Origin of the sequence: Ottowia sp. (genome assembly GCF_046348305.1) — a bacterium.
In the GTDB taxonomy this organism is placed as follows: domain Bacteria; phylum Pseudomonadota; class Gammaproteobacteria; order Burkholderiales; family Burkholderiaceae_C; genus Ottowia.
Window position 1 is genome coordinate 57672 of record NZ_JAXMEM010000003.1, and the last position, 451457, is coordinate 509128.

The window sequence follows — 451457 nt, forward strand, 5'->3', positions numbered from 1 at the left end:
GCCCTGGGCCGTTTGCGGCGCGCGACCGTGCAGGTGCACGAGGGCGACCTGGCCGCCGCCCAGTCCTGGGCCGGCCTCGGCCGCCACTACGGTTACCCCGATGCGGTGCTGGCGCAGATGAAGCCCATGATCGAGCGCGACTTCGACTACGCGCCCCGACCCGACGCCACCGGCTACACCGACGGCGCGCTGTGGGAGCTGGGCGGGGGCGTGCGCGTGCGCGCCCACCACCTGCCCGGCCACACGGCGGGCCACTCGGCGCTGGTGGTCGAGAGCGAAGGCCTGGCCTTCATCGGCGACATCGACCTGACGGGCTTTGGCCCGTACTACGGCGATGCCACGTCCGACCTGGCCCAGTTTCGCCGCAGCCTGCATCGGGTCAGGGACATCGATGCCCGCGTGTGGGTGACCTCGCACCACCGCGGCGTGCTGACCGAGCGCGCCGACTTCCTTCAGGCGTTGGCGCGCTTTGCCGGCAAGATCGACGAGCGCAGCGAGCGCCTGCTGGGCTACCTGCGCGAGCGCCCGCACACGCTCGATGAGTTGGTGGCGCGCCGGCTGCTGTATCCGCCGGGCTTCGAGCTGCCCTATGTCGAGTGCGCCGAGCGCCGCAGCATCGGCCAACACCTGGACGAGTTGCAGGCCATGGGGGCCGTGCAAATGCAGGCCGATGGACGCTTTTGCCCGGCGGCGTGAGGCTGGCGCCGGTTGATCCGGCGTCTTGAGTCCAGGAAGGACACTGCGCTCGCTGGCGCGTCGAAGGCGGTCACTGGATCGCGCCCTTGGGCGCGCTGAAGTCGGCATCCGAACGCACGGAGACAAGCCTGGAAACCGGTTCGCCCGCAATGCTGCCGCCGTTGCGCGGCCAGCGCCGCCAGACCCGCGCCATGGGCGTCGCCAGGGCGTCGATGCGTCGGTGTGCCGCAATCACGGTCACCGCTCCGCAACCGATCAGGTTGATCGTCGAGATCGCGATGAAGAACGTGTCGTTCACCACCAGCATGCCGTACAGGACGGCAGCGATGTTCGAGACGGTCCACGAGCCCCAGGTCAGCAGCGAGATTGCGCGCGCACCATCGCGGCAACGCCAGACCGCGATGATCTGCGGGATGTAGGTGAGGATGCGAACCGAGTTCGTCACCAGATAAAACCATCCGATCGCCATGGCCATCGGGTCGTTCCAGGGGGTGGATGCAAGCATGGGTTTGCCCTTCGACTTCTGGCCTGGCAGCTTGATCGGCATGCCGCGTCCCGTCGGCGCCGACTTCGGGCTGCTTCGCCTTTCGCGCCGCGCCCCGCAAGCCATGCCGCTGCTGCCAGTGCATGTTCCCAAGTGGACTCGCGTTCGCCCGGCGCGTCATCCACCGTTTGGTGGACGGCGCTGGCGCGCGTCAGACCCGCGTCAGTGCGCCGCTTCATGATGGTTTGGTGCATTCCGGATGACCGGGTGAAAATGCCCCGGGGCCAGCCCGCATGGCCCAAGACGAGCCGCGCACCGCCATGCCCAATGCCTTCAACTTCGCCGCGTCGCCCTTCGACTGCCTCACCCAGCAGCAGCAGCGCCTGGTGCGCGAGCACGTGGACATCGCCTACTTTCGCGCGGGCGAGGTGATCCTGGACGTGGGCGCCGCGCCGCGCCATTTGTTCGTACTCATCAAGGGGCGCGTCAGCCAGTTCGACGGCGACGAGTGCGTGGCCCGCTACGGCCCCGACGACTGCTTCGACGGGCGCGGCCTGGTGGCCGGCAAGTCCAGCAGCCGCTTCGTCGCCGACGAGGAGGTGCTGGCCTACGAGCTGGCGCACCAGACCGTCAACGACCTGATCGCCGCCAACGCCGACTTCGGCGCGCTGCTGTTCTCGGACCTGGGTGCCAAGCTGAGCGCCGTCGGCCAGCGGCGCAGCAGCAGCGAGCTGCAGGCGCTCAACCTCTCGCGCGTGGACGAGGCCTATGTGCGTCCGGCGCACATCGTCGAGCACGACACCGACGTCGTCTCGGTGGTGCGCCTGTTCCAGCAGGAGCGCACCACCAACGTGCTGGTGCGCGACGCGCGCCAGAGCCCGCCTCTGCTCGGCATGTTCACCACCAACGCCTTGCAGCGGGCCATCCTGTCGGGGCGAGCGCTCGAGCAGATCGCGGTGGGCGAGCTGGCCAACTGGTCGCTGATCAGCGTACGGCCCTCGGCCCAGGTGGGCGACGCGCTGGCCACCATGGTGCGCCACCACATCCACCGCGTGGTGGTGCGCGAGGGCGACCAGGTGCACGGCGTTCTGGAGGCGCTGGACGTGTTCAGCTTCCTGTCCAACCACTCGATGCTGATCGGCCTGCGCATCAATGCCGCCACCGGCATCGACGAACTGGCCGAGGCGGCGCAGCAGATCACCGACATGATCGGTCGGCAGTTTCGCGGCGGCACGCAGGTGATGCTGATCGCGCGCATGGTGCAGGACCTGAATGCGCGCCTGTTCGAGCGCGCCTGGCAGCTCATCGCGCCGCCCGATCTGGTGGCCGCCAGTTGCCTGCTGGTGATGGGCAGCGAAGGCCGCGGCGAGCAGTTGCTGAAGACCGATCAGGACAACGCGCTGATCCTGCGCGACGGCTACGCGCCGCCGGCCGATCTGGCGGCCATCTGCGAGCGCTTTTCTAGCGCGCTGGAGCGCTTTGGCTACCCGCCGTGCCCGGGCCGCATCATGCTCAGCAACCCGGCCTGGCGCATGCCGGTGGCGGATTTTTCGCGCACCGTGCGCGAGTGGCTGGTCATGCCCAGCCCCGACAGCCTGATGAATTTGGCGATCTTTCTGGATGCCCACGCCGTGGCCGGTGACGCCGCGCTGCTGGCAGGCGTGCGCGACGCGCTGTGGTCGCTGGCCACCGACAACGACGTCATGCTGGCGCGCTTTGCCGCCGCCATCGACCTGTTTTCGGGCAGCGGGCGCTGGTGGCACCGGCTGCTGGGCGACGGCGCCGATCGGCTCGATCTGAAGAAGGAAGGCATCTTCCCCATCGTGCACGGCGTGCGCAGCCTGGCGCTGGCGCACCGCGTGGCCGACACCGCCACCACCGAGCGGCTGATCCGTCTGGTGGACGCGCAGGTGCTGGATGCCGACATGGCGCGCGATCTGACCGACGCCTTGCAGTTGCTGATGATGCTCAAGCTCAAGGCCGGTCTGGCCGAGCTGGACCGCGGCCAGGCCGTCAGTGGCGCGGTCGATCCGCAGTCGCTGTCCACGCTGGAGCGCGACCTGCTGAAAGACGCGCTGGGCGTGGTCAAGCGCTTCAAGGCGCTGCTGCGCCAGCGCTTTCGGCTCAACGCCTTATGAGCTGGTGGGATGCCCTCAAGACCCGCCGTGCGCGCCAGCGCCTGCAGGGTGGCGAATGGGCGTTTCTGTTCGACGCGCCGCCGCAGGACGAGTGGGTGGCGCTGGACTGCGAGACCACGGGCCTGAACACCCGCAGCGACGAGATCATCGCCATCGGCGCCGTCCGCATCCAGGGCCGGCGCATTTTGACGAGCCAGCGGCTGGAAGTGCTCATCCGGCCCGAGAAGGGTGTGTCCGCCGACAGCATCCGCGTGCACCGGCTGCGCGAGCAGGACGTCGCCGGCGGCCTGCCCGCGCCCGAGGCGGCGCGCCGCCTGCTGCACTTCATCGGCGCGCGCCCGCTGGTGGGCTACTACCTGGAGTTCGACGTCGCCATGCTCAACCGCATCGTGCGGCCCTTGCTGGGCATCGGCCTGCCGCAGCCGCAGATCGAGGTCTCGCGCCTGTACTACGACCACAAGTTCCGTCAGCTGTCGCCTTACAAGCAGCACGACCAGGCCGACATCGACCTGCGTTTTGCCACCATCATGGCCGACTTGGGCCTTCCCATGCGCGAGGCGCACGATGCGCTGAACGACGCGGTGATGGCGGCGCTGGCCTTCATTCGCCTGCGCGAACTGCGCGGAGGGTGACGCGGGGATGTCAACGACGGTCTGACCGGATGGCCGAGCAAGGCCTCGCTCAGGCGCGGCTCTGTCCTCGGCAAGCCCTTCGCGTCGGGCGTGCGGCCGCCTGCACCGGGCCCTAGACGAACTTGAACGCCAGCTTGCCCAGCGGCCCATAGTCGGCTTCGAACGCATCGCCCGCCTTGGCCGCCACGGGGCGCGTGAAGGATCCGGCCAGCACGATCTGGCCGGCCTGCAGCGACTCGCCCCAGGGCGCCAGCTTGCCCGCCAGCCACGCAATGCCGATGGCCGGGTCGCCCTGCACGCCGGCGGCCAGGCCGGTTTCCTCGACCACGCCGTTCTGGCGCAGGATGGCGCCGACCCAGGCACGGTCGATGGCGCGCGCGTCAAAGCGGCCGGCGCCGACGACGATGCCGGCGTTGGCCGCGTTGTCGCTGATGGTGTCCTGCACCTTGCGCATGGCGCGGGTGTGGCGGTCGAACTGCTCGATGCGCGCGTCGATGATCTCGATCGCGGGCGTTACATATTCCGTAGCAGCCAGCACTTGTTCCACGCCGATATCCGGGCCTTTCAGCTCGGACTTCAGGACGAAGGCCAGCTCCACCTCGACGCGCGGCGCAATGAAGCGCTGGGCCGGAATTTCCAGCACCTGGCCCGGCTTGCAGGTGAACAGCATGCTGTCAAGCAGCGTGCCGTAGTCGGGCTCGTCGATCTGGCTGCTGATCTGCATGGCACGCGACGTGAGCCCGATCTTGTGGCCGATGATCTTGCGGCCTTCATTGAGTTGCAGCGCCACCCACGCGCGGCCAATGCGGTAGCCGTCCGCCACCGTCATGCCGGGAAAGCGCTTGGAGAAGTGCTCGACGGGCTGACGCGACTTTTCGCTGGCGTGCAGTTCGGCGGCGAGGGCCTGGATTTGTCCTTCGGTCAGCATGGCATCAGGGCTTGCGAAACAGCGGGTGCAGCGTGCTGTGCTTGGCATCGAACACCTCCGCGCCCTCGTCCACCTGCACCGTCAGGCCGATGTGGCGCGTGGCCATCAGCGGATCGAGCCGTGCGCGCAGCGCCTTCGTTACCGCCTCGCCCGCGCGCTGCTGCACCGCCGCGCTGCGCCCGCGCGCCATGCGCAGGCTGGCGTACATGAAGGCGTATTCGCCCGGGTCGGGGCCGCTGATGCCCGTCTTGCCAGCACCCGCCGCGCGGCCGGCCGCGCCGCCGTCGGCCAGGGCGAAGTGCGGCGCCGGGTAGGCCAGCACGCGCGTGCCGCCGCTGGGAAAGACCTGCGCCTCCACCTCGTCGCGCACGGCGAGCATGGCGTCAGCCGCCTCGCGGCACAAGGCAGGCATGTCCACGATGGCGTCGAGATTGCCGGAGTAAAGAATCACCAGATGGGGCATGGGGTCCTCACAGTCGCGCGCTTGACTTGAAGCCCGCGGCGCGCGAGGCCTCGGGCGGCGGCACCGCCGTGCCATCTTGTGGCGTGACGGGAAACACCGCATTGATCTGCCCCGTGCCCGAGGCGGCGAAGTAGGGCGTGACGACCTCGGCGCGGCCGTCGTAGGCCGACCAGCCCAGGGCGCCCAGCAGCATGGCGGTGTCGTGCATGAAGCCTTCGCCATGGCCCTTGCTGGCGTACTCGGGCAGCATGGCGCAGAAGTCGCTCCACTCGCCGCTCTTCCACATCTCGACCACCTGGTGATCCAGCCGCCCCAGGAACGGGCTCCAGATCTTGAACGCGTATTCGGGCGCCAGGCCGTTTTGCGCAAAGCGGTGCGACAGTGAGCCGCTGGCAAAAAAGGCGACGGTGCCGTCGTAGTGCTTTTCAACCGCCTCGCGCATGGCCCAGCCCAGGCGCGCGCTGTCGTTCAGGTAGTGGCTGGTGCACAGCGCCGACACCGACACCACCCGAAAGTGCTCGTCCGCGTTCATGTAACGCATGGGCACCAGCGTGCCGTATTCGGGCTGCAGCGTGGTGGCGTCGTGTGCCAGCGTCTGCACGCCCTGCGCGTTGCAGGCCTGGGCCAGCAGCCGCCCCAGCCCGGGATTGCCGTTGAACGCGTAGGCCATGTTGCTGATGAAGTGCGGCAGCTCGTTGCTGGTGTAGGTGCCGGCCCAGCGTGGCGCGCAGTTGAGGTGGTAGCCGGCGTTGACCAGCCAGTGGGTGTCGAACACCACCAGCGTGTCCACCCCCAGTTCGCGGCAGCGCCGGCCGATCTCGCGGTGGCCGTCGATGGCGTCCTGGCGCGTGCCCTGGCGATTGCCGGGCAGCTCGCTCAGGTACATGCTGGGCACGTGGGTGATCTTGGCGGCGAGGGCGAGGGTTCCCATCTCATGGCTCCTTCTGTGCTGGGTTCAGGGGCAAACCAGATCCAGCCCCGGGAAATAGCTGCGATAGCGCCCCGCGTCCCGCGTCAGCAGCGTGCAGCCATCGACCAGCGCCTGCGCGCCGATGAAGAAATCAGGCAACACCCCCGTGCGTGCGCCACCACGCTGACGGTACTGCCTGAAGGCCAGCGCGGCTTCTCGCGCAGCGGCGCGACTGATGTCGGGCATGGAAATGGATTGCTCGCTCAGGAAAGCATCCAGATCGAAGTCAAGTCCCGGATACCCCGCCAGCTCTGCGTAGACCACGATGTTGATGGCCAGCCCGCGCGTCTGGCCAAGGCGCAGGTGTTGCGCAGACCACGGCATCCACACCGGGTCGCGCTTGAAAATGTCCAGCAGAACGTTGGTGTCCACCAGGATCACGGGCGATTCCAGTCATCGCCGCGCGTGGTGCGCATCCACTCGTCGGTGCTCGGGCCTTCCTTGATGACGCCGATCCACTTGGCGAGCGGGTCGTCCTCCGGGATGGGCAGCGGCGCCTTCTCGGCAATCAACAGCTTGCGCAGAGCCGTCAGGCCCGCCTCGGTCTTGCTCAGTCGATGGCGCGCGCAGTAGTCGAGAAATTCGGCTTCCAGGGCTTTGGGCAGTCGAAGTGTCAGCATGCGAACTCCAGAATTGACATACAAAGAAATTTGATTGTATGTCGATATTTCAGGTTTGTCATACACCCCAATGCGGAATGTGATGCGAGCCCATCGACACCGCGACGTTCTTGGGCTCCAGAAAAACCTCGTAGCTCCAGGTGCCGCCCTCGCGCCCCGTGCCCGACGCCTTGGTGCCGCCAAAGGGCTGGCGCAGATCGCGCACGTTCTGGCTGTTGACAAAGCACATGCCCGCCTCGATGGCGGCGGCCACGCGGTGGGCGCGGCCGATGTTCTCGCTCCACACGTAGCTGGACAGGCCGTACTGGATGTCGTTGGCCAGCGCGATAGCGTACGCCTCGTCCTTGAACGGGATCAGGCAGGCGACGGGGCCGAAGATTTCTTCCTGCGCGATCTGCATGCGGTTGTCCACGTCGGCAAACACCGTGGGCCAGACGAAGTTGCCCTGCTTGACGTGCGCGGCCAGCTCGGGTGCATAGGCCGGGCGGTCGATGCCGCCGCACAGCATCTGCGCGCCCTCCCTGGGCCCCAGTTCGATGTAGTGGCGCACCTTGGCCAGGTGGGCCGGCGAGATCATCGGGCCGACGATGGTCTTTTTATCCTGCGGGTCACCCACGGTGATCTTCTTCGCGCGCTCGGTGAACCTCGCCGCGAAGTCGGCATAGATGCTCTGCTGCACCAGGATGCGGCTGCCCGCGGTGCAGCGCTCGCCGTTGTTGGAAAAGATCATGAACACGGCGGCGTCGAGCGCGCGCTCCAGGTCGGCGTCGTCGAAGACCACGAACGGGCTTTTGCCGCCCAGCTCCATGCTGAACTTCTTCAGGCCCGCCGCCCGGACGATGCGGTTGCCGGTGGCGGTGGAGCCGGTGAAGCTGATGGCGCGCACGTCGGGGTGGGCGCACAGCGGCTCGCCCGCCTCCTTGCCAAAGCCGTGCACGATGTTCAGCACGCCGGCCGGGATGCCCGCCTCCAGCGCCAGCTCGCCCAGGCGCGCGGCGGTCAGCGGACTGAGCTCGCTCATCTTCAGCACCGCCGTGTTGCCAAAGGCCAGGCAGGGCGCCACCTTCCACGTTGCCGTCATGAAGGGCACGTTCCACGGGCTGATCAGCGCGCACACGCCGACGGGGTGGAACAGCGTGTAGTTCAGGTGCGTGGGCGTGGGATAGGTGTGGCCGTCCACGCGCACGCACATCTCGGCAAAGTAGTCGAAGTTGTCGGCTGCGCGCGGGATCAGGCCCTTGCCGGTCTGCGCGATCACCTGGCCGGTGTCGTCGGTCTCGGTGCGCGCGAGCTCGGGCACGTGCTGGGCGATCAACTGGCCCAGGGCGCGCATTTTTTTGGCACGCTCGGTGGCGGGCAGGCCGGCCCATTTGGGGAAGGCCGCCTTGGCTGCCGCCACGGCCGCGTGCACCTCGGCCTCGCCACCGGACGCAACTTCGGCCAGCACGCCTTGCGTGGCGGGATTGATGGTCTCGAAGTAGTCGCGGCCGGCAACGGGTTTGCCGTTGATGAGGTGATCAATTTTCATAGCTGCTTGCACTTATCTGGTGGGCGATGGAGTCCGATTTGATTCAGAAACAAGGGTGTTCTGCAAGGCGCCGATGCCTTCAATCTCGCAGACCACCACCGAGCCCACCGGGCAATCCACCACGCCATCGGGCGTGCCGGTCAGGATCACATCGCCCGGGTACAACGTCATGAAGCTGCTGAAGTATTCGATCAGCGTGGCCACGTCAAACACCATGTCGGCCGTGGTGCCCTGCTGCGTCAGCACGCCGTTGACGTGGGTCGTCAGGCGCAGGTTCATCGGGTTGGGCACGTCCGCCGCATCCACCAGCCAGGGGCCGATGGGCGTGCAGGTGTCGCGGTTCTTCACGCGCAGATTCGGCCGATACCAGTTCTCCAGATAGTCGCGGATGGCGTAGTCGTTGGCCACGCTGTAGCCGCCGACAAAGTCGTGGGCATCGCCCTTTTTCACGTTCTTCGCTTCGCGGCCGATCACCACCGCCAGCTCGCATTCGTAGTGCATGTTCTGCACGCCGTCGGGCCGCACGGTGAAGGCGCGGTGGCCGATCAGCGAGGCGGCGCCCTTGGCAAAGGCCAGCGGCTCCTCGGGCGGCTTGAAGGCCAGCTCGCGCGCGTGGTCGGCGTAGTTCAGGCCCAGCGCCAACACCGTGCGCGCGCGCGGCACGGGCGCCAGCGGCGGAAGCCACACGACTTCGTCGAAGGACAGGCGTCGGCCCCTGAAGGCGGGCGTGCGCAGTTCGAGCTGACCGTCGCTCTCGATGGCCTCATGGACCGCGCCGGCCCAGGCGATGCGGGCAAGTTTCATGATGAATAGGCCCCCACGCTCCGCACTGGCGTGTCTGCGCTGCCCCCCGAGGGGGCCTTCGCGCCTTGGGGCGGCCTGACGGCGCTCACCTCCGCAGCGAGCGTATGGGTCAAAGTGGCCAGACCCGGCGCGCTGATTTCGACGCGATCGCCCGCCCGCGCGCGCGGGCGCGTGCCATCGGCCAGGCAGTCGGTGCCCAGCAGCAGCACGTCGCCGGGCTGCAGGGTCATGAAGGCACTCACGTCGGCCAGCAGGGTGGCGGCATCGCGCATCAGGGTGGACAAATCCACCGTCTGCACCCATGCGCCATTCACGCGCACCTCGATCTTCAGCGCCTTGATATCGATTTCGCGCAGCGGCGTCACGGCCGGCGCGCAGACCAGAAAGCCGTCGCGGTTGCGCCAGCGAATGGCCGGGCGGTAGTAACTGGCGTGCGGCAGGCTCAGGTCGTCGATCAGCACGCAACCGGCCACGCGGGCCAGGACATCGACTTCATGATTGATAGCGCTTTGCGCTTGACTGGCGCTCGCCACAGCCTCATTTGATTCGAAACTGCCGATGACCAACCCCAGCGTGGCGCCGATCTCCACCTCGCCCGGCACCGGCACCGCCGCGCCGCGCGGCGCAAAGGTATTGGCCGTCTTGACGTACAGCACCGGCGCCTTGGGCGCGGCCTGGTAGGGCGCCTGGGCCATCTTCGGCGCCCACAGGTCGAACTCGCGCCGAAAGTTCAGCAGTGTTCCGTACACGGTGCCGCCTGGCAGCCAGGGCAGATCGAAACTCATCGCACGCTCTCCAGTTCTTCGCTCTGCGTGGGCACGTCCTCATGCGGCGGCAGCGCGATCAACTCGTCCAGCAGGCCATACAGCTGCGTCAGCCGGGCGCGACCCAGGTGCCCGGCCAGATCCTCGTACTGCGCCTCGATCGAGGCCGACAGCTCGTCGGCCAGCGCACGCCCTTGGCGCGTCGCCCGCACCAGGCTGCGCCGCGCGTCCTCGGCGCTGCGCTGGCGCGTGACCAGGCCATCGCGCTCCATGCGCGCCAGCATGCCCGTCAGGCTGGGGCCCAGGATGTAGGCGCGCTCGGCCAGCAGGCCGGTTTCCAGCCCATCGTCGGCATGCTCGCGCAGCACGCGCAGCACGCGCCACTGCTGATCCGACAGGCCGTGCGCGCGCAAGGCCGGCCGACGGTGCTGCATCAGCGCCTCGCGCGCCTTCAGCAGCAGCAGGGGCAGGTTGCGGTGGGCGAAGGGGATGGCGCGCGGCATTTATTTAATATATTAAATTTCTGCCTGCAACGCAAGCCACGCACAATCAGGGTATGTCCTCATCCCCGCTTCAAGACCGCCTGGGCCTGCGCTGGCCCCTGTTGCAAGCGCCCATGGCCGGTGCGCAGGCCAGCGCCATGGCGCTGGCCGTCAGCGGCGCCGGCGCCCTGGGTGCGCTGCCCTGTGCCATGCTGGCGCCCGATGCGCTGCGACGCGAACTGGCCGTGATGGCCGCCAGCGGCCTGCCCTACAACGTCAACTGGTTTTGCCACACGCCGCCCGTGCCCGACGCCGCGCGCGAAGCCGCCTGGCGCGCGGCACTCAAGCCCTATTTCGACGAGTTCGGCCTGGACATCGACGCGGTGCCAACCGGCCCGGGCCGCGCCCCCTTCAGCGCCGATGCGGCCGAGCTGATGGCCGAATTCAAGCCGCCAGTGGTCAGCTTTCACTACGGCCTGCCCGCGCCGGCGCTGCTGGCGCGCGTCAAATCCTGGGGCGCTTTCGTGCTGTCGTCGGCCACCACCGTGCGCGAGGCGCTATGGCTTGAGGAGCACGGCGCCGACGCCATCATCGCCCAGGGGCTGGAGGCGGGCGGGCATCGAGGCCACTTCCTCAGTGATGATTTGAGCGAGCAGATGGGCAGCTTCGCGCTGCTGCCGCAGGTGGTGGCGGCGGTGCGCGTGCCCGTCATCGCCGCCGGCGGCATCGCCAGCGCGGCCGGCGTGCGCGCCGCGCGGGCGCTGGGCGCCGCCGGCGTGCAGGTGGGCACGGCCTATCTGTGCGCCGACGAGGCGCTGACCACCGCCGCCCATCGCGCCGCGCTGCAAAGCGAGGCCGCGCGGCACACCGTCATCACCAACCTGATCACCGGCCGGCCCGCGCGCGGCATCGTCAACCGCGTGATGCGCGAGCTGGGGCCGATGAGCCGCGCGCCCTCGGCCTTTCCGCTGGCCACGGCCGCCATGTCGTATCTGCGCACGCAGGCCGAAAAGCAGGGCTGCCTGGACTTCACCCACTTCTGGTGCGGCCAGAACGCCAGCGGCTGCCGCAGCGCGCCCGCGGCCGAGATCACGCGGGCGCTTGGTCTGGGTTGGGACTGACGCAGCCCGGGCTGTCGCCGGTCGGCAGCGCCACCGCTTCGGCCGCGTCCACGCCCGCCTGCAACCAGCGCGCGGCGGCGGCGTGCAGGCGGGCCGGATCGCCCGTGCTGAACAGGCGCAGCGCGCCCGGTCCGTCGCCCGGCGCCAGCAGGCCGGCCTGGGCCAGCCGGCGGCGCGTGTGGCGCGCCACGGGGGCGCCGGTGTCGACCAATTGCACGCCGGGCCCCACCAGGCGGCGCAGCACGTCTCGCGCGAACACGTAGTGCGTGCAGCCCAGCACCAGCGTGTCCACTGCCCCCGCTTGCGTGCCAAATGGGCCCATGGCGCTTGTGTAACGGGCGCAAAGCGCTTCTATTTTCAGAGCACTCTGGCTGTCATCCGCAGCCGGTCCCGGGGCCGCCGCCTGCTCGATGGCGTCGGCCAGGCCGTCGCAGGCTTGCAGCGCAAAGTCCGCCTGCCCATGCAGGGACTGCAGCAGCTGCGCGAACTTGGCGCTGGCCAGCGTGCCGCGCGTGGCCATCACGCCGATGCGGCCGGTGCGCGTGGCCGCCACCGCGGGCTTGAGCGCGGGCTCCACGCCCACCACGATCAACCCGGGGTGCTGCTGGCGCAGCGCGTGCACCGCCGCCGCCGTGGCGGTGTTGCAGGCCACCACCAGGGCCTTGATGCCCTGCGCGCCACACAGCCAGCCGGCAATGGCCAGCGACCGCGCGATGACAAAGGCATCGCCCCGCTCTCCATAGGGCGCGTGGCCAGTGTCGGCCAGATAGACGAAGCGCTCGTGCGGCAGCTCGGCCTGCAGCGCGCGCAACACGCTCAGGCCGCCGATGCCGCTGTCGAAAACGCCGATGGGGGCTTGGGACGCACAAGGGTTCATGGACTGAAGGATCGGCATTGTCCTCCTGCCCGCCCGAAGGAATCGCCCGAAGGAATCCGACGGGCGGCTACGATCCACGCATGGCCGCTCCGAAATCCATCTATGTGTGCAACGAATGCGGCGCCAGCAGCGCGCGCTGGCTGGGCAAGTGCCCGGCCTGCGGGGCCTGGAACTCGCTGACCGAAGCCCTGGCCGAGCCGGCCGCCGGCGCGGGCAAGAACCGCCTGGGTGCGCGCTTTTCGGCACTGGCGCCCAGCGCCGCTGTGCAGCCGCTGGCCGCCATCGAGGCTGTGGACGTGGCGCGCACGCCCACCGGCCAGGCCGAGCTGGACCGCGTGCTGGGCGGCGGCATCGTGGCCGGCGGCGTGACCCTGATCGGTGGCGATCCGGGCATTGGCAAGTCCACCTTGCTGCTGCAGGCGCTGGATGCGCTGCAGCGGGCCGGCCAGCCAACGCTCTACGTGACGGGGGAGGAGAGCGGCGCGCAAGTGGCGCTGCGCGCGCGGCGGCTGGGCTTGACGGATTCGCAAGTGCCGGTGCTGGCCGAGATCCAGCTCGAGAAAATCCTGGCCACGCTGGCCGCGCAGCAACCCGCCGTGGCGGTGATCGACTCGATCCAGACCGTCTACAGCGACCAGCTCACCAGCGCCCCCGGCAGCGTGGCGCAGGTGCGCGAATGCGCGGCGCACCTGACGCGCTGGGCCAAGGCCGGCGGTGGCGCGCTGGTGCTGGTGGGCCACGTGACCAAGGACGGGCAACTGGCCGGCCCGCGCGTGCTGGAGCACATGGTGGATACGGTGCTGTACTTCGAGGGTGACACGCACAGCAGCTTTCGCCTGATCCGCGCCATCAAGAACCGCTTTGGCGCGGTCAACGAGATCGGCGTGTTTGCCATGACCGAGCAGGGCCTGAAGGGCGTGAGCAACCCCAGCGCGATTTTCCTCAGTCAACACGCCGAGCCCGTGCCGGGCAGTTGCGTGCTGGTGACGCTGGAAGGCACGCGGCCCATGTTGGTGGAAATTCAGGCGCTGGTGGACTCGGGCGGCATCAGCCCGCGGCGCCTGTCGGTGGGCCTGGAGCGCGACCGCCTGGCCATGCTGCTGGCGGTGCTGCACCGCCATGGCGGCGTGGCCACGGGCGACCAGGACGTGTTCGTCAACGCCGTGGGCGGCGTGCGCATCAGCGAGCCCGCGGCCGACCTGGCGGTGCTGCTGGCCATCACCAGCAGCCTGCGCGGCAAGCCGCTGCCCAAGGGCTTTATCGCCTTTGGCGAAGTGGGCCTCGCGGGCGAGGTGCGCCCCGCTCCGCGCGGGCAGGAGCGCCTGCGCGAAGCCGCCAAACTGGGCTTTTCGGTGGCCGTGGTGCCCAAGGCCAACGCGCCGCGCAAGCCCGACCGCGCGCTCGAAGGCCTCACGATTCACGCCGTCGAGCGCGTGGACGAGGCCATCGCCCTCGTGCGCGGATTGGATTGAACCCAGGGCGCGATTCGACATCGAACGCGGGCCAGCGCGGCGATGGCGCGCGCGGCTGCGGCGCTCCGAAGCCATGACATCGACGGGGTGACGCCAGCAGCGCGCGCCCATCCGACGTATGCTGTCCAAAGCGCAAGCCTGACGCTGCATCAGCCACGTGCGGCAGCCCGGGCACCGCAACTTCGCGGCCCGACTCACGTGCGAGCCGGCCGCAACGGGAGAGTTGATATGGATGTCATCAGCAACTCCGTCGCGCGCCACGCGCGTCTGCGCGAAGAGGAACTGTCGATCGACGAGTACCTCGCGTTGTGCCAGGGCGATCCCATGGCCTACGCCAGCGCCGCCCAACGCATGCTGGCGGCCATTGGCGAGCCCGAGATGGTGGACACGCGCAACGACCCGCGCCTGTCGCGCCTGTTTGCCAACAAGGTCATTCGCCGCTACCCCGCTTTTTCCGAGTTCTACGGCATGGAAGAGGCGATCGACCAGGTGGTGAGCTTCTTCCGCCACGCGGCCCAGGGGCTGGAAGAGCGCAAGCAGATCCTGTACCTGCTGGGCCCGGTGGGCGGGGGTAAAAGTTCGATCGCCGAGCGCCTGAAATACCTGGTGCAGAAGGTGCCGTTCTACGCGCTCAAGGGCTCGCCGGTCAATGAATCGCCGCTGGGCCTGTTCGACGCGGCCGAGGACGGTCCGGTGCTGGAGGATCAGTTCGGCATTCCACGGCGCTGCCTGAATCATGTGCTCTCGCCCTGGGCCGTCAAGCGCCTGGAGGAGTATGGCGGCGACATCCGCCAGTTCCGCGTCGTCAAGCGCTACCCCAGCATCCTCAAGCAGGTGGCGATCGCCAAGACCGAGCCGGGCGACGAGAACAACCAGGACATCTCCAGCCTGGTGGGCAAGGTGGACATCCGCAAGCTGGAAAATTTTGCCCAGGACGACACCGACGCCTACAGCTATTCGGGCGGCCTGTGCCTGGCCAACCAGGGCTTGCTGGAGTTCGTCGAGATGTTCAAGGCCCCCATCAAGGTGCTGCACCCGCTGCTGACTGCGACGCAGGAAGGCAACTACAAGGGCACGGAGGGCTTCGGCGCCATTCCATTCGACGGCATCGTGCTGGCGCACAGCAACGAGAGCGAATGGAAAGCCTTTCGCAACAATCGCAACAACGAGGCCTTTCTGGACCGCATCTACATCGTCAAGGTGCCGTACTGCCTGCGCGTCAGCGAAGAGGTCAAGATCTACGAGAAGCTGATCCGCGAATCCTCGCTGGCCCACGCCGTGTGCGCGCCCGGCACGCTCAAGATGATGTCGCAGTTCGCCGTGCTGACGCGGCTGAAGGAGCCCGAGAACTCGTCGCTGTTCTCCAAGATGCAGGTCTACGACGGCGAGAACCTCAAGGACACCGATCCGCGCGCCAAGAGCTATCAGGAATACCGCGACTATGCCGGCGTCGACGAGGGCATGAGCGGCATCAGCACGCGGTTTGCCTACAAGATCCTGTCCAAGGTCTTCAACTTCGACAGCCAGGAGATCGCTGCCAACCCGGTGCACCTGATGTACGTGCTCGAGCAGCAGATCGAGCGCGAGCAATTCCCGCAGGAGCAGGAACAGAAGTACGTCGGCTACATCAAGGAGCAGCTGGCGCCGCGCTACGCCGAGTTCATCGGCAAGGAGATCCAGACCGCGTACCTGGAGAGCTACAGCGAGTACGGCCAGAACATCTTCGACCGCTACGTCACCTACGCCGACTACTGGATCCAGGACAGCGAATTCCGCGACACCGATACCGGCGAGGTGTTCGACCGCAACGCGCTCAACGCCGAGCTGGAGAAGATCGAAAAGCCCGCGGGCATCGCCAACCCCAAGGACTTTCGCAACGAGATCGTCAACTTCGTGCTGCGCGCGCGCGCCAACCACCAGGGCAAGAACCCGAGCTGGACCAGCTACGAGAAGCTGCGCCTGGTGATCGAGAAGAAGATGTTCTCCAACACCGAGGAGCTGCTGCCCGTCATCAGCTTCAACGCCAAGGCCAGCGCCGAGGACGCGCGCAAGCACGAGGACTTCGTCACCCGCATGGAGGCCAAGGGCTACACGTCCAAGCAGGTGCGCCTGCTGTGCGAGTGGTACCTGCGCGTGCGGAAAAGTTCATGAAATGAAACACCCCCAGTCTCCACTCGCTTCGCGATGTTTCGCCTCCCCCCTCGAGGGGGCATCGCCAGTGACCGGGGAGACCCCGGCCACGGCGATCGCTGGCCTGGCCTGCTCCGCGGCCGCTCGGCTCTTTGGGGTTCATGGCCGGTGTACGCCGCCCTGCGCCAGGAACAACTGACATGGCCTTGCACATCATCGACCGCCGCCTCGCCGGCAAGAACAAGTCGGTGGGCAACCGCGAGCGCTTTTTGCGCCGCTACAAAGATCAGATCGCCGAGGCCGTGCGCCGGGCCGTGTCCAGGCGCGACATTCGCCACATCGACCAGGCCGAGACCATCACCATCCCGCGCCGGGACATCCGCGAGCCGGTGTTTCGCCACGGCGCGGGCGGCATCCGCGACACCGTGCACCCGGGCAACGTCGAGCACGTGCGGGGCGACCGCATTGCCCGGCCCGAGGGCGGCGGCGGCGCCGGCTCGCAGGCCAGCGACAGCGGGGAGGGAGAAGACGACTTCAGCTTCACCCTGTCCAAGGAAGAGTTCATGCAGCTCTTTTTCGAGGACCTGGCCCTGCCGCGCCTGCTGCGCACCCACCTGGGCGAAACCCCTTTGTTTCGCACGCGCCGGGCCGGCTACAGCCACGACGGCACACCGCACAACCTGGCCGTGCTGCGCACCATGCGCGGCGCCCTGGGCCGGCGCATCGCCCTGACCAAGCAGCCCGGGCGCGAACTGGAGGCGCTGCAAGGCGAGCTGGACGAGTTGCTGGCGCAGGGCGAGGGCGCCGACGAGGCCGCGCGCGCCGCGCTGCAGGCGCGCATCGACGCGCTGCAGGCGCGCCTGCGCAAGGTGGCGTTTCTCGACCCCATCGACCTGCGCTTTCGCAATCGCACGCGCCTGCCCATACCCAGCAGCCAGGCCGTGATGTTCTGCCTGATGGACGTGTCCGGCTCCATGGACGAGCAGCGCAAGGACCTGGCCAAGCGCTTTTTCATCCTGCTGTACCTGTTTCTCACGCGGCACTACGAGAAGATCGACGTCGTCTTCATCCGCCACCACACGCGGGCCGACGAGGTGGGCGAGGAGGCGTTCTTCCACTCCCAGGAGAGCGGCGGTACCGTGGTCAGCAGCGCCCTGGTGCTGCTCGACCAGATCATGCAGGCGCGCTACCCGGTGGAGGACTGGAACATCTATGTCGCCCAGGCCAGCGACGGCGAGAACTTCAGCAACGACAGCAGCCTGTGCCGCAGTCTGCTGGCCGGCAAGATCCTGCCGCGGGTGCGCTACTTCGCCTACGTCCAGGTGGCGCCCGACGAGCAGGACCTGTGGGCCGCCTACAGCCAGCTGCCGCCGCTGTTTCCGCACTTCGCCATGCGCATGGTGTCCGCGCCGGGCGAGATCTACCCCGTGTTTCGCGACCTGTTCAGGAAGGAGGGGGTGCAGGCATGAACCCCTCGCGCTACCCCGTGCTGGCCCGCCGGGCGGGCGCCCACCCCTGGAAGCCCGGCGCCCCCGGCGAGCGCCACCCGCGCGGTGTGCCGCGCGCGCCCCTGCCGGCTGGCAAGCACCCCACGCACCCCCTGCCGGACCCGAGCGACTGGAGCTTCGAGCTGATCGAGCGCTACCACGCCGTCATTGCCGCCACGGCCGAGCGCTATGGCCTGGACACCTACCCCAACCAGCTGGAGGTGATTTCGGCCGAGCAGATGATGGACGCCTACGCCAGCACGGGCATGCCGGTGGGCTACCGCCACTGGAGCTTCGGCAAGGAGTTTCTGGCCATCGAGCGGCGCTACCGGCGCGGCCAGATGGGCCTGGCCTACGAGATGGTCATCAACGCCAACCCCTGCATCAGCTACCTGATGGAGGAAAACTCCACCGCCATGCAGGCGCTGGTGATCGCCCACGCGGCCTACGGGCACAACAGCTTCTTCAAGGGCAACTACCTGTTCGGCATGTGGACCGACGCGGGCAGCATCATCGACTACCTCATCTACGCGCGCGACTTCGTGGCCCAGTGCGAGGAGCGCCACGGACTGGACACCGTCGAGCAGTGGCTCGATTCGTGCCACGCGCTGGCCAACCTGGGGGTGGACCGCTACCACCGCCCCTCCAAGAAAAGCCTGGCGCGCGAGCGCGCCGAACGCGAGGAGCGCGAAGCCTACGTGCAGCAGCAGGTCAACGTGCTGTGGAGCACCCTGCCCGCGCGACCGGGCAAGGACAGCGCGGCGCCCGAGAGCGAGCGCTTTCCGAAGGAGCCGGAGGAAAACATCCTCTACTTCATCGAGAAAAACGCGCCGCTGCTGGAGCCCTGGCAGCGCGAGCTGGTGCGCATCGTGCGCAAGATCGCCCAGTACTTCTACCCGCAGCGCCAGACCCAGGTGATGAACGAGGGCTGGGCCACCTTCTGGCACCACACCCTGCTCAACACGATGTACGACGAGGGCTGGCTGACCGACGGCGTGATGATCGAGTGGCTGGGCTCGCACACCAACGTGATCTACCAGCCGCCGGCCGGGCACCCCGCCTACAGCGGTGTCAACCCCTACGCGCTGGGCTTTGCCATGTACCGCGACATCCGGCGCATCTGCCAGAGCCCCGGCGACGAAGACCGGCGCTGGTTCCCCGATCTGGCCGGCACGCCCTGGCTGCCCGCGCTGCACCATGCCATGCAGAACTTCAAGGACGAGAGCTTCATCGGCCAGTACCTGAGCCCGCGGCTGATGCGCGAGCTGCGCCTGTTCGCCATCCACGACGACCCGCGCGAACGCGAACTGCTGGTCAGCGCCATCCACGACGAGGACGGCTATCGCGCCCTGCGCCAGACGCTGTCGCAGCAATACGACCTGGGCGTGCGCGAGCCCAACATCCAGGTCTGGAACGTGAACCTGCGCGGCGACCGCTGCCTGACGCTGCGCCACACCCAGTACCAGGGCCGTCCGCTGGCCGACGATGCGCTGGAGGTGCTCAAGCACGTGGCGCGCCTGTGGGGCTTTGGCGTGCAGCTTGAAAGCGTGGGCGGCGAGGGCGAGCCGCCATTGCTGCTGCACAGCGTGCCGGCGCCCGCCGGCGGCTGAGGTCGGGGCCGCAGCTCCAGGCGGCGCATTCATATCAAAACGCGTCGATTCGCCTTGACTTTCATATATTATAACGTATAATGCTGTGATTCGCCGGCGCCCAACCTGGGATTGCCGCCGAACGTTCTGGCGCTCGCCGCCAAAACGCCGCCCCCGGTTTCTTGCCGACACCTGTTCGGCAAGCCGAAGGCACCAAGGACTTGCTGGAGCCATCGCGCGCTTCACATCGCCCGCCTTGGAGTCGCTTGACGGCCGCACGCGCCGCTCCCGGCCCCTTTCAACTCGATTGCCCCGCTTCCGCGTGCGGCGTCCGTCCCCGTTGGGCCGAACGCTTTTGCGCGGGTGCGTCAACCAGTGGAATTGCATGGCCAAGACCATTCGCATCGAAAACGTCTTCAAAGTCTTCGGGGACAACCCGGAGCAGGCCCTGGCGCTGGCGCGCCAGGGTCGCACCAAGACCGAAATCGTCGAGCAGACGGGCCAGTCGATCGGCGTGTTCGACGCCAGTTTCACCATCGAGGCCGGCGAGATCTTCGTCGTCATGGGCCTGTCGGGCTCGGGCAAGTCCACCCTGGTGCGCCTGCTCAACCGCCTGATCGAGCCCACGGCCGGCCGCATCCTGGTCGAGGGCGAGAACATCAACGACTTCAACGATGCCCGCCTGCGCGAATTTCGGCGCAAGGACATCAGCATGGTCTTTCAGTCCTTTGCGCTGCTGCCACACCTGACGGTGCTGGACAACGTCGCCTTCGGGCTGGAGCTGGCCGGCGTGGACAAGGCGGTGCGCCTGCCGCAGGCCGAGGCCGCGCTGGCGCAGGTGGGCCTGGACGTGTGGGCCCGGTCCTATCCCGACGAGCTCTCGGGCGGCATGCAGCAGCGCGTGGGCCTGGCCCGGGCGTTGGCGGCCGATCCCGCCATCCTGCTGATGGACGAGGCCTTCTCGGCGCTCGACCCGATCATCCGCACCGACATGCAGGACGAGCTGCTGCGCCTGCAACTGGAAAAGCGCCGCACCATCGTTTTCATCTCGCACGACCTGGACGAGGCCATGCGCATCGGCGACCGCATCGCCATCATGAAGGACGGCCAGGTGGTGCAGGTCGGCACGCCCGAGGAGATCCTGCGCGCGCCGGCCGACGCCTACGTGCGCAACTTCGTGCGCGGCGTCGATGCCGCAGCGGTGTTCAAGGCCGGCGACATCGCGCGCAAGACGCAGGTGGAGGTGTCCGAGAGCGCCACGCGCGGCTGCCGCCCGGCGCTCAAGCGCCTGCAGCAGCACGACCGCGAATGGGCGTACGTGGTCAGCCCCGACCATCGCTATCTGGGCGCCGTGTCGGCCGATTCCCTGGGCCGCGCGCTCAAGGGCCACGAAGGGCCGCTGGGGCTGAGCCATGCCTTCGTGTCCGGCGTCGCCGCCGTGGCGGAGGACACGCCGATCAGCCAGCTCTACGGCCTGTTGGTGGACAGCCCGTGCCCGCTGCCGGTGACGGGCGCCCAGGGACGCTTTCTGGGGGCCATCAGCCGCACCACGCTGCTGAAGTTCCTGGACCCTGCCACCGACCCGCATGGCAACCCGCTGCCCGAACCGGCGCCCGCCGCTGCGTGATCCGATCAACGAGATTTCCCATGAACGAAAACACCCCGGATACCGACCCATGGAGTGCCGCTGCGCCGGCGTCCGACAACACGGCGGCCAGTGCCATCACCGACCCCCAGGGCGGCCCTGCCGCTCTGGCCGATGCCGCCAATCCCTATGACACGCCCCCTCCGCCCAGCGGCAGCGACGCCTGGCTGGAGGCAGGCGCCACGCCTTCCGGCGACTTCCTGTCCGCGGGCGCGGACGCCCCGGCGGCCGGGCTGCAGGACGGGGGGTTTCAACTCCATCGGTTGTGGGATGGCAGCTTGCCGGTACAGGACTGGATCAACCAGGGCCTGGACTGGGTGGTGCTGCACTTTCGGCCGATCTTCCATGCGCTGCGCGGCCCGGTCGATGCGCTGCTGGGCGGCGTCGAGGCCGCGTTGGTGTTTCCTCCCACGCTGGTGATGATCGCCATCCTGGCGCTGCTGGCCTGGCAGCTGGCCGGCGGCGTGCTGGGCGTGGCCACGCTGGTCTCGCTCGCCGTGGTCGCCATGCTGGGCATCTGGAGCGAAGCCATGGTCACGCTGTCGCTGGTGCTGACTTCGCTGCTGTTTTGCGTCGTCATCGGGATACCGCTGGGCATCTGGCTGGCGCGCAGCGAGCGTGCGCACAAGTGGGTGCGCCCCGTGCTGGACGCCATGCAAACCACGCCGGCCTTCGTCTACCTGGTGCCCGTCGTCATGCTGTTCGGCATCGGCAACGTGCCGGGCGTGATCGTCACCATCATCTTCGCGCTGCCGCCGCTGGTACGGCTCACGAACCTGGGCATCCGCCAGGTGCGGCCCGACCTGGTCGAGGCGGCGCGCGCCTATGGCGCGTCGCCCTGGCAGTTGCTCACCAAGGTGCAACTGCCGCTGGCCATGCCCTCGATCATGGCCGGCATCAACCAGACGCTGATGCTGAGCCTGTCGATGGTGGTGATCGCCTCGATGATCGCCGTGGGTGGCCTGGGCCTGATGGTGCTGCGCGGCATCGGCCGGCTGGACATGGGCCTGGCCGCGGTGGGTGGCCTGGGCATCGTGATCCTGGCCATCGTGCTCGACCGCGTCACGCAGGCGCTGGGTCAGCCGCGGCGCGACCAGCGCCAGCGCTGGTACCGGCGCGGTCCGGTGGGCCTGGCCTCGCGTCTGTTGCAACGGCGCTCCGATGCGCCCGCGCACGGCGGCATGTCGTCGGCACCGGGCACACCACAAGCGCCGCAAGCGCGGAACGCCAACGCGGCCCTCACGCGCGCCGGCTGAACGTCTGGATTTTTCAACGTCCCGAAAGGAGAACCTCGATGAAGACCCCATTGCCAACCCGCCCGCTGCGCGCCCTGCTGGCCGGCGTCCTGATGCTGATGGCTGCCGCGGTGCCCGCGCTGGCCGCCGACCTGCCCGGACAGGGCGTTGCGGTGCAACCGCTGAAAAGCACCATCGCCGAGGAAACCTTCCAGACCCGGATCGTGATGAAGGCGCTGGAAAAGCTCGGCTACGACGTCAAGCCGATCAAGGAGGTGGACTACCCCGCCGCCCATCTGGCCATTGCCAACGGGGACGCCACCTTCCTGGCCGACCACTGGGACCCGCTGCACGCCGACTACTTCAAGAACTCGGGCGGCGATGCCAAGCTGTGGCGCGACAACGCATATTCCACCGGCGCGCTGCAGGGATATCTGATCGACAAGAAGACGGCCGACCAGTACAAGATCACCAACATCGAGCAGATGAAGGACCCCAAGATCGCCACGCTGTTCGACACCAACGGCGATGGCAAGGCCGACCTGACCGGCTGCAACCCCGGCTGGGGCTGTGAAGCGGTGATCGAGCATCAGCTGGACGCCTACAAGCTGCGCGACTCGGTCAGCCACGTGCAGGGCAACTACTCGGCGCTGATCGCCGACACCATCACCCGCTACAAGGAGGGCAAGCCGATCTTCTATTACACGTGGACGCCCTACTGGGTCAGCAACGTGCTGGTGCCGGGCAAGGACGTGACGTGGCTGCAGGTCCCGTTCTCCTCGCTGCCCGGCGAGCAAAAGGGCATCGACACCAAGCTGCCGAATGGCCAGAACTACGGCTTCGTGGTGAACACGCAACGCATTCTGGCCAACAAGGCCTTCGTGGACGCACACCCTGACGCGAAAAAGCTGTTCTCGGAAATGAAGCTGCCCGTGGCCGACATCAACGCGCAGAACAAGGCCATGCACGACGGCGCCAACAAGCCCGCCGACATCGAGCGCCACGTGAACGGTTGGATCAAGGCGCACCAGCAGACCTTTGACCAGTGGATTGCCGACGCCAAGGCAGCCGCCCAGTAAGCCCGCAGCCAGAAAACAAAAATGCAATTGGCTGGTTACGCTTGTACAGAAAGCGCAACCAGCTATTTTTTTTGATAGTTTCTCGATCGCGCCCGCCTGCCGGCGACAATACCGGCATGACCTGGCGACGCATCCTTGCCATCCTGTTTGCCGTGGCCCTGGGCGCCGGCGCCTGGCGCGCAGGCGGCTGGCCCGGGCTGGCCCTGCTGGGCAGCGCCTTGGTGCTGTGGGCACTGCTGTACTACAACCAGATCGTCACGGTGATGAAGCGCGCGGCCGACCGGCCCGTGGGTTACGTGGGCAGCGCGGTCATGCTCAACGCCAAGCTCCAGGCCGGCCAGCCGCTGCTCAAGGTGCTGGCGCTGACCCGCGCGCTGGGCGAGCGCCTGACCGAGCCTGGCGCCGACCCCGAAACCTACCGCTGGCGCGACGCGGGCGGCTCGCAGGTGATGGCCGAATTCAAGGGGGGGCGACTGACCCATTGGCAACTGGAGCGTCCCGAGCAAGCCGGTGAGCCGGCCCGGGCGGACGATCCCGCCGCTTAAAATGGCGGTTTCGCGGCGCGGCGCCCCGGCTGGCGGCGCCGATCTCCAACGCACTTTTCAGGCACCCGAATCATGAGCTCTCCCGCACCCGCGCTCGACGACCGCGACGGCAAGATCTGGCTGGACGGCCAGCTGGTGGACTGGCGCGACGCCAAGATCCACGTGCTGACCCACACGCTGCACTACGGCTGTGGCGCCTTCGAGGGCGTGCGCGCCTACGAAACCGCGGCCGGCACGGCGGTGTTTCGCCTGGAGGACCACACCCAGCGCCTGCTCAACAGCAGCAAGATCCTGCGCATGAAGGTGCCCTTTTCCGCCGAGCAGCTCAACGCCGCGCAAAAGGAAGTGGTGCGCGCCAACGGCCTGAAGAGCTGCTATCTGCGCCCGCTGGTGTGGATCGGCTCCGAAAAGCTGGGCGTCTCGCCCAAGGGCAACAGCATCCACGTGATGGTGGCGGCCTGGTCCTGGGGTGCGTACCTGGGCGAGGACGGCATGAAGCGCGGCATCCGCGTGCGCACCAGCAGCTACGCGCGCCACCACGTCAACATCACCATGACGCAGGCCAAGACGGTCAGCAACTACACCAACTCGATCCTGGCCAACATGGAAGCCACGGACGAGGGCTACGACGAGGCCGTGCTGCTGGACACCAGCGGCTTCGTCAGCGAAGGCTCGGGCGAGAACCTGTTCATCGTCAAGGACGGCACGGTCTACACGCCCGATCTGTCGGCCGGCGCGCTCAACGGCATCACGCGCAACACCGTGCTGCACATCTGCCAGGACCTGGGCATCCCGCTGGTGCAAAAGCGCATCACGCGCGACGAGTGCTACATCGCCGACGAGATGTTCTTCAGCGGCACCGCAGCCGAGGTCACGCCCATCCGCGAGTACGACCGCATCCAGATCGGCGCCGGCCAGCGCGGCCCCGTGACCGAGAAAATCCAGAGCGCCTTCTTCGACATCGTGAACGGCCGCAACGCCAAGTACGCCCACTGGCTGGCCAAGGTCTGACCGGGGAGCCCGCACCATGAAACCCGCGCCCGTGATCGAATTGCAATCCAAGGATCTGACGCCCGACGGCGAGATCTTCTGCCCCAACCCCAAGGCCGACATGAAGCTGTGGAACACCCACCCGCGGGTGTTCCTCAAGTTCAACGCCGCCGGCCAGGCCAAGTGTCCCTACTGCGGCACCGAGTACCACGTCACCCCCGAGCAGACGCTGGTGCACGAGCACGCGCACGTGCATCACTGATCGCCCGGCCTATGAATTTGCGCCGACTGTCCTCCTCCGGGGCCTGGACAGACGTTGCCGCGTTTCTTCTGCTGGCCCTGGCCCTGTCCGTGCCCTCGGGCTTTGCGCCGGGCGCCGTGCTGCTGCTGTTGCTGGGCCTGGCGCGCTGGCCGGGCGTGCTGACCGGGCGCATTCGCTGGTCGCGGCCGATGGCGCTGTGGGCCGGCTCGGTGCTGGTCATGGGTCTGGTCTGGTCCATGCACATCACCGACGCCAACGGCCGGCTCGTCACCAGCACCCTGGGCCTGGACCGCTGTCTCAAATACCTGCTGGTCCTGTTGCTCATCCCGGCCCTGCTGGCGCAGCCGCCGCACGCCGGCGCCCTGCGCTGGGGCAGTGCGCTGGGAGCCGTCGGGGCCGGGCTGACGGCGCTGTGGCAACTGCAGGTGCAGCACCTCGACCGGGCACAGGGCTTCACCAACGCCATCCAGTTCGGCAACCTGGCGCTGCTGCTGGGCCTGCAGGCGGGCATCTGGGCCCTGCACACGCGCGTGCCGCGCGAGCGCGCCGTCGGAGCCCTGGGGGCGGCGTGCGGCCTGCTGGCCAGCGTGGCCTCGGGCAGCCGCGGCGGCTGGATCACGCTGCCGCTGCTGCTGCTGCTCGGCCTGTGGTTGAGCCGGCCGGTGCATGACGGCCCGCCCCCCGCACACCGAGGGTGGCGCGCGCTGCTGGTGACGGTCGGCGTGTGCGTCCTGCTGGCCTTGCTGCCGGGCGTGCAAAAGCGTGCCGAAAAAGCGGCCGACGAATACCAGCGGCAGGAGCAGCGGCAGGACGACTCCTCCATCGGCCTGCGCCTGGCCTTCTGGCGGCAGGCCTGGGCCGACGGCCTGGCCCAGCCCTGGGTCGGCGTCGGTCAAAGCGGCTACGAGCAGCGCCAGCGCGCGGCGGTGGACCGCGGCGACATGCCGCCGCAAGCGGTGCTGTTCAACCACGCGCACAACGAATGGCTGGACATGTTTGCCAAGCGCGGCCTGCTGGGCGTGGCGGGGCTGCTGCTGTTCTACGCCGTGCCGGGCCTGCTGTTCTGGCGCCGCCTGCGGTCCGGGGCTGACGGCCTGGCGCCGCCCGATGCGCCGGCCTGCCATGCGGCGGCCCTGTGCGGCCTGATCACCGTGCTCGGCCTTGCGGGCTTCGGCATGACCCAGGTCATGTTTGCCCACAACAACGGCAACATGATGTACCTGCTGTGCGTTTCGCTGTACCTGTCGGTCTGCACGCCGCGCCCGGCACGGGCGAGCGCCGGGGTCACGGCATGAGCGCGCCGGGCCGCTCCCAAGCGCGAAGCCCGCAGCGCGCAGCGCGGAGGGTCGTCCAGTGAACGCCAGCCCGCCTTCTTCAGCCGCACCCGCCGCGGCGCGTCCGCTGCGCGTGCTGCACTTCGTCTCGGGTGGTTTCTCGGGCGCCACGCAGGTGGCCATCGACCTGTGCGGCGAGCAGCCCGGGCAGCAAACCATGCTGGTGTTGCGCCGCCGCGCGTCGGTCGATCCGGCGCCGCGCGTGCGCGAATTGCGCGAGCGTGGCCTGCTCGTCGAGGTGGTGCCGCGCTGGTCGCACACCGTCACCATATGGGCACTGGCGCGCATTTGCCGCGACTGGCAGCCCGACGTGCTGGTGGCGCACGGCTTCAGCGAGCACCTGTGGGGTCGCTACGCGGGCCTGCGCGCGGGCGTGCCGCGTCTGATCCAGGTGGAGCACAACACGCGCGAGAACTACGGCTTCTGGCGCCTGCGCCAGTCGTTGCGGCTGGCGAAGCGCACCGAGCGCATCATCGCCGTGTCGCAGGCGGTGCGCGACGCGCTGGTGCGGCTGGGCCACCCGGCCGAGCGCTGCACGGTGGTGGTCAACGGCATCGAGCTGGGGCGCTGGACGCAAGGACGCCCCTGGGACGAGCGCGAGGACGCGATCGTCATGCCGGCGCGCTTTGCCGCGCAGAAAGACCACTTCACGCTGATCCGCGCCACCGCCCTGCTGGCCGCGCAGGGCCTGCGCCCCGTGGTGTACCTGGCGGGCGAGGGCAAGTCGAGCTGGCGCGCGCGCGCCGAAAGGCTGGCGCGCGAGCTGGGTGTGCAGGAGCAGGTGCGCTTTCTGGGCCACGTGAGCGACATGCCCGAGCTGCTGGGCCGCGTCAAGCTGTGCGTCCTGTCCACCCATTACGAGGGTTTGGGCCTGGGCCTGATCGAAGGCATGGTCTCGGGTTGCTGCGGCATCGGCAGCGACGTGGAGGGCGTGCAGGAAGTGCTGACGCACGGCGAGACCGGGTTTCTGGTGCCGCACGAAGACGCACAGGGGCTGGCGCAAACGCTGGCACGGTGTTTGCAGGATTCGGCCGGCACCGCGCGCGTGGCTGCGGCCGGCCAGCTGCACGCGCGCGCCGCCTTTGACCGCCGGCGCATGCGACGGCAGTACCTGGAGCTGTTCAGCCACCCCCCGACCGAGAAGGTTGGAACGAACCCTCCGGCGCGCCCTGACCCGCAAGCGCATTCATCCGCTGCTTTTGGATAAAAAAAGAGGGCCCGCAGGCCCTCTTTTGCGCGCCGCGCGGCGCTCGCCGTCTCAATGCGACGATGCCTTCGAGGCACCGAGACCGGTCTCCGAGCGCACCTGCTGCGCCGCAAAGGCCGCACGCTCCTGGGCGGCCTGGCTGCTGCGGTCGAGCACCGAGAACAGCCACACGCCCACGAAGCCGATGGTCATCGAGAACAGCGCCGGCGACGAGTACGGGAACCAGGCGCTGCCCTTGGGGTTGCCCAGCGTGGCTTCCCACACCGCGGGCGACACCACCGTGAGCACCACCGAGGAGATCAGGCCCAGGAAGCCGCCAATGACCGCTCCCTTGGTGGTGCAGTCCTTCCACAGCACCGACAGCATCAGCGGCGGCAGGTTGGCGGAGGCAGCCACGGCAAAGGCCAGCGACACCATGAACGCGATGTTCTGCTTCTCGAACACGATGCCCAGCAGCACCGCCACCACGCCCAGCGTCAGCGTGGTCAGGCGCGAGACGCGCAGCTCCGACGCGCTGTCGGCCTTGCCCTTCTTGATGACGGTAGCGTACAGGTCGTGCGAGACGGCCGAGGCGCCCGACAGCGTCAGCCCCGCCACCACCGCCAGGATGGTGGCGAAGGCCACGGCCGAGATGAAGCCGTAGAACACGTTGCCGCCCACGCTCTTGGCCACCAGCACCGCCGCCATGTTGGCCGTGCCCGCGCCGCCCTTGATCACGCCCTTGGCGGTGTCGGACATCTCGGGGTTGGACAGCACCATGGTGATGGCGCCAAAGCCGATGATGAAGATCACGATGTAGAAGTAGCCGATCCAGGTGGTGGCCCACAGCACGCTCTTGCGCGCTTCCTTGGCGTCGGGCACGGTGAAGAAGCGCATCAGGATGTGCGGCAGCCCCAGCGTGCCGAACATCAGCGCCATGCCGAAGCTGATGGCCGAAATCGGGTCCTTGATGAAGCCGCCCGGCCCCATGATGGCCAGCCCCAGCTTGGCCGCCAGGTCGGGCGCGGCGTCGCCATTTTGCGCGATCTGCGTCTTGATGCGCACGCCGTCGGCAAACAGCGCCTCGGGGCTGAAGCCGTATTTGGCCAGCACCATGAAAGCCATGAAGGTCACGCCGGCCAGCAGCAGGCAGGCCTTGATGATCTGCACCCAGGTGGTGGCCGTCATGCCGCCGAACAGCACATACACCATCATCAGAACGCCCACCAGCACCACGGCGATCCAGTAGTCCAGGCCGAACAGCAGCTTGATCAATTGCCCCGCGCCCACCATCTGCGCGATCAGGTAGAACGCCACCACCACCAGCGTGCCGCAGGCCGCGAAGATGCGAAACGGCGTTTGCGCAAAGCGGTAGCCGGCCACGTCGGCAAAGGTGAACTTGCCCAGATTGCGCAGCCGCTCGGCCAGCAAAAAGGTGAGGATCGGCCAGCCCACCAGAAAGCCGATGGAGTAGATCAGCCCGTCGTAGCCCGTGGCCATGACGGCCGCCGAAATGCCCAGGAAGGACGCGGCCGACATGTAGTCGCCGGCAATCGCCAGACCGTTTTGAAAGCCCGTGATGCCGCCGCCGGCGGTGTAGAAGTCGGCCGCCGACTTGGTGCGGCCCGCCGCCCACTTGGTGATCCACAGCGTGGCCGCCACGAACACCGTGAACATGATGATGGCGATCCAGTTGGTCGACTGCTTGGCGGTCTCGCCCAGGTCGCCGCCGGCGGCCAGGGCGGCGCCGCTGGCGCCCAGCAGTGCAGCGGCCGCGAGGAAGTTGTGCGTGCGCTTCATTTCGTGGCGTCCTTCAGGATGTCGCGGGTCGCGGCGTCGAATTCGTTGTTGGCGCGGCGCACGTAGATGCCGGTGATGATGACGGTGAACACGATCACCGCCAGGCCGATCGGGATGCCCAGCGTGGTCACGCCGGCACCGATGGGCGTGGCCAGCAGCTCCTTGTCGAAGGCGATCAGGCCGATGTAGCCGTAATACACGATCAGCATCAGGATCGTGAGCGTCCAGCCCAGGCGATTGCGCGTGGCCTTGAGCTGCTGGTATTTGGGATTGCGGGCAATCCGCTCGACCATGGGGTCTTGCATGCGTGTCTCCTCGGGCCGCGAAGCCCTTGATTCGGTTGATTGGCCTTGGGGCCGGCCCGGATTGTTTCTGCGCTGGCTGACACCAGACTAACAAGCGCACAGCCCTGACATGCGGTTGCAAATGAGGCGCCATGACCCGGAAAGTGGCTTTGGCGTGGTTCGGTGCTCGTGGGGAAAAAAAAGCAATTTCCTAGGTGGTTTCCCTTAAAAGTTCAACGTTTTGACACAAAACAGAAACATTGGTTTCTAATAGATCCTATCGATGTGAGCGTTCTCCTGCGGACGAAATTTCGGGCTGAGGTGTCAGCCGCTTCGTCATGAATCGGTCGTACGGCGCCGGCATCGTGCAGATCTGCGGGTGGCGTGCAGCTTCCCGCCCCGTTCACAATCCGTCGAGGAGACAACGTCCATGCCAACCACTCTTGCCGCCAAGGGCGCACCCCCGGTCGCCGCGCGGCCGATGACGCCGGAGGAGCGAAAGGTCATCTTTGCGTCCTCGCTGGGCACCGTGTTCGAGTGGTATGACTTCTACCTGTACGGATCGCTGGCGGCCATCATCGCCAAGCAGTTCTTTGCGGGGCTGGAGCCCACCTCGGCCTTCATCTTTGCGCTGCTGGCCTTTGCGGCGGGTTTCATCGTGCGGCCGTTTGGCGCGCTGGTGTTTGGCCGCCTGGGCGACATGATCGGGCGCAAGTACACCTTCCTGATCACCATCGTCATCATGGGCCTGTCCACCTTCGTGGTGGGCGTGTTGCCCACCTACGCCAGCATCGGCGTGCTGGCGCCCATCGTGCTGATCGTGCTGCGCATGCTGCAGGGCCTGGCGCTGGGTGGCGAGTACGGCGGCGCGGCCACCTATGTGGCCGAGCACGCGCCCAACGGCAAGCGCGGGGCCTACACGGCCTGGATCCAGACCACGGCCACGCTGGGGCTGTTCTTGTCGCTGCTGGTGATTCTGGGCGTGCGCAACCTGATGAGCGAGGAGGCTTTCAACGATTGGGGCTGGCGCGTGCCTTTCATCGTCTCGATCGCGCTACTGGTGATTTCGGTGTGGATTCGGCTGTCGATGAACGAGTCGCCCGCGTTCCAGAAGATGAAGGCCGAGGGGCGCACGTCCCGGGCCCCGCTGACCGAGTCCTTCGGCCACTGGAAGAACCTGAAGATCGTGCTGATCGCGCTGTTCGGCCTGGTGGCGGGGCAGGCGGTGGTCTGGTACACGGGCCAGTTCTACTCGCTGTTCTTTCTGACCAACGTGCTGAAGGTGGACGCCACCACGGCCAACATCCTGATCGCCATCGCGCTGCTCATCGGCACGCCGTTCTTCGTGGTTTTCGGTACGCTGTCGGATCGCATCGGACGCAAACCCATCATCATGGCCGGCTTGCTGTTGGCGGTGCTGACCTACTTTCCGCTGTTCAGCGCGCTGACCTCGGCCGCCAACCCCGACCTGGCGTTGGCGCAGAAGAACAATGAGGTGGTGGTGACAGCGAGCCGGCGCGGCTGCTCGTTCGGCGGCAACCCGGTCGCGCGCGACATCGACTTTCGCAGCTCCTGCGACATCGCCAAGCGCTTTCTGGCGCAAAACTCGGTCAGCTACACGAACGCCGTCGGTCGGGGGCCGGCCACCGTCAAGATTGGCGATCGGCTGATCACCGCACCCGATGGGCGCGTGGTCAACCACAAGTTCGACGCCGAGAGCGCCGCCGCCATCGCCGCCTTCAAGAAGGAGGTGAGCGCCGCGTTGAAGGAGGCCGGTTACCCCGCCCGGGCCGACCCGGCCAAGATGAACAAGCCGCTGATGGTGCTGATCCTGGTGGTGCTGGTGATTTTCGTGACCATGGTCTACGGGCCCATCGCGGCGGCGCTGGTCGAGCTGTTTCCCACCCGCATCCGGTACACCTCGATGAGCTTGCCCTACCACATCGGCAACGGCTGGTTTGGCGGCATGTTGCCCACCATCTCGTTTGCCATGGTGGCCGCCAACGGCAACATGTACCACGGCCTGTGGTATCCCATCGTGATCGCCGCCGGCACCTTCGTCATCGGCATGCTGTTCTTCCGCGAGTCCAAGGACGTGGACATCTACGCCAGTCGCTGAAGTCGCCCAAGCCGCCCGCAAAAAAACCGCGCCTCGGCGCGGCTTTTCTCGAGGACGTCGTGGCTCAGACCAGCAGCGCATTCACGCGGCGCACATAGGCGGCCGGGTCGGCCGGCAGTCCACCTTCGGCCAGCAGCGCCTGGTCGAACAGGATGTGGGCCAGGTCGTCGAAGTGCGGATTGCCATCGAGCTTCTTCACCAGTGCGTGTTCGGGGTTGATCTCCAGCACCGGCTTGGTGGTGGGCACGCTCTGGCCGGCCTGGCGCATCAGGCGCTCGAACTGCAGGCTCATGCCGGCGTCCTTGACCACCAGGCAGGCGGGTGAATCGACCAGGCGCGTGGTGACGCGCACGTCCTCCACGCTGTCCTTCAGTGCCTCCTTCAACTGGTCGATCAGCGGCTTGACGGCTTCGGCGGCTTGCTCGGCCGCCTTCTTCTCGGCTTCGTCCTGCAAGTCGCCCAGATCGACCGCGCCCTTGGCCACCGACTGCAGCGGCGTGCCCTCGAACTCGCGCAGGAAGGACAGCGACCACTCGTCCACGCGGTCGCTCATCAGGAGCACCTCGATGCCCTTCTTGCGGAACACCTCGATCTGCGGGCTGTTCTTGGCGGCGGCCAGGGTGTCGGCGGTGATGTAGTAGATGGCCTTCTGGCCTTCCTTCATGCGCGCCTTGTACTCGGGCAGCGAGACCGTGACGGCGTCGGTCGTGGTGCTGGCATAGCGCAGCAGCTTGGCGATGCGCTCGCGGTTGGCGGTGTCTTCACCCAGGCCTTCCTTCAGCACCGCGCCGAACTCGCGCCAGAACGTGGCGTACTTGTTGTCTGGCGCGGGCGCGGGCTTGTCGGCGGCCTCGTTCTTGTCCTGCACGTCGCTGACCTGGGCTGCGTCGGCGGGCGCGGCGGCTTCGGCCTTGGCCAGGTCTTCCAGCAGCGCCAGCACGCGGCGGGTATTGCCTTCGCGGATGGCGCGCACGTCGCGGCTTTCCTGCAGCAGCTCGCGGCTGACGTTGAGCGGCAAGTCGGCCGAATCGACCACGCCCTTGACGAAGCGCAGGTAGCGCGGCAGCAGCTGCTCGGCCTCGTCCATGATGAACACGCGCTTGACGTAGAGCTTGACGCCGGCCTTCTTCTCGCGGTCCCACAGGTCGAAGGGCGCGTGGCTGGGCACATACAGCAGTTGCGTGTATTCGGTGGCGCCTTCCACGCGGTTGTGCGTCCACGCCAGGGGCGGCTGCCAGTCGTGCGCGATCTGCTCGTAGAACTGGGTGTACTGCTCGTCGGTGATGTCCTTCTTGGGCCGCGTCCACAGGGCGGTGGCCTGGTTCACGGTTTCCCAGTCGCCGGTTTTCACCATCTGGCCGGGCTGGCCTTCTTGCTTGCCTTCTTCCCATTTCTCGCCCTCCATCTGGATGGGCAGGGCGATGTGGTCGGAGTACTTGTTGATGAGTTCCTTGATGCGCCAGCCGTCGGCATATTCCAGCGCATCGTCGCGCAGATGCAGGGTCACGCTGGTGCCGCGCTCGGCTCGCGTGATGGTCTCGACCGCGAAGTTGCCGCTGCCCTCGCTGCTCCAGCGCACGCCCTGCTCGGGCGGCAGGCCGGCGCGGCGCGATTCGACGGTGATGCGGTCGGCCACGATGAAGCCCGAGTAAAAACCCACGCCGAACTGGCCGATCAGCTGCGCGTCGGCTTTCTGGTCGCCCGACAGCCGGCTCATGAACTCGCGCGTGCCGCTCTTGGCGATGGTACCCAGATGGGCAATGGCCTCGTCCTGGCTCATGCCGATGCCGGTGTCGGTCACCGTCAGGGTCTTGGCCGCCTTGTCAAACGCAATGCGCACGCGCAGCTCGGGCTGATCGCCGTACAGCGACGCATCGGCCAGCGCCTCGAAGCGCAGCTTGTCGCAGGCGTCCGAGGCGTTGGAGATCAGCTCGCGCAGGAAAATTTCCTTGTTGGAGTACAGCGAATGCGTGACCAGGTGCAGCAGCTGGGCGACTTCGGCCTGGAAGGCGTGGGATTGTTGGGTCATGGGTGAATGGTGATGCGAGTGCCTGGAATCAAGGGAAGGCCTGCGTTCACGGGCAGGCAAAACCGACAATTATGGTCATTGCCAAGGCTTTCAAGAGGCTGTGTCGAGCCATGGATGGTGCGGCCGAAAATCGATATGCTGCGGCTCTCAAACCATTCCATCCCTTGATCGAGGAGCTCCCATGCGTACTCATTGCATTCGTGCTGGTGGCTTGGCTGTGGCCATGTGGTGCCTTGCCAGCCTCGCGCATGCGCAAGTGATTGTGGACACGGCGCAAGTGCAGGACGCCCTCAAGCGCTCCGTGCAGGTGTGGGACGTGCGCCCAGACAAGGACTTCGCCAAGGCCCACCTGCCCGGTGCGCTGTCGGCCGGTGATGCAGCCGCCGTGCTGCGCGACGCCAACGCGGAGGACTTCTTGCCGACCGAGGAGGTCGCCAAGATCCTGGGCGCGGCCGGCATCGACCCCGGGCGGGAGACCGTCGTGTATGGCAGCCGCGGCACCTGGAACGCCTATTTCGGCCGCTACGCCTTGCGCTACTTCGGCGGCACCAGGGTCACCGTCTATCACGAGGGCATCGAGGGCTGGCAGGCCGCCGGCCTGCCGGTGGAGGCGGGCGCGGCCAAGGCCACGCCCATCGCGCTCGCGCTGGCGCCCAACGCGGCGGTCGCCGTCAGCACGCAGGAGGTGTTGGCACGCGTGGGCAACAAGGACGTGCAGATCGTCGATGCGCGCACGCCCAAGGAATTTGCCGGCGCCGACATCCGCGCGCTGCGCGGCGGCCACATCCCGGGCGCGGTCAACATCCCCTACGAGATGAACTGGAGCGACCCCGAGACCTTGCAGAAACTGGCGCAAAAAACCGTGGGCGACAGCCGCGGCATGTCGCTCAAGCCCACGCCCGAGCTGCAAGCCCTGTATGCCAAGCTGGACCCCAACAAGGAGACCGTCGTGTATTGCCAATCCGGCGCGCGCGCCAGCGAGACCGCCGGCGTGCTGGAGCAGCTGGGCTTCAGGAACGTCAAGGTGTATGACTCGTCCTGGCTGGGCTATGGCAACAAGCTGGATGCACCGGCGGCCAACGAAACCATCTTCAACGTGGGCGCGCTCAACGGGCGCATCGCGGCGATGCAAAAGCGCATCGACACGCTGGAGAAGGAACTGGCCGCGACGAGGAAATGAGAGCCGGCTTCGGAGGGTAGCGGGCGGCCCTGGCCACGGCTGGCGCTCGTCAGAACGTCTCGCCCGGCCCCAGATACCGCCACTGCCCCACCGGCAACTGCCCCAGCTGCACGCGCCCGATGCGCACGCGCTTGAGGCCGGTGACGTGCAGGCCGACCTGCTCGCACATGCGTCGGATCTGGCGCTTCTTGCCCTCGTTCAGCACAAAGCGCAGTTGCTCGGGGTTTTGCCAGTCCACCTGCGCGGGCTTCAGCGGCTGGCCGTCCAGACTCAGGCCGTGGCGCAGGCGCGCCAGCTGCGCGGGCGGGAAGGCGGCCTGCACGTTGACGGCCACTTCGCCAAAACTCACGCGCACCAGGTATTCCTTGTCCACCGTCGAGTCTTCGCCGATCAACTGGCGCGCCACGCGGCCGTCCTGCGTCAGCACCAGCAGGCCCACCGAGTCGATGTCCAGCCGGCCGGCCGGCGCCAGGCCGCGCAGTTGCGCCGGGGCAAAGCGCGTGCGTGATGCATCGCCCCGCCAGTGGCTTTGCGCGTGGATCAGCGTCACCGCCGGCAGGTGGCCGTCCTCGGCCTGGCCGCTGACGTAACCCACGGGCTTGTGCAGCAGGATGGTGACGCGCTGCGCCTGCGCGGCATCGGCCTGGCGATCGACCGTGACGTGGTCGGCCGCCAGCACCTTCAGGCCCATCGGCGCCACCTGGCCGTTCACGCGCACCCAGCCGCGCTCGATCCACTCGTCGGCCTCGCGGCGCGAGCACAGTCCCATGTCGGCCAGGCGCTTGTTCAGGCGCACCGGCGATGCGCCGTCCGCAGGCGTCGGCTTGCCCGCGGCGGGCGCGGGGGCGCGGCGCCAGCGCGGCGCGGGTGCAGGGGAGTCGGGCATGACGATGCTTCTGTATTGATAGCTGCTTGCGCCGATGACTCAAGCGCCAGAGCCTGATTTTATTCTTGACTGAAGGATGTGCGCCGTCAAAAGTCCGCGCGGCGCAGCGCCTGCGCCTGCACGATGCGCAGCCCGCCGTATTCGATGCGCAGCACGCCGCGCGCCTGCAGCGCGGCCAGCGCCTCGTTCACGCGCTGGCGCGACAGGCCGACCAGGTAGGCCAGCTCCTGCTGGGTGATGCGCAGCACCTCGCCCACGCCCGGAAACAGCACCGGGTTGACCAGCGCCGCCAGGTTGCGCGCCACGCGCTGCTCCGGGCTGGCGGCGCGGCCCACTTCCAGCGCGACGATGAACTGGCCCAGCCGCTCGTTGAGCTGGTTCATCACGAAGCGGTTGAAGCCGATGGAGTGGTCCAGCAGCCAGTGAAAGGTGTCCACCGGCAGGCCGGCCACGCGGCTCTTGCGCAGCGCCTGGATGTTGTAGCGGTAGCTTTCGCGCTTGAGCACCGTGCCTTCGCCGAACCAGCCGCCCGCTGCCAGGCCCGAGTAAGTGATGGCGCGGCCGTCGTCGGTCACGGTATTCATTTTCAGCAGGCCATCGATGATGCCGAACCAGTAGGTCACGGGCCGTCCGATGCGGCACACCAGGTCGCCCGGCGCGGCCTCGCTCACGCGCAGCTCGGGCACGATGCGGTCGCGTTCGTCGGGCAGCAGGTGCGCCAGCCAGGGGACGGCCTGCAACTCGCTTTCGGTGAGCAGGCGACGCCGCTCATGCAGGGAGGATCCGGCATTCATGTTCGGGAAAAACCTGATCGAATTGGGCATCAATTGTCGTCCAAACGACAACAAGACGTCAAAGCATCGATTTACGATTCGCATCAAGTTCGAGCCTTGGCCGTGCGCCCGGGCCCCCCGTGCAAGGAGACCCCCGCCCATGACGGCGACCTTTCCCCAGTTGTTGCAGCAACACGCCCGCCAGCGCCCGCAGGCGCCGGCGCTGCGCGAGAAAGAGTTCGGCATCTGGCAGACCTGGAGCTGGCAGCGCGCGCTGGACGACACGCGCCACATGGCGCTGGGCCTGGCGTCCTTGGGCTTTGGGGCGGGGCAGAACCTGGCGGTGGTCGGCGACAACCGGCCGCTGCTTTATCTGATGTTCGTTTCGGTGCAGTCGCTGGGTGGCGTGCCGGTGCCCATGTACCAGGACGCGGTGGCCGCCGAGATGGCCTTCGTGCTGCGCGAAACCGAGGCGCACTTTGCCTTTGCCGAGGACCAGGAGCAGGTGGACAAGCTGCTGGAGCTGCGCGCCGGCGAGGGCGATGCCGCCGTGCCGGGCCTGGCCCACATCATCTACGACGATCCGCGCGGCCTGCGCAACTACCGCGACGCCGGCCTGATCAGCGTGCAGGACCTGATGGCGCTGGGCCGCCAGTTCGAACAGCAGCATCCGGACTACTTCGAGCAGCAGATCGCGCGCGTCAAGCCCGGGGACACGGCCATCATCCTCTACACCTCGGGCACCACCAGCCGGCCCAAGGGCGTGTGCCAGACGCACCAGGCCTACATTGCCGCGGCCGAGGGCGGGGTGGCCGTCGACAAGCTCAGCGGCGCGGACAACGTGCTGTCCTACCTGCCGCCAGCCTGGGCGGGCGACTTTCTGTTTTCGGTGGCGCAGTGGCTGGTGGCGGGCTTCACCATCAATTGCCCCGAAAGTGCCGAGACCGTGGCCATCGACATGCGCGAGATCGGCCCCACCTATTACTTCGCGCCGCCGCGCGTGTTCGAGGGCATGCTGACCTCGGTGTCCATCCGCATGGAAGACGCCGCGCCCATCAAGCAGTGGATGCACCGCAAGTTCATGGAGGTGGCCCGCCGCGTCGGCGCCGACGTCCTGGTGGGCAAGCCGGTGGCCCTGGGTGATCGCCTGTCGTACGGCCTGGGCAATCTGCTGGTGTACGGGCCGCTGAAGAATGCCATGGGGCTGTCGCGCATTCGCGTGGCTTACACCGCCGGCGCGGCGATCGGGCCCGACCTGTTCCGGTTCTTCCGCTCCATCGGCGTCAACCTCAAGCAGCTGTATGGCCAGACCGAGACCTGCGCCTACGTGTGCCTGCAAAAGGATGGTCAGGTCAAGCTCGACACCGTGGGCCAGGCTGCGCCCGGCGTGGAGCTCAAGATTGCCGATGGCGGCGAGGTGCTGGTGCGCAGCCACTCGCTGCTGACCGAGTACTACAAGCGCCCCGAGGCCACCGCCGAGGTGCTGGATGCCGAGGGCTTTTTTCACACCGGCGACGCCGGCGTGATCGACGCCGACGGGCACCTGCGCATCATCGATCGCGCCAAGGATGTGGGCCGGCTCACCGGCGGCGCCATGTTCGCGCCCAACTACATCGAGAACAAGCTCAAGTTCTTCCCGCAGATCAAGGAGGCGGTGTGCTTTGGCGACGGGCGCGATCGGGTCTGCGCGTTTCTGAACATCGACTTCGACGCCGTCGGCAACTGGGCCGAGCGCAAGGGCCTGCCCTATGCGGGCTACGTCGATCTGGCCGGCAAACCCGACGTGCTGACCATGATGCAGGAGTGCGTCGAGAAGGTGAACGCCGAGCTGGCGGGCGAGGAGGGCATGCAGGACACCCAGATCGCGCGCTTTCTGGTGCTGCACAAGGAGCTGGACCCGGACGACGACGAGCTCACGCGCACGCGCAAGGTGCGCCGTGGCTTCGTGGCCGAGAAATACGCCGTGCTGATCGACGCGCTGTACGCTGGTCGCGCCGAGCAGTTCATCGAGACCGCGGTCAAGTTCGAGGACGGGCGCGCCGGCGCGGTGTCGGCCACGCTCAGGATGCTGGACGCCAAGCGCTTTGCGGCGGTCAGGAAGGCGGCATGAACGACGCCGTGATTGCTCCTGAAACCGCAGCTGCCGTCGCAGGACTGGCGGGCGCTGCGGCGCCGAATGATGCCCGAAAAATCGGCGAGGTCATCCTCGACGTGAAGAACATCAGCCTGCGCTTTGGCGGCGTGAAGGCACTCACCGACATCAGCTTCAACGTGCGCGAGCACGAAATCCGCGCCATCATCGGCCCCAATGGCGCGGGCAAGTCGTCGATGCTCAACTGCATCAACGGCGTGTACACGCCCAGCGAAGGCTCGATCACCTTTCGCGGCCGCACCTTCAGCCACATGAACTCGCGCCAGGTGGCCGAGATGGGCGTGGCGCGCACCTTCCAGAACCTGGCGCTGTTCAAGGGCATGAGCGTGCTGGACAACATCATGTCCGGGCGCAACCTCAAGATCAGGAGCAACATCTTCCAGCAGGCGCTGCGCATCGGCCCGGCCGAACGCGAGGAGATCGCGCACCGCGAGTTCGTCGAGCACATCATCGACTTCCTCGAAATCCAGGCGCACCGCAAAACCCCCGTGGGCCAGTTGCCCTACGGCCTGCAAAAGCGCGTGGACCTGGGCCGCGCCCTGGCCATGGAGCCGCAGGTGCTGCTGCTGGATGAACCCATGGCCGGCATGAACGTCGAGGAGAAGCAGGACATGAGCCGCTTCATCCTGGACGTCAACGACGAGTTCGGGACGACGATCGTGCTGATCGAGCACGACATGGGCGTGGTGATGGACATCAGCGACCGCGTGGTGGTGCTGGACTACGGCAAGAAGATCGGCGATGGGACGCCGGACGAGGTGCGCAACAACGAAGACGTGATCCGCGCCTATCTGGGCGCGGGGCACTGAGGGCAGGGCATGGGATTTTTCCTCGAAACCTTCATCGGCGGCCTGATGACCGGCATGCTCTACGCGCTGGTGGCGCTGGGCTTCGTGCTGATCTTCAAGGCCTCCAGCGTGTTCAACTTCGCGCAGGGCGTGATGGTGCTGTTCGCGGCGCTGGCGATGGCGCGGCTGTCCGAGTGGATTCCGCTGTGGACCGGCCTGGACAACAAGATCGTGGCCAACGTGCTGGCCTTCATCGGCGCGGCGCTGATCATGTTTGCCGTCGCCTGGCTGATCGAGCGCCTGGTGCTGCGCCACCTGGTCAACCAGGCCGAGACCACGTTGCTGATGGCCACGCTGGGCATCGCCTATTTTCTGGAGGGCGTGGGTCAGTCGCTGTTTGGCAGCGACATCTACAAGATCGACATCGGCATGCCCAAGGACCCGATCTTCGTGCTGGACAAGCTGTTCGAGGGCGGGGTGCTGATCAACCCCGACGATCTGATCTCCGCCGGCATCGCCGCCGCGCTGGTGGTGGTGCTGGCGCTGTTCTTTCAAAAGACCACCACCGGCCGCGCGCTGCGCGCCGTGGCCGACGACCACCAGGCCGCGCAGTCGGTGGGCATTCCGCTGGCGCGCATCTGGGTCATCGTGTGGTGCGTGGCCGGCGTGGCCGCGCTGGTGGCCGGCATGGTGTGGGGCAGCAAGCTGGGCGTGCAGTTCTCGCTGGCCACGCTGGCGCTGCGCGCGCTGCCGGTGGTCATCCTGGGTGGGCTCACGTCGGTGCCGGGCGCCATTCTGGGCGGTCTCATCATCGGCGTGGGCGAGAAGTTGTCCGAGGTCTATCTGGGCCCCTTTGTCGGCGGCGGCATCGAAATCTGGTTTGCCTACGTGCTGGCGCTGGTGGTGCTGCTGGTGCGGCCGCAGGGCCTGTTTGGCGAAAAAATAATTGATCGTGTTTAACTATCAATTCAATAGCTGCAAGCGATTTGTTCACGCCGGCATCTGGCCCATTTGATTAAAAAACGCCATGTTCTACCGCGAAAACGGCCAGTTCAAGACCAGCTACCGCGCTGACCAGCAGATCTTCCCGATCCGCCAGGATCGCGTGGCCATCGCCCTGCTGCTGGTCGTGGCTTTCGTGGTGGTGCCGCTGACGGCCAGCAGCTACCTGTTCTCGGCCATCCTGATCCCCTTCGTCATCATGTCGCTGGCCGCGCTGGGGGTGAACATCCTCATCGGCTACTGCGGGCAGATCTCGCTGGGCTCGGGCGCCTTCATGGCGGTGGGCGCCTACGGCGCTTACAACATCATCATGCGCGTGCCCGGCGTGCCGCTGGTGGTGGCGCTGATCCTGGGCGGCGTGTGCGCCATGCTGTTCGGCATCCTGTTCGGGCTGCCCAGCCTGCGCGTCAAGGGCCTGTACCTGGCGGTGGCCACGCTGGCGGCGCAGTTCTTTGCCGACTGGATGTTTCTGCGCATCAAGTGGTTCACGCTGGACAACGCCTCGGGCTCGGTGGCGGTGCCCGACCTCACCCTGTTCGGCCTGTCGCTGGAGAGCGACGTGGCCAAGTATCTGTTCTGCCTGGTGGTGCTGGCGCTGGTGGCGCTGGCGGCCAAGAACCTGGTGCGCGGCGCGATCGGGCGCGAGTGGATGGCCATTCGCGACATGGACGTGGCCGCCGCCGTGATCGGCATCCGCCCGATGTACGCCAAGCTCAGCGCCTTTGCCGTCAGCAGCTTCATCATCGGCCTGGCCGGCGCGCTGTGGGGCTTCTTCTACCTGGGCGCGTGGGAGCCCAGCGCCTTCTCGCTGGACATCTCGCTCAAGCTGCTGTTCATGGTCATCATCGGCGGGCTGGGCTCGATCATGGGCGCATTTTTTGGCGCCGCCTTCATCGTCGTGCTGCCCATTGCGCTCAACCAGGGGCTGCCGCGCATCGCCGGCCTGTTCGGCCACCAGATCACCACCACCGCCGCCTCGCACGCCGAACTGATGATCTTTGGCGCGCTGATCGTCTGGTTCCTCATCGTCGAGCCGCACGGTCTGGCCAAGCTGTGGTCCACCGGCAAGCAGAAATTGAGGCTCTGGCCTTTCCCCCATTGATTTTTCACGTGAACCAACCAAGGAGACAAGCATGAAACGACTGAATCTGGCTTTGGCCTGCGCCGTGGTGGCTGCCGGCGGCGCACTGACTGCAACCGGCGCGTGGGCGCAGGCCCAGCAGTACATGCCGGTGCTGTCCTACCGCACCGGGCCCTACGCGCCCAACGGCGTGCCGATCGCCGACGGCATCGTGGACTACCTCAAGCTGGTCAACGAGCGCGGCGGCATCAACGGCGTCAAGCTCTTGATCGAGGAGTGCGAGACCCAGTACGACACCGCCCGCAGCGTGGAGTGCTACGAGCGCCTGAAGAACAAGAACGGCGGCGCCACCGTGGTGCAGCCGTGGTCCACCGGCGCCACCTTCGCGCTGACCGAGAAGGCCCCCACCGACAAGATCTCGCTGGTCACGCTGGGCTACGGGCGCAGCGAAAGCGCCGACGGGCTGATTTTCAAGTGGAACTTCCCGCTGGCCGGCAACTACTGGGTGGGCGCCGATGCCATCGTCCAGGCCATCGGCAAGCGCGAGGGCGGGCTGGACAAGCTCAAGGGCAAGAAGATCGCGCTGATCTACCACGACAGCCCCTACGGCAAGGAGCCCATCCCGCTGCTGCAAGAGCGCGCCAAGATGCAGGGCTTCGACTTGCAGTTGCTGCCCGTGGCCGCGCCCGGCGTGGAGCAGAAGGCGACCTGGCTGCAGGTGCGCAAGGACCGGCCCGACTACGTCATCTTGTGGGGCTTTGGCGTGATGAACTCCACCGCCCTCAAGGAAGCGCAGGCCACCGGCTACCCGCGCGACAAGATGTATGGCAGCTGGTGGGCCGGCGCCGAGCCCGACACGCGCGACGTCGGCGAGGCGGCCAAGGGCTACAACGCGGTGGCGCTGCAAAACAGCGCCGACCACAACGCCAAGGTGGCCAAGGAGGCCGTTGAAAAGCTCTATGCCAAGGGCAAGGGCACGGCGGCCAGCAAGGACGAGGTGGGCGACGTGCTGTGGCTGCGCGGTGCCATGAGCTCGATGGTGGTGGTCGAAGGCATCCGCGCCGCGCAGGAGCGCTTCGGCAAGGGCAAGGTGATGAACGGCGACCAGGTGCGCTGGGGCCTGGAAAACCTCAACCTCACGCAGGCCAAGCTGGATGCGCTGGGCTTTGGCGGCGTGCTGCGGCCGCTGTCCACTTCGTGCAAGGACCACATGGGCTCGTACTGGGCACGCATCGAGACCTGGGACGGCAAGCAGTGGAAGATCTCCAGCGACTGGATCCAGGCCGACGAGCAGATCCTCAACCCGATGATCAAGAGCCACGCGGCCAAGTACGCGGCCGAGAAGAAGCTCACCCCGCGCGACGCCGCGGATTGCGAAAAGTGACGCTGCAGGGCCTGGCGGCAGCTTCTGCCGCCAGGCGTTGTCGCCCGACCGTTCAAGCGCCATGAGCCAAGCCAAGATCATCCTCAACGTCAACGGCATCGAGGTCATCTACAACCACGTGATCCTGGTGCTCAAGGGCGTCTCGCTCGCCGTGCCCGAAGGCGGCATCGTCGCCATCCTGGGTGGCAACGGCGCGGGCAAGACAACCACGCTGCGCGCCATCTCCAACCTGCTGCGCGGCGAGCGCGGCGAGGTCACCAAGGGCAGCATCGAGTACCTGGGCGAGCGCATCGAAAACCTCAGCCCCGCCGAGCTGGTGCAGCGCGGCGTGGTGCAGGTGATGGAAGGCCGCCACTGCTTTGCCCACCTCACCATCGAGGAAAACCTGCTGACCGGCGCCTACACCCGCCGCGACAAGGGCGAGATTGCCGCCAACCTGGACAAGGTCTACACCTACTTCCCGCGCCTGAAGACGCGCCGCACCAGTCAGGCCGCCTACACCTCGGGCGGCGAGCAGCAGATGTGCGCCATCGGCCGCGCGCTGATGACCAACCCCAAGCTGGTGCTGCTGGACGAACCCTCGATGGGCCTGGCGCCGCAACTGGTCGAGGAGGTGTTCAACATCGTGCGCGACCTCAACGGGAAGGAGCAAGTCACCTTCCTGGTGGCCGAGCAGAACACCAACATGGCGCTGAAGTACGCCGACTACGGCTACATCATGGAAAGCGGGCGCGTGGTGATGGACGGCAAGGCCGCGGAGCTGGCCAGCAACGAGGACGTGAAGGAGTTCTATCTGGGCGTCGGCGGGGCCGAGCGCAAGAGCTTTCGCGACGTCAAGAGCTACAAGCGGCGCAAGCGCTGGCTGGCTTGAGGGTGACCGAACAGCGGAACAGCCGAACAGCCGAACGCAGAGGACGCAAAGGATTCGCAGAGGACGCAAAAAGGAACAGCCAAAAGGTTTTCTGTTGTGCTTTTCAATGCCGCGCCAGGAATGATCCATGAGGCCGCGTGGCCGCAGACGGGGTATCCCGGTTGTTCTCCCTCTCCCTCTGGGAGAGGGTTGGGGCTGAGGGCTGCGGCTCTGGACTCGCCCGCGCGAGTCCGGACAGCCTGAAGAGGAGTCGCCTCTGGCGGCTCCGCGGTCTGCAAGACAGGGCTGGCGGCGCGCGATGAAGCAAGGCAAATTTTTGAACTGAATCCATCGATGGCGCCCGTGTGATAAGCGCAAACAGCTACTGAATTGAGAGTAATCGCCAGCAAGGACGATGCCATGAGTGAATTTTTCGACGCGCTGGAAACGCGCGCACCTGCCGAGCGCGAAGCCGCGCTGATGGCCGCGCTGGCGCGCCACGTCGCCCATGCGCAAGCGCGCAGTGCAGCGTTTGCCGAGATTCTGGCCGGCGTCGATGCCGCAGCCGTCACTTCGCGCGCCGCGCTGGCGCGCCTGCCCGTCACGCGCAAGAGCGAGCTGCTGGCGCGCCAGCAGGCTGCACGCGCGGCCGGGGGCGATGCCTTTGGCGGCTTTGCCACCGTGGTGCGCGGCGCGGGCATGCGGCGCGTGTACGCCAGTCCGGGGCCGATCTATGAGCCCGAGGGCGACGCAGGCGACTACTGGCGCACCGCGCGCGCGCTGCACGCCGCCGGCTTTCGCGCCGGCGAGCTGGCGCACAACGCCTTCAGCTACCACATGACGCCCGGCGCCTTCATCGTCGAGGCTGGCGCGCTGGCGCTGGGCTGCACGGTGTTTCCGGCCGGCACGGGGCAGACCGAGCAGCAGTTGCAGGCCATCGCCGAGCTGCGCCCCGACGGCTACCTGGGCACGCCCAGCTTCCTGCGCATCCTGATCGAGAAGGCGCAGGAGTCGGGCGCCGACATCCGCAGCTTGCGCAAGGCCGTGGTCAGCGGCGAGGCCTGCCCGCCCTCGCTGCGCGACTGGTTTGCCCAGCACGGCGTGGCGGCCTGCCAGACCTACGCCACGGCCGACTGCGGCCTGATCGCCTACGAGACCACCGCACGCGAAGGCCTGGTGCTGGACGAGGGCGTGATCCTGGAGATCGTGCGTCCCGGCACGGGCGACCCCTTGCCCGAGGGCGAGGTGGGCGAGATCGTGGTCACCGTGCTCAACCCGGTGTACCCGCTGGTGCGCTTTGGTACCGGCGATCTGTCGGCGGTGCTGCCCGGCGCCTGCCCGACCGGCCGCAGCAACACCCGCATCAGGGGCTGGCTGGGCCGCGCCGACCAGACCACCAAGGTGCGCGGCATGTTCGTGCATCCGGGCCAGGTGGCCGAGGTCGTCAAACGCTTTCCCGAAGTGGCGCGCGCGCGCCTGGTGGTCAGCGGCGCCATGGCCAACGACCACATGAAATGGCTCATCGAGGCCGTATCGGCCCCCGGCCTGGCCGAGCGGCTGGCCGACGCGGTGCGCGACGTCACCAAGCTGCGTGGCGAGGTCGAGCTGGTGGCCCCCGGCAGCCTGCCCAACGACGGCAAGGTGATCGAGGACGCACGCAGCTATCAATAGTTGACCCATCTCAAGCGACGTCCCCGCGTTGCGGGAATTCCCTGAAGCGCGCAAGCCGGATGGGCCGGATTTTCACGGTCTAATCCAATTTTTCATGACTCACCAGGAGCCATCCCCATGACTTGTTGTTTCAAGCTCAGCCTGGCGCTTGCCGCTGCCACCCTGGCCTTTGGCGCCCAGGCCGCCGACTTCCCGGGCGCGGGCAAGACCATCACCATCGTCGTGCCCTTTGCCGCCGGCGGCCCCACCGACAAGGTGGCGCGCGATTTGGCCGAAGCGTTGCGCAAGCCCCTGGGCGGCGCCACCATCGTGATCGACAACTCGGCCGGCGCCGGCAGCACCATCGGCACGGCCAAGGTGTTTCGCGCCAACCCCGACGGCTACACCCTGCTGGTCACGCACATCGGCATCGCCACCACGCCGGCGCTCTACCGCAAGCTGCCCTACAAGGTGGACGAGTTCGAGTTTGCCGGCCTGATCAACGAGGTGCCCATGGTGGTGGTGGGCAAGCCCTCACTGGCGGCCAACAACTGGGGCGAGCTCAAGACCTGGCTGGTCGAGAACAAGGGCAAGGCCAACCTGGCCAACGCCGGCTTGGGCGCCGCATCGCACCTGTGCGGCCTGATGCTGCAGCAAGCCTTGCAGACCGAACTGACCACCGTGCCGTACAAGGGCACGGCACCGGCCATGACCGACCTGATGGGCGGCCAGGTGGACGTCATGTGCGACCAGACCACCAACACCACCAGCCAGATCGAGGGCAAGCGGATCAAGGCCTACGCCGTCAGCACCGCCAAGCGCATCACCGTGCCCGCCGTCTACAAGGACCTGCCCACGCTGGACGAGGCGGGCCTGAAGGGCTTCAACGTCTCCATCTGGCACGGCCTGTACGCCCCCAAGGGCACGCCGGCGACCGTGGTCAAGGCGGTCAACGATGCGCTGCAGGTGGCGCTCAAGGACCCGGAGTTTGTCAAGAAGGAAGAAAGCCTGGGCGCCGTGGTCGTGCACGACGACCGCGCCACCTCCGCCGGCCACAAGAAGTTCGTGATGTCCGAGATCGCCAAGTGGGGCCCGGTCATCAAGGCAGCCGGCCAATACGCCGACTGACCCCCGCCGGAGCCGCCGCGTGGACGCCAGGCCGCGCCTGCGCCGGGTGGATTCGATCACCGAGCTTGCACCGGGCGTGGACGCCGGTTGCGTGGCCGTCAGCGGCTCGCACGGCGGCATCAGCTCGGCGCGCTACGCGCTGGCCGCCCGGCCGCTGATCGCCGTCTTCAACGACGCCGGCGTGGGCAAGGACGCCGCGGGCCTGGCGGCGCTGCCGTTCTTGCAGTCGCATGGCATCGCGGCTTGCACCGTGGCGCACGACAGCGCGCGCATCGGCGAGGCGCACAGCACGCTGGAGGAGGGCGTGATCAGCCATTGCAATGCCCTGGCGGCGGGCCTGGGCGCAACGGCGGGTCAAACCTGCGCGGCCCTGATCGACGCGCTGCGCGCCGTCGCGTAGGCGGGCGCTACACGCCCCAGACCACGTCCTTGCCCGCCGCGCTGCTTTGCGCCAGCATGTCCATGAAGGGCGTGGCGCGGTGGCGCAGGGACACGGCCTCGTCCTTGGCCGCATCGCCCGGTTCGTCGTCCGCGTTGGCGGGTGGGGGTGCTTCGCGCAGCGCTTCGCGGCGCTGAATCTCCGCTTTCAGCGCCGCAATCGCGACGCCCGCCTGCGCCGCCGTGATGATGCCGGACGGGCCAGCCGGCTTGCCGATGATGCGCAGCAGCTCCTCGGCGTTGGGTTGCAACATGACGAGGTCGGCCGTGGCCTTGGATTTGAATTTGTACAGCATGGTCAGCGTCCCGAAAGTGCCAAGGCTTGAAGTATGCCCATTCTGGACGAGGTCTTCTCGTTCGGGTAAATCCCTAGGGCGACGACTGAACGATATCCCTTGACGAAATTTAATTTAGATGTAAATTATCCACATCTAAATTGACGACCCGGAATCCAGGAGAATCGCATGAAGATCGTGTGCATCGGTGGCGGCCCCGGCGGCCTGTACTTTGCCCTGTTGATGAAGCAGCGCAATCCCGCGCACGACATCACCGTGGTCGAGCGCAACAAGCCTTACGACACCTTCGGCTGGGGCGTCGTGTTCTCCGACGCCACCATGGACAACATGCGCCAGTGGGACAAGCCCACGGCCGACACCATTCAGCAGGCCTTCAACCACTGGGACGACATCGAGCTGCTGTTCAAGGGCGAGGTCATCCGCTCGGGCGGCCACGGCTTTGTCGGCATCGGACGCAAGAAGCTGCTCAACATCCTGCAGGCGCGTTGTGAAGAGCTGGGCGTCAAGCTCGTGTTCGAGACCGAGGTCGACTCCGATCTGGACTTCCCGGATGCCGACCTGATCATCGCCAGCGACGGCATCAATTCCAAGATTCGCACGCTGCACGCGGACACCTTCAAGCCCGAGCTGGCGGTGCGCCCCAACCGCTTCATCTGGCTGGGCACCAAACGCCAGTACGACGCCTTCACCTTTGATTTCCAGAAAACCGAGCACGGCTGGTTTCAGGCGCATATCTACAAGTTCGACGAGGAAACATCGACCTTCATCGTCGAATGCCCCGAGCATGTGTGGAAGGCACACGGCCTGGACAAGGCCGGGCCCGACGAGTCGATTGCCTTCTGCGAAAAGCTTTTCGCCAGCAACCTGCAGGGCGAAAAGCTGATGAGCAACGCGCGCCACCTGCGCGGCTCGGCCTGGATCAACTTTACCCGCGTCAAGTGCGACAACTGGTGGTTCAAAAACAAGAACGGCGCGCACGTGGTGCTGCTGGGCGACGCCGTGCACACGGCGCACTTCGCCATCGGCTCGGGCACCAAGCTGGCGCTGGAAGACGCGATCGACCTCACGCGCAAGTTCATCGAGCTGGGTGACGGTGCCGACAAGATCGAAGAAGTGCTCACGCAATACCAGGCCGACCGCAGCATCGAGGCGCTGCGCCTGCAAAACGCCGCCTGGAACGCCATGGAATGGTTCGAGGTCTGCGGCGAGCGCTATTGCGACCAGCTGGAGCCGCCGCAGTTCATGTATTCCATGCTCACGCGCAGCCAGCGCATCAGTCACGAGAACCTGCGCCTGCGCGACAAGGCCTGGCTGGAAGGCTACGAGCGCTGGCTGGCACGCCGTGATGGCTTGACGGTGGCCGACGATCAAACCCCGCCGCCGCCCATGTTCACGCCGTTCACCGTGCGCGGCCTCACGCTGAAGAACCGCGTCGTCGTCTCGCCCATGGCGCAATACTCCTGCGTCGACGGCCTGCCCGCCGACTACCACCTGGTGCACCTGGGCGCGCGCGCCATGGGCGGCGCCGGCATGGTGTTTGCCGAGATGACCTGCATCACGCCCGAAGGCCGCATCACCCCCGGCTGCCCCGGCCTGTACAACGCCGAGCAAAAGGCGGGGTGGAAGCGCATTGCCGACTGGATTCACGCGCATTCCGACGCCAAGTTCGCCATGCAACTCGGCCACGCCGGCTCCAAGGCCTCCACGCGCGTGGCCTGGGACGGCACCGACCTGCCGCTCGAATCGGGCAACTGGCCCATCGTGGGCGCATCCAGGCAGCAATACCTGCCCGGCGTGAGCCAGGTGTCCAGGGAAATTTCCAAGGACGAAATGCAGCAGCTCAAGCAGCGCTTCGTCGAGGCCACCCAGGACTGCAAGGACATCGGCGCCGACTGGCTGGAGCTGCACTGCGCCCACGGCTATTTGCTGTCCGAATTCATCTCGCCGCTGACCAACAAGCGCACCGACGAATACGGCGGCAGCCTTCAAAACCGCCTGCGCTATCCCATCGAGGTGTTCAAGGCCATGCGCGCCGTCTGGCCCCAGGACAAGCCCATGTCGGTGCGCATCTCGGCCACCGACTGGGTGGAAGGCGGCATCACCCCGGCCGACGCGGTGGAGATCGCCAGGGCCTTCAAGGCCGCCGGCGCCGACCTGGTGGACTGCTCGGCCGGCCAGGTCAGCAAGGACGAAAAGCCGGTGTACGGCCGCATGTGGCAAACGCCCTTTGCCGACCGCGTGCGCCAGGAGGCCGGCATCGCCACCATGGCCGTGGGGGCGATCACCGAGGCCGACCATGTCAACAGCATCATCGCGGCCGGCCGGGCCGACCTGTGCGCCATTGCGCGCCCGCACCTGGCCAACCCGGCCTGGACCTTGACCGAGGCCGCCAGGATCGGCTACACGCCCATCGCCTGGCCCAAGCCCTACTACCAGGGCAAGCGCCAACTGGAGGCGCTGTTCGAGCGCGAAAAGGCTCAGGTGGCCGCGCAGATCGCGCAGGCCGCCATGCACGGAGCGGCGTGACGGCCATGGCCACGGCACCCGACTGGCGCACCCGCCATGCCCTGGTGACGGGGGGCGCGCGCGGGATCGGCCTGGCGGTCGCGCAGGCGCTGCTGGAGCGCGGCGCGCGCGTCACCGTGCTGGGGCGCAGTCCGCTGGCCGCCGACCGCCTGCGCACGCTGGCCGGCAGCACCGACGCCGCCGCACGCCTGCAGGCCGTGGCCGCCGACGTGGCCGAGCCCGCCGCCGTGGCGCAGGCCCTTGCGCAGGCACGCGCGGGCTTCGGCGCCATCGACACGCTGGTCAACAACGCCGGCCAGGCGCACAGCGCGCCCTTCATCAAGATGGACGCCGCGCTGTGGCAGCAGATGCTGGCCGTCAACCTGACCGGCACCATGGTTTGCACCCAGGCCGCGCTGCCGGACATGCTGGCCGCCGGCTGGGGCCGCATCGTCAACGTCGCCAGCACCGCGGCGCAGCGCGGCTATGCCTACGTCAGCGCCTACTGCGCGGCCAAGCACGGCGTGCTGGGACTGACGCGGTCGCTGGCGCTGGAGCTGGCGACCAAGGGCGTCACCGTCAACGCGGTGTGCCCCGGCTACACCGAGACCGATCTGCTCCAGGACAGCATCGCCAACATCGTGGCCAAGACCGGCCGCAGCGAGGACGAGGCACGCGCGCAGCTGGCCGCTGGCAACCCGCAAAAGCGCCTGGTGCAGCCGCATGAGGTGGCCGACGCCGTGCTGTGGTTGTGCCAGACTGGCAGCGCCTCCGTCACCGGCCAGGCCATCTCGGTCAGCGGCGGCGAGGTCATGTAACGCAAGGATCGCCCCGATGGATCTCGAAGCCCGCGCCCATTCCGAACACCCCGACGAGCTGCGCCTGTGGCTGCGCCTGCTGACCTGCACGCAACTGATCGAAAAGCACCTGCGCACCGAATTGCGCCTGCAGTTCGACACCACGCTGCCGCGCTTCGACCTGATGGCGCAGCTTGAGCGCGCCGAGGGCGGCCTGCGCATGAACGAGCTGTCGCGCCGCATGATGGTGACCGGCGGCAACGTCACCGGCATCACCGACCAGCTCGAAGCCGAGGGCCTGGTCGAGCGCGTCGAGGTCCAGGGCGACCGCCGCGCCTTCCAGGTGCGCCTGACGGCCAAGGGCCGGCGCCAGTTCAACGCCATGGCCCAGGCGCACGAGGGCTGGATCGTCGATGCCTTCGCCGGCCTCGACGCCGCCGAGATCAAGACCTTGCGCAACCTGCTGGGCAAGGTCAAGGAACACTTTCAGGAGACCGCATGAAACACTACATTGGCCCCAACAACCCGATGCGGGCGCAGTTCGACGCCCGCGCGTCCTACCAGGCGCGGCACTTCAGCTGGCAGTGCGACGCCAACGGCGTGGCCACCGTCACCCTGAACCGCCCCGAGCGCAAGAATCCGCTGACGTTTGACAGCTACGGCGAGTTGCGCGATGTGTTCAACGCCCTGCGCTACGCCACCGACGTGAAGGTGGTGGTGGTCGCGGGCGAGGGCGGCAACTTCTGCTCGGGCGGTGACGTGCACGACATCATCGGCCCGCTGACCAAGATGACCATGCCCGAGCTGCTGGAGTTCACCCGCATGACGGGCGATCTGGTCAAAGCCATGCGCAACTGCCCGCAGCCGGTCATTGGCGCCATCGACGGCGTGTGCGCCGGCGCCGGCGCCATGATGGCGCTGGCTTGCGATATGCGCTATGGCACCGACAAGACCAAAACCGCCTTTTTGTTCACCCGCGTGGGCCTGGCCGGCGCCGACATGGGCGCCTGCGCGCTGCTGCCGCGCGTGATCGGGCAGGGCCGCGCCAGCGAGCTGCTCTACACCGGCCGCGCCATGACGGCGCAAGAAGGCCTGGCCTGGGGTTTTTTCAACGCCTTGCACGACGGCAGCGAACTGGTGGCCAAGGCGCAGGCCATGGCTGCCGAGCTGGCCGCCGGCCCCATGTTCGGTCACGCCATGACCAAGACCATGCTGCAGCAGGAATGGGCCATGACCATCGAGCAGGCGATCGAGGCCGAGGCGCAGGCGCAGGCCATCTGCATGCAGACGCAGGACTTCCGCCGTGCGTATGAGGCCTTTGCGGCCAAGCAGAAGCCCGTGTTCAAGGGCGACTGAAAGACTGAAGACAAGGACGCAGAGGACGCAAAGGATTCGCAGAGGACGCAAAAAAGAAGACCAAAATTTTTCTTGTTCTCTGCGCCACCATCTCGACGGAGTTTTGCCCATGCAAGCACCCACAACCCATCTATCCTTGCCGTTTTTTGATGCGGCGCACCGTGACATTGCCGCACGCCTGCCGGCGTGGGTGTCCGCGCAGCAGGTCGACGAGCACGACGACCGCGCCGCCTGCCGTGACTGGGTGCGCCGGCTGGGCGCGGGCGGCTGGCTCCGGTATTGCGTGCCGGGCGATTGCGGCGGCGCGCTGCCCCAGCTCGACTCGCGCGCGCTGGTGGTGCTGCGCGAGACGCTGGCCTTCTACTCGCCCCTGGCCGACTTTGCCTTTGCCATGCAGGGCCTGGGCAGCGGGGCGATTTCGATTGGCGGGAGCAGCAGCCAGCGCCAGGCCTATCTGCCGCAGGTGGCCAGCGGCGCCAGGATTGCGGCCTTTGCCCTGTCCGAGCCCGAGGCCGGCTCCGACGTCGCTGCTATGAAGTTGCAAGCGACCGGCGCGCGCCCCGATTGCGTCGCAGGCCAAAAGGACGACTCATACTTTCTGGACGGCAAGAAGACCTGGATCAGCAATGGCGGCATCGCCGACTTCTATTGCGTGTTCGCCAAGACCGACCCCGCCGGCGGCAGCCGCGGCATCAGCGCCTTCATCGTCGATGCCGGCACGCCGGGGCTGGACGACTCCATCCACATCCCCGTGATCGCGCCGCACCCGCTGGCCACGCTCACGTTCGAGCGCTGCCGCGTGAGCGGCGAGCAGATGCTGGGCGAGGTGAACGGCGGCTTCAAGCTGGCCATGCAGACGCTGGACATCTTTCGCGCCAGCGTGGCCGCGGCGGCGCTGGGCATGGCGCGGCGCGCGCTGGCCGAGGCCATCCACCACGCCCAGCACCGCCAGATGTTCGGTCAGACGCTGGCCGACTTTCAACTGACGCAAGCCAAGCTGGGCGAGATGGCCGCGCTGATCGACGCCGGCGCGCTGCTGACCTACCGCGCCGCCTGGATGCGCGACGGCGGCCACGGCAGCATGAAGGAGCGCAGCGTGGCCGCCGCCATGGCCAAGATGACCGCCACCGAAAACGCCCAGCGCGTGATCGACATGGCGCTGCAGATGCACGGCGGCCTGGGCGTGATGGTGGGCAGCAAGGTCGAGAGCCTGTACCGCGACATCCGCTCGCTGCGCATCTACGAAGGCGCGACCGAGGTGCAGCAGTTGATCATTGGCAAAGCTGTTCTGGCATGACCCCCCTGCGTCGCTTCGCGCCTTCCCCCCTCTCTCTTCGGGAGGGGGGACAACACCAGTGGCCGGCGCAGGTCCGTCCACGGTGTTTGCTGACATGGCCTGCTCCGCGGCCATTTGAGCCTTGGTGCCTTGAGCGCGTCTGGGCTTGCCATTTTTGATGGAGTGATTGACATGAACATTCCCAGCGCCCAAACCGACTCCTTCGTGCGCGACCGCCTGCCCCCGCGCGAGCAGTGGCCCGAGTTTCGCTACGACCTGCCCGAGCTGCAAATCCCCGACCAGGCCAACGTGGCGACCACGCTGCTGGGTGATGCCATCGCCAAGGGCTGGGGCAATCGCCTGATGCTGCGCGCGCCCGGCGAGACTTACACCTACGCCGAGGCGAATGCCCAGGTCAATCGCATCGCCGAGATGCTGGTCAAGGACTACAAGCTCGAGCCCGGCAACCGCGTGCTGCTGCGCGGCGGCAACTCGATCGGCATGGCGCTGGCCTGGCTGGGCGTGGTCAAGGCCGGCCTGATCGCGGTGGCCACCATGCCGCTGCTGCGCGCGGTCGAGCTGGACAAGATCATCGACAAGTCTCGCCCCGCGCTGGCCATCTGCGACGTCGATCTGCTGAAAGAAATGGTGCCCGCCGCGCAGGACGCCAAGGCGCTGCTGCCCATCCTGGTGTTTGGCGACGCGGCGCGCCCCGACGGCATGGAGGCGCGCGCTGCCCGCCGCTCGGCGGACTGGGCCGGTTGCGCCACCGCGGCCGACGACGTGGCCCTGCTGGCGTTCACCAGCGGGACGACGGGCGTGCCCAAGGCCGTCATCACCACGCACCGCGACGTGCTGGCCGCCTGCAACGCCTGGCCGCGCTCGGTGCTCAAGGCCACGCCCGACGACGTGGTGACGGGCTCGCCGCCGCTGGCCTTCACCTTCGGCCTGGGCGGCTTGCTGCTGTTTCCGATGGCGGCCGGTGCCTCGGTGTACTACCCCGACGTGCGCTTCAGCCCCGAGACCATGGTGCGCAAGATGCGCGACAACGGCATCACCATCTGCTACACCGCGCCCACCTTTTATCGGCAGATGGCGCCGTATGCCAAGGCGCTCGGCGTCCCCAGCCTGCGCATCTGCGTCAGCGCCGGCGAAGCCCTGCCCGACGCCACGCGCCAGCTGTGGAAAGAATCCACCGGCATCGAGATGCTCGACGGCATCGGCGGCACCGAGGTGTTCCACATCTACATCTCGTCCGCCGGCGCCGACGTGCGCGCCGGCAGCATCGGCAAGGTGGTGCCCGGCTATCAGGCCAAGGTGGTGGACGACAATGACAACGAAGTGCCGCGCGGCACCGTCGGCCGGCTGGCCGTGATCGGCCCCACCGGCTGCCGCTACATGGACGACGCGCGCCAGACGCACTATGTCTCCAACGGCTGGAACCACCCGGGCGACGCCTTCACGCAGGACGAGGACGGCTACTTCCACTATCAGGCGCGCGACGACGACATGATCATCACGGCCGGCTACAACGTCGGCGCGCCCGAGGTGGAGGACTGCCTGCTCACGCACCCGGCGGTGGCCGAATGCGGCGTGATCGGCAAACCCGACGAGGTGCGCGGCATGATCATCAAGGCCGTCGTGGTCTTGCGCGCCGGCAACAATGCCAACGAGGCCATGGCCGAGGCGCTGCAGGAGTACGTCAAGAAGCACATCGCGCCCTACAAATACCCGCGCGAGGTCGAATTCGTCACCGCGCTGCCGCGCACCGAAACCGGCAAGCTGCAGCGCTTCAAACTCAGGCAAGAAAAATGAAAACACCCCCGTTGCTCCACTCGCTGCGCGATGTTGCGGCATCCCCCCTCAAGGGGGCATCGCCAGCGGGCGGGCCAAGCCCTTCCGCGGCGATCACTGGGCTGGCCTGCTCCGCGGCCAATCGGCTCTTTTGGTTTGGTGCACCACGCGTGGTGCGCAGCTCCAAGGACTATTGAGATGACGTTCAAACACCTTCAACCGCCCGGCTGGGCGCCCGCCAAGGGCTACGCCAACGGCATCGCCGCGCGCGGCACGCAAATCTACATCGGCGGCCAGATCGGCTGGAACGCGCAGCAGCAGTTCGAGACCGACGACTTCATCGCGCAGACGCAGCAGGCGCTGCGCAACATCGCCGCCGTGCTGAAAGAGGCCGGCGCCGGCCCCGAGCACATGGTGCGCATGACCTGGTACGTGATCGACCGCGTGGAGTACAACGCCCGCCTGAAGGAGCTGGGCGGCGTGTACCGCGAGGTGATGGGCAAGAACTTTCCGGCCATGAGCTGCGTGCAGGTGGCGGCGCTGATGGAGGCGCGCGCCAAGGTCGAGATCGAGGTGACCGCTGTTTTGCCGGATTGATCCAAAAACCCAAAATCCAGAACAGCCGGACGCAGAGGGCGCAAAGGAATCGCAAAGGACGCAGAAGATTCAAAAATTTTGATCAAATTGGTCTGTGGCGCTTTTGCAGCAAGCGCAGACAGCTATCAAATTGAAAGTATGAGTTCCTGGGTCTTTTGCGTCTCCTGCGATCTTTTTGCGTTTTCCGCGTCCGGTTTTCAACAGACTGAACACAAATTTGCATGACGCGCCCAGCCACCCGCTTCGAGCGGACCTACCCCATCCGCTTCTCGCACTGCGACCCGGCGGGCATCGTGTTCTTTCCGCAGTACCTGGTGCTGTTCAACCACCTGCTCGAAGACTGGTTCACCCACGGCCTGGGCATAGCCTACGCCGACTTCATCGGCGCGCGCCGCATCGGCACGCCCACCGTGCGGCTGGAGTGCGACTTTCGGGCCATCAGCCGCATGGGCGAAGACGTCACCTTCAGCATCACGCCCGAGCGCGTGGGCGGCAAGTCGCTCACCCTGGCCATCGAGGCGCGCCACGGCGACGAGCTGCGCGTGGGCGCGCGCCAGGTGCTGGTGTTCACCAGCCTCGACACGCACCGCGCCATCGACATGCCGGCGGATGTGCGTGCGGCCCTGCAAGAGCGCCGCGCCTGATCGTTCAGTTTCTCCCGCCCCCGCTGGGGGAGGGTTGGGGTGGAGGCGAGCCTCGCGCAGACGGCCAGCGCTGCCCATGCGGATACGGTCAGGGCAATCGTCAGTGGGGCTGCGTCGTTTTTGCAGGCCCCGATTTGCCGTGTTCATCCAGCAAGGCTTGCACCGCAAGCAGCAGGCCCGGCAATGCGGTTTGCGCAATGGTCCATACCGTCTCGGGCCGGACGCTGGCGTAGCCGTGGATCAGTTGGTTGCGAAACGCCACCACATGCGGCACGTCTGGAATCCTTGCCGCCACCGAACCATCCAGCCGGGCCAGTTGGTTGAGCGCCTCGCCGATGATTTCAAACTTGCGCTCGACGGCAGCCTGCGCCATCTCGTTGGCGCTGTAAGCGGCGGCGTCCATGCCGCGCGTGAACGTCAGGATCGCTTGCGCCGCCGCCTGCACGTCCCACAAGAAGGCGCGCGGGTCACGCTGCATAAACGCTTTGGCGGTGCTGCTCGATGGCGGCACGCACGAAAGGGTTGCGCACCGCATCGCGCTCCACCAAGTCCACCGGGCGCCCAAGCAATTGCTCCAGCTCGGCCTTGACGCCAAAAAACCGATGCAGGTCGGCCGGCGCATCCGGCGCGAACTCGACCAAAAAATCGGCGTCGCTGTGCGCCGGGTCAAAGTCCTTTGCGCGCGCTGCCGAGCCAAACACGTCCATGCTGCAAACGCCAAATTGGCGGCAGATGGCGGCGATGCCGTCCAGGTGTTGGGCAATGGCTGGGTGCATGACCGCAAGTTTACCGACGGCTGTCGTTGGGCGCAAAAGTCGGGCGGGCGAGTGGCACTGCGCTGGTGCGCTTGAACAGAACACAGAGGCACGGAGGCACAGAGACAAGAAGAGGCTTTTTCGGCCTTCCTCCTCGTCTGGGCGCCTTGATGTTTGTTCGCAGGCAAACCCGATGCCGGCCAGTCATGGCGGAGCGCGAGCGAGGGTGTCACCTTCAGCATCACTCCGCGCGCGTGGGCGGCAAGTCGCTCACCGTTGGCCATCGAGGCGCGCCACGGCGACGAGCTGCGCGTGGGCGCGCGCCAGATGCTGGTGTTCACCAGTCTGGACACGCACCGCGCCATCGACATGCCGGCGGATGTGCGGGCGGCCTTGCAAGAACGCCGCGGTTGATCGTTCGGTCTCTCCCTCCCCCGCTGGGGGAGGGTTGGGGTGGGGGCTGACGGCGCGGGCACACTGGTGCCGGCCCGATGCCGGCGCTCCACATCCTTACCACGGCTTCAGTCAACGGGGGAAGAAGCCTGAGCTCACTTGGCCAAGCCGTCCCGCGTCCGTTCGAACACGCGCCAGAACGCCGCGCCCTGCGTGGTGGCGACGTTGCTGCGCGTCAGCGTGCTGGGCCGGCGCTCGGCGTGAAACAGCGCGCCGAGCGCCAACTGGCGGCAGTGCCCCAGCCCCTGGCCGCCCCGCTGCCAGTGCCCGAGCCGCCGGCGGCTGGCGCCGCGCCCGTCGCCGAGTTTCATAGACGAAACATGCCGCCAGCGCCCGACCGGAAAGCGCTGCAAGCTATCGAATCAGAAGCAAACCAGATCCCGGCAGCGGCGGCGAACCCACCCAGACCAGTCGCTCAACTGAATCCAGCCAAATGAGGATGGGGAGCGACTGTTCCCGGCCAGAAGCCGGCGCTGGTCTGTGACAACTCTCGATCTTCGCTCCCCGCCAAATTTGCACCGATGCAGAGCTTGCTTCCACTTCTACGATCAGCAAACGGCATCCGCATAATGCCTGCGCGGCTGGCGGATCAACGGTGGCGAGTGTAGAAATCACTTCGAGACACGATCAATGAACGAAGCGTGGATTCTTCAAACATCTGAAATTCGGCGTCCGTTCTCTCGGGCGACCTGGATCCCACTCCGAGCGTCGCTCAATGACGAGAAGGGCAACGTCAAGGAAGTTGGGTATATCGGTGACGTGTTCGCTTGCGGCTCAGCGGCCTTTCCAAACAAGTATCGCGAACTCGCCGAGCGATTGAGTTGGGGCGATATCGGCATCGGCCACACTGTGACACCGTATGCGTACTCGGACGGCCATTACTCGTCAATCGATGAGTACCAATACAACGACAAGGAGCCCATCGGGATCAACCTTGTTTTCGAGCACCCACAACCCGTGGTCGGTGGCCGGAAGTGGATCCTGAATCCTGATCTGGTAGTCGCACTTCGACTGATTAAGGAAGGGCCGAACTGGGTCAGGCCGGAAGAGGACTTTGTTGTGGTCGCCAGGGAGACGGAGGACAGCGATGGTAGCCACCGCCTCATAGAGATCAAGCGCGAGTTCCTGATGGACTATCTGGCCGCGCGCGGTTTGTCACTTCGTCTGTCCTACTATCGCCAGCGCGTTGAGAACGTGACTGACCTCAAGGACAGTCCCTATGCCGGCTTGACGAATATCCAGGACGAGCGTGAAGCTGGAAGATACGAGCTGCGCATCAACGAACTGAACGCAGTATTCGGCGGGAGCTGGGCGTCGTTTCGTATGTGGCGCACCGACGTAGACGAGGAAGAAGACGCGCCGGTCATGGGGCCTGAAACGAACGACAACACCGCCTCAGAGAGCGCCAGGGGTCACCGAAGCGGCTACCTCGGTGTGCGCGTCGAAGGAGAGTTCTGGCGAGACGAGTGGATCGAACATCAGGGGAAAAGCACTCGTGTGCGCGGGGACGAGGATCAGAATCTGCCGCACTTTATCGTCGACACGGACGGTTCGCGCAAGTTCTCGGCTGAGCTCAACAATGAGGACATCGGACGGTGGCTTTGGTTCCGCCCGTCCGTGATCAACGAGCTCCTGAGCCATCGAGGCTTTACCCTGAAGTGGTGCACGGCAGAAACCGGCAAGATCAAATCCACTTCGGGGTACTCAACCCACTTCGGTGTCAACGCCTCGGAGCTCATCACGGTCTACGCCTACGACATCGCCAAGCTACCGGCCTGGGAACAGTTCCTCTGGGCCGCGCACAACGTCGCGCCCGAAGGCAAGGTCAGCGCCGAGCTCCTGGCCTCTCAGGTCAAGGCGCGGCCAGCGGACACCCACGCCGTGGAAGAGATGTTGTTCGGGTGCATGCGGCTGCTGGAAGCCGAATTTCGCAAGACATTCAATGTGTCGCTGTTCTCGCATGAGATTGACGATGCCGCGTCGATGCAGCAAGTCTCTCGCTTTTCGAGCAAGGATCAGGCTTCACTCTTGCGGCTGGCCAAAGAGCTTGTGCGCATCTTCTCTGACCGACTCGACGTGCGCTCTCTTCGAAAGCTGTCCAACCACGCCGACAAGGACAAGCTGGGCTCTAACAAGTTGCTACAGAGCATCCTTGCCCAGAAGGCCGGGGAGGAGCGCGCACGTGAGGTCTTTGCTGCCATCGCCGGAGCCTACGACTTGCGCCTTGGCGACGCGCACCCCACGAGTTCGAAGGTCGGCGAAGCTCTAAAGCTCGCCGGCATCGACACCGCGGCGTCGTATTTGCGACAGGGTGAGCAGTTGATCCGCAACTTCGGCCACGCCGTTTGGTGCACTGGGAGCCTGCTCTTCGGAGGCCACGAGAAGAGCGAGGGATAGGTTGTTCACCGGCGGACGGTTCACTTGGCAACATAGTTTCGCCGGTGTCGAGGATCGGGTCGCGTGGCGGCTTCTTGGCGACTCGCTTCGGGTAGCGGATGTCCGCGATGGGTCGAAAGCAACCACTCATTCAACCCCCGCCTGCTCGACTAAGAGGCTGGCTACCCAGCGCCGACTGTCACCTGCCAAACTCCTCCCTCCCCCGCTCAAACACCCTCCAAAACCCCGCCTCCTGCGTGGTCGCAAAGTTGATGCGCATCAGCGTGCTGGGCCGGTGCTCGGCGTGGAAGAGGGCGCCGGGCGCCAGCAGGTAGCCGTCGTCCAGCAGGCGCAGCGCCAGTTGTTCGGTGTCGACGCCGGTGTCCACCCAGCCGAACAGGCCGGCGGGCTCGGCGGCAAAGCGGCAGCCGGCTTGCTGGGCCAGGCGGGCGCTGCGGCTGCGGGCGGCGTCCAGGCGGGTGCGCACGCGCTCGGCGTGGCGGCGCAGCTGGCCCTGCTCGATGCAGTGCGCCAGCGCGCGCTCCAGCAGGCTGGGCGTGGTCAGGGTCGAGAGCAGCTTGGTGTCCAACAGCGGCTCCACCAGCTCGGGCGGCGCGGCGAGGAACCCCACGCGCCAGTTGGGTGCCAAAATTTTGGCAAAGCCGCCGACGTAGATGGTGCGCTGCAGGCCGTCCAGCGTGGCCAGGCGCGTGGCGTGCTCGGGCGCCAGGTGGCAGTAGCTGTCGTCCTCGGCAATCCAGAAGCCGTGGCGCTGCGCCAGTTGCAGCACGCGGTGCGCGTGCGCGGGCGACAGGCAGGCGCCGGTGGGGTTGTGCAGCACGCTCACGCTGACGAACAGGCGCGGCGCGGCGGCGGTGCCGGCGTGGGCCTCGCACAGGCGCTGCATCACGGCCAAATCGGGACCGTCGGGGCCGCGCGGCACGGGCAGGATGCGCATGCCCAGGGCCGACAGGCGCGCAAATTCCACCGCCCAGCCGGGCTCTTCCACCATCACGCTGTCGCCGGGTTTCAGCAGGGTCCGGCTGATGATGTCCAGCGCGTGCGTGGCGCCCACGGTGGTGATGATGTGCTCGGCCCGCGCGGCGATGCCCAGGGCCTGCAGGCGCGCGGCCAGCACGCGGCGCAGTGCCGCGTCGCCCATGGGCTCGCCATAGCGCACGCTGGTTTCGCGCACGCTGGCGGCGCCCGACACCCTGCGCAGGCTGGCGGCGATGGGGTCGGTGGCGATCCACTCGCCCGGCAGCACGCCCAGGCCGGGCTGCGGCTTGGCGCTGATGGGCTGAAACATGCCGCGCATCAGCGTGGCGGCGCTGATGGGGGCCTTGCGCTGGTGCGCGTGCGCGGCGTCCAGCACGCCGTCGGCGGGCGCGCCCTTGGCCTTTGATGCGAGGGCGGGCGCAGCCGGGCCGCGCACGAAGAAGCCGCGGTTGCGCCGCGCCTCGACCAGGCCCTGGGCCAGCAACTGGTCATACGCGGCCACCACGGTGGAGGGGCTCACGCCGTGCTGCGCGGCGCACTGGCGCACGCTGGGCAGGCGCGCGCCGGCGGCCAGCAGGCGGTCGCGGATGCGGCTGGCAAAGCGCTCGGACAATTGCTCGGACAGGGTGTGGGCGGGGGTGCGCAGCAGCATGGCAGGCGGTGTTCTGTATGGCTGCGCCGAACCATACAGTTGTTGATCTGCACCCGTCAACTGTATTGATGGTGTTTTGTTGTCAACCGCTACATTGCATCCATGTCCGCTGCCGAGTTCTCTGCCCTGCTGCTGCTGTTTGCGGCTGCCACCTTCACGCCCGGGCCCAACACCACGCTGTCCACCGCGCTGGCGGCCAACCGGGGCTTGCGCGGGGCGCTGCACTTCATCTGCGCGGTGCCGGCCGGCTGGGTGCTGCTGTTGCTGCTGTGCAGCGCGGGCCTGGGCGCGCTGGTGCTGGCGGCGCCCATGCTGCGCTGGGCCATTCTGGCGGCGGGCGTGGCCTACATGCTGTGGCTGGCGGCGCGCCTGGCCCGTAGCGGCACCTTGGGGCAGGCCGACGCGGGCCAATTGGACGTGAGTTTTGCCGAGGGCGTGGGCCTGCAGTTTCTCAACGTCAAGGTCTGGCTGCTGGCGTTGACGGTGGTGGCCGGCTGGGTGCTGGGCCACCCCGACTGGCTGGCGCGCCTGGGCTGGACGGGGCTGCTGATGGTGGGCTTTGGCTTTGCCAGCAACTTCACCTACGCGCTGGTGGGCGCGCTACTGCGCGGCTGGCTGGCGCAGGGCCGGCGGCTGCTGTGGTTCAACCGTGCGATGGCGCTGGCGCTGGTGGCGACGGCGGGGTGGATGGCGTGGTCGGCCTTGGCGGGCGGAGCCGCATCATGAGCGCCATGACTTCCGAGCGTCGCCTGCTGCTGGGCTTCTGGCTGGGTGTGCTGGGCGTCGCGCTGTTCGCCATCACGCTGCCGGCCACGCGCCTGGCCACGGGCAGCGCGCAAGACCCGCAACTGGCGCCGCTGTTCGTCACCGTGGGCCGCGCGGCCACGGCCGGGTTGCTGTCGCTGGCGTTTTTGCTGGCCACCCGCTCGCCCTGGCCTGCGCGGCGCCACTGGGGGCCGCTGCTGGGCGCGGTGGCCGGCAACGTGATCGGCTACCCGCTGCTGCTGGCGCTGGCGCTGCGCCACGTGACGGCGACGCACGCGGCCGTGGTCACCGCCCTGCTGCCGCTGGTCACCGCAGTGGCCGCCGCGTTGATCCTGGGGCAGCGCGCCCGGCTGGGCTTTTGGCTTTGCGCGGTGGCGGGCAGTGCGCTGGTCGTCGTCTTTGCCTGGCTGCGGGCCGACCAGGCTGGCGGCTTTGGCCTGGCCGCGGCCGACTGGCTGCTGCTGGGCGCCGTGGTGGCCGCGTCCGTGGGCTATGTGTATGGCGCGCAGGTCACGCCGGTGCTGGGCGCCGAGCGCGTGATTTGCTGGATGTGCGTGCTGACCCTGCCCGTCAGCCTGCCGGCCACGCTCTATCTGTGGCCCGACACGGCCCTGCAGCCGGTGCGCGCCAGCGCCTGGCTGGGCTTTGCCTACGTCGGCTGCGTGTCGATGTGGGCGGGGTTTTTTGCCTGGTTTCGCGGGCTGGACTGGGGCGGCGCGCTGCGCGTGAGCCAGGTGCAGCTGCTGCAACCGTTTTTGTCCATGCTGTTTGCCCTGCCGCTGCTGGGCGAGCGGCTGGACGCGGGATCGATCGGCTTTGCGATGGCGGTGGTGGCCACCGTGCTGATCGGTCGGCGCCTGTCGCGGCCCGCAGCGCCGGTTTCGATTCAACAAGAGAGCCCATCATGAACCCCACCGATTCGCAGCAAGCCAGCCCCTGGCGCCTGGCCGAGCGCGCCGCCGCCATGAACCCCTCGGCCATCCGCGAGATCCTCAAGATCACCGAGCGGCCCGGCATCCTCAACTTTGCCGGCGGCCTGCCTTCGCCCGAGACCTTTCCGGTGGCCGCCATGCGCGAGGCCTGCGCGGCGGTGCTGGCCGAAGGCAGCGCGGTGGCGCGTGCCTCGCTGCAATACGCCGCCAGCGAAGGCCTGCCCGAGCTGCGCCAGTGGGTCGCCACCGAGATGGGCAAGCAGGGCGCGCGCGTGTCGCCCGATCAGGTGCTGATCACCACCGGCAGCCAGCAGGGGCTGGACTTGGTGGCCAAGGTGCTGATCGACGAAGGCAGCCGCGTGCTGGTGGAGACGCCCACCTATCTGGGCGCGCTGCAGGCCTTCACGCCCATGCAGCCGCGCTTTGCCAGCGTGCCCAGCGATGAGGGCGGTGTGTCGGCGCAGGGCTTGCGTGACGTGCTACAAAAAGGCGAGCTCCCGCGCTTCATCTACCTGCTGCCCAACTTTCAGAACCCCACTGGCCGCACGCAGGACGAGGCGCGGCGCGGGCAGGTGCTGGCGGTGTATCGCGAGCTGGGCCTGCCCATTGTCGAGGACAACCCCTACGGCGAGCTGTGGTTTGACGCGCCGCCGCCCGCGCCGCTGCTGGCGCGCTGGGCCGAGGGCGTGATCTATCTGGGCTCGTTTTCCAAAATCCTCGCGCCCGGCCTGCGCCTGGGCTACGTCATCGCGCCGCCCCAGCTTTACCCCAAGCTCCTGCAGGCCAAGCAGGCGGCCGATTTGCACACGCCGGGCTTCAACCAGCGCGTGGTGGCCGAGGTGATCAAGGACGGCTTTCTCGACCGCCACGTGCCCACCATCCGCGCGCGCTACAAAGCGCAGCGCGATGCCATGCTGGCCGCGCTCGACCAGCACATGGCGGGCCTGGACGTGCAATGGACGCGGCCCGTGGGCGGCATGTTCGTGTGGGTCACGCTGCCCGCAGGCCTGAACGCGCAGGCCCTGCTGCCCCAGGCGGTCGAGGCCGGCATGGCCTTCGTGCCCGGCGCACCGTTTTACGCCGACCAGCCCGATCCCCGCACCCTGCGCCTGTCCTTCGTCACCTCCACGCCCGAGCAGATCGAGCGCGGCATGGCCATGCTGGCAGAGGTGGTGCGGGCGGCCGTTTCATGAGTCCAATCGGGTGATTGGCGCATGTCTCCAACGCCTTCCCCCTCTGGGGGAAGGTTGGGATGGGGGCCAAGAGCGTTGGCATGACGCCCCGGCTTCAGGCGTTGGCGCCACGGGCCCCCACCCCCGCCCCTCCCCCAGAGGGGGAGGGAGTGAAATCGGCAATCTCAAATGGGCGACGCATCAGATCAAATCGGCCTACAGCGCTTTAGCATCAAGCGCAAGCAGCTATCAAATCAATAGAGCAGACACCATGACCCCGCCTCGCCCCTTCGCCCAGATCGACGTGTTCACCGCCCACGCCGGGCTTGGCAACCCGGTGGCCGTGGTGCTGGACGGCAGCGGCTTGGACGATGCAGCGATGCAGCGCTTTGCCCGCTGGACGAATCTGTCCGAGACCACCTTCGTGCTGCCGCCCACCGACCCGGCGGCCGACTACCGGCTTCGCATCTTCACCCCCGGCGGCGAGCTGCCCTTTGCCGGCCACCCGACGCTGGGTTCGTGCCATGCCTGGCTGGCGGCGGGTGGCCAGCCCAGGGCGGGCGATCGCATCGTGCAGCAGTGCGCGCAGGGCTTGATCCAGATCCGGCGCGACGGTGGCCGGCTCGCCTTCGCCGCGCCCGCCAGCCGCCGCAGCGATCCCGAGCCCGCGCTGTTGGCGCGCGTGACCCAGGCGCTGGGCTTGCGCGCGGAGCAGGTGCGGCGCGCGCAGGTGCTCGACAACGGCCCGGTTTGGTTCGCGCTTGTGCTCGACAGTGCGGACACCGTGCTGGCGCTCGAACCCGACCACGCCAGCTTGGCCAATTTGGGGCAAAAAGTGGGTGTGGCCGGTGCCCATCAAGCGCAAGAAGCTATTCAATTGATAGTCAAATCAAGCCGAGAGGCGCGCGCATTCACTGCCGCGGCGGGACGCACCGAAGCGCCCTTGATCGAAGTGCGCGCCTTCGTCGATCCTGTTGGCGTGGCCGAAGACCCGGTCACCGGCAGCCTCAACGCCAGCCTGGCCCAGTGGCTGATCGAAGTGGGCGACTTGCCCGCGCGCTACCTTGCCGCGCAGGGTACCGCGCTGGGCCGCGCCGGGCGCGTGCATGTCGTGCGCGACGCCGACGGCACGGTGTGGGTGGGCGGCGACTGCGTGGCCGTCATTCAAGGCGAGGTGTCTTTGTGAGCGCGCCGGGCCGTTCCCAAGCGCGAATCCCGCAGCGCGCAGCGCGGAGGGTCGTCCAGTGAGCGCGCCGGGCCGTTCCCAAGCGCGAATCCCGCAGCGCGCAGCGCGGAGGGTCGTCTTGTGAACGCGCAACTCGATCACCTGGTGGTGCTGGCCGACACGCTGGCCGCCGGCGTGGCGTGGTGCGAGGCGCGCCTGGGCGTTACACCCGCGGCGGGTGGACGCCACGCGCTGTTCGGCACGCACAACCACCTGCTGGCCGTGGGCAGCCCGGGCTTTGCGCAAGCCTATCTGGAGGTCATCGCCATCGACCCCGACGCCGACGCGCCGCAGCGCACGCGCTGGTTCGACATGGACGACGTGCGCTTGCAGCAGGAGGTGCGCCAGCACGGCCCGCGCCTGATCCACTGGGTGGCGCGCGTGCCCGATCTGGCGCAGGCGCTGGCCGCGCTGGCGGCACGCGGCATCGACGCGGGCGCGTGCCTGCAGGCCAGCCGCATGACGCTGCGCGGGCTGCTCCAGTGGCGCATCGCCGTGCGGCCCGACGGCCAGCGCTTGTTCGATGGCTGCCTGCCCACGCTGATCGAATGGGGAGCGGTGCACCCCACCGACAGCCTGCCGGCCAGCGGCATTGCGCTGCACGCGCTGCGCCTGCAACACCCCGACGCCGCGCCCTTGCAAGCGGCGCTGCACGCCTGCGGCCTGACCGACATCGGCGTGACGCCGGCAGCGGCGCCCGGCATCGAGGCCGTGCTGCACACGCCGCGCGGGCCGGTGGTGCTGTCGTCCACACTTTGAGGGAAAGCCATGCTCTCGCACGTCTACATCGGCATCTCGGACTTTGCGCGCGCTTGGGCGTTCTATGCCCCGTTGATGCAGGCGCTGGGGCACCCGCTGCGTTTTTGCGACCCGGATCGGGGCAGCGCGGGCTGGCGGTCGGTGCCGGGCCCGCGGCCGCTGCTGGTCATCGCGCGGCCGTTCGACGGGCAGCCGGCCACGGCCGGCAACGGCAGCATGGTGGCCCTGCTGGCCGCCACGCGTGCGCAGGTGGACCAGGCCCATGCCATGGCGCTGGCCCACGGCGGCACGTCCGAAGGCGCGCCCGGCCCGCGCCCGCACTATCACCCCCACTACTACGGCGCCTACTTTCGCGACCCCGACGGCAACAAGCTGGCCGTGGCCTGCCACGAGCCGCCGCCGCTGCACGCGGACGCGACGGCGTCCAGGCCGCCCGTGGCGGTGCGGGCGGCCGACGTCGCGCCGCGAGCCCGGCAAACCAACTACCCCGAGCCCTTTGCCACCCGCATGGCCGGCCGATCCAAGCGCGCGCTGGGCGACGTGTTCGGCCTGGCCAATTTCGGCGTCAACCTCACGCGGCTGGCGCCGGGCGCGGTCTCATCGCTGCGCCATGCGCACACGCGGCAGGACGAGTTCATCTACGTGCTCCAGGGCCATCCCACCCTGCACACCGACGAAGGGCGCACGCCGCTGGCTCCCGGCCAGTGCGCGGGCTTTCGGGCTGGCACCGGCAATGCGCACCACCTGGTCAACGAGACGGACCAGGACGTGCTGTACCTCGAGGTGGGCGACCGACTGCCGGGCGACGAGGGGCGCTACCCGGACGACGACATTCAGGCGGTGATGGTGGACGGCCGGTGGCGTTTTGCGCACAAGAACGGCGAGCCCTACGCTTGAAGTGAAGCACCCCCAGTCTCCACTCGCTGCGCGATGGATTGCCTGGCGCGCGCCGCCAGAGGCGGCGGCCCTTCGGTCTGTCCAGACCTGCGCAGGCAGGTTTGGAGCCGCAGACCTCAGCCCCCTTGCATGGGGCGCACCCAGTGACAGGGGAAACCCCGGTCACGGGTGCCCTGGCGTGGCCTGCTTCGCGGCCGACTGGCCCTTTGAGGGCATATGCGCCGCGGGCGGCGCGCAGCGCTTCGACAAGTTCAGCGCAGCGGCGCCTGCACGATCTGCCCGGCCAGCCAGTCCATGATGCCGGGCCAGCCCGACAGGGTGGGGCGCACCGCCACGTTCAGGCCCGGATGCTGGCGGCCGATGTCCTCGATCAGCGCGGGCAGGTCGTGCAGCACGTGCCCGCCGGCGGCCCAGAACACGGGCACCAGCTCGATGGTGGTGTGGCCGCTGGCGGCCAGCTCATGCAGCGCCTGGGCCAACGTGGGCGCCATGCGCTCCAGGTAGGCGATGCGCACCGTGCAGGCCGCGGCGGCGCGGCGCTGCACCGCGGCCTGCAGGGCCTGCATGGGTTCGGCCCACTGCGGATCGCGGGAGCCGTGGGCGAAAAGGACGATGGCGTGGCGCTGGGGTGCTGGGGTCACGATGCAAGGGTCTCAGGCCGTTGCGGCCCGGGGCGTTGGCAGGCCGATGGATGACCCGCCATCTTGCATCAATGCGGCCGCGCGCACCACGTCGCCGATCACCAGGATGGCGGGCGAGCCCATGCCCAGGCGCCGGATGTCGCCGGCCAGCGCCCGCAAGGTGCCGACATGGGCCCGCTGTTGCGGCGTGCAGCCGCTTTGCACCACGGCGGCGGGCGTGCTGCCGGGCAGACCGGCGGCCATCAGCGCGGCGGTGATGTCGGCGCTGTGGGTGATGCCCATGTAGATGACCAGCGTGATGCCGCCGCGCGCGGTTTGCGCCAGCTGCGCCCAGTCGGGCCCGGCGTGGCCCGGCTGCGCGTGGCCGGTGACCAGCAGCACGCCTTGCGCCCAGCGCCGGTCGGTGACGGGAATGCCTGCCTCGGCCGGCGCGGCGATGCCGGCGGTGATGCCGGGCACCACGGTGTGCGCCACGCCGGCGGCGCGCAGGGCGGCCGCTTCTTCGCCGCCGCGGCCAAACACATAGGGGTCGCCGCCCTTCAGCCGCACCACGCGCTCGCCGTGCAGGGCCTCGGTCACCAGCATGGCCTCGATGAAGCCCTGCTGCGTGCTGACGGCGCCGCCGCGCTTGCCGCAGTGCACGATGCGCGCGCTGGGGCGCACGTAGCGCAGCACGGCGGCGTCGACCAGATCATCGACCAGCACCACCGTGGCTTGCCGCAGCGCGCGGATGGCGCGCACGGTGAGCAGGTCGGCCGCGCCCGGGCCGGCGCCCACCAGGGTGACGTGGCCGGGGCGCGTCGCCGCGGACGCCGCTGCGTTGTCGGCAGCAGCGCGCGTCATGCGAACACCGGCGTCTCGACGCCCAGCACCTTGTGCAGCTTGGGGCTGGTGGTGGTGTATTGCAGGTGAATCTTGCCCTTGTCCGGAAAGACGATGGCGGCGGCGGCAAAGGCGGCCAGCGCGCATTCGTGAAAGCCGCTGAGGATCAGCTTTTTCTTGCCGGGGTAGGTGTTGATGTCGCCGACGGCAAAGATGCCGCGCACGCTGGTGGAAAATTTTTCGGTGTCGACGACGAGCTGCTTGCGCTCGATCTGCAGGTTCCATTCGGCAATCGGGCCCAGCTTTGGGCTGAGGCCGAAGAACACCAGCAGCGCATCCAGTGGCACCACGCGCGTCACGCCGTCGCCGCCCGTCACCTTGGCGGCGACCAGTTGGCCGTCGCGCTCGTCGTAGCCCGTGACCTGGCCGACCATGAACTGCATCTGCTGCTGCTCGCACAAGGCGTGCATGCGCGCCACGCTGGCCGGCGCCGCGCGAAAGCCGTCACGGCGGTGCAGCAGGATCACGCTGGCGGCCTGGTTGGGGCCCTCGGCGGCAAAGTTGAGCGCCCAGTCCAGCGCCGAATCGCCGCCGCCGGCAATTAGCAGGTTTTTTCCGGCAAAGGCGGCCGGGTCGCGCACACGGTGAAAAAGCTGCTTGCCCTCGAAGGCGGCCAGCCCGTCCAGCTTGATCGAGCGCGGCTCGAACGCGCCCACGCCGGCGGCGATGAACACGGTGCGCGCGATGAAGCGCGTGCCGGCGCTGGTCTCCACCTCAAAGCGCCCGTCGGCCTGCTCGCGCAGCACGGTCACCGTCTGGCTCAGATGAAAGGTGGCGCCAAAGGGCTCGATCTGCCTCAGCAGCGCGTCGGTCAGCTCCTGGCCGGTGCATACCGGGATGGCGGGGATGTCGTAGATCGGCTTGTCGGGGTACAGCTCGATCGGCTGGCCGCCGGGCACCGCCAGCGAGTCGATGACGTGGGCCTTGATCTCCAGCAGGCCCAGCTCGAAGACCTGGAACAGCCCCACCGGGCCGGCGCCGATGATGAGGGCGTCGGTCTCGATCGGGCCGGCGTGGCTGTGGGCGGTGTCGATGACGGCGGGGTTGGCTTGGGGTTCCATGAGATTCCTTGATGGGGTTGGCGCGCGGCGCGGGTTCAGCGTTCAAGCTCGGCCAGCTTGCCGACCTTGTCCTTCCAGTCCTCGGCGTCGGGCAGGGCCTCGCGCCGGTGCGTGATGACGGGCCAGCCAAGCAGCGCCAGCTCGGCGTTGAGTGCCGTCATGTGCAACTGGTCCTTGGGCAGGTCTTCCTCGGCAAAGATGGCGTTGACGGGGCACTCGGGGATGCAGACGGCGCAGTCGATGCACTCCTCGGGGTCGATGGTCAAGAAGTTGGGGCCCTCGTGAAAGCAATCGACGGGGCACACCTCGACGCAGTCGGTGTATTTGCAGCGGATGCAGGCTTCGGTGACGACGTGGGTCATGGGTACAGCAAAGCGGAGGGGATCAACGAACGAGGACGGCCGCCGAGGTGCGGTGCGTGGCCGTGTCGACCAGCACCAGCGCGCCCAGCGAGCGCGACTCGGCATAGGGCCGCACGGCCAGCGGCTCTTGCAGCGCCAGCGTGACGTGGCCGATGGCGTTGGACGGCAGCTCGCTGGCCTCTTCTTCGGCCAGGGTGTTCACGTCCAGCCGGTGCGCGATGCGCGTGACGCGCGCCTTGACCCAGCGGTGGCCGTGCAGCGCCCAGTGCACGCGGCCCACGGTGAGCGGCTCGTCGTCCAGCCAGGCCAGCGTGGCCTCGATCTCGCGCGTGGGTGCATGGGCGCCGGGCGCCAGCAGCCAGTCACCGCGCGAGATGTCGAGCTCGCGGTCCAGCACCAGGCCGACGCTGGCGCCGGCGCGCCCGGTGCCGCTTTGGCGCACGTGGTCCAGCACCTGCACCACGGTCGCGCTTTGGCCGCCGGGCAGCACGGTGATGGCCTGGCCTGGCGCCACCGTGCCGGCGGCCACGCGGCCCCAGAACACGCGCCGGCCGTGCGCGGTCTCGGTTGGCGACGTGGGTTTCTCGACCCATTGCACCGGTAGCGCGAACGCTTCGTCGACGGCCGCCGAAGCGACGGGCAGTTCTTCCAGCAGCGCCAGCAGGCTGGGGCCTTCGTAGCCGCACCAGCCGGCGCGCCGCTCCACCACGTTCCAGCCATGCAGGGCCGAGATCGGCACGATGGCCTGCACCGCCAGGCCGGCGTCCTGCGCAAAGGTTTGCAGGGCGGCGCGGATGTGGGCAAAGGCGGTGGCGGCGTCGGGCACGGCGTCGAGCTTGTTGACGGCAAACACCAGCGAGGGCACGCGCAGCAGCGCGGCCAGCAGGGCGTGGCGGCGCGTTTGCGCCAGCAGCGTCACGCTGGCCTGCTGCGCGTCGAGCTTGGTGGCGTCCACCAGCACCACGGCGGCGTCGGCGCCCGAGGCGGCGGTGACCATGTTGCGCGTGTACTGCTCGTGGCCCGGCGCGTCGCCAATGATGAACTTGCGCCGCGCGGTGGCGAAGTAGCGCCAGGCCACGTCGATGGTGATGCCCTGCTCGCGCTCGGCCGCCAGGCCATCGGTCAGCAGCGCCAGGTCGGGTGCGCCGCCGCGCTGCACGCCGGCCAGCTGATCCTGCAGCACCGAGCGGCTGTCCACCAGCAGGCGCCCGATCAGCGTGCTCTTGCCATCGTCCACGCTGCCGCAGGTGATGAAGCGCAGCGCAGATTCGATGTCGAATTGGCCTGTAGCGCCTGGTGGATAAGCGTGAGTAGCTATCGATGTGGTAGTAGTCATGATGTGGAAAGATAAACAGCCGGACGCAGAGGACGCAGAAGATACGCAGAGGACGCAGAAGAATTCAAATCAAATTTTTGGTTCTTTTTGCGTCCTTTGCGAATCCTTTGCGTCCTCTGCGTCCGGTTTTTTAGGGCTTAGAAATAGCCTTCCTTCTTGCGCTTTTCCATCGAGGCATCCGAGGTCTTGTCGTCCATGCGCGTGGCGCCACGCTCGCTGACTTCGACCGCCAGGGTCTCGATCACGATCTCGGCCGCGCTGGCGGCGGCGCTTTCGACCGGGCAGGTGCAGGTGATGTCGCCCACGGTGCGAAAGCGCACGCTGCGCGTGACGGCCTGCTCGCCGGGCTTGAGCGGGGTGAGCGGCGTGACGGGCACCAGCAGGCCCCGGCGCTCGACCACCTCGCGCTTGTGCGCGTAGTACAGCGCGGGCAGGGCCACGTGTTCGCGCGCGATGTACTGCCACACATCCAGCTCGGTCCAGTTGCTGATGGGAAACACGCGGAAATGCTCGCCGGGGTGCAGCCGGGTGTTGAACAGCGTCCACAGTTCGGGGCGCTGGGCCTTGGGCTGCCACTGGCCAAAGCCGTCGCGGTGGCTGAAGATGCGCTCCTTGGCGCGCGCCTTTTCCTCGTCGCGGCGCGCGCCGCCGATCAGCGCGTCGAAGCGCAGCTCCTCGATCGCCTCCAGCAGCGTGACGGCCTGATGCGGGTTGCGCGGCTCATCGGCGCGCGCCAGCCGCACCGTGCCGCGCGCCATGCTGTCCTCGACGTGGCGCACGATCAGCTCGGCGCCCAACTCCCGGGCGCGCTGGTCGCGGAAATCGGTCACCTCCGGAAAGTTGTGGCCGGTGTCGATCATGAGCAGCGGAAAGGGGATGCGGCCAATGCCAAAGGCCTTCTCGGCGCACTTGAGCATCACCAGCGAATCCTTGCCGCCCGAAAACAGCAGGGCCGGGCGCTCGAAGGCGGCGGCCACCTCGCGCAGGATGAAGATGGTTTCTTCCTCCAGCGCGTCGAGGTGGCGGTTGCTCAGGCGGGTCAGCAGTTGGGGGTCGACTCGGGCGTTCATGGGGTTCTTTCCATCACTTCGGATTTATCTCCCTCCCCCTTTGGGGGAGGGTTGGGGTGGGGGCCAGCGGCGCTTGCCAAGGGCGACGCGCCGCAAGCCCCCATCCCTGCCGTCCCCCAGCGGGGGAAGGAGCGATACCAGGTGGCTATGTCTTCACGTGCAAGCCGCATTCCTTGGCGCTCCCCGTTTGGCTTCGGCCCGGCCACTGCGTGGCCTTCACATCGCCTGCGGCGATATGAGCCTGCGCCGAAGCAATGCCCTGGGGCGCTTCGCTGCGCGAATCGCCAGCGCCTGCCGGCGCTGAATGCGGCTTGACGTGCAAGCCGCATTCCTTGAGGTCATTGCTTTCCCACCACCAGCGGCCGGCGCGGATGTCCTCGCCCAGGGTGATGGCGCGGGTGCAGGGCGCGCAGCCGATGCTGGGGTAGAACTGGTCGTGCAGCGGGTTGGTGTCCACGCCGTGCTCGGCCACGTAGTGCCACACGTCGCCCTGCGTCCAGTCCGCGAGCGGGTTGAACTTGATGCGCGCCTCGCTGCGGTCCACGACGGGCACCTGCGCGCGCGCGCCGGACTGCTCGCGGCGCAGGCCGGTGATCCAGCCGGCCTTGCCCGCCAGCGCGCGCCCCAAAGGCTCCAGCTTGCGGATGGCGCAGCACGACTTGCGCAGCTCGATGCTCTGGTAGATGGCGTCCTGGCCGTTGGCGCGGATGTAGTCCTGCACCGCCTCGGGCTGCGGGCGAAACACCTGCACCGGCGCGCGCGAGTGGGCCTGCAGGCGCTCGAGCAGGGCCAGGGTCTCGGTGTGCAGGCGGCCGGTGTCGAGCACGAAGATGGGAATGGGCAGGGCCAGTGCGTTGATGAGGTGGCTGACGACCATGTCCTCCACGCCCAGGCTGTTGGCTTGCGTCACATGGCCCAGCTCGGCCGCCTCGCGCAGCACCAGGCGGGCGTGCGCCAGCTTGCGCGCGTAGTCGGGCGAAGGTTTGGCATACAGCTCGACGGCCGAGCTCTTTGGCGGGCGCAGCTTGCTGATCGACGTGATTGCGTTCATGCCAGCTCCAGAACCGCATCGGCCTGCGCCAGGCGCGCAAACAGCGGCCGCGGCTCCAGCACGTCGCCCTGGTAGAAGCCGGCAAAGCGATCGAACTGGCGCTGCGCGGCCGAGGCATCGACACCCGGCACCAGCACGGCGCTGGAAAAGCCGCTGCGCTGCATGTGCACCAGCTGGTCGATCAGCACGTCGCCGGTGGCGCGGATGTCGCCCGCGAACTTGTAGCGCCGGCGCAGCAGCACGGCCTGGGTGTAGGCGCGGCCGTCGGTGAACTTGGGAAAGTGCAGCTCGACGCGCTGCACGCCGGCCAGCGCGCCGCTGGCCACCAGGTCGGCCAGTTCGGCGTCGTTGGCGATGGGCAGGATCTGGCCTTCAGGCAGGTCGTTGCCGATGGCGTCGGATGCAAGAATGTTCATGGTCGGTGCTCCGGTTTTCAGTCAAATCAGGAGGGCTTCGGGTTTGGGGTGGCGCGCGCCGTTGGCGGCCTGCTTGAAGGGGTCGTGCCCGACGCGGCGCAGCGCGTCGATGAACAGCTCGCCCGGCTGGCGCAGCGCGCGAAAGGTGTCCAGCAGCGCCTCGATCACGTCGGGCACCTCGGCCGCCGAGAACGAGGGGCCGACCACCTTGCCGCCGATGGCCGGGCCCGACAGCCGCGAGCCGTCCGCCCCGCCCAGCGTGATTTGGTACCACTCCTTGCCGTCCTTGTCGACGCCCAGGATGCCGATGTGGCCGCTGTGGTGGTGGCCGCAGCTGTTGATGCAGCCGCTCATGTGGATGTCGATGGGGCCCAGGTCGAACACTTCGTCCAGGTCCTGGTAGCGCTCGGTCAGCGCCGCGGCAATGTGCAGCGAGCGCGCGTTGGCCAGCGAGCAGAAGTCGCCGCCGGGGCAGGAAATCATGTCGGTCAGCAGGCCGATGTTGGGCTGCGCCAGGCCCAGCTTGCGCGCGGCCTCGTACAGCGCGGGCAGGTCGCTGGCAAACACCCAGGGCAGCAGCAGGTTCTGCTCGTGCGTCAGGCGCGCCTCGCCGGCCGAAAAGTCTTCGGCCAGTTGCGCCAGGGCCTGAAGCGTGTCTCCGTCGGCGTCGCCCGGGTTGAAGCCCACGCGCTTGAAGGACAGGGTCACGGTCTTCATGCCGGCCAGCTTGTGGCCGCGCACGTTTTGCCTGAGCCAGCGCTGGTAGAGCTGGCCCTGCGGATCAACCTGGCTGGGGCGATTGGCGGGCGCGAGCGGCGGCACGACGAAGTGGCGCGCCACGCGCTCGAACTCGGCCGTGGTGATGGTGTGCGGCGCGCCGTCTTGCTGCACGATGGCCTGATATTCCTTCTCGACCGCGTCGATGAAGCCCTGGCCCTCGCTCTTGACCAGGATCTTGATGCGCGCCTTCCACTTGTTGTCGCGCCGGCCATAGCTGTTGTAGACGCGCACGATGGCCTCGATGTAGTTCAGCAGCTGGTCCCAGGGCAAAAACTCGCGCACCACGGCGCCGATCAGCGGCGTGCGGCCCATGCCGCCACCCACCAGCACGCGAAAGCCCACCGCGCCGGCGTCGTCCTTGAGCGCCTGCAGGCCGATGTCGTACCAGCCGATGGCGGCGCGGTCCTCCTCGGCGCCGTTGAAGGCGATCTTGAACTTGCGCGGCAGGTAGGAGAACTCGGGGTGCAGCGAACTCCACTGGCGCGTGATCTCGGCAAACGGCCGGCAGTCGACGATGCCGTCCTCGGCAATGCCTTCCCACGCATCGCAGGTGATGTTGCGGATGTCGTTGCCGCTGGTCTGGATGCCGTGCATGTGCACGCTGGCCAAGAGCGCCATCACCTCGGGCGCCTTGACCAGCGGGATCCAGTTGAACTGGCAGTTGGTGCGCGTGGTGAAGTGGCCGTAGCCGTAGCGCAGCGGCGGCGCCTTCAGCGCCAGGCCGGGCTGGGCGGCCTGCAGCGCGTCCTGCGTGGCCTGGGCATGGGCCAGCAGCTCGGGGTCGGGCCGGTCGTACTCGCGCGCGATGCGCGCCAGCATGCGCAGCTGCGAGCTGCTCACTTCACCGTAGGGCACGGCAATGCGCGCCATGGGGGCGTAGCGCTGGATGTACCAGCCGTTTTGCAGGCGCAGCGGCAGCAGCTGCTCCTCGCTCAACTCGCCGCGCTGCCAGCGCTCGATCTGGTCGCGAAACTGCTCGGCACGCTGGCGCACGAAGGCTTGGTCGAAGGCGGTGTATTGGTACATCGAAGGGTTCTTTTCAAGCGAGCACGAGCTTGCTGCCCGCATAGGCCAGCAGCAGCGACAACAGGGTGCGCACCCAGCGCTGCGGCGCGTGCTGAGCCAGCCGTGTGCCGACCCAGATGCCGGGCAGCGAGCCGCACAGCAGCAGCGCCAGGAGGGTCCAGTCGACCGAGCCGATGGCCGCGTGGCCCAGGCCGGCGACCAGGGTCAGCGGCACGGCGTAGGCAATGTCGGCGGCAACGATGCGCGCCAGCGGCAGGGCGGGGTACAGCAGCAGCAGCACCGCCACGCCAATGGCGCCAGCGCCCACCGAGGTCAGCGTGACCAGGCTGCCGATGACCGCACCCAGTGTGATGGGCAGGGCCCAGTGACGTGCGCGCGTCGGGTCGATACCCGTCGCGGCGGGTTGCCGCTGGGGCGCATGGCCCAGGTTGGCCTTGTAGAAGGTGGCCGCGGCCGTCAGCAGCAAGGCCGCGCCCAGGGTGAGCGTGATGGCGCGTTGCACGGCGGGCTCGGCCGGGCCCACGCGATGCAGCACGTAGAGCGTGGCCAACGCGGCCGGGATGCTGCCCAGGCTGAGCTGGCCCACCACGCGCCAGGGCACCAGCCGGCGGCGCGCCAGCTGCAGCGTGCCACCCAGCTTGGTGCCGGCGGCAAACAGCAGGTCGGTGCCCACGGCCAGGTTGGGCGCGATGCCGAAGCCGAAGATCAGCAGCGGCGTCATCAGCGAGCCGCCGCCCACGCCCGTCAGCGCAACGACGAAGCCGACGAAAAAGCCGGCGAAAACAAAAGCCAGGTCCTGCATGGTGGCGGCGATTGTTGAGTGCGCCGCGCTCATCGCAAACGACATTTTTCTGATTTGCTAATGCGTACCATGGCGAATGGCCCCGGACCCCACGTGCCGCGCGGCGTACGCGGGACGCGTGGGGTTCTGATTCTGAATCCGCGTCAAATCGGCATTTTGCGCATGACAGTCGGGCGCAAGCAGCTATTAAATTGAGAGTAATCGATGTCTTCCGAATTCGTTCTGCCCACGCTTTCCGAGATCGAAGCGGCTGCCACCGTGGTGTACCGCGCCTTTGCGCCCACGCCGCAATACCGCTGGGCGCTGCTGTCCGAGCGCCTGGGTGCCGACTGCTGGGTCAAGCACGAGAACCACACGCCCGTGGGCGCCTTCAAGATTCGCGGTGGCCTGACCTTCTTCGACGCGCTGGCAAGGCGCGGCGCCTTGCCGCGCGAGGTCATCAGCGCCACGCGCGGCAACCACGGCCAGAGCATCGGCTGGGCCGCGCGTGCCCACGGTGTACGCTGCACCATCGTCGTGCCGCGCGGCAATTCGCCGGAGAAAAACGCCGCCATGCGCGCACTGGGCGTGGCGCTGATCGAGCACGGCGACGACTTCACCGCAGCGGCCGACCATGCGCGCCAGTTGGCCGCCGAGCGCGGAGCGCTCAGGGTGCCCAGCTTCGACCGCGACCTGGTGCTGGGCGTGGCGACGTACTGGCTGGAGTTCTTGCGCGCCCTGCCCCAGCTCGACGTGGCCTATGTGCCGATCGGCCTGGGCTCGGGCGCCTGCGCGGCCGTCGCGGCCAAGCGCGCGCTGGGCCACGCGGTGCGCCTGGTCGGCGTGGTCAGTCGGCACGCGCCGACCTATGCCCTGTCATTGGCCGCAGGCCGCGTGGTCGAGGCGCCCGTCACCACCCGGTTGGCCGACGGCATGGCTGTGCGCCGCGCCGACGCGCAGGCGCTGGCGGTGCTGGCCCAGGGGCTGGACCATATGGTGCAGGTGAGCGACGACGAAGTCGCGGCCGCCATGCGGGCCATCTACACCGACACCCACAACGTGGCCGAAGGCGCTGGCGCGGCGGCCTTGGCCGCAGCCCTGCAGGAGCGCCCCACGCTGCGCGGCCGGTGCGTCGGCGTGGCGCTGACGGGTGCCAATGTGGATGCCGACGCGTTTGCCGAAACGCTATCGAAAAAATAGCTTTTTGCGCTGGTTGGACGCGGGTTTCAGCTGAATTTGACTATTGAATTCGGGTGCCGCCGAGGCCGGCGCCGCAGGGTCGGCCAGCCGACGCAGCAGATGCAGCAGCGCGTCGGGTTGCACCGGCTTGAACATCACCGCCAGCCCGCTGGCGTAGGCGGCGCGCACGCGAGCGGGGTCGGTGTCGCCGGTAACCAGCACGGTGGGCACGGCGCGGCCGGCGCACGCGCGCAGCGCGGCGGTGGCGGCGATGCCGTCTTCGGCGCCGGCCAGTCGAAAGTCGACGATGAAGGCGTCAAAGCCCGCCGGCTCGGCTTGCACCAGGGCGTTGGCGGCGGCCAGTGTCTGCGTGATCTCGATGCGCGCGCAGTGCGGCGCCAGCCACAGGCGAATGGCCTCGCCCACGGCGGCTTCGTCGTCCAGCAGCAGCACGCGCAGCGGCCGCTCGAGGGTGGGGTGGGGCTCGACGACGGCCGCGGACGTCGGTGTGGCGGGCCGCAGCGGCAGGGGCTTGTCGCGCGGCAGCTCCAGCCAGAACACGCTGCCGCGGCCGACGCGCGAATGCACGCCGACCGCGCCGTCCAGCAACTGGGCCAGGCGCCGCACGATGGCCAGGCCGATGCCCAGGCCGTGCGTCACGTTGCGTTGCGGGTTACCCACTTGGTAGAACTCGTCGAACAGGTGCGGCAGGTGCTCGGGTGCGATGCCGGCGCCGGTGTCCCACACCGCCAGGCGCAGGCGCTGGCGCCGTACTCGGGCGCTGATCAGCATACGCCCGCGCCCATGGCTGGCGTACTTGATGGCGTTGTCGATGAAGTTGGACAGCACGCGCAGCACCAGGTCGGGGTCGGTCACCAGCACCTGCGGCCCGGTGTGAAAGCGCAGCTCGATGCCGGCCTCCTGCGCCGGCGGCTCGAACTGCTGGGCCAACGCCAAGAAGATCTGGTCCACCGCCACCAGCGCCCAATTGGGATGCACGGCGCCGGCGTCGATGCGCGAGATGTCCAGCATGCCGTTGAGCAAACCGCTCACCGAGTCGGTGGCCTGCACCACGCGGTCGGCCACCGGCTGCAGCGCGTGGCCGGCCAAATCGCGCTGCAGCGCGCGCGAGAACAGCGCCAGCGCGTGCACCGGCTGGCGCAGGTCGTGGCTGGCCGAGGCGAAGAAGCGGCTGCGCTCCTGGTTCAGGCGTTGCAGCTCGCGTGCGTGCGCCAGCACCTGCGCGGTCAGCGTCTCGTTGTCCAACTGCGCGCCGATCATGGCCACGTGCATGCGGTGCTCGATTAGCGCGAAGCGGCCGATGGTGGCGCCGAACAGCAGCGTGCAGGCGCACATGATCCAGCCCAGGGTGCCGCCCTCCCAGGCAAAGCGCAGCGCCAGCATCAGCGTGATGGGCGCCAGCCACCCCAGCACCGCGCTGCGCCGCGGCATGATGGGCGCGATGGAGGCGCCGATCATGCCGAACAGGATCACGATCATCACCGGCGCCAGGGTTTGCGGCTCGTCGGGCGGCAGCAGGATCCAGGGCGCGAAGCCCCAGGCGATGGAGGCGGCCACCAGCAGCGGCACCACGTGGCTCACGGCACGCGGCGGCAAGTGGTCGGGGTAGCGCGCCGGTGGATGGTCGCGCTCGGTGCGCCACAGCAGGTAGTAGCGCACCGCCTGCACGCCGTGCATCAGCGCCGCCCAGATGAACACCTGCGGCCGGCCTCTCAGCGCGTAGAACAGGCTCCACAGCAGCAGCGCCGCCAGAAATGCCCCCACGCGCGCGGCGCGCTCGAGCGCGAACAGCTGATAGTTGAGCCGCTCGCCGATGCGGCGCTGGCGCTCCTGCGCCCGCTCGCGCTCGGCGGCGTCGGCGAGCGGGGGCGTGGCGGAGGCTGTCACGGAAAGGACGTTGCCGTGGCGAGAGGCAGGCAGAATTCCGGCATGGGAACACTGTACCTTGTGCGCCACGGGCAGGCGAGCTTCGGCGCCGACGACTATGACCAGCTGAGCGCGCTCGGCCAGGCGCAGGCGCGCCGGCTGGGTGAGTACTGGCGCGAGTCGCAGGAGCCCGAACTGCGCTTCGACGCCGTGCTGACCGGCACGCTGCGCCGCCAGGTGCAGACCTGGCAGGGCATCGCCGAGGGCGCGGCGCTGGCCGACACGCCGCACACGCGCCTGGCCGGCCTCAACGAGTACGACAGCCACGCCGTCATCGCCGCCATTCACCCCGAGCCGCTGCCCAGGCCCGACACGCCCGAGCGCTACCGCGCGCACTTTCGCCTGCTGCGCCAGGGCCTGGCGGCCTGGATACGCGGCGAGACGGCGCCGACCGGCATGCCCAGCTACGCGGACTTCGTGCAGGGCGTGGACGACGCGCTGGCGCAGGCGCGCACGTCGGGCGCCGAACGGGTGCTGCTGGTGTCCAGCGGCGGGCCCATCGCGACGGCGGTGTCGCGCGTGCTGCAGGCGCCGCCCGAGGTCAGCATCGAGCTGAACCTGCACTACCGCAACACGGCGGTCAGCGAGCTGAACCTGGGCCGGCGCGGCCCGATGCTGGTGACCTACAACACGCTGCCGCACCTGGTCGGGCCGGCCTGGCGTGACTGGGTCAGCTACGCCTGAGCGCCGGGCTTTTTTGAGGTGCGTGTGCGCCCGCAACCCGCGCCGCGGGCGGCTGGGGCGCGCACTCTACTGCGGCTGAAAGCCGCTGTCCTTGATGATGCGCGACCACACCTGGGTGTAGGCACGCTCGCGCGTCTCCAGCTGGCGCGGCGTCATGTAGCCCACGGTCAGGCCCATGTCGGTCAGCTGTCGGTGCACCTCGGGGACGGCCAGGGCCTTTTCGAGCGCGCGCGTGAAGCGGTTGACGAAGTCGGCCGGCGTGCCCTTGGGCGCCCAGATGCCGTAGTAGGGCGTGTCTTCCAGTCCTTTGACGCCCAGCTCGGCAAAGGTGGGCACGCCCGGCAGCGCGGCCTGGCGCTGGCCGCCCAGCACGGCGATCATGTGCAGCTTGCCGGCGCGCTGGTACTCGATGAAGTCGGGCACCGAGCCCACGCCGGCCGGGATCTGGTTGCCCAGCATGTCGGCCATCATGGGCGCGCTGCCCTTGTAGGGCACGGGCGTCAGCTTCAGGTCGTACTTCTTGCCCAGCAGCTGCACCAGGAATTCGGGCGTGGAGGCCGGCGCCGGAATGCCGATGCCCGCCTGCCCGCCCTGCTTGCGCACCCAGGCGACGAACTCGCCCAGGCTGCGCGCCGGCGTGCCGCCCGACACCGCCAGGCCGTTGACGAAGGTGGCGATGCCGCCCACCGGCTCGAAGTCCGCCTGCGGGTCGAAGCCGGGCTTCTTGACCACCTGCGGCAGGATCGAGATGGTGTGGTCGTGCGACAGGAACAGCGTGGTGCCGTCTGCGCGCGCCGCCTTCAGTTGCTGCCCCGCGATCTGACCGCCGGCGCCGGGGCGGTTGTCGACCAGCACCGGGCGGCCCAGCTCGGCCTGCAACTTCTCGGCCAGCAGGCGGGCGATGGCGTCCGAGCCGCCCCCCGGCGGAAAGCCCACCAGCAGGTGGATCGGCGCATCCGACTGCGCCCACAGCGGCGCCGCAGCGCCCAGCGCGGCGGCGGACAGCAGGGTGGAGCAGAAGCGGCGGCGGCCCAGCATGGCGAGGTTCCTCAAGGCAAGCGGACGAAAGACGGCGATTCTAGTGTCCTGAAATGAAACACCCCCAGTCTCCACTCGCTGCGCGATGTTGCGCCCGGTGCTCGCCGCCAGAGGCGGCGGCCCTTCGGTCTGTCCAGACCTGCGCAGGCAGGTCTGGAGCCGCAGACCTCAGCCCCCTCCAGGAGACATCGCCCGTGGTCGGGCTTGCCCTCGGGCGTTGTCCCCCTGGGGGGAAGGCGACGCTGGGAGGGGCTAGATCGGGCGCAGGGTGTCGGCCGGCAGGCGGTCGACTTCCTTGAGCAGGGTGGCCAGCGCGCGGCCGGCGGCGTCGATCAGGGCCAGGCCGTCTTCCAGGTCGGCCGCGGCGGCATTGCCGGCGGCGCCCTCGGGGTTCAGGTCTTGCGCGGCCCAGGCCAGTTTGGCGCTGCGGCCGTTGCCCAGGGTGGGGTAGTCGCGCGCGCGCAATTGGGACGTGGAGTCGAAGAACTTGAAGCGCGACTGGCGCACCAGGCGCGGCTTGAGCGCCAGCATCATGGCCGTCTCGATCTGGCCGCCGTGCACGCCGAAGCGCTGTTCCTCGGCCGGAAAACGCTCCATCGCGTCCTTGCCGTCGGGCTCGAGCAGTGGCAGGTTGAACCAGCTGGCGCTGTACACCAGCATGCCCAGCCGCGCGCGCCAGTCGCGGGCCACCACGTCCATCAGGCCCACATTGCCGCCGTGGGTGTTGAACAGCACCAGCTTGCGCACGCCGCTGGCCAGCACGCTCTCGGCAATGTCGGTCCACAGCCGCATCACGGTGTCGGCCTTCAGGCTCAGCGTGCCGGCAAAGGCCGCGTGCTCGGGGCTGTAGCCAATGCGCTGCACCGGCAAGAACAGCGCCGGCAGGTCGGCCGGCAAATGCGCCGTCGCCGCCTGCACCATGCTGTGGGCCAGGTTGGCGTCCACCGACAGCGGCAGGTGCGGGCCGTGCTGCTCGGTGGCGCCCAGCGGCAGCACGGCAATGGCGCGCTGCAAGTCCAGCGTGGCGAAGTCGGTGGTCGCCAGGTCCGACCATTGGCGCGTGCGGGGGGGCTGTGCGGGCATGTCGCGCATCTTACGCAACATTGCTTACGGATCGCTACCATAGTCCGGATGACAGAAGAACTTTTTCGTCAGGACGCAACACTCGCGCAGTGCCGCGCCACCGTGCTGGCCGTGACCGAGGCCGGCGTCGTGCTCGACCGCACCGTGTTCTACCCGCTGGGCGGCGGACAGGCGGGCGATGCGGGCTGGATGGAGACGGCGGGCGGCTCGCGCATCGCCATTGCCGACACGCGCAAGGAGAAGGATACCGATGGTGCGGCAACAGGCCGAATCGTCCATTTGCCAGCACCCGATCAGCGCGAGGCGCTATCAAAATTGGTGATCGGCGAGACGGTGCTGGCCTGCATCGACATGCCGCGGCGCCGGCGCCTGATGCGTTTTCATACCGCCTCGCACCTGCTGTGCCACCTGGTGCCGGTGCCGGTCAATGGCTGCTCCATCACGCCCGAGCATGCGCGCATCGACTTTCACATGAGCGAGCCGCTGGACAAGGAGCAGCTCACGGCCGGCCTGGCGCGCCTGGTGGCTGCCGGCTGGCCGGTGGTGGTGGGCTCGGTGACGGACGCCGAGCTGGACGCGCACCCCGAGCTGGTCAAGAGCATGAGCGTGCAGCCGCCGCGCGGCAGCGGCACGGTGCGCACGATACGGATCGGCGCCGCGCCCGCGGACGCCGAGCGGATCGGCGCCGCGCCCGCGGACGCCGAGCGCATCGGCGCGCCGGGTAGCGAGCTGATCGATTTGCAGCCCTGCGGTGGCACCCACGTGGCCAACACGGCCGAGATCGGCGCGGTGGTGGTGACCAGGATCGAAAAAAAGAGCGCCATGACGCGCCGCGTGGTGCTGGGATTGGTCGATTGAACTTTGGGCGGGATACGACTCGAACCATGCCATGAAACCCATGTCCACCTTCGTTCCCGCACCCGTCCCCGCGCGCCGCCGCGCACTGCAATGGGCTGCCGCCGGCCTGGCCGCCGCGGCCAGCGGCCCGCTGTGGGCGCAGCGCCCCACGGCGCTTGAAGTCTGGAAGGACGCCAGTTGCGGCTGCTGCCACGACTGGATCGCGCACATGCAGCAAAACGGCTTTGCCGTGACGGCGCACGACACCGGCAACAATGCCGTTCGCGCGCGTCTGGGGCTGGCGGCCAAGTACGGCTCGTGCCACACCGCGCTGGTGGGCGGCTACGTGGTCGAGGGTCATGTGGCGGCCGCCGAAGTACGACGCCTGCTGCGCGAAAAACCGCAGGCTCTGGGCTTGGCCGTGCCCGGCATGCCGGTGGGATCGCCCGGCATGGACGGGCCCGAATACAAGGGACGGCGCGACAAATACGACACCTTGCTGGTGCTGCGCGACGGATCCAGCCAGGTGTTTCAGCGTCACGGCTGAAACCCCGCAGGCCGTTAGGAAACCGGATACATGAAGCGCCGTGACCAGGGCAGGCTGGCGGCGCTTTGCCCGGCGCGTCGGCACAGCACCTGAAACAGCGAAATCTCGTCGTGCTCGAAGGCCCACTGGCAGCCGACCAGGTACATGCGCCAGATGCGCCATTTCTTGTCGTCCACCAGCGTTTTCAGGTGCTCGCCCTTGGCCTCGAAGGTCTCGCTCCAGCATTGCAGGGTGCGCGCGTAGTGGCGGCGCAGGCTCTCGGCGTCCACCGGCTCCAGGCCGCCGCGCTGCAGGGTGGACATGATGGTGCTGATGTGCGGCAGCTCGCCGTGCGGAAACACGTAGCGCTCGATGAACGTGCCCCCGCCGTGGCTGGTCTCGCCATTGTCGGCGTCGGTGGAGGTGATGCCGTGGTTCAGCGCCCAGCCGCCGGGCGCCAGGCGGTCGTGGATGATGCGAAAGTAGGACTCCAGGTTCTTCAGCCCCACGTGCTCGCACATGCCCACGCTGCTGATGCGGTCGAAGCTGTCCTTCACCTCGCGATAGTCCTGCAGGCGGATTTCAATGCGGTCTTGCAGGCCGGCGGCCTTGACGCGCTCGGTGGCCAGGTCGAACTGGTTTTGCGACAGCGTGATGCCCACGCACTGCGCGCCCCATTTTTGCGCCGCACGCAGCACCAGGCCGCCCCAGCCGCAGCCGATGTCCAGCAGGCGTTGGCCGGGCTCGATGCGCAGCTTGGTCAGGATGTGGTCGATCTTCTTTTCTTGCGCCACGGCCAGCGTTTCGTCGCCGTTTTCGAAGTACGCGCACGAATACAGCATGGCCGGGTCCAGCCACTGGGCGTAGAAGGCGTTGGACACGTCGTAGTGGTAGTGGATCGCGCCGCGGTCCTCGGTCTTGCTGTGGTGCTGGGTTTGCACCACCCGGCGCACGATGCGCCCGGCCCAGCCCGGCGTGCTGCTGCTGGCGCCCGAGGCGGCCAGCTGGTGGGCGATGTCGATGATGTCCTGCACCGAGCCCGTCACGTCCAGGTGGCCTTCGACGTAGGCCTCGCCCAGGCTGTCCAGCGAGGGCGTGAGCAGCGCGCTGGCGCCCTTGGCATCCTGCACGTCCAGCGTCACGCGCGGCTGATCGAACTGCCCCAGTTTCAAACCCGTTCCCCCCTTCCAGCGCACCAGCACGGGCACATCCAGGTGCGTGCGCAGGCGGTCGGCCCAGTGCTTGAGGGATGCGTCGATGGCGGAAGAGGGTGACCAGTTCATCGTGCGTGGACTCCTTCACGGGGGCGGCGCAAGCGGTTTGTTGGAGGTGCCTGGCCGCGGGTTTCAGACGGGTCCAAAATTACCATGCTTGCGCGACATTTGCAGTCGGACGTCACCGACAATGGCGGCACGCGGTGTGCGCGGGCGCCCCCGCGTGTGGAACCTTGGCGCACGCGCGCGCTCTGACCCCATTGCCCTTGACTTGCCCATGTCCGTTTTGCGATCGATTCTCCGGGTTTGGTTTGCTGCAATCCTTGTAGCTGCCGGCGCTTTACCCATGGGCGCAGCAGCCCAGATCGGCCAAAAATCCGAGATGCACACCGAGCAGGTGCAGGCCCGCCTGCTGGCCTGGGCGCCGCAGGGGGTGCCCGCCGGCGCGCAGGCGACCGGCCAGCCGGGCACCGTGTGGGTGGGCCTGCAGCTCACGCATCAGCCGCACTGGCACACCTACTGGAAGAACTCGGGCGACTCGGGCCTGCCGACCGATTTGCAGTGGACGCTGCCCCCCGGCGTGCTGGCCGGCGACATCGCCTGGCCGATCCCCAAGAAAATCCCCATCGGCAGCCTGGCCAACTACGGCTACGAAGGCACGGTGCTGCTGCCCGTGCCGCTCATCATCACGCCCGAATACAAGCCTGGCCCGCTGGTCGACGCCATGGACATCGGCCTGAAGGCCAGCTGGCTGGTGTGCCGCCAGGAGTGCATCCCGCAGGAAGGCGAGATGGCGCTGCGCCTGCCGCTGCGCAGCTCCACTGCGCTGGACGGTCCGGCCTTCGAGGCAGCGCTGAGGGCCCAGCCCGCCGATTTGAGCGGCGCGCAGGCCGCGCAAGTCGAGGGCGAGCGGCTGCACCTGCGCGTGTCTGGCCTGCCCGAATCGGTGCGCGGCCAGTCGCTGGAGCTCTTTCCCGAAACGCCCAATGTCGTGCTGACCGCCGCCACCGCGGGCGACACGCCCGGCCCGCGCACCTGGGTGCAGCGCTGGGACGGTGCGGTCTGGACGGCCGATGTGCCCCTGTCGCCCGAGCGCGCCGACAGCCCGGCGGACATGGCCTTCGTCCTGACGGCCGGTCAGCAGGGCTGGCGCCTGGACGCGCCGGTCACCGGCACCTGGCCCGCCCTGGCGCCGGTGGCCGGCATGTCCCCGGCGCTGGAGGCCGCGCTGTCCGCCAACGCCGCCGCCCGGGCCGCGCCGCCGCCGCAGGCCGTGCCGCCCGGCACCTTCGCCTGGGCGCTGCTGGGCGCTTTGCTGGGTGGGCTGGTGCTCAACCTGATGCCCTGCGTGTTTCCCATCCTGGCCATCAAGGTGCTGGGGTTTGCACGGCACGGCGCCGACCGGCGCGCGCATCGCGTCGGCGGCCTGGCGTACAGCGCCGGGGTGGTGCTGTCCTTTCTGGCGCTGGGGGCGTTGATGCTGGCGCTGCGCGCGGCCGGCCAGCAACTGGGCTGGGGCTTTCAGCTGCAGTCGCCCGCGGTGGTGGCGTTGCTCGCGGCGCTGTTCACCGTCATCGGGCTGAACCTGGCCGGGGTGTTCGAGTTCGGGCAATTTCTGCCCAGCCGCGTCGCCACGCTGGAGTTCAGCCATCCAGCGCTCAATGCCGGCCTGTCCGGCGTGCTGGCCGTGGCCGTGGCCTCGCCCTGCACGGCGCCGTTCATGGGCGCCTCGCTGGGCCTGGCCGTGGGCTTGCCGCCGGCGCAGGCGCTGGCGGTGTTCGCCGCCATCGGTGCCGGCATGGCCTTGCCCTACCTGGCCGCCAGTTGGTGGCCGGCGGTCGCGCGCATCCTGCCCCGGCCCGGCGCGTGGATGGACGTGTTCAAGAAGTTCATGGCGTTTCCCATGTTCGGCACTGCCGTGTGGCTTTTGTGGGTGCTGGGCCAGCAAAGCGGCATCGACGGCGCCGCGGCGCTGCTGGCGCTGCTGGTGCTGCTGGCCTTTGCGCTGTGGGCGCTGGGCCTGGCCGGGCGTGCGCGCTGGACCGTTGGGGCGCTGGCTGCACTGCTGGCGGTGTTGGCGCTGCCCGGCCTGATGCCCCACGTCGTGGCGCCCGCGCCGGCGGCCTCGGCGGGCACGGCGCAGGCGGACGGGCGCTGGCAGCCGTGGTCGGCCGCGCGCGTGCAGACCCTGCTGGCCGAGGGCAAGCCGGTGTTCGTGGACTACACCGCCGCCTGGTGCGTGACCTGCCAGTACAACAAGAAAACGACCTTGGCCAACACCGAGGTGCTGGCGGCCATGGATGCCGCCCGCGTGCAAACCTTGCGCGCCGACTGGACGCGCCGCGACGCCGCCATCAGCGCCGAGCTGCAGAAGCTGGGCCGCAGCGGCGTGCCGGTGTATGTGCTGCTGGCGCCGGGGCGCTCGCCGGTGGTGTTCAGCGAGGTGCTCAGCGCGGCCGATGTCAAGGACGCGCTGGCGGCGCTGAAGTCGTAGCGCCGGCTGCGGCATCCCGGTCATCCGTGACGCGGGGTGCCAACCGCAGGCCATGAACCCCAAAGAGCCGAACGGCCGCGGAGCCGGCCAAGCCCGCGATCGCCATGGCCGGGGTGTCCCCGGTCACTGGCGATGCCCCTTCCAGGCGGCTGAGGTCTGCGGCTCCAGACCTGCCTGCGCAGGTCTGGACAGACCGAAGGGCCGCCACCTCTGGCGGCGAGCACCAGGGCGCAACATCGCGAAGCGAGTGGAGGCTGGGGGTGTTTGGTTTCAGACCACGGTCAGCGTGACGTCGATGTTGCCGCGCGTGGCGTTGGAGTAGGGGCACACCTGGTGCGCCGCCTGCACCAGGCTTTCGGCGGCGGCGCGCTCCATGCCCGGCAGGCTGATGCGCATGCGCACCGCGATGCCGAAGGCGTTGGGGATCGGCCCCAGGTCCACCTCGGCGTCGATCGCCAGGTCGGCCGGCAGTGCGGTCTTGGTGCGGGCTGCGACGGCCTTCATGGCACCGATGAAGCAGGCCGAATAGCCGGCGGCAAACAATTGCTCGGGATTGGTGCCGGTGCCGCTGGTGCCGGGCGAGCTGAGCTTGACGTCCAGCCGGCCGTCGTCGGTGCGCGAGGCGCCGTCGCGCCCGCCGGTGGTGTGGGCATGGGCGGTGTACAGGACTTTGTCGAGCGGGGTGGGCATGGATGTTCCTTTTGTGACCACGGATGATGGACGTTGCGTGCCCGCTCACAGGAGCAGGTCGCGCCGGCTCCATGATGCAGTGTTTTGGCGGGACGTGTCAGCGCCCGCTGAACCGGGCCGGGCGTTTTTCGATGAAGGCGCGCACGCCTTCGGCGGCATCCTCGCTGCTCGCCAGCACCTTTTGCACCGGGATGAAGTCGGCCACGGCGGCGGCCTGGCCCAGCTCGATGGCTTTCAGCACGTTCAGGCGCGTGGCCACCACGGCGGCCGGGGCTTGGGCGGCAATTCGCCGGGCCAGTTCCAGAGCGGTGCCCATCAGCTCGGCCGCGGGCACCACCTTCTGCACGAAGTTGCAGCGCAGCGCCTCGGCGCTGTCGAACACGTCGGCCGTGAGCAGGTGCAGCAAGGCGTTGCCGACACCGGCGCGCTCGGGCATGCGCAGCGTGGCGCCGCCGGTGGCCATGATGCAGCGCTGCACCTCCATCTGCGAGAAGCGGCAGTCGTCGGCCGCCACCACGATGTCGGCGCCCAGCATCAGCTCGATGCCCACGGTGTAGCAAATGCCCTTGACCGCCGCGATCATGGGCTTTTGCCGGCGCCGGTAGCCCGGCATGCCATAGTCGTAGGGCTCCACCAGGCCGGCGGGTGTGAGACGCTCGCCGCTTTGCAGGTATTGGGCCACCACCGGCAAGTCCAGCCCGGCGGTGAAGTGATCGCCAAAGGCGTGCAGCACGCCCACCCGCAGCGCGCTCTCGTCGTCCAGGCGGGTGTAGGCCTCGGCCAGCTGGCGGAACATGGCGGGCGTCCAGCCGTTGCGCTTGGCCGGGCGGTTGATGCCGATCAGCAGGATGTGTCCGTCGACGACCTGGGTGTCGATGCAGCCCTCGGGCGGCGGGGTGGTGGCGGTGGGGGTCATGGGCTGGGTCCGGTTGAATCAAGGCATCCAGCTTATCCAGTCATGCGCTCACGCGCCGTCGCCTTGGCGCCACGACGGCTGTTGCTTGCCTCGCGCGGGGCGCAACGCGCGCTCAATAGTGGTACACGCCGCGCCCCGTCTTGCGACCCAGGTGGCCGGCGGCCACGTATTCGCGCAGCAGCGGGCAGGGACGGTACTTGCTGTCGCCAAACTGCTCCAGGTACACCTCCATCACGGCCAGGCATACGTCCAGGCCGATCATGTCGGCCAGGGCCAGCGGGCCGATGGGGTGGTTGCAGCCCAGGCGCATGCCGGCGTCGATGTCCTCGGGCGTGGCCAGGCCCTCGGCCAGCACGAAGAAGGCCTCGTTGATCATCGGCACCAGGATGCGGTTGACGACGAAGCCGGGCGCGTTCTTGACCGTGATGGGCGACTTGCCCAGGCGCACCGCCAACTCCTTGACGGCGTCGTGCGTGGCGTCCGACGTTTGCAGGCCGCGGATGACTTCCACCAGCGCCATCATCGGCACGGGGTTGAAGAAGTGCATGCCGACAAAGCGGTCGGGGCGCTGGGTGGCGGCCGCCAGTTGCGTGATCGAGATCGACGAGGTGTTGCTGGCGACGATGACCTCGGGCGCCAGCAGGGTGTCGAGCTGTTTGAGAATCTTGTTCTTGAGCTCGTGGTTCTCGGTGGTGGCCTCGATCACCAACTGCGCGCCCTTCAGGTCGTCGTAGTTCGTGCTGCCCTGGATGCGGCCCAGCGCGGCGGTTTTGTCGGCCTCGGTGATCTTTTCCTTTTGCAGCAGGCGATCCAGACTCTTGCCGATGGTGACCAGGCCCTTGTCCACCGCCGCTTGGGCAATGTCGACCATGACGACGTTGATGCCCGAGACGGCGCAGGCCTGCGCGATGCCATTGCCCATGGTGCCTGCGCCCACGACGCCGACGGTGCTGATGTTCATAGGGTTTTCCAGTAGAGACTTGTTGACAAAACCATCAATGGTAACGGGCGCGCGCCGGCAAAATGCCGGCCACGACAAAGTTGGGAGACCCAAGCCCATGGACTACGTGATCGTCGGCGCCGGCTCGGCCGGCTGCGTGCTGGCTGCGCGCCTGACGGAAGACCCGGATGTGCAGGTCACGCTGCTGGAGGCGGGCCCGCCCGACGCCAGCGTGCTGATCCATTGCCCCGCCGGGCTGGCGCTGCTGGCCAAGCTGGGGCGTGCCAACTGGGCCTTTCAGACCGTGCCGCAGCCGGGGCTGAACGGGCGGCGGGGCTACCAGCCGCGCGGCAAGGTGCTGGGCGGATCCAGTTCGGTCAACGCCATGATTTACATGCGCGGCGTGCCGCAGGACTACGACGGCTGGGCTGCCGAGGGCAACATTGGCTGGTGCTGGGACGAGGTGCTGCCGTGGTTCAAGCGCGCCGAGCACAACGAGCGCGGCGCGGATGCCTGGCACGGCACGGGCGGGCCGCTCAACGTGATGGACCTGTGCGACCCCAACCCCTTTGCCCGCGCCTTCGTCGAGGCCGGCGTGCAGGCGGGACAGGTGCACAACCCCGACTTCAACGGTCGCACGCAAGAGGGCGTGGGCCTGTACCAGGTCACGCACAAGGGGGGCGAGCGCTGCTCGGTGGCCAAGGGCTATCTCACGCCCAACCGCGCGCGGCCCAACCTGCATGTGCTGACCGGCGCGCAGGCCACGCGCGTGCTGATCGAGCAGGGGCGCGCCGTGGGCGTGGCCTATGTGCAGGATGGGCAGGAGCACACCGTGCGCGCCGAGCGCGAGGTGATCCTGAGCGCCGGCGCCTTCCAGTCGCCGCAGCTGCTGATGCTGTCGGGCATCGGTCCGGCCGATCATTTGCGCCAGCACGGCATCGACGTGGCGCTGGACCTGCCCGGCGTGGGCGCGCACCTGCACGACCACCCCGACGTGGTGCAGGTGTGGGACGTGCCCGGTGCGCACGAGCTGTTCGGCCTGTCATGGGCCGGCGTGCGCCGCACCTGGGGCGACGTGCAGCGCTGGCGGCGCGAGCGGCGCGGGCCGCTGACCACCAACTTTGCCGAGGCGGGCGGCTTCATCAAGAGCGACGCCGACGAGGCCGTGCCCGATTTGCAACTGCATTTCGTCGTCGGCAAGCTGGTGGACCATGGGCGCGCCACGGTGTTTGGCCACGGATTTTCGTGCCACGTGTGCGTGCTGCGGCCCAAGAGCCGCGGCAGCGTGCGCCTGGCCAGCCGCGACCCGCTGGCCGCGCCGCTGATCGACCCGGCGTTTTTGCAAGAAGGCGACGATGTGCGCCGGCTCGTCAAGGGCTTCAGGCAGATGCGCGAGATCCTGAGCCAGCCGGCCCTGGCGCGCCACGGTGGGCGCGAAAAGTCCGCGGCCGTGCGCAGCGACGCCGAGATCGAGGCCTTCATCCGCCAGCACGCCGACACCATCTATCACCCCGTCGGCACCTGCCGCATGGGCAAGGGGCCGATGGACGTGGTGGACGACCGGCTGCGCGTGCGCGGCATCGAACGCCTGCGCGTGGTCGATGCCTCGGTCATGCCCAGCGTGCCGGGGGGCAACACCAATGCGCCGGTCGTCATGGTGGCGGAGAAGGCCGCCAGCATGATCCGCCGCGCTTAAGATATTTTGAGGATTGCGCTAAGCGATTTTTAGCAGCGCGAACGGCGTGTCGTTTCTACAGTCACGGTGCGGGGCAAATGGGTTGTCCCCAAACACCAAGGAAGCATTCATGCACGTCAATCCAGAGGAAATCACGGCGCTGGCCCAGGCCGAAGCGGTCGCGCCGCGCTACGACATTTACGTTCTTATCCACAAGGCGTTGCGCGCCTACATGGTCGACACGCTGCTCGCCGTGGGCCAGCTCGACGTCGACGATGAGGCCGCGCTGGTGCAGGCGACCCAGCGTGTCACCGAGCTGCTGGCGTTCTGCCGCTCTCACCTGATGCACGAGAACCATTTCATCCATCCGGCGATGGAGCGGCACGCCGCCGGCAGCAGCCAGGCTATTGCCGCCGATCACGTGGACCACGAGCGCGCCATCGACGCGTTGGGCGCCGTCGTGCAGGCGCTGGCATGCTGTCCGCCGTCGGCGCGAGGGCGGATGGCACGGGCGCTCTACCAGCAGTTGGCACTGTTTGTGGCGCACAACTTCGAGCACATGCATCAGGAGGAAACCGCACACAACGCTGTGCTGTGGGCACACTACCGCGACGAGGAGATTGTTGCCATCGAGAGCGCAATCCATGCCAGCCTCGAACCCGATGAAGCCATGCTGTGCATGCGCTGGATGCTGCCCAACCTGGCGCCCGCCGAGCGTGCCCTGGTGCTGACCGACCTGCGTGCCCAAGCGCCGGCGCCGGTGTTCGACGCAGTGCTGGCGCTGGTGCGCCCGCAGCTGTCGGCGCTGCAGTGGGGCCGGCTGGCGCGGGATCTGGCGTTGGACGACACCGCTCAGGCCAGCGCCTGAGCGAGCGGTCGTCACGGGCCAGCGGTTATGCCAGGCCTTCTTCCAGCTGCACCGGCGCGTCCAGACACAGGCGCACGCGCCCGCGGCCGGCCTTTTCCAGGCGAATGCCAGTGCGGCTTTCCTGCAGGCGCCGTTGCAGCAGCAGCAGGCGCGCCTCCAGGTTGTCGGCCACGTCGGGCAGGCACAGGCTGCGGTCCAGGCGCAGCTCGCGGTTGCTGAACTCCGTGCGGCCACTTGCGGCGTGTTCGCGCAGCAGCTTGCACAGGATGGCGCCGGCCACACCCTTGATCAGGTAGGCGTCGTTGACGAACACGCTGCCATTGGCGGCGAAGTGGCGCACGCGCAGGGGCCGACCTTCGGGCGGCTCGGCCCAGGCGGCTGGGGGTGCGGCCTCTGGTGCGTCGTCGGGGCCTTGCAGCAGATCGATGGCGGCCGCCAACTGGCCGGCCAGTGCCATCAGCGCGTCTTCCTCGGGGTAGCGGAATTGCAGGTCCAGCAGGCTTTCGACAAACAGCACGCCCAGCGTGCGCCCGCAACTGATCAGCGGAACCGCCAGCTGGCTGTGCGGCTCGGCCAGGCCGGGGTAGGGAATCTCGGGGCCGGGTGGGGCGTCACCGGCTTCCAGGCTGTTGCGCAGGGTGTGGTTGTAGAGCGCCGCGTGCGTCACGTGGCCAATGCGCACTGGCGTAGCCTCGCGCGCGGCCACACCGATCACGCCCTGGCCCAGGCGGATCTCCGAGCCCACGCCCGACGACGGGTAGCCGCAGCTGGCCACGGTGTAGAGCTGGCCGGCGGGTGCGTCCAGCATCAGCACCATGGCGTGCTGGATGGTGAAGTGCTCGCGCAGGCCGGCCAGCAGCGCCTGCAGCAGCTCGTCGAGCGTGGCACAGCGCGCCAAGCGCTGACTGCACAGGCGCAGCGCGCCCAGGAGGTCGGCACGCGGCGGCGCGGGCGGCAGACCTTCGCCGGGCAGGGGCTCGATGCGCTCGACGGCGTAGACGTCCGAGCCCTTGAGCGCGAATACCTCGGCCATGCCTTCGTGCGAGGCAATGCCTGCCAGCTGGGCCTTCATGCGCTCGAACAGCGCACCGGTGGTTTCGGTGCGCAGGTAGCGCAGATGCAGGCGAAAGTAACGCGCCGTCACCGGGTCCATCACGAGCACCGTGGCGCAGGGGTTGGCCAGGATGTTCTGGCGCGTCTTGTTGAAGAACTGGAAGGACAGGGCGACGTGGCGCTCGTCCACATAGAACACCTGCGACAGATAGGCCACGTTGGGCGTGCCGTCGGCGGCGCAGGTGGCCGTAATGGCCGGGAGCACGCCTTCGAGGCAGGCGCGGATGGAGCGCAGGCTGGGCCCGTCGTTCATGGCGCGCCTCGCGCGGGCAAGGGGGTGCCGGCGCGTGCACCGGGCGTTTGATCGAACGCGGCCTCGGGGGTGAATTCGACCGCAACCAGGTCGCCGGGCAGCACTGAGAACGCGGCCGCGACGTAGTCGGGCACAAAACCCAGTTGTCCCAGGTTGTTCTGCATGACCACCCGGTAGCGTCGCAGTGCCGCCTGATCGCTCGGCTCGACGGCGCGGATGCGCACGCCGCTTGCCTTGAGTTGCACCGTGCGGTTGGTCGGCGGGTGGCTGAACACAACGGCAATGGGGCCGCCGGCCGCCAGATCGTCCAGCAGAGGCTGGGCCTGACTGGGTCGCAGGTAGACCGTGATTCGCGTGCCGTCGGCGCTGATGCACGAGCCCATGCCGCGCATGAGGCTGGGGCGCAGCTGCGCATCGCGCGAGGCGACGATGACGGACACACCCGAGTCGATCAGGGCGATGTGCTCCGGGCTCAGATGGGCGGTCATGGTCTGGCCGGAATTCTATGGGGATGCGGCGGCGTTGGCACGCGAAATCCGCGGCGCGGGGCGGGCGTGCCCGGCGGCTTTCATAATGCATGGCCCCGTGCCCGCCGCCCCATGACGACGCCCACTTTCTCTTCCGCCGCCGAGCGCCAGCGCCAGTGGCATGCGCTGGGCATGCTGTGCGGGCTGGGCCTGGGACTGGCACCGGTCGCGCCCCAGCTGTGCGCCGTGCTGCGTGCGCTGGTGGGCGCGGATGCGGCGGCGCTGTTCTGGCTGGATGCCGAAGGGCGGCCCGAGGGCTTTTTTCACGAGGACTCGCCGGCCGCGGCGCAGGACCTGTTTCTCAACGAATTCGAGCGCCTGTTTGCCGGCCCGAGCGAGATCAACGTCCACACCCTGGCGCGCGCCGATGGTCCGCGCATCGGCCGTCTGCTGGCGCCGGGGGCGCGCTACTTCCGCTCCAACTCCTTCAACCTGCTGGTGCGCGCCAGCGGCCACCGGCACACGCTGGACCTGCGGGTGGAGGTGCAGGGCCGCACGCGCGCCATCGCCATGCTGTTTCGCGCACCGGGCACGGCCTTTGCCGCCGGCGACGCCGCCACGCTGGAGCGTGCCGCGGGCTGGCTGGCGCGCGCCTTCGAGCGCTCGCATGCCGCCTGGTCCGGCGACGCCCACGGCGCCGGCCCGGTCGGCCATGTGGTGCTGGACGGCGAGGGCCGCCGCCCCCTGTTCGCGGACGAGGCGGCCGTGCAGTTGCTGCGCCAGGCCAACCTGCCGGGGCTGGGCCTGCGCGCCGCTGCCCAGCCGGCGCTGCCGGGCGACCTGCCCCGGCGCTTGGGCGTGGCGCAGGCGGGGCTGACCGCGCGCCTGGCCGTGCCGGGGGGCTGGCTGGCGGCGCAGCGCCGCACGCTGCACCCGCTGGCTGGCGGCGCGGCGCAGCACCTGGTGACGCTGCAGCGGCAGCACCCGCGCAGCGTGGCGGTGGTGCAGCGCGTGCTGGCGCTGCCGCTGTCGCCGCTGCAGCGCGACATCGCCCTGCTGGCCGGCCTGGGCCATGCGCGCGCCGACAGCCATCGCCTGGCCGGCGTGGGCGAAGCGGCCTTGAAGAAGCACCTGCGCGCCATCTTTGCCGCCACCCAGGCCAGCGACTGGGATGAACTGCGGCGCCGGCTGCAAGAAAATCAAGATGAATCGGGCGATGACGCTTGACCAGCAAGCGCAACCAGCTATTGATTTTGTAGTTTGTCGGGGGCCAGCAGCAACAGCCGGGCGACCAGGGCCACCAGGTCCTGCTGGCGCGCGGCGCCGGTCTTGAGCAGCAGCGCGCTGAGCTGCGTGCGCACGGTGCGGATGCGCACGCGGCGGGCGTCGGCAAAGTCCTGCGGCGTCTGGCCGCGCAGCAGGGCGCGCAGCAACGCGGTTTCGGCAGGGCTCAGCCGCCAGGCCTGGCGCGCCAGCGCGGCGGCGGCGGCGCCGTCGTGCGCGCGCTCCAGCAGCACGCAGGCCACGCCGGCAGCCGCATGGTGCAGGCCCAGCGCGCCCAGTTCGCCCAGCGCCAGCGTCACCAGCAGCAGGCCGCCCGGCAGCTCGGCGCAGCCGCTGTCGCCGCGCAGCGCCTGCGCGAACAGGGCGTGCGTGGTCGCATCAGCCTGCACCCGGCCGGCCAGCAGCGGGCGCAGCGCGGCGTGTTCGCGGCGCGCGGCCAGGGCGCGCGCGCGCGGGTTGGCGTGCAGCAGCCGCCCGCCGGCGTCCAGAAACAGCAGGCCCACCGGCAGCCGCTCCATCAGCGTCTCCAGCCCTTGGGTGCGCGCGCGCAGCGCCAGCATTTCGCGGTGCAGGAAGGCCGCTTGCTGCACGGCGCCGAACTCGGCCTGAAAGCGGTGCGTCTGCTCGGGCGTGAACCCCTCGTCGCCGCGCAGGCGGTACACCGATGCGAACAGATTGCCCACCGGGTGGCGCGCCCCTCGGCTGCCGCCGAACATGCGTGCGCCGATGCCGTGCGGGCGCAGGAAGTCGTTGTAGAACCCGGCGTGGCAGGTGCGCCGTCCCGCTGGCAGGTCGGTGACGACCCAGGTGCCGCCGGGGCCGGCCTGCGCATAGCCTTGCATCGCAGCATCCCACAGCGGGTCCAACTCGCGGTAGTGCTGGGCATAGCACTGCGTGGCCTCGGGCGTCACCCCGCGCCCGACCAGCGCGGGCGTGCCGTCGGCCGACGGCGACTGCAGCCAGTAGCGCGGGTCGGGGTGGGCGGCAAAGTCGGCGCCGCGCTGCGCCAGTTGCTCGGGCCCGCTGGCCAGCACGAACCAGCCCACCTGGTCGGCGCCCAAGCTGGCGGCGTAGCCGTGCAGCGACGCATCCCAGCGCGCTTCGTCGGCAACGGCGCCCAGCAGATCGATCAAGGCGGGGTGCATGCGAATCCTTCGTCCGGCCGGGTGCCCGCGGCGGCCCGGCAAAGGTGCGATTGTTGGGCGGCACCTCGCCGCGCGCCATTCCCCCGCGGGATACCACCGCCCGGCCGGCCCGCAGGCGCACATCGTCGGTCAGGTGACCGATAGGCAGGCGGCGCGGCGCTTCCTACAGTTGCCGCACCGGGTCACGGCGGGTCTGCGCACGCCGCGACCGCACCCAACCTTCCCTTTGCAGCCCTTCACGCCTTGCGTGGATCAACCGGAATTCCCATGGACCTCGCCCAGCAGCCCGACGCCGCCATTCTGGCCGTCGTCGAACCCATCATGGACAACCTGATGGACGCCTCGACGGCCATCGACTACGAGCGCCACGTGCGCGACTTCACCGAGCGTGCCCGCAGCGTGCTGCCGGCCAGCATCTTCGAGACCGTGTGCCGGCAGTACCAGGCCGGCAAGGGCCGCTTTGCCGGCCGCACGCTGGTGGGGATCTTTCGCCGCCCCGATTCGGTGGCCGTGGTGTGGCGGCAGGCCTTCACCGTGGCGCCGGGCGAGTTCGTCGCCGAGCTGGTGCTGGTGCAGCAGAACGGCCGCTACCGGGTCGACCACGTGATGGTCTTCTGAGCCGCGTCCGCGCCATGCACCCCACCGCCACTGCCCGCGCGCACGAGGCCATCGTCGAAGGACTGAACTTCGAGCCCATGCTGCACTTTCAGCTTCAGTGCGCCGCGCCGCTGCACGTGGAAATCGCCAGCCGCCGCCGCGCCCCGCTGTACGTGGTGGGACAAGGCGGCGCCCGGTTGCGCTGGGAGGACGCGCCGCCCGTGACGCTGCACGCTGGCGACGTGGCCTTTCTGCCGCGCGCCGGGCGCCATCGCCTGTACAGCGACGAGCGGGCGCCCCTGCAGCGCTTCGAGGACCTGCTGGCCCACGTCCCCCAGCGGCAAGGCCGCACCTTTGGTCTGTCGGTGGCGGCGCCCGCCGATACGGCGCCGCCGCAGCTGTGGAGCGGCAGCTTCTACTGGTGCGCCGACCTGGCGGCGCACCCGGTGTTGGCTGCCCTGCCGCCGGTGCTGGTGCTGCGCCAAGCGCAGGCGCCGGCCTGGCTGCCCAGCATGGGCCAATTGGTGGGCTGGATGGCCGACATCCACGCTGGCGGCAGGGGCGTGGGCCTGAGCTCGACCATGAACGCGCTGATGCAGCACCTGGTGCTGGACTGGCTGCGCGGCGATGCGCCGCCCGTGCCCGCGGGCGCCAGCCGCGCGCCACGCGACGCACGCCTGCTGCCGGCCCTGCATGCCATCCACACCCGCCCCGCCCATCCCTGGACGACGACCGAGCTGGCGCGGCTGTGTCACCTGAGCCGCGTGCCGTTCGCCCAGCGCTTTCAGGCGCAGATGCAGCTGCCGCCGATGCGTTATCTGGCGCGCTGGCGCATCCACCTGGCCGAGCGCCTGTTCAGGGAGCAGCGCCTGACCCTGCAGCAGGCCGCCGACCGGGTGGGTTACTCCACCGGCGCCATCCTCGCGCGGGCCTACAAGCGCGAGCGCGGCGTGGCGCCTTCGGTGGACGGCATGACAGAACAACGGGCTGCGAATTCGAGCTGACCGGCTGTCGCCCGCAGGTGCCGATTTCCCAAGAATTCCCGCTCCAAGCCGACGGCACGCCGCGAAGCGGTGCTGGCGCTTGTCATTGAAGCGCCATCAACCATCAAATCAGTAGCAATCAGGAGTCTTTGAATGAGCTATTCCAAACCACGCGCAGGGATGCGGCGCATCGGGCTGCGCTCGGCCGGCCTGCTGGGGCTGGCGCTCGCCGCGGCGCTGGGCAGCGCACCGGCGCAAGCCGCCATTCCCGCCACCGAGCGACAGGCGCTGCTGGCGCTGTACGACGCCGCCGACGGCCCCAACTGGCGCAACAGCACCGGCAAGTGGACGGGCGCGGTGGGCACCGAGTGCAGCTGGCATGGCGTGACCTGCAGCGGCAGCGCGGGCAACGAGCACGTCACCGGGCTCAAGCTCAACTTCAACAACTTGAAGGGCACCGTGCCCGCCTCGATCACCGACCTGACCGAGCTGAGCACCCTCAACCTGTACCAGAACGAGCTGAGCGGCCCCCTGCCGCCGCTGGACCAATGGAGCCGGCTGGTGACGCTGATCCTGGGCAGCAACAAGTTCAGCGGCCCGATCCCGCCGCTGGCCGGCCTGGCGCAGCTGGAGACCTTCGAGATCCGCGGCGCCCAGCTGACGGGCTCCACGCCGGAGCTCGGCAGCCTCAAGAAGCTCAAGCTCTTCATGGTCGATGGCAACCAGCTCGACGGGCAGATCGGCGCGCTGGCCGGCGCCACGGCGCTGGACACCTTCCGGGTCGACAACAACCGGCTCACCGGCGCCATCCCCGACCTCACCGGCCTCACCAGCCTGCGGGACTTCACGGCCTCCAACAACCGGCTCACGTCGATCACCGCGCTGGCCGGGCTGGCCAACCTCTACACCTTCCAGGCCAACGCCAACCGGCTCAGCGGCCCCATTCCATCGCTCACCGGCCTGGGCAAGCTGTACAGCTTCTACGTCAACGACAACCAACTCAGCGGCCCCATTCCGGATTTGACTGGCCTGTCGAGCCTGGTGTACCTGCACTTGCAAGACAACCAGCTCGGCGGCATCCTTCCACCCTCGCTCAGCGCGTTGCCCAAGCTGCGCTTCCTCCATGTCCAGAACAACCGGCTGGTCGGCGCGCCACCCATGCCGCCCGGCGCCCTGGAGGGGGCGGCGATGTGCCCCAACCCGCTGCGCAACAGCGCGGACGCCGCCATCAACGCCGCCTGGGACCCGATCACCAACAACGGCCGCCAGCCCTGGGCCACCAACTGCACCGGCAGCTGGGACGTGACCCCCGTCGTGCGCGATGCCGCCAGCGGCGAAATCATCATCGACGGCCACACCGGCACCATCTCGCCCGCCAGCGTGCAAATCCTGCCCAAGGGCGGCGGCGCGACCTTTACCCTGAGCCCGGCGGCAGGCTACCGCCTGCCTTCGCAGCTGGACACCAACTGCCCCGGCGTTCGCAGCGGCAACACCTATGCCGTCCAGAACATCCAGGCCAACTGCTCCATCAACGCCGCGTTCGTGCTCGACGTGCCCGGCGCCATCGACGGCGTGTGCGGCAGCGACCACGGCACAAGCCTGCCCAGCGCGCCCGTGAACCTGTGCACCGCGGGTGCGGCCAGCGCCGTAACGGGCACAGGGCCGTGGAACTGGAGTTGCACGGGCACGGGCGGCGGCGCCACGGCGCAGTGCTCGGCGCAGAAAACCGGCTCCAGCTGGGTGGTGACGGCCGTCGTCGACGGCAACGGCGGCGGCAGCGCGGCGCCCGCCACGCAGGACGTGTCCCAGGGCGCGCGTGCCGGCATCACCGCCACGCCGCAGCCCAGCTACATGCTGATCGGCGCCAGCGGCTGCGGCGCCAGCTTCTCCGGCAACGCCGTCACCACCGCGCCGGTCACGGCCGACTGCACCGTCACGCTCAGCTTTGCGCTGGCGCAGGCCACCACCACGCAATTCATCAGCGTGGCCCCAGCCGCGCCGCGCGTGGGCGAGGACGTGGCGGTGCGCGTGGCCGTGGAGGCCGGCGACACGCCGGTCAGCGGCGGCGCGGTCACGGTCAGCGGCGGCGGCGCCTCCTGCACCGCCACGCTGGATGCCGCGGGCGCCGGCCAATGCAGCCTGCGCTTCGGCAGCGCGGGCACGCATCAGCTGACCGCTGCCTATCCGGGCGATCCGGCGCAGCGCTTGCAGCCATCGAGCGCCGTCCGGGACGTGAGCGTCACTGGCTCGCCCGCCGACGTGCAGCCCGTACCCACGCTGGGCGAATGGGCGCTGGCGCTGTTGGTCGCGCTGATGCTGATGGTCGGCCTGCGCGCGCGCCGCGCAGGCTAGGGTGCCGTGTCAATGTCGCCTTCACGCCTGTCGCGCGCCGTCCGCCGGGCCGCTTGGCGGGTGGCCTGCGCCGCCGGCCTGGGCTGCGGCCTGGCCGGCTGCGTGGACCTCGTCGCACGCACGCCGGCGGCCACGCTGCTGACCCCCTTGTCCACTGCCATCGGCATGGGCCTGGGGGCGGACATGGCGCTGCGCACCCTGCATGTGGACACCATCGAGAGCGCGGCCGACATCACGCCCGAGGAGCAGACGCACTTCGAAGCCCTCGACTGCACCGGACTGCACGCGATGGCGGGCCTGTACACGCCTTCGGGCACCGGCCTGCCCGCCGCCGACACCTACGCCATGCGCGCCGTGGGCGCGCGGCAGGCGCTGCTGGCGCGGCTGCAGCAGGCCAGGGCGTGCTGATTCAAGAAGAAAGTGGCTTGCAGCGCCGATCCAACAGCCGCAAGCAGCTATTTATTCGATAGTAAAAGGGACTGTTCATGACCTCCCCTGCATGGGCCGCCACGGCTCAGCGCTTCCTTCATGCCGCCGCGCTGTGCCTGGGACTGGCCAGCACCGCGCACGCCGCCAACTGGCAAAGTGCCGGCTTCATCAGCGGCGGGCGCAGCCAGCACAGCGCCACCCAACTGCCCGATGGCCGGGTGCTGGTGGCGGGTGGGTTCGACGGCACCAACGCCCTGGCCACCACCCGCTTCTTCGACCCCGTCGCCCAGACCTGGACGGACGGCCCCAGCCTGCCCACCACCGCCCGCCGGGGCCACACGGCCACGCTGCTGCGCAATGGCGAATTGCTGATCGCGGGGGGCGCCAACGAAGCAGGCGCCATCGGCACCACCCTGACCTTCGACGTGCAAACGGGCCAGTTCACCGCCGCAGGCAACCTGGTCGGTCCCCGCAGCCACCACACCGCCACGCTGCTGCAGGACGGGCGGGTGTTCGTCATGGGGGGTGACCAGAACGGCTCCGCCCTCAGCGTCGCCACGCTCTACGACCCCACCACGCGCACCTGGAAGCAAAACACCCACACGCTGACCGCCGGGCGCCGCAACCACAGCGCCACCCTGCTGCCCAACGGCCACGTGCTGGTGGCGGGCGGCGAGAACGCCGCGGGCGCATTGGCCGAAGCGTGGATCTGGAACCCCGCCAACGGCCAGTGGACGGCCGGCCCGCCGCTGCCCAGCGGTGCACGCTGGGGCCACACGGCCACGCTGCTGCCGGGGGGCCGCGTGCTCATCGCGGGTGGGCGCGGCGCCGCCGGCACCTACCATGCCCAGGCCGACATCTACGACAGCAGCACCGGCACCTGGGCCGCCAGCGTGCCCCACGCACCGCGCACCCGCCATGCCGCCACGCTGCTGCCCGATGGCCGCGTGCTGCTGACCGGCGGGGACGACGCGGCGGGCTACGTCGCCGCGTCCGCGATCTACAGCCCCGGCAGCGGCTTTGCCGCCTACCCTGCGCTGATCTGGCCGCGCCGCGAGCACAACGCGCTGCTGCTGAACACCGGCACCGTGCTGGTCACCGGTGGCGTGTGGCCCTCGGGCGCGCTGATGTACGTCGAAACCAACCACCCCGCCGAGCCACGCCAGCGCCCCACCGCCACCCTGCCCGAAGACCGCAAGGATCACCAGGCCACGCGGCTGCCCAGCGGCAACGTGCTGGTGACGGGCGGCTTGCTGGCCAGTGCTCCGGGCACCCCCAACGCAGGCGCGCTGCGCTACCGGCCCGAGGTGGGCGCAGGCTCGGCCGTCTGGCTGGCGACCGCTGCCATGATCCAGCCGCGCCAGTCGCACACCCAGACCCTGCTGCCCGGCACGGGCACCCACGGCCGCGTGCTGGTGGCCGGGGGTTTCAGCGGTCCGCAGGGCTGGCAGGACAGCGCCGAAATCTACGACGAGGCCACCAATGCCTGGACCCGCACGCTTCCCATGCTGCACAAGCACAGCGGGCACACCGCCACGCTGCTGGCCGACGGCAGCGTGCTGGTGGCGGGCGGCAGCGACGGCCCGCAGGCCAGCGCGTACACCGAGACCTACGCCCCCGCGGGCAACCAGTGGCAGGCCGCGGGGAGCATGGGCAGTCAGCGCGAGTTCCACACCGCCACGCTGCTGGCCGATGGCCGCGTGCTCGTCGCGGGCGGCTGGGCCGACAGCCCGTCGTCTGGCGCACTTGCCAGCGTGGAGTTCTACGACCCCGCCACTCGCCAGTGGAGCGCAGGCCCGGCCATGGCGCAGCCGCGCTACGGCCACACCGCCCTGCCGTTGCCCGATGGCCGCGTATTGGTGCTGGACCGGGATCTTTCCAACGCCGACATCTTCGACCCTGCCGCCAATGCCTGGAGCCCCGCTGCCCCCTCGCCCAGCCCGCGCGGCGGCTACACCGCCACCGTGCTGCCCGACGGGCGCGTGCTGGTGGCGGGCGGTGGCACCCCCGTCGGCGGGAGCACCGTGCACACCGCCCGCGCCGAGCTGTTCGACCCCGCGCGCAACACCTGGACTCGCACCGCCGATCTGAGCCAGGCCTGCGCCCACCACAGCGCCACGCTGCTCGCCAGCGGCGGGGTGCTGCTCGCGGGCTGTGGCGCCAGCCTGTTCGACGAGCCGGTCTCGCCGGCCAGCCGCCCGCCCGCCATCACCAGCGCGGGCCCCGTGCCGCTGGTGGCCGGTGCCCCGCTGGCGCTCGCCGGCCTGCGCTTTACCGGCGACAGCGAAGGCGGCAGCGGCGGCGCCAACCAATCGGCCAGCAACACCCCCCTGCTCAGCTTGCAGTCGGTGAACGGCGGGCCGGTGCACTGGCTGGCGGCGCAGGTGTCTGACGCCACCTCATTCACCTCGCGCAGTCTCCCGGCGCTGCAGGCTGGCTGGCACCGCGCCACGCTGTACGTCAATGGCATGGCGTCAGGCAGCATGCTGCTCCCCGTCGAGCCGCCCGCCATGGCCGCGCCCGATGCGCCCACCGGCGTGACGACCACGCCCGGCAACGCACAGGTCACCGTGTCGTGGCAAGCCCCCGCGGGCGGCACGCCGCCCACCAGCTACACGGTGACGGCCCAGCCCGGCGGCGCGAGCTGCACCGTGCAGGCGCCCGCCACCAGCTGCACCGTCACGGGCCTGACCAACGGCGTCACCTACACCTTTACCGTGACGGCGCACAACGCCGGCGGCAGCGCGTCGGCCCCGCCCACCGGGGGCGTGGCGCCCGCGCCCGGCGGCAGCGGCGACCCCGGCGGCCTGCAGCCGGTGCCCACGCTGTCGGACTGGAGCCTGCTGCTGCTGGCGGCGTGGATGGCGTTGACGGGCTGGCAGATGTACCGCCGTGCAAGACTATTGAAATAAGAGCATCGTGTGCCCACCAATCAGGCGCTGGAGGCCAAAATGACCATGAATCACTTTCCTCATTCCATGGGCCTGCTGCTGGGCGCGTGCGCGATGGCGCTGCCGCTGGCGGGGCTTTGCGCGCCGCCAGCCCCGTCGGCGCAGATCGAGCGCGGCCGCTACCTCGTCAAGATCGGCGGCTGCAACGATTGCCACACGCCGGGCTACGCCGCTTCGGGCGGCAAGTTGGCCGAACGAGACTGGCTGACCGGCGATGCGCTGGGCTACAGCGGCCCCTGGGGCACCTCATACGCCAGCAACCTGCGCCAGCAGGTGGCGGGGCTGACCGAGCGGCAATGGCTGGCGCGCGCGCGGCAAGGGCCGATGCGTCCGCCCATGCCCGGGCTCAGCCTGCAGGCGATGGCGCCGCAAGACCTGAAGGCCATCTACCGGTACATCCGCTGGCTGGGCCCGCGGGGCGAGCCAGCGCCACCCCCGCTGCCGCCCGGCGTGGCGCCCCAAGGCCCGGTGGTGGTGTTTCCGGCGCCATGACGGCGCATGCACGGGCGCCGGCCCGTCCCTTCGCACTGTTCAACGACCGCGCGCCATCATGAAACTGAACCCGTTCGATGCCCTGGACGTCTTCGAAACCCCCAACGCCCGCGTGACGCCGCTGGCCACGCGCCACCTTGGGTCCGAGCAGGTCAGCGTGATCCACCAGAAGATGGACAGCGGCTGCAGCAACCCGCCCCACAGCCACACCACCGAGGAGGTGATGGTGATGCTGTGCGGGCGCATCCAGGTTACGGCCTTCGACGTCACGCGGGAGCTGGCGACCGGCGATACCTTGATCGTCCCCGCCGGCACCTTGCACAGCCTGCACAACGACAGCGGGGCGGCGGCCGAGTGGCTCATCGTGTCGCCCCTGGGCATGCAGTTCATGGACAAGGATGACAACACCCTGGATCCGCCGTGGGCGCGCTGAGCGCCGCCGACGGTCCATGGGATTCACGCCGCCTGGGCTGGCGTGACGGGCGCCGGCAGCGATGGAAGAAAAGCCGTCAGCGCCGAAACCGCTGCCGCGTGAAGGCCAACGCCACCCACAGCCCCACCACCGCATAGGCTGCCAGCACCGCGGCCCAGCGCCACGGCTGCTCGGGCCACTGGCCCAGCAGCAGCGGGCGCACCAGCTCCACGGCGGCCGTCAGGGGCAGCCAGTCGGTCACCACGCGCGCGGCTTCGGGCAGCTGCTCGCGCGGAAAGAACACGCCCGACAAAAACATCATGGGCGAGAGCACCAGGGTGAAGTAGTAGGTGAAGAAGTCGTAGCCCGGCGCCTTGGCGTTGAACACCAGCGCCATGCTGGCAAAGGTGATGCCCGCGCCCAGCAGGATCGGCACGGCCAGCCACATGCGCGGCGTGCGGCTGATGTCCAGCGCCCAGATCACGCCCAGGATGATGGTGACCGAAAACAGCGCCTTGAAGCCGGCCCACAGCATCTCGGCCAGCACCACGTCGTCCAGTTGCACGGGAGTGTTGAGGATGCCGTCCCAGGTTTTTTGCACATGCATGCGCGAGAAGGCCGAGTACAGCGCCTCGAAGCTGGCCGCGTTCATGGCGCTCATGCACACCGAGCCGCTGGCCAGATACAGGATGTAGGGCACTTGCTGGCCGTGCGTGGGCACGGCGCCGATCATGCTGCCCAGGCCGTAGCCGAAGGCCACCAGCCAGATCAGCGGCTCGCCGATGTTGGCCAGCAGGCTGGGAATGGCCAGCTTGCGCCACACCAGCCAGTTGCGCGCGAATACCGGCCACCAGCGCAGCGAGGGGCGGGGCGGGGCCCAGAGGGAGAGGTCGTTCATGTCATTGATCCGCGACGTAACCGGCCACGCGCATTGGAGGCGACGCGGGTATCCATGTGAGGCCGGCCGATCGCCCTCGCCCCTTTGGGGAGAGGGAGGGGTGAGGGGCCGCGGCGCTGCATGATCGCCGTGCGTTGAGATGGGCCTGCGCCCTCACCCCAACCCTCTCCCAGAGGGAGAGGGAGCAAACACCGGGGCGCGGCGGGACTGGGTGTGGCTTCACGTCATCCATCCTCCCGGATTTGCCGGCCGGTCAGTTTCAAGAACAGGTCCTCCAGATTGGCCGGCCGGTGCAGCGTGCGCAGGCCGGGGTGGGCTTCCAGCGCCTGCAGCAGGGCGCGCGCCTGGCGGGTGTAGAAGAACACCGTCTCGCCGCTGGTCTCCACGCGTTCGGCGTGCGCGGCCAGGGGGGACGTGGCCAGCGCCAGCGCGCCATTGCCGTACACCTCGACCACCTCGGGCTCCAGGTGCTCGGCGATCAAGGCGCGCGGCGCGCCCTCGGCGATCTTGCGGCCGTGGTCGATCACCAGCAGGCGCTGGCACAGGCGCTCGGCCTCGTCCATGAAGTGCGTCGTCAGCAAGATGGACTTGCCCTGCGCCAGCAGCATGTGCAGGCGCTCCCACATCAGGTGGCGCGCCTGTGGGTCCAGGCCCGTGGTCGGCTCGTCCAGCAGCAGCAGGTCGGGGTTGTTGATGAGCGCGCGCGCCAGCGACAGGCGCCGGCGCATGCCGCCCGACAGCTCGCTGGGGCGCGCCTTGGCCTTGTGCGCCAGCGCGGCAAATTCCAGCAACTGCGGCACGCGCTCGGCCAGCGCGGCGCGGCCCAGGCCGAAGTAGCGGCCGAAGACAAACAGGTTCTCGGCGCAGTTGAAGTCCGGGTCCAGCGAGTCGAACTGCGACACCACGCCCAGGCGCTGCTTGATGGCCAGCGCGTCGCGCGGCATGGCCAGGGCCGAGCCGTCTTCGCGCGCGAAGTAGTGGATCTGCCCCGCCTCGGGAGCGGTCAGGCCCAGCGCCAGGCGGATGGTGGTGGTCTTGCCCGCGCCGTTGGGGCCGATCACGCCCAGGCATTCGCCCGGCGCGATCGCGAGCGATACCCCATCGACCACGCGCGTGCCGCCATAGCTCTTGACGAGCTCGCGGATGTCCAGCAGCGGCAGGGCAGGCGTCATGGGCGGTCATTGTGCCCGCGAGGCCGGCTGGCTGCGCGGGCGGCCGCCGCGCGCCTACACTGGCGCTTTCTGCGACAGGAACGATCATGAGCGACTTTGTCTTTGCCCCCCCGGCGCAGGCCAGCGTGGCCGTGCGCGACAGCCGCCAGCGCTATGCCGTGGGCCGCATCTTCTGCGTGGGCCGCAACTACGCCGCGCACGCGCGCGAGATGGGCGGCAACCCCGAGCGCGAGCCGCCGTTCTTCTTCAACAAGGCGCCAGCGCACCTGGTGGCCAGCGGCGCCACCGTGCCCTATCCGCCCGGCACGCGCGACTACCACCACGAGATGGAGCTGGTGGTGGCCATCGGACAAGCCGCGTTTCGCGTTGCGCCCGAGCAGGCCGGGGCCTGCGTGTGGGGCTACGCCTGCGGGCTGGACATGACGCGGCGCGACCTGCAGGGCGAGGCCAAGAAAGCCGGGCGGCCGTGGAGCTTCGGCAAGGACTTCGAGAACGCCGCCGTCATCGGCGAGCTGGTGCCGGCATCCGAGGTGGGGGCCCTGACCCGCGGTCGCATCGAGCTGGCCGTCAACGGCCAGACGCGCCAGCAGGGCGATCTATCCGACCTGATCTGGAGCGTGCCCGAGGTGATTGCCAACCTGTCGCAGTACTACCACCTGCAACCGGGCGATCTGATCTACACCGGCACGCCCGAGGGCGTGGGCGCGGTGCAGCCGGGCGACGTGCTGGCCGGCCACATCGACGGCGTGGGCGAGATTCAACTGGCCATCGGCCAGCCCGAATAAGTGGCGCTGCCCGAGCGCTGGGCCGTCGCGGCCCAATACGCCCTGCCCAAGCAGGCCGTGACGCGCCTGGCCGGCGCCTTTGCAAACGCCCGGCTCGGCGGCCTGACGCACGCCGTCATCCGCCGTTTTGTGGCGCGTTATGGCGTGAACATGAGCGAGGCCGCCGAGCCGCGCATCGAGGCCTACGCCAGCTTCAACGACTTCTTCACCCGCGCGCTGCGCGCCGATGCCCGCCCGCTGGCAGAGGCCGACTATCTGTGCCCGGTCGATGGCGCCATCAGCCAGTTCGGCGCCATCGAGCGCGACCAGATCTTTCAGGCCAAGGGCCACGCCTACAGCACGCGCGCGCTGCTGGGGGGCGACGCGGCGCTGGCGGCCGAGTTCGAGCACGGCCAGTTCGCCACCCTGTACCTGAGCCCGCGCGACTACCACCGCATCCACATGCCCTGCGCGGGCCGCTTGCAGCGCATGGTGCATGTGCCGGGCGAGCTGTTTTCCGTGAACCCGGTCACCGCGCGCGGCGTGCCGGGGCTGTTTGCGCGCAACGAGCGCGTGGTGTGCCTGTTCGACACCGTGCGCGGCCCGATGGCGCTGGTGCTGGTGGGCGCCACCATCGTCGGCAGCATGGCCACGGTGTGGCACGGCGTGGTCAACCCGCCCAGGCCGGGCGTCATCCGGCGCTTCGACTACGCGGCCCCACCCGTCGAGCTGCTGCGCGGTGACGAGATGGGGCGCTTTCTGCTGGGCTCCACCGTGGTGCTGCTGTGGCCGCGCGGCACGCTCCGATTCAACCCGGACTGGGCGCCGGCGGGCGCCGTCCGCATGGGCCAGGCAATGGGGCGCGCGCTCGGCTGACCGGCCACACGGCGCGGCGCGGCCGGACCTGTATTTTGCAAAGCAAACACTTTGCAAAAATAGCGGGCGCTGCTATGCTGCGGGCATGGCTTCCACTTCGCCTGCATCGCCTGCTGCGCCACCGGCGCGGCGCGGCCGCCCGCGCAAGAGCGCCGAAGAGCGCGACGAGAACCAGCGCCGCGCCGACCTGGTGCGCGAGGCCGCGCGTCTGTTTCGCCAGCAGGGCTTTGACGGCACCAGCACGCGCGACATCGCGGCCGCGGCGGGCATGCAAAGCGGCTCGCCGTTCTATTATTTCGAGAGCAAAAGCGCGCTGCTGGCCGCCGTGATGCAGGGCGGCATGGCCGACGCCGCCACCCGCCAGGCGCAGGCCCTGCAAGCGCTGGACGACAACGCGCCGCCGCGCGAGCAGTTGCGCGCGCTGATCCGCCAGCACCTGCAGGTGTGCCTGGGCAAGGGCAGCGACTTCATCCCGGTGATGCTGTACGAGTGGCGCGTGCTGACGCCCGCGCAGCGCGGTGCCATCGCCCGCCAGAAAGACGCGTACGAGGCCACCTGGATGCCGGTGCTCGAGGCCTTGCATCAGGCGGGGCAATTGCAGGCCGACCCGCAGGTGGCGCGGCTGTTCATTTTTGGCGCGCTGAACTGGACCGTGCAGTGGTTCAAGCCCAAGGGGGCGCTGTCGCTGGATGACCTGGCCACGCAGGCCATGCAGCTGTTCGTCGGCGCTTCGCCCAAGCGCCCGGCGGGTGCCGCGCGCCGCCGACCGACCACCCCCCATTCGTGAACACCGTCAGGACTCGCCCATGAACGCATTCGTTTCAAGCTGGAACGCGGCCAGCGAAGCCGCGCAGCAGCGCCGCAGCCACATGCTGGCGCGCATCGAGCGCCTGCGCGCGCTGGAGGGCCGCGCGGCCCACGCGTCGGCCCAATCGGCGGCGCGCTTTGCCAAGCGTCATCAGTTGCTGCCGCGCGAGCGTGTGGCGCTGCTGCTGGATGCGGGCAGCGCCTGGCTGCCGCTGTGCTCGCTGGCCGGCTTTTTGCATGACGAGCCCGATGCGGAAAAGTCCGTGCCCGGCGGCGGCATGATTGCCGGCATCGGCTTTGTTGCCGGCACGCGCTGCATGGTGGTGGCGTCGGACTCGGGCATCGAGGCCGGCGCCATTCAGCCGGTGGGGCTGGAGAAAATGCTGCGCGTGCAGGAGATTGCGTTGCGCGAGCGCCTGCCCTTCATCCACCTGGTCGAAAGCGCGGGCGCCAACCTGATGCGCTACCGGGTTGAATACTTCATCCACGGCGGCGCGCTGTTTCGCAACCTGTCGCGGCTCTCAAGCGCGGGCATTCCGGTCATCACCGTCCAGCACGGCTCGGGCACGGCGGGCGGCGCCTACATGCCGGGCTTGTCGGACATCGTGATCATGGTCGAGGGCCGCTCGCGCGCCTTCCTGGCCGGCCCGCCGCTGCTCAAGGCCGCCACCGGCGAGATCGCCACCGAAGAAGAACTGGGCGGCGCGCTGATGCACACCACGGTGTCGGGTCTGGGCGAATACCTGGCGCAGGACGACCGCGAGGCCCTGGGCATCGCGCGCAAGGTGGTGGCGCAGCTTGATTGGTCAAATCGTGCTCCGGCGCCTGCCAATCAAGCGCAAGCAGCTATCAAATCAGGAATATCGTCACCACCCTGGCCGGCCGACGATCTGCTCACGCTGATCCCCGCGCACCACCGCGAGCCGGTGGACATGCGCGAGGTGGCGGTGCGGCTGGTCGATGGCGGCGAGCTGCTGCAGTTCAAGTCCGGCTACGGCATGGCCACGGTCTGCGCGCAGGGCCACATCAACGGCCATGCGGTCGGCATCATCACCAACAACGGGCCGATCGACATTGCCGGCGCCAACAAGGCCACGCATTTCATTCAGTGGATGTGCCAGCTTGGCCACCCCATCGTCTATCTGCAGAACACCACCGGCTACATGGTCGGCAAGGACGTGGAGCAGGGCGGCATGATCAAGCACGGCAGCAAGATGATCCAGGCCGTCACCAACGCCACCGTGCCGCAGATCACCATCCAATGCGGGGCCAGCTTTGGCGCCGGCAACTACGGCATGTGCGGGCGCGGGTTTGCGCCGCGCTTCCTGTTCACCTGGCCCAGCGCCGTGACGGCGGTGATGGGCGGCGAGCAGGCCGCCGGCACCATGCGCATCGTCACCGAGGCGGCGCTGGCGCGCAAAGGTGTGGAGCCGGACGCGGCCAAGATGCAAAAGCAGTTCGACGCCGTGGTTGCGATGTTCGAGCGCCAGCAAGACCCTTTTGTCACCAGCGGCATGCTGCTGGACGACGGCGTGATCGACCCGCGCGACACGCGCGCCGTGCTGGCGTTTTGCCTGGACACGCTGGCCGAAGGCGCGGCGCGCGCGGTGCGACCGATGCAGTTTGGTGTGGCGCGGATGTGAATTCCAGGCCGTTGAAAAGCCGGACGCAGAGGACGCAAAAATTACGCAGAGGACGCAAAAAATCCAAAAAAATTGTGATCCAAGCCCAAGGATAAAACGAAAAACTTTGAATATTTTTGCGTCTTTTGCGAATCCTTTGCGTCCTCTGCGTCCGGTATTCGTTTTGAGTATTGAGGAGACCAAACATGCAACTCACCCACGATCACGAACAAATCCGCGACACGCTCAAGCGCTACATCGACGAGCACATCAACCCGCATGTGGACGAGTGGGAAGCCGCCGAGATCTTCCCCGCGCACCAGGTGTTCAAGGGCCTGGGCGATCTGGGCCTGCTGGGCCTGACCAAGCCGGTCGAATACGGCGGCATGGGGCTGGACTATTCGTACAGCATGGTGATGGCCGAGACGCTGGGCCTGATCAAGTGCGGAGGCGTGCCCATGGCCATTGGCGTGCAGACGGACATGTGCACGCCGGCGCTGGCGCGCTTTGGCAGCGATGAGCTGAAGCGCCAGTTTCTGGCCCCCGCTATTGCGGGTGACATGGTGGGATGCATTGGCGTCTCTGAGCCGGGGGCGGGCAGCGACGTGGCGGGGATCAAGAGCACGGCGCGCAAGGATGGCGACGACTACGTCATCAACGGCCAGAAGATGTGGATCACCAACAGCCTGCAGGCCGACTGGATGTGCATGCTGGTCAACACCGAAGGCAGCAACCCGCACAAGAACAAGAGCCTGATCATGGTGCCGATGCGCGAGGCGCCGGGCGGCAAGCTGACCAAGGGCATCTCGGTGGCGCAGAAGATCCGCAAGATCGGCATGGACAGCAGCGACACCGGCCTGATCTATTTCGACGAGGTGCGCGTGCCGCGGCGCAACCTGATCGGGCAGGAGGGGCAGGGCTTCATCTATCAGATGCAGCAGTTTCAGGAAGAGCGCCTGTGGGCGGGCGCCAATGCCCTCAGCGCGCTGGACGAGTGCATCCGCGAGACGATCGAGTGGGCGCGCGAGCGCAAGATGTTCGGCGCCACGCTGCTCGATCAGCAATACGTGCAGTTCAAGCTGGTCGAGCTGCAGACCGAGGTGGAAGCGCTGCGCGCGCTGACCTGGCGCGCCGGCGAGCGCTACATCGCTGGCGACGACGTGCTGCAGTGGGCCAGCATGGTCAAGCTGAAAGCCGGGCGTCTGATGCGCCAGGTGAGCGACACCTGTCTGCAGTTCTGGGGCGGCATGGGCTTCACGCTGGACAACCGCGTATCGCGCCTGTACCGCGACGGCCGCTTGGCGTCGATCGGCGGCGGCGCGGACGAGGTGATGATGGGGATCATTGCCAAGACCATGGGGATGGTGAAACGCCATGTGGGTTGACGTGAAATCTTTCTCCTTCCCCCGCTGGGGGAAGGCAAGGATGGGGGCTTGCGGCGTGCCCACGTTCACCACCGCCGGCCCCCACCCCAACCCTCCCCCAAAGGGGGAGGGAGACTCACTGCTTGGAGGCGGTCGATGAAAAAAATCCTGATCGCCAACCGCGGCGGTCATGCCGCAGGCATGGCGAAGCAAATTGCCCGTGCACGCGCAGCGTGCTGGCGGGCGATTGAGCCGCGAGAACTGACATGAAAAAGATACTGATCGCCAACCGCGGCGAAATCGCCCGCCGCGTCATCGCCACCGCGCGCCGCATGGGCATCCAGACCGTGGCGGTCTATTCCGACGCCGATGTGGACGCGCTGCACGTGCGTGAAGCCACCACGTCCGTTGCGCTGGGTGGCAACGCGTCGGCCGACAGTTATCTGCGCGTGGACAAGCTGCTGGCGGCTGCCAAAGCGACCGGCGCGGACGCGGTGCATCCGGGCTACGGGTTTCTGAGTGAAGACGCCGGTTTTGCGCAAGCCGTGCAGGACGCGGGCCTGATCTGGATCGGCCCGCCGCCCGCTGCCATCCGCGCGCTGGGCGACAAGGCTGCCGCCAAAGCGCTGGCTGCCAGGCAGGGCGTGCCTTGCCTGCCCGGCTATGCGGGCGACGACCAGAGCGAGAAGCGCTTTGCCGCCGAGGCCAAGAAGATCGGCTTTCCCGTCATGGTCAAGGCCGTGGCCGGTGGCGGCGGGCGCGGCATGCGACTGGTCACCGAAGCGGGGCAATTGGCGCAGGCGATGACCAGCGCGCGTTCCGAGGCGCTGGCCGGCTTTGGCAATGGCGATTTGCTGATGGAGCGCGCCGTGATGCACCCGCGCCACGTCGAGGTGCAGGTGTTTGCCGACACGCACGGCAACGCCGTGCACTTGGGCGAGCGCGACTGCTCGGTGCAGCGCCGTCACCAGAAGATCGTCGAGGAAGCGCCCAGCCCGGCTGTGTCGCCCGAGCTGCGTGCGCGCATGGGCCAGTGCGCCGTGGCGCTGGCGCAGGGCGCGGGCTACGTCGGTGCTGGCACGGTCGAGTTTCTCGTCGAAGGCGATGGCCTGAGCGCCGCCGGGCCGCCCCAAGGCGCGAGCGCCCCCTCGGGGGGCAGCGAACCGCGCGAAGCGGGGAGCGTGGGGGGACAATTTTTCCTCATGGAGATGAACACCCGCCTGCAGGTCGAGCACCCGGTGACCGAAGCAATCACCGGGCTCGATCTGATGGAATGGCAAATCCGCGTCGCGCGCGGCGAGCCGCTGCCGCTGGCGCAAGATCAGATCAAGCTGAGCGGCCACTCGATCGAAGTGCGCCTGTGCGCCGAAGACGAAAACTACGTGCCGCACGCCGGCCGCATCGCGCATTTCAGCGCGCCGCAAGCCAGCCAGTTTGAGCGCGCGCCGCTGCGCTTCGACCACGCCATCGTCGCCGGCGGCGAAGTCCCGCCTTACTACGACGCCATGCTCGGCAAGCTGATCGTGCATGCGCCCACGCGCGCCGAAGCCATCGACGCGCTGATCGGCGCGCTGGCGCGCACCGAGGTGCTGGGCCTGCCCACCAACCGCGGCTTTTTGATGGAGTGTCTGGACGACGCGCTCTTTCGGCGCGGTGAGGCGCTGATCTCGTTTCTGGCTGAGCACGGTGACGCCTTGCGCAAGTCGCTATTGAAAAAAGAGCGTGAAGCGCACAACCATTGCGCGCTGGCGGCCGTTTACCCGCAGGGTGCGGGCGACTTGCCCTGCGCCTTCGCCGCGCCCTGGCGCCTGGCGCACCGCGGCGACGTCAGCGCGCTGGCGGTGCGTGCCGTCGCCGATGGCGTCCAAGTGCTGGGCCAGACCGCGCGCACCATCGGGTTGCAGCCCGTGGCGGATGGCGTCGTGCTGTGCCAGGAAGATGGCATCACGCGGCGCGTGCGTGCCGTTCAGGTGCCCACGGCTGAGGCGCCGCGGCGCTGGCACGCCCAGTCGGGCGGCGTGGATTGGTGGTTCAATGATGAGTCTTTTGACTCGGCAGCCGGCGCGGGGCAAGCGCAAGCAGCTACAGAATTGAAAGCGCCGTTCAACGGCAAGGTGGTGCGTGTCGCGGCAGCCAAGGGGCAGGCGCTGAAGGCGGGCGAAACGGCGGTGGTGATCGAGTCGATGAAACTGGAGCACAGCGTGGCGCCGCGCGCCGATGCGACCGTGGCCGAGGTGCTGGTGGAGGTCGGCCAACAGGTCACGCCCGGGCAGGTGCTGCTGCGCTTTGAGCCGTCCACGATAAGCCAGGGCGACGCACAAGCCGAGCCGGTCGAACAAGAAGCGCCAAGATGACCGACATGACCGACGCTGAATTGCGCGAAGCGCGCACTGCCCTGGCGGATCTGGTCGAGCGCTTTGCGCGCACCGAGATCGCGCCGCACGTGACCGAATGGGATGCAGCGGGCGAATTCCCGCGCGCGCTGTACCGCCGAGCGGCCGAACTGGGCCTGCTGGGCATGGGCTACCCCGAAGAATTCGGCGGCACGCCGGCGCCCCACGCTCTGCGCATGGTGATGTGGCGCGCGCTGTGCCGCTTCGGCACCTCGGGCGGTGTGCAGGCCAGCCTGCTGTCGCACAACATCGGCCTGCCACCGGTGGTGGCGCTGGCGAGCGACGCGGTCAAGCGCGAAGTCGTGCCCCCCGTGCTGGCGGGCGAAAAAATCGCGGCGCTGGCCATCACCGAGCCCGGTGGCGGTTCGGACGTGGCGGCGGTGCACACCACGGCGCGGCGCGAGGGCGATGAATACGTGGTCGATGGCGAGAAGATCTTCATCACATCGGGCATGCGCGCCGACTGGATCACGGTGGCCGTGCGAACCAACTTGCAGAGCAAGGGTTCGTCCGGGCTCAGCCTGCTGCTGGTGCCCGGAGACAGCAAGGGGTTGTCGCGCACGCGCCTGGACAAGATGGGCTGGCTCTGTTCCGACACCGCGCAGCTGCGCTTCGACGGCGTGCGCGTGCCGGCGCGCTATCTGCTGGGCGCCGAGGGTGCGGGCTTCAAGGCGATCATGGGCAACTTCAACGGCGAGCGCTTCGGCATCGCTGCCGGCGCCCTGGGCTTTGCCGAAGCCTGCTACGACGAAGCCTTGGCCTGGGCGCAGCAACGCAAGACTTTCGGGCAGGCGCTGGTGGGCCATCAGGTGATTCGCCACAAGCTGGTGGACATGCAGCAGCACATTCGCGCCACGGCGGCGTGGCTGGAGCAACTGGCCGCCCGTGCAGATGCCGGCGATACTGGAGCGGATTGGGTCGGCGAGGTGGCCGCGCTCAAGAACCAGGCCACGCAGACCCTGCAATTCTGCGCCGACGCCGGCGTGCAGATCCTGGGCGGCATGGGCTACATGCGCGGCACCGTGTGCGAGCGCATCTACCGCGAGGTCAAGGTCATCACCATCGGCGGCGGCACCGAGGAAATCATGAAAGAGTTGGCCGCCAGACAGTGGGGCATTGTGTGATGCGGCACCGGACGCGCAACACGAGTCGAAGGGGCATTTGATGATCCATCTCTACCACTGCGTCGATGCGCGCTCGTTCCGGCCCCTGTGGGTGCTGGAGGAAATGCGCCTGCCCTACGAACTGACGGTGCTGCCCTTTCCGCCGCGCGTGCTGGCGCCCGAGTACAAGAAGCTCAACCCGCTGGGCACCATTCCGCTGCTGCTGGATGGTGCCACGCGCATGACCGAATCGGCCGCCATCGGCCACTACCTGGCCACGCGCCACGGCCCCAGCCTGCTGGCGGTCGATGTGGCCGAGGACGACTACGGCGCGTTCCTGAACTGGACGCACTTTGGCGAGGCCACGCTCACCTTTCCGCAAACCCTGGTGCTGCGCTATTCGCTGCTGGAGCCCGAGGCCCACCGCTTGCCGCAGGTGGCCGATGCCTACGCCCAATGGTTTCTGGCGCGCCTGCGCGCCATCGAGGCGGCGCTGGAGGGTCGCGACTGGCTTTGCGCCGGGCGCTTCACGGTGGCCGACGTGTCGGTGGGTTATGCCTTGCTGCTGGCCAGCTTCCTGAAGCTGCACGACCAATTCGGCCCCAACGTGACGGCGTATTGGCAGCGCCTGCAGCAGCGCGAGGGCTACCAGCGCGCGCGTGCTGCGCAACAGCGCGCCGCCGAGCAGGCCGGCCTGGGGCCGACGTTTGGGTCAATGTAGCGCGCGGCCGGATCCCGCGCGCCCGCGCCATGCTTCAGGCGCCGGCCTCACCCGTCCCGTAGGCCGCGTGGCGCGCGGCGACGGCGGCCACGTCGTGGCTGAGGATCACCAGGTCATGCACGTTCCCGCCGCGGTCGGCCACGTGCTGGCGCAGCAGGGCCTCGGGCTTGAAGCCCAGGTCTTCGAACACCGCGATCGCGCCGGCTTCCTTGGTCGTCATCTGCGCCACCAGTTTTTTCAGGCCCAGATCAAGCGCCTGCAAAAAGCACTCCTGGATCAGCAGCCGGCCCAGGCCCTTGCCGCGCCAGTCGGGCGCCGTGAGCACGCGCAGTTCACCCACGTGGCGCGACCAGCTCATGCGGCCGGTATAGATCGTCGTGCAGCCCACCATGGCACCGCCAGAACGCGCCACCAGGCTGTGAATGGTGCCCGCGTCCAGCGCGCGCATCCACGCGTCCTGCACCTTCGGGTGGCTGATGTCGCGCGGCACGAAGAGCAGGTCATCGGGCGGCAGCGCGGCGACGAACTGCTGCAGCGCTGCGCGGTCGGATGCGGCCATGCGCGCGACTTCGACGGCGCCGCCCTTGCACGCCAACTGGCGCGGGTAGGTGAGTGAGGTTTCTTGATTCATGTTGAACGACCTTGCAACCAGGAATCGAGTTTGGGCCACATGCGCTTGATGGCGTTGGCGCCGGCGGCAATGCTCACGTGGCCGCCGGGCAGCACCACCTCTTCCTTGTCGGTGGAGCCGATCATCTTGATCAGCGGCGCCGAGCAGCCGGACGGCACGATGTGGTCGTACTGCGCCACCACGTGCAGCAACGGGATGGTGATCTTCCCCAGATCGACCGGCCACCCACCCACGCGCAGCGTGCCGTTGTAGAGCTCGTTGTCGCGCAGCAGTTGCTGCGTCAATTCCTTGAAATAGCGACCCGGCAGCGGCAGCGTTTCATTGCCCCAGCGCTCCATGCGGCGAAAGCCGGCGACGAACTGGTCGTTCCACAGGTTGTCCCACAACCGGATCTGGCCGACGGCGCGACTGGCCGGGCGCAGCGCTTCAAAGCCGGCGGCAACGACCTGGGCGGGGATGATGCCGTTTTTCTCGACAAAGGCGTCGAGGTCGAACGACTGCTCGCTCGACATCGCGCGAAACAGCTCCATCTGCGAGTAATCCACCGGCGTGGTGAAGCACGCCATGTTCTTCACCGGCCCATCGGGGTGCAGCGACTGGTAGATCGCGCTCAGCATGCCGCCGGCGCAATAGCCCACCAGGCTGATATCCTGCTCGCCCGAGTGTTCCTGCACGCGGCGAATGCAGTCGGGAATGAAGTCCAGCGTGTAGTCGGCCAGCCCGAGATCGCGCTCGCGCATCGTGGGCGGATTCCAGTCCAGCATGTAGACGTCGTAGCCGCGCTTGAGCAAGAACTCCACCAGGCTTTGCCCGGGCGCCAGCTCCAGCACAAAGCCCTTGTTGGTGGGCGCCATCACGATCAGCAGCGGGACGCGGTACACCTCGTCGGCCTGCGCGCGGTAGTGCAGCAGCTCCAGCGTTCCTCGCCGGTGCAGTACGGTTTTGGGGGTGTGCCCACGGCGGGCGGCGGTGCGCACAGCAGATCGATGCCCTTGAGCGCGCGCTGTACCGCGTGATCGACCTCTGCTGCCAGGCGTTCGGTGAGGGCCGGGTCGGCCGCTCGTTGGGCAACGGCAGTGGCCATGTTTACCTCTTTGCGGCGCGCCGCACGGGCGCCTTCTTGGTTGCCGATTTGGCGCTGCGCTTGCGCGCCGCCGCCGCGGGCGTGAGCTCTGCAGCAGGGGCGATTGCGAGCGCAGGCTCAGGTGCAAGCGTGGGCGCGGGTGCCAGCGCCGGTGCGGATTCGGATGCTGCGGCGACCGGGGGCCGGCGCGTGCGCGGGGGCCGGGGGCTGGTGTCGCTCGCAGGCAGCAGGCGATCCATCTTCTCGTCCAGACGCTGCAGCATTTCGACCACCGCGAGCAGGTCTTTGCGGCTGGGCAGGTTGACGCGCTGCAGATAGACCTCGACCAGCTTTTCGAACGCCTGCTGCATGCCGCTCGAGAGGGCCATGGATTGCTGCACCGTGCGCATCAGCTCGGGCGATTTGATGCCGGATTGACCCCATGTGTTGGCCTCTTTCTCCAGCTTGGTGAGTGCCTCGCTTCACATTTGCATCGGGTCCGGGATTGGAGAGCTTGCCATTTCAAATTCTGCTTTCGTCGATGGTGGGTCCAACATCAAACGCTGCAAAAGCGCCGGCGTGCGTTCGTGGGCCACCTTGTTCGCCTCGGCCAGCGCCGCGAAATTCCTTGCATTGCGTCGGTGCTGTCGTCACCACCACATGCTGAAACCAACGCAAGCACGCCTGTGGCTGCTCGGCGAGGACCGATCGACGGATCGTTGAACGTCTCATGGTTTCTCCTTGCACCGTTCAAGGCCGGCGCGATTTTGTGGATGAAAGAATCACGCGCGGAAGCTGCGGCGTCCCCGAGCGGGTCGCCTCGGTCTGAGCCTGAAGCGGTGTGTCGTTACGCCATCGCCGGGCGCGGCTGTCCGACGGTCGCCGCGCGCATCACGATCATCAGCAAGATCCCGGCGGTGATCCACATCGCGCCCACCAGATACAGGCTGGCCGTCTGCGAGCCGGTGACCGTGGTGATGCGCGTGGTGATCCACGGCATGACGGCTGGGCCCAGATTGCCCAGGCTACTGACCAGGGCAATGCCGCCGGCCGCGGTCTTCTTGGGCAGATACTCGCTGACGGCAGTAAAGAAGATCGGGGTAGCCGACGACTGGCCCATGAAGAGTATGGCCAGGCCCACCAGCGACACCAGGAGATTGCCTTGCGACCAGGCGACGATCGTTGTGCCCGCGAGGCCGAGCACGGTGCACAAGAAGAAGTGCAGACGCCGCTCGTTGTGCTTGTCGGAGTTGCGCCCGATCAGCACCATGGTGACCATTGCGATCAACGACGGAATGGCCGTGAGCACACCGACCAGGAACACATCCGCAACGCCCCAGCTCTTGACCAGGGTCGGCACCCAGAACACCATGGCGTAGGTTGCCCCGAGGAACAGCGCGTAGGTGAACGCCAGCGTGAAGATCTTGGGGTCGCGGATCAGCGCGAACAGCGATCCGTGCGACGCGCCCGCGACGGCATGCGCATCGTGCTCGAGGTGGTCGCGCAGCGCGGCCTTCTCCTGCGGCGTCAGCCAGTTGGCGTCGTCGGGCGAGTTCTTCAGGTAGAAAAAGGCAGTGATGCCGAGGATCGACGCGGGAATGCCCTGCGTGATGAAGAGCCACTGCCAGCCGTGCATGCCGCCCAGGCCTTCCATGTACTTCAGGATGGCGCCGCACACGGGGCCGGCAATCAGGAAGGCGATCGTCGCCCCCGTCATGAAGACCGCGATGGCCTTGCCGCGGCGCGCGCCCGGGTACCAGTAGGTCAGGTACAGGATGACACCGGGGAAGAATCCGGCCTCGCATACGCCGAGCATGAAGCGCAGGATGTAGAACACCGCCGGCGACTCGACGAACGCCATGCCGGCCGCGAACAAGCCCCACAGGAACATGATGCGCAGCAGCGTCATGCGCGCGCCGATCTTCTCGAGCATCAGGTTGCTCGGCACCTCGAACAGCAGGTAGCCGATGAAAAAGATGCCGGCACCCAGGGCATAGACCTAGTTGCTCCACGGCAGCGTCTGCTTCATCTGCAACTGCGCGTAGCCGATGTTGACGCGGTCGAGGAAGGCGATGATGTAGCAGATGGTCAGCAGCGGCAGCAGATGCCAGCTGACCTTGGAAAAGAGCGCCTCGTCGGCGTGCGAGTAGTGAACCTCGGGACCTTCGTGCTTCAAAACGGGGCCTGCCATGTTTGTCTCCTCGGCTTTGTGATCGTTACTGGGCGCTCGCGCGCTTGGCCGCCGCAGCCCGACTGGGTGAAGCGGTCTTCCTGGTTGCCTTGGCCGTCTTGCGCGGCTTGGGCTTGGACGGCACCTTCGCGGTTACACCGTTGGCGCTGACAGCGTTCTTGGGCGTTGTTTGCGCGGGCTCCGGAGCAGCCGCTGCAGCCACGGCGTCGACCGAGGGCAGGGCTTCGATCTCCTTGAGCGCCGCCTTCAGGTACCCGATCAACTCGTACGACTCCGATTGCGACAGCACGCGGCGGCACGCGGTCAGGCCGAACTCGAGCAGGTCGCCGTAGCTGTGCACCGTGATGTTCAGCGCCACGCCGTGCGCGGGGATCGACACCGGGAAATAGTGCACCATGCGCGCGCCGGCCATGTACAGCGTCATGGGTGGCCCCGGCACGTTGGAGATGCACACGCTGCCGACGGGTGGCATTTTTTGTGCGAGTTTGGAGCGGCCGTACAGCGACGACAGGCTGCTCAGGATCCAGGGCGTGCCGGTCAGCGGCAGGTCCACGCCGAGCACCGGCTTGAGCTCGCGCACCACGGCCTTGGCTGCTTCAGACGACGCATGGATGGCCTTGAAGCGTTCGGCCACGTCGTCCACATCAGTGGCCAGGTCCACGCGCACCATCGACACCTGGTTGTTCATCGAGTCGTCGCCGGCGCTGCGCAGGCTGACCGGCACCGCCGCGATCAGCGGCTGCTTGGGCAGCTCGCCGCGCTCCTGCAAGAAGCGCCGCAACGCTCCGGCGCACATCGCCATGACCACGGTATTGACGGTGCCGCCGACGCGTTTGCCCAGCGCCTTCAGCTCCTTCAAGTCCAGCGACAGGGTGCTGAAGGAGCGCTGGTTGGTGATCGAGTCGTTGAACAGGGTCTTGGGCGCCAGGCCCAGCATCAGGCTGCGCCCGCCCTGGGGCGCGCTCTGGCGGGCCAGCACGCCGCCCGCCGTGGTCAGCGCCTTGGCCGCCGTGGGCAGCAGCTCGGCCAGCTTGCGATACTGCGCGGCCGAGTTGGCGACGGCCGCCTGCAGCAGTTCGGTAACGCCGAGCTGATAGCCGCCGCCGCTCTTGCGCCGCGGCGGCTTGACTTCGCGGATTTCGGGCGAGATGTCGTAGAGCACCTTGGCCATTTCCGCCCCGGCCTTGCCGTCCACGCCGCTGTGGTGCGCCTTGGTGTAGAAGGCGACCTGGCCGTTCTGCAGGCCTTCGATCACATACATCTCCCACAGCGGCCGGCTGCGGTCGAGCAGGCTGGAGTGCAGCCGCGCGACAAGCTGATCGAGCTGCTCCATCGTGCCGGGGCGGCGCAGCGTCAGCGAGCGCACGTGGTAGTCGATGTCGATGTCGTCGTCGTCGATCCACACGGGCTCGGACAGCTCGAAGGGCATGGTGGCGAGCTTGCGGCCCAGGATCGCGGCGATGTGCAGGCGTTTGCCGATCATCGCCTTGACGTCTTCGTAATAGTCGCCCTGGTAGCCCTTGGGCAGCTCGAACAGCATCAGGCTGCCGACGTGCATCGGCATCTCCGGTGTTTCGAGGTGCAGGAACGCGGCGTCCATGCTGGTGAGGTGGTGCATTGTCTTCTCCTTGCTCAGGTTCGGTTCGAGCCGGCGCTTTCACGCACCAGCGGTGCGCTTGCGTTCCTCTTCGTCGACCAGATCCTTCTTCGACAGCTTGCCAACGGCGGTCCTGGGCAGATCGGCGCGGATTTCCAGGGCGTGCACCATCTCGTGCTTGCCCAGCTTGTCCTTCAGGAAGGCCTGCAACTGCTCCAGCGTGAACGGCTCGGCGCCGTCCTTGAGCGTGAGGAAAGCCTTGGGCGACTGCCCGCGATATTCGTCGGGGATGCCGATGACGGCCACTTCGCGCACCGCCGGGTGCTGGTAGATGGCCTCTTCCAGCACGCGCGGATAGACGTTGTAGCCGCTGCACAGCAGCATGTCCTTGGTGCGGTCGACGATGTAGACAAAGCCGTCCTCGTCCATGGTGGCCACGTCGCCGGTGCGAAACAGGCCGTCGGAGGTCATCGAGGCGGCGCTGGCCTCGGGATTGTTCCAGTAGCCCTTCATCACGTTCGGGCCCTTGATGCACATTTCGCCCTTCTCGCCCAGCGGCACGTACTTGGTGGGGTCCTCGAGATCGAGCATCTTGATCGTGGTGCCGGGATGCGGGATACCGCACGAGCCGGGTCTGGCGCGGCCTTGCATGGGCGTGAAGGTCCCGGTGGGCGAAGTCTCGGTCATGCCCCAGCCTTCGGCCAGCCGCGTGCCTGTCAGCTCGGTGAAGCGCTTGCCCAGCTCGACCGGCAAGGGCGCACCGCCCGAATTGCACAGCTTGAGCGAGCGCAGGTCATGCTTGGGCGTGTCGGGATCGTTGATCAGCGCGGTGAACATCGTGGGTACGCCGGCAAACACCGTCACCTTCTGGCTGCTGATGTCGGCCAGGGCCGCTTTCGGGTCGAAGCGGATGTGCTGGATCACCTCGGCCGCCAGGCGCACACCGAGCAGCATGTTCACCGTCAGCGCATAGATGTGAAACGGTGGCAGCACGGCAAGCACGCGCTCCTGGCCTTCGTGCAGCAGCGGTGGCTGCATGCTGCAGGCGGTCTCCATGACCTGCGCAACGGCCGACGACAGGTTGGCGTGGGTCAGCATCGCGCCCTTGGGCAGCCCGGTGGTGCCGCCGGTGTACTGCAGCAGCGCGATCGCCTCGGTCGGCTCGCCCAGCGGATGCGGGGTGTACTTGCCGTCGTTGTCCAGCAGCGCGGCAAAGCTCATGTGGTGCTCATCGCTCGCGATGGGTACGGTTTGCTTGCCAGCCTTCATGTGCGCCGCCACCTGCTCGGGTTGGGCGGACATTTCGGCGACGTTGCCGACGACGAGCTTCTTGAGCCGCGTCTTGCCGAGCATGGCGGCCATCTGCGGATAAAGCGCCGCCAGATCGAGTGTGACCAGCACGTCGGTGCGGCTGTCTTCGATCTTGTGCTCGAGCACCTTGGCCGCGTCCAGCGGCGAGTAGTTGACCGCCGTGCCGCCGGCCTTCCAGATGCCGAACAAGGCGATCAGGTAGTGCGGCGTATTCGCCAGAAACAGCCCGACGTGCACGCCGGGCTTGACGCCCAGGTTTTGCAGGCCCTTGGCGGCGCGGCTGGCCAGCGCGTCGAGCTCGCGGTAGCTGATGCGCTTGCCCATGAATTGCAGTGCCGGCTTGTCGGGCCAATTGGCGGCGGCGTCTTCCAGCAGTTTCTGCACCGCTGTCGGTTCGAGCGGCGCGTCCCAACGCACGCCTTTGGGGTAGGACTTGATCCAGGGCATTTCACTCATGCTTGTCTCCTTGTTGTGCCGGCATCAGCCGGACCGTTGGCCGAGGGGTTGTTGAAATTCGTGTTTGTTTGTGTCTATCTGCGACTATTGGGCATGCGCGGCAATGGCGTCGATGATCGAGGGCCACATCGAGATGGGCAATGCGTGCCCCATGCCTTTGATGACGTGCATCCTGGCGCCCGGAATCGAGCGCTGGGTATCGGTGCCGCAGGCCAGTGGCACCAGCGGATCGACGTCGCCATGGATGATGAGCGCCGGTGCGCGTACGCTGGCCAAAGCCCGCTTGCGGCTGCCCGATGCGACGATGGCGACCAGTTGCCGCGCCACGCCAGCCGGATTCAGACCGCGGGCGAAGTTGCGCTCGGCGCGTTCGATGTCACGTGCCTCGTCTTCGGGAAAGCTGCCCACGCGCAGCACCTTCCAGGTTTGCTGAAAGCTCTGCAAGTAGTCGCTCTTGTTGCGCGGCGGCGGCTTGAGCAGCACGGCCATGGCTTGCTGGGTGGGCGGCGGCAGGCCGGGCTCGCCGGTGGTGGCCATGATCGAGGTCAGCGTGCGTACGCGCGTGGGGTGGTGAATGGCCAGCAGTTGCGCGATCGCGCCGCCCATCGATGCGCCAACGATGTGCGCACTCTTGATCCCGAGCGCATCCAACAAGCCGACCGCGTCATCGGCCATGTCGCGCAGCAGATAGGGCGCCTGAACGGGGCGACCCGCCAGCGCCGCCATCACGGCTGCGCCGGCATCGGGCACGCCAGCGGCAGTCAGGTGGGTCGAGCGGCCGATGTCCCGGTTGTCGAACCGAACCACCCAATAGCCACGCGCAGCCAGCTGCTTGCAGAACGAATCGTCCCAGGCAATCATCTGCGCGGCCAGCCCCATGATGAGCAGCAGCGGCGGCGCCGTCGGGTCGCCAAAACTGTCGTAGCACAACTCGATCCCATTGGTTTTGGCGAACGCAGCCGCAGCTTGATCCTGCTCGGCATCGGTGGGCATCGGTTCGTCTCCTTGGGCGGCCCCTTCTGCAACGCTCGCCGCCGAAGGGTCTGGGGCAAACCATTGTGCGGGCTTGTCTCGGCGCATGTCAAGACTGGCTCTGCTTCCACGATGCTGGCCGAAGGTGTAAGGTGAAAGGGCCTGTCCGCCAGGCCGCCATCAACCCTTTTCACAAGCCAAGAGAGACGCTCCGAATGATCGACATGCCCATTTCCGATGCCCAGCGCCGCATCCGCCGCGTGGCCTTGGGTGACTTCGTGCACCGCAGCGCGCTCAAGTTTGCCGGGCGCACGGCGGTGGTCGATGGCGACTTGCGCCTGAGCTACGCCGAGCTGGACGCGCGCAGCTCGCGTTTTGCCCATCACCTGATCGCCACCATCGGCAGCGGCAAGCAGGTGGGCATGCTGTGCCAGAACTCGGCCGACATGGTGGTGGCCTACAACGGCATCCACAAGTCGGGCAACGTGTGGGTGCCCGTCAATATCCGCCTGGACGCCGACACCATCGACTTCGTCCTCAAGCACGCCGAAGTCTCGGCCGTGGTGGTCGATGAAGCGCTGCGCGCCGAGCCGGCCCTGGCCGCCGTGCTGGACAAGCTGGGCGTGCCCTTGATCCTGACGATGGGCGCGTCCATCGATGCCCCAGCCGATGCGCGCGTGCGCACGCTGGCCGCATGCGAAGCCGGCCAGAGCCCCGCGCTGCCCGACGTGGCGATCGACAGCGAGCAACCGGCGCTCATCATGTACACCAGCGGCACCACCGGCAACCCCAAGGGCGCGGTGCATTCGCATGCGTCGGTGGCGGCGGCGCTGATGGGCAACCTGACCGGCATGGCGATCACCGAGCGCGACGTGTTCTCGGGGCTGCTGCCGCTGTACCACTGCGCCCAGCACTGCCTGGCGGCCACCGTGCATGTCGCCGGCGGCTGCGTGGTGCTGCTGCGCGGCTTCGTGCCCGACGAGGTGCGCGCGTCGATGCGCAAGGAAGGCTACACCGCCTTCACCGGGCTGCCCATGATGTACGCGGCGCTGCTGGCCGACCCGGCGTTTCGCATGGAGAGCATGCGCCTGGCCATCTACGCCATGGCACCCATTCCCAAGCCGCTCATCCGGCAGATCGCCGATCGCCTGACGCCCAACGTGCAGCTGGCCACCGGCCAGACCGAGATGTACCCCGGCACCATGACCTTCAGGCCGCTGGACCATCCGGGCCTGGACGCCAACTACTGGGGCACTTCGCTGCCGCACAACGAGACGGCGGTGATGGACGACGAGGGCAAGCTGCTGGGCGCTGGCCAGCCGGGCGAGATCGTGCACCGCGGCGCCAACGCCATGCTGGGCTACTTCAAAGACCCCGAGGCCACGGCCGCGGCGCAGCGCTTTGGCTGGCACCACACGGGCGATCTGGGCCAGTGGGGGCCGGACGGGCAGCTGATGTTCCTGGACCGCAAGAAGGACATGATCAAGACCGGCGGCGAGAACGTGGCCAGCGTGCGGGTCGAGGCCGCGCTGCTGGCGCACCCCGGCGTGGCCGGCGTGGGCGTGATTGGCCTGCCACACCCGCGCTGGGCCGAGGCGGTGTGCGCGGTGGTGGTGCGCAAGCCTGGCGCCGACGTCGACGAGGCCGCGCTGCTGGCCCACTGCCGCCAGCAGCTGGGCGACTTCGAGGTGCCCAAGCTGATCCGCTTTGTCGATGCGCTGCCGGCCACCTCCACCGGCAAGGTGCAGAAGCACCTGCTGCGCCAGCAGTTCGAGTCGATCGCCCAGCAGGCCTGGGATGGCGACGGTGGCGATCTGAATCTTTGATCCTACGTCACCTCGCGCTTTCTCTTTTGGGTGGGCCGGTGGATGGGGTTGCGTTCAGGATTTGTTCACCTGCAGGTTCTCGCTATGCACAAATTGGGTCCAGTGTTGCAGCTCACTTCCGACGAGCGAGGTGAACTGCGCGGGAGTATTTGCTCCAGCAGCAGTCATGCCCAATTCGCCGATACGCTCGCGGATCCCCGGCAAGGCCATGATGCGGTTCAGTTCCGTATTCCACGCCGCGACTCGCTCGGCAGGTGTGCCCGTAGGCGCCACGATGCCTTCCCATTCCTTCATTTCGAAGCCACGGATCCCGACTTCGGTGAGCGTCGGAACGTCCGCCAGCGCGGGTAGGCGCTCGGGGCTTGTGACGGCCAACGCGCGCAGCTTGCCAGCCCTGACCATTTGCACAGCCGTGGAGGTGGTGGCGAACATCGCCGAAATATCACCACTCATAAGGCTTTGCACCGCGGCTGCCGGGCCCTGGAACGGCACGTGCAGAAGCTTGATGCCGGAAAGCTTGCAAAATGATGCGCCGATCAGGTGAGCGGGGGAGCCATTGCCACCAGAGCCGTAAGAGAGCTCATTTGGCTTCTGGCGTGCCAGCGTGATCAGGTCGGCCACGCTGTGCAAGGGCGATGAGGGTGGAACGGCCAGCACGTTGTAGAGCCAGACCAGATTGGCGATGGGTGCGAATGCTGTCGCGGTGTCATAGGGTACCTTGCCGAACATCGCCGGCAGAACGGTGTGCGTGAGAAACATCACGCCGACGGTGTAGCCGTCAGGCGCGGATCTGGCCACGGCATCCAAGCCGATCATGCCCGTGGCGCCGGGTTTGTTCTCCACGACCACCGGTTGCTTCCAGGCGATCTGGAGTCGATCGGCAAGGATCCGGGCCAAGGAGTCTGGTGGGCTACCAGGGGGCAACGGCACTACGATGCGTAAGGGCTTGGTCGGCCAGTCTTGTGCCCACACGTTGGGCAGTGTGGCCATAGGGGCTGCTGCTAGTGCGGCGAGAATGTGTCGGCGGTGTGTCATGGCGCATGTCTCCTTGTGTTTGGTCCGCGTGATGGCCGGCGCCCTATTGGGCCGAGGAGATCGGTGGTGCGAAGAACACGTCGTATTCGCGGGCGACCTTGACGACCTCCGCTGGACTAGACATGTTGTGAATGCGCCGATACAGATCGAGCAAGCGCCCGGTGGGTGCGGCCCAGAACAGGGCGGTAACGGGCTCGCCACTGTTATTGAAAAAAGCGTGTGGCAGGCCGCGCGGCATGCGCACGAGGTCACCGCTGGCGGCATGGGTTTTCTTGCCATCAAGCAGCAGGTCGATGCGCCCGTTGAGCACGAAGATGTATTCGTCCTGTTTGGTGTGCATGTGCGTGGGGACGAAGGATTCTTCGGGGAAGGTAGCGTGCCAGCAAAAACTGTCGTCACTGACCTGCTTGGGCACATAGACTTGGCCCAGGATGTTCCAGGTCACGCCGTCGATGCCGGTATGCACGCGAGTGATATCGGGGGTTTCATGCATCATGAGGTTCTCCTTGCGTGGTGGTTAACCTGTCGAGTGTGGATTTGACTAGCGGGTTGCGGGATGCGAAGCGTGGTTTGAAATGCTGACGCGCCTGCGCTAGGTCGTCTTCGTCCCAGTAGCCGATCAAGATGCCGCCCTCGGCGATGCGAGGTTGCACTTCGATCGATTCGATGGTGCCGTCAGGGATGGTGACGCGCTGGCGCGGCTGGCGCGCCCAGTGAAAAAGTGCCTCGTGGAGGCGTTGGCGCGCTTGTACGTGTTCGGGGGCCTCGGATGCGCCGATGTCGGCGAACTCGTCGGGGTCGGTTTGCAGGTCGAATAGCATCGGCCGGTAGCCCTCGGCCAGCACGTATTTCCAGCGTCCGTCGAAGATCATGCGCAGCCAAGCGTCGCGCGGTTTTGTGCCCAGTTCGACGCGGGAATCCTGGAAGGAATAGTCGTACTCGCTGATTACCGCAGTGCGCCAATCGGCGGGTTGCTCGCCGAACAGAAACGGGCGCAGTGAACGGCCGTCGAGAATGTGTGGCACGGGTGGTCCGCCGTACACGTCAAGGAAAGTAGCCGCGTGGTCAATTGCCTCCACCAGCGCCCGGCAACGCGTGCCGCGTGTGACATCGGCTCGCGGGTCGGGATCGACCACGATTAGCGGTACGCGTACCACCTGCTCGTGGAACAAATCCTTCTCGCCCATCCAATGGTCGCCCAGGTAGTCGCCATGGTCGGAGGTGAAGACGATCATGGTCGTCTCCATCAGGCCGCGCTCTTCGAGGAAGGTGAACAGACGACCCATCTGGTCGTCGATCTGCTTGATCAGTCCCATGTAGCCAGGCATCACGGTCTCGCGTACACCGTCCTTGGAGAAGGTACGCGAAACGCGGTGGTTCATCATCGCGCCATAGACGGGGTGCGGGTCGCGTCGCTCCTCTTGCGAGCGTTTGACTGGCAGGGCGTCGTCGGCCGTGTACATGCTGGCGTAGGGCTCGGGCACGATGTATGGCCAGTGCGGCTTGATGAAGGACAGGTGCAGGCACCAGGGCTGCTCGCCCGCCTCGCGGATGAAGTCCATCGCGCGGCCCGTGATGTAGGGCGTTTCCGAAAATTCGTCGGGGATGCGCGCCGCGCGGTTCGAATACTTTAGGAACCAGCCCGAGCGCGTGCGCCCTTCGTCGTCTACCGTCGAGTTTGTCCATGCCTCCCAGGGGTTGTCGCCGCCGAATCCGTGCTCGCGCAGCCAGTTGCTGTAGGTCGGATCGGGGTCGTGCCCCGAGTAGGGGTGGATGCCATCGTCGCGTTCATAGGGATCGAAGCCGCATTCGGCGATGCGTACGCCGATCTGTGAATCCGGGTCGATTCCCAGGCGCGACATCCCTGCCAAGTCACTGCGCATATGCGTCTTGCCAACCAAGACGGAACGCACGCCCAGTGGCCGCAAGTGGTCGCCGATGGTCATCTCGCCGGCTTTCAGCGGCACGAAATTCCAGCTCGCGCCATGCGAGTGCACGTAGCGCCCGGTGTAGTAGCTCATGCGTGACGGACCGCAGTACGGCGATTGCACGTAGGCGCGGTCGAAAATCACGCCGCGTGCTGCCAGAGCATCGAGGTGCGGCGTCTGCAAATGCGGGTGCCCGTAGCACGACAAATGATCTTGGCGCAACTGGTCGCACATGATGAAGAGGATATTTTTCACTTGAGCCATGGACGTTTCCTCGTTGTATTTGGGGCGCTGTTCAGTCTAGGCAATGTCGCAGCTATTGACGCGTGACATTCCTTCATTGGGATTACCATGGGTTATCGCACTAGGAGGCCATATGCGGCTGCAGCACCTGCACTTAATGCTCGCCATTGCACAGACCGGCAGCTTGCGGGCCTCAGCACTGGCGTTGAACGTGAGTCAACCGGCGTTGACTAAGGCGCTGCATCAGCTTGAAGACGAATTCGGATGCGTGCTGGTGCAGCGCAGCGCCAAGGGGGCGCGTTTGGCGCCAGCGGGCGAGTTGCTTGCCACTCGCGCCGCAGCGGCACTGCGCGAAATTGAACGCGGGCGCGAGGAGATCGCTTGGCACCAGCGCCACGTCGAAGCGCGTGTCACGGTAGGGCTATCGCCGGCGTCGGCCATTCTGCTCGCGCCGGGCGCGGTGGCGCGATTTGGTGGGCGATGGCCACAGGTGCGGCTGTGCGTGGTTGATACGCTTTATCCCCGCGCACTGGCGCAGGTGCGTGCCGGAGAGATCGACCTGGCGATTGGACCGCTGCCGGTTGAAGGTGTAGGCCGTGATCTCATTGTTCAACCGGTGTTTGATAGCCAGAACGTCATCGGTGCGCGCCGCAGTCACCCGCTGTCGCGTGCACGGCGTCTTGCAGACTTGTCGGATGCCGCCTGGGTTCTCACTGGTCCGGCGGGTGGGCCCGGAGATCCGATGAGTCTCGGACTAAAAGCGCCAAAAATTCGGTTGGAATGCCAGTCGTTTACAACACTGCTGGCGCTAATGCCTACGCTCGACGTTGTTGGCATCATGCCGCGTGGCTTCTTCGACCGCTATGGTCCTCTGCTTCAACTGACTACGCTACCGATCGAGGACACGCTGCCGCGGCTCACAATTCACGTGGTATCGCGCGGTGATGCACCGTTGACTCTACCCGCGCAGCGTCTGGTTGATGCCTTCGTGCAAGAGGCGGGTGGCCTGAGTGCGGGGCCGCACGCGCTGCGTGGATCCAAGTCGAAACGTGGATGATCCGACAATGGGGTGAGCACGTCGGATCTAGCGAGGCAGGGCACACCGTGATCGCGCGGCCGTGCACCCGAAGAAAAGCCGCCCGAAGGCGGCTTGCCGGGAGGCAACGTGGCGGCTTACTTGAAGTAGTCCGACACCACGACCCAGCGGCCGTTCTGGATTTGCGACAGGCGCGAGCGCTCGGTGCCCAGGCGCTTGGTGGCGCTGAACTTGAGCGTGTCGCTGCCGAAGATGTCCGGCTCGATCGGGGCGCTTTCCATGCCCTTGATGAAGCTCTCGGTGGTCAGGTTGGCGCCGGCGCGCTGCGCGCCCTGGATGAAGTTGTCCATGATTTCGTAGCCATAGACCGAGAACACGCCCGGGTCCTCGTTGAACTTGGTCTTGTACTTGTTGGCCCAGAAGCGGATCGGCTGCGAGGTGTCGTCCAGATACGGCACCTGGACGGCCGAGGTGGAGTAAAAGCCGTCCATGGCCTTGCCGCCCAGCTTGTGGATCAGGTCGGTGTAGGAGGCGGTGGTGCCCATGAAGGTGGGGTTGTAGCCGGTCTTGCGCGCCTCGCCGATGGTGCCGATGGTTTCGCGGATCACGGTGCCCAGCACGACCAGGTCGCAGCCGGCGGCCTTCATCTTGGCGACCTGCGAGGAAAAGTCGGTGGCGCCGCGCTTGTAGGTGGTTTTCTCGGCCAGCGTCATGCCGATGGTTTTCAGGCCGTCCTCGGCACCGCGCATGACCTCCAGGCCGAATTCATCGTCCTGGTACAGCGAGCAGACCGTCTTGGCGCCCTTTTCCTTGACCAGGCGTGGCGTGCCGGTGCGCGTCTGGTCGTAGTAGGGCACGCTGAAGGCGAACTTCAGATTCTGGTTGGGCGCCTCGAACATTTCGCGCGCGCCGGTGAGCGGGTAGAAGTTGATCACCTTCTTGGGGAACAGCACCGGAAAGGTGGCCATGTTGGCCGCTGTGCCGATGTGGCCGATCATGGCGAAAATCTTGTCCTGGTTGACCAGCTTTTGCGCCGCCAGCACGGCGCGCTTGGGGTCATAGCCCGAGTCTTCGACCTTGAACACCAGCTTGCGGCCGTTGATGCCGCCCTGCTCGTTGATTTCGTCCACGCGCAGCTGCATGCCGTTGCGCGCCTGTTTGCCAAAGCCGGCCAGCGGACCCGACAAGTCCTGGATGGTGGCGACGGTGATTTCCGTCTTGCTCACGCCCTGGGTCTGGGCAAAAGCGGGGCCGGCAGCGATGGCCAGGGTGCAGGCCAGGGAATACAGGGTGCGTCTCATGGTCAGGGGCCTCCTTGGGTTGGTGAGCGGATTGTGAACAGATGTGTGCGCGAATTGCGGCGGTGATTACCCTGATGCGGCGCGTCAGGCGCCGTACATGGCCTCGATCTGCGGCGCGTACTTGGTCTGCACCAGCTTGCGCTTGAGCTTCATGGTCGGGGTCAGCTCCTCGTCCTCGGCGGTCAATTGCGTGTCGAGCAAAAAGAACTTCTTGATCTGCTCGACGCGGGCGAACTTGCGGTTCACCTCGTCGATCACGCCCTGGATCAGGGCCTGCACCTCGGGCGCGCGCGTGAGGCTGGCGTAGTTGGAAAAGGGCACGTCGTGGTCCTGCGCGTACTTTTCGACATTCTCCTGGTCGATCATGATGATCACCGTGAGGAAGGGCCGCGCGTCGCCGATCACCACCGCGTCGGTGATGTAGGGGCTGAACTTGAGCTCGTTCTCCAGCTCGCTGGGCGTGATGTTCTTGCCGCCCGCGGTGATGATGATGTCCTTCATGCGGTCGGTGATGCGATAAAAGCCCTCCGCGTCCACCGTGCCCACGTCGCCGGTGCGCAGCCAGCCGTCGGGCGTGAAGCTCTCCGCCGTCTTCTTGGGCTGGTTCAGGTAGCCGGCAAACACGTTGCGGCCCTTGACCTGGATTTCGCCGGTCTCGGCGTCCAGCCGCACCTGGTTCAGGTCGGCCGCGGGGCCGATGGAGCCGGGCTTGATGCGCCCCGGCCGCATGCCGGTGGAGGCGCCGCAGGTCTCGGTCATGCCCCACACCTCGAGCATGGGCACACCCAGCGCCAGATACCACTTGATGAGCTCGGGCGAGATCGGCGCCGCGCCGGTGACCAGGTAGCGCGCGCGGTGAATGCCGATCATCTTGCGCACGTTGTCCAGCACCAGCCAGCGCGCCAGCGTGAAGCGCGCCTTGAGCAGCGCGGGCACCGGCTGGCCGGCCAGCACGCGCTCGGCAATCTGGCGGCCCACGCCGATCGCCCAGCCATAAGCGGCCTGCTGCAGGCGCGTGCTTTCCTTCAGCGCGATGGTCACGCCGGAATAGAACTTTTCCCACACGCGCGGCACGGCCGTGAACACGGTGGGTGCGATCTCGCGCACGTTCTCCGGCACGGTGTCGGGGTTCTCCACAAAGTTCAGGCGCGTGCCGGTGTACAGCGCCATGTATTCGCCGCCCATGCGCTCGGCGATGTGGCACAGCGGCAGGAAGGCCATGGCCTCGTCGTCCTCGCTGCGCGCCAGCAGGGCGTTGAAGCCGTGCGCCGCATACACCAGCCCGCCGTGCGTGTGCATGGCGCCCTTGGGCTTGCCCGTGGTGCCCGAGGTGTAGACCAGGATGGCGAGCTGATCGGGCTTGCACGCGGCGGCGCGCTGGCGCACGGCATCGGGGTGCTGCGCGTTCCAGGCGCGGCCCAGCGCGCGCAGGGCATCCAGGCTGATGACCTGCGGATCGTCCAGGTCGCGCAGGCCCTCCATGTCGAACACGACGATCTTGGCGAGCAGCGGCAGTTGCCCGCGCACCTCCAGCGCCTTGTCCAGCTGTTCGTCGTCTTGGGCGAACAGCACGCGGGTGCGCGAGTCCTCGCACAGGTAGTGCACCTGGCTGGCCGCGTCGGTGGGGTAAATGCCGTTGGCCACGCCGCCGCAGGACAGCACGGCCAGGTCGCACAGCACCCAATCCAGCACCGTGTTGGACAGGATGGAGCTGGTGTCGCCCGCGGCAAAGCCCAGGCTCATCAGGCCACCGGCGATCTCGCGCACGGCCTCGCCCACCTGCGTCCAGCTCCAGCTGCGCCAGATTCCCAAATCCTTCTCGCGCAGCCAGATCTGGTCGCCGCGCTTGGCCACGGCATTCCAGAACATCGCGGTGATGGTGTCGCCCTCGAGCACCACGTCGGTGCGCGGCTTGAGGTGGGAGAGGTCCCAAAGATTGCTCATGCCTATCTCCAGGTCTTCTTTTTCTTCCAGCGCCGCTCGCCGCGCACGCCGGTGTCCTTCATGCCCAGATAGAACTCCTTGATGTCGTCCTTCTCGCGCAGGTGGGCACAGGTGTCTTCCATCACGATGCGGCCGTTTTCCAGCACGTAGCCGTAGTCGGCGGCGTTCAGCGCCATGTTGGCGTTTTGCTCCACCAGCAAGATGGTGGTGCCGCGCTCGCGGTTGATGCGCACCACGATCTCGAAGATTTCCTTGGTCAGCTTGGGGGACAGGCCCAGGCTGGGCTCGTCCAGCAAGATCAGATGCGGGTTGGCCATCAGCGCGCGGCTGATCGCCAGCATCTGCTGCTGCCCGCCCGACAGCAGGCCTGCGTCCTGCGCGCGGCGCTCCCTGAGGATCGGGAAGTAGGCATAGACCTGCTCCATGTCACGTGCCACGCCGTCGCGGTCGCGGCGGGTGTAGGCGCCCATCAGCAGGTTGTCGTGCACCGACAGCAGCGGGAACACCTCGCGCCCCTCGGGCACGTGCGACAGGCCCTGCTGCACGATGAAGGCCGGGTCCCGGGCGGTGATGTCCGCGCCCTTGAAGGTGATCGAGCCCTTGCGCGGGTCGATGATGCCGGAGATGGTTTTCAAGATGGTGCTCTTGCCCGCGCCGTTGCTGCCCAGCACGGTGGCGATCTGGCCCTGCTCGACTTGCAGGCTGACGCCTCGGATCGCCTTGATGGGGCCGTAGGCGCTTTCGACGTTGGCCAATTGAAGGACGATGTTGCTCATGTCAGTGATCCATGGCTCCGCGTGCCACCCGCAGGGCATGAAACCCAAAGAGCCGAATGGCCGCGGAGCAGGCCAAGCCAGCGATCGCCGTGGCCGGGGTCTCCCCGGTCACAGGCGATGCCCCCTGCAAGGGGGTGGGCGAAACATCGCGAAGCGAGTGGAGACTGGGGGTGTTTCATTGCACCCTCCGCAGCGAGGACACGTCCTCGATCGAACCCAGGTAGGCCTCGGCCACCTTGGCGTCGGCCTGCACCTCGGCCGGCGTGCCCATGGCCAGCACCTGGCCCTGGTTCATGGCCAGCACGCGGTCGGACACGCGCGAGACCAGGCTCATGTCGTGCTCCACCATCAGCACCGTGACACCCAGCTCGTGCACGATGTCCTGGATCCAGAAGGCCATGTCGTCGGTCTCCTCCACGTTCAGGCCCGACGAGGGTTCGTCCAGCAGCAGCAGCCGCGGCTCGGCGCACAGCGCGCGCGCCAGCTCGACCACCTTGCGCACGCCATAGGGCAGGCCGGCCACCAGGGTGTCGCGATAGCGCTGCAGGTCCAGCAGCTCGATCACGCGCTCGGCGGCCTCGCGCGCCTGCAGCTCGGCGGCGCGCGTGGCGGGGGTGAACAGCAACTGGCTCCAGAAACCCGTCTGCCGGTGCGTGTGCCGGCCCACCAGCAGGTTGTGCAGCACGGTGGCGTGCTCGAACAGCTCGATGTTCTGGAAGGTGCGCGCAATGCCCAGCGAGGCCACCTGGTGCGGCGGCTGCTCGGTCAGCTTGACCGGTCCATTCGGGCCGGCGTAGTCGATGCCGCCCTGGGTGGGCTGGTAGAAGCGGCTGATGAGGTTGAATACCGTGGTCTTGCCGGCGCCATTGGGTCCGATGAGGGTGAACACCTCGCCGGGGCGCACGTCGAAGCTGACGTCGTTCACGGCCAGCACGCCGCCGAAGCGCACGCTGAGGTTGTTGGCGGAGAGCAGGACGTCAGTCATGGGTGGCGTCTCGTGGCTGCCCTGCTTCGCAGGCGCTGCCTTGCTCCCTCGCCCCTCTGGGGAGAGGGCTGGGGTGAGGGGCGGCGGCGTTGGAGTTGTAGGCCGTCGTTTGCATCTCGGTTGACCCTGCGAGCTCTCGCTGGCCGGGATATGCGCCCGGCGGCGCACCTACTTTCTTTTGCGCCGCCAAAAGAAAGTAGGCAAAGAAAAGGCGACCCCACTGGCCGTGTCCCGCAGCGTTGCTGCGGGCAGCCTGCGATGCTCGCGCCTGGGGCGGTGCTGCGGAACTCGCTGCGTTCGCTGCGCTCTCTTCGCTCAGACAACCGCAGCAAGTCAGAGCACAAAGCATGGGCATACTGCGTTGCCCATGCCCGCCCCAGGCCCTGCGCTTCTCGGCACGGCCAGAGGGGTGATGAACATCCACACGGGCCGTCGCTGCGCTCGGCCCCGGATGGCAGAGCGCGTCTCGTCGAAAACAAGGCGTCGCCGTTCATTTCAACCGATCCGATTTCTGGAAACTTTTCTGCCGCTTGAACATGCCCCGCTGGTAGAACGGAAACATCTGCAGCCAGGTGCGCATCTTCAGCCAGCGCCCGTACAGGCCCAGGGGCTCGAACAGCACGAAGGCGATCAGCACCGCGCCGTACACCACCGCCTGCAGGCCGGGGGCCTGGCCGATGGCGTCGGGCAGCCAGTCCTTGGACAGCGAAATGAGCTGCGGCATGGCGATCAGGAAGATGGCGCCCAGGAAGGCGCCGTGGATGGAGCCCAGGCCGCCGATGACCACCAGCAGCAACAGGTCGATCGATTGCAGGATGTTGAACTGGTCGGGCGACAGGAATTGCAGCTTGTGCGCATACAGCGCGCCGGCCACGCCGGCCAGCGCGGCCGACAGGGCGAACGACAGCGTCTTGTAGCGCGCGAGGTTGATGCCCATGCTCTGCGCCGAGATTTCGGAGTCGCGAATGGCCACGAAGGCGCGGCCGATGGGGGCGCGCAGCAGGTTGACGATGCCCAGCGTGGCCAGCACCGCGGTGACCAGGCAGATGGCGTAAAAACCCGCGCTGGAGTCGATGGACCAGCCGAAGAGCGCCGGCGCCTGCACCGACAGGCCGGCGTTGCCGCCGGTCACGCTTTCCCAGCGGGCAAAGCCCTCTTCGACGATGAAGCCGAAGGCCAGCGTGGCAATGCCCAGGTAGATGCCCTTGACGCGCAGCGCCGGCAGGCCCACCACCACGCCCACGGAGGCCGCCAGCACGGCGGCGCAGGCCATGGCCAGCGGAAAGGGCCAGCCGGCATTGGTCAGCACCGCCTGCGTGTAGGCGCCCACGCCCAGAAAGGCCGCGTGCCCCAGCGAGAACTGTCCGGTAAAGCCGGCCAGCAGCATCAAGCCCAGGCCGGCGATGCCGTAGATCAGCACGAAGGTGAGCTGCGCCAGCCAGTACTCGGGCAGTGCGAAGGGCGCGGCGATGAGCGCCAGCATCAGCAACCCATACCAGAACACATGCCCGCCGTGCTTGGCCAGGCGGATGTCCTGCTCGTAGCTGGTCTTGAAGATGAAGCGCATGGCGAGGTACTAAACCTTCTTGCGGAGTTTTTCGCCGAACAGGCCATTGGGCTTGACCATCAGCATGATCAGCACCACGATGTACGCGGCGATGTCCTTGAAGCCCTCGGGCAGGTAAAAGCCCGACAGCGATTCGACGATGCCGATGACCAGCCCGCCCACGATGGCGCCCGGCAGGCTGCCAAAGCCGCCGACCACCGCCGCCGGAAAGGCCTTGAGCCCGATGAAGCCCATGTTGGCATGCACGAAGGTGATGGGCGCCAGCAGCAGACCGGCGATGGCGGCCGCCGCCGCGGCCAGGCCCCACACCAGGCCGTTCAGGCGCTTGACCGGGATGCCCATGTAATACGCCGCCAGCTGGTTTTGCGACGCCGCCTGCATGGCAATGCCCAGCCGCGTGTAGCGAAACATCGCAAACAGCCCCGCGCACAGCACGGCGGTGACGGCGATCACCACCATCTGCTCGGCACTCAGCACCAGCGCGCCCAGGTTCCACACCTGGTCCTTGTAGGGCACGGGCAGGGTGTGGGTCTCGGTGCCGATGCCGGGAATCATGGTGATGGCGCCGCGCGCCACGTAGCCGATGCCGATGGTCAGCATGACGATGGAAAACGCCGGCTGGCCCAGGATGGGGCGGATCACCACGCGCTCCAGCAGCACGCCGAACAGGCTCATGGCCGCGATGCTGGCGAGCACCGCCAGCCAGAACGGAAAGCCCAGCATGCTCATGCCGGCCAGGCCCAGAAAGGCGCCCAGCATCATCAGCTCGCCCTGGGCAAAGCTGACGGTCTCGGTCGCCTTGTAGATCAGCACGAAGCCCAAGGCGATCAGGCCGTAGATGCAGCCTTGCGCGATGCCGCTGATCACCAGCTGGATGAACTGCACGCTTGCTCCCCGTCACCATGCGTTGAAAAAAATTCGTCACACTCTAAGGGCCTTGCCGGCGGGGCGCATCCCCGGCAAACCCTTAGGAACCGCTGAACAACTCCCTCGCGGCGCGTGCATCCCGATCTCGAGCGATCCGCAGCGTTGCAAATCCTCGCGATAGCAACGGCTATCGCTGCGGTTTGCGCCTTGCGGCTCATCCCGATATCGAGCGCACGCATCCACGAAGAATTGTTCAGCGGTTCCTCAACCCCGACGAACCACCCATGACCGAGCCGACCGCTTCCATCCGCGTTGAACACCTGGACCAGGTGACCGTGATCACGCTCGACCGCCCCGACGTGCGCAACGCCGTGGACGACGCGACGGCCCGCGCGCTGCACTCGGCCTTCGTCGCCTTCGAGGCCGACGAGAGCGCGCGCGTGGCGGTCCTGCATGGCGCGCACGGGCACTTCTGCGCGGGCTGGGACTTGAAGTCGGGTGCGCGCCTGGCGCCCGACGCCGCCGAGCAGTTGCGCCGCATCCGGGCCGACCTGGACTTTGGCGCCGCCGACGCGCTGCCGCGCGGCCCCATGGGCCCCACGCGCCTGCTCTTGTCCAAGCCGGTGATTGCCGCCGTCAGCGGTGCGGCCGTGGCCGGCGGCACCGAGCTGGCGCTGTGGTGCGATCTGCGCGTGATGGAGCAGGACGCGTACTTCGGCATCTTCTGCCGCCGCTTTGGCGTGCCGCTGATCGACGGCGGCACCGTGCGCCTGCCGCGCCTGATCGGCCAGAGCCGCGCGCTGGACCTGATCCTGACGGGCCGCCCCGTGCCGGCCGACGAGGCCCTGGCCATCGGCCTGGCCAACCGGGTGGTTCCCGCCGGCACGGCGCGCGACGCGGCCATTGCCCTGGCACGCCAGTTGGCCGACTTTCCGCAAGCCACGCTGCGCGCCGACCGCCTGAGCGCGCTCACCCAGTGGGACTGGCCGCTGCCGCAGGCCCTGCAGCGCGAATGGGACGCCGGCAAGCACTGCCTGGGCGATGCGCTGGCCGGCGCCGCGCGCTTTGCCGGCGGGGCCGGGCGTCACGGGCGATTTGACGAAGCCGAATGACGGCGCCTCCATCCGGTCGCAGCTCATGGGGGCGGTTTCAATTTAATCGAGCATCTGCTTGGTTAAATGTCTATACTGCCAGTTTCTGTGCTCACCCCACTCAGGAGTTACCCGATGACCGAAGCCTATGTGTTCGACGCCGTGCGCACGCCGCGCGGCAAGGGCAAAAAGGACGGCAGCCTGCACGAGGTCAAGCCCGTGGACTTGCTGGCCGGCACGCTGGAGGCCTTGCGCAAGCGCCACGGCTTCGACACCGCAGCCGTCGATGACGTGGTGATGGGCGTGGTCGCGCCGATCGGCGAGCAGGGCTCGGTCATTGCCAAGGTGGCGGCGCTGAAGGCCGGCTGGGACTGGCGCTGCGCGGGCGTGCAGATCAACCGCTTTTGCGCCTCGGGCCTGGAGGCCGTCAACCTGGCGGCGCAAAAGGTGCGCTCGGGTTGGGAAGACCTGGTGGTCGCCGGCGGCGTGGAGAGCATGAGCCGCGTGCCCATCGGCAGCGACGGCGGCGCCTGGGCGCAAGACCCGGCCACCAACCTCAAGACGGCGTTTGTGCCGCAGGGCATCGGCGCCGACCTGATTGCCACGCTGGAAGGGTTCAGCCGCGCCGACGTGGATGCCTTTGCCGTCACCTCGCAGCAGCGCGCGGGCGCGGCGCGCGCGGCGGGGTATTTCAAGGGCTCGGTGGTGCCCGTCACCGACTTTCTGGGCCAGACCATCCTTCATGAAGACGAGTTCATCAAGCCGCGCACCACGGTGGAGGCGCTGGCGGGCCTGAGGCCTTCGTTCGAGCAGCTGGGCGCCATGGGTTTCGACGCCGTCGCGCAGGAGCGCTACCCGCAGGTCGAGCGCATCATCCACGTGCACCACGCGGGCAACTCGTCGGGCATCGTCGATGGCGCGGCGGCCGTGCTGATCGGCAACGAGGCCGCCGCCAAGGCGCATGGCCTGAAGCCCCGCGCGCGCATCGTCGCCACGGCCCTGTCGGGGGCCGACCCGACCATCATGCTCACGGGCCCCATGCCCGCCACGCAAAAGGCGCTGGCCAAGGCGGGCCTCACGATCGAGCAGATCGATTTGTTCGAGGTCAACGAGGCCTTTGCCGCCGTGCCCATGAAGTTCATGAAGGACTTGAAGGTGCCGCACGAGAAGGTCAACGTCAACGGCGGCGCCATTGCCATGGGCCATCCGCTGGGCGCGACCGGCGCCATGATTCTGGGCACGCTGATCGACGAGCTGCACCGCCGTGGCCTGCGCTACGGCCTGGCCACCTTGTGCGTGGGTGGCGGCATGGGCATTGCCACCATCGTCGAGCGTATGTGAGGCCAGAACAGCCGAACAGCCGAACAGCCGAACGCAGAGGGCGCAGAGATTTCGCAGAGGGCGCACAAAAATCCATAAAAATTTTTGGCTGTTCTTCTGCGTCCTCTGCGAATCCTTTGCGTCCTCTGCGTTCGGCTGTTTGATTCTTTAGATCAAATCAGGCTTTGGCGCTTGTTGAACAAGCGCAAGCAGCTATCAATTCAGGATCACCCATGCAAACCCTGCGCATCGATACCACCGACGGCATCGCCACCATCACCTTCGACGAGCCGGGCTCGCCCGTCAACACCATGTGCGCCGCGTGGCAGGCCGACATCGCCGCCGCCGTGGCGCAGATCGCTGCCCAGAAGAATCAGCTCAAGGGTGTGATCCTGGCCTCGGCCAAGAAAACCTTTTTTGCCGGCGCCGACCTCAAAAGCGTGATGCGCCTGACCGGCGCCGACGCGCCCGCGCTGTTCGCCGAGATCGAGCGCCTGAAGCACGCCTTTCGTACGCTGGAGACGCTGGGGATTCCCGTCGTCGCGTGCCTGAACGGCAGCGCGTTGGGCGGCGGCTGGGAGGTGGCGCTGGCCGCGCACCACCGCATCGCGGTGGACAACGCCAAGATTCAGTTCGGCTTGCCCGAGCTGACCCTGGGCCTGATCCCCGGCGCCACCGGCATCACCAAGATGACGCGCCTGCTGGGCCTTGAGGGCGCGCAGCCTTTCATCATGGAAAGCCGGCTGTTCAACCCGCCCCAAGGCCATGAGCTGGGCCTGGTGCATGAACTGGTGGCCAGCGATGGCGAGTTGCGCGCGCGGGCCCTGGCCTGGATCGCCGCCAACCCGCAGGCGCAGCAGCCCTGGGACGTCAAGGGCTACAAGATTCCGGGTGGCACGCCGGCCAACCCCAAGATCGCGGGCGGCCTGGTCGTCGCGCCCGCCATGCTGACGGCCAAAACGCACGGCAACTACCCCGCGCCCGAGGCGGCGCTCTCAGCCATGGTCGAAGGCGCGCAGGTGGACTACGACACCGCCACGCGCATCGAAAGCCGGTATCTGGCCAGCCTGATGGCCGGCCCGGTGGCGCGCAACATGATCAACACCTTCTTCTTCAATCTGAACGCCATCAAGAGCGGCCAGTCGCGCCCCAGGGACGTGCCGCGTTTCAAGCCCGCCAAGGTCGGCATCCTGGGCGCCGGCATGATGGGTGCGGGCATTGCGTATGCGCAAGCCAGCCGCGGCATCGCCACGGTGCTGAAGGACGTGTCCACCGAGAAGGCCGTGCAGGGCAAGGGCTACAGCGCCAAGCTCACGCAAAAGCGCGTGGACAAGGGGCGCATGAGCCCGGTCGATCAGCAGGCGCTGCTGGCACGCATCACGCCCACGGCCGATGCGACGGACCTGAAGGGCTGCGATCTCATCATCGAAGCCGTGTTCGAGCAGCGCGACTTGAAGGCCAAGGTCACGCAAGAGGCCGAGCCCATGCTGGCCCAAGGGGGCTTCTTCGCCAGCAACACCAGCACCCTGCCCATCAGCGGTTTGGCACAGGCCAGCAAGGCGGCGGCCAAGTTCGTCGGCATTCACTTCTTCAGCCCCGTGGACAAGATGAAGCTGGTCGAGATCATCCGCGGCAAACAGACGGATGACGAAACCGTCGCCCGCGCCTTCGACTACGTGCTGGCCCTGGGCAAGCTGCCCATCGTCGTCAACGATTCGCGGGGCTTCTACACCAGCCGCACCTTCGGCACCTACGTGATGGAAGGCGCGGCCATGCTGGGCGAGGGCATTCCGGCCGCCGTGATCGAGAACGCCGCCGTGCAGGCCGGCCTGCCCGTGGGCCCGCTGGCGGTGCTGGACGAAACGGCGCTGTCGCTGTCGGTGCACGTGATGGATCAGACCCGCGCCGACTACAAGGCCGAGGGCAAGACGTATGAGGCCACGCCCGGCGAGCTGCTGGTCGAGCGCATGGTGAAGGAACTGGGGCGCAACGGACGTGCGGCCGGCGGCGGCTTCTACGACTACCCGCAAGGGGCCAGGAAGCACCTGTGGCCCGAGCTGAAGTCGTTGTTTGAAAAACCCGGCACGGCGTGGAACGCGCGCGACATCCAGGACCGCCTGCTCTACCGCCAGTCGGTCGAGACCGCGCGCTGCCTGGCCGAGGGCGTGCTCACCAGCGTGCACGACGCCAACGTCGGCTCCATCTTCGGCATCGGCTTTCCGGCCTGGACGGGCGGGGCCATGCAGTTCATCTACGGCCAGGGCATCGAGGCCTTCGACGCGCGCTGCGCCGAGCTGGCGGCGGCGCACGGCAAGGGCTTTGCGCTGGATGCGGCGGCGAAGGCGGCGATCCGCGCCTTTGCGCCGAAGTACTGATTCACTTCAACCGTCGCTCGGTGCGACGAGCCGCACGCTTGGAAAGTAGCTGCGGTAGCGCGCAGTATCGCGCGTCAGAATCGGCAGGCGCGCCACGGCGGCATGAGCGCCGATGAAGAAGTCGCTCAGCACCCCCGACTTGGTGCCGCCGCGGCGTCGATATTCGGCGAAGGCCTTGCCTGCCAAGAAAAGCGCCGGCCTTGGCACTTCCAGCAACGGCAGCCCCAAGTCTTCCAGTGCTGCGTCGAGGGCCTCGAGCGCCGAAAACCCAAGCGCCAATTCGGCGTAGATCACAGGGTTGATCGCCAGCCGGTGCAGTTGTGACTGGGCGCGCAACTGGCGCAGCGACCAGTCAACCCAAGCCGGGTCGTCCTGCAGCACGTCGAGCAGGACGTTGGTGTCAACCAGCATGACCGTGCGATCAGCCTTCGCGCAGCAAGGCCATCAATTCATCGGTGCGCCAGCGAATGTCGGCCTTGCCGCGCGCGGCCTCGAACCGGTCGGTCTTGGCACGTTTGCGCACCGGTTGGGCGCGCCGAAGCACCACCTGATCGTGCTCGTTCAGCGCAAAGTCAACCTGCGAGCCCGGAGTCAAGCCCAGAGCATCGCGGATGGGCTTGGGCACGGTAACCTGGCCTTTTATGGTGATGGTGCTCATGGTTTGTTCCGTCTGTATTACTCGATCGCCGATTGTAATACTTTGACTCGAACTCACTGAAACGCCACCTCCGCAAAGCTCCTCAGCTTGCGGCTGTGCAGCCGATCCAGCCCGTTCTCGCTCAGGCGCTCGAGCGCGCGGATGCCGATCTTCAGGTGCTGGTTCACGCGTTCGCGGTAGAAGTGGTTGGCCATGCCGGGCAGCTTGATCTCGCCGTGCAGCGGCTTGTCACTCACGCACAGCAGGGTGCCGTAGGGCACGCGAAAGCGAAAGCCGTTGGCGGCAATGGTCGCGCTTTCCATGTCGAGCGCGACGGCGCGCGACTGCGAAAAGCGCTGCTGCGGCGCGCCCGCGCCCAAAAGCTCCCAGTTGCGGTTGTCGGTGGTGGCCACGGTGCCCGTGCGCAGGATGCGCTTCAGGTCGGCGCCCTGCAGTTGGGTGATCTCGGCCACCGCGTCCTGTAGGGCGATCTGCACCTCGGCCAGCGCGGGCACCGGGATCCACAGGGGCAGCTCTTCGTCCAGCACATGGTCCTCGCGCACGTAGCCGTGGGCCAGCACGTAGTCGCCCAGTTGCTGGCGGTTGCGCAGGCCGGCGCAGTGGCCCAGCATGATCCAGGCGTGCGGGCGCAACACGGCCACGTGGTCGGTGATGTTCTTGGCGTTGCTGGGGCCCACGCCGATGTTGACCATGGTGATGCCGCTGCGGTCGCCCCGCATCAGGTGGTAGGCGGGCATCTGCGGCAGGCGCGCGGGAGCCTGGCCGCGCTCGTCGCCCGCCTGCGCGGGCAGGCCGGCGCGGCGCGTGACGACGTTGCCGGGCTGCACGAAGGCGCTGTAGGGGCTGTCCGCCTTGCGCATCTCGGCCTCGCCCAGGGCGATGAACTCGTCGATGTAGAACTGGTAGTTGGTGAACAGCACGAAGTTCTGGAAGTGCTCGGGCGCGGTGCCGGTGTAGTGGCGCAGGCGCTGCAGCGAATAGTCCACGCGCGGCGCGGTGAACAGGGCCAGCGGCAGCGGCTCGCCGCCGTGTGGCTGGTGCGTGCCGTTGGCGATGCGGTCGTCCATGGCCATCAGGTCGGGCAGGTCGAACACCTCGCCCAGCATGGCGCGCTGCCAGGGCGCCAGGCCCCCGTCAAAGTATTCGCCGTCGCCAAAGCTGAAGGGCAGGGGAATCGGCTGGTTGCTGATGCCCACCTCCAGCGGCGCGTCGTGGCTGGCCAGCAGCAGGCCGAACTGCTCCAGGTAGTAGTCGGCAAACAGGTCGGGCCGCGTCAGCGTGGTTTCGTACTGCCCGGCGTGGGCCACGAAGCCATAGGCCAGCCGCGTGTCGGGGTGCGTGCTGTGCGCGGTGCGCAGGCGCACGAAGGGGTAGCAGGCGCGCACGTGCGGCAGCGCGGCCGCCGGCGGCTCGGCCAGCGCCATGAAGGCCTGCAACTGCGCGCGCAGGTGCGCCAGGCCGGACTGGTAGATTGCCTGCGCGCGCTCCAGTGCGGCGGTGGCGTCGTTGAAGGCGGTGGGGGCGATGAAGGGGGGGCGCGATTCCATGCCCTATTGTCCATGGGCGGCACGTCGGTTTCATGACACGGGTCAAGGCGCTCGCGGCGCGCCTGGCTATGATGGGGACTCGACTGCCTGTTCCTGATTTGATAGCTGCTTGCGCGCACCACGCAAGCGCAAACCCGTCATTCGATGCCAAAACCCCTTGCCCCTGCCGCGCCACCGCGTCTGCGCCATCACCAGCGCGTGGTGATGGGGCTGTGGCGCTTGCTGGCCGTGGCGGCCTTTGCCCTGGGCGTGGTGGGCGCTTTCTTGCCGGTGTTGCCGACGGTGCCGTTCCTGCTGGTGGCGGCCTGGGCCGCGGGCAAGGGCTGGCCGGCTTTCGAGGCCTGGCTTTTGCGCCACCCGCGCTTTGGCCCGCCGGTGCAGCGCTGGCGCGAGCGCGGCGCGGTGTCGCGCCCGGCCAAGTGGCTGGCCGTCGTCACCATGGCGGCCAGCGCCGGCGTGCTGCAGCTGTTCGACTCCGTGGCGCCGTGGGTGCGCATCTTCGTGCCGCTGTTCCTGCTGGCGATGGGCATCTGGCTGTGGCTGCGGCCGGAGGAATAGGGCGCCATGAAAAAGCCCGCCGGGCGGCGGGCTTTGGGCGGGCGTGGTGCTGCGCTCAATACCCCAGCGTCTTGCCGTCGGGGTTGCGCGGGTCGGAGTAGCCCCACAGCTCGTTGCCGTGCACCTGGATGGTCTGGGTGCGGCCCATGGTCGGCTTGATGACGACGTTCTGGCCCTTGTCCTTGAGCAGCCGGATGGTGTCGGTCGAGAAGCCTTTTTCAATGCGCAGCTCGTCGGGCGTCCACTGGTGGTGAAAGCGCAGTTGCGACGCCGCCTCGGCCGGGTTCATGCCGAAGTCGATGCCATTGACGATCTGCTCCAGCACGGTGGTGATGATGCGCGGCCCGCCGGGGCTGCCGGTGACCAGCCAGGGCTTGCCGTCCTTCAGCACGAAGGTGGGCGTCATGGACGACAGCGGGCGCTTGCCGGCGGCCACGGCATTGGCGTCGCCGCCGATCACGCCATAGGCGTTGGGCACGCCGGGCTTGGCCGAGAAGTCGTCCATCTCGTTGTTGAGCATGATGCCGGTGCCGGGCGCCACGATGCCGCTGCCGAAGTTGGTGTTGAGCGTGTAGGTGACGGCCACCATGTTGCCGGCCTTGTCCACCACCGAGTAGTGCGTGGTCTGGTCGCTCTCGTAGGGCTGCGGCTTGCCGGCGCGAATCTCCTTGGCGCTGCGGGCCTTGTCGGCGCTGATCTGTGCGGCCAGCGCGTCGGCGTACTTCTTGCTGGTCAGGCCGCTCAGCGGAATCTGGACGAAGCCCGGGTCGCCCAGGTATTCGGCGCGGTCGGCATAGGCCAGCTTCATGGCCTCGGCCATGTGATGCACGGTGTTGGCGCTGTTCAGGCCCCAGTCCTTGATGGGCCAGCGCTCCATGATGTTGAGGATTTGCACCAGGTGCGCACCGCCCGAGGAGGGCGGGGGCATGGTGACGATCTCGTAGCCGCGGTAGGTGCCGCGCACCGGCTCGCGCTCGACGACCTTGTAGTTCTTCAAGTCCTGCAGCGTCATGGGGTTGCCGTTTTTGGCCATGTCGGCGGCGATCTTGTGGGCGATCTCGCCCTCGTAGAAGGCCCTGGCGCCGTCGCGGGCGATCAGGCGCAGCGAGTGGCCCAGGTCTTTCTGCACCAGCCTGTCGCCAGCCTTCAGGGGCGCGCCGTTGCGCCAGTAGATGGCCTTGGTGGCGGGCCACTTGCCCATGTTCTTGGTTTCTTGCTGCAGCACCTTGGCCAGCGTTTCGCTCACCGGATAGCCCTTTTCGGCCAGCTCGATGCTGGGCCTGAGCAGCTTGGTCAGCGGCTGCGTGCCCCACTTTTGCAACGCGTGCGTCATGCCCGCCACGGTGCCGGGCACGCCGATGGCGTAGTGGGTGTAGAGCGACTTGCCGTCGATCACCTTGCCACTGGCGTCCAGGTACATGTCGCGGCTGGCGGCCGCCGGGCCCACTTCGCGGAAGTCCACCGCCACGGTCTTGGCAGTCTTGGCGTCGTACACCATCATGAAGCCGCCGCCGCCCACGTTGCCCGCATTGGGCAGGGCCACGGCCAGCGCAAAGCCGATGGCCACGGCGGCATCGACCGCATTGCCGCCGGACTTGAGCACATCCAGGCCGATCTTCGAGGCCAGCTCCTGCTCGGTGGCCACCATGCCGTGGCGTGCCACCACGGGGTGGAACACGTCCATGTCGAAGTCGTAGGCCGCGGCAGCGGCCTGGGCCGCCGCCGTGGGCGAGGCAGCGACCGGGGCGGCGGAGGCGGGCGCAACGGCTGCGATCGGGGTTGCCGTGGCGGGCGGCGGCGCGGCAGGCGGGGTGCTGCACGCGGCCAGCACGGCCAGGGCCAGGCCGGCCAGCAGCAGTTTGGGGGTGGGTTGGGCCATCAGTCTCTCCTCGCGAACAAAAATACGGTACAGCGGCGCCAGGGGCGTCGCTGCGGGCTATTTTTCACGGGCTCGGGCGGCTCGTCCTGCGGGCAAACCCGAGGGCGAGCGCTTGCTTACGTTTTGAGATCGGGAAAGTCGTCTTCGAAGAACTCGAGCGGGTCCTTCGCGCCGCGCTCGCGCCGGCCGGACTCGGTCTGGCGCAGCTCCACGCGGCGGATCTTGCCCGAGATGGTCTTGGGCAGCTCGGTCACGAACTCGATGCGGCGCACCCGCTTGTAGGGCGCCAGCGCCTGGCGCGCAAAGGCCAGGATCTCGCGCGCGGTCTGCGCGTCGGCCCGGCTGCCCTGCGCGAGGATGATGAAGGCCTTGGGCACGGCCAGCCGCACCGGGTCGGGGCTGGGGACGACCGCCACCTCGACCACGCTCGCGTGCTCGATCAGCGCGCTTTCCAGCTCGAACGGGCTGATGCGGTAGTCGCTGGCCTTGAACACGTCGTCGGCGCGGCCGACGAAGGTGTAGTAGCCGTCGGCATCGCGCTGCGCCACGTCGCCGGTACGGTAGTAGCCGCCGTGCATGACCTCGGCGGTGCGCTCGGCGCTGTCCTCGTAGCCGGCCATCAGGCCCAGTGGGCGGCCGGTGCCCGGGTGGCCGCCGGGCGCGTCGCCGGGTGGGTCGTCGAGCCTGAGGCAGACCTCGCCCTCGTCGGATTCCTCGCCGTTCACGTCGAGCAGTGCCACGCGGTAGCCCGGCATGGGCAGGCCCATCGAGCCGGGCTTGACGGCCAGGCCCGGCGCGTTGCCAACGATGGCGGTGGTTTCGGTCTGGCCGTAGCCGTCGCGCAGCGTCAAGCCCCAGCTCGACTTGATCTGCTCGATGATCTCGGGGTTGAGCGGTTCGCCGGCGCCAATCACCTCGCGCAGGCTCAGCTTGCCGCGCCAGGAGGCCAGGTCTTCCTGGATCAGCATGCGCCACACGGTGGGCGGCGCGCACAGGGTGTCCACGTCGCAGCGCGCCAGGGTCTCCAGCAGGGCCGGGGCGGCAAAGCGCGCCGTGTTGTGGATGAAGATGCAGGCGCCCGCGTTCCAGGGCGCGAAAAAGCAGCTCCACGCGTGCTTGGCCCAGCCCGGCGAGGAGATGTTCATGTGGATGTCGCCGGGCTTCAGGCCGATCCAGAACATGGTGGACAAGTGCCCCACCGGGTAGCTCTGGTGCGTGTGCAGCACCAGCTTGGGCTTGGACGTGGTGCCCGAGGTGAAATACAGCAGCAGCGGGTCGCTGGCCTGCGTGGGGCCGTCGGGCGTGAAGGCCTCGCTGCCCTGGCGGCTGTCCGCAAACGCCGTCCAGCCCGCCAGCGGCGCGCCGACGCCGATGCGCGTGTAGGCGCCGGGCACCTGCGCGAACTTTTCCTGGTGCACCTCGCCTGCGACGACGTGGCGCACGTGCCCGCGCTCGATGCGGTCGCGCAGGTCCTCGGGCGTCAGCAGCGACGAGGCCGGAATGACCACTGCGCCCAGCTTGAAGGCGGCCAGCATGGTCTCCCACAACGGCACCTCGTTGCCCAGCATGAGCAGCACGCGATCGCCGCGGCGCACGCCCAGGCCGCGCAGCCAGTTGGCCACCTGGTTGGAGCGCGCGGCCATTTGCGCGTAGCTGATCTTCTGCTCGCCCGCGCCCTCGTTCACGATCCACAGCGCCGGCGCATTGCCGTCCTCGCGTGCCAGGCGGTCGAAGTGGTCGAGCGCCCAGTTGAACTGCGTCAAGCGCGGCCAGCGAAAGCTGGCGCCCAGTGCGGCCTGTTCCTCGCGGTGCGCCAGCAGGTGGTCGCGGGCGGCGCGGAAAGCGGTGGCCGAGGGTGTCGGGGTGGCGTTGCTCATGCTCTGTCTCCTTGGCGTGATGGCCGCGCGCCGCCCCGGTCGTTCGCCGGCGAGGACAGCCGCGTCACCCGAGTGTGCACCATTGCGCGGCGTTCGTTGGCAACCCGGGTCGCACTGTGGCAATTGGCGGCGGCCGCGCATCTCGTGTATCGATCCATGCTGGTTTCAGGCGTGGCGTGCCGTATTCTCGGGTGATCGCCTTGCCGCTCAAGCTGTCCTTGAAGGAACCCGACGATGCCGCGCCTTGCCGCTCAAGCCTCCCAGTTGCCCACGGAGCAGGACCTTGCCCTGCTGCGCCGAACGATTGCCCTGTCGGAGCAATCCAGGGCGCGCGGGCGGCATCCCTTCGCGGCCCTGGTGGCCGATGAGCACGGCAACGTCATCAGCGAGGCGGGCAACAACTCGATGCCGCCCGAGGGCGACCCGACGCAGCATGCCGAGCTGGTGGCGGCGGCCAAGGCGGCCCGCCTGCGCACGCCGCAGCAGCTGGCGCGCGCAACCCTCTACACCAGCGCCGAGCCCTGCTGCATGTGCGCCGGCGCGGTGTACTGGACGGGCATCGGGCGCGTCGTGTACGCCCTGTCCGAGCATGCGCTGCTGGGCCTGACCGGCGACCATCCGGAAAACCCGACTTTTTCTCTGCCCTGCCGCGAGGTCTTCGCGCGCGGGCAGCGGGCGGTGGCCGTGCTGGGCCCGCTGCTGGAGGACGAGGCCGCCGCAGCGCATCGGGGGTTCTGGACCCACGCTGCGCCGGACGAGTGATTCCAGGCCCCGCGCCCGCATTGGCGATGCGGAGCCGCCCCGTTGTCACATGCTGCGCCGGTACTGCCCGCCCACCTCGAACAAGGCCGTGGTGATCTGGCCCAGAGAACACACGCGCACGGCGTCCATCAGCACCTCGAACACGTTGGCGTTGTCGATCACGGCCTGCTGCAGGCGTTTGAGCATCGCCGGCGCCTCGGCGGCGTGGCGCTGGTGGAAGTCCTGCAGGCGCGTGAGCTGGCTCTGTTTTTCTTCCTCGGTCGAGCGCGCCAGCTCGATGTGCTCGGGCACCGGGTCGCCATGCGGGTTGCGGAAGGTGTTGACGCCGATGATGGGGTATTCGCCCGAGTTCTTCAGCATCTCGTAGTACAGGCTTTCTTCCTGGATCATGCCGCGCTGATAACCCGTCTCCATGGCGCCCAGCACGCCACCGCGCTCGCTGATGCGCTCGAATTCCGATAGCACGGCTTCCTCGACCAGCTCGGTCAGCTGCTCGATGATGAAGGCGCCCTGGTTGGGGTTCTCGTTCTTGGCCAGGCCCCATTCGCGGTTGATGATGAGCTGGATCGCCATGGCGCGGCGCACCGATTCTTCGGTCGGCGTGGTGATGGCCTCGTCGTACGCGTTGGTGTGCAGGCTGTTGCAGTTGTCGTAGATGGCGATCAGCGCCTGCAGCGTGGTGCGGATGTCGTTGAAGGCGATCTCCTGCGCGTGCAGGCTGCGGCCGGAAGTCTGGATGTGGTATTTCAGCTTTTGGCTGCGCTCGTTGGCGCCGTATTTTTCCTTCATGGCCACGGCCCAGATGCGGCGCGCCACGCGGCCCATCACGGTGTACTCGGGGTCCATGCCGTTGCTGAAGAAGAACGACAGGTTGGGCGCGAAGTCGTCGATGTGCATGCCGCGTGCCAGATAGGCCTCGACCAGCGTGAAGCCGTTGGACAGCGTGAAGGCGAGCTGGCTGATCGGGTTGGCGCCGGCCTCGGCAATGTGATAGCCGCTGATGCTGACCGAATAGAAGTTGCGCACGTTGTGGTGCACGAAGTATTCGGCAATGTCACCCATCACCTTCAGGCTGAACTCGGTCGAGAAGATGCAGGTGTTCTGGCCCTGGTCTTCCTTCAGGATGTCGGCCTGCACGGTGCCGCGCACATTGGCCAGCACCCATTCGCGGATCTTGGCGGCCTCGGTGTCGGTGGGCTCGCGGCCGTTGTCCTGCTTGAACTTGGCCAGGTTCTGGTCGATGGCGGCGTTCATGAACATCGCCAGGATGGTGGGCGCCGGGCCGTTGATGGTCATCGACACCGAGGTCGTCGGGCTGCACAGATCGAAGCCGTCGTACAGCACCTTGATGTCGTCCACCGTGGCGATGGACACGCCCGAGTTGCCGACCTTGCCGTAGATGTCGGGCCGCGGGTCGGGGTTGGCGCCGTACAGCGTGACCGAGTCGAAGGCCGTGGACAGGCGCTTGGCCGGCATGCCTTCGGAGACCAGCTTGAAGCGGCGGTTGGTGCGGAAGGCGTCGCCCTCGCCGGCGAACATGCGCGTCGGGTCCTCGCCCTCGCGCTTGAAGGCAAAGGTGCCGGCGGTGTAGGGGTAGCTGCCCGGCACGTTGTCCAGCATCAGCCACTTCAGGATTTCGCCGTGGTCCTCGAACGTGGGCAGCACCACCTTGCGGATGGGGGTGCCCGACAGCGACTTGGTCGTGAGCGCCGTACGGATTTCCTTGTCGCGGATCTTCACCACATACTCGTCGCCGGCGTAGGCCTGTTGCATCGCAGGCCACTGCTCCAGCAGCTTTTTGGCGTCGTGGTCCTGGCGCGCCGCGCGGGCCTCGGCCAGCGCCAGCACGGTGCCCTGCGCGCCGCTTTTCTTGGCGTCGTCCTCGTGCAACATGCGGGCGCTTTCGCGCAGTTGCTGCACCTCGCGCGCCAGCCGCGCCTGGGCCTGCACGCGCTTCTTGTAGCCGCGCACGGTTTCGCCGATTTCGGCCAGGTAGCGCACGCGCTGCCCCGGCACGATGGGGGTCTGGCTGGTGCTGTGGCGGGTGCGGACGGGCGCCAGGCGGCCTTCCTTGACTGGCAGGCCCAACGCAGCCAGGCGGGGCTTGAGCGCCTGGTACAGCGCCGTCACGCCATCGTCGTTGAAGTGCGAGGCCTGGGTGCCGAACACCGGCATTTCATCGGGGCGCTTGCCAAAGGCCTCGCGGTTGCGCTGCATCTGCTTGGCCACGTCGCGCAGCGCGTCCATGGCGCCCTTGCGGTCGAACTTGTTGATGGCCACGAACTCGGCAAAGTCCAGCATGTCGATTTTTTCGAGCTGGCTGGCGGCGCCGTATTCGGGCGTCATCACGTACATCGGCACATCCACCAGCGGCACGATGGCCGCGTCGCCCTGGCCGATGCCGGGCGTCTCGACGATCACCAGATCGAACCCGGCCGCCTTGCACGCGGCAATGATGGCGGGCAGGGCGGGCGTGACTTCGCCGCCCGCCTCGCGCGTGGCCAGGCTGCGCATGAAAACCCTTTGCCCACTGGCCCAGGGGCTGATGGCGTTCATGCGGATGCGGTCGCCCAGCAGCGCGCCGCCCGACTTGCGCCGGCTGGGGTCGATGGAAATCAGCGCCACGCGCAGGCTGTCGTCCTGGTCCAGCCGCAGGCGGCGAATCAGCTCGTCGGTCAGGCTGGACTTGCCCGCGCCGCCGGTGCCGGTGATGCCCAGCACGGGCGCCTTGCTCTTGGCCGCAGCGGCTTGCACGGCCTTGAGCAGGGCCGCATCGGCGTGGCCGTTTTCCAGTGCGGTGATGAGCTGCGCCAGCGCGCGCCAGGCGCTCTCGCTCTGGCCTTCGATGGCCTTGATGCCTTTGGGCGCGTGGCCCGACAAGTCCTTGTCGCAGCGCATCACCATCTCGCCGATCATGCCCTTCAGGCCCATGCGCTGGCCGTCCTCGGGGCTGAAGATGTGCGCCACGCCGTAGTCCTGCAGCTCGCGGATTTCGGCCGGCACGATCACGCCGCCGCCGCCGCCATAGACCTGGATCTGCTCGCCGCCGCGCTTTTTCAGCAGGTCGATCATGTACTTGAAGTACTCGACGTGGCCGCCCTGGTAGCTGCTGATGGCGATGCCCTGCACGTCCTCCTGCAGCGCGGCGGTGACGATCTCGTCCACGCTGCGGTTGTGCCCCAGGTGGATCACCTCGGCGCCCATGCCCTGGATGATGCGGCGCATGATGTTGATGGCCGCATCGTGGCCGTCGAACAGCGATGCGGCGGTGACGAAGCGCACCTTGTTCTTGGGGCGGTACTCGGCCAGGGCCTTGTAGTCGGCGGACAGATCGGTCATGGGTTATCTCCTGTGATTTTGATGGCTTGTGGCGCTTGCTGCTATTGCACGATGAGCCCTTTCAGCTGAGGGTCGTCGGGCGGATAGCGCAGCTGAAGGGATTGGAGTTTGTCGCGCACCAGGGTGGCGATCATCAGGTTGCGGTGCGTCTTGCTGTTGGCGGGCACGATGGTCCAGGGCGCCCAGTCGGTGGAGGTGGCGCGCAGCAGGTCTTCATAGGCGCGCTGGTATTGCTTCCACTGCTTGCGCACGTCCAGGTCGCCCATGCTGAACTTCCAGTGCTTGCTCGGGTCATCGACACGCTCTTGCAGGCGCACGCGCTGTTCGTCCTGGCTGATGTGCAGCATGAACTTCAGGATCACGGTGCCGGTCTCGCACAGCAGGCGCTCGAAGTCGTTGATCTGGCGGTAGCGCTGTTCGGTGGTCTTGTCGTCGATCCAGCCATTGACCACCGGCACCAGCACGTCCTCGTAGTGGCTGCGGTTGTGGATCATGAATTCGCCGGCGGCCGGCATCATGGCGTGGATTCGCCACAGGTAGTCGTGGCTGCGCTCCAGCGTGCTGGGCGCCTTCCAGCCGTGCGTGCGCACGCCCAGCGGGCTGGTTTCCTTGAACACGGCGCGGATCGTACCGTCCTTGCCGGCGGCGTCGGTGCCCTGCAGCAGCACCAGCAGCTTGAAGCGGGCGTCGGCGTAGAACATGTCCTGCAGCGCGTCGATCTCGTGCGTCAGATCGGCCACGCGGGCCTTGTCGGCCTCCTTGTCGCCGCTGGAATACGGCTTGGCCGCCGGGTCGCAGTCCTGCAGGGCAAAGCCCTTGCCGCCCACCGGCACCTGCCAGCGGCCCATGTCCTTGGAAGCGTTCTTCGTCGCCATGCGTTCGGCATCCGTCCTGGGTTGTTCTTGAGTTGACGTTTACGTAAACGTCATATTATGCGGACTTGGCCCGGCAAAGGCCAGCCCCGCGCGCGCATTTCGAAGCCTCTTTGTACAGGATCGCGGGGCAAGCCGCCGGTGGCGCCGGCTGCTGCGCCGTTCTACACTGCACCCATGAACCCGACCCAGCTCTTCGACCCCGCCTCCAGCACCTACACCTACGTGCTGTCCGATGCGTCCACGCGCGAGGCGCTGATCATCGACCCGGTGGACGAGCAACTCGAGCGCGATCTGGCCACGCTGGAGCGAATGGGGCTGTCGTTGAAGTGGGCCGTCGAAACCCACGCCCACGCCGACCACATCACCAGTGCCGCCAGGCTGGCCGAGCTGACCGGTGCGCGCACGGCCGCGCCCGCCGGCTGCAACGTCGGCACGGCGGCGCGGCAACTTCGGGACGGCGACGAGCTGCGCTTCGGCGGCGAGACCCTGCGCGTGCTGCACACGCCGGGCCACACCGCCGGCAGCGTGTGCTTCCTGTGGACGCCGAAGGACCAGCCGGAGCCGGCCCACGTGTTCACGGGCGACACGCTGCTGATCCAGGGCTGCGGGCGCACCGACTTCCAGTCGGGCGACGCCGGCCAGCTGTACGACAGCATCACGCAAAGGCTGTTCACCCTGCCGGCCACCACCATCGTCTGGCCGGCGCACGACTACCACGAGCGCTTGCAGTCCACCATCGGCGCCGAGAAGGCCACCAACCCGCGCCTGGCGGGCAAGACGCGCGAGCAGTTCATCGCCCTGATGAACGACTTGCACCTGCCGCGCCCGCGCCGCATCGACGAGGCCGTGCCGGCCAACCAGCGCTCGGGCCTGCGCCAGGACGCGGGCGCTGCCGTGCCGGCCGAAGGCGAGGTGCGGCCCGCGACAGGTTACGCCGGCGACATCGATCCGGGCACCGCCTACGCCTGGATGCAGGGCGGCCGCGCCGTGCTGGTGGACGTGCGCACCGATGCCGAGCGCGAATGGGTGGGCTTTGTCCCCGGCGCGCTGGCGGCGGCCTGGAAGCAGTGGCCCGGCATGGCGATGAACGCCGAATTCGACGCTCAGGTGCGCGCCGCGGCCGCCGAAGGGCAGTCACTGGCCATGCTGTGCCGCAGCGGCGTGCGCTCCATCGCCGCCGCGCGCCGCGCCACGGAGCTGGGTTTGACGGCCTACAACATCGTCGGCGGCTTCGAGGGCGACCTGAACGAGCAGGCCCAGCGCGGCCAACTGGGCGGTTGGCGCAAGGCCGGGTTGCCGTGGAAGCAGAACTGAACGACTGACTTCTTCTCCCTCGCCCCTTTGGGGAGAGGGTGGGGGTGAGGGGCCGCCGGCGTTGGAATTGTTGGCCTGTGTTCGATGTCCGGTTGATGCTGCGTTTTTCGGCTGGCCGGGATATGCGCCCGGCGGCGCACCTCCTTTTCTTGTACGCACAAGAAAAGGAGGCAAAAGAAAGCGCCCCCACGTCTGCGACCCCTGCGCTTCGCTGCGGGGCAAACCTGCGTCGCAACGCTTGCGGGGTGCGCCGCAGAACTCGCTGCGTTCACTTCGTTCACTGCGCTCAAACAACCGCGGCGAGTCAGTCCACGAAGCGCGTGCATGCTGCGCTGCACGCGCCACCCCGCAAGCGCCGCGCCGCAGGCGCAGCCTCAAGGGGGAGGGAAAACCATTCGGGCCATCGCTGCGCTCGGCCCCAGGTTTGGCTGTTGGCGGGGCCGAGCGCAGCGATGGCCCGGGTTGGAGTTGAACTCCCCTCTGGCCGTGCCGAGAAGCGCAGGGCGTGGGGCGGGCATGGGCAGCGCAGCATGCCCATGCATCGTGATCTGGCTTGCTGCGGTTGTTTGAGCGCAGTGAACGAAGTGAACGCAGCGAGTTCCGCAGCACCGCCCCGCGCGCGAGCATCGCAGGTTGCCCCGAAGCGAAGCGCAGGGGACACGGCCAGTGGGGTCGCCTTTCTTTGGTTCCTTTCTTTGGCGAGTCAAAGAAAGGGACTGCGCCGCCGGGCGCATATCCCGGCCAGCGGAAGCCAGCAGAAATCACTGCCGATCGGACAACAGCGAACGGATGCAACGCCGAGCCCCTCACCCCAGCCCGGGGGTTGGCGGCGAGACGCCGCCACTCTTCAGGCCGTCCAGTTCCGCGCTGGCGGAACCGGAGCCGCGGCCTTCAGCCCCAAAGGGGCGAGGGAGCAAGACCTCACCCCAACGCTCTCCCCAAGGCGCCAGGGAGTCAACCCTCGATCGGCGGCTCCACCGCCAGCCAGTCGCCAATCACCGCCTCGTAGGCGGCGGCCAGCCGCAACACGCCCGCATCGTCCTGCGGCCGGCCGATCAGTTGCAGGCCCATGGGCAGGCCGGCGGCGTTGAAGCCCGCCGGCACGCTGATGCAGGGCAGGCCGGCGAAGGTGGCGTAGATGACGACTTCCATCCAGCGGTGATAGGTGTCCATGGCGCGGCCGGCGATCTGGCGCGGCCAGCGCTCGCTGGCGTCGAAGGGCCAGACCTGGGTGGTGGGCAGGGCCAGGAAATCGTGGTGCTCGAACAGGCGCAGCATCTGCTGGTGAAACTGCGTGCGCGTGACGCTGGCGGCCATGAACTGCGCGGCGCTGCAATGCTGGGCCTGCTCGTGCTCCCACAGCGCCTCGGGCTTGATGTGGGCGCGGTTGCCGTCCTTCAGCAGGAACGGCGCGATGCGCGAGGCCACCAGCACGCGCCGCCAGACGAGCCAGGCGTCCCACACGCGTTCGGGCGGCATGCCCAGCGCGGCGGGCTCGACGGCGCAGCCCAGGCCCTGCAAGCGCTCCAGCGCGCGGGCGCAGGAGTCCAGGATGCCGGGCTCCATCGGCAGATGGCCGTCCAGGTCGGCCAGCCAGCCGATGCGGGCATTTTTTGGGTCAAAAGTGGCCCCAGCGCCCTCCAGGTGTGCGCCATCAGCTATCGATAGGGGAGTATTTGGCGACCACCCGGCCTGCGTGGCCAGCAGGCGCGCCACGTCGCGCACGCTGCGGCCCATGGGGCCCTCGGTGCCCAGCTGGCTGATCCACACGTCCTGCACCGGCCACATGGGCACGCGGCCCTGCGAGGGCCGAAAGCCGAACACGTTGGCCCACGCCGCAGGGTTGCGCAGGCTGCCCATGAAGTCGGAGCCGTCGGCCACCGGCAGCAGGCGCAGCGCCAGGGCCACGGCTGCGCCGCCGCTGGAGCCGCCGGCCGACTTGCCCGGGTCGTAGGCGTTGACGGTGGTGCCGAAGACTTCGTTGAAAGTGTGCGAGCCCAGGCCGAACTCGGGCGTGTTGCTCTTGCCGATGACGATGCAGCCCGCCTGCTTCATGCGCGCGACCATCAGGCCGTCCTCGCGGGCGACGAAGTGCCGCATCAGCGGCGAGCCCAGCGTGGTCGGCAGGCCGGCGGCGTTGGCCAGATCCTTGATCGCCTGCGGCACGCCGTGCAGCCAACCGCGCGAGTGGCCTTGCGCCAGCTCGGCGTCGCAGGCGTCGGCCTCGGCCAGCAGCGCGTCATGAGGCCGCAGCGACACCAGCGCGTTGGCCTGCGGGTTCAGGCGCTCGATGCGCGCCAGATAGGCCTGCATCACCTCGCGGCACGACAGGTGGCGGGCGTGAATGGCGTCGGACAGGGCACTGGCGTCCAGCGCGGTGATGGGCTCGTCGGCGGGGGCGTTCATGCCGGCACTCTACGCCCCCACGCCGCGGTGTGGCACAAAAAACAAGGCACCCGCAGGCGCCTTGTTTTGATGAAATCAGGCTGCAACGCGCACTCGACGCGCGCAAGCAGCTATAAATTTCAAAGTGCCGGAATGCGCAGCTTCTGCCCCGGGTAGATCTTGTCGGGGTGCGTCAGCATGGGCTTGTTGGCCTCGAAGATGACCGGGTACTTGTTGGCGTCGCCGTAGTACTTCTTGGCAATGGCCGACAGCGTGTCGCCGCGCACCACGTCGTGGTATTGCGAGGCGGTGCCGGCGGGGTATTGCAGGTTGTTGTCCACCCCGCTCACGCTGGCCACGTTGCCGGCGGCAAGCCCCGCTTTTTCGGCGGCCTCCTGGCTGGGCGCGCTGCCGGCCAGGGTGACCTTGCCGCTGGCGCCGTCAAAGCCCACGTCCAGGCCGATCACGCCCAGGTTCTGCGCCTCGATGTAGGCCTTGATGGCGTCGGCCGCTTTCTGGTTCAACTCGGCCACGTTGGGCGCGCCGCTGGCGGCGGCCTGCTCGACTTCCTTGGCGCCAAACAGCTTCTCGCCGGCCTCCTTGATGAAACTGAACAATCCCATGCTGACTCTCCTTGCGGTTGGTGTGGGGTGGACGAAAACGCCCACTGTAACGCCCGCCGTGGCGCTGCAAATCGCTGGAGTCGGGCGGGCATCTGCGCTTATATTGCATCCCCATGACATTTTTGGCGATCGATGTCGGCAACACGCGACTGAAATGGACGCTGTACGAGCGCCCGGCCGTGGGCGCGCCGGTGCTGGCGCATGGGGTCGAGTTTCTGGAGCAGCTCGACGGCCTGGCCGAAGGGGCCTGGGCCAAGCTGCCCGAGCCCACGCGCATGCTGGGCTGCATCGTGGCGGGGCAGGCCGTCAAGCATCGCGTGCAGGAGCAGATGGAGCGCTGGGAGGTCGAGCCGCGCTGGGTGGTCGCGTCCGAGGCCGAGGCGGGCCTGACCAATGGTTACGATTTTCCGGCCCGCCTGGGCGCCGACCGCTGGGTGGCCATGATCGGCGCGCGCCACCACATGCTGGCGCGCGGCCCGGCGCGGCCGATCCTGCTGGTGATGGTGGGCACGGCGGTGACGGTGGAGGCCATCGATACCAGCGGGCGCTTTCTGGGCGGGCTGATCCTGCCGGGCCACGGCATCATGCTGCGCGCGCTCGAATCGGGCACCGCCGGCCTGCACGTGCCCACGGGCGAGGTGGTGGAGTTTCCGACCAACACCAGCGACGCGCTGACCTCGGGCGGCACCTATGCCATTGCCGGCGCCTGCGAGCGCATGTTTCGCCACCTGTTTCTGCGCTGCGGGGCCGAGCCCCTGTGCCTGATGACCGGCGGCGCGGGCTGGAAGATGATGCCCTCGATGATGCGGCCCTACGAGCTGATCGACAACCTGATCTTCGACGGCCTGCAGGTGATCGCGCAGGAGCGCGAAGCGCTGGTAAGCCGGTTTTGACGCCTCACAGGCTCTCAGGCGCCTGCAAGCCATCCACCGCCTGAAACAGCGCCTGCCGCGCCTGGCTGACGACCTGGCCCTTCCAGGCGTCGGTGTCGGTGTAGAAGGCGCGCAGCATCCGCGCGTGGATGGCCGCCGCCAACTCGGCCGGCGCCTCGGGGTGTTGCGCCAGCCAGTGGTCGCCGCGCAGGGCGTCCAGCACTTCCGTCACGGGCTCGGTGCCGTATTCCATCGCGATGCCGGTGTACTGGGCCTGCGGCGCGGCGTCGTGGATGCTCTCCCACATCAGGCCCGTCAGCAGCGCGCTGGTCGATGAGCCGTCATAAATCGAGGTGACCTGCTCGCCCCACCAGCGCTTGGCGCGGGCGATGGATGGCGCGTCGTTGCCCCCGGCCCAGATGCGCTCGCCCACGCCGCTCGGCCCCAGGCCGGTGTGCAGGTCGATCCAGGCCACGCGCCGCGCCGTGGCCGCGTGCCGGGCCAGCACGGCGCGCAGCGTCTGGTTGCTCCAGGTGGGCGCGCGGCCGCCGTAAAACAGGCCGTCTTCAAACTCGTGCTGCCCGCCCGAGATGGCGGCCTGCCAGGCCGGCAGGCCATCTTGCGCGATGAAGGCCTGCACGGCGGCCTGGTTGGCGGCGTCGGGCGGCCACACCGCGGGCAGCAGCAGCGGGTGTACGCGCGCATAGGCAGCGTTGGCGGGCAGCGGGCGGCTGAAGTCGTGGAAGTTGCGGTTCAGGTCCACGTTCTCCTGCGTCACGCGGCGGATGTGCGAAAAGCCCCAGGGGTTGAGCGCGTGGATGTACAGCACCGCCACGCCGGCATCGCGGGCCTTGGCGCGCCAGTCCTGGTCGTGCAGGGCAAACACCTGCACGCCACTGCCGCAAAAGCCCTCCACGCCGTGGCAGGCGCTGCTGACGATCAGCAAATGCTCGCTGCCGGCAGCGCCATCCAGCGCCACGTCCATGGCCAACTGCTCGCCGTCCCGGCCCGGCAGCGGGTGATTGACGGACTCGATGCGCGTGCTGGCGGTGGCCGCGGCTTCGAGGAACTTGACGCGCGCCTGGGCGTAGCTGGCGGAAAAGGCGCTGGGGATGGAGATCATGGGGCGCGGATGGACAACTCGTTTGCGGGTGATGCGCTGCTGGCCCCCACCCCAACCCTCCCCCAGCGGGGGAGGGGGCAAGACAGGGCAGGGGTCAGGGCTTGCCGGGCATCGGGCGGTCAGCCGGTGGCGTGTGCGCCAGCCAGGCCTGCGCCAGTTGCACCCAGTAGGTGGCGCCCAGCGGGATCAGCTCGTCGTTGAAGTCGTAATGCGGGTTGTGCAGCGTGCAGGGCCCTGCGTCGTGGCCGCCGCCGGCGTAGCTGCCGCGGTGCGCGCCCGAGCCGTTGGCGATGAAGCAATACGCGCCCGGCTTGACCTGCAGCATGTAGGCGAAGTCCTCGGCGCCCAGGGTGGGCTCCTGCGCCACGGCCTTGTCCGCACCGACGATGCCGCTCATCACCTGGCGGCAGAACTCGGCCTCGTACGCGGTGTTGACGGTGGGCGGATAGTTGCGCACGAACTCGAAGGCGCATTGCGCGCCGAACGCGGCGGCCACGCCCTCGGCAATCTCCTTCATGCGCCGCTCGATCAGGTCCAGCGTCTCGTAGGTGAAGGTGCGCACCGTGCCCTGGATCTCGCAGGCGTCGGGAATCACGTTGGTGGCCTCGCCGGCGTGGATCATGGTGACCGAGATCACGCCCGCGTCCACCGGCTTCTTGTTGCGCGAGACGATGGTCTGAAAGCCCTGCACCACCTGGCAGGCGATGGGCACCGGGTCGGTGCCCATGTGCGGCATGGCGGCGTGACCGCCCTTGCCGGTGATCGTGATCCTGAATTCGTTGCTCGACGCCATGACGGGCCCGGCGCTGACCGCGAAGGTGCCCACGTCGCTGCCTGGCCAGTTGTGCATGCCGAACACCGCTTCCATCGGAAACTGCTTGAACAGCCCGTCCTTGATCATCTCGCGCGCACCGCCGCCGCCCTCCTCGGCGGGCTGGAAGATCAGGTACACCGTGCCGTCGAAGTCGCGGTGCTTGGCCAGGTGCTGGGCCGCCGCCAGCAGCATGGCGGTGTGGCCGTCATGGCCGCACGCGTGCATCTTGCCGTGGATGGTGCTGGCGTGTGCAAAGGTGTTGAACTCGGTCATGGGCAGCGCGTCCATATCGGCGCGCAGGCCGATGGCCCTGCTGCTCTTGCCGCCGTCGCGCCCGTGCACGATGCCCACCACGCCCGTGGTGCCCAGGCCGCGGTGGATGGGAATGCCCCATTCGGTCAGCTTGGCGGCCACCAGGTCGGCCGTGCGCACTTCCTCGAAGCACAGCTCGGGGTGGGCATGGATGTCGCGCCGCAATTGGGTGATGGCCGCGGCGTTGGCCAGGATGGGTTCGATGAGGTTCATGCCCGCAGTCTAGCCGTCCTCGCGCGCTTTTGCATCCCGGCCCGGCGGGTGGAGAATTGCCGCGGTCATGACCGTCGCTTGTTCTCTTTCATGGCGCGCCCCGTTGCAGCGCGCACTGCTGCTGTTGGTCGCCGCGCTGCTGGCAGGATGCAGCACCATCGACTACTACGCGCAGGCGGTGCAGGGCCATCTGGCGCTGATGCGGGCCGCGCGCCCCATCGACGACTGGCTGCGCGACCCGGCCACCCCCGCAGCCTTGAAGGCGCAACTCAAGCGGGCCGAGCGCATGCGGGCATTTGCCGTGACCGCGCTGGACTTGCCCGACAACGCCAGCTACCACGGCTATGCCGACCTGCACCGCGCCGCCGCCGTGTGGAACGTGGCCGCCGCGCCGGTGGACTCGCTCACGCTCAAGCGCTGGTGCTTTCCGGTGCTGGGCTGCGTGGGCTACCGGGGCTACTACGACCAGGCGGCGGCGCAAGCCATGGCGGCCCAGCTGCGCACGCAGGACGGCCTGGAGGTGACGGTGTACGGCGTGCCGGCGTACTCCACCCTGGGCTGGATGAACTGGGCCGGCGGCGATCCGCTGGTGTCCACCATCATCGCCTGGCCCGAGGGGGCGCTGGCGCGCATCGTGTTCCACGAGCTGGCGCACCAGCGCGTGTACGCCAAGGGCGACACCATGTTCAACGAGTCCTATGCCACGGCCGTAGGCCGCCTGGGCGCCGCGCAGTGGCTGGCCGGGCACGCCGACGACGCGGCCCGCCGCGCCGACGCGCGCTGGCAGGCGCATCAGCAGGCGTTTCGCGCCCTGACGCGCGCCACGCGCGCCGAGCTGGCCGCGATTTATGACAAAAAAGGCCCGGAAGGGCTTTCGGAGTCTGCGCTGCTAGCTCTCAAAACAGAAGCGATGGCGCGCTTTCGCGAGCGCTACCAGGCGCTCAAGGCGCGCTGGGCCGCCGCCGGCATGCCCTACGACGGCTACGACGCCTGGGTGGCGCACGCCAACAACGCCAGCTTTGCGCTGCAGGCGGCGTACGACGAATGGGTGCCGGGCTTCGAGGCCCTGTTTGCGCAGGAGGGTCGCGACTGGCCGCGCTTTCACGCGGCCGTGCAGCAGCTGGCGGAATTGCCCCAGGCCGAGCGCGATGCGCAGTTGCGTGCCCTGACGGCAGTGCAAGTGCGCGATTGAGGGGGCCTCGCTCACGCCATCTCAACAATCGACGGTGCTGCGCGTCACAGCCGCAGCGGATGATGCCCAAAGAGCCGAGAGGCCGCAGAGCAGGCCAGGCCAGCGATCGCCGTGGCCGGGGTTTCCCCGGTCACTGGCGATGCCACCTGCAAGGGGGTGGGCGAAACATCGCGCAGCGAGTGCAGACTGGGGGTGTGCTTGATCTCAGCGCAGCGTTGCGAACAAATCGAGGTACTGCTGCATCGCGTCCTCGCTGGACGTGCCCTCGAGCTTCTTCCACGCATCCCACTTGGCGCGCGCCACCAGGTCGGCAAAGCCGGGCTTGTCGCGCTCGTTGTCGCCCTCGGTGGCCTGCTTGTAGGCGGCGTACAGCTTGAGCAGCGTGGCGTTGTCGGGGCGGGTGGTCAGCTTTTGCGAATCGGCAAAGGCCTGGTCGAAGCGGGCTTTGAGGTCGGACATGGGACGTTGGATGCGAGAGTGGGCGGGTGCGCATGGTAGCGTGGCGCGCGTCCGACTCGGGATAATCACCCGGCGATGACCACGGCCACCAGTCCCTCTCGATTCGCGCGCGACGACGATCGGCGCGTGGTGTTCCTGGACTATCTGCGCATCTTCGCCTTCGTTTCCGTGCTGGTGGGCCACAAGTTCGCCGAGCCGCTGCAAGCGGCCATGGCCGACCCGACTTCGCCCGGCCACCGGGCGGCGCGCCTGTCCTGGCCCTGGGTGCAGGGCGGCGGGGTGGGAGTGCTGGTGTTTTTTCTGGTGTCGGGCTACGTGATCACTCAGGTGCTGCAGCGCGAGCGCACAGCCGAGTTTCTGGTCAAGCGGGCGTTTCGCATTTATCCGTTGTACGTCACCGCGGTGCTGATGGAGGCCGCTGGCCTGTGGGGCATGGGCAAGCGCCCCGACTGGCACGAGTTGGGGCCGCAGCTGCTGCTGATCGGCGACTGGACGGGCACGCCTTACGCGCTGGGCGGGGTGGAGTGGACGTTGCGCATGGAGGTGGGTTTCTACGTGTTCATGGCGCTCCTGCAAGCCGGTGGCGCCGTGCGGTGGCGCCAGGGCGTCTTGTTGCCCGCCCTGTATGCAGCCATGGTCGTCGGCTTGTTCTGGCTGGGCCCATGGCCGACGCACCAGGAGTGGACACGGGGCTACGGGACCTTGTATTTCCCTTTCCTGTTGCTGGGCTCGGTGCTCTGGTTGCGTGAGCATCGGGTGGTGGGGTGGGTCACGCTGGCGGCGTTCGGGCTGCTGGTGTTCGTGCTGCATGACCGTGGCCTGCATGCCTGGCAGCCGCGCTGGCTGGATGCCGGGTTCGCGCAACGCGCCGTGGCCTTGTTCGTGCTGCTGTGGACGCTGCGGCCCTGGCTTCCGGCGGGCGCAGGAGTGCTGTGGTGGTCGGGCCTGACCTACGCGGTGTATTTGCTGCACTACTGGATGTTCGACTGGTTTCGCAACGCCGCCGGGTGGGCCGGCGCCGGCCCTGTTGCGGCGCAGGGGCTGGCGTTGCTGGCCTTGCTGGTGGTGTGCGCTGCGCTGGTACGCAGCGTGGAGCAACCGGCCATCGGAGCGGGGCGACGGCTTGCGCGCCGACTGGGCTACGGCAAGGGCGGCGCCTGATAGGCCTGCAACAACGCCTGCAGGTGCATGCGTGCGCTATCCTCCAGGTGCGGCAACAACAGGCTCATGACGTGGTAGGCCCCGCGCAGCAGTGCGTCCTGCGCGTTGTCGGGCTCCAGGGCGCTGCGCGGCTGCAACACGTATTCATAGCTCAGCCAGTAGGTCAGCACCACCACCATGCTGGCGGCAATGGCGTCCTGGCGGCGCTCGACATCGGCCGCCGCGGGCTTGTCGGGGGCGGGGGCCGGCGCGTCGGCATGCAAGTGGTCCAGCACCTGCCGCAGCGCCGCCTTCTTGCGCATCAGCAGGGCCGGAAAGTGCGTCTCCAGATGGCGGTTGCGCGACAGCAGGTGGTTGAGGTCGCGGTAGAAAAAGCGGTACTGCCAGATCAGCTCGAACAGCGAGTGCAGGAAGAACCACGCGTCCTCGACGTCGCGTACGTCGTCGGCCGCCGCCAGCAGCTCGGCCAGCGCGCGCTCGAACTGCTCGAACAGCGTGTTGATCAGCTCGTCCTTGGACGGGTAGTGGTAGTACAGGTTGCCCGGGCTGATGCGCAGCTCGCCGGCGATCATCGAGGTGGATGTGTTGGGCTCGCCAAAGCGGTTGAACAGCTCCAGCGACGCGGCCAGGATGCGTTCGGCGGTGCGGCGGGGGGCCTTGCGGGTCATGGCGTTCAGCGGGGCGGCTGGGCCGGAATGGCCGCGGCGGCGCTGGGGGTGGGCAGGGCGATGGCCGTGCTTAGCCTCGAGTCCACACGGTCGCCGTCGGGCTCCGTGATCATCAGCCGGACCGGCAGATAGTCGAGCGAGCGGCCGAGCCAGACCTCGATGCGTGCGTCCTGGGCGTCTTGCGGGGTGTGCAGCAGCCGCACGGCGGGCACGTTCTTGCCGCCCAGCACGCTGATGTCTTCGTCGGCCAGCACCGTGAAACGCCACTGGCCCGGGCCCCGCACATGCGCGGCGGGCAGCTCGATGACGCTGCCTTCGGGATAGCGCGCCGGATCGCCCCCCAGCAAGCTGCCCAGTTGCAGCAGCACACCCAGCCGGTCCTGCACGCCGGGTTTCAGCTGCGCGCTGGTGTCGCTGGCGCCGAAGCTGATGATGCGCGTGTCGTAGTCAAAGCGCGAGGGCGTTCCTTCGTAACCCAGCCGGGTTGACACCGGTGCCAGGCCTTGCGCCGTCACCAGGCCGGTGGTGATGCGCGTGCGGTCGCCGGTCTGGTTTGTGAACAGGCGCCACTCGGCGTCATACCAGCGGCCGTCCTGGCGCCAGTTCAGCGTGGTTGGGGTGTCCAGGGGCTGGCCGCCAATGACGCCGGTGGTTTGATAGGTCAACCAGGATGCGCGGGGGACACGGACCGGCGGGGCATCGCCCTGCGCTTGCTCGAAGGCCAGGACGACGTCGGCTTGGGTGTCGGTCAGCGGTGGCGTGATGGCCTTTTCAAGCGAGCCGCCGCCGAAGCCCACGGGAGACTTGACGGCAAACAGGCTGGATTCGATCGGCGCGGCGGCATCGGCGCGGGTGGGCGCCGGCTGCGGCTTGCTGGGGGCCTTGGGACTGGCTGACGTGCGATGCGCCGGCGGCCGCTTGGCCGCCGGCGTTGCCTGTGGCGCGCGGGTGGGCGGCGGCTCGGGTGCGCGCGGGTTGGCGGCGGGCGCCGGCGCCGGCGGGGTGATCAGGCGGGTCTCGAACACTTGCGTGTTCTGGCCCGCGCTCACGATGCGTTGCAGGCGTGGCAGGCCAAACAACAGCAGGGCGTGAACCGTCACGACCAGCAGAGTGACCGAAATCAGCTGGCGCCGGGACGATGCCGTCAACGAGGGGGAGGCAAGGGCAAGGCTCAAGATGGGGGTGCGTGTTGCGCGACCAAGGGGTTCAACGGGGCGAGCGGGGCTTGCGTCGCGCAGCGGCGGACGCGGATGCGGATGCGGGCGCGGGCGCGGGCGCTGCCGCGTCTGCGCTGGCGCGTTCGGCCAGCGCCTGCTCCAGGGCCTCGACGCGCCGGGTCAGTGCCACGATCTCCGGGGCTGTCGGCATGCCCATGCTGGCCAGCGCGCGCGCCACGCGGCCCTCGAAAATGCCGCCCAGCCGATCCCATGAACCCACTGCGCTGGCTTCGGCCGTCAGGCTGCCCATGCGTTGGGTGGCTTCGGTCCACTGCTCCTTGGCCAGGGCTTGCGTGCGCGCTTGCATCGCCAGGCCCTGCTGCACCAGCGATTCGAAGGCCTTGGCGCCTTCGGCCTGGGCGTTGGCTTGGGCGCTGGCGAGCGCCCCCAAGCCGGCCAGCCAGATGTTGTGGGTCGGCGCGTGCAGGGGCGCATCGGCTTGCGCGGGTGCGGCCGGCGCGTCGGGCGGGGGGGTGGTTTTGCGGGGTTTGGCGGTCATGGCGAGCGCTTGCGAAGGTGGCAAATGGGGTTGCAGGCCACACTGTAGCGGTTGCGGGCCTTGGGGTCTCGCATGAAATAATGACGGATTTCCTGCACGGCGCGCCCGTGGCGTCCATGCGTGGTCATGCGCGCAGACCCAGGCTGGAGGGCCCATTCATGATTCTCGTCACCGGCGGCGCCGGTTTCATCGGCAGCAACTTCGTGCTGGACTGGCTGGCCGGCTCGTCGGAGGCCGTGCTCAACCTCGACAAGCTGACCTACGCCGGCAACCGCGCCAACCTGGCGACGCTGCAGGGCGATGCGCGCCACGTCTTCGTGCACGGCGACGTGGGCGACAGCGCCCTGGTGGGCCGGCTGCTGGCCGAGCACCAGCCGCGCGCCATCGTGCACTTCGCCGCCGAGAGCCACGTCGATCGCTCCATCCACGGCGCGGGCGACTTCATCGACACCAACATCGTCGGCACCTTCCGCCTGCTGGAGGCCGCGCGCGCGTACTGGGGCGGCTTGCCTGAACCAGAGAAGGCGGCGTTTCGCTTCCTGCACGTCTCCACCGACGAGGTCTACGGCAGCCTGGCGCCGGATGCCCCGGCCTTCACCGAGCAGCACGTCTACGAGCCCAACAGCCCCTACAGCGCCAGCAAGGCCGCCAGCGACCACCTGGTGCGCGCCTGGCACCACACGCACGGCCTGCCGGTGCTGACGACCAACTGTTCCAACAATTACGGGCCGTTCCATTTCCCTGAAAAGCTCATCCCGCTGATGATCACCAACGCCCTGGCGGGCAAACCGCTGCCGGTGTATGGCGACGGCATGCAGGTGCGCGACTGGCTGTACGTGGGCGATCACTGCAGCGCCATCCGCCGCGTGCTGGAGGCTGGCCGTCCGGGCCAGACCTACAACGTCGGCGGCTGGAACGAAAAGCCCAACATCGACATCGTGCACACCATCTGCGCCCTGCTGGACGAATTGCGTCCGCGCGAAGGCGGCCAGAGCTATCGCGCCCAGATCGCCCACGTCAAGGACCGCCCGGGCCACGACCGGCGCTATGCCATCGACGCGCGCAAGATCGAGCGCGAGCTGGGCTGGCGCCCGGCTGAAACCTTCGACACCGGCATCCGCAAGACCGTGCAGTGGTATCTCGATCACCCCGATTGGGTGGCCCAGGTGCAGTCGGGCGCTTACCGCGACTGGGTGGCGACGCAATATGGAGCGGCAGCCAGCGCATGAACATCCTGCTGCTGGGCAAGAACGGCCAGGTCGGCTGGGAGTTGCAGCGCAGCCTGGCGCCGCTGGGCCGGGTGATTGCCCTGGATCGGCGTGGCGAGGGCAGCTTGTGCGGCGACCTGGCCGACCTGGACGGCCTGGCCGCCACCGTGCGCGCTGTGCAGCCCCAGGTGATCGTCAACGCCGCCGCCCACACCGCGGTGGATCGCGCGCAGGCCGAGCCCGAACTGGCCGAGCGCATCAACGCCCAGGCCCCCGCCGTGCTGGCGCGTGCGGCGGCCGCGTGTGGCGCGCTGCTGCTGCACTACAGCACCGACTACGTGTTTGACGGCAGCGGCCAAACGCCCTGGCAAGAGGGCGACGCCACGGGTCCGCTCAGCGTGTACGGGCGCACCAAGCTGGCGGGCGAGCAGGCCATCGTGCAATCGGGCTGCGTGCACCTGATCCTGCGCACCAGCTGGGTCTACGCCGCGCGCGGCGCCAACTTCGCCAAGACCATGCTGCGCCTGGCGGCCGAGCGCGAGCGCCTGACCGTGATCGACGACCAATGGGGCGCGCCCACCGGCGCCGAGCTGATTGCCGACGTCAGCGCCCACGCCATCGCACAGGTGCGCGCCGAACCCGCCAAGGCCGGCCTATACCATCTGGCCGCAGCCGGCGAGACCACCTGGTTTTCATATGCAAATCACGTGCTGGCGCAGGCCAGACAAGCGCAACCAGCTATCGAATTGAAAGCAACCGAAGTGGTCCCCGTGGCCAGCAGCCACTTTCCCACCCCGGCGCGTCGGCCGCACAATTCGCGGCTGGACACGCGCAAGCTGCAGGCGGCTTTCGGCCTGGTCTTGCCCCCTTGGCAAGCCGGCGTCAACCGCATGCTGCTGGAGATTTTGTAAGCACCATGAGCACCCCACGCAAAGGCATCATCCTGGCCGGCGGCTCCGGCACCCGCCTGCACCCGGCCACCCTGGCCATCAGCAAGCAGCTGCTGCCGGTGTACGACAAGCCGATGATCTATTACCCGCTGTCCACGCTGATGCTGGCCGGCATGCGCGACATCCTGATCATCAGCACGCCGCAGGACACGCCGCGTTTTCAGCAGCTGCTGGGCGACGGCAGCGCCTGGGGCATCCACCTGCAATACGCCGTGCAGCCCAGCCCCGACGGCCTGGCGCAGGCCTTCATCATTGGCGAAAAATTCGTGGCCGGCGCACCCAGCGCGCTGGTGCTGGGCGACAACCTGTTTTACGGCCACGACTTCGAGTTGCTGCTGTCCAATGCCCACGCGCGCAGCGAAGGCGCCACCGTGTTTGCCTACCACGTGCACGACCCCGAGCGCTACGGCGTGGTCGAGTTCGACGCCGGCGGGCGCGCCATCAGCATCGAGGAAAAGCCGCTCCAACCGCGCAGCAACTTCGCCGTCACCGGACTGTATTTTTACGACGGCCAGGTGGTTCAGATTGCCAAGTCGATCCAACCCAGCGCGCGCGGCGAGCTGGAAATCACCGCCGTCAACGACGCCTACCTCAAGCAAGGCCAACTCAACGTGCAGATCATGCAGCGCGGCTACGCCTGGCTGGACACCGGCACGCACGACAGCCTGCTGGACGCCGGCCAGTTCATCGCCACGCTGGAGCGCCGCCAGGGCCTGAAGGTGGCCTGCCCCGAAGAGATCGCCTGGCGCCGCGGCTTCATCGACGCCGCGCAGCTCGAGCGCCTGGCCGAGCCGCTGGCCAAGAGCGGCTATGGGCAGTACCTGCTGGGCTTGCTCAAAGACCGCGCCAATCCAAGCGCTCGCCGCTGAGATGAAACGACCCGAGCTCTCGCCGCGTCCCGGTATTTGCTCCCTCTCCCTCTGGGAGAGGGTGGGGGTGAGGGCCGGGGTCTGCGCAAGGGCACGGCGATTGCGGCGCGCTGCTGCCTCTCACCCCTGCCTCTCCCCGAAAGGGCGAGGGCGATCGGCCTGCCACTTGTCGGGCGTCCATGATGTTTCATGCCCTGCGGGTGGCGCGCAGCGCCATGGATAACTGACATGACCGAGCCCCCGCGCGTCCCGTTTTTCTCCGCCACCGGCGCCGCCTTTGGCGTCGACCTGGGCGCCTGCCTCAAGCAGGTGGCCGACAGCGGCTGGTACGTGCTGGGCCCCGGCGTGCGCGATTTCGAGGCCGCCTTTGCGCACTGCGTCGGCGTGGATCACGCCGTGGGTGTGGCCAACGGCACCGACGCCATCGCCCTGGCCCTGCGCGCGCTGGGGGTGGGCGCCGGCCAGCGCGTGCTGACGGTGGCCAACGCTGGCTGCCCCGGCAGTGCCGCCATCGCCCAGGTGGGCGCCGCGGTGGGCTGGGTCGATGTGGACGAGCAAAGCCTGACGATGGCGCCCCAGGCCCTGGCCACCGCGCTGGCCGCCGGCCCGGTGGCAGCGGTGCTCGTCACCCACCTGTATGGGCAAATGGCCGACCTGCCCGCCATTGCCGCGCTGTGCTGGAAGGCGGGCGTGCCGCTGATCGAGGACTGTGCCCAGGCCCACGGCGCCGCGCTTGAAGGTCGTCGTGCCGGCAGTTGGGGTGCTCTCGGCTGTTTCAGCTTCTACCCTACCAAGAACCTGGGCGCGCTGGGTGACGGCGGTGCGGTGGTGACATCGGACGCGGCCCTGGCCGAGCGCCTGCGCGCGCTGCGCCAGTACGGCTGGGCGCGCAAGTACGAGGTCACGCTGGCCGGCGGCGTCAACAGCCGCCTGGACGAGCTGCAAGCCGCCGTGCTGCATGCCAAGCTGCCGCGGCTGGACGCCGCCAACGCACGCCGGCGCGCCATTGCCGCGCGCTACAGCGCCGCGCTGGGCGAGCTGCCCCTGCGTTGCCCGAGCGCGCCCGGCGCCGAGCACGTGATGCATCTGTACGTCGTGCGCACGCCGCGCCGCGCCGCGCTGCAAGCGCACCTGGCCGCGCGCGGCATCGCCAGCGACGTGCACTATCCCATTGCCGACCACCTTCAGCCCATCTGGGCCGGCCGGCCCGTGCCCCAACTGCCCGTGACCGAGGCGGCCTGTGCGCAGGTGCTGTCGCTGCCCTGTTATCCCGGGTTGACCGACGCGCAGGCCGATGCCGTGATCGAGGCCGTGCGCGGTTTTTTTGCCAAGGATTGATGCGTGCTCAGCCTCATCATCCCGGTCTACCGCAACGAGGGCTCCATCCCCGATCTGCTGGCCGCCGTGCAGGGCCTGCACCAGCAGCTCGCCGGTGCGCTGGAGGTGGTCTTCGTGGTCGACGGCAGCCCCGACCGCTGCCACGCGCTGCTGCGCGCGCAACTGCCCGCCACGGGTCTCAACGCCACCCTGGTGCTGCTCACCCGCAACTTCGGCGCTTTTGCTGCCGTGCGCATGGGCTTGCAGCAGGCCACGGGCGAGACCTTCGCCGTCATGGCCGCCGACCTGCAAGAGCCCCCCGAGCTGGTGCTGCAGATGCAGGCCGTGCTGGCGCGCGATGAGGCCGACGTGGTGGTGGCCGAGCGCGCGCTGCGCCACGACCCTTTCCTGCAGCGCTGGCAGGCGCAGCTGTTCTGGGCCGCGTACCGTCGCTGGGTGGTGCCCGACATGCCCCCCGGCGGCGTCGACATCTTCGCCTGCAGCCGCGCCTTTCGCGACGCGCTGCTGACCCTGGCCGAGAGCCGCAGCTCGCTCATCGCGCAAATCTTCTGGCTGGGCTTTCGCCGCGCCAGCGTGCCCTACGTGCGCCAGCCGCGCCAGCACGGCCAGTCGGCCTGGACCTGGAGCAAAAAAATCGCCTACCTGGCCGACAGCGTGTTTGCCTTCACCGACCTGCCCGTGCGCCTGCTCACCCGCGCCGGCATGCTGGGCATGGCGGTCGCCGTGGCCATGGCCGTCGTGGTGCTGTTCGGCAAGCTGTCTGGTCTGATCGCCGTGCCCGGCTACTCGATGACGCTGATCGCCATCCTGTTCTTCGGCGCGCTCAACCTGCTCAGCCTGGGCATCGTCGGCACCTACGCCTGGCGCGCGTATGAAAACACCAAGCAGCGCCCGCAGGCGGTGGCGCTGCGCGTCGATCGGTTCAACGCTTCATGAGCCATCCAGCCGTGGCCCAAAGCCCCCGCGTGATCGACAGCGCCGTGCGCGGCGTGCGCCTGCACGTGCTGCGCGAGGTCAAGGACGCACGTGGTGATCTGTGCGTGGCCGAAGTCGGGCCTGACCTGCCTTTTGCCGTGCAACGCAGCTTCCTGATCTACAACGTGCCCAGTGCCGAGCTGCGCGGCGCCCATGCGCATCACCGCTGCCACCAGTTCCTGATGGCCGTCAAGGGCTCCATCCATGTAACCGCCGACGACGGCGCGCGGCGCGAGGAATTCGTGCTCGACCGCCCCAACCTGGGCCTGCACCTGCCGCCCATGGTATGGGGCGTGCAGCACCGCTATTCGGCGGACGCCGTCCTTCTGGTACTGGCCTCCGACCGGTACGACGCTGCCGACTACATCCGCGACTACGCCGAGTTCACCCTTCTTGCGCATGCGGCCGGAGGCCCGGTGTGATCTGGCGCGAGGCACTGCGCTACCTGGCGGCCGGGGGCGCCAACACGGCCGTGACCTGGGCGCTGTACCTGGCGCTGCTGCAGGTGCTGGACTATCGCTTGGCCTACGGGCTGGCCTTCGTGGCCGGCATCGGCCTGTCCTTTCTGCTGCTGCGCCACCTGGTGTTTGCGCGGCCGGGCAAACGCCATTCGCTGGCCTGGCTGGCCGCCAGCCAGGTGTTGCAACTGGGCTTGGGCCTGGTCGTCGTGCAGGCCTGGGTGGCCTGGCTGCACGCGCCGGTCTGGCTGGCGCCGCTGGCCGCCATTGCCGTGTGCGTGCCGCTCATGTTCTTCATCCAGCGCTGGATCTTCACGTCCCATGCCGCGCGCTGATCGTTGCGCCCGGGCGCAAAAATGGCTGCTGCGCGCCTGCGTGGCGCTGCCGCTGGCCATGTTGGCGGCCAACCTGGTGGCCTGGCTGCGCTGGGGCACCGACCTGCCTTTTCTGGACGACTGGCGTGCCTACAACGAGCGCACCGCCGGCACCTTTGGCTTGGACTATCTCTTTCAAGCCACCAACAACACCATCGCCCCGGTCGGTTTGGCACTCGACAGCCTGGCGCAGCGCACGCTGGGCGGCAACCCAATCGCGTATCAAACGCTGTCCATGCTGACGGTGCTGGGCTCGCTCCTGGCCCTGCAGTGGCGCTTGCTGGGCTGGGCCGTGCCGCAGCCCGCGGTGCGCGCGCTGGCCTTTGCCGCCACCGTGTTCATGCTGCAATCGGGCAGCTACTGGGGCGAGCAGAACCTGGCCTACCACCAGGCGCTGCCCCTGGTGGCGCTGCTGGCCGCAGCAGCCCTCAACTTCAGCATCCCGGTGTCGTCAGGCACGCGCGCGATCGGGGTGTTCGCGCTGGGGCTGCTGGCCGGCCTGTCCTACATCTCGGGCGCTGTCGGTGCGCTGTTGATGGGCGCCACCTGGTGGGTGCTTGCGCGTCGCTTCAATGTCATCGACAAGGCCGCGTTGCTGGCACGCGGCCGCTGGGGCGGCCTGGCCCTGGGCGCAGCGGGTCTGCTCACCACGGGCCTGCAACTGGCGTTCACGCGCCACGCCGGCGCCGACGCGCGCGGCCAGGGCATACCGCTGACGAGCCCACTGGAGCCCGACTTCTGGCTGTATCTGGCCGGCAAGCTCGGTCGCGCCACCGGGCATGGGTTTGGCGTCATCGGGCTGGAGTCAGTCTGGGTCGTGCTGTTGGCCCTGGCGCTGGCGGGGGGCGCTGCTTGGCTGCTGGCGCGCGACGGGCGCGACGCCGCGAGGGTCCGTCTAAGCCTCGTCGCGCTGCCCCTGCTGGCCGTCGTGGCGGCCTACCTGGCCATGGTCGCCCTGGGTCGTGCGGGATTGCGCGACGCTTCCATCCAGAGCGCCGCCGACGTGTTTCGCTTTGGCTATGGCCGATTTCACTTCTTCTGGGTGACCCTGCTGTTTCCGTGGCTGCTGGCCATTGCCTTGGCGGCCGGTGCCGCTCGCCAGGCCGGCGCCGCCGTGCCCGCGCGTGGCGGCTTCGCGGTGCTGGCGCTGCTGCTGGCCGTGGCTGGCGTGCGCGGCGTTCTCGACGTGCCGGCCTACTACCGCAGTGCTTCGGACTTTCGCGCCGGTGAAATCCGCTGCCTGGCTGGCCAGCTGGGCTCCGGCGCCCCTATTGTCTGCCCGGGCTTTGATGCCGTCGGCATCCGCGACTGGAGCCGCGCCTATGAGTACGCACAGGACATCCACGCCTCCTTCGTGCGCTACCTGCCTATCGTGGCACGCGCGGGCTTTGGGCAAGAACTGTTGCATTGGCAAACCCCTGCGGACTTCAGTGTCGCCCACTGGGCCGACGTGCGGCCGCTGGAGGGCGGCTGGATGCAGGCCGCGGGCGATGCGCGAATGCGGCTTGCCCTGCCCGATGCCCATCGGTTGGCGCATTGCCGCGTGTTGGGTGTGCAGCTGCGCTTGCAGGCGCGCCAGGTCGATACCGTTCAGGTGTTCTATCGATTCCCGGGGCAGTCCGACGACACCGAGGCGCGCTCGCAGCGCCTGCGCTATGGTGGTGACGCCGGCGCCGAGCCCGCGCCGCTGGAGTTTTCCATCGACAGCGCCACAGGCTTTGCTCCGGTGCTGCGCATCGACCCCGTCGATGGGCCCGGCGGCGCTTTTCGCCTGATCGACTTGCGCGTCACCTGCCGACTGGCCGAGTCGTCATGACAGCCGCGCCACCTGCATCGCTTCCGCGCATCCGCAAGGCCGCGCGCATCGAAGGCCACACGCTTGTGCTGCGCAACGCCCAGGTGGCCGACGCCGCCTTCATCCACGCTCTGCGCACCGACCCGGTGCGGGCGCGCCACCTGTCGGCTGTGCCAGCGGCGCTGGCTGCCCAGATCGCATGGCTGGAGAGGTACGCCGGCGACGAGACGCAGGCCTATTTCATCGTGTGCGACGCCGCCAGCGGCGAGCCTCTGGGAACCGTGCGCCTGTACAACGCGCGCGGTGACTCCTTCAGCTGGGGTTCGTGGCTGCTGCGCACCGGCCTGCCCGCGCGCTGCGCCATCGAGTCGGCGCTGATGGTGTATCACTACGCACGCGCGTTGGGCTTTGACCGTGCGCACTTCGAGGTGCGCCAGGACAACACCAGCGTATGGCGCTTCCACGAGAATTTCGGTGCCATGCGGGTGGCGTGCCGCGATCAACAGTTTTTCTATCAGCTGGCCCCCGCCGCGCTCGCCGCCGCGCTGCAACGCTGGCGCCGCTATCTACCCCACGGCGTGCGCGTGCTCCAGCAGCCCCCCACCGGAGATTGACTATGCAAGCCATCGCCACCGCCCTGCCCGGCGTGCTGATCCTCGAACCCAAGGTGTTCGGCGACACGCGCGGCTTTTTCACCGAAAGCTACAACCGCCGCAGCTTCGCCGCGGCCACCGGCCTGGACGTGGATTTCGTGCAGGATAACCACAGCCGTTCGGCCAAGGGTGTGCTGCGCGGCCTGCACTATCAGCTGCGCCAGCCCCAGGGCAAGCTGGTGCGCGTGGTGCAGGGCGCCGTGTTCGACGTGGCGGTCGACATTCGCCCCGGCTCGTCCACCTTCGGGCGCTGGGTTGGCGTGGAGTTGACGGCCGACAACCACCGCCAGCTGTGGGTCCCGCCCGGGCTGGCGCACGGCTTCGTGGTGCTCAGCGAGACGGCTGACTTTCTGTACAAGGCCACCGACTACTACGCCCCCGAGCACGAGCGCTGTATCGCCTGGGACGATGCGGCCGTCGGGATCGCGTGGCCGCTGGCCGCGCACGGCATCGCCCAGCCGCTGCTCTCGGCCAAGGACCGCGCTGGCGTGCTGCTGGCGCAGGCCGAACTGCCGGCCTGATCGCCGCCGCCTGCATGGACATCACCGTCTCCATCGTCAGCCACGGGCACGACGCCGAGATCGCCCTCTTGCTGCGCGATCTGCGCGTCTTGCGTGACTCGCGGCTGCGGCGCGTCATCGTCACGCTCAACGTTCCACCGGTCGCCGACGCGCCGGCGGGGCCCTGGCCGTTCGAGCTCGAGTGGCTGCGCAACGAACGCCCACTGGGCTTCGGGGCCAACCACAACCGCGCTTTCGTGCACGACACGCTTCTAGGCGCCTCACCCCTGTTCGCCGTGCTCAACCCCGACCTGCGCTTGCACACCAACCCTTTTGACGCCCTGGTCACGGCGCTGCAATCCGACCCACGGGCCGGCGCCGCCTACCCGGTGCAGCGCGATGCTGCAGGCCGCGCGCAAGACCATGAGCGCCTGTGGCCCACGCCCGGGCGCCTGCTGGCACGCGTCCTGCTGCATCGCAAGCACGAGGTATGCGAGGGTGAAAGGCCCGACTGGGTCAACGGTGCCTTTCTGCTGCTGCGCAGCACGGCCTACGCCGGCGTCGACGGTTTCGACGAGCGCTACCACATGTATTGCGAGGACGTGGATCTGTGCCTGCGCCTGCAGGCCGCCGGCTGGCGCCTGGCGCGCGCCGACGCCGCCGTGGTCGAGCACACCGCGCAGCGCAGCAGCCACCGCCGCATGCAGCATCTCGCCTGGCACCTGCGCAGCCTGTGGCGCCTTTGGTGCTCCCCCGCCTGGCGCCACCGCCCGCGCCACTAAAATCCCTGTTTTCCGGCGCCGAGTCCTGTCACGCACCGCTTCGTGCGTTCCTGCTGCCAACCGCAACCCGCTCCCCCTGTTTGATGACCGACCTCTCCGTTGTTGCCGACCCTGCCGTGACCGCCGTTCGCTGGCCCGAATACGGCGCGCTGCTGGTGCGCGCCGGCAAGCTGTCGCCGCGCGATCTGGAGCGCGCGCTGGCCGCGCAGCACGAGATGGGCGGCGCGCTCGACGGCGTGCTGGTCAGCCTGGGCCTGGTGTCCGAGGCGGACGCCGCGCGCGCGCTGGCCGAGCATTTGGGCCTGCCCTTTGTCGCCGCCGAGGCCTTCCCCGACGCGCCGCCCGATCTGCCCGGCCTGCTGCCCGACTTTTTGCGCGCGCACCACGTGCTGCCCCTGCGTGCCGAAGATGGCCGGCTCGACGTCGCCATGCGCGCGCCGCAGGACGCCTTCGTGCTCAAGGCCCTGCACCTGACCACCGGCCTGGCCGTGCACCCCTCCGTCGGTCTGGCTTCCGACATCGCCAAGGCCCTGCAGCGCCAGCATGAGGAGGCCGACGCCGCCGACACCGGCGAAGGCCCGCTGGACGAGGAGGGCGCCGGCGACTTCGTCGAGCACCTGCGCGACCTGGCCAGCGAGGCGCCCGTCATCCGCCTGGTCAACGCCCTGATCGGCCGCGTGATCGAGCTGCGCGCCTCGGACATTCACCTGGAGCCGTTTGAAGACGGCCTGCACGTGCGCTACCGCGTGGACGGCGTGCTGCTGCCTGGCGAGGTGGTGCCGGCGGGGCAGGGCGCCGCCGTCAGCTCGCGCGTCAAGCTGCTGGCGCACCTGGACATCGCCGAGCGCCGCCTGCCGCAGGACGGGCGCATCAAGATCCGCGTCAAGGGCCGCGAGCTGGACCTGCGCGTGTCCACCGTGCCCACCGTGTGGGGCGAGAGCGTGGTCATGCGCGTGCTCGACCGCGCCAGCGTGCGCTTTGGCCTGGAGGACATGGGCTTTGAAAAAGACACCCTGGAGCGCTTCAACCAGCTGGTGCACCGCCCGCACGGCATCCTGCTGGTGACGGGCCCCACCGGCTCTGGCAAGACCACCACGCTCTATGCCGCGCTGGCCAAGCTCGACTCCACCACGCAAAAAATCATCACCGTGGAGGACCCGGTCGAATACCAGCTGGAGGGCATCAACCAGATCCAGGTCCACACCCAGATCAACCTCACCTTCGCCAACGCCCTGCGCTCCATCCTGCGCCAGGACCCGGACATCATCATGATCGGCGAAATGCGCGACGGCGAGACCGCGCAGATCGCCGTGCAATCGTCCCTGACCGGCCACCTGGTGCTCTCCACCCTGCACACCAACACGGCCGCCAGCGCCGTCATCCGCATGCAGGACATGGGGGTCGAGCGCTACCTCATCACCTCCACCGTCAACGGCGTGCTGGCCCAGCGCCTGGTGCGCCGCCTGTGCCCGCACTGCAAGGCGCCGGTGCAGCCCGCGCCCGAGCTGCTGGCCGACTCGGGCCTGGGGCGCTTTCTGCCCGCCGGCCAGCCCATGTACGAGGCCCGGGGCTGCGAGCGTTGCCGTGGCACCGGCTACCAGGGCCGCACCGGCATCCACGAGCTGCTGGTGGTGGACGAGGCCATGCGCAGCGCCATCCTGCAAGGCCAGGACGCCAGCGCCCTGCACGCCCTGGCCATGCGCTCGGGCATGCACAGCCTGTACGAGGACGGCCTGCGCAAGGTGGCGGCGGGCGCCACGAGCCTGGACGAATTGCTGCGCGTGACGCAGGATCAGGGCGAGACATGAGTGCCGTGGACGCCCCGCATTCGATCAACGCCGCGGCCCTCACCCCCACCCTCTCCCAGAGGGAGAGGGGGTCAAACCCCCCCGACCGTTCGCCCTCGCCCCTTTGGGGAGAGGGAGGGGTGAGGGGCGGTCGCCACGGGGCGGCGCCGTGCCGCAGGGGTCACGGCCATGCCTGAATTCGCATGGCGCGCCGCCCAGGCCGACGGGCAGCTGATCGAAGGCCGCAGCCAGGCCGCCGCCGCCGACGCCGTGCTGCGCCAGCTGCGCGAGCGCGGCCTGACGCCGCTCAAGGTCGAGAATGCCGCCGCCACCGCCGCCATCCTGGTGGGCGGGCGCGCGCGCCGGGTCGACAAGAGCCCCGTGGGCCGCACCGACGTGCTGGCCTTCACCAGCGAGCTGTCCATCATGCTGCGCGCCGGCCTGGCGCTCGACAACGCGCTGCGCGTGCTGATCGAGATGACCGCCAAGCCCAGCGCGCAACAGCTGCTGCAGGGCGTGCTGGAGGACGTCAAGGGCGGCGCGCCCTTCTCGCGCGCGCTGGCCAAGCACGAGCGGCTTTTTGGCGACTTCTACATCAACATGGTGCGCTCGGGCGAAGCCAGCGGCCAGATGTCCGAGGTGCTCGAGCGCCTGGTGGCGCACATGGAGCGGCTGCGCGCGCTGCGCGAAAGCGTGGTGTCCGCCACCCTGTACCCCGCCATCCTGCTGGGCGTGGCCGTGCTGTCGCTGGTGGGCATGCTGGGCTTCGTCGTGCCCCAGTTCGAAAAGCTGTTCAAGGGCATGGGCGACGCGCTGCCGTTGCCCACGCGCATCGTGATGGCGCTGGGCCAGGGGTTTCGCGACCATGGCCTCGCGATCGGCATCGCCGTGCTGCTGATCGGCTGGCTGGCCTGGCGCTGGCTGCGCTCGCCCGCCGGCCGCGCCTGGTGGCAAACGCGCGTGCTGGCCTTGCCCGTCGTGGGCCCCTTGCTCTACAAATATGAGCTGACGCTGTTTGCCCGCTCGCTCGGCACCCTGCTGGGCAACGGCGTGCCCCTGCTCACCGGCCTGCACATCGCCACCGAGACCGTCGGCAACGCCAAGCTGCGCGCACCCCTGGCCAAGATGGCGCCCCAGGTCAAGGAGGGCGTGCGCATCACCCGCGCCATGGAAAGCACCCAGGTGTTTGAACCTTTGGCCATCAACCTGATCCGAGTCGGTGAAGAAACCGGCCGCATCGGTCCCATGATGAACGAGCTGGCCGACGTGCTCGACCGCGAGGTCGAAACCGGCATCAAGCGCGCACTCACCCTGCTCGAGCCCATCCTCATCCTGGTGCTGGGCGCGCTGATTGCCGCCATCATCGTCTCCATCCTGCTGGGCATCCTGTCGATCAACGACCTGGCCGGCTGATTCACCGAAAGGAACCGCATGACCCCCACCTTCACCCGCACCCTGCGCCGCTGGTCCGCCCGCGCCGCGCGCGGCTTCACCCTGATCGAGATGCTGGTCGTCATCGCCATCATCGCCATGCTCGCCGGCCTGGTCGGCCCCGCCGTGATGGAGCGCCTGGGCGGCGCCAAGAGCAAGACCGCGGCCATCCAGATCGCCGACCTCGACAAGGCGCTGGAGATCTTCAAGCTCGACGTCGGCCGCTACCCCACCAACGCCGAGGGCCTGCAGGCGCTGGTCACCAAGCCGGCCTCGGCCAACGGCTGGAACGGCCCCTACCTCAAGGGCGGCCTGCCTGTCGATCCCTGGGGCAACCCCTACCGCTACGCCAACCCCGGCCCCAACGGCGGCATCCAGATCCTCTCGCTGGGCGCCGACAACGCCCCCGGCGGCGAGGGCGAGAACGCCGACATCCAGAACAAGCAGTAAGTGTCCGTGCGGCTCCTTGCGGGCAGGCGTCTTCCCCCGCTGCGGGAAGGGGGTGATGAGGGCTCGGGGCGTGCACCATCGGCAGCGATCGTGCCGGCGCCGGCGGCCCCCACCCCAACCCTCTCCCAGCGGGGGAGGGAGCAGGGCCGCACCGCTGGTTTCACGCTGATCGAACTGCTCGTCGTCATCGCGCTCATGGCCCTGGTCGTCGGCCTGGTGCCGATCGCCTTTGGCCGCCTGCATGAATCCGTGCAATACCGCGACACCGTGCGCCAGGTGCTCACCGACTTGCGCAGCGCGCGCCAGCAGGCCCAGGCCAGCGGCGTCGAGACGCGTTTCACCGTGGACCTGCAAACCCGCAGCTTCGGGCTGGAGGGCGGCCCCCAGCACACCGTGCCCGAGCCGCTCACCCTGCGCGCCGTCATGGCCGCCGAGGAGGGCACCCAGGGCGGCAAGCTGGCCGTGCGCTTTTCGCCGCGCGGCGGGGCCTCGGGCGGCAGCGTCGATCTGATCCGCCCCTCGGGCACCGGCGTGCGCCTGCGCGTGGACTGGTTCTCCGGCCGCGTCGAGCAGGAGGCGATTGAGCCATGACGCGGGCGCTCCACCCTCACCCCAACCCTCTCCCGCCAGCGGGAGAGGGGGCCAGGCCGTGGCTGCCGCGCCGCTTGGGGTATTGGCTCCCTCGCCCCTCTGGGGCTGAAGGCCGCGGCTCCAGTTCCGCCTGCGCGGAACTGGACGGTCTGAAGAGCGGCGGCGTCTCGCCGCCAGCGCCGGGCGCGGTGAGGGGCCAGCGGCGCATCCACTCCCCCCAGCGGGGCTTCTCCCTCCTCGAAATCCTGGTCGCCTTCGCCATCGCCGCCATGGCCCTGGGCATGCTCTACCGCGTCAGCGGCAACAACGCGCGCCAGGTGAGCAACCTCGTTCAGCACGAGCGCGCCATGATCCTGGCCCAATCCCTGCTGGCCGCGCACGCCGTGGTTCCGGCCCAGGGCCTGAACGAGTCCGGCCAGGCGGCCGGCTACGGCTGGACCGTCATCAGCCGGCCCTATCCCACGGCCGTCAACAACGCCGCGCCACAGGCCGCGCGCCTGCACGAGCTGCGGGTCGACGTGGCGTGGCAGGACGGCGACGTCCCACGCCACTTCGAGCTGTCCAGCATCCGCCCGCAGCGCCTGCCGCAGCCCGGCGAGGTCACCCGATGAGCCGCACGCGTCCGCGCTGCCAGGCCAATGGCTTCACCCTGGTCGAGGTCCTGATCGCCCTGGTGCTGCTGGCCATGCTGATGCTGATACTCACCAGCGCGCTGCGCACCATGGGCCAGGTCGAGACGCGCGTCGAGCAGCGCGTCGAGGACGCCGACGACTACCGCCTGGCCACCGCCTTGCTGGACCAGGCGCTGGCCCGCGCCTCCGCGCGCCGCTATCCCAGTGGCAACGCCGACAACGCCGCCCAGGTGCCCTTCTTCCAGGGCGGCCCCAACGCGCTGGCCTGGGTCGGCGTCATGCCCGCGCGCTACGGCCTGGGCGGGCGCCACTACCTGCGCCTGGCGCTGGAGCCGGGCGAGGGCGGTGCCCGCCTGGTGCTGCGCTACGCCCCCTGGACCGGCGCGCCCGGCTTCGACGCCTGGGGCCAGGCCGCCGGCCAGGTGCTGGCCGCGCCCGCCAGCGCCCTCAGTTTTCGTTACCTCGACCCGGGCACCGGCCAGTGGAGCCCCGTCTGGCCGCCCGCCGGCGTGCCGGTCAGCGCGCTGCCCGCCAACCTGCTGCCCGGCGCCGTCGCGCTGCAGGTGGACGGCCCCACGCCCCCCTGGCCGCCGCTGATCGTCGCCCTCACGCCCCCCTATGCCACCGACCCCTCGGCGACGCTGGGCTCGTTTGGCGGAGGCACGCGGTGACTGGAAAGTCGATTCCGCGCTACCGGCCTTGCAGCAAGGCCGCGTGGCGGCGCCCACGCGCCGCCGCCGGGCCGTCCCAAGGCGGTGCGGGCCCCCTCGGGGCTGAAGGCTGCGGCTCCAGGCTCGCGTGCGCGAGCCTGGACAGCCTGAAGAGGAGCCGACTCTGGCGGCTCCGCGGCCTGCAAGGCCAGCGGACCATGCGCAGCAGGGGAGCGTGGGGGCCAGTTTCCGGGATGGCGCTCATCGCCGTGCTGTGGATCGTCGCCGCCCTCAGCGTCATGGTCATCGGCGTGACCCAGACCGTGCGCCAGCAGATCACCGTCACCGGCACGCAGCGCGAACAGATCGAAGGCCAGGCGCTGGGCGAGGCGGCCGTGGCCCTGGTCCTGCAGCAGTTGCAGGCCGCGCCCGCGCCGCCGCGTGGCATCGTCACGCTCGACGTCAGCTACGCCGGCCGCGACCTGCCCGTGCAACTGGCGCCGCTGAACGGCCTGATCTCGCTGGGCGGCGCCGCGCCCGAGCTGCTGGCCGCCCTGTTCCAGGTGGCCGGCGGCTTGCCGGCGGGCCCCGCCCAGGCCTTGGCCGTGTCCGTCGTCGCCTGGCGCGAGGGCCGCGCCGACGTCAACGCCGGCGCCACGCCGGCGCCCACCAACCAACCCCGCCAGTTCGAGGCCGTCGAAGACCTGATGCTCATCCCCGGCATCGACTACGGCCTGTATGCCCGCGTGGCCCCTCTGGTCAGCGCCGACCTGCGCGGCAGCTCCCGCGTCAACCCCGCCGCCGCGCCGGCGGGCGTGCTGGCGGTGTTGGCCCAAGGCAACAGTGGCGCCGTGCAGCAGTACCTCAATCAGCGCAACAGCGGCCAGCCCGGTGGCGACACCAGCGGTTTCAATTCGGCCTTTGTCGATACCGCTGGCGGACAACTTTACCGATTGGTCGTCAGTGTCCCGCTGGAAGCAGGCAAAATACTGCGTTTGACACAGGACGTGGCCTTGGGAGGAGGCGCATCGCGCACCGCGCCGTGGCGCGTGCTGCGCACCGAGCGCCAGATCGCCGCCGTCGCCGGCTGAAAGCCCGGCGCCGCCTTGCTTGCATGAATTCAACTTCGACCGAATCCCGCCGCCCCTTCGGCATCGACACCGCGCAGTGGCCCGCCCAATGGCAGGCCGCCGGCGCGCTGCTGCTCGGTCTGCCCGGTCTGCGCCGACTGGCGCCGCGCCTGCCAGTGACGCTGCACCCGGCCGACGGCCGCGGCGCCACCCACTGGCTGATGGCACAGGGCGTGGCCCAACCCGCCCCCGGCGCCGCGCCCGGCGCGCCCATCCAGGCCCTGCAACTGCCCGCCGAGCGCGTGCTCGAGCGCCGTCTCACCCTGCCGCCGCTGGCCGCCGCCGACCTGGCCCAGGCCGTGGCCCTCGACGTCGCCGCCGCCAGCCCCTTTGGCCCCGAGCAGACCGTGTGGGGCTATCGCAGCGAGCGCCTGGACGGCGAGCGCCTGCGTGTCGATGTGGCCATCGCCGCGCGCGCCCAGGTCGAGCAATGCCTGCAAGCGGCCGCCCTGGCGGACGACCCGCCGCCTGAAGTCTGGGTCATCCCCGCCGCCGCGCCCGACGGCGCCATGCGCCCCATCGTGCTGCAAGGCTTTGGCGAAGGCCTGCGCCAGGCACGCACGCGCCAGGGCGTCAGCCGCCGGCTGGGCCTGGCCGCGCTGGCCCTGCTTGTGCTGGCGGCCCTGGTGGTCACGCCCACCGCCCTGCAGCGCGCCAAGGCGCGCCAGGCCATGGCCGCCTTCGACGCCATGCAAAAGCAGGCCGCCCCGCAGCTGGCCCAGCGCGAGTCCCTCATGAAGCAGCTCGAGCGCCTGCAAACCCTGGCCCAGCTGCAGGAGCAGCAACTGGCCCTGGGGCCCGTGCTCGATCTGCTCACCCGTACCCTGCCCGACGGCGCCTGGCTCACCGGCCTGCGCGTGGAGGGCAACAAGCTGGTGCTCAACGGCCTGGCCGACGACGCCGCCGCCCTGGTGCAGCGCCTGGCCGAGCAGCCCGGCGCGCACGACGTGCGCCTGACCTCGCCCGCCACCCGCGGCGCCGGCGCCGCCAAGGAGACCTTCATCATCGAACTCGGCCTCGACGCCCATCGCTACGGCCCGGTGCTGGCCGGCAAGGAGGCCGCGTCGTGAACCGGGCCTTGCCGAGCGCCTTCAACCCCGCCACCCTGCGCCGCCCCGAAGTGCTGTGGCTGCTGCTGGCCGGCGGCGTGCTGCTGGCCGCGCTGGCCTGGGCCGGCTGGACCGTGGTGGCCAAGTACCGCCAGGCCTCGGCCACCATCGCCGAGATCGACCCACGCCACGCCCGCATGGCCGGAATGCTACAAAACAAAGAGCTGTTTGCGCAGACAGAGCAAGCGCTGACGGCCAATTTGGCTGAATTCGTCTACCCCACCGCCGACGACGCCAGCCAGACCGGCAACGCCGCCCTGCAGCGCGTGCGCGAGCTGGCCTCCGCCCGCGGCCTGCGCGTCTCCAGCAGCCAGACCGCCGCCCCGCGCGACGAAAAGGGCTTCGACCGCATCGGCCTGTCCCTGCGCATCGAAGGCGACTGGCCGGCCCTGGCCGCGCTGCTGGCCGAGCTGGCGCGCCAGCGCCCCGCCATCTACACCAACACCCTGCAGCTCGGCGTGCAGCGTGGCGCCTTTGGCGGCGACCCGCCCATCGTGTTCGCCCAGCTCGACCTGTACGTCCTCAAGGGGCACGCGCCATGACCGGTCGCCGCGCCCGCGCCCTCTACACCGCCGCCCTGGCCCTCATGCTGGCGCTGCTGGCCGCCCTGTGGTGGGCGCCCGGCCCGCTGGCCGCCTGGCGCCAGTGGCAGGCACCGCCCCCGCAGCCGCCCAACCTCGACGACGTGCGGGCCGCCCTGCTGCGCGCCAACCCCGCTGCGGGCGCCCTGTCTCCCATCGTCACCGAGCGCCCGCTGTTCAACGACAACCGCCGCCCGGTGCTGTCGACGGCGTCCGTCGCCTCCGCCCCCAAGGCCGCGCCCAGCCCCATCGAGCAGGCCCGGCTGCAAGGCGTCATCGCCGGCCCCACGCTCAGCGGCGTCATGCTGGAGGAGGGCGGCAAGGCCCGCTTCGTGCGCGTGGGCGAATCGGTCGGCGACTGGAAGCTGGCGCGCCTGCACGACCGCCAGGCCGTGTTCGTGCGCGGCGGCCAGGAGCGCACGCTCGAATGGCAGGCCCCCGCCGCCGCTGCGGCCCCCGGTGCCGCGGCCCCGTCCGGTGCCCCCGGCGCCGCCCCCACGACCGGCGCCGCTCCGACCGCCACCAACGCTGCTGCTGGCGCCGCCAAACCCATGGCGCCGGCGCCCCCACCCGCGCGCGTCCCGCCACCGCCGGCCGCGCCGGCCACAACGGCCCCCGCTCCCGCGGCGGCCGCGTCGCAACCGGCGCCCCTGGGCAGTTTCGGCGGTGGCGTCCGCCTGCCCGCCAAGCCCGCCGGCCCGTCCCGCTGACTTTGCGATGGCCTGGCCCATCGCCTTTTGCAAGGAGCTGCTCATGACCCCCGCCCGTTTGCTTTCCTCCCTGGCCGCCGCGCTGGCCCTCGCCACCCTGGCCGCCTGCAACCCTTCCGGCGACAGTGCCGGCAGCAAGGCCGCGCCACCGGCCGCGCCCGCTGCCCCGGCGGCGCCGGCCGCCTCGACCCCGCAAATCGGCGCCTTCGGTGGCGGCGCGCCCGCCAGTGCGCCGGCCAGCGCACCCAATTGAATGGCGCATCTCCCGTCTCCGCCGCGCGGGCGCCCGGCGCGCGCCGCCAGCGCGGCGGCGCGGCGGCGTAGCGGCGTGGCGGCGTGGCCTTGCGCGGTCGTCACCACGATCGCCTGCGTGCCCCGCGGCCGGCCGGTGGGCTCTGCCGGGGGCGCGCCGCGCCCCGACCACCGCTGACCTGAGAGCTTGAGAGTCTTTTGTCCATGCTCGCTGATCACGCCAAAACACGCCCACTCGTCGTTGCAAATGCTCGCCGTAGCCCGAGCTACGTCTGCGCTTTGCGCCTCGATTGGCCGCGTTTTGACGCGCTCCTCGGGCACGCCCAAAAAACTCTCAAGCTCTGACACAATCGGCCGCCGCCGCTCGTTCTCCCTGATCCCTTCACGCACGCCATGCCCAAGTCCCGACTCCTCCCCCCGCTGCTCGCCCTGGCCACGGCCGCCGCCCTGAGCGCCTGCGCCGACCTGGGCGGCGGGCCGGCCCCGGCGGCCGCGCCGGCGTCGGCCTGGGCCACGCCCGCGCCCGCCGCCAGCGCCGTCGCCCCCGCGGCCAGTGCGCCCGCGCCGGTCGCCTCGGCGCCGTCCGAGAACGACGCCCCCCGCGCCGAGCCCATCATCATCCGCGGCAACGACCGCCTGATCGCGCCGCCGCACACCCCCGCCAACCCGCCCGTGCGCGGCGCCAGCACCAGCCTCAAGTTCGAATCCGCCCCCGCCGCCGAGGTGGTCAAGGTCGTGCTGGGCGACCTGCTCAAGGTCGACTACATCGTCCACCCGCCGCTGAGCGGCACCATCACCCTCACCACGCGCCAGGCCGTCAGCCCCGACCGCGCCCTGCTGCTGCTCGAAGGCGCGCTGCAGGCCAACGGCATCGTCATGGCGCGCGACACCCGCGGCACCTACCACGTCGGCACGCCCGAATCGCTCAAGGGCATCGTCAGCGCCCCCGTCGTGGCCGAGCCCGGCAAGCCCCTGCCGCCCGGCTACGGCACCATCGTCGTGCCGCTCGAATACCTGGGCGCCACCGAGATGGCCAACATCCTGCGCCCGCTGATCGCCGGCGACGCCATCGTCCGCGTGGACACCCTGCGCAACTTCCTCATCCTGCGCGGCACCCGCGCCGAGGCCGAAGGCTGGCTCGACCTGGTCAAGACCTTCGACGTCAACTTGCTGCGCGGCATGTCCGTGGGCGTGTTCCCGCTCAAGTACACCAGCGCCGCCGAGGTGGACAACGCCCTGCGCCTGCTCTCCGGCGGCACGGGCGCAGCCGGTGCCGGCGCCCCCGGCGGCCAGACCTCGGCCCAGGCCGCCGGCGCCGCCGCGCGCGGCGTCACCGCCCGCGCGGGCGGCACCTCCGCCTCCGTGACCCCTGGCGCCGCGGGTGCGGCCGCCGGCGCGCCCGCCCTGCAGGGCCTGGGCGAGAACAGCCCCCTGTTCGGCGCCCTGCGCGTCATCCCCATCGAGCGCATCAACGCCGTCATGGTCATCACCCCGCGCGCCGCCTACCTGGACGAGGCGCGCTACTGGATCGAGCGCTTCGACCAGCCCAACATGAACAGCGCCGAGCCCCAGCTGTTCGTCTACAAGGTGCAAAACGGCTCGGCCGACCACCTGGCCGAGCTGCTCAACGGCATCTACGGCGCCACCCAGCAGACCTCCGGCTTCAGCGGCCTCACCGGCGTGGCTCCCGGCCTCACCGGCGTGGGCGGTGCCAACAACGTCAACAGCAGCTTCGCCAGCCAGTACGGCGCCAACCGCAACACCAGCTCGCCCTTCGGGCAAAGCGGGTTGGGCGGCACCGGCTTTGGCAGCATGAGCAGCGGCGGCGGTCTGGGCAGCCGCCTGGGCACCCAGGTCGGCGCGGGGCAGGGCGGCGCGCAGGCCGGCGGCCCCAACGTCACCACCACCACCCTGGGCGGCAACGTGCGCGTCATGGCCGACCGCATCAACAACACCCTGCTCATCCACGCCAGCGCCGCCGAATACCAGCGCATTGCCAACACGCTGAAGCGCCTGGACGTGCAGCGCGCCCAGGTGCTCATCGAGGCCTCCATCGTCGAAGTCACCCTGGGCGACGGCCTGCAATACGGCCTGCAATGGGCCTTCAACGGCGGCACCCTGGGCGGCAGCGGCACCGGCATGCTGGGCAACGCCGCCACGGCCGCCACCCCAGCCAACAGCACCTCCTTCACCTACACCCTGCGCAACTCGGCCGGCAACATCAGCGCCGTGCTCACCGCGCTGGCCAACCAGTCGCTGCTCAAGGTCATGTCCAGCCCCTCGCTCATGGTGCTCGACAACCACACCGCCGCCATCCAGGTGGGCACCCAGCAGCCCATCAACACCGGCGCCGTGCTCAGCAGCACCACGGGCACCAACAACGTCATCACCACCAACATCCAGTACAAGGACACCGGCGTCATGCTTGGCGTCACGCCCTCCGTCAGTGCGGGCGACCTGGTCACGCTCGACATCAGCCAGACCGTCACCGACATCGGCCCCGACTCCACCTCCGCCGCCACCGCCGGCTACCCCACCTTCATGCAGCGCCAGATCGACTCCAAGGTCGCCGTGCGCTCGGGCGAGACGCTGGTGCTGGGCGGCCTCATCAAGGACAACGCCAGCAACTCCAAGGCCGGCCTGCCCTTCCTCTCGGCCATCCCGGTGCTGGGCGCGCTGTTCGGCACCCACACCCAGTCCGCGTCCCGCACCGAGCTGCTGGTCATCCTCACCCCGCGCGTGCTGCGCTCCGACGACGACGCCCGCGCCATCAGCCGCGAGCTGCGCGACCGCATGCAGGGCATGCTGGGCAGCGGCGGCCTGATCGCCCCCACGCCCGCCGCCGCGCGCCCCTGACATGACCCCGTGCCAGCGGGCTCCCTCGCCCCTCTGGGCAGAGGGTGAGGGCGGCGAGCCGCAGCGGTTGAGCCGCTCCCCGGCGCATCCATGCCCGGCCTTGCCCCCTCGCCCCTCTGGGGAGAGGGCTGGGGTGAGGGGCTGCGGCCGTTCAACTGCCCCCGGCTGCGGCCGAGCCCCGGTTTTGCTCCCTCGCCCCTTTGGGGAGAGGGCTGGGGTGAGGGGCCGTCGGCGTTGGACTTGTTGGCCGTTGTTCGATGCTTGGTTGGCGCTGCTTTTTTCCGCTGGCCGGGATGTGCGCCCGGCGGCGCACCTACTTTCTTTTGCGTCGCCAAAAGAAAGTAGGCAAAGAAAAGGCGACCCCACTGGCCGTGTCCCTTCGCTTCGCTGCGGGCAGCCTGCGATGCTCGGTCATGGGGCGGTGCTGCGGAACTCGCTTTGTTCGCTGCGCTCACGCCGCTCAAACAACCGCAGCAAGTCAGATCACGATGCATGGGCATGCTGCGCTGCCCATGCCCGCCCCACGCCCTGCGCTTCTCGGCACGGCCAGAGGGGAGTTCAACTCCAACACGGGCCATCGCTGCGCTCGGCCCCGCCAACAGCCAAACCTGGGGCCGAGCGCAGCGATGGCCCGAATGGTTTTTCCACCCCCTTGAGGCTGCGCCTGCGGCGCGGCGCTTGCGGGGTGGCGCGTGCAGCGCAGCATGCACGCGCTTCGTTGACTGACTCGCCGCGGTTGTTTGAGCGCAGTGAACGAAGTGAACGCAGCGAGTTCTGCGGCGCACCCCGCAAGCGGTGCGACGCAGGTTTGCCCCGTAGCGAAGCGCAGGGGTCGCAGACGTGGGGTCGCCTTTCTTTGGTTCCTTTCTTTGGCGAAGCAAAGAAAGGGACTGCGCCGCCGGGCGCACATCCCGGCCAGCGGAAAAAAGCAGCGCCAACCAAGCATCGAACAACAGCCAACAAATCCAACGCCAGAAAGCCCCTCACCCCCACCCTCTCCCCAGAGGGGCGAGGGAGCAAGACCGGGCGCGCGCCCCCCTTCGCGAACCTTTTTCACCCGCCCGATTCAGTAGTACGGCCCCGGCGCACCGCGCCCCATCCCCAACCCCAACCCATTTTCCCAAGGAGATCTGCCTGATGACTCAAACCCAACGCTTTCGCCCCACGCGCCGCGCGCTGGCGCCCCTGCTGGCGGCCGGCGTGCTGGCGCTGGCCGGCTGCGCCGCCTTCACCCCCAAGACGCCCGAACAGGTCGTCACCGAGCGCGTCGAAGCGCGCTGGGACGCGCTGATTCACCGCAACTTTGAAAAGGCCTGGGAATACACCCAGCCCGCCTACCGCGCCCTGGTGGCCCAGAAGGACTACTACAAGCGCTTTGGTGGCGCCGGCCAGTGGAAGGGTGTGCAGGTGCATCAAGTCACCTGCGAGCCGGAGCGCTGCACCGTACGCCTGCGTCTGACCAGCACGATCAACGTGCCGCGCTTTCAGGGTCAGGAGCTGACCGGCTTCATCGACGAAACCTGGGTGCGCGCCGATGGTCAGTGGTGGTACTACCAGTCGCTGTGACGTCCGCGCGCGCCACGGGCTGCCGCCATGCTGCGCGGTCTGCGTCAGGCCATGCCCACCGAGTGTGCGACAAATACAACAAATCGTCTCTCAGTCCTTGTAACGGCCCCTTGACTGATTGAGTTTGCCAGCAACGCCGTGTTAGCATTGCCGGGCATCTCCAAGATTCGCTTGGGTCTTGCAACCTTTTTTTCTTAATGGAGTCAATAGCTATGAAAAAGAGCATTCTGTCGCTGAGCGCTGCAGTTGCCCTGGGCGGCTTGGGTGTTGCCAGCACCGCCAACGCCATCGCCGTGTTCGACACCGACGGCGCGGTTGCCGGCACTGTGCTGCTGCATCCGGCCGGCACCGGCCACCAGCTGTTCACGCCGTACTACACGGCGCAGGGCAACATGGCCACGCTGGTCAACATCGTCAACACCGACGCCGTCAACGGCAAGGCCGTCAAGGTGCGTTTCCGTGGCGCCGCCAACTCGGACGATGTGCTTGACTTCACCCTGTTCCTCTCCCCCGGCGACGTGTGGAGCGGCATGGTGTCGCAAAATGCCGCGGGCCGTGCGCAAATCGTCACCCCCGACAAGTCCTGCACCATCCCCGACCAGTCCGCTTGGCCGGGCGTGTTCAGCGACCTGCGCCTGCCCAGCTACGCTACCGCTGATGTCAAGAACGCGCTCACGCGTGAAGGCTACGTCGAAGTGCTGAACATGGCCGACATTCCGCCCATGCTCGCCGCCAAGGGCGGCGCGGTCGGCACCAAGGTCAACCCGCTGTTCACCAACATCAAGCACGTGGGCGGCGTGGCGCCTTGCAGCGGCGCTGGTTTTGCCAACCTGCTGACGACCAACATCGTTGCGGCCGGCGACGACGCCACGGCAGGCACTGCGCGAGCGCTGGGTCTGAACAACCCGACCGGCGGCCTGATGGGCTCCTGGACCATTTACCAGCAAGACGCCCAAGGCGCCTACAGCGGCGAGCAGACCGCCATCGTCAACGCCGTGGGCGGGATGATCTTCAACGGCCTGTATGTCGCTGGCCCGGCCAACTTCGCCTTCTCGCCGCAGATCGGCAGCACCATCGACCGCAACGTCCTGAAGGCCAACACCAATGGCTACGCCACGGCGCTGAACCAGCTCACGGCCGACCCGCTGCTGGCCTCGGCCGCGCCGCCGGCCCCTGGCGCCACCATCCCGGCGCTGTGGTTCGACCTGCCTGACATGTCCACCCCGCTGACCGGCACCGCCGCCGCGACTCAGGCCGACGTGATCAGCCTGGCGCTGGCCAAGCCCAACGTGGTCAACGAGTACATCGCCACGGCCGCCGGCGCTGCCGTGCCCTTCGTGACCGACTGGGTGGTGGCGCAGCCCACGCGCCGCTACCACACCGCCGTTGCCTACGGCAGCAGCGCCGCCACGGCCGCTGCGGTCAATGGCAACACCAGCGTGTTCTATGGTGACGTTTCGCTGCGTCAAACCGACTACGGTCCGCAACTGTGCCGCGACTTCGCGCTCGGCTCGTTCGACCGTGAAGAAGGCTCCAAGGTCGCCAGCGGTGGCTTCTCGCCCGGCACCACCTTCCCGTACTGCGGCGAAGTGTTCGTGGCCCAGTTCGGCGCCACCTCGGCCCTGAAAGCGGCCATCACCAACCGCAACGTGAACAGCGTGCTGGCTGGCCAAGCCGGCTGGGCGTCGCTGCGCACCGGTGTGACCAATGGTCTGCCGATCGTGGGTTATGCAGCCATCCAGTTCAAGAACGTGAACGGCGGCATCAACTACGACCTGACCGTGCCGCACCGCTACACGCCGTAATTGGCGGGCGGGCACGGGTGCCGGCGCTCACCGCGCCGGCCCCGGTCCAAGGCTTGAAAAGGGCGGGAGCAATCCCGCCCTTTTTTTGTTGGCGGCCCGGTCGGGCCCGCCACCGGCCCGTGGCGCGCGCTGGCCCCGCGCCACATTGCCGCGCCGGCCGCCGCGACGCTGCCCGCGGGCGCGCCGCAAGTGGCTCCGTCCCTGCCTGCACCGCGCGATGCCGCGCCGTCACAAAAGCTCAATGGCCGGAGTATCATTAACGCTTTTGCCCAGTGCCGGCGTGCAGCGCACCCGGGGCGCCGGGGTGTCCACGGCGCTCCTTGGCCGGCCTTCATTTTTCAAGTCATGTTGCCCATTCGATTGCTGTCTTCGCGCATCGCGCTTGCCGCTGCGCTGTGTGTTTCCCTTTCCTGCGCCGCGCAGCCACAGGCGCCGGCGCCGGCGCCGGCCACCAAGCCCGCTGCCGCAGCTGCGGCCCCCGCGGCCAACCCATCGACCGTGGTCGTCTCCGGCCCGGCCGGCAACGTTACCCAGAGCGAACTCGAGGCGATGGTCAACGAGGTGGTGCCGCCGGCCCAGCGCGCGACCTTTTGGTCGCAGCCCCAGACCGTCGATCGCTTTGCACGCACCATCTACAACCAGCGGGCGCTGTCGCAGCAGGCCCTGGCCGGGGGAATCGACAAGACCCGCGCCGGCGCCGAATACCTGGAGCTGGTGCGCGAACGCGCCCTGAGCAAGCTCTGGCTCGACCAGAAGGCGCAGGGCGCCGCGCCCGACCCCAAGGCGGTGGCGGAGTTTGCCCGCTCCGAGTACCGCGCACATCCCGAGCGCTTTGCAGTGCCCGAACAGGTGCAGGTGCGCCATATCCTGCTGCCCCTGGCGCCGGACGGCAGCGACGACGCGGCGGTCAAGGCCAAGGCCGAGGACCTGATGGCGCAGTTGCGCAAGGGGGCGGACTTTGCCAAGCTGGCGCTGGAGAATTCCAGCGACAAGGCCAGCGCCCAGCGCGGGGGCGACTTGGGCTTTTTCGGTCGCGGCAAGATGCTGGCCGAGTTCGAGAACGCGGCCTTTGACCTGAAGAAGCCGGGCGAGCTGGCCGGTCCGGTGAAGACGAAATATGGCTACCACATCATCGAGCTGGAGGCCCGCAAGCCCGCCAGCGCGCAAAAGTTCGAGGACGTGGCGCCCGAGCTGGAAAAGGAAGCCACCGCCAAGATCGAGTCCCAAGCGCGCGAGCGCCTGTGGGACGCCGCCGGCGCCGGCGCCAAGGTGGACCAGGCCGCGCTCAAGGCCATCGCCGAGCAGGCGTCACGCTGAGTGGGGCGGCCGGGGGTGGCGTGCCTGCGGCCGACCGGCCTGACGAGGGCCGCCGCCTTGCCGGCGCGCGTAGCGCGGCGGGCGGCTTTGGAGCCATGCTGATGCCCGGCGCGCTGGCAACCGAGTGCGGCCAGCTCTGGCGCCTGCGCGCGCTGCTGGCGGTGATGACCCGCCGCGAGCTGGCGGCGCGCTTTGCCGGCTCGGCCGGCGGCGTGCTGTGGGTGTGGCTGCCGCCGCTGCTGACCATTGCGGCGTATTACCTGGTGTTCGACGTGGTGTTCGGCATGCGCCTGGGCGCGGGTGCGCCCACCGGCCGCGTGGGCACCTACCTGATCGTGGGCATGCTGCCCTGGATGGCCTTTGCCGACGCCACCCAGCGCGGCATGACCAGCCTGCTGGACGCGGGCGGCCTGCTGCACAAGAACCCGCTGCCGCCGGCGCTGTTTCCGGCGCGGGCGGTGCTGGCCAGCGGCGTGGTGTTTGCGCCGCTGCTGCTGGCGCTGCTGCCGCTGTACGCGGGCAGTCACCACTTTGCGCCGGGCGTGTGGGCGCTGCTGCCGCTGCTGGCCTTGCAGGGGCTGCTGTGCTTCCTGCTGGCCTATCTGCTGGCGATCCTGGCGGCGGCGCTGCGCGACGTGGTGCAGGTGGTGGGCGTGGCGCTGTCGCTGGGGGTGTTTTTGTCGCCGGTGCTGTTTCCGGCCACGCTGTTTCCCGAGCGCTGGCGCTGGCTGCTGTGGCTCAACCCCATGACGGCGCCGGTGCTGGGCTACCAGTCGGCGCTGCTGCAAGGCGCCTGGCCGCCGGCCGACGTGTGGCTGGTGCTGGCCGCCTGGATCGCCCTGCTGGCCGGCGCGCTGTCGCTGGCGGTGGCGCGCAGCCGGGATCAGTTGGTGGATTGGTTGTAGGAGTTTGCCACTGGGCATGCTTGACAGCCGCATTGACAAATCAAGATGACAGCATATATGCTGTCAAAAAATGGTGAAACTGGTCTTGGACACGAACGTTCTCGTTGCCGCGCTGCGCTCTGGCGGCGGTGCTTCGAGGCAACTGATTCGGCATGTCTTGCAAGGGCGCCATGTACCACTGTTTGGCACCACGCTGTGGCTGGAATATGAGGATGTGATGGCGCGACCGCACCTGTGGACCGATGCAACGACCCCGACGGAGCGCTGGCAGGTGTTGGCGGCATTGGCGGCTTCGGGCCGCTGGGTGACGCCTTATTTTGGCTGGCGCCCCAACTTGCGGGATGAGGGCGACAATCACCTTATCGAGCTGGCGGTGGCGGGCGGCGCGCATGCTGTGGTCACCCACAACGTGCACGACCTGCGCCACGGCGAACTGAGTTTTGAACACCTTCGGGTGTTGACGCCGGCCCAATGCCTGGAGAAATGGCCATGAGCACCTTGACGATTCGACTGCCTGACCCGACGGCCAGCCGCTTGAAACAGGTGGCGCACAGCCGCGGGCTGTCCATGAACAAGCTGATCGAGGAAATGAGCACGCAGGCCATCGCCGCGTTTGACGCCGAGGCACGGTTTCGCGCGATGGCGGCGCAGGCGGATCCGGCGGCGGCGCTGAAAATTCTGGAGCGGCTGGATGCGCAGGGCTCGTGAGCGCGACGGTGCGTTTCACGGGGCGTTGGTGCCGGGTATTGGCGCAAAGGCAAGGCCGTTTATGAACAAGCCAATTCGATACACTGACGAGCCCTTGGGCGCGATCCGCGTGGTGCCCGGTTTCTTGCCCTCGCCCGAGCAACTGGTGCTGAAAAACGAGCAAACCAAGGTCACGATCTCGCTGAGTTCGAAGAGCGTGGACTTCTTCAAGGAGGCCGCGCGCAAGCACCCCATGCAATACCAAGAAATGATCCGGCAATTGCTGGACGAATACGTTGCGCGACACAAGAGCCTGTGAGGGCGAGACCCTGGTGAATACCGCGAGTGGAGCGATGGGCGAGGGAAGTGCCACGCCGGCGCAGGCCTTGAACCTGCGCGCCGACGCCGTTCAAACCAGCGCCGGGGGGCCGCCGCCTCTGCGCCTGGCCGGTGTGGGCAAGGAATACCGCCTGTACGACTCGCCGCGCGCGCGCCTGAAGTCGCTGCTGACGGGGCGCGCGCTGCACCGCAGCCACTGGGCGCTGCAAGGGGTGTCGCTGCAACTGGAGCGCGGGCAGTGCCTGGGCGTGGTGGGGCACAACGGCGCGGGCAAGAGCACGCTGCTCAAGCTGATCACGGGCACGGTGCAGCCCACGCAGGGCCAGATCGAGCGGCGCGGGCGCATCACGGCCATCCTGGAGCTGGGGGCGGGCTTTCACCCCGACTTCACGGGGCGGCAGAACCTGTACTTCGGCGGCAGCCTGATCGGCATCGAGCACGAGCAGATGGCCGCGCTGGAGGCCGAGGTGCTGGCCTTTGCCGAGATCGGCGAGGCGATCGACCGGCCGGTGAAGACCTATTCGTCGGGCATGGTGGTGCGGCTGGCCTTTGCGCTGGTGACCGCGGTGGAGCCGGACCTGCTGATCATCGACGAGGCGCTGGCGGTGGGCGACCAGCGCTTTCAGAAAAAATGCATCGAGCGCATCGAGGCGTTTCGCGCCAACGGCTGCACCATCCTGTTTTGCTCGCACAGCCCTTACCACGTGCGCCAGCTGTGCGACGTGGCGCTATGGCTGGACCATGGGCGGGTGATGGAGCTGGGGCCGACCGAGGCGGTGATCGGCGCGTACGAGATGCACACGCGGCTGCTGGCCGGCCCGGCGGATGCGCCGGCGCCCGCGATGGCCGCCAGCGCGCCGGCGCCCGTGCCGGCGACTGTGCAGGATGCGGCGGCCATCCTGTCGGTGGAAATTGCGGCGCTGGACGAGGCCGTCGATCCGCCCTTGCTGGACAGCACGGACCTGGTGGTGACCATCACGGTGCGCGGGCGCGACCAGGAGCGGCCCAACATCGGCTTCATGATCGAGCAGTCGCAGGGCGTGGGCATTACGTCGCTGGCCACGCACGAGGATGGCGCGGCGCCGACCGAGGTGGCGCCCGGCGTGTGGCAGTCGGTGCTGACCTTTCCCGAGCTGGGCCTGCACAGCGGGCAGTACGTGATCAGCGCGTTCTTGTTCGATGCCAGCGGGCTGGTGGTTTATGAACAGTGGTTTCAGTTTCGGCACTTTCGCTTTGTCCGGCCGACGCTGATGCCTGGCCTGGTGCGCTTGCCGCATCGCTGGGAATGAAGGACTCGACCCCATGCATGAATTGAATCCCGCAGCGCCAGACGATGCGCAAGCCCTGCTGCAAGAAGGCCAGCAGCGGCTGGCCGCGGGCGACCGCGCCGGCGCCGGCGCCGCGCTGCTGCGCGCGCGCGCCCACGCCGCCACGCGCCTGGCTGCGCACAACCTGATCGAGCAAAGCGGCCTGGACGGTGCGTTTGCGACCATGTTCGGGCTGGACTGCCGCATTGCGCCGCAGGACGACATTTTTCATTTTTTTGCCGGCCACCCCACGTCCAACAACCCGCTGCGCGACTACCTGGCCGATGGCTGGCGCACGCTGTCGGAGCTGCTGCTGCTGCTGGAGCGCGCCGACCGGCCGCTGGTCAAGATGGATCACGTGCTGGAATTTGCCAGCGGACACGGGCGCTTCACGCGGCACCTGGCCAAGGCGATCGGTGCCGAGCGGGTGACGGTGTCGGACGTGGTGGCGGATGCGGTGGCGTTTTCGCGTGCGACGTTTGGCGTGCAGGGCTTCGTGTCGCACGCCGTGCCCGAGCAATTGGCCTGGCCGCGCCGCTACGACCTGGTGTTCGTGCTGTCGCTGTTCAGCCACCTGCCGCGCGGCAGCTGGGGGCGCTGGCTGTCGGTGCTGTGGGACGCGGTGGCGCCGGGCGGGCTGCTGGTGTTTTCGACCCACGGCATCGAGGCGGCGCGCCGCGCCGGCGTGACGCTGGATGGCGAGGGTTATTTTTTTGCTGCTTCGAGCGAATCGAACGCCATCGATGCACAGGAGTATGGCACCGCATTCACGGACGAGCACTTCGTGCGCGCCCGGGTGCGCGAGTTGGGCCCCGCGCCGGCCCAAGCGGTGGTGGCGCCCGTGTGGTTCTGGAACCACCAGGATGCATGGCTGTTGAATAAGTGAGGCGGCGCGGCGCCGAGCGACCTCAGGGCCGCACCTCGAACAGCGTGTATACCGCTGCGCCGGCGCCGATCGGTTGCAACGCCAGCGTCGGGTTGGAGCCCAGGGCGGCGGCGTCGCGCACCGGCGCCAGCACATGGCTTGCACCCAGCAAGCGAAAGTCGAAGCGCGCGGGGTCGAGCGTCAGGCGCACTTCATCGAGGCGCGGCGATTCGATGAGAACGCTTGTGTCGCCGGGCAGGGGCGCGAGTTCGAGCAACAGGCGGTGGTAGCGGTTGTAAACGCCGCGGTACCGGCCCGCGGGGTCCAGCCGCGCCCACAACGCGGGTTGCGGGTAATAGAACACGTTGTTGACGACCGGCACGCCGGCGGCCGGAAGGGTCATGGCCCAGTGGCGCTGGCCGATGACGGCGACACCGCGCCGGGGGCCGTTGTGCGCGGTGTCGTCAGCCAGGCCCGCGATGCGCAGCGGTTCCGTCAGCGTCAGGCCGGCGGGCGCCTGGCCCAAGGGGTTGAACGACAGCGTGGCGGCAAGCGTCCAGCCAAGGTAGAGAGCAATGAAGGCGGCGCCGTGCCGGAGCACCCAGAGCGCGGCCGCCCCCGCAGCAGCCGCGGCCGCCAGCATCAGCACGCCACGGGGCAGTCCGTCGGCGATGTCCAGCGGCATGTGGGCGCTCTCCCACGTGGCTTGCGCCAGCACGGCCAGCGCCAGTGCGGCGGCGACAATGCGGCGCGCTGTCGTGGGGAGGGCGAACTCGTCGTCCTGTGCCAGCCACCAGCCGATCAGGAGCAGTTGGGCCACGCCCAGCGCCAGATCGACCCGGTACGAGGTGACCGAGTCCCACCAGGTCAGGCGCGCCAGCCACCGCGGAAACCCGATGAACTGGAACGTCAGCGCGAACAGCGCGAACGCCAGCAGGGCCAGCGCCACCGGATCGGCGCGGCGCGTGCGCAGGCACCGCCAGGCCACCACGACCAGGGTCGGCAGCCACAAAAACTGGAACGAAGCCGCTTCGCTGCGCACCATGGGTGCGTCCACGTGCAGGGTGAACGGGTTGAGCCAGCCCTTGAGCAGAAACCACAGGTCGATGTCGCCGCCGGCTTCGGTGACTCGTCGGCCGGGATAGACGGTTTCGCGCATCGCGGCGACCGCCTCGCGCGCGTCGAGCCACCAGGCCAGCAGCAGCGTGGCGGCGAGCGCCAGCGCGGCCAGCAGACCCAGGGTCTGCGGCCGGCGCCAGTGCCAGCGCGTGCGTTCGCGCCAGGCCCAGGCCAGCGCCAGCGGCACGCACAGCGTGGCCAGCGAGATCTGCCACGCCGGATAGAGCACCAGCGCGTAGCCGGCGGCCGACCAGCCCAGCGCCCCGCCCCAGGCCAGGCCGGCCGCGGTACGGGAAGCGTGCAGCAGGCGGTCCAGCGCCAGCAGGCCGAGCGCGGCAAACATGACGAGGTAGGCCGGCCAGAAGGAAAAGCCGACCGAATATGGCGCCAGCACCAGAGCGGCGGCCAACGCCGCCGCCGGCTGCCAGCGCAGCCCCGTCAGGCGCATGAACAGGCACCAGAGGGCGCCGAGTGCGCCAATGATGGGCAACCACCAGGTCCAGGCCAGCGCGCGGCGTGGGTCGAGGACGAAATGGCCCCAGGTGGCGGGTTTGGCCAGCGCCGAAAGGTGCGCCACCGGCAGCCCGGTCATGCCCATCACCAGCATGTTCTGGCCTTGCTCGCCCAGGTTGCGGTTGAGCACCGGCCAGCGGGGCACGTGCGCGCCCTGCGCCAGGGCCAGCGGCGTGAGCACCTCCCATTCGTCGCTGCGCGCGATTTGCGGCTGGCCAAACCATGGCGACATGGACTCGGCGGTCACCGTTGGCGCGCGCAGCAGCAAGGCCAGCGAGGAGCCGGTCACGCCCAGGGCGACCAGCAGCGCGAAGGATGCAGCGAGCGCCCATGCAAAGCCCCGGGATGGCAGCATGCCGCGCGGCCAAGCGCGGATCGAAGGCAGGACCAGGGCCGCCAGCGGCAAGGCAGCCGCCAGCAGCAAGGTGGCCAGCACGGCGTTTGACGGCGGTGCGGGGCCGGCAACCGTGACCCGTGCCATGACCGGGTCGATGGCGAGCGGGAATTCACTGCCATCGCCGCGGCGCGCCGACACGTCGATCGTGTAGGAGCCCGGCGGCAGGCGCTGGGGCAGCATGAAGCGCACCGAAAAACCGCTGCCGCGCCAGTCGGGACGCTGCAAGACCTGCGCCACGTCGGGGCGATCGACGCCCTGCATCCGACCCCGGTAGACCTGGCGGCCATCCAGGTTCACGATGAGGTTGGTGACGAACAGCTCGGGTTGCTCGGACGCCGCCCAGCCGGCCACCGTCATCTGCCGTCCGTCGAGCGCGACCCCGTCAACGTGGCCGCGTCCGGCGGGTGCGGCGGTCGCGGCGGTCGCGGCCACGCCGAGTGCCAGCAGCAGCCCTGAGAGCATCCGCGCCGACAGCCGGCACAACCATGGCCGTGGCGTGGCACGGGCCAAGGGCGGTGGGGCGGCGGGGATCACTTGGGGATCACAGGACATGAAGCCGCAAATGGTGGCGCGCAGGGGTCGATTCTGTGACCCCTTTGTTCAAGTGCGCAACCAGTTCTTGAGCCGCCTCTGCCACTGCGCGGGAATGGCCCGCGCCACGGGGGCCAGCACCGGCAGCGCGCGCAGGCGAGCCAGGGCGCCCAGCACCTGGCCCTTGGCGCCGCCGGCGTCGGCATTCAGGGCCGGCAGGAAGGCGGCCCAGGCCGAGGCGGGCACGGCGGTGTTGCTGGAGGCGGGCAGATCGGCCAGGTAGGCGCCGGCGTACCAGGCGGGGGGCTGCGCGGCGTGGGCGGCGGCGGGGCCGGCGCTGTCGACGGCGGGCACGGGCACCAGCGGCTCGGGGCTGTGGCCGGTGGCGAAGTGCCGGGTGCGGATGTCGGTGAAAAAGCGCAGCCAGTCGGCCGTGGGCTGCTGCCAGGGCACGACCCAGCTCCAGCGGCGGCCGGCCAGGCGCTCGGCAAAAGCGCCCAGGTCGGGCGCGACCACGGGCCAGCCGCCTTGCAGGCAGGTGGAGAGGGTGGGACGCACGCATCATTTCATCCGCCGGAAGTACCTGTGATGAGTATTCATCTCAGTGTAGGGGCCGATCGGTGAAATGCCCACGGCCCATGCGGCAGAGCAGGGCGTCGCGCACGGCGGCAATCATCAAGCCGGTCATGCTCCAGCGACCGTGCTGCGCGGTAGCGATATGCAGTGCCATGTAGACCGGCAGTTTCAGCAGTTGATCTATGCGCCAAAACGGCGCAATGCGCGCCCGTAGCGCCATGGCCAGTGAATTTCGCACGTGAAAGTAGGCGCGAAAATCGTGACCGACGTACAGCGTCCGGGTGCCCAGACGCACGACGCGTGTGGCTTGGTCGTGATCCATCTTCACGGCCGGGTTGACGACAATGGCGAGATTGAGATAGCGCGCCCGCAGGCACCACTGGACGTCCACGCGATCAATAAAAAAATCGGCTTGCAATGGGCCCACTCTCTCGAGCAATGCCAAGTCGATCAGGCTGCCCGATGCGGGAATGTATTCGACAGTGATCGATGTCTTGTGGCTGGTGACGTTGAATTCAGTCATTGTCATTGGCGCGACGCGGCGGACGCGCCAACCGTGGCGCTGAATCAGCGGCAGAATGCAACCGGTTTTCACGTCACGACACAGTGGGCCGACAGCAGCGACGGGCTGCGCGCTCGGCTGCTGCATCGTGCGCAGCAGCGCAGGCACGAGGTCGGGTGGCGGAAAACTGTCTTGGTCCATCAAGAGCACATGGCTGGCGCTCATCGTGCGCGCATGCGCAATGCCCAGGTTTTGCGCGTGCGCAATGCCGACGTTGTGGCCCAGGCGCAGCACAGTGGTGTGAGCGTCGGGCGTGAGCATGGCGGGCGGGTTGACGTCACCCGGCGCGTCGGTATTGTCCACGCACACGATATGCGCAACCTGCGACGCCAAGCGTGGCAACAACCGCATCAGGTGTGCAGCGTCAGCGTGATACGTGACCACAACCGCCACAACCGTCACGACAGCGGAAGCCGTCATGCTGCGTCCCGAAAGTCAATCACCGGCTCAGCAAGCGTTTGATGTGAAAGCGCAGCCCTTGAGGAACGTTGCGCATGACGGGCCCCAGCATGGGCGCGCGCTGCAGGCGCAATGCCAGGCCGTACAAGGCACCGCGTGCGGGATCGGGCGGCGGGTTGAGGCGGTTTGCGTTGGCAAAGAACTGCCCGATCTCTTGCGCGCGGCGCAGGGCGTCGTCGCCGGATTGGACTGCAGCGGCAAAGCCCACGTAGTCTCGGTGATAGTCCCATGCGCCTTGCATTTGGGCCATTCTGGATAGCGCAGCAGGCATGGCAGGGGCCACCGGCACAATGTCGCTGTTCGCCAGCAGTTGTGTGCGCACAGCGTGAAACACGTCAATCCATTGTTCGGGCGTGCTGTCCCACGCCTGCACCCAACTCCAGGGGCGCTCGGCCACGCGCTCGATGAAGGCGCCCAGGTTGGGTACCACCACCGGCAAATTGGCCGTCAGCGCCGCGCTCAGGGTGTAGCTGTATGTCTCCGGCCACAACGCGGGAAACCACGCCACATCCGGTCCGATTCGCTGAATCAGAGCCGGCAACTGGGCCTCTTCATATTGGCCGTAGACGGTCAGCGCCGAGCCTGGACCGGATTGCAAGTGACGGTAACCAAAGCCAATCAGGTGGAACTCGATTGCCGCGCCAGCTTTTTTGGCCAAGCGCGCTGTCTGTTCAAGTACGTCGGCGCCCTTGATGATGGACAGTGCGCCGATGACAAGTACGCGCAGCGGGCGATCGGGGCACAGCGTGCGCGGTGTGGGCGCAACCAGAGTACTGCAATCCAAGTCGGGGTGCGGCGCAAAGCGCACGGCTGCCGTCGGAAAAGCCTGATGCATGCGACTGGCCGTGTCCAGGCTGGGCGAGAGCACATAGCGCGCACGCTCCAGGAACAAGCGATTGCGGATGCGCCAATCGTCGATTTTCTCGACCACGTTGGGGAGCGACGGCGGGTGCGTTCCCCCGCAGCATTCACCCTGATCGTCAACCACGTGATATCGGTTGTCGTTGCCTGTCAGGGTGATATTCGTGCAGTGGCTGTAGAAATCATGGCTGGTGAAGTCATAGCTCACCCCCAGCAGCCTGGGAAGATCCCAGATAACTTCGTGATGGCCCAGCAGGTGGTGGTAGTGCACGTGAACCACGCCCAGCGTGCGCAGCAGCTGCAACAACGTGGGCAACTCATCAACCAGGTTCAGTACGGCGCACCCAGTGGTTGACAGGGACCAGACCGATGGCTCGGTGGCCAGGGTGGCCAAACTTTGGTCGGGGCGGCCCACGACAGCGACGGGGCACACCCATTGCAGCATCACGTGATGCGCACCAGTTGGTTTGAGCGAGACGAAAGTCACGGTGTCCGCCAGCGTCCGCGCCAACTCGAGCACATGGCGCTCGGTACCGCCGCCGCGCTGGTGGTGAACGGCCAGCACCACGGGCTTCTTGCCTTGGTCGGTGGCGCGAAGCCAATCGACCGCCAAGCGCGCCTTGGCGGCGGGATCGATCTTGACGAAGGCTTGCACCTGGGCGTCATAGGACGGGTGCAGTTTGGCCAAGATGCGCATGGCGGCTTGCTCGCGGGGGCTCTTGGTGTCGCCAAAGCTGACGCCGCCGGTATGCAGCACGTAGCAATCGAGGGCGTGCAGGTTGCGCCAGCCCTTGGCCTGCGCGCGTTGACAGAAATCGTTTTCTTCGCCGTAGCCTTTGCCAAAGTGCTCTTCGTCGAAGAAGCCGACTTCGTTCAGGCAGTCGCGACGAATGTACATGCAAAAGCCGACGCCTGTGGGTACGTCCACGATCTGACCCGCATTGGCTCTGGCGAACATTCCGTCCAGGCTGGCCGTGGTTTCGCCATCGGGCACCGGGTTGGCCGCGCAGAACGAGGGGTAACTGCAGATGGTGGCGTTGTTCGAAAATGGCGTGACCGAGGCCACCTTGGCGGCGGCGTAGGCCGATCGGCGCAAACGGTCCAGCCAGTTTCCGGCCACCTCCGTGTCGCTGTTGAGCAGCAGCACGTCGTGAGCGACCGAGTGTTTCATGCCGCGGTTCACGGTGCCGACGAATCCGAGGTTTTGCTCGTTTTCGAGCAGCGTGATGCGGGGCTCCAACGCAGCTTTGTCACGCAGCCAGGCGGTCACTTCAGGCTCCGGACTGCAGTCATTGATCACGATGAGCCGGTATTGGGTCGACAGCGTGCTGTTCAATACCGATTCCACGCACAACCGGGTGTCAGAAAGGCCGCGGTAAACCGGTACGATGATGTCCACCGTGTCACTCAACGCGTGCGGAACGGACTCGCTGGTTTGGGCCGTGGCGGTGGCTTTGTTGGTCGCGTTCAGGGGAGGCAAGGTGTCCAGGGCGGGTGCGCCGGATGCTGCGGGATGCTCCGTCAAAGCCGAGGATTTTCCAAGTCGCAACAGGCCGGACAGCTTTTGCCCATAGCGCACCGAGCGCAAATTGCTCAGGTTGTCCACGTGCTCGGCCATTCCTTTCAGCTCTGCGCGCACATTGGCTACTTCGGTGCGCATGCGGTCGCGCTCGGCAAACAAGTGACGGCGTTCGTGTCGCTCCTGCACCAGCTCGCGGTGCAGGTCGGCATGCAGGCGGTGCAGCTGGGCGTGTTCAAGGGCGAGTTTTTCGTGGTCTGCCAGCACCTGCGTCACTCGCCCAGCTTGCGCGCGCAGCAACGTCTGCTCGGCTTGCAACGGGGCGATCATGCCGACCAGGCTCATGTAGTCGGCCGACATGGGCCATCCCAGTTCCGTGTCCAGCACCAATTCGCCGTCAGCGGCGACCTGGGCCAGCACATCGGTTGCGATGGGCAACTTGACCCATGGATCGTCCCCGCACAACACCGCTGACAAGGCGGTTCCATCGGCGATCACGCCCCAGGCCATTTGCTGCGATTCGAGCCGCGCGAGCAGCGCCTGTGAGCCGTCGGTACTCATTGACCAGCGCCAGATCACATTGCCGCGGCTGGCCTCGCGCAGCGTCAAGCTGTACAGATAAAGGATGCCGGGGCGGTCGGCAGGGTCAAATTTGAGTTGACGGACCACAACACCGGCAGGCAATGTGAAATGCAGGTGCTGGTGACCCTGTCCGATGACGCCTGCTCGCACGCATTTCCGGTCTTCGGCGTAACCCTCGCCATCGTCCCAGTACAGTTGAGCCGAGTACAGCGCTTGCGCTGGCAACAGGTCAGGCTGGCGCGCGATCGATGCCATGTTGTCGTGCATGGGGTCGGACACGGCGAGTGCGGCCGCCGCCGGGTGCGTGGCGACGATGAACTGATACGTGAGGGCGTCGGGCAGGGCCAGCAGGTGGCGTGCCACGGCGGGGGGCAGGGCGTCGAAGGCGACGTTGAACTCGGAGTCGGGCAACTGGCGCTGCACGGTCTCGACGTGATCGACGGCCCAGCGCGCCTCGGTCAGCATGCGCAGCAGGGTGCGGCGGGTGAAAAAGCGCAGGTGGGTTTCGTCCAGCAGGCCCTCGGGGCGGTAGCGGAACTCGCCGGCCATCAGCTCGGCCAGCAGGCCGACGTAGCCGGCGTTGGGGATGGACAGCAGGGCGTGCCCGCCGTCGGCCAGCAGGGTGCGGCACTGGGCCAGCACGTGCTCGGGGTGGCGGATGTGCTCGAGCACGTCGGCGCAGACGATGATGTCGTAGCCGGCGGGGGCAAACAGCGCGGTGAGGTCGGCGCTTTCGAGGTTGGCGACCTCGACGCGGCGGTAGTGGGGCGCGGCCAGATCGGCCTCGTCCTGGCTGATGGTCAGGCCGTCGATGGGGCCGGCGCCGCCGCGTGCGGCCAGGTGGCGGCCGATGGCGCCGCTGCCGCAGCCCAGGTCGAGCACGCGCGCGCCGGCGGGAATGCGGGCGGCCAGCACCGACAGCGAGGTGCGCTCGGCGGTGTCGATCTCGCGCTGGTAGACGTGCAGGGAAGGGGGTGCGGAATCCATGAAGAATCAAGCGGTTGGCGCGTCTCGGGCACAGGTGCGCGCAAGGGCTTGGATGCTACCATGGTGCTCATTTTTTGCGCGCCGGAGAGGGCCGGGAGGGCCGGTTCCATTCTTCGATAATCACGGCCCATGTTGTCGCTGGCGGTTCTTGCTTTCCTGCTGTCCGTGGTGCTCACGCTGGTCGTGCGCCGGGCGCTGCGCCGGCGCGCCGGGCGCTATCCCAAGGACGCGCCGCAGCGCTTTCACGTGGGCTACGTGCCGCGCCTGGGGGGCGTGGGTGTGCTGGCCGCCTGGGCCCTGGCGCTGGCGGCGCTGCCGCTGCTGCAGTGGGCGGAGCTGGCGGGCAACATCGACACCTCGCGCATTCACCTGTCCCGGTGGGGCCTGATGCTGCTGCCGGCCGTGGCCGGCGGCGTGCTGGAGGACTTGACCCAGCGCCTGACGGTGCGCTGGCGCCTGCTGCTGACGCTGGCCTCGGCCTTGCTGGCCTGGGGCGCGCTGGGGGTGTCGGTGCCGCGCCTGGACTTTGCCTGGATCGATGGCTGGTGGAGCGCCTGGCCGGCGCTGGGCGTGGCGCTGGCGGTGCTGGCGGTGGCGGGGTTGCCGCACGCCTTCAATCTCATCGACGGCTACAACGGGCTGGCGGGCATGGTGGCGCTGGTGGTGAGCCTGGCGCTGGCGCACGTGGCCCTGCAGGTGGGCGACCGCGAGCTGGCGGCGCTGGCGGTGGCGCTGGCGGCGGCCACGGGCGGCTTTCTGCTGTGGAACTACCCGCGCGGGCTGATCTTTGCCGGCGACGCGGGCGCCTATGTGTGGGGCCTGCTGATCGCGGTGATCAGCCTGCTTCTGGTGCAGCGCCACCCCATTGTGTCGCCCTGGTTTCCGCTGCTGCTCTTGATCTACCCGGTGACGGAGACGCTGTTTTCCATCTACCGCAAGCTGGCGCGCGGCGACTCGCCGGGCATGGCCGACGCGCTGCACCTGCACCAGCTGGTGTACCGGCGCCTGGTGCGCAGCGTGCTGGACGAGGACGAGGCGCGCAACATGCTCAAGCGCAACAACCGCACGGCGCCGTATTTGTGGAGCTTCGTGGTGCTGACCGTCGTGCCGGCCGTGCTGTTCTGGCGCTTCAGCGGCGTGCTGCTGGGCTTTTGCGTGCTGTTTGCGGTCAGCTACGTGTGGGCGTATCTGATGCTGATCCGCTTCAAGGTGCCGCGGGTGTTTCGCGGCTCGCGGATGTAGGCGTTCTTCTATCATGTGCGGCTTGCCGCTTTTCACCCGACCCCCACCGCCTGCCATGACCCTCGAAACCAACGCCTCCACCGCGCGCGCCAAGGCCGACATCCTGGCGCAGGCGCTGCCCTACATCCGCCAGTTCCATGGCAAGACCATGGTCATCAAGTATGGCGGCAACGCCATGACCGATCCGGCCCTGCAGCAGGCCTTTGCCGAGGACGTGGTGCTGCTCAAGCTGGTGGGCATCAACCCGGTGGTGGTGCACGGCGGCGGCCCACAGATCGAGACGGCCTTGAAGCGCCTGGGCAAGCAGGGCCGCTTCATCCAGGGCATGCGCGTGACCGACGCCGAGACCATGGAGGTGGTGGAGTGGGTGCTGGCCGGCGAGGTGCAGCAGGACATCGTGGGCCTGATCAACCAGGCCGGCGGCAAGGCCGTGGGCCTGACGGGCCGCGACGGCGGCATGATCCGCGCGCGCAAGCTGCGCATGGTGGACAGCAAGGACCCCGGCGTGGAGCACGACGTGGGCCAGGTGGGCGACATCGAGCACATCGACCCGGCGGTGGTCAAGGCGCTGCAGGACGACCAGTTCATCCCGGTGGTCAGCCCGATCGGCTACGGCAGCCACAACGAGAGCTACAACATCAACGCCGACGTGGTGGCCGCGCGCCTGGCCATGGTGCTGGCCGCCGAGAAGCTGCTGATGCTGACCAACATCCCCGGCGTGCTGGACAAGCACGGCCAGCTGCTGCCCGAGCTGACGCCTGCGGCGATTGACGCGCTGGTGCAGGACGGCACCATCTCCGGCGGCATGATCCCCAAGATCAGCGGCGCGCTGGATGCTGCCAAGAGCGGCGTGAACGCCGTGCACATCATCGACGGGCGCGTGCCGCACGCCATGCTGCTGGAGGTGCTGACGGACCAGGCCTTCGGCACCATGATCAAGAAAAGCTGACCACCCCCGTTGCTCCGCCCGCTGCGCGGTGTTGCGGCATTCCCCCTCCAGGGGACATCGCCAGCGACCGGGGAGACTCGGGCCCCGGCGGTCGCCGGCGCGGCCTGCTTTGCGGCCTCTCAAATCACCGAGTTTTGCGGGCGGCGGGCCCCAGTGGTCACCGCGCGGGATGCTGTGCGAGAATCATTTGGACACACCCGACCGCCGCCATGCCGCCCGACGACGCCCCCGCCAGCACGGCCGACCCGGCCCTCGACGCCACCGCTGCGCCGCGCAAGCGCGCCAAGCCGGGCGAGCGGCGCGAGCAGATCCTGCAAACGCTGGCGGCCATGCTGGAGCAGCCGGGCGCCGAGCGCATCACCACCGCCGCGCTGGCCGCGCGCCTGCAGGTGAGCGAGGCGGCGCTGTACCGGCACTTTGCCAGCAAGGCGCAGATGTTCGAGGCGCTGATCGACTTCATCGAGTCCAGCGTGTTCGGCCTGATCAACCAGATCGCTGCGCGCGAGCCGGCGGGCGCCGCGCAGGCCGCGCGCATCACGGCCATGGTGTTGCAGTTCGGCGAGCGCAACCCCGGCATGACGCGGGTGATGGTGGGCGACGCGCTGGTGGGCGAGCACGAGCGCCTGCAGGCGCGCATGAACCAGCTGTTCGACAAGCTGGAGGCCGCGCTGCGCCAAAGCCTGCGCGACGGCGCGGCGCAAGACGACGGCGCGCTGACGCCCGACGCCAACGCCAAGCTGTCGGCGGCGCTGCTGGTGGCCTTTGTCGCGGGGCGCCTGCAGCGCTTTGCCCGTTCGGGTTTTCGGCGCAGCCCGAGCGAGCAACTGGACGCTTGTCTGGCACGAATGCTATCAATGATGTAGCTGTTTGCGATTGATGGATAAGGGCAAAAACTGTTTTTCTTGATTTTTGGAGCAAATCATGAAGCTGGTGCGCCATGGTCCCATGGGCAAGGAAAAACCCGGTCTGATCGATGACGCCGGCGTGCTGCGCGATCTGTCGGCCCACGTGCCCGACATCGGCCCGGCGCAACTGGGCGACGCGGCGCTGGCACGGCTGGCGCGGCTCAAGCCGGCATCGCTGCCCGCCGTGCGCGGCCGCCCGCGCCTGGGCTGTCCGGTGGCGGGCGTGGGCAAGTTCATCGCCATCGGCCTGAACTACGCCGACCATGCGGCCGAGTCCGGCGCCCCGGTGCCCAGCGAGCCGGTCATCTTCAGCAAGGCCATTTCCTGCATCCAGGGGCCCGACGATGCGGTGATGCTGCCCAAGGGCTCGAAGAAGACCGACTGGGAGGTCGAGCTGGGCGTGGTGATTGGCCGCACGGCGCGCCATGTGGCGCAAAAGGACGCGCTGGCGCACGTGGCCGGCTACTGCGTGGTCAACGACGTCAGCGAGCGCGAATTCCAGATCGAGCGCGGCGGCACCTGGGACAAGGGCAAGGGCTGCGACACCTTCGGCCCCATCGGCCCCTGGCTGGTGACGCGCAGCGACGTGCCCAACCCGCAGCGCCTGGGCCTGTGGCTGGATGTGAATGGCGAGCGCATGCAGACCGGCCACACCCGCACCATGATTTTCAGCGTGGCGCGGCTGATCGCCTACACCAGCCGCTTCATTACGCTGCATCCCGGCGACGTGCTGACCACCGGCACCCCGCCGGGCGTGGGCATGGGCCGGCGCGACGCGGCCGGGCGGCCGGCGCCGCGCTACCTGAAGGCCGGCGACGTGATGACGCTGGGCGTCGACGGGCTGGGCCAGCAGCGGCAGGCGGTGCTGGCGTATCGGGCGGCTTGACCCGCCCGTGGCGATAGACGTCCCGGGGCTCTTGTTTGGCTGGGCGCCGCCTGCGCGCAATGGGCGTGCCGGTGCAGCGCACGCTGTGGTTGCCGGCGAGTCCGTCCCCGCGCTGGCCGATGCGCAGGGATTCACGGGTTGACAGACCCCGCCGACGCACGCACAGTGCCTTGAGAAGCCGAGAGCCTGTAAAAAAAATCCCTCACGCCCGCCCTGACTGCCAGAACGGTCCCTAGGGTAAATACCGAGTTCGGCGTGGGCCCATTGTCTTGGCAATACTTGAAAATCGCGTCAAAATAGCACGACCGTTCGTTTTATTTAAACTGTGCTCAAGGCCGCTGCACCCACCCGCTCCCACACCGCCGTCCGCGCCGGTGGCGGGGTACGCACGCACGCCAAGGGCGAGCAGACGCGCGCCGAGATCGTCGCCGTCGCTCTGGCCATGGCGGCGCGCGTGGGGCTGGAGGGCCTGTCCATCGGCACGCTGGCCGACGCGGTGGGCAAGAGCAAGTCAGGCGTGTTTGCCCACTTCGGATCGCGCGAGGACTTGCAGATCGCCGTGGTGCGCGAGTACTACCGGCGCTTCGAGACCGAGGTGTTCGCCCCCGCCATGCGCAAGCCGCGCGGCCTGCCGCGGGTGCGCGCGCTGTTCGAGAACTGGATGCGCCACACCAGCGCCGAGCTGCAGTCGGGCTGCATTTTCATCAGCGGCGCGGTCGAGTTCGACGACCGGCCCGGCCCCGTGCGCGACGCGCTGGCCGAAGCGGTCGACGCATGGATCGGTGCCATGACGCGCGCCGTGGCGCAGGCCTGCGAGGAAAAGCACCTGGCCGCCGGCGCCGATCCAGGCCAGATCAGCTTCGAGATTCACGCATTGATCCTGGCGCTGCACTACGAGGCGCGCTTCATGCGGCGCACCGGTTCGATGGCCCGCGCCAGGCAAGGTTTCGCCAACATCATCCAGCGCTACGGCGCCCCACCCTCAACCCCCTGATAGGAGAGCCCCCGCCATGCCCAGCTACACCCCGCCCCTGCGCGACATGCACTTCGTGCTGCACGAAGTGTTCGGCGCCGTCGATCAGCTCAAGGCCATGCCGCGCTTTGCCGATGTCGATGCCGACACGCTCAACGCGGTGCTGGAAGAAGGCGGCAAGTTCGCCGCCGGCGTGCTGCAACCCATCAACCTGAGCGGCGACGCGGAAGGCTGCACGCTGGACAAGGCCACGCACACCGTAACGGCGCCCAAGGGCTTCAAGGAGGCCTATCAAAAATACGTCGAAGGCGGCTGGCCGGCGCTGACCTGCGAGCCTGAATACGGCGGTCAGGGCCTGCCGCACGTGCTGAGCGTGTGCGTGTCGGAGATGCTCAACAGCGCCAACCAGGCCTGGACCATGTACCCCGGCCTGGCGCACGGCGTGTACGCCGCGGTGCACGCACATGGCAGCCAGGCGCTGAAAGACCTGTACCTGCCCAAGCTGACCAGCGGCGAATGGGCCGGCACCATGTGCCTGACCGAGCCGCACTGTGGCACCGACCTGGGTCTTTTGCGCACCAAGGCCGAGCCGCAGGCCGATGGCAGCTACAAGGTTACCGGCAGCAAGATTTTCATCAGCGCGGGCGAGCACGACTTCACGCCCAACATCGTGCACCTGGTGCTGGCGCGCCTGCCCGATGCGCCCGCGGGCAGCAAGGGCATCAGCCTGTTCATCGTGCCCAAGTTCAAGGTCAAGGCCGATGGATCGCTGGGTGAGCGCAATCCCGTGGTGTGCACCGGCATCGAGCACAAGATGGGCATTCACGGCAACGCCACCTGCCAGCTCAGCCTGGACGGTGCCGAAGGGTTCATGGTGGGCGAGCCCAACAAGGGCCTGATGGCCATGTTCGTGATGATGAACGGCGCGCGCCTGGGCGTGGGCAACCAGTCGCTGGGCCTGACCGAAGTGGCCTATCAAAACGCGCTGGCCTACGCCAAGGACCGCCTGCAGATGCGCAGCCTGTCGGGCCCCAAGGCCAAGGACAAGCCGGCCGACCCGATCATCGTGCACCCCGACGTGCGCAAGATGCTGCTGACCGCCAAGGCCTACGCCGAGGGCGGGCGCGCGCTGGCCACCTGGTGCGCGCTGCTGCTGGACCAGGCCGAGCACCATCCGGACGACAAAGTGCGCAAGGACAGCGAGGAGATGGTGGCGCTGCTGACGCCCATCGTCAAAGCCTTCTTGACCGACAACGGCTTTGCCGCCACCAACGCCTGCATGCAGGTGTACGGCGGGCACGGCTACATCCACGAGACGGGCGCCGAGCAGTTCGTGCGCGACGCGCGCATCAACATGATCTACGAGGGCACCAACACCGTGCAGGCGCTGGACCTGCTGGGCCGCAAGGTGCTGATGAACCAGGGCGCCACGCTGAAAAAGCTGGGCAAGCAGATCGAGGCCTTGATGCGCGAAGAGGGCGTGAGCGAGCCCATGGCCGAGTTCATCAACCCGCTGGCGGGCCTGGCCGACAAGTTCACCAAGTTCACCACCGAGATCGGCTTCAAGGGCATGACCAACCCCGACGAAGTGGGGGCAGCTGCCACCGACTTCTTGCGCGTGGCCGGGCACATGGTGTTCGGCTATCTGTTTGCGCGCATGGCCAGCGTGGCGCTGGGGCAGATCGCCGCCGGCAACACCGATCCGTTCTACGCCGCCAAGCTGCAAACCGCGCGCTTTTACTTTGCGCGCCTGTTCCCCGAAACGGCCAGCCTGATGATCACCGCGCGCGCCGGCGCGGCGAACCTGCTGGACACCGAGGCGGCGCTGGCTTGATGTTTTGCTCCCTCCCCCGCTGGGGGAGGGTTGGGGTGGGGGCTGGCGGCGCGCCCATGGGCGGCGGCCGCCCCCATCCCTACCTTCCCCCAAAGGGGGAAGGAGTTTTTAAACAAATTGCACGGGAGCCCTCATGAAACAAGCGCTGACAGCTATCGCATTGGGAGCGTTCCTGCTCCCCGCCCTGGCCCAGATGAGCCCCATCGGCACCTGGAACAGCATCGACGACAAGACCAAGGAGCCCAAGGCCGAGATCCGCATCACCGATGGGGCCAATGGCCTGTCCGGCCGCATCGAAAAGACGCTGCGCAAGGACGCTGACCCCAAGGCCACCTGCACCGAATGCCAGGACGAGCGCAAGGGCCAGCCCATGGTGGGCCTGGAGATCATCCGCGGCGGCAAGAAGGATGCGGACAAGGACACGTGGGAGGGCGGCAAAATTTTGGACCCCGAAAACGGCAAGGAGTACCGCGCCAGCTTCACCCCCATCGAGGGCGGCAAGCAGTTGCAGGTGCGCGGCTACCTGGGGCCGTTCTGGCGCACGCAGACCTGGGTGCGGGTGAAATGAACCCACCCCCGTTGCTCCACTCGCTGCGCGATGTTGCGCCTCCCCCCTCGAAGGGGGCATCGCCAGTGGCCGGGGAAACCCCGGCCACGGCGATCACTCGAATGGCCTGTTCCACGGCCTCTCGATTTTTTTGGTTTTATCCGCTGCGGCTGGTGCGCAGCGCTATGGACAACTGATATGAACCGATTCAACGTCAAAAAAGTCGCCGTGCTCGGCGCCGGGGTGATGGGCGCGCAGATTGCGGCGCAGCTGGTCAACCTGAAGGTGCCGGTCGTGCTGTTTGATCTTCCCGCCAAGGAAGGTCCGAAGAACGGCATCGTGCTGAATGCGATCGCCAACCTGAAAAAGCTCAAACCCTCGCCCATCGGCGTGGCCAGCGACGCGGATTTGATCGAACCCGCCAACTACGACGATGACCTGAAGAAGCTCAAGGGCTGCGATCTGATCATCGAGGCGATTGCCGAGCGCATGGACTGGAAGAGCGACCTGTATCACAAGATCGCCGCCTCGGTGGCCAAGAACGCCATCCTGGCTTCCAACACCTCCGGCCTGTCGATCACCGAGCTCTCCCAGGCGCTGCCTGAGCAGCTGCGCCCGCGCTTTTGCGGCATCCACTTCTTCAACCCGCCGCGCTACATGCATCTGGTGGAGCTGATCGCCACGCCGACCACCGAGCCCGGCGTGCTCGACCAGCTGGAGGCCTTTGTCACCAGCGGCCTGGGCAAGGGCGTGGTGCGTGCCAAGGACACGCCCAACTTCATCGCCAACCGCATCGGCATCGGCAACCTGCTGATGACGATGAAGGAGGTGGAGCGCTACGGCCTGACGTATGACGTGGTGGACGACCTCACGGGCAAGCGCCTGGGCCGCGCCAGCAGCGGCACCTTCCGCACCGCCGACGTGGTGGGGCTGGACACGCTGGGCCACGTCATCACCACGCAGCAGACCAAGCTGAGTGCGGACAGCGACCCTTTCTACGCCGCCTTCAACACGCCGGCCGATCTGGCGAAATTGATCGAACTGGGCAACCTGGGCCAGAAGACCAAGGCCGGCTACTTCAAGAAGGCCGGACGCGACGTGCTGCGCTTTGACCTGAAAAGCGGCGGCTACGTGCCCGCGGGCGCCAAGGCCAACGCGGTGTATGGCCGCATGCTGCAACGCCCCGCGGCCGAGCGGCTGAAGCTGCTGCGCGACGCGACCGGCGCCGAGGGGCAGTTCTTGTGGGCCATTCTGCGCAACGGCTTTCACTACGCCGCCGTGCACCTGCAAGCCATTGCCCACAGCGCGCGCGACGTGGACCAGGCCATGCGCTGGGGCTTTGGCATGAAGCAAGGCCCCTTCGAACTGTGGCAGGAGGCCGGCTGGCTGGAGGTGGCCCAGATGGTGCAGGCCGACATCGATGCCGGCAAGGCCATCTGCAAGGCGCCGCTGCCCGAGTGGGTGTTCAAGGGTCCGGTGGCCGAGGCGGGCGGCGTGCACACGGACAAGGGCTCGTGGAACCCGAGCACCGGCGCCTTCGAGCCGCGCCGCAGCTTGCCCGTGTACCAGCGACAAATTTTCCCGGAGCTGCTGCTGGGCGAAGCTGGCGCGCGGCCCGAGTCCTCGGGCAAGACCGTGTTCGAGGACAAGGCGATCCGCGTGTGGACGCTGGATGACGAGGTGCTGATCGCCTCGCTCAAGACCAAGATGCACGTCATCAGCCCGCAGGTGGCCGAGGGTTTCACCACCGCCTTGCAGACGGCCGAGAGCGACTACCAGGGCCTGGTGATCTGGCACGACAGCGAGCCCTTCTCGGTCGGCGCCGATCTCGAATCCATGCTGCCCGGCTACGTCGCCGGCGGGGCCGACCTGGTCGGCTCGATGGAGCAGGAGCTGCAGGAGATGATGCTGCGCGTGCGCTATGCGCAGGTGCCGGTCGTTGCCGCCATCCGCGGCATGGCGCTCGGCGGCGGCTGTGAGCTGTCGGTGCACTGTGCGCGCCGCGTGGCGCACCTGGAGAGCTACATGGGCCTGGTCGAAGTCGGCGTGGGCCTGGTGCCCGGCGGCGGCGGCCTGGCGTTCATCGCGCGCCGCGCGGCCGAGAACGCGCAGGCCAGCACGGGCAAGGACTTGCTGCCCTTCCTGACCGAGGGCTTCACGGCCGCGGCCATGGCCAAGGTGGGCACCAGCGCCATCGAGTCGCGCCAGTTGGGCTACCTGCTGTGGAGCGACGTGATCGTGCCGCACAAGGACGAACTGCTGCACGTGGCCGTGAGCGAGGCCAAGGCCATGCACGCGGCCGGCTGGCGCGCGCCGGCCAAGCGCCTGTTCCCGGTCGCGGGGCGCGACGGCGCGGCCACCATCAGCGGCCAGTTGGTCAACATGCGCGACGGCGGCTTCATCAGCGAGCACGACTTTCACATCGCGCGCCAGATCGCCCACGTGGTGACCGGCGGCGATGTCGATCCGGGCACGCTGGTCAGCGAGGAATATCTGATGACGCTGGAGCGGCGCGCCTTCACGGGCCTGCTGGGTCACCCCAAGACGCAGGCGCGCATCATGGGCATGCTGGCGACGGGCAGGCCGGTGAGGAATTGAGGCGAGCCCCATGTGCACGCACGCGCCGGTATTTCTCCCTCCCCCTCTGGGGGAGGGCAGGGGTGGGGGCCAGCGGCGCCGCACGGTTCAGCGGGCTGTGCGGCTGAGCCGGACAGCCCCCATCCCAACCTTCCCCCAGAGGGGGAAGGAGCCAGTCAGGGCGGCGTGAACATGCAAGACCAAGCAACGTCAAGAGCACGTGCCAATGCACGCACGCTGCGCAGCGCCATGACCGACGGCGAGCGTCGGCTGTGGTCGCGTCTGCGCGGCGAGCAGTTGAGCGTGAAATTTCGCCGCCAGCACCCGCTGGGTTCGTATGTGGCGGACTTTGCCTGCCTGGAGCCGCGCCTGATCGTCGAGCTCGACGGTTCGCAGCACGCCGATCAAGTCGGGTACGACGCCAGGCGCGATGCATTTTTCGAAGCGCAAGGCTTTGCCGTGCTGCGCTTTGCGGCCGATGCGCCGTTCACGAATCTCGACGGGGTGCTGCATGTGATCGCTGCGCAATTGCAAGCGCCGCTGGCCCCCACCTCAACCCTCCCCCGGCGGGGGAGGGAGTCAAACACCCAAGGAGTCTCATCATGACCAAACCAATCCAGGACGCCTACATCGTCGCCGCCACGCGCACGCCCATCGGGCGCTCGCACAAGGGCTATTTCAAGAACACCCGGCCCGACGAGCTGCTGGCCAGCGTGCTGCGCTCGGCGCTCAAGCAGGCGCCGGGGCTGGACCCGGCGGCGATCGAGGACCTGATCTGCGGCTGCGCCATCCCCGAGGCGCAGCAAGGCCTGAACGTGGCGCGCATCGGCGCGGTGCTGGCGGGCCTGCCCAAGTCGGTGGGTGGCATCACCGTCAACCGCTTTTGCGCCTCGGGTCTGTCGGCTGTGCAGATGGCGGCCGATCGCATCCGCGTGGGCGAGGCCGAGGTGATGATTGCCGCCGGCGTGGAAAGCATGAGCATGGTGCCGATGATGGGCAACGCACCTTCGCTGTCGCCCACCATCTTTGCCGACACCCACAACATCGACGACTACGGCATCGCCTACGGCATGGGTCTGACGGCCGAGAAGGTGGCGCAGCAGTGGCAGGTCACGCGCGAGGCGCAGGACGCGTTTGCCCTGCAGTCCAACCAGCGCGCGGTGGCGGCTATTGCCGCGGGCGAGTTCAAGGACGAGATCACGCCCGTCGAGGTGACGGCGCGCGGCGCCAACCTCAAGACCGGCGAGCCCATCGTGAGCACGCGCACGGTGGACATCGACGAAGGCCCGCGCCCCGACACCAGCCTGGAGGGCCTGGGCAAGCTGCGCCCGGTGTTTGCCGCGCGCGGCAGCGTGACGGCGGGCAACAGCAGCCAGACCAGCGACGGCGCGGGCGCGCTGATCCTGGCCAGCGAGGCGGCCGTCAAGCGCTTTGGATTGACGCCGCTGGCGCGCTTCGTGTCCTTTGCCGCGCGTGGCGTGCCGCCGCACATCATGGGCATCGGGCCGATCGAGGCCATCCCGGCGGCGCTCAAGAATGCGGGCCTCAAGCAGGACGCGCTGGACTGGATCGAGCTGAACGAGGCCTTTGCCGCGCAGTCGCTGGCGGTGATGAACACCCTCAAGCTCGACCCCGCCAAGGTCAACCCCATGGGCGGCGCCATCGCACTGGGCCATCCGCTGGGCGCGACGGGCGCCATCCGCTCGGCCACCGTGGTGCACGCGCTGCGCCGCAAGCAGCTCAAGTACGGCATGGTGACCATGTGCGTGGGCATGGGGCAGGGCGCGGCGGGCATCTTCGAGCGCGTGTGAGCGGCGGTGCCGTTCGGCGTCGAGTTTTCAAGTGATATCGGCCGCTGGCGCTTGCCCATCAAGCGCAGGCAGCTATTGATTGGATAGTGGCATGGATCTGGATACCGGCATCGTTTCGCACGCCTTCGACCGCGCCGTGGCGCTGGAGCCGCTGGCGCCAGGCGCCGCCGGCGCGCCCCGGCGCTTTCGCGGCCACACCAGCGCCGAGTACGCCAACATGGTCGGCCCCTTTGGCGGCATCACCGCCGCGCAGGCGCTGCAGGCCGTCATGCTGCACCCCGACCGGCTGGGCGATCCGGTGGCCTTCACCGGCAACTTTGCGGCCGCGTTGGCCGATGGCGCGTTCACCGCCGAAGCCCAGCCCGTGCGCACCAACCGATCGACCCAGCACTGGGTCGCGACCGTGCACCAGCCCGACGCCGCAGGCCAGGACGTGGTGGTGTTCACCGCCACCGTGGTCACGGCCGTGCGGCGCCAGACCTGGAGCGCCACCGACCTCGCCATGCCCGCGGCGCCCGCAGTCGATGCCGTGCCCCGCCTGCCGCCCAACCGGCGCGTGGCCTGGTTCAACCGCTACGACATGCGCGTTTTCGAGGGCCCGCTGCCGCGCGAATGGAACGGCGCCGAAACCCCGGGCAGCGAAACCGGCCTGTGGGTGCGCGACGATCCGCCGCGCCCGCTGGACTTTGCCAGCCTGACGGCGCTGTGCGATGCGTTCTACCCCCGCGTGTGGCTGCGCCGCGCCACCCTGACGCCCATCGGCACCATTTCGTTCACGGTCTACTTCCACGTCGATGCGGCGGCGCTGGCTGCCACCGGCTGCGGCCACCTGCTGGCGCAGGCGCGCGGGCAGCGCTTTTTCAACGGGTACTTCGACCAGAGCGGCGCGCTGTGGAGCGCCGGCGGACCGTTGCTGGCGACGACGCATCAGTTGGTGTACTTCAAGGAGTAGGGGTGTTGGATCGCTTGCAAACAGCCGGACGCAGAGGACGCAAAAATCACGCAGAGGACGCAAAAAATACCCGAATGAATTGCTCTTGAAAAAAGAGCTACCTTGGCTTGTTCATAAAGGGCTGCGAGGCAATTTCATTTTTGAATTTTTTGCGTCCTCTGCGAATCCTTTGCGCCCTCTGCGTTCGGCTGTTTTCTTTGGAGATTCACCATGCCCCCCAAAGCCGCCCTGATCGTCGGCGCCGGTGACGCCACCGGCGGCGCCATCGCCCGCGCCTTTGCGCTTGAAGGCTACGTCGCCTGCGTCAACCGTCGGCACGAAGACAAGCTGGCGCCGCTGGTGGCGCAGATCGAGGCCGAGGGCGGCGCGGCGCGCGGCTTTGGCAGCGACGCGCGCGAGGAAGAGCAGGTGGCGGCGCTGGTGGAGCGCGTCGAGGCCGAGGTGGGGCCCATCGAGGTGCTGGTGTTCAACATCGGCGCCAACGTGCCCGAAAGCATCCTGACCGAGACCGCGCGCAAGTACCGCAAGGTGTGGGAGATGGCCTGCTTTGCGGGTTTTCTGAACGCGCGCGAAGTGGCCCAGCGCATGGTGGCGCGCCCCATGCCGGCCAGCGGTCACCGGGGCACCATCCTGTTCACGGGGGCCACCGCCTCGCTGCGTGGCGGCGCGCGTTTTGCGGCGTTTTCGGGCGCCAAGATGGCGCTGCGCGCGCTGGCGCAAAGCATGGCGCGCGAGCTGGGTCCCGAGGGCATTCATGTGGCGCACACGGTGATCGACGGCGGCATCGACACCGAGTTCATCCGCACGCAGTTTCCCGAGCGCTATGCGCTGAAGGCGCAGGACGGCATCCTGAACCCCGAACACATTGCGCAGAACTACGTGATGCTGCACCGCCAGCCGCGCGATGCGTGGACACACGAGTTGGACCTGCGGCCGTGGTGTGAGAAATTTTGACCACCCCCGTTGCTCCACTCGCTGCGCGATGTTTCGCCTCCGCCCTCGAGGGGGCGTCGCCAGTGCCCAGGGAGACCCTGGTCACGGCGATCGCTGGCGTGGCCTGCTCCGCGACCATTGGACTTGCTCGGGTGGACGCGTGGCCGTCGATGGCTGCGATGATGCAAGCGTAGAAGGAGCAAGCATGAGCCGCAAGACCGTCGAGTTCTATTTCGACTTCGGCAGCCCCGCCGCCTACCTGGCCTGGGCGCAGTTGCCCGCGCTGTGCGACGAGGCCGGCGCCGAGTTGATCCACAAGCCCATGCTGCTGGGCGCGGTGTTCCAGGCCACGGGCAACCGATCGCCCGCCGAGGTGCCGGCCAAGAGCCGCTACGTGCGCCGCGACTTCGAGCGCCATGCCGCGCGCCACGGCGTGCCGCTGCACTTCAACCCGTACTTTCCCATCAACACCCTGGTGCTGATGCGCGGCGCCACGGCCATGCAGATGCAGGACGGCGGCGCGCGCTTTGGCGACTATTGCGCCACCGTGTTTCGCGCCATGTGGGTCGATGAAAAGAACATGAACGACCCGGCCGTGGTGGGCGCCGTGTTGCAGGCGGGCGGCTTCGATGCGCCGGCGTTCATGGCTCTCGTTGCTCAGCCGGCCGTCAAGGATCGCCTGAAGGCCGTGACCGAAGAGGCCGTGGCGCGCGGCGTGTTCGGCGCGCCGACGATGTTCGTGGGCGAGCAGATGTTCTGGGGCCAGGACCGGCTGCAGTGGGTGCGCGAGGCGCTGGCCGCGTGAATCAGCGGCGCTGGCGCGCCCACTGCCCCACGCGGTGCAGCAAGCCGCCAAACGCCAGCCCCCACGCCAGCACCGCCGCCGTGCCGAACAGCGGCGGCAGCCATTGCAAGAAGTGCAGATCCAGCGCTTGGATCAGATCGAACGTGCACACCGCATACATGCCCAGCGGAAATACCGCGCCCCAGTACATCGGGTCGTAGCGCAGCGGCACGCGCTCGATGACATGGCGCCACACGCCCAGCACCAGCAAGAGCGGAATCCACCAGGTGCCGCTGGCCCAGTAAAACAGCGTGAAGCCCTCGATGAAGGGCCGCAGCGGATGCAGGAAGGGCGCCTGCGGCGTGGCCATGGTCAGCAGCGTGCCCGCCAGGGTGGAAATGGCCATGGCGCCCATGTTGATCCAGTAGGGCGGTGTCAGGTCTTGCGCGGCGAGGGTGAAGAAGGTGTAGCGGTAGAAGATCAGCGTCATGATCCAGATGTAGAGCATGCCGCCCCACAGCCACAGCGCCAGCGCCAGGAAGTTCATGGCCATGCGCGGGCCCGCCGGGAGGCCGGGCGCCAGCAGCTCGCCCAGCACGGCTATCGACTGGGTGGCCACCACGGCCAGCAGCCAGGTGCCGCTGATGCCGCGGTCCAGCGTGGGCTTGACGGCCTTGGTGGTGAGCGCGGCGAAGATGCCGTAGGTCAGCAGCAGCCACAGCGCCACCGTCGCGCCCCACAGCGCCAGTGCCGCTTCGCGCGGCCCGCCCAGCAGCAGGCACTGGCAGCCCAGCACGCCCGAGCCCGCGACCATGGTGAAAAAGCCCGGACCGCGTCCGTGGTCGGTCAGGTCCTGCACCACGCGCGCCCGGTGGCGCATGAGGCGCAGCACGGTCAGCACCCACAGGCCGACGTACAGCACGATGTTGACGACCAGCAGCGCGCGCGCCAGCACCGGCCAGCCGAGCAGATGCAGGGCGATCGAGACGATGCCCGTGGCCATGACCATGCCGAAGTTGGCCGGCGACAAATCGGCCAGGGCGTGACGCAGCGGAGGCGGGGTGATGGCGGTCATCAGGCGTGATTGTGCGGGAGCGTCGCGCAGGCGGCACGGGCCGTGCGAGACGCGCGTTAGGATGGCTGGTTTCAAATCGAGAGGCATTCATGAGCGACATCCTCACCCACGTCGAAGCCGGCGTGATGACCCTGACCTTCAACCGGGTGGACAAGAAAAACTCCATCACTCGCGCCATGTACGCGGCGCTGGCCGACGGCCTGGAGCGGGCGGCGCAAGACGCCGCCGTGCGCGTGGCGCTGATCCAGGGCGACGCCACGGTGTTCTCGGCCGGCAACGATATCGGCGACTTTCAGAACGCGCCGGCCGACCCCGGCCCGCGCGAGCAGCAGCCGGTGTGGCGCTTTCTGCGCGCCATCGCCACGTTCCCCAAACCCATCGTGGCGGCGGTGTGCGGGCCGGCGGTGGGCGTGGGCACCACCCTGCTGCTGCATTGCGACCTGGTCTATGCCGGCGACAACGCGGCCTTTGCGCTGCCCTTCGTCAACCTGGGCCTGGTGCCCGAGGCCGCCTCCAGCCTGCTGCTGCCGCAGATGCTGGGCTATCACCGCGCGGCCGAGGCGCTGCTGCTGGGCGAGCCCTTCATGGCCGAGGCCGCGCTGGAAGTGGGCCTGGTCAACCGCGTGCTGCCGCCCACCGAATGCAATGCCGCGGCGCAGCAGCAGGCGCGCAAGCTGGCGGCCAAGCCGCTGGCCTCGCTGATCGAGACCAAGCGCCTGATGAAGGGCGGCCAGCAAGCCGCCGTGCTGGCGCGCATGGACGAGGAGGGCCAGCTCTTTGGCCGCATGCTGCACGAGCCCGCCGCGCGCGAGGCCTTTGCCGCCTTTGCCGAGCGACGCAAGCCCGATTTCAGCAAGATTTGAACCAAAAACGCCTCTTGCGCCCGCTGGGCAAGCGCAGGCAGCTATTGTTATGATAGTTGCCTGACCCAACACGCACCCGCCTTGCCATGAGCCCCCGCCCCGCAACCGTTTCGGCCCAGCCCTTCGAGCCCGCCTTTGTCGCGGGCTTGACGAGCATGTTCGAGGAGCGCATCGCCTTCAACAAGGTGCTGGGGCTCAAGCTGGCGGAGCTGAGCGGCGAGCGCGTTGTGTGCCGCATCGACATGCGGGCCGATCTGATCGGCCACTACCAGCACCAGCGCCTGCACGGCGGCGTGATCAGCGCGGCGCTGGACGCCACGGGCGGCATGGCGGTGATGGCGGCGATCGGTGCGCGCCACATGGATGAGCCGCCCGAGCAGCGCCTGGGGCGCTTTTCCAAGCTGGGCACGATCGACCTGCGCATCGACTACCTGCGCCCCGGCGTGGGGTCGCACTTCATGGCCAGCGCCGAGGTGATTCGCCTGGGATCGCGCGTGGCCAGCACGCGCATGGAGTTTCGTGCGGCCGACGGCCGCTTGCTGTCCACCGGCGCGGCGGCCTACATCGTGTCTTGAGAGGCAACACCCCCAGTCTCCACTCGCTGCGCGATGTTTCGCCCACCCCCTTGCAGGGGGCATCGCCAGTGGCCGGGAAAACCCCGGCCACGGCGATCACTGGCGTGGCCTGCTCCGCGGCCGATGGGCTCTTTGGACTTTATGCGCAGCCGGTGGTGCGTAGGACCATGGCCGATTGCATTGCCTACGATGACATTGGCAACTCGCGCGCCGGCACCGGGCGCGGGCGGCCCTCCTCGTCGATGGCCACGTAGGTCAGTTGCGCTTCCGTCACCTTGATGTAGCGCCCCTGGTTGCGCATGCGCTCGGCATACACGCCGACGCTCACGGTCATCGAGGTGCGGCCAATGCGCTCCATCTTGGCCACCAGCGACAGGATGTCGCCCACCCGCACCGGCTGCTTGAAGATGAACTGGTTGACCGCCACCGTGGCCATCCGCCCCTGCGCATAGCGCGCCGGCAGCACCGAGCCGGCCAGGTCCACCTGCGCCATCACCCAGCCGCCGAAGATGTCGCCATTGGCGTTGGCGTCGCTGGGCATGGGGATCACCTTGAGCACCAGCGTGTGGTCGGTCGGCAGATTCTCGTGCGGCGCGTTGACGGGCTCCAGGTTGGGCGGGCGCAGCGTGGCAGGTGGGCGGGAATCGGTGGGCATCGGCACAATCGTTGAAAACACAAAGCAAACATTCTCCAACAATGCGCCGATCCGCTCTGTCCCTGCCCCTGCCGCCCGGCAGCGCCCCCGTGTCCGACTGGGCCACGCTGGCGCGCCTGGCGCCGTACCTGTGGCGCTACCGCTGGCGCGTGCTGGCGGCGCTGCTGATGGTGACGGGCGCCAAGCTGTCCAACGTGGGCGTGCCGATCCTGCTGAAGGAGCTGGTCGATCGCATGAACCTCAAGGCCGGCGATCCTGCCGCGCTGCTGGTGGTGCCGGTGGGCCTGCTGCTGGCCTATGGCCTGCTGCGCCTGATGACCAGCGTGTTCACCGAGCTGCGCGAACTGGTGTTTGCCAAGGCCACGCAGGGCGCCACGCGGCAGGTGGCGCTGCAAACCTTCGAGCACCTGCACTCGCTCAGCCTGCGCTTTCACCTGGAGCGCCAGACCGGCGGCATGACGCGCGACATCGAGCGCGGCGTGCGCGCCATCGAGTCGCTGGTGACCTATTCGCTGTATTCCATCATCCCCACGCTGGTGGAGGTGGCGCTGGTGCTGACCATCCTGGGCACGCGCTTCGACGCGGGCTTCGTCTGGATCACGCTGGCCGCGCTGGCGCTGTACATCGGCTTCACCGTGTGGGTGACCGAGTGGCGCACGCGCTTTCGCGTGCAGGCCAACGCCGCCGACTCGGCCGCGCACAACCACGCCATCGATTCGCTGCTGAACTACGAGACCGTCAAGTACTTCGGCAACGAGGGCTTCGAGGCGCGCCGCTACGACGAGAGCCTGCGCCACTACCAGCACTCGCGCCTGAAGTCGCAGTCCTCGCTGTCGCTGCTCAACACCGGCCAGCAGCTCATCATCGGCACGGGCCTGGTGGCCATGCTGTGGCGGGCCACCGCCGGCGTGGCCGACGGGCATCTGTCCATCGGCGATCTGGTGATGATCAACGCCTTCATGATCCAGCTGTACATCCCGCTCAACTTTCTGGGCGTGATCTATCGCGAGCTCAAGCAGAACCTGACCGACCTGCACCGCATGTTCGCGCTGATGGATCGCCCGCGCGAGATCGCCGATGCGCCCGGCGCGCCCGAGCTGCACACCAACGGGCCGGTGGACGTGCAGTTCGAGCACGTCGATTTTGCGTATGAACCCGATCGCCCCATCCTGCACGACGTGAGCTTTCACATCCCGGCCGGCAAGACGGTGGCGGTGGTGGGCCCGTCCGGCTCGGGCAAATCCACGCTGGCGCGCCTGCTCTATCGCTTTTATGAACCGCAGTCCGGCAGCGTGCGCATTGCAGGCCAGGACATCCGCGCCGTCACGCAGGCCAGCGTGCGCCGCGCCATCGGCATCGTGCCGCAGGACACCGTGCTGTTCAACGACACCATCGCCTACAACATCCGCTACGGCCGCCCTGGCGCCAGCGACGAGGAGGTGCAGGCGGTGGCGCGTGCTGCGCGCATCCACGACTTCATCGTGTCCACGCCCAAGGGCTACGACACGATGGTGGGCGAGCGCGGCCTGAAGCTGTCGGGTGGCGAGAAGCAGCGCGTGGCCATTGCCCGCACGCTGCTGAAGGACCCGCCGGTGCTGATCTTCGACGAAGCCACCAGCGCGCTGGACTCGGCCAACGAGCGTGCCATCCAGGCCGAGCTGGCTGGCGCCGCCCAGGGCAAGACGGCGCTGGTGATCGCGCACCGGCTCTCGACGGTGGTCGACGCGCACGAAATCCTGGTGATGGAGCAGGGCCGCATCATCGAGCGCGGCACCCACCTGCAACTGCTGTCGGCCCATGGGCGCTACGCGCAAATGTGGGCGATTCAGCGAAGCAATCAACAGAATTCAGGCGGCGATTAAGGGTTGTCCACTAGATGAAGCTTCGTAGAATGCAGCTTCCGGGGCTTCGCTGGGCAAGCCTCTCGTTTGTTTTTGAAAAGGGATTTGTCATGAAGAAGCAATTGCTGGCTTTCTCCATCCTGGCCCTCGCGGCCGGCGCCGTCATGGCCCAGGCCCCCGATACGCTGGCCAAGATCAAGGAGCGCGGCGCGGTCAACCTGGGCGTGCGCGATTCGTCCGGCCTGGCCTACACGCTGGGTGGCGGCAAGTACGTGGGCTTTCACACCGAGATGGCCGAGCGCATCGTCGGCGACCTGAGCAAGGACGTCGGCAAGCCGCTGACCATTAACTACCAGGTCATCACCTCGCAAAACCGCATTCCCCTGATCCAGAACGGCACCATCGACTTCGAGTGCGGCTCGACCACCAACAACAAGGCGCGCCAGAAGGACGTGGACTTCGCCTACACCACCTACGTCGAGGAAGTGCGCATGGCGGTGAACAAGAAGTCCGGCATCCACTCGATCAAGGACCTGAACGGCAAGACCGTGGCCACCACCACCGGCACGACCTCCGTGCAGACGCTGCGCAAGAACGAGCGCGCACAGAACATCGACTTCAAGACGGTGCAGGGCAAGGACCACGCCGACAGCTTCCTGCTGCTGGAGGCCGGCCGCGCCGACGCCTTCGTGATGGATGGCTCCATCCTGGCGGCCAACATCGCCAAGGCCAAGAACCCCAAGGACTTCGAGATCACCGGCGAAGTGCTGTCGGTCGAGCCCATTGCCTGCATGCTGCCCAAGGGCGATGCCAAGCTGAAGAAGGCCATCGACGACTCCATCGTGCGCCAGATCAAGGACGGCTCGCTGGCCAAGCTGTACGACAAGTGGTTCATGCAGCCGATCCCGCCCAACAACGTCAACCTGAACATGCCCGCGTCGGAAGGCACCAAGGCCGCCTGGGCCAACCCCAACGACAAGCCGATGGAAGATTACGGCAACAAGTGATCGCGCAGCACGCCGCGTGAACCCCATGAACGCCCACTTGGCTTCAAGTGGGCGTTCGCGGTTACAAAGCTCGCGAACCAGGCAAGTTCGGTCACAGGAGGGTTGTGATGGCAATGGATTGGATGGTGTTCTGCAAGGACACCCTGAGCGGCGATGTGGTGGCCGGCTGCTTTGGCAAGGGGCGCGACATCACCTATCTGGACTGGCTGTTCTCGGCCTGGGGCTGGACGGTATCGGTCTCGCTCACGGCGCTGGTCGTGGCCCTCGTCGTGGGTTCCATCATCGGCGTGATCCGCACGCTGCCAAACAGTCCGTGGCTGACGCGCTTTGGCAATGGCTGGGTCGAGCTGTTCCGCAACATTCCGCTGCTGGTGCAGATCTTTCTGTGGTACTTCGTGCTGCCGGCGCTGGTGCCGCCGATGAAGAACTTTCCGCCCTTCATCCTGGTGGTGCTGGCGCTGGGTCTGTTTACGTCGGCGCGCATCGCCGAGCAGGTGCGCGCCGGCATCCTGGCGCTGCCCAAGGGCCAGCGCTATGCCGGCATGGCGGTGGGCTTCACCACCGTGCAGTACTACCGCTACGTGCTGCTGCCCATGGCGTATCGCATCATCATCCCGCCGCTCACCAGCGAGTCGATGAACATCTTCAAGAACTCGGCCGTGGCCTTTGCCGTGTCCATCCCCGAACTGACGCAGTACGCGCTGCAGGTGGGCGAGGAAACCGCGCGCCCGATCGAGGTGTACCTGGCCGTCACGGTGCTCTACGCGATCTCGGCGCTGGTGATCAACCGCATCTTTGCCTGGATCGAGAAGCGCGCGCGCGTGCCGGGCTTCGTGTCATCAGGCACTGGCGCGGGGGGGCATTGACATGCTGAACCTCGATTTTTCGATTCTGAACTGGGGCCTGATCCAGGGCTTCATCCTCAAGGGGCTGTGGTTCAGCATCCTGCTGACGGCGGTGGCCACCGCCGGCGGCATCTTCTTCGGCACCTTGCTGGCGCTGATGCGCCTGTCGGGCCAGAAGTGGCTGGACGCGCCGGCCGCGCTGTACGTCAACGTCATGCGCTCGGTGCCGCTGGTGATGGTGATCCTGTGGTTCTTCCTGCTGGTGCCGCTGCTGATCGGGCGGCCCATCGGCGCCGAGTATTCGGCCGTCGTCACCTTCATTGCCTTCGAGGCGGCCTACTTCAGCGAGATCATGCGCGCCGGCATCCAGTCCATCCCGCGCGGCCAGGTGTTTGCCGGCCAGGCCGTGGGCATGACCTACGGCCAGAACATGCGCCTGGTGATCCTGCCGCAGGCCTTTCGCAACATGCTGCCGGTGCTGCTGACGCAAACCATCATCCTGTTTCAGGACACCTCGCTGGTGTATGCCATCGGCGCCTACGACCTGCTCAAGGGCTTCGAGACCGCCGGCAAGAACTTCGGCCGCCCGATCGAAACCTACCTGATGGCCACCGTGACCTACTTCGTCATCAGCTATTCGCTCTCGAGTGTCGTCAAGAGCATCAACAGAAAATTCGCCATCATCCGATAAGGAGATCGTCACCATGTCCGACCCCATGATCCAGATCAAGAACGTTTCCAAGTGGTACGGCCCGGTGCAGGTGCTGAACAATTGCAGCGTCAACATCAACAAGGGCGACGTGGTGGTCGTGTGCGGGCCTTCGGGCTCGGGCAAGTCCACCCTCATCAAGACCGTGAACGCGCTGGAGCCCTACCAGAAGGGCGAAATCGTGGTCAACGGCATTTCGCTGTCCGACCCCAAGACCGACCTGCCCAAGCTGCGCAGCAAGGTGGGCATGGTGTTCCAGCACTTCGAGCTGTTCCCGCACCTGTCGGTCACCGAGAACCTGACCATCGCCCAGGTCAAGGTGCTGGGCCGCAGCCTGGACGAGGCCAGAACCCGCGGGCTGAAGATGCTCGATCGCGTGGGCCTGATGGCGCACAAGGACAAGTTCCCCGGCCAGCTCTCGGGCGGCCAGCAGCAGCGCGTGGCCATCGCCCGTGCGCTCAGCATGGACCCGGTGGTGATGCTGTTCGACGAGCCCACCTCCGCGCTCGACCCCGAGATGGTGGGCGAGGTGCTGGACGTGATGGTCAGCCTGGCCAAGGAGGGCATGACCATGATGGTGGTCACGCACGAAATGGGCTTTGCCCGCAAGGTGGCCAGCCGCGTCATCTTCATCGACGTGGGCGGCAACATCCTGGAAGACTGCAGCAAGGACGAGTTCTTCGGTCACCCCGAGAACCGCCAGCCGCGCACCAAGGACTTTCTCAACAAGATCCTTCAGCACTGACCTGACGAAGCCGGCTGACGAGAAGCCCGGCGTAGCGGGCGTTTTGCGTCATCGTTCGCTGCATGGCGCCGATCCCCCGCTTGTCGTCGGCTTCGAAGCGACAGGGTCGTCTGCCGCGTTGCGTCGATAGGTGACCCTGCAGCGCCTTCACGCGCTCAGCGTCTCCTCCGGCCAGTCGTACATGCGCGCGAACGCCAGCCGGCTCGCGCCCACCTCGCAGTGGGCGCCGGCGCCCTCGGCGTCGCTGAACTTCATCAGCGTCTTGCGGCACGTGAGGTGCTCGTGCAACTGCCGGGCCTGGCTGGTGAAGAAAAGAGCCTCTCTTGAATTTTGAGTGGGCGGAATCGAGGGTGTTTTGGTTGCTGGCCGGGGTCAAGGGCAGGCGAAGCCCGGCGCAGCGAACCCTTGACGCTGGCCAGCAACCGGTACGCTGTCGTCTTGGCCGATGCGGCACGTTGACGCATCGGCCATGACAAACAGGGAGCGATTCGCATGCATGACAAGTTGTTCGAAGCGGCGCTCGGCATCACGCAGCCGTGGTTCGTTGCCGGCGTCCGCTTCGACGAGGCCTCCAAGGTCTTGACGGTGGGTATCGACTTCACCGCCGGCAGCTGCTTTGCCGTCGAGGCGGTGGCCGGCGAGCATCCGGTGCACGACACCGTGACCAAGGTCTACCGGCACCTGAACTTCTTCCAGCACGAATGCGTGCTGCAGGTGCGCACGCCGCGCGTGAGGCTGCCCGACGGGCGGGTAGCGCTGATCAAGCCGCCGTTCGCAGGTAAACTCTCGGGCTTCACGCTCTTGTTCGAGGCGCTGGTGCTGATGCTGGCGCCGCAGATGCCGTTTGCGGCGGTGGCGCGCATCGTGGGCATCTCGGCGTACCGGGTGCTGGCCATCTGCCGTCGCTATGTCGAGTTGGCGCTGGAGGCCGCCGATTTCAGTGACGTCACCGCGTTGGCCATCGACGAGACCTCGCGCGCCAAGGGCCACGACTACATCACGCTGGCCGCCGATGCGCAAAAACGCCGAGTGCTGGCCGTGACCGAAGGACGCGATGCCAAGACGATCACAACCATCGCTGGCGAACTGGCCAAGCACGGCTGCCCGCCCGAGCAAATCGACTCGGTCAGCATCGACATGTCGCCGGCGTTCATCAAGGGCTGCACCGATGAGTTGCCCAACGCCCGCATCACGTTCGACAAGTTCCACGTCGTCTGGCATGCCAATGCGGCCGTGGACAAGATGCGGCGCATCGAGCAGCGCAGCGACAAGTCGCTCAAGGGGCTGCGCTGGTCGCTGCTGAAGGATCGCGCCAGTCTCAACCCCGAGGCCGCTGCCGATCTCGATGCGCTGGTCGCCAGGATGACCACGGTGCGCACGGCTCGCGCCTGGGTCTACAAGGAACGGCTGCGCGAGATCCTCGAGCGCAAGCAGATCAACGTCGTGCGCTCGATGCTCGAGCACTGGTGCACCTGCGTCATGCGCTCCAAGGTCGAGCCGATGAAAGACGTCGCCGCCCTCGTGCGGCGTCACATCGAAGGCATCGTCGCCTGGGCACAAACCCGCCAGACCAATGGCTTCCTCGAAGCACTCAACGGCCTGTTCCAAGCCGCCAAGCGCCGAGCCCGCGGCTTCGCGACCTTCAACACGATCAAGGTCGTCGTCTTCCTGATCGCCGGCAAGCTCGACTTCCATGCCGTCAACCCTCATGCCCGGTAACCCACTCGATTTTCAACAGAGCCAGAAAAGATCCTTCTCGGCGTCGCACACCAGCGTCGGGCATTGGATCTGCTCGGCGATGCCATCGCGCAGGTGATGGGCCTGCGCCGCCGCCAGGTAGGCGCGCGGGCTGGCGACCCCCATCGCATACATACCCTGGGTGAAGGCCCAGCGCGCCACGCTGTTGGTTTTCATCATCTGCAGCAGCCGGGCGTCGAGCTGCGGCGCGCTCGGCGCCGACAGCGCCGCCTTGACCTGTGCTCGGCTGGCCTCGGGGATGCCCGACAACTGCGCGGCGCCGCAGTCGTAAACGCCATCGTCGGCGATGCCGGCCGCGATCCGGTGCTCGAAAGCCGCGGCGCGCGGGGCGAGATAGCCGCCGAAGCTGATCCCGTGCAGCGCGATGCGGCGCGGATCGACGTCCGGGCGCTTGAGGGCGAAGTCCACCATCGGCGTGACGACCTTCTCCCAGTCGGGACGGAAGTGCAGCCTGGCCCGGTGCACGGCGGCGAACTGGCCGGGCCCGTCGAAGACCAGCGCGTTCCAGCCGCGATCGACGGCGGCACGCGCGGCGCCCCAATGCATCTCCTCGGCCGAGTCGTCGAATCCGTTGTTGACCAGGATCGTGGGCCGCCGGCGCACCGGTCCGGCCGGCGTGTGGAAGTAGCCCAGCAGCGTCGTGCCCTCGTACGCGATCTCCAGCGGCTCGATCGCCGGCGCGAACAGGGCGGCGGATGCCCGGTAGCGTGCCACCGAGCGCTCGAAGGCGCGCGCCATGCGCGGGTCGTCCGGATTGGCGTGCAGGAAGAACTCCGAGCTGCGGTGGTAGTTGCAGGCACGCAGGTAGTTGTCGCGCGCGCTGACGCGGTGGCCCGGCTTCAACTGGGCGTCGGCTTCGGCGGCCGCGCGATCCACGCGCCGCAAAAAGAACAAGCCCCGCATCGCGGGGCTTGCTGCCAGGGATGGCGGGGCTGTTACTTCTTGCGCGCCGCAATCGCCTTCTCGGCCATGTTGACCAGATCGGTGCCGACCTGGGGCTTCCACTTGTCATAGACCGGCTTGGTGACCTTGACGAAGGCGGCGCGCTCGTCGGGGGTCAGCTCGGTGATGGTCACGCCCATGGCGGCGATGTCTTTGAGCAGCGGCTGGCCGGGCTCGACCAGGCCCTTGCGGGCGATGACGATCTCTTCCTTGCCGGCCTCGACGGCGGCCTGGCGCACGGCCTCGCGGTCGGCCGGGGTCCAGCTGTTCCACACGTCCTTGTTGACGACGAACACCAGCGGGTCGGCCACGTAATGCCACATGGTGACGTACTTCTGCCCCACGTTCTGCAGCTTGGCCGCGGTGAAGATGGACAGCGGGTTTTCCTGCCCGTCCACCGCGCCGCTGGCAAAAGCCGGCTGCGCGTCGGCCCAGCTCATCTGCGTGGGGTTGGCGCCCAGGGCGGTGAAGGTGTCGATGAACAGCGGCGAGCCGACGATGCGGATCTTCAGGCCCTTGAGGTCGGCGGGCGTCTTGACGGCGTGCTTGGAGTTGGTCAGCTCGCGGTAGCCGTTCTCGCCCCAGGCCAGCGGCACCACGCCGGCCTTGTCCAGGATGGTGAACATCTGCTTGCCCACCTCGCCCTGCGTGAGCGCGTCGATGGCGGCGTAATCGGGCATCAGGAAAGGCAGCGAGAACAGGTTGAGCTGCTTGACCTGCGGCGACCAGTTGATGGTCGAGCCAATCGCCATGTCGATCACGCCCTGGCGCAGCGCCGAGAACTCGCGCGTCTGGTCACCCTGGATCAGCGACACGCCGGGGTACAGCTTGATGTTGATGCGGCCCTGGGTTTTTTCCTTCACCTTGTTGGCCCAGATCTCGCCGCCCTTGCCCCAGGGAAAGGCGGTGCCGACGACGAGCGACATGCGGTATTCGCTCTTGTAGTTTTGCGCCTGCGCGGTGGCCGGCACGCCGAGCGTCAGCGCCGCGGCGGCGGCTGCGGCGGTCAACAGGGTTCGACGAAGCTTCATGACGAGGTCTCCTCTTTGGGTTGCTATGAAAAAACGAGCTGTTCGCGCTGACTGCAAGGGCGCTGGAGCTCGATTCGGCTGAAAATCAGAATCCTAGTGCTTGGGGCAGCCACAGCGCCAGCTGCGGCCACACGATCACCATCAGCACCACCACGCCCATGGCCAGCACCAGCGGCATGACCCAGCGCACGGTGGTTTCCATGCTGACGCCGGCGATGCGGCACGACACCATCAGGTTGACCGCCATCGGCGGGGTGAACTGGCCCATCGCCACCATCAGCGTCAGCAGCACGCCGAACCACACCGTGTCCCAGTGGTAGTGCTGCATCAGCGGCCACAGCAGCGGCACGAAGATCAGGAAGATCGAGATGCCGTCCAGGAACATGCCCGCCACCACCAGCAGCAGCACCACCAGCGTCAGCACGCCGTATTCGCCCAGGCCTGAATTGACGATGGCTTGCGTGATCGGGTCGATCACCGCCAGGGTCGACAGCGAGAAGGCAAAAATGCCCGCCAGCGCCACCACGATCAGGATCACCGCCGACAGCTCGCCCGATTCCTTGAGGATGGGAAACAAATCGCGCCACGTCATGGTGCGATGGATCACCATGCCCACGAACAGGCCGTAGAACACCGCCACCACGGCCGCCTCGGTGGGCGTGAACCAGCCCATGCGCATGCCGCCCAGGATGACCACCGGCGCCAGCAGGCCCCAGATCGATTCGATGAAGCTCTTGAGCAGCGGCGGACGGGGCAAATCGGCCTCTGACTTGCCCATGCCGTGCTTGCGCGCCAGCCATACGGCCGGACCGATCAGCGCCAGCCCCACCAGGATGCCGGGGACCATGCCGGCGGCAAACAGCGCCGGCACCGAGGCGCCGGGCACCAGCACCGAATACACGATGAAGGCCACCGAGGGCGGGATCAGGATGTCGGTGGCGGCGGCCGCGCCCACCACGCTGGCCGAATAGGCCTTGGGGTAGCCGGCCTTGGTCATGGCCGCGATCATCACGCCGCCGACTGCCGCTGCCGTGGCCGGCCCCGAGCCCGAGATGCCGCCCATGAACATGGCCACCGCGATGGTGATCAGCGGCAGCATGCCCGGCCCGCGCCCGACGATGGCGGTGGCAAAGTTGACCAGCCGCGCCGCCACGCCCGAGCGATCGAAGATCGAGCCCACCAGCACGAACATCGGAATGGCCAGCAGCGGGTACTTGCCCAGGCCGGCGTAAAAGTTCTGCGGCACCGCCAGCAGGCCGAACCATTGGGTCTGGCTGTTGGCCAGCGCAATGGCCGCCGCACCCGCCAGCCCCAGCGACGCGCCGATCGGCACGCCCAGCAGCATGGTGATGATGAACAGGGCGAAGAGCAGCGTTGCAATCACGGCGCCCGCTCCTCGTCCAGCACCTCGGGCGAGGTGGGCAGGTCGGGGTTTTCGGCCGCCGCCCGTCCGCCGCGCAGCATCAGCCCCACGGCGCGCAGCGCAATGGCGATGGACACGATCGGCAACCAGATTGAGTACCACCACTGCGGCACGCCAATGCCGGGCGAAGTCTCGCCGTAGCGGATGTCGTCCCATACCAGGCGCACCGACAACACGGCCATGCCGATGAACAGCAGCGCGACCAGCGCAGCGCCCAGCACGGCCAGTGCGCGCTGACGCTTCTCGGGCCCGCTGTCGGCAAAAAACTCGATGCGGATGTGGCGGTTGCGCGCCACCGCGCCCGAGCTGGCCACCATCGCCAGCAGGATCATCAGGAACACCGACACCTCCTCGGTCCAGGCAAACGACACGTCGGTGAAGTAGCGCACCAGCACGTTGGCAAACGTGATCAGCGCCAGCAGCGCCATGATGATCACCGTCAGCCAGTCTTCGATGGCCAGGGGCACGCGGGCTTGGGGCGGGGCTTCGGGGGAGGCAGCCGCCGGCGTGGGCGGACTGGAGTCGGGAGCGGGCATGGGAGGACGCGAAGGGCAAAAAAACGGCTGATCCCTTGATCAACCGTCCAAGCGCGCTATCTTAAGGGCGCCCATGCGGCTTTTGACCGGCCGCGCGGCTATCATTGATCCATGCAAACCCTGAGCGTCCTGCCCGTGCGCGCCTTGGCGCACCCTGACGCGGTCCCCATGACCGCCGGCAGTGCGCGCGCGCGCCTTGCGTCTCACGTGATCTGGCGAGTCCGCATGACTCGCGCGGCCCGCCTCACGGCCGCACACACCTGAGCCCGACGGTCCCGCTGCTTCTTCCCCGCACCCGCACAGCGCCACACCGATCGTCGGGCCAACACCGCCCCGGCGCCGTGGCCGCTTGCGTCAATCCGCGCCCACCCGGGCGCCATCCCCTTCGTCCGCCCGCAAAGGAACCCCCATGACCAACCCCGCCTTTGGCCGCACCATCACCGATCTGGACCACATCCGACTGTACAAGCTGCTGCAGCGCCAGGGCGTCACCGCCGCCGATTCGTCGCTGGCCGAACTGATCGACGCCGCCGAGATCGTCACGCCGCAAACCGTCGCGCCCGACGTCATCACCATGCTCACGCGCGTGCGCGTGGTCGACCCAGCCGCCGGCCCCGAGCGCAGCCTGACCCTGTGCTACCCACCCGAAGCCGATGCCGGCAAGGGCTTCATCTCGGTGCTTTCACCCTTGGGCACCAGCCTGCTCGGCCTGCGCGTGGGCCAGACCGCCCAGTGGCGCGGCGCCGACGGCCGGCCCGCCCAGGTGCTCGTGCGCGCCATCGAGTTTCAGCCCGAGGCCAATGGCGACTACACGGACTGAGACGGGGGCAGAGACCGCCCTTGCACAACTTTGCTTTGCCGTGCGCGGACGGCGCGCATGGCGCCCGAAACCGCGGCCCAAAGTGCTCCCTGGCCGCTTTTCAACCCTTGAACGAGTAGGGGATTTGTTTCTGATTGTCCGCAGTGACGACCGCGCCAGTGCAATGAAAATCATGCAGAAGCCCGACGCAAACCGACACATTTGGACTGCTTTTTGTGACCACGGCGCAATAGACTGAATTGCAAGTTTCGAGAGCGGGGAGGGTGAGGGTCGGATGAAGCATCCGGCAGGTGGACGGCCCGCAGCCTGCCACCGCGATCGGGTGCCCCGAGTCGAAACGTCGACAGGAGGAGACAACCATGTCGCAAGCGTCGTGCAGTCTTGAGGGGGACTCGCGATCCGGGCGAGCGTGCGAACACCGCGAGCGGGCAAGCGGTCGCGTTCGCCTGGCTCGTTGGGCGCAGCGTGGAGCCGTGGCGCTGCTGATCGCCGCCGTCCCGGTTGCCTGCGTCAACGCGCCCCCCAGCACCGAATCGGCTGACGCCTCGTGCCGCCGCGTCATCCATGCCGACGTGGTCGCCATCGAGCAGGCCTACGTGCTCAATCGCCACGCCGCCTTCGTGCCCGCCGGCATGCTGTATGCCCTGCGCCACGACGTGGTGCCGCTGGATGCGGCGCGCCCGCTCGGCCCCGGCAACGCCATGCTGCGGCCCGACAAGCGCCCGCGCCCGCTGGTGCTGCGCGTCAACGAAGGCGACTGCCTGCAGGTGGCGTTCGAGAACCTGCTCGATCCGCAGTGGGAAGAAGAGGGCGGCCTGCCGCCGGACATGGGCGGGCGCCTGCCCGCCCACATCGAGGCCAGCGCCGGTGAGCCGACATCGCGCGAGCTGGTGCGCGCCAGCAAGGTCAGCGTGGACAAGCCGCGCACGCGCGCCGCGTCGCTGCACATCACGGGGCTGGAGCTGGCGCCGCTGGGCGCCGCGCAGTGCCCGCTCCATGCCGCCTGCGGCGGCGACGGCAGCAACGTCGGCCTGCCGGCGCAGCAGGGCGTGGTGTTCAACCCCTTCACCCCGCAGTCCGAGCGCGATCGGTTCATGGGCTCGCTCGCCCAGCCGGGGCAGACGGTCGTCACGCGCTGGCGCGCGGTGAAGGAGGGCACCTACTTCGCCTATTCCACCGCCGCGCCGGTGGGCGGCGAGGGAGACGGCGGGCAGATCGGCCTGGGGCTGTTTGCCGCCGTCAACGTCGAGCCCGCCGGCGCGCGCTGGTATCGCTCGCAGGTCACGGCGGACGAGCTGCGGCGCGTCACCCGCGCCGTGCCGGCCGGGCGCCATGCGTATCACGACATCGATTACGAGGCTCGGCGCGACATCGGCGGCGGCGCCACGCGGCCGGTGCTGAACATGCTTGACGGCGAGCGCATCGTGCACAGCGACCTGAACGCCATCATCGTGGTGCCCGAAGGCGCCGGCCGCGGCTCCGATGCCTCCGCCTGCAAGGACGCCGGCAAGCACATGTTCGGCAGTGGCTGCGGCGCGTCGTTTCGCGAGTTCACCGCCATCCTGCACGACGAAATTCACGCGCAGCAGGCCTTTGCCGAGCTGGACGACCCCAACAACCCGCTGCACTACCTCAAGGACGGCATGGGCATCAACTACGGCGCCTCCAGCATGGGCTCGGCCGTGATGTCCACGCCGCTGCAGCGCAAGGTGGGCGTGGCCAAGGACTGCCCGGAGTGCCGCGCCGAAGAGTTCTTCCTCAGCTCCTGGGCCAACGGCGATCCGGCCCTGGTGCTGCAGTGGGACACGGCGGGCAAGAAGGCGGTCGGTGCGCGCTACAGGGACGACCCCTCCAACGTGCACCACAGCTACCTGGGCGATGCGGTGCGCTTTCGCAACCTGCACGCCGGGCCCAAGGAAACGCACGTGTTCCACCTGCACGCGCACCAGTGGGTGCTGGACGCGAGCGATCCGGACTCCACCTACCTCGACTCGCAGACCATCTCGCCCGGGGCCACCTTCAGCTACGGGATCGAGTTCGGCGGCTCGGGCAACCGCAATTTCACGCCGGGCGACTCCATCTTCCATTGCCACCTGTACCCGCATTTCGCGCAGGGCATGTGGGAGTTGTGGCGCGTACATGACGTGTTCGAGGATGGCAATGACCAAGGCCTGTTCAGGCCTGACCAACCGGCCGGCCCCGCCAACGATCCGCGCTGGCGCCGCCTGCCCGATGCCGAGGTAGCGGGTGGTACCGAGTCGCCTGCCATCGTGCCAATCCCCGGCGCCGCGCTGGCGCCGCTGCCCACGGCCGAGTTTGCCGGCTACCCCTTCTACATCCCTGGCCAGGCCGGCCACCGGCCGCCGCAGCCGCCGCTGGACATGGACGTGGCATCCGCGGGCTATGACGCGGCCTCCGGCATCGAGCCCAACCCGGCCGACGTGGTCAACGGCGGGCTGCCGCGCCACATCGTGGTGGGTGGCACGCTCAAGGCCGCGCGCGATGATCCGGCCGCGCGCAAACACGTGCTGGCCACCGGCGGCGAGGCCGCGCGCGTGATCGCGCAGCGCGTGGCGCAGCAGGACCCGATCGCGCTCAACGCCTTCGCCGCCATCTGGGACCAGATCGAGATCAAGCCGCTGCCGCACTCCGGCACCGCGACCGAGAAGGCGGCCATGCGCTTTCACGCCGGCACCCTGAGCGCGGGCGGGCTGGTGCCCACCGCCGGCGCGCCGCCGCACCCCGACTGGTCGCCGCAAGGCAGCGGCTACCAGACCGACTACGCCGCCACCGTGGGCACTCAGCAGCCGCGCGGCGATGCGCACACCGTGTTTCGCGTCAACGGCCGCCCGCCCGCCGCCGGCGCCCCCTATGCCAACCCATGCCCGGTCAACGCGCCGCGTCGCCACTACCGCGCGGCCTACATTCAGACCGAGCTGACCTACAACAAGCACGGCTGGTTCGACCCGCAGGCCCGCATCGCCGTGCTGGAGAACGACGTCAAGGACATCATCGACCCGTCCACGCGCACGCGCCTGCCCGAGCCGCTGTTCTTCCGCGCCAACTCGGGCGACTGCATCGACTTCAAGGCAAGCAATTTCGTGCCCTCGGCGCTCAACGCCGACGACTTTCAGGTCTTCACGCCCACCGACACCATCGGCCAGCACATCCATCTGGTGAAGTTCGACGTCACCTCCAGCGACGGCTCGGGCAACGGCTGGAACTACGAGGACGGCACCTTCTCGCCCGACGAGGTGCGCGAGCGCATCTTCGCCCACAACCGGCGCGTGGCCGCCACCGGCCAGGGCCAGCGCCTGGCGCCCAAGACGCACCCGCTGTTCCGCCCCGGCGGAGACGTGTTCGTCGCCAGCGCGGGCGGCGGTGCCGATGCCCTGGGCTACCGGCGCCTGCTGGACAAGGGCCGCTGTCCGGCGCGCAAGGCGGGCGAGAGCGACGCGCAGTACGAACACCGCCTGCACGCCGATCACCCCTTCTGCGGCGCCCAGCGCACCACGCAGCTGTGGTGGGCCGACCCGATCATCAACAACAAGGGCAAGGACAACACCTTGCGCACCGTGTTCAGCCACGACCACTTCGGCCCCAGCTCGCACCAGCAGCACGGGCTGTACGCGGGGCTGGTGATCGAACCGGCCAACTCGGTGTGGACCCGCGTGGATGCCACGATCGATGCGGGCGACATGGCGCAGGCTGGCGCCGCCATGGCGGGCCCGCGCGGCAACCTGGGCTGCGACGCGGGCACGCCCAACCGCTCGCCGCTGTGCGAAAAGCTCATCGGCGGCGCCAACCTGGCCACCCCGGTGCCCGGCAACCGCCTGCGCGCCAGCGACCCGGTGCTCGGCGTGATCGAGCCGCGCGACGCGCTGGTGCTGCGCACCGACGGCGGGCCGACCGCCACCCTGGCCAACATCATTGCGCCGCGCTGCGCCGGTGACAGCGATTCGAGCAGCCTGCAGCCCGACTCCGGCAAGCGCGCCGGTGCGGCGCCCACGACGGCGTGCGTGGCCAACGACCAGACGCGGCGCGAATTCGCGCTGGCGATCGCCGACTTCGGCATCGCCTACAACACGGCGCTGGAGCCCATCAACCCCGAGCCGCGCGGCGAGGACAGCCTGATGCGCGACCACACCGAGATCCGCTTCGGCCGGCGCCACGTCGCCCTGCTGCCGGCGCGGCCGCTGGGCATTTCCAGCGAAGACCCGGGCAGCCAGTACGTCAACTACCGCCACGAGCCGCTGGCGCTGCGCATTGCCGACAGCCGCGCGGTTGATCCCGCCGATTCGGCCAGCGACCCGCAGGCAGCGCTGGGCGGCTTCAGCTATCGCCAGAGCCGCCGGCGCGCCTTCAGCTCGCAGCCCTGCAGCCCGGGCGATGGCGACCAGGACTGCCTGGGCGACATGGCCAATGCCTTCAGCACCGAGGTGCATGCCGCGCGCGACGAGCAGCTCGCCAAAGAGACCCAGCCGGCGCACGCCAGCCGCGCCACGCGCGAGCTGCTGCGGCGGCTCGGCCAGGAAGGCGCACTCGATGCCGTGCTGGCCAGCGTGGAGCGCTGGCGGCGCGACTTCAACTGCCAGCTCTACCGCAAGGATTTGCTGGCGGGCGCCGGCTGCCGTCCCAACATCGTCAACCGGGAGCCCTGGCGCGAGTTCGGCGATCCGGCCACGCCCGTTCTGCCGGCGTTCGAGGGCGATCCGGTACAGATTCGGCTGATCCAGGGCTCGCAGGAGGCGCAGCACATCTTCACCATGAACGGCGTCAAGTGGCACCGCCTGCCCAGCTCACTCGGTTCAGGCTACACGCATGCGCAGCCGGTTGGCATCTCCGAGCATTTCGAGTTCGATCTGCTGGTCAACCCCGCAGGGCTGCCGGCGGCGGACTACCTGTATTACGGCTCGTCGGTCGATCAACTGTGGGACGGCATGTGGGGCGTGCTGCGCAGCTACCGGCCGCCGTCGGTGACCGCGCGCGTGCCCTCCGTGGTCTATACCAGCGATGCCGCGTCGGCGCGCCAGGCGCCGGTGGCGCGCGGCCGCGCCGTGACGGTACAGCCGGCGGGGCTGGCAGAACTGGCCGGCATGCCGCCACCCGACATCCCGGGGGGCGATCCGCGTGAGCAGGTGTGCAAGGTCGGCGGCGAAAACGCGCCCAGGCGCTTCTTCGAGGTGACGGTGGCGCAGGCCTGCCAGTTGGCCGGCGACTGCGGCAGCGCGCAATCGGCCGGCATCACCTATAGCCAGCGCCAGCGCATCCGCGATCCGCAGGCCATCGTCTACGCCCTGCACCGCAGCCAGCGCTGCGAGGCCGACGACAACGCGCCTGCGGCATGCAGCGAACTGGAAAGTGAGGCGAGCAACCGCAGCGCCGCACAGGTCATGGCCGAGCTGCGCCCCCGCTACGCCGCTGGCCAGGCGATCGAGCCGATGGTGATGCGCGCCGCGGCCGGCGAATGCCTGCAGGTGTTCGTGCGCAACCTGCTGCCGCCCATGCTGGCCGACGGCCCGGCCGCGGGCCAGCCGCTGCCCGAGCGTGCGGCCACGCACGACGCGCTGCCCATGATCACGGACGGCTTCAACCTCAACCAGTTCCGCATGTCCAGCACCGTGGGCTTCTCGGTGCCGCGCCTGTCGCAAAACCCCTTGCATGGCGACGGCAGCAATGTTGGCCTCAACGGTGCGCTGGCGCTGGCGGCGGGCCTTTCGCGCGGCGAAGGCGAGCGCGCGCGCCAACAGGCCACGTCGGGCATGCAGGGCAGCCTGATCCCGCCGTGCCTGCCCGGCGCCAGCGGGCTGGCCTTGCAGCGCTGCCAGCGCTCCTTCCTGCTCAGCATGCTCGAACCCGGCAAGGATCGACAGCCGATCGAGTTCGGCGCGCTGCCGGTGCGCAGCTTCGGCGACGCCGTCAAGCACCCCATGCACGGGCTGATCGGCGCCGTCGTGATCGGCCCGCCGGGCTCGGACGTGTGCAGCGGCAACCGCTTCGCCGGCACCGCACTGAGCGCCGAAATCTGCGTGCCAGCGGGCGGCGGCAAGCCGGCGCGCCGCTACGTCGATCACGTGCTGATGTTCCAGGACGCCGTGCATGCCCTGCACGGCGACCTGCCGGTGCGCAAGCTGTCGGGCGCCGAGGAGCCCGACGACTACGGCATGAAGGCCTGGAACTACCGCACTGAGCCGCTGTGGGCGCGCCGCGGGGGCGACCCGAGCGTGGGCTTCACCGAGCGCAACGAGAGCGACTACAGCCAGGTGTTCAGCTCGGCCGCCACCCGCGCGCCCGACGGCAGCGTGCGCTGCGCCGCCGGCATTGCACCCATCCTGGCCTTTGCCAACCCGTGCGACCCGGAGACGCCGGTGCTGACGGCGCGCGCCGGCGAGCGTGTGCGCCTGCACTTCGTGCACGCCGGCGGTCACACGCGCCAGCAGGGCGTGGCGCTCAGCGGCCACGGCTTCAACCCGTATCCATGGTCGGCCGATTCGCGCCGCATCGACGCGAACGCAGGCTCGGCGCTGCGCGAGGGCGTGTTCAACGGCTTCGGCCCGATGATGGGCGTGAGCGTGGAGGTGGCCGCCGGCGGCGCCTTCCGCGTGCCGCACGACTACCTGGTGGGCAGCCAGGCCAGTTTCCTGCGCGACGGCGGCATCTGGGGCCTGCTGCGGGTCCAGGCGCCGCCCGCAGCGCTGGCGAACAACCCGGCCCAATGAAGGAGCCTTGATCATGGCCATCGTGCAATTGACATCGCCGGCGCTGTTTTCGGCCGGCATCGAAAAGCGCTGGGACGAGGTGGATCCGGTCACGCAGGCCTTCGTGCCGCCCAATGCCTTCGTGTCGGGCGTGCCCTGGCGCTACGGCCTCGACGGCACGGTGCAGATCACCGTCAACGAGGCCGGCCCGCGCGTGCGTCGACGCGACTGCTCGGACACCGACTTCGACTGCAACTTCTGGCTGGGCGACGCCGTCCTCGTGGCCACCGACCCCAGCCCGGATACCGATGTGCTGCAGGCGCCGATCCGGCTGAAGTTCTCCACCGGCGTGCGTGCCGTCGGCGCCTGGGTTGGGGTGTGTCCGCGCGACCCGTTCGATGCCCCATTCTTCGACCAGCCGCTGTTTGCCGCCATGTGGATCGCGCTGGAGTCCGCCCCGCAGGATTGGCACCTGGTGGTCAACGCCGATGGGCGCACGGGCCACGTCTGCGCGCCCGCCACGCCGCTGTCCGCGCCCTTCGTCGGCGCGCGCGCCACCGGCGGCGAGCGCATCGTCGAGGTGCGCTTCGACGCCGCGCTGCTGGGCAACCGGCGCTATGACAAGCTCGCGCTGTCCGAGCTCACCGTGGAACGCTGAAGCTTTGCACCATGCGCCGCCTTGCCTTGTCGCTGCGCTGGCTGGTGGGTCTGGCCCTCGTGCCGGCGCTGTGCACCATGCTCCTGGACAGCGCGCTGGCGCGCACCGACGGCGGCACGATCCGCGACGCCGGCGTGCAGTTGCGGTGGGGCTACCAAAAAAATAGTAACAATGCCAATGACGGCCTGGGCCAGCTGACATTCGAGATCAGCGACGAAGCCTCGGGCAACCCCCTGCGCTACGCACCTGGCCAGCTGGCCGTGTGGCTGCAGCGCCAGCGCCCCACGCTGTCCGAAGGCGAGCTGTCGTGCACCGACCGCGTGAAGTCGCTGGTGTCTACCGGCGTCGGCCGCCGCGCCGACATCGACCTCAACACCTGGCGCATCCTCAGCCTCAACGCCGACCGCACGCTGGCCTTCATCAATCCCTTCGTGGGGCTGAACAACGCCAAGCTGGAGTCCATCGTCACGCTGCCGGGCGTGCCACAGGCCTGGGTGCATGCCCCGTCGCGCGGCGAGCTGTGGGTGCTGGCGGGCGGCACGCCGGCGCGCCTGGTGGCAGTGGACACGCACCGCCGCGAAGTCGTGCGCAGCATCGAGCTGCCCGGCGACGGCGCGGGTGCCACGCTGGCGCTGGACGAACGCGCCGGGCGCGCCTGGGTCGCGCTGCCGGCCACCGGCCGCGTTGCCGTGCTCGACATGGCCGTGCGCGATTCCGGCTGGCGCAGCGCGCAGGCGCCCCGGGTGCAGGCCATCCAGTCTGTTGACACGCCCGACGGCGCGGCGCTGCTGAGCACCCACGCCGACGGCCGCCTGCTGCGCTGGGGCGCCGCCGACGCGGCCGGCGCGCCCGCCGTGCAGCGCAGCTGGAGCCTGCCGCAGCCGGCGCGGCAGCTTGCGTTCAGCCCGCTGGCGCGGCGGCTGGTGGCGCACGACGGCCAAGCGCTGCTGGCCATCGACCCCGAGGGCGTCGCGGTGCGGCGCCTGGCGCTGGGGCACCCCGTGGCCGACGTGGCGGTCGTGGACGAGGGCCGCTATGCCGTGGCCGTCGGCGGCGATCGCATGAGCATGGTGGACCTGGCCTCCGGCACGGTGCACGCGCGCTCGGCCACCGTGCCCGGGGCGCGGCGGCTGGCGGTGACGCAGCGCTTCGTCTATGCCGTGGGCGGCGACGAGGCCAATGCCGACCTGTGGGCATTGGCCGACCTGCGCGCCGCCCGCGTGCAGCCGGCGCGCATCCTGCTGGGCAGCGCCGGCGTGCCGCGCGATGACGGCGCCAGCCTGCGCCGCGCCATCGTGGCCCAGGATGGCGCCGGCCTGCTGGTGGCCAACGCGGCCGACCGGCTGATCTACCAGTACGCCGAGGGCATGATGGCGCCCGTCGGCAGCTACTCCAACTACAAGCGCACGCCGCTGGCCATCCAGCTGCTCGACCTCGCCCCGCGCGAAGTCGCGCCGGGCCGCTACCAGGTGCCGGTGCGCTACGACACCGGCGGCGCGCATCACCTGATCGTCAGCGGCGCCGGGCCCCGCTTTGTCGGTTGCGACCGCGTGGCACTGCCGATGACGGCCGGGCAGGCCGAGCGCGACGCGGTGCCCGCGTTGCAGGCGCGGCTGGTGGAGGACAGGCCGCTGGCCGGCACGCAGCGGCGCATCGTGGTGGCGCTGAGCGAGCAAACGCCGCGCGGGCGCAGCCAGCCGCTGGCGCGCGTGGGCGACCTGACGCTGCTGATGTTCGACAAGCGCAGCGGCTGGCAGCGCCGCGTGCACCTGGGGGAGCTGGCGCAGGCCGGCGATGCGGCCGGGCGCTACGCCGCCGAGGTCAGCGTGCCGCAAGGCGCGGTCTATGACCTGTTCGTGGGCAGCGTCTCGCGCGACCTGCCCTTCGTGCGCGGGCGCGTGCAGGACGGGCCGCAGGCGCCGGGGGCACGGCCATGAGACGGCGCGGGGCCCTGGCCACGCTGGGTGCGGCCTGCGCCGGCGGCTGGGCGGCGCCGGCCCGCGCGCAGGGCGACAGCAGCCGCGTGACGGTGCCCGACGCGCGCCTGCTCGACCAGGCCGGCGGCGCGCAGCGGCTGCGCGCGCTGTGCGATCGGCCGGTGGTGGTCGGCTTTTTTTACACCGGCTGCTCCACCGTGTGCCCGCCGCAGACGGCGATGCTGCGCGCGCTGCGCCAGCGGCTCGATGCCGCGCCCCGCGGCGCGCCCGGCGTGCGCCTGCTGTCGATCACGGTCGATCCGCTGGGCGATCCGCCCGAGGCGATCCGCGCCTATGCCCGGCGCTTTGAATTGCGTTTGGGCCTGGACGCTGGCTGGCTGATGCTGACCGGCGATGCCGCCGAGCTGCGCCGCGTGTGGACGGCCTTCGGCGTGCCGGTGGGCGACCCCGAGGCCCACTCGTCGCTGCTGTGGCTGGGCTCGGCGCGTGGCCGCTGGACGCGCGCCTCGGCCCTCACGCCCACCGACACGCTGGTCGATCTGCTGCGCGGGGTGGCTGCATGAAACGGCTGGCCGCCATCCTGCTGTCGCTGCTGGCCGCCTGCGGCCCGTTTGGGGCCGCAGCCGCGGACGACGAGGCGCTGGCCGGGCGCGGCCGCGCGCTCTACCAGGGCCACGCCGCCTTTGCCCGCGGCAGCGAGGTGACGGCCTTGCGCCTGCCCGTGGAGATGGCCGCCTGCGCGCGCTGCCACGGTGCCACGGGTGCCGGCGGGCGCGAAGGGGGCCAACCCGTGCCGCCGCTGCGCGCGGCGGCGCTGCGCCAGCCGCGCGATGGCCGTCCGGCCTTCAGCGATGACGCCGCCGTGCTGCGCGCCATCACGCAGGGCCGGGGGCGCGGCGGCGCTGCGCTGGCGCCGGCCATGCCGCGCTATGCCCTGCAGGTGGGCGAGGCCCAGGCGCTGCTGCCCTATCTGCGCCGCGTGGGCACCGACACGGACCGCCCGCCCGGCGTGAGCGACGGCGCCGTCCGCCTGGGCGCCGTGGTGCCGCTGGGCGGGCCGGCAGCGGCCACCGGTGCGGCCATCGTGGCCGGGCTGCGCGCCGGTTTTGCCGAGGCCAACGCGCGCGGCGGCGTGCACGGCCGGCGCATCGAGCTGCAGGTGCAGGATGCGCGCGCCGGCGTGCGCCAGGCGCTGGCCGCGTGGCAGGGCGAGCCCGTGTATGCGCTGGTGGGCGGCCTGTGGAGCGAGGCGCAGGAAGGCGCCGACGCGCTGCTCGCGCAGGCCCACCTGCCGCACATCGCCACGCTGGTGGTGCGCGAGCAACCCCCGCGCGCCGCCGACTGGTCGGCCGACCTGCTGGCACCCGTCGCGCTGCAGCGCGACGCGCTGGTGCAGGCGCTGGCCGCATGTCCCGCCGGCGCGCGCCTGGCGGTGGCGCATGGCGAAGGCGCGCCCGCCACCGCCAGCGCCGACGCGCCGCGCTGGCTTGCGCCGCAGTCCGACTTGCGCGCGGCATTGCGCCAGATGCCGCCCGGCTGCATCGGCTACACGCTGGCCAGCGCGCCGGCGGTGCAGGCCGCGCTGCCCGCGGGCTGGACGCAGACCCTGGTGCTGCCCATGCCCGCCGCCGTGCTGGAGTCGGCCGCTGCCGGCGAGCGCGCGGCCACGCCCTGGTACCGCCTGGGCCTGGCCGCCGCGCGCCTGACGACCGAGCTGCTCAGCCGCGCCGGTCGGCAACTGCACGAGCGCGCGCTGCTCGATGTGCTGGATCGCATGCCCGAGCTGGAGCTGTCCCCCGGCCTGCCCGTGCACTACGGCCGCCAGCGGCGCCATGGCTTCTCGCCGCTGCTGGTGCCGCTGGGCGTGTCCGCCGATGCCGCCACACCCACTCTTCGCCAAGGAGGTTGACATGACACCCACGCCCGTCATTCGGATCACGTGCAGCGCCGCGCTGGCCCTTGCCGCCGGCAGCGCCCTGGCGCAAACGCCCAACCCCTCGTTCAACCTGATCGGCCACATCGAGCGCTTTGCGCTCACCGCACCGGGCGACCCGCTCAGCGCCGCGACGATGACAGTGCGCGGCATCCCGGTGACGCTGCCGCGCAGCCTGCTGGTCACCATGCCTGGTCAGTACATGACGGCGCAGGACCTGTTCCGCGGGCCGCAGGGCGGTAGCACCGTGCAGAACGCCAGTGGCCTGGCGCTGGCCGATGCGCCACCGCCGCGCGTGGCGTTCGAGGCCGAGCTGCAGGGCAACATCGTCGGCGGCCAGTACATCGCCGGCGTGGCGCGCATCAACCAGGGCGCGCTGCACGTCGGCAATGGCGTGATCCAGGCGATCGACGGCGCAGCAGGCGAGCTGCGTGTAGGCGCGCCCGGCGCGGCCGTCGGGGCGCGCGTGCGCCTCAACGACCCCAAGGGCATCTACGGCCAGGCCAATGGCGCCGGCGCGAAGGCCGCGCTGCCGCTGGACCAGCGCTTTCAGCTTGACCCCGACAACTCGCCCGTGCATGCGCGCACCGGCTTTCCGGTCTGCATCCCGCGCGCGGCGGGCGATGCCCGGTGCCCGGCCGGCAACCGGCCCGCGGCGCCAGCCGACAAGCGCTTTACCTGCGGTGCCGTGCGGGCCGAACCCCTGGCGCCAGCGCTGGCGGGTTGCGACGCGCGGCTGCCTGCGCCGCTGCGCGTGGGCGACCACGTGGCCTACGTCGGCATGCTGCAGCCCGACGGGGCGGGCGGCTTCATCGTCGCCGCGCACGGGCTGGAGGCCGAGCTGGGCATCTACACCTCGCCCGGCGCCGAGCCGGTGTACCTGTACATCGAAGAGGCGCTGATGGGCACGCTGGGCGAGATCTTCCCCGACCTGCAGCAAGAGGAAACCTCGCGCGTGCGCGTCGTCGGCTTCACCACCGACCCCTCGCGCCCGGTCGAGGTGCGGCTGATCGATTCGGGCCGCAACGAAACCGGCACCACGCTCACCGGCCCCGCCGGCCTGCCGCCCTCCAACGGCCCGCAGTTCGGGCGCTTTCGCAACACCTGGCCGGCCAAGGACAACGCCCGTGCCGTGCGCCGCGACCTCCAGGCGCGCGTCATCGGCAGCCCCAACGCCGAGCTGGCCAACGGCCTGACCTCGGGCCTGTACGTGGCGCCGATCGGCGAATACATCGGCCCCGAGGCCACGCGCTTCGGCGTGCCGGGCCACCAGCCGCCGATGCCGTTCGAGAACTTCTGCTTTTTGGCCAAGGGCGGCGGCACGTCCGAGACCGGCGCGGGTGTGCAGAACCTGGCGCGCCTCGATCCGTTTCCAGAGTCGGGCCATGCCGACTCGCAACCCGTCGGTAGCGGGCCGGCGCGCGCCTGCGACGCGCCGAATTGAAAGCGCAGCGGCCGACGCGGGCGATCCCGATTGGTATCAAAACAATAGCTGTTTGCGCTTGATTGGCAAGGGCTGCACGCCATTTTTGCGTAAATATTGGGCGTCAACGGCAGCATGAGGCCAGGTGCGAAAATCGCGCCATGACCGCTCCGCAGACCCTCACCCTCACCCGCCCCGACGACTGGCACCTGCACGTGCGCGATGGCGCCGCGCTGGCCGCCGTGGTGCCGCACACGGCGGCGCAGTTCGCGCGCGCCATCATCATGCCCAACCTGCGCCCGCCGGTGACCACGGCCGCGCAGGCGCTGGCCTACAAGGCGCGCATCCAGGCGGCGGTGCCGGCCGGCGTGGCCTTCGAGCCCTTGATGACGCTGTACCTCACCGACAACACGCCGCCCGATGAAATCGCCCGCGCCAAGGACGCCGGCGTGGTCGCGCTCAAGCTGTACCCCGCCGGCGCCACCACCAACTCAGATGCCGGCGTGACCGACGTGCGCAAGACCGCCAAGACGCTGGAGGCCATGCAGCGCGCGGGCCTGCTGCTGCTGGTGCATGGCGAGGTGACCGACCCCGAGATCGACCTGTTCGACCGCGAGGCCGTGTTCATCGACCGGGTGCTGAGCCCGCTGCGCCGCGACTTCCCCGAGCTCAAGATCGTGTTCGAGCACATCACGACCAAGGAAGCGGCGCAATACGTGCAGGACGCCGGCACCCACCTGGCCGCCACCATCACCGCGCATCACCTGCTGTACAACCGCAACGCCATCTTCCAGGGCGGCATCCGCCCGCACTATTACTGCCTGCCGGTCTTGAAGCGCGAGCAGCACCGCCGGGCGCTGGTGCAGGCGGTCACCAGCGGATCGCCCAAGTTCTTTCTGGGCACCGACAGCGCCCCGCACCCCGCGCAACTCAAGGAGCACGCCAGCGGCTGCGCCGGCTGCTACACCGCACACGCCGCGCTGGAGCTGTACGCCACCGCTTTCGACGCCGTCGGCGCGCTGGACAGGCTGGAGGGCTTTGCCAGCCACCACGGGCCCGACTTCTACGGCCTGCCGCGCAACCAGGGCACCATCACCTTGAAGCGCGAGACTTGGACACCGCCCGAGAGCTACCCCTTTGGCGACGCGGTGGTCAAGCCGCTGGCGGGAGGCGAGCCGCTGGGATGGAGGCTGGCGGCATGAACGCGACGCGAACGGAATCGACCGGTCGCGGGACTTCACGGAACCTGGCCATCTTTATCGACGCCGACAACCTTAACGACTCGACCGCGCTCGACCACGTGCTGACCAGTGTCGGTCAACTGGCCGACCGTATCGTCTATCGCCGTGCTTACGGCCGTGCCGAGAGTCTGCGGGCCATCGAAGCCGTGCTGTGGCGCCATGGCGTGCGTCCGGTGGCGAACCTGATCGTGGACAAGACGACGACGGACAGCGCACTCGTGATCGATGCGGTGGAAGCGGTATGCCGCCAGGACATCGAGATCGTCGCGATCTGCTCCGGTGACGCCGACTTCGTTCCGCTGGCGATGTGGCTCCGTGAGCGCAATTGCCGCGTGTTGTGCTACAGCCTGCCCAACAAGATTTTTGCCAACCCGGAGAGCTTCTATGACGAGGTGGTCCTGATCGACGTGGTCAGCGATTCAATGCCGGCGCCGCTCGAACCGGTTGCGACTGGGGACGCGGCGCGGGCGCTCACGTTGGAGGCGAAAGCCGCCAAGACCAAGCCGGTGAAGCCAGCCATACCGATGGCGGCGCCTGCTCCGGGTGGCTCTGCTGTCAAAGCCATTCTCAAGGCGCTCCCCGAACTGACGAGCGGTCAGTCCCTGCATCTGAGCGTCGCGGCCAAAAAGCTGCGAACGGCCGGGCTGCTGGCGAAAACGGCCAGTTCCACGGCCTTGTTCAAGCGCCACGCAGGTCAGTTCGAATTGACGCCGGTGCAGCAACCGAACACGGTTCGCTACCGACGATGAACTCATTTGGTGCAGCATCGTAGGACGGGTTCGTGCAGCGTAACCCGACGTGGGCTTGAGCGGGGCAATGGACGCGTCTTGCGTCGGGTTTTCGTTCCTCAACCCGACCTACGGCCACGGATACGGCGCCCACGCCTGCGTAGGTCGGATCCGCGCAGCGAATCCGACGGCTTTTTCGCCACTCACCGCACCGCAAACCGCTCCACCGCCCGCTTGCGCCCGCGCTCGTTGTAGACGATGGCGACGATGGGCCCCAGCGACAGCAGCAGCAGGCCCCAGGGCAGGGGCAGCCCTTGCGCCACGGCCAGCGGGCCCAGGGCGGTGCAGGCCAGCACGATGAGCGCCAGCGCGGCTTGCCGGTCGGCCGAGCGCGTGGCGTGGCGGTGCAGCGCCCAGACCGAGACGATGAAGATCGCCAGCGGAATGGCCACCGCGTTGATGGCGGCGCTGGCGGCGGCGGTGTCGGGTGGGGTCTTCATGGCGTCGGCCACCACCTCCAGCCCGCTGCCCACGGCGGCCAGCGCGGCAAAGCTCAGGTAGTGGCCGTAGCCCCAGAAAAAGGCGCGCTCGCGGTGGCGGTGCAGCGCCTCGCCCGAGGGCAGCAAGAAGTACATCCACCACAGGCAAAAGGCCAGCAGCGTGCAGCCCAGGCCCACCAGGGCCAGCTCGGCCGACAGGCCGCTGGCCTGCACCCCGTTGCCGATGGCGTTGGCCGCGCCCAGGATGCTCTCGCCCAGGATGATGATGACGAAGCCGCTGTAGCGCTCGGCGATGTGGTGCGCGTGCCAGGGCGTGGTGCCCCTGGACTCGGCCCACGGCGGCACGGCCAGCTCGGCCACGATCAACGCGATCAGCGTCGGCCAGGCCCAGCCGGGCGGCAGCCAGCCGCCGGCCGCCGCCACCGCGCGCACGATCCACAGCACCTGCACAAAGGCCACGCCGCCGGCATAGCGCAGGCAGGTGGCGCGCCGCTGCGGGTCGCCCTGCGCCGCGCGCAGCCATTGCAGGCACAGCGGCAGGCGCATGGCCACGTAGCCGGCCACGCCCAGCGTGGTGTCGCCCTTGAACAGGCCCGGCACCCCGGTGGCGAACACCAGCGCGCCCACCATCTGCAGCAGGGTCAGCACGCGGTAGCTCACGTCGTCGTTGTCGTAGGCAGAGGCAAACCACGTGTAGTTCATCCACGCCCACCAGATGGCGAAGAAGGCCACCGCATAGCCGGGCAGGGTGGCCAGCGTGTGGCCGGCGCCTTCGGCGTGGTGCAGCTGCGACGCGGCCGTGGCCACGGCGATGACGAAGGTCAGGTCGAACAGCAGCTCCAGCGGCGTGGCCGTGCGGTGCGGCTCGTGAATGTCGCGCCCACGCGTGGCCTTGGGGTGGGTTGGCGCGGCGGCGCCGGGTTCGCTCATGGGGACTCCCTGTGGGTGTGGCACGATCGCCGGCGATGGTAAGGCAAGCGACTTCGACGGCGGCTCCTGGCCTGGCCCAGCCCGACTGGGCGGCCCCCTGGTATCGGCCCTGGGCCGCGACCGGCCGCGAGGTCTGGCAGGCTGCGACCGCGTCCAACGTGGGTGTCGGCGCGGTGGCCGCGGCGCTGAACGCCCACGCGCCGCCGGCTGTGCCAGTGCGCTTCGTGTCAGCGGCCGAGGTGCCGGCCGACGTCGCGTACGAAGCCTTCATCGCCCGCCAGCGCGCCGTGCCCACGCGCGACAACGGGCACGATGCCTTCAACGGCCTGGCGTGGCTGCGCTTTGCCCGCACCAAGGCGCGGTTGAACGCCTTGCAAGCCGCCGAGATCGCGCGCGACGGCGTGCGCGCCACGCGCGGGCCGGTGCGCGACGCGGCCACCGTGTTCGACGAAAACGCCGTGCTGCTGCATGCGCCGGATGCGCTGTGGCAGGCGCTGGTCGCACGCCGCTGGCGCGAGCTGTTCGGCCCGCTGCGACCGCTGTGGCGCGAGGCGCGCGTGCTGGTGTTCGGCCACGCCGCGCTGGAGAAGCTGGTGACGCCCTACAAGTCCATCACCGGCCATGCGTGGCGCGTGGAGCCGGCGTTCGACCCGGGGGGCGACCTTCTGGCGCTGGACGAATGGCTGGCCCGGGACTTGAGCGCCGACAAGCTGGCCGCCAAGCCCTTCGCGCCGCTGCCGCTGCTGGGCGTGCCCGGCTGGTGGGCGGGCAACGAGGCGCCCGGTTTTTACGACGACGCGCAGGTGTTTCGGGTGGCGCGGCGGTGAGCCGACCCGTGCGGCGCGTCAAGGGGCGCGGCTGGCCCTCATCGCAACTCTCTGCCAGAGAGAGGGATTGAAATTCAGCAGACCGATCGCCCTCGCCCCTTTGGGGAGAGGGAGGGGTGAGGGGCGGGGCGATCAAGCACCGATGCGTTCGGATGTGCCGCTGGCGCTCACCCCAACCCTTTCCCAGAGGGAGAGGGAGCAAGAGCGGGGTTGATCGGCCCCGTCCGTTCGAGGAGAGGCAGCGATGAGGCACCCGGCGCTCACGCGTCCAGATCGGGCGCCGGCCGCGTGATCAGAAACCCGCTGTCGTCGGGCCGCTCGGCGGGCGCATGCAGCGGCAGCCACAGCGTGAACACGGTGCCGCCCTGCGGCTGCGGGGCCCAGTCCACCTGCGCGCGCGGCGCACTGCCAGGCCAGCTGCATGTCGGGCGCTGCCTGCAGCGCCTGCACCAGCGACTGGCGGCAGGCTGCGTCGTCTTCCACCACCGCCACGCGGATGGCGGCGCTGCGGCTGGGGGCGAGGGTGGGCGGCGGCATTCGGGGGAGCGGTCGGGGTCGAGGTTCGACATCATCGCCCAGCGCGCGTGCTTTGGCATGTCGCCCGAATGGGCCACAGGCCGCGTTCATGTGGCCCGTTCGGGTCACATACAAAACGTCACAAATACGTTAAGCTTGATACGCGGCTAGACCAGCACGCCGGGATGCTCCAGGGAGGTTGCTATTGACAAGAGAGCATCCGGCGCTGGTTGACGCTGCCACTTCTTCACTGCTGTCACATTGCTTCCTGCTCAAAATTCGCCCCGGTAGTCCCAGTCGCCCCGCAACGCCCGGTAATACTCTGGCCCTGGCTGGGGCGACGCACGCAAACGCGGGCGCTTGCAGGGGCAAGCTGAAATGTTGCCAAAGCGCCCACCCATCAAGCGCAAGACGCTATCAAAACAATAGTCAACGGCAAAGCGACTCGGCCACCCGGTGCAAGAAGCGGTCGCACTGCGCCAGCTGCTCCACCTCGACGTATTCATCCACCTTGTGCGCCCGCTCGATCGAGCCCGGCCCGCACAGCACGGCGGGGATGCCGGCCTGCGCGAACTGGCCGGCCTCGGTGCCGTAGGCAACCTTGCGCACGCCCTGGTCTTGCGTCAGGGCGCGCACCAGCGCGGTGATGGCGGCCTGCTCGCTGGCGTTGAGGGCGGCCACGGCGGCGCCGCACTCCAGCTCCACGCGGGCGCCGTCGTACTCGCGCTTCATGCGCGGCAGCAGTTCCTCGTCGATGTAGCGCTGGATCTCGGCCTGGATGCCGTCGGCGCTGTGGCCGGGCAGGTGGCGAAAGTCGTAGTTGAAGGTGCAGAAGTCGGGCACGGTGTTGATGGCGATGCCGCCGCTGATCAGGTTGGTGGTGATGGTGCTGTGGGGCACGTCGAAGGCCTCGTCGTAGGGGCCCTGGGTGCGCCAGGCGTCGGCCAGGTCGCGGATGTGGCAGATCAGCCGCGCGGCGTACTCGATGGCGTTGCAGCCCTGCGGCGTGAGCGAGGAATGCGCCGCCCGTCCATGCACCCTGCAGTGAAAGAAGTAGCCGCCCTTGTGCGCCACCACGGGCTGCATGGACGTGGGCTCGCCCACGATGCAGCCGTCGGCGCGAATGCCACGCGCCTTCAGTTCGGCCAGCATCACGGGCGCGCCGACGCAGCCGACCTCCTCGTCGTACGAGAAGGCCAGGTGCAGGGGCTTTTTGCGCGGCATGTGGATGGCATTCGGCACCAGCGCCAGGCTGCTGGCGATGAAGCCCTTCATGTCGCAGCTGCCGCGCGCGTACAGGCGCCCGTCGCCCTTGTCGGTCAGCTTGAAGGGGTCGCTGCTCCAGGGCTGGCCATCGACCGGCACCACGTCGGTGTGGCCCGACAGCACGATGCCGCCCTGTGTTTGCCCATCTTCCGCCGGCAGGGTGCAGAACAGGTTGGCCTTGGTGCCCTCGGCGTTGCCGGCCAGCCAGGGCTTGAGGCCTTGGGCGGCCAGGGCATCGCGCACGGTCTCGATCAGGCCGAGGTTGGAATTGCGGCTGGTGGTGTCGATGGCGACCAGCTTTTCGAGCCAGTTCAAGGTGGTCATAAGAAATTCTCGGGGGAGTGGAATGCTCCGATTAAAACAGCCGGACGCAGAGGACGCAAAGAAAGCGCAAAGGACGCAAAACAATCCAAAAACCAGGATGAAGTGAATTCTGACTTTTTTGCGTTCTCTGCGAATCCTTTGCGTCCTCTGCGTCCGGCTGTTTTCTGTTTTGAACCTCAAGACGCGCACGGATGGAACCGACGGCCTTGAAAGCGCTCCAACTGCCCCTACCATTCGCGCCAGCCCCGGCGATTGACCGACGGCGGCTTTTTGAGGGACTCCATGAAACGAATTGCACTGTTCGTGCTGACCAACATCGCCGTGATGGTGGTGGTCGGCATCGTCACCAGCCTGCTGGGCGTGGGCCGCTACACCGGCACCAACACCGGGCAGCTGATGATCTTCTCGCTGGTGGTCGGCTTTGCCGGCGCCATCGTGTCGCTGCTGCTGAGCAAGACCATGGCCAAGATGAGCATGGGCGTGCAGATCATCCAGACGCCGCGCAATGCCGACGAAGCCTGGATCGTCGAGACCGTGCGCGGCTTTGCCGACAAGGCCGGCATCGGCATGCCCGAAGTCGGCATCTACGAAGGCGAGCCCAACGCCTTTGCCACCGGCGCGTTCAAGAATTCCGCCCTGGTGGCCGTCTCCACGGGCCTCTTGCGCGGCATGACGCGCGAGGAGGTCGAGGCCGTGATTGGCCACGAGGTGGCCCACGTGGCCAACGGCGACATGGTGACCATGGCGCTGATCCAGGGCGTGATGAACACCTTTGTCGTGTTTGCCAGCCGCGTGATCGGCTCGCTGGTGGACGGCTTTCTGCGCCGCGGCGACGACCGCAGCGGCCCCGGCATCGGCTACTACGTGACCACCGTGGTGCTGGACATCGTGTTCGGCTTTCTGGCCGGCATCGTGGTGGCCTGGTTTTCGCGCCAGCGCGAATTTCGCGCCGACGCCGGCTCGGCCCAATTGATGGGCAATCCGCGCAACATGATCGCCGCGCTGCAGCGCCTGGGCGGCATGCATGCCGAAGGCCAGCACATGCCCAAGAACCTGGCGGCCATGGGTATTGCGGGCAGCATCGGCCAGTTGTTTTCCACCCACCCGCCGATGGAGCAGCGCATTGCCGCGCTGCAGGCGCTGGGGCGATAAGCCGCTTTTCTCCCTCCCCCGCTGGGGGAGGGCAGGGGTGGGGGCCAGGGCGCATCCCTGCGTGGCTGGATGCGCGGGTGGCCCCCATCCCAACCTTCCACCCAGAGGGGGAATGGGCTGAATACCGGTCGCAGCAAGCACCGGCAGCTTCCAAAACCGCAGCACGATGGCATCGGCTGCGGTTCTTTCTTGGGCGTTTGATGGGGGAATTAGGGCAGATAGCCTAAGTACCCGACATTTTTGGTTGGCAGACCCTAGGGTTTACCCGAGACAATCACTTCATCGCCATCCCGCATGGCTTTACCTCAGGAGCCTTTCACATGACCAAGCAAACCCTCTCCGCCATCGAAAACCTCGCTGCCGCCAACACGCGCATGGTCGAGTCCTACAACGCCGCCGCCAAGACCCTGGCCACCGCCTACTGCAAGGGCGTGCAAGGTGCGCTGGCCCGTGCCGCCGCCCGTCGCAGCGCCCTGCGTGCCGGCAAGCCCTCCATGCTGAGCGAGCAGGCCCGTGAACAATGGCTGCAAACCAGCGCCAAGTGGAACGACATGGTGCAGCAGCGCCTGGAAGCCGGCACCAACAGCGCCATCACCGTGATGGACCGCGTGGCCGTTGCCGCCACCAGCGGCATCGACGCCGCCACCCAGCGCGTCGTGATGATCGACTCGCCCGCCGTGCGCCAGTTCGTCGACGGCGTGGTTGCCCTGCAACTGCCGGTGGCCCAGCTGTCGGCCCAACTGGCCGACAAGGTCGCCGCCGGTGCCCAGCGCCTGGAAGAGCGCGCCGAAGCCTTTGTCGCCAAGGTCGAGCAAGTCCAGGCCGACGTGGTGGACGTGGTGGCCAAGCCCGCCAAGCGCCCGGCCGCTCGCCGCAACACGCGCAAGGCCGCCTGATCGGCCGGGCGGCGGCCCGTCGGCTGCCGTCATCGTTCAGACACACCGGGGATGGCCCTGTACCCGCACGTCGCTCGCGACGGCTTGTGCAGACCATCCCTTATCCTTGGGTCTTCAGCAGGAGTCACGCATGGCCAGCAAGACCACAGTGCCCACCCCCCAGCGCCGCAAGCGCGCGGCAGCCCCGGCCCCCGCGCCCGCCCCGGTGGAGCCGGCGCCCGCTGCCGGGGGCCTGCCCAGCACCGAAGAGCTGCTGCGCGCCGGCCTGAAGGCCTTCCGGCTGGAAAACCTGCTGGGTCTGGGCCAGCAGGCCAAGGCGCCGCGCGCTGAAGCGCCCGCGCCCGGCCTGGGATTTCCTTCGCTGGACAGCTTCGGCTTTCGCAAGTTCGAGGACGTGTTCGACCAGCGCGTGGCCGGCGCGCTGCAGCGCCTGGGCTGGCCCACGGCCGATGACGTGGCGGCTTTGCATGCCGAGATCGAGCAGCTGAAGGCCGAGCTGGCCGAACTGCGCAAGGTGCCGCGCCGCGGCGCCGCACCCAAACCCGCGGCGCGCACCCCGCGCGCCAAGGGCTGACCGGCAACGACGCACGACAGCGCGCCGGCATGGCCAGCCCCACCCGCGACCGCATCCTGCAGGCCAGCTTGGCGCTGTTCAATGCCGAGGGGCTGGCGGGGGTGTCCACCCACAAGGTGGCGGCCGAGCTGGGCATCAGCCCCGGCAACCTGCACTACCACTTCAAGACCAAGGAGCAGATCGTCACGGTGCTGTTCTGGCGCTTCGAGCAAAAGCTGGAGGCGCTGGGGGGCGGCGTGGCGCGCATTGCGGCGGTGGACGACTACTGGCTGGCGCTGCACCTGCAGTTCGAGGCCATTGCCGAATACCGCTTCATCTACCGCGACATGGCGCATCTGGCGCGCGAATACCCCGAACTGGGGCGGCGCGCCCAGGCCCTGACGGCCCGCAACCTGCTGGCCGCCCAGGCGCTGGTGACGCAGCTGTCGGCCAGTGGCGTGCTGCAGGCCAGCAGCGAGCAGGCGCGCATCCTGGCGTTGCAAATCGTCTTCACCACCACCTGCTGGCTTTCGTTCGAGCGCTTCATCCCGGGGCGCGACGGGCGCGATACCGACCCGGGCCTGGCTGCTTTTTACACTTTGACACTAATATCCCCCTATATATCCGGGGAATCCCGGGCATATCTGGATTATCTGAAGAGCAAATATCTTGGATAACAGCAACTGGGCGGCATCATGGCCGCTTGATTTGAAAGGAAGCCTCATGACCGCAGTCACTTACGACACCCCCATCGCCCCGCCTTCGCGCCTGCTGCTGATGGCCGAAGGCCGCGCACTGTGGGAGGCCGCGGCCAGCGTGGCCTGGTGGCCGCTGTTGCGTCTGGCGCCCAAGGGCGACGGCCACGCGGTGCTGGTGCTGCCCGGCCTGGTGGCCAGCGACGCCTCGACCGGGCTGCTGCGCCGCTACCTGAAGTTTCGCCATTACGACGTGCATGGCTGGGGCCAGGGCCGCAACCTGGGGCCGCGTCCCGGCGTCGAAAAGGGCATGGTCGATCTGCTCAAGAAATTGGCCGACAAGAGCGGGCAAAAGGTCAGCGTGGTGGGCTGGAGCCTGGGCGGCGTGTATGCGCGCATGCTGGCCGCCAGCCACACCGACGAGGTGCGCGACGTGATCACGCTGGGCAGCCCCTTCGTCGGCAGCGGCCACGCCACCAACGCCTGGCGCATCTACGAGTCGGTGAGCGGCCAGAGCGCCGACGACGAGCAGCGCTGGAGCCAGGTGCGCCCCACGCCCAGCGTGCCCACCACCTCCATCTACAGCCGCACCGACGGCGTGGTGGCCTGGCAATGCAGCCTGGAGAAGGCCGGCCCGCACACCGAGAACATCGAGGTGCTGGCCAGCCACCTGGGCCTGGGCTTTCACCCTGCCGTGCTCTACGCCCTGGCCGACCGCCTGGCGCAGCCCGAGGGCGAGTGGAAGCCCTTTGAGGGCAGCCGCCTGGGGCCTTGGGTGTATCCAAAACCCGCCGAACGCGAATAAACACAATCACCCCTAGTCTCCACTCGCTGCGCGATGTTTCGCCTACCCCCTTGCAGGGGGCTGAGGGCTGCGGCTCCAAGCCTGCCTGCGCAGGCTTGGACGGCCCGAAGAGGCGGTGCCTCTGGCGCCGCCGCGGCCTGCAAGGCTCGCCAGTGACCGGGGAAACCCCGGCCACGGCGATCGCTGGCTTGGCCTGCTCCGCGGCCATATGGCTCTTTCGGATTCAAGTGATGCGCAGTGTCTTGGACGGTGACTTGCGGGCGCACAGACCCACCAAGGGCGCCATCGGCGCCCTTTTTGCTTGGTGCGCCGAGCCGCGTCAGGCGGGCAAATAGCCTTCCACCGACAAGTAGCGCTCGCCCGTGTCGTAGTTGAAGCCCAGCACCCGGCTGCCCTTGGGCAACTCGGGCAGCTTCTTGGCAATGGCCGCCAGCGTGGCGCCGCTGCTGATGCCCACCAGCATGCCCTCTTCGCGCGCGCTGCGCCGGCCCCATTCGCGTGCCTCGTCGTTGTCCACGGTGATCACGCCGTCCAGCAGGCCGGTTTCCAGGTTCTTGGGGATGAAGCCCGCGCCAAGGCCCTGGATGGTGTGCGGCCCCGGCGCGCCGCCGCTGATGACGGGCGAGGCGCTGGGCTCGACGGCAAACACCTTGAGCTGGGGCCACTTCGCCTTCAGCAGGCGCGCGCAGCCCGTCAGGTGGCCGCCCGTACCCACGCCGGTGGTCAGCACGTCCAGGCCTTCAGGAAAGTCGGCCCATATTTCTTGCGCCGTGGTGCGCTCGTGCACGTCCGCATTGGCGGGGTTGTCGAACTGTTGGGGGATCCAGCTGTCGGGCGTTTGCGCCGCCAGCTCCTGCGCGCGGGCAATGGCGCCGTTCATGCCCTTTTCCTTGGGCGTCAGATCAAACGTGGCGCCATAGGCCAGCATCACGCGGCGGCGCTCGATGCTCATGCTGTCGGGCATCACCAGCACGATCTTGTAGCCCTTGACCGCCGCCACCATGGCCAGGCCCACGCCGGTGTTGCCGCTGGTGGGTTCGATGATGGTGCCGCCCGGCTTGAGGGCGCCGCTCTTTTCGGCCGCCTCGACCATGGCCAGCGCGATGCGATCTTTCAGCGAGCCGCCGGGGTTGGCGCGCTCGCACTTGATCCACACCGCGTGGTCCTTGCCGTAGAGGCGATTGATGCGCACCTCGGGCGTGCGGCCGATGGTCTGGAGGATGTTGTCGGCTTTCATGCAGGGGGCTCCTGAAAGGGTTGGAGAGCAGGGGCGCGGCGGGTGCGCATTCTCGCGCGGCGGGTCCGGCGCGCGCGTCCGGCGCTGATCCACGCCACGCGGTGCGTTTGACCACAACTTGCGCTGGCGCAGGCCGTCCGCGGGCCACTGGCATCATACTGGCCTCATGCGATGCTTTTTCTGGATTGAATCCCTCTTGCCATGACCCTCTTCGAGTTCAACATGATCGCGATGGTGATTAGCTGCGTGCTGCTGGTGGGGGGCTACACCGCCAACCGCACCAGGCTGGGTGGCGTGGCCATGGGCCTGGGCCTGGTCGGCTTGCTGGTGATCATTCTCAACAGCATCGTGGTGCTGACCACCGGCCAGCCGTTCTGGGTCTCGTGAGCGGCCCGCCGCGCCGGCAGGCGATAATTGTGCCCGTGAAGCCCACCAGACCGCCGCTGGCGCAAGGCCCGAAAGGGCGCGCTGGAGGAACGTCCGGACTGCACAGGGCAGCGCAGCAGGCAACACCTGTCCACCGTGAGGTGAGGATCAGAGCAACAGAGACGAGTCGCGCGGGGCAACCCGCGCGGGTGAAACGGGCAATCTCTGCGCGCAGCAACACCAAGTAGGCACACGATGAGGCGGCCCGCCGAGTGTGCGGGTAGGTGGCACCGAGCCGTCCGGGCGACCGGCGGCCCAGATTGATGGCGGTCACGCTCCGGGCAACCGGGGCGCACAGAATCCGGCTTATCGGTGGACTTCACACTTTTTCAACCCTCTCCCTCTGGGAGAGGGTTGGGGTGAGGGCCAGCGGCGCATCCATGGGGCGCTGCTGTGCCGGCAAGATGCCGGCGCTTCCCCGAGCCTCAATCGTTGCCCGGCGCGGTCGCCTGGATGCGCTCCACATGGGCCAGCAGCGATCGCTTGGCCACCGGCCACACGCGCTCGGGCACGTCGTCATAGGCCTTGGCCACCCAGTCGTCCATGGTGCCTTCGGGGTCGGCGCGCATGACGGCCGCCACCTTGGCCTCGCGCGCCAGGCGGTGGGCCTTGAGCTGGGCGATGACCTGGCGCGCAAAACCCAGCACGTGGCCGTGCGCGGGCAGGATGAAGCAGGCGTCGTGCTCGGCACAGGCCGCGTCCAGCACGTCCAGCGATTCCAGATAGGCCGTCATGTCGCCGTCGGGCGGGTCGATCACGGTTGTGCTGCCGTTCAGGATGTGGTCGCCACTGAACAGCAAACCGTCTTCCTCAAGCAGCAGGCACAGGTGGTTGGCCGCGTGGCCGGGCGTGTGGATGACGCGCAGGCTATGGGTGATTTTGCCATCTGGCGCTTGCCCATCAAGCGCAAGCAGCTCTTGATTTTGTAGCTTTCTGTCGGGCGTGAAGTGGCTGTTGGCGCGCGCCGTGGGCAAGGAGGGCAAGCCCAGGATGGGCGGCTTGCCGGTGCACAGCGCTTGCAGCGGGCGCGCGCCGGGCGAATGGTCGGGGTGCGAATGCGTGCAGACGATGGCGCGGATGTCGCCGCCCGCCGCGCGCCACAGGCGCTCGATGTGCGCGGCATCCGCTGGTCCGGGGTCGATGGCGATGTAGCCCGTGCGCGGATCGCCCACCAGGTAGCTGTTGGTGCCGGGGCCGGTCATGAAGCCGGGGTTGGGCGCCGTCAGGCGCTGCACGTTCTTGAGCAGCGGCACGGGGCGTTCGCACTGCCAGTCCAGCGCGTGCACGATCTGGCCGTCGGGGCTGACCAGGTGCAGCTCGCCGTAGGGCATCTCGTGTTCCATGTAGCGCGCCTCCTTGCCGGCCAGCAGGCCGGCGCGCGGGCAGCTCGTCCACAGCGGCTGCTCGCAGGCACAGGCGGCGAGCACGGAATCCACCGTGGCGTGCTTTTGCAGGCGCTCGAGCGTGCGGATGGTGGGAAAGATGATGAAGAACTCGCCCGCTGCGTGGCGCGCCAAGGCGTCGGCCGGGCGCACCCACACCGGCTCGAACTGCTCGGCCTCGTCGGCCACCGGGGTCTGCCCCTCGGGCATGCGCGCCACCAGAAAGGGCACGTCGAAGCGGCGCGGCAGGTCGCGGTCGGTGATCCAGTGCGCCAGCACGAACACGTCGGCGGCCGCCAACGTCAGGCCGCGCGCGCTGCACTGGGCGGCCAGCGGTGCGTCGCGCTTGAGCGCCGCCAGGTCGGCCGCCGTCGCCGGCGTGCCGTCGGCATGGCGTGCCAGCAGCACGCCCAGCTCCTCGAAGCTCTCGCGGATGGCGGCAATGGCCTGCGTCAGGTGCGCGTCGCTCTGCGTGGGCCGGCGCGTGGCCTGCGCGTGGGCAGCCGCATCCGCCGCGTCGATGCCGCCGCCCGGAAACACGTAGGCGCCGGGCGCAAAGCTGGCCGTCATCGAGCGGCGCGTCATCAGCACCTCGACGCCGGCCGGCGCATCGCGCAGCAGCAGGACGGTGGCGGCGGGGCGGGTGGGCGCGGGTTCGCGCTGGGCGTGCAGGAGTTGGCTGGGGCGAGGCATGGGGCCGATTATGGTGGGCTGCGGCTTGTGCGGCACGCGCTCGATCCCCAGCCCGCCGGGCGAGCGCGGTGCCGGTGGGCGACCGGCCTATCCGCCGCAGGTGGAGGCCACCGGCTGGCCGGCCAGCACAGGCTGCGCACGAAGGGCAGCGAGTCCTTCAGCGAGGCGTTCACGGTGCCGCTGTGGTCCTTGTCGGCATAGACGTGCGCCTGGATGAGCGAGCCGGCCTTGCAGGCGTCGCGCACCAGGCTTTGCTGCATGGCGGTGGGCACGTCCACGTCCTTGCCGCCGATGCCCATGAACACGGGCTGCGCCAGCTTGAGCGTGGCGTAGCCGGTGACCGGTGCGAGGAGGCCGAGCAGGCGCTTCGAGCCGTCGGGCTGCAAGGTGTTGCGCTCGGTGCGCTTTTCTGCGATCAGGCGGTTGAACATCGGGCCGACGCAGGTGCCGGCCGAGGCCTGCACGTCCGCCATCGCGGCGGGCAGGAAGACGCTGGCGGGGTCGAAATCCGGTTGAACCAGCCTGGCCGTGACCGTCGCGTACATCAGATAGGCCAACTGGGGTGAGACGCGATCCAGGCCGGTGGACACGTCCGACGCGGCGGCGCCCAGATAGGGCGTGCCGGTGGCGACGGTGCCCAGCACCTTGATGTCGGGCGCGTAGTTGGCCGTTGGTCCGGCCCCCTGCGGTCGAACCAACGCGGCCGGGCTGTCTTCACTGGCCTGTCACATGCGATGGCTAAGGTGGGTGTTTTCACATCGCCGCTTCATGACCATGCGCCACCATCCGCTCGCCCGCCGCCACTTCTTGCTTGCTTCTTCCGCGATCGCCGGCACCAGCCTGCTGCCCGGCATCCTGCGCGCGCAGAGCGCGCCTGCCGCCATCACGCGGGACGCAGCGCGGCCGATGCTGCTGTCGGGTCTGCAAAGCGGCGATGTGCTGGCCAACAGCGCCATCGTCTGGGCCCGCGCCAGCCGCGAGGCGCGCATGCATGTCGAATGGTCCACCACCAGCAACTTCGCCAAGAGCATGGTGGTGCGCGGCCCCGATCTGCTGCCCGACACCGATGGCACCGGCCGCATCGACCTGCAAGGCCTGCCGGCCGGGCAGGACATTTTCTACCGCGTGGTGCTCGATGATTTGGCCAGCGCCAACACGCGCTCGCCCGCCGCACTGGGGCATTTCCGCACGCCCCTGGCGGCCGATGGCCCGGCAACGCGCCCCTTTCGCCTGGTGTGGAGCGGCGACACCGTGGGTCAGGGCTACGGCATCAACGAGAACATTGGCGGCATGCGCATCTACGACGAGATGCGCAAGACCAACCCCGACGTGTTCCTGCACAGCGGCGACACGATCTATGCCGATGGCCCCATCCCTGAAACCATCGCGCTGCCAGATGGCAGCACCTGGAAGAACCTGGTCACCCCGCAGGTCGCCAAGGTGGCCGAAACCCTGGACGAGTACCGTGGCCGCTACCGCTACAACCTGATGGACCGCAACGTGCAGGCGCTGGGCAGCGAGGTCGCGCAGATCTGGCAGTGGGACGACCACGAGGTCACCAACAACTATTCGGACAGCAAGAGCGTGGCCAATGACAAGCGCTATACCGAGAAGAACGTGCCGCTGCTCACCGCCCGGGGGCGCCGCGCCTTCATGGAATACGCGCCGATGCGGCCCTTCGGCGCGGCCGAGCAGCAACGCGTGTACCGCCACCTGCCGCAAGGCCCGCTGGCCGACATTTTTGTGCTGGACATGCGCAGCTACCGCGGCCCCAACACCCACAACCTGCAGGCCACGGAAGGCGCGGAAACCGACTTCTTCGGACGGCCGCAGTTCGAGTGGCTGCTGGCGGGCCTGAAGGCCAGCCAGGCCACCTGGAAGCTGATTGCCGCCGACATGCCGATCGGCCTGTTCGTGCCCGATGGCAAGGACGCCGAAGGCCGCGACCAATGGGAAGCCCTGGCCAACGGCGATCACGGCGTGCCCAAGGGCCGCGAGCTGGAGATGGCGCGCCTGCTCAAGGCCATCAAGGACGCGGGCATCCGCAATGTGGTGTGGCTGACCGCCGATGTGCATTACACCGCCGCCCACCACTACAGTCCTGAGCGCGCGCAGTTCAAGGACTTCGCGCCGTTCTGGGAATTCGTCTCCGGCCCGCTCAATGCCGGCAGCTTCGGCCCCAACGAAGCCGACAAGACCTTCGGCCTGGACGTGGTCTTCCAGAAGGCGCCGCCCCGGGCCAATTCGGCCCCCAGCGAGGGCTACCAGTTCTTTGGCCAGCTCGACATCGACCACCGCAGCCAGGCGCTGACCGTGGTGCTCAAGGACCTGAACGGCGCGTCGCTCTACACCAAGACGCTGGAGCCGCAGCGGGCCTGATGGCGCCCAGGCGCAGCCCTCGCAATGGGCAGGACGGCTGATTCGCGCGCCTGAGGCAGAGCGCCGCCGCGCCATGCTCTCGCGCCGAATCAACAACCAAGCAAATTTGAGGGGAAACCTCAGGGCCAGATCAACAGTTTTCGGGCGCTCACGTTGCGCAGCCAAAGCCCGCGCGAGCCGGTCGGCGTACTGCAGCAGGTCGTGGAGGCCAAGGCGATGGCCGCCGGCCAGGTCAGCGTGGACGCGAAGGCGATGGGCGAAGGCATGGCGCAGGCCGGCCACATGGTCATGCACGGCATCCGCTTTGTCACCGACAGCGCCGCGCTGACCGCCGACTCCGACGCCACGCTGGCGCAGATGACGGTGCTGCTCAAGTCGCAGCCCGCGCTCAAGGTCTACATCGTGGGGCACACCGCATGCGCGAGGCGGGCTACCCGAAAAGGCCCTGAAGCCCGCTCGCGTGCCGGCCGCAAGTCGGCTGTGCAGGGGCTTGCCAGTCGCCGGCGCGCGCGTCACACTGAAGCGCGCCGCAGCGCATCGATGCCTGCGGCGTCCAGGAGATCGACGTGCGAAGCCTCCGACCCCGGCCCGATGACGCTGATTGGCAACGCGCAGAAGCCGAGCGCCTGCGGTGGCGGCGGAACCTTCTGGGGCAACCGGCCGCCGCACCCCGCGCCGGCCTGGCCTTGTCGGGCGGCGGCATTCGCAGCGCGACGATTTCGCTGGGCATGTTGCAGGCGCTGGCGCGCCGGGGACGTCTGGAGAGCTTCGACTATCTCTCCACGGTTTCCGGCGGCGGCTATACCGGCAGCTTCGTGGGCAGCCTGTTCACGCCCAAGTCGGTCCGCAATGGGGCGACGGTCAGGCCATCGAATGACGAAATGATGTCGGCGCGCGACGAGGCCCTGCGTCAGTTGGCCGCGGTCGAGCAACGCGCCGACCCCATCGGCCCGGCGCGGGCGGGCGAAGCGCGCGCCATCGAATGGCTGCGCGACAGCGGCCGCTATCTGGCCCCCAATGGCGGCGGCGACTATTTCTTCATGGTCGTGCTTTGGCTGCGCAACGTGATCGCCGTGCACTATGTGATCGCCATCTCGCTGGTGCTGCCGCTGGCGCTGCTGGCGGTGCTGAATTTGGCCCTGGCGCCGGCGCTTGCCGATGGGCTGCCGGCACTGCCCGGCGCGTGGCGTGCCGGCGCGCTGTATTTTTGGCTCGCGCTGGCGGTGGCTTTGGTGGCGGTGTTGCCGCTGGGGGTCGGCTACTGGTGCACCGAACTGCCGACGCGCGCGGGCGCCTCGGCCTGGGGGCGCTGGGGTGCGGGGCTGCTGACGCGCTCGTCGATCCTGGCGTTTGTCGCCGGGCCCGTCATTGCCGGCGCCGGCTGGGGGCAGCGCTGGGCCATGTGGGCGGTGCTGGCCGGCGCGGTGGCCTGGCTCGGCTGGCTGTGGTTTGCGATTGGGTGGACCCGCGGCGTGCTGGCGCCCGAAGGCGGCAGTGCGCGCGAAACGATGCGGGTGACGCGCACGCGCTTGACGCAGTGGCTGGCGCGCGCCACCGGCGCCGCGCTGTCGCTGCTGGCGATTGCGCTGGTGCTGGTTGCGGCCACCGCCGTGCTGCGCTGGGTCGAGTCGAGGCAGGGTGTCAGCGGCATCAGCGTGGGCGCGTTTGCCGCCGTGCTGCTCAGCCTGCAAAAGTTCTGGTCGTCGGGCGCTGCGCCGGCGCCGGATGCCGGTGCAAGGCGGGCGCTGATGCGCCTGGCGCCCCTGCTGCTGGCGCTGCTGCTGGGGCTGTGGCTGCTGCTGATGTGGGGAGTGGCCGCGGTCTGGCTGGGCGGGGGTGAACTGCGGCGCGTGCCCTGGCCGGCCCTGCTCGGGTTGCTGCTGCTGGGGCTGATCACCGGCGTGACCTTCCAGTTCCTGAACCTCTCGACGCTGCAGAACCTCTACACGGCGCGCATCGTGCGGGCCTACCTGGGTGCCAGCAACGCGGCACGCGCCGACAGCACGCGCGGCGCCGCGATCACCGAAGCGCATCCGCGCGACGACATGACGCTCGACCAGTACTACGGCCGAGCGGGCGAGGGGCCCACCTCGCTGGCGCCGCTGCACCTGATCAACGTGACCATCAACGACACCGTCGTGTCCGAACAGGCGCTGGTGTATCAGGATCGCAAGGGCCTGCCGATGGCGGTGACACCCGAAGGCTATCTGGTCGATGGTCATCTGCGTTCGCGTGGCGACGCGGGGCCTGGCGGCTTCGAGCGGCTGTCGCTGGGGCGCTGGATCGGCATTTCGGGTGCGGCGTTCGCACCGGGGCTTGGGCGCGGGACCACGCCCGAGCGGGCGCTGCTGGCGGTGCTGCTGAACATGCGCCTGGGCTATTGGTGGCGGGCCGCCGCAACGCGCGCCCGCGACCTCGGCGCCTGGGCCTTCGCAACGCAAGTGCACCTGTATCGCGAGTTGCGCGGCCAGTTCTTCGGCACCAGCCAGCGCTTCTGGTATCTCACCGACGGTGGACACTTCGACAACACCGCGGTGTATGAACTGCTGCGCCGGCGCGTCGGTTTCATCCTGGCGCTGGACAATGGGGCCGACCCCGACTACCAGTTCGGCGATGTCGCCAATCTGATGCGGCTGGCACGCGTGGACTTCGGCGCGGTGTTCGAGCCACTGGTGCCGCCTGCGGCGCTGGTCGACCTGTTCGGCAATCCGGGTGGCTTCGAGCGGGGTGCGCGCCAGGGCCAGCAGTTTCTGCTCGGCTATCGCGTCGCGTTGCCGGCTGCGGGCGATGTGCCCGCTGCGACCTGCACCCTGGTGTTCGTCAAGCCGCGTCTGACCCAGCACGCCAGCCTGGACCTGGTGCAGTACCAGGCCACGTATCCGGACTTTCCGCAACAGTCCACCACCGACCAGTTTTTCGACGACGCGCAGTGGGAGAGCTATCGCAAGCTGGGCTTCAGCCTGGGGCAGGCGCTGCTGGAGCGCTTGCCGTCTGGCGCCGATCCATGGACCGACTGGATCGGCGCGTGACCACGGCGCGTCATGACGTATCGGCTCATCAAGAGGATGGCGACGTGGATACCAGATCTTTTTGCACGCTGAAGTTGCCACTGATGACACCCATGTGCAGCCGCTGGCCTATGTGAAGTGATTTTGATTCGAGAAACCGGGACGGCATCGAATGTCTGCGTTTTTTACCCGCCGGCGCTTGCTGAGTGGCGCCCTGCAGTCCGCGGCCCTGGGCACCGCGGCGACGCTGCTGCCGGCCCATCTGCGCCGGGCGATCGCGCAGACCCCTGCGCGCGTCGGCTCGCTGCGCGATATCAAGCACGTCGTGCTGCTGATGCAGGAAAACCGCTCGTTCGACCACTACTTCGGCACGCTGGCGGGGGTGCGCGGCTTTGCCGACCCCAACGCGCTGCGGCTGACCAGCGGCCGCAGCGTCTTTCATCAGCCCGACGACGCAAACCCGCTGGGCTATCTGCTGCCCTTTCACCTGGACACGCGATCGAGCAATGCGCAAAAGCTGCCCTCGACCAGCCACGCGTGGGCGGTGCAGCACCGGGCCTGGAACCAGGGGCGCATGGACCAGTGGGTGCGTGCGCACCGCCAGGCCGACGGCGCGCGCGGGCCTTGCACGATGGGGTACTTCGAGCGCGCCGACATCCCGTTCCACCACGCGCTGGCCGATGCCTTCACCGTCTGCGACGCCTACCATTCATCGGTGATGGGGCCGACCTGGCCCAATCGCCTGATGTACCTGAGCGGCACGATCGACCCCGAGGCCAGCGCCGGCGGCCCAATGATCTACAACAGGAAGCCGCCCGGCGGCCTGCGCTGGACGACCTATGCCGAGCGGCTGGAGCAGGCCGGCGTCTCGTGGCGCGTGTACGAGCATTCGCCCAAGGGGCGGCCGTTCAATCTGCTGGGCCTGTTCGAGGCGGTTCATGACGCGCCCCGGAGCTCCGCGCTGCGGCGCCGGGGCTTGCCCGCGCCCAGTGACGACGAGTTCGAGCACGACGTGCGCCACGACCGGCTGCCCACCGTGTCGTGGCTGTGCCCGCCTTTCGAGGCTTCAGAGCATCCCGACGCCATGCCTGCCGCCGGCGCCGCCTTCATCGCCCGCAAGCTCGACGCCCTGGCAGCCAACCCGTCCGTCTGGGCCAAGACCGCCTTCATCCTCAACTACGACGAGAACGACGGTTTGTTCGATCATGTGCCGCCGCCGGTGCCGCCGGCGGGCACGCCGGGTGAATTTGTCGATGGCCTGCCCATCGGCGGCGGCTTTCGCGTGCCCTGCATCCTGATCTCGCCCTGGACGGTGGGCGGCTGGGTGTGCAGTCAAGCGTTCGACCACACCTCCGTGCTGCAATTCCTGGAGCGCGTGACCGGCGTGCGCGAGCCCAACATCTCGGCCTGGCGACGGCAAACCTTCGGCGACTTGACGGCGGCCTTCCGGTTTGCCGAGCCCCCCGCCCCTAACCCCGATTTGCCCGACCCCGCCGCCTGGCTGCAACAGACGCGTGCCGCCGCGGACACGTTGCCACCGCCGCCTATTCCGCAGGCCGACCAGAGCCCGCCCCGGCAAGCACCTGGGGTGCGCCCGCACTTCCCTTAAAATAAATGGGGTCAGATCAACATTTTGATGACAATTCGCCATGGCACGCCCTCTGCGCCTCACCGTTCCCGGATACCCGCACCACGTCATCCTGCGTGGCAACAACCGCCAGGCCGTGGTGCTGGATGACGAGGATCGGCGGCGTCTCCTGGAGGGAATCGGCGAGCAGGCGGGCCTGGCCAAGGTCGCCATCCACACCTACGTGTTGATGAGCAACCACCTGCATCTGCTGCTCACGCCCGAAACCGCCGACGGCATCCCGCACATGATGCAGGCGCTGGGGCGCAGCTACGTGCGGGCGTTCAATCGGCGCCACGGGCGCAGTGGCACGCTGTGGGAGGGACGCTACCGCAGCACCCTGATCGAGGCCGAGCGCTACCTGCTGGCGTGCATGGCCTACATCGACCTGAATCCCGTGCGCGCGGGCATGGTGGCCGCGGCGGCCGACTACCCCTGGTCCGGCCACGGGCATTTGGTGGGCTTGCGCGTGGACCCGCTCATCACGCCCCATCCGCTGTACTGGGAATTGGGCAACACCCCGTTTGCGCGCGAGCGCGCCTATGGCGAGCTGGTCGAAGCGGCCCTGGGCTCACCACGCCAGGCCGAGTTGGCGCGCGGCGTGCACACAGCCTGGGTGATGGGGGGCGATGCCTTCGTCGCCGACTTGGAGCTGCGCACCCAGCGCCGCGTAGCTCGCGCGCCGCGAGGGCGTCCGCGCAAACCGGTTGACTGAAGGGCCGAGCGAATCGGCTGATCGTGGTCATCGCCAGCTCAATTTTTTAATAAATATGATCTGACCCCATTTATTTCCTCGTCCCGTGATTTCCACTGTAAATGTTGATCTGACCCCAATTAAAGTTCTTGGCGATTTTGTTGCGCTGCAATATGCTCGGGCTCCTTTGTGTTGTCACTGATGGAGTTGGCGATGTCGACGCGTGCCGAACAAGAACATTTGCAAGCCCGGGGCCTGTATGACCGGGCACATGAGCATGACGCCTGCGGGGTGGGTTTCGTGGCTCACATCAAGGGTGAAAAAAGCCACGCCATCATCACCAACGCGCTGCAGATCCTGAAAAACCTGGACCATCGCGGCGCGGTGGGGGCCGATGCGCTGATGGGCGACGGCGCGGGCATCCTGATCCAGTTGCCGGACGCGCTGTACCGCGCCGAAATGGCCAAGCAGGGCGTGGAGCTGCCGCCGCCGGGCGAATACGGCGTGGGCATGATCTTTTTGCCCAAGGAGCACGCCAGCCGCCTGGCCTGTGAGGAAGAGCTGGAGCGCGCGATCAAGCTGGAAGGCCAGGTGCTGCTGGGCTGGCGCGACGTGTCGGTCAACCGCGACATGCCAATGTCGCCCACGGTGCGCGACAAGGAGCCGATCATCCGCCAGGTGTTCATCGGCCGCGGCCACGACGTGATCGTGCAGGACGCGCTGGAGCGCAAGCTCTACGTCATCCGCAAGACGGCCAGCGCGCACATCCAGGCGCTGGGGCTGCGCTACAGCAAGGAGTACTACGTCCCCAGCATGAGCAGCCGCACGGTGATCTACAAGGGCTTGCTGCTGGCCGATCAGGTGGGCACTTACTACCGCGATTTGCAGGACGCGCGCTGCGTCTCGGCGCTGGGCCTGGTGCACCAGCGTTTTTCGACCAACACCTTCCCCGAGTGGCCGCTGGCGCACCCGTATCGCTACATCGCGCACAACGGCGAGATCAACACGCTCAAGGGCAACTTCAACTGGATGCGCGCGCGCGAGGGCGTGATGAGCTCGCCGGTGCTGGCCGCCGACCTGGCCAAGCTCTACCCCATCAGCTTTCCGGACCAGTCCGACACCGCCATCTTCGACAACTGCCTGGAGCTTTTGACCATGGCCGGCTACCCGCTGGCGCAGGCCATGATGATGATGGTGCCCGAGCCCTGGGAGCAGCACACCACCATGGACGAGCGCCGCCGCGCGTTCTACGAGTACCACGCCAGCATGCTCGAGCCCTGGGACGGTCCGGCCTCGATGGTGTTCACCGACGGCCGCCAGATCGGCGCCACGCTGGACCGCAACGGCCTGCGCCCGGCGCGCTACTGCATCACCGACGACGGCCTGGTCATCATGGGCTCCGAATCCGGTGTGCTCCCGATTCCCGAGCACCAGATCGTCAAGAAGTGGCGCCTGCAGCCGGGCAAGATGTTCCTGATCGACCTCGACCAGGGCCGCATGATCGACGACGAGGAGCTCAAGGCCACGCTGGCCAACGCCAAGCCCTACAAGCGCTGGATCGAGGATTTGCGCATCCGCCTGGACGATGTGGTCAGGCCCGTGGCCGGCGCTGATGCCGAGGAGCTGCCGATCGCCGAAACCGAGCCGCAGTCCGCCGGCGTCGAAAGCAAGCCGGGCGCGCTGCTGGACTTGCAGCAGGCCTTCGGCTACACGCAGGAGGACATCAAGTTCCTGCTCAGCCCCATGGCCGCCAACGGCGAGGAGGGCATCGGCTCCATGGGCAACGACAGCCCGCTGGCCGTGCTCTCCAGCAAGGCCAAGCCGCTGTACAACTACTTTCGGCAGATGTTCGCGCAGGTCACCAACCCGCCGATCGACCCGATCCGCGAGGCCATCGTGATGAGCCTGGTCAGCTTCATCGGCCCCAAGCCCAACCTGCTGGACATCAACCAGGTCAACCCGCCCATGCGGCTGGAGGTCAGTCAGCCCGTGCTGGACGCCGCCGACATGGCCAAGCTGCGCGACATCGGCCGGCACACGCACGGCAAGTTCAGCTCCGTCGTGCTCGACATCACCTACCCGCTGGCCTGGGGCCCGCAGGGCGTGGAGGCCCGCCTGGCCAGCCTGAGCGCGCAGGCGGTGGACGCCATCAAGGGCGGCCACAACATCCTGATCGTCAGCGACCGGGCGGTGGGCGCGCAGCGCGTGGCCATTCCGGCGCTGCTGGCGCTGTCCAGCATCCACCAGCACCTGATCCGCGAGGGGCTGCGCACCAGCGCCGGCCTGGTGGTGGAGACCGGCAGCGCGCGCGAGGTGCACCACTTTGCCGTGCTGGCCGGCTACGGCGCCGAGGCGGTGCACCCGTGGCTCGCCATCGACACCCTGGCCGCCATTCACCAGGACCTGCCCGGCGCCCTGAGTGCCGACAAGGCCGTGGCCAACTACGTCAAGGCCATCGGCAAGGGCTTGTCCAAGATCATGTCCAAGATGGGCGTGTCCACCTACATGAGCTACTGCGGCGCGCAGCTGTTCGAGGCCATCGGCCTGAACAGCGAGATGGTGGCCAAGTACTTCACCGGCACGGCCAGCCGCGTGCAGGGCATCGGCGTGTTCGAGATTGCCGAGGAGAGCTTTCGCAGCCACCGCGCGGCCTTCGGCGCCGACCCGGTGCTGGCTGGCGTGCTGGACACCGGCGGCGAATACGCCTGGCGCGTGCGCGGCGACGAGCACATGTGGACGCCCGACGCCATCGCCAAGCTGCAGCATTCCACCCGTGCCAACAACTGGAGCACCTACAAGGAATACGCGCAGATCATCAACGACCAGAGCCGCCGCCACATGACGCTGCGCGGACTGTTCGAGTTCAAGGTCGATCCCGCCAGGGCCATCGCCCTCGACGAGGTCGAGCCGGCCAAGGAAATCGTCAAGCGCTTTGCCACCGGCGCCATGTCGCTGGGCTCCATCAGCACCGAGGCGCACGCCACTCTGGCCGTGGCCATGAACCGCATCGGCGGCAAGAGCAACACCGGCGAGGGCGGCGAGGATGCCGCGCGTTACCGCAAGGAGCTGCAGGGCCAGCCCATCAAGCAGGGCGAGACCCTGGCCTCCGTCATCGGCGAGGACGTGGTCGAGGTCGACCTGCCGCTGCAGGATGGCGACAGCCTGCGCAGCCGCATCAAGCAGGTGGCCTCGGGGCGCTTCGGCGTCACGGCCGAATACCTGGCCTCGGCCGACCAGATCCAGATCAAAATGGCGCAGGGCGCCAAGCCGGGCGAGGGCGGCCAGCTGCCCGGCGGCAAGGTATCGGACTACATCGGCCGGCTGCGTCACAGCGTGCCCGGCGTGGGCCTGATCAGCCCGCCGCCGCACCACGACATCTACTCCATCGAAGACCTCGCGCAGCTGATCCACGACCTGAAGAACGTGGCGCCGCACAGCGACATTAGCGTCAAGCTGGTCAGCGAAGTCGGCGTCGGTACCATTGCCGCGGGCGTGGCCAAGTGCAAGAGCGACCATGTGGTGATTGCCGGGCACGATGGCGGCACGGGGGCATCGCCCTGGTCCAGCATCAAGCACGCCGGAAGCCCCTGGGAGATCGGCCTGGCCGAGACCCAGCAGACCCTGGTGCTCAACCGCCTGCGCGGGCGCATCCGCGTGCAGGCCGACGGCCAGATGAAGACCGGCCGCGACGTGGTCATCGGCGCGCTGCTGGGGGCCGACGAGTTCGGCTTTGCCACCGCGCCGCTGGTGGTCGAAGGCTGCATCATGATGCGCAAGTGCCACCTCAACACCTGCCCCACCGGCGTGGCCACGCAGGACCCGGTGCTGCGCAAGCGCTTTTCCGGCAAGCCCGAGCACGTCGTCAACTACTTCTTCTTTGTGGCCGAGGAGGTGCGCCACATCATGGCGCAGCTGGGCCTGCGCAAGTTCGACGAGCTGATCGGCCGCAGCGACCTGCTGGACACGCGCCCGGGCATCGACCACTGGAAAGCCAAGGGCCTGGACTTCTCGCGCCTGTTCGCCCAGCCCGACGCGCCCGCCGAGGTGCCGCGCCGCCACGTCGAGAACCAGGACCACGGCCTGGCGCATGCGCTGGACGTGCGCCTGATCGAAAAGTGCAAGCCCGCCATCGAGCAGGGCGAGTCCGTCAAGGTCATGGAAACGGCGCGCAACGTGCACCGCTCGGTGGGCGCCATGCTCTCGGGCGCGGTCACCAAGCGCCACCCGCAGGGCCTGCCCGACGACGCCATCCGCATCCTGCTCGAGGGCACGGGCGGGCAAAGCTTTGGCGCCTTCCTGTGCCCCGGCATCACGCTGCAGCTGATCGGCGACGCCAACGACTACACGGGCAAGGGCCTGTCGGGTGGGCGCATCGCCATTCGGCCCAGCCTGGACTTTCGCGGCAAGGCGCACGAGAACATCATCGTTGGCAACACCGTGATGTACGGCGCCACCAGCGGCCAGGCCTTTTTTGCCGGTGTGGCCGGTGAGCGCTTTGCAGTGCGCCTGTCGGGCGCCAGCGCGGTGGTGGAGGGCACGGGCGACCACGGCTGCGAATACATGACCGGCGGCACCGTGGTGGTGCTGGGCAGGACCGGCCGCAACTTCGCCGCCGGCATGTCGGGCGGCGTGGCCTATGTCTATGACGAGGACGGCCAGTTCGCCAGCCGCTGCAACCGCGCCATGGTCACGCTGGAGAAGGTGCAAAGCGTGGCCGAGCAGGAAGCCGCCAGCGAGTCCGGCCACTGGCACCGCGGCCGCACCGACGAGGAGCAGTTGCGCCAGCTGCTGGACGAGCACCTGCGCTGGACCGGCAGCCGCCGCGCGCGCGAGCTGCTGGACGACTGGGCCGCCACGCGCGCGAAATTCGTCAAGGTATTCCCCGTCGAGTACCAGCGCGCCCTGGCCCGAATTCATGAGGAAAAAACGGCTGCAGCGCCCGCCAGCAAAGCGCGGAAAGCTACGAAAAAAGAAGCGGTTCCGGCCAAGTGAGCGCATCAGCATGAACCCGCCCGCAGCCCGCCGGCTGATCAGCAGCGGCTCCCCGTTCGAGGCCGACATCGGCTATTCGCGTGCCGTGGTGCAAGGCGACTGGGTGTTCGTCTCCGGCACCACCGGCTTCGACTACGCCACCATGACCATTGCCGACGATGTGGCGGCGCAGGCCGAGCAGTGCCTGCGCAACATCACGGCCGCGCTGGAGCAGGCCGGCGCCAGCCTGCGCGACGTGGTGCGCGTCACCTACGTGCTGCCCGACGCCAGCCAGTTCGAGCGCTGCTGGCCGGTGCTGCGCCGCCACTTCGGCGAAATCCGGCCCGCCGCCATGATGATCAGCGCCGGCCTGGCCGACCCGCGCATGCGCATCGAAATCGAAGTCACCGCGCTCAAGCCAGCAGCTTGAGCCCCAACAAAATCAAGGAACCACGCCATGGGAAAGATCACCGGCTTTCTGGAGTTCGAGCGCATCGAGGAGGGCCATGTGCCCGTTGCCGAGCGCCTGAAGAATCACAAGGAACTCGTCATCGGCCTGACCGAGGCCCAGGCACGCCAGCAGGGCGCGCGCTGCATGGACTGCGGCACGCCCTTTTGCAGCCACGGCTGCCCGGTGCACAACATCATTCCGGACTTCAACGATCTGGTCTATCGCAACGACTGGAAAAACGCCTTCGCGGTGCTTGACTCGACCAACAATTTTCCCGAGTTCACCGGCCGCATCTGCCCCGCGCCCTGCGAGGCCGCCTGCGTGCTCAACATCAACGTCGAGCCGGTGGGCATCAAGAGCATCGAGCACGCCATCATCGACCGCGCCTGGGCCGAGGGCTGGGTGGTTCCGCGCCCCGCGGCCGTCAAGACCGGCAAGAGCGTGGCCGTGGTCGGATCGGGCCCGGCCGGCCTGGCGGCGGCGCAGCAGCTGGCGCGCGCCGGCCATGCGGTGACGGTGTTCGAGAAGAACGACCGCATCGGTGGCCTGCTGCGCTACGGCATCCCCGACTTCAAGCTCGAGAAGACGCACATCGACAAGCGCGTGGCGCAGATGCAGGCCGAGGGCGTGGTGTTTCGCACCGGCGTGCTGGTGGGCGGCCTGCCGGGCGAAGGCCCGGGCGCCAAGGTCAACAACCTGGCGCGTGAAACGGTATCGGCCGCGCAACTGATGCAAGAGTTTGATGCCGTACTGCTGGCCGGCGGCGCCGAGCAGTCGCGCGACCTGCCGGTGCCCGGCCGCACGCTGGACGGCGTGCACTTTGCGATGGAGCTGCTGCCCCAGCAAAACCGCAGCAACGCGGGCGACAAGCTCAAGGAGCCGATCAGTGCCAAAGGCAAGCACGTCATCGTCATCGGCGGCGGCGATACCGGCAGCGACTGCGTGGGCACCAGCAACCGCCACGGCGCTTTAAGCGTGACGCAGTTCGAGCTCATGCCCATGCCGCCCGAGCACGAGAACGGCCCGCTGGTGTGGCCCTACTGGCCGATCAAGCTGCGCACCAGCTCCAGCCACGAGGAGGGCGTGCAGCGCGAGTTCGCCATCGCCACCCAGGCTTTCATCGGCGACGCCAAGGGCGGCAAGGGCGGCAAGCTCAAGGCCCTCAAGACCGTGCACGTGGAGCCGCGCGACGGCAAGTTCGTCGAAGTGCCCGGCACCGAGCGCGAGTGGCCCGCCGAGCTGGTGCTGCTGGCCATGGGCTTTACCAATCCCGTGGCCACCGTGCTGGAGGCCTTCGGCGTGGACAAGGACGCCCGCGGCAACGCCAAGGCCACCACCGATGTCCAGCGCGGCTACGCCACCAACGTCAAGCGCGTGTTTGCCGCCGGCGACATGCGGCGCGGACAAAGCCTGGTGGTGTGGGCGATCCGCGAGGGTCGCCAGGCCGCGCACGCGGTCGATGCTTTCTTGATGGGAACCAGCGACCTGCCTCGTTGAAGCGTCGGGCCGCGACCCGCGCGGACCGCCCGAATGGGCGAGTGATGAACACGCGGGCTGGCCGCCCGCGTGGCGCGAGGATCGCCAGACGGCGCACGCCGTGGACGAGTTCCTGATGGGAACCAGCGACCTGCCTCGTTGAAGCGTCGGGCCGCGACCCGCGCGGCGGCCAACGGTTGCCGAGGCGTCAGTACGCGACCGAAAAGCGCCGGCGCGAATGCGCGGGCCGCTCCAGCTCGTCGATCATGGCCACGGCGTAGTCTTGCACCGAGATGCGGCTCTGGCCGGCCGCGTCGGCGAGCAATTCGTCGCCGCCCAGACGGAAGCTGCCGGTGCGAGCGCCCGGCTCGAGCTGCGCGGCGGGGCTGAGCATGGTCCAGTCCAGTAGCGTCTCTTGCCGCAGCCGCTTGAGCGCCTGGCGCGCGCCTTCGGCGGTGGCCTGCCACGCGGCGGGAAAGGCGGGCGTATCCATCAGCTGCACGCCGGGGCTGACCTCCAGGCTGCCGGCGCCGCCGACCACCAGCAGGCGCGGCACGGCGGCCTGCCGGGTGGCGGCGATGATGGAGTCGATGCCCTGCACGTAATAGCCCAGGATATCGCTTTGCGCATGGCCACTGAAGGCGCTGATGACGGCGTCGTGCCCGCGCAGTTGCCCGGCCAGCCTGGCCGTATCGAGCGCGTCGGCCTGTACGGCGGTGAGCCCGGGTTGCGCGCCCAGCTTCTGCGGATGCTGCACCAGCGCGGTGACGGCGTGGCCGCGCGCCAGCGCTTCCTTGAGCAGTCCGGAGCCGACGTATCCGGTGGCGCCAATGAGTGCGATTTTCATGATGATGTCCTTTGCAGTGAGGGAAATGGGGCGGGGCCAGCGCGCGCTTGCGCAACCGGACGGAAGCAATGATTGCACCCCCAATTGATTTGATAAACAGGCCAATCAATAATTGATCGTTTTCAATTTCATGACAATTGCCGCGGCATGGACACCCTTTCCCGCCTGGACCTGAACGCGCTCATCGCCTTCGACGCGGTCGCGCGGCAGGGCGGCTTCACGGCGGCGGCCGATCATCTGGGCGTCACCAAGACCAAAGTCAGCCTGCAGATCAGCCGCCTCGAAGCCGCGCTGGGCACCGCCTTGTTCGTGCGCACGACCCGCCAGGTTCGTCTCACCGACGCCGGCCAGGCGCTGCATGCGCAGTGCGGGCCTCTGTTGCAAGGGCTGCACGATGCGCTGGAGCAGGGCAGCGCCCGAAACCACGCCGAATTGAGCGGCACGCTGCGCGTGAGCACGACGGTGGACCAGGCCGTGCAGTCGCTGGCGCCGGCGCTCGCCCGCTTTGCCGTCCTGCACCCGCGCCTGGCGATCGAGCTGCGCACCAGCGACAAGCTGACCAACCTGGTGGGCGAGGGCGTCGACGTCGCCATTCGCGTCGGCTGGCTGCGCGACTCGGCCATGCATGCCGCCAAGCTCGGCGAATTTCGGCAGTGCGTCGTGGCCGCACCCCAGCTGGTGCGGCGGCTGGGGCGGCCCGTGCAGCCCGGGGATCTGGCGGCGTTCGAATGGTTTGCCCTGACGCTGCTGCCGGCGCCGCTGACCTGGACGTTCACCGGGCCAGACGCCCGCACGCAGACCGTGCGGCTCAAGTCACGCATCCGCGTCGATTCGCCGACGGCACTGCGCGCCATGCTGTGCGAGGGCACAGGCATCTCCGTGCTCGACGAGCCCGGTGCCGCCGACGATCTGCGCTCCGGGCGGCTGGTGCGCCTGCTGGACGACTGGTCGCTGCCCGCCGGCGGCATTCACGCCGTCTACCCGCCTGGTCGGCAGGTCTCGGGCAAGGTGCGGGCCTTCATCGATTTCTATCGTGCACACCTGAACCGCGCGGCGCAGCCGGCGCCGGTGTTGGCCGACCCGTGAGCCATTTATGCAATGAAATTGGCCTCAAACCGTTACATGTCAAGCGCTGACAGCTATTGAAATAATAGTATATTGTCCGATGATTCGGTGCGCGAGGCCGGTCGGTTGCCGTTCGGGTCAACCCGGTATCATCACCACCGCCGGTCTTGTGTGGCCGGTTTTTTGTTTCGCATGGATCCCATTTCACCCGCCCCAACGGCCCTGGTCGAGCTGCGCGACGTCAACTTCGGTTATGGCGAGCGCGCCGTGCTGTCGGGCGTGTCCTTTGCCGTGCCGCGCGGCAAGGTCACGGCGGTGATGGGCGCATCGGGTGGGGGCAAGACCACGGTGCTGCGCCTGATCGGCGGGCAGCAGCGCGCGCAGGCCGGCAGCGTGCTGTTCGACGGGCAGGACGTGGGCCGGCTGGACGAGTCGGGCCTGTACGCGGCGCGCCGGCGCATGGGCATGCTGTTTCAGTTCGGCGCGCTGTTCACCGACCTGTCGGTGTTCGACAACGTGGCTTTTCCGCTGCGCGAGCACACCGATTTGCCCGAGGCCTTGATCCGCGACATCGTGCTGATGAAGCTGGACGCCGTGGGCCTGCGCGGCGCGCGCGCGCTGATGCCGGCGCAGATCTCGGGCGGCATGGCGCGGCGCGTGGCACTGGCGCGGGCCATTGCCGCCGACCCGGATTTGGTGATGTACGACGAGCCCTTCGCCGGGCTGGACCCGATCTCGATGAACACCGCCGCCCGGCTGATCCGCCAGCTCAACGATGCTTTAGGCATCACCAGCATCGTGGTGTCGCACGACGTGGCCGAGACCTTTGCCATCGCCGACCAGGTGGTGCTCCTGGCCGAGGGCAAGGTGGCGGCCAGCGGCACGCCGGCCGATCTGCGCGCCAGCAGCCACCCGCTGGTGCGCCAGTTCATCGGGCTGACCGCGGATGGGCCGGTGGAGTTTCACTACCCGGGCCCCTCGGTCGAGGAAGACTTTGGCGCGGAGGCGGTGCGATGAGCTGGTGGCGCCCTGCCGACGTGGGTTTCGCCGTGCGCAGCAAGCTGGCCGACGTGGGCCAGGGCGCACGTTTTTTCTGGCGGCTGGTCGCCCTGCTGGGCCCCACGCTGCGGCGCTTTTCGCTGGTGCGCGACCAGATTCATTTTCTGGGCAACTACTCGCTGGCCATCATCGCCGTGTCGGGGCTGTTCGTGGGTTTCGTGCTGGCGCTGCAGGGCTACAACATCCTGCAGCGCTACGGCTCGTCCGAGGCCGTCGGCATGATGGTGGCGCTGTCGCTGCTGCGCGAGCTGGGGCCCGTCGTCACCGCGCTGCTGTTTGCCGGGCGCGCGGGCACTTCGCTCACGGCCGAGATCGGGCTGATGAAGGCCGGCGAGCAACTGTCGGCGATGGAGATGATGGCCATCGACCCGATGCGCCGCATCGTGGCGCCGCGCTTTTGGGCCGGCGTCATCGCCATGCCGCTGCTGACGGCGGTGTTCAACGCGGTGGGCGTGCTGGGCGGCTGGGTGGTCAGCGTGTGGATGATCGGGGTGGACCCCGGGGCGTTCTGGAGCCAGATGCAGGGCGGCGTGGACGTGTGGGCCGATGTGGGCAACGGCGTGCTCAAGAGCGTGGTGTTCGGCGTCGCCGTCACCTTCGTCGCGCTGCTGCAAGGGTATGAGGCCAAGCCGACCGCCGAGGGCGTCTCGCGTGCCACCACGCGCACGGTGGTGATGGCTTCGCTGGCGGTGCTGGGGCTGGACTTCGTCCTGACCGCGTTCATGTTTTCGTATTGAGATGCATCCCCTTGAGTCGCTTCGCGCCTGCCCCCCTCTCCTGCGGGAAGGGGGACAACGCCCGTGGCCGGTGCGGGTACGGCCGCGGCGTTCGCCGGCATGGCCTGCCCCGCGTCCCCTTGAGTCCTCGGGTTTGGTGCGCGGGTGGCGATCAAATTTTCATTTTGTGACGTTGAATCGGGGAAGGTGAACCATCATGGGACGCAGCAAGAATGACGTCTGGGTCGGCCTGTTCGTGATGCTGGGGCTGGCGGCGCTGGTGTTTCTGGCCTTGCAGACGGCCAACCTGCTGGCGCTGAACTGGCAGTCCACCTACCGGGTGACGGCGCGCTTCGACAACATCGGCGGGCTCAAGCCCAAGGCGGCGGTCAAGAGCGCCGGCGTGGTGGTCGGGCGCGTGGCCAGCATCGGTTTCGACGACCAGCGCTATCAGGCGGCCATTGCCCTGGACATGGACACGCGCTACCGATTTCCCAGCGACAGTTCGCTGAAGATCCTGACCAGCGGTTTGCTGGGCGAGCAGTACGTGGGTATCGACGCGGGCGCATCGGACACCAATTTGAAGGCGGGCGATAAAATTGACAACACGCAGTCGGCGGTCGTGCTGGAAAATCTGATCAGCCAGTTTCTCTACAACAGCGCGGCCGAAGGCGGCTCTTCCGGCGCGGCCGGCAAGGCGCCGCCAGCCGGCAAAGCCAAATAAGCACAAGGGATCAAGCCCGCCGGCGACCCCGCCGGAGGCTGTCATGACAACGCATGAACAACAACTTTGCAGCACCGCTGCGGCGCATCGTTTTGGCGCTCGGGTTCGGAGCCCTGGCGCTGATGACCGGCTGCGCGACGGTGGCCCACCCCGATCCGCGCGATCCGTGGGAGAGCTACAACCGCGCGATGACGCGCTTCAACGACGATGTGGACAAGGCGATCATGAAGCCGGTGGCCACGGTCTACAAGGACGTGTTGCCGCAGCCGGTGCGCACTGGCGTGGGCAACTTCTTCGGCAACCTGGGCGATGCCTGGTCCTTCGTCAACAACGTGTTGCAGGCCAAGCCCGAGGGCGCGCTGCATTCGTTCTGGCGCGTGGTGGTCAACACCACCATCGGCCTGGGTGGCGTGCTCGACCCGGCCAGCGAGATGAATCTGGAGCGCCACCGCGAGGATTTCGGCCAGACCCTGGGGCGCTGGGGCGCTGAGTCGGGGCCCTATCTGGTGCTGCCGATCCTGGGGCCGTCCACCCTGCGCGACACCATCGCGCTGCCGGTCGACTACCTGGGCCGCCCGCAGGCGCAAATCCAGGACGTGCCGGTGCGCAACTCGCTGACCGTGCTGGAGGCCGTCGATACCCGCGCGCGCCTGCTGGGCGTGGAGCAACTGCTGGACCAGGCTGCGCTGGACCCCTACACCTTCCAGCGCGACGCCTTCCTGCAAAAGCGCAGCAACGACGTGCACGACGGTGCGCCGCCCGACGAGGAGCGCTACGACCTGGACGAGCCCGCCGCGCCCGCCAAGTAAACCGCGGGACCGCTCGCGCGTTTCAGCCGGAGGGATTCCTTGACCCGCCCTGCTGCCCGCGGGGGGCACCGCAAGCCATCATCATGACCATGAACCCGATCCATCGCCGCCGCCTCCTGCAATCCGCCGCCAGCGCCGTGGGCGTGGCCCTGCTGGGCGTGGCGCCCTGGGCGCGGGCGGCCGACGAGGCGCCCGATGCCCTGATCAAGCGCCTGTCCAACGAGGTGCTCGACATGATCCGCGCCGACAAGTCCATCCAGGGCGGCAACCTCAAGGCGCTGATCGCCATCGTCGACAGCAAGATCATGCCCAACGTCGACTTCGTGCGCATGACCGCGTCGGCCACCGGCCCGGCCTGGCGCCGCGCCACGCCCGAGCAGCGCCAGAAGCTGCAAGACGAATTCAAGATTCTGCTGGTGCGCACCTACGCCGGCGCACTCAGGCAGGTCAGCGACCAGACGGTCGAGGTCAGGCCCATGCGCGCCGGCGCCGACGACAAGGAGGTGCTGGTGCGCACCCAGGTCACGGGCCGGGGCGACCCGATCCAGCTGGACTACCGGCTCGAGCGCACGCCGGGGCAGGGCGCGGGTTGGAAGATCTTCGACCTCAACGTGCTGGGGGTGTGGCTGGTCACCAACTACCGCTCGCAGTTCGGCGAGCAGATCAACCAGAACGGCATCGACGGCCTGATCAAGGCCCTGGCCGATCGCAACCAGGCCAACGCGGCGGGGAAATGACACACCCCCAGTCTCCACTCGCTGCGCGATGTTCCGCCTTCCCCAAAAATCGGCCCCCCCACGCTCCCCCGCTGCGCGTGGTGCGCTGCCCCCCATGGGGGGCCTTCGCGCCTTCGGGCGGCCGAGCGGCGCTCAATGGGGCATCGCCACTGGCCGGGGAGACCCCGGCCACGGCGATCGATGGGCTGGCCTGCTCCGCGGCCTTCTGGCTCTTTGGGTTTCATGCGCTGCGGGTGGCGCGCCGCGCCATGGTTAACTGAGATGCTGGTTTTGCCCGCCGAACTGACCCACATGCAGGCCCGCGCCTGCCTGGATCTGCTGCGCAAGGCCGCCACCGCCGAGCGCGAGCCGCAGGTGGTGGTCGACGCCACGGCGCTGCAGCGCTTCGACTCGTCGGCGCTGGCGGTGCTGCTGTCGCTGCGTCGCATCTGCCAGCGCCATGACAAGACGCTGGCCGTGCGGGGCCTGGCGCCGCGCCTGCGCACACTGGCCGGCCTGTACGGCGTGAGCGGCCTGCTGGCCGACGAGGCGCCGAGCGCGCCGATTCCAGCCTGAAAACCCCTGAAATCGTACAATCGAGGGCTTCATGCCCGCGATCAGCTTTCAATCGGTTTCCAAGGTCTACGCCAGCGCCGGGAAATCCGGTCCACCCCCCCTCAAGGCCCTCGACGATGTCAGTTTCGACATCCACGAGGGTGAGTTTTTTGGCCTGCTCGGCCCCAACGGCGCCGGCAAGACCACCCTGATTTCCATCCTGGCCGGCCTGGCGCGGCCCACCGCCGGGCGCGTGCTGGTGCACGGCTTCGACGTGCAAACCGATTTCGTGCAGGCGCGCCGCCATCTGGGCATCGTGCCGCAGGAGCTGGTGTTCGACCCGTTTTTCACCGTGCGCGAGGCCCTGCGCTTTCAATCCGGCTACTTTGGCCTGCACCACAACGACGACTGGATCGACGCGCTGCTGCACGGCCTGGGCCTGCAGGACAAGGCCGGCGCCAACATGCGCCAGTTGTCGGGCGGCATGAAGCGGCGCGTGCTGGTGGCGCAGGCGCTGGTGCACAAGCCGCCGGTCATCGTGCTGGACGAGCCCACCGCCGGCGTGGACGTGGAGCTGCGCCAGAGCCTGTGGCAGTTCGTCGCCGGCCTCAACCACCAGGGCCACACCGTGCTGCTGACCACGCACTACCTGGAAGAGGCCGAGGCGCTGTGCCAGCGCATCGCCATGCTCAAGCTGGGGCGCGTGATTGCGCTGGACCGCCTGAGCGCGCTGCTGAACAATGCCGCCGCCAAGGTGCTGTACTTCAAGACCGATGATGCGCTGCCGCCCGGACAAGCGCGGCTGGCGCGCGTGACCGGGCGCATCGTCGAGCTGCCGGTGCAGGACACGGACGAGATCGAGCGCCAGCTGGCCGCGCTGCGCCAGGGCGGCGTGCGGGTGGAGGACCTCGAAATCCGCAAGGCCGACCTGGAGGATGTCTTCATCACCCTGATGAGCGCGCCGCGCGATAGCCAGGCCGCGGCGCTGGAGACTGCGCCATGAACGGCCAGCAGACCCTCGGTTCGGCCGCGCCCCTTGGCTCGACCCCGCCGCCGCAGATGGCCCACCACCTGCACGCGCTGCCCGCCCCTGAAGACGGCTGGAAGATGCTGCTGACCAAGGAGGTGCTGCGCTTTTGGCGCGTGGCCTTGCAGACCATTGCCGCGCCCGTGCTCACCAGCGTGCTGTACCTGCTGATCTTCGGCCACGTGATGGAAGGGCGCGTGCAGGTCTACCCGGGCGTCAGCTACGTGGCCTTTCTGGTGCCGGGCCTGGTGATGATGAGCGTGCTGCAAAACGCCTTTGCCAACAGCGCCTCCAGCCTGGTGCAAAGCAAGATCATGGGCAACCTGGTGTTTCTGTTGCTCACCCCGCTGGGCGCCTGGCACTGGTTCATCGCCTACGTGGGCGCGGCCATCCTGCGCGGGCTGATGGTGGGCCTGGGCGTTTACGTCGTCACGCTGTGGTATGCCCCGCCGCAGGCCGCCGCGCTGGGCTGGATCGTGGTGTTTGCCGTGCTGGGCGCTGCGCTGATGGGCGTGCTGGGCCTGCTGGCCGGCCTGTGGGCCGACAAGTTCGACCAGATGGCGGTGTTCCAGAACTTCATCGTCATGCCCATGACGTTTTTGGCCGGCGTGTTTTATTCCATCCACTCGCTGCCGCCCGTGTGGCATACGGTGAGTCAGTTCAATCCCTTCTTCTACATGATCGACGGCCTGCGCTACGGCTTTTTCGGCGTGAGCGATGTCTCGCCCTGGTTCAGCTTTGGCGTCGCCCTGGCCAGCCTGCTGGCGGTGTCGGCGCTGACGCTGCATTTGCTGAAGACGGGCTACAAGCTGAGAAACTGATGTGGATGAGGTTTGGCGTTTGGCGTTGAGCGTTGAACGTGAACTTCCGACAACCCATCCCGCCGACAACGCCCAACACCCAAATGAACGCTGAACAGATCCAACAACTCATCGCCGCCGGCCTGCCCTGCGAGCACGTGCAGGTCGAGGGCGACGGCCGTCACTGGTTTGCCGTCATCGTCTCGGCGCAGTTCGAGGGCAAGCGGCCGATCGCGCGCCACCAGCTGGTGTATGCCACGCTGGACAGCGAGATGCAGTCCGAGGCGGTGCACGCGCTGTCGATGCGCACCTTCACCCCCGCCGAATGGGCGGCGCAGGCCAGGTAACTATTGATTTGATAGCCGGTTGCGCAATCAGGACACGCGCAACCGGCCGATTTGTTTTGAAAACCAGAGCAACATGGACCAATTGCTGATCCGCGGCGGACGGCCCCTGAAGGGCGAGGTGCTGGTCTCCGGCGCCAAGAACGCGGCGCTGCCCGAGATGTGCGCGGCCTTGCTCACCAGCGAGCCGGTGCAGCTGACCAACGTGCCGCGCCTGCACGACGTTCGCACCATGCGCCGACTGCTGGAGCACATGGGCGTGGCGACCGTGACGCACGGCGAGCGCGGCGGCATGGACTTTGTCGCGCCCGATGGCCTGAACCCCGAGGCGCCCTACGAGCTGGTCAAGACCATGCGTGCCTCGGTGCTGGTGCTGGGGCCGCTGCTGGCGCGCTTTGGCCGCGCGCGGGTGTCGCTGCCCGGCGGCTGCGCCATCGGATCGCGCCCGGTGGACCAGCACATCAAGGGCCTGCAGGCCATGGGCGCCGAGATCGCGGTGGAGCACGGCTACATGGTGGCGCGGCTGTCGCCCGGCCGCAGCCGCTTGCAGGGCGCGCGCATCACCACCGACGTGATCACCGTCACCGGCACCGAGAACCTGTTGATGGCCGCCTGCCTGGCCGAGGGCGAGACGGTGCTGGAAAACGCCGCGCAGGAGCCCGAGGTGATCGACCTGGCCGAGCTGCTCGTCAAGATGGGCGCGCGCATCGAGGGCCAGGGCACCAGCCGCATCCGCGTGCAGGGCGTGCAGCAGTTGCACGGCTGCACGCACGCCGTGGTGGCCGACCGCATCGAGGCTGGCACCTTTGCCTGCGCCGTGGCGGCCACGGGGGGCGACGCGCTGCTGCGCCACGCGCGGGCCGACCACCTGGACGCGGTGATCGACAAGCTGCGCGACGCCGGCGCGGCGCTGGAGTGCGAGGAGGGCGGCCTGCGCGTGCGCAGCCCCGGCGCCGCCGCGCTCAAGGCCCAGGGCTTTCGCACCAGCGAATACCCGGGCTTTCCGACCGACATGCAGGCGCAGTTCATGGCGCTCAACTGCGTGGCGGCGGGCTCCAGCCTGGTCACCGAGACCATTTTTGAAAACCGCTTCATGCACGTCAACGAGCTCCTGCGCCTGGGCGCGCAGGTTCAGGTGGACGGGCGCAACGCCGTGATCGAGGGCGTGAGCCGCCTGTCGGGCGCGCGCGTGATGGCCACCGACCTGCGCGCCTCGGCCAGCCTGGTGATTGCCGGCCTGGTGGCCGAGGGCGAGACCGTGGTCGACCGCATCTACCACCTGGACCGCGGCTACGACCAGATGGAAGAAAAACTGCGCGGGCTGGGCGCCGACATCACCCGAGTTTCCGCATGATCACCCTTGCCCTCTCCAAAGGCCGCATCTTCGACGAGACCCTGCCGCTGCTGGCCGCTGCCGGCATCACGGTGACCGAAGACCCCGAGACCTCGCGCAAGCTGATCCTGCCCACCAACCAGGCCGACGTGCGCGTGGTGCTGGTGCGCGCCACCGACGTGCCCACCTATGTCGAATACGGCGGGGCCGACTTGGGCGTGACCGGGCTGGACACCCTGATCGAGCATGGCGGCGCCGGGCTCTATCAACCGCTGGATTTGCAGATTGCCAAGTGCCACATGGCCGTGGCCGCGCCCGTGGGCTTTGACTACGCGCATGCCGTGCGCCAGGGCAGCCGCATCACCGTGGCCACCAAGTACACGGCGATTGCCCGCAATTTCTTTGCCGACAAGGGCGTGCACGTCGATCTGGTCAAGCTCTACGGCAGCATGGAGCTGGCCCCGCTCACCGGCCTGGCCGAGGCCATCGTCGATCTGGTCAGCACCGGCAAGACGCTCAAGGCCAACAACCTGGTCGAGGTCGAGCACATCATGGACATCAGCTCGCGCCTGGTCGTCAACCAGGCCGCGCTCAAGCTCAAGACCGCGCAGATTCGCCCCATCATCGACGCCTTTGCCCGCGCCGCCAACCCCGAGATGGTATGACTTTGATAGCTGCTCCCGCCCGTCTGTCAACCGCTGACGCTGATTTCGAGCAACAATTTCGCGCACGCCTGCACTGGAGCGCCGAGCAGGACGCCGCCATCGAAGAGCGCGTGGCCGCCATCCTGGCCGACGTGCGCGCGCGCGGCGATGCGGCCGTGCTGGAGTACACCGCCCGCTTCGACGGCGTGCAGGCCGCCGGCATGGGCGCGCTGCAGCTCAAGGCCGACGAGCTGGCCGCCGCCTTCGACGGCTTGCCTGCCGAGCAGCGCCAGGCCCTGCAAGCCGCAGCCGGGCGCATCCGCCGCTACCACGAGTGGCAAAAAACCCAGGGCGGCGAGACGGCCACCTACCGCGACGAGGACGGCACCCTGCTGGGCCAGAAGGTGACGCCCCTGGCGCGCGTGGGCATCTACGTGCCCGGCGGCAAGGCCGCCTATCCCAGCAGCGTGCTGATGAACGCCATTCCGGCGCACGTGGCCGGCGTGGGCGAGATCATCATGGTGGTGCCCACGCCGAAGGGGGACAAGAACCCGCTGGTGCTGGCCGCCGCCCACGTGGCCGGCGTCACGCGCGCCTTCACCGTCGGCGGCGCGCAGGCCGTGGCGGCGCTGGCGTACGGCACGGCGGCGATTCCCAAGGTGGACAAGATCACCGGCCCCGGCAACGCCTACGTGGCCAGCGCCAAGAAGCGCGTGTTCGGCCAGGTCGGCATCGACATGATCGCCGGCCCCAGCGAAATCCTGGTGCTGGCCGACGGCAGCACGCCGGCCGATTGGGTGGCGATGGATTTGTTCAGCCAGGCCGAGCACGACGAACTGGCGCAGGCCATCCTGCTGTGCCCCGACGCGGGCTACATCGACCAGGTGCAGGCCGCCATGAACCGGCTGCTGCCCACGCTGCCGCGCTTTGACATCATCGCCAAGAGCCTGGCCGACCGCGGCGCGCTCATCCACACCCGCGGCATGGAGGAAGCCTGCGCCATCGCCAACCGCATCGCGCCCGAGCACCTGGAGGTGGCCAGCCGCGAGCCGCACCGCTGGGAGCCCCTGCTCAAGCATGCCGGCGCCATCTTTCTGGGCGCCTTCACCAGCGAAAGCCTGGGCGACTACTGCGCTGGCCCCAACCACGTGCTGCCCACCAGCGGCACGGCGCGTTTCTCGTCACCGCTGTCGGTGTACGACTTTCAAAAGCGCACCAGCCTGATCGAGGTGAGCGAGGCCGGGGCGCAAAAAATCGGCCGCATCGCCAGCGTGCTGGCGCGCGGCGAGGGCCTGCAGGCGCACGCGGGAGCGGCGGAACTGCGGCTCAAATAAATCGCGTGGCTGTCGGTGCGGCGGTGCCTTGCGCGCACCGGCCGGGCCGCGACGTTCGCATGGGTGGAGCGGCGCGCGCCGCGGTGCGGGCGCAAGACGTGGTTTTCAAAATGCCGCAATTCGTGACAAATTTGGCTGCCCAATCTTGATAAAAATCAAACCAAGGAATTACCCCATCGGCTTTTTCATGGACTTCTGCTACATCAGCAACATACGTAACTTGTGTGATGGGATGTTGCATGAAATCCAGTTTGTTGAATCGCCGGAAATTTTCGGCTGGCGTGGTCCTGGCGCCCTGGGTGGGTGGCGGCTTGCTGAGCGGCTGCAGCCGAATTCCTGACACCGTCAAGATCGGCGTCGCCCAACCCTTGAGCGGGCCGATCGGCGCCCTGGGCCAGGATTTGCGCAATGGCGTGCAACTGGCGGTTGACGAGCTCAACGCGGCCGGCTACTCGATCGGTGGCAAGCGGGTGAAGCTGGAGATCGTGGCGGTGGACGACAAATCCGACGCCGCCGCCGGCAAGGCGGGCGCGCAGCAACTGGTCGATGCCGGCGTGGTGGCCGTGATCGGGCATCTGAACTCGGGCGTCAGCATCGAGGCAGCGCCGATCTATGCCGCGGCCGGCCTCGCGCAACTGGCCATTTCCACCAATCCGAAATACACGCAGCTGGGCTACGACACCACCTTTCGCCTGGTGGCCAACGACGATCTGCAGGCGCGCGCCATCGGCGCGTTTGCGGCCGAGCAGTTCGGCGCCGTCCGCTATGCCGGGCTCGACGATGGCACGCCCTACGGCAAGGGGCTGACCGACGGCGCGATCGTGCAACTCAAGGCCAAGCAGCGCGAGGTGGTGCTGCACGAATCATTCGACGGCAAGACCGTGGCCTTTGGTCCGTTGGCCGCCAAGCTCAAGGCCGACAAGGTCGGGGTGATCGTCACCACGCTCAACGATTTCCAGGTCGTCGCGCTGATCCAGGCGCTCAAGGCGGTGGATCATGTCGACGTGCGGGTGCTGGGGGGCGACACGCTCAAGACCAACGAAGTGCTGAAGGCCGAGGGCCTGATCCAGGCCATCTTCGCGACGTCGCCGATCCTCGATGCCAAGGAGTTCGCCGCCGGCCCGGCCTTCCTGGAAAAGTACCTGGGGACCTTCAAGGTCCCGGTGGCCTATGGCGCCCACTACACCTACGACAGCATGTACATGGTGGCCAGCGCCATGCAGGCTGCCAAATCGGTCGCGCCCAAGGACATCACGGCGAGACTGCGCAAGCTCGACAGCTACGCTCCGGTGACGCAGTACATGAAGTGGGAGAAGAGCGGCGAGCAGCGCTACGGTGCCGTGGGCGTGTACCAGGTGCAGCGCGGCCAGTGGGAGCCGCGCATTCGTTCGGACCGCTGGTAGCGCGACGCGGGTACCATTCGCGCGGCAACCGAGCGCCGTCCGGCGCGACAAAGGAGGTTTGTCTTGGCACTCGTCGACCGCGTCAAAAGCATCCTGCTCAACCCCAAGCCCACCTGGGCCGCCATCGAGGCCGAGCCGGCCACGCCGGCGGGGCTGTACAAGGACTATCTCGTGTGGCTGGCCGCCATTCCGGCGCTGTGCGGCTTCATCGGCATGTCGCTGATCGGGGTCGGGGGCTTCGGCATCACGGTGCGCGTGCCACTGCTGCTGGGACTGGCCAACCTGGTGGTGTCCTATGTGCTCAGCCTGGTGGGCATCTACGTGCTCTCGCTCATCGTCAACGCGCTGGCGCCGCGCTTCGGCGGGGTGCAAAGCCCCATCCAGGCGCTCAAGTTGACGGTATACGCCAGCACGGCGGCGCTGGTGGGCGGGGTGTTCAGCCTGCTGCCCGCGCTGTCCATCCTGGGGCTGCTGGCAGCGCTGTATTCGATCTACCTGATCTACACCGGGTTGCCGGTGCTGATGAAGAACCCGCCGGAAAAGTCCATGGTCTACACCGTGGTGGTGCTGATCGCCGGCGTGGTGATCGGGCTGATCCTGGGCGCGGTCACGGCGCTGTTCACGCCGCACCGCGCGCTGATGCACGGCAGCGAGGGCGTTTCGATCACCACGCCGCAGGGCAAGGTGGACATCAACACCGCCGCGCTGGAGGCCGCCAGCCAGAAGATGCAGGAGGCCACGCGCCAGATGGAGCAGGCGCAAAAGGACGGCAACAGCGCCGCCGTGGTGGCAGCCGCGGGGCAGGCGGCCACCGCGGCCATGGGCGCGCTGGGCGGCGCGCAGGGCAACGTGGACGCGCAGGCGCTGAAAGCGGCGCTGCCCGACCAGTTGGCGGGCCTGCCGCGCACCGGGCTGGAGGCGCAGAACAACACGGCCGCCGGGGTTTCGGTGGGGCAGGTCAGCGCCGACTACCAGAAAGACGACAAGCACCTGCGCGTGGAGATCATTGACATGGGCGGCATGAGCGCGCTGGCGCAGATCGCCGGCATGGTGCAGGGCGAGAAGGAGACCAATGGCCGGGTCGAGAAAATCTGGCAGGAGGGCGGGCGCACCCGGCAGGAGGAATACCAGAAGGACGGCAGCAGCGCCGAGGCCAAGAGCATCCTGAAGAACGGGCTGGTGGTCAGCGCCCAGGGCAGCAACCTGTCGATCGACGAGGTGCGCGGCGCGCTGGGCAAGCTGGACCTGGCAGCGTTGGAGGGCTTGGCACGCAAGAAGCCCTGACGGGCCGGGTTGATGACACGAATTTCGTGCAACACGAAATTCGTGTTCAAAAAGGTGTAAACTGGTGGCATGAAGAACGTCACCATCACCGTGGACGAGAGCGTGCTGGAATGGGCGCGCATCGAGGCGGCCAAGCGCGGCAGCAGCGTCTCGCGCATGGTGGGTGAGTTGCTGGCCGAGAAGATGCGCCAGGAAGACGCCTACGCGCAGGCCATGCGCGAGGCGCTGCGCTTCGAATCCTGGGGCGTGAGCGACGGGCCCTACCTGACTCGCGACGAGATGTATGAGCGCGCTCGTTTTCGTTGACACCAACGTCTTTCTCTACACCGTGGACGAGCGCGACCTGCCCAAGCAGGCGCGCGCGCGCGAGTGGGTGCGCTGGTGCTGGATGCAGCAGAGTGGGCGCATCAGCACCCAGGTGCTCAACGAGTTCTACAACAACGCCATCACCAAGTTTCGCGGCGTGATGCCGGTGCAGCAGGCGCGCGCGCAGGTGCGCAATCTGCGCCAGTGGCAGCCGCCGCACCTGGATACCTACGTGATCGACGGCGCCTGGGCGCTGCAGGATCGCTATGCGCTGAGTTACTGGGACGCGCTGATCGTGTCCTCGGCCCAGCAGCAGGGCTGTCGCTTCCTGCTGAGCGAGGACTTGCAGCATCAGCAGCGCTTTGAGACCGTGCAGGTACTCAACCCGTTTCGCACCGGCCCGGACGAGCTGCCGCCGGGTGAGGAAGATTGACATGAACGCCCCCATGAATCCCGACGTCACCAACCCCTTCGCCCGCATTCGCCACGACGTGCAGGGCATGCACGCCTACGCGGTGCAGGATTCGCGCGGCCTGATCAAGCTGGACGCGATGGAAAACCCCCACCGCCTGCCGCCCGCGTTGCAGGCCGAGCTGGGCCAGCGCCTGGGCCAGGTGGCCGTCAACCGCTATCCGGGCGAGCGCATCGACGCGCTGCGCACCGCGCTGCTGGGCCACGCGCAGCCGCCCGCCGGCTGGTCGCTGATGCTGGGCAACGGCTCGGACGAGCTGATCAGCCTGCTGGCCATGGCCTGCGACATTCCGGGGGCGTCCATCCTGGCGCCGCTGCCCGGCTTCGTGATGTACGCCATGAGCGCGCAACTGCAAGGCCTGGCCTTTCACGGCGTGCCGCTCACCGCCGACTTCGAGCTGGATGAGGCGGCCATGCTGGCGGCGATTGCGCAGCACCGCCCGGCCATCGTGTACCTGGCCTACCCCAACAACCCCACCGGCACGCTGTGGGACGAAGGCGCCATCGCGCGCATCATCGCCGCTCAAGGAGCGCAAGGCGGCCTCGTGGTGATGGACGAGGCCTATCAGCCCTTTGCCGCGCGCAGCTGGATCGAGAACGTGCGCGCCGCGCCCAATGCGCATCGCCACGTGCTGATCCTGCGCACGCTCAGCAAGTTCGGCCTGGCGGGCGTGCGCATTGGCTACCTGCTGGGCGAGGGCGCGCTGATGGCCGAGCTGGACAAGGTGCGACCGCCCTACAACGTGAGCGTGCTGAACGCCGAATGCGCGCTGTTCGCCCTTGGGCATTCGGCGGTGTTTGCAGCGCAAGCCCGGGATATCCGGGCGCAGCGCGCTCTGCTTTTCGAAGCGTTGGCCCAACTGCCCGGCGTGCACGCCTTTCCCAGCCAGGCCAACATGATCCTGGTGCGCGTGCCCGATGCCGCCAAGGCCTTTGCCGGCATGCGCGAGCGCGGCGTGCTGGTCAAAAACGTTTCTAAAATGCATGCTCTGCTGGCCCAGTGCCTGCGCCTGACGGTGGGCACCGCCGACGAGAACGCGCAGATGCTGGCCGCCCTGCAAGCCGCCCTATGACGACGACCCCACGCACCGCCACCGTCTCGCGCAACACCGCCGAGACCCAGATCACCGTCACGCTGAACCTGGACGGCGCCGGCCATTCCAAGCTGGCCACCGGCATCGGCTTTTTCGACCACATGCTCGACCAGATCGCGCGCCACGGCCTGATCGACCTGGAGGTGCAGGCCACGGGCGACTTGCACATCGACGGCCACCACACCGTGGAGGACGTGGGCATCGCCATCGGCCAGGCCGTGCGTCAGGCGGTGGGCGACAAGGCCGGCATCACCCGCTACGGCCACAGCTACGTGCCGCTGGACGAGGCGCTATCGCGCGTGGTGGTCGACTTCTCGGGCCGGCCCGGCCTGGTGCTCGATGCGCAGTTCACCAGCGGCATGATCGGCGCGCTGGACACCCAGCTGGTGCACGAATTCTTCCAGGGCTTCGTCAACCACGCCCACGTCACGCTGCACATCGACAACCTCAAGGGCGTCAACGCGCACCACCAGGTCGAGACCATCTTCAAGGCCTTCGGCCGCGCGCTGCGCATGGCGCTCACGCCCGATCCGCGCGCAGCGGGGCAAATCCCGTCCACCAAAGGGGTTCTTTGAGTCAAATCGGGTCCTGGCCCGCGTCCAGCAAGCGCGAGCAGCTATGAATTCAAGAGTCAATCAAACCGTGGCCGTGGTCGACTACGGCATGGGCAACCTGCGCTCGGTGGCCCAGGCCGTGCTGCACGCCACGCAGGACACGCACGTCAACGCCGTCATCACGGCCGACCCGGCGCAGGTGCGCGCCGCGCACCGCGTGGTGCTGCCGGGGCAGGGCGCCATGGCCGACTGCATGAGCGCGCTGCGCGAGTCGGGCCTGCAGGACGCGGTGCTGGAGGCCGCCGCCACCAAGCCCCTGTTCGGCGTCTGCGTCGGCATGCAGATGCTGCTGAGCCACAGCGCCGAGGGCCACAGCGCCGCCGGCACGCCCGGGCTGGGCCTGATCGCCGGCGAGGTGCTGCGCTTCGATCTGGCCGGCCGCCGCGCACCCGACGGCAGCCGCTACAAGGTGCCGCAAATGGGCTGGAACCGGGTGTATCAGACCCGGCCGCACCCGGTGTGGGGCACACAGGCCGACGGCCAGTGGTTCTACTTCGTGCACAGCTTCTACGCCCAGCCGGGGGACGCCGCGCATTGCGCTGGAGAAACCGAGTACGGCAACCGTTTTGCCTCGGCCATCGCACGCGATAATATTTTCGCCACGCAGTTCCACCCCGAAAAAAGCGCGGCGCAAGGGCTGGAGCTGTATCGCAACTTTCTGCACTGGAACCCCTGACCAGGCTCACTCTTGTTTTCATAGCGTTTCGCGCATTCATTGCAAGCCCATCCAGGGTTTTTCTCTTCAATCGATCATGCTCCTGATTCCCGCCATCGACCTCAAGGACGGACACTGCGTGCGCCTCAAGCAGGGCGACATGGCGCAGGCCACCACCTTCAGCGAAGCCCCGGCCGAAATGGCCGCGCACTGGCTCGATCAGGGCGCGCGCCGCCTGCACCTGGTGGACCTGAACGGCGCCTTTGCCGGCAAGCCGCAGAACCTGGGGGCCATCAAGGCCATCCTGAAGGAAGTGGGCGACGACATTCCGGTGCAGCTGGGCGGGGGCATTCGCGACCTGGACACGATCGAGCAATACATCGACGCCGGCATGCGCTACGTCATCATCGGCACGGCCGCCGTCAAGAACCCGGGCTTCCTGAAGGACGCGTGCAGCGCCTTCGGTGGCCACATCATCGTGGGGCTCGATGCGAAAGACGGCAAGGTCGCCACCGACGGCTGGAGCAAGCTGACGGGCCACGCGGTGGTCGATCTGGCGCGCAAGTTCGAGGACTGGGGCGTGGAGTCCATCGTCTACACCGACATCGGCCGCGACGGCATGCTCTCGGGCATCAACGTCGAAGCCACCGTCACGCTGGCACAGGCGCTGTCGATCCCGGTGATTGCTTCGGGGGGCTTGTCGAGCATGGCCGACATCGAAGCCCTGTGCGCCGTCGAGGACGAGGGCGTCGAGGGCGTGATCTGCGGGCGCGCCATCTACTCGGGCGACCTGGACTTCGCCGCGGCACAAGAGCGCGCGGACGCACTCAAGGGGTGAAAAGATTCCGGCTGGCGCGTCTTCGCGCCAAGTGCTGCGGACTTCAGCGAATCACCTGCACGTGCACACCCGTCGCCGCCTCGTCCAAATCGGCCCACGCTCGGTCTGCGGTGACGGCCGTCGCCCCCATGCCGCGCGCCAGCGCCAGGCAAGCGCGATCGCCCAGCGACAAGCCCAGCTCGCGCGTCGTGGGGCGCAACAGCGCGCTGGTGCTGGCTTGCTCGACATCGAAGTCGATGGCCTGCACGTCCATTTGGTGCAACAGTCGGCGCCATTCGTCGGGGGCCAGCCCTTTGTCCGCCAGCTTGCTGCCCACTTCGGCCACGTTGACGCTGCTGGCCACGCACTCATGGTCTTCGAGCAGGGCGTCCACCACGGCGCTGCCCGGCTCGTTCTGAATCAGCGCCAGCAGCGCCGAAGCATCCAGCACGTACAACATGGCGTGCGATTACTCGCGTGCCGCTTCGGCGCGGCGCTCGGCAATCAGCTCATCGGCCAGGTTCACGTCCTTGGGCACGTTCAGGCGTTTCATCGTTTGGGCAAAATACGCCCGCCGTTGCGCCGTGCGGTGGCTGGCCGAGGTCAGCACCAAGCTACCATCCCTGACTTCGGCATAAATCCGCGTGCCGGGCTTGAAACCCAGTTGCTCGCGCAGGGCCACCGGCACCAGCATGCGGCCATTGTCGGAAATGCTCAGTGTGGTCATAAGTCGTTTTGATGTCAGAAATTTGATTTTGTCAGATTGATGGAAATTGTCAAACAAGCAATGCTCGCCAAACGCATCATCCCCTGCCTGGACGTGACCGGCGGTCGCGTGGTCAAGGGCGTCAACTTCGTCGAACTGCGCGACGCGGGCGATCCGGTGGAGATCGCCGCGCGCTACAACGAGCAGGGCGCCGACGAGCTCACTTTTCTCGACATCACCGCCACCAGCGACGGGCGCGACCTGATCCTGCCCATCATCGAGGCCGTGGCCAGCCAGGTCTTCATTCCGCTCACCGTGGGCGGCGGCGTGCGCACCGTGGCCGACGTGCGCCGCCTGCTCAACGCCGGTGCCGACAAGACCAGCTTCAATTCGGCCGCCATCGCCAACCCGCAGGTCATCCGCGACGCCTCGGCCAAGTACGGCGCGCAGTGCATCGTGGTGGCCATCGACGCGCGTCGGCGTACGGCAGGCGAGGTGGCCGCGCGCGGCGCCGGCTGGGACGTGTACAGCCACGGCGGGCGGCAAAACACGGGCCTCGACGCCGTGGCCTGGGCGCGCCGGATGGCCGAATACGGCGCCGGCGAGATCCTGCTGACCAGCATGGACCGCGACGGCACCAAGATCGGCTTTGACCTGGAGCTGACGCGCGCGGTCAGCGACGCGGTCGAGGTGCCCGTGATCGCCTCGGGCGGCGTGGGCACGCTCGATCATCTGGCCGACGGCATCCAGGCCGGCGGCGCCGACGCGGTGCTGGCTGCCAGCATCTTTCACTACGGCACCTTCACCGTCGCGCAGGCCAAGCAGCACATGGCCGGGCGTGGCATTCCGGTGCGCCTGTAAGCCGGTGCGCTCGCACAGCCCCATGTCACGGCGCCGGCACATCCACTCCCATTTTCCCGTCTGGCCGCCGCCCGCAGGCCCGCTTGATCTGCATCATTTCGGCGCCATGCCGGCCACCGGTGGCGCGTGTTCCAATTCCGTGTGTGATTTCCGTTTGTCGAGGAGCCTCTTTTGACCCCCCAAAGCCTTGAAGATTTCATGGGCGCCATCCAGCGCCGCGACCCCGGTCAGCCCGAATTTTTGCAAGCCGTGCGCGAGGTCGTGATCTCGCTGTGGCCCTTTCTCGAAAAGAACCCCAGGTACCGCGAATACGGCGTGCTCGAGCGCCTGTGCGAGCCCGACCGCGCGATCCAGTTTCGCGTGGCGTGGGTCGATGACAAGGGCCAGACGCAGGTCAACCGCGCCTTTCGCGTGCAGCACAACATGGCCATCGGCCCCTACAAGGGCGGCATGCGCTTTCACCCCAGCGTCAACCTGTCGATCCTGAAGTTTCTGGGTTTCGAGCAGACCTTCAAGAACGCGCTGACCACGCTGCCCATGGGCGGCGGCAAGGGCGGCAGCGACTTCGATCCCAAGGGCAAGAGCGACGGCGAGGTGATGCGCTTTTGCCAGGCGCTGATGTGCGAGCTGTATCGCCACCTGGGTGCCGACACCGACGTGCCCGCGGGCGACATCGGCGTGGGCGGGCGCGAGGTCGGCTTCATGGCCGGCATGATGAAAAAGCTGGCCAACAACGCCAGCAGCGTGTTCACCGGCAAGGGCATTGCCTTTGGCGGCAGCCTGATGCGCCCCGAGGCCACGGGCTACGGCACGGTGTACTTCGCGCAGGAGATGCTGCGCCGCAGGCAGATGGGCTTCGACGGGCGCACCGTCAGCATCTCCGGCTCGGGCAACGTCGCGCAATACGCGGCCGAGAAGGCCATGGAGCTGGGCGCCAAGGTGGTCACGCTGTCCGACTCGGGCGGCACCCTGGTGCACGAGCACGGCCTGACCCACGGCATGCTGCAGGACCTGATGGAGTTCAAGAACGTGCAGCGCGGGCGCTTGCAGGACTTCTGCAAGGAGCACAAGCTCAAGTTTGCCGCCGGCAAGCGCCCCTGGCACGTGCCGGTGGACATCGCGCTGCCCTGCGCCACGCAAAACGAATTGGACGCCGCGGATGCCAAGCACCTGATCGGCAACGGCGTGGTCTGCGTGGCCGAAGGCGCCAACATGCCCAGCACGCTGGAGGCGGTGGACGCCTTTCTGGCCGCCGGCACCCTGTACGCGCCGGGCAAGGCCAGCAACGCCGGCGGCGTGGCCACCTCGGGCCTGGAGATGAGCCAGAACGCCATGCGCCTGTCCTGGTCGCACAGCGACGTGGACCTGCGCCTGCACGAGATCATGAAGGACATCCACGGCAACTGCGTGCGCCACGGCGAGCGCGAGGACGGCACGGTGAACTACGTCGAGGGCGCCAACGTCGCCGGCTTTGTGAAAATTGCCGATGCCATGCTCGCTCAGGGCGTTTATTGACCACCCCCCGTCCGGTATTGACTCTCCCTCTCCCTCTGGGAGTGGGTAGGGGTGAGGGCGGGGCGCTGAATCAAGCCGCCGCGCGTCGGGCGGCGCCGCTGCCCCGCACCCCAGCCCGGGGCTGGCGGCCAGACGCCGCCACTCTTCAGGCCGGCCAGTTCCGCGCAGGCAGAACTGGAGCCGCGGCCTTCAGCCCCAAAGGGGCGAGGGAGCAGGGCAGGGCGGCTGCCACGCGGATCGCGGAGAATCCCCCCATGAACTGGTTGGACGACATCAAGTGGGACGCGCAAGGCTTGGTGCCCGCGATCGCGCAGGAGCAAGGCACGGGTGACGTGCTGATGCTGGCCTGGATGAACCGCGAGGCGCTGGCCAAGACGGCCGAGCTGGGCCGCGCGGTGTACTTCAGCCGCTCGCGCAAGCGGCTGTGGTTCAAGGGCGAAGAATCGGGCCATGTGCAGCAGGTGCATGAAATTCGCGTGGACTGCGACCAGGACGTGGTGCTGCTCAAAGTCACGCAGCTGGGCCACCAGCCGGGCATTGCCTGCCACACGGGGCGGCACAGCTGCTTTTTCAGCGTGCTGAAGGACGGCGCCTGGCAAGCCGTCGATCCGGTCTTGAAAGACCCCGAATCCATCTATAAATAAGGGCCATGTCGCAACAAGACGTCCTGGCGCACCTCACCGCCGTCATCGAAAGCCGCAAGCCGGCGGCCGGGGGCAACCCCGACACCAGCTACGTCGCGCGCCTGCTGCACAAGGGCCCCGACGCCTTCCTCAAGAAGATCGGCGAGGAAGCCACCGAGGTGGTGATGGCCGCCAAGGACGCCGAGCACCAACCCGGCGCGGCGCAGGCGCGCGAAAAAATCGTGGCCGAGATGGCCGACCTGTGGTTTCATGGCATGGTGGCGCTGGCGCACTTCGGCCTGTCGTCCGCCGACGTGGTGGCCGAGCTGGCGCGCCGCGAGGGCCTGTCGGGCATCGAGGAAAAGGCGCTGCGCAAGGTGCGCGAGCGCGAATCGACCGAAATCAACGACCGAGGAGCCGGTGCATGAGCAACAACGACATCATCGACGTGACCACCAAGGGCGCGCCGCCCGAGGACAGCCTCAAGACCTGGGGCTGGGTCAGCTACATCCTGCACCTGATCGTGGCCGTGGCGGCCGTCGTTCCGGGCGCGCAGGTCAGCATTGCGCTGCTCATCATCGCGCTGGTGATGGACCTGGTGAAGCGCGACGATGCGGCGGGCACCTGGCAGGCCAGCCATTTCAGCTGGCGCATCCGCACCGTGCTGTGGGCGGGCGTGCTCTACGTGCTCACGTTTCCTCTTTTCCTGTTGTTCTATCTGCCGGGCGCCATTGCCTGGCTGGTCATTTCGGTCTGGTTCCTGTATCGCATCGTCCGGGGCATGGTGGCGATGAACGCCGGCAAGCCGATCAATGGCTGAGGTGCCAGCGGGCGCGCCGCGTACCCGTACCCCCCGCCTGCGCGGCGCCAAGGCGAGCGGCCCGCGCGAGGTCAACCTGGCGCTGCAAGGCGGCGGCTCGCACGGCGCCTTCACCTGGGGCGTGCTGGATGCCCTGCTGGAGGACGGCCGCCTGGCCTTCGAGGGCGCCAGCGGCACCAGCGCCGGCGCCATGAACGCCGTGGTGCTGGCCCACGCCCTCACCCGCGCGCGCCTGGACGGCTTGAAAGGCCAGGATGCGCACGAGGCGGCGCGCGCCGCCTTGTCCGCTTTCTGGGGGCAGGTGGGCCTGCTGGGCAACTTCAGCGCCGGTCTGCCCTTGCCGGCGGCGCAGGCCGTGGCCTCGTGGTGGGCGCAGTGGCTTTCGCCGGCGCAAACCAACCCGCTGGGCGTCAACCCCTTGCGGACCCTGCTGGGCCGACAGGTCGATTTCGAGCTGCTGGCGCGCGGCGAGGCGATGAAGGTGTTCGTCTGTGCCACCAACGTGCGCACCGGCGTCGGCGAGGTGTTCAGCGGCAAGCGCCTGACGGTGGATGCCGTAATGGCCTCGGCCTGTCTGCCCACGGTGTTCAAGCCGGTGGAGATCAAGGGTGAGCTGTACTGGGACGGCGGCTACTCGGGCAACCCCGCCATCTATCCGCTGATCTACAACACGCGCAGCAGCGACGTGGTGCTGGTGCAGATCAACCCGGTGGCGGTCAAGTTCGACGCCAGCGCCGGCGCGCAGGACATCATGGATCGCGTCAACGAGATCACCTTCAATGCGCCGCTGCTGGCCGAGTTTCGCGCCATCGACTTCGTGGCCCGCCTGCTCGACGAGGGGCGGCTGGACCCCGCTCGCTACAAGAAGATGCTGCTGCACCGCGTGGACGGCGGCGCGGCGCTGGCCGGTTTTGGCGCCACCAGCAAGCTGCGCGCCGACGCTCCGTTTTTGCAGCGCCTGTTCGAGCTGGGCCGTGGCGTCGGCCAGCGCTGGCTGAAGACCCACGTCGAGCACATCGGCGTGCAAAGCACCGCCACCGAAGCCGAGTAACCGCCACTGCCCGCCGCAAGGAGCCCTTTTGCATGAGCGCCACACCATCGCACGACCCGAACTGCATCTTCTGCAAGATCGTCGCCGGCCAGATCCCGTCCAGAAAGGTCCACGAGGACGATGAACTGCTGGCCTTTCACGACATCGCCCCTTGGGCGCCCGTGCACTTTCTGATCATCCCCAAGGCGCACATCGCCTCCATGATGGACGTGGGTCCCGAGCACGAGCGCGTGCTGGGCCGCATGATGGCGCTGGCCCCGCGGCTGGCCATGGAGCAGGGCTGCGAGCCCTATCCCGAGGGCGGCTTTCGACTGGTCGTCAACACCGGCGCCGAGGCGGGGCAGGAGGTGCACCACCTGCATCTGCACGTCATCGGTGGGCCGCGCCCCTGGCGCAAGGGCTAGGTCTGCAATATCCCCAGTCTCCACTTGCTGCGCGATGTTTCGCCCACCCCCTTGCAGGGGGCATCGCCTGTGACCGGGGAGACCCCGGCCACGGCAATCGCTGGCTTGGCCTGCTGCGCGGCCATTCGGCTCTTCGGGCCCCAGCGCCGCTTCTGGAGCGTGGCGTCTCGACGCAGGAACCGTTCCAACGTCCCGCAGTCTAAAATCGGCACAGAAGCGCCCAAACGCCGGCGCAAGGAGTAGCACCATGGGTTCATTTTCGATTTGGCACTGGTTGATCGTGCTGCTGATCGTGGTCATGATTTTCGGCACCAAGAAGCTCAAGAACATCGGCTCCGACCTGGGCGGCGCCGTCAAGGGCTTCAAGGACGGCATGAAGGACGGCGCCGCCGATGCGCCAGCCGACGCGCCGGCCGGGCAGGTCACCAACAACACCAGCGTCCACAAGGACACGATCGACGTCGAGGCCAAGCAAAAAGGCTGATGGTTTCGGGTTTCTGATTCGTGCTTGATCTCGGCATCTCCAAGATGGCCCTGATCGGGGCCGTGGCCCTGATCGTCATCGGCCCCGAAAAACTGCCGCGCGTGGCCCGCACCGTGGGCACGCTGCTGGGCAAGGCGCAGCGCTACGTGGCCGACGTCAAGGCCGAGGTCAACCGCGCCATGGACATCGACGAGCTCAAGAAGATGAAGGAGACCGTCGAGTCGGCCGGTCGCGAGGTCGAGCAGGGCATCCGCGAGACCTCGGCGTCCTTCGAGAAGGACTGGAACGAGGCCACGGCGGGCCTGGATGCGCCCCATCCGGACGATCCGTTGCCCGATGGCGGCTGGACGCCTGCGCCCGAATATCGCCGCCCCAACAAGAACTGGCGCGTCAAGCGTGGCGCCACGCCCCAGTGGTACAAGGCGCGCCAGGGCGTGCGCCGACAGGTGCAGTCCGGTGCGGCGCGGGTGGCGCGCTTTCGGCCGAAAAAGTGACCCCCTCCTTGCTCCACCCGCTGCGCGATGTTCCGGCATCCCCCCCTCAAGGCTCGCCCGCGGCCGGGGAAACCCCGGCCACGGCGATCGCCGGCACGGCCTGCTTTGCGGCCATAAGACTCTTTGAGTTTGCATGAGTAGTCCCAAACCCGACCCCGAAGACGAACTGGCCGGCACCGAGCAGCCCTTCGTTGCGCACCTGATGGAGCTGCGCGACCGGCTGATCAAGTCGATCGTGGCCGTCGGCGTGGTGGCGGGCGTGCTGGCCATCTACCCCGGCCCCGGCCACCTGTATGACCTGCTGGCGCAGCCGCTGGTGGCGCATCTGCCGCATGGCGCCACGCTGATCGCCACCTCGGTGATCTCGCCCTTCATGGTGCCGCTCAAGATCCTGCTGATGGCGGCCTTCCTGATCGCGCTGCCGGTGGTGCTCTACCAGGTCTGGGCCTTTGTCGCGCCGGGGCTTTATTCACACGAAAAGCGCATGGTGCTGCCGCTGGTCATCTCCAGCACGCTGCTGTTTTTTGCCGGCGTGGCGTTCTGCTACTTCCTGGTCTTTGGCCGGGTGTTTGCCTTCATCCAGAGCTTTGCGCCCAAGAGCATCACGGCCGCGCCAGACATCGAGGCCTACCTCAGCTTCGTGCTCACCATGTTCCTGGCCTTCGGCATGGCCTTCGAGGTGCCCATCGCCGTGGTGGTGCTGGCGCGCCTGGGCGTGGTCAGCGTCGAGCAGCTCAAGCACTTTCGCGGCTACTTCATCGTGCTGGCCTTCGTGGTCGCCGCCGTGGTCACCCCGCCCGACGTGGTGTCGCAACTGGCGCTGGCCATCCCGATGTGCCTGCTCTACGAGCTGGGCATCTGGGCGGCACGGGCCTTCATCAAGAGCACCACGGCCCCCGAGGGCAGCGAGGCCTCCTCCGAAGTCGCCAAACCCTGATTCGGCCCGGCGCACGTCGCTGTTTTCAATGATTTTGGCCGCTGACCGGCTCTGGATCAGCGCAGGCAGCTATTCAAACGATAGCTGACCTGGCCGAACTCGCCGCTCATCCCTCAGCGCTGCGGCAGCCGCTGCGGACGCGGGCGTTGAGCGGGCGTGACGTCAACCTGCACCGAATCGCTGCGCCGCTGCACGGCAAAGGCGACGGCTTGCCCGGGCGGCAGCGCGGAAATGCGCGTGAGCAGTTCGGACACCGTGCGCACCGGCTGGCCGGCCACGGCGGTGATCACGTCGCCCGGGCGGATGCCCGCCTGTGCGGCCGGGCCGCCGCCCAGCACGCCGGTGATGATCACCCCCTGCTCGACGGGCACGCCGAAGGTCTGCGCCAGCTCCGGCGTCAGCTCGCCGGGCTCCACGCCGATCCAGCCGCGCACCATCTGGCCGTTCTTGACGATGCTCTCCATCACCTGCTTGGCCGTGCTGACCGGAATGGCAAAACCGATGCCCAGGCTGCCGCCGGTGCGTGAATAGATCGCCGTGTTGATGCCCATCAGGTTGCCGTACACGTCGGTCAGCGCGCCGCCCGAGTTGCCAGGGTTGATGGCGGCGTCGGTCTGGATGAAGTTCTCGAAGGTGTTGATGCCCAGCTGGTTGCGCCCCAGCGCGCTGACGATGCCGCTGGTCACCGTCTGGCCCACGCCGAAGGGGTTGCCGATGGCCAGCACGCGGTCGCCCACCTGCATCTGGTCGGCGTTGCCCAGCACCATCACGGGCAGCTTGTCCAGGTTGATCTTGAGCACGGCCAGATCGCTTTCGGGGTCGGTGCCGATGACCTTTGCCACCGCGCTGCGCGCGTCGGGCAGCACCACCTCGATGGCGTCGGCGCCCTCGACCACGTGGTTGTTGGTCAGGATGTAGCCCTCGGGGCTCATGATCACGCCCGAGCCCAGGCCGCTTTGCTGCTGCTCGCCGCGGTCGCCAAAGAAAAAGCGGAACCACGGATCGCCGCTTTGCCGATTGCGTGTGGTGGTGCTGGTGTTGATGCTGACCACGGCCGGCGCGGCCTTTTTCACGGCCGCGCGCAGGCTGTCCAGCGGGGCGGGCGCGCCGGCCGGTGTCGCCGGCGCCTCCAGGATGGAGATGGTGCCGGTGCTGCCACCGAGTGGCCCGCTGCGCCCCAGCCACTGCGGCTTGAGCGTGAGCACGACGAAGTACGCCGCCAGCAGCACGGTGACGGCTTGGGCGAAGACGAGCCAGAGGCGTTTCATGGACGGCGGGTGGTGGGTGTCGGCTGCGGTGATCGGCGCGCAAATTGTAGGGTGCGGGACGGGGCATCGATGGCGGTGTCAGCGCATCTCGAACAGCTCCTGGTGGAAAGCGCTCGCGCGCAAGCCCTGAGCCTGCAGGTCGGCGCGCAGCGCGCGGCCGAAGCCGGCCGGGCCGCAGAACCACACGCTGGCGTCGCGCCAGCCGGGCACCATCTGGCGCAGGCGCTCGCCCGACAGCAAGCCGTCGCGCGCGTCCACCAGCACGTGCAGGCGAATGCCGGCCGCCTGGGCGTCGGCGCGCATCTTGCCCAGGGCCACGGCGTCTTCCACCACGGTGGTGTGGATCAGGTCGATGTCATGCGGGCCGCCGCCTTCGCGCGCCAGCTGCTTCATGCGGGCGATGAAGGGCGTGATGCCGATGCCGGCGCCGATCCAGATCTGGCGCGTCTGCGGCCCGTCGAAGGTAAAGCACCCGTAGGGGCCTTCCACCGTCACCCGCTGGCCCACGCGCAGCGTTTGCGGCAGCTCGGCCGTGTGGTCGCCCAGCGCCTTGGTGACGAAAGTGATGCGCGGGTCCTGGGGGTGCCAGGCCGAGGCGATGGTATAGGGGTGCGCGCCCTCGGCGCGGCTGCTGGTGACGAAGGCGAACTGCCCCGCCCGGTGGCCGTGCCAGCCGGCATCGACGCGCAGCGTGGTCTCCAGCACGCCCAGCGCCGGATAGTGCTGCAGTGCCTCGATGGCGCCGCCCACCGTGCGCCCCGCGCCCACGCGGCCCAGCAGCACCCGCAGCGCCGACACGGTGCCGGCGGCCGTCAGCAGCGCCATCGCCCAGCCGATGGGCTGCGACCAGTAGTCGAACTGCAGCAGCACCACGGTGTGGAAGACCAGCACCAGATAGGCCACGGCCAGCAGATGGTGCGTCTTGGCGAACAGGCGATAGGGAAAGCGCTTGATCAGCGCCAGCGCGATCAGCACCACGGCGGCGTAGAAGGCCCATTCGCCAACGTCTTCGGCGGTGTGGCGCCAGTCGCGCAGCACGGCTTCGATGCCGCTGGATTCGGGCGGCTGCCCGCGGCGCGCGGGCCGGGTCAGCCAGCCCCAGCCGACCGCCCACTTGGTGCCCTGGGCCCACAGCCAGTGCACCGTGCCGGCAACGAGCGCGCCCACGCCCAGCCACTTGTGCAGGCGGTACATCTTGTCCAGCCCGCGCAGCTGCGGCTCCAGCCACACCGGCCGCACCGCCAGCACCATGGCCAGCGACATCATGCCCATGACCAGCACCCCGCTGTACTGCACCCACACGATGCGAAACGCGAAGTAGCCGGCTTGCGCGGGCCACAGCGTGTCGGCCAGCAGCCACAGGCCGCTCAAGGTGGCCAGAAAGCCCCAGAACACCCAGACCATTCTTTTCATCTCGATTCCTTGCGACTTGGCATTTCCTGGAGCATAAGGATGCAATCCGACGCTTTGACAAGCGTGTGTAAACCCGAGGCAAAGGCCCGGGGCAAAGGGCCGTGGGTTTGATTTGAATCAACGGGTGGGGGATGGCGGACAATCAAGCGATGTCTTCGTCACCGACTGCCATCGACAGCAGCACGTTGCTGGCTGCCTTCAATGCCGAGCTGCAACCCGAGCGCTTCAAGGACTACGGGCCCAACGGCTTGCAGGTGGAAGGCAAGCCGCGCATCGGCAAGATCGTCAGCGGCGTGACGGCCAGCCGCGCGCTGATCGACGCGGCCATCGAGGTGGGGGCCGATGCCCTGTTCGTGCACCACGGCCTGTTCTGGCGCGGGCAGGACGGCACGGTGACGGGCTGGATGAAGCAGCGCCTGCAGCGTCTGCTGGCTCATGACATCAACCTGTTCGCCTATCACCTGCCGCTGGACGCGCACCCCACGCTGGGCAACAACGCCCAGCTGGGCGCGCGCCTGGGCCTGCGGGCGACCGGGCGCTTTGGCGAGCAGGAGCTGGGCTTCATCGGCCGGCCGGCCGACGGCGTGCCGCTGACCGACGCGGCGGCCCTTGCCCTGCGCCTGGAAAAAGTATTGAATCGACCTGTAACGCAGGTGGGGCAAGCGCAAGAAGCTATTCAAAACATAGCATGGTGCAGCGGTGGCGCGCAAGGCTACTTCGAGGCGGCCATCGCCGCCGGCGCGCAGGCCTTCATCACCGGCGAAATTTCCGAACCGCAAGCGCACTTGGCGCGCGAGTGCGGCGTGCTGTTCTTCGCCTGCGGCCACCACGCCACCGAGCGCTACGGCGCGCCGGCGCTGGCCGCGCATGTGGCGGCATCGCTTGGCGTGGCGCACCAGTTCATTGACATCGACAACCCGGCATGACGCCGCCTTGCCCGAGCGCCGCGCAGCCTTGCTGATTCACGCCCCTGCATCCGCCATGAACACCCCCATCGCCATCACCCAGGGCGATGCCGCCGGCATCGGCCCCGAAATCATCGTCAAGGCTTGGTTGACTGCGCCAGATTTGCTGGCCGGTTGCTTCGTGGCGGGCGATGTGGCGACGCTGCGCCGCGCCGCAGCCTGGGTGCAGGGCGAAGGCGTGAGCGTGCCGGTGGCGCAGATCGCGGCACCGGCCGAGGCCGCCCACGTGCCGCCGCGCTGCATCCCCGTGCTGCAGGCCGTGGCGCAGGCGGCGCTGGTTGCACCCGGCCAGGTCAGCGCGCAGGCGGGGCGCATGGCGGGCGACTGCGTGGTGTGGGCCGCGCGCGCGGCACTGCGTGGCGAGGTCGGCGCCCTGGTGACCGCGCCCCTGCACAAGGAGGCGCTGGCGGCCGCCGGCGAGCCGTACGCGCGCTACCCCGGCCACACCGAATTGCTGCAGGCCCTGGCGGCCGAGCACGCGGGCGTGCCGGTATCGGCCATGCCGGTGCGCATGATGCTGGCCAACGACGAATTGCGTACCGTGCTGGTCAGCATCCACGTGTCGCTGCGCGAGGCGATCGAGCTCGTAACCGAAAGCAACGTCTTGCAAACCCTGAGAATTTCGCACCAATCCGTTGGCGCCGCGCTACGGCGGGCGCCACGCATCGCGGTGGCCGGGCTGAATCCGCATGCGGGCGAGGGCGGACTGTTTGGACGCGAGGAGATCGAGGCCATCGCGCCGGCCATCGCCCGAGCGCGCGCCGAGGGCATCGACGCTCAGGGCCCGTTCGCGCCCGACACGGTGTTCATGCGTGCGCGTGGCGGAGCCGAGTTCGACGTGGTGCTGGCCATGTACCACGACCAGGGCCTGATCCCGGTGAAATACCTGGGCGTGGAGCGCGGCGTCAACGTCACGCTGGGATTGCCGCTGGTGCGCACCAGCCCCGACCACGGCACGGCGTTCGACCTGGCCGGCACCGGCCGCGCCGACGCCGGCAGTCTGCTGGCGGCGGTGCGCATGGCGCGCCAGCTGTCAAAATGAAAAACGCCCGTCGCGGAGAGCGGACGGGCGCCAGCAGCTATCAATAAAAGAGCGACCGAATCTTGCCGCTTCAGCGCTTCAGGCTGTCGCGAATCTCGCGCAGCAGCTGAATGTCCTCCGGCGGCGCCGCGGGTGCCGGCGCCGGCTCTTCCTTTTTCAGGCGGTTGATCTGCTTGACCATCATGAAGATGATGAAGGCCAGCAGGATGAAGTTGACCAGGATGGTGATGAAGTTGCCGTAGGCGAACACGGCGCCGGCCTTCTTGGCCGCGTCCAGGCTCAAGCCCGTCGCCTGGCCGGCCAGCGGAATGTAGTAGTTGGAAAAATCCAGCCCGCCGACCAGCTTGCCGACCAGCGGCATGACCAGGTCGCCCACGATCGAATCGACGATCTTGCCGAATGCGCCGCCGATGATCACGCCGACCGCCAGGTCCATGGCGTTGCCCTTGACCGCAAATTCGCGAAACTCCTGCATCATGCCCATGGTGTGCTTCCCCTTTGATTTGGAACAAGAGGCCTGTATTGTGCGGCAGCGCGCGGGTCGATTGGGCTGCGCCGGTGCCCCTGGCGCGGCGGAGGCCTTGACTTGCTCCGCTACAATCCTTGGCTGATCCGCGTAGAAAAATACCCCTGCCGATTTCGAGGAATGCCATGAGTGACGCCCCACCCAGCAATTTCACCCCCGCGCCCCTGGACAGCAGCAAACGGACTTGGCTGATCGCGTCCAGCGCCGCCGGTGCGGTCGGCACGGTGGCACTGGCCACGCCCTTCGTCGAAAGCTTTTCCCCGTCCGAGCGCGCCAAGGCCGCTGGCGCGGCGGTCGAGGTGGACATCTCCGCTCTCAAGGCCGGCGAGCGCATGATTGTCGAATGGCGCGGCCAGCCGGTGTGGGTGTTCAAGCGCACGCCCGAGATGCTGGCCACCCTCAAGACCACCGAGAGCGAGGTCGCTGACCCGATGTCCAAGCGCACCGATTTTCCGACGCCCGTGTGGGCCCAGAACATCGACCGCGCGCAGGAGGCCCACAAGGACATCCTGGTCGTGGTCGGCATCTGCACGCATCTGGGCTGCTCGCCGGTCGAGAAGTTCAAGGCCGGCCCGCAGCCCTCGCTGCCCGACAACTGGGTCGGCGGCTTTTTCTGCCCCTGCCACGGTTCGACCTTTGATTTTTCCGCGCGCGTGTTCAAGGACAAGCCGGCGCCCGCCAACCTGGTGGTGCCGCCCTACACGTACCTGTCCGACACCCGGCTGTTGATCGGCGAATACAAGAAGGCATAACGAGGCGCGCCATGGCTGAATTCAAGGAAATCTCCCCCAACGCGTCCGCGGGCGCCAAGCTCAACAACTGGTTCGACAACCGGTTTCCGACCCTGTTTGCGGAATACCGCAAGCACATGTCGGAGTACTTCGCGCCCAAGAACTTCAACTTCTGGTACTTCTTCGGCTCGCTGGCGCTCCTGGTGCTGGTCATCCAGATCGTCACGGGCATCTTCCTGACGATGAACTACAAGCCCGACGCCGCCAAGGCCTTCGAGTCGGTCGAGTACATCATGCGTGACGTGCCGGGCGGCTGGTTCATCCGCTACATGCACTCCACGGGGGCATCGGCCTTTTTCATCGTGGTGTACCTGCACATGTACCGCGGCCTGATCTACGGCAGCTACCGCAAGCCGCGCGAGCTGGTCTGGATTTTCGGCTGCGCCATCTTCCTGGCGCTGATGGCCGAAGCCTTCATGGGCTATCTGCTGCCCTGGGGCCAGATGTCCTACTGGGGCGCGCAGGTGATCGTCAATCTGTTTTCGGCCATTCCCTTCATCGGGCCCGATTTGTCGCTGCTGATCCGCGGCGACTACGTGGTGGCCGATGCCACGCTCAACCGCTTCTTCGCGTTTCACGTGATCGCCGTGCCGCTGGTGCTGCTGGGCCTGGTGGTGGCGCACCTGCTGGCGCTGCACGACGTGGGCTCCAACAACCCCGACGGCATCGAAATCAAGAAGGGCCCCAAGGGCAATCGCTGGTCGCCCGACGCGCCGGCCGACGGCATTCCCTTCCACCCCTACTACAGCGTGCATGACATCGTGGGCGTCAGCGTTTTCCTGATGGCCTATTTCGGCATCCTGTTCTTCGCGCCGGAGATGGGCGGTTACTTCCTGGAGTACAACAACTTCATCCCGGCCGACCCGCTGGTCACCCCGCCGCACATCGCGCCGGTGTGGTATTTCACGCCCTTTTATTCCATGCTGCGCGCCACCACCGACACTATGGTGCACGTGCTGATGGTGATCATCGTGCTGGCCGTGATCCTGAACTTCATCAAGTCGCGCAGTTCGACCGCCAAGAAAGGCGCCATCGCCGTGATCGGCCTGATTGCCATCGGCCTGCTGGCCGTGTTTGACGCCAAGTTCTGGGGCGTCGTGGTGATGGGCGGCGCCGTTGTCATCCTGTTCTTCCTGCCCTGGCTGGACCGCAGCCCGGCACGCTCGATCCGCTACCGCCCGGGCTGGCACAAGACGGTGTATGCCGTGTTCCTGATCTGGTTCGCGATCCTGATGGTGCTGGGCATCATGGTGCCGGGCCCGATCTTCTCGCAAGGTTCGCTCGAGTGGCTGACCAACGAGCGCGTGGCGCTGGTGGGCACGCTGTTCTACTTTGGCTTCTTCCTGCTCATGCCCTGGTGGAGTCAGCTGGGCACGCCCAAGCCGGTCCCCGATCGCGTGACCTTCAAGCCCCACTGAAGACGCCCCGGAGCACAACAACCATGACTAGCTGGAAAAAATTCGTCTTCGGATTGGCCCTTGCACTGGGCGCCACCCTCGGGGCCCAGGCCTCGAGCGGCGGTGGCATCGCCTGGGACAAGGCGCCGGGCAAGATCAATGACAACGCGTCGCTGCAAGACGGCGTCAAGATCTTCGTCAACTACTGCCTGAACTGCCACTCGGCCGCCTACATGCGCTTCAACCGCCTGAAGGACATTGGCCTGACGGACGAGCAGATCAAGGACAACCTGCTGTTCACCAGCGACAAGGTGGGCGACATGATGAAGGCGGCCATCGACCCCAAGCAGGCCAAGGCCTGGTTTGGCGCCAACCCGCCCGACCTGACGCTGGTCGCCCGCTCGCGCTCGGGCGCCGGCGGTACGGGTGCCGACTACATCTACACGCTGTTTCGCTCCTACTACCGCGACGATTCCACCCCCACCGGCTGGAACAACCTGGCCTTTCCCAACATCGGCATGCCCCACCCGTTGTGGCAGCTGCAGGGTGAGCGCAAGCCGATCTACAGCACGGTTGAATCGCATGGCCACGAAACCCAGGTCTTCAGCGGCCGCTGGGAGCAGGTCACGCCGGGCACCATGACCCCGCTCGAGTACGACAAGGCGGTGGCCGACCTGGTCAACTACCTCAAGTGGATGGGTGAGCCCGCGCAGAGCAAGCGCGTGGCCATCGGCGTGTGGGTCCTGCTGTTCCTGCTGGTGTTCACGCTCTTCGCGTGGCGCCTGAACGCGGCGTACTGGAAAGACGTCCACTGACAATCATCGTTTGCCGGGCGCTGGCGCGCCCCGGCCTTGCTGGAGTGGGGCGGGCCCGGTCTGGGCTGGCTTCCACTCCTTCGGTTTTAAGGAGTTGACTCGCCATGATGGTGCTGTATTCAGGAACGACTTGCCCGTTTTCGCATCGCTGCCGCTTCGTGCTGTTCGAAAAAGGCATGGACTTCGAGATCCGCGACGTGGATCTGTACAACAAGCCCGAGGACATCAGCGTGATGAACCCCTACGGGCAGGTGCCGATCCTGGTCGAGCGCGACCTGATCCTGTATGAGTCCAACATCATCAACGAATACATCGACGAGCGCTTTCCGCACCCGCAGCTGATGCCGGGCGATCCGGTCGATCGCGCGCGCGTGCGCCTGTTCCTGCTCAATTTCGAGAAAGAGCTGTTCACCCACGTCAGCGTGCTGGAAAACCGCGCCACCAAGAGCAACGAAAAGGCACTGGAAAAGGCGCGCGGCCACATCCGCGACCGCCTGACGCAGATGGCGCCGGTGTTCCTGAAGAACAAGTTCATCCTGGGCGACAACTTCTCCATGCTCGACGTGGCGCTGGCGCCGCTGCTGTGGCGCCTGGACTATTACGGCATCGACCTGTCCAAGAACGCCGCGCCCCTGCTCAAGTACGCCGAGCGCATCTTTTCGCGCCCGGCCTACATCGAGGCGCTGACGCCCTCCGAAAAAGTGATGCGCAAATAAGCCTGCTCACGACTGATTCGCCATGAACGCGCTGGAATCCGCCTCCACCCGTCCGTACCTGATCCGCGCCCTCTACGAGTGGTGCGCGGACAATGCGCTCACCCCTTACGTGGCCGTGCATGCCGACGACAGCGTGCAGGTGCCGCGCGAATACGTGCAAAACGGCGAAATCGTGCTCAACGTCAGCACCGAGGCCACCAGCGGCCTGACGATCGGCAACGAATTCATCGAGTTCAAGGCGCGCTTTGGCGGCGTGCCGCGCGAGATCATCGTGCCCATCGACCGCGTGATCGCCATCTACGCACGCGAGAACGGCCAGGGCATGGCCTTTCCCTTGCAGGTGCGTGCGTCCGGCGCCGACGAGGCGCCTGCGGATGCGCCCGGTGCGCCCAGTCTGGTTGAATCGACCGAGGCGGGCGATCCCCCCGGGCCCGACTCCACGCCCGCGAACGGCCGCAAGCGCCCCGCACTCAAGCGCATCAAATAGGCGTTTGCGGCATTCGTTCGGCCGCTGGCCCCTTGGTTAGAATCGGCGCCGGTTTGCCGCCTTAGCTCAGTTGGTAGAGCACCCGCCTTGTAAGCGGTAGGTCGTCAGTTCGAATCCGACAGGCGGCACCACTGCATCCTCACCGGCGCATCAGCGCGCCGGGTCTTGGTGCACCCGGATCCGGATGCCGGCCACCGGCCGACCATGGGCCTCCAGCGCCAGGCGAAAGGCCGGCAGCAACTGCCGCAGCTTGGCCGCCGCGGCCGAATTGGGCACCAGCAGACACCATTGCGATGCGTCGATCGGCCCGGCCACAACGCTGGCGCGCAGCGCGGGCGGCAGCAGGGGCCGAATGATCTCCAGCCGCGCCGAGGATTCGGCCAGGCGCGCGCGCAGCGGCGCCAGCGCGGCGGCGCCATCCAGAGCGGTGCCCACCGGGATGGCTTGGCGAGACTTCGGGAAAGCTGGCATAGCGGGCAGGGCCGGGACGCGGGGTTCGGCGTGGGTAAAATCGGGAGTTTGTCGCGCTGACGGCTGGACGGCGCCACCCCGTGTTGAACAGGGCGGCGCAGCCCCTATCTTCGCATCATCTGGAACCCACCTACACCGCTGGTTGCACCCTGTGGCGCGACGTTTGCGCAGCGGCGACCGCTCACGCATGGCCACGACCTTCCTCACCAAGATTTTCGGCAGTCGCAACGACCGCCTGCTCAAGCAATACCGCAAAGTCGCGGCCCGCGTCAACGCGCTCGAACCCGAATTCGAAAAGCTCGGCGACGACGAATTGCGTGGCAAGACCCAGCAATTTCGTGACCGCCTGGCTGCCGGCGAGACGCTGGACCAGCTGTTGCCCGAGGCGTTTGCCGTGGTGCGCGAAGCCTCCAAGCGCGTCATGAAGATGCGTCACTTCGACGTGCAGCTGGTGGGCGGCATGGCGCTGCACGAGGGCAAGATCGCCGAGATGCGCACCGGCGAGGGCAAGACGCTCACGGCCACGCTGCCGGTGTACCTGAACGCACTTGAGGGCAAGGGCGTGCACGTGGTCACCGTCAACGACTACCTGGCCAATCGCGACGCGCAGTGGATGGGGCGCCTGTATGGCTTTCTGGGCCTGACGGTGGGCGTGAACCTGCCGCAGATGCCGCGCGAGCAAAAGCAGGCCGCCTACAACGCCGACATCACCTACGGCACCAACAACGAGTATGGCTTCGACTACCTGCGTGACAACATGGTCTACGAGGTGGCCGATCGCGTGCAGCGCAAGCTGAACTACGCCATCGTCGACGAAGTGGATTCGATCCTGATCGACGAGGCACGCACGCCGCTGATCATCAGCGGCCAGGCTGAGGACCACACCGCCATGTACCAGGCCATGAACCAGGTCGCGCCGCTGCTGGTGCGGCAGGAGGGCGAGGCCGACCCGCGCACCGGCGAGGGCGTGACCAAGCCGGGCGACTTCACCGTGGACGAGAAGGCGCACCAGATCTACCTGACCGAGCAGGGCCACGAGACGGCCGAGCGCGTGCTGGTCGAGCGGGGCCTGATCGCCCCCGGCGCCAGCCTGTACGACGCGGCCAACATCGCGCTGATGCACCACCTGTACGCGGCCTTGCGCGCGCATTACCTGTTTCACCGCGACCAGCACTACGTGGTGCAGCAGGGCGAGCAGGGCCCCGAGATTGTCATCGTCGACGAGTTCACCGGCCGCCTGATGAGCGGGCGGCGCTGGAGCGACGGCCTGCACCAGGCGGTGGAGGCCAAGGAGGGCGTGCCCATCCAGGCCGAGAACCAGACTCTGGCCTCGATCACCTTCCAAAACTACTTTCGCCTCTACGGCAAGCTGGCGGGCATGACCGGCACGGCCGACACCGAGGCCTACGAGTTCCAGGAAATCTACGGCCTGGAGACCGTGGTGATCCCGCCCAACCGGCCCAGCAAGCGCGACGACCAACTCGACCGCGTCTACAAGACCACGCCCGAGAAATACACCGCCGCCATCGCCGACATCCGCGCCTGCTACGACAAGGGCCAGCCGGTGCTGGTGGGCACATCGTCGATCGAGAACTCCGAAATCATCTCCGAGCTGCTGCAAAAGGCCAAGCTGCCGCACCAGGTGCTCAACGCCAAGCAGCACGCGCGCGAGGCCGACATCGTGGCGCAGGCCGGCCGGCCCAAGATGATCACCATCGCCACCAACATGGCCGGGCGCGGCACCGACATCGTGCTGGGCGGCAACGTGGACAAGGCCATCGAGGCGCTGGCGCAAGACCCGGCGCTGGACGAGACCGCCCGCAGCGCGCGCGCCGCCGAGCTGCGCGCCCAATGGGAAAAGGATCACGCCCAGGTGGTTGCCCTGGGCGGCCTGCGCATCATCGCCACCGAGCGCCACGAGAGCCGGCGCATCGACAACCAGCTGCGCGGGCGCTCGGGCCGCCAGGGTGACCCGGGCTCCTCGCGCTTTTACCTCAGCCTGGACGATCCGCTGATGCGCATCTTCGCGGGCGACCGCGTGCGCGCCATCATGGACCGCCTGAAGATGCCCGAGGGCGAGGCGATCGAAGCGGGCATCGTCACGCGCAGCATCGAGAGCGCGCAACGCAAGGTCGAGGCACGCAACTTCGACATCCGCAAGCAGCTGCTCGAGTACGACGACGTGGCCAACGACCAGCGCAAGGTGATCTACCAGGAGCGCAACGAAATCCTGGACGCCACCGACCTGAGCGAGCAGATCGCCGCCTTCCGCGAGGGCAGCATGACCGATTTGGCGCGCCAGTACGTGCCGGCCCAGTCGGTCGAGGAGCAGTGGGACATCCCCGGCCTCGAAAAAGTGCTGGCCGAGCAGTGGCAGCTCGATTTGCCGCTGGCCAAGGAGGTCGAGTCCTCCAGCGCCATCACCGACGAGGACATTGCCGAGAAGGTCGTGGACGCGGCCAACCAGAGCTACGCCCGGCGCCTGGAGCAGGTCGGCGGTGAAAACTTTCACCCCTTCGAGCGCGCCGTGCTGCTGCAAAGCATCGACATGCACTGGCGCGAGCACCTGGCCGCGCTCGACTACCTGCGCCAGGGCATTCACCTGCGCAGCTACGGCCAGAAGCAGCCCAAGCAGGAATACAAGCGCGAGGCCTTCGAGCTGTTCGGCCAGCTGCTCGACGTGGTCAAGAACGACGTCACGCGCACGCTGATGACCGTGCGCATCCAGTCCAGCGAGCAGATCGAGCAGGCCGCGCAGGACTTCGAGGCGCGCGGCGAGCGCGTCAGCAACGTCACCTACACGGCCCCGACCGAAACGGGTGAAGCCGAGAGCGTGCCGGAGGCCGCTGCACGCGGCATGGCCGCGGCCGCCGCCAGCGCTGCGCTGACCGTGCCGCGCGTGGGCCGCAACGATCCCTGCCCTTGCGGCAGCGGCAAGAAATACAAGAACTGCCACGGCGCGTTGACGTGACGTGGTGTCCCTGTTCTTTTCAAAGGTCTTGAAACGCCATGCCAGTCAACCTGACCGCCACCGATCCGACGCAACTCCTTCCAGTGGCCGGCGTACGTCTGGGCGTCACCCAAGCCGGCGTGCGCAAGGCGGGGCGCGATGATCTGACGGTGCTGCTGCTGGACGCGGGCGCCAGCGTGGGCGGCGTGTTCACGCAAAACCGCTTTTGCGCCGCGCCGGTGCAGGTCTGCCGCGAGCATCTGGCCGGCGGCGCGCCGATTCGCGCCATCGTCATCAACACCGGCAATGCCAACGCTGGCACCGGCGCGAACGGACTGCAGCGTGCACGCCAGACCTGCGCCGCGGCGGCCGGCCTCCTGCGCATCGACGCGTACCAGGTGCTGCCGCTGTCCACCGGCGTCATCATGGAGCCGCTGCCGGTCGATCGCATCACCGCCGGCCTGCCGGCGGCCATCGCCGCGGCCGGCGCCGATCAATGGGGCCGCGCGGCCAGCGCCATCATGACCACCGACACCGTGCCCAAGGCCTTCAGCGCCACGGCGCGCGTGGGCGGCGCCGAGGTCACCGTCACCGGCATCAGCAAGGGCGCCGGCATGATCCGTCCCAACATGGCCACCATGCTGGGCTTTGTCGCCACCGACGCCTGCATCGATGCGGCGCTGCTCACCCCGCTGGCGCGCGAGCTGGCCGAGGGCTCGTTCAACCGCGTCACGGTCGATGGCGACACGTCCACCAACGACAGCTTCCTGCTCATCGCCACCCAGCGGGCCGGAAACGCGCCCATCACCACGTTCGATTCGGCCGACGCGCAGGCGCTCAAGGCCGCGCTGCTCCAGGTGGCGCGCCAGCTGGCCCAGGCCATCGTGCGTGACGGCGAAGGCGCCACCAAGTTCATCACCGTGCGCGTTGAAGGCGGGCGCGACGCCGCCGAATGCCGCCAGGTGGCCTACGCCATCGCGCATTCGCCCCTGGTCAAGACCGCGTTCTTCGCCAGCGACCCCAACCTGGGGCGCATCCTGGCCGCCGTGGGCTATGCCGGCATCGCCGACCTCGACCAGACTCGCATCGACCTGCACCTGGACGACGTGCACGTGGCCACTGGCGGCGGGCGCCACCCGCAGTACCGCGAGGAGGACGGCCAGCGCGTGATGAAGCAGGCCGAGATCACCGTGCGCGTGGGCCTGGGCCGTGGCACGGCGCACGACACGGTCTGGACCTGCGACCTGAGCCACGACTACGTGAGCATCAACGCCGACTACCGGTCTTGATGGAGAACTATTGATTTGATAGCTGTCGGCGCTTGTTGCATGGGCGCTGGAGGCCCTTATGACTGAATCCCTGGCACGCCTGGTCGAACGGGCCGAGCAACTCATCACCCGCATCGAGGCCGTCTTGCCTCAGCCCCTGGGCGCTCCCGACTGGAGCCAGGCCGTGGCCTGGCGCTACCGCAAGCGGGCCTCGGGCATGGGCGCGCTGGAGCCGGTGCGGCATCTGGCCGCGATGGCCTTGTCCGACCTGAAGGAAATCGACGCGCAGAAGGACAAGATCGAGCGCAACACGCGCCAGTTCGTCGAAGGCCGGCCGGCCAACAACGTGCTGCTGACCGGCGCGCGCGGCACCGGCAAGTCCTCGCTCATCAAGGCCTGCCTGAACGCCTTTGCACCGCAGGGCCTGCGCCTGATCGAGGTGGACAAGGCCGACCTGGTGGACCTGCCCGACATCGTCGAGGTGGTGAGCGAGCGACCCGAGAAGTTCATCGTCTATTGCGACGATTTGAGCTTTGACGAAGGCGAGCCCGGCTACAAGGCGCTGAAAAGCATTCTGGACGGCAGTGTGGCCGCCAGCACCCCCAACGTGCTGGTGTACGCCACCAGCAACCGCCGCCACCTGCTGCCCGAGTACATGAAGGAAAACCTCAGCTACACCCATACCGAGGATGGCGAGGTGCACCCCGGCGAAGTGGTCGAGGAAAAGATTTCACTGTCCGAGCGCTTTGGCCTGTGGGTCAGCTTTTATCCCTTCACGCAGGCCGAGTATCTGGCCATTGCGGCCCAGTGGCTCAGCGCCCTGGGCGCCAGCCCCGCGCAGATCGAGGCCGCGCGGCCCGAGGCCCTGGTGTGGGCGCTCGAGCGCGGCTCGCGCTCGGGCCGCGTGGCCTGGCAGTTCGCGCGCGACTTCATGGGCCGCGGTGCCGCGGCGTGACCGGCGCGCCGATTCGCGCCGACGCGCACCTGCCGCGCCAGGACGGTGCCGAGGGCGGGCAACGCCCGGTGACCGAGGTGGCCGTCGGCATCCTGACTCAGCCCGATGGCCGCTTCCTGCTGACTTCGCGCCCGCCGGGCAAGGTCTATGCGGGCTATTGGGAGTTTCCGGGCGGCAAGCTGGAGCCTGGCGAGAGCGTGGAGCAGGCGCTGGCGCGCGAGCTGCACGAAGAGCTGGGCGTGGCAATCGATCCTGCCGCCGTCACCCGCTGGCGCGAGCAGCTGGTGGACTATCCGCACGCCCTGGTTCGGCTGCATTTTTGTCGCGTCACGGCGTGGCGTGGCGCGCTGCAAATGCGCGAGGGCCAGCAAGCCGCGTGGGAGCGCCTGCCGGTGGGCGTGCAGCCGGTGCTGGCGGGCACGCTGCCCGTGCTGCAATGGTTGCGCGAGGAGGTGGGTGACGAGCGCCTTCGTCCGGCGTGACGAGCCCGCCCGGCGTGGGTGGACCAGCCTGATCCGGCGTGGGTGCCCGGGTCAATGCGGCGGCTGCGCGGGCGGCTCATCCGGCTCGTCCTGCGCCTCGACGCGAAAGCGCTCGTTGGCCCAGTCGCCCAAATCGTGCAGCTTGCAGCGCTGGCTGCAAAACGGCCGCCAGGGGTTGTCCGGCGCATAGCGGCTGGGGCCGCCGCACGCGGGGCAGCGCACGGTGCGCGCCGGGGCGGGCGTGTGGCTGTTCACTGGGCCACCCTGCGCGCTGCGCGCTGCGGGATTCGCGCTTGGGAGCGGCCCGGCGCGCAGATTGCACCAACCCTGCGCGCTGCGCGCTGCGGGATTCGCGCTTGGGAGCGGCCCGGCGCGCAGATTGCACCAACCCTGCGCGCTGCGCGCTGCGGGATTCGCGCTTGGGAGCGGCCCGGCGCGCTCATGCGCACAGCGCCAGCTCGAAGGGGGCGTCGACGCGCTCGGCCTGCAACTTGCCGTCGGGCTGCAGGCGCATCAGACGCACGGACACCGCCAGCCGGTTGCCGCTGATTTCGGGCACCAGGCCCAGCGACTCGTCCAGCCGCAGGCGCAGCAGCTGAACGCTGCGGCCCTGCGGCAGGCCCATCTGGTATTGACCGGCCGTGGCGGTCAGCATGCGCGGCTTGCCGGTGTCGCGCAGGATTTGCAGCAGCAGCGTGATGGCTTGCGCCATGGGCCCCAGCGAGGCCACCCAGCGCTGCAAATCGGCGCGTCGGCTGGCCGCCTGGCCGTGTTGCCAGGCGTGATAGGCTGGCAGATCAAAGCCGCAGGTGCCGCCCGGGATGGCGGCGCGGCTGCGGATGCCCATCAGCCAGTCGTTGTCGGTCAGCTCGTGGCCGGGCTTGCCCAGCTGCTGGTTGAGTTGGCTGAAGGCGTCGTCCAGGCGGGCCAGGACGACGTTCAGCGAAACCTCCGAGATGGCGGGGTTGCCGCGGTACGCGGCCATCTGCGACTTTTGCTTTTCCAGGTCCTTGAGCACGTCCGACTTCAGGTCGGCGCGGCTCGTCACGTCCATGATCTCGAACAGGGTGACCAGCGCAAAGTGGTGGTCCAGCGCCGCCTCGCGCGGCAACAACTGGCCCAGGCGGCCGAACAGGTGCTCGAGCCGAAGATAAGTGCGAATGCGTTCGTTGAATGGGTACTCGTACAGAATCACGCGCGGGCTTCCAGGCTGGGGCGCATCATAGCCCCAAGCGCCGCGCGAGGATGTCGATCTGGACACCCAGTTCACGCACCGACACATCTTCACCGTTGAACAGCACCCAGTCGGCGGCCGCCAGCCGCTGGGCGCGCGAGGCCTGCGCGGCCAGGATGGACTCGATCTCGCCGCGCGCCAGGCCGCTGCGGGTGATCACGCGCGCCACCTGCACCTCGGGCGGGCAGTCGAGCACCAGCACACGATCGAGCCGCGCGCGCCAGCGCGCGCCGCCTTCCACCAGCAGGGGGATGTCGAACACCAGCCAGGCATGGCCCGCCTGGTGCGCCGCGCGGGTCTGGCGCTCGATCTCCTGGCTGACCAGCGGATGGATGATGGCCTCCAGCCGTTGGCGCGCGCCGGGGTTGCCGTACACCTGCGCGCGCATGGTGGCGCGGTCCAGTGCACCGTCGGCGCCGATCGACTGCGGGCCGAAGGCGGCGGCGATGGCCGGCAGTGCAGTGCCACCGGCGGCCGTGGTGGCGCGCGAGATGGCGTCGGCGTCGATGATGGCGGCGCCATGCGTGGCCAGCAGGGCGGCCACCGTGCTCTTGCCGCTGCCGATGCCGCCGGTCAGGCCCAGGTGCAGGGGCGGGGCGCGGCCGGCCATGGCCTACAAGCCGATGACGCGCAGGATGGCCGCCGGGCCAAACACCATGGCCGTGAGGCCGGCCAGGGCCAGGAAGGGGCCAAAGGGCATCACGCCGCCCTCGCGCAGCGCGTGCGAGAGCTTCATGCCGATGCCGATCACTGCGCCGATCACCGACGCCATCAGGATGATGGGCGCCAGCGCCGGCCAGCCGAACCAGGCGCCCAGGGCGCCAAACAGCTTGAAGTCGCCGTAGCCCATGCCTTCCTTGCCGGTGACGAGCTTGAAGGCCCAGTACACCGCCCACAGCGACAGGTAGCCCGCCACCGCGCCCCAGACGGCCTGCGCCAGCGGCACGCCGGTCCAGCCCAGTGCGGCGGCGATCAGCCCGGCCCACAGCAGGGGCAGGGTCAAATCGTCGGGCAGCAGCGTGGTGTCCCAGTCGATCAGGGTCAGCGCCACCAGCAGGGCGGAGAACCCGCACCACGCGGCCGCTGCCGGGGTCCAGCCCCAGCGCCAGGCGCACCACGCAAAGAGCAGGCCCGTGGCCATCTCGACCAGCGGATAGCGCGCGCTGATGCGGGCGTGGCATTGGGAGCAGCGCCCGCGCAGCAGCAACCAGCTGACCATGGGGACGTTTTCGAACCAGCGGATGCCGTGGCCGCAGTGTGGGCAGCGCGAGCGCGGCGTGAGCAGGTTGAAGGGCGCTTGCTCGGGCGCGGCCTGGCCGTTCAGGTCGGCGCATTGCTCGACCCACTGGCGCTCCATCATCTTGGGCAGCCGGTGGATGACGACGTTGAGAAAACTGCCGATCAGCAAGCCCAGCACGCCGCCGGCGGCGGCCTGCAACCACAGAGGTTCGAGCATCAGACGACCTGGCCCAGCTTGAAGATGGGCAGGTACATCGACACCACGATGCCGCCGATGATGGTGCCCAGCACCACGATGATGATGGGCTCCATCAGGCTGGACAAGCCGGCCACCATTTCATCGACCTCGGCCTCGTAGAAGTCGGCGGCCTTGCCCAGCATGTGGTCGAGCGAGCCGGATTCCTCGCCGATGGCGCTCATCTGCAGCACCATGCTGGGGAAGATGTGGACGTTGGTCATGGCGGTGGTCAGGCTGGTGCCGGTGGACACCTCCTGCTGGATCTTGTCGGTGGCCAGCTTGTAGACCGAGTTGCCCGAGGCGCCGCCCACCGAGTCGAGCGCCTCGACCAGGGGCACGCCGGCGGCGAACATGGTGGACAGCGTGCGCGTCCAGCGCGCGATGACGGATTTCTCGATCAGCTCGCCGAAGATCGGCAGCTTGAGCAGCAGCCGGTCCATGAACATCTGCATCTTCTCGTTGCGCTTCCAGGCCTGCATGAAAAAGTAGAACCCGAAGCCGATGCCGCCGAAGATCAGCCACCACCACTGCACGAAGAATTCGCTGATGGCGATCACCAGCAGCGTGGGCGCGGGCAGGTCGGCGCCGAAGGACGTGAACACTTCCTTGAAGGCCGGGATCACGAAGATCATGATGACCGAAACCACCACGAAGGCCACCACCAGCACCGCCACCGGGTACATCAGGGCCGACTTGATCTTGGACTTGATCGCCTCGGTCTTTTCCATGTAGGTGGCCAGGCGGTCGAGCAGGCTGTCCAGGATACCGGCGGCCTCGCCAGCCTCGACCAGGTTGCAGTACAGGCTGTTGAAGTAGATCGGGTACTTGCGAAACGCCGCCGACAGCGAGGTGCCGGTCTCGACGTCGGTGCGGATGTCGTTGAGCAGTTTGGTCACGCTGGGGTTGGGGTTGCCGCGCCCGACGATGTCGAAGGCCTGCAAGAGCGGCACGCCGGCTTTCATCATGGTGGCCAGCTGGCGCGTGAAGATGGCGATGTCCCTGGGCTTGATCTTCTTGCCCGAGCGCATGCGGCGCTTTTTCAGCTTGGTGACGATGATGCCCTGGCGGCGCAGCGTGGCGTGGACCTGGTTTTCACCGCCGGCGCGTGTCTCGCCGCGCACCACCTTGCCGTTGCGGTCCTTGCCTTCCCACTCGTAGACGGATTCCTTGACGCCGCGGCGCGGCGTCGATCGGGTTGCGGTTTGGGTTGCCATGACGTGGATTTCGGTTGGATCGGCTTATTGATTGGTGCAGGCCAGAACTTCTTCGAGCGAGGTGACGCCCAGCCGCACCTTGTGCAGACCGGATTGACGCAGCGAGCGCACGCCCTCGGCGCGGGCCTGCTCGGCGATTTCAAGGGCACTGCCGTCGGCCAGGATGATGCGTTGCAGCTCCTCGCTGATCGGCATCACCTCGTAGATGCCCACGCGCCCCTTGTAGCCGTTGTTGCAGGCATCGCAGCCCACCGGCCGATAGGGCGTCCAGCTGCCGTCGATCTCGCTTTCGGGAAAGCCGGCATCGAGCAGGTTCTCGTGCGGGATGTCGGCCGGCTGCTTGCACTTGGCGCACAGGCGCCGCGCCAGGCGCTGCGCGGTGATCAGGATCACGCTGGAGGCGATGTTGAAGGGCGCGATGCCCATGTTGCGCATGCGCGTGAGCGTGGTGGGCGCATCGTTGGTGTGCAGCGTGGACAGCACCAGGTGGCCGGTTTGCGCGGCCTTGATGGCGATGTCGGCGGTTTCCAGGTCGCGGATTTCGCCGACCATGATGACGTCCGGATCCTGGCGCAGGAAGGCGCGCAGGGCCACGGCAAAGGTCAGGCCGGCCTTTTCGTTGACGTTGACCTGGTTGACGCCCGGCAGGTTGATTTCGGACGGGTCTTCGGCCGTCGAGATGTTGACGCCGGGCTTGTTCAGCAGGTTCAGGCAGGTATAGAGCGACACCGTCTTGCCCGAGCCCGTGGGGCCGGTGACCAGGATCATGCCGTACGGGCGCTCGATGGCGGTCAGCAGGCGCGTCTTTTCCTCGGGCTCGTAGCCCAGCGCCTCGATGCCCATGCGGGCGCTGCTGGGGTCCAGAATGCGGATGACGATCTTTTCGCCGAACAGCGTGGGCAGGGTGCTGACGCGAAAGTCGATCACGCGGTCAGGGCCCACCTTGAGCTTCATGCGACCGTCTTGCGGGATGCGCTTTTCGGCAATGTCCAGGCGCGAGATCACCTTGATGCGCGAGGCCAGCTTTTCCTTGATGGCCACGGGCGGGGAGATGATCTCCTGCAACTCGCCGTCGATGCGAAAGCGCACGCGGTACTGGTGCTCGTAGGGCTCGAAATGCAGGTCCGACGCGCCCAGGCCGATGGCGTCGAGCAGCACCTTGTGCAAAAACTTGACCACCGGGGCGTCTTCGACGTCCGAGGGGGCGTCTTCGGTGGTGTCGGGCGGCGCGTCCGAGCTCAGGGCGGCCTCGTCAAAGTCGAAGCCGGTGCCGATGATGCTGTCCATCGAGTCGGCGACGGACTTGCCGTGCTTTTCGACCAGACGGGCGATCTTGTCGAACTCGCCGATCACCCACTCAACGCCCATCTGGGTGACGAACTTGATCTTTTCGGCGGCCTCGTGATCCGAGGGATCGGCCGTCACGACCACCAGGCGCCCGCCGCGCTTGCTGAGCGCCAGCAGCCGGTATTTCAGGGTCAGCTTGACGTCCAGCAAGTCCTTGGGCAGGCGCACCGGATCGAGCGCATCCACATCGATCAGCGGTGCCGAGAAGGCCTGCGCCAGCGTGTGGGCCAGGTCGGACGCCGAAATCGCGCCCGACTGGATCAGCTCGGGGATAAAGGCCTCGCCGGATGTCAGGGCCTTGCGGTGCACCTCCTCGGCGGCTTTTTGGCTGATCTTGCCGGCCATGACCAAGGCCCGGCCGACACCCGGCAGGGCGGCGGACAGGGGTTCTCGGAGGGACGATTCGGAAACGGCCATTGAAAACGCTCAGACAACGGAAATCTTAACGATCATCGCCCATACGTGAGTATCTGTAAACGATTGAATGCCCGCATTGTGTGTCGCAGTCAACAAAATCGGCCCCAACGACGCAAGAAAGCGGCCGAATGGTGTTGCAGCGGCCCAAATGCGCCCTAACCCGCCCGTCGGAACGTCAGGTTGATGCGCTGCGCCCCGGTGAGGGGGTGCTGCCCTGCGCCGATGGGGGCCACGCCGTGAAAACGCAGGCGGTCGCGCCCGCCCCAGACGGCGACATCGCCATGAAACAGCGGCACGCGCAGGCAGGGGTCCGCGCGGCGCGCGCCGCCCCACAGGAAGGTGGCGGGCAAACCCAGCGATACCGAGACGATGGGCCAGCCGAAGTCGCGCTCGTTTCGATCCTGGTGCAGCGACAGCCGCGTGCCCGGCGTGTAGCAGTTGAGCAAACAGGCGTCGGGCGTGAAGCCGTCGAATCCGGCGGACTGGGCGGCGTCATGTGCCAACCGGCCGAACGCGGGTGGCATGGCCGGCCAGGCCTGTCCGCTGTCCGGGTCGTCCGGGCGATAGCGGTAGCCGGCGCGGCTGCTGGTCCAGCCCAAGGGCCCGCAGTTGGTCAGCGGCACCGACATGCTCTGGCCGCCCGGCGTGAGCATGTGGCGAAACGGCGCCTGCGCCACGACGGCTTGCAGCGTGTCCCACAGCGCCTGCGCCTGCGCCAGCGCCCAGCCGCGCAGCACCACGGCCTGAGGCCCCAGCGCCGTGCGCGTGCCGGCCAGCGGCGCCTGGTCGGCAAACAGATCGGTCGTGTCGGGCATGGGCGGTCGCGGCAGGCGGGTCGGGCCGTCACGGTGGCGCCAGGCTTACGGGTTGGGGCCACAGGTACAGCAGGCCGGCCGTCATGACCAGGTAGCGCGCGAATTTCCCGGCCAGCATCCAGCCGGCGCAGGGGGCCAGCGGCAGGCGCAGCCAGCCGGCGACGGCGCACAGGGGGTCGCCCACCACGGGCAGAAAGGAGAAAAAGCAGGCCCGCGGCCCCAGGCGGCGCAGCCAGTCCAGCGCGCGCAGGTGGGTGGGCGAGTGGCGGTAGCGGTCCAGCATCTGGTGCGCCCCCCAACCCATCCACCAGGTCACGATCCCGCCCAGGGTGTTGCCCAGCGTGGCCACGCCGATGGCGGGCCAGAACAGCGCGGGGCTCAGCTTGATGAGGCCGAACACCGCCGGCTCCGAGCCCAGCGGCAGCAGGGTGGCCGAGACGAAGGCCACCACGAACACGGTGGACAAGCCGTATTCGGGCAGCGCCAGCGCCTGCAGCAGAGAGTTGAACCACGCTTCCATCCAAGGCGCAAGTGTAGGCGGGTGGCGCCAACACCCCGCGGGGTACGCAAGGATTTTGATTGCTGAAATTTTGGGCAGCTAGAATTCATGCCTTTCCCCTGCCGATCGCTTGCCGCGGCAGCGCGCGCCCGATGCAGATTGGTCCCTACGTCCTTCCCAACCGGTTGTTTGTCGCCCCCATGGCGGGGGTGACGGACCGGCCGTTTCGCCAGCTGTGCCGCGCCTTCGGCGCTGGCTATGCGGTCAGCGAAATGGTGACCTCGCGGCGCGATCTGTGGCACACGCTCAAGACCTCGCGGCGCGCCGATCACGCGGGTGAGCCGGGGCCGATCGCGGTGCAGATCGCCGGCACCGACGCCGCCATGATGGCCGAGGCCGCGCGCTACAACATCGACCGCGGCGCGCAGATCATCGACATCAACATGGGCTGCCCGGCCAAGAAGGTGTGCGACCGATGGGCCGGCAGCGCGCTGATGCGCGACGAGCCGCTGGCGCTGTCCATCATCGAGGCGGTGGTGGCAGCCTGCGCGCCGCACGGCGTGCCGGTGACCCTGAAGATGCGCACCGGCTGGTGCGCGCAGGTCAAGAACGCCCTGGCCATCGCCCGCGCGGCCGAGCAGGCGGGCGTGCACATGGTCACGGTCCACGGGCGCACGCGAGAGCAGGGTTACAAGGGCGAGGCCGAGTACGAAACGATTGCCGCCGTCAAGGCCGCCCTGCGCATTCCGGTGGTGGCCAATGGCGACATCGACTCGCCCGCCAAGGCCCGCACCGTGCTGGCCGCCACCGGCGCCGACGCGCTGATGATCGGCCGCGCGGCCCAGGGCCGGCCCTGGATCTTTCGCGCCATCGCGCACCACCTGGCCACGGGGCAGGACCTGGCACCGCCCCTGGTGCTGGAGGTGCGGCGCGCCCTGCTGGGGCATTTGCGGGACCATTACGCGCTGTACGGCGAGCACACCGGCGTGCGCTCGGCGCGCAAGCACATCGGCTGGTGTGTGCGCGCGCTGCCGGGCGGCGAGGCGTTTCGCGCCCACATGAACGCCATCGAGTCCGCCGCCGCGCAATGGCAGGCCGTGGCCGATTTTTTTGACGAACTGGCGCAGGCGCACGAACGCCTGCCGCAGGCCGACGCTGCCGCAGCCGTTGGCCAGGGGGTGGAGGCCCCGACCCAGGCATGAGCACCAAGAACCAGAACCAAAGCCCCATCGAGCACAGCGTGCGCGCCAGCCTGGAAGCCTACTTTCGCGACCTGGACGGCACCGAGCCCGACGGCCTGTACGACATGCTGATCCGCGCCGTCGAAAAACCGTTGCTCGACGTGGTGATGCACCACGCCGACCACAATCAGAGCCGCGCCGCCGAGTGGCTGGGGCTGAACCGCAACACCTTGCGCAAGAAGCTCATCGAGCATCGCCTGGTGACGACGGACAAATCCTGATTCGATAGCTGCCTGCGCTTGCCACGCCTGGGCAAAACCCATTCTTGACTTGAAACTTCGCTGCTCATGACCACTGCGCTGATCTCCGTCTCCGACAAAACCGGCGTGCTTGAATTCGCCCAAGGCCTGCACGCGCTGGGCGTGCGCCTGCTGTCCACCGGCGGCACCGCCCGGCTGCTGCAGGACGCCGGCCTGCCCGTCACCGAGGTGGCCCAGCACACCGGCTTTCCCGAGATGCTGGACGGCCGCGTGAAGACCCTGCACCCCACCATCCACGGCGGCCTGCTGGCGCGGCGCGACCTGCCCGGGCACATGGCGGCGCTGCAAGCGCACGGTATCGACACCATCGACCTGCTGGTGGTCAACCTCTACCCCTTCGAGGCCACGGTGGCCAAGGCCGGTTGCACCTTGGCCGACGCGATCGAGAACATCGACATCGGCGGGCCGGCCATGGTGCGCAGCGCGGCCAAGAACTGGCGCGACGTGGCGGTGCTGACCGACGCCGGCCAATACGCCGGCGTGCTGGCCGAGATGAAGGCCGGCGCCATCAGCCTCAAGACCAAGTTCGCCCTGTCGGTGGCCGCCTTCAACCGCGTGAGCGACTACGACGGCGCCATCAGCGACTACCTGTCCGCTATCGATTTCGATGCTGTCGGCGCTGACGAGGTGCCTGCCAGGGGCCTTTTTCCTTCGCACAGCAACGGCCGCTTCGTCAAGCTGCAGGACCTGCGCTACGGCGAGAACCCGCACCAGCAGGCCGCCTTCTACCGCGACCTGTACCCGGCGCCCGGATCGCTGGTCACGGCCCGGCAGTTGCAGGGCAAGGAGCTGAGCTACAACAACATCGCCGATGCCGACGCGGCCTGGGAGTGCGTCAAGCAGTGGGGCGCGGGAGTTTCAGCGAGCCCGGGCGCGGCCGCCGCGTGCGTCATCGTCAAGCACGCCAACCCCTGCGGCGTGGCCCTGGGCACGAGCGCGCTGGACGCCTATCAAAAGGCCTTCCAGACCGATCCCACCAGCGCCTTCGGCGGCATCATCGCCTTCAACGTGCCGGTCGATGGCGCCGCGGCCGAAGCCGTGAGCAAGCAGTTCGTCGAGGTGCTGCTGGCGCCCGCCTTCACGCCCGAGGCGCTGGCGGTGTTCAAGGCCAAGGCCAACGTGCGCGTGCTGCAAATCTCGCTCGGTGGCGTGCAGCCCGATGGCGCCACGGCTTGGGCGCGCGGGCACAACCTGATGGAAGTCAAGCGCGTGGGCTCGGGCCTGCTGATGCAGACCGCCGACTTTCACGACCTGAAGCTGGCGGACCTGAAAGTGGTGACGCGCCAGCAGCCCACGCCCGAGCAACTGCAGGACCTGCTGTTTGCCTGGAAGGTGGCGCAGTACGTCAAGAGCAACGCCATCGTCTTTTGCGCCAAAGGCATGACGCTGGGCGTGGGCGCGGGCCAGATGAGCCGGCTGGATTCGGCGCGCATTGCGTCCATCAAGGCCGAGGCCGCGGGCCTGTCGCTCAAGGGCTCGGCCGTGGCCAGCGACGCCTTCTTCCCCTTCCGCGATGGCCTGGACGTGGTGATCGACCACGGCGCCACCTGCGTCATCCAGCCCGGCGGCTCGATGCGCGACCCCGAGGTGATCGACGCCGCCAACGAGCGCGGCGTGGCCATGGTGTTCACCGGGGTGCGGCACTTTCGGCACTGAAATGAAACACCCCCAGTCTCCACTCGCTGCGCGATGTTTCGCCCACCCCCTTGCAGGGGGCATCGCCAGTGGCCGGGGAGACCCCGGCCACGGCGATCGCTGGCTTGGCCTGCTCCGCGGCCATTGGGCTCTTTGGGTTTCATGCCACGCGGGTGGCGCGCAGCGCCATGGAGAACCGAGATGAATTCGAGTCAAATCGGCCGCTGGCGCTTGACAATCAGGCGCAAAAAGCTATAAAAATCAGAGTAGCCGAAACACCTCGGCCGCCGCGCCGACGGTGGCGTCGATGTCGGCGTCGCTGTGCGCGGCGCTGACGAAACCCGCTTCATAGAGCGCCGGCGCGATGTACACGCCGCGATCGAGCAGGCCATGAAAAAGCGTGTTGAAGCGCGCGCCGTCGCTTTGCATTACCTGGCCGTAGTTGTGCGGCAGCTCGGGCAGCAAAAAGAAGCCGAACATGCCGCCTTCGCTGTCGGCCGCAAAGGGCACGCCGGCCGCGAGCGCCGCGGCCTTCAGGCCGTCGACCAGGCGATGCGTTTTGGCCGTGAGCGCCTCGAAGAAGCCGGGCTTGCTGATTTCGCGCAGCGTGGCCAGGCCGCAGGCGGTGGCCACCGGGTTGCCGCTCAGCGTGCCGGCCTGATACACCGGGCCCAGCGGGGCGAGCTGCTCCATCACCGCGCGCTTGCCGCCAAAGGCCGCCAGCGGCATGCCGCCGCCGATGACCTTGCCCATCACCGTGATGTCGGGCTCGAAGCCGGGGATCGAACGCGCATACACGCATTGCGCGCCGCCCAGCGCCACGCGAAAGCCGGTCATCACCTCGTCGTAGATCAGGAGCGCGCCGTGCTGCGTGCACAGCTCGCGGCAGCGGCGGGTGAACTCGACCGAAGCGCGCACGAAGTTCATGTTGCCCGCGATCGGCTCCATGATCAGGCCGGCCAGCGTGCTGCCGTGTTCGGCAAAGGCCGCTTCGAGCTGGGCGAGGTTGTTGTATTCGAGCACCAGCGTGTGCTGCACCACCTCGGGCGGCACGCCGGCGCTGGTGGGGTTGCCGAACGTCGCCAGGCCCGAGCCGGCCTTGACCAGCAGCGCGTCGGCGTGGCCGTGGTAGCAGCCCTCGAACTTGATGATTTTGCTGCGCCCGGTGGCGCCGCGCGCCAGGCGGATGGCGCTCATGCCCGCCTCGGTGCCGCTGCTGACCAGGCGCAGCATCTCCATGCCCGGGCGCAGCGCGATGATGGCCTCGGCCAGCTCGATCTCGCGCTCGGTCGGTGCGCCGTATGACAGGCCTTCGGTGACGGCCTTTTGCACCGCCTCCAGCACGGCGGGGTGGCCGTGGCCCAGGATCATCGGGCCCCAGGAGCCGATGTAGTCGATGTAGCGCGTGCCGCCCGCGTCCCAGAAATAGGGGCCTTGCGCGCGCTGCACGAAGCGTGGCGTGCCGCCCACGGCGCGGAAGGCGCGCACGGGCGAGTTGACGCCGCCGGGAATCACGCGGCGCGCGCGTTCCATCAGCATGTCGTTGGGGTCAGTGTTTGGTTTCATGAAGGACTTGGGTGAGATCGTCGGGTGTCGGCGCTTCGGGCGCCGCGCTCGTCGTGGATGGGTCATCGGCCTCGGCCCAGAACAGCCGGTCCGGCACGGCGCGCCCCATGCCGGGGCAAAAACCGTGGTCCAGCGCCTGGTCGAGGTATTGCAGGGCTTCGACGGTGGCTTCGGTCAGGTCCGAGCCGAGCGCCAGCAAGCCCGTCAGCGCGGCCGACACGGTGTCACCCGCGCCCAGGAAGTCGGCCTCGATGCGCTCGAACTCCTGCACGCACAGCTCGGCCTGTGGCGACACCAGCGCATTGCCGATGCGCTCGCTCGGCCGCGGCAAGCCGGTGACCAGGAGATAGGACACGCCGAGTTCGGCCGCGGCGCGCGCCAGGTCGGTGGCATCGGCGTGCCGGCGCGACGCCGATTCGGGCAGCAGCCAATGGCGCAGCGTGGTGTTGTTGCCCACCAGCACGGCGGTTTGCGGCAACAGCAACTCGCGCACGGCGTCGTGGTAGTCGTCGATTTCGTGTTCGTCCCACCAGGATAGGTCCGGCATGTAGGTGATGACGGGCAGGTCGGGGTAGTCGCTGGCGAAGGAGGCCACCGCCGCGACCGCCTCGGGGCTGCCCACGAAACCCACCTTGACGGCCAGCACGGGCATGTCCTCGGCAATCAGGCGGGCCTGCTCGGCGATGGCCGCGGCCTCCAGCGGCGCGTGGCCCACCGTCTCGCGGCTGTCACGCAGGTAGGCGCCGGTCACCACCGGCAACAGGTGCGCGCCCACCGAGCCCAGCGCGAGCGCGTCGCCACTCAGGCCGCCGCTGCCGGTGGGATCGACGGCGTTGAAGCTGACGATGCACGCCAGGGAGCCTTCGGCCTCGGGCGGCGAAGCGTCATTGTCGCGTTCATGCGACGTTTCAGAGGCTGTCAAACCGGTCATATGCCCAAAAGTCCTCTAATTTTGCCGCCGACGGGCCCCCGGAGTGGGGTTTCCGTTGATACAATCGATTGCAATTTATGCGTGGGGACTTTAGTTGTAATCAGCATGACGACATGGACGGGTTCAACCAGCGGCGCCCTTGATGGCGGGGCCGCAACCGCAACCGGGCATGGTAACGCGCCCGGCCGGTGCCCGTGCGACCGCCGGGGTTGTCATGTCAAAGAGTTCCGGTTCGCACGCCGCGGGCCGAATGATGTTTTGGTGGGGAGAATCGCTTGAATTCGACAGGGTCCATGAAAGTCCTCGTGATTGACGACAGCAACACCATTCGTCGCAGTGCCGAGATTTTTCTCAAGCAGGGCGGCCATGAGGTGACGCTGGCCGAAGACGGCTTCGACGCCTTGTCCAAGGTGAGCGACAGCCAGCCGGACCTGATTTTTTGCGACATCCTGATGCCGCGCCTGGACGGCTACCAGACCTGCGCCATCATCAAGCGCAACGAAAAATTCGCGGACACCCCGGTGGTCATGCTCTCGTCCAAGGACGGGGTATTCGACAAGGCCCGCGGGCGCATGGTCGGCTCGCAAGACTATCTGACCAAGCCGTTCACCAAGGATCAATTGTTACAAGCGGTCGCGCAACACGGTGCGGTCGTTCAAGGGGAATGATGGAATGCCAGTTCGCAGTGTTTTGATTGTCGATGACTCGAAAACCGAGTTGCTCCACCTCAGCGAGATGCTCAAGGGTGCGGGCTACGCCGTGGCCACCGCCGAGAGCGCCGAGGATGCGCAGGCGCAACTCGAGCGCCACAAGCCCGACCTCATCCTGATGGATGTGGTGATGCCGGGTCAGAACGGTTTTCAGCTGACCCGCTCGCTGACGCGCGACCCGCGCTTTGCCGACGTGCCCGTGATTCTGTGCACCAGCAAGAACCAGGAAACCGATCGCGTCTGGGGCATGCGCCAGGGTGCGCGCGACTACATCGTCAAACCGGTCGATCAGGCCGAATTGATGGGCAAGATCAAGCGGCTCGACTGAAATGAAACACCCCCGGTCTCCACTCGCTGCGCGATGTTCCGCCCATCCCCTTGTATCTTTGCAACTGCAGTCCTCGTTCAGTTGTCGTCAGTGCGCCAAACCTGCCTCCCCCTGGAGCCTTGAGTTCGACCTTGAGCAATCGGTCAACGCATTGACATCTTTCATCCAACCACGTAGCCCGAACAGTTGCCGATCATGAACATGCATGCACAAGGTGGGGTAGTGAGTGGCGTCGGTCGAGCCAACGCCGGTATTGATGTGTCCAAACTGCATCTCGATGCATGCGTGGGCGATCAGCATCGGCGCGTGCCCAACGACGCCGACGGGTGGCAGGAGCTGATCAATCAGTTCAAGAGCACCGATGTTGATTTGGTGGTCATCGAGGCCACTGGTGGCTACGAGCGTGAACTGGTGTGGGCGCTGCAACGTGCCGGCATTGCGGTCGCGCGTGTCAATCCGCGTCAGAGCCACGACTTCGCCAAGTCGATGGGTGAGTTGGCCAAGACCGACAAGGTCGATGCCCGCATCCTGCGCGACTTTGCCGACGTGTTGGCGCGCCACAAGGATCGAGCCAAATACATCACGCCTATGGAGGATGTCCGGCGCCAGGAGTTGGCAGTGCTGATGACACGGCGTCGGCAGCTCATCGAGATGCGAGTGGCTGAAGGCCACCGCTTGGAGCAGGCCAGCGCACGCGCCGCGCGCAGCATCAAAGCCGTCCTCGGGATGCTGGACAAGCAGATCGCGGCCATTGATGCGGACGCCGACTCGCACCTGGATCGACACTTCAAGCAGCAGCGCGCGTTGCTCGACAGTGTCAAGGGCGTCGGTCCGGTGGCGATTCTCACCCTGAGCGCGGCGCTGCCCGAATTGGGCCGGCTCAAGCGACGCCAGATCGCCAAGCTGGTGGGTGTGGCTCCCCTGGCCAATGATTCGGGCGAGCGCAGTGGCAAGCGTCGTATCTGGGGTGGGCGCGCCGAGGTGCGGGCCGTGGTGTACATGGCCGCGCTCTCAGCCATTCGCTACAACCCCGTGTTCAAGGTCTTCTATGAGCGTTTGCTACAAGCGGGCAAACCCAAGAAAGTGGCCATCGTCGCTTGCATGCGCAAGCTCTTGACGATTCTCAACGCCATGCTCAGAGATAAAACCGCCTGGGATCTGTCCAAGCATGAAAATTTCATTCAACAGACTTGACTTGAGAACACAGTTGCTCAAGGGGGCATCGCCCCTGGCCGGCTCCGCGGCCACTGGGCTCTTTGCGTTTCATCGGCTGCGGGTGGCGCGCAGCGCCATGGACAACTGAGATGGCCAAACAGGCGCTGCGCGACTTTCAACACCGCTTGGCCGAGCGCTTGCAGGCCGCGCGCACGCAGGGCGTCGCGGCGTCCTGGCTGGCGGTGCGCGCCGGCGCCGAGCGTTTGCTGGTGCCGCTGAGCCACGCGGCCGAAATCTTTCCCTGGACCGATGTGCAGCGGGTGCCCTACGTCCAGCCTTGGTTCCTGGGCGTGGCCAACCTGCGCGGCAACCTGTGCGGGGTGGTCGACCTGGCGGCGTTCCTGCATGGCGGCGAGGCCGCGTCGAGGCCGGCGCTGGCGCAAGCCCAATGCCGCCTGATCGGCTTCAACGCGCTGCTGGAATCCAACTGCGCCGTGCTGGTGGACGAGTTGCTGGGCATGCGCACCACGCAGGCCTTTGCGCAGTCCAGCGCACGCCAGCCCTCCGACCCCGAATACGTGGGCCACACCTACGTCGATCACGAAGGCGGTCGTTGGCGCGAACTCAATTTGCAGGCGCTGTCGCAACAGCACGTTTTTCTCGAAATCGGTGCGTAGCATCAAGGTGAAATCATGGCTCTGACTGGCGATTTGTCGATGATGTTCAGGAAAAAAAGCCCGGCGGCGGACCCTGCCGACCACAGCGACACGGTGGCGATCCACGATCCGTCCAGCACCGTGTCGGAATACGACTCGGTCGATCAAGACGCCGTGGCCCTGGCGACCCCGCCCGAGTCCCCCGGTGGTGCGTCCGACGAGGTTTTCCTGATCCCGCTGCTGGGCCGGCGCAGCGCGGCGCAGCATCAGCGCGTGCTCTCGATCGTGTTGTCGGTGGCCTTGCTGGCGCTGGCCGTGCTGGTGTTCTGGATGGTGTCCAGCGCCGACCGCGTCGCGCAGCAGGTGGGTGCCACCGGTCAGGCCTTGATGCAGTCGCAGCGCCTGGCCAAGTCGGTGTCGCAGGCCTTGCTCGGCAGCGCCAGCGCGTTCCCGGAGGTCAAGGAAAGCGCCGACTCCCTTGTCTCCAACTTCGATGGCTTGCGCGAGGGCGCGCCGGGGCTTTCGGCACTGGGGGATGCTTACGAGGGCGAACTCGGCAAGATCGCGCCCCTGGTGCAGCGCGCTCAAAAGAGCGCCGCCACGGTGTTGGCGCAGCAGAAGGTGATGACGCAGGTGGGCGGTGCCTTGCGCTTCGTCAGCCGCAAGTCCTCCGACCTGTCCGAGGCAGCTGAGACCGTCGCAGCGCTGAAGCTGCAGCACGGGGCGCCCGCGGGCGAAATCGCCGCCACGGGACAACTGGTGATGATGGCGCAACGCATCGGCAAGTCGGCCAGCGAACTGCTGACGGTCGAAGGGGTCAGTCCGGAAGCCATCTTCCTGCTGGGCAAGGATCTCAATTCATTCAAGGAACTGGGCCAGGGTCTGCTGGACGGCAACAGCGAGGCGCGCCTGGCGCCGGCGCGCGACGCGCAGACGCGCGACGCCCTGGCCGGCGTGCTCAAGACCTACGAGGAAATGCGCGTGCAGGCCGGCAGCGTCCTGGGCAACGTCCAGGCACTGGCGGCCGTGCGCGACGCGCAAAGCACCATCGTTGCCGACAGCGAACCGCTGCGCAAGGACATCGAGGACCTGCAGTCGCGCCTGGCCGACGAGTCGGGCGTGGGTGCGGGCAGTTGGCTGCTGATGGCGCTGGTGCTGGCCGTGCTGGCCCTGGCCATTGCCGGCCTGGTCTACACCTGGCTGCACGAAAGCCGTCAGCGCCAGATGCTGGCCGAATCGCAGCGTCAGAGCGCAGAACAGCAGCAGCTGGACGCCAAGCGCGTCAACGACGCCAACCAGGCCGCCATCTTGCGCCTGATGAACGAACTGCAGACGGTGGCCGAGGGCGACCTGACGCAGGAAGCCACGGTGACCGAGGACATCACGGGCGCCATCGCCGACTCGGTGAACTACACGGTGGAAGAGCTGCGTTCGCTGGTGGGCAGCGTGCAAAGCACGGCCACGCGGGTGGCGCAGACCACCGCGCGGGTGGAGAGCACCTCGTCCGAACTGCTCACGACCTCGACCGACCAGCTGCACGAAATCCGCCAGACCGGCCAGTCGGTGCTGGACATGGCCACGCGCATCAACGCGGTGTCGGCCCAGGCGCAGCAATCGGCCACGGTGGCGCGCCAGTCGAGACAGGCGGCCGAGTCGGGCCTGCAGGCGGTGCAAGACGCCATTGGCGGCATGAACGCCATCCGCGACCAGATTCAGGAAACCTCCAAGCGCATCAAGCGTCTGGGCGAGTCTTCGCAGGAAATTGGCGAAATCACCGAACTGATCTCGGACATTACCGAGCAGACCAACGTGCTGGCGCTCAACGCGGCCATCCAGGCCGCCTCGGCGGGCGATGCTGGCCGCGGCTTCTCAGTGGTGGCCGAAGAAGTGCAGCGCCTGGCCGAGCGCTCGGCCGATGCCACGCGGCAGATCGCCACGCTGGTCAAGACCATCCAGACCGACACCCAGGACGCCGTGGCTGCCATGGAGCGCTCCACGCAGGGTGTGGTCGAGGGCGCGCAGCTGTCCGACCGCGCTGGCACCGCGCTGACCGAGATCGACAGCGTGTCGCGCCAACTGGCCCAACTGATCGAGCAGATCTCGGTTTCGACGTCCAACGAGGCCGGCCAGGCGAACGAGGTGGCCAGCAACATCCAGCACATTTTTGCCACCACCGAGCACACCGGCGAGAGCACCCGCTCGACGGCACAGCAGGTGCGCGAACTGGCCCGCATGGCCGACGAGCTGCGCCAGTCGGTGGCCCGTTTCAAGATTGCTTGAAGTGGCTCGCCCCCAGTCTTCACTTGCTGCGCGATGTTTCGCTTTCCCCCGTCCGGGGGCATCGCCCGCGGCCGGGGGGACCCCGGCCACGGCGATCACGGATGTGGCCTGCTCCGCGGCCATTGGGCCCTTTGCGTTTCATCGGCTGCGGGTGGCGCGCAGCGCCATGGATAACTGATATGAGTTGCCGCCCAAGCTGTTCGGCGTGGCTCTTGGTCTCTGGGGTTCAACATCGCAGGCGCGCCAGCGCCAGCCCCATTCGCGGGACTTGAACAAGGTATTGGAGTGCATTGACCCATGGTCACCGACCGCCTCACTGAAAACGCCGCCGCTGCGGCCGTGCCCGCGGGCGACCTGGGGCCGCTGGCCTGGGTCCTTGATGAAACGCGCAAGTCGATCCAGGCGGCCACCAAGGCGCTGCGGCGTTTTGCCCACGAGGCCGAGCATGCCCGCGGGATCGATTTGGCCTCGGTCGATGCCAGCCAGCTGCGCGCGGCGCGGCAACAGTTGCATCAGGTGGCCGGCGCGCTCGACATGGTGGGACAGACCGTGGCGGCGCACATGGTGCGCGGCATGGAGACGGCGGCCCAGCGCTTTACTGCGCAGCCCGAAACCTGCACCGAGGCGGCCGCCGCCACGCTGGAGAAAGCCGGTTTCGCGCTGATCGAATTCGTCGAGAGCCAGTTGGGCGAGCGCCCGCGTTCGGCGCTGGGCCTGTTCCCGCAGTTTCGGCAGGTGCAGGAACTGGCGGGCGCCGACCGCATTCATCCCGCCGACCTGTGGTCCCAGCCCTGGCGCTGGGCCGAACCGCAACTGCCACCGTCGATCCAGGCCCTGTCTTATGGCGCGGCGGTGCGCAATCGCATGGATCACGGCGTGCTCAAGATCATGCGGCACGCCGATCGCCACGCAGCGGCCGAGCTGGCCACCGTGAGCCGCGGGCTGGCGAGCGGTGCTGCGGCGGGTCATCCGACCGTCTTCTGGCAATTGGGCGCCGGCTTTTTCGAGGCTTTGGCGCGCGCGCTGCCGATCGACGCCTACGTCAAGCGCACGGCCTCGCGCGTGTTGCTGCAATACACGACGCTGGCGCGCGGCGATGCACTCATCTCCGAACGTCTGGCGCAAGACCTGCTGTTTTTCTGTGCCCAGGCGCCCGCGGGCGAGGCCGCTGACGCGCCTGCACTCGCCGCCGTGCGCAGCGCCTGGGGCTTGCAGGGGCACGAGCCGGTGGACTATGAACAACCGAGCTTCGGTCTGTACGACCCGGCGGTGCTGGCGCAGGCGCGCCGCCGCATCGAGGCGGTGAAGGAAAACTGGTCGGCCCTGGCCGGCGGCGACCTGGCTCGCCTGAAGCCCAGCGTGGACCAACTGGGTTTGGTGGTGGAGTCGCTGGAGCGGCTGCACCCCGGCAGCGAGCCGCTGACCCAGGCCCTGCGCACGGTGGCGCAGCAGATTTTGCGCAAAGGGCAGGAGCCCACCCCGGAGCAGGCCATGGAAGTGGCCACGACGGTGCTGTTCCTGGAAGCCTCGCTCGCCGAGTTCCGGCCGCTGGATGCGACCCTGGTCGCGCGCATGCGCGAGCTGGCCGGGCGGCTGGAGGCGGTCTGCGACGGCCGGCCGGTCGAAGGCCTGCAGCCCTGGATGGAGGAGCTGTACCGGCGCGTCAGCGATCGGCAGACGCTGGGCACCGTGGTCGGCGAGTTGCGCGTGACCCTGGCCGACGCCGAGCAGCGCCTGGATCAGTTCTTCCGCAAGCCCACCGAGCGCACCGCGCTGGATCCGGTACCGGGGCTGCTGGCGCAGATGCGCGGCGTGCTGAACGTGCTCGGGCTGGATCAGGCCGCGCTGGCCGTTGCCCGGATGCGCGAGCGCGTCGAGGCCATGCGCGACGATCAGGCGCCCGATGAATCGCGGCAGTCCGAGGCGTTCGAGAAGCTGGGCAACAGCCTGGGGGCCATGGGTTTTCTCATCGACACCCTCAGTTACCAGCCCGCCCTGGCGCGCAAGCTGTTTGTGTACGACGAAGCGCGTGACGAGTTCCGCTTTCTGGGTGGGCGCGTCGGCGGTGCTGCCGATCGTTCCGTGGTCCCCGACGTGGCGCTCGCGCACCAGGAACCGGCGCCTGCAGCGCCGTCGGGCCTGGCCCCGCTCGATTCGCTGCTGGACGAGCGCTCGCCCCAGCAACTGGAGCAGGTGGCGGCACAAGCGGCGCTGGATGGGCGTTACGCGCTGGCGCAGGCCGCCCATCACGCCGCGGCCGTGGCTCGCGAGAGCGACGACACCGCGCTGGATACGGCGCTGCAACAGTTGCATGCGGTGGACGCGGCGCCCCGGCCGGCTCCCGTCGAGGCCGATCCGTCGCCGACCGAGCTGTCGTCGGATGACGATTTGCTGGACATCTTTCTGGACGAAGCGCGCGAGGTGACGGCCACCGGTTCGGCCGCGGTCCTGGCGCTGCAGGCGGATCCGGACGATGCCGAGCAACTGACCACGCTGCGGCGGGCGTTTCACACGCTCAAGGGCAGCTCGCGCATGGTCGGCCTGAACGAGTTTGGCGCGGCCGCCTGGGCGCTGGAGCAGTTGCTCAACGCCTGGCTGGCCGAGCAAAAGCCCGCCAGCAATGCCTTGTGCGGTGTCGCCGGCGAGGCCTTGACGGCGTTTTCGTCCTGGGTCGATGACATTGCAGGGCGCCGTGCGGGCGCGTGGTCGGCCGCGCCGTTCGAGGCCATGGCCGGCGCGTTGCGACTGCGGGGCGAGCGCATTGCCTTGGCCGGAGCGCTTGCGGCTTCGGAGCCAGTGGCCGCGGCGGATCTGCACCTTGAATCGGCCCACCCGGCGGGTGCCGAAACGGTGACGGTTGCGCCAGGTGCCGAGCCTGAACCGCCCGTGCTGCTGCCCGGGGTTGCTGCCGAATCGCCCGATCCGCTGTTGGCGGCCTTTGATCTGCCGGATCTGGAGCTGTCCGAGCCGATCGTGCTCAACGGCGTGGCGGAGGTGGCCAAGCCTGTGGCGGCGGAGTCGAACTTCATCGACCTGACCGGAGTTCAGGCGGATGCGGATGCCGTGGCCGCCGCGTTCGAGGCGCCGACAACCCTGTCGCCACTGGCCGCGGCCGAGGCCCATGAGCCGCTGGATTTCGAGTTTCACCTGGAGCCCGACGCGCCTGCGCCGGCGGTGCCCAGCGGCTTGGTCGCGCTGGACCTGCCCGATTTGCAGCTGCCGCCCGCGACGCCGGACGAGGCGTCGCACCAAGCGCTGCTCGAGACCGATGCACCGCCTGCAGTCGATGACGTGGCGAGCGCGCCCGAGTTTGCAGCCGCGCCGCCGGCCGACCCGGCAGTGACCTGGGTGGGGCCGCTGCGCATCAGCACACCGCTGTACAACGTATACCTGAGCGAAGCGGACCAGTGGTCGGCGCAATTGGCGTCGGATCTGGCACAGTGGGGCCGCCACGTCCAGGCGCCGCTGCCCGAGCGCGCCGTGGCGCGCGCGCATTCGCTGGCCGGCAGCTCGGCCACGGTGGGGTTCACGGCGCTGTCGGATCTGGCGCGCACGCTGGAGCATGCGCTCGAGCGCCTGCAAGGCCAGCCGCAGGGCACGCCCGATCAGGCCCTGGTGCTCAACCATGCCGCCGACGAGCTGCGGGGCATGCTGCATCAGTTTGCCGCCGGCATCCTCAAGGATCCGGCGCCGGACGTTGTCCAAGCCGTGCGGGCGCTGGAGCCTGCCGAAGCGCCGGCAAACCTGTCGGGCTCGCCTGCGGACACCGCACCATCGGCGATGGCGCCCACCGAAGCGGCGATTGCCGACACCGAAGTGCGCGAGCCCGATCCGGTGCAAGAGGGCGCCGCATGGCCCGCGCATGCCATGCCGTCCACCGTCGCGCCGCTGGCGCCCGAGGCGGCGCACCACGCGAGCACCGAAGGGCTCGCCCAGGGTTTTGCAGATGACATCGACGTTGCCGATGCCGTCGATCCGGATCTGTTTGCGATCTTCGAGGAAGAGGCCGACGAGTTGCTGCCGCAGCTGAGCGCCGCGTTGCGTCAATGGGCCGCGCAGCCGCAGGATCTGGGCGCGCGCGCGCAGGCGCTGCGCGTGTTGCACACGCTCAAGGGCAGCGCCCGACTGGCGGGCGCCCTGCGCCTGGGCGAGATGGCGCACCGAACCGAATCGGCCGTGGAGATGCTGGGCACCGAGAGCATCACGGCGGCGGACGTCGAGCCTTTGCTGGAGCACCTGGACCGCATCCAGGCTGATTTTCAGGCCCTGCGCACGAGCGCCGAGGCCAACGTGGATCAAGTGCTTGTTGCGCCGCCGTCGGCCGATGCGTCGGCCGCCGACGCGTCCCTGGCGTCCGCCCCCGTGCACGCCAGGCCCGACGCCGTCCCGGCGCCCGAGCGCGGCGACGTGGCCGAGCCCACCGCGTTCTCGTTTGCCGCCGCGCGTGCCAGCGCCCGGCAGACCGTGCGGGTGCGCTCGCAGCTGCTCGATCGGTTGATGAGCCAGGCCGGCGAGGTGATGAGCTCGCGCGCCCGACTGGACAAGGACGTGGCGCAGTTGCGCGCGGCCCTGGCGGATCTGACCGGCAACGTCGAACGCCTGCGCGGGCAGCTGCGCGACGTCGAGTTGCAGGCCGAGACGCAGATGCAATCGCGCATGGCGCAGTCCAAGGACACGGCGCAGAGCTTCGATCCGCTGGAGTTCGACCGCTTCACCCGCATGCAGGAGCTCACCCGCATGATGGCCGAGTCGGTCAATGACGTGGCCACCGTGCAGCGCAACCTGCAGCGCGCGATCGATGCGAGCGAGGATGAGCTGGTCGCCCAGGCGCGCCAGTCGCGCGATTTGCAGCGTGACCTGCTGCGCACCCGCATGGTCGAGTTCGACGGCATTTCGGAGCGCCTGTACCGGCTGGTGCGCCAGGCTTCCAAGGAGTCGGGCAAGCAGGTGCGCCTGGACATCGTCGGCGGCAACATCGAGGTGGACCGCGGCATCCTCGAGCGCATGACGCCCGCTTTCGAGCACTTGCTGCGCAACTGCGTCGTGCACGGCATCGAAGGCCCGGACACGCGCCGGGCCTGCGGCAAGGACGCCACCGGAACGATCACCATCGAGGTGCAGCAGTCGGGCAACGACGTCGCGGTCCAGTTCCGCGACGACGGCGCCGGCCTGGACCTGGCGCGCATCCGGGCCCGCGCGATCGAGCGCGGCCTGATCACGCCGGAGCAGTCGCTGAGTGACGCCGAGACCCGCCAGCTGGTGTTCCAGCCCGGCTTCACCACGGCGACCGAGGTGACCGATCTGGCCGGCCGCGGCGTCGGCCTGGACGTGGTGCGCACCGAGGTGCAGGCCTTGGGCGGGCGCATCGAAACCGAATCCGCACCGGGCCAGAGCACGGCGTTTCGCCTGGTTCTGCCGCTCACCACCGCCGTCACGCACGTGGTCATGATCCGCATGGGCGATCTGCTCATCGGCGTGCCGGCCAGTCTGGTCGAGCGCGTGCACCGCAGCCGCCCGGACGAACTGGCCCGCGCCTATGCCGACGGGGCGATCCGCTTCGACGAAGAGGACGTGCCCTTCTTCTGGGGCGGCGCCCTGCTGCAACACTCGGTGCGCAGCCGCGAGCCGGCGGCCAAGACCGCTCCGGTGGTGCTGCTGCGCTCGGCGGCGCAGCGCACCGCCATGCACGTCGATGAAGTGCTGGGCGGCCAGGACGTGGTGGTCAAGGCGCTTGGCCCGCAGCTGTCGCGCCTGCCGGGCCTGGTTGCCATCACGGCCCTGGCCTCCGGCGTGGTCGCGCTCATCTACAACCCGGTGGCCCTGGCCACGGTGTATGGCGAGCAGGTGCGCGCCTTGCAACCCGCATCGCCCGATGCGCCCGCGGCAGCCGGCGCCGCCACCCCGGCCGTGGGTGGCGCGCTGCCGGCGCAGTCCGACATTCCGCTGGTGCTCGTGGTCGACGATTCCATCACCGTGCGCCGCGTCACGCAGCGCCTGCTGCAACGCGAGGGCTATCGCGTGGCCTTGGCGGCCGACGGCCTGCAAGGGCTCGAGCGCTTGCAGCAGGAGCGCCCGGCGGTGGTGCTGTCCGACATCGAGATGCCGCGCATGGACGGTTTCGACTTCCTGCGCAACATCCGCGCCGACGCGGCGTGGCGCGATTTGCCGGTGGTGATGATCACCTCGCGCACGGCCGACAAGCACCAGGAGCACGCGCGCCAGTTGGGCGCCAACCACTACCTGGGCAAGCCGTATTCGGAAGACGAATTGCTCGGCCTGGTGCGCACCTACGCGCAGGCTGCGAAGGCGGCCGTGGCCGGCTGAAACCGGCCACGCGCCCGGGGCCGGGCCGGTAGAATCGGGCCATGGCCGATGCCGTCCAGCCCATCAATTTGACGAATCACTTCCTGATCGCCATGCCGGGCATGGAGGACGGCACCTTTGCGCGCAGCGTGGTCTACGTTTGCGAGCACAGCGAGCACGGGGCGCTGGGGCTGATCATCAACAAGCCCGGCGACATCAACATGGCCGACCTGTTCCAGAAGGTCGATCTGCCGCTGGCGCGCGCCGAGCTGGGTGGCCTGCCCGTGTTCCACGGCGGCCCGGTGCAGACCGAGCGCGGCTTCGTGCTGCACGAGCCCATCACCGCCGAAGGCCTGCCGCCGGACGAATCCATCTATGCCTCCACGCTGACGGTGCCCGGCGGGCTGGAGATGACCACTTCCAAGGACGTGCTCGAGGCGCTGTCCAGCGGCGGCGGCCCGCGCCGCGTGCTGATCACGCTGGGCTATTCGGCCTGGGGCGAAGGCCAGCTTGAATCCGAGATTGCGGGCAACAGCTGGCTCACCGTGGGCGCCGACACCGACCTGATCTTCGACGCGCCGATCGAGCAGCGCTATGAGCGCGCCCTGGCCCTGCTGGGTTTGCAGGCCTGGATGATCGCGCCCGAGGCAGGGCACGCCTGAGATGAAACACCCCCAGTCTCCACTCGCTGCGCGATGTTCCGCCCACCCCCTCAAGGGGGCATCGCCAATGACCGGGGAGACCCCGGCCACGGCGATCGCGGGCATGGCCTGCTCCGCGGCCATTGGGCTCTATGCGTTTCATTGGCTGCGGGTGGCGCGCAGCGCTATGGATAACTGAAATGAACCACCTTCGGTCTCCACTCGGTGCGCGATGTTTCGCATACCCCCGTCCGGGGGCATCGCCCGCAGCCGGGGAAACCCCGGTCACGGCGATCGCGGGCCTGGCCTGCTCCGCGGCCTTTTGGCTCTTTGAGTTTGATGCCCTGCGGGTGGTGCGCAGCGCCATGAATGGTTGAGATGGATGCGCCTGGTGTCATGGGCCAGACCGTTGCAGCCAGCGCGCAGCAGTTCCTGGCCTTCGACTACGGCCTCAAGCGCACCGGCGTGGCCAGCGGCAACCGCGTCACGCGCAGCGCCACGCCGCAGGGCACGATTGCCGCCGAGGGCGATGCCCGCTGGGCGCCGATTGCGGCGCGCGTGAAGGAGTGGCAGCCCGACGCCCTGGTGGTGGGCGTGCCGCGCCACCCCGACGGCGCCGAGCACGAGAACACGCGGCGGGCGCTGCGCTTTGCGCGCCAGTTGCGCGCGCGCTTCGGCTTGCCGGTGTACGAGGTGGACGAGCGCTACAGCACCACCGAGGCGCTGGCCGCCGGCGCGCGCGACGCCGATGCGGCGGCGGCGGCCATCATCCTGGATCAGTTCTTGAGGAGTCTTGCATGAGTTCATTGGCGCTGGATGCCGAGGCGCTGTATGGCGAGCTGGCGCGCGGCGTGCGCGCGCTGCTGGGCGCCGACACGCAGCTGGCCGGCGTGGTTTCGGGCGGCGCGTGGCTGGCCGAGCGCCTGCAGCGCGATCTGGGGCGCGCCGGCGCGGCGGGGGCGCTGTCCTCGGCCCTGCATCGCGACGACTTTGCCAAGCGCGGCCTGTCGGCACATGGGCAAACCGTGCTGCCCTTCGAGGTCCAGGGCGCCGACATCCTGCTGCTGGACGACGTGCTCTTCACCGGCCGCACCATCCGCGCCGTGCTGAACGAATTGTTCGACTACGGCCGCCCCGCCCGGGTGCGCCTGGCGGTGCTGGTGGATCGCGGCGGACGCGAGCTGCCCGTGGCGGCCGAGTTTGCCGCCGCGCGCGTGGCGCTGCCGGCCACCCAGTCGCTGCGGCTGGCGCGCGAGGGCGACGGCTCCTTCAGTTTTCACATTCAACCGCGGGCGTGATCATGCTGGGCCGCACCAATCCTCAACTCAACAAGAACGGCGAGCTGATCCATCTGCTGTCCACCGAGGGCCTGGGCCGCGACATGCTCACCCACATCCTGGACACCGCCGCGCAGTTCGTCAGCGTGAGCGACCGCGAGGTCAAGAAGGTGCCGCTGCTGCGCGGCAAGAGCGTGTTCAACCTGTTCTTCGAGAACAGCACGCGCACGCGCACCACCTTCGACATTGCCGCCACCCGCCTGTCGGCCGACGTGTACACGCTGGACATCGCGCGCTCGTCCACCGCCAAGGGTGAGTCGCTGCTGGACACCGTGGCCAACCTGAGCGCCATGGCGGCCGACCTGTTCGTGGTGCGCCACAGCGAAAGCGGCGCGCCCTACCTGATCGCGCAGCACGTCGCGCCGCACGTGCATGTCATCAACGCCGGCGACGGGCGCCATGCGCACCCCACGCAGGGCCTGCTCGACATGTACACCATCCGCCACTACAAGAAGGATTTCTCCAACCTGGTCGTGGCCATCGTGGGCGACATCCTGCACTCACGCGTGGCGCGCTCGGACATCCACGCCCTGACCATCCTGGGCGCCGCCGAGGTGCGCGTGGTGGGGCCCAAGACCCTGGTGCCGGGCGACCTGGCGCCCATGGGCGTGCGCGTGTGCCACACGCTGGAAGAGGGCATCAAGGACGCCGACGTGGTGATCACGCTGCGCCTGCAAAACGAACGCATGAGCGGCGCGCTGCTGCCTTCGACGCAGGAGTTCTACAAGAGCTTCGGCCTCACCGCCGAGCGCCTGCGCTGGGCCAGGCCCGACGCCATCGTCATGCACCCGGGCCCCATCAACCGCGGGGTCGAGATCGACTCGCAGGTGGTCGACGGCGGGCAAAGCGTGATCCTGCCCCAGGTCACCTTTGGCGTGGCGGTGCGCATGGCGGTGATGAGCATCGTGGCCGGCAACGAGGCGTGAGACTTGAACAGCCGGACGCAGAGGACGCAGAGGTGACGCAAAGGACGCAAAAGAAAATATGCCTGATGGATTTTTCTGCGTCCTTTGCGAATTCCTTGCGTCCTCTGCGTCCGGTTTTTGGTATTAAAACGATAGCTGACTGCGGTTGCCAGACGGGCGCTAGAGCTCCATTTGATTCAAAATCATGAAAATCCTGATCCAGCACGGCCGCGTGATCGATCCGGCGACGGGGCGTGACGAGGTGGCCGACGTGGCCATTGCCGCCGGCCGCATCCTGAGCATCGGCCGCGTACCGGCCGGCTTCGTGCCCACCCGCAGCATCGACGCCGCCGGCTGCTGGGTGCTGCCTGGCCTGGTCGATCTGTCGGCGCGCCTGCGCGAGCCCGGCCACGAGCACGCCCGCATGCTGGAAAGCGAAATGGCCGCCGCCGTGGCCGGCGGCGTCACCAGCCTGGTGTGCCCGCCCGACACCGACCCGGTGCTGGACGAGCCCGGCCTGGTCGAGATGCTGCGCATGCGCGCCGAAAAGCTGCACCAGGCGCGGGTGTTTCCGCTGGGCGCGCTCACGCGTGGCCTGAAGGGCGAGGTGCTGACCGAGATGGGCTTGCTGACCGAGGCCGGCTGCATCGCCTTCGGACAGGCCGACGCGCCCATCGTCAACACCCAGGTGCTGCTGCGCGCGCTGCAGTACGCCAGCACCTTCGGCTACGCCATCTGGCTGCGCCCGCTGGACCCGTGGCTGAGCGGCGGCGTGGCCGCCAGCGGGCCGCGGGCCATGCGCATGGGGCTGGCCGGCGTGCCCGCCGTGGCCGAGACCATCGCGCTGCACACCGTGTTCGAGCTGTTGCGCTCGATGGCCGGCGGGCGCGGCGCGCCGCGCGTGCACGTCTGCCGCTTGTCCAGCGCGGAGGGCGTGGCACTGCTGCGCCAGGCCAAGGCGGACGGCCTCGGCGTCAGCGCCGACATCAGCATCCATTCGCTGTGCCTGAGCGATCAGGACGTCGGCCACTTCGACAGCCGCGCGCGCCTGAACCCGCCGCTGCGCCAGGCGCGTGACCGCGACGCGCTGGCTGCCGCCCTGGCCGACGGCGCCATCGACGCGCTGGTGTCCGACCACACCCCGGTCGAGGCCGACGCCAAGCACCTGCCCTTTGCTGAGGCCGAGCCCGGCGCCACCGCGCTGGAGCTGCTGCTGCCGCTGGCCGTGCAGTGGGGGCAGGGCGCGCCGGGGCTGCGGCGCGCGCTGGCCGCCGTCACGCACGCGCCCGCGCAGGTGCTGGGCGGCGCGCTGGGCACCCTGCAAGCCAGCTGCGGCCGCCTGGTCGAGGGCGGCGTGGCCGACGTGTGCGTGTTCGACCCCCAGGCGCGCTGGCGCGTGGAGCCGGCTGCGTTGCGCAGCCAGGGCAAGCACACCCCGTTCGAGGGGCGCGAGCTCACGGGCCGCGTGCGCTGCACCCTGGTCGGCGGGCACTGGGCGCACGGCGCCTGAGGCGCGCCCCGCCTTAGGGAGCCGCTGAACAATTCCCTCGCGGCGCGTGCGTCCCGATCTCGGGCGATCCGCGGCGTTGCAAATCCTCGCGATAGCAACGGCTATCGCTGCGGTTTGCGTCTTGCGGCTCATCCCGATATCGGGCGCACGCATTCACGAAGAATTATTCAGCGGCTCCTTAGTGTCGATGGGCCGGCGCGCTGGCGCCGCCGGCGGGCGCCAGCATGACGGGTGCCTGGATCAGCAGCGTGCTTTTTGTACCCTGCGCATCCTGGAAGCTCAGCGTCACCGGGACTTGTTGACCCGCCGCCAGCGGCTGCTTCAGATTCATCAGCATCAGGTGGTAGCCGCCGGGCTTGAGCTCGACGCTCTGGTGGGCCGGCAGATCGAGCCCGGAAACGGCGCGCATCTTCATCACGTCGCCCTCCATCTTCATCTCGTGCACCTCCGCCACACCGGCGGCCGGCGTGCTCACGCCCACCAGCCGCAGCGGCACGCCGGCCGTCAGCTTCATGAAACCGCCGGTCGCGCTCTGACCGGGCACGGCCGCGCGCAGCCAGGCACCGGTGGCTTCCACCGGGGCGGCGCCCGGCGCCACCACCAGCAGGCGGGCCGCCGGGAATTCCAGCTTCTCGCGGCTGGCCTCCGCTGAACTGCCGCCCGGGATTTGCGCCCAATCGGCCTTGCCGACGTCGCAGGTTTGCAGCACCTTGAAGTACAGGGTTCCGGCTTCGGCCGGCAACTGGCCGCGCAGCACGAACTCGCTCTTCTGATCGCCGGGCAGCGCCTGCGCGGCGCTGTCGGCGGTCCAGCGCACCGTGCCGTCGCCGCTGCGCTCGATGGTGCTGGTCCAGCCGGGGCGTGCCGGCACGTCCTGCAGCGTGAAGCCGCGGGGCAGTTGCACGGTCAGCGCGGTGGTGGCGCGGGCGCCCTGGCAGGCGTGGCCGACGCGGAACGCGGCCTCGTATGGGCTGCCGGCCACGGCAGGGCCGGGCGGCAGGCCGACATGGGCCAGGGCGATGGCGGGGCCCGTGGACAGCAGGGTGCAGGCAAGGGTTCTGGAAATGAATGACATGGGATTGGCTCGATGGGTTGAACGGGGATCACGCCGGGCCCGGCGCCACGGCAATTGCCGACTTGCACGGCACGATGGTGCGGGGCATGACGGCGCTGGCGGCCGTCCCGGGACGGCGTTGATCGTCAAGAAAAATGAAGCGCCACGCGCATCGGTGCGTGCGGCGCAGCTTTGGATCCAGTCGCAAATCAGGACGTCGGCGGCCCGCGTGCGGGCAGCGGGGGCGCGGCGGCAGCGGCCATGCGCTGCGCCGGGACGCTTGGCAGGGGGAGGCTTGGCACTTGCGGCGCTGCGGCCACAACGCCGGGTGCGGCGGGAGGGGGCGCGCCCGTGGGCGTGCACAGCGGACAGCTCAGGTGCGACGCGCCCGACGACGGAACGCCGCCGTCGGTCGGCACGACGAGTTTCAGCGCGCCGGCGCTCGAGCACACCAACTCCAGCGCGGGTGCGTTGACCATCGGCGCGGCCATCGCGGCGCCCAGGGTGAGCGCAAACCACAGCAGCACGCCGCGGCCAAGCAGGCCGGCGCCGTGGCGACGGAGGCGTTGGAGCGGGGTCATCAGCGTGGGATTATCGACGCGTGGTTCGGCCGCGTCCAGCGTCAGCCCGCCGCTTCGGGCGCGAACACCACGACGTGGTCCACCTCGGGCTGGATGCCGATCCATTCGCCCACGCGGTGGTCGTGGTGGCTGGGCACGTGCGCCAGCACGGTTTCGCCGCTGGCCAGCCTGAGCGTGTACAAGAACTCGGCGCCGCGAAACGCCTTGCGCACGATCTGCGCCTGCACTGGCGCGTGGTCGTCGTGCACGATGTCGTCGGCGCGCAGCAGCAGGTCGCAGCGACCGTCGGGATAGGCGTCCGGCAGCGGGCATTCGGCGTGGTCGCGCAGTTCGCCCAGCGGGGTCTGCACGTGGCTGCCCTGGGCGTCGTGCACGATGCGCGCGGGCACGAACACGCCGTGGCCGATGAAGTCGGCCACGAAGCGCGTCGCGGGCCGGTGATACAGCGAATAGGCGTCGTCCCACTGGTGCAGCCGGCCTTCGTGCATCACCCCGATCTGATCGCCGATGGCAAAGGCCTCGAGCTGGTCGTGCGTGACGAACAGGGCGGTGGCGCCGGCCGCCTTCAGGATGCTGCGCAGCTCGTGCGCCAGGCGCTCGCGCAGGTCCACGTCGAGGTTGGAAAAGGGCTCGTCCAGCAGCAGCAGTTGCGGCTGCGGGGCCATGGCGCGCGCCAGCGCCACGCGCTGCTGCTGGCCGCCCGACAGCTCGTGCGGAAAGCGCCGCTCGCTGCCCGGCAGATCCACCAGCGCCAGCACCTCGGCCACGCGCCGGCGGCGCTCGGCCGCAGGCAGGTGCCTGAGGCCGAAGGCCACGTTGCGGCCCACGTCCAGATGCGGGAAGAGGGCGTAGTCCTGAAACACCATGCCGATGCGCCGTGCCTCCGGCGCGACGTGGACGCGGGCGCTGCTGACCACTTCGCCGCCCAGGCGGATTTCGCCGGCGCAGACGTGTTCCAGTCCGGCCACGGCGCGCAGCAGCGTGGTCTTGCCGCAGCCCGAAGGGCCGATCAGCACGCCGATGTCGCCGGCGCGCAGGCCCAGCGTGGCGCCCTGCACGGCGGGGCGCACCTGGCCGGCGTAGCGCACGTCCACCTGGTCGATCTGCAGGAACATGCGGCGATTGTAGATGCGTACAATTCTCATTTGCCGCCGCACACCAGTGGTTCAGGATAGAAATCGCCTGTAACCGGTGCCAGACCTGCGCTGACAGCTCCCGATTCGATAGTAAAACCCTCGCCACCTTGCGCGCCATACCGACCCTGATTCTGGCCCTCGTCGCCGCCGTGCTGGCGCTGCCGGTGTTGGCCCTGCTCGGCTCCTGGACGCAGTGGGACACCGCCTCGGCGCAAATCCTGCACGAGATGGCGCGCACCGTGCTGCCGCAGTACCTGGGCACCACCGTGGGGCTGGCGCTGATGGTGGGCGTGGGCGTGATCGCCATCGGCGTGCCGGCAGCGGTGCTGGTCACGGTGTTCGACTTTCCGGGCCGGCGCAGCTTTGAATGGTTGCTGCTGCTGCCGCTGGCCATGCCGGCCTACGTCACGGCCTATGCGTATACCGATTTCCTGCAGTTCTCGGGGCCGTTGCAGACGGGGCTGCGCGCCACATTCGGTTTGCAAGGCCGCCTGCTGCCCGAGGTGCGCAGCGTGTGGGGCGCGGCCTGGGTGTTCTCCTTTTCGCTCTATCCCTACGTCTATCTGCTGGCGCGCACCGCGCTGGCCGAGCGCGCGCCGCAGCTGATGGAAGCCGCGCGCCTGCTGGGCGCGGGCCTGGGCCGGCGCCTGCGCGAGGTGGCCCTGCCCATGGCGCGCCCGGCCGTGGCCGCCGGCACGGCCCTGGCGCTGATGGAGGTGCTGGCCGACTATGGCGTGTCGGTGTACTTCGGCATTCAGACCTTTACCGCCGGCATCTACAAGGCCTGGCTGTCGATGGACAACCACGTGGCCGCCGCGCAGCTGGCCACGGTGCTGCTGGCGCTGGTGGTCGTCTTGCTGTGGGGCGAGCAGCGTGCGCAGCGGCGCCTGCGTTTTGTCAGTTCGGGCACCAGCCACGCCGGCTCCAGCGAGGCGCGCCCGATCGGCTTGCGCGGCCGGCATGCCGCGCTGGCCTGGCTGCTGTGCCTGCTGCCCATGCTGATGGGCTTTGCGCTGCCGGTGCTGTTCATGCTGCGCCCGCTCACGGCCGACTGGTCCGTGCTGCCCTGGGGCCGCTTTCTGGGCTGGGCCTGGAACAGCATCCGCCTGGGCGCCATGACGGCCGTGCTGGCCGTGGCGGCGGCGTGGTTCCTGGCCTTTTGCCTTCGCCGCCGGCCCGACTGGCTGCGGCGCGCCGCCGTGCAGGTGGTGGCCCTGGGCTACGCCGTACCCGGCGCCGTGGTGGTGGTGGGCGTGCTGCTGCCCGTCGGCTGGGTGCAGCAGCGCTGGCCCGGCGCCGGCGTGGGCGGCTGGGTCACGGCCACCGTGCTGGGCCTGGTGTGGGCCTATCTGGTGCGTTTTGTCGCGGTGGCCTTGCAGTCCATGCAGTCGGGCTATGCGCGCGTGCCGCGCAGCCTGGACGAGTCGGCCGCCCTGCTGGGCGCCAGCGGCCCGGGCCTGGCGGCGCGCGTGCACTGGCCGCTGCTGCGCCGCGCCAGTCTGGCGGCCGCTCTGCTGGTGTTTGTCGACGTGATGAAGGAGCTGCCGGCCACCGTGGTGCTGCGCCCCTTCAACACGGACACCCTGGCCGTGGTGGCCGACCAGCTGGCGCGCGACGAGCGCCTGGGCGAGGCGGCCTTGCCCTCGCTGGCGCTGGTGCTGGTGGGCCTTGTGCCCGTAGTCCTGCTGAGCCGCGCGCTGCGCGGCGAACGCAAGAAAGAGGCCCGCAATGCACCCGAAACCACCGATGCTTCGCTTATAGTTTGACGCGATGCCCGACCTCCCCACCGCCCACCGCTCGAGCGACAGCCATGCCGCCGAAGCCGACCCCGACGCCCAGTCCGACCAGGTGTTCGAGCTGGCCGCCGAGGTGTTTCGCCTGATGTCGGCGCCCATGCGCCTGCGCATCATCAGCGCGCTGTGCCAGGGCGAGAAAAACGTGGGCGAGCTGCTGCGCGACGTGGCCACCACCCAGCCCAACATGAGCCAGCACCTGAACACCCTGTACAAGGCCGGCGTGGTGGGGCGCCGCCGCGACGGGGTGCAGATTTACTACCGCATCATCAACGACCGCGTGGCCACCCTTTGCCGCGCCGTGTGCACGCAGATCGCGATCGATACCGCACACTGAACCCGCAATCGCCAGCGGTCGCATGCACGCCGCAGGCCGCTATACTTTCGATAGAAAAGGCGCCACGGGTTAACCCCGGTGCGTGCCTGCGCAGGCCACCCGTATCATCGGTTTGCATTCATAAGCATTCACGCAACTGTGGGTGAATTTCTCGCTTTTGCTTTTCCCGGAGGAATCCCGTGATGAAGACCATCTTGACCGCCGCGCTGGTTTCCGGCTTGCTGGCCGCGGCTGGCGCGGGCCATGCCCAAACCGATCCCCTGCAGGTGCGCAGCTGGGCCGCGGCCTGCGCCAATTGCCATGGCACCGGTGGCCACGCCCAGCCGGGCATGGAGTCGCTGGCCGGCGCCAACAAGGACGAGATGCTCAAGAAGCTGATGGACTTCAAGAGCGGCGCCAAGCCCGCCACCATCATGCATCAGCTGGCCAAGGGCTACACCGACGAGCAGCTCAGCGCCATCGTCGGCTGGTTTGCCGCGCAGAAAAAGTGAAGGAGGGCATCACCATGGATCGTCGTCAAATGTTGCAGGCCGCCTCGGCGGCTTCGGTCTTGGGCCTGACGGCCGGTTGCGCCTCCTTGGGGGGCGGCGCCGGCGGCAAGGTGGTCGTGGTCGGCGGCGGCTACGGCGGCGCCACCGCCGCCAAGTACATCCGCATGTGGTCGGACGGGCAGGTCGAGGTGACCTTGGTCGAGCCCAACGACGCCTTTGTCTCCTGCCCCATCTCCAACCTGGTGCTGGGCGGCAGCAAGCAGATGGCCGACATCACCACGTCCTACGACAACCTGGTCAGGCGCCACGGCGTCAAGATCGTCAAGGATCGGGTAGCCGCCATCGACGCCGACAAGCGCCAGGTGCGCCTGGCCAGCGGCGGCGCGCTGCCCTATGACCGCCTGGTGCTCTCGCCCGGCATCGACTTCATGTGGGACCAGCTGCCCGGCATGAACAAGCCCGGCGCGCAAGACAAGGTGCTGCACTCCTGGAAGGCCGGCCCGCAAACCGTGGCGCTGCGCAAGCAGCTGGAGGCCATGCCTGACGGCGGCGTGTACGCGCTGGCCATCCCGCTGCAGCCGTACCGCTGCCCGCCCGGGCCGTATGAGCGCGCCTGCCAGGTCGCGCATTACTTCAAGCAGGCCAAGCCCAAGAGCAAGGTGCTGATCCTGGACGCCAACGACGACGTCACGTCCAAAGGCCCGCTGTTCAAGAAGGCTTGGGCCGAGCGCTACCAAGGCATCATCGAATACCGCCCCAAGCACCAGCTGACCGATGTCGATGCCGCCAGCGGCACGCTCAAGTTCGACTTCAACGATGACGTGAAAGCCCAGGTGCTCAACGTGCTGCCGCCCATGCGCGCCGGCGACGTGGCGCACAATGCGGGCCTGACCACCGCCAACCAGCGCTGGTGCGAGGTGGACTGGCTGACCATGGAAGCCAAGGCCGCCAGGAACATCCACATCCTGGGCGACTCGCTGCAGATCGCGCCGGCCATGCCCAAGTCGGGCCACATGGCCAACCAGCACGGCAAGGTGGCGGCTGCCGCCATCGTGGCCTTGCTGGCCGGCCGCCAGCCCAATCCACTGCCGATCTACAACAACACCTGCTACAGCTTCGTGAGCGACACCGACGTGGTGCACGTGGCCAGCGTGCACCGCTACGACGCGGCGCAAAAGACCATGCTGCCCGTGCCCAACTCGGGCGGCGTGTCGGCGGCCGCCAGCGAGCTGGAAGGCCGCTTCGCCATGGCCTGGGCGCGCAACATCTGGGCCGATACATTGGCCTGACCCCCAGTCGTCGCTGCTGCGCATGCTTCGCCTTCCCCCTTTCAGGGGGCGCCGCCAGCGGCCCGGCAAAGCCGGCGCCGCGGCGGCCCTGGCATGAAGATGGCCGGGTTTGGGTCGGCGCGTCACTCATCAATCGATCATGAAACCATCCATTGCTTTTTGCGTGGCCGCCGGCGCGCTCATGCTGGCCAGCGCCGGCTGGGCGCAAGACGGCGAGGCGCGCGCCCGCAAGATCATCGGCGGCTCGTGCTTTCTGTGCCACGGCGCCGACGGCGAATCGGCCAGCGAGGTGTTTCCGCGCTTGGCCGGGCAGAACGCCGAATACATCGCCAAGCAGCTCGAGAACTTCAAGAACGGCACGCGCAAGAGCACGGCCATGGCCAGCATGGTCACTGCCTTGACGCCCGAGGACATGGCCGTGCTGGGCCAGTTCTACGCCAGCCGCCCGCCGCACAAGGAAGCGCCCAAGGACGCGCCGCTGGCGCTGGTGGGCCAGTACATCTACCAGGTTGGCAACAAGTTCAGCGGCGTGCCGGCCTGCGCCAGTTGCCACGGACCGCAGGGCGCCGGCAGCAACGCCCTGCCGCGCCTGGCCGGTCAGCACGCGGCCTACCTGGACAACCAGCTCAAGCAGTTCGGCAAGCGCGAGCGCAACAACGACAACGCCGTGATGCACGCCGTGGTCGAGAAGATGACGCCGCTGGAGATGGCCGCCGTGGCCGAATACCTGAGCGGGCAGTAGCGCCGAAGCGGGGCGCGGGCAGGCAAGGGGCGTGGCGTTGCGCGACACTGCGCCATGCCCACGCAAGAGCCGCCATCCACGCCCCCCAAGCCCGCGCCTGCCGCGGGCGCCGTCGAATACCTGAGCCTGCCCGCCGCCGCCCGCCTGATTGCCCAAGTGGGCGTCGTCGAATGCCTGCGCGGCCTGGTCGAGGTGCTGGAGCAGGACTTTCGCCGCTGGAACGACTTTCACAAGAGCGCGCGCCTGGCCCAGCACATGCCGCAGGGCGTGATCGAGCTGATGCCGATTGCCGATGCCGAGCACTACGCCTTCAAGTACGTCAACGGCCACCCCGGCAACACCCGCCTGGGCCAGCCCACGGTGATGGCCTTTGGCGCCATCGCGCGCATGGACACCGGTGCACCAGAGTTCATTTGCGAGCTGACGCTGGGCACCGCGCTGCGCACCGCCGCCACCTCGGTGCTGGCGGCGCGCCACCTGGCGCGCCCGGACAGCCGCGTGATGGCCCTGATCGGCAACGGCAGCCAAAGCGAGTTCCAGGCGCTGGGCTTTGTCGGCCTGCTGGGTATCCAGACCCTGCGCCTGTATGACCGCGACCCGGCCGCCACGCGCAAGCTGGTGGCCAACCTGCGCGGCGTCGGCGCGGCCGTCGAGCTGATCGAATGCGCCAGCGCCGCCGAAGCCGTGCAGGGCGCCGACATCGTCACCACGCTCACCGCCGACAAGACGCGCGCCACCGTCCTTCGCGGCGAGTGGCTGGAAGAGGGCATGCACATCAACGCCGTGGGGGGCGACTGCCCCGGCAAGACCGAGCTGGACGCGGCCATCCTGCGGCGCGCCCGCGTGTTCGTCGAGTTCGATCCGCAAACGCGCATCGAAGGCGAGTTGCAGCGCATGCCGGCGGACTTTGCCGTCACCGAGCTGTGGCGCGTGCTGACCGGGCAGGCGCCCGGCCGGCAGGGCATGTTGGACATCACGCTGTTCGACTCGGTCGGCTTTGCGCTGGAGGACTACTCCGTCATGCGCCACATGCAGGCCCTGGGCCGCGCCCATGGCGGGCTCGAAGCGCTGGCGCTGATCCCCGCCCTGGACGACCCCAAGGACTTGTACAGTCTGATCCGCGCAGCAGAAACGGGCACCTGACGACGCTTGCACTTTCGACGTGACCATGGCAACTCCCATCACCCTCATCGGCGCACCCACCGACATCGGCGCCAGCCGCCTGGGCGCGGCCATGGGGCCTGACGCGCTGCGGGTCGCCCAACTGGGTGAAGCGCTGGCGCAGCTGGGCTGCGACGTGCGCGACCACGGCAACCTGGCCGGCCCACCCAACCCGCGCGGCGAGCGCGACGCCGCCAGCGGCCTGCGCAACTTCGCGCAGGTCGTTGCCTGGTGCCGGTCGGTGCATGACGCCGTGCATCAGGTCTTGCGGCAGCAGCGCCTGCCGATGATGCTGGGGGGTGACCACAGTGTGGCGGTCGGCTCCATCAGCGCCGTGGCGCGTCACTGCCGCGCGGCAGGCAAGCGGCTGCGCGTGATCTGGCTGGACGCGCACGCCGACTTCAACACGCCGGCCACCTCGCCCAGCGGCAACGCGCACGGCACCCCGGTGGCCAGCCTGTGCGGCCTGGGGCCGCGCGAGCTGGCCGAGCTGGCGGGCTTTGCGCCGGCGCTGGCCGAGCAGGCGCTGTGCCAGATCGGGCTGCGCAGCGTGGACGCGCAGGAAAAATATTTGATCAAGCGCCACGGCATCGAGGTCTACGACATGCGCGCCATCGACGAGCTGGGCATGCGCGAGGTGATGACGCGCGCGCTTGCGCCGATCGCGGGTGCGGACGAGAACCTGCATCTGCACCTGAGTTTCGACGTGGATTTTCTCGACCCCGAGATCGCCCCCGGCACCGGCACCACCGTGCGCGGCGGCCCCAACTACCGCGAGGCGCAGCTGTGCATGGAGATGATCGCCGACACCGGACGCCTGGGCTCGCTGGACATCGTCGAGCTGAACCCCGCCCTGGACGTGCGCAACCAGACCGCCGAGCTGGTGGTGGATTTGGTCGAGAGCCTGTTCGGCAAGAGCACGCTGGTGAAGGATGTGCTGCGGGGGTGAGGGGCGATCGAGCAGCCCAACAGCCGGACGCAGAGGACGCAAAAATGACGCAGAGGACGCAAAAAATTCATAATTTGAATGAAATGACCATGTGGCCGGCGCTGGACGGGCGCGAGACGCTATTCTTTAAATAGCAATTCATGGTTTTTTGCGTCCTTTGCGATTTCTTTGCGTCCTCTGCGTCCGGTATTTGGTATTTGAATCTCGACGACACCCTCAAGGCGCCACCGGCACCACCACCGGCGCCCGCTGCGTCGCCGGTTGCGTGGTCTGCACCGGTTCGGCCAGCCAGCGCTCCATCAGGCCGCCGCCGGCCCACATGCCGGCCAGCGCCAGCCAGGCCGTCAGGGCAAAGATGGCGCCGCCCGTCATGCCCGCGCCCACGGCGCAGCCGCCGGCCAGCATGCTGCCAAAGCCCATCAGCATGGCACCCACCATGTAGCGCGCCATGTGATAGCCGTTCTTGAAACCCTCGATCTTGAATTCGCGCCCCACCAGCGCGCCCAGCGCCGAGCCGGCAAACACGCCCGGCAGCATGCCGGCGTCAAAGCCGAAGGGTTGCGCCGCCTGCGTGGACAGCACCCGCATCAGCCACTCGGCCGAGGGGCCGCTGAAGGTCACGCCCTGGATCTGCACCGGATCGAAGCTGGAATGGGAGACGAGGTAGCTGAACCACCAGGCCAGCGCGACCGCCACGCCGGTGCCGATGCCGCCGATCCACATCCAGGGCCGGTTGCCCGAGCGCAGCGAAAAGATCACCGCCACCACCAGCCACAGCAGGCCCAGCACCAGGCCGTCGACCGCGCCGCCGCCCAGGCGCTCCAGCAGGTGGCGCGCGGCGCCGCCCTCGATCGTCCACCACGACGCAATTTCGGCGCGCAGCGGCGACAGGCTGCCCGCCAGCGCGGCCTGCGCGGTAACGGCAAACACCAGTCCCGACAGCAATGCGCGCAGATTGCCGTTGGCCGACAGCACCAGCAGCCGGCTGGCACAGCCGCGCGTCATGATCATGCCGGCGCCAAACAGCAGGCCACCCACCAGCGCGCCCGACAGGCTGCCGCGGTTGGCCAGCTGGCGCGCGCCGCTCACGTCCAGCAGGCCGCTCAAAATCAGGGCCTGCACGGCAATCACCGCGCTGGCAAAGGCCAGCAGCCACACCGACAGCTTTTCGGCAAACTTGCCGTGCCAGAACTCGATGACAGCCGCGCGCAGGCAAAAGCGCGAGCGCTGGGCAAAGAAGCCGAACAGCGCGCCGATCACGGCGCCGCCCGCCGCCAGTACGGGGCCGGTTCCGTGCCGATCCAGCAGGCTTGTCAAGTCCATGACCATTCCCGATAATTACATCAGTAATTGCTTATAAATATAGACCGCACGATGCTCGCTGCAATTGATCGTCGTCAACTCTTGCGGTGCTGCGCATGCGCGGCGGTGGCGGGGTTCGGTTCGGTTTGGGCGCGCCCTGCTCAGGCGGCCGATGCCCCGGCAGGTGAGCCGCCCATGCAGGCGCGCGAGGCGGCGCCCGGCTGCTGGTACGTGCAGGGCCTGTCGGCGCTGGGCTCACCCGCCAACCAGAATTTCATCTCCAATGCGGGCTTCATCGTCACCCACAAGGGCGTGGTGGTGATCGATGCGCTGGGCTCGCCTGCGCTGGCCGAGCGCCTGCTGGCCGAGATTCGCAAGATCACGCCGCAACCGGTCACCCACGTCATCCTGACCCACTACCACGCCGACCACGTCTACGGCCTGCAGGTGTTTGCGGCGCTGGGCGCCCAGATCATTGCCCAGCAGTCCGGGCGCGAGTACCTGGTTTCCGACACGGCGCGCCTGCGGCTGGAGGCCTCGCGCAAGGAGCTGGCGCCCTGGATCGACGAGCAGACCCGACTGGTGCCCGCCACCCAATGGATCAACGGCCGCACCGAGCTGACGGTGGGCGACACCCGGTTGGTCCTGCAACCCGTCGGCCCCGCGCACACGCCCGATGACCTGGTGGTCTACGTGCCGGCGCGCAAAGTGCTGTACGCGGGCGACCTGGTGTTTCGCAATCGCATTCCCTTCGTTGGCGATGCCGACAGCGGCCACTGGATCCAGTCGCTGGACACGCTGCTGGGCCTGGGCGCCGAGGTCATCGTGCCCGGCCATGGCCCGGCGTCCACCGACGCGCGCAAGGACATGCAGCTCACGCGCGACTACCTGATCTACCTGCGCAAGACCATGGGCGCCGCCGCGCGCGACATGACGCCGTTTGACGAGGCCTACCAGGCCACCGACTGGAGCCAGTGGGAAAATCTGCCCCTGTTCGGCCCCGCCAACCGCATGAACGCCTACAACACCTACCTGCTGATGGAGCACGAGACGAAATGACGTCGAGGCACTTGCAGCCGATCGGACGCCGCCCCCTGTTGGCGGGCCTGGGCGCGCTGGTGGCGCTGGGCGCGGCGGCGCCGGCGCGCGCCGCGGCCAAGACCTTGCCGCCCTCGCGCGCCTTGCCGGTCGAGCTGGCCCAGGCGCTGGCGCGCAAGCAGCCGCTGGTGACGATGGTCAGCCTGCACGGCTGCCCCTGGTGCAAGCTGGTGCGCGAGCACTACCTGGCGCCCATGCACGCTGACGAGGGCCTGCCCGTGGTGCAGATCGACTGGGGCAGCGCGCAGGCCACGCAGACGGCGGCGGGTGAACCCACCACCCATGCCGAGCTGGTGCGCGCCTGGAAGGTCACGATCGCGCCCACGGTGCTGTTCCTGGGCGCCGGCGGGCGCGAGGTGGCCGAGCGGCTGGAGGGCGGCTCGCCCGACTTCTACAGTGGCTATCTGGACCAGCGCCTGGAGCAGGCGCGGCGGGCGATTGCGGGTTGAGGGATTTCTCCGCTTGCGCCGGCTGTCGGGCGTGGGGCACGATGCAGGCTCCAGTCCTTGATTTCGGAGTCAGCCATGTCGCGTACCCTTGTCGCCATCACCCTGGCCCTGCTGGGCGCCGGCGCGGTGCATGCCCAGGTGCCGGCCGTCTTCAAGGACGCGGACCTCAAGCTGGGCGAACGGCTGATTGCCGAGAGCAAGTGCAATCAATGCCACGCCCAGAAATGGGGCCATGACGGCAAGGACGTCTATCGGCCCAAGGGGCGCATCAACACCCCGGCCGCGCTGATCAGCATGGTCGAGCGTTGCAGCACCGAGCTGAACCTGTCGCTGTTTCCCGAGGACGTGGCGGCCATCGCCGCGGTGCTCAACCGCGACCACTACCGCTTTTCGAAGTGACACCGGCGCTCCCGGTGCGGTTTTGACCACGGGCAAACCCGATGGTGGGGCGGGCAGACCGCCGTTAATATAAGCAACTGCGCATATATTTATGTTTGTATGACCTTTGCACACCTCCCCATGCCCCAAGCGGACGCATCGCACGGTCGCCTGCGCAAGGCGCCCGAGGGCTTCATCGACCGCGCCGGCGTCCAGGCCGTGTTCGCCCAGGCGCGGCACGGTCGGCGCGACTTCATCCGCGGCGCGTTTGCCGCGGCCCTGGCCGGCTCGGCCGCCACGCGCGCGGCCGCCCAGGCCAATCCGGTGCCGGCCGAGGGGGGCGACCCCAACATCCTCAACCTGCCGCCCTGGTCCACCGGCCTGGGCCAGCCGGTGGTGACCGACGGCTACGGCAAGCCCTCGCAGTACGAATCCAACGTGCAGCGCCGGCCCAGCCCGGGCCTGACGCAGACCACGCAGGCCTCGGTGTCGTTCGCGCCGCTGCAATCGCTGTTCGGCATCGTCACGCCCAGCGGCCTGCACTTCGAGCGGCATCACCAGGGTTGGTGGGACGTCGATCCGTCCAGGCACCGCTTCATGATCAACGGCATGGTGAAAACGCCCAAGGTCTTCACCATGGACGAGATCATGCGGCTGCCCAGCGTGTCGCGCTTTCACTTCATCGAGTGCGGCGCCAACACCGGCATGGAATGGGGCAACGTGGCCGTGCCCACGGTGCAGTACTCGCACGGCATGCTCTCGTGCAGCGAGTTCACCGGCGTGCCGCTCATCACCTTGCTGGAGATGGCCGGCGCCGACCTGAGCGGCGGCCGCTTCGTGCTGGCCGAGGGCGCCGACGGCTCCTCGATGACGCGCACCATCCCGATCGAGCTGGTCAAGAGCGGCCAGGTGCTGGTGGCTTACGGGCAAAACGGCGAGATGCTGCGCCCCGAAAACGGCTACCCGCTGCGCCTGGTGGTGCCGGGCGTGCAGGGCGTGAGCTGGGTGAAATACCTGCGCCGCGTGAAGGTGGACGACGCGCCCTGGAACACCAAGGACGAGGCGGTGCATTACATCGACCTGATGCCCGACGGCCTGCACCGCCAGTACAGCAGCATCCAGGAGTGCAAGAGCGTGGTGACCACCCCCTCGGGCGGTCAGGTGCTGCTGGACAAGGGCTTCTACAACGTGAGCGGCCTGGCCTGGTCGGGGCGCGGCAAGATCACGCGCGTGGACGTGTCGGTGGACGGCGGGCGCAACTGGCGCACGGCGCGGCTGCAAACGCCGGTGCTCGACAAGTGCCTCACGCGGTTCAATATCGACTGGGTGTGGGACGGCAAGCCCGCCATCGTGCAAAGCCGCGCCATGGACGACACCGGTTTCGTGCAGCCCAGCTACAAGCAGCTGCGCGCGGTGCGCGGCACGCGCTCGATCTATCACAACAACGCCATCCAGTCCTGGCTGGTGCAGGAAAGCGGCGAGGTGAAGAATGTCCAGCTCTCGTAATGCCTTGGCCGCGCTGCTGCTGGCTGCCTGCGTGCTGCCGGCGGGGGCACAGGACAAGTTCCCGGGCGTGGGCCGCGCGGCCACGCCGGCCGAGGTCAAGGCCTGGGACATCGACGTGCGCCCCGACTTCAAGGGCCTGCCGCCCGGCTCGGGCAGCGTGGACAAGGGCCAGGACATCTGGGAGTCCAAGTGCGCCAGCTGCCACGGCGTGTTCGGCGAATCCAACTCGGTGTTCAACCCGCTGGTGGGCGGCACCACCAAGGACGACATCAAGACCGGGCACGTGGCCACGCTGATGCGCCCCGACTACCCCGGCCGCACCACGCTGATGAAGGTGCCCACGGTGTCCACGCTGTGGGACTACATCCACCGCGCCATGCCCTGGAACGCGCCCAAGTCCCTGTCGGTGGACGAGGTCTACGCCGTCACCGCCTTCCTGCTCAACCTGGGCGACATCGTGCCGGCCGACTTCACGCTGTCGGACAAGAACATCGCCGAGGTGCAACAGCGCATGCCCAACCGCAACGGCATGAGCACGCAGCACGCCCTGTGGCCGGGCAACGAGTTCGGCGCTGGCAAGATCAAGCCCGATACCCAGGCCAAGGCCTGCATGAGCAACTGCGAAGTCCCGGTGGACGTGTCATCCAAATTGCCCCCGCATGCTTCCGACGCCTGGGGCAACCTGCACGACCAGAACCGCCTGGTGGGCCCGCAGCGCGGCGAGGTCACCATCAAGGACGACGGCAAGACGGGCGCTGCCGCCAAGCCCGCAGCCGACGCGCCGGCGGCTGCCGCCATCGCGCTCACGCAAAAGAACGGCTGCACCGCCTGCCACGGCATGAGCGCCAAGCTGGTGGGCCCGGGCTTTGCCGAGATTGCCGCCAAGCATGCGGGCAAGGCCGACTACCTGGCAGGCAAGATCGTCTCGGGCGGCCAGGGCGTGTGGGGCAACGTGCCGATGCCCGCGCAAACCCTGCCCGCGGACGACGCCAAGGCCATTGCCACCTGGCTGGCCGCGGGCGCCAAAGCCAAGTGAGATGAAACCCCCCCGGTCTTCACTCGCTACGCGATGGCATGCCTGGTGCTCGCCGCCAGAGTCGGCGGCCCTTCGACCTGTCCAGACCTGCGCAGGCAGGTCTGGAGCCGCAGGCCTCAGCCCCCTTGCAGGGGGCATCGCCTGTGACCGGGGGGACCCCGACCACGGCGATCGCTGGCCTGGCCTGCTCCGCGGCCGCTCGGCTCTTTGGGTTTCCTGTCGTTCAGGCGGCGCGCAACACCATGAATTGCCGGGAGAGTCGGGGATATCCCGCTGGGCATATTTCACACTTCCGTTAACATCAAGCCAATTGTTTCATTTGGATCAAGGAGATCGATTCATGCAGACTCGTCGCGAAACCCTCCGCCAGGGCGCGCTGGCCGCCAGCGTGCTGACTGCGGGCACTTTGCTGTCGCAGCCGGCGTTGGCTTTCAACAAGGCCGCTTTCGACGGCAAGCAGATGGCCGATGCGCTCAAGGGCTTGGGCGTGACCGGCGCGCTCGCCGAAAGCAAGGACGTCACGCTCACCGCGCCCGACATCGCCGAGAACGGCGCCGTCGTGCCCATGACCGTGGCCACCACGCTGCCCAACGTCAAGGAAATGCTGCTGATGGTCGAGAAGAACCCGTCGCCCCTGGTGGCGGTGTTCAACGTCAGCCCCGAGGTCGAGGCCAACTTCGCCACCCGCGCCAAGATGGGCCAGTCCTCCGACGTCTACGCGGTGGCCGTCACCACCGACGGCAAGGCGCTGTACGCCAAGAAGGAAGTCAAGGTCACCCTGGGCGGCTGCGGCGGTTGAAAATGAACTACCCCCAGGCTCCACACGCTGCGCGTTGTTGCGCCTCCCCCCTGGAAGGGGGCGCCTCCAGCAGCCGGGCAAAGCCCGTCCGCGGAGGCCGTTTGCACGGCCTGCTCCGCGGCCACCAGAGCGTGTGCGTGCCTCTGTGTCAACTGAATTGAAATAGGAGAAATGAAATGGGTGATCCGATGCGCATTCGCGCCCAGGCGGCGGGCGACAAGACCACGGTGCGTGTGCTGATGGCGCACGAGATGGAGTCCGGCCAACGCAAGGACTCGTCGGGCAAGCTGATCCCGGCCTGGCACATCACCGACGTGACGGCCTCGCTCAACGGCAAGCCCGTCTTTTCGTGCGAGTGGGGCCCGGCGGTGTCCAAGAATCCCTTCCTGCAGTTCACCGTCAAGGGCGGCAAGGCGGGCGACAAGGTGTCCGTGTCCTGGAAGGACAACAAGGGCGATACCCGCACCGACGAAGCCACGGTTTCCTGACTTGCGGCATTGGCTGCGCTCATGCGGCGGCGACTCGCGTCGGTCCGCCGTTTGTTTTGCTTTTCATCCCATCGTTTGAACATACCCAGGAGACATTTGACGATGCACGCACGATCGCTTTGCCTGGCCGCGCTGGGGGCGCTGGCCCTCGCCACACCGGCGCTGGCCCAGAAGACCTCCGTCCAGGCCATCGAGGAATACCGCGAGATGCTGCAGGACGGCAACCCCGCCGATCTGTTCGAGATGAAGGGCCAGGACTTGTGGAGCAAGAAGCGCGGCCCCAAGAACGCCTCGCTCGAGCAATGCGACCTGGGCAAGGGCCCGGGCGTGGTCAAGGGCGCCTTCGTCGAGTTGCCGCGCTGGTTTGCCGACACCGGCAAGGTGCAGGACCTCGAGTCGCGCCTGGTCACCTGCATGAGCACGCTGCAGGGCATCGATCCCAATGAAGTCATCAAGGGCGCCTGGGGCAAGGGCGAGCGCGCCAACACCACGGCGCTGGCCACCTGGATCGCCAGCGAATCCAAGGGCCTGCGCATGAACCTGCCGCAGTCGCAACCGCAGGAGCGCGTGGCCTATGAAGTGGGCAAGCGCCTGTTCTTCCTGCGTGGCGGCTCGCATGACTTTGCCTGCGCCTCCTGCCACGGCGAGGATGGCAAGCGCATTCGCCTGCAAGACCTGCCCAAGCTCACCGGCAACCCGGGCGACGGCGTGGGCTTTTCCGCCTGGCCGGCCTACCGCGTCTCCAGCGGCGAGATGTGGAGCATGCAGCACCGCCTGAACGATTGCTATCGCCAGCAGCGCTTTCCCGAGCCGATCTTCGGCAGCGACGCGACGATCGCCCTGGGTGTGTACATGGGCGTGAACGCCAAGGGCGACAAGTCGGCCGCCCCCACGATCAAGCGCTGAAGCAGGAGAGCCCCCACCATGATGAAGAAACACCGCATCGCCTTCACTGCCGCCACCTTGCTGGGCGCCACCTCGTTGCTGGTGGCTTGCGCCAGCGGCGGCGTGGACCAGACCGGCATGTCGTCGGCCCAGCTGGACGCACTGACGCGAGACGTGGTCAAGAACTCGTTCCAGGACAAGGGCATCGTCAAGGTCAGCCAGGCGCTGGGCGAAGATCCCACCGACCAGGCCTGCAGCGCCGCCGACGTGGCCGGCCATCCGCTTTCGCCCGAGCGCGCCAAGGAAATCGAGGCGCTCAACCTGAAGACCATCCAGTGGCCCGCCGACGGCAAGTACCTGGGCGACTGGAAAGAGGGCGAAAAAATCGCCCAAAGCGGGCGCGGCCGCACCTGGACCGACAAGGCCGGCGCGGCCAATGGCGGCAACTGCTACAACTGCCACCAGATCGACAAGAAGGAGATCTCCTTTGGCACCATCGGCCCCAGCCTGTACAACTACGGCAAGCAGCGCGGCGTGACCGACCCGGCCAGCCCGCAGGCGCAGGAGGTCGTCAAGTACACCTGGGGCAAGATCTGGAACAGCAAGGCCTACAACGCCTGCTCCAACATGCCGCGCGCCGGCACCGAGGGCATCCTGACCGAGGCGCAGGTGCGCGACATCGTGGCGCTGCTGCTCGACCCCAAGTCGCCCGTCAACCAGTAAGTAACCGTGCCGCAGCCCGGCGTCGCCGGGCTTTTTTGTCGTTGATACTTCAGTTGGTGCTGATAAATGAACCTCACCAAACGCGAATTCATGCAGGTGCTGGGCGCTGCCAGCGCCGCCGGCCTGGGCCTGGGCCGCTTTGCCGACGCCAGCGCGCAGACGGCGGCCGAAGGGCTGTACGACCTGCCCAGGTTCGGCAACGTGTCCTTCCTGCACATGACCGACTGCCACGCGCAGCTCAAACCAATCTACTTTCGCGAGCCCAGCGTGAACCTGGGCGTGGCCGACATGAAGGGCCGCCTGCCGCATTTGGTGGGCGAGCAACTGCTCAAGGCCGTCGGCGTCAAAGGCGGCACGCCCACGGCGCACGCGCTGACCTATCTCGACTTCGACCAGGCGGCGCTGCGCTACGGCAAGGTGGGCGGCTTTGCGCACCTGGCCACCCTCGTCAAGCGCATGCGCGCCAGCCGCCCCGGCGCGCTGCTGCTGGACGGCGGCGACACCTGGCAAGGCAGCGGCACCGCGCTGTGGACCAAGGGCCAGGACATGGTGGACGCCTGCAAGCTGCTGGGCGTGGACGTGATGACGGGCCACTGGGAGTTCACTCTGGGCATGGCGCGCGTCAAGGAAATCATCGACAAGGACTTCGCCGGCAAGGTGGACTTCGTCGCGCAAAACGTCAAGACCACCGACTTCGGCGACCCGGTGTTCAAGCCCTACGTCATCAAGCCCATCAACGGCGTGCCCTGCGCCATCATCGGCCAGGCCTTCCCGTACACGCCGATCGCCAACCCGCGCTACATGGTGTCCGACTGGGAATTCGGCATTCAGGACGAGAACCTGCAGAAGATGGTGGATGAGGCGCGCGCCAAGGGCGCGCAGGTGGTGGTGGTGCTCAGCCACAACGGCATGGACGTCGACTTGAAGATGGCCAGCCGCGTGACCGGCGTGGACGCCATCCTGGGCGGCCACACGCACGACGGCATGCCGGTGGCCAGCATCATCAAGAACAAGAGCGGCCAGACCATCGTCACCAACGCCGGCAGCAACGGCAAGTTTCTGGGCGTGATCGACTTCGACGTCAAGGACGGCAAGGTCAAGGACTTTCGCTACAAGCTGCTGCCCGTGTTTGCCAACATGCTGCCGGCCGACAAGGACATGGATGCGCTCGTCACCAAGATCCGCGCGCCCTACGAGGGCAAGCTGGCCGAGCAGCTGGCCGTCACCGAAGGCCTGCTGTACCGCCGCGGCAACTTCAACGGCACGGGCGACCAGCTCATCGTCGATGCGCTGATGGACGTGCAGGGCGCCGACATCGCCTTCTCGCCCGGTTTCCGCTGGGGCACCTCGCTGCTGCCCGGCCAGGCCATCACGCGCGAATGGCTGCTCGACATGACGGCCACCACCTACAGCTACGCCACGCTGACCGACATGAAGGGCGAGATGCTCAAGACCGTGCTCGAAGACGTGTGCGACAACCTCTTCAACCCCGACCCCTACTACCAGCAGGGGGGCGACATGGTGCGCGTGGGCGGCCTGACCTACGCCTGCGACCCGCTGGCCGGCATGGGCCAGCGCATCAGCGACATGCGGCTGAAGGGCGAGTTGATCGACCCCGCCAAGACCTACAAGGTGGCCGGCTGGGCCCCGGTGGCCGAAGACGCCGCCAAGGCCGGCAACAAGATGGTGTGGGACCTGGTCGAGGAGTGGCTGAAGGCCCGCGGCGGCAAGGTGGCCCCGCGCCAGCTCAACACGCCCAAGCTGACGGGCGGCGTCCTGCCCAATCCGGGCTACGCGGTCTGAGCAGGGCTTGCACATCGGCCCGCTGGCCCTGGGGCCATCGGAGTCGGTGAGGCCGGGCGTGCTGAAAGTTGTCCCACACTCGGCGGATGGACGGCGCAACTCCCAACCTGTTTGAACGCGAGCACCAGCGCATGGACGCGCTGCTGCAGGCCCACCTGCTGGACGTCGTGGCCGGCGACTTCAAGAGCGCGCGGCGCCGCCTGGCCCGCTGGCGCCTCGCGTTGGCCCGCCACATCGACATCGAGCAAACCCGCCTGCTGCCCCACGTGCCTGAAGGCGCGCGCTGGGACGCCCGCGTCTACCGGCTGGAGCACGAGCGCATCGCCCTGCTGGCCGACGAATACGCGGCCCGGGTGCAGGCCGCTGCCGCGCACGCGCCGCAGGGCCAGCAGGCGCGCCGCCTGGCCGTGCTCGGCCTGCTGGACGCCGCGCACGCCTTGCGTCACCTGCTGGAGCATCACCACCAGCGCGAGGAGATGGCGCTGGCGCACGAATTGCCGCTGGAGGCACAGCGGGCCGCGTGGCTACAGCAATAAATTTGATCTGACCCCATTTTCACATTTTCATCAAATGTTGATCTGACCCGAATTTCGCAATTTCGCCATTCACTTGTATGTTTTGGTGCTTTGTCGCACAATGAACTCGTCGATTCTCAATGCCTTCGTCCATGAGCCGTCTCACCATTACCCTCTCCGAAGAACGTTACCGTGCGCTCAAGCAGGCTGCTGCTGCGCGCGGCAGCAGCATCGGCGGGCTGATCGATGCGGCGCTGGAGCATTTTGGCGTCAAGCCGCGCGAGCAAGCCATTGCCCTGGTGCAACGCGCGCGCCAGGCCAGCGACCTGGACGACGCGCAGGCGCTCGAACTGGCGCTGCACGAGCAAGCTGAGGTGCGCGCACGCCGTCCTGCGCGATGAGCGCGCGCCACCCCATTGTCGACACCAACGTCGTGGTCGCCGGCTTGCTCACGCGGACCGCAGGGTCGCCCGTGGCGCGCATTCTGGACGGCATGGTGCTGGCGCGGTTTGCGTTTGCGCTCTCGGAGCCGCTGTTGGCCGAGTACCGCGCCGTGCTGCTGCGCCCGCACATCCGTGCGCGCCACCGGCTGGCGGCCGACGAAATCGACACCCTCCTCACCGACCTGTCTGAGCACGCCATGATCATCACCGCGCCGCCGAGCCCGCAGCCCGCGCCCGACCCCAAGGACCAAATGCTGTGGGACCTGCTGGCCGCCCATTCGGACCTGGTCTTGATCACCGGCGACGCGCGCCTGCTTGAGGCCAGCGACGCGCCGGGTCCGGTCTGGACACCGGCGCAATGGATGGCCGAGAACTGATTTTTCCTGTTTGCAGATCCAACAAAAAAGAGCGCCGAAGCGCTCTTTTTCAGTGAGGAAAGCGGGATAAATGTGATCCGACCCCAATTCCCGCTGATTTTTCCCGTCAAACTTGGATGATCGTGTCCAGATAGCGCGCCACCGTGCTGTCGTGCGTCAGCAGCCGCATCGGTTCGGTCAGGGCCTGGGCAATCAGGATACGGTCGAAGGGATCCGTGTGGTGCGCCGGCAGAGTCTCGACGGCCGCCGCGTGCTCGGGCTGCACCGCCAGCAGGCGGTAGCCCGACTGGCGAAAATAGTCCAAGGCCTCCTGTCCCGAAACGGGCATGTCGCCTCGCCCCAGGCCGTGCTTGATGGCAATCTCCCACACGGTCGCCGCGCTCACCCATACCGTTGCGCGGGGTGACTCGATCCATTCGCGCGCCTGGGCGTTCAAGCGCGGGCTGTCCGTGATGGCCCACAAGGCGACATGCGTGTCCAGCAGCAGGTTCAAGACAAACGCCCGCCGGCAAAGAGTTGCGCCACGTCGGCGTTGTGCGCATCGATGTCGTCGGGCACCACAAAGCGTCCGCGCGCCACTCCGATGCGGCGCCCCACGGGGCTTGCATCCAGCGGCACCAGCCGCGCCGCTGGACGGCCGTTGCGTGCAATCACGATCTCGCTCACCGCACCCTGCTCGATCGACTCGACGAGCCGCGACAACGATGACTTGGCTTCCAGCATATTGATCGATTGCATGAGATGCACCTCTTCGGTTGACCTTAGTCTAGCCTGGTCAACCAAACAAAACAAGAGCAAGTCAAAACCCATCCACCGGCGCCCAGCCCACCATGTTCATCTGGGCGTCCAGCAGCGCCACCCAGTCCAGCGTCTTGCTGCTGACCAGGGGCAGATAGCTCAGCTCGGCCGCGGCGTGCCCGGCGTCGCGGGCGGCATCTTGCAGCGCTGGGGCGGCCTGGGGCTTGCGTGCCATCAGCTCGGCCAGCGGCTTGGCGCGCTGGTGCATGGCCGGCAGTGAATCGGCCCAGGGCTGCCACCAGTCCGGTTGTATTGCCTTCGAGATGCCGGCCAATCCCAGATCGATGCTGCGCATGAATTCGCTGTTGTTGGCCGCCTTGCGCGTGCTCGCCTTGAGCACACCCGACCAGGGCAATTGGCGCAAATGGGACGGCGCCTTGGGCAGGGCATCCCGGTTCACCTCATTGGCCGTCACCACCACAAGTCGGTCCACCTCGAACACCAGCGCCACCGGTCGGGCCACCCATACGCTGTGCATGCCGTAGGCCAAGGCGGCCAGCTGGATCGCGCCGACCAGCGAAAAGTCCAGCCAGCGTTCACGCCGCGACTTCTTCGGGCTGGCCAGAATCAGCGTCAGCAGCGGCCCGCACACCACATCCACCGCCAGCACCAGCAGATAGATCTGGTCGACCTGAAGCAACTGGCGGTAGGGTGCCGGATACCACAGGCCAAACACCATGGCAGCCGAGGCCAGGGCGATCAACAGGGAAAGAAGCAGGTGCCGCAGTGCGTAGCGCGCCGCGAGGTGCAAACGATGCGAGAAGGCCATGGAGGTCGATTCGTGCAAGCCAGCCGATGGGAGGTTGGGGGCGTGGGATCAAGGGGGAAATTGTGATCCGACCCCAATTTCCCACAATTTCCCAGACCCCAATTTCACAATATTTAGGGTACGAAAAAAGGGCGCATTGCGCCCTTTTCGGTTTTGAACAGAACCGTCCAATCGTTCAAACAGACGGCTCCGAAATCAACGCTCCCAACTTTCAGCGGCACTCTGCCGGCATGTACTTGGCGGGCATCGGGTTGGCGGCAGGAACAGTTCTGTTTCCCAAACCGCGCCCCGTTGCGGCCACGTTGGTCGTGCTGGTGCAGGCCCAATCAACCGCGCCTTGTGCACCTGCCACCGGAATGGCGTTCGCAACGTTCGGCGCAAGGTTAAACCTGTAGCCGTTGAGGTTCGTGGGAATACCGTTGCCGGCAGTGGCTGCAACCGCCACCGAAACCACCCAGTTCGTCGCACCTGCTGCGAATGCGGCGCAGTTGGCGGCAGTGGGTGCACCGCCGGCTGCTGCAGGATATACGCAATAGTTGACCACGTATTTAGAGCGCTTCTGAGCAAATGGCGTCGCATTGATCGCTGCCGCAGCGGAATCCAAGCCCGTCAGGCCGTCGGACTGAAAACCTTCGCTCAAAGCGCTCTTGGCGGACGACGCGGCAATCACGGCTTCAGTCACCTTGGCGCGCACCGTGTAATCCTGATAAGCCGGCAGCGCGACCGCAGCCAAAATGCCAATGATGGCCACCACGATCATCAATTCGATCAGGGTGAAGCCTTTTTGCAGTTTTTTCATTTCCGTTTTCCTCAAAAAAATTGAAGTTGAACCTTGGAGACCTTGGGGACACTCCCTGAGCGGGTCGGTGCGTCGCCGCACGCCCTGTGTGTTGCAGGGGGTGTGCCAAGCGGCTGGCGGGCCCGGATTGGTGAAGAAAAGGGCGTTTTGGGCGCGTGCGGGCGCGCGGCGGGCCGCGACACGGCGGTTTTGTCGCGCCGGCTGGCTGACATGCGGCCGGCCTGTCGCGCCAACGATGCGACATGGCGCGCGCCGGGGGTGACGGCGCCGGTCAAAGTGGCAGAGCGCCGGCGGCGGCTTGGCAGGTGGGCTGCACTCGCCGGTCAGGTGCGCCGTGATTTATGAGACAGGCGCGGGCGATCGGGTGTGATCGGGCGCTGGCTGCTCAAACCGGGCGGTGGTGTTGACAAAAGGCACACAAAACGGGATCATGTCAACAGTGAAACCCTTGCGCTGGAACGCCGAAAAGAACAACTTGCTCAAGCGAGAGCGCGGGGTGAGTTTCGAAAACATCGTGGTGGCCATCGAAGGTGGCGGTTTGCTGGATGTGCTGGCGCATCCAAACAGACAGCGATATCCGGGGCAAAAAATTTTGGTCGTCTCGTACGGCGACTATGTGTACTTGGTTCCGTTCGTCGAAGAGGACCAAGCGCTTTTCCTGAAGACCATCATCCCCAGCCGAAAAGCCACCAGAGACTATTTGAATCCAGGAGCAAGCGATGCACAGCCGGATGGATAACGAAGAGCGCGAGTTGCTGGCCGCCTTCGAGCGCGGCGAGTTGGAGTCGATCGCCAGCAAGGCTGAGCTGGCCAGGATCAAGGCCGCTGCCCGCGCCACGGCAATCAAGGATCGCCGGGTCAATGTTCGGCTGTCTTCGGGGGATCTTTTGGACATCCAGGCCAAGGCCATGGAAGAGGGCATGCCTTATCAGACCCTGATTGCCAGCGTGCTGCACAAGTACGTCACAGGCCGCCTGAGCGAGCACCCCGCGCCGTTGCCGCGGCCAGCAGGCAAACGGTAAGTCTGCCAGTGCGGGAAGGGTTGCAGCGCGGGACAGACGGTGCCTGGGCGACCCGTACTTTGGCAAAAAAATTTGATCTGACGCGAATTTGTCCCCGGTGATGGGCGGCGCGGCAAGGGCGCGGCGGCATGCCAGCCCGCCAAGCGCTGCTCGCCTTGTGCACGCGGCCGGCCAACGGCAGCCCCGCGCTCACTAGAATCGGCCGCATGCCTCCCGCCGACGCCCTTTACCCCATCAGCCTGAGCACGGCCGCCGTGCTGACCGGCCGCAGCACGCGCACTTGGCAGCGCCGCATCGAAGAGGGGCAGGTGCCGCGCCTGGGCGACGGGCGCGGGGCGCTGGTGCCGTTTGCGGCGGTGCAGCCGGCGCTGGGGCTGGATTTGACCGACGAGGACGTGCGGATGCTGCTGCGTGCCGACCAGGGCGATGCGGCGGCGCAGGCCGACGTGGGCGCGCTGTTTGCCCTGGCGGCGCTGGATGAGGCCAAGGCGCAGGCGGGCTCCAGGCCAGTGCCTTTGGCTCGCGGCGCAGGGGGGCACGTTGTGCCTGCGCTGCACTTTCTCACGCAGGCGGCGCAGCAGGGCCAGGCCGACGCCATGCACTGGCTGGGTCTGCTGCATGCGGGCGGGCTGTGCGAGGGTGACGGCGATGCGCTGGCGCTGATGTGGATCGCCAAGGCCGCCGCGCATGGGCACGTGATCGCGCAGCGGCAGCTGGCGGGTTTGATGCCCGGTGGCCGAACGGCGTGAAAAGCCGGGGCGAAAAATGCGAATGCTGTATTTTTCGTAGCGCCTGCCGCTTTCTGGAGAAGCGCCAGACCCAATTTCGCCTGTGACATGAGCCCAGTGAGTGGCCGCATGGCGGGTGCGTTGGCCATGCCGTATGCGGTTGGACAGGCTGTCGAATTCAAATCATAATGGTCATATCGATCAACATGATTGAATGTTCACAATGATCACCGAAATCAGTGCCGTGAGCTTTCGGCAGAACCTGGGCGAGATGCTCAACCAGGTGCAATACCGCAACGACAGCATCGTCATCAACAAGGATGGCAAGCCGGTCGCCGCGCTGGTGGACGCGGAGTTGTTTGCCCGCATCCGGCGCATGCGCGAGCGCTTTGACGCGCTCAGTGCGCGCATTGCCCAGGCCTATTCCGAAGTGCCGGCCGGGGAGGGCATGGCCGAGATCGACGCGGCCGTTGCGGCCGAACGGCAGCGGCGCTGATGCCGGGTTTGCGCGTCGTGCTCGACACCAACGTGCTGGTGTCGGGCTTGGCCTATCCGGGCAGTGTGCCGGGGCGCATCGTGTCGACGTGGCGCGATGGCGGCCTGGACGTCGTGCTGTCGCGCTACATCCTGGACGAGTTGTCGCGGGTGCTGCCACGTCTGGCGCGCGTGCGCATGACGCCCGGTGAAATCCGCGACTTGGTGGACAGCCTCATGTTCATCGCCGACGTGGTCGAACCCGATGGCGTGCCGGATGCGAAGCTGCGCGACCCAGCCGATCAGGCGGTGTTGCTGACGCTGGTGGCGTCGAAAGCCGACTACCTGATCACCGGCGATCGGGATCTGCTGGCGCTGGCAGGGCCGTATTCCATCGTGACCCCGGCCGACTTCTGGAGCCGACACGGGGCGTGAAAATCCCGTTGCCAGAACACCAATACTCATCTTTTTATAGCTTCTGGCGCTTGCCAGACAAGCGCGAGAGCCTGATTTGTCCTGATTATGTATTTGCCTCAGAAGCCCCTCACCCCTCCCTCTCCCAGAGGGGCGAGGGCGATCGGCCGCGCCGGTTTTGCTCCCTCTCCCTCTGGGAGAGGGTGGGGTGAGGGCTGGCGGCTCAATCTGAGCCAGCGACATGATCAGCTGATCTGTCTGCCAATGCGCGAAGCCGGTTTCAATCGCGCGTCACGCGCAGCACTTCCTCGCGGCTGGTGATGCCCTGCGCAATCAGCCGCTCGCCGTCCTCGCGCATCAGTTGCATGCCCTTGGCCAGTGCGGCGGCGCGGATGTCGGCCTCGGCGGCCTGGCCGTGGATTTGCGCCTGGATGGCCTCGTCCACCACCAGCAGCTCGAACACGCCGGTGCGGCCCGCATAGCCGGTGTGGCCGCAAGCGTCGCAGCCTTTGCCGTGGCAGGCGCCGCAATACTTGCGAACCAAGCGCTGCGCCAGCACGCCCAGCAGGGAGGATGACAGCAGGAAGGGCTCGACGCCCATGTCCGTCAGGCGCGTGACGGCGCTGGCGGCGTCGTTGGTGTGCAGCGTGGCCAGCACCAGGTGGCCGGTCAGGCTGGCCTGGATGGCGATCTGCGCGGTCTCGATGTCGCGGATCTCGCCGATCATCACGATGTCCGGGTCCTGGCGCAGGATGGCGCGCAGGGCGCGGGCGAAGGTCAGCTCGATGCGCGGGTTGACCTGGGTCTGGCCGACGCCGGGCAGCTCGTACTCGATCGGGTCTTCCACCGTCATGATGTTGTTGTGCGCTGCGTCCAGCCGTGCCAGGCTGGCGTACAGCGTGGTGGTCTTGCCGCTGCCGGTGGGGCCGGTGACCAGGATGATGCCGTGCGGCTGGGCGATCAGGTGCTCGAATTTCTGTAGCACGTCGCCCTGCATGCCGACCGACTCCAGGCTGATGCGGCTCTCGGACTTGTCCAGCAGGCGCAGCACCGCGCGCTCGCCGTGCGCGCTGGGCAGGGTGGACACGCGCACGTCGATGGCGCGTGTGCCCAGGCGCAGGCTGATGCGGCCATCCTGCGGCAGGCGCTTTTCGGCGATGTCCAGGTCGGCCATGATCTTCAGGCGGCTGATCAGCGCCGCGTGCAGCGCGCGGTTGGGCTGCACCACCTCGCGCAGCGCGCCGTCCACGCGAAAGCGCACGCTGGAGTGGCGCTCATACGGCTCGATGTGGATGTCACTGGCGCCATCGCGTGCGGCCTGCGTGAGCAGGGCGTTGAGCATGCGGATGATGGGCGCGTCGTCGGCGGCTTCCAGCAGGTCCTCGACGGCGGGCAGCTCCTGCATGATGCGCGAGAGGTCGGCGTCGGACTCGACCTCGCTCACCACGGCGGCGGCGCTGGATTCGGCCTGCGAATAGGCGCTGCTGATGCGCTGCGCCAGCGTTTGCGCGTCGATCTGTTGCAACTGCAAGGGCGCGCCACCATTGCCGTGGCGGCGCAGCACCTCGCCCAGCGGGGCGGGGTCGGGGCGGCCGTCGTGCCACAGGGTCAGCTGCGCGCCGTCGTCTTCCAGCAGCAAGCGGGCGGCGCGGGCAAAGGCATAGGGCAGCGGGTAGCGCATGCGCGTCGCTCAGAGGCAGTGAACAATTTCGGCGCGCCCGAAAGGGCTGCCAAAACATGTCTGATCAAGGCGCAAAACGCATCCGAAGCTCGGGCTGCGGCGAGTCTTTGCAACGCCGAGCAGGGACGTTTTGGCAGTCAAGGCGGGCGTGAGGGTTTTTTCCACGGGCTCTCAGGGCCGGGTGCTCGTGAGGCTGCCGCCGGGATCGCTGCTTTCACCGCTGGCCGGAAGTTCGATCAACGGCGGGGGCGGCGCAGGCCGTGACCAGCCCGAGGACGAGGTGGGCGTCGGCGTTTGCACGGGCGTCACGGCCGGCAGCACCGGCGCCTGGTTGATCTGCAGCACGCTGCTGGGGGCCGGCTGGCTGCGGCCTTGCGCGGCGCGGATCAGGTCGTAGCGGTTGAGCGAGAAGGCTTCGCTGTCGGCGGCGTCGCGCACGATGATCGGGCGCAAGAACACCATCAGGTTGGTTTTGACCAGGGCGCGGCTTTGCGTCTTGAACAGGTTGCCCAGCACCGGGATGTCGCCCAGGCCGGGCACCTTGTCCTCGTTGCTGTAGTACTTGTCTTCCAGCAGGCCGCCCAGCACGACCACCGAGCCGTCGTTGACCAGCACGCTCGATTCGATGGCGCGCTTGTTGGTGGTGGGCCCGGTGGCGAGGGTGGTGGTGCCCTGCACCACGTCCGACACCTCCTGGTAGATCACCATCTTGATGGTGCCGTCGGCGCTGATCTGGGGGCGCACGCGCAGCGTCAGGCCCACGTCCTTGCGCTCGTAGGTTTGAAACGGGTTGACGGTGTTGGTGGTGCTGCCGGTGTTGGTGTAGCTGCCGGTGACGAAGGGCACGTTCTGGCCGACGATGATCTTGGCCTCTTCGTTGTCCAGCGTGAGCAGCGTGGGGGTGGACAGCACATTGCCCGCGCCGGAGGACTGGATGAAGTTGGCCAGCGCCAGCAGGTTGCCCACCCGAAAGCCCAGGTTGAAGCCGGTGGGCGGCGGTGTCGTGACATTGCCCAGGTTGTAGTTGTTGCCGCTGTTGGCGCCGGCAAACTGCGATACCAGCGAGAAGATGTTGGTGGTGGCGTTGCCGGTGCCGCCGGCGCTGGGGGTGGCGTAATTGGTGCCCAGGATGCCGATGGTGTTGCCGCCGCCAAACAGGCCTTGCCACTGAATGCCGAAGTCGGCCGACTTGTCGGCGCGCACCTCGGCGATCAGGCTTTCGACGAACACCTGGGCGCGGCGCTGATCCAGCTTGTCGATGACGGCGCGCAGCTCGCGGTAGACCGGCTCGGGCGCGCTGATGATGAGCGAGTTGGTGGCCGGGTCGGCCTGGATTTGCCCGCCGGTGGACGGCTGGTTGCCGCCGGCCGCGTCGATGCTGGGGCCGCTGGCCAGGCCCGCACCGGTGCCGGTGCCCGTGTTGGCATTGATGTTCATGGTGCTGCTCGACGCCGACCGGGACTGCACGTTGGCGCTGCCGCCCCCGCCCGCCGCCGCGGCGCCGGTGGCCGATTGCCCCGGCAGCGACGCCAGCGCCGCGCGCAGCGTCACGGCCAGCTTGGTGGCGTCGGCGTTCTTCAGGTACACCACGTGGATGTTGCTGCCGCCGCTGTCGCCCACGCGCGGCGCGGGCTGGTCGAGCTGCTCGATCAGCGAGCGCGCCAGCGCCAGCTTGGCCGGGTTGGCCGCGCGCAGGATGATGGCGTTGCTGCGCGGCTCGGGCAGCACGGCCGTGGCGTAGCCGCCGCCGCTGGTCGCGGTGGGCACGGCGGCTGCGGCGGCCTGTCCGGGCGCCGCCGTCGGAGTCAGCGGGGCGGAACCGCCCGATTCGAGCAGGCGCGCCACCAGCGGCGCCAGGTCGGACGCCACGGCATGCTTGAGCGGCACCACCTCCACGCCGGTGGCATGCGACACGTCCAGCGCGGCGATGATGCGCGCGATGCGCTGCAGGTTGTCGCCGTAGTCGGTGATCACCAGTGCGTTGGTGCCCGGGTTGACGTTGATGGTGTTGTTGGGGCTGATCAGCGGGCGCAGCACCGGCACCAGGTTGTTGGCGTTCTCGTGCGTCAGCCGAAAGATCTGCGTCTGGATCTGGCCCCCGCCCTTGACCACGCCGGCCGACACGCTGCCGGCTTGCAGCTTGGCCTCGGCCTCGGGCAGTACCAGCGCCAGGCCGTTCTGCTCGACCAGGGCATAGCCCTGGATGCGCAGCTGCGCCGCGAAGAGCTGCAGCGCCTGCGCGGGCGACACCGGCACCGTGCTGGTCAGCGAGAGCGTGCCCTTGACGCGCGGATCGACCACCACGTTGCGCCCGGTGAGCGTGGCCATGGTGCGCGCGACCGCGTCGATGTCCGCGTTCACGAAGTCCAGCGTGACGCGCCCGCCTGCGGCCGGCTGGGCGCCGGCGCCGCTGGCCTGGGTGCCGGGGGGTGTTTGCGCGTTGCCGCGCACGGGCGCGCCGGCGGCCAGGGCCAGTGCGGCGACAAGGAGCAGGGGGCGAACCGAAAAGAGCGGGCAGGAATGGGCCATGGAGCGGCGGGCGAAGCGGCGAGCGAGTGGCACTGTAGCAAATGGGCGGGTGGGCGCAGCCGGAGGCGCGGGCATGTTCGGGTCAACCGAACGACAGGATGGCCCGGTCGCCTTCGCGCCGACCCAGGATGTTGAGCAGGTTGGCCAGCTGGGCTTGCAAGCCGGGCGCGGCGCGGGCCTCGCCCTGAAAGCGCAGGCGCGTGCCCACCCAGTGGCCACTGCCCGACAGCTGCAAGCGGCCCTCCAGCGTGGACAGCGTCACGCCGATGTCCGAGCCGCCTTGCAGCACCACTTGATAGGAGCCCATGGGCCGCAGCGTGGACAGGCGCGAGGACAACTGCCGCGCGGTCAGCGTGGCGCTGCCGGCCAGTTGCAGGCGCCCGGCCTGCCATTGGGCGCCGAGGCCCTGGGTTGCCAGGTTCAGCTCGCCTTCGGGCTCGATGGTGTTGAAGGGCGTGCCCAGTCCGGCCAGCATGGCCGCTGGCCAGTGCGAGAGGCCATCGGCCAGCGCCAGCGCCGCGCCGTCCCAGCGCGCAGACAGGCGCAGGCGCAGTGGCGCGCCGGGCGGCGTGCAGCAGTCGGCGGATACGGTGATCGCCAGGGCGCCGAGGCCGGGCGACAAGCGCCACTGCACCCGGCCGGGCAGGGCGGCGCGGTCGCGGCTGCCCTCGCCGCCGGTCAGCACCAGGCGCGCCGATCCGGCCCACACGCGGCCGGCCGGCTCGGCCAGCAGCACGCGGCCGCCGCTGGCCTGGGCCGTGGCTGCCGCCAGCCAGCGGGCGGGGGCGGCCAGCACGACCACCAGCACCAGGCCCAGCACGGCCCCCGCAGCGGCCCAGCGCCAGGGAGCATCCGCCGGGGCGGGGCGGGGCGCGCGCGTCATGAGGGCAGGCTGAGCGACACGGCGCCGCTCCAGCGCGCGGGGGCGCCCGGCGCGCGCTCGCTGCCGCGCGTCAGGCGTGCGTCCAGCGGCACGGCGCGGGCGTTGGCGCGGGCGTCCTGCAGCCAGTCGGCCAGATCCTGGGCGCCGGCGTCCTTGAGCGTGACCTGCACGCGGTCGCCCACCACGCTGAGCTGGCCCGCCGCGCCCAGGCGTTGTCGGGTGGCGGCCTCCAGCGCGGCCAGGGCGGCTTCGCGCGGCAGGGGCGGCAGGTTCTTCAGGGCTTCGGCCTCGCGTTGCCACTGCTGCATCTGCTGGGCCTGGGCTTGCAACTGGGCGCGCTGGGCGGGCGCGGCGCGCAGCGTGGCCAGGGCCGGGGCCAGGGCCAGCCACCACAGCAGGGCCAGCGCCACCACGGCGCCGGCCACGGTGATCAGCCGGCGCTCGCGCGGGGGCAGCGCGGCCCATGTGGCCTGCGCGCGCACGGTGGATGGGCGCGCGTTCACTGGACGCCCCTGCGCACTGCGCGCTGCGGGATTCGCGCTTGGGAGCGGCCCGGCGCGCAAATTGCACCAACCCTTCGCGCTTTGCGCTGCGGGATTCGCGCTTGGGGGCGGCCCGGCGCGCTCATGGCGTGGCTCCTTCGCGCAGCACCGCGCCATCGCCTTCGGTGTCCAGCCGGTAGCCCAGCGGGCGCAGTTGCGCGCGCGCCTGGGTCAACTCGCTGGCCGACAGCTGCACGCCCTTGACGCGCAGCTCGCCGGGGCTGAATTCAAACGCGGTGGGCACGGCGGCGGCGCCCACCTGCTGCGCCCAGGCACCGAGCATGGCGCCCAGGTCGCGCGGCGACGCGGCGCCGGTGTTCTGGCGCAACGCGGCCACCTCGCGTGCCATCTGCACGGGGGCGTCCACCACCACCTTGACCTGCGGAAAGCTCTGCGTCAAGGCGGCGCTGACGTGCGCGCGCCGCTCGGCCAGCTCGCTGCGCGTGCGCCAGGCCGCCAGGTTCAGGCCCGCCACCTGCGCCAGCAGCAGCAGGGCCAGGCCCCAGCGCGCCGGCCGCCAGCGTGGCGCATGCGCAAACGTGCGCCAGGCAGCGCCGATGCGGCGCGAGGTGCGGGCCGCGCCGCTGCGCGCCAGCTCGCCCTGTGCCAGGTCCCAGGCCGTGCCGCACGCGGCCAGGCGGCGCTCGGCGGGGGCCAGCAGGGTGGGGGCCTGGCCCAGCCAGGATTCGGCCAGGGCGGCGACGGCGGGCTCGGCCTGCAATGGTGCCTGCGTCCAGTCATCGCCCCAGCGGGCGTGCAGCAGCATGCGCGTGCCGGCATTCAAGGGCAGCGCCTGCGGGTTGGCGCCGCCCACCAGCAGTTGCGGGTGCTCCGGCTCGCCGGTCACGGTCAGGCGCAGGCTGTCGGCATCGGGTGCCAGCTCGGGCACGATGCGGGCGACCGGGCGTTGCGCCGCGTCCAGCGCCTGAATGTGGGCCGTCAGCCAGTCGCGCCGGCACACGGCGACCCACGCCAGGCCGCCGGCTGTGGCGTCGGGCGCCAGGGCGAAGTGCAGTTGTTCGGGTTCGTCCAGCAACTGCTCTTCGAGCAGGCCCGCCAGCGTGGCGCGCAGGCGCGGCGAGCGCGGGCCGATGCCACGGGGCAGTTGCACGGGATGCCACGACAGGGCGCTGGCCGGGACCACGGCCACCACCTCCACCCCGCGCCCGGCGGGCGGCAGCAGGCCGGGCGCAGCCTCGCCGTGCGCGCTCACGCGGCGGCCGTCGAGCGAGCTCGCCCAGGCGTAGCTGGACGCTGGGCCGGGCAGGCCGGACGGCAGGGCAAGAACGAGCAGGCTCATGACGGGTCGGCCATTGTAGGTGGGGGTGGCGACTGCGACCCGGCTACTGCGCGGCGGGTGGGACCGTGAGGGCGCTGCGCGCGCGCCACAGGGTGCGCACGCTGCGCCCGCGCACGTCGCTCTGGCGCTGCACCACGGCCACTTCTTCCAGCGCCACGTCGTCCAGACGCAGGCGTCCACGAATTTCAAAAAAACTGGAGGACACGGCGGCCCAGCCGCTGTCGAGCTTGCTCCGCTCGAGCGCCGTCATGGCCTGCGCCACGCTGGTGAAGCGCTGTTGCGCGCGCAGGGACACCAGGCGCTCGGCCAGCGCCCGGTCCAGCCCCGGGATGGCGGCCTGGATGACGGTGGCGCTGGCGGTGTTGAGGTTGACCGGCGTGGCGCGCCCGTTCTGCAGGGGCAGGACGGTGACGTAGGGGCGCAGGCGCTCCAGCGTGGGGGCGCTCAGGCCCAGCCACGCCAGTTGGTCGAAGCGCGTGGGCAGCAGGGGCGCGTCGCCTTCGGGCGGGGTGCGGGTCATGGCCTGCTGGGCGCGCGCCAGGGCGCGCTGCAACGCGCCCAGCTCCTGGCTGGGCAGGCCCAGTTGCTCGAACAGGCGGTCGAAGCGCTCCAGGGCGGCCAGCTGATCGTCGGCGCTGCCGGCCGTCAGGTTCATCACGTTCAGGCGCGCTTGCAGGTCGCTGATCTGCCCGGCCAGAAAGGCGTCGCTGTCCACGTCGGTGCTGTTGTCACCGGCTGCCAGAAAGGTGGACAGGCGCGCCTCGGCCAGCGGCACGGCCCAGGGCTCGGTCAAGTCGTCCACCAGCTGGTTCTTGCGCATGTCCTCGTTCAGGTCGCCCTGCAGGATCAGGCGGCCCCAGTCGAGCGCGCCGGTCAAAATCCAGTCGGACTGCACGCGGGCGCGCTCGGCGCTTTCGATTTCCACGCCGCGCCACTGACGCCACAGCGCGCTGGCCGCCAGCGTGGCGACGAGGGCCACCGTGATCATGGCCAGCAGCAGGGCCGCGCCGGATTGCGATGAAGCACTTCCGGTCGCCACGCGCTGCGCGATGGTTCGCCTGCCTCCTTGAACTGAGAGATTGGGAGTCTTTTGCCCATGCCCGCTGATCACGCCAAAACACGCCCACTCGTCGTTGCAAATGCTCGCCGTAGCCCGAGCTACGTCTGCGCTTTGCCCTTGCAGGGCGCGGGTCAGCCACAGGCTGACCCTCTTCGTGCCGTCCAATGGCGCGCAGGCGCCATTGGAGCCGCGGCACTCAGCCTCGATTGGACGTGTTTTGACGCGCTCCTCGAGCGCGTCCAAAAAACTCTCAACCTCTGAGCATTGGCCCGGGCCGGGGAGCGCGCGGCCACGGCGATCGCCGGCATGGCCTGCGCGGCCATTGGGCTCCTGGGTTCTCATGCCTTGCGGGCGGCGCTCACGGAGAGCCTCCGCCGAAGTCGGGCCGCACCCAGTCCAGCGTGAGCGTGCCGTTGATGGCCTGGCCGGGCGCCAGCGTCAGCAGCAGGCGCAGGGCGTCGGGCAGGGTGTCGCTGGCACTGCTGCTGCCGGCAGGGCTGGACAGGGGGTTGCTCCAGGTGTTGCCGCGAAAGTAGTGCAACTGCCAGTCCTGCACCGACGCGATGGCGACGGCTTGCGCGTTGGCGTTGCCGGGATCCGCGGGGGCGCCGGCCTCGGCCCACCGGGCGGCGGCGTCCCAGGCGGCCTGCCAGCTCTGGATCGACACCACGGGTGCGGACTGCCAGCGCAGCCACTGGCCGTCGGTGCTGCGCCGCGCCCAGGCCACCACGCGCAGGCCGTCGGCTGCGTTGCCCGCCGAGGTGCGGGTGATGCGCAGCACGCGCCCATCCCAGGCCAGGCTACGCTGAGGGGCGGGCACCGCGCTGGCGGGCGTGTTGGGCACGGCGCTTGGGGTCGGCCACACCATCATCGCGTCCAGGTCGGCGCGCCACTGCGCCAGGCCCGCCTGCAAGGCCAGCACCTGATCGGCGTGCTCCCGGGTGGCTTTCTGCGACCGCGCCATGCCGTCGATGCCGCGCCAGGTCAGCGCCGCCATCACCGCCATGATGACCAGCGCGACCAGAACCTCGACCAGCGTAAAGCCGCGTTGGTGCCGTTGACGCCGCGGCCCGCGGGCGTGGCGAACGATGCGCAGCGGGGGAGCGTGGGGGCCCGATCCGCTCGCTGCCGGGCCGTCCCAAGGCGGGCGGGGCCCCCTCGGGGCTGAGGGCTGCGGCTCCAGGCCTGCCTGCGCAGGCCTGGACAGCCCGAAGAGGAGCCGACTCCGTCGGCTCCGCGGCCTGCAAGGCCAGCGGACCACGCGCAGCGGGGGAGCGTGGGGGCCCATCAATTCCGCCCCGCAATGGTCGATACATGCAGCACGGTCAGACCCTGCTCGATCACGCTCGCCTCGACGCGCCGAAAGTTGGGGTTGGGCGTGGGCCGCACGCGCAACGCGACCTGAAAGCTGCGGCCGGCTTGCTCGCAGGCGTTGGTGCTGTCACCCACCCCGGGCAACTGGCGCGCCAGCCGCAGGGCGATCAGCTGGTTTTCGGCGCACAACTGGGCCAACAGCAGTGCGTCCTGGCGCCCCGCGTTTTCGTTCAGGGCGGCGGTGGCCTTCAGGCCGGCCACCAGTGCGATGGCGGTGATGGCCAGCGCCACCATCACCTCGACCAGGGTGAAACCACGCTTGGCGCGGCGTTGAGCGTTGAGCGTTGAGCGAGGCGTTGAATTGAAAAGCAGCGTGCAGGACTTCACGCCCGACGCCCAGCGCCCAACACCGCACCGCTTCATGGCACGGCCTCCACCTCAAACGGGCGCAGGCCGTCGGTGGCCACGCGCAGCGGCGGCGTGCTGCTGTCCGCGCGTTGCAGCACCACCGCCTGCGGGCCGATGATGGGGTCGGGGCCCAGGGTGAGTGGGGCGTTGCCCAGCGCGCGGGTGTTGGGGTTCAGCCAGCGGTCGGGCAGCGGCGGGGCGCTTGCGGGCAGGCCGTCAAAGGCAAAGCCGCCCGGGGTGGCGCGCCAGTGCACCGGCACGCCGGCCACGCGCGACTGGGCGCGGGCCGACTCCAGCAGGGCCGCCAGTCGCTCGGCGTCCTGGTTGAGGGCGCGCCGATCGCCGTCGGGCAGGCTCAGGCTGACCAGGGCCGTGCCCAAGGCGACGATGGCCAGCACCACCATCAGCTCGATCAGGGTGAAGCCGCGCGCGGTCTTCAAGCAAAACATCGTGTTTGCGCTCACCAATCAAGCGCTGTCAGCTATTATTTTTATAGTTAGGCGAGACAGACGCGCCATCGGCGCGGCGGCCGCGGAGCCGGCCAGGCCAGCGGACGCCGTGCCCGGACCTGCGCCGGGCGCTGGCGTTGTCCCCCCTCGCGCAGCAGAGGGGGGTAGGCGCGCCAGCGACGCAGGGGGGTGCATCGTTACTGCCAGCTGCCGATGTCGGCATCCTTGCCCTCGCCGCCGCTTTGGCCATCGGCGCCGAAGCTCATCACGTCCACCTCGCCCTTGACGCCGGGGTTGAGGTATTGGTAGGGCCGGCCCCAGGGGTCGTTGGGCAGCTTCTCCAGGTAGGGGCGCCAATTGGCCGGCACCGGCGGGGTGGTGGGCTTGGCGACGAGCGCCTGCAGGCCTTGCTCGGCGGTGGGGAAGCGCTGGTTGTCGAGCTTGTACAGCTTGAGCGCCTGCATGATGTTGTGCACGTCGGTGCGCGCCGCGGTGACGCGGGCGTCGTCCGTGCGGTCCAGCACGTTGGGCACGATCAGCGCGGCCAGCACGCCGATGATGACCAGCACCACCATCAATTCGATCAGGGTGAAGCCGGCGGCGCGGCGCCAGCGGGCAAAGAGGGGCAATGCAGTCATGGGTGGGCAGGGGACAGCGGGTCAGCTTCAATGATAATCGTCGGCATGTCGCTTTCCCATCTCGCGCCTCGCCTGACGGTCGGCCTCGCCACGCTGGGCGTGTGGGCCCTGGCGGTCGGCAGCGCGGTGTTCTGGGTGTTGCAGCCCGGCACCGTCCAGCCGGGCGGCGGTGCGCCGCTGGCCGGCGGGGTGTCGGCGGGTGCCACCACCATCGACAGCGCCGCGGTGGCGCGCGCCCTGGGCGCGCAGCCCGAGGCGGTTGCGGGGCCGGTGCAGGCCGACCTGGCGGCGCGGCTGGCCTTGCAGGGCGTGCTGACGCATGGCGGCGGCGGCGCGGCGCTGATTGCGGTGGACGGCCGGCCGGCCAAGCCGCTGCGCGTGGGCGCGCGGCTCGATGGCCTGGACGGCCGCTGGACGCTGCGCGCCGTGACCCCCCATGCGGCGGTGTTGGCGGCCGATGGGCGCGAGTTGCGGCTGGAGTTGCCGCCGCCCGACCAGCGCCCACATGCCGACGCACCGCCGCGGCCCGGCGTGGGCGCACCGGCGATACCCGCCGTCGGCGTGTCCGGGCTGCGTCCCGTGCCGACGCAGTGAGCTCCGAACAACGCTCAGCTTGTGCGCTTCAGGCCTGCAGGAAGAGCCGGTACGCCGGGTTGTCGGTTTCTTCCACCCACGGGTAGCCCAGCTCGGCCAGGAAGCGCTGGAAGGCCTTGTCGTCGGCGCCCGGCACCTGCAGGCCGACCAGGATCTGGCCGTAGTCCGCGCCCTGGTGGCGGTAGTGGAACAGCGAGATGTTCCAGCTCGGCTTCATGCCGCTCAGGAACTTGAACAGCGCGCCCGGCCGCTCCGGAAACAGAAAGCGCAGCAGCCGCTCGTCGCGCGCCAGCGGCGAGCGCCCGCCGATCATGTAGCGCACGTGCTCCTTGGCCAGCTCGTCGTGCGTCAGATCCAGCGCGTCGAAGCCGCCGCGCTGCAAGGCGGCGGCAATCTTCGGCGACTCGCCCTTGCCCGCCGTGGTCAGCCCGACGAACACATGGGCCTTGCCGCCCTGCGCCGCGTTGGTGATGCGGTAGCTGAATTCGGTCACGTTGCGCGGCCCGCCGGGCAGCGCGCCGATCAGCTCGCACAGGCGGCGAAAGCTGCCGCGTTCCTCGGGGATGGTGACGGCCAGCAGGGCCTCGCGCTCCTCGCCCACCTCGGCGCGCTCGGCGACGAAGCGCAGGCGGTCGAAGTTCATGTTGGCGCCCGAGAGGATGGCGGCGTAGGTCTCGCCCTTGCTCTTGTGCGTGGCCACGTACTGCTTGACGGCGGCCACCGTCATCGCGCCCGAGGGCTCGACGATGCTGCGCGTGTCGATGAACACGTCGCGAATCGCGGCGCACACGGCGTCGATGTCCACGCGGATGAACTCGTCCACCAGCTCGCTGGCGATGCGAAACGTTTCGGCCCCCACTTGCTTGACCGCCGTGCCGTCGGCAAACAGGCCCACGTCGGGCAACTGCACGCGCTGGCCCGCCGCCACCGACTGCGCCATGGCGTCCGAGTCGCTCATCTGCACGCCGATGATCTTCACCTCAGGCCGCACCGCCTTGATGTAGCCGGCCACGCCGCTGATCAGGCCCCCGCCGCCGATGGCCACGAACACCGCATCCAGCGGCCCCTGGTGCTGGCGCAGGATCTCCATGCCGATGGTGCCCTGGCCAGCGATCACCAGCGGGTCGTCGAACGGGTGCACGAAGGTCAGGCCCTGCTCGGCCTGCAGCTTCAGCGAATGTTCATACGCGTCGGAGTAGCTGTCGCCCACCAGCACCACCTCGCCGCCCAGCGCGCGCACGGCGTCGACCTTGACCTGCGGCGTGGTCACCGGCATCACGATCACGGCGCGCGCCCCCAGCTTGTGCGCCGCCAGCGCCACGCCCTGCGCGTGGTTGCCCGCGCTGGCGCAGATCACCCCGGCCTTGAGCTGCCCGGGCGTCAGGTGCGCCATCTTGTTGTAGGCCCCACGCAGCTTGAAGCTGAACACCGGCTGCTGGTCCTCGCGCTTCAAGAGCACCTTGTTGTGCAGACGGCGGCTGAGCACCTTGGCGGGCGTCAAGTCCGACTCGATGGCCACGTCGTACACGCGCGCGGTCAGCACCTGCTTCAGGTAGTCGGTGCGGGAAAGGGGGGCGGAATGGGGAGTGGACATCATGACAGCGCGCGCGAACAAGCCCGCCATCATAAGGAGGGGAGGGCCCGTTTAAGCCCGACCAGGTGTGACGCACCGCCGGCGGCCTGCCAAATCAAAAGAGCCGAAAGGCCGCGGAGCAGGTCAATCCAGCGAGCGCCGTGGAAGGGCTTTGCCCGCCCACTGGCGAGCCTTGCAGGCCGCGCCGGGCCAGTGGCCCGGCCCCTCGCCAGCCAACAAAAGGTCCACCGGACCTTTTGTGCGCAGGCTCGGCCCCCTGCAAGGGGGCTGAGGTCTGCGGCTCCAGAGCTGCCTGCGCAGGTCTGGACAGACCGAAGGGCCGCCGCCTCTGGCGGCGAGCACCAGGCGAAACATCGCGCAGCGAGTGGAGACTGGGGGTGTGCCTTTTGCTTTAAAAAAAAGCCCTGAACCGTGAGGCTCAGGGCTTAATCCACCGTTTGGAGGGTGGAGGAGACAATCGGCGCCGGCAATTTCTTGCTGGCATGGCCCGTAGCTTACACGAAAAGCACGGTCGTTCGCAAATCATTGTTGCGTCGCAGCATCATCGCCGGGTCCGGTCGCTTCTTTGTACACTGGGGTGTCCCTTGTGATGCGCTTGGATATCCGGGCCGGACGCATCGGGTTTCGTGCACCCTGTTTCCAGAAAGGTTGGATCACCGTGGAATGCCAAGTCACCTGGACCGGCGCGTCGGGCGCGCGCTCGGGCATGGGCTTTGTGGCCGAAACCGGCTCGGGCCACCTCATCGCCATGGATGGCGCGCCCGACGCCGCGCGGCCCGAGCTGGGCGGCCAGAATTTGGCACCGCGTCCGATGGAGGCCGTGCTGGCCGGGGCCGGCGGTTGCACCGCCTACGACGTGGTGCTGATCCTGCAGCGCGGCCGCCATGACGTGCGCGGCTGCACCGTGCGCCTGACGAGCGAGCGCGCCGCGCAGGACCCCAAGGTCTTCACGCGCATCGACATGCACTTCACGGTCACCGGCAAGGGCATTCCGGCTGCGGCCGTCGAGCGTGCCATCGCCCTCAGCCACGAAAAGTACTGCTCGGCGTCCATCATGCTCGGCAAGACGGCCGAGATCACGACCTCGTTTGCGCTCATCGACGCGGCGTGAGCGCTCTTGAGAAGCAGCGATTCAGATGTGGTGCGCGGTCGCCGTCATCACGCGCGATGCCGCGCGCATGAGGGCGCGCACCGGCAGGGGCAGTTCGGCGCCGCCGGCGGCCAGCGCCATGTCGGCGTGTCGGCCTTCGTCGATTTTCATTTGCGCCACGATGGCGCGTGAGGCCGCGTCCGCCGCAGGCAAGCGCTCCATGTGCCCGGCCAGGTGGGCCTCCACCTGGCGCTCGGTCTCGACGATGAAGCCCAGGTTCATGCGCTCGCCGCCCCATTTGCCGGCCAGCACCCCGATGCCGAAGGCGCCGGCATACCAAAGCGGGTTCAGCCAGGAGGGCCGGCTGCCCAATTGCTGCAGGCGCTCGCGGGTCCAGGCCAGGTGATCGGTTTCCTCGCGCGCGGCCGCATCCAGTTGCCGGCGCAGCGCCTCATTGGGGCTCACCAGGGCCTGTGCGCTGTACAGTGCCTGCGCGCAGACCTCGCCGACGTGATTGACCCGCATCAGGGCCCCGGACCGGCGGCTGTCGTCTTCGGTCAGGGCCGCACCGGTCACGCCGGCCGCCGGGCTGGGCCGGGCGGCACCCGGTGGAGCCAGGAGCGTGCGCAGCGCGCTGTCGGCAGCGCTCAGCAAGCGATCGGTCAGACTCATCATGCGGTGCATGGTACGCCATCGGCGTCGACGCCCTCGCAACGTGGTTCAGTCCGATTTGTTGTGTCAAGCCAACGCTCGAACCCGAGTTGTCGTCTCGATGCAACAAAAGCGGCGAGCTTCGGTCCTTTCGGTGCTGAAGTCTTTGCAAGTTGCCGGCAGGTCTGGTGCAATAGCAACAACTTCCCACACGGGGAGGTTGGCCCGGGGAACCGGCGGGAATCGCAGACGGACCCTTCGCACCGGAGCCCTATGTTTAACCTTGGAGAACTTGCAATGAAAAAATCTCTGATCGCCCTGGCAGTCCTGGGCTTCACCGGTGCCGCCATGGCTCAATCGTCCGTGACCCTGTACGGCGTGGCCGATGCTGGCGTTGCCCGCACCCAAACCGTCGATGCCAATGGCAACAAGACCAGCAAAACCGGCATGTCCAGCGCCGGCACCATGAACCACGGCAACAGCCGTCTGGGCGTGCGTGGCGTCGAAGACCTGGGTGGCGGCATGAAAGTCGGCTTCAACTTCGAAACCGGCCTGAGCCTGAAAGACGGCGCGACCGCCACCTCAGGGGGTGGCTTCTGGGGCCGTGCCGCCAACGTGTGGCTGGGTGACTTCTGGGGCACCTTCCTGATGGGCCGCACGCTGAACCCGTCGTACTACGGCATCGCCGCCTGGGAGCTGACCAGCCTGGCCAACTACTCGGCAGTCGCCAACACCTACAGCTACAACGGCATGGGTGCTCGCAGCAGCAACCAGTTCACCTACTCGACGCCCAACTTCGGCGGCCTGAGCGCGTCGGCGGGCTACATCGCCAAGGATGACAACGGTGGCAACTCCAAGTGGGATTTGAACGTCATTTACGCGAACGGTCCGATTGCCGCTGCTCTGGGTGTCAACAAGCAGCAGCAGTCCAAGACCAACTACACGCTGGGTGGCAAGTACAACTTCGGCAGCTTCGCCGTGGCCGCTTCGTACAACAACGTGTATGCAACGGGCACCAGCCTGAAGCGCCGTGGTTTCAGCCTGGGCGGTAGGGCCAACCTGGGTGCCTTCGCCGTGACGCTGGACCTGACCCGCGACACCAAGAATGACATCGCTGGCAAGAAGTACACCAACGGCGTTCTGGAAGGCAAGTACGCCCTGTCCAAGCGCACGTTCATCTACGCCGCCTACCTGCGTCTGAACAGCACCAACAATTACGGTATTGGTCTGCGCCACAACTTCTGATCGCGCGTCGGCCCCTGCGGGCCGAGCCGGATCAGCAAAAAGCCGCCTTCGGGCGGCTTTTTCATGGTGGCGCACGGTCGATGTTCGCTGGGTATGCTCGCAATCCCTGTCCTTTCAGAAGGTTTGCTCTGCTAGCATCCAGCCAGACTTTCGCGATCAAGCATGGGTGCATTCATATTTCGTCGACTGATCCAGGCCGTGGTGGTGATGGTGTCGGTGGCGTTCGTGGCTTTCCTGTTGTTTCAGTATGTGGGTGACCCGGTCGTGTTCCTGCTGGGGCAGGACGCAACGCCCCAGCAGATCCAGCAACTGCGCGCCGACCTGGGGCTGGACCAGCCGTTCTTCATGCAATTCTGGCATTTTCTGGTCAACGCAGCGCAGGGCGAATTCGGCCTGAGCCTGCGCCAGGGCCAGAAGGTCTCGCGCCTGCTGGGCGAGCGCTTTCCGGCCACGTTCGAGCTGGCCATCGTCGCGGCCGCGCTGGCCTTGTTCGTCGGTGTGCCGATGGGGGTCTACGCGGCGCTCAAGCGCGGCAGCTTCATGAGCCAGGTGTTCATGACCGTGTCGCTGCTGGGCGTGTCGCTGCCCACCTTCCTGATCGGCATCCTGCTGATCCTGATCTTTTCGGTGTGGCTGGGCTGGATGCCCAGCTTCGGGCGGGGCGAGACCGTGCAGATCGGCTGGTGGAGCTCCGGGCTGTTCACCCGCGATGGCTGGATGCACATGATCCTGCCGGCCATCACGCTGGCGATCTTTCAGCTCACGCTGATCATGCGCCTGGTGCGTGCCGAAATGCTCGAGGTGCTGCGCACCGACTACATCAAGTTTGCCCGCGCGCGGGGCCTCACGGACCGGGCCATCCACTTCGGCCACGCGCTCAAGAACACGCTGGTGCCGGTGTTGACCATCACCGGCCTGCAGCTGGGCGGGCTGATTGCGTTTGCCATCATCACCGAGACGGTGTTCCAGTGGCCGGGCATGGGGCTGCTCTTCATCCAGGCCGTCACCTTTGCCGACGTGCCGGTGATGGCGGCCTACCTGTGCCTGATCGCACTGATCTTCGTCATCATCAACCTTGTCGTGGACATGCTTTACGTCGTGGTCGATCCGCGCCTGCGCGTGGGCAAGGCCGGCGGGCATTGACCCGTCGCTTCACTCAAAACCAGAAACCAAGGAGACCTGAATGACCCCGAACACCCAACGCCTCTCGCTCGTCGTGGGCGCGGTTTTGCTGAGCATGGCTGCCGCGGCCTCGGCCCAGACGGTGCGCATCGCCAACCAGGGCGATGCACTCTCGCTGGACCCGCATTCGCTCAATGAGTCGTTGCAACTGTCGGTGGACAGCAACGCCTACGAGGCGCTGGTGGGCTGGAACAAGAAGCTGCAGATGGAGCCGCGCCTGGCCACGTCGTGGAAGCAGACGGCGCCCACGGTGTGGCGCTTCGAGCTGCGCAAGGGCGTGAAGTTCTACGACGGGACGCCCTTCACGGCGGATGACGTGGTGTTCACCATGGGGCGCATCATGGCCGACGGCTCGGACATGAAGAGCTATGGCACGGACGTGAAGGAAACGCGCAAGGTAGACGAGCACACCATCGAGATCGAGACCAAGGCGCCGCAGCCCATCCTGCCGCAGATCCTCTCGCAGGTCTACATCATGAGCAAGAAGTGGTGCGAGGCCAACAACGCCACCAAGCCGGTGGACCGGCGCAAGGGCGTCGAGAACACCGCCTCGTTCAAGACCAACGGCACCGGTCCCTTCCACGTGCGCGAGCGCCAGCCGGGCGTGCGCACCGTGTTCGTGCGCAACCCGAACTACTGGGGCAAGGTCGATGGCAATGCGCAGGAGGTCATCTTCACGCCCATCGCCAACCCGGCCACGCGCGTGGCTGCGCTGCTGTCGGGCGAGATCGACGTGATGGAGCCGGTGCCGGTGCAGGACATCGCCCGCGTCGACAGCAACCCGGGCACGCACGTGATCACCGGCCCCGAGCTGCGCACCGTGTTCCTGGGCATGGACCAGAAGCGCGACGAGCTGCTGTTCTCCAGCGTCAAGGGCAAGAATCCGTTCAAGGACGTGCGCGTGCGCAAGGCCTTCTACCAGGCCATCGACATCGAGGGCATCAAGAAGACGGTGATGCGCGGCCAGTCGCGCCCCACGGCGCTGATGGTGGGCCCCGGCATCAATGGCTGGACCGAGGCGCAGGACAAGCGCCTGCCGTTTGACGTGGAGGCCGCCAAGAAGCTGATGCAGGAGGCCGGCTACGGCAACGGTTTTGAAGTGACGATGAACTGCCCCAATGACCGCTACGTCAACGACGGGCAGATCTGCCAGGCGGTGGCCGCCAACCTGGCCAAGATCAATGTCAAGATCAACCTGCAGGCCGAAACCAAGGGCACCTACTTTCCGAAGATCCTGCGCCGCGACACCAGTTTTTACATGCTGGCCTGGACGCCTTCGACCTACGACTCGCACAACGTGCTGAACGCCATCATGCACTGCCCGGATGAGAAAACCGGCGCGGGCCAGTTCAACCTGGGCTCGTACTGCAACCCCAAGCTGGACGAGCTCTCGGCCAGGATCGGCTCCGAAACCGACCAGGCCAAGCGCAACGCCATGATCAAGGAGGCCTTCCAGATGCACATCGACGACGTGGGTCACCTGCCGCTGCACCAGCAGATGCTGGCCTGGGGCGTGAGCAAGAAGGTCGATCTGGTCCAGCTGGCCGACAACTTCATGCCCTTCAAGTGGATCACCCTGAAAAAATGACGCATGGTGCCCCTTGCTGCACGTGGGTTTTTATGCAAAACGAGCAGCCGGCGGGCGCCAGAACAGCGCGAGCAGCTATAAATAAATGAGCAGTCTCATCACCCGCTGGCTCGACAGCGACGTCGGCTACAGCTTTCGCAACTCGCCCACCGCCATCGTCGCGGCCGCGATCGCGTTTGTCTGCATCTTCTGCGCCGTCTTTGCCGGCTGGGTGTCGCCGCACAACCCGTTTGATCTGACCAAGCTGGAACTGAGCGACGCCCGGCTGCCGCCCGCCTGGTACCCGGACGGCAAATCGACCTACCTGCTGGGCACCGACGACCAGGGCCGCGACATCCTGTCGGCGCTGATCTACGGCGCGCGCATCTCGCTCGTCGTGGGCGTGGTGTCCGTCATCCTGTCGGTGCTGGTCGGCGTGGTGCTGGGGTTGGTCGCGGGCTTCAAGGGCGGCTGGATCGACACTTTTTTGATGCGCCTGTGCGACGTCATGCTGTCGTTTCCGGCCATCCTGGTGGCGCTGCTGATTGCGGGGGTGGGGCGCGCGCTGTTTCCCGACGCGCACGAGTCGCTGGCCTTCGGCGTGCTGATCATCGCCATTTCGCTCACGGGCTGGGTGCAGTACGCGCGCACGGTGCGCGGCAGCACCCTGGTCGAGCGCGGCAAGGAATACGTGCAGGCCGCACGCGTCACCGGCGTGTCGCCGCTGCGCATCATGCTGCGCCACGTGCTGCCCAACGTGATGGGGCCGGTGCTGGTGCTGGCCACCATCCAGGTCGCCACCGCCATCATCACCGAGGCCACGCTGTCCTTTCTGGGCGTGGGCGTGCCGCCCACCTCGCCCTCGCTGGGCACGCTGATCCGCGTGGGCAACGACTACCTGTTCTCGGGCGAGTGGTGGATCACGATCTTTCCCGGCGCCATGCTGGTGCTGATCGCGCTGTCGGTCAACCTGCTGGGCGACTGGTTGCGCGACGCGCTCAACCCGCGCCTGCGCTGACAAACACAATAAAAAAACCGGACGCAGAGGACGCAAAGACTCGCAGAGTTCGCAAAATGAAATTCAAAAAGCTTTTTTTGCGTCCTTTGCGAAACTTTTGCGTCCTCTGCGTCCTGTATTGAAGCTTGCTGAACCTCCCCACTGAATCGCCCCACGATGTCGCTGTTGCAAGTCAAGAACCTGGTGGTCGAGTTCCCCGGCCGGCGCGGCACCTTGCGCGCGCTGGATGACATTTCGTTCGACATCGCGCCGGGCGAAATCCTGGGCGTGGTGGGCGAGTCGGGCGCGGGCAAGTCGCTCACCGGCGCGTCCATCATCGGCCTGCTGGAGCCACCGGGGCGCGTGGCCAGCGGCCAGATCCTGCTGGAAGGCCAGCGCATCGACAACCTGCCCGCCGAGAAAATGCGCCACATCCGCGGCAAGCAGATCGGCGCCATCTTTCAGGACCCGCTCACCTCGCTCAACCCGCTCTACAGCGTGGGTCGGCAACTGGTCGAGACGATTCAGACGCACCTGCCCGTCACTGCCGCGCAAGCGCGCGAACGCGCCATCAACCTGCTGAAGGACACCGGCATTCCCGCCGCCGAGCAGCGCATCGACCACTATCCGCACCAGTTCTCGGGCGGCATGCGCCAGCGCGTCGTCATTGCGCTGGCGCTGGCGGCCGAGCCCAAGCTGATCGTGGCCGACGAGCCGACCACCGCGCTCGATGTGTCCATCCAGGCGCAGATCATCCAGCTGCTCAAGCGCGTGTGCCGCGAGCGCGGCGCGGCCGTCATGCTGATCACGCACGACATGGGCGTGATCGCCGAGACCTGCGACCGCGTGGCCGTGATGTATGCCGGCCGCGTGGCCGAAATCGGCCCGGTGCACCACGTCATCAACCAGCCCGCTCACCCTTACACCAAGGGCTTGATGGCCTGCATTCCCGACATGGAGCAGGACCGCGAGCAGCTCAACCAGATCGACGGCGCCATGCCCCGGCTGAATGCGATTCCGCGCGGCTGCGCCTTCAACCCGCGCTGCCCGCAGGTGTTCGAGCGCTGCCGCGTCGAGCGCCCCGAGCTGATGGCCGCCGGCGCCACGCGGGCCGCGTGCTGGCTGCACGCGCATCAGGAGGTGGCGGCATGACGCGCAATTGTTCTTTCCCCGGTATGGGCTCCTTCCCCCTCTGGGGGAAGGCTGGGATGGGGGCCAGCAGCTTGTTGGAGTCGGGCGCCGCCGGCCCCCACCCCAACCCTCCCCCGGAGGGGGAGGGAGCGACGCAGCCCCTGGTGCGCGCCGAGGGCCTGGCGATGAGCTTCGACGTCTCGCCGCCGCTGCTCAACCGCATCCTGGAGCGCAAGCCGCGCCAGTTGCTGCAAGCCGTCGACGAGGCCAGCTTCACCATCAACAAGGGCGAGACCCTGGCCCTGGTGGGCGAGTCGGGCTGCGGCAAGAGCACCGTGGCGCGCGTGCTGGTGGGCCTGTACCAGCCGACGCGCGGGCGCTTCTTCTTCAAGGGCCAGGACGTGCACGCCGCGCTGGCCAAGGGCGGGCGCGAGCTGCGCCGCGGCATCCAGATGATCTTTCAGGACCCCTATGCCAGCCTCAACCCGCGCTGGAAGGTGGCCGACATCATTGCCGAGCCGCTGCACGAGCACGGCCTGGTTCAGTCCAGGGCCGAGGCCGACGAGCGCGTGGCCGCCCTGTTGCAGTCGGTGGGCCTGGCGGCCGTGGACATGGCCAAGTTTCCGCACCAGTTCTCGGGCGGGCAGCGCCAGCGCATCTCGATTGCCCGCGCGCTGGCCACGCAGCCTGAATTTCTGGTGTGCGACGAACCCACCAGCGCGCTGGACGTGAGCGTGCAGGCGCAGGTGCTCAACATCATGAAGAAGCTGCAGCGCGAGCGGCAGCTGACCTACCTGTTCATCAGCCACAACCTGGCCGTGGTGCGCCACGTGAGCGACCACGTGGGCGTGATGTACCTGGGCCGCATCGTCGAGCTGGCGCCCAAGCGCACGCTGTTTGCCACGCCGCGCCACCCCTACACGCGCATGCTGCTGGACGCCATCCCCAAGATGCACGACACCGGCCGCGCGCGCACCCCGGTGCAGGGCGAGGTGCCCAACCCGCTCAACCCGCCCACGGGCTGCACCTTTCATCCGCGCTGCCCACTGGCCAACGCGCGCTGCAAGGCCGAGCGACCCGCGCTGCAAGCCATCGGGGGTGTTCAGGTGGCCTGCCACGCGGTGGAGGAGGGGCGCGTCTAGCGACGTCGGTCCTGGCAAAAAGGTGCGCGGCGAGCCCGCACGGAAGATGGCGTCGTCGATGGCGCCTTGTGGGTGTGGAGTGATTGCAACACCGACCGGTGCGTGTACAGAAAAACACTGGACGACGTTGACAAAGCGCATGAAACTGTTTTTTGATTTTCCTCTTGATTCAGGCCGATCCAATTTGGCTGGGAGAACGAAGATGAACGTGTTGACCAAGCCCATCGTGCTTTTGGCCTTGAGCGTCGCGATGGGTGGCGCAGCCCAAGCGGCGCCGTTTCAGAACGGGAGCTTCGAGACCGGACCGGCTGCCGGCAGCTTTGTCAACCTCCCGGCCGGCAACACACAGATCACCGGGTGGACCGTCACCGGGGCCAACATCGATTACATCGGCACCTACTGGACGGCAGCGGACGGCAGTCGGTCTCTGGATCTGAGCGGTGGCAGCGCCGGCGGCGTTCAGCAGGCCTTCGACACGCAAGCGGGCCACGTGTATCGCGTCAGCTTCTCTTTGGCGGGCAACCCCACTTGCGCACCCACGATCAAGACCGTGCAAGTTCAGGCGACGGGCGGGGCTTCGACCAACTACACCTTCGACGTCACGGGCCACAGTCAAGCCAGCATGGGCTGGACGACGCAAATCTATACGTTCACGGCCACGGGCTCGACCAGCACCCTGAGTTTCACCAGCCTGGACAACACGCCCTGTGGTCCCGCGCTGGACAACGTGGTGGTGACTGATGTCACGCCGGCGCCGGTCCCGACCCTGTCGCAATGGGGCTTGGTGGGCTTGGCGGGCTTGCTCGGCTTCGCGGCATTGCGCGGACGGCGGCGCAATCGCTGAGTCAGGAGCGTTTGCGCCCGGGTTGTCCACGCGGGCCCGGCGCGCCTGCTAAGCTGGGGTTTTGCAGGAGACCACCATGCCTTTCACCCTCAGCAGTCCCGACATCGCCGCCGGCAGCACCATCGACCAGCGCTTCGAGTTCGACAGCTTCGGCTGTTCCGGCGCCAACCAGTCGCCCGTGTTGCGCTGGAGCGGCGAGCCGGCCGGAACAAAAAGCTTTGCCCTGAACGTGTACGACCCGGACGCGCCCACCGGCTCGGGCTTCTGGCACTGGGTGCTGATCGACTTGCCCGCCGGCGTGCATGAGCTGGCCGCCGACGCCGGCGCCAAGGGCGGCGCCAAGCTGCCCGCCGGCGCACGCCAGATCCGCAACGACTACGGCATCTACGCTTGGGGCGGCATGTGCCCGCCGCCGGGTGACAAGCCGCACCGCTACATCTTCACCGTCCATGCCTTGTCGGTGCCGCGCATCGAAGTGCCGGACGACGCGCCGGCCGCGCTGGCCGGCTTCATGGTCAACGCCAACACGCTGGCCAAGGCGTCGTTCACGGCCACCTACGGGCGCTGACGGGGCTCGATTCGCGCACGCGCGCCCGACGGATTCCCGGTGAATCCCCGAGGGTGGCAACGCGTGCCGGCGTGATATGTTTGCAGGCTCCATGGGTGGCGTTGCCGGTCGCGCCACCCGGTCCTTTTCACGCCTCCGCACGCCATGAAGCCAGCAGCCATCCTTGCCCTGTCCCTGATCGCCTTGCCCGGCCTTGCCAGCGCCCAGGGTCAGGTCAACATCATCTGTTCGGTGCAGGCCGAGTGGTGCAACATGATGAGCACCGTATTTGCCAAGAGCACGGGCATCAAGGTCAACATGACGGCCAAGGGCTCGGGCGAGGCGCTGGCGCAGCTGATGGCCGAGCGGGCCAACCCCAAGACCGACGTGTGGTTTGGCGGCACGGGCGACCCGCACCTGCAGGCGGCCGAGCAGGGCTTGTCGCTCGAATACAAGTCGCCCTTGCTGCCCCAGCTCTACCCCTGGGCGCAAAAGCAGGCGGCTGACTCCAAGTACCGCACCGTGGGCGTGTACCTGGGCCCGCTGGGCTTTGGCTTCAACACCGAGCTGCTGGCCAAGAAGAAGGCCACCGCGCCTACGTCCTGGGCCGATTTGCTCAAGCCCGAATACAAAGGCGAGATCCAGATGGCCAACCCGGCCTCCAGCGGCACCGCCTACACCATGATCGCCACCCTGGTGCAGCTGATGGGCGAGGACAAGGCCTTCGACTACATGAAGGCGCTGGACAGGAACATCAGCGCCTACACCCGCTCGGGCACCGCGCCCGTCAAGGCCGTGGCGCGCGGCGAGACCATGGTGTCGATCAGCTTCGTGCATGACGCCACGACCGAGAAGGTCAACGGCTTTCCGGTCGGCCAGGCCACGCCCAGCGAGGGCACGGGCGCCGAGGTGGGCTCGATGAGCATCGTCAAGGGCGGCCCCAACACCGCCAACGCCAAGGCCTTCTACGAGTGGGCGCTCACCCCCGGTGGCCAGCAGTTTGGCCTGGCGGCCAAGCAGTTTCAGCTGCCCAGCAACAGCAAGGTGCCGATCGACCCGCGCATGAGCGACCCCAAGAAAATCAAGCTCATCAACTACGACTACGCCAAATACGGCGCCAGCGCCGAGCGCAAGCGCCTGATCGCCAAGTGGGAAAAAGAAATCCGCCTCTCTTGAATTTTGAGTGGGCGGAATCGAGGGTGTTTTGGTTGCTGGCCGGGGTCAAGGGCAGGCGAAGCCCGGCGCAGCGAACCCTTGACGCTGGCCAGCAACCGGTACGCTGTCGTCTTGGCCGATGCGGCACGTTGACGCATCGGCCATGACAAACAGGGAGCGATTCGCATGCATGACAAGTTGTTCGAAGCGGCGCTCGGCATCACGCAGCCGTGGTTCGTTGCCGGCGTCCGCTTCGACGAGGCCTCCAAGGTCTTGACGGTGGGTATCGACTTCACCGCCGGCAGCTGCTTTGCCGTCGAGGCGGTGGCCGGCGAGCATCCGGTGCACGACACCGTGACCAAGGTCTACCGGCACCTGAACTTCTTCCAGCACGAATGCGTGCTGCAGGTGCGCACGCCGCGCGTGAGGCTGCCCGACGGGCGGGTAGCGCTGATCAAGCCGCCGTTCGCAGGTAAACTCTCGGGCTTCACGCTCTTGTTCGAGGCGCTGGTGCTGATGCTGGCGCCGCAGATGCCGTTTGCGGCGGTGGCGCGCATCGTGGGCATCTCGGCGTACCGGGTGCTGGCCATCTGCCGTCGCTATGTCGAGTTGGCGCTGGAGGCCGCCGATTTCAGTGACGTCACCGCGTTGGCCATCGACGAGACCTCGCGCGCCAAGGGCCACGACTACATCACGCTGGCCGCCGATGCGCAAAAACGCCGAGTGCTGGCCGTGACCGAAGGACGCGATGCCAAGACGATCACAACCATCGCTGGCGAACTGGCCAAGCACGGCTGCCCGCCCGAGCAAATCGACTCGGTCAGCATCGACATGTCGCCGGCGTTCATCAAGGGCTGCACCGATGAGTTGCCCAACGCCCGCATCACGTTCGACAAGTTCCACGTCGTCTGGCATGCCAATGCGGCCGTGGACAAGATGCGGCGCATCGAGCAGCGCAGCGACAAGTCGCTCAAGGGGCTGCGCTGGTCGCTGCTGAAGGATCGCGCCAGTCTCAACCCCGAGGCCGCTGCCGATCTCGATGCGCTGGTCGCCAGGATGACCACGGTGCGCACGGCTCGCGCCTGGGTCTACAAGGAACGGCTGCGCGAGATCCTCGAGCGCAAGCAGATCAACGTCGTGCGCTCGATGCTCGAGCACTGGTGCACCTGCGTCATGCGCTCCAAGGTCGAGCCGATGAAAGACGTCGCCGCCCTCGTGCGGCGTCACATCGAAGGCATCGTCGCCTGGGCACAAACCCGCCAGACCAATGGCTTCCTCGAAGCACTCAACGGCCTGTTCCAAGCCGCCAAGCGCCGAGCCCGCGGCTTCGCGACCTTCAACACGATCAAGGTCGTCGTCTTCCTGATCGCCGGCAAGCTCGACTTCCATGCCGTCAACCCTCATGCCCGGTAACCCACTCGATTTTCAACAGAGCCAGAAATCCAGAACCAGGGCAAGTGAGCGCGGGCGCTGGTGTCGTCATCGTTATCCGTCACGCTGCGCGTCACCCGCCAGAGCATGAACCCCGCGGTGCCGAGTGGCCACGGAGCAGGCCAGGCCAGAGCGCCCGTGGCCGGGGTCTCCCCCGGCCACTGGGCGCGTCCCCTGCAAGGGGGTGGGCGAAACATCGCGTAGCGAGTGGAGACTGGGGGTGTTCATTTGACTTCTGCCAACCGGCCGCTGTGGGGCTGGGTGCTTGCCGGTACGCTGGGCTATCTGGCGCTGCCCTGGTATGCCGCGCAGGACACCAACGGCCTGCTGCTGGTCGGCCAGGTGTTCAGCGCCGAGCATGCCGGCAACGGCCTGATGCAGGCCCTGGTGTACGGGCGTCCTTGGCTCCTGGTCGGGGTGCTGGGCCTGGCGCTGTGCGCGGTGGGCGCGGCCCTGGCACCGGGGCGCGTGCAGGGCGGCTGGCTGTTGGCCGGTGGTGTGCTGGGCGCGCTGGGCCTGCTGGCCAGCGGCTTTGCCATTGGCGCGCGCGGCTGGGCCTTCGACAGCTTGAACACGGCGTTTGGCGAGTTGGCCGTGCGCCAGTTCGGCATGGGCTGGGGCGCGGCGCTGGTGCTGGCCGCGCTGGCGGTGCTGGCGGCTTTCGGGCTGGCGCGGCGTGGCTTGTTTCGCGGCGATCTGTTTGTGTCGGCCGCCGTGGTGGTGAGCGGGGCGCTGCTGGCCATCTTCATCGTGTATCCGGTGCTCAAAGCCTTGTCGGCGGCGGTGTTCACCGAAGAAGGTCAGGCCTCCTTGGGGGTTTTGTGGGAGCGCCTGTTCAACGAACGCAATTTCGGGCTGGGCTGTTTTGCCGGGGCGCCCAGCTGCGGCGTGGCCTGGAACACCTTGCTGCTGGCCCTGATGACCGCGGCCAGCACCACGCTGCTGGGCACGCTGATGGCGCTGATGGCCGAGCGCGGCAGCCGGCGCCTGGCCGGGCCGCTCAGCATGGTGGCGCTGCTGCCCATCGTCACGCCGCCCTTCGTGGTGGGACTGGGGCTGATCCTGCTGTTTGGCCGCGCGGGCCTGGTCAACCAGTGGCTGGAGTGGGCCTTCGGCATCCCGCCCACACGCTGGTTCTATGGCTGGGTTGGCATCTGGATGGCGCAGACCTTTGCCTTTGCGCCGATCGCCTTCATGATCATGCGCTCGGTGGTGCAGGGCGTGGCGCCCAGCCTGGAGGAGGCCGCGCAAACCCTGCGCGCCAGCCCGGCGCAAACCTTTCGCACCATCACGCTGCCGCTGCTGGGGCCGGGGCTGGCCAACGCTTTTGATCGGCTTCATTGAGAGCATGGCCGATTTCGGCAACCCCATCGTGGTGGGCGGGCAATTCTCGGTGCTGTCCACCGAAATCTTCTTTGCCATTGTCGGCGCGCAGTACGACCAAGGCCGCGCCGCCGCGCTGGCCTGGCTGCTGGCGGGGTTTGCGCTGGTGGTCTTTCTGCTGCAACAGGCCCTGCTGGGCAAGAAGAGCTACACCACCGTCACCGGCAAGGGCGACGCCGGCATTCCCATGCCGCTGCCGCGCGGCGTACGCCGGCTGGTGCAGGGCGTGGCGCTGCCCTGGCTGGTGTTCACGCTGCTGGTCTACGGCTTTGCCTTCACCGGCGGCTTCGTCAAGACCTGGGGGCGCGACTACACGCCCACGCTGCAGCACTTTCACACCACCTTCGCGCTGGACTGGAGCGAGCACGGCCTGGTGTGGGCCGGCACGGCCTGGAACTCGTTTTTCACCACCTTCAAGCTGGCGGCCATCTCGGCGCCGCTCACCGCCGCGCTCGGCCTGGGCATTGCGTGGCTTTTGGCGCGCACGCAGTTCAAGGGGCAGGGCGCGTTCGAGTTCGCGGCCCTGCTGGCCTTTGCCATTCCGGGCACGGTGCTGGGCGTGAGCTACATCCTGGCCTTCAACATGCCGCCGCTGGAGCTGACGGGCACGGCGCTGATCATCGTGCTGTGCTTTGTGTTTCGCAACCTGCCGGTGGGCGTACGCGCCGGCACGGCGGCCTTCAAGCAACTCGACCGTTCGCTGGACGAGGCCTCGCTGATGCTGCGCGCCGGCAGCCTGCAAACCCTGCGCCATGTGGTGCTGCCGTTGCTCAAGCCGGCGCTGGTGACAGCGCTGGTCTACAGCTTCGTGCGCGCCATCACCACCGTCAGCGCCGTCATCTTTTTGGTCACGGCCGAGAACGAGCTGGCCACCACCTACATCATCGGCCGCGTCGGCAACGGCGACTACGGCGTGGCGCTGGCCTATTGCACGGTGCTGATCGTGCTGATGGCGCTGGGCGCGGCGCTCATCCAGTGGCTGGTGGGCGAGCGCAAGCTGGGCCGGCGCCGCGCGGGCGCGCAGCCGCAGGGCAGCCAGGGGGCGACATGAAGGCCGCAAGAAAACCGGACGCAGAGGACGCAAAGAATACGCAGAAGACGCAAAAGGAAAAGCAAAAAATCTCTTATGTTTTGCGTCCTTTGCGATTTTTTTGCGTCCTCTGCGTCCGGCTGTTTTCAACGCATCCAACCCCCATCGATAGCACACACCATGTCCGGCATCGTCTTCAAGAACGTCGTCAAGCGCTACGGCACGGGGCCCGCGGCCGCGCTGGCCGTCAAGGGCGTGAGCTTTGAGGTGCCCAAGGGCACGCTCACCACCATCCTGGGGCCCTCGGGCTGCGGCAAGACCACCATCTTGCGCATGATCGCCGGGCTGGAGTTGCCCACCAGCGGCCAGGTGTTCATTGACGGGCGCGAGGTGACCACGCTCGGGCCGGCCGAGCGCAACGTGAGCATGATGTTCCAGAGCTACGCGCTGTTTCCGCACATGAGCGTGCTGGACAACGTGATGTACGGCCTGAAGATGTCGGGCGTGGACAAGGCCAGCGCAACCCAGCGGGCCCAGGCGGCCTTGCAGGGCGTGGGGCTGGTGGGCATGGACGCGCGCCTGCCCAGCGAGCTGTCAGGTGGCCAGCAGCAGCGCGTGGCGCTGGCGCGCGCGCTGGTGCTGGAGCCGGCGGTGCTGCTGTTCGACGAGCCGCTGTCCAATCTGGACGCGCGCCTGCGCCGCGACATGCGCGAGGAAATCCGCGCCCTGCAGCAGCGCCTGGGCCTGACGGTGGCCTATGTCACGCACGACCAGAGCGAGGCGCTGGCCGTGAGCGACCAGATCATCGTGATGGACCACGGCGTGATTGCCCAGGCCGGCACGCCGACGGAGCTGTACGAGCACCCGGCCAGCGAATTTGTCGCCGGCTTCATGGGCGACGCGCTGCTGCTGCCCGGCACCGTGCTTGCAGACGGACAGGTTCGGTTGGGGCCGCTGATGATTCGTCCGCGCCGCGCCATGCCGGCGGGTAGCGTCAAGGTGGCGGTGCGGCCGCAGGCCTGGCGAATCGGCGCCGCGGGCTCCGGCTTGCCGGCGACCTTGTGCAAGGCGGCTTATCTGGGTGGCGTGATGGAGTACACCTTTGATACCGCCTTGGGCAGTATCTTGGCCATTTCCCGCGATGTGGAGACGCCGCTGGCAGCAGGCAATTGCGTTGGCTTGACGCTGGGCAGTCAAGGGGTGTCGGTGGTGCCGGCGGCGGCCTGATTGCGCCGGCATCGGGTTCGCGGCGCGCTTGACCGGCGCGCGCATGCTCTGCAGTGCTTGTCGTCAGGTCAGCAACTGGCCCGTCGCGCTCACGACGCCAACGTCCACGTATTCGCATCCCTCATGGCCGGGGCGGCTGAAGTTGAAACGCAGCCCACCGGCATCCCAATCCTCGATCCGCTCGAGCCCGGCCATGACCGCGGCTCGCGTGGGCGAAGGGCCCGCGCGGCGCAGCCCTTCGGCCAGCACCATGGCGTCGATGTAGCCCTCGATGCTGGCCAGCGACAAGTCCTTGTGGCCGGCGGCGCGCATGTCGTCCTGATAGCGGCGCGCGATCGCGGTGCGACGCGAGTAGGGTGACGGAACGGCGATCGAGAAGCCGGCCCCGTGGGCTTGCTCTCCCATGGCGAAGATGGAGCCCGCACTGATCGAGATGCCGTACACCATGGGGTTGCCGCCGGCCGCGCGCAAGGCCTTCAGGAAGGGTCCGGCGGTGCCGGCCAGGCCGACGATCACGATGTCGGGTTTGACCCCGGCGATTTGCTTGGCTGCCGGCTCCACTTCCAGGCTGACGGTGCCGGGCGTGGTGGCGATGATGACCGGTTCGAGTTTTTGGCGTGCCATGGCTGCCTGAAAGCCGGCCAGCAGCGATGCGCCCAACGGGTCTTTGGGATGCACCAGGCCGACGCGCTTCTGGCCCGACGATGCGGCTTGGCGCACCAGGCGGTCGATTTCCTGGTCGTAGTTGGCCCGTGCCCAGAAGACGTTGGGGCTTGCTTTTTTGCGCAGCGAAACGGTCCCGGTGTTCGGACCCACCACGGCCATGCCCGGGACGGCGTCGATGATTTCGGCCGACTGCCGCGTGCCCAGCGGATGCAGCAGCGCCAGCACCGAGGGGTCGGCGGCAAAGGCGAGCGCGTTGGCCTTGGCCACGTCGGGCTTGAAGCCGTCATCCTTCATGACCAGTTCGACTTTGCTGCCAAAGATGCCACCGGCCTTGTTGAGCGCCGCGACGAACGCGCTTGAACCGGCAAACATGCCGGAGCCATTGGCTTTCTCGACGCCGCTGTTGTCGAAGGTGGTGCCGATGCGGATGACTCGTCCGGCCGATCCCTGGGCGTACGCCGCCAGGCCGACATGGGCAGCCGCCCCGGCAGCCGCCAGTTGCAGCACGCTGCGACGGCGCAGCAGGGACGGGGCAGAGGGCGGCGGGCAAGGGGCGTTCGATGTCGACATGGCGGATCAAGGTGTGGGGTCGCTGTCAATACCTGCACGGCAGATACGATTGATACAACTCAACACAATAGCAGAAAAGTTTTCCCACCAATGCGCGGGCCCTGCCCGAACGGCCCAAAAAAAGCACAAAAATCTACACAATTCCACGGTCCGGGTGTGGGTGGGTTCGGATTGCCTCGCCGGAGTGGCACGCCGGAGCCGCCACGCCGGTGGGCCGTGGCTCTTCCGTGGTCGCGAACCGCGGTCCGTCAGGGCTGGGACACACGTGCGCGGCTGGCGGGTGGCGGGCGGCGCGGGCAGGCCGCCGGCGGGGATAATTGGCGCGATGAACCAACTCGATGCGCTGAAACAACTGACCACCGTCGTGGCTGACACCGGCGACTTCAGGCAACTGGCGCAATACCAGCCGCGCGACGCCACCACCAACCCCTCGCTGATCCTGAAGGCGGTGCAAAAGCCCGAGTACGCGCCGCTGCTGGCGCAAACCGTGGCGGCCCACACCGGCAGGCCGGTGGATGAGCAGATGGACCGGCTGCTGGTGCGCTTTGGCTGCGAGATCCTGTCGCTGATTCCGGGCCGCGTGTCCACCGAGGTCGATGCCCGCCTGTCTTTCGACATGCCGGCCAGCGTGGCGCGGGCCCAGCGCATCCTGGCGATGTATCGGGCCGAGGGCATCGACCCGCAGCGCGTGCTCATCAAGGTGGCCAGCACCTGGGAGGGTGTCCAGGCGGCCCGGCAGTTGCAGGAGCGCGGCATCGCCTGCAACATGACGCTGCTGTTCTCGTTTTGCCAGGCGGTGGCCTGCGGGCAGGCCCGGGCGCAGCTCATCTCGCCCTTCGTCGGGCGCATCTACGACTGGTACAAGAAGGCCGCCGGCGCCGGCTGGGACGAAGCCGCCATGGCCGGCCCCAACGATCCCGGCGTGCAGTCGGTGCGCCGCATCTACGAGTACTACAAGCACTTCGGCATCGCCACCGAGGTGATGGGTGCGAGCTTTCGCAATATCGGCCAGATCACCGCGCTGGCCGGTTGTGACCTGCTGACCATCGCACCCGAGCTGATGGCGCAACTGGCCGCCAGCAATGCGCCGCTGCCGCGCGCGCTGGACGCACAGGCCGCCCGCGCGCTGGACCTGAAGCCGGTGCAATACGACGAAGCCGGCTTTCGCCTGGCGCTGAACGAGGACGCCATGGCCACCGAAAAACTGGCCGAGGGCATCCGGGTGTTCATTGCCGATGCGCACAAGCTCGAGGCGCTGATCCAGGCGCGCTGATCCGCGATGAGCTGGCAACACCGCCCGCGCTGCGACGAGACGCCGAGCTGGGCGCTGCTGGCGGCGCATCACGCGCATTGCTTTGAGGGGCCCGCCGCCTTTGACCTGCGCCGCGCGTTTGCCGAGGACGTGCAGCGCGTGGCGGCCTTCAGCTTCGACGCGCCGCCGGTCTTTGCCGACCTGTCCAAGAACCTGATCGACCGCGAGGCGCAACAACTGCTGAACCAGCTGGCGCGCGAATGCGGCGTCGAAGCGCATCGCGACGCCATGCTGCGCGGCGCGCCCATCAACACCAGCGAGCAGCGCGCGGTCACGCACGTGCACTGGCGTTGGGCATTGAATCAGGCTGCAACGCCCGGCAATCAAGCGCAGACAGCTATCAATTCAATAGTTTCAGGACTACCCACGGCAGCGGGGCAACTGCAGGCCATGCTGGACTGCGCCGAGGCCGTGCGCACCGACCGCGCCATCACCGACGTGGTGCACATCGGCATCGGCGGCTCCGATCTGGGGCCGCGCCTGGTGGTGCAGGCGCTGCGCAGCGGCGGCCATTCGGATGGGCCGCGCCTGCACTTCGTCGCCAACATGGACGGGCACGAATTGGCTGAAACGCTGCTTGGCCTGAAGCCGGGCAGCACCCTGTTCATCGTGGCGTCCAAGACCTTCGGCACCGCCGAGACCTTGCGCAACGCCCAGTCTGCGCGCGCGTGGTTCGAGGCCCAGGGTGGCCGCGACGTGGCGCGCCACTTCATCGCCGTCAGCGCCAACGCGGCCGCCGCTGCCGCCTTCGGGGCCGGGTGCTGCCTGGGTTTCGACGAGGGGGTGGGCGGGCGCTTCTCGTTGTGGTCCGCCATCGGCCTGCCCATTGCCATCGCCATCGGTCGCGATGGCTTTCTTGACCTGCTGGCCGGCGCGCGGACCATGGACGCGCACTTTGCCGGCGCGCCGATCGAGCAGAACCTGCCGCTGCAACTGGCCTTGCTCGATCTCTGGTATCGCAATTTTCTCGGCCTGCACAGCCGCTGCGTGGCCCCATACCACCACGGCCTGCGCCAGTTGCCGGCCTATCTGCAGCAACTGGAGATGGAGAGCAACGGCAAGGGCGTGGACGCGCGCGGCCGCACCCTGGCCTTTGCCAGCGCGCCGGTCACCTGGGGGCAGGCCGGCAGCAACGGCCAGCATGCGTTTTTTCAGATGCTGCACCAGGGCAGCGAGGTGGTGCCCGTCGAGTTCGTGCTGGTGCAGCGCCCGGCCCACGCCTTGTCCGGCCATCACGACAAGCTGCTGGCCAACGCGCTGGCGCAGGCGCGCGCGCTGATGTGCGGGCAGACGGGCGACGCGCCCGAGCGGCACTTTCCGGGCAACCGGCCTTCCACGGTGCTGATGTTGCCCGATTTGTCGGCCCGCAGCCTGGGCGCGCTGCTCTCGCTTTATGAGCACCGCACCTTCGTGCTGGGCTCGCTGTGGGGCATCAACAGTTTCGACCAATGGGGCGTGGAGCTGGGCAAGCGCCACGCCGGCGAGATCGAAACCGCCTTGTGGACCCACACCGAGGGCAGCGCGCTGGACCCCTCGACGGCCGCACTGCTGGCGCGACTCAAAACGCCGCCGGCCGCCACTTGAGCAGGCGCTTTTCCAGCCGCGTCAGCACGAAGTCGGCCACCAGGGCAACGGCCGCCAGCAGGATCATGGCGGCAAACACGCCGCTGGCGTTGAAGGCGCCTTGCGCCGTCGAGATGAGCAGGCCCATGCCCTGCTTGGCGCCCAGAAACTCGCCCACCACCGCGCCCACCAGGGCAAAGCCGAAGCTGACGTGCAGGCTGGCCAGAATCCAGGACATGGCCGACGGAATGACCACGGCCGTGGTGACCTGGCGCGGCGAGGCGCCCAGGATGCGGGCGTTGGCGATGAGGTACTTGTCGGCCTCGATCACGCCCTGGAAGGCGTTGCCGAACACGACGAAGAACACCATCACCACGGCCAGCGCCACCTTGGAGGCCATGCCCAGGCCCAGGGCGATGACGAACACCGAGCCCAGCACCACGCGCGGGATCGAGTTGGCGATCTTGATGTAGAGGCTGAACACGTCGGCCAGCAGCTTGTTGCGGCCCAGCACGATGCCGAAGATGATGCCGCCGATGCCGCCGATCAGAAAGCCGATGACGGTTTCCTCCAGCGTCACGGCAATCTGCACCCACAGCGGGCCTTGCGAGGTGCCGTCGCGCACCCACTCCACAATCTGCTCCCAGATCAGCGAGGGCTGCGAGTAGAAGAACGGGTCGATCCACTTGCGGCTGGCGGCCAGCTCCCAGCCGCCCAGCACGACGAACAGGAACAGCAGGCGCAGGCCGATGATGACCCACTTGCGCCGGCGCAAGGCGGCCTGGGCGCGCAGCGATTCGCGCGCCAGTGCTTCCTCGCTGAGTGAAGCGGGTGGGGCGGCGCCTGGCGCATGGGCGAGAACAGCGGTATTCATGGCGGCTTTCCTTGATGGGTTGTTTGCGGTGCATCGCACCGTCGGTGGCAGTCAATCCACAGCGAGCCCGATGGCCGCGGAGCAGGCCGGACCAGCGATCGCCGTGGCCGGGGTCTCCCCGGTCACTGGCGATGCCCCCTGCAAGGGGGTTGGCGGAACATCGCGCAGCGAGTGGAGACTGGGGGTGTTCAATGAATGGACACTTCTTCGCGCAGGTCGGCCCAGATGCGCTTGGACAGCTCGATGAAGTTGGGGTGGTAGCGCACCTCGGCCATCACGCGCGGGCGCGGCAGGTCGATCGGGTAGACGCGCTTCAAGGTGGCCGGGCGCGCCGACAGCACGAACACGCGGTCGGCCAGGGCAATGGCCTCCTCGATGTCGTGCGTGACGAAGACCACCGATCCGCCGCGGTCCGACCACAGCTTGAGCAGCTCGTCCTGCATCAGCGTGCGCGTCTGCATGTCCAGCGCCGAAAACGGCTCGTCCATCAGCAGGATTTCGGGGTTGTTGATGAAGGTCTGCGCCAGCGCCACGCGCTTGCGCATGCCGCCGGAGAGCTGGTGCGGATAGTGCTGCGCAAAGCCGGCCAGCCCCACGCGGTTGATCCACTGCGCCGCCAGCTCGTGCGCCTGCTGGTGGGGCGTGCCGCGAAACACCGGGCCGGCGGCCACGTTGTCGATCACGTTGCGCCACGGAAACACCGCGTCGGCCTGGAACACGAAGCCGATGCGCGGATCGATCCCGGTCACCGGCTGGTTCATCACCCGCACCTTGCCGACGGTGGGTTGCAGCAGGCCGGTGATCATGTTCAGCGTGGTCGACTTGCCGCAGCCCGTGGGGCCGACGATGGCGACAAACTCGCCGCGCGCCACCGCCATGGTGAAGTTGCGCAGCGTCACGGTGGCCGTGCCGTCGCCCGAGATGAAGCGCAGCGACACGTCGTCGAATTCGATGGCCGGTGCAGCGCCGGCGGTGCTTGGGGTGGTGCTCATTTGGCGGTGGGCAGGAAGGCGTTGGTATAGGTCTTGGACAGGTCGATGTTCTTGGCCTTGACCTGCGGCTTGAAGGTGGCGAGCACCTTCAGCACTGTCTCGGGTCCGCCCTCCGGCATGCGGCCGTCCTGGGTGAACATGGGCAGCGAGGACTTGATGGCCGCCACGTACAGCGCCTTGTCGCTGCCGTAGTAGTCGCGCGGCATCTTGTCGGCAATCTCCTCGGCGCTGTGCGTGTGGATGTACTGCATGGTCTTGGCAAAGGCGCGCGCCAGCTTGCTGGCCTGCGCCTTGTTGGCGTCGGCCCAGCTGTTGGCCACGTACAGGCTGGATGCCGGGTACAGGCCACCCAGCGCCGCGCGCGTGCCCTCTTCGGTGCGCATGTCCACCAGTACCTGGGCGTCGCCGGTCTTCAGCAGCTGCGAGATGGTGGGTTCGGTGGTCATGCCGGCCTGGATGCGGTCCTGCTTGATGGCGGCGATGAAGCTGTTGCCCGCGCCCACCGGCAGCAGCGAATAGTCCTTGGACTCCACGCCCTGGCGCAGCGCCAGGTAGCGCGTCAGAAAGTCGGTGGACGAGCCCAGGCCCGTCACGCCCAGGGTCTTGCCCTTGGCGTCGGCCATGCTCTTGAAGGTGGGTGCGGCCTTGGTGGACACCATCTCCACCTCGCCCGGCACCTTGCCGAACACGGCGATGGCCTCGACCTCCTTGCCCTTGCTTTGCAGGTCGATGGTGTGGTCATAAAAGCCCACCACGCCCTGCACCGCGCCGGCGATCAGCTGGTTCTCGGCATCTACGCCCGCGGGTTGCGATTGCAACTCGACGTTCAGGCCTTCGTCCTTGAAGTAGCCCAGCGCCTCGGTCAGCTTGGCGGGCAGGTAGATGATCTTGTTGATGCCGCCGACCATGATGGTGATCGGCGCGTCGGCGGCCTGGGCCGTGGGTGCGGCCAGGGCAAAGGCGGCGCACAAGGCACTGGCCAGAAGGCTGCGGCGGGCAAGGGAGGACATTTCGATTTTCCTTTCAAGGGTTGACAGGACTCGCCGGCCGACGGGGCGCCGCGAGGACCGGTTCAGTCTAAAAATCGCCATCCTTCAACCAGCTTTCGCCGAACGGGTGGATTCATCAGGGTTATCCCTTTCTTTGCGGCGGCGTTCATAGAATCGCCGGACTGAAGCCATGAAACTGCTGCTGATCGAAGACAACCTGGAGCTGTCGCACTGGCTTGCCCGCCTGCTGCGCGAGCAGGACTTCGTGGTGGATGAGGTGGCCGACGGCGCGGCGGCCGACCTGCAATTGCGGCAGGCGCGCTACGACGTGGTGCTGCTGGACCTGAACATCCCGCAGCTGTCGGGCAAGGGCGTGCTGCGCCGGCTGCGCGAGCGCGGCGACGGCGTGCCGGTGCTGATCCTGACGGCCAGCGCGTCGTTGGACCAGAAGGTGCTGTGCCTGGAGATCGGCGCCGACGACTACATGGTCAAGCCCATCGAGGGGCGCGAGCTGGTGGCGCGCATCAAGGCGCTGGTGCGCCGCCAGGTGCCGGGGCGCGCCAACACCTTGCTGTGCGGCGACCTGCGCTACGAGCTGCAAACACGCCAGTTCGCGCTGGCCGACGCGCCCCTGGCGCTGCCGCCGCGCGAGCGCGCGCTGCTGGAGGCCTTGATGCTCAAGCAGGGCAGCGCGGTGCCCAAGCAGGCGCTGATGGACGGCCTGTTCGAGCTGGATGACGAAGCCGGCGTGGACGCGCTGGAGTTGTACGTGCACCGCCTGCGCAAGAAGCTGGAGGCCAGCCAGGCGCGCATCATCACCCTGCGCGGCGTGGGTTATCTGCTGCGCGTGAAGGAAGAATGAAGGGCCTTCGCATGTCCCTGCGCGCCTTGCTTGTGCTCTTGCATCGCCATGCCAGGTGGGGCGGCGGATAGCCGGCATGCACAGCCTGCGCATGCGCCTGGTGGCCTGGCTGCTGCTGCCGCTGTCGCTGTTCGTGGCGGTCAGTGCGTTTTTCAGCTGGCGCAACGCCGCCACGGTGGCGGACTATGTGCAGGACCATGACTTGCTCGCCTCGGCCAAGGTCTTGTCGGACCGGCTGATCTGGGATGGCGATGCGGTGGAGGCCAGCGTGCCGCCGGCGGCGCTGGCCTTGTTCGCATCGCCCGCGCATGACCAGGTGTTCCTCAGCGTCACCGGGGTGGACGGGCGGCTGCTGGCGGGGGCGCCGGGCTTTCCGCTGCCCGCCGTGCGTCAGCTGCAGGGGCCCGATCGGGCGCAGTGGTATGACACGCGCATCCAGGGGCTGCCGGTGCGCGCCGTGGTCACCGAGCGCTCGATGTACGACGTGGCCGGTGCGCGCGCCATCACCATTGCCGTGGGCAAGACCACCGGCAGCCGCGACGCCATGGTGCGCACCCTGTGGTGGCCCACGCTGGGCACCTTGCTGCTGGCCCTGGCGCTGGCGCTGGTGCTGACCACGCTGGCGCTGACCTGGGAGCTGCGCCCCCTGGTGCGTCTGGGCCGCCAGATGGCGCAGCGCGACCCGCTGCACCTGGACTTCGCGGTCGATACGCGCGCCTTGCACACCGAACTGCGGCCCGTGGGCGAGACCATCAACCAGTTCGTGCAGCAACTGCACATGCATTCGCAGGCGCAGCGGCGCTTCATTGCCGACGCGGCGCACCAGCTGCGCACGCCGCTGGCATTGCAGGCCTCGCAGATCGAGTTTGTGCGCCACGTGCGCGAGCACCGCCAGGACTGGGACACGCGCCGTGCCGACATGGACCAGTTCTGGAAAGAGCTGCACGACAGCAACCGCCGGCTGACCGCCGTCACCAACCAGTTGCTGCTGCTGGCGCAGGCCGAGCACGCCGACGCCCATGCGCGCCTGGCGCCGGTGGATTTGGGCGAAGCCGCGCTGCACGCCGTGGAGCAGTTGGCCGGGCTGGCCGATCGGCGCCGCATCGACCTGGGCCTGGACGCCGCCCCCGCCGCGCCCGTGCTGGCCGAGCCGGCGCTGCTGGACGCGCTGATCAGCAACCTGGTGGACAACGCGCTGCGCTACACGCCCGAGGGCGGGCGCGTGACGGTCATGGTGCGCCGCGCCGGCGACGCGGTGGAGCTGGTGGTGGACGACAACGGCCCCGGCATCCCGACCGAGGCGCAGGAGCGCGTGTTCGACCGCTTTTGTCGCCTGGCCGAAGGCAGCGACGGCAGTGGCCTGGGCCTGGCCATCGTGCGCGAGGTGGCGCGCGGCTGCGGCGCCAGCGTGCAACTGGGCGCCAACCCGCGCGAGCCGCATGGCCTGCGCGTGACGGTGCGCTTTGCGGCGACGCAGGCCGCGCCGGACGCACAAGAAAAGCCCCCGCGGGCGTGACGCCGGCGGGGGCTTGCGTTGGCGGCGGCCACCGGCCTTGCAGCCGGTGGTGCAGCGGGCGCCGGACTTACATGTCCATGCCGCCCATGCCACCCATGCCGCCCATGCCGCCGGGCATGCCGCCGGCGGGGGCCTCGTCCTTGGGCGCCTCGGCCACCATGGCTTCGGTGGTCAGCATCAGGCCGGCCACGGAGGCGGCGTTCTGCAGCGCGGTGCGGGTGACCTTGGTGGGGTCCAGGATGCCCATCTCGATCATGTCGCCGTACTCGCCGTTGGCGGCGTTGTAGCCAAAGTTGCCCTTGCCTTCCAGCACCTTGTTGACGACCACGCTGGCTTCGTCGCCGGCGTTGAAGACGATCTCGCGCAGCGGCGCTTCGATGGCCTTGAGCACCAGCTTGACACCGGCGTCCTGGTCGGCGTTGGCACCCTTGATGGCGCCAGCGGCCTGGCGGGCACGCAGCAGGGCCACGCCGCCGCCGGCGACGATGCCTTCTTCAACGGCCGCGCGCGTGGCGTGCAGGGCGTCTTCGACGCGCGCCTTCTTCTCCTTCATCTCGACCTCGGTGGCAGCGCCGACCTTGATCACGGCCACGCCGCCGGCCAGCTTGGCCACGCGCTCTTGCAGCTTCTCGCGGTCGTAGTCGCTGGTGGCTTCCTCGATCTGCACGCGGATCTGCTTGACACGCGCCTCGATGTCGGCGGCCTTGCCGGCGCCGTCGATGATGGTGGTGTTTTCCTTGCCCACTTCGATGGTCTTGGCCTGGCCCAGGTCGGCCAGCGTCACCTTCTCAAGGCTCAGGCCCACGTCCTCGGCGATGACCTTGCCGCCCGTCAGGATGGCGATGTCTTCCAGCATGGCCTTGCGACGGTCGCCAAAGCCCGGGGCCTTGACGGCCACGACCTTCAGGATGCCGCGGATGGTGTTGACCACCAGGGTGGCCAGGGCCTCGCCCTCGACTTCCTCGGCCACGATCAGCAGCGGGCGGCCGGCCTTGGCCACGGCTTCCAGCGTGGGCAGCAGGTCGCGGATATTGCTGATCTTCTTGTCGAACAGCAGCACGTAGGGGTTGTCCAGCAGTGCGGCCTGCTTCTCGGGGTTGTTGATGAAGTAGGGCGACAGGTAGCCGCGGTCGAACTGCATGCCTTCAACCACGTCCAGCTCGTTGTCCAGGCTCTTGCCGTCCTCGACGGTAATGACCCCCTCTTTGCCCACCTTGTCCATGGCGTCGGCGATGATCTTGCCGATCGACTCGTCGCTGTTGGCCGAGATGGAGCCGACCTGGGCGATTTCCTTGCTGGTGGTGGTGGCCTTGCTGGCCTTCTTCAACTGCTCGATCAGGGCCGCCACGGCCTTGTCGATGCCGCGCTTGAGGTCCATCGGGTTCATGCCGGCGGCCACGTATTTCATGCCTTCGCGCACGATGGCCTGGGCCAGCACGGTGGCGGTGGTGGTGCCGTCGCCGGCGTTGTCGCTGGTCTTGGAAGCGACTTCCTTGACCATCTGCGCGCCCATGTTCTGCAGTTTGTCCTTGAGCTCGATCTCCTTGGCCACCGACACGCCGTCCTTGGTCACCGTGGGGGCGCCGAAGCTGCGCTCCAGCACCACGTTGCGGCCCTTGGGGCCCAGGGTGGTCTTGACCGCGTTGGCCAGGATGTTCACGCCTTCGACCATGCGGGCGCGGGCTTCGCCGCCGAAAACTACGTCTTTTGCTGCCATGTTGTTGGCTCCAGAAAAATATGAATGAAATGCCGCTCTAGCGCAGGTGGATCAAGCGCGAGCAGCTATGAAACAAGGAGTTATGCGGAACGAGGTGAGGAATTACTTCTCGACGACTGCAAACAGATCGTCTTCTTTCATCACCAGCAGCTCGTCGCCATCGACCTTGACGGTCTGGCCGCTGTACTTGCCGAACAGCACGCGATCGCCCACCTTCACGTGCATGGCGATGGCCTTGCCGTTGTCGTCCAGGCGGCCCGGACCCACGGCCAGCACTTCGCCCTGGTCGGGCTTTTCGGCGGCGTTGTCGGGAATGACGATGCCCGAGGCGGTCTTGGTTTCGTTCTCCAGACGCTTGACGATCACGCGATCGGCGAGGGGACGCAGTTTCATGGATGCTCCTAAGTGGATGATATGAAAGAAATTTCTCGGCTGACCGGCACGCCGCTTGTGCAGCGGCCATCACCTGAACGGATGGGGAAGATGCGGTGTGTTAGCACTCAACTCCAACGAGTGCCAATGATAAGGGCAATTTCGGCTGATTCAAGCCCGGGATGTTTGGGCAAATGGTCGACGCGATCTACCCCGCCCTTTTCAACTGCATTGACACCGAGAAACGATCCGCCGGGTGCACCGTGATGGTTGCCTGAAACAGCTCACCATCCTCGTCCATGTAGCGGCGCACGATTTTCAGTGCCGGCGTACCCACCGGCACGCCCAGCGCCGTGGCAATGGTTTCGTCTTCGATCAGCAGCGCGCGGATGTCCTGTTGGATCTCGGCGATTCGCCGGCCGTGCGCTGATTCGATCAGCGAACTGATCAAGACGTCAGGGGCGGAGCGCGCGAGCGTCACGATGTCCGTGTAGGCGGGATCGACGTACACATCCGTCCAGCCGATCGGCGTGTGCTGTGCATCACCCACCAAACGCAGGCTGGAGATGCGCAGCCACTTGGTGCCGTCCGGGCAGCCGATGTCGGCTGCCAGTGCACCGTCGACCATGGTCTCGCCGCTGCGCTGCATCGCCCGCAGGTGTTCCGCACCGAACTGCACCAGATCGTCTACGGAGGTGAGCGATGAGCGGAACGAGGTCCGCGGTTGCGCCGCGATGACCCGCGTGCCCACGTTCTTTTTGCGCAGCACCAGGCCCATCGTCTGCAGCTGGGCCAGCGCCGCGCGAATGGTATGGCGGCTGGTGCCGTAGTGCTGGCACAGCTCCAGCTCGGTCGGCAGCAGCGCACCAACGGCGAAATGCCCGGTGGTGATGGCGTCCGTGAGGTGACGCGCCACCTGACTGAAGTTTGGCTTCTGCACCACCGGTTCGAGGCCCATGTTCGACATAAGGGTAAACCCCATAATTGAATATGTTCGGACATATTATGATTGATATGTCCGAACATATTGATTCGGATTGTTCGTGTCCTTCCCTGCACTTTTCAGAGGTCTTCATGACGACACCTGCCATCCCCCTGTCCAGCACCGTGGTTGACTCCATTTTGTTTCGTGACGCCTTCGGCACCCAGAAGATGCGCGACATTTTCTCGGATCGGGCACTGATTCAGCGCTACATCGACGTGGAAGTGGCCTTGGCCCACGCCGAGGCTCGCGTGGGCGTGATTCCCGCCGAGGCGGCCGCGGCCATCGCTCGCGAATCGCGCATCGAGCGCGTCGACTTCGACCACATGCGCCATGAAACCGACATCGTGGGCTATCCCATCTTGCCGCTGGTGCACCAACTGGTGCAGATGTGCGGCGAGGCGGGGCGCTATGTGCACTGGGGCGCTACCACGCAGGACATCATGGACAGCGCCGTCGCCCTGCAGATGCGCGACGCCATCGACAGCATTGGCGCGGACATCCGCGAGTTGCGCGGCATCCTGGCTGGATTGGCGAAGAAGCACCGGGACACCCCCATGGCCGGCCGCACCCACTTGCAGCAGGCGTTGCCTGTGACCTTCGGCTACAAGGTGGCGATCTGGCTTGCCATGTTCGACCGCCACCAGCAGCGCCTGAGTGAATTGCGCCCCCGCGTGGCGGTGATTGAGTTTGCCGGCGCGGCCGGCACGCTGGCCTCGGTGGGCGACAGGGGCTTCGACATTCAGCGAGCATTGGCCGAAGAACTGAAGCTGGGCGTGCCCGCCACCACGTGGCATGTGGCGCGCGACGGCTTTGCCGAGGCCGTCAACCTGCTGGCGCTCATCACCGGCTCGCTGGGCAAGATTGCGCTGGACATCATGATCATGGCGTCCACCGAGTTCGCCGAGGTGTACGAACCCTTCGTCAAGGGGCGTGGCGCCAGCAGCACGATGCCGCAAAAGCGCAACCCGATCTCCAGCGAGCTGATGCTGGCGGCATCGAAGGCCGTACGTCAGCACGCGGGCCTGATGGTGGACGCGATGGTGCAGGATTTCGAGCGCGCCACTGGACCGTGGCACGCGGAGTGGATCGCGATTCCCGAGAGCTTCATCCTGAGTTCGGGCGCTCTGCACCAGGCCAAGTTCGCGCTCTCTGGCCTGATCGTGGATGACGCCCGCATGAAGCACAACCTCGGCATCAGCCGCGGTCTGATCGTGGCCGAGGCCGTGATGATGGGCATGGCCCCGCATATCGGGCGCCAGCAGGCGCACGACTTGGTGTATGACGCTTGCCGCACCGTCAACGAACGGGGCGGCACACTGGCCGAGGCGCTGGCCGCGCTGCCCGAGGTGACGAAGCATTTCGACTGCGCCACCATCGATCGCCTGACCGATCCGGTCAACTACCTGGGCCTGGCGCCGCAGATGGTTGATCGCGCCCTGGAGCTGTCCGCCAAGGTGCAGGCCTGAACCCGTCGGTGGAGGAGACAACCATGATGGATTCAACCCTTCAGGCCCCGGCCAAAAGACTGCCCTGGTACCGCAAGCTCGGCATGCAGGTTCTGGTGTCGCTGGTCCTCGGCATTGCCGTGGGCTTCATGTTCCCTGCGTTCTCGTCCAAGCTGAAGCTGCTGGGCGACATGTTCCTGTCGCTCATCAAGGCGGGCGTTGCGCCGCTGGTGTTCCTGACCATCGTGCACGGCATCGCTTCGGCCGGCGACGTGAAAAGCGCGGGCCGCGTGGGCTGGCGCGCCATTGTCTACTTCGAGGTCATCTCCACCATCGCCCTCATGTTCGGGTTGCTGGCGGGAAATCTGGTCGAGATCGGCAAGGGAATGGCGCACGTCACGGCTGGTACCGTGGCGCCGGCTGCCAAGGCAGCAGCGCCCCAGGGCTTTCTCGAGTTCATGGCGCACATCGTGCCGGACAACTTCGTCGGAGCCTTCGCCAAGGGCGAGTTGCTGCAGGTGGTGGTGCTGGCGATCATGGTCGGCATCGGCATCCTGGCAATTCCGGAAGAACGCCGCGTCTCCATCAATGCGGCGCTTGATGGCATTTCCGAGGTGCTGTTTGCCTTCATCAACCTGGTGATGAAGCTCGCACCCATCGGCACCTTCGGCGCGGTGGCGTACTCGGTGGGCAGCAACGGCAGCGCCGTTTTGCTTGCGCTGGCGGAGTTTGTGTTGGGCTTCTACGTGTTGGTGGCGCTGTTTATTGCGGTAGCGATGGGGACGGTGGCCAAAATCGCGGGGTTCAGTCTCTGGCGCTTCGTGCGCTACATCAAGGACGAAATCCTGATCGTGCTGGGCACCGCCTCGTCCGAAAGCGCGCTGCCGCGTTTGCTGATCAAGCTCGAGCGCCTGGGCTGTGCGCAGCAGACGGTGGGATTGGTTCTGCCCACGGGCTACGCCTTCAACCTCGACGGCACTTCACTGTTCATGGCGATGGGGGTGATGTTCATCTCGCATGCCTACGGTGTGCCACTGACCCTGGACCATCAGCTCGGCATCCTGCTGTTGATGCTGCTGACCTCCAAGGGCGCCGCCACGGTGTCGGGGGGCTCGTTTGTGGTGTTCGCGGCCACGGTCACCTCCACGGGGATCCTCCCGGTGGAGGGCCTCGCATTGATCTTTGGCGTGTACCGCTTTTTGTCGATGGCAATCGCCACCTGCAACACCCTGGGCAACAGCGTGGCGACGGTGGTGGTGGCCAAGTGGTCGGGCACCTTCGACGCGCAGGCGGCCGAGCGCCATCTGTATCCCGAGCGCTATCCGCAAACCGCTGCGGCGGATGCCGCGATGGAAGATGGCACCCTGCTGGCCGCCGATGCCCACGAAGCCGTATCCCCGGCGCAATGAAAAAACGCCCGGCGCCACGATCTTGTGCATCAAGACCGTGGCGCCGGGCTGGCGCCGTATTGGGCGGCACGCCTCGCGCGGGCGCACCACCCCGGACAATCAGGACGCCGCGCCCTGCAGCCTTCCTTGCGGCACGTCGGTCGCATCGCGCTGGAACACCCCCAGCACCACCTGCCAGGCCATGGCCAGGGCGCCGACGATGAACACCACGTCGCCGTAGGTGCGCACCCAGCGCAGGGTTTGCAGCAGGGGTTGCTGCATGAAGGTTTCGCTGCGTGCCCACCACAGGCCTTCGCTCACGCTGGCGCTGAACTGCATGATGCCGATGGGCAGCAGGCTGGTGGTGATCATCAGCACCAGGCCGCCGTTCAGGCCCCAGAACGCCGTTTTCATCAGGCGCTCGTTGAACACCAGGTTCGGGCGGATGTAGCGCAGCACCAGCAGGGTGAAGCCCAGCGCCAGGAAGCCGTACACCCCGAACAGCGCAGCGTGCGCGTGCACCGGCGTGGTGTTCAGGCCCTGGATGTAGTAGAGCGAAATCGGCGGGTTGATCATGAAGCCGAAGACACCCGCGCCCAGCATGTTCCAGAACGCCACGGTGACGAAGGCCAGCAGCGGCCACTTGAGGTTTTCCATCCAGGGCGCGCGCGTCTTCAGACGCCATTGCTCCCAGGCCTCGTGGCCCAGCACGATCAGCGGCACCACTTCCAGCGCGCTGAAGGCGGCGCCCACGGCCATCACGGGCGTGGTGGTGCCGGCAAAGTACAGGTGGTGGAAGGTTCCCGGAATGCCGCCCAGCAAGAAGAGCGAGGCCGAGGCCAGGCTGGCCGACGTGGCCATGCTGCGCGACACCAGGCCCATGCTGCTGAAGACGAAGGCCAGCGCCGTGGTGGCAAACACCTCGAAGAAGCCCTCCACCCACAGGTGCACCACCCACCAGCGCCAGTACTCCATCACCGACAGGTTGGTGCGCTCGCCGTAGAACAGGCCCGCGCCGTAGAACAGGCCGATGGCGCCGACCGAGGCCGTGAGCAGGGCCAGCAGGTTCTTGTCCTCGCCGCTCTTTTTGAACAGTGCGGGCATCACACCGCGCAGCATCAGCACCAGCCAGAACAAAATGCCGACCCATTTGAGGATCTGCCACAGGCGGCCCAGGTCGACAAACTCATAGCCTTGGTGGCCCAGCCAGAAGTTCCACTCGGGCGGCAGCACCTGCGCGATGGCCAGGTAGTTGCCGATGAATGAACCCACGCAGACGATGACCAGCGCCCAGAACAGGATGTCCACGCCCAGCTTCTGGAACCGGGGGTCTCTGCCGCCGTTGATGATGGGCGCCAGGAAAAGCCCCACGGCCAGAAAACCCGTGGCGATCCAGAACAGCGCCGCCTGGATGTGCCAGGTGCGCGTGAGGGCGTAGGGGAACCACTGCGACACGTCGATGCCATAAAAGCGCTGGCCTTCCACCGTGTAGTGCGCGGTAAAGCCGCCGATGAACACCTGGAAGATGAACAGGCCCACCACCAGAAACAGGTACTTGCCCAGCGCGCGCTGCGAGGGCGTGAGCGCAAAGCGCATCAGCGGGTCGCGCGCCGGGGCGACGGGCTCGGCCTCGTCATGCTTGCCCAGGAAGGACCAACCCCACACCAGAAAGCCGATGCCGGCCAGCAGCACCACCACGCTGACCACCGACCACACCACGTTCTCGCTGCTCGGCACGTTGTCGATCAGCGGCTCGTGCGGCCAGTTGTTGGTGTAGGTGACGTGGCTGTTCGGTCGCTCGGCCGAGGCGGCCCAGGCCGTCCAGAAGAAGAAGTGCGTCAGCTGCTGGCGGCGCTCGGCACTGGGCAGCGTGTCTTCCTTCATCGCGAAGTGCTCGCGGCTTTTTTGCAGCGAGGGATCGGCCGAGAACAGGCGCTGGTAGTAGTCGGCCGTCTGCGCCATGGCCTGGGCGCGGCGCTCGCTCACGACCAGGCGGTTTTGCGCGTCCACGCCGTCGCCGCGGTACTCGGCCTTCAGCTCGGCGCGCAGCGCGCCTTGCGGGCCGGCGGCCAGCTCGGCATAGGGCTTGCCGTACTGCGCCTTGGCGGCCAAGTCCAGCCAGGCCATCAGCTCGCGGTGCAGCCAGTCGGCCGTCCAGTCGGGCGCCTGGTAAGCGCCGTGGCCCCAGATGGAGCCCAGCTGCATGCCGCCCACCGACTGCCAGGCGGTCTGGCCGTCGAGGATGTCATCCTGCGTGAACAGCGCCTTGCCGTTGTCCGTCACCACCTGCGCGGGAATGGGCGGCGCCGAGCGGTAGATGTCGGCGCCGAAGTAGCCCAGCAGCGAGAACATCACGATGCATAGGCCGATCAGGGTGAACCAGTGTTTCTTGTAGCGTCCCATGATGGGGGTCTTTCCGGTTGGAGGTCGAGAGAGGGGTGTCAATCAAACAATGGCGTTCGCACGGGCCCGGCGGAAATGGGGGGTGATTCGGTGTTTGTCATGGCGGCACATCCTTGCTTCAGGTCAATACGAGGGTTTACCCTGCGTTTATCCCGCAATCACGGGTTTGGAAAATTGATCCATGTCCAATATTCCGTGGAAACAACGGTTAAAGTCACCGTATTAAATAAAGGTAAAAATTACCTTTTATAGGTATTTATGACCATTGAATCGGTTTCATCCGAGCTCTTGGCCGACCTGGCCGTCGAGTTGCCGGCCGCCGTGCGTGCGCAGCGCCTGGCGGAGTTGCTGCGCACGCACTTTCGCTGCGGGGCTGTGGCGCTGCTCAGCCTGGACGGCAGCGGCGAGGCCCTGCGACCCGAGGCGGTGGACGGCCTGACACCCGACGCCCTGGGGCGCCGCTTTGCGCTGATGGAGCACCCGCGCCTGGCCGCCATCCTGCGGCGCGGCGAGGTCACGCGCTTTCACCACGACAGCGGCCTGCCCGATCCGTATGACGGCCTGGTGATCGAGCGGCCGGGTGAGCCGCTGCGCGTGCATGACTGCATGGGCATCGCGCTGGCGGTCGAGGGCCGGCCTTGGGGCGTGCTGACGCTGGACGCGCTGGACGTTGGCACCTTCGATGAACCGGCGCAGCGCCAGCTCGCCGAGCTGCTGCCGCTGATCGAGGCGGTGGTGCGCGTGGGGCAGCTGGAGGGCGCGTTGCGCGTTGCCCGCCAGTCGGCCGGCACCTCGCTGGCCGGGGGCCTGGGCATCAGCGAAGACCGCGGCCTGGTGGGCGAAAGCGAGGGCATGCAGCACGTGCTGCGCGAGTTGCAGCTGGTGGCCGACACCGACCTGCCCGTGCTGCTGCTGGGCGAGACCGGGGTGGGCAAGGAGCTGTTTGCCCAGCGCCTGCACGCGCTGTCGCGCCGGCGCGATCAGCCGCTGGTGCATGTCAACTGCGCCGCCTTGCCGCCGGCGCTGGCCGAGGGCGAGTTGTTCGGTCATGTGCGCGGCGCCTTTGCCGGCGCGCTGGAAGATCGCGTCGGCCGCTTCGAGGCCGCCAACGGCGGCACGCTGCTGCTGGAGGAAGTGGGCGAGCTGCCCCTGGCCGTGCAGGCCAAGCTGCTGCGCACTCTGCAAAACAACCAGGTGCAGCGCCTGGGCGAGGCCACGCCGCGCGCGGTGGACGTGCGCGTGATTGCCACCACCAACCGCAGCCTGCGCGAGCAGGTGCAGGCGGGGGCGTTTCGCGCCGACCTGTACCACCGCCTGTCGGTGTATCCCATTCCCATCCCGCCGCTGCGCGAGCGCGGGCGCGACGTGCTGCTGCTGGCCGGTCGCCTGCTGGAGACCAACCGCGCCCGCCTGGGCCTGCGCAGCCTGCGCCTGGACACGGGCGCCAAGCAAGCGCTGCGCCGCTATGCCTGGCCGGGCAACGTACGCGAGCTGGAGCAGGTGATTGGCCGCGCCGCGCTGAAGGCGCTCAGCCGTGGCGCCAGCCGCACCGACATCGTCACCCTGGGGGCCGAACTGCTGGACCTGGACGACGCGCCGAGCAGCGCCGCCAGCGCGGCATCGGGCCCGTCCGCCGTGCCGCCGGCGCCGGCCGATGATGCGGGAACCCTGCGCGAGCGGGTGGATGCCTGCCAGCGCGCCGCCATCACGCAGGCGCTGGCCGCGCACGGCGGGCGCTGGGCGGCGGCGGCGCGCGATCTGGGCGTGGACGCCAGCAACCTGAACAAGCTGGCGCGCCGGCTGGGCTGCGTGCCAAGCGGGCGCTGATCAGTCGCCGGCTTCAAGCAGCGTGCGGGCCGCGGCCAGCGCGCTGGCCCAATCCGGCGCCAGCCCGCCCGCGATCAGCGCGTGCAAGCCGCTACGCCGGGCCATGTCCAGCGGCTGGCCTTGCAGGCCACAGCTCAGCAGATGCACGCCTTGCCCTTCGCAGGCCCGCGCCAACGCGGCCAGGCTGTCCGCGCCGGTGGAATCCAGATAGATGACGGGCGTGAAATCAAGCATCAGCACGCGCGTGGGCAAAGCCGCTTGCAGGGCCTCGGTCAGCGTCGTGGTGCCAAAGAACAGGGCCCCGTGAAAGCGGCACACCTGCACCGCCGCGCCGTGGCGGGACAAGTCGGGCGGTGTGCAGCGCTCCACGCGCGAGAGCCGGGCGATGCGCACGATGAAGGTCACGCAGGCCGCCACGATGCCGAATTGCACCGCCACCGTCAGGTCGAACACCACCGTCAGCAGGAACACCGACAGCAGCGTGATGCGGTAGGGCACGGTCAGGTGGCGCAGGTGCGCGAAGGCGCGCCACTCGCCCATGTTCCAGGCCACGAACATCAGGATGGCCGCCAGCGTGGCCAGCGGAATCGACGCCGCCAGCGGCGCCGCGGCCAGAATCACCCCCAGCAGCACCAGCGCGTGCACGATGCCGGCGATGGGGCTGCTGGCACCGCTCTTGACGTTGGTGACGGTGCGCGCGATGGTGCCCGTCGCCGGCATGCCGCCCAGCAGCGGCGCGACGACGTTGGCAATCCCTTGCGCCATCAGTTCCTGGTTGGGATCGTGGCGGTCCTGGATCAGGCCGTCGGCCACGCGCGCGCACAGCAGCGACTCGATGGCGCCCAGCGCCGCCAGCGTGACGGCCGGCATCAGCAGCTGGCGCGCCGTCTCCCAGTCGAGCTGCGGCCAGGCCAGCGCCGGCAGCGCCGCCGGAATGCCGCCAAAGCGCGAGCCGATGGTCTCCACCGGCAGCTTGAACACGCCCACCGCCGTGGTGGCCAGCACCAGCGCCACAATCGAGCCCGGCACCCGGTTGAGCCGCCCCGAAAACGGCGCGCGCGCGCCCAGCGCCGGCATGCCCTGCTGCCAGACGGCGATGACGATGAGCGAGGCCAGCGCCACGCCCAGCGCCCAGGGGTTGAACGTGTGCAGCTGACCCCACAGCGCCCCCAGGATGCCGAAGAAATCGCCCGGCATTTTCTCGATCGACAGGCCCAGAAAGTCCTTCACCTGCGACAGCCCGATCAGCACCGCGATGCCGTTGGTGAAGCCGATGATCACCGCAATCGGGATGAAGCGCACCAGCGTGCCCAGCCGCAGCAGGCCCATGACAAACAGCAGCACGCCCGAGATCAGCGTGGCCGCGATCAGCCCGCCCACGCCGAACTGCTGCACGATGCCGTAGACGATGACGATGAAGGCGCCCGCCGGCCCGCCGATCTGCACCCGGCTGCCGCCCAGCAGCGAGATCAGCAAGCCCGCCACGATGGCCGTGAACAGGCCCGCCTGCGGCGTCAGCCCCGAGGCAATGGCAAAGGCCATGGCCAGCGGCAGCGCCACCACCGCCACCGTCAGGCCGGCGCCCACGTCGCCCATGAAGCGGGCACGGTCGTAGCCCGCGAGTGCATCGATCAGCCGCGGGCGAAAACGGGTCATGGGCAGCAGGCGGGACATCAGGCGGCGGGCAGGGCAGGGCGATGGGCCCCGGCGCACCAGTATAGGCAGGCGCGGTGGCAGCAGGCCTGCGCCGCGTCAATGCAAGGCGCGGTAGATGTCCTCGGCCAGCGCGCGCGACACGCCCTCCACCGTCATCAGGTCTTCCACGCTGGCGGCCTCCACGCCGCGCGCGCCGCCAAAGCGCTGCAGCAGGCGCGCACGCTTCTTGGGGCCCACGCCGGCAATGTCTTCCAGGCGGCTGGCGCCGGTGCGCACGCGGGCGCGCTGCGCGCGCATGCCGGTGATGGCAAAACGGTGCGCCTCGTCGCGGATCTGTGCCACCAGCATCAGCGCGGCCGAGTCGTGACCCAGATACACCTTCGGGCGGCCGTCGGCAAACACCAGCTCTTCCAGCCCCACCTTGCGGCCCTCGCCCTTTTCGACGCCGACGATCAGCGAGATGTCCAGCGCGAGCTCTTCGAAGACCTGGCGCGCCATCGCCACCTGTCCCTTGCCGCCATCCACCAGCACCAGATCGGGCATGCGCACGGTGGCGGCGTTGCCTTGCTCGCGCAGGGTTTCGGCGATCTTGCCGTAGCGGCGCGCCAGCACCTGGCGCATGGCGGCGTAGTCGTCGCCCGGGGTGATGCCATCGATCTTGTAGCGGCGGTACTCGCTGCTGACCATGCGGTGGCCCTGAAACACCACGCAACTGGCCTGCGTGGCCTCGCCCGCGGTGTGGCTGATGTCGAAGCACTCGATGCGCAGCAGCTCGAGCTGGTCGCTGGGCAAGTCCAGCGCCTCGGCCAGCGCGCGCGTGCGCGCCTGCTGCGAGCCTTCTTCGGCCAGCAGGCGCGCCAGCTGCAGGGCGGCGTTTTGCTGCGCCATCTCCAGCCAGATGCGGCGCTGGCCGCGCGGGGCGTGGGTGGCGGCAATCGGGTGCTCCTCCTTGTCCGACAGCGCCTGCAGCAGCGCGCGTGCCACCGGCTCGCTGGTGATCAGCTGCGCCGGCGCGGGCACGGCCAGATAGTGCTGGGCAATGAAGGCGTCCAGCACCTGGGCCTCCACTGTGGTCAGCTCGGCGTCTTCGCGCACGGCGGCCAGCGCGTGCGCGTCTTCCAGCTGGGTCGGAAAGTAGGCCCGGTCGCCCAGGTGGCGTCCGCCGCGCACCATCGCCAGGTTGACGCAGGCGCGCCCGCCCTGCACCTTGACGGCCAGGATGTCCACGTCAGCCTCCGAGCCCACCTCGACGGCCTGTTGGTGCAGCACGCGCGAGAGCGACTGGATCTGGTTGCGGATCAGCGCCGCCTGCTCGAAGCGCAGGGCATCCGAGTGCGCCATCATGCGCTGCTCCAGCACCTGCAAGAGCTCCTGTGTCTGCCCGCGCAAAAACTGCTCGGCATGCGCCACGTCGGCCGCGTAGTCCGCATCGCTGATCAGCCGCACGCAGGGCGCCGTGCAGCGCTTGATCTGGTAGAGCAGGCAGGGCCGCGTGCGGTGGGCGAACACCGTGTCCTCGCAGGTGCGCAGGCGAAACACCTTTTGCAAGAGCTCGATGGTCTGCTTGACCGCCCAGGCATTGGGGTAGGGGCCGAAGTAGCGGTGGCGCTTGTCGGTGGCGCCGCGGTAGTAGGCGATGCGCGGGTAGGCGGCGGCGTCGGGCGCGCCGGGCCCGGGGTCGGGGCGGGGCGCGCCGTTGCCTGTCAGCTTGAGATAGGGGTAGCTCTTGTCGTCGCGAAACAGGATGTTGTACTTGGGCGCGAGCTGCTTGATCAGGTTGTTTTCCAGGATCAGCGCCTCGGCCTCGGAGCGCACCACGGTGGTCTCCAGCCGCGCGATCTTGCCGACCATGTGGCCGATGCGCGTGCCGCCATGGTTCTTGCTGAAGTAGCTGGACACGCGTTTTTTCAGGTTGCGCGCCTTGCCCACGTACAGCACCTGGCCCGCCGCGTCGAAGTAGCGATACACGCCCGGCAGGCCGGGCAGGGCGGCCACCTGCGCCAGCACCTCGGGCGGGTGCGGGCGGGTCGGCTCGTCGGGGGTCTCGGGCGCCGTGGGCTCGCTCATGCCGGGCAGTTTACGGGCATCGCTTCGTCCTCCAATGGCATCGACGCATGCATGGGCACAATCGCCCGATGCCTGCCGCACCGCTCATCTGGGACGTGTTTTGTCGCGTGATCGACAACCACGGCGATCTGGGCGTGTGCTGGCGCCTGGCGCGCGAGCTGGCCGCGCGCGGCCATGGCGTGCGCCTGTGGGTGGACGATGCCGGCGCCCTGGCGTGGATGGCGCCGGGGGCCCTGCAGGGCGCATGCCCTGGCGTGCAGGTGTTGCCCTGGGGCGAGCCGTTTGATGCCGGCGCGCTCGGCGGCCTGACCCGCTCCGACGTGTGGATCGAGGCCTTCGGCTGCGAGCTGCCGAAGGCCTTCGTGGCCCACGGCGCGCGCGCCGCCGCAAGCGCCCGTCCGCCCGTGTGGCTCAACCTCGAATACCTCAGCGCCGAGGCGTATGTGGCGCGCATGCACGGCCTGCCCTCGCCGGTGCTGCACGGCCCGGCAGCGGGCTGGACCAAATGGTTCTACTACCCGGGCCTGACCAGTCAAACCGGCGGCCTGCTGCGCGAGGCCGATTTGCCGGCGCGCCAGCAGGCGTTCGATCGCGCGGCCTGGCTGGCGGCGCAGGGCGTGCCCTGGCAGGGCGAGCGCCTGATCTCGCTGTTTTGCTACGAGCCCGCGGCGCTGGCCGCCTGGCTGGCGAAGCTGGACGCTGCCCGCCAACCCACGCGCCTGCTGGTCACCGCCGGCCGCGCCGCACAGGCTGTGCGCGCGGCGTTTGATAATGAAATAGGCCGTTTGCGCATGACTGGTGTGCGCAAACAGCTATCAATTTCATACTTGTCCCATTTGAGTCAGATCGACTACGACCACCTGCTGTGGGCCTGCGACATCAACTTCGTGCGCGGCGAGGATTCGCTGGTGCGCGCGCTGTGGGCGGGCCGCGCCTTGGTATGGCAGCCCTACGTGCAAGACGACGGCGCGCACCATGCCAAGCTGGAGGCCATGCTGGAAGCGCTGGGCGCGCCGCCCGACGTGCGCGCGTTTCACCGCAGCTGGTGCGGCGTGGATGCGACGCCCTTGCCCGTGCCCGACTGGGTCGCGTGGGCCGAGGGCGTGCAGGCCGCGCGCGCGCGCTTGCAGACGCAGGCCGATCTGGTCACCCGCTTGATCGGGTTCGTCCGGCAAAAAACGCTAAAATAGCAGGCTTTTCAAAAATCAGCGGGTCCGATTGGACGAGTGCAACGGGCCTGCTTTCCAACGCGCACCCAGCCGCGGCGCACCAAGAGATCACGCAAGCTGCTTGCGTAACCCCGGATTGGCGCGGCCCGCGCGTCCCACACTCATTGGAATTCGACCCATGAAAATCGCCCAGGAAATCCGCGCCGGCAACGTCATCATGCACGGCAAGGACCCCATGATCGTGCTGAAGACCGAATACGCCCGCGGCGGGCGCGGCGCCGCCACCGTGCGCATGAAGCTCAAGTCCCTGCTGGGCAACATGGGCACCGAAGTCGTCTTCAAGGCCGACGACAAGATGGACCAGGTCATCCTCGACCACAAGGACTGCACCTATTCCTACTTTGCCGACCCGATGTACGTCTTCATGGACGGCGAGTACAACCAGTACGAGGTCGAGGCCGAGAACATGGGCGACACCCTGAACTACCTGGAAGACGGCATGGCCGTCGAGGTGGTGTTCTACGACGGCAAGGCCATTTCGGTCGAGCTGCCCACCACCGTGGTGCGCGAGATCACCTGGACCGAGCCAGCCGTCAAGGGCGACACCTCGGGCAAGGTGCTCAAGCCCGCCAAGATCGCCACCGGTTTCGAGGTGCCCGTGCCCCTGTTCGTCAGCCAGGGCGACAAGATCGAGGTCGATACGCGAACCGGCGAATACCGCAAGCGTGTCTGATCGCGTTCCTTGCCGATCTCCAAAAAAAAAGCGCCGCTTTCGGCGCTTTTTTTGTGCATCCGGGCTCTTGCCGGATGATGAACGCCGCCCGCTTTCAATAAGATGAGCGCGATGGAAACCACCCAAGACATCAAGGAATCCTCGCGCGCCGCCGTGGTGGACGCCTGGGCCACGCTGCAAGCCCACGCCCGCAACGGCGAGCCGCTCAGCCCCGACGCCTATCGTCTGGCCTTTGCCGACCCCGAGTTTTTGCTGCGCACCGAAACGCGCGGCATCCGCTTTCAGCTGGAGCTGCTCAAGCCCGACTTGGGCCTGGCCGCGGCGGGCGTCAACAACACGGTCGTCGTCTACGGCAGCGCGCGGGTGATCGCGCCCGACGTCGCCGAGGCGCAGCTGGCCGCGGCGCGGGCTTCGGGCGATGCCGCCGCGCTGGGCCTGGCCGAGAACGCCGCGCGGGGTGCGCGCTACTACGCCGCGGCGCGCGAATTTGCCCGCATCGTCGCCGAGCACAGCCTGCACCAGCAGCCACAGGACCGTCTGTTCATCTGCACCGGCGGCGGCCCCGGCGTGATGGAGGCGGCCAACCGCGGCGCGCATGACGTGGGCGTGCCTTCGGTGGGCCTGAACATCGGCCTGCCGCACGAGCAGCAGACCAACCCCTACGTCACGCCCTATCTGGCCTTCAAGTTCCACTACTTCGCGCTGCGCAAGATGCACTTCATGATGCGGGCCAAGGCGCTGGTGGCCTTCCCGGGCGGCTTCGGCACGCTGGACGAGCTGTTCGAGGTGCTGACCCTGGTGCAGACGCGCAAGGTCCGCCGCGTGCCCATCGTGCTGTTCGGCAAGAGCTACTGGAGCCGCCTGCTCAATCTGGAGATGCTGGTGGAGGAAGGCGCCATCGCGTCCGAAGACCTGCAGCTGTACCAGCTGGTCGACGAGCCCGCGCAGGCCTGGAAGGTCATCCAGCAGTTCTACGGCCTGTAGCGCGGCGCCGACGGCGGCCGACAGCGGGTACGGCGTTGATGGCGGAGGCCGGGCGTCACGGCTTTGTCACGCAATTGTCATCAGCCCGCGGGACACTTGCGGGGTCCTTCGCGCCGCGACCACGCCCCATGCATCAGCTGCTCCCGCCACTCGGCACCCCCGTTTCCCCCACGCCCGACCTTCTTTCTGAAGGACCGGCGCAGGCCGTCGCGGTGTCCGTGCCGGCCGACCTCGAACTGCTTGATCGCGACCACAGCATCCTGGCCTTCAACGAACGCGTGCTCGACTGGGCCGAGCGCGCGGACGTGCCCCTGCTCGAGCGCCTGCGCTACCTGTGCATCGTCTCGTCCAACCTGGACGAGTTGTTCGAGGTGCGGGCCGCGGCGCATCTGATGGCCTCGGCCCCGCCCGCGCCGCCCGGCGGTGACTCGTTTGCCGCGCTGGCCGGCGCCGTGAGGGAAGTGGTGGCGCGCCAGTACGCGCTCTACAACGACACGCTGATGCCGGCGCTGGCCGCACGCGGCATCCGCATCGTGGGCCATGGCGAACGCAGCAAGGCCCAGCGCAACTGGGTGCGCGAGCATTTCGAGCGCCAGGTGCGGCCGCTGCTGATCCCGGTGGGGCTGGACCCGGCCCATCCGTTTCCGCAGGTGGCCAACAAGTCGCTCAACTTCATCGTGCGCCTGCGCGGCGGCGACGCCTTCGGACGCGACAACGAGATCGCCATCGTCAAGGTGCCGCGCGCGCTGCCGCGCCTGATGCGACTGCCGCGCGAGGGTGCGTCCGATGGGCAGTCCTTCGTCAGCCTGTCGAGCATCATCCGCGCCCATCTGGGCGAGCTGTTTTCGGGCCGCCAGGTGCTGGAGTTCTCGCAGTTTCGCGTCACGCGCCATTCCGACCTGGCTGTCGATGAAGAAGACGTGCGCAACCTGCGCACCGCCCTGCGCCAGGGCCTGCAGCAGCGCAACTACGGCCAGGCGGTGCGCCTCGAGGTGTCGGCCGGGTGCTCGCCCTTCCTGGCGGACTTGCTGCAGGCGCAGTTCGGCCTGCCCGACGCCGCCGTGATGCGCGTGCCGGGGCCCGTGAACCTGGTGCGGCTGATGCAGCTGGTCGACCTGGCGGGCCAGGCCGACCTGTTGTTTCCCACCTGGCGCCCGGCCTGGCCGCACGCGCTGCCGCGTGCCGGCAGCGTGATGGCGCAGATGCGCCGGCGCGACATCCTGATCCACCAGCCCTTCGAGAGTTTTGATGCCGTGCTGGCGTTTCTGCGCGAGGCGGTCAATGACCCGCAGGTGCTCGCCATCAAGCAGACCGTCTACCGCACCGGCGCCGACTCCGAGATGATGGAACTCTTGCGCGAGGCCGTGCGCCGCGGCAAGGAAGTGACGGTGGTGGTCGAGCTGAAGGCGCGCTTCGACGAGGAAGCCAACATCAACTGGGCCGAGGCGCTGGAGTCGATCGGTGCGCAGGTGGTCTATGGCGTGGTGGGCCTCAAGACCCACGCCAAGATGCTGCTGGTGACCCGCCGCGAAGGCGCCGGCCTGCGCCGCTACGGCCATCTGTCCACCGGCAACTACAACCCGCGCACGGCGCGCCTGTACACCGACCTGAGCCACCTGACGGTGGATGAACGCATCACCGCCGACATGGATGCGGTGTTCGACCACCTGGCCAACCAGAACCGCCGCCCGCGCCTGCAGCGCCTGCTGATGGCGCCGTTCGACCTGCAGCGCAGCCTGATCGAGAAGATCGACGCGGTCGGACTGGCGGCCGAACGCGGCGAGGGTGGGCGCATCGTCGCCAAGATGAACGCGCTGACCGACGAGGACCTGGTCGAGGCCCTGGTGCGCGCCGGCCGGCGCGGCGCGCGCATCGACCTGATCGTGCGCGGGGCCTGCATGCTGCCGGCCGGGCGGGCCGGCTGGACCGAAAACATCCGCGTGCGCTCGATCATCGGGCGCTTTCTGGAGCACAGCCGGGTGTTTTATTTCGGCATGGGCGCGCGCGACGAGCTGTATCTGTCCAGCGCCGACTGGATGAATCGCAACATGCTGCGCCGGGTGGAACTGGCCTGGCCGGTGACCGACAAGCGCCTGCGCCAGCGCATCATCAACGAATGCCTGATTGCCTATCTGCATGACGACCGTGACGCCTGGACGCTGCAGCCCGACGGGCGCTACGCCCGCGCGCCGCACGTGCTGGACGGCCACGGCGCCCAGCAGGCGCTGATGGCGCGCTATGCGGCGCAGCCGATCGAACCCAGGCAACGGCCACGGGCATGGACCTGATCCTGTGGCGGCATGCCGAGGCCGAGGACCCGGCCGACGGCACGGAAGACCTGGAGCGCGCACTGACGCCGCGCGGCCTGCGCCAGGCCACGCGCATGGCCGCCTGGCTCGACCGCCAGCTGCCGGACGGCCTGCGCGTGCTGGCCAGCCCGGCCGTGCGCGCGCAGCAGACGGCGCAGGCGCTGGGGCGCAAGTTCAAGCTGCGCGACGAGCTGGCGCCGGTGGCCACGCCGGATGATCTGCTGGCGGTCGTGCAATGGCCACGCGGGCGCGGCACGGTGCTGGTGGTCGGCCACCAGCCCGCGCTGGGGCAGGCCGCGGCGCGCCTGCTGGGCATGGCGGCGCCCGATTGCTCGATTCGCAAGGGTGCGGTGTGGTGGCTGCGCCAGCGCGAGCGCCAGGGTGTGAGCGAGACCGTGCTGCTGGCGGTGCAGGCGCCCGATCTGCTGTAGCGCTCGGCGGTTCAAGCCTCGACGACGACGTAGTCCCAGGGCGTGCGCGCCCAGGCCTGGCTTTCCTCGCGCAGCAGGTATGCCGATTGCGGGTAGGCCTGGGCCCAGCCGGGGCGCGTGCGCACGATGCAGCGCTGGCCCTGCAGGCTCAGGGTGAGGCCGGCCACGTCCGGGTCGCGTCGCGCGTGGCACAGGGCCAGCGCAGTGCGCAGGCACATCAGTTGCAGCGCGAAGCCGGGCTCTTGCACCGGGCCCGCCAGCTTGCGCAGCTTGCCGCGCTGGCCCAGCACCAGCAGGCCCAGGCGCTGCAACTCCGACAGGGCAAAGCCGGCGGCGTCGGTGTGCTCCAGGATGTAGGCGCCGTGCAGGTGGTGGTCGCCGTGCGCGATGCGCCGGCCGATCTCGTGCAGCTGCGCCGCCCAGCCGAGCTTGCGCGCGGCGCGCTCGCTGCCCGCGGGAGCGGCTTGCGTGAACAGCGCCACGGCCAAGCGGGCCACGCGCTCGGCCTGCTCTTCGTCGACGGCAAAGCGGCGCATCAGGGCCCGCACGCTGGTGCTGCGCAGATCGGTTTCGGGCTGCTCGCGATCGAGCATTTCGTACAGCGCTCCCTGGCGCAGCGCGCCCTGGGCCACCGTCATGCGCTCGATGCCCAGTTGCGCGAAGACCGCGCGCAGGATGCTGAGACCGCCGCCGATCACCGCGCGCCGGTCGTCCTTGAGCCCCTCCAGACGCAGGCGATCGACGTGGCGCGCCCGCAGCAACTGCTCCTGCAGCCAGGCCAGGCCCCCGCGCGTGATCACGCCCTGCTGCCCGAGCATGGGCGCCAGCATCGAGCCGGCCGCGCCCACGGTGCCCGAGGAGCCATAGGCCACGTCCCAGCTGTCGCGCGGAAACTGCGTCATGACCTCGTCGAACACCGCCTGGGCGGCCAACTCGGCCGCTTCGAAGGCGCTGCGGGTGAAGGCGCCGTCGGCAAAATACCGGGCGGACCAGGCCACGCTGCCGACGCGGCATGACGCGGCGGCAGCGGGCGTGAACTGGCGGCCCACGATCAGCTCGGTGGAGCGCCCGCCGATGTCCACCACCAGGCGCCGCTCGTCCGACTGGGGCAGCATGCGCGCCACGCCCTTGTAGATCAGGCGCGCTTCTTCCAGGCCCGAGACCACGTCGATCGGAAAGCCCAGGATGGCACTGCCGCGCGCGATGAAGTCCTCGCGGTTGCGCGCCTCGCGCAGCGTCTGGGTGGCCACGGCGCGCACCTGCGGCCGGGCAAAGCCCACCAGGCGCTCGGCAAAGCGGGCCAGGCAATCCCAGCCGCGCTGCATGGCTTCGGGCGTCAGCTCGTGCTTGTCGTCCAGGCCGGCGCCCTGGCGCACGGTTTCCTTGAGATATTCGACGCGCTGGATCTGGCCGTGCTCCAGGCGGCCGATTTCCAGGCGAAAGCTGTTGGATCCCAGATCCACGGCAGCCAGCAATGTGCCGTCTTGCATGAAGATTCGTACCGGTTGAATTCTCGAAAGCGGCGCAGCATAGCACCGGGCCAGCGGGCCCATTCGGGCGTCGTTCACCGCTTTCAGCCGACGATGCGGCCGTCGGCCGTGAGCATGGCCTGGGTGACCAGGCCGGCCGCCAGCTCGCGCCCCTGATAGCGCACCGCGTAGCCGCCCACCGAGCTCGCACTGCGCCGGCGGCACGCGGCCAGCACGCTGGCGCGCGTGATCGGGCCTTGCACGCTGGCCAGCAGGTCGGCGGTATGGCGCGCCGCGATGAAGCCGGCCAGCCCCTGCGGCGTGGGCGCTTCGTCATACCAGCGGGCCAGGGCCGCGCGATAGGCGCGCACCACGGGCAGGCTGCTGCCCACCATCGGCACCGGTTGCGTGGCGATGACCGAGACACCGCGCGGCAGGTGGCCCAGCTGGGTCAGCACCTGCAGGTTGACGTCGGCCAGGGCCAGCACATAACACTGGCGCCCCGCGGGCAGGCGCAGCTGGCCGACAAAGCCGTGCAGCTCCGGCGTGGCGCCGGCAAACAGCACCATGAGCGGCGGCTGGTCGGCCAGCGTGGCATGCAGTCGCAGGCCGCTGGCTTTTGCGGCCTGGGTCAGGCTGCCTTCCCATTGCTGGCGCAGCGCGGGGCTGCCGAACACCACCCCGGCTTGCTTGATGCCCATCTGGCCCAGCGCGCGCAGCGCATGGCCGATCTGCGCCTGATAACCGGCAAAGATCGGGAACACGCCGTCCTGGGTGTCCTGCCAGGGCCGCATCAGCCAGGGCGCCACGTGCGCCAGCGCCGGGGCCTCGCCCTGCAGCGCGGCCACTGCGGCTGCCACGCCGTCGCCCACGCAGCCCGACAGCGCCACGCAGCCGGGTTGCGCCAGCGCGGTCTGCCAGGCCTGACGCAGTTCGCCGCGGCCGCCCAAGGTGGTCAGCACCCAATGCTGCACGCGCTGGCCGCGCACGCCGCCATCGGCATTCACCGCGGCCCAGGCGGCGCGGGCGCCGACGACGAAGTCGCGGCTGACGTCATGTTGATCGGGGGATTCATCGATGATCTGGGCTACCGTGAGCGCGGTGGGCTCCTGCGCCCGGACGGGCAACAGCGGCAGCGCGCAGACGGCGGCACCGGCGCGCAGGGCGGCGCGGCGCGAGAGAACAGGCATGGCGTGATGAAAAAGCGGAAGAAGACGGCTGGCCTGCAGGGCAGGCGGGGTGCCAGCCTACGCCGCCCATGTGGCAAACGTGTGACAGCGCGGCGCCGGCCCATGACGGTGGGGCGTCGCCCGAATGTGACTGTCACGACGGTGTCACAAACGCCTCCTACATTGACCTCACTGAACTTACCAACCATGAGGTCTTTCATGAAACTGTCTGCGATTCGGATTTTGGTGTCGGGTGTGCTGGCTTGTGGGGCCTTGTCGGCCGCGTGGGCCCAGGAGGCCACCGGCGCGGGTGCCAGCTTTCCGGCGCCGCTGTACGCCAAGTGGGCGGCCGACTACAACAAGGCGACGGGCGTCAAGATCAACTACCAGTCGGTCGGCTCGGGCGCCGGCCTGAAGCAGATCGAAGCCAAGACGGTGGACTTCGGTGCCAGTGACGCCCCGCTGAAGGACGAGGACCTCAAGGCCAAGGGCCTGATGCAGTTCCCCACCGTGGTCGGCGGCATCGTCCCGGTGGTCAACATCCAGGGCGTGGCGCCGGGCCAGCTCAAGCTCAGCGGCCCGCTGCTGGCCGACATCTACCTCGGCAAGATCACCAAGTGGAACGATCCGGCCATCGTGGCGCTGAATGCCGGCGTCAAGCTGCCGGACGCGACCATCGCCCCGGTGCGCCGCGCTGACGGATCGGGCACGACCTTCGGCTTCACCAACTACCTGTCCAAGGTCAGCCCCGAATGGAAGGACAAGGTGGGCGAGGGCACGGCGGTGAACTGGCCGCTGGGTGCCGGTGGCAAGGGCAACGAGGGCGTGGCCGCCTTCGTGGGCCGCCTGGCCAACTCGATCGGCTACGTCGAATATGCCTACGTCAAGCAGAACAAGCAGACCTACGCGCAGCTGCAAAACAGCGCCGGCAACTTCGTGTCGCCCAACGACGCCACCTTCAAGGCCGCCGCGGCCGGTGCCGACTGGTCCCGCAGCTTCTACCAAATTCTGACCAACCAGCCCGGCAAGGACTCCTGGCCCATCACCTCGGCCACCTTCATCCTGATGCACAAGGCGCAGGACAAGCCGCAGCAGGCCGCCACCGTGCTGAAGTTTTTCGAGTGGGCCTACCAGTCGGGTGACAAGACCGCCGACGACCTGGACTACGTGCCCATGCCGGAGAGCGTCAAGGGCGTGATCTTCAAGTCCTGGTCCGAGATCAAGGACGGCGCGGGCAAGCCCATCGCAGTGAAGTAATCTTGCACCTTCACACCATCAGCGGCGACCTGGCCCGTGTGGCAGGCCGCCGGCCCTGACCAACCTTTCGGGCCCATGCCAGTGAACCCACCCACGCTTGCCCAACAGGCGCTGCCCTTGCCTGCGGGAGCCACCCGCCGTCCGGCGCCGCCTCGGCCGTCGCGGTCCACCGCCGCGCTGGCCGATCGTTTGTTTGCCATCCTGGCGCGCGGCGCGGCGCTGGTGACCCTGGCCCTGCTGCTGGGGATCCTGGCCTCGCTGGTGCATGGCGCCTGGCCGGCCATCGAGCGCTACGGCCTGAGTTTCCTGGTGCGCAGCCAGTGGGACCCGGTCGAGAACGAGTACGGCGGCCTGGTGATGATCTACGGCACGCTGGCGACGTCGGCGATCGCGCTGCTGATCGCCGTGCCGGTGAGCTTCGGCATCGCGCTGTTTCTGACCGAGCTCTCGCCCGCCTGGCTCAAGCGTCCGCTGGGCACGGCGGTCGAGCTGCTGGCCGCCGTGCCGTCCATCGTCTACGGCATGTGGGGGCTGATGGTGTTCGGCCCCATCCTGGCCGCCTGGGTGCAGCAGCCCCTGCAGGCGCTGTTCAACGGCGTGCCCTACCTGGGCGCGCTGGTTTCGGGGCCGCCGGTGGGCATCGGCATCCTGTCGGCGGGCATCATCCTGGCCATCATGGTGATCCCGTTCATCGCCTCGGTCATGCGCGACGTGTTCGAGGTGACCCCGGCGCTGCTCAAGGAATCGGCCTACGGCCTGGGCGCCACCACCTGGGAAGTGGTGTGGAAGGTGGTGCTGCCGTATACCAAGACGGGAGTGCTGGGTGGCGTGATGCTGGGCCTGGGCCGCGCGCTGGGCGAGACCATGGCCGTCACCTTCGTCATCGGCAACATGAACCAGCTGGGTTCGCTGTCGCTGTTCGAGGCGGCCAACAGCATCACCTCGGCACTGGCCAACGAATTTGCCGAGGCCGGCGCGGGACTGCACCAGGCCTCGCTGATGTACCTGGGCCTGGTGCTGTTTTTCATCACCTTCGTGGTGCTGGCACTGTCCAAGCTGTTGCTGGGCCGCCTGAAGAAGGCCGAAGGGGGGCGCGCATGACGACCCGACAAGCCGACTTTGCAGCGAAAGGCGCGCAGGTGCGCCAGTCGCGCTATGCCGCGCGCAAGCGCATCAATCAGGTGGCGCTGTCGCTGTCGCTGGCCGCCATGGCTTTTGGCGTGTTCTGGCTGGTGTGGATTTTGTGGGAGACGGTGCGCCTGGGGCTGGGCGGCATGTCGCTGGCGCTGTTCACCGACATGACGCCGCCGCCCAACGAGGCCGGCGGCCTGGCCAATGCCATCTACGGCTCGCTGGTCATGGTGGCGATGGCCACCTTCATCGGCACGCCCGTCGGGGTCATGGCCGGCGTCTATCTGGCCGAATACGACCCGCGCGGCTGGCTGGCCGGCATCACGCGCTTCGTCAACGACATCCTGCTGTCGGCGCCCAGCATCGTCATCGGCCTGTTCGTCTATGCCGTGGTCGTGGCGCAGTTCAAGAGCTTCTCGGCCTGGGCCGGCATCGTGGCGCTGGCGTTGATCGTCGTTCCGGTGGTCATCCGCACGACGGAGAACATGCTGTCTTTGGTGCCCGCCAGCCTGCGTGAGGCGGCCTACGCCCTGGGCACGCCCAAGTGGCGCGTCATCACGCGGATCACGCTGCGCGCGGCAAGCTCCGGCGTCATCACGGGCGTGCTGCTGGCGGTGGCCCGCATTGCCGGCGAAACGGCGCCGCTGCTGTTCACCGCGCTGAACAACCAGTTCTGGAACGGCGACCTGGCCAAGCCCATGGCCAGCCTGCCGGTGACGATTTTCAAGTTTGCCATGAGCCCCTACGAGAACTGGCAGCAACTGGCCTGGGCCGCGGTGTTTCTCATCACCCTGGCGGTGCTCGGCCTCAACATCCTGGCGCGCGTGCTGACGCGCCAAAAATAAGGAAAGCGCAACATGTCCGTCGTTTCACCCATGCCGCCCGCCAAGCTGGCGGTGCGCGACCTCAACTTTCATTACGGCAAGTTCCACGCCCTGAAGGGCATCAACCTGGACGTTCCGGCCAACAAGGTGACCGCCTTCATCGGCCCCTCGGGCTGCGGCAAGTCCACGCTGCTGCGCACCTTCAACCGCATGTTCGAGCTGTATCCCGAGCAGCGCGCGCAGGGCCAGATCCTGCTGGACGGCGAGGACCTGCTGTCCAGCCGGCAGGACGTGGCGCTGATCCGCGCCAAGGTGGGCATGGTGTTCCAGAAGCCCACGCCCTTTCCCATGTCGATCTACGACAACATTGCCTTCGGCGTGAAGCTGTTCGAGAGCCTGAACGCCACCGACATGGACGAGCGCGTGGAATGGGCGCTGAAGAAGGCCGCGCTGTGGAACGAGGTCAAGGACAAGCTGAACCAGAGCGGCTCGGGCCTGTCGGGCGGGCAGCAGCAGCGCCTGTGCATCGCGCGCGGCATCGCCATCAAGCCCGAGGTGCTGCTGCTGGACGAGCCCTGCTCGGCGCTGGACCCGATCTCCACCGCCAAGATCGAGGAGCTGATTGCCGAGCTGAAGGACGAGTACACGGTGGTCATCGTGACGCACAACATGCAGCAGGCCGCGCGCTGCAGCGACTACACGGCCTACATGTACCTGGGCGACCTGATTGAGTTCGGGGCCACCGAGCAGATGTTCTTCAAGCCGCAGCGCAAGGAGACGGAAGACTACATCACGGGCCGCTTCGGTTGAGGACACACACACCATGGCAGACAAACACCTTTCATCCCAGTTCGACAGCGAACTCAACCAGGTCTCGGCCCGCGTCATGGAGCTGGGCGGCCTGGTCGAATCGCAGATCCACCAGGCCATCACGGCACTGTCGGAGTTCAGCACCGAGGCCGCCGAGCGCGTGCAGTTCATCGAGAACCGCGTCAACCAGATGGAAGTGGAGATTGACCACGAGCTCATCACCATCATCGCCCGGCGTCAGCCGACGGCGCGCGATTTGCGCCTGGTGATGGCGTTTTCCAAGGCCACGGCCAACCTCGAGCGCATGGGCGACGAGGCCACGCGCATGGCGCGCATGGTGCGCTCCATCATCGAAAGCGGCGCCGCACGCTCGCTGCCCAGCAGCGATCTGCGCATGGCCGCCGACCTGGCCTCGGGTCTGCTGCGCAAGGCGCTGGACGCCTTTGCGCGCCTGGACACGCGAGCAGCCCTCACCATCCTGAAAGAGGATGATCTGATCGACCGCGAGTTCGACGGCTTCATGCGCAAGCTCATCACCTACATGATGGAAGACGCGCGCACCATCTCGCCCAGCCTGGATCTGCTGTTTCTGGCCAAGGCGATCGAGCGCATCGGCGATCATTCCAAGAACATCGCCGAACTCATCATCTACCTGGTCGAAGGCAAGGACGTGCGCCACACGGCGCTGGAAGACATCGAATCCGTTGTTCAATGAAGAGCTTTCCCCGAGTGCTGATCGTCGAGGACGAAGCCGCCATCGCCGAGCTCGTGGCCGTCAACCTGCGGCACAACGGCTTCACCCCCATCTGGGCCGAGGACGGCGAGGCGGCACAGCGCGAGCTGGACGCGGTGTTGCCTGACGTGGTGCTGCTTGACTGGATGCTGCCCGGCCAGAGCGGCCTGCAACTGGCGCGCAAGTGGCGCGCCGATGCGCGCAGCAAGTCGATCCCCATCCTCATGCTGACCGCGCGCGGCGACGAGCCCGAGAAGGTGGCGGGGCTGGACGCCGGCGCCGATGACTACATCACCAAGCCGTTTTCGACGCAGGAGCTGCTGGCGCGCATCCGCGCCGTGCTGCGCCGGCGCGCCCCCGAGCACAGTGGCGAAAGCGTCACGGTGGCCGACCTGCACCTCGACCCCGACACCTATCGCGTGAGCTGGCGCGGCCAGCCCCTGAAGCTGGGGCCGACCGAATTCAAGCTGCTGCACCACCTGATGCGCCACGCCGAGCGTGTGCACAGTCGGGCGCAACTGCTCGACAAGGTGTGGGGCGACCATGTGTTCATCGAGGAGCGCACCGTGGACGTGCACATCAAGCGCCTGCGCGAGGCGCTGGGCGAAGCCGCCGCGCTGCTGGAGACGGTGCGCGGCGCGGGCTACCGCATCACGGCCGCGGCGCACGGGCCCAATGCGTAGCCGGTCGTGACGCTGCGCCTGCTGTTTTTCCTGCTGTGCCAGCTGGCAGGCGCCGCGCTGGGCGGCTGGCAGGCGGGCTACTGGGGCGCATTGGCGGGCGCCGGCGCGGCAGCCTGGCTGTGGTTTGCGTGGGATCTGTGGCGTGGCGGGCGCGTGCTGGCCTGGCTGCGTCAGGGCGAGCTGGCGGATGCCCCGTCGATGCGGGGCATGTGGGGCGAGGCGGCCGACCGCGCGCGGCGCCTGTTGCGCCAGCAGCAGCAGCAGGTGGCCGCCAGCGACGCGCGCCTGCAAGCGATCCTCGCCGCCTTGCAGGCCTCGCCCAACGGGGTGTTGCTGTTGGACGGCGAGGGGCACATCGAGTGGTGCAATCAACTGGCGGCGCAGCATTTCGGGCTGGACGTGCAGCGCGACCGGATGCAGTCCGTGAGCAACCTGCTGCGCGATCCGGCCTTCAGCGCCTACCTGGCTGCGCGCGACTACACCCACGACGTGTTGCTGGTCGGGCGCGAGAGCACGCCCAAGCACCCGGTGCGGCTGTCGGTGCAGCTGTATCCCTATGGTGACGGCCGCCGGCTCATGCTTTCGCGCGACGTCACGCAGCTGGAGCAGGCCGAGGCCATGCGGCGCGACTTCGTGGCCAACGTCTCGCATGAAATCCGCACGCCGCTGACCGTGCTCGCCGGCTTTGTCGAGACCTTGCAGACCCTGCCGCTGGACGAGGCCGAGCGCGCGCGCTACCTGGCCCTGATGGCGCAGCAGGCCGAGCGCATGCAGCATCTGGTGCAGGACCTGCTGACCCTGTCGCGCCTGGAGGGCAGCCCCGCGCCCAGCCTGGACGAGTGGACGCCCGTGCAGCAGCTGCTGCAGCGCTGCGAGCGCGAGGCGCAGGTGCTCTCGGGCCTGGTGTTGCCGGCAGGGGCGGCGCCGCATGCGCTGCATTTTCCGGACGAGGCCGCGCAGCGCGCCGCCGGCCAGATCGCCGGCCGCGCCGCCGAGCTGCACAGCGCGCTGTCCAATCTGGTGAGCAACGCCGTGCGCTACACCCCCGCCGGCGGCGTGATCACGGTGCAGTGGACGCCCCTGCCCGATGGCAGCGCCTGCTTTTCGGTGCGCGACAACGGCCCCGGCATCGCGCCCGAACACCTGCCGCGCCTGACCGAGCGCTTCTACCGCGTCGATCGCAGCCGCTCGCGCGACACCGGCGGCACCGGCCTGGGCCTGGCCATCGTCAAGCACGTGTTGCTGCGCCACGGCGCGAAGCTGGAGATCGAGAGCGTGCCCGGGCGCGGCTCGGTGTTTTCGGCGCTGTTTCCGGCCAACCGCCTGCGCCCGGCCGAGCCCACCCGCTGACCCGTCCCGCGTTTGTTGGCCCGGCCTGGTGCGCCGGCGCCCGGGCGTGGGCTTTTCGCAAAAATTTCCCGCTTGTCTCTTGCCACGGGCTGAAAACTGATTAAAAATACAGTTACTGGATAACAATACAGTTTTCTTGCGAGGCCCATCATGAGCGACACGCCCCGACTCACACCGCGGCAGCAGCAGATCCTGCATCTGGTGCAGCGTGCCATTGCGCGTACCGGCGCGCCGCCCACGCGCGCCGAAATCGCCGCCGAGTTGGGCTTCAAGTCCGCCAACGCCGCCGAGGAGCACCTGCAGGCCCTGGCACGCAAGGGCGCGATCGAGCTGGTCAGTGGCACCTCGCGCGGCATCCGCCTGAAGGGCGCGGCACGCAGCGCGCTGCGCGGTGATGGCGCCAGCCTGTCCCTGCCCGGCATGGCCCAACTGGCGCTGCCCCTCATCGGCCGCGTCGCCGCCGGCTCGCCCATCCTGGCGCAGGAGCACGTCGATCAGACCTACCACCTGGAGCCCACCTTGTTTGCCCAGCGCCCCGACTACCTGCTGCGCGTGCGCGGCATGTCCATGCGGGACGCCGGCATCATGGACGGCGACTTGCTGGCCGTTCAGTCCACGCGCGACGCGCGCAACGGCCAGATCGTGGTGGCACGCCTGGGCGACGACGTCACCGTCAAGCGCTTTCACCGCCACCAGGGCCAGATCGAGCTGCACGCCGAAAACCCCGACTACCCCACCATCGTGGTGCGTCCGGGCGAACCCTTCGAGATCGAGGGCCTGGCCGTCGGCCTCATTCGCAACAGCATGCTCATGTAGCGCCGCGGCAACCCCATCGTCCCGCGCTGTCCAGGTGGCGGGCGTGCAGGTGACCGGGCGCGGCCATGCCGCGGCCCCCACCCACACCCTGTGGCAGCGCGGCTTGCGAACGGGCGGACCCCCGGGTCTTCCTGCTTCGCTGCAATCTCGCCTGTGTCCAACCTCCGCATCCAAGAAAGGTTTTACATGGGACTCCTGAACAACCCCCGCCCATCCGCCGCCGCCGTCGTGCACCTGGCCGACTATCGGGTGCCCAGCCACCGTCGTCGCGCTGCACCGGCGCTCAGCGCGCCCGGGCTCGGCGCCTGGGCCCAGGCTGCGCAGGCCCGCGCCAGCACGCGCGCCCACGCATCTGCGCACCTTCCGCCCCCAGGGGCCGCGCAGCAGCCCCAGGCATCCGGTGCGGTGCGCGTCACCCGTTTTTCCGAGGCCGCCAACGCCAGCGGCCCGGTGCGCCACCTGCGCATTTGCGGGCGCCTGACCGATGTGTGTGCCGAGCTCGATCGCCTCGTGGCGGCCGAGGCGCGGCACGGCGCCCAGTCGCGCCGCGCTTGATTGCGCTGGCCGGCGACGCGTGGCCCGCCGCGCGGGCGTCGCAAAGCGGGCATTCATCCACGGCGCCCGCCACGCGGCACAATGCGCGGATGAACATCGTCATACTCGATGACTACCAGGACGCGGTGCGCAAGCTCGCGTGCGCGGCCAAGCTCGAGCCCTACCCGGCCAAGGTCTACACCAACACCGTCAAGGGTTTGGGCCAACTGGCGGTGCGCTTGCGCGACGTCGAGGTGCTGGTGCTGATCCGCGAGCGCACGCACGTCACCCGGGCGTTGATTGAAAAGCTGCCCAAGCTGCGCATGATCTCGCAGACCGGGCGGGTGGGCAGCCACATCGACCTGGCCGCCTGCACCGAGCGCGGCATCGTGGTGGCCGAAGGCGGCGGCTCGCCCGTGGCCCCGGCCGAGCTGACCTGGGCGCTGATCATGGCCGCGGCGCGGCGCCTGCCGCAGTACATCGGCAACCTCAAGCACGGCGCGTGGCAGCAATCGGGGCTGAAGTCCGCTTCCATGCCGCCCAACTTCGGCCTGGGCACCGTGCTGCGCGGGCGCACGCTGGGCATCTGGGGTTATGGGCGCATCGGCCAACTGGTGGCGCACTACGGGCGCAGCTTCGGCATGAACGTGATGGTCTGGGGCTCGCCCGAGTCGCTGGCCCGGGCGCGCGCCGACGGCCATCATGCCGCGCCCACGCGCGCCGAGTTTTTTGCGCTGGCCGACGTGCTGTCCCTGCACCTGCGCCTGGCTGACGCCACGCACAGCATCGTCAAGCTGGACGACCTGGTGCGCATGAAGCCCACGGCTCTGCTGGTCAACACCTCGCGCGCCGAACTGATCGAGGCCGACGCGCTGGTCAGCGCCCTCAACCGCGGCCGCCCCGGCATGGCCGCGGTGGACGTGTTCGAGTCCGAGCCCATCCTGCAAGGCCACGCGCTCCTGCGGCTCGAAAACTGCATCTGCACACCGCACATCGGCTATGTCGAGCAGGACAGCTACGAGCAGTATTTCGGCGCGGCGTTCGACAATATCGTCAGCTACCTGCGCGGCACGCCCACCAACATCGTCAACCCGGGCGCTTTGCAGGTGAGGAGATAGCATGATGCACACCCCCTGCGTCGCCTTCGGCGCCTTCCCCCTCCAGGGGGACGACGCCTGTGGCCGGGCCAAGCCCGTTCCACGGCATCTGCTGGCTTGGCCTGCTTCGCGGCCTTTCGGCTCTTTCAGCTTCGTGGCCTGCGGGTGATGCACGGCCCCATCGACCTTCGCCATGCTGACGCCCGAATTCAAAACAAAATAGGCTGAATGCGCTTGTCCATCAAGCGCCGAAAGCTATCATTTCAATAGTTTTCAAACCCACCCATCAAGCACCATGAGCACTCCGCAATTCACCACCGTCGGCCTGGTCGGCACCGGCGCCATGGGGCGCGGCATCGCGCAGATCGCTGCGCAGGCGGGCGCCGTCGTGCGCCTGTTCGACACCCAGGCGGACGCCGTTGCCAAGGCCCAGGCCGCGCTGGGCGCGCAGTGGGACAAGCTGGCTGAAAAGGGCAAGCTGAGCGCCGATGCGGTGGCCGCCTGCAAGGCGCGGCTCAAGCCCGCCGCCCAACTGGCCGACCTGGCCGACTGCGACCTGGTGGTCGAGGCCATCGTCGAGCGCCTGGACGTCAAGCAAAAGCTGTTTGCGGAGCTGGAGGCCATCGTCCAGCCCACGGCGGTGCTGGCCACCAACACCTCGTCGCTGTCGGTCACGGCCATTGCGGCGGGCCTCAAGCACCCGCAGCGCTTTGCCGGCTACCACTTCTTCAACCCGGTGCCGCTGATGAAGGTGGTCGAGTGCATTGCGGGCCTGAAGACCGACCCCGCCGTGTGCCAGCGCCTGGCTGCCTTTGCGCGCCAGATGGGCCACACGCCGGTGCAGGCGGGCGACACGCCGGGTTTCATCGTCAACCACGCCGGGCGCGGCTACGGCACCGAGGCGCTGCGCATCGTGGGCGAGGGCGTGGCCGACTTCGCCACCATCGACCGCATCCTGAAGGACCAGGTCGGCTTTCGCCTGGGTCCGTTCGAGCTGTTCGACCTCACCGCGCTCGATGTGTCTCACCCCGTGATGGAATCGATCTATCGCCAGTACTACGACGAGCCGCGCTACCGTCCCAGCGTGATCACCGCGCAGCGCCTGGCCGGCGGCGTGGTGGGCAAGAAGGGGGGCGAGGGCTTTTATCGCTATGTCGATGGCAAGGCCCAGATGGCGCCCGAGCCCGCCGTGCCGCAAGTGGCCGAGCTGCCGCCGGTGTGGGTCTCCACCCGCGCGGCGCGCCGCGCCGAGCTGCTGCAACTGTTGAAAGACCTGGGCGCGAAGATCGAGACGGGTCAATCCCCATCGCCCCAGGCCCTCACCGTGGTGGCCCCGCTGGGCTTTGACGTGACCACCGTGGCCGTGGTCGAGCGTCTGGACCCGGCGCGCACCGTGGGCATCGACCTGCTGGTGGAAGACGCTGCCACCAGGCGGCGCGTGCTGGCCACCAACCCCGCCACGCGCAGCGACATGCGCGATGCGGCGCACGCCCTGTTTGCGCGCGACGGCAAGCCCGTCAGCGTGATCCGCGACTCGGGCGGCTTCGTCACCCAGCGCGTGGTGGCCACCATCGTCAACATCGCCGCCGACATGTGCCAGCAGCGCGTGTGCACGCCGCAGGACCTGGAAACCGCCGTCACCCTGGGCCTGGGCTACCCGCTGGGCCCGCTGGCCATGGGCGACCGATTCGGCCCCGCCAGCGTGCTGGAGGTGCTGTTCAACCTGCAAACCGTCTATGGCGATCCGCGCTACCGCCCCAGCCCCTGGCTGCGCCGGCGCGGCGCCATCGGCCTGAGCCTTTTGCATGAAGAAACGTGACCACCCCCAGTCTCCACTCGCTGCGCGATGTTTCGCCTCCCCCTCCAGGGGGCATCGCCACTGGGCGGGCCAAGCCCTTCCACGGCGATCGCTGGCATGGCCTGCTCCGCGGCCTTCCGAGCCTTCGCGTTTCAAACGTCGCCGTGGCAACGGTATGCAAATGAAGATCAATCCTCAACCATGACCGCTGAACTGCTCAGCACCATGGATGGCAGCACCTTGGTGCTCACTATCAGCAACCCCGAGCACCGCAACGCGCTGGGCCCCGAGCTGTACGCTGCCGGCGTCGAAGCCCTGAACGCCGCCGAGAGCAACGCCGAGGTGCGCGCAGTGGTCATCACCGGTGAGGGCAGCACCTTTTGCGCCGGCGGCAACCTGCAGCGCCTGCAGGCCAACCGGCAAAAGCCGCCCGAGGTGCAGGCCCAGTCCATCGAGGGCCTGAACAACTGGATCGAGGCCATCACCACCTGCCCCAAGCCGGTCATTGCCGCCGTCGAGGGCGCGGCCGCCGGCGCCGGTTTCTCGCTGGCGCTGGCCTGCGACTTGATCGTGGCCGCCCGCAACGCCATCTTCGTCATGGCCTACAGCAACGTCGCGCTGTCGCCCGACGGCGGCGGCAGTTGGCAGCTGGCGCGCGCGCTGCCGCGGCAGCTGGCCAGTGAGCTGTTGCTGGGCGGCGAGCGCATCGGGCCTGAGCGCCTGCAGCAGTTGGGCGTGGTGGGCCGCGTGGCCGATGCCGGCGAGGCGCTGGATGTCGCGCTGACATGGGCCGCGCAACTGGGCGCGCGCGCGCCCAATGCGCTGGCCAGCATCAAGGAGCTGGTGCAGGACGCCGGCAGCCGCGACCTGCACGCGCACCTGGCCGCCGAGCGCGACCACTTCGTGCGCAACCTGCACCATCCCAATGCCGGCATCGGTATCGCCGCCTTTCTGGGCAAGCACACGCCACGCTACGAATAGGAGCCTGGGCACGGCAGCCGCGCCGGTCTCCCGCGTGACAATGGAGGCTTTTGCAGTCACTCAAACGACAGGCCATGGACGAGCCCATTCTTACCATGGAGGAACGCACGGCGATCAACAGCGGTCGCTGGTTTTCCTCGCTTTCTCCTTCGCTCAAGCACGACATCCTTCGATGCGCCTTTGTCAAACGCTATCCCGACGGCGCGCTCATCAGCGCGCGCGGCGACATGCCCGAGTTGTGGGTGGCCTGTGCCAAGGGGGCCGTGCGCGTCAGCTCCACCACGCTCACCGGCAAGCAGGTCACCCTGACCTACGTGGAGCCGGGCGTGTGGTTTGGCGACGTGGCCATGTTCGACGGCGACCGGCGCACGCACGACACCTATGCGCACGGGGCCACCACCATCCTGTGCGTCACGCGTGGCGACTTTCAAAAAATCCTGGCCCAGCACACCGAGCTGTACGAGGCGCTGATGCGCCTGCAGGCGCGCCGCATCCGCCTGCTGTTCGGCCAGGTCGAGGACTTGAACACCTTGCCGCTGCGCGCGCGCCTGGCCAAGCAGCTGTTGCACCTGGCGCGCAGTTACGGCGTGCCCAACACGCCGGTGGACGACGAGGAGCGCATCTCGCTGCACCTGGCGCAGGAGGAACTGGCGCAATTGCTGGGCGCCTCGCGCCAGCGCGTCAATCAGGAGCTCAAGACGCTGGAGCGCGAGGGCGTCATCCGCGTCGAGTCCACGGGCCTCGTGGTGTGCGAGCGCGAGGCGCTGCTGCGCATCGGTGAGGGCGAACCATAGTACTGCGACCCGGAAATAGAGGAACAAGATGAAATCGATGAATTCACGCGCAGGGCAAGGCGCAAACCGCAGCAATAGCCGAAGCTATTGCGAGAATTTGCAACGCCGCCATGCGTGCGAAGGCGCGATTTCATGTTTCGATATTTTCGGGTCGCAGTACCAAGTCACGGCATGAGCAATTCCAGCGAATCATTTATCGGCACACGGCCGGTTTCCGGCGCCCACGTGTTCGACATCGGCGCGCTTGCCGCCTGGATGGCGCAGCACGTGGCCGGCTTTGCCGGCCCCTTGAGCGTGGAGATGTTCAAGGGCGGCCAGTCCAATCCCACCTACAAGCTCGTCACGCCCGGCCGCACCTACGTGATGCGCGCCAAACCCGGCCCGGTCGCCAAGCTGCTGCCCTCGGCCCACGCCATCGAGCGCGAGTACGCGGTGATGAAGGGCCTGGCAGGCACTGCCGTGCCCGTGGCGCACATGTACGCGCTGTGCGAGGACGAGGCCGTCATCGGTCGCGCCTTCTACATCATGGAGTTCGTCGAAGGCCGCGTGCTGTGGGATCAGGGTCTGCCCGGCATGAGCGCGGCCGAGCGCGGCGCCATCTACGACGAGATGAACCGCGTCATCGCCGCCCTGCACACGGTGGACTACAAGGCCCAGGGCCTGGAGCACTACGGCAAGAGCGGCAACTATTTCGAGCGGCAGATTGGCCGCTGGAGCAAGCAGTACCTGGCCTCCGTCACCCAACCCATCCCCGAGATGGATCGGCTCATCGAGTGGCTGCCTGCCCACATGCCGGCCAGCGCGCGCACCGAGCTGACCCGCATCGTGCACGGCGACTTTCGGCTGGACAACCTGATGTTCCACCCCACCGAGCCGCGCGTGCTGGCGGTGCTGGACTGGGAGCTGTCCACGCTGGGCCACCCGCTGGCCGACTTCAGCTACCACTGCATGTCCTGGCACATCGACGCCAGCCAGTTCCGCGGCATTGGCGGGCTCGACCTGGCCGCGCTGGGCATCCCGAGCGAGGCCGAGTACATCCGCCGCTATTGCGAGCGCACGGGCTTTGCCACGCCCGAGGCGCTGGCGCCGGACTGGAGCTTTTACATGGCCTACAACATGTTCCGCATCGCCGCCATCCTGCAAGGCATCGCCAAGCGCGTGGAGGCTGGCACGGCCAGCAGCGAGCAGGCGCGGGCCAACGGCGCGCGTGCGCGCCCCATGGCCGAGTTGGCCTGGAAGTTTGCTCAAAAATCATAGCGGCTTGCGCTTGTCCCGCCTGGGTTGGAGCCCGATTTTTCTCAAAAGGAGTCATTCATGGAATTCGACTACAGCCCCAAGGTCAAGGACATGCAGGCGCGCCTGCTGGCCTTCATGGACGAGCACATCTACCCCAACGACGCCCGCTATTACAAGGAAGTGGCCGCCAACCGCGCCAAGGGCAATCCGTGGATTCCCACCAAGATCATCGAAGAGCTCAAGCCCAAGGCGCGCGCCCAGGGCCTGTGGAACCTGTTTCTGCCCAAGTCCAAGCGCGCGCCCGAGGGCCTGTCCAACCTCGAATACGCGCCGCTGTGCGAGATCATGGGCCGCGTGACCTGGGCGCCCGAGGTGTTCAACTGCTCGGCGCCCGACACCGGCAACATGGAGACCATCGAGCGCTACGGCTCCGAGGCCAACAAGGACCAATGGCTGGAGCCCCTGCTCAAGGGCGAGATCCGCTCGGCTTTTTTGATGACCGAGCCGGCCGTCGCCTCGTCCGACGCCACCAACATCGAGTGCCGCATCCAGCGCGACGGCGACGACTACGTCATCAACGGCCGCAAGTGGTGGTCCTCCGGCGCAGGCGACCCGCGCTGCGCGGTCTATATCGTCATGGGCAAGACCGACCCGGATGCGCCGCGCCACTCGCAGCAGTCGATGATCCTGGTGCCCGCGGGCACGCCGGGTGTCAAGGTGATCCGCGCGCTCACGGTGTTCGGCATGGATGATGCGCCGCACGGCCACATGGAGGTCGAGCTCAAGGACGTGCGCGTGCCGGCCGGCAACCTGCTGGTTGGCGAAGGCCGCGGCTTTGCCATCGCCCAGGGGCGCCTGGGGCCCGGGCGCATACACCACTGCATGCGCTCCATCGGTGCGGCCGAGCTCGCGCTGGAGCTGATGTGCCAGCGACTGAACAGCCGCGTGGCCTTTGGCCGCCGCATCTCCGAGCAGGGCGTGTGGCGCGAGCGCATCGCCGAGTCGCGCTGCCTGATCGACCAGGCGCGCCTGCTCACGCTGAAGGCCGCCTACATGATGGACACCGTGGGCAACAAGGTGGCGCAGGCCGAGATCGCCATGATCAAGGTCGTCGCGCCCAACACGGCGCTGCGCGTCATCGACTGGGCCATCCAGGCGCATGGCGGCGGCGGCGTCAGCAACGACTTTCCGCTGGCCTCCATGTACGCGCACCAGCGCACCCTGCGCTTTGCCGACGGTCCCGACGAGGTGCACCGCAACGCCATCGCCAAGCTCGAGCTGGCCAAGCACATGCCCGGCGCCAAACCGGTCGAGATGCCGGTGACGCGGGGCAGTTGAGTCCCCGGTCTTGCCCCCTCGCTCCTGTGGGGAGGGGGAGCAAAATCAGCCGCCCATCCGCTGCCGGAGCTCCCTGATGATTGACGTCTATTCCTGGCCCACGCCCAACGGCCACAAGGTGCACATCATGCTGGAGGAGTGCGGCCTGCCGTACCGCGTGCATGCCGTCGACATCGGCAAGGGCGACCAGTTCAAGCCCGAATTCCTGGCCATCAGCCCCAACAACAAGATCCCGGCCCTGATCGACTCCGACGGGCCCGACGGTCAGCCCATGTCGGTGTTCGAGTCCGGCGCCATCTTGCTGTACCTGGCCGGCAAGACCGGAAAATTCCTGCCGACGGACACCCGCGGCAAGTACGAGGTCCTGCAATGGCTGATGTTCCAGATGGGCGGCGTCGGCCCCATGCTGGGCCAGGCGCATCACTTTCGCATCTACGCGCCCGAGAAGATCGACTATGCCGTCACGCGCTACACCAACGAAGCCCGGCGCCTGTACGGCGTGATGGACCGGCAGATCGAGCGCACCGGCGCGTACATGGCGGGCCGCGACTACGGCATCGCCGACATCGCCATCTTTCCGTGGCTGCGCTCATGGGAGAACCAGGGCATCGACTGGGCCGACTACCCGGCGCTGAAGGCCTGGTTCGACCGCATTGCCGCGCGCCCCGCCGTGCAGCGCGGCGTGGCCGTGCTGGCCGATC

General features: G+C 68.2%; 416 protein-coding genes, 1 tRNA gene, 1 other RNA gene and 2 pseudogenes (2 of these 420 cut by a window edge). 278 read left to right on the plus strand and 142 right to left on the minus strand.

Annotation, left to right across the window (positions count from 1 at the left end; translation table 11 throughout):
- Positions 1 to 696, plus strand: partial view of an MBL fold metallo-hydrolase gene (locus U1F38_RS00405; RefSeq protein WP_409985077.1) — the 3' portion only. It extends 201 nt beyond the left edge of the window; only the last 696 of its 897 coding nucleotides appear in the window; its start codon lies beyond the left edge, outside the window; it ends in the stop codon at positions 694 to 696.
- A 70-nt stretch (positions 697 to 766) separates the two neighbouring features.
- Here the strand turns inward: U1F38_RS00405 and U1F38_RS00410 are convergent, their stop codons facing one another.
- Positions 767 to 1243 carry a hypothetical protein gene (locus U1F38_RS00410; protein ID WP_409985078.1) on the minus strand — a complete coding sequence of 159 codons (477 nt, stop codon included), beginning with the start codon at positions 1241 to 1243 and terminating at the stop codon, positions 767 to 769.
- 257 nt (positions 1244 to 1500) lie between these two features.
- Between U1F38_RS00410 and U1F38_RS00415 the strand changes: the two genes are divergently transcribed.
- A complete protein-coding gene (locus tag U1F38_RS00415; protein WP_409985774.1) occupies positions 1501 to 3318 on the plus strand; it encodes a DUF294 nucleotidyltransferase-like domain-containing protein in 1818 nt (605 codons plus the stop codon).
- Positions 3315 to 3950, plus strand: coding sequence for a 3'-5' exonuclease (locus U1F38_RS00420; RefSeq protein WP_409985079.1), 636 nt, complete (start codon positions 3315 to 3317; stop codon positions 3948 to 3950). Before U1F38_RS00415 ends, U1F38_RS00420 begins: the two co-directional genes overlap by 4 nt.
- A 112-nt stretch (positions 3951 to 4062) precedes the next feature.
- Here the strand turns inward: U1F38_RS00420 and hpaH are convergent, their stop codons facing one another.
- The 9 genes from hpaH to hpaR are packed head-to-tail and all read right to left on the minus strand — an operon-like array spanning position 4063 to position 10530.
- Complete coding sequence (gene hpaH / locus U1F38_RS00425; protein ID WP_409985080.1) at positions 4063 to 4878, minus strand: 2-oxo-hept-4-ene-1,7-dioate hydratase; 816 nt, start codon at positions 4876 to 4878, stop codon at positions 4063 to 4065.
- A 4-nt stretch (positions 4879 to 4882) separates the two neighbouring features.
- Positions 4883 to 5341 carry a 5-carboxymethyl-2-hydroxymuconate isomerase gene (locus U1F38_RS00430; protein ID WP_409985081.1) on the minus strand — a complete coding sequence of 153 codons (459 nt, stop codon included), beginning with the start codon at positions 5339 to 5341 and terminating at the stop codon, positions 4883 to 4885.
- Positions 5342 to 5348: 7 nt separating this feature from the next.
- A complete protein-coding gene (hpaD, locus tag U1F38_RS00435) occupies positions 5349 to 6272 on the minus strand; it encodes a 3,4-dihydroxyphenylacetate 2,3-dioxygenase (RefSeq protein WP_409985082.1) in 924 nt (307 codons plus the stop codon).
- Positions 6273 to 6296: 24 nt separating this feature from the next.
- Positions 6297 to 6692, minus strand: a complete 396-nt coding sequence (locus tag U1F38_RS00440; RefSeq protein ID WP_409985083.1) for a type II toxin-antitoxin system VapC family toxin — start codon at positions 6690 to 6692, stop codon at positions 6297 to 6299.
- A complete protein-coding gene (locus U1F38_RS00445) occupies positions 6689 to 6931 on the minus strand; it encodes a hypothetical protein (RefSeq protein ID WP_409985084.1) in 243 nt (80 codons plus the stop codon). Before U1F38_RS00445 ends, U1F38_RS00440 begins: the two co-directional genes overlap by 4 nt.
- 58 nt (positions 6932 to 6989) lie before the next feature.
- Positions 6990 to 8459, minus strand: a complete 1470-nt coding sequence (gene hpaE, locus U1F38_RS00450; protein ID WP_409985085.1) for a 5-carboxymethyl-2-hydroxymuconate semialdehyde dehydrogenase — start codon at positions 8457 to 8459, stop codon at positions 6990 to 6992.
- A 12-nt stretch (positions 8460 to 8471) separates the two neighbouring features.
- Positions 8472 to 9263: a fumarylacetoacetate hydrolase family protein gene (locus tag U1F38_RS00455; protein ID WP_409985086.1), complete on the minus strand. Its 792-nt coding sequence runs from the start codon at positions 9261 to 9263 to the stop codon at positions 8472 to 8474.
- Positions 9260 to 10048, minus strand: a complete 789-nt coding sequence (locus U1F38_RS00460) for a fumarylacetoacetate hydrolase family protein (protein ID WP_409985087.1) — start codon at positions 10046 to 10048, stop codon at positions 9260 to 9262. Before U1F38_RS00460 ends, U1F38_RS00455 begins: the two co-directional genes overlap by 4 nt.
- Positions 10045 to 10530 carry a homoprotocatechuate degradation operon regulator HpaR gene (gene hpaR / locus U1F38_RS00465; protein WP_409985088.1) on the minus strand — a complete coding sequence of 162 codons (486 nt, stop codon included), beginning with the start codon at positions 10528 to 10530 and terminating at the stop codon, positions 10045 to 10047. Before hpaR ends, U1F38_RS00460 begins: the two co-directional genes overlap by 4 nt.
- A gap of 53 nt (positions 10531 to 10583) precedes the next feature.
- Here hpaR and U1F38_RS00470 point away from each other — a divergent pair, with 53 nt between their 5' ends.
- On the plus strand, positions 10584 to 11630 hold the full coding sequence (locus U1F38_RS00470) for an NAD(P)H-dependent flavin oxidoreductase (RefSeq protein ID WP_409985089.1): 1047 nt from the start codon (positions 10584 to 10586) through the stop codon (positions 11628 to 11630).
- Here U1F38_RS00470 and murI read toward each other — a convergent pair.
- On the minus strand, positions 11599 to 12507 hold the full coding sequence (gene murI, locus U1F38_RS00475) for a glutamate racemase (protein WP_409985090.1): 909 nt from the start codon (positions 12505 to 12507) through the stop codon (positions 11599 to 11601). The genes U1F38_RS00470 and murI overlap by 32 nt on opposite strands.
- Positions 12508 to 12587: 80 nt before the next feature.
- Between murI and radA the strand changes: the two genes are divergently transcribed.
- The 12 genes from radA to U1F38_RS00535 all read left to right on the plus strand — a co-directional run bounded on the left by radA (position 12588) and on the right by U1F38_RS00535 (position 27482).
- Entirely contained in the window at positions 12588 to 13979 is a 1392-nt protein-coding gene (radA, locus tag U1F38_RS00480; protein ID WP_409985091.1) for a DNA repair protein RadA, read from the plus strand.
- Positions 13980 to 14207: 228 nt separating this feature from the next.
- A complete protein-coding gene (locus tag U1F38_RS00485; RefSeq protein ID WP_409985092.1) occupies positions 14208 to 16130 on the plus strand; it encodes a PrkA family serine protein kinase in 1923 nt (640 codons plus the stop codon).
- A 179-nt stretch (positions 16131 to 16309) separates the two neighbouring features.
- A complete protein-coding gene (locus U1F38_RS00490; protein ID WP_409985093.1) occupies positions 16310 to 17578 on the plus strand; it encodes a YeaH/YhbH family protein in 1269 nt (422 codons plus the stop codon).
- The gene (locus tag U1F38_RS00495) at positions 17575 to 19206 is read left to right on the plus strand and encodes a SpoVR family protein (RefSeq protein WP_409985094.1); all 1632 of its coding nucleotides are present in this window, start codon (positions 17575 to 17577) and stop codon (positions 19204 to 19206) included. Before U1F38_RS00490 ends, U1F38_RS00495 begins: the two co-directional genes overlap by 4 nt.
- Before the next feature lie 364 nt (positions 19207 to 19570).
- Complete coding sequence (gene proV / locus U1F38_RS00500) at positions 19571 to 20812, plus strand: glycine betaine/L-proline ABC transporter ATP-binding protein ProV (RefSeq protein WP_409985095.1); 1242 nt, start codon at positions 19571 to 19573, stop codon at positions 20810 to 20812.
- Between the two features lie 20 nt (positions 20813 to 20832).
- A complete protein-coding gene (gene proW / locus U1F38_RS00505; RefSeq protein ID WP_409985096.1) occupies positions 20833 to 22086 on the plus strand; it encodes a glycine betaine/L-proline ABC transporter permease ProW in 1254 nt (417 codons plus the stop codon).
- A 92-nt stretch (positions 22087 to 22178) separates the two neighbouring features.
- Complete coding sequence (gene proX, locus U1F38_RS00510; RefSeq protein ID WP_409985775.1) at positions 22179 to 23144, plus strand: glycine betaine/L-proline ABC transporter substrate-binding protein ProX; 966 nt, start codon at positions 22179 to 22181, stop codon at positions 23142 to 23144.
- 116 nt (positions 23145 to 23260) lie between these two features.
- Entirely contained in the window at positions 23261 to 23689 is a 429-nt protein-coding gene (locus U1F38_RS00515) for a glycerate kinase (protein WP_409985097.1), read from the plus strand.
- Between the two features lie 72 nt (positions 23690 to 23761).
- Positions 23762 to 24700: a branched-chain amino acid transaminase gene (locus U1F38_RS00520; protein ID WP_409985098.1), complete on the plus strand. Its 939-nt coding sequence runs from the start codon at positions 23762 to 23764 to the stop codon at positions 24698 to 24700.
- Positions 24701 to 24716: 16 nt separating this feature from the next.
- Positions 24717 to 24941: a zinc-finger domain-containing protein gene (locus U1F38_RS00525; protein WP_409985099.1), complete on the plus strand. Its 225-nt coding sequence runs from the start codon at positions 24717 to 24719 to the stop codon at positions 24939 to 24941.
- Between the two features lie 11 nt (positions 24942 to 24952).
- Positions 24953 to 26236, plus strand: a complete 1284-nt coding sequence (locus U1F38_RS00530; protein ID WP_409985100.1) for an O-antigen ligase family protein — start codon at positions 24953 to 24955, stop codon at positions 26234 to 26236.
- Between the two features lie 58 nt (positions 26237 to 26294).
- A complete protein-coding gene (locus U1F38_RS00535; RefSeq protein WP_409985101.1) occupies positions 26295 to 27482 on the plus strand; it encodes a glycosyltransferase in 1188 nt (395 codons plus the stop codon).
- 51 nt (positions 27483 to 27533) lie between these two features.
- Here U1F38_RS00535 and U1F38_RS00540 read toward each other — a convergent pair whose 3' ends face one another.
- Both U1F38_RS00540 and U1F38_RS00545 read right to left on the minus strand, forming a co-directional pair.
- Entirely contained in the window at positions 27534 to 29261 is a 1728-nt protein-coding gene (locus U1F38_RS00540; RefSeq protein ID WP_409985102.1) for a cation acetate symporter, read from the minus strand.
- Positions 29258 to 29566 carry a DUF485 domain-containing protein gene (locus U1F38_RS00545; protein ID WP_409985103.1) on the minus strand — a complete coding sequence of 103 codons (309 nt, stop codon included), beginning with the start codon at positions 29564 to 29566 and terminating at the stop codon, positions 29258 to 29260. Before U1F38_RS00545 ends, U1F38_RS00540 begins: the two co-directional genes overlap by 4 nt.
- Before the next feature lie 409 nt (positions 29567 to 29975).
- Between U1F38_RS00545 and U1F38_RS00550 the strand changes: the two genes are divergently transcribed.
- Complete coding sequence (locus U1F38_RS00550; protein WP_409985104.1) at positions 29976 to 31664, plus strand: MFS transporter; 1689 nt, start codon at positions 29976 to 29978, stop codon at positions 31662 to 31664.
- 64 nt (positions 31665 to 31728) lie between these two features.
- Here U1F38_RS00550 and htpG read toward each other — a convergent pair whose 3' ends face one another.
- Positions 31729 to 33693 carry a molecular chaperone HtpG gene (gene htpG / locus U1F38_RS00555; RefSeq protein WP_409985105.1) on the minus strand — a complete coding sequence of 655 codons (1965 nt, stop codon included), beginning with the start codon at positions 33691 to 33693 and terminating at the stop codon, positions 31729 to 31731.
- Positions 33694 to 33955: 262 nt separating this feature from the next.
- Between htpG and U1F38_RS00560 the strand changes: the two genes are divergently transcribed.
- A complete protein-coding gene (locus U1F38_RS00560) occupies positions 33956 to 34873 on the plus strand; it encodes a sulfurtransferase (RefSeq protein WP_409985106.1) in 918 nt (305 codons plus the stop codon).
- Between the two features lie 49 nt (positions 34874 to 34922).
- Here the strand turns inward: U1F38_RS00560 and U1F38_RS00565 are convergent, their stop codons facing one another.
- On the minus strand, positions 34923 to 35759 hold the full coding sequence (locus U1F38_RS00565) for a pseudouridine synthase (protein WP_409985107.1): 837 nt from the start codon (positions 35757 to 35759) through the stop codon (positions 34923 to 34925).
- 86 nt (positions 35760 to 35845) lie between these two features.
- Entirely contained in the window at positions 35846 to 36553 is a 708-nt protein-coding gene (locus U1F38_RS00570) for a Crp/Fnr family transcriptional regulator (RefSeq protein ID WP_409985108.1), read from the minus strand.
- Positions 36554 to 36692: 139 nt separating this feature from the next.
- Here U1F38_RS00570 and U1F38_RS00575 point away from each other — a divergent pair, with 139 nt between their 5' ends.
- The 9 genes from U1F38_RS00575 to U1F38_RS00615 all read left to right on the plus strand — a co-directional run bounded on the left by U1F38_RS00575 (position 36693) and on the right by U1F38_RS00615 (position 46967).
- Positions 36693 to 38642 (plus strand): AMP-dependent synthetase/ligase, encoded by a 1950-nt coding sequence (locus tag U1F38_RS00575; RefSeq protein WP_409985109.1) that lies wholly within the window; start codon positions 36693 to 36695, stop codon positions 38640 to 38642.
- Positions 38639 to 39493 (plus strand): ABC transporter ATP-binding protein, encoded by an 855-nt coding sequence (locus U1F38_RS00580; protein ID WP_409985110.1) that lies wholly within the window; start codon positions 38639 to 38641, stop codon positions 39491 to 39493. Before U1F38_RS00575 ends, U1F38_RS00580 begins: the two co-directional genes overlap by 4 nt.
- Before the next feature lie 9 nt (positions 39494 to 39502).
- On the plus strand, positions 39503 to 40432 hold the full coding sequence (locus tag U1F38_RS00585) for a branched-chain amino acid ABC transporter permease (RefSeq protein WP_409985111.1): 930 nt from the start codon (positions 39503 to 39505) through the stop codon (positions 40430 to 40432).
- A gap of 67 nt (positions 40433 to 40499) precedes the next feature.
- Positions 40500 to 41576, plus strand: a complete 1077-nt coding sequence (locus U1F38_RS00590; RefSeq protein ID WP_409985112.1) for a branched-chain amino acid ABC transporter permease — start codon at positions 40500 to 40502, stop codon at positions 41574 to 41576.
- 31 nt (positions 41577 to 41607) lie between these two features.
- Complete coding sequence (locus U1F38_RS00595) at positions 41608 to 42939, plus strand: ABC transporter substrate-binding protein (RefSeq protein ID WP_409985113.1); 1332 nt, start codon at positions 41608 to 41610, stop codon at positions 42937 to 42939.
- A 61-nt stretch (positions 42940 to 43000) separates the two neighbouring features.
- Entirely contained in the window at positions 43001 to 43810 is an 810-nt protein-coding gene (locus U1F38_RS00600; RefSeq protein WP_409985114.1) for an ABC transporter ATP-binding protein, read from the plus strand.
- Positions 43811 to 44209: 399 nt separating this feature from the next.
- Positions 44210 to 45460: a phenylacetate--CoA ligase family protein gene (locus tag U1F38_RS00605; protein WP_409985115.1), complete on the plus strand. Its 1251-nt coding sequence runs from the start codon at positions 44210 to 44212 to the stop codon at positions 45458 to 45460.
- A gap of 117 nt (positions 45461 to 45577) precedes the next feature.
- Entirely contained in the window at positions 45578 to 46567 is a 990-nt protein-coding gene (locus tag U1F38_RS00610; RefSeq protein ID WP_409985116.1) for a tripartite tricarboxylate transporter substrate-binding protein, read from the plus strand.
- A gap of 19 nt (positions 46568 to 46586) precedes the next feature.
- Positions 46587 to 46967 carry a hypothetical protein gene (locus U1F38_RS00615; protein ID WP_409985117.1) on the plus strand — a complete coding sequence of 127 codons (381 nt, stop codon included), beginning with the start codon at positions 46587 to 46589 and terminating at the stop codon, positions 46965 to 46967.
- Between the two features lie 7 nt (positions 46968 to 46974).
- On the opposite strand, the gene U1F38_RS00620 is transcribed toward U1F38_RS00615, so the two are convergent.
- Positions 46975 to 47301, minus strand: a complete 327-nt coding sequence (locus U1F38_RS00620) for a DUF1840 domain-containing protein (RefSeq protein WP_409985118.1) — start codon at positions 47299 to 47301, stop codon at positions 46975 to 46977.
- A gap of 168 nt (positions 47302 to 47469) precedes the next feature.
- Here U1F38_RS00620 and U1F38_RS00625 point away from each other — a divergent pair, with 168 nt between their 5' ends.
- The 8 genes from U1F38_RS00625 (at position 47470) to U1F38_RS00660 (ending at position 56270) form a co-directional block, all read left to right on the plus strand.
- Positions 47470 to 49827, plus strand: a complete 2358-nt coding sequence (locus tag U1F38_RS00625; protein WP_409985119.1) for a bifunctional salicylyl-CoA 5-hydroxylase/oxidoreductase — start codon at positions 47470 to 47472, stop codon at positions 49825 to 49827.
- A 5-nt stretch (positions 49828 to 49832) separates the two neighbouring features.
- Positions 49833 to 50624 carry an SDR family NAD(P)-dependent oxidoreductase gene (locus U1F38_RS00630; RefSeq protein WP_409985120.1) on the plus strand — a complete coding sequence of 264 codons (792 nt, stop codon included), beginning with the start codon at positions 49833 to 49835 and terminating at the stop codon, positions 50622 to 50624.
- 16 nt (positions 50625 to 50640) lie between these two features.
- Positions 50641 to 51105 carry a MarR family winged helix-turn-helix transcriptional regulator gene (locus U1F38_RS00635; protein WP_409985121.1) on the plus strand — a complete coding sequence of 155 codons (465 nt, stop codon included), beginning with the start codon at positions 50641 to 50643 and terminating at the stop codon, positions 51103 to 51105.
- Positions 51102 to 51959 (plus strand): enoyl-CoA hydratase family protein, encoded by an 858-nt coding sequence (locus U1F38_RS00640; protein ID WP_409985122.1) that lies wholly within the window; start codon positions 51102 to 51104, stop codon positions 51957 to 51959. Before U1F38_RS00635 ends, U1F38_RS00640 begins: the two co-directional genes overlap by 4 nt.
- Before the next feature lie 109 nt (positions 51960 to 52068).
- The gene (locus tag U1F38_RS00645) at positions 52069 to 53256 is read left to right on the plus strand and encodes an acyl-CoA dehydrogenase family protein (RefSeq protein WP_409985123.1); all 1188 of its coding nucleotides are present in this window, start codon (positions 52069 to 52071) and stop codon (positions 53254 to 53256) included.
- Between the two features lie 171 nt (positions 53257 to 53427).
- Positions 53428 to 55050 (plus strand): AMP-binding protein, encoded by a 1623-nt coding sequence (locus U1F38_RS00650; protein WP_409985124.1) that lies wholly within the window; start codon positions 53428 to 53430, stop codon positions 55048 to 55050.
- Positions 55051 to 55227: 177 nt separating this feature from the next.
- Complete coding sequence (locus U1F38_RS00655; RefSeq protein ID WP_409985125.1) at positions 55228 to 55626, plus strand: RidA family protein; 399 nt, start codon at positions 55228 to 55230, stop codon at positions 55624 to 55626.
- Between the two features lie 221 nt (positions 55627 to 55847).
- Entirely contained in the window at positions 55848 to 56270 is a 423-nt protein-coding gene (locus tag U1F38_RS00660; RefSeq protein ID WP_409985126.1) for an acyl-CoA thioesterase, read from the plus strand.
- Positions 56271 to 56370: 100 nt separating this feature from the next.
- Here the strand turns inward: U1F38_RS00660 and U1F38_RS00665 are convergent, their stop codons facing one another.
- Both U1F38_RS00665 and U1F38_RS00670 read right to left on the minus strand, forming a co-directional pair.
- On the minus strand, positions 56371 to 56715 hold the full coding sequence (locus tag U1F38_RS00665) for a DUF86 domain-containing protein (protein ID WP_409985776.1): 345 nt from the start codon (positions 56713 to 56715) through the stop codon (positions 56371 to 56373).
- A gap of 22 nt (positions 56716 to 56737) precedes the next feature.
- Positions 56738 to 57046 carry a nucleotidyltransferase family protein gene (locus U1F38_RS00670; protein ID WP_409985127.1) on the minus strand — a complete coding sequence of 103 codons (309 nt, stop codon included), beginning with the start codon at positions 57044 to 57046 and terminating at the stop codon, positions 56738 to 56740.
- Between the two features lie 255 nt (positions 57047 to 57301).
- Here U1F38_RS00670 and U1F38_RS00675 point away from each other — a divergent pair, with 255 nt between their 5' ends.
- A complete protein-coding gene (locus tag U1F38_RS00675) occupies positions 57302 to 57439 on the plus strand; it encodes a hypothetical protein (RefSeq protein ID WP_409985128.1) in 138 nt (45 codons plus the stop codon).
- A gap of 134 nt (positions 57440 to 57573) precedes the next feature.
- Here the strand turns inward: U1F38_RS00675 and U1F38_RS00680 are convergent, their stop codons facing one another.
- Positions 57574 to 57789 carry a hypothetical protein gene (locus U1F38_RS00680; protein ID WP_409985799.1) on the minus strand — a complete coding sequence of 72 codons (216 nt, stop codon included), beginning with the start codon at positions 57787 to 57789 and terminating at the stop codon, positions 57574 to 57576.
- A gap of 319 nt (positions 57790 to 58108) precedes the next feature.
- Between U1F38_RS00680 and U1F38_RS00685 the strand changes: the two genes are divergently transcribed.
- Positions 58109 to 59875, plus strand: coding sequence for a hypothetical protein (locus tag U1F38_RS00685; protein ID WP_409985129.1), 1767 nt, complete (start codon positions 58109 to 58111; stop codon positions 59873 to 59875).
- A 178-nt stretch (positions 59876 to 60053) separates the two neighbouring features.
- Here U1F38_RS00685 and U1F38_RS00690 read toward each other — a convergent pair whose 3' ends face one another.
- Entirely contained in the window at positions 60054 to 61505 is a 1452-nt protein-coding gene (locus tag U1F38_RS00690; RefSeq protein ID WP_409985130.1) for a PLP-dependent aminotransferase family protein, read from the minus strand.
- Between the two features lie 102 nt (positions 61506 to 61607).
- Between U1F38_RS00690 and U1F38_RS00695 the strand changes: the two genes are divergently transcribed.
- The 6 genes from U1F38_RS00695 to U1F38_RS00720 all read left to right on the plus strand — a co-directional run bounded on the left by U1F38_RS00695 (position 61608) and on the right by U1F38_RS00720 (position 67255).
- Positions 61608 to 62231, plus strand: a complete 624-nt coding sequence (locus tag U1F38_RS00695; protein ID WP_409985131.1) for a LysE family translocator — start codon at positions 61608 to 61610, stop codon at positions 62229 to 62231.
- Entirely contained in the window at positions 62228 to 63178 is a 951-nt protein-coding gene (locus tag U1F38_RS00700) for a DMT family transporter (RefSeq protein WP_409985132.1), read from the plus strand. Before U1F38_RS00695 ends, U1F38_RS00700 begins: the two co-directional genes overlap by 4 nt.
- Complete coding sequence (locus U1F38_RS00705) at positions 63175 to 64395, plus strand: PLP-dependent aminotransferase family protein (RefSeq protein WP_409985133.1); 1221 nt, start codon at positions 63175 to 63177, stop codon at positions 64393 to 64395. The genes U1F38_RS00700 and U1F38_RS00705 overlap by 4 nt, the downstream gene beginning before the upstream one ends.
- A gap of 250 nt (positions 64396 to 64645) precedes the next feature.
- Positions 64646 to 65560: a PhzF family phenazine biosynthesis protein gene (locus tag U1F38_RS00710; protein ID WP_409985134.1), complete on the plus strand. Its 915-nt coding sequence runs from the start codon at positions 64646 to 64648 to the stop codon at positions 65558 to 65560.
- 120 nt (positions 65561 to 65680) lie between these two features.
- Positions 65681 to 66358 (plus strand): VOC family protein, encoded by a 678-nt coding sequence (locus U1F38_RS00715; protein WP_409985135.1) that lies wholly within the window; start codon positions 65681 to 65683, stop codon positions 66356 to 66358.
- Positions 66359 to 66367: 9 nt separating this feature from the next.
- Positions 66368 to 67255, plus strand: a complete 888-nt coding sequence (locus U1F38_RS00720) for a cupin domain-containing protein (protein WP_409985136.1) — start codon at positions 66368 to 66370, stop codon at positions 67253 to 67255.
- Positions 67256 to 67506: 251 nt separating this feature from the next.
- Here the strand turns inward: U1F38_RS00720 and U1F38_RS00725 are convergent, their stop codons facing one another.
- The 10 genes and pseudogenes from U1F38_RS00725 to U1F38_RS00770 form a co-directional block, all read right to left on the minus strand.
- Positions 67507 to 67896, minus strand: a complete 390-nt coding sequence (locus tag U1F38_RS00725; protein ID WP_409985137.1) for a sirohydrochlorin chelatase — start codon at positions 67894 to 67896, stop codon at positions 67507 to 67509.
- A gap of 12 nt (positions 67897 to 67908) precedes the next feature.
- Positions 67909 to 68739 carry a uroporphyrinogen-III C-methyltransferase gene (gene cobA, locus U1F38_RS00730; protein ID WP_409985138.1) on the minus strand — a complete coding sequence of 277 codons (831 nt, stop codon included), beginning with the start codon at positions 68737 to 68739 and terminating at the stop codon, positions 67909 to 67911.
- Positions 68736 to 69839, minus strand: coding sequence for an NAD(P)/FAD-dependent oxidoreductase (locus U1F38_RS00735; RefSeq protein WP_409985139.1), 1104 nt, complete (start codon positions 69837 to 69839; stop codon positions 68736 to 68738). Before U1F38_RS00735 ends, cobA begins: the two co-directional genes overlap by 4 nt.
- Before the next feature lie 35 nt (positions 69840 to 69874).
- Complete coding sequence (gene fdxA / locus U1F38_RS00740) at positions 69875 to 70201, minus strand: ferredoxin FdxA (RefSeq protein WP_409985140.1); 327 nt, start codon at positions 70199 to 70201, stop codon at positions 69875 to 69877.
- A gap of 22 nt (positions 70202 to 70223) precedes the next feature.
- A complete protein-coding gene (locus tag U1F38_RS00745) occupies positions 70224 to 71537 on the minus strand; it encodes a sulfate adenylyltransferase subunit 1 (protein ID WP_409985141.1) in 1314 nt (437 codons plus the stop codon).
- A 137-nt stretch (positions 71538 to 71674) separates the two neighbouring features.
- Positions 71675 to 72607: a sulfate adenylyltransferase subunit CysD gene (cysD, locus tag U1F38_RS00750; protein WP_409985142.1), complete on the minus strand. Its 933-nt coding sequence runs from the start codon at positions 72605 to 72607 to the stop codon at positions 71675 to 71677.
- 310 nt (positions 72608 to 72917) lie between these two features.
- Positions 72918 to 73658: pseudogene (locus U1F38_RS00755) on the minus strand (phosphoadenylyl-sulfate reductase); the annotation flags it as partial.
- Entirely contained in the window at positions 73655 to 74074 is a 420-nt protein-coding gene (locus tag U1F38_RS00760; RefSeq protein WP_409985143.1) for a DUF934 domain-containing protein, read from the minus strand. The gene U1F38_RS00760 and the pseudogene U1F38_RS00755, both read right to left, overlap by 4 nt.
- Before the next feature lie 21 nt (positions 74075 to 74095).
- Positions 74096 to 75880 carry a nitrite/sulfite reductase gene (locus tag U1F38_RS00765; RefSeq protein ID WP_409985144.1) on the minus strand — a complete coding sequence of 595 codons (1785 nt, stop codon included), beginning with the start codon at positions 75878 to 75880 and terminating at the stop codon, positions 74096 to 74098.
- 13 nt (positions 75881 to 75893) lie between these two features.
- Positions 75894 to 76682 carry a sulfite exporter TauE/SafE family protein gene (locus tag U1F38_RS00770; RefSeq protein WP_409985145.1) on the minus strand — a complete coding sequence of 263 codons (789 nt, stop codon included), beginning with the start codon at positions 76680 to 76682 and terminating at the stop codon, positions 75894 to 75896.
- A gap of 204 nt (positions 76683 to 76886) precedes the next feature.
- Here U1F38_RS00770 and U1F38_RS00775 point away from each other — a divergent pair, with 204 nt between their 5' ends.
- Complete coding sequence (locus tag U1F38_RS00775) at positions 76887 to 77861, plus strand: threonine dehydratase (protein ID WP_409985146.1); 975 nt, start codon at positions 76887 to 76889, stop codon at positions 77859 to 77861.
- Here U1F38_RS00775 and U1F38_RS00780 read toward each other — a convergent pair.
- Complete coding sequence (locus tag U1F38_RS00780) at positions 77847 to 79748, minus strand: ATP-binding protein (protein WP_409985147.1); 1902 nt, start codon at positions 79746 to 79748, stop codon at positions 77847 to 77849. The two genes, U1F38_RS00775 and U1F38_RS00780, sit on opposite strands and share 15 nt — an antisense overlap.
- Positions 79749 to 79790: 42 nt before the next feature.
- On the opposite strand from U1F38_RS00780, the gene U1F38_RS00785 reads away from it, so the two are divergent.
- Entirely contained in the window at positions 79791 to 80471 is a 681-nt protein-coding gene (locus U1F38_RS00785; protein WP_409985148.1) for a histidine phosphatase family protein, read from the plus strand.
- A gap of 66 nt (positions 80472 to 80537) precedes the next feature.
- Here U1F38_RS00785 and U1F38_RS00790 read toward each other — a convergent pair whose 3' ends face one another.
- Both U1F38_RS00790 and U1F38_RS00795 read right to left on the minus strand, forming a co-directional pair.
- Positions 80538 to 81509 (minus strand): Bug family tripartite tricarboxylate transporter substrate binding protein, encoded by a 972-nt coding sequence (locus tag U1F38_RS00790; RefSeq protein WP_409985149.1) that lies wholly within the window; start codon positions 81507 to 81509, stop codon positions 80538 to 80540.
- A gap of 252 nt (positions 81510 to 81761) precedes the next feature.
- Positions 81762 to 82592, minus strand: a complete 831-nt coding sequence (locus tag U1F38_RS00795) for a creatininase family protein (RefSeq protein ID WP_409985150.1) — start codon at positions 82590 to 82592, stop codon at positions 81762 to 81764.
- A gap of 48 nt (positions 82593 to 82640) precedes the next feature.
- Here U1F38_RS00795 and U1F38_RS00800 point away from each other — a divergent pair, with 48 nt between their 5' ends.
- Positions 82641 to 83450: an alanyl-tRNA editing protein gene (locus U1F38_RS00800; protein ID WP_409985151.1), complete on the plus strand. Its 810-nt coding sequence runs from the start codon at positions 82641 to 82643 to the stop codon at positions 83448 to 83450.
- A gap of 40 nt (positions 83451 to 83490) precedes the next feature.
- Positions 83491 to 83976: a DUF411 domain-containing protein gene (locus tag U1F38_RS00805; protein ID WP_409985152.1), complete on the plus strand. Its 486-nt coding sequence runs from the start codon at positions 83491 to 83493 to the stop codon at positions 83974 to 83976.
- Positions 83977 to 83990: 14 nt separating this feature from the next.
- Here U1F38_RS00805 and U1F38_RS00810 read toward each other — a convergent pair whose 3' ends face one another.
- Positions 83991 to 85238: a class I SAM-dependent methyltransferase gene (locus U1F38_RS00810; protein ID WP_409985153.1), complete on the minus strand. Its 1248-nt coding sequence runs from the start codon at positions 85236 to 85238 to the stop codon at positions 83991 to 83993.
- A 208-nt stretch (positions 85239 to 85446) separates the two neighbouring features.
- Here U1F38_RS00810 and U1F38_RS00815 point away from each other — a divergent pair, with 208 nt between their 5' ends.
- Positions 85447 to 87663 carry a protein-disulfide reductase DsbD family protein gene (locus U1F38_RS00815; RefSeq protein ID WP_409985154.1) on the plus strand — a complete coding sequence of 739 codons (2217 nt, stop codon included), beginning with the start codon at positions 85447 to 85449 and terminating at the stop codon, positions 87661 to 87663.
- Between the two features lie 270 nt (positions 87664 to 87933).
- Here U1F38_RS00815 and U1F38_RS00820 read toward each other — a convergent pair whose 3' ends face one another.
- The 3 genes from U1F38_RS00820 to U1F38_RS00830 all read right to left on the minus strand — a co-directional run bounded on the left by U1F38_RS00820 (position 87934) and on the right by U1F38_RS00830 (position 90230).
- Positions 87934 to 88353 (minus strand): organic hydroperoxide resistance protein, encoded by a 420-nt coding sequence (locus U1F38_RS00820; RefSeq protein WP_409985155.1) that lies wholly within the window; start codon positions 88351 to 88353, stop codon positions 87934 to 87936.
- 97 nt (positions 88354 to 88450) lie between these two features.
- Positions 88451 to 89269, minus strand: coding sequence for a crotonase/enoyl-CoA hydratase family protein (locus tag U1F38_RS00825; RefSeq protein WP_409985156.1), 819 nt, complete (start codon positions 89267 to 89269; stop codon positions 88451 to 88453).
- 112 nt (positions 89270 to 89381) lie between these two features.
- On the minus strand, positions 89382 to 90230 hold the full coding sequence (locus U1F38_RS00830) for a 3-hydroxybutyryl-CoA dehydrogenase (RefSeq protein ID WP_409985157.1): 849 nt from the start codon (positions 90228 to 90230) through the stop codon (positions 89382 to 89384).
- 97 nt (positions 90231 to 90327) lie between these two features.
- Here U1F38_RS00830 and U1F38_RS00835 point away from each other — a divergent pair, with 97 nt between their 5' ends.
- A complete protein-coding gene (locus U1F38_RS00835) occupies positions 90328 to 91905 on the plus strand; it encodes a GMC family oxidoreductase (RefSeq protein ID WP_409985158.1) in 1578 nt (525 codons plus the stop codon).
- 109 nt (positions 91906 to 92014) lie between these two features.
- Positions 92015 to 92752, plus strand: coding sequence for a hemerythrin domain-containing protein (locus tag U1F38_RS00840; RefSeq protein WP_409985159.1), 738 nt, complete (start codon positions 92015 to 92017; stop codon positions 92750 to 92752).
- A gap of 25 nt (positions 92753 to 92777) precedes the next feature.
- On the opposite strand, the gene U1F38_RS00845 is transcribed toward U1F38_RS00840, so the two are convergent.
- Complete coding sequence (locus U1F38_RS00845) at positions 92778 to 94118, minus strand: GAF domain-containing protein (RefSeq protein ID WP_409985160.1); 1341 nt, start codon at positions 94116 to 94118, stop codon at positions 92778 to 92780.
- Positions 94115 to 94606, minus strand: a complete 492-nt coding sequence (locus U1F38_RS00850; protein ID WP_409985161.1) for a hypothetical protein — start codon at positions 94604 to 94606, stop codon at positions 94115 to 94117. Before U1F38_RS00850 ends, U1F38_RS00845 begins: the two co-directional genes overlap by 4 nt.
- A 111-nt stretch (positions 94607 to 94717) precedes the next feature.
- Between U1F38_RS00850 and U1F38_RS00855 the strand changes: the two genes are divergently transcribed.
- Complete coding sequence (locus tag U1F38_RS00855) at positions 94718 to 95812, plus strand: hypothetical protein (protein WP_409985162.1); 1095 nt, start codon at positions 94718 to 94720, stop codon at positions 95810 to 95812.
- Positions 95813 to 95829: 17 nt separating this feature from the next.
- Here the strand turns inward: U1F38_RS00855 and U1F38_RS00860 are convergent, their stop codons facing one another.
- Positions 95830 to 97014 carry a helix-turn-helix transcriptional regulator gene (locus U1F38_RS00860; protein ID WP_409985163.1) on the minus strand — a complete coding sequence of 395 codons (1185 nt, stop codon included), beginning with the start codon at positions 97012 to 97014 and terminating at the stop codon, positions 95830 to 95832.
- Positions 97015 to 97281: 267 nt separating this feature from the next.
- On the opposite strand from U1F38_RS00860, the gene U1F38_RS00865 reads away from it, so the two are divergent.
- From U1F38_RS00865 to U1F38_RS00895, 7 genes are all read left to right on the plus strand, one after another.
- Positions 97282 to 97632, plus strand: coding sequence for a hypothetical protein (locus tag U1F38_RS00865; protein WP_409985164.1), 351 nt, complete (start codon positions 97282 to 97284; stop codon positions 97630 to 97632).
- A 14-nt stretch (positions 97633 to 97646) separates the two neighbouring features.
- Positions 97647 to 98615 (plus strand): cupin domain-containing protein, encoded by a 969-nt coding sequence (locus tag U1F38_RS00870; protein ID WP_409985165.1) that lies wholly within the window; start codon positions 97647 to 97649, stop codon positions 98613 to 98615.
- Positions 98616 to 98747: 132 nt separating this feature from the next.
- Positions 98748 to 100946: an IPTL-CTERM sorting domain-containing protein gene (locus tag U1F38_RS00875; RefSeq protein ID WP_409985166.1), complete on the plus strand. Its 2199-nt coding sequence runs from the start codon at positions 98748 to 98750 to the stop codon at positions 100944 to 100946.
- A 12-nt stretch (positions 100947 to 100958) separates the two neighbouring features.
- A complete protein-coding gene (locus tag U1F38_RS00880) occupies positions 100959 to 101354 on the plus strand; it encodes a hypothetical protein (protein WP_409985167.1) in 396 nt (131 codons plus the stop codon).
- Positions 101355 to 101431: 77 nt separating this feature from the next.
- Positions 101432 to 104287: an IPTL-CTERM sorting domain-containing protein gene (locus U1F38_RS00885; RefSeq protein ID WP_409985168.1), complete on the plus strand. Its 2856-nt coding sequence runs from the start codon at positions 101432 to 101434 to the stop codon at positions 104285 to 104287.
- 39 nt (positions 104288 to 104326) lie between these two features.
- On the plus strand, positions 104327 to 104818 hold the full coding sequence (locus U1F38_RS00890; protein ID WP_409985169.1) for a c-type cytochrome: 492 nt from the start codon (positions 104327 to 104329) through the stop codon (positions 104816 to 104818).
- Between the two features lie 58 nt (positions 104819 to 104876).
- Positions 104877 to 105251, plus strand: coding sequence for a cupin domain-containing protein (locus U1F38_RS00895; RefSeq protein ID WP_409985170.1), 375 nt, complete (start codon positions 104877 to 104879; stop codon positions 105249 to 105251).
- A gap of 76 nt (positions 105252 to 105327) precedes the next feature.
- Here the strand turns inward: U1F38_RS00895 and U1F38_RS00900 are convergent, their stop codons facing one another.
- Complete coding sequence (locus U1F38_RS00900) at positions 105328 to 106128, minus strand: ABC transporter permease (RefSeq protein WP_409985171.1); 801 nt, start codon at positions 106126 to 106128, stop codon at positions 105328 to 105330.
- Between the two features lie 224 nt (positions 106129 to 106352).
- Positions 106353 to 107300 carry an ATP-binding cassette domain-containing protein gene (locus tag U1F38_RS00905; protein ID WP_409985172.1) on the minus strand — a complete coding sequence of 316 codons (948 nt, stop codon included), beginning with the start codon at positions 107298 to 107300 and terminating at the stop codon, positions 106353 to 106355.
- An 86-nt stretch (positions 107301 to 107386) separates the two neighbouring features.
- Between U1F38_RS00905 and U1F38_RS00910 the strand changes: the two genes are divergently transcribed.
- The 8 genes from U1F38_RS00910 to U1F38_RS00945 all read left to right on the plus strand — a co-directional run bounded on the left by U1F38_RS00910 (position 107387) and on the right by U1F38_RS00945 (position 116950).
- Positions 107387 to 108085, plus strand: a complete 699-nt coding sequence (locus U1F38_RS00910; RefSeq protein WP_409985173.1) for a fumarylacetoacetate hydrolase family protein — start codon at positions 107387 to 107389, stop codon at positions 108083 to 108085.
- A gap of 6 nt (positions 108086 to 108091) precedes the next feature.
- Entirely contained in the window at positions 108092 to 108940 is an 849-nt protein-coding gene (asd, locus tag U1F38_RS00915) for an archaetidylserine decarboxylase (RefSeq protein ID WP_409985777.1), read from the plus strand.
- Between the two features lie 85 nt (positions 108941 to 109025).
- The gene (locus tag U1F38_RS00920) at positions 109026 to 109727 is read left to right on the plus strand and encodes a TetR/AcrR family transcriptional regulator (protein WP_409985174.1); all 702 of its coding nucleotides are present in this window, start codon (positions 109026 to 109028) and stop codon (positions 109725 to 109727) included.
- A 19-nt stretch (positions 109728 to 109746) separates the two neighbouring features.
- Entirely contained in the window at positions 109747 to 111390 is a 1644-nt protein-coding gene (locus tag U1F38_RS00925; RefSeq protein ID WP_409985175.1) for an acyl-CoA carboxylase subunit beta, read from the plus strand.
- A 185-nt stretch (positions 111391 to 111575) separates the two neighbouring features.
- On the plus strand, positions 111576 to 112754 hold the full coding sequence (locus U1F38_RS00930; protein WP_409985176.1) for an acyl-CoA dehydrogenase family protein: 1179 nt from the start codon (positions 111576 to 111578) through the stop codon (positions 112752 to 112754).
- Positions 112755 to 112999: 245 nt separating this feature from the next.
- Positions 113000 to 115087, plus strand: a complete 2088-nt coding sequence (locus U1F38_RS00935) for an acetyl/propionyl/methylcrotonyl-CoA carboxylase subunit alpha (protein WP_409985177.1) — start codon at positions 113000 to 113002, stop codon at positions 115085 to 115087.
- A 5-nt stretch (positions 115088 to 115092) separates the two neighbouring features.
- The gene (locus U1F38_RS00940) at positions 115093 to 116250 is read left to right on the plus strand and encodes an acyl-CoA dehydrogenase family protein (RefSeq protein ID WP_409985778.1); all 1158 of its coding nucleotides are present in this window, start codon (positions 115093 to 115095) and stop codon (positions 116248 to 116250) included.
- Between the two features lie 40 nt (positions 116251 to 116290).
- Entirely contained in the window at positions 116291 to 116950 is a 660-nt protein-coding gene (locus U1F38_RS00945; RefSeq protein WP_409985178.1) for a glutathione S-transferase family protein, read from the plus strand.
- Positions 116951 to 116984: 34 nt separating this feature from the next.
- Here the strand turns inward: U1F38_RS00945 and U1F38_RS00950 are convergent, their stop codons facing one another.
- From U1F38_RS00950 to U1F38_RS00985, 8 genes are all read right to left on the minus strand, one after another.
- Complete coding sequence (locus U1F38_RS00950; RefSeq protein ID WP_409985179.1) at positions 116985 to 117581, minus strand: N-acetyltransferase family protein; 597 nt, start codon at positions 117579 to 117581, stop codon at positions 116985 to 116987.
- A complete protein-coding gene (locus tag U1F38_RS00955; RefSeq protein WP_409985180.1) occupies positions 117578 to 118558 on the minus strand; it encodes an alpha/beta fold hydrolase in 981 nt (326 codons plus the stop codon). Before U1F38_RS00955 ends, U1F38_RS00950 begins: the two co-directional genes overlap by 4 nt.
- 109 nt (positions 118559 to 118667) lie before the next feature.
- On the minus strand, positions 118668 to 119054 hold the full coding sequence (locus U1F38_RS00960) for a hypothetical protein (RefSeq protein WP_409985181.1): 387 nt from the start codon (positions 119052 to 119054) through the stop codon (positions 118668 to 118670).
- A 437-nt stretch (positions 119055 to 119491) separates the two neighbouring features.
- The gene (locus tag U1F38_RS00965) at positions 119492 to 120634 is read right to left on the minus strand and encodes an MFS transporter (protein ID WP_409985779.1); all 1143 of its coding nucleotides are present in this window, start codon (positions 120632 to 120634) and stop codon (positions 119492 to 119494) included.
- 9 nt (positions 120635 to 120643) lie between these two features.
- Entirely contained in the window at positions 120644 to 120835 is a 192-nt protein-coding gene (locus tag U1F38_RS00970) for a hypothetical protein (protein WP_409985182.1), read from the minus strand.
- Between the two features lie 25 nt (positions 120836 to 120860).
- Positions 120861 to 122453, minus strand: coding sequence for a WS/DGAT/MGAT family O-acyltransferase (locus tag U1F38_RS00975; protein WP_409985183.1), 1593 nt, complete (start codon positions 122451 to 122453; stop codon positions 120861 to 120863).
- 39 nt (positions 122454 to 122492) lie between these two features.
- On the minus strand, positions 122493 to 124199 hold the full coding sequence (locus tag U1F38_RS00980; protein WP_409985184.1) for a long-chain-fatty-acid--CoA ligase: 1707 nt from the start codon (positions 124197 to 124199) through the stop codon (positions 122493 to 122495).
- 84 nt (positions 124200 to 124283) lie between these two features.
- Complete coding sequence (locus U1F38_RS00985) at positions 124284 to 125192, minus strand: alpha/beta fold hydrolase (protein ID WP_409985185.1); 909 nt, start codon at positions 125190 to 125192, stop codon at positions 124284 to 124286.
- Positions 125193 to 125386: 194 nt separating this feature from the next.
- Here U1F38_RS00985 and U1F38_RS00990 point away from each other — a divergent pair, with 194 nt between their 5' ends.
- Positions 125387 to 126997 carry a class I adenylate-forming enzyme family protein gene (locus tag U1F38_RS00990; RefSeq protein ID WP_409985186.1) on the plus strand — a complete coding sequence of 537 codons (1611 nt, stop codon included), beginning with the start codon at positions 125387 to 125389 and terminating at the stop codon, positions 126995 to 126997.
- 54 nt (positions 126998 to 127051) lie between these two features.
- Here U1F38_RS00990 and U1F38_RS00995 read toward each other — a convergent pair whose 3' ends face one another.
- From U1F38_RS00995 to U1F38_RS01005, 3 genes are all read right to left on the minus strand, one after another.
- Positions 127052 to 127987: a Bug family tripartite tricarboxylate transporter substrate binding protein gene (locus U1F38_RS00995; protein WP_409985187.1), complete on the minus strand. Its 936-nt coding sequence runs from the start codon at positions 127985 to 127987 to the stop codon at positions 127052 to 127054.
- An 88-nt stretch (positions 127988 to 128075) separates the two neighbouring features.
- Positions 128076 to 128528: a cupin domain-containing protein gene (locus U1F38_RS01000; protein WP_409985188.1), complete on the minus strand. Its 453-nt coding sequence runs from the start codon at positions 128526 to 128528 to the stop codon at positions 128076 to 128078.
- Positions 128518 to 130224 (minus strand): sulfatase-like hydrolase/transferase, encoded by a 1707-nt coding sequence (locus U1F38_RS01005; protein ID WP_409985189.1) that lies wholly within the window; start codon positions 130222 to 130224, stop codon positions 128518 to 128520. Before U1F38_RS01005 ends, U1F38_RS01000 begins: the two co-directional genes overlap by 11 nt.
- Before the next feature lie 112 nt (positions 130225 to 130336).
- Here U1F38_RS01005 and U1F38_RS01010 point away from each other — a divergent pair, with 112 nt between their 5' ends.
- A complete protein-coding gene (locus U1F38_RS01010) occupies positions 130337 to 131260 on the plus strand; it encodes a LysR family transcriptional regulator (protein WP_409985190.1) in 924 nt (307 codons plus the stop codon).
- Positions 131261 to 131376: 116 nt separating this feature from the next.
- On the opposite strand, the gene U1F38_RS01015 is transcribed toward U1F38_RS01010, so the two are convergent.
- The 6 genes from U1F38_RS01015 to U1F38_RS01040 form a co-directional block, all read right to left on the minus strand.
- Complete coding sequence (locus tag U1F38_RS01015; RefSeq protein WP_409985191.1) at positions 131377 to 132540, minus strand: ABC transporter substrate-binding protein; 1164 nt, start codon at positions 132538 to 132540, stop codon at positions 131377 to 131379.
- A gap of 84 nt (positions 132541 to 132624) precedes the next feature.
- Positions 132625 to 134484 (minus strand): AMP-dependent synthetase/ligase, encoded by a 1860-nt coding sequence (locus tag U1F38_RS01020; protein ID WP_409985192.1) that lies wholly within the window; start codon positions 134482 to 134484, stop codon positions 132625 to 132627.
- Positions 134485 to 134486: 2 nt separating this feature from the next.
- Complete coding sequence (locus U1F38_RS01025; protein ID WP_409985193.1) at positions 134487 to 135260, minus strand: ABC transporter ATP-binding protein; 774 nt, start codon at positions 135258 to 135260, stop codon at positions 134487 to 134489.
- Positions 135261 to 135435: 175 nt separating this feature from the next.
- Positions 135436 to 136245 carry an ABC transporter ATP-binding protein gene (locus U1F38_RS01030; RefSeq protein ID WP_409985194.1) on the minus strand — a complete coding sequence of 270 codons (810 nt, stop codon included), beginning with the start codon at positions 136243 to 136245 and terminating at the stop codon, positions 135436 to 135438.
- A gap of 490 nt (positions 136246 to 136735) precedes the next feature.
- Positions 136736 to 137812, minus strand: coding sequence for a branched-chain amino acid ABC transporter permease (locus U1F38_RS01035; protein ID WP_409985195.1), 1077 nt, complete (start codon positions 137810 to 137812; stop codon positions 136736 to 136738).
- A gap of 9 nt (positions 137813 to 137821) precedes the next feature.
- Positions 137822 to 138697, minus strand: coding sequence for a branched-chain amino acid ABC transporter permease (locus U1F38_RS01040; RefSeq protein WP_409985196.1), 876 nt, complete (start codon positions 138695 to 138697; stop codon positions 137822 to 137824).
- 266 nt (positions 138698 to 138963) lie between these two features.
- Between U1F38_RS01040 and U1F38_RS01045 the strand changes: the two genes are divergently transcribed.
- From U1F38_RS01045 to U1F38_RS01055, 3 genes are all read left to right on the plus strand, one after another.
- A complete protein-coding gene (locus U1F38_RS01045; protein WP_409985197.1) occupies positions 138964 to 139791 on the plus strand; it encodes a crotonase/enoyl-CoA hydratase family protein in 828 nt (275 codons plus the stop codon).
- A 114-nt stretch (positions 139792 to 139905) separates the two neighbouring features.
- Positions 139906 to 141111, plus strand: coding sequence for an acetyl-CoA C-acetyltransferase (locus tag U1F38_RS01050; protein ID WP_409985198.1), 1206 nt, complete (start codon positions 139906 to 139908; stop codon positions 141109 to 141111).
- A gap of 212 nt (positions 141112 to 141323) precedes the next feature.
- Positions 141324 to 143465, plus strand: a complete 2142-nt coding sequence (locus U1F38_RS01055) for a 3-hydroxyacyl-CoA dehydrogenase NAD-binding domain-containing protein (protein WP_409985199.1) — start codon at positions 141324 to 141326, stop codon at positions 143463 to 143465.
- 6 nt (positions 143466 to 143471) lie between these two features.
- Here the strand turns inward: U1F38_RS01055 and U1F38_RS01060 are convergent, their stop codons facing one another.
- The 3 genes from U1F38_RS01060 to U1F38_RS01070 are packed head-to-tail and all read right to left on the minus strand — an operon-like array spanning position 143472 to position 145670.
- Positions 143472 to 143876, minus strand: coding sequence for a type II toxin-antitoxin system VapC family toxin (locus tag U1F38_RS01060; RefSeq protein WP_409985200.1), 405 nt, complete (start codon positions 143874 to 143876; stop codon positions 143472 to 143474).
- A 10-nt stretch (positions 143877 to 143886) separates the two neighbouring features.
- On the minus strand, positions 143887 to 144123 hold the full coding sequence (locus U1F38_RS01065) for an AbrB/MazE/SpoVT family DNA-binding domain-containing protein (protein ID WP_409985201.1): 237 nt from the start codon (positions 144121 to 144123) through the stop codon (positions 143887 to 143889).
- Positions 144124 to 144176: 53 nt separating this feature from the next.
- Positions 144177 to 145670 carry an AMP nucleosidase gene (locus tag U1F38_RS01070; protein ID WP_409985202.1) on the minus strand — a complete coding sequence of 498 codons (1494 nt, stop codon included), beginning with the start codon at positions 145668 to 145670 and terminating at the stop codon, positions 144177 to 144179.
- Between the two features lie 144 nt (positions 145671 to 145814).
- Here U1F38_RS01070 and U1F38_RS01075 point away from each other — a divergent pair, with 144 nt between their 5' ends.
- Positions 145815 to 146228 (plus strand): YbaN family protein, encoded by a 414-nt coding sequence (locus U1F38_RS01075; protein ID WP_409985203.1) that lies wholly within the window; start codon positions 145815 to 145817, stop codon positions 146226 to 146228.
- Between the two features lie 55 nt (positions 146229 to 146283).
- Here the strand turns inward: U1F38_RS01075 and ggt are convergent, their stop codons facing one another.
- A complete protein-coding gene (ggt, locus tag U1F38_RS01080) occupies positions 146284 to 148107 on the minus strand; it encodes a gamma-glutamyltransferase (protein WP_409985204.1) in 1824 nt (607 codons plus the stop codon).
- 116 nt (positions 148108 to 148223) lie between these two features.
- On the minus strand, positions 148224 to 149984 hold the full coding sequence (locus tag U1F38_RS01085; protein ID WP_409985205.1) for an AMP-binding protein: 1761 nt from the start codon (positions 149982 to 149984) through the stop codon (positions 148224 to 148226).
- A 234-nt stretch (positions 149985 to 150218) separates the two neighbouring features.
- Here U1F38_RS01085 and U1F38_RS01090 point away from each other — a divergent pair, with 234 nt between their 5' ends.
- Entirely contained in the window at positions 150219 to 150746 is a 528-nt protein-coding gene (locus tag U1F38_RS01090) for a deaminase (protein ID WP_409985206.1), read from the plus strand.
- Positions 150747 to 150791: 45 nt separating this feature from the next.
- Here the strand turns inward: U1F38_RS01090 and icmF are convergent, their stop codons facing one another.
- Positions 150792 to 154085, minus strand: a complete 3294-nt coding sequence (gene icmF / locus U1F38_RS01095; protein WP_409985207.1) for a fused isobutyryl-CoA mutase/GTPase IcmF — start codon at positions 154083 to 154085, stop codon at positions 150792 to 150794.
- A 41-nt stretch (positions 154086 to 154126) separates the two neighbouring features.
- Positions 154127 to 154960 (minus strand): PPK2 family polyphosphate kinase, encoded by an 834-nt coding sequence (locus U1F38_RS01100; protein ID WP_409985208.1) that lies wholly within the window; start codon positions 154958 to 154960, stop codon positions 154127 to 154129.
- A gap of 174 nt (positions 154961 to 155134) precedes the next feature.
- On the opposite strand from U1F38_RS01100, the gene U1F38_RS01105 reads away from it, so the two are divergent.
- Positions 155135 to 156274: an MBL fold metallo-hydrolase gene (locus tag U1F38_RS01105; RefSeq protein ID WP_409985209.1), complete on the plus strand. Its 1140-nt coding sequence runs from the start codon at positions 155135 to 155137 to the stop codon at positions 156272 to 156274.
- A gap of 954 nt (positions 156275 to 157228) precedes the next feature.
- On the opposite strand, the gene U1F38_RS01110 is transcribed toward U1F38_RS01105, so the two are convergent.
- Both U1F38_RS01110 and lysM read right to left on the minus strand, forming a co-directional pair.
- Positions 157229 to 158680, minus strand: coding sequence for an amidase (locus U1F38_RS01110; RefSeq protein WP_409985210.1), 1452 nt, complete (start codon positions 158678 to 158680; stop codon positions 157229 to 157231).
- Positions 158681 to 158799: 119 nt separating this feature from the next.
- Positions 158800 to 159282, minus strand: coding sequence for a peptidoglycan-binding protein LysM (lysM, locus tag U1F38_RS01115; protein WP_409985211.1), 483 nt, complete (start codon positions 159280 to 159282; stop codon positions 158800 to 158802).
- A 113-nt stretch (positions 159283 to 159395) separates the two neighbouring features.
- On the opposite strand from lysM, the gene U1F38_RS01120 reads away from it, so the two are divergent.
- Positions 159396 to 160175, plus strand: a complete 780-nt coding sequence (locus U1F38_RS01120) for a type III pantothenate kinase (protein ID WP_409985212.1) — start codon at positions 159396 to 159398, stop codon at positions 160173 to 160175.
- A 4-nt stretch (positions 160176 to 160179) separates the two neighbouring features.
- Here the strand turns inward: U1F38_RS01120 and U1F38_RS01125 are convergent, their stop codons facing one another.
- Positions 160180 to 161277 (minus strand): M14 family metallopeptidase, encoded by a 1098-nt coding sequence (locus tag U1F38_RS01125; RefSeq protein WP_409985213.1) that lies wholly within the window; start codon positions 161275 to 161277, stop codon positions 160180 to 160182.
- Positions 161278 to 161371: 94 nt separating this feature from the next.
- The gene (locus tag U1F38_RS01130) at positions 161372 to 162616 is read right to left on the minus strand and encodes a M20 aminoacylase family protein (protein ID WP_409985214.1); all 1245 of its coding nucleotides are present in this window, start codon (positions 162614 to 162616) and stop codon (positions 161372 to 161374) included.
- Between the two features lie 103 nt (positions 162617 to 162719).
- Between U1F38_RS01130 and U1F38_RS01135 the strand changes: the two genes are divergently transcribed.
- A complete protein-coding gene (locus U1F38_RS01135; RefSeq protein WP_409985215.1) occupies positions 162720 to 163808 on the plus strand; it encodes an aminopeptidase in 1089 nt (362 codons plus the stop codon).
- A 204-nt stretch (positions 163809 to 164012) separates the two neighbouring features.
- On the opposite strand, the gene U1F38_RS01140 is transcribed toward U1F38_RS01135, so the two are convergent.
- Positions 164013 to 164267 carry an acyl-CoA-binding protein gene (locus U1F38_RS01140; protein ID WP_409985216.1) on the minus strand — a complete coding sequence of 85 codons (255 nt, stop codon included), beginning with the start codon at positions 164265 to 164267 and terminating at the stop codon, positions 164013 to 164015.
- Positions 164268 to 164342: 75 nt separating this feature from the next.
- On the opposite strand from U1F38_RS01140, the gene U1F38_RS01145 reads away from it, so the two are divergent.
- On the plus strand, positions 164343 to 165428 hold the full coding sequence (locus U1F38_RS01145; protein ID WP_409985217.1) for an acyltransferase family protein: 1086 nt from the start codon (positions 164343 to 164345) through the stop codon (positions 165426 to 165428).
- Here U1F38_RS01145 and U1F38_RS01150 read toward each other — a convergent pair.
- Genes U1F38_RS01150 through U1F38_RS01160 form a run of 3 tightly spaced genes read right to left on the minus strand, consistent with a single transcriptional unit; the run spans position 165407 to position 167812 of the window.
- Positions 165407 to 166096 carry a TetR/AcrR family transcriptional regulator gene (locus tag U1F38_RS01150; protein ID WP_409985218.1) on the minus strand — a complete coding sequence of 230 codons (690 nt, stop codon included), beginning with the start codon at positions 166094 to 166096 and terminating at the stop codon, positions 165407 to 165409. The two genes, U1F38_RS01145 and U1F38_RS01150, sit on opposite strands and share 22 nt — an antisense overlap.
- Before the next feature lie 5 nt (positions 166097 to 166101).
- The gene (locus tag U1F38_RS01155) at positions 166102 to 167271 is read right to left on the minus strand and encodes a DUF3108 domain-containing protein (protein ID WP_409985219.1); all 1170 of its coding nucleotides are present in this window, start codon (positions 167269 to 167271) and stop codon (positions 166102 to 166104) included.
- Positions 167272 to 167302: 31 nt separating this feature from the next.
- Positions 167303 to 167812 carry a phasin family protein gene (locus tag U1F38_RS01160; RefSeq protein WP_409985220.1) on the minus strand — a complete coding sequence of 170 codons (510 nt, stop codon included), beginning with the start codon at positions 167810 to 167812 and terminating at the stop codon, positions 167303 to 167305.
- 158 nt (positions 167813 to 167970) lie between these two features.
- On the opposite strand from U1F38_RS01160, the gene rfbB reads away from it, so the two are divergent.
- The 32 genes from rfbB (at position 167971) to U1F38_RS01320 (ending at position 198705) form a co-directional block, all read left to right on the plus strand.
- Positions 167971 to 169041, plus strand: coding sequence for a dTDP-glucose 4,6-dehydratase (gene rfbB, locus U1F38_RS01165; protein WP_409985221.1), 1071 nt, complete (start codon positions 167971 to 167973; stop codon positions 169039 to 169041).
- A complete protein-coding gene (gene rfbD / locus U1F38_RS01170; protein ID WP_409985222.1) occupies positions 169038 to 169931 on the plus strand; it encodes a dTDP-4-dehydrorhamnose reductase in 894 nt (297 codons plus the stop codon). The genes rfbB and rfbD overlap by 4 nt, the downstream gene beginning before the upstream one ends.
- A 5-nt stretch (positions 169932 to 169936) precedes the next feature.
- Positions 169937 to 170839, plus strand: coding sequence for a glucose-1-phosphate thymidylyltransferase RfbA (gene rfbA, locus U1F38_RS01175; protein ID WP_409985223.1), 903 nt, complete (start codon positions 169937 to 169939; stop codon positions 170837 to 170839).
- Positions 170840 to 171067: 228 nt separating this feature from the next.
- Complete coding sequence (locus U1F38_RS01180; RefSeq protein ID WP_409985224.1) at positions 171068 to 172177, plus strand: DegT/DnrJ/EryC1/StrS family aminotransferase; 1110 nt, start codon at positions 171068 to 171070, stop codon at positions 172175 to 172177.
- A gap of 3 nt (positions 172178 to 172180) precedes the next feature.
- Entirely contained in the window at positions 172181 to 173113 is a 933-nt protein-coding gene (locus U1F38_RS01185) for a glycosyltransferase family 2 protein (RefSeq protein WP_409985225.1), read from the plus strand.
- Positions 173110 to 173574 carry a sugar 3,4-ketoisomerase gene (locus U1F38_RS01190; protein WP_409985226.1) on the plus strand — a complete coding sequence of 155 codons (465 nt, stop codon included), beginning with the start codon at positions 173110 to 173112 and terminating at the stop codon, positions 173572 to 173574. Before U1F38_RS01185 ends, U1F38_RS01190 begins: the two co-directional genes overlap by 4 nt.
- Complete coding sequence (locus tag U1F38_RS01195; protein WP_409985227.1) at positions 173571 to 173945, plus strand: GtrA family protein; 375 nt, start codon at positions 173571 to 173573, stop codon at positions 173943 to 173945. Before U1F38_RS01190 ends, U1F38_RS01195 begins: the two co-directional genes overlap by 4 nt.
- Positions 173932 to 175800, plus strand: coding sequence for a hypothetical protein (locus tag U1F38_RS01200; protein WP_409985228.1), 1869 nt, complete (start codon positions 173932 to 173934; stop codon positions 175798 to 175800). The genes U1F38_RS01195 and U1F38_RS01200 overlap by 14 nt, the downstream gene beginning before the upstream one ends.
- Positions 175797 to 176393, plus strand: coding sequence for a GNAT family N-acetyltransferase (locus U1F38_RS01205; protein ID WP_409985229.1), 597 nt, complete (start codon positions 175797 to 175799; stop codon positions 176391 to 176393). The genes U1F38_RS01200 and U1F38_RS01205 overlap by 4 nt, the downstream gene beginning before the upstream one ends.
- 2 nt (positions 176394 to 176395) lie before the next feature.
- The gene (gene rfbC / locus U1F38_RS01210) at positions 176396 to 176953 is read left to right on the plus strand and encodes a dTDP-4-dehydrorhamnose 3,5-epimerase (RefSeq protein WP_409985230.1); all 558 of its coding nucleotides are present in this window, start codon (positions 176396 to 176398) and stop codon (positions 176951 to 176953) included.
- 14 nt (positions 176954 to 176967) lie between these two features.
- Positions 176968 to 177714, plus strand: a complete 747-nt coding sequence (locus U1F38_RS01215) for a glycosyltransferase (protein ID WP_409985231.1) — start codon at positions 176968 to 176970, stop codon at positions 177712 to 177714.
- Positions 177715 to 177797: 83 nt separating this feature from the next.
- A complete protein-coding gene (gene gspE, locus U1F38_RS01220; protein WP_409985232.1) occupies positions 177798 to 179522 on the plus strand; it encodes a type II secretion system ATPase GspE in 1725 nt (574 codons plus the stop codon).
- A gap of 168 nt (positions 179523 to 179690) precedes the next feature.
- Positions 179691 to 180914, plus strand: coding sequence for a type II secretion system F family protein (locus U1F38_RS01225; protein ID WP_409985233.1), 1224 nt, complete (start codon positions 179691 to 179693; stop codon positions 180912 to 180914).
- A gap of 18 nt (positions 180915 to 180932) precedes the next feature.
- Positions 180933 to 181382: a type II secretion system major pseudopilin GspG gene (gene gspG / locus U1F38_RS01230; protein WP_409985234.1), complete on the plus strand. Its 450-nt coding sequence runs from the start codon at positions 180933 to 180935 to the stop codon at positions 181380 to 181382.
- Positions 181383 to 181472: 90 nt separating this feature from the next.
- On the plus strand, positions 181473 to 181973 hold the full coding sequence (locus U1F38_RS01235) for a Tfp pilus assembly protein FimT/FimU (RefSeq protein ID WP_409985235.1): 501 nt from the start codon (positions 181473 to 181475) through the stop codon (positions 181971 to 181973).
- 188 nt (positions 181974 to 182161) lie between these two features.
- Positions 182162 to 182584 (plus strand): prepilin-type N-terminal cleavage/methylation domain-containing protein, encoded by a 423-nt coding sequence (locus U1F38_RS01240; RefSeq protein WP_409985780.1) that lies wholly within the window; start codon positions 182162 to 182164, stop codon positions 182582 to 182584.
- Positions 182581 to 183276 (plus strand): prepilin-type N-terminal cleavage/methylation domain-containing protein, encoded by a 696-nt coding sequence (locus U1F38_RS01245; protein ID WP_409985236.1) that lies wholly within the window; start codon positions 182581 to 182583, stop codon positions 183274 to 183276. Before U1F38_RS01240 ends, U1F38_RS01245 begins: the two co-directional genes overlap by 4 nt.
- Positions 183277 to 183509: 233 nt before the next feature.
- Positions 183510 to 184346 carry a general secretion pathway protein GspK gene (locus U1F38_RS01250; RefSeq protein ID WP_409985237.1) on the plus strand — a complete coding sequence of 279 codons (837 nt, stop codon included), beginning with the start codon at positions 183510 to 183512 and terminating at the stop codon, positions 184344 to 184346.
- A gap of 23 nt (positions 184347 to 184369) precedes the next feature.
- A complete protein-coding gene (locus U1F38_RS01255) occupies positions 184370 to 185455 on the plus strand; it encodes a PilN domain-containing protein (protein WP_409985238.1) in 1086 nt (361 codons plus the stop codon).
- Positions 185452 to 186036: a type II secretion system protein GspM gene (gene gspM, locus U1F38_RS01260; protein WP_409985239.1), complete on the plus strand. Its 585-nt coding sequence runs from the start codon at positions 185452 to 185454 to the stop codon at positions 186034 to 186036. Before U1F38_RS01255 ends, gspM (U1F38_RS01260) begins: the two co-directional genes overlap by 4 nt.
- Positions 186033 to 186785, plus strand: coding sequence for a hypothetical protein (locus tag U1F38_RS01265; protein ID WP_409985240.1), 753 nt, complete (start codon positions 186033 to 186035; stop codon positions 186783 to 186785). Before gspM (U1F38_RS01260) ends, U1F38_RS01265 begins: the two co-directional genes overlap by 4 nt.
- 43 nt (positions 186786 to 186828) lie before the next feature.
- Positions 186829 to 187038, plus strand: coding sequence for a hypothetical protein (locus U1F38_RS01270; protein WP_409985241.1), 210 nt, complete (start codon positions 186829 to 186831; stop codon positions 187036 to 187038).
- 392 nt (positions 187039 to 187430) lie between these two features.
- Positions 187431 to 189893 (plus strand): type II secretion system secretin GspD, encoded by a 2463-nt coding sequence (gspD, locus tag U1F38_RS01275; protein ID WP_409985242.1) that lies wholly within the window; start codon positions 187431 to 187433, stop codon positions 189891 to 189893.
- A gap of 1137 nt (positions 189894 to 191030) precedes the next feature.
- Positions 191031 to 191459: a hypothetical protein gene (locus U1F38_RS01280; protein ID WP_409985243.1), complete on the plus strand. Its 429-nt coding sequence runs from the start codon at positions 191031 to 191033 to the stop codon at positions 191457 to 191459.
- 212 nt (positions 191460 to 191671) lie between these two features.
- Positions 191672 to 193264 carry a hypothetical protein gene (locus U1F38_RS01285; protein ID WP_409985244.1) on the plus strand — a complete coding sequence of 531 codons (1593 nt, stop codon included), beginning with the start codon at positions 191672 to 191674 and terminating at the stop codon, positions 193262 to 193264.
- Positions 193265 to 193609: 345 nt separating this feature from the next.
- Positions 193610 to 194581: a peptidylprolyl isomerase gene (locus U1F38_RS01290; protein WP_409985245.1), complete on the plus strand. Its 972-nt coding sequence runs from the start codon at positions 193610 to 193612 to the stop codon at positions 194579 to 194581.
- Positions 194582 to 194682: 101 nt separating this feature from the next.
- Positions 194683 to 195486: an ABC transporter permease gene (locus U1F38_RS01295; RefSeq protein ID WP_409985781.1), complete on the plus strand. Its 804-nt coding sequence runs from the start codon at positions 194683 to 194685 to the stop codon at positions 195484 to 195486.
- Positions 195487 to 195556: 70 nt separating this feature from the next.
- Entirely contained in the window at positions 195557 to 195979 is a 423-nt protein-coding gene (locus U1F38_RS01300; protein WP_409985246.1) for a putative toxin-antitoxin system toxin component, PIN family, read from the plus strand.
- Complete coding sequence (locus tag U1F38_RS01305) at positions 195976 to 196194, plus strand: toxin-antitoxin system HicB family antitoxin (RefSeq protein ID WP_409985247.1); 219 nt, start codon at positions 195976 to 195978, stop codon at positions 196192 to 196194. Before U1F38_RS01300 ends, U1F38_RS01305 begins: the two co-directional genes overlap by 4 nt.
- Before the next feature lie 61 nt (positions 196195 to 196255).
- Positions 196256 to 196492: a CopG family transcriptional regulator gene (locus U1F38_RS01310; RefSeq protein ID WP_409985248.1), complete on the plus strand. Its 237-nt coding sequence runs from the start codon at positions 196256 to 196258 to the stop codon at positions 196490 to 196492.
- Between the two features lie 34 nt (positions 196493 to 196526).
- Positions 196527 to 197801 carry an ABC transporter ATP-binding protein gene (locus tag U1F38_RS01315; protein WP_409985249.1) on the plus strand — a complete coding sequence of 425 codons (1275 nt, stop codon included), beginning with the start codon at positions 196527 to 196529 and terminating at the stop codon, positions 197799 to 197801.
- Positions 197802 to 197814: 13 nt separating this feature from the next.
- Positions 197815 to 198705 carry an SAM-dependent methyltransferase gene (locus U1F38_RS01320; RefSeq protein WP_409985250.1) on the plus strand — a complete coding sequence of 297 codons (891 nt, stop codon included), beginning with the start codon at positions 197815 to 197817 and terminating at the stop codon, positions 198703 to 198705.
- A 22-nt stretch (positions 198706 to 198727) separates the two neighbouring features.
- Here the strand turns inward: U1F38_RS01320 and U1F38_RS01325 are convergent, their stop codons facing one another.
- From U1F38_RS01325 to U1F38_RS01340, 4 genes are all read right to left on the minus strand, one after another.
- Positions 198728 to 201175, minus strand: coding sequence for a hypothetical protein (locus U1F38_RS01325; RefSeq protein ID WP_409985251.1), 2448 nt, complete (start codon positions 201173 to 201175; stop codon positions 198728 to 198730).
- Between the two features lie 138 nt (positions 201176 to 201313).
- Positions 201314 to 201802: a hypothetical protein gene (locus U1F38_RS01330; RefSeq protein ID WP_409985252.1), complete on the minus strand. Its 489-nt coding sequence runs from the start codon at positions 201800 to 201802 to the stop codon at positions 201314 to 201316.
- A 43-nt stretch (positions 201803 to 201845) separates the two neighbouring features.
- Positions 201846 to 202802 (minus strand): glycosyltransferase, encoded by a 957-nt coding sequence (locus U1F38_RS01335; protein ID WP_409985253.1) that lies wholly within the window; start codon positions 202800 to 202802, stop codon positions 201846 to 201848.
- 19 nt (positions 202803 to 202821) lie between these two features.
- Complete coding sequence (locus tag U1F38_RS01340; RefSeq protein WP_409985254.1) at positions 202822 to 206790, minus strand: methyltransferase domain-containing protein; 3969 nt, start codon at positions 206788 to 206790, stop codon at positions 202822 to 202824.
- 129 nt (positions 206791 to 206919) lie between these two features.
- Between U1F38_RS01340 and U1F38_RS01345 the strand changes: the two genes are divergently transcribed.
- The 13 genes from U1F38_RS01345 to U1F38_RS01405 all read left to right on the plus strand — a co-directional run bounded on the left by U1F38_RS01345 (position 206920) and on the right by U1F38_RS01405 (position 221204).
- Positions 206920 to 208032, plus strand: coding sequence for an MraY family glycosyltransferase (locus U1F38_RS01345; RefSeq protein WP_409985255.1), 1113 nt, complete (start codon positions 206920 to 206922; stop codon positions 208030 to 208032).
- Between the two features lie 55 nt (positions 208033 to 208087).
- Positions 208088 to 208981: an acetylglutamate kinase gene (gene argB / locus U1F38_RS01350; protein ID WP_409985256.1), complete on the plus strand. Its 894-nt coding sequence runs from the start codon at positions 208088 to 208090 to the stop codon at positions 208979 to 208981.
- 209 nt (positions 208982 to 209190) lie between these two features.
- Positions 209191 to 209844 carry a nucleoid occlusion factor SlmA gene (gene slmA, locus U1F38_RS01355; protein WP_409985257.1) on the plus strand — a complete coding sequence of 218 codons (654 nt, stop codon included), beginning with the start codon at positions 209191 to 209193 and terminating at the stop codon, positions 209842 to 209844.
- 58 nt (positions 209845 to 209902) lie between these two features.
- Positions 209903 to 210772: a fumarylacetoacetate hydrolase family protein gene (locus tag U1F38_RS01360; RefSeq protein WP_409985258.1), complete on the plus strand. Its 870-nt coding sequence runs from the start codon at positions 209903 to 209905 to the stop codon at positions 210770 to 210772.
- A gap of 325 nt (positions 210773 to 211097) precedes the next feature.
- Entirely contained in the window at positions 211098 to 211766 is a 669-nt protein-coding gene (locus U1F38_RS01365; protein ID WP_409985259.1) for a TetR/AcrR family transcriptional regulator, read from the plus strand.
- A 16-nt stretch (positions 211767 to 211782) separates the two neighbouring features.
- Positions 211783 to 213579: an acyl-CoA dehydrogenase C-terminal domain-containing protein gene (locus tag U1F38_RS01370; RefSeq protein WP_409985260.1), complete on the plus strand. Its 1797-nt coding sequence runs from the start codon at positions 211783 to 211785 to the stop codon at positions 213577 to 213579.
- Between the two features lie 133 nt (positions 213580 to 213712).
- A complete protein-coding gene (locus U1F38_RS01375) occupies positions 213713 to 214147 on the plus strand; it encodes a DUF2147 domain-containing protein (protein WP_409985261.1) in 435 nt (144 codons plus the stop codon).
- 177 nt (positions 214148 to 214324) lie between these two features.
- Complete coding sequence (locus U1F38_RS01380) at positions 214325 to 216724, plus strand: 3-hydroxyacyl-CoA dehydrogenase/enoyl-CoA hydratase family protein (protein ID WP_409985262.1); 2400 nt, start codon at positions 214325 to 214327, stop codon at positions 216722 to 216724.
- Between the two features lie 171 nt (positions 216725 to 216895).
- Complete coding sequence (locus U1F38_RS01385; RefSeq protein ID WP_409985782.1) at positions 216896 to 217309, plus strand: endonuclease domain-containing protein; 414 nt, start codon at positions 216896 to 216898, stop codon at positions 217307 to 217309.
- Positions 217306 to 218514 (plus strand): acetyl-CoA C-acyltransferase, encoded by a 1209-nt coding sequence (locus tag U1F38_RS01390; protein ID WP_409985263.1) that lies wholly within the window; start codon positions 217306 to 217308, stop codon positions 218512 to 218514. Before U1F38_RS01385 ends, U1F38_RS01390 begins: the two co-directional genes overlap by 4 nt.
- 91 nt (positions 218515 to 218605) lie before the next feature.
- Complete coding sequence (locus U1F38_RS01395; protein WP_409985264.1) at positions 218606 to 219466, plus strand: acyl-CoA thioesterase; 861 nt, start codon at positions 218606 to 218608, stop codon at positions 219464 to 219466.
- Positions 219467 to 219676: 210 nt separating this feature from the next.
- On the plus strand, positions 219677 to 220420 hold the full coding sequence (locus tag U1F38_RS01400; protein ID WP_409985265.1) for an SDR family oxidoreductase: 744 nt from the start codon (positions 219677 to 219679) through the stop codon (positions 220418 to 220420).
- Between the two features lie 184 nt (positions 220421 to 220604).
- Positions 220605 to 221204, plus strand: coding sequence for a 2-hydroxychromene-2-carboxylate isomerase (locus U1F38_RS01405; protein WP_409985266.1), 600 nt, complete (start codon positions 220605 to 220607; stop codon positions 221202 to 221204).
- 1 nt (position 221205) lies between these two features.
- On the opposite strand, the gene U1F38_RS01410 is transcribed toward U1F38_RS01405, so the two are convergent.
- Entirely contained in the window at positions 221206 to 222258 is a 1053-nt protein-coding gene (locus tag U1F38_RS01410) for a tellurite resistance/C4-dicarboxylate transporter family protein (RefSeq protein WP_409985267.1), read from the minus strand.
- Positions 222259 to 222347: 89 nt separating this feature from the next.
- Here U1F38_RS01410 and U1F38_RS01415 point away from each other — a divergent pair, with 89 nt between their 5' ends.
- Positions 222348 to 223121, plus strand: a complete 774-nt coding sequence (locus U1F38_RS01415; RefSeq protein ID WP_409985268.1) for an enoyl-CoA hydratase — start codon at positions 222348 to 222350, stop codon at positions 223119 to 223121.
- A gap of 86 nt (positions 223122 to 223207) precedes the next feature.
- The gene (locus U1F38_RS01420; RefSeq protein ID WP_409985269.1) at positions 223208 to 223696 is read left to right on the plus strand and encodes a thioesterase family protein; all 489 of its coding nucleotides are present in this window, start codon (positions 223208 to 223210) and stop codon (positions 223694 to 223696) included.
- 184 nt (positions 223697 to 223880) lie between these two features.
- Here U1F38_RS01420 and U1F38_RS01425 read toward each other — a convergent pair whose 3' ends face one another.
- On the minus strand, positions 223881 to 224351 hold the full coding sequence (locus U1F38_RS01425; RefSeq protein WP_409985270.1) for an acyl-CoA thioesterase: 471 nt from the start codon (positions 224349 to 224351) through the stop codon (positions 223881 to 223883).
- Positions 224352 to 224392: 41 nt separating this feature from the next.
- Between U1F38_RS01425 and U1F38_RS01430 the strand changes: the two genes are divergently transcribed.
- From U1F38_RS01430 to U1F38_RS01455, 6 genes are all read left to right on the plus strand, one after another.
- Positions 224393 to 226213: an ABCB family ABC transporter ATP-binding protein/permease gene (locus U1F38_RS01430; RefSeq protein WP_409985271.1), complete on the plus strand. Its 1821-nt coding sequence runs from the start codon at positions 224393 to 224395 to the stop codon at positions 226211 to 226213.
- Between the two features lie 89 nt (positions 226214 to 226302).
- Positions 226303 to 227199, plus strand: coding sequence for a transporter substrate-binding domain-containing protein (locus tag U1F38_RS01435; RefSeq protein WP_409985272.1), 897 nt, complete (start codon positions 226303 to 226305; stop codon positions 227197 to 227199).
- 107 nt (positions 227200 to 227306) lie between these two features.
- Complete coding sequence (locus U1F38_RS01440) at positions 227307 to 228065, plus strand: amino acid ABC transporter permease (RefSeq protein ID WP_409985273.1); 759 nt, start codon at positions 227307 to 227309, stop codon at positions 228063 to 228065.
- Position 228066: 1 nt separating this feature from the next.
- Positions 228067 to 228735, plus strand: coding sequence for an amino acid ABC transporter permease (locus tag U1F38_RS01445; protein WP_409985274.1), 669 nt, complete (start codon positions 228067 to 228069; stop codon positions 228733 to 228735).
- A gap of 25 nt (positions 228736 to 228760) precedes the next feature.
- On the plus strand, positions 228761 to 229498 hold the full coding sequence (locus U1F38_RS01450; protein WP_409985783.1) for an amino acid ABC transporter ATP-binding protein: 738 nt from the start codon (positions 228761 to 228763) through the stop codon (positions 229496 to 229498).
- A 492-nt stretch (positions 229499 to 229990) separates the two neighbouring features.
- Positions 229991 to 231217 carry an ISL3 family transposase gene (locus tag U1F38_RS01455; protein ID WP_409985275.1) on the plus strand — a complete coding sequence of 409 codons (1227 nt, stop codon included), beginning with the start codon at positions 229991 to 229993 and terminating at the stop codon, positions 231215 to 231217.
- Positions 231218 to 231229: 12 nt separating this feature from the next.
- Here the strand turns inward: U1F38_RS01455 and U1F38_RS01460 are convergent, their stop codons facing one another.
- The 4 genes from U1F38_RS01460 to U1F38_RS01475 form a co-directional block, all read right to left on the minus strand.
- Positions 231230 to 232132, minus strand: coding sequence for an alpha/beta hydrolase family protein (locus U1F38_RS01460; RefSeq protein ID WP_409985276.1), 903 nt, complete (start codon positions 232130 to 232132; stop codon positions 231230 to 231232).
- Positions 232133 to 232191: 59 nt separating this feature from the next.
- Entirely contained in the window at positions 232192 to 233229 is a 1038-nt protein-coding gene (locus U1F38_RS01465; RefSeq protein WP_409985277.1) for a DctP family TRAP transporter solute-binding subunit, read from the minus strand.
- A gap of 85 nt (positions 233230 to 233314) precedes the next feature.
- Positions 233315 to 234613, minus strand: coding sequence for a TRAP transporter large permease (locus U1F38_RS01470; protein WP_409985278.1), 1299 nt, complete (start codon positions 234611 to 234613; stop codon positions 233315 to 233317).
- Positions 234610 to 235188, minus strand: a complete 579-nt coding sequence (locus U1F38_RS01475; RefSeq protein WP_409985279.1) for a TRAP transporter small permease — start codon at positions 235186 to 235188, stop codon at positions 234610 to 234612. Before U1F38_RS01475 ends, U1F38_RS01470 begins: the two co-directional genes overlap by 4 nt.
- A gap of 409 nt (positions 235189 to 235597) precedes the next feature.
- On the opposite strand from U1F38_RS01475, the gene U1F38_RS01480 reads away from it, so the two are divergent.
- The 9 genes from U1F38_RS01480 (at position 235598) to U1F38_RS01520 (ending at position 250647) form a co-directional block, all read left to right on the plus strand.
- Positions 235598 to 236008 (plus strand): GreA/GreB family elongation factor, encoded by a 411-nt coding sequence (locus U1F38_RS01480; protein WP_409985280.1) that lies wholly within the window; start codon positions 235598 to 235600, stop codon positions 236006 to 236008.
- 473 nt (positions 236009 to 236481) lie between these two features.
- Positions 236482 to 242727, plus strand: coding sequence for a hypothetical protein (locus U1F38_RS01485; protein WP_409985281.1), 6246 nt, complete (start codon positions 236482 to 236484; stop codon positions 242725 to 242727).
- A 13-nt stretch (positions 242728 to 242740) separates the two neighbouring features.
- Positions 242741 to 243364, plus strand: coding sequence for a hypothetical protein (locus U1F38_RS01490; RefSeq protein ID WP_409985282.1), 624 nt, complete (start codon positions 242741 to 242743; stop codon positions 243362 to 243364).
- A gap of 11 nt (positions 243365 to 243375) precedes the next feature.
- Positions 243376 to 245301: a hypothetical protein gene (locus U1F38_RS01495; protein WP_409985283.1), complete on the plus strand. Its 1926-nt coding sequence runs from the start codon at positions 243376 to 243378 to the stop codon at positions 245299 to 245301.
- Positions 245298 to 245864, plus strand: coding sequence for an SCO family protein (locus tag U1F38_RS01500; protein WP_409985284.1), 567 nt, complete (start codon positions 245298 to 245300; stop codon positions 245862 to 245864). The genes U1F38_RS01495 and U1F38_RS01500 overlap by 4 nt, the downstream gene beginning before the upstream one ends.
- Complete coding sequence (locus U1F38_RS01505; RefSeq protein ID WP_409985285.1) at positions 245861 to 247210, plus strand: ABC transporter substrate-binding protein; 1350 nt, start codon at positions 245861 to 245863, stop codon at positions 247208 to 247210. Before U1F38_RS01500 ends, U1F38_RS01505 begins: the two co-directional genes overlap by 4 nt.
- A gap of 1 nt (position 247211) precedes the next feature.
- The gene (locus U1F38_RS01510) at positions 247212 to 248678 is read left to right on the plus strand and encodes a hypothetical protein (RefSeq protein ID WP_409985286.1); all 1467 of its coding nucleotides are present in this window, start codon (positions 247212 to 247214) and stop codon (positions 248676 to 248678) included.
- Positions 248679 to 248818: 140 nt separating this feature from the next.
- On the plus strand, positions 248819 to 249859 hold the full coding sequence (gene pyrC / locus U1F38_RS01515; RefSeq protein WP_409985287.1) for a dihydroorotase: 1041 nt from the start codon (positions 248819 to 248821) through the stop codon (positions 249857 to 249859).
- The gene (locus U1F38_RS01520) at positions 249856 to 250647 is read left to right on the plus strand and encodes an NYN domain-containing protein (RefSeq protein WP_409985288.1); all 792 of its coding nucleotides are present in this window, start codon (positions 249856 to 249858) and stop codon (positions 250645 to 250647) included. The genes pyrC and U1F38_RS01520 overlap by 4 nt, the downstream gene beginning before the upstream one ends.
- A 182-nt stretch (positions 250648 to 250829) precedes the next feature.
- Here U1F38_RS01520 and U1F38_RS01525 read toward each other — a convergent pair whose 3' ends face one another.
- Positions 250830 to 252056 carry a low temperature requirement protein A gene (locus tag U1F38_RS01525; RefSeq protein ID WP_409985289.1) on the minus strand — a complete coding sequence of 409 codons (1227 nt, stop codon included), beginning with the start codon at positions 252054 to 252056 and terminating at the stop codon, positions 250830 to 250832.
- A gap of 35 nt (positions 252057 to 252091) precedes the next feature.
- Between U1F38_RS01525 and U1F38_RS01530 the strand changes: the two genes are divergently transcribed.
- Positions 252092 to 252883: a DUF3025 domain-containing protein gene (locus U1F38_RS01530; protein ID WP_409985290.1), complete on the plus strand. Its 792-nt coding sequence runs from the start codon at positions 252092 to 252094 to the stop codon at positions 252881 to 252883.
- 260 nt (positions 252884 to 253143) lie between these two features.
- Here U1F38_RS01530 and U1F38_RS01535 read toward each other — a convergent pair whose 3' ends face one another.
- Both U1F38_RS01535 and argE read right to left on the minus strand, forming a co-directional pair.
- Positions 253144 to 253272, minus strand: coding sequence for a hypothetical protein (locus U1F38_RS01535; protein WP_409985291.1), 129 nt, complete (start codon positions 253270 to 253272; stop codon positions 253144 to 253146).
- A 556-nt stretch (positions 253273 to 253828) separates the two neighbouring features.
- Positions 253829 to 254989, minus strand: a complete 1161-nt coding sequence (gene argE / locus U1F38_RS01540) for an acetylornithine deacetylase (RefSeq protein ID WP_409985292.1) — start codon at positions 254987 to 254989, stop codon at positions 253829 to 253831.
- 282 nt (positions 254990 to 255271) lie between these two features.
- On the opposite strand from argE, the gene htpX reads away from it, so the two are divergent.
- From htpX to U1F38_RS01565, 5 genes are all read left to right on the plus strand, one after another.
- Positions 255272 to 256141 (plus strand): protease HtpX, encoded by an 870-nt coding sequence (htpX, locus tag U1F38_RS01545; protein ID WP_409985293.1) that lies wholly within the window; start codon positions 255272 to 255274, stop codon positions 256139 to 256141.
- Between the two features lie 320 nt (positions 256142 to 256461).
- A complete protein-coding gene (locus U1F38_RS01550) occupies positions 256462 to 257037 on the plus strand; it encodes a hypothetical protein (protein ID WP_409985294.1) in 576 nt (191 codons plus the stop codon).
- Between the two features lie 130 nt (positions 257038 to 257167).
- A complete protein-coding gene (locus U1F38_RS01555; protein ID WP_409985295.1) occupies positions 257168 to 257611 on the plus strand; it encodes a phasin family protein in 444 nt (147 codons plus the stop codon).
- A gap of 29 nt (positions 257612 to 257640) precedes the next feature.
- Entirely contained in the window at positions 257641 to 258267 is a 627-nt protein-coding gene (locus U1F38_RS01560) for a TetR/AcrR family transcriptional regulator (RefSeq protein WP_409985296.1), read from the plus strand.
- Positions 258268 to 258313: 46 nt separating this feature from the next.
- On the plus strand, positions 258314 to 259090 hold the full coding sequence (locus tag U1F38_RS01565) for an esterase/lipase family protein (RefSeq protein ID WP_409985297.1): 777 nt from the start codon (positions 258314 to 258316) through the stop codon (positions 259088 to 259090).
- A gap of 319 nt (positions 259091 to 259409) precedes the next feature.
- Here U1F38_RS01565 and cysK read toward each other — a convergent pair whose 3' ends face one another.
- The gene (cysK, locus tag U1F38_RS01570) at positions 259410 to 260327 is read right to left on the minus strand and encodes a cysteine synthase A (protein ID WP_409985298.1); all 918 of its coding nucleotides are present in this window, start codon (positions 260325 to 260327) and stop codon (positions 259410 to 259412) included.
- A 201-nt stretch (positions 260328 to 260528) separates the two neighbouring features.
- Here cysK and U1F38_RS01575 point away from each other — a divergent pair, with 201 nt between their 5' ends.
- Together U1F38_RS01575 and rnpB are read left to right on the plus strand one after the other, a co-directional pair.
- On the plus strand, positions 260529 to 260714 hold the full coding sequence (locus tag U1F38_RS01575) for a hypothetical protein (protein ID WP_409985299.1): 186 nt from the start codon (positions 260529 to 260531) through the stop codon (positions 260712 to 260714).
- 37 nt (positions 260715 to 260751) lie between these two features.
- Positions 260752 to 261078, plus strand: an RNA gene (gene rnpB / locus U1F38_RS01580) — RNase P RNA component class A.
- A gap of 100 nt (positions 261079 to 261178) precedes the next feature.
- Here the strand turns inward: rnpB and U1F38_RS01585 are convergent.
- Positions 261179 to 262828 carry an MBL fold metallo-hydrolase gene (locus U1F38_RS01585; RefSeq protein ID WP_409985300.1) on the minus strand — a complete coding sequence of 550 codons (1650 nt, stop codon included), beginning with the start codon at positions 262826 to 262828 and terminating at the stop codon, positions 261179 to 261181.
- Positions 262829 to 262836: 8 nt separating this feature from the next.
- Entirely contained in the window at positions 262837 to 263526 is a 690-nt protein-coding gene (locus tag U1F38_RS01590; protein ID WP_409985301.1) for a hypothetical protein, read from the minus strand.
- A gap of 70 nt (positions 263527 to 263596) precedes the next feature.
- On the opposite strand from U1F38_RS01590, the gene U1F38_RS01595 reads away from it, so the two are divergent.
- The gene (locus U1F38_RS01595; protein ID WP_409985302.1) at positions 263597 to 265207 is read left to right on the plus strand and encodes an alkaline phosphatase D family protein; all 1611 of its coding nucleotides are present in this window, start codon (positions 263597 to 263599) and stop codon (positions 265205 to 265207) included.
- 119 nt (positions 265208 to 265326) lie between these two features.
- Here U1F38_RS01595 and U1F38_RS01600 read toward each other — a convergent pair whose 3' ends face one another.
- Positions 265327 to 265599 (minus strand): hypothetical protein, encoded by a 273-nt coding sequence (locus U1F38_RS01600; RefSeq protein WP_409985303.1) that lies wholly within the window; start codon positions 265597 to 265599, stop codon positions 265327 to 265329.
- Positions 265600 to 265773: 174 nt separating this feature from the next.
- Between U1F38_RS01600 and U1F38_RS01605 the strand changes: the two genes are divergently transcribed.
- The 6 genes from U1F38_RS01605 (at position 265774) to U1F38_RS01630 (ending at position 277455) form a co-directional block, all read left to right on the plus strand.
- A complete protein-coding gene (locus tag U1F38_RS01605; RefSeq protein ID WP_409985304.1) occupies positions 265774 to 268236 on the plus strand; it encodes a hypothetical protein in 2463 nt (820 codons plus the stop codon).
- 151 nt (positions 268237 to 268387) lie between these two features.
- Positions 268388 to 269824 carry an alkaline phosphatase family protein gene (locus tag U1F38_RS01610; RefSeq protein ID WP_409985305.1) on the plus strand — a complete coding sequence of 479 codons (1437 nt, stop codon included), beginning with the start codon at positions 268388 to 268390 and terminating at the stop codon, positions 269822 to 269824.
- Positions 269825 to 269864: 40 nt separating this feature from the next.
- The gene (locus U1F38_RS01615; RefSeq protein ID WP_409985306.1) at positions 269865 to 270557 is read left to right on the plus strand and encodes a transposase; all 693 of its coding nucleotides are present in this window, start codon (positions 269865 to 269867) and stop codon (positions 270555 to 270557) included.
- A 192-nt stretch (positions 270558 to 270749) separates the two neighbouring features.
- On the plus strand, positions 270750 to 275528 hold the full coding sequence (locus U1F38_RS01620; protein ID WP_409985307.1) for a glutamate synthase-related protein: 4779 nt from the start codon (positions 270750 to 270752) through the stop codon (positions 275526 to 275528).
- A gap of 10 nt (positions 275529 to 275538) precedes the next feature.
- Positions 275539 to 275937 (plus strand): RidA family protein, encoded by a 399-nt coding sequence (locus U1F38_RS01625; protein ID WP_409985308.1) that lies wholly within the window; start codon positions 275539 to 275541, stop codon positions 275935 to 275937.
- Positions 275938 to 275964: 27 nt separating this feature from the next.
- Positions 275965 to 277455, plus strand: coding sequence for a glutamate synthase subunit beta (locus U1F38_RS01630; protein WP_409985309.1), 1491 nt, complete (start codon positions 275965 to 275967; stop codon positions 277453 to 277455).
- 187 nt (positions 277456 to 277642) lie between these two features.
- Here U1F38_RS01630 and U1F38_RS01635 read toward each other — a convergent pair whose 3' ends face one another.
- Positions 277643 to 278281, minus strand: a complete 639-nt coding sequence (locus tag U1F38_RS01635; RefSeq protein WP_409985310.1) for an NAD(P)-dependent oxidoreductase — start codon at positions 278279 to 278281, stop codon at positions 277643 to 277645.
- A 147-nt stretch (positions 278282 to 278428) separates the two neighbouring features.
- Here U1F38_RS01635 and U1F38_RS01640 point away from each other — a divergent pair, with 147 nt between their 5' ends.
- The 13 genes from U1F38_RS01640 to hisD all read left to right on the plus strand — a co-directional run bounded on the left by U1F38_RS01640 (position 278429) and on the right by hisD (position 289407).
- A complete protein-coding gene (locus U1F38_RS01640; protein ID WP_409985311.1) occupies positions 278429 to 279367 on the plus strand; it encodes a LysR family transcriptional regulator in 939 nt (312 codons plus the stop codon).
- Between the two features lie 171 nt (positions 279368 to 279538).
- Positions 279539 to 280363: an ABC transporter ATP-binding protein gene (locus U1F38_RS01645; RefSeq protein WP_409985312.1), complete on the plus strand. Its 825-nt coding sequence runs from the start codon at positions 279539 to 279541 to the stop codon at positions 280361 to 280363.
- Entirely contained in the window at positions 280360 to 281142 is a 783-nt protein-coding gene (mlaE, locus tag U1F38_RS01650) for a lipid asymmetry maintenance ABC transporter permease subunit MlaE (protein WP_409985313.1), read from the plus strand. Before U1F38_RS01645 ends, mlaE begins: the two co-directional genes overlap by 4 nt.
- Positions 281143 to 281338: 196 nt before the next feature.
- Positions 281339 to 281845 carry an outer membrane lipid asymmetry maintenance protein MlaD gene (gene mlaD / locus U1F38_RS01655; RefSeq protein WP_409985314.1) on the plus strand — a complete coding sequence of 169 codons (507 nt, stop codon included), beginning with the start codon at positions 281339 to 281341 and terminating at the stop codon, positions 281843 to 281845.
- A 53-nt stretch (positions 281846 to 281898) separates the two neighbouring features.
- Positions 281899 to 282654, plus strand: a complete 756-nt coding sequence (locus tag U1F38_RS01660) for a VacJ family lipoprotein (protein ID WP_409985315.1) — start codon at positions 281899 to 281901, stop codon at positions 282652 to 282654.
- 83 nt (positions 282655 to 282737) lie between these two features.
- Positions 282738 to 283391 carry a phospholipid-binding protein MlaC gene (locus tag U1F38_RS01665; RefSeq protein ID WP_409985316.1) on the plus strand — a complete coding sequence of 218 codons (654 nt, stop codon included), beginning with the start codon at positions 282738 to 282740 and terminating at the stop codon, positions 283389 to 283391.
- Between the two features lie 261 nt (positions 283392 to 283652).
- On the plus strand, positions 283653 to 283946 hold the full coding sequence (locus U1F38_RS01670) for a lipid asymmetry maintenance protein MlaB (protein ID WP_409985317.1): 294 nt from the start codon (positions 283653 to 283655) through the stop codon (positions 283944 to 283946).
- Positions 283947 to 283977: 31 nt separating this feature from the next.
- A complete protein-coding gene (locus U1F38_RS01675) occupies positions 283978 to 284928 on the plus strand; it encodes an ABC transporter ATP-binding protein (RefSeq protein WP_409985318.1) in 951 nt (316 codons plus the stop codon).
- A gap of 56 nt (positions 284929 to 284984) precedes the next feature.
- Positions 284985 to 285773, plus strand: coding sequence for an ABC transporter permease (locus U1F38_RS01680; protein ID WP_409985784.1), 789 nt, complete (start codon positions 284985 to 284987; stop codon positions 285771 to 285773).
- 83 nt (positions 285774 to 285856) lie between these two features.
- On the plus strand, positions 285857 to 286099 hold the full coding sequence (locus U1F38_RS01685; RefSeq protein WP_409985319.1) for a BolA family protein: 243 nt from the start codon (positions 285857 to 285859) through the stop codon (positions 286097 to 286099).
- A gap of 73 nt (positions 286100 to 286172) precedes the next feature.
- A complete protein-coding gene (murA, locus tag U1F38_RS01690) occupies positions 286173 to 287450 on the plus strand; it encodes a UDP-N-acetylglucosamine 1-carboxyvinyltransferase (RefSeq protein WP_409985320.1) in 1278 nt (425 codons plus the stop codon).
- A complete protein-coding gene (gene hisG / locus U1F38_RS01695) occupies positions 287447 to 288094 on the plus strand; it encodes an ATP phosphoribosyltransferase (protein WP_409985321.1) in 648 nt (215 codons plus the stop codon). Before murA ends, hisG begins: the two co-directional genes overlap by 4 nt.
- On the plus strand, positions 288091 to 289407 hold the full coding sequence (gene hisD / locus U1F38_RS01700; protein WP_409985322.1) for a histidinol dehydrogenase: 1317 nt from the start codon (positions 288091 to 288093) through the stop codon (positions 289405 to 289407). Before hisG ends, hisD begins: the two co-directional genes overlap by 4 nt.
- Here hisD and U1F38_RS01705 read toward each other — a convergent pair.
- Positions 289400 to 289648 carry a hypothetical protein gene (locus tag U1F38_RS01705; RefSeq protein WP_409985323.1) on the minus strand — a complete coding sequence of 83 codons (249 nt, stop codon included), beginning with the start codon at positions 289646 to 289648 and terminating at the stop codon, positions 289400 to 289402. The two genes, hisD and U1F38_RS01705, sit on opposite strands and share 8 nt — an antisense overlap.
- On the opposite strand from U1F38_RS01705, the gene U1F38_RS01710 reads away from it, so the two are divergent.
- The 8 genes from U1F38_RS01710 to hisA all read left to right on the plus strand — a co-directional run bounded on the left by U1F38_RS01710 (position 289647) and on the right by hisA (position 296072).
- Positions 289647 to 290810, plus strand: coding sequence for a branched-chain amino acid ABC transporter substrate-binding protein (locus U1F38_RS01710; protein WP_409985324.1), 1164 nt, complete (start codon positions 289647 to 289649; stop codon positions 290808 to 290810). The genes U1F38_RS01705 and U1F38_RS01710 overlap by 2 nt on opposite strands.
- A gap of 63 nt (positions 290811 to 290873) precedes the next feature.
- Entirely contained in the window at positions 290874 to 292094 is a 1221-nt protein-coding gene (locus tag U1F38_RS01715; RefSeq protein ID WP_409985325.1) for a Yip1 family protein, read from the plus strand.
- A gap of 69 nt (positions 292095 to 292163) precedes the next feature.
- Positions 292164 to 292400: a CopG family transcriptional regulator gene (locus U1F38_RS01720; protein WP_409985326.1), complete on the plus strand. Its 237-nt coding sequence runs from the start codon at positions 292164 to 292166 to the stop codon at positions 292398 to 292400.
- Positions 292378 to 292833 carry a PIN domain-containing protein gene (locus U1F38_RS01725; RefSeq protein ID WP_409985327.1) on the plus strand — a complete coding sequence of 152 codons (456 nt, stop codon included), beginning with the start codon at positions 292378 to 292380 and terminating at the stop codon, positions 292831 to 292833. The genes U1F38_RS01720 and U1F38_RS01725 overlap by 23 nt, the downstream gene beginning before the upstream one ends.
- Position 292834: 1 nt before the next feature.
- The gene (hisC, locus tag U1F38_RS01730; RefSeq protein WP_409985328.1) at positions 292835 to 293944 is read left to right on the plus strand and encodes a histidinol-phosphate transaminase; all 1110 of its coding nucleotides are present in this window, start codon (positions 292835 to 292837) and stop codon (positions 293942 to 293944) included.
- On the plus strand, positions 293941 to 294540 hold the full coding sequence (gene hisB / locus U1F38_RS01735) for an imidazoleglycerol-phosphate dehydratase HisB (RefSeq protein ID WP_409985329.1): 600 nt from the start codon (positions 293941 to 293943) through the stop codon (positions 294538 to 294540). The genes hisC and hisB overlap by 4 nt, the downstream gene beginning before the upstream one ends.
- A 43-nt stretch (positions 294541 to 294583) precedes the next feature.
- Positions 294584 to 295255 (plus strand): imidazole glycerol phosphate synthase subunit HisH, encoded by a 672-nt coding sequence (gene hisH / locus U1F38_RS01740; protein WP_409985330.1) that lies wholly within the window; start codon positions 294584 to 294586, stop codon positions 295253 to 295255.
- Between the two features lie 76 nt (positions 295256 to 295331).
- Positions 295332 to 296072 (plus strand): 1-(5-phosphoribosyl)-5-[(5-phosphoribosylamino)methylideneamino]imidazole-4-carboxamide isomerase, encoded by a 741-nt coding sequence (gene hisA, locus U1F38_RS01745; protein WP_409985331.1) that lies wholly within the window; start codon positions 295332 to 295334, stop codon positions 296070 to 296072.
- Positions 296073 to 296115: 43 nt separating this feature from the next.
- Here hisA and U1F38_RS01750 read toward each other — a convergent pair whose 3' ends face one another.
- On the minus strand, positions 296116 to 296511 hold the full coding sequence (locus tag U1F38_RS01750; protein ID WP_409985332.1) for a type II toxin-antitoxin system VapC family toxin: 396 nt from the start codon (positions 296509 to 296511) through the stop codon (positions 296116 to 296118).
- A 9-nt stretch (positions 296512 to 296520) separates the two neighbouring features.
- Positions 296521 to 296778, minus strand: coding sequence for an AbrB/MazE/SpoVT family DNA-binding domain-containing protein (locus tag U1F38_RS01755; RefSeq protein ID WP_409985333.1), 258 nt, complete (start codon positions 296776 to 296778; stop codon positions 296521 to 296523).
- Positions 296779 to 296838: 60 nt separating this feature from the next.
- Here U1F38_RS01755 and hisF point away from each other — a divergent pair, with 60 nt between their 5' ends.
- The 10 genes from hisF to tatC all read left to right on the plus strand — a co-directional run bounded on the left by hisF (position 296839) and on the right by tatC (position 303946).
- Positions 296839 to 297618 (plus strand): imidazole glycerol phosphate synthase subunit HisF, encoded by a 780-nt coding sequence (hisF, locus tag U1F38_RS01760; RefSeq protein ID WP_409985334.1) that lies wholly within the window; start codon positions 296839 to 296841, stop codon positions 297616 to 297618.
- A gap of 171 nt (positions 297619 to 297789) precedes the next feature.
- Complete coding sequence (gene gdhA, locus U1F38_RS01765; protein WP_409985335.1) at positions 297790 to 299133, plus strand: NADP-specific glutamate dehydrogenase; 1344 nt, start codon at positions 297790 to 297792, stop codon at positions 299131 to 299133.
- Between the two features lie 254 nt (positions 299134 to 299387).
- On the plus strand, positions 299388 to 299777 hold the full coding sequence (gene hisI / locus U1F38_RS01770; RefSeq protein WP_409985336.1) for a phosphoribosyl-AMP cyclohydrolase: 390 nt from the start codon (positions 299388 to 299390) through the stop codon (positions 299775 to 299777).
- A 5-nt stretch (positions 299778 to 299782) separates the two neighbouring features.
- Positions 299783 to 300184 (plus strand): phosphoribosyl-ATP diphosphatase, encoded by a 402-nt coding sequence (locus tag U1F38_RS01775; protein ID WP_409985337.1) that lies wholly within the window; start codon positions 299783 to 299785, stop codon positions 300182 to 300184.
- Positions 300181 to 300576 (plus strand): DUF4870 family protein, encoded by a 396-nt coding sequence (locus U1F38_RS01780; protein WP_409985338.1) that lies wholly within the window; start codon positions 300181 to 300183, stop codon positions 300574 to 300576. The genes U1F38_RS01775 and U1F38_RS01780 overlap by 4 nt, the downstream gene beginning before the upstream one ends.
- Complete coding sequence (locus U1F38_RS01785) at positions 300569 to 301627, plus strand: patatin-like phospholipase family protein (protein ID WP_409985339.1); 1059 nt, start codon at positions 300569 to 300571, stop codon at positions 301625 to 301627. Before U1F38_RS01780 ends, U1F38_RS01785 begins: the two co-directional genes overlap by 8 nt.
- A gap of 32 nt (positions 301628 to 301659) precedes the next feature.
- Positions 301660 to 302031, plus strand: coding sequence for a histidine triad nucleotide-binding protein (locus tag U1F38_RS01790; RefSeq protein WP_409985340.1), 372 nt, complete (start codon positions 301660 to 301662; stop codon positions 302029 to 302031).
- Between the two features lie 247 nt (positions 302032 to 302278).
- Positions 302279 to 302515, plus strand: coding sequence for a Sec-independent protein translocase subunit TatA (gene tatA / locus U1F38_RS01795; RefSeq protein ID WP_409985341.1), 237 nt, complete (start codon positions 302279 to 302281; stop codon positions 302513 to 302515).
- A 20-nt stretch (positions 302516 to 302535) separates the two neighbouring features.
- Positions 302536 to 303009: a Sec-independent protein translocase protein TatB gene (tatB, locus tag U1F38_RS01800; RefSeq protein WP_409985342.1), complete on the plus strand. Its 474-nt coding sequence runs from the start codon at positions 302536 to 302538 to the stop codon at positions 303007 to 303009.
- 133 nt (positions 303010 to 303142) lie between these two features.
- Positions 303143 to 303946, plus strand: coding sequence for a twin-arginine translocase subunit TatC (gene tatC, locus U1F38_RS01805; protein ID WP_409985343.1), 804 nt, complete (start codon positions 303143 to 303145; stop codon positions 303944 to 303946).
- Positions 303947 to 304059: 113 nt separating this feature from the next.
- Here tatC and U1F38_RS01810 read toward each other — a convergent pair whose 3' ends face one another.
- Complete coding sequence (locus U1F38_RS01810) at positions 304060 to 305214, minus strand: S1C family serine protease (RefSeq protein ID WP_409985344.1); 1155 nt, start codon at positions 305212 to 305214, stop codon at positions 304060 to 304062.
- Between the two features lie 78 nt (positions 305215 to 305292).
- A complete protein-coding gene (locus U1F38_RS01815; RefSeq protein ID WP_409985345.1) occupies positions 305293 to 306627 on the minus strand; it encodes a ferric reductase-like transmembrane domain-containing protein in 1335 nt (444 codons plus the stop codon).
- A 149-nt stretch (positions 306628 to 306776) separates the two neighbouring features.
- Between U1F38_RS01815 and U1F38_RS01820 the strand changes: the two genes are divergently transcribed.
- Both U1F38_RS01820 and pdxA read left to right on the plus strand, forming a co-directional pair.
- Positions 306777 to 307553 carry a Nif3-like dinuclear metal center hexameric protein gene (locus U1F38_RS01820; protein WP_409985346.1) on the plus strand — a complete coding sequence of 259 codons (777 nt, stop codon included), beginning with the start codon at positions 306777 to 306779 and terminating at the stop codon, positions 307551 to 307553.
- A 55-nt stretch (positions 307554 to 307608) separates the two neighbouring features.
- Positions 307609 to 308634, plus strand: coding sequence for a 4-hydroxythreonine-4-phosphate dehydrogenase PdxA (pdxA, locus tag U1F38_RS01825; protein WP_409985347.1), 1026 nt, complete (start codon positions 307609 to 307611; stop codon positions 308632 to 308634).
- 70 nt (positions 308635 to 308704) lie between these two features.
- Here pdxA and mscL read toward each other — a convergent pair whose 3' ends face one another.
- Positions 308705 to 309118: a large conductance mechanosensitive channel protein MscL gene (gene mscL / locus U1F38_RS01830; protein WP_409985348.1), complete on the minus strand. Its 414-nt coding sequence runs from the start codon at positions 309116 to 309118 to the stop codon at positions 308705 to 308707.
- A 167-nt stretch (positions 309119 to 309285) separates the two neighbouring features.
- On the opposite strand from mscL, the gene petA reads away from it, so the two are divergent.
- The 6 genes from petA (at position 309286) to U1F38_RS01860 (ending at position 313497) form a co-directional block, all read left to right on the plus strand.
- Entirely contained in the window at positions 309286 to 309912 is a 627-nt protein-coding gene (gene petA, locus U1F38_RS01835; protein ID WP_409985349.1) for a ubiquinol-cytochrome c reductase iron-sulfur subunit, read from the plus strand.
- Positions 309913 to 309923: 11 nt separating this feature from the next.
- Positions 309924 to 311369, plus strand: a complete 1446-nt coding sequence (locus U1F38_RS01840) for a cytochrome b (RefSeq protein ID WP_409985350.1) — start codon at positions 309924 to 309926, stop codon at positions 311367 to 311369.
- Positions 311370 to 311392: 23 nt separating this feature from the next.
- Positions 311393 to 312163, plus strand: a complete 771-nt coding sequence (locus U1F38_RS01845) for a cytochrome c1 (RefSeq protein WP_409985351.1) — start codon at positions 311393 to 311395, stop codon at positions 312161 to 312163.
- Between the two features lie 104 nt (positions 312164 to 312267).
- A complete protein-coding gene (locus U1F38_RS01850; RefSeq protein ID WP_409985352.1) occupies positions 312268 to 312879 on the plus strand; it encodes a glutathione S-transferase N-terminal domain-containing protein in 612 nt (203 codons plus the stop codon).
- Between the two features lie 22 nt (positions 312880 to 312901).
- The gene (locus U1F38_RS01855; protein ID WP_409985353.1) at positions 312902 to 313366 is read left to right on the plus strand and encodes a ClpXP protease specificity-enhancing factor; all 465 of its coding nucleotides are present in this window, start codon (positions 312902 to 312904) and stop codon (positions 313364 to 313366) included.
- 55 nt (positions 313367 to 313421) lie between these two features.
- A tRNA-Thr gene (locus tag U1F38_RS01860) sits at positions 313422 to 313497 on the plus strand.
- A gap of 19 nt (positions 313498 to 313516) precedes the next feature.
- Here the strand turns inward: U1F38_RS01860 and U1F38_RS01865 are convergent.
- Positions 313517 to 313801 carry a hypothetical protein gene (locus tag U1F38_RS01865; RefSeq protein WP_409985354.1) on the minus strand — a complete coding sequence of 95 codons (285 nt, stop codon included), beginning with the start codon at positions 313799 to 313801 and terminating at the stop codon, positions 313517 to 313519.
- Positions 313802 to 314024: 223 nt separating this feature from the next.
- Here U1F38_RS01865 and secA point away from each other — a divergent pair, with 223 nt between their 5' ends.
- From secA to U1F38_RS01885, 4 genes are read left to right on the plus strand one after another with little or no spacing between them, the layout of a single operon-like run.
- Positions 314025 to 316808, plus strand: a complete 2784-nt coding sequence (gene secA, locus U1F38_RS01870) for a preprotein translocase subunit SecA (RefSeq protein ID WP_409985355.1) — start codon at positions 314025 to 314027, stop codon at positions 316806 to 316808.
- 38 nt (positions 316809 to 316846) lie between these two features.
- Positions 316847 to 318076 carry a bifunctional glutamate N-acetyltransferase/amino-acid acetyltransferase ArgJ gene (gene argJ, locus U1F38_RS01875; protein ID WP_409985356.1) on the plus strand — a complete coding sequence of 410 codons (1230 nt, stop codon included), beginning with the start codon at positions 316847 to 316849 and terminating at the stop codon, positions 318074 to 318076.
- 58 nt (positions 318077 to 318134) lie between these two features.
- The gene (locus U1F38_RS01880) at positions 318135 to 319010 is read left to right on the plus strand and encodes an ATP-binding protein (RefSeq protein WP_409985357.1); all 876 of its coding nucleotides are present in this window, start codon (positions 318135 to 318137) and stop codon (positions 319008 to 319010) included.
- Positions 319007 to 319492 carry an NUDIX domain-containing protein gene (locus tag U1F38_RS01885; RefSeq protein WP_409985358.1) on the plus strand — a complete coding sequence of 162 codons (486 nt, stop codon included), beginning with the start codon at positions 319007 to 319009 and terminating at the stop codon, positions 319490 to 319492. The genes U1F38_RS01880 and U1F38_RS01885 overlap by 4 nt, the downstream gene beginning before the upstream one ends.
- A 51-nt stretch (positions 319493 to 319543) precedes the next feature.
- Here U1F38_RS01885 and U1F38_RS01890 read toward each other — a convergent pair whose 3' ends face one another.
- The 8 genes from U1F38_RS01890 to U1F38_RS01925 form a co-directional block, all read right to left on the minus strand.
- Positions 319544 to 319747 carry a DNA gyrase inhibitor YacG gene (locus tag U1F38_RS01890; RefSeq protein ID WP_409985359.1) on the minus strand — a complete coding sequence of 68 codons (204 nt, stop codon included), beginning with the start codon at positions 319745 to 319747 and terminating at the stop codon, positions 319544 to 319546.
- Between the two features lie 184 nt (positions 319748 to 319931).
- Positions 319932 to 320687, minus strand: a complete 756-nt coding sequence (gene zapD, locus U1F38_RS01895) for a cell division protein ZapD (RefSeq protein ID WP_409985360.1) — start codon at positions 320685 to 320687, stop codon at positions 319932 to 319934.
- 25 nt (positions 320688 to 320712) lie between these two features.
- Positions 320713 to 321336, minus strand: a complete 624-nt coding sequence (gene coaE / locus U1F38_RS01900; protein WP_409985361.1) for a dephospho-CoA kinase — start codon at positions 321334 to 321336, stop codon at positions 320713 to 320715.
- Positions 321337 to 321339: 3 nt separating this feature from the next.
- Positions 321340 to 322182, minus strand: a complete 843-nt coding sequence (locus tag U1F38_RS01905; RefSeq protein WP_409985362.1) for a prepilin peptidase — start codon at positions 322180 to 322182, stop codon at positions 321340 to 321342.
- Positions 322182 to 323417, minus strand: coding sequence for a type II secretion system F family protein (locus U1F38_RS01910; protein ID WP_409985363.1), 1236 nt, complete (start codon positions 323415 to 323417; stop codon positions 322182 to 322184). The genes U1F38_RS01905 and U1F38_RS01910 overlap by 1 nt, the downstream gene beginning before the upstream one ends.
- A gap of 24 nt (positions 323418 to 323441) precedes the next feature.
- Positions 323442 to 325181, minus strand: coding sequence for a type IV-A pilus assembly ATPase PilB (gene pilB / locus U1F38_RS01915; protein ID WP_409985364.1), 1740 nt, complete (start codon positions 325179 to 325181; stop codon positions 323442 to 323444).
- 155 nt (positions 325182 to 325336) lie between these two features.
- Entirely contained in the window at positions 325337 to 325996 is a 660-nt protein-coding gene (gene alkB, locus U1F38_RS01920) for a DNA oxidative demethylase AlkB (protein WP_409985365.1), read from the minus strand.
- A 28-nt stretch (positions 325997 to 326024) separates the two neighbouring features.
- Complete coding sequence (locus U1F38_RS01925) at positions 326025 to 326516, minus strand: YqaA family protein (protein WP_409985366.1); 492 nt, start codon at positions 326514 to 326516, stop codon at positions 326025 to 326027.
- 131 nt (positions 326517 to 326647) lie between these two features.
- Between U1F38_RS01925 and dusB the strand changes: the two genes are divergently transcribed.
- The 3 genes from dusB to purH all read left to right on the plus strand — a co-directional run bounded on the left by dusB (position 326648) and on the right by purH (position 329652).
- Positions 326648 to 327697 (plus strand): tRNA dihydrouridine synthase DusB, encoded by a 1050-nt coding sequence (dusB, locus tag U1F38_RS01930; protein WP_409985367.1) that lies wholly within the window; start codon positions 326648 to 326650, stop codon positions 327695 to 327697.
- Positions 327694 to 327957, plus strand: a complete 264-nt coding sequence (locus U1F38_RS01935) for a helix-turn-helix domain-containing protein (protein ID WP_409985368.1) — start codon at positions 327694 to 327696, stop codon at positions 327955 to 327957. The genes dusB and U1F38_RS01935 overlap by 4 nt, the downstream gene beginning before the upstream one ends.
- A gap of 66 nt (positions 327958 to 328023) precedes the next feature.
- The gene (gene purH, locus U1F38_RS01940) at positions 328024 to 329652 is read left to right on the plus strand and encodes a bifunctional phosphoribosylaminoimidazolecarboxamide formyltransferase/IMP cyclohydrolase (protein WP_409985369.1); all 1629 of its coding nucleotides are present in this window, start codon (positions 328024 to 328026) and stop codon (positions 329650 to 329652) included.
- Between the two features lie 240 nt (positions 329653 to 329892).
- Here purH and hemL read toward each other — a convergent pair whose 3' ends face one another.
- Both hemL and U1F38_RS01950 read right to left on the minus strand, forming a co-directional pair.
- Positions 329893 to 331197 carry a glutamate-1-semialdehyde 2,1-aminomutase gene (gene hemL / locus U1F38_RS01945; RefSeq protein ID WP_409985370.1) on the minus strand — a complete coding sequence of 435 codons (1305 nt, stop codon included), beginning with the start codon at positions 331195 to 331197 and terminating at the stop codon, positions 329893 to 329895.
- Positions 331181 to 332128, minus strand: coding sequence for a hydroxymethylpyrimidine/phosphomethylpyrimidine kinase (locus U1F38_RS01950; RefSeq protein ID WP_409985371.1), 948 nt, complete (start codon positions 332126 to 332128; stop codon positions 331181 to 331183). The genes hemL and U1F38_RS01950 overlap by 17 nt, the downstream gene beginning before the upstream one ends.
- A 293-nt stretch (positions 332129 to 332421) precedes the next feature.
- Here U1F38_RS01950 and U1F38_RS01955 point away from each other — a divergent pair, with 293 nt between their 5' ends.
- From U1F38_RS01955 to U1F38_RS02005, 11 genes are all read left to right on the plus strand, one after another.
- Positions 332422 to 332796, plus strand: a complete 375-nt coding sequence (locus U1F38_RS01955) for a PleD family two-component system response regulator (protein ID WP_409985372.1) — start codon at positions 332422 to 332424, stop codon at positions 332794 to 332796.
- Positions 332797 to 332800: 4 nt separating this feature from the next.
- The gene (locus U1F38_RS01960; protein ID WP_409985373.1) at positions 332801 to 333166 is read left to right on the plus strand and encodes a PleD family two-component system response regulator; all 366 of its coding nucleotides are present in this window, start codon (positions 332801 to 332803) and stop codon (positions 333164 to 333166) included.
- A gap of 222 nt (positions 333167 to 333388) precedes the next feature.
- Positions 333389 to 334360 carry an IS110 family transposase gene (locus tag U1F38_RS01965; RefSeq protein ID WP_409985785.1) on the plus strand — a complete coding sequence of 324 codons (972 nt, stop codon included), beginning with the start codon at positions 333389 to 333391 and terminating at the stop codon, positions 334358 to 334360.
- A gap of 110 nt (positions 334361 to 334470) precedes the next feature.
- A complete protein-coding gene (locus tag U1F38_RS01970; RefSeq protein ID WP_409985374.1) occupies positions 334471 to 334998 on the plus strand; it encodes a chemotaxis protein CheW in 528 nt (175 codons plus the stop codon).
- A 15-nt stretch (positions 334999 to 335013) separates the two neighbouring features.
- On the plus strand, positions 335014 to 337257 hold the full coding sequence (locus tag U1F38_RS01975; protein WP_409985375.1) for a methyl-accepting chemotaxis protein: 2244 nt from the start codon (positions 335014 to 335016) through the stop codon (positions 337255 to 337257).
- Between the two features lie 297 nt (positions 337258 to 337554).
- Positions 337555 to 343581 (plus strand): Hpt domain-containing protein, encoded by a 6027-nt coding sequence (locus U1F38_RS01980; RefSeq protein WP_409985376.1) that lies wholly within the window; start codon positions 337555 to 337557, stop codon positions 343579 to 343581.
- A gap of 41 nt (positions 343582 to 343622) precedes the next feature.
- Positions 343623 to 344222 (plus strand): YqgE/AlgH family protein, encoded by a 600-nt coding sequence (locus tag U1F38_RS01985; RefSeq protein WP_409985377.1) that lies wholly within the window; start codon positions 343623 to 343625, stop codon positions 344220 to 344222.
- Between the two features lie 357 nt (positions 344223 to 344579).
- Positions 344580 to 345002, plus strand: a complete 423-nt coding sequence (gene ruvX / locus U1F38_RS01990; protein WP_409985378.1) for a Holliday junction resolvase RuvX — start codon at positions 344580 to 344582, stop codon at positions 345000 to 345002.
- Complete coding sequence (gene pyrR / locus U1F38_RS01995) at positions 344999 to 345499, plus strand: bifunctional pyr operon transcriptional regulator/uracil phosphoribosyltransferase PyrR (RefSeq protein ID WP_409985379.1); 501 nt, start codon at positions 344999 to 345001, stop codon at positions 345497 to 345499. The genes ruvX and pyrR overlap by 4 nt, the downstream gene beginning before the upstream one ends.
- Before the next feature lie 2 nt (positions 345500 to 345501).
- Positions 345502 to 346464 (plus strand): aspartate carbamoyltransferase catalytic subunit, encoded by a 963-nt coding sequence (locus tag U1F38_RS02000; protein WP_409985380.1) that lies wholly within the window; start codon positions 345502 to 345504, stop codon positions 346462 to 346464.
- A gap of 184 nt (positions 346465 to 346648) precedes the next feature.
- Complete coding sequence (locus U1F38_RS02005; protein WP_409985381.1) at positions 346649 to 347953, plus strand: dihydroorotase; 1305 nt, start codon at positions 346649 to 346651, stop codon at positions 347951 to 347953.
- Positions 347954 to 348131: 178 nt separating this feature from the next.
- Here U1F38_RS02005 and U1F38_RS02010 read toward each other — a convergent pair whose 3' ends face one another.
- The 3 genes from U1F38_RS02010 to U1F38_RS02020 form a co-directional block, all read right to left on the minus strand.
- On the minus strand, positions 348132 to 349028 hold the full coding sequence (locus U1F38_RS02010) for a copper chaperone PCu(A)C (protein WP_409985382.1): 897 nt from the start codon (positions 349026 to 349028) through the stop codon (positions 348132 to 348134).
- 188 nt (positions 349029 to 349216) lie between these two features.
- Positions 349217 to 349588, minus strand: coding sequence for a hypothetical protein (locus U1F38_RS02015; RefSeq protein WP_409985383.1), 372 nt, complete (start codon positions 349586 to 349588; stop codon positions 349217 to 349219).
- A 41-nt stretch (positions 349589 to 349629) separates the two neighbouring features.
- Entirely contained in the window at positions 349630 to 350703 is a 1074-nt protein-coding gene (locus tag U1F38_RS02020) for an ABC transporter ATP-binding protein (protein WP_409985384.1), read from the minus strand.
- 128 nt (positions 350704 to 350831) lie between these two features.
- On the opposite strand from U1F38_RS02020, the gene U1F38_RS02025 reads away from it, so the two are divergent.
- The 7 genes from U1F38_RS02025 (at position 350832) to rocF (ending at position 357486) form a co-directional block, all read left to right on the plus strand.
- Positions 350832 to 352490, plus strand: a complete 1659-nt coding sequence (locus tag U1F38_RS02025) for an ABC transporter permease (protein ID WP_409985385.1) — start codon at positions 350832 to 350834, stop codon at positions 352488 to 352490.
- Between the two features lie 4 nt (positions 352491 to 352494).
- Positions 352495 to 352854 carry an ArsR/SmtB family transcription factor gene (locus U1F38_RS02030; protein WP_409985386.1) on the plus strand — a complete coding sequence of 120 codons (360 nt, stop codon included), beginning with the start codon at positions 352495 to 352497 and terminating at the stop codon, positions 352852 to 352854.
- 182 nt (positions 352855 to 353036) lie between these two features.
- Entirely contained in the window at positions 353037 to 353345 is a 309-nt protein-coding gene (locus tag U1F38_RS02035) for a c-type cytochrome (protein WP_409985387.1), read from the plus strand.
- 14 nt (positions 353346 to 353359) lie between these two features.
- Entirely contained in the window at positions 353360 to 354634 is a 1275-nt protein-coding gene (locus U1F38_RS02040; protein WP_409985388.1) for an FCSD flavin-binding domain-containing protein, read from the plus strand.
- Between the two features lie 139 nt (positions 354635 to 354773).
- The gene (locus U1F38_RS02045; protein WP_409985389.1) at positions 354774 to 355376 is read left to right on the plus strand and encodes a c-type cytochrome; all 603 of its coding nucleotides are present in this window, start codon (positions 354774 to 354776) and stop codon (positions 355374 to 355376) included.
- 54 nt (positions 355377 to 355430) lie between these two features.
- Positions 355431 to 356519, plus strand: coding sequence for an ornithine cyclodeaminase (locus U1F38_RS02050; protein WP_409985390.1), 1089 nt, complete (start codon positions 355431 to 355433; stop codon positions 356517 to 356519).
- Between the two features lie 25 nt (positions 356520 to 356544).
- Positions 356545 to 357486, plus strand: coding sequence for an arginase (gene rocF / locus U1F38_RS02055; protein ID WP_409985391.1), 942 nt, complete (start codon positions 356545 to 356547; stop codon positions 357484 to 357486).
- Positions 357487 to 357702: 216 nt separating this feature from the next.
- On the opposite strand, the gene U1F38_RS02060 is transcribed toward rocF, so the two are convergent.
- Positions 357703 to 358809, minus strand: coding sequence for a YeeE/YedE family protein (locus U1F38_RS02060; RefSeq protein ID WP_409985392.1), 1107 nt, complete (start codon positions 358807 to 358809; stop codon positions 357703 to 357705).
- A 174-nt stretch (positions 358810 to 358983) separates the two neighbouring features.
- Here U1F38_RS02060 and U1F38_RS02065 point away from each other — a divergent pair, with 174 nt between their 5' ends.
- From U1F38_RS02065 to U1F38_RS02125, 13 genes are all read left to right on the plus strand, one after another.
- Positions 358984 to 359847: an MBL fold metallo-hydrolase gene (locus tag U1F38_RS02065; protein ID WP_409985393.1), complete on the plus strand. Its 864-nt coding sequence runs from the start codon at positions 358984 to 358986 to the stop codon at positions 359845 to 359847.
- Positions 359844 to 360335, plus strand: coding sequence for a hypothetical protein (locus U1F38_RS02070; protein ID WP_409985394.1), 492 nt, complete (start codon positions 359844 to 359846; stop codon positions 360333 to 360335). Before U1F38_RS02065 ends, U1F38_RS02070 begins: the two co-directional genes overlap by 4 nt.
- Before the next feature lie 75 nt (positions 360336 to 360410).
- A complete protein-coding gene (locus U1F38_RS02075) occupies positions 360411 to 360734 on the plus strand; it encodes a hypothetical protein (RefSeq protein WP_409985395.1) in 324 nt (107 codons plus the stop codon).
- Between the two features lie 120 nt (positions 360735 to 360854).
- Positions 360855 to 362219: a sulfite dehydrogenase gene (gene soxC / locus U1F38_RS02080; protein WP_409985396.1), complete on the plus strand. Its 1365-nt coding sequence runs from the start codon at positions 360855 to 360857 to the stop codon at positions 362217 to 362219.
- Positions 362203 to 363255, plus strand: coding sequence for a c-type cytochrome (locus tag U1F38_RS02085; RefSeq protein ID WP_409985397.1), 1053 nt, complete (start codon positions 362203 to 362205; stop codon positions 363253 to 363255). The genes soxC and U1F38_RS02085 overlap by 17 nt, the downstream gene beginning before the upstream one ends.
- 340 nt (positions 363256 to 363595) lie before the next feature.
- Positions 363596 to 364054: a thiosulfate oxidation carrier protein SoxY gene (gene soxY / locus U1F38_RS02090; protein ID WP_409985398.1), complete on the plus strand. Its 459-nt coding sequence runs from the start codon at positions 363596 to 363598 to the stop codon at positions 364052 to 364054.
- A gap of 176 nt (positions 364055 to 364230) precedes the next feature.
- A complete protein-coding gene (soxZ, locus tag U1F38_RS02095) occupies positions 364231 to 364542 on the plus strand; it encodes a thiosulfate oxidation carrier complex protein SoxZ (RefSeq protein WP_409985399.1) in 312 nt (103 codons plus the stop codon).
- 102 nt (positions 364543 to 364644) lie between these two features.
- Positions 364645 to 365448, plus strand: a complete 804-nt coding sequence (gene soxA / locus U1F38_RS02100; RefSeq protein ID WP_409985400.1) for a sulfur oxidation c-type cytochrome SoxA — start codon at positions 364645 to 364647, stop codon at positions 365446 to 365448.
- Between the two features lie 21 nt (positions 365449 to 365469).
- The gene (gene soxX / locus U1F38_RS02105) at positions 365470 to 366150 is read left to right on the plus strand and encodes a sulfur oxidation c-type cytochrome SoxX (RefSeq protein WP_409985786.1); all 681 of its coding nucleotides are present in this window, start codon (positions 365470 to 365472) and stop codon (positions 366148 to 366150) included.
- Positions 366151 to 366216: 66 nt separating this feature from the next.
- Entirely contained in the window at positions 366217 to 367953 is a 1737-nt protein-coding gene (gene soxB, locus U1F38_RS02110) for a thiosulfohydrolase SoxB (protein WP_409985401.1), read from the plus strand.
- 86 nt (positions 367954 to 368039) lie between these two features.
- The gene (locus tag U1F38_RS02115) at positions 368040 to 368489 is read left to right on the plus strand and encodes a hypothetical protein (RefSeq protein ID WP_409985402.1); all 450 of its coding nucleotides are present in this window, start codon (positions 368040 to 368042) and stop codon (positions 368487 to 368489) included.
- Between the two features lie 131 nt (positions 368490 to 368620).
- The gene (locus U1F38_RS02120; protein ID WP_409985403.1) at positions 368621 to 368869 is read left to right on the plus strand and encodes a CopG family transcriptional regulator; all 249 of its coding nucleotides are present in this window, start codon (positions 368621 to 368623) and stop codon (positions 368867 to 368869) included.
- Complete coding sequence (locus U1F38_RS02125) at positions 368866 to 369288, plus strand: putative toxin-antitoxin system toxin component, PIN family (protein WP_409985404.1); 423 nt, start codon at positions 368866 to 368868, stop codon at positions 369286 to 369288. The genes U1F38_RS02120 and U1F38_RS02125 overlap by 4 nt, the downstream gene beginning before the upstream one ends.
- Positions 369289 to 369394: 106 nt before the next feature.
- On the opposite strand, the gene U1F38_RS02130 is transcribed toward U1F38_RS02125, so the two are convergent.
- The 4 genes from U1F38_RS02130 to U1F38_RS02145 all read right to left on the minus strand — a co-directional run bounded on the left by U1F38_RS02130 (position 369395) and on the right by U1F38_RS02145 (position 371654).
- A complete protein-coding gene (locus U1F38_RS02130; protein WP_409985405.1) occupies positions 369395 to 369781 on the minus strand; it encodes a type II toxin-antitoxin system VapC family toxin in 387 nt (128 codons plus the stop codon).
- Positions 369778 to 370026: a type II toxin-antitoxin system Phd/YefM family antitoxin gene (locus tag U1F38_RS02135; RefSeq protein WP_409985406.1), complete on the minus strand. Its 249-nt coding sequence runs from the start codon at positions 370024 to 370026 to the stop codon at positions 369778 to 369780. The genes U1F38_RS02130 and U1F38_RS02135 overlap by 4 nt, the downstream gene beginning before the upstream one ends.
- A 61-nt stretch (positions 370027 to 370087) precedes the next feature.
- Positions 370088 to 370855, minus strand: a complete 768-nt coding sequence (locus tag U1F38_RS02140; protein WP_409985407.1) for a hypothetical protein — start codon at positions 370853 to 370855, stop codon at positions 370088 to 370090.
- Positions 370856 to 371066: 211 nt separating this feature from the next.
- Complete coding sequence (locus tag U1F38_RS02145) at positions 371067 to 371654, minus strand: prepilin-type N-terminal cleavage/methylation domain-containing protein (RefSeq protein ID WP_409985408.1); 588 nt, start codon at positions 371652 to 371654, stop codon at positions 371067 to 371069.
- A gap of 430 nt (positions 371655 to 372084) precedes the next feature.
- On the opposite strand from U1F38_RS02145, the gene U1F38_RS02150 reads away from it, so the two are divergent.
- The 5 genes from U1F38_RS02150 (at position 372085) to U1F38_RS02170 (ending at position 374313) form a co-directional block, all read left to right on the plus strand.
- A complete protein-coding gene (locus U1F38_RS02150) occupies positions 372085 to 372393 on the plus strand; it encodes a BrnT family toxin (protein ID WP_409985409.1) in 309 nt (102 codons plus the stop codon).
- The gene (locus U1F38_RS02155; protein WP_409985410.1) at positions 372374 to 372676 is read left to right on the plus strand and encodes a hypothetical protein; all 303 of its coding nucleotides are present in this window, start codon (positions 372374 to 372376) and stop codon (positions 372674 to 372676) included. Before U1F38_RS02150 ends, U1F38_RS02155 begins: the two co-directional genes overlap by 20 nt.
- A 128-nt stretch (positions 372677 to 372804) precedes the next feature.
- Positions 372805 to 373425 carry a hypothetical protein gene (locus U1F38_RS02160; RefSeq protein ID WP_409985411.1) on the plus strand — a complete coding sequence of 207 codons (621 nt, stop codon included), beginning with the start codon at positions 372805 to 372807 and terminating at the stop codon, positions 373423 to 373425.
- 202 nt (positions 373426 to 373627) lie between these two features.
- Positions 373628 to 373900 (plus strand): type II toxin-antitoxin system prevent-host-death family antitoxin, encoded by a 273-nt coding sequence (locus U1F38_RS02165; RefSeq protein WP_409985412.1) that lies wholly within the window; start codon positions 373628 to 373630, stop codon positions 373898 to 373900.
- Positions 373901 to 373917: 17 nt separating this feature from the next.
- The gene (locus tag U1F38_RS02170; protein WP_409985413.1) at positions 373918 to 374313 is read left to right on the plus strand and encodes a putative toxin-antitoxin system toxin component, PIN family; all 396 of its coding nucleotides are present in this window, start codon (positions 373918 to 373920) and stop codon (positions 374311 to 374313) included.
- Positions 374314 to 374572: 259 nt separating this feature from the next.
- Here the strand turns inward: U1F38_RS02170 and gspE (U1F38_RS02175) are convergent, their stop codons facing one another.
- From gspE (U1F38_RS02175) to gspG (U1F38_RS02220), 10 genes are all read right to left on the minus strand, one after another.
- Positions 374573 to 375973 carry a type II secretion system ATPase GspE gene (gspE, locus tag U1F38_RS02175; RefSeq protein WP_409985414.1) on the minus strand — a complete coding sequence of 467 codons (1401 nt, stop codon included), beginning with the start codon at positions 375971 to 375973 and terminating at the stop codon, positions 374573 to 374575.
- Between the two features lie 171 nt (positions 375974 to 376144).
- Positions 376145 to 378502 carry a type II secretion system secretin GspD gene (gene gspD, locus U1F38_RS02180; protein ID WP_409985415.1) on the minus strand — a complete coding sequence of 786 codons (2358 nt, stop codon included), beginning with the start codon at positions 378500 to 378502 and terminating at the stop codon, positions 376145 to 376147.
- Between the two features lie 82 nt (positions 378503 to 378584).
- Entirely contained in the window at positions 378585 to 379385 is an 801-nt protein-coding gene (gene gspN, locus U1F38_RS02185) for a type II secretion system protein N (RefSeq protein ID WP_409985416.1), read from the minus strand.
- Complete coding sequence (gene gspM / locus U1F38_RS02190) at positions 379382 to 379888, minus strand: type II secretion system protein GspM (RefSeq protein ID WP_409985417.1); 507 nt, start codon at positions 379886 to 379888, stop codon at positions 379382 to 379384. The genes gspN and gspM (U1F38_RS02190) overlap by 4 nt, the downstream gene beginning before the upstream one ends.
- 121 nt (positions 379889 to 380009) lie before the next feature.
- The gene (gene gspL, locus U1F38_RS02195; RefSeq protein ID WP_409985418.1) at positions 380010 to 381227 is read right to left on the minus strand and encodes a type II secretion system protein GspL; all 1218 of its coding nucleotides are present in this window, start codon (positions 381225 to 381227) and stop codon (positions 380010 to 380012) included.
- 43 nt (positions 381228 to 381270) lie between these two features.
- The gene (gspK, locus tag U1F38_RS02200; RefSeq protein ID WP_409985419.1) at positions 381271 to 382266 is read right to left on the minus strand and encodes a type II secretion system minor pseudopilin GspK; all 996 of its coding nucleotides are present in this window, start codon (positions 382264 to 382266) and stop codon (positions 381271 to 381273) included.
- Between the two features lie 379 nt (positions 382267 to 382645).
- Complete coding sequence (locus tag U1F38_RS02205; protein ID WP_409985787.1) at positions 382646 to 383383, minus strand: type II secretion system protein J; 738 nt, start codon at positions 383381 to 383383, stop codon at positions 382646 to 382648.
- 191 nt (positions 383384 to 383574) lie between these two features.
- On the minus strand, positions 383575 to 384024 hold the full coding sequence (gspI, locus tag U1F38_RS02210) for a type II secretion system minor pseudopilin GspI (RefSeq protein ID WP_409985420.1): 450 nt from the start codon (positions 384022 to 384024) through the stop codon (positions 383575 to 383577).
- Entirely contained in the window at positions 384021 to 384449 is a 429-nt protein-coding gene (locus U1F38_RS02215; RefSeq protein WP_409985421.1) for a prepilin-type N-terminal cleavage/methylation domain-containing protein, read from the minus strand. Before U1F38_RS02215 ends, gspI begins: the two co-directional genes overlap by 4 nt.
- A 206-nt stretch (positions 384450 to 384655) precedes the next feature.
- Positions 384656 to 385096, minus strand: a complete 441-nt coding sequence (gene gspG / locus U1F38_RS02220; protein ID WP_409985422.1) for a type II secretion system major pseudopilin GspG — start codon at positions 385094 to 385096, stop codon at positions 384656 to 384658.
- Positions 385097 to 385141: 45 nt separating this feature from the next.
- Here gspG (U1F38_RS02220) and U1F38_RS02225 point away from each other — a divergent pair, with 45 nt between their 5' ends.
- Positions 385142 to 385690 carry a type II secretion system protein N gene (locus U1F38_RS02225; RefSeq protein ID WP_409985423.1) on the plus strand — a complete coding sequence of 183 codons (549 nt, stop codon included), beginning with the start codon at positions 385142 to 385144 and terminating at the stop codon, positions 385688 to 385690.
- A gap of 28 nt (positions 385691 to 385718) precedes the next feature.
- Here the strand turns inward: U1F38_RS02225 and ilvA are convergent, their stop codons facing one another.
- The gene (ilvA, locus tag U1F38_RS02230; RefSeq protein WP_409985424.1) at positions 385719 to 387287 is read right to left on the minus strand and encodes a threonine ammonia-lyase, biosynthetic; all 1569 of its coding nucleotides are present in this window, start codon (positions 387285 to 387287) and stop codon (positions 385719 to 385721) included.
- A gap of 655 nt (positions 387288 to 387942) precedes the next feature.
- On the opposite strand from ilvA, the gene U1F38_RS02235 reads away from it, so the two are divergent.
- On the plus strand, positions 387943 to 388395 hold the full coding sequence (locus U1F38_RS02235) for an OsmC family protein (RefSeq protein ID WP_409985425.1): 453 nt from the start codon (positions 387943 to 387945) through the stop codon (positions 388393 to 388395).
- A 21-nt stretch (positions 388396 to 388416) separates the two neighbouring features.
- Here U1F38_RS02235 and coq7 read toward each other — a convergent pair whose 3' ends face one another.
- Positions 388417 to 389049 carry a 2-polyprenyl-3-methyl-6-methoxy-1,4-benzoquinone monooxygenase gene (coq7, locus tag U1F38_RS02240; protein ID WP_409985426.1) on the minus strand — a complete coding sequence of 211 codons (633 nt, stop codon included), beginning with the start codon at positions 389047 to 389049 and terminating at the stop codon, positions 388417 to 388419.
- 273 nt (positions 389050 to 389322) lie between these two features.
- On the opposite strand from coq7, the gene U1F38_RS02245 reads away from it, so the two are divergent.
- The 12 genes and pseudogenes from U1F38_RS02245 to U1F38_RS02300 all read left to right on the plus strand — a co-directional run bounded on the left by U1F38_RS02245 (position 389323) and on the right by U1F38_RS02300 (position 403906).
- Positions 389323 to 390270 (plus strand): porin, encoded by a 948-nt coding sequence (locus tag U1F38_RS02245; RefSeq protein WP_409985427.1) that lies wholly within the window; start codon positions 389323 to 389325, stop codon positions 390268 to 390270.
- Between the two features lie 162 nt (positions 390271 to 390432).
- Positions 390433 to 391413: an ABC transporter permease gene (locus U1F38_RS02250; protein ID WP_409985428.1), complete on the plus strand. Its 981-nt coding sequence runs from the start codon at positions 390433 to 390435 to the stop codon at positions 391411 to 391413.
- Positions 391414 to 391507: 94 nt separating this feature from the next.
- Positions 391508 to 393040 carry an ABC transporter substrate-binding protein gene (locus U1F38_RS02255; RefSeq protein WP_409985788.1) on the plus strand — a complete coding sequence of 511 codons (1533 nt, stop codon included), beginning with the start codon at positions 391508 to 391510 and terminating at the stop codon, positions 393038 to 393040.
- An 85-nt stretch (positions 393041 to 393125) separates the two neighbouring features.
- A complete protein-coding gene (locus U1F38_RS02260) occupies positions 393126 to 394037 on the plus strand; it encodes an ABC transporter permease (protein ID WP_409985429.1) in 912 nt (303 codons plus the stop codon).
- Positions 394038 to 394193: 156 nt separating this feature from the next.
- On the plus strand, positions 394194 to 395168 hold the full coding sequence (locus U1F38_RS02265; protein WP_409985430.1) for an ABC transporter ATP-binding protein: 975 nt from the start codon (positions 394194 to 394196) through the stop codon (positions 395166 to 395168).
- A gap of 164 nt (positions 395169 to 395332) precedes the next feature.
- Positions 395333 to 396289 (plus strand): ABC transporter ATP-binding protein, encoded by a 957-nt coding sequence (locus tag U1F38_RS02270; RefSeq protein ID WP_409985431.1) that lies wholly within the window; start codon positions 395333 to 395335, stop codon positions 396287 to 396289.
- Between the two features lie 202 nt (positions 396290 to 396491).
- Positions 396492 to 397133: a choice-of-anchor C family protein gene (locus tag U1F38_RS02275; RefSeq protein ID WP_409985432.1), complete on the plus strand. Its 642-nt coding sequence runs from the start codon at positions 396492 to 396494 to the stop codon at positions 397131 to 397133.
- Positions 397134 to 397209: 76 nt separating this feature from the next.
- The gene (locus U1F38_RS02280) at positions 397210 to 397701 is read left to right on the plus strand and encodes a YbhB/YbcL family Raf kinase inhibitor-like protein (protein ID WP_409985433.1); all 492 of its coding nucleotides are present in this window, start codon (positions 397210 to 397212) and stop codon (positions 397699 to 397701) included.
- A gap of 144 nt (positions 397702 to 397845) precedes the next feature.
- A complete protein-coding gene (locus tag U1F38_RS02285; protein ID WP_409985434.1) occupies positions 397846 to 398856 on the plus strand; it encodes an ABC transporter substrate-binding protein in 1011 nt (336 codons plus the stop codon).
- A 165-nt stretch (positions 398857 to 399021) separates the two neighbouring features.
- Positions 399022 to 400248 carry an ISL3 family transposase gene (locus U1F38_RS02290; protein WP_409985275.1) on the plus strand — a complete coding sequence of 409 codons (1227 nt, stop codon included), beginning with the start codon at positions 399022 to 399024 and terminating at the stop codon, positions 400246 to 400248.
- Between the two features lie 225 nt (positions 400249 to 400473).
- Positions 400474 to 402700, plus strand: a pseudogene (locus tag U1F38_RS02295) (ABC transporter permease).
- Positions 402701 to 402859: 159 nt separating this feature from the next.
- Positions 402860 to 403906: an ABC transporter ATP-binding protein gene (locus tag U1F38_RS02300; protein WP_409985435.1), complete on the plus strand. Its 1047-nt coding sequence runs from the start codon at positions 402860 to 402862 to the stop codon at positions 403904 to 403906.
- 63 nt (positions 403907 to 403969) lie between these two features.
- Here U1F38_RS02300 and U1F38_RS02305 read toward each other — a convergent pair whose 3' ends face one another.
- Positions 403970 to 405142 carry an ABC transporter substrate-binding protein gene (locus tag U1F38_RS02305; protein ID WP_409985436.1) on the minus strand — a complete coding sequence of 391 codons (1173 nt, stop codon included), beginning with the start codon at positions 405140 to 405142 and terminating at the stop codon, positions 403970 to 403972.
- A gap of 325 nt (positions 405143 to 405467) precedes the next feature.
- On the opposite strand from U1F38_RS02305, the gene tal reads away from it, so the two are divergent.
- Positions 405468 to 406415 (plus strand): transaldolase, encoded by a 948-nt coding sequence (gene tal / locus U1F38_RS02310; RefSeq protein WP_409985437.1) that lies wholly within the window; start codon positions 405468 to 405470, stop codon positions 406413 to 406415.
- A gap of 6 nt (positions 406416 to 406421) precedes the next feature.
- Entirely contained in the window at positions 406422 to 408038 is a 1617-nt protein-coding gene (gene pgi / locus U1F38_RS02315) for a glucose-6-phosphate isomerase (RefSeq protein WP_409985438.1), read from the plus strand.
- Here the strand turns inward: pgi and U1F38_RS02320 are convergent.
- The 3 genes from U1F38_RS02320 to U1F38_RS02330 all read right to left on the minus strand — a co-directional run bounded on the left by U1F38_RS02320 (position 408013) and on the right by U1F38_RS02330 (position 410893).
- Positions 408013 to 408891, minus strand: coding sequence for an ABC transporter permease (locus U1F38_RS02320; RefSeq protein WP_409985439.1), 879 nt, complete (start codon positions 408889 to 408891; stop codon positions 408013 to 408015). The genes pgi and U1F38_RS02320 overlap by 26 nt on opposite strands.
- A gap of 188 nt (positions 408892 to 409079) precedes the next feature.
- Positions 409080 to 409883, minus strand: coding sequence for an ABC transporter ATP-binding protein (locus U1F38_RS02325; RefSeq protein ID WP_409985440.1), 804 nt, complete (start codon positions 409881 to 409883; stop codon positions 409080 to 409082).
- The gene (locus U1F38_RS02330; RefSeq protein WP_409985441.1) at positions 409880 to 410893 is read right to left on the minus strand and encodes an ABC transporter substrate-binding protein; all 1014 of its coding nucleotides are present in this window, start codon (positions 410891 to 410893) and stop codon (positions 409880 to 409882) included. Before U1F38_RS02330 ends, U1F38_RS02325 begins: the two co-directional genes overlap by 4 nt.
- A 169-nt stretch (positions 410894 to 411062) precedes the next feature.
- On the opposite strand from U1F38_RS02330, the gene U1F38_RS02335 reads away from it, so the two are divergent.
- Entirely contained in the window at positions 411063 to 411734 is a 672-nt protein-coding gene (locus tag U1F38_RS02335; RefSeq protein ID WP_409985442.1) for a response regulator, read from the plus strand.
- 76 nt (positions 411735 to 411810) lie between these two features.
- A complete protein-coding gene (locus U1F38_RS02340; RefSeq protein ID WP_409985443.1) occupies positions 411811 to 413250 on the plus strand; it encodes a sensor histidine kinase in 1440 nt (479 codons plus the stop codon).
- Between the two features lie 67 nt (positions 413251 to 413317).
- On the opposite strand, the gene groL is transcribed toward U1F38_RS02340, so the two are convergent.
- The 3 genes from groL to U1F38_RS02355 all read right to left on the minus strand — a co-directional run bounded on the left by groL (position 413318) and on the right by U1F38_RS02355 (position 416297).
- Positions 413318 to 414967, minus strand: coding sequence for a chaperonin GroEL (gene groL / locus U1F38_RS02345; protein ID WP_409985444.1), 1650 nt, complete (start codon positions 414965 to 414967; stop codon positions 413318 to 413320).
- A gap of 102 nt (positions 414968 to 415069) precedes the next feature.
- Complete coding sequence (groES, locus tag U1F38_RS02350) at positions 415070 to 415360, minus strand: co-chaperone GroES (protein WP_409985445.1); 291 nt, start codon at positions 415358 to 415360, stop codon at positions 415070 to 415072.
- A gap of 187 nt (positions 415361 to 415547) precedes the next feature.
- Entirely contained in the window at positions 415548 to 416297 is a 750-nt protein-coding gene (locus U1F38_RS02355) for a GntR family transcriptional regulator (RefSeq protein WP_409985446.1), read from the minus strand.
- 116 nt (positions 416298 to 416413) lie between these two features.
- Here U1F38_RS02355 and U1F38_RS02360 point away from each other — a divergent pair, with 116 nt between their 5' ends.
- Both U1F38_RS02360 and U1F38_RS02365 read left to right on the plus strand, forming a co-directional pair.
- Positions 416414 to 417790, plus strand: a complete 1377-nt coding sequence (locus tag U1F38_RS02360; protein WP_409985447.1) for an adenylosuccinate lyase family protein — start codon at positions 416414 to 416416, stop codon at positions 417788 to 417790.
- A 23-nt stretch (positions 417791 to 417813) separates the two neighbouring features.
- Complete coding sequence (locus U1F38_RS02365; RefSeq protein ID WP_409985448.1) at positions 417814 to 419178, plus strand: cation:dicarboxylate symporter family transporter; 1365 nt, start codon at positions 417814 to 417816, stop codon at positions 419176 to 419178.
- Positions 419179 to 419277: 99 nt separating this feature from the next.
- Here the strand turns inward: U1F38_RS02365 and U1F38_RS02370 are convergent, their stop codons facing one another.
- Positions 419278 to 421560 carry a nitric-oxide reductase large subunit gene (locus tag U1F38_RS02370; RefSeq protein WP_409985449.1) on the minus strand — a complete coding sequence of 761 codons (2283 nt, stop codon included), beginning with the start codon at positions 421558 to 421560 and terminating at the stop codon, positions 419278 to 419280.
- A gap of 258 nt (positions 421561 to 421818) precedes the next feature.
- Here U1F38_RS02370 and norR point away from each other — a divergent pair, with 258 nt between their 5' ends.
- On the plus strand, positions 421819 to 423387 hold the full coding sequence (gene norR / locus U1F38_RS02375) for a nitric oxide reductase transcriptional regulator NorR (RefSeq protein WP_409985450.1): 1569 nt from the start codon (positions 421819 to 421821) through the stop codon (positions 423385 to 423387).
- Here the strand turns inward: norR and U1F38_RS02380 are convergent, their stop codons facing one another.
- Together U1F38_RS02380 and uvrC are read right to left on the minus strand one after the other, a co-directional pair.
- Positions 423388 to 425061, minus strand: coding sequence for a SulP family inorganic anion transporter (locus U1F38_RS02380; RefSeq protein ID WP_409985451.1), 1674 nt, complete (start codon positions 425059 to 425061; stop codon positions 423388 to 423390).
- A 78-nt stretch (positions 425062 to 425139) separates the two neighbouring features.
- Positions 425140 to 427110 carry an excinuclease ABC subunit UvrC gene (gene uvrC / locus U1F38_RS02385; RefSeq protein ID WP_409985452.1) on the minus strand — a complete coding sequence of 657 codons (1971 nt, stop codon included), beginning with the start codon at positions 427108 to 427110 and terminating at the stop codon, positions 425140 to 425142.
- A 68-nt stretch (positions 427111 to 427178) separates the two neighbouring features.
- Here uvrC and earP point away from each other — a divergent pair, with 68 nt between their 5' ends.
- The 5 genes from earP to U1F38_RS02410 all read left to right on the plus strand — a co-directional run bounded on the left by earP (position 427179) and on the right by U1F38_RS02410 (position 432736).
- Positions 427179 to 428300, plus strand: a complete 1122-nt coding sequence (earP, locus tag U1F38_RS02390; RefSeq protein WP_409985453.1) for an elongation factor P maturation arginine rhamnosyltransferase EarP — start codon at positions 427179 to 427181, stop codon at positions 428298 to 428300.
- Positions 428301 to 428457: 157 nt separating this feature from the next.
- Positions 428458 to 429012, plus strand: a complete 555-nt coding sequence (gene efp / locus U1F38_RS02395; RefSeq protein ID WP_409985454.1) for an elongation factor P — start codon at positions 428458 to 428460, stop codon at positions 429010 to 429012.
- A gap of 111 nt (positions 429013 to 429123) precedes the next feature.
- Entirely contained in the window at positions 429124 to 429996 is an 873-nt protein-coding gene (locus U1F38_RS02400) for a TIGR00730 family Rossman fold protein (protein ID WP_409985455.1), read from the plus strand.
- 128 nt (positions 429997 to 430124) lie between these two features.
- On the plus strand, positions 430125 to 432284 hold the full coding sequence (gene ppk1, locus U1F38_RS02405; protein WP_409985456.1) for a polyphosphate kinase 1: 2160 nt from the start codon (positions 430125 to 430127) through the stop codon (positions 432282 to 432284).
- Positions 432275 to 432736, plus strand: coding sequence for a SixA phosphatase family protein (locus U1F38_RS02410; protein WP_409985457.1), 462 nt, complete (start codon positions 432275 to 432277; stop codon positions 432734 to 432736). Before ppk1 ends, U1F38_RS02410 begins: the two co-directional genes overlap by 10 nt.
- Positions 432737 to 432747: 11 nt before the next feature.
- Here the strand turns inward: U1F38_RS02410 and U1F38_RS02415 are convergent, their stop codons facing one another.
- Both U1F38_RS02415 and U1F38_RS02420 read right to left on the minus strand, forming a co-directional pair.
- On the minus strand, positions 432748 to 434226 hold the full coding sequence (locus tag U1F38_RS02415) for an exopolyphosphatase (RefSeq protein ID WP_409985458.1): 1479 nt from the start codon (positions 434224 to 434226) through the stop codon (positions 432748 to 432750).
- A gap of 83 nt (positions 434227 to 434309) precedes the next feature.
- The gene (locus U1F38_RS02420) at positions 434310 to 435395 is read right to left on the minus strand and encodes an ABC transporter substrate-binding protein (protein WP_409985459.1); all 1086 of its coding nucleotides are present in this window, start codon (positions 435393 to 435395) and stop codon (positions 434310 to 434312) included.
- A gap of 198 nt (positions 435396 to 435593) precedes the next feature.
- Here U1F38_RS02420 and pstS point away from each other — a divergent pair, with 198 nt between their 5' ends.
- From pstS to U1F38_RS02500, 16 genes are all read left to right on the plus strand, one after another.
- Complete coding sequence (pstS, locus tag U1F38_RS02425; protein ID WP_409985460.1) at positions 435594 to 436631, plus strand: phosphate ABC transporter substrate-binding protein PstS; 1038 nt, start codon at positions 435594 to 435596, stop codon at positions 436629 to 436631.
- A 75-nt stretch (positions 436632 to 436706) separates the two neighbouring features.
- Entirely contained in the window at positions 436707 to 437732 is a 1026-nt protein-coding gene (gene pstC, locus U1F38_RS02430; protein WP_409985461.1) for a phosphate ABC transporter permease subunit PstC, read from the plus strand.
- A complete protein-coding gene (pstA, locus tag U1F38_RS02435) occupies positions 437729 to 438607 on the plus strand; it encodes a phosphate ABC transporter permease PstA (RefSeq protein WP_409985462.1) in 879 nt (292 codons plus the stop codon). The genes pstC and pstA overlap by 4 nt, the downstream gene beginning before the upstream one ends.
- A gap of 12 nt (positions 438608 to 438619) precedes the next feature.
- A complete protein-coding gene (gene pstB, locus U1F38_RS02440; protein ID WP_409985463.1) occupies positions 438620 to 439396 on the plus strand; it encodes a phosphate ABC transporter ATP-binding protein PstB in 777 nt (258 codons plus the stop codon).
- Between the two features lie 13 nt (positions 439397 to 439409).
- Complete coding sequence (gene phoU / locus U1F38_RS02445) at positions 439410 to 440111, plus strand: phosphate signaling complex protein PhoU (RefSeq protein WP_409985464.1); 702 nt, start codon at positions 439410 to 439412, stop codon at positions 440109 to 440111.
- Positions 440108 to 440812 (plus strand): phosphate regulon transcriptional regulator PhoB, encoded by a 705-nt coding sequence (gene phoB / locus U1F38_RS02450; RefSeq protein WP_409985465.1) that lies wholly within the window; start codon positions 440108 to 440110, stop codon positions 440810 to 440812. The genes phoU and phoB overlap by 4 nt, the downstream gene beginning before the upstream one ends.
- A gap of 6 nt (positions 440813 to 440818) precedes the next feature.
- Positions 440819 to 442162 (plus strand): phosphate regulon sensor histidine kinase PhoR, encoded by a 1344-nt coding sequence (gene phoR, locus U1F38_RS02455; protein ID WP_409985466.1) that lies wholly within the window; start codon positions 440819 to 440821, stop codon positions 442160 to 442162.
- Between the two features lie 150 nt (positions 442163 to 442312).
- Complete coding sequence (gene lexA / locus U1F38_RS02460) at positions 442313 to 442978, plus strand: transcriptional repressor LexA (protein ID WP_409985467.1); 666 nt, start codon at positions 442313 to 442315, stop codon at positions 442976 to 442978.
- A 186-nt stretch (positions 442979 to 443164) separates the two neighbouring features.
- Complete coding sequence (locus U1F38_RS02465) at positions 443165 to 443533, plus strand: hypothetical protein (protein ID WP_409985468.1); 369 nt, start codon at positions 443165 to 443167, stop codon at positions 443531 to 443533.
- Between the two features lie 89 nt (positions 443534 to 443622).
- Complete coding sequence (locus U1F38_RS02470) at positions 443623 to 444630, plus strand: D-2-hydroxyacid dehydrogenase family protein (RefSeq protein ID WP_409985469.1); 1008 nt, start codon at positions 443623 to 443625, stop codon at positions 444628 to 444630.
- Between the two features lie 274 nt (positions 444631 to 444904).
- Positions 444905 to 446428: a 3-hydroxyacyl-CoA dehydrogenase gene (locus U1F38_RS02475; RefSeq protein WP_409985470.1), complete on the plus strand. Its 1524-nt coding sequence runs from the start codon at positions 444905 to 444907 to the stop codon at positions 446426 to 446428.
- 180 nt (positions 446429 to 446608) lie between these two features.
- The gene (locus U1F38_RS02480) at positions 446609 to 447388 is read left to right on the plus strand and encodes an oxepin-CoA hydrolase, alternative type (protein WP_409985471.1); all 780 of its coding nucleotides are present in this window, start codon (positions 446609 to 446611) and stop codon (positions 447386 to 447388) included.
- Between the two features lie 74 nt (positions 447389 to 447462).
- Positions 447463 to 448182, plus strand: a complete 720-nt coding sequence (locus U1F38_RS02485; protein WP_409985472.1) for a Crp/Fnr family transcriptional regulator — start codon at positions 447463 to 447465, stop codon at positions 448180 to 448182.
- 171 nt (positions 448183 to 448353) lie between these two features.
- The gene (locus U1F38_RS02490) at positions 448354 to 449439 is read left to right on the plus strand and encodes a phosphotransferase (protein WP_409985473.1); all 1086 of its coding nucleotides are present in this window, start codon (positions 448354 to 448356) and stop codon (positions 449437 to 449439) included.
- A gap of 57 nt (positions 449440 to 449496) precedes the next feature.
- Positions 449497 to 450756 (plus strand): acyl-CoA dehydrogenase family protein, encoded by a 1260-nt coding sequence (locus tag U1F38_RS02495; RefSeq protein WP_409985474.1) that lies wholly within the window; start codon positions 449497 to 449499, stop codon positions 450754 to 450756.
- 76 nt (positions 450757 to 450832) lie between these two features.
- Positions 450833 to 451457: the 5' portion of a glutathione S-transferase N-terminal domain-containing protein gene (locus U1F38_RS02500; protein WP_409985475.1), read on the plus strand. 71 nt of this gene lie beyond the right edge of the window; the window shows 625 of its 696 coding nt (coding positions 1-625); its start codon is at positions 450833 to 450835; its stop codon lies beyond the right edge, outside the window.

Bases quoted from the DNA above. Each gene is read 5' to 3' on its own strand.
- U1F38_RS00525 (WP_409985099.1), top strand. From the start codon at position 24,717: ATGAAACCCGCGCCCGTGATCGAATTGCAATCCAAGGATCTGACGCCC.
- U1F38_RS01725 (WP_409985327.1), top strand. From the start codon at position 292,378: ATGAGCGCGCTCGTTTTCGTTGACACCAACGTCTTTCTCTACACCGTG.
- U1F38_RS01575 (WP_409985299.1), top strand. From the start codon at position 260,529: ATGACCCTCTTCGAGTTCAACATGATCGCGATGGTGATTAGCTGCGTG.
- U1F38_RS01045 (WP_409985197.1), top strand. From the start codon at position 138,964: ATGACCGAGCCGACCGCTTCCATCCGCGTTGAACACCTGGACCAGGTG.
- U1F38_RS01630 (WP_409985309.1), top strand. From the start codon at position 275,965: ATGGGAAAGATCACCGGCTTTCTGGAGTTCGAGCGCATCGAGGAGGGC.
- U1F38_RS02030 (WP_409985386.1), top strand. From the start codon at position 352,495: ATGCCCGACCTCCCCACCGCCCACCGCTCGAGCGACAGCCATGCCGCC.
- U1F38_RS02365 (WP_409985448.1), top strand. From the start codon at position 417,814: ATGATGGATTCAACCCTTCAGGCCCCGGCCAAAAGACTGCCCTGGTAC.
- U1F38_RS01025 (WP_409985193.1), bottom strand. From the start codon at position 135,260: ATGAGCAACATCGTCCTTCAATTGGCCAACGTCGAAAGCGCCTACGGC.
- U1F38_RS02480 (WP_409985471.1), top strand. From the start codon at position 446,609: ATGACCGCTGAACTGCTCAGCACCATGGATGGCAGCACCTTGGTGCTC.
- argB (WP_409985256.1), top strand. From the start codon at position 208,088: ATGACCCTCGAAACCAACGCCTCCACCGCGCGCGCCAAGGCCGACATC.
- U1F38_RS01955 (WP_409985372.1), top strand. From the start codon at position 332,422: ATGAAAGTCCTCGTGATTGACGACAGCAACACCATTCGTCGCAGTGCC.
- U1F38_RS00850 (WP_409985161.1), bottom strand. From the start codon at position 94,606: ATGACCGCCCATCTGAGCCCGGAGCACATCGCCCTGATCGACTCGGGT.
- hisF (WP_409985334.1), top strand. From the start codon at position 296,839: ATGCTCGCCAAACGCATCATCCCCTGCCTGGACGTGACCGGCGGTCGC.
- U1F38_RS01405 (WP_409985266.1), top strand. From the start codon at position 220,605: ATGAGCCGCAAGACCGTCGAGTTCTATTTCGACTTCGGCAGCCCCGCC.
- U1F38_RS01425 (WP_409985270.1), bottom strand. From the start codon at position 224,351: ATGCCCACCGATTCCCGCCCACCTGCCACGCTGCGCCCGCCCAACCTG.
- U1F38_RS00710 (WP_409985134.1), top strand. From the start codon at position 64,646: ATGACCCCGCCTCGCCCCTTCGCCCAGATCGACGTGTTCACCGCCCAC.
- U1F38_RS01450 (WP_409985783.1), top strand. From the start codon at position 228,761: ATGATCCAGATCAAGAACGTTTCCAAGTGGTACGGCCCGGTGCAGGTG.
- U1F38_RS01490 (WP_409985282.1), top strand. From the start codon at position 242,741: ATGGCCATCGTGCAATTGACATCGCCGGCGCTGTTTTCGGCCGGCATC.
- U1F38_RS00625 (WP_409985119.1), top strand. From the start codon at position 47,470: ATGAAGATCGTGTGCATCGGTGGCGGCCCCGGCGGCCTGTACTTTGCC.
- U1F38_RS01410 (WP_409985267.1), bottom strand. From the start codon at position 222,258: ATGACCGCCATCACCCCGCCTCCGCTGCGTCACGCCCTGGCCGATTTG.
- U1F38_RS00545 (WP_409985103.1), bottom strand. From the start codon at position 29,566: ATGCAAGACCCCATGGTCGAGCGGATTGCCCGCAATCCCAAATACCAG.
- U1F38_RS01000 (WP_409985188.1), bottom strand. From the start codon at position 128,528: ATGATGCATGAAACCCCCGATATCACTCGCGTGCATACCGGCATCGAC.
- U1F38_RS02160 (WP_409985411.1), top strand. From the start codon at position 372,805: ATGCCAGCCCGCCAAGCGCTGCTCGCCTTGTGCACGCGGCCGGCCAAC.
- soxY (WP_409985398.1), top strand. From the start codon at position 363,596: ATGCAGACTCGTCGCGAAACCCTCCGCCAGGGCGCGCTGGCCGCCAGC.
- U1F38_RS01385 (WP_409985782.1), top strand. From the start codon at position 216,896: ATGCAAGACCAAGCAACGTCAAGAGCACGTGCCAATGCACGCACGCTG.
- U1F38_RS01785 (WP_409985339.1), top strand. From the start codon at position 300,569: ATGGCTGAGGTGCCAGCGGGCGCGCCGCGTACCCGTACCCCCCGCCTG.
- U1F38_RS00580 (WP_409985110.1), top strand. From the start codon at position 38,639: ATGAACGACGCCGTGATTGCTCCTGAAACCGCAGCTGCCGTCGCAGGA.
- U1F38_RS00495 (WP_409985094.1), top strand. From the start codon at position 17,575: ATGAACCCCTCGCGCTACCCCGTGCTGGCCCGCCGGGCGGGCGCCCAC.
- argJ (WP_409985356.1), top strand. From the start codon at position 316,847: ATGCCAGTCAACCTGACCGCCACCGATCCGACGCAACTCCTTCCAGTG.
- U1F38_RS02305 (WP_409985436.1), bottom strand. From the start codon at position 405,142: ATGTCGACATCGAACGCCCCTTGCCCGCCGCCCTCTGCCCCGTCCCTG.
- U1F38_RS01415 (WP_409985268.1), top strand. From the start codon at position 222,348: ATGAGCGACATCCTCACCCACGTCGAAGCCGGCGTGATGACCCTGACC.
- hisD (WP_409985322.1), top strand. From the start codon at position 288,091: ATGACTTTGATAGCTGCTCCCGCCCGTCTGTCAACCGCTGACGCTGAT.
- petA (WP_409985349.1), top strand. From the start codon at position 309,286: ATGAGTGACGCCCCACCCAGCAATTTCACCCCCGCGCCCCTGGACAGC.
- U1F38_RS01645 (WP_409985312.1), top strand. From the start codon at position 279,539: ATGGATCCCATTTCACCCGCCCCAACGGCCCTGGTCGAGCTGCGCGAC.
- U1F38_RS00815 (WP_409985154.1), top strand. From the start codon at position 85,447: ATGTCCGTTTTGCGATCGATTCTCCGGGTTTGGTTTGCTGCAATCCTT.
- lysM (WP_409985211.1), bottom strand. From the start codon at position 159,282: ATGGGATTGTTCAGTTTCATCAAGGAGGCCGGCGAGAAGCTGTTTGGC.
- U1F38_RS00940 (WP_409985778.1), top strand. From the start codon at position 115,093: ATGACCGACGCTGAATTGCGCGAAGCGCGCACTGCCCTGGCGGATCTG.
- U1F38_RS00565 (WP_409985107.1), bottom strand. From the start codon at position 35,759: ATGCCCGACTCCCCTGCACCCGCGCCGCGCTGGCGCCGCGCCCCCGCG.
- murI (WP_409985090.1), bottom strand. From the start codon at position 12,507: ATGAACCCTTGTGCGTCCCAAGCCCCCATCGGCGTTTTCGACAGCGGC.
- U1F38_RS01435 (WP_409985272.1), top strand. From the start codon at position 226,303: ATGAAGAAGCAATTGCTGGCTTTCTCCATCCTGGCCCTCGCGGCCGGC.
- U1F38_RS00585 (WP_409985111.1), top strand. From the start codon at position 39,503: ATGGGATTTTTCCTCGAAACCTTCATCGGCGGCCTGATGACCGGCATG.
- gspN (WP_409985416.1), bottom strand. From the start codon at position 379,385: ATGACGCGCGCGCCCCGCCCCGCCCCGGCGGATGCTCCCTGGCGCTGG.
- U1F38_RS00925 (WP_409985175.1), top strand. From the start codon at position 109,747: ATGAACGCATTCGTTTCAAGCTGGAACGCGGCCAGCGAAGCCGCGCAG.
- U1F38_RS02075 (WP_409985395.1), top strand. From the start codon at position 360,411: ATGTCGCGTACCCTTGTCGCCATCACCCTGGCCCTGCTGGGCGCCGGC.
- U1F38_RS00945 (WP_409985178.1), top strand. From the start codon at position 116,291: ATGATCCATCTCTACCACTGCGTCGATGCGCGCTCGTTCCGGCCCCTG.
- U1F38_RS00930 (WP_409985176.1), top strand. From the start codon at position 111,576: ATGCAACTCACCCACGATCACGAACAAATCCGCGACACGCTCAAGCGC.
- cysD (WP_409985142.1), bottom strand. From the start codon at position 72,607: ATGAACGCCCGAGTCGACCCCCAACTGCTGACCCGCCTGAGCAACCGC.
- U1F38_RS02355 (WP_409985446.1), bottom strand. From the start codon at position 416,297: ATGGGCCTCGAACCGGTGGTGCAGAAGCCAAACTTCAGTCAGGTGGCG.
- U1F38_RS01820 (WP_409985346.1), top strand. From the start codon at position 306,777: ATGTCTTCGTCACCGACTGCCATCGACAGCAGCACGTTGCTGGCTGCC.
- U1F38_RS01335 (WP_409985253.1), bottom strand. From the start codon at position 202,802: ATGACGGCTTCCGCTGTCGTGACGGTTGTGGCGGTTGTGGTCACGTAT.
- U1F38_RS00720 (WP_409985136.1), top strand. From the start codon at position 66,368: ATGCTCTCGCACGTCTACATCGGCATCTCGGACTTTGCGCGCGCTTGG.
- hisG (WP_409985321.1), top strand. From the start codon at position 287,447: ATGATCACCCTTGCCCTCTCCAAAGGCCGCATCTTCGACGAGACCCTG.
- U1F38_RS02150 (WP_409985409.1), top strand. From the start codon at position 372,085: ATGTCAACAGTGAAACCCTTGCGCTGGAACGCCGAAAAGAACAACTTG.
- U1F38_RS00960 (WP_409985181.1), bottom strand. From the start codon at position 119,054: ATGCGCACGGTGCAGCAATCCATGGCCCTCTCGAGCGGCATGCAGCAG.
- U1F38_RS02300 (WP_409985435.1), top strand. From the start codon at position 402,860: ATGTCCGGCATCGTCTTCAAGAACGTCGTCAAGCGCTACGGCACGGGG.
- U1F38_RS01925 (WP_409985366.1), bottom strand. From the start codon at position 326,516: ATGGAAGCGTGGTTCAACTCTCTGCTGCAGGCGCTGGCGCTGCCCGAA.
- U1F38_RS01160 (WP_409985220.1), bottom strand. From the start codon at position 167,812: ATGACCGCCAAACCCCGCAAAACCACCCCCCCGCCCGACGCGCCGGCC.
- U1F38_RS00975 (WP_409985183.1), bottom strand. From the start codon at position 122,453: ATGCACCACCTCACCAGCATGGACGCCGCGTTCCTGCACCTCGAAACA.
- U1F38_RS02040 (WP_409985388.1), top strand. From the start codon at position 353,360: ATGGATCGTCGTCAAATGTTGCAGGCCGCCTCGGCGGCTTCGGTCTTG.
- U1F38_RS00660 (WP_409985126.1), top strand. From the start codon at position 55,848: ATGACGCGCCCAGCCACCCGCTTCGAGCGGACCTACCCCATCCGCTTC.
- U1F38_RS01340 (WP_409985254.1), bottom strand. From the start codon at position 206,790: ATGGATTCCGCACCCCCTTCCCTGCACGTCTACCAGCGCGAGATCGAC.
- slmA (WP_409985257.1), top strand. From the start codon at position 209,191: ATGCCGCCCGACGACGCCCCCGCCAGCACGGCCGACCCGGCCCTCGAC.
- U1F38_RS02260 (WP_409985429.1), top strand. From the start codon at position 393,126: ATGAGCAGTCTCATCACCCGCTGGCTCGACAGCGACGTCGGCTACAGC.
- U1F38_RS01585 (WP_409985300.1), bottom strand. From the start codon at position 262,828: ATGCCTCGCCCCAGCCAACTCCTGCACGCCCAGCGCGAACCCGCGCCC.
- U1F38_RS02065 (WP_409985393.1), top strand. From the start codon at position 358,984: ATGCAGGCGCGCGAGGCGGCGCCCGGCTGCTGGTACGTGCAGGGCCTG.
- U1F38_RS00845 (WP_409985160.1), bottom strand. From the start codon at position 94,118: ATGAACGACGGGCCCAGCCTGCGCTCCATCCGCGCCTGCCTCGAAGGC.
- U1F38_RS01985 (WP_409985377.1), top strand. From the start codon at position 343,623: ATGGCCGATGCCGTCCAGCCCATCAATTTGACGAATCACTTCCTGATC.
- U1F38_RS00540 (WP_409985102.1), bottom strand. From the start codon at position 29,261: ATGAAGCGCACGCACAACTTCCTCGCGGCCGCTGCACTGCTGGGCGCC.
- U1F38_RS00840 (WP_409985159.1), top strand. From the start codon at position 92,015: ATGCACGTCAATCCAGAGGAAATCACGGCGCTGGCCCAGGCCGAAGCG.
- U1F38_RS00885 (WP_409985168.1), top strand. From the start codon at position 101,432: ATGACCTCCCCTGCATGGGCCGCCACGGCTCAGCGCTTCCTTCATGCC.
- U1F38_RS00855 (WP_409985162.1), top strand. From the start codon at position 94,718: ATGACGACGCCCACTTTCTCTTCCGCCGCCGAGCGCCAGCGCCAGTGG.
- U1F38_RS01670 (WP_409985317.1), top strand. From the start codon at position 283,653: ATGCTGGTTTTGCCCGCCGAACTGACCCACATGCAGGCCCGCGCCTGC.
- U1F38_RS00880 (WP_409985167.1), top strand. From the start codon at position 100,959: ATGTCGCCTTCACGCCTGTCGCGCGCCGTCCGCCGGGCCGCTTGGCGG.
- U1F38_RS00920 (WP_409985174.1), top strand. From the start codon at position 109,026: ATGGCTTCCACTTCGCCTGCATCGCCTGCTGCGCCACCGGCGCGGCGC.
- U1F38_RS01505 (WP_409985285.1), top strand. From the start codon at position 245,861: ATGAAACGGCTGGCCGCCATCCTGCTGTCGCTGCTGGCCGCCTGCGGC.
- U1F38_RS00655 (WP_409985125.1), top strand. From the start codon at position 55,228: ATGACGTTCAAACACCTTCAACCGCCCGGCTGGGCGCCCGCCAAGGGC.
- U1F38_RS02250 (WP_409985428.1), top strand. From the start codon at position 390,433: ATGGGTGCATTCATATTTCGTCGACTGATCCAGGCCGTGGTGGTGATG.
- gspD (WP_409985415.1), bottom strand. From the start codon at position 378,502: ATGGCCCATTCCTGCCCGCTCTTTTCGGTTCGCCCCCTGCTCCTTGTC.
- murA (WP_409985320.1), top strand. From the start codon at position 286,173: ATGGACCAATTGCTGATCCGCGGCGGACGGCCCCTGAAGGGCGAGGTG.
- U1F38_RS01100 (WP_409985208.1), bottom strand. From the start codon at position 154,960: ATGGCGACGAAGAACGCTTCCAAGGACATGGGCCGCTGGCAGGTGCCG.
- U1F38_RS00530 (WP_409985100.1), top strand. From the start codon at position 24,953: ATGAATTTGCGCCGACTGTCCTCCTCCGGGGCCTGGACAGACGTTGCC.
- soxX (WP_409985786.1), top strand. From the start codon at position 365,470: ATGAAGAAACACCGCATCGCCTTCACTGCCGCCACCTTGCTGGGCGCC.
- U1F38_RS00910 (WP_409985173.1), top strand. From the start codon at position 107,387: ATGAGCGACTTTGTCTTTGCCCCCCCGGCGCAGGCCAGCGTGGCCGTG.
- groL (WP_409985444.1), bottom strand. From the start codon at position 414,967: ATGGCAGCAAAAGACGTAGTTTTCGGCGGCGAAGCCCGCGCCCGCATG.
- U1F38_RS01370 (WP_409985260.1), top strand. From the start codon at position 211,783: ATGCCCAGCTACACCCCGCCCCTGCGCGACATGCACTTCGTGCTGCAC.
- U1F38_RS00635 (WP_409985121.1), top strand. From the start codon at position 50,641: ATGGATCTCGAAGCCCGCGCCCATTCCGAACACCCCGACGAGCTGCGC.
- norR (WP_409985450.1), top strand. From the start codon at position 421,819: ATGACCATTGAATCGGTTTCATCCGAGCTCTTGGCCGACCTGGCCGTC.
- U1F38_RS01310 (WP_409985248.1), top strand. From the start codon at position 196,256: ATGAACAAGCCAATTCGATACACTGACGAGCCCTTGGGCGCGATCCGC.
- U1F38_RS01960 (WP_409985373.1), top strand. From the start codon at position 332,801: ATGCCAGTTCGCAGTGTTTTGATTGTCGATGACTCGAAAACCGAGTTG.
- U1F38_RS00820 (WP_409985155.1), bottom strand. From the start codon at position 88,353: ATGCCCACCCCGCTCGACAAAGTCCTGTACACCGCCCATGCCCACACC.
- U1F38_RS01625 (WP_409985308.1), top strand. From the start codon at position 275,539: ATGAACCCGCCCGCAGCCCGCCGGCTGATCAGCAGCGGCTCCCCGTTC.
- U1F38_RS01790 (WP_409985340.1), top strand. From the start codon at position 301,660: ATGAGCGCCACACCATCGCACGACCCGAACTGCATCTTCTGCAAGATC.
- U1F38_RS01530 (WP_409985290.1), top strand. From the start codon at position 252,092: ATGGTAAGGCAAGCGACTTCGACGGCGGCTCCTGGCCTGGCCCAGCCC.
- U1F38_RS01615 (WP_409985306.1), top strand. From the start codon at position 269,865: ATGGCACGCCCTCTGCGCCTCACCGTTCCCGGATACCCGCACCACGTC.
- phoB (WP_409985465.1), top strand. From the start codon at position 440,108: ATGAAGAGCTTTCCCCGAGTGCTGATCGTCGAGGACGAAGCCGCCATC.
- U1F38_RS01880 (WP_409985357.1), top strand. From the start codon at position 318,135: ATGACTGAATCCCTGGCACGCCTGGTCGAACGGGCCGAGCAACTCATC.
- U1F38_RS02325 (WP_409985440.1), bottom strand. From the start codon at position 409,883: ATGAGCACCACCCCAAGCACCGCCGGCGCTGCACCGGCCATCGAATTC.
- U1F38_RS01550 (WP_409985294.1), top strand. From the start codon at position 256,462: ATGACCAAGCAAACCCTCTCCGCCATCGAAAACCTCGCTGCCGCCAAC.
- U1F38_RS01325 (WP_409985251.1), bottom strand. From the start codon at position 201,175: ATGCTCTCAGGGCTGCTGCTGGCACTCGGCGTGGCCGCGACCGCCGCG.
- U1F38_RS00890 (WP_409985169.1), top strand. From the start codon at position 104,327: ATGACCATGAATCACTTTCCTCATTCCATGGGCCTGCTGCTGGGCGCG.
- hisC (WP_409985328.1), top strand. From the start codon at position 292,835: ATGAACGCCCCCATGAATCCCGACGTCACCAACCCCTTCGCCCGCATT.
- U1F38_RS01445 (WP_409985274.1), top strand. From the start codon at position 228,067: ATGCTGAACCTCGATTTTTCGATTCTGAACTGGGGCCTGATCCAGGGC.
- U1F38_RS01665 (WP_409985316.1), top strand. From the start codon at position 282,738: ATGACCATGAACCCGATCCATCGCCGCCGCCTCCTGCAATCCGCCGCC.
- U1F38_RS00800 (WP_409985151.1), top strand. From the start codon at position 82,641: ATGACAGAAGAACTTTTTCGTCAGGACGCAACACTCGCGCAGTGCCGC.
- purH (WP_409985369.1), top strand. From the start codon at position 328,024: ATGACCACTGCGCTGATCTCCGTCTCCGACAAAACCGGCGTGCTTGAA.
- gspD (WP_409985242.1), top strand. From the start codon at position 187,431: ATGCCCAAGTCCCGACTCCTCCCCCCGCTGCTCGCCCTGGCCACGGCC.
- U1F38_RS01245 (WP_409985236.1), top strand. From the start codon at position 182,581: ATGAGCCGCACGCGTCCGCGCTGCCAGGCCAATGGCTTCACCCTGGTC.
- U1F38_RS00680 (WP_409985799.1), bottom strand. From the start codon at position 57,789: ATGAAACTCGGCGACGGGCGCGGCGCCAGCCGCCGGCGGCTCGGGCAC.
- U1F38_RS01215 (WP_409985231.1), top strand. From the start codon at position 176,968: ATGGACATCACCGTCTCCATCGTCAGCCACGGGCACGACGCCGAGATC.
- U1F38_RS00700 (WP_409985132.1), top strand. From the start codon at position 62,228: ATGAGCGCCATGACTTCCGAGCGTCGCCTGCTGCTGGGCTTCTGGCTG.
- U1F38_RS01015 (WP_409985191.1), bottom strand. From the start codon at position 132,540: ATGAGACGCACCCTGTATTCCCTGGCCTGCACCCTGGCCATCGCTGCC.
- U1F38_RS02145 (WP_409985408.1), bottom strand. From the start codon at position 371,654: ATGAAAAAACTGCAAAAAGGCTTCACCCTGATCGAATTGATGATCGTG.
- U1F38_RS01065 (WP_409985201.1), bottom strand. From the start codon at position 144,123: ATGAGCACCATCACCATAAAAGGCCAGGTTACCGTGCCCAAGCCCATC.
- hisI (WP_409985336.1), top strand. From the start codon at position 299,388: ATGAACTGGTTGGACGACATCAAGTGGGACGCGCAAGGCTTGGTGCCC.
- htpG (WP_409985105.1), bottom strand. From the start codon at position 33,693: ATGACCCAACAATCCCACGCCTTCCAGGCCGAAGTCGCCCAGCTGCTG.
- U1F38_RS02255 (WP_409985788.1), top strand. From the start codon at position 391,508: ATGGCTGCCGCGGCCTCGGCCCAGACGGTGCGCATCGCCAACCAGGGC.
- U1F38_RS02270 (WP_409985431.1), top strand. From the start codon at position 395,333: ATGAGCTTCGACGTCTCGCCGCCGCTGCTCAACCGCATCCTGGAGCGC.
- U1F38_RS00485 (WP_409985092.1), top strand. From the start codon at position 14,208: ATGGATGTCATCAGCAACTCCGTCGCGCGCCACGCGCGTCTGCGCGAA.
- U1F38_RS00980 (WP_409985184.1), bottom strand. From the start codon at position 124,199: ATGAGTGAAATGCCCTGGATCAAGTCCTACCCCAAAGGCGTGCGTTGG.
- U1F38_RS01935 (WP_409985368.1), top strand. From the start codon at position 327,694: ATGAGCACCAAGAACCAGAACCAAAGCCCCATCGAGCACAGCGTGCGC.
- dusB (WP_409985367.1), top strand. From the start codon at position 326,648: ATGCAGATTGGTCCCTACGTCCTTCCCAACCGGTTGTTTGTCGCCCCC.
- lexA (WP_409985467.1), top strand. From the start codon at position 442,313: ATGAGCGACACGCCCCGACTCACACCGCGGCAGCAGCAGATCCTGCAT.
- U1F38_RS01560 (WP_409985296.1), top strand. From the start codon at position 257,641: ATGGCCAGCCCCACCCGCGACCGCATCCTGCAGGCCAGCTTGGCGCTG.
- icmF (WP_409985207.1), bottom strand. From the start codon at position 154,085: ATGACCGATCTGTCCGCCGACTACAAGGCCCTGGCCGAGTACCGCCCC.
- U1F38_RS01595 (WP_409985302.1), top strand. From the start codon at position 263,597: ATGACCATGCGCCACCATCCGCTCGCCCGCCGCCACTTCTTGCTTGCT.
- U1F38_RS02085 (WP_409985397.1), top strand. From the start codon at position 362,203: ATGTCCAGCTCTCGTAATGCCTTGGCCGCGCTGCTGCTGGCTGCCTGC.
- hisH (WP_409985330.1), top strand. From the start codon at position 294,584: ATGAATTCAAGAGTCAATCAAACCGTGGCCGTGGTCGACTACGGCATG.
- pilB (WP_409985364.1), bottom strand. From the start codon at position 325,181: ATGGCCGTTTCCGAATCGTCCCTCCGAGAACCCCTGTCCGCCGCCCTG.
- U1F38_RS00685 (WP_409985129.1), top strand. From the start codon at position 58,109: ATGAACGAAGCGTGGATTCTTCAAACATCTGAAATTCGGCGTCCGTTC.
- U1F38_RS00805 (WP_409985152.1), top strand. From the start codon at position 83,491: ATGTCCACCTTCGTTCCCGCACCCGTCCCCGCGCGCCGCCGCGCACTG.
- U1F38_RS02120 (WP_409985403.1), top strand. From the start codon at position 368,621: ATGAGCCGTCTCACCATTACCCTCTCCGAAGAACGTTACCGTGCGCTC.
- U1F38_RS02140 (WP_409985407.1), bottom strand. From the start codon at position 370,855: ATGGCCTTCTCGCATCGTTTGCACCTCGCGGCGCGCTACGCACTGCGG.
- U1F38_RS02020 (WP_409985384.1), bottom strand. From the start codon at position 350,703: ATGTTCCTGCAGATCGACCAGGTGGACGTGCGCTACGCCGGCCAGGTG.
- mlaE (WP_409985313.1), top strand. From the start codon at position 280,360: ATGAGCTGGTGGCGCCCTGCCGACGTGGGTTTCGCCGTGCGCAGCAAG.
- tal (WP_409985437.1), top strand. From the start codon at position 405,468: ATGAACCAACTCGATGCGCTGAAACAACTGACCACCGTCGTGGCTGAC.
- U1F38_RS01950 (WP_409985371.1), bottom strand. From the start codon at position 332,128: ATGACCGGTTTGACAGCCTCTGAAACGTCGCATGAACGCGACAATGAC.
- proV (WP_409985095.1), top strand. From the start codon at position 19,571: ATGGCCAAGACCATTCGCATCGAAAACGTCTTCAAAGTCTTCGGGGAC.
- U1F38_RS01910 (WP_409985363.1), bottom strand. From the start codon at position 323,417: ATGGCAACCCAAACCGCAACCCGATCGACGCCGCGCCGCGGCGTCAAG.
- U1F38_RS01140 (WP_409985216.1), bottom strand. From the start codon at position 164,267: ATGTCCGACCTCAAAGCCCGCTTCGACCAGGCCTTTGCCGATTCGCAA.
- U1F38_RS01810 (WP_409985344.1), bottom strand. From the start codon at position 305,214: ATGAAACGCCTCTGGCTCGTCTTCGCCCAAGCCGTCACCGTGCTGCTG.
- hisA (WP_409985331.1), top strand. From the start codon at position 295,332: ATGCTCCTGATTCCCGCCATCGACCTCAAGGACGGACACTGCGTGCGC.
- U1F38_RS02125 (WP_409985404.1), top strand. From the start codon at position 368,866: ATGAGCGCGCGCCACCCCATTGTCGACACCAACGTCGTGGTCGCCGGC.
- hemL (WP_409985370.1), bottom strand. From the start codon at position 331,197: ATGAAACCAAACACTGACCCCAACGACATGCTGATGGAACGCGCGCGC.
- U1F38_RS02045 (WP_409985389.1), top strand. From the start codon at position 354,774: ATGAAACCATCCATTGCTTTTTGCGTGGCCGCCGGCGCGCTCATGCTG.
- U1F38_RS01295 (WP_409985781.1), top strand. From the start codon at position 194,683: ATGCCCGGCGCGCTGGCAACCGAGTGCGGCCAGCTCTGGCGCCTGCGC.
- U1F38_RS01010 (WP_409985190.1), top strand. From the start codon at position 130,337: ATGCGGCTGCAGCACCTGCACTTAATGCTCGCCATTGCACAGACCGGC.
- U1F38_RS01475 (WP_409985279.1), bottom strand. From the start codon at position 235,188: ATGCCCGCTCCCGACTCCAGTCCGCCCACGCCGGCGGCTGCCTCCCCC.
- proX (WP_409985775.1), top strand. From the start codon at position 22,179: ATGCTGATGGCTGCCGCGGTGCCCGCGCTGGCCGCCGACCTGCCCGGA.
- U1F38_RS01480 (WP_409985280.1), top strand. From the start codon at position 235,598: ATGACCAACCCCGCCTTTGGCCGCACCATCACCGATCTGGACCACATC.
- gspI (WP_409985420.1), bottom strand. From the start codon at position 384,024: ATGAAGCGGTGCGGTGTTGGGCGCTGGGCGTCGGGCGTGAAGTCCTGC.
- U1F38_RS02245 (WP_409985427.1), top strand. From the start codon at position 389,323: ATGAAAAAATCTCTGATCGCCCTGGCAGTCCTGGGCTTCACCGGTGCC.
- U1F38_RS01125 (WP_409985213.1), bottom strand. From the start codon at position 161,277: ATGATCTCCATCCCCAGCGCCTTTTCCGCCAGCTACGCCCAGGCGCGC.
- proW (WP_409985096.1), top strand. From the start codon at position 20,833: ATGAACGAAAACACCCCGGATACCGACCCATGGAGTGCCGCTGCGCCG.
- U1F38_RS00935 (WP_409985177.1), top strand. From the start codon at position 113,000: ATGAAAAAGATACTGATCGCCAACCGCGGCGAAATCGCCCGCCGCGTC.
- U1F38_RS00905 (WP_409985172.1), bottom strand. From the start codon at position 107,300: ATGACGCCTGCCCTGCCGCTGCTGGACATCCGCGAGCTCGTCAAGAGC.
- U1F38_RS01120 (WP_409985212.1), top strand. From the start codon at position 159,396: ATGACATTTTTGGCGATCGATGTCGGCAACACGCGACTGAAATGGACG.
- U1F38_RS01635 (WP_409985310.1), bottom strand. From the start codon at position 278,281: ATGAAAATCGCACTCATTGGCGCCACCGGATACGTCGGCTCCGGACTG.
- U1F38_RS02490 (WP_409985473.1), top strand. From the start codon at position 448,354: ATGAGCAATTCCAGCGAATCATTTATCGGCACACGGCCGGTTTCCGGC.
- U1F38_RS01035 (WP_409985195.1), bottom strand. From the start codon at position 137,812: ATGCGCTTCATCTTCAAGACCAGCTACGAGCAGGACATCCGCCTGGCC.
- U1F38_RS01905 (WP_409985362.1), bottom strand. From the start codon at position 322,182: ATGCTCGAACCTCTGTGGTTGCAGGCCGCCGCCGGCGGCGTGCTGGGC.
- radA (WP_409985091.1), top strand. From the start codon at position 12,588: ATGGCCGCTCCGAAATCCATCTATGTGTGCAACGAATGCGGCGCCAGC.
- uvrC (WP_409985452.1), bottom strand. From the start codon at position 427,110: ATGAGCGAGCCCACGGCGCCCGAGACCCCCGACGAGCCGACCCGCCCG.
- U1F38_RS00795 (WP_409985150.1), bottom strand. From the start codon at position 82,592: ATGCCCGCACAGCCCCCCCGCACGCGCCAATGGTCGGACCTGGCGACC.
- U1F38_RS01675 (WP_409985318.1), top strand. From the start codon at position 283,978: ATGCCCGCGATCAGCTTTCAATCGGTTTCCAAGGTCTACGCCAGCGCC.
- U1F38_RS01360 (WP_409985258.1), top strand. From the start codon at position 209,903: ATGAAGCTGGTGCGCCATGGTCCCATGGGCAAGGAAAAACCCGGTCTG.
- U1F38_RS00600 (WP_409985114.1), top strand. From the start codon at position 43,001: ATGAGCCAAGCCAAGATCATCCTCAACGTCAACGGCATCGAGGTCATC.
- U1F38_RS00865 (WP_409985164.1), top strand. From the start codon at position 97,282: ATGGACCTCGCCCAGCAGCCCGACGCCGCCATTCTGGCCGTCGTCGAA.
- gspL (WP_409985418.1), bottom strand. From the start codon at position 381,227: ATGAGCCTGCTCGTTCTTGCCCTGCCGTCCGGCCTGCCCGGCCCAGCG.
- U1F38_RS00775 (WP_409985146.1), top strand. From the start codon at position 76,887: ATGTCTTCCGAATTCGTTCTGCCCACGCTTTCCGAGATCGAAGCGGCT.
- pstS (WP_409985460.1), top strand. From the start codon at position 435,594: ATGAAACTGTCTGCGATTCGGATTTTGGTGTCGGGTGTGCTGGCTTGT.
- U1F38_RS00595 (WP_409985113.1), top strand. From the start codon at position 41,608: ATGAAACGACTGAATCTGGCTTTGGCCTGCGCCGTGGTGGCTGCCGGC.
- U1F38_RS02115 (WP_409985402.1), top strand. From the start codon at position 368,040: ATGGACGGCGCAACTCCCAACCTGTTTGAACGCGAGCACCAGCGCATG.
- U1F38_RS01980 (WP_409985376.1), top strand. From the start codon at position 337,555: ATGGTCACCGACCGCCTCACTGAAAACGCCGCCGCTGCGGCCGTGCCC.
- U1F38_RS00470 (WP_409985089.1), top strand. From the start codon at position 10,584: ATGTCCTCATCCCCGCTTCAAGACCGCCTGGGCCTGCGCTGGCCCCTG.
- U1F38_RS02340 (WP_409985443.1), top strand. From the start codon at position 411,811: ATGCACAGCCTGCGCATGCGCCTGGTGGCCTGGCTGCTGCTGCCGCTG.
- U1F38_RS00760 (WP_409985143.1), bottom strand. From the start codon at position 74,074: ATGAACATTCTTGCATCCGACGCCATCGGCAACGACCTGCCTGAAGGC.
- soxZ (WP_409985399.1), top strand. From the start codon at position 364,231: ATGGGTGATCCGATGCGCATTCGCGCCCAGGCGGCGGGCGACAAGACC.
- U1F38_RS01975 (WP_409985375.1), top strand. From the start codon at position 335,014: ATGGCTCTGACTGGCGATTTGTCGATGATGTTCAGGAAAAAAAGCCCG.
- pstC (WP_409985461.1), top strand. From the start codon at position 436,707: ATGCCAGTGAACCCACCCACGCTTGCCCAACAGGCGCTGCCCTTGCCT.
- U1F38_RS00650 (WP_409985124.1), top strand. From the start codon at position 53,428: ATGAACATTCCCAGCGCCCAAACCGACTCCTTCGTGCGCGACCGCCTG.
- U1F38_RS00835 (WP_409985158.1), top strand. From the start codon at position 90,328: ATGGACTACGTGATCGTCGGCGCCGGCTCGGCCGGCTGCGTGCTGGCT.
- U1F38_RS01970 (WP_409985374.1), top strand. From the start codon at position 334,471: ATGGCCAAACAGGCGCTGCGCGACTTTCAACACCGCTTGGCCGAGCGC.
- U1F38_RS02285 (WP_409985434.1), top strand. From the start codon at position 397,846: ATGAAGCCAGCAGCCATCCTTGCCCTGTCCCTGATCGCCTTGCCCGGC.
- U1F38_RS01345 (WP_409985255.1), top strand. From the start codon at position 206,920: ATGTTGTCGCTGGCGGTTCTTGCTTTCCTGCTGTCCGTGGTGCTCACG.
- tatA (WP_409985341.1), top strand. From the start codon at position 302,279: ATGGGTTCATTTTCGATTTGGCACTGGTTGATCGTGCTGCTGATCGTG.
- gspE (WP_409985232.1), top strand. From the start codon at position 177,798: ATGACCGACCTCTCCGTTGTTGCCGACCCTGCCGTGACCGCCGTTCGC.
- U1F38_RS01640 (WP_409985311.1), top strand. From the start codon at position 278,429: ATGGACACCCTTTCCCGCCTGGACCTGAACGCGCTCATCGCCTTCGAC.
- U1F38_RS01050 (WP_409985198.1), top strand. From the start codon at position 139,906: ATGACCGAAGCCTATGTGTTCGACGCCGTGCGCACGCCGCGCGGCAAG.
- U1F38_RS01845 (WP_409985351.1), top strand. From the start codon at position 311,393: ATGACTAGCTGGAAAAAATTCGTCTTCGGATTGGCCCTTGCACTGGGC.
- U1F38_RS01320 (WP_409985250.1), top strand. From the start codon at position 197,815: ATGCATGAATTGAATCCCGCAGCGCCAGACGATGCGCAAGCCCTGCTG.
- U1F38_RS01205 (WP_409985229.1), top strand. From the start codon at position 175,797: ATGACAGCCGCGCCACCTGCATCGCTTCCGCGCATCCGCAAGGCCGCG.
- U1F38_RS01705 (WP_409985323.1), bottom strand. From the start codon at position 289,648: ATGCAACATCCCATCACACAAGTTACGTATGTTGCTGATGTAGCAGAA.
- U1F38_RS01610 (WP_409985305.1), top strand. From the start codon at position 268,388: ATGTCTGCGTTTTTTACCCGCCGGCGCTTGCTGAGTGGCGCCCTGCAG.
- U1F38_RS02485 (WP_409985472.1), top strand. From the start codon at position 447,463: ATGGACGAGCCCATTCTTACCATGGAGGAACGCACGGCGATCAACAGC.
- U1F38_RS00970 (WP_409985182.1), bottom strand. From the start codon at position 120,835: ATGGCAGGCCCCGTTTTGAAGCACGAAGGTCCCGAGGTTCACTACTCG.
- hpaR (WP_409985088.1), bottom strand. From the start codon at position 10,530: ATGCCGCGCGCCATCCCCTTCGCCCACCGCAACCTGCCCCTGCTGCTG.
- U1F38_RS02420 (WP_409985459.1), bottom strand. From the start codon at position 435,395: ATGCCTGTTCTCTCGCGCCGCGCCGCCCTGCGCGCCGGTGCCGCCGTC.
- hpaD (WP_409985082.1), bottom strand. From the start codon at position 6,272: ATGGGAACCCTCGCCCTCGCCGCCAAGATCACCCACGTGCCCAGCATG.
- earP (WP_409985453.1), top strand. From the start codon at position 427,179: ATGCCTGCCGCACCGCTCATCTGGGACGTGTTTTGTCGCGTGATCGAC.
- U1F38_RS01030 (WP_409985194.1), bottom strand. From the start codon at position 136,245: ATGACTGACGTCCTGCTCTCCGCCAACAACCTCAGCGTGCGCTTCGGC.
- U1F38_RS01620 (WP_409985307.1), top strand. From the start codon at position 270,750: ATGTCGACGCGTGCCGAACAAGAACATTTGCAAGCCCGGGGCCTGTAT.
- U1F38_RS02035 (WP_409985387.1), top strand. From the start codon at position 353,037: ATGAAGACCATCTTGACCGCCGCGCTGGTTTCCGGCTTGCTGGCCGCG.
- U1F38_RS01510 (WP_409985286.1), top strand. From the start codon at position 247,212: ATGACACCCACGCCCGTCATTCGGATCACGTGCAGCGCCGCGCTGGCC.
- U1F38_RS00870 (WP_409985165.1), top strand. From the start codon at position 97,647: ATGCACCCCACCGCCACTGCCCGCGCGCACGAGGCCATCGTCGAAGGA.
- U1F38_RS02155 (WP_409985410.1), top strand. From the start codon at position 372,374: ATGCACAGCCGGATGGATAACGAAGAGCGCGAGTTGCTGGCCGCCTTC.
- U1F38_RS01090 (WP_409985206.1), top strand. From the start codon at position 150,219: ATGCCGCGCCTTGCCGCTCAAGCCTCCCAGTTGCCCACGGAGCAGGAC.
- U1F38_RS00570 (WP_409985108.1), bottom strand. From the start codon at position 36,553: ATGAATGCCGGATCCTCCCTGCATGAGCGGCGTCGCCTGCTCACCGAA.
- U1F38_RS02465 (WP_409985468.1), top strand. From the start codon at position 443,165: ATGGGACTCCTGAACAACCCCCGCCCATCCGCCGCCGCCGTCGTGCAC.
- U1F38_RS00430 (WP_409985081.1), bottom strand. From the start codon at position 5,341: ATGCCCCATCTGGTGATTCTTTACTCCGGCAATCTCGACGCCATCGTG.
- secA (WP_409985355.1), top strand. From the start codon at position 314,025: ATGGCCACGACCTTCCTCACCAAGATTTTCGGCAGTCGCAACGACCGC.
- U1F38_RS00695 (WP_409985131.1), top strand. From the start codon at position 61,608: ATGTCCGCTGCCGAGTTCTCTGCCCTGCTGCTGCTGTTTGCGGCTGCC.
- groES (WP_409985445.1), bottom strand. From the start codon at position 415,360: ATGAAACTGCGTCCCCTCGCCGATCGCGTGATCGTCAAGCGTCTGGAG.
- U1F38_RS00490 (WP_409985093.1), top strand. From the start codon at position 16,310: ATGGCCTTGCACATCATCGACCGCCGCCTCGCCGGCAAGAACAAGTCG.
- soxB (WP_409985401.1), top strand. From the start codon at position 366,217: ATGAACCTCACCAAACGCGAATTCATGCAGGTGCTGGGCGCTGCCAGC.
- U1F38_RS00575 (WP_409985109.1), top strand. From the start codon at position 36,693: ATGACGGCGACCTTTCCCCAGTTGTTGCAGCAACACGCCCGCCAGCGC.
- hpaE (WP_409985085.1), bottom strand. From the start codon at position 8,459: ATGAAAATTGATCACCTCATCAACGGCAAACCCGTTGCCGGCCGCGAC.
- U1F38_RS01565 (WP_409985297.1), top strand. From the start codon at position 258,314: ATGACCGCAGTCACTTACGACACCCCCATCGCCCCGCCTTCGCGCCTG.
- U1F38_RS01680 (WP_409985784.1), top strand. From the start codon at position 284,985: ATGGCCCACCACCTGCACGCGCTGCCCGCCCCTGAAGACGGCTGGAAG.
- U1F38_RS01110 (WP_409985210.1), bottom strand. From the start codon at position 158,680: ATGAACGCCCCCGCCGACGAGCCCATCACCGCGCTGGACGCCAGTGCC.
- U1F38_RS00605 (WP_409985115.1), top strand. From the start codon at position 44,210: ATGAGTGAATTTTTCGACGCGCTGGAAACGCGCGCACCTGCCGAGCGC.
- gspE (WP_409985414.1), bottom strand. From the start codon at position 375,973: ATGCGCTACCCGCTGCCCTATGCCTTTGCCCGCGCCGCCCGCTTGCTG.
- U1F38_RS01465 (WP_409985277.1), bottom strand. From the start codon at position 233,229: ATGAAGCTTCGTCGAACCCTGTTGACCGCCGCAGCCGCCGCCGCGGCG.
- U1F38_RS01280 (WP_409985243.1), top strand. From the start codon at position 191,031: ATGACTCAAACCCAACGCTTTCGCCCCACGCGCCGCGCGCTGGCGCCC.
- mlaD (WP_409985314.1), top strand. From the start codon at position 281,339: ATGGGACGCAGCAAGAATGACGTCTGGGTCGGCCTGTTCGTGATGCTG.
- U1F38_RS00895 (WP_409985170.1), top strand. From the start codon at position 104,877: ATGAAACTGAACCCGTTCGATGCCCTGGACGTCTTCGAAACCCCCAAC.
- U1F38_RS00830 (WP_409985157.1), bottom strand. From the start codon at position 90,230: ATGAACATCAGCACCGTCGGCGTCGTGGGCGCAGGCACCATGGGCAAT.
- U1F38_RS02495 (WP_409985474.1), top strand. From the start codon at position 449,497: ATGGAATTCGACTACAGCCCCAAGGTCAAGGACATGCAGGCGCGCCTG.
- U1F38_RS01055 (WP_409985199.1), top strand. From the start codon at position 141,324: ATGCAAACCCTGCGCATCGATACCACCGACGGCATCGCCACCATCACC.
- hisB (WP_409985329.1), top strand. From the start codon at position 293,941: ATGACGACGACCCCACGCACCGCCACCGTCTCGCGCAACACCGCCGAG.
- U1F38_RS01855 (WP_409985353.1), top strand. From the start codon at position 312,902: ATGAACGCGCTGGAATCCGCCTCCACCCGTCCGTACCTGATCCGCGCC.
- U1F38_RS01315 (WP_409985249.1), top strand. From the start codon at position 196,527: ATGGGCGAGGGAAGTGCCACGCCGGCGCAGGCCTTGAACCTGCGCGCC.
- U1F38_RS00630 (WP_409985120.1), top strand. From the start codon at position 49,833: ATGGCCACGGCACCCGACTGGCGCACCCGCCATGCCCTGGTGACGGGG.
- U1F38_RS00645 (WP_409985123.1), top strand. From the start codon at position 52,069: ATGCAAGCACCCACAACCCATCTATCCTTGCCGTTTTTTGATGCGGCG.
- U1F38_RS00420 (WP_409985079.1), top strand. From the start codon at position 3,315: ATGAGCTGGTGGGATGCCCTCAAGACCCGCCGTGCGCGCCAGCGCCTG.
- U1F38_RS01375 (WP_409985261.1), top strand. From the start codon at position 213,713: ATGAAACAAGCGCTGACAGCTATCGCATTGGGAGCGTTCCTGCTCCCC.
- U1F38_RS01255 (WP_409985238.1), top strand. From the start codon at position 184,370: ATGAATTCAACTTCGACCGAATCCCGCCGCCCCTTCGGCATCGACACC.
- U1F38_RS01840 (WP_409985350.1), top strand. From the start codon at position 309,924: ATGGCTGAATTCAAGGAAATCTCCCCCAACGCGTCCGCGGGCGCCAAG.
- U1F38_RS01075 (WP_409985203.1), top strand. From the start codon at position 145,815: ATGCCAAAACCCCTTGCCCCTGCCGCGCCACCGCGTCTGCGCCATCAC.
- U1F38_RS02400 (WP_409985455.1), top strand. From the start codon at position 429,124: ATGGAAACCACCCAAGACATCAAGGAATCCTCGCGCGCCGCCGTGGTG.
- U1F38_RS02320 (WP_409985439.1), bottom strand. From the start codon at position 408,891: ATGAATACCGCTGTTCTCGCCCATGCGCCAGGCGCCGCCCCACCCGCT.
- U1F38_RS00620 (WP_409985118.1), bottom strand. From the start codon at position 47,301: ATGCTGTACAAATTCAAATCCAAGGCCACGGCCGACCTCGTCATGTTG.
- U1F38_RS00950 (WP_409985179.1), bottom strand. From the start codon at position 117,581: ATGAATCAAGAAACCTCACTCACCTACCCGCGCCAGTTGGCGTGCAAG.
- U1F38_RS02000 (WP_409985380.1), top strand. From the start codon at position 345,502: ATGCTGGGCCGCACCAATCCTCAACTCAACAAGAACGGCGAGCTGATC.
- rocF (WP_409985391.1), top strand. From the start codon at position 356,545: ATGGCAACTCCCATCACCCTCATCGGCGCACCCACCGACATCGGCGCC.
- cobA (WP_409985138.1), bottom strand. From the start codon at position 68,739: ATGACGCGCGCTGCTGCCGACAACGCAGCGGCGTCCGCGGCGACGCGC.
- U1F38_RS00810 (WP_409985153.1), bottom strand. From the start codon at position 85,238: ATGAACTGGTCACCCTCTTCCGCCATCGACGCATCCCTCAAGCACTGG.
- U1F38_RS00990 (WP_409985186.1), top strand. From the start codon at position 125,387: ATGATCGACATGCCCATTTCCGATGCCCAGCGCCGCATCCGCCGCGTG.
- U1F38_RS02225 (WP_409985423.1), top strand. From the start codon at position 385,142: ATGTCGCTTTCCCATCTCGCGCCTCGCCTGACGGTCGGCCTCGCCACG.
- U1F38_RS01020 (WP_409985192.1), bottom strand. From the start codon at position 134,484: ATGAGCAATCTTTGGGACCTCTCCCACCTCAAGCCGCGCACCGACGTG.
- U1F38_RS01395 (WP_409985264.1), top strand. From the start codon at position 218,606: ATGGATCTGGATACCGGCATCGTTTCGCACGCCTTCGACCGCGCCGTG.
- U1F38_RS01070 (WP_409985202.1), bottom strand. From the start codon at position 145,670: ATGGAATCGCGCCCCCCCTTCATCGCCCCCACCGCCTTCAACGACGCC.
- U1F38_RS01775 (WP_409985337.1), top strand. From the start codon at position 299,783: ATGTCGCAACAAGACGTCCTGGCGCACCTCACCGCCGTCATCGAAAGC.
- pyrR (WP_409985379.1), top strand. From the start codon at position 344,999: ATGAGTTCATTGGCGCTGGATGCCGAGGCGCTGTATGGCGAGCTGGCG.
- U1F38_RS00770 (WP_409985145.1), bottom strand. From the start codon at position 76,682: ATGCAGGACCTGGCTTTTGTTTTCGCCGGCTTTTTCGTCGGCTTCGTC.
- U1F38_RS01105 (WP_409985209.1), top strand. From the start codon at position 155,135: ATGAACCCGACCCAGCTCTTCGACCCCGCCTCCAGCACCTACACCTAC.
- U1F38_RS01780 (WP_409985338.1), top strand. From the start codon at position 300,181: ATGAGCAACAACGACATCATCGACGTGACCACCAAGGGCGCGCCGCCC.
- U1F38_RS02410 (WP_409985457.1), top strand. From the start codon at position 432,275: ATGGACCTGATCCTGTGGCGGCATGCCGAGGCCGAGGACCCGGCCGAC.
- U1F38_RS02165 (WP_409985412.1), top strand. From the start codon at position 373,628: ATGATCACCGAAATCAGTGCCGTGAGCTTTCGGCAGAACCTGGGCGAG.
- U1F38_RS02275 (WP_409985432.1), top strand. From the start codon at position 396,492: ATGAACGTGTTGACCAAGCCCATCGTGCTTTTGGCCTTGAGCGTCGCG.
- U1F38_RS01180 (WP_409985224.1), top strand. From the start codon at position 171,068: ATGACCGAGCCCCCGCGCGTCCCGTTTTTCTCCGCCACCGGCGCCGCC.
- U1F38_RS00590 (WP_409985112.1), top strand. From the start codon at position 40,500: ATGTTCTACCGCGAAAACGGCCAGTTCAAGACCAGCTACCGCGCTGAC.
- U1F38_RS00785 (WP_409985148.1), top strand. From the start codon at position 79,791: ATGGGAACACTGTACCTTGTGCGCCACGGGCAGGCGAGCTTCGGCGCC.
- U1F38_RS00825 (WP_409985156.1), bottom strand. From the start codon at position 89,269: ATGACCCCCACCGCCACCACCCCGCCGCCCGAGGGCTGCATCGACACC.
- U1F38_RS00705 (WP_409985133.1), top strand. From the start codon at position 63,175: ATGAACCCCACCGATTCGCAGCAAGCCAGCCCCTGGCGCCTGGCCGAG.
- ruvX (WP_409985378.1), top strand. From the start codon at position 344,580: ATGGATGCGCCTGGTGTCATGGGCCAGACCGTTGCAGCCAGCGCGCAG.
- U1F38_RS01755 (WP_409985333.1), bottom strand. From the start codon at position 296,778: ATGACCACACTGAGCATTTCCGACAATGGCCGCATGCTGGTGCCGGTG.
- U1F38_RS02070 (WP_409985394.1), top strand. From the start codon at position 359,844: ATGACGTCGAGGCACTTGCAGCCGATCGGACGCCGCCCCCTGTTGGCG.
- U1F38_RS01305 (WP_409985247.1), top strand. From the start codon at position 195,976: ATGAGCACCTTGACGATTCGACTGCCTGACCCGACGGCCAGCCGCTTG.
- U1F38_RS01300 (WP_409985246.1), top strand. From the start codon at position 195,557: ATGGTGAAACTGGTCTTGGACACGAACGTTCTCGTTGCCGCGCTGCGC.
- rfbC (WP_409985230.1), top strand. From the start codon at position 176,396: ATGCAAGCCATCGCCACCGCCCTGCCCGGCGTGCTGATCCTCGAACCC.
- U1F38_RS00690 (WP_409985130.1), bottom strand. From the start codon at position 61,505: ATGCTGCTGCGCACCCCCGCCCACACCCTGTCCGAGCAATTGTCCGAG.
- U1F38_RS00995 (WP_409985187.1), bottom strand. From the start codon at position 127,987: ATGGCCACACTGCCCAACGTGTGGGCACAAGACTGGCCGACCAAGCCC.
- U1F38_RS00875 (WP_409985166.1), top strand. From the start codon at position 98,748: ATGAGCTATTCCAAACCACGCGCAGGGATGCGGCGCATCGGGCTGCGC.
- U1F38_RS00670 (WP_409985127.1), bottom strand. From the start codon at position 57,046: ATGCACCCAGCCATTGCCCAACACCTGGACGGCATCGCCGCCATCTGC.
- U1F38_RS01130 (WP_409985214.1), bottom strand. From the start codon at position 162,616: ATGAACCTCATCGAACCCATCCTGGCCAACGCCGCGGCCATCACCCAA.
- pgi (WP_409985438.1), top strand. From the start codon at position 406,422: ATGAGCTGGCAACACCGCCCGCGCTGCGACGAGACGCCGAGCTGGGCG.
- U1F38_RS01440 (WP_409985273.1), top strand. From the start codon at position 227,307: ATGGCAATGGATTGGATGGTGTTCTGCAAGGACACCCTGAGCGGCGAT.
- rfbB (WP_409985221.1), top strand. From the start codon at position 167,971: ATGATTCTCGTCACCGGCGGCGCCGGTTTCATCGGCAGCAACTTCGTG.
- U1F38_RS01250 (WP_409985237.1), top strand. From the start codon at position 183,510: ATGGCGCTCATCGCCGTGCTGTGGATCGTCGCCGCCCTCAGCGTCATG.
- U1F38_RS02280 (WP_409985433.1), top strand. From the start codon at position 397,210: ATGCCTTTCACCCTCAGCAGTCCCGACATCGCCGCCGGCAGCACCATC.
- tatC (WP_409985343.1), top strand. From the start codon at position 303,143: ATGAGTAGTCCCAAACCCGACCCCGAAGACGAACTGGCCGGCACCGAG.
- coaE (WP_409985361.1), bottom strand. From the start codon at position 321,336: ATGGCCGGCCGCGCCCCGCCCCTGCACCTGGGCCTGACCGGCGGCATC.
- U1F38_RS01555 (WP_409985295.1), top strand. From the start codon at position 257,168: ATGGCCAGCAAGACCACAGTGCCCACCCCCCAGCGCCGCAAGCGCGCG.
- U1F38_RS02265 (WP_409985430.1), top strand. From the start codon at position 394,194: ATGTCGCTGTTGCAAGTCAAGAACCTGGTGGTCGAGTTCCCCGGCCGG.
- U1F38_RS01060 (WP_409985200.1), bottom strand. From the start codon at position 143,876: ATGCTGGTTGACACCAACGTCCTGCTCGACGTGCTGCAGGACGACCCG.
- U1F38_RS02330 (WP_409985441.1), bottom strand. From the start codon at position 410,893: ATGTCCTCCCTTGCCCGCCGCAGCCTTCTGGCCAGTGCCTTGTGCGCC.
- ggt (WP_409985204.1), bottom strand. From the start codon at position 148,107: ATGGCCCAACCCACCCCCAAACTGCTGCTGGCCGGCCTGGCCCTGGCC.
- U1F38_RS00790 (WP_409985149.1), bottom strand. From the start codon at position 81,509: ATGCTGGGCCGCCGCCGCTTCTGCTCCACCCTGCTGTCCGCCGCCGCG.
- pyrC (WP_409985287.1), top strand. From the start codon at position 248,819: ATGACCGCTCCGCAGACCCTCACCCTCACCCGCCCCGACGACTGGCAC.
- U1F38_RS01420 (WP_409985269.1), top strand. From the start codon at position 223,208: ATGAGCCCCCGCCCCGCAACCGTTTCGGCCCAGCCCTTCGAGCCCGCC.
- U1F38_RS01430 (WP_409985271.1), top strand. From the start codon at position 224,393: ATGCGCCGATCCGCTCTGTCCCTGCCCCTGCCGCCCGGCAGCGCCCCC.
- ilvA (WP_409985424.1), bottom strand. From the start codon at position 387,287: ATGATGTCCACTCCCCATTCCGCCCCCCTTTCCCGCACCGACTACCTG.
- U1F38_RS02135 (WP_409985406.1), bottom strand. From the start codon at position 370,026: ATGCAATCGATCAATATGCTGGAAGCCAAGTCATCGTTGTCGCGGCTC.
- U1F38_RS01750 (WP_409985332.1), bottom strand. From the start codon at position 296,511: ATGTTGTACGTGCTGGATGCTTCGGCGCTGCTGGCGCTGATTCAGAAC.
- coq7 (WP_409985426.1), bottom strand. From the start codon at position 389,049: ATGATGAGTCTGACCGATCGCTTGCTGAGCGCTGCCGACAGCGCGCTG.
- U1F38_RS01815 (WP_409985345.1), bottom strand. From the start codon at position 306,627: ATGAAAAGAATGGTCTGGGTGTTCTGGGGCTTTCTGGCCACCTTGAGC.
- rfbD (WP_409985222.1), top strand. From the start codon at position 169,038: ATGAACATCCTGCTGCTGGGCAAGAACGGCCAGGTCGGCTGGGAGTTG.
- U1F38_RS01495 (WP_409985283.1), top strand. From the start codon at position 243,376: ATGCGCCGCCTTGCCTTGTCGCTGCGCTGGCTGGTGGGTCTGGCCCTC.
- pstA (WP_409985462.1), top strand. From the start codon at position 437,729: ATGACGACCCGACAAGCCGACTTTGCAGCGAAAGGCGCGCAGGTGCGC.
- U1F38_RS00640 (WP_409985122.1), top strand. From the start codon at position 51,102: ATGAAACACTACATTGGCCCCAACAACCCGATGCGGGCGCAGTTCGAC.
- U1F38_RS01200 (WP_409985228.1), top strand. From the start codon at position 173,932: ATGCCGCGCGCTGATCGTTGCGCCCGGGCGCAAAAATGGCTGCTGCGC.
- cysK (WP_409985298.1), bottom strand. From the start codon at position 260,327: ATGAAAGCCGACAACATCCTCCAGACCATCGGCCGCACGCCCGAGGTG.
- pstB (WP_409985463.1), top strand. From the start codon at position 438,620: ATGTCCGTCGTTTCACCCATGCCGCCCGCCAAGCTGGCGGTGCGCGAC.
- U1F38_RS00610 (WP_409985116.1), top strand. From the start codon at position 45,578: ATGACTTGTTGTTTCAAGCTCAGCCTGGCGCTTGCCGCTGCCACCCTG.
- U1F38_RS00765 (WP_409985144.1), bottom strand. From the start codon at position 75,880: ATGTACCAATACACCGCCTTCGACCAAGCCTTCGTGCGCCAGCGTGCC.
- U1F38_RS01390 (WP_409985263.1), top strand. From the start codon at position 217,306: ATGACCAAACCAATCCAGGACGCCTACATCGTCGCCGCCACGCGCACG.
- argE (WP_409985292.1), bottom strand. From the start codon at position 254,989: ATGACCACCTTGAACTGGCTCGAAAAGCTGGTCGCCATCGACACCACC.
- U1F38_RS00900 (WP_409985171.1), bottom strand. From the start codon at position 106,128: ATGAACGACCTCTCCCTCTGGGCCCCGCCCCGCCCCTCGCTGCGCTGG.
- U1F38_RS02010 (WP_409985382.1), bottom strand. From the start codon at position 349,028: ATGTCATTCATTTCCAGAACCCTTGCCTGCACCCTGCTGTCCACGGGC.
- mscL (WP_409985348.1), bottom strand. From the start codon at position 309,118: ATGGGCATGATGCAGGAGTTTCGCGAATTTGCGGTCAAGGGCAACGCC.
- U1F38_RS00735 (WP_409985139.1), bottom strand. From the start codon at position 69,839: ATGGAACCCCAAGCCAACCCCGCCGTCATCGACACCGCCCACAGCCAC.
- U1F38_RS02005 (WP_409985381.1), top strand. From the start codon at position 346,649: ATGAAAATCCTGATCCAGCACGGCCGCGTGATCGATCCGGCGACGGGG.
- U1F38_RS02360 (WP_409985447.1), top strand. From the start codon at position 416,414: ATGACGACACCTGCCATCCCCCTGTCCAGCACCGTGGTTGACTCCATT.
- U1F38_RS01225 (WP_409985233.1), top strand. From the start codon at position 179,691: ATGCCTGAATTCGCATGGCGCGCCGCCCAGGCCGACGGGCAGCTGATC.
- U1F38_RS00550 (WP_409985104.1), top strand. From the start codon at position 29,976: ATGCCAACCACTCTTGCCGCCAAGGGCGCACCCCCGGTCGCCGCGCGG.
- U1F38_RS01290 (WP_409985245.1), top strand. From the start codon at position 193,610: ATGTTGCCCATTCGATTGCTGTCTTCGCGCATCGCGCTTGCCGCTGCG.
- U1F38_RS00460 (WP_409985087.1), bottom strand. From the start codon at position 10,048: ATGAGTTTCGATCTGCCCTGGCTGCCAGGCGGCACCGTGTACGGAACA.
- U1F38_RS02060 (WP_409985392.1), bottom strand. From the start codon at position 358,809: ATGGACTTGACAAGCCTGCTGGATCGGCACGGAACCGGCCCCGTACTG.
- U1F38_RS00860 (WP_409985163.1), bottom strand. From the start codon at position 97,014: ATGCACCCCGCCTTGATCGATCTGCTGGGCGCCGTTGCCGACGAAGCG.
- U1F38_RS00455 (WP_409985086.1), bottom strand. From the start codon at position 9,263: ATGAAACTTGCCCGCATCGCCTGGGCCGGCGCGGTCCATGAGGCCATC.
- U1F38_RS01145 (WP_409985217.1), top strand. From the start codon at position 164,343: ATGACCACGGCCACCAGTCCCTCTCGATTCGCGCGCGACGACGATCGG.
- ppk1 (WP_409985456.1), top strand. From the start codon at position 430,125: ATGCATCAGCTGCTCCCGCCACTCGGCACCCCCGTTTCCCCCACGCCC.
- U1F38_RS01685 (WP_409985319.1), top strand. From the start codon at position 285,857: ATGAACGCTGAACAGATCCAACAACTCATCGCCGCCGGCCTGCCCTGC.
- U1F38_RS00415 (WP_409985774.1), top strand. From the start codon at position 1,501: ATGCCCAATGCCTTCAACTTCGCCGCGTCGCCCTTCGACTGCCTCACC.
- U1F38_RS01285 (WP_409985244.1), top strand. From the start codon at position 191,672: ATGAAAAAGAGCATTCTGTCGCTGAGCGCTGCAGTTGCCCTGGGCGGC.
- U1F38_RS02015 (WP_409985383.1), bottom strand. From the start codon at position 349,588: ATGACCCCGCTCCAACGCCTCCGTCGCCACGGCGCCGGCCTGCTTGGC.
- U1F38_RS01660 (WP_409985315.1), top strand. From the start codon at position 281,899: ATGAACAACAACTTTGCAGCACCGCTGCGGCGCATCGTTTTGGCGCTC.
- phoU (WP_409985464.1), top strand. From the start codon at position 439,410: ATGGCAGACAAACACCTTTCATCCCAGTTCGACAGCGAACTCAACCAG.
- U1F38_RS01455 (WP_409985275.1), top strand. From the start codon at position 229,991: ATGCATGACAAGTTGTTCGAAGCGGCGCTCGGCATCACGCAGCCGTGG.
- fdxA (WP_409985140.1), bottom strand. From the start codon at position 70,201: ATGACCCACGTCGTCACCGAAGCCTGCATCCGCTGCAAATACACCGAC.
- U1F38_RS01005 (WP_409985189.1), bottom strand. From the start codon at position 130,224: ATGGCTCAAGTGAAAAATATCCTCTTCATCATGTGCGACCAGTTGCGC.
- U1F38_RS02380 (WP_409985451.1), bottom strand. From the start codon at position 425,061: ATGTCCCGCCTGCTGCCCATGACCCGTTTTCGCCCGCGGCTGATCGAT.
- U1F38_RS02335 (WP_409985442.1), top strand. From the start codon at position 411,063: ATGAAACTGCTGCTGATCGAAGACAACCTGGAGCTGTCGCACTGGCTT.
- U1F38_RS01085 (WP_409985205.1), bottom strand. From the start codon at position 149,984: ATGAGCAACGCCACCCCGACACCCTCGGCCACCGCTTTCCGCGCCGCC.
- pdxA (WP_409985347.1), top strand. From the start codon at position 307,609: ATGAACACCCCCATCGCCATCACCCAGGGCGATGCCGCCGGCATCGGC.
- gspG (WP_409985234.1), top strand. From the start codon at position 180,933: ATGACCCCCACCTTCACCCGCACCCTGCGCCGCTGGTCCGCCCGCGCC.
- soxA (WP_409985400.1), top strand. From the start codon at position 364,645: ATGCACGCACGATCGCTTTGCCTGGCCGCGCTGGGGGCGCTGGCCCTC.
- U1F38_RS01400 (WP_409985265.1), top strand. From the start codon at position 219,677: ATGCCCCCCAAAGCCGCCCTGATCGTCGGCGCCGGTGACGCCACCGGC.
- U1F38_RS01720 (WP_409985326.1), top strand. From the start codon at position 292,164: ATGAAGAACGTCACCATCACCGTGGACGAGAGCGTGCTGGAATGGGCG.
- alkB (WP_409985365.1), bottom strand. From the start codon at position 325,996: ATGCCCGACACGACCGATCTGTTTGCCGACCAGGCGCCGCTGGCCGGC.
- U1F38_RS01190 (WP_409985226.1), top strand. From the start codon at position 173,110: ATGAGCCATCCAGCCGTGGCCCAAAGCCCCCGCGTGATCGACAGCGCC.
- U1F38_RS01270 (WP_409985241.1), top strand. From the start codon at position 186,829: ATGACCCCCGCCCGTTTGCTTTCCTCCCTGGCCGCCGCGCTGGCCCTC.
- U1F38_RS02415 (WP_409985458.1), bottom strand. From the start codon at position 434,226: ATGCAAGACGGCACATTGCTGGCTGCCGTGGATCTGGGATCCAACAGC.
- U1F38_RS00445 (WP_409985084.1), bottom strand. From the start codon at position 6,931: ATGCTGACACTTCGACTGCCCAAAGCCCTGGAAGCCGAATTTCTCGAC.
- U1F38_RS00515 (WP_409985097.1), top strand. From the start codon at position 23,261: ATGACCTGGCGACGCATCCTTGCCATCCTGTTTGCCGTGGCCCTGGGC.
- U1F38_RS00520 (WP_409985098.1), top strand. From the start codon at position 23,762: ATGAGCTCTCCCGCACCCGCGCTCGACGACCGCGACGGCAAGATCTGG.
- U1F38_RS01520 (WP_409985288.1), top strand. From the start codon at position 249,856: ATGAACGCGACGCGAACGGAATCGACCGGTCGCGGGACTTCACGGAAC.
- U1F38_RS01380 (WP_409985262.1), top strand. From the start codon at position 214,325: ATGAACCGATTCAACGTCAAAAAAGTCGCCGTGCTCGGCGCCGGGGTG.
- U1F38_RS02050 (WP_409985390.1), top strand. From the start codon at position 355,431: ATGCCCACGCAAGAGCCGCCATCCACGCCCCCCAAGCCCGCGCCTGCC.
- U1F38_RS00410 (WP_409985078.1), bottom strand. From the start codon at position 1,243: ATGCCGATCAAGCTGCCAGGCCAGAAGTCGAAGGGCAAACCCATGCTT.
- U1F38_RS01525 (WP_409985289.1), bottom strand. From the start codon at position 252,056: ATGAGCGAACCCGGCGCCGCCGCGCCAACCCACCCCAAGGCCACGCGT.
- U1F38_RS02475 (WP_409985470.1), top strand. From the start codon at position 444,905: ATGAGCACTCCGCAATTCACCACCGTCGGCCTGGTCGGCACCGGCGCC.
- gspG (WP_409985422.1), bottom strand. From the start codon at position 385,096: ATGACTGCATTGCCCCTCTTTGCCCGCTGGCGCCGCGCCGCCGGCTTC.
- U1F38_RS01500 (WP_409985284.1), top strand. From the start codon at position 245,298: ATGAGACGGCGCGGGGCCCTGGCCACGCTGGGTGCGGCCTGCGCCGGC.
- efp (WP_409985454.1), top strand. From the start codon at position 428,458: ATGAAAATCGCCCAGGAAATCCGCGCCGGCAACGTCATCATGCACGGC.
- U1F38_RS01265 (WP_409985240.1), top strand. From the start codon at position 186,033: ATGACCGGTCGCCGCGCCCGCGCCCTCTACACCGCCGCCCTGGCCCTC.
- U1F38_RS02290 (WP_409985275.1), top strand. From the start codon at position 399,022: ATGCATGACAAGTTGTTCGAAGCGGCGCTCGGCATCACGCAGCCGTGG.
- U1F38_RS02470 (WP_409985469.1), top strand. From the start codon at position 443,623: ATGAACATCGTCATACTCGATGACTACCAGGACGCGGTGCGCAAGCTC.
- hpaH (WP_409985080.1), bottom strand. From the start codon at position 4,878: ATGCTGACCGAAGGACAAATCCAGGCCCTCGCCGCCGAACTGCACGCC.
- U1F38_RS00745 (WP_409985141.1), bottom strand. From the start codon at position 71,537: ATGACTACTACCACATCGATAGCTACTCACGCTTATCCACCAGGCGCT.
- htpX (WP_409985293.1), top strand. From the start codon at position 255,272: ATGAAACGAATTGCACTGTTCGTGCTGACCAACATCGCCGTGATGGTG.
- U1F38_RS01710 (WP_409985324.1), top strand. From the start codon at position 289,647: ATGAAATCCAGTTTGTTGAATCGCCGGAAATTTTCGGCTGGCGTGGTC.
- U1F38_RS01150 (WP_409985218.1), bottom strand. From the start codon at position 166,096: ATGACCCGCAAGGCCCCCCGCCGCACCGCCGAACGCATCCTGGCCGCG.
- U1F38_RS01850 (WP_409985352.1), top strand. From the start codon at position 312,268: ATGATGGTGCTGTATTCAGGAACGACTTGCCCGTTTTCGCATCGCTGC.
- U1F38_RS02370 (WP_409985449.1), bottom strand. From the start codon at position 421,560: ATGGGACGCTACAAGAAACACTGGTTCACCCTGATCGGCCTATGCATC.
- soxC (WP_409985396.1), top strand. From the start codon at position 360,855: ATGCCCCAAGCGGACGCATCGCACGGTCGCCTGCGCAAGGCGCCCGAG.
- U1F38_RS00985 (WP_409985185.1), bottom strand. From the start codon at position 125,192: ATGCCCACCGATGCCGAGCAGGATCAAGCTGCGGCTGCGTTCGCCAAA.
- rfbA (WP_409985223.1), top strand. From the start codon at position 169,937: ATGAGCACCCCACGCAAAGGCATCATCCTGGCCGGCGGCTCCGGCACC.